The organism is Coprococcus sp. BIOML-A2, from assembly GCF_009875795.1.
Classification (GTDB): Bacteria; Bacillota; Clostridia; order Lachnospirales; family Lachnospiraceae; genus Coprococcus; species Coprococcus aceti.
The window spans coordinates 1-347,788 of the sequence record NZ_WWSI01000005.1; the positions used below are offsets into that span (position 1 = coordinate 1).

Sequence of the window (347,788 nt, forward strand, 5' to 3'; positions counted from 1 at the left end):
TCATCTCTGATCCGACGTTCTTGAAATTCTTGTTTGGAATTTCAGGGTTGTCATGTTGTTAATTTTTCAAGGTTCTTATATAGCTCTGATACTAAGTATGTCTAACGGAGAAGGAGGGATTTGAACCCTCGCGCCGCTATTAACGGCCTACTCCCTTTCCAGGGGAGCCCCTTCAACCGCTTGGGTACTTCTCCAGTATCAAGCGCTTGAACTTTCATTATGTATGAAAGTCAGCGGAGAGAGAGGGATTCGAACCCTCGCGCCCTTTCGGACAAACGGTTTTCAAGACCGCCTCGTTATGACCGCTTCGATATCTCTCCAAGTTGTTTTTGTTCGTCGCCATCAACCGGCGACTTGTACATATTATCACTTTACCATCTTTGTGTCAACATCTTTTTTCAAAAAATTTGAAGCAATTTTTAAATCCTCAGGAGTGGTGATTTTCAGGTTCTCATACGCCCCCATTATCACCTTCGTTCTGACGCTGCTATAACGCTCCACTATCATTGTGTCATCCGTTATAACCTGACATTTGTCATGCGCCAGTCCATCATAACAGGTAAGCAGAAGTTCCCTGTTAAAACTCTGCGGAGTCTGAACCTGCCACAGCCTGGATCTATCAGGAGTATCCACTCCCATCTGATCCTCATCTACTATCTTGATGGTATCCTTCACAGGTACACCCACTGTACACGCAGAATATATCTTTACTGCATCTATGGAATCTGTGATGATTTTCTGGGTTATGCATGGTCTCGCACCATCATGGATGAGTACATACTTCGCACCATCCGCCGCAATAAGTCCATTATGTACGGAGTCATAGCGCTCTGCCCCACCGGTCACGATCTTCCTGACTTTGGTGATGTTGTACCTGTCTACTATGTCATTTCTGCAATATTCTACATAATCCTCACCTGTGACAAGGATTATGTCATCAACCGGACTGTCCTGAAAGGCCTTGAGCGAATAATACAGTACGGGATAATCCCCCAGCGTCATAAACTGCTTAGGTATATCGCTGTGCATCCTGCTGCCCTTTCCGGCTGCAAGGACTATTGCCGTGACCTTTACTTCATCCACTGTATCAAAGATTTCTATATTTGATTCCTTGTAATCAGCATTATCCGCATCGCCCATGTTCATCTTCTCCCTAGTAGTAGTCTGACACCATCACACACTTGACCAGGCTGGTTATCTCTCACCCAGCTTGAGGTTTGGTATGGCATTCAGATCCCATCCATGTCTTGTTCCATTTATGTATTCGTAGTATCCCGCCGCACCTATCATGGCCGCATTGTCCGTGCACAGTATCGGCGATGGATGATACAATGTAAGCCCAGCCTTCTCACAGGCCGCCTTCATGCTGGCTCTGAGAGCAGAATTGGACGCAACTCCGCCAGCTATGGCTATCTTATCCATATGGTATTCCTTTGCCGCAGCAACCGCATGCTCTGTGAGTACTTCCGTTACTGCTTTCTGGAACGATGCTGCCACATCGGCCTCATTAATCTGCTCGTCTCTCATATGAGCCTGATTGATATAGTTGAGCACTGCGGACTTCAGGCCACTGAAGCTGAAGTCATAGGCTGATTCTGCCACCTTTGCCCTTGGAAATTCTATAGCGTCAGGGTTACCCTCCTTCGCCTTACGATCTATCTTCGGTCCTCCCGGGTAACCCAGTCCTATAGCCCTTGCTACCTTGTCAAATGCCTCTCCTGCCGCATCATCCCTGGTTATTCCCAGTATCTCAAACTTGCCGTAATCGACTACCTTTACAAGATGTGTGTGACCTCCTGACACAACAAGGCACATGAACGGAGGCTCAAGCTCCTTGTTCTCTATATAATTCGCTGCGATATGACCTTCTATATGATGCACACCAACAAGTGGTATATCTTTTGCAAATGCTATGGCCTTGGCTGCTCCCACACCAACGAGAAGAGCGCCAACAAGCCCCGGTCCATATGTGACTGCAACCGCATCTATGTCATCCAGTGTGCACTCTGCCTCTTTGAGCGCCTGTCTTATGACCTGTGTAATCTTCTCTATGTGCTTTCGCGAAGCTATCTCCGGCACAACGCCTCCATAAAGTGTATGGATATCTATCTGTGAATATATTATATTTGACAGTACGTTTCTTCCATTCACAACAACCGCTGCGGATGTCTCATCACATGAGGATTCTATAGCCAGTATCTTTACATCTTTCTCCATAATTCATCTCACCTTTGTCGATCTATTCTACTTCTCCGAAAACTTGAGCGTTGTTGTCGTCCTGTCCTTTGCTGCAATAGTTCTCGGGAATATCTCTCTTATCTCATCCATAAACACCGCCGGTTTTGCCATCGACGGACTGTAATGTGTAAGCCACATCTCCCCCACATCTGCCTTTGCCGCTATGGCCGCAGCCTCCTGCATCATCATATGCTTATGCTCTATGGCTTTTATCTCTTTCTCCTTTTCGCCGTACATGCCCTCACATATGAACAAATCTGATCCGGCTGCATACTTCTCTATAAGGGGGGTCGGTCTGGTATCTGTGCAGTATGTGAGCTTCAGACCCTTGCGGTCAGGACCAAGCACCATATCAGGAGTATATATGTGTCCATCCTCCTCGTATGTGTTGCCCTTCTGCAAGCCATTCCAGTATTTCATTGGAATCTCATTCTCTCTAGCTCTATCCACGCTGAATTTTCCTGTTCTTGGAAGCGAAAGGGAATATCCATAACATGTCACATTGTGATTCACCCTGAATGCATCCACCCTGAGATCCTCCCACATAAAGCTCTCCTCAGCCTCCGAGAGCTCCTGGAACCTGATCTCAAACGGAAGCTCAGGCGCTATAACCCTGAGGGAATTGACTACCTTCTCAAGTCTCTTTGGGCCAACCATAAGAAGTGGCTCCGTTCTCTCGGCATTGCCTATCGTGAGCAGCAGCCCCGGCAATCCGCTTATATGATCTGCATGAAAATGTGTGAAGCAGATCACATCTATCTGCTTAAAGCCTATCATGCCCTGCTGACGCATTGAGGTCTGGGTTCCCTCTCCGCAGTCTATCAGCATCTCGTGTCCGTTATATCTGACCACGAGAGATGTAAGTGCCCTGTATGGCAGCGGCATCATCCCTCCGGTCCCCAAAAGACATACGTCTATCATCTTCTATCTCCATTTCTAAGGCAGAGTCTATATGCATACTCTATGCATACTCTGTCACATCATCTATCCTTGGAGGTATGACACATTCATTTACAAGTCTGTCGTAACAGTCCTCACACATCCTGAGTGTGTATTTTCTGCCATCCTTGTGTGAGAAATACCCCCATTCCTTCTGAATAAGGACGTAATCCTCCTTGTTATGCATATCTCCAAATACAATTATCCTTCCACACCTATTACATCTGATCTCACTCATATTTATCTCCTGTCCGACTGCATGCAGCCCTGTTATGAGTCTGATTATAAGCCAGATCCTTCACAGAATATACCGACAATGTTTTCCAGCCGTGCAAATGTGTTCTCCACGCACTGTATATTCTGCATATATCTATTACTACAACTGTTTTTTCATAACCAGACCATCCTCCACCGGTGAGTCGTAGTATTTTTTTCTTGTAGAAATTTTTATAAATCCAAACTGCTCATACATAGCTATCGCAGCAGCGTTGGATTCCCTGACTTCCAGAAATATGCTCTGCACATTCCTGTCCTTGCAGTCATCGATCATGGCTTCCATCAGCTTACAGCCGATGCCACGACGTCTTGATCTGGCATCCACTGCTACCCTGAGCAGATCTGCACTGTCACACACCGCCGAATATATGATATAGCCGGCGATTTCTCCTTCAGAAGTCTCAAGGATCTTGACATGATCGTATGTCCCCTGTATAGATGAGGACACCATCTCCTCATTCCACGGATGCGAAAACACCGCCATCTCAAGTGCAGCTATCCCGGCCAGGTCTTTCATATCTGCCAGTCTCGGGCGTACATGGGAAAAACAGCTATTCATGTCCATCATTCTCCAGTTTTGCCTTTTCAGCTCTCTCCCGCTCTGCCTGTGACTGTCTGAGATATTCAGGGGCAAATGTATCCCCCTCCTCATACTGTCCGGCTGCATATCTCACCTGGGCTGCGGCTGCCACCGAGCCAGCTCTCTGCTTATTCATGTGTGCCGGAGCAAATGCGTAGTCTGCCGTCATCTTCTCTTTTAAAACATCAGCATACACATCTATTCCATCTCCCACAAATATAACCTTTTCCCCTCTCTCATTGAGTTGGTCTATAAGGTCAGCAATATCCATAGGAGTCTGATCCATTATCGTCTCAAGCCTGTCATCACTGTTAAAACTATAAAGTCCCGTATACACCTGTTTTCTTCTCGCGTCCATGATAGGGCAGATAAGTCTGTCAGTTCCCCACACATTGTATGCAAGCCCCTCAAGTGTCGGCACCGCAATAACCGGTATATTCCATGCAAGTGCAAGTCCCTTGACCGTCGCTGAGCCTATTCTGAGTCCTGTAAATGATCCCGGTCCGGCAGCAACAGCCAGCGCATCAAAACTCTCTTTGTCCGTCTCTGTCATCTTCACGATCTCTTCCAGCATAGGAAGCAGTGTCTGGGAATGTGTCTTCTTGTAGTTGGTTGTATATTCAGCTATCAAATTATTGTTCTCGACTATGGCAACGCTCGCCACAAGTCCTGAGCTGTCAAATGCTAAGATCTTCATATCTGATCATGCCTCTCTTCTATCGTAATACGCCTGTAATCAAGGCCCTTTGAAAGGTCCTTCTCTATGTCGATTCTGGTATATGTGTCAGGTAATATCTCCTCGATGAGGTTAGCCCACTCTATAAGACATACTCCATCTCCATACACCATCTCATTGTAGCCTATCTCATCCATCTCGTCTACATCGCCGATCCTGTACACGTCAAAATGATACAGAGGCAATCTGCCCTCGTCATACTCCTTCACAATAGTGAAAGTCGGGCTGTTCACCACTTCAGTGATTCCAAGTCCAGCTGCCACCCCCTGGGATATTATCGTCTTGCCAACTCCCAGATCTCCATATATACAGTACACCTGGCCAGGAGCTGCATTCTGTCCAAGCTGTACTCCTGCATTGTAGGTTTCTTCCTTGCTATTACTCTCTATGACCATATTCTCTCCTGTCTGTCATACATATGTGTTCTCTCCGGTATTCCGGAACTATTCTGTTACTTCTAAAGATTGAGCGTGATCTTCCTGCCTTTTGCTTCAAATGGCCTGTATGCAACACCAGCCATGTCAAACATTTTCTTGGAGGCTATGGTGCTCTCTGTCATCGCATACTTGTCTGACATATACACTACTTCCTTTATACCGCACTGAATAATAGCTTTGGCACATTCATTGCACGGGAACAGAGTAGAATATATGATCGCATCCTTGAGATTGCCACCTCTGTAATTAAGAATAGAGTTCAGCTCCGCGTGGCATACATAGAAATATTTGTTGTCAAGCGGGGCTCCGGACTTTCCCCACGGCATTGTGTCATCGTCGCATCCTGCCGGCATACCATTATATCCCATGGACAGAATTCTGTTGTTCTTGTCCACTATACACGCACCAACCTGCGTTGACGGGTCTTTGCTTCTCTCTGCCGACATCATCGCAATGCCCATAAAATACTGATCCCACGATATGTAATCTGTTCTCTTCATACCCTGACTCCTTTCAAATTCTTTTATGTTCCATTACCCGGGTGCAGACGCATGAAAGACGCTTCGCGCGGCGTCTGCTTCATCATAAGGAATCCCCCGCCTTAACGGCGGTTCCCCCTTATACGGGTGCAGCCGCATGAAAAGCGCTTCGCGCGGCGTCTGCTTCATCATAAGGAATCCCCACCTTAACGGCGGTTCCCCCTTATACGGGTGCAGCCGCATGAAAAGCGCTTCGCGCGGCGTCTGCTTCATCATAAGGAATCCCCACCTTAACGGCGGTTCCCCCTTATACGGGTGCAGCCGCATGAAAAGCGCTTCGCGCGGCGTCTGCTTCATCATAAGGAATCCCCCGCCTTAACGGCGGTTCCCCCTTATGATAATTTACGCCGGAGTTTCCCCCGGCGTATATTGTAAGGTCCTGCAGAACAGAACTTCATATGATTCTGTTAGAATTAACGATCGCCGAGTGCGAACTTGTCATGGATCGCGTTCATTGCGCGCTCTGTATACTGCTCGTCGATGAGAACTGTAACTCTGATCTCTGATGTTGAGATCATTCTGATGTTGATGTTCTCATCATAAAGAGCCTCGAACATCTTGGCTGCAACACCTGCATTTGACTGCATTCCTGCACCAACGATAGAAACCTTTGCAACATTCTTGTTGACATCTATGCTCTCAAACTTGCCTATGTTGTTCTTGATGATCTCCTCTGCTTTGTCTGCATTCTCATCACTACATGTGAATGTAATATCCTTTGTTCCATGTCTTCCTACTGACTGCAGTATCATATCTATATTGATGTCATTCTTTGCAAGCAGGTTGAAAAGCTTGAATGCAACACCCGGTGTGTCCTCTAATCCTACAACTGCCACTCTCGCTGAATCTGCATCCGCTGCAACTCCACTAACTAACATCTTCTCCATTCCAGTATCCTCCTTAACTATTGTACCCTCTGAAAAATTGAGACTTGAACGAACAACCAGCTGAACACCGAACTTCTTTGCAAGCTCAACTGAACGGTTGTGCAGAACGCCTGCTCCAAGTGTAGCAAGCTCAAGCATCTCATCGTATGTTATCGTATCCAGCTTACGTGCGGTCTTTACCTTACGTGGATCTGCTGTATATACTCCATCCACATCTGTGTATATCTCACACGCATCAGCGTTAAGTGCCGCTGCAAGTGCAACAGCTGTTGTATCTGAACCACCACGACCAAGAGTTGTGTAATCGTCATACTTGTTAATTCCCTGGAATCCTGTGACAATAACTATCTTTCTCTGCTCCAGCTCATGTCTTATTCTCTCAACATCGATTCTCTTCAGACGCGCATTGCCATACACTGAAGTTGTATGCATTGCCACCTGGAATGCGTTCAGAGAGATTGCAGGAACTTTAAGAGAATTCATAGCCATAGCCATAAGCGATACGGACATCTGTTCACCTATTGTAAAAAGCATATCCATCTCTCTCTTAGGTGGATTCTCATTTACCTGCTTAGCCATATCTATCAGCTCATCTGTGTATTTACCCATCGCAGACAGAACTACGACTACGTCGTTCCCCCTCTGCCAGTCCTCAATACATCTTTTGGCCACGTTAAAGATTCTTTCGGTATTTCCAACAGAAGTACCACCAAACTTCTTTACTATTAACATATTGTCCTCCTGATCGCTCATTTGAAAATTTGTATATTTAACTCTTCACCGGAGCGGTCCGGTAAAAAGAAATAAGCCTTTTGTAAAATACCGCAATTCGACTAGGATTGCAAGGTCATTGAATAATATTGTACTAATCCAGCACTCTAAGAGCACTCTTGACACCAATCTTATTGCAACATGCCTCAAATTCACCCTCTGTGATCACTGCTGTAACAAATGCCTTTTCATCGAGATCAGAATCGACATACTCAACATCACCAAATACCGCCTTGATGGCAGCCTCATTCTTCTCATCTGTTCTGACAAAGAATCTGCTCTCTGAGTCCGCAAATGTACCCATCTCAAGTTCTTCGTCCTCCCATATGATAGGAACATGTCTTCCCGCATTCTTCACTGCATCAATAACGTCTGATACAACCGCAGACGCTGTTGGAAGCTTTCCGGCGCCCTTGCCGTAGAACATTACGTCGTCAAGTGCATTACCATGTACAAGTATGCCATTGTATACATCATCTATCTTTGCCAGCGGATTGTCATGTGGAAGCATGACCGGGGCAACATATGAATATAGCTTGCCGTCTGTTTTTCTGGTTGTTCCGACAAGTTTTACAGAGTAACCCATCTTATCCGCATACTTGAAATCATCTGTTGTTATCCTGGTTATTCCCTCCATATGTATCCTGTTGTAATCCAGGTTCTTGCCATATACGAGAGATGTAAGTATAGCTATCTTTCTACACGCATCGCCACCCTCTACATCAGCCTCAGGATTGCGCTCCGCATATCCGAGCTCCTGTGCCTGCTTCAGCACTGTCGCATAGTCAGCCCCCTCTTTATCCATCTTGGTTAGGATGTAATTCGTTGTACCATTGAGTATTCCTGTGATCTCCGTAACATCATCCGCAGTTATGGATGTGTTAAGTGGTCTTATAACAGGAATTCCACCGCCTGCTGATGCTTCAAAGAAGAAATTGATATTGCTCTCTCTGGCAATCTTTATAAGCTCAGGTCCATGAACGGCCACAAGCTCCTTGTTGGAGGTTGCCACACTCTTTCCGGCAAGCAGGCACTTCTTGACAAATGTATATGCAGGCTCAACACCTCCCATAACCTCCACAACGACGCTTATATCATCATCGTTAAGTATATCTTCAAAATCATGGGTGAGAATATTCTCGACAGGATCCCCAGGAAACTCCCTGAGATCAAGCACTCTCTTAACGTTTATCTCCTGTCCAGCTCTCTTGTTAACAATATCATGGTTGGTGTTAATCACTTCCACAACTCCTGAACCCACTGTACCATAACCTAATACTGCTATATTCACCATGTTTTTATCTCCTTCTTATCTCCTTTTTCTGCATAATAATGCAAGTTTAGTACGTCATTACTTTATCAGTATAAAGCGTCATTGTCAAAGACTAATTTCTTATCATCAAATGACTCTCATGTGCTGCTACACCTCAACCTTATTCACCCATTTGAGATAGGCTGTCATAAATCCATCAAGATCTCCATCGAGAACCGCCGATACATTGGAATTCTCGTATGCTGTACGTTTATCCTTGACCATGGTATACGGTTGGAGCACATACGATCTTATCTGACTTCCAAAACCATTGTCAGTTAACTCTCCGCGGATGTCCGAAATTTTCTCCAGATTCTCCTGTTTCTTCAAAAGATAAAGTTTGGACTTCAGCATCTGCATAGCCTTATTCTTGTTCATGAGCTGTGATCTCTCATTCTGGCACTGAACAACTATACCGGTAGGATAATGTGTGATTCTGATGGCCGATGATGTCTTATTGATATGCTGGCCACCTGCACCGCTCGATCTGTAGGTATCTATCCTTATATCTTCATCCCTGATCTCTATCTCCAAATCCTGCTCTATATCCGGTATGACATCACAGGATGCAAACGAAGTCATTCTCTTGCCGGCCGAATTGAATGGTGATATTCTTACCAGTCTGTGCACTCCCTTCTCTGACTTGAGATATCCGTACGCATGCTGCCCATTTATCTGAATGGTCACAGACTTTATACCAGCCTCATCGCCCTCAAGGAAATCGAGCACCTCAACACTCATGCCGTGCTTTTCTGCCCATCTGGTATACATTCTGTACAACATACTCGCCCAGTCGCAGGACTCCGTTCCGCCCTCTCCTGAATGGAGTGTGAGTACCGCATTACAGTCATCAAACTCGTCAGTGAAGAGAAGATTTATCCTATACTCCTCAAATTCCTTCGTAAATATATCTATCTGCTCCCCTATCTCAGGCACAAGACTCGGATCATTCTCCTCCTCCGCCATCAGGATCAGTGTATCTATATCCACATAGTCATTCTCAAGCTTCTTATAGTTGTCAACCAGATCCTGAAGTCCCTTCAGTTCCTTCGATACCTCACGGGATCTGTCGATATCATCCCAGAAATCCGGCTGTTCCATCTCATAATTAAGCTTTGCTATTCTGTCTGTCTTGTTTTCAATGTCAAGGGATGACTTGACCTCCCCCAAGGGATCCCTATAGGAGGCCATCGTCGCCCTGAACTCATCCAATTCTATCACTTGGTTTCTCCTGTATCACGTATTTATGCGTTCTTACCGCAGCAGTTCTTATACTTCAGACCGCTTCCGCATGGACAGAGATCATTTCTGCCTATCTTCTTGGCTTTCTTTACAGGTCCCCTTGACACTGTGTCATCCTTATTGGTTCCTGTAACCTTATTCACCTCTTCACGCTCAATCTTCTGCTCAACCTTTATTCTGAGAAGAAGCTTTACAGTATCCTCACGGATCGCTGCTGTCATGTCATTGAACATGTCATATCCTGCGAATTTGTATTCTACAACAGGATCTCTCTGGCCAAGTGATCTAAGTCCGATTCCCTGTCTCAGATTATCCATGTCGTCGATATGATCTGTCCACTTTCTATCTATAGTCTTGAGGAGTATAACTCGCTCGATCTCTCTCATCTGATCAGGATCACCGATCTCTTCCTCCTTGGCAGCATAGAGCTCAAGAGCTTCATTGTACAGTCTGTCCTTCAGCTCGCTGATATCTGCCTTTTTGATCTCCTCTTCGGTAAGTGTAACCGGCTCAGCAAATGGAACTATGCCCCTTATCATGTCATCCAGCTCTACCTGATTCCAATCCTCAGGTGCTGTCTCTGATGAGCATACCTGATCTACTGCTGCATTTATATCATCCTTTATCATCTTGAGGATAACCTCGTGCATGTTCTCGCCGTCAAGAACTCGTCTACGCTCCTTGTAAATGATCTCTCTCTGCTCGTTGTTAACACGGTCATACTCAAGAAGATTCTTTCTTATGGCAAAGTTGTTACCCTCGATCTTCTTCTGTGCCTTCTCTACGAAGTTGGAAATAGTCTTATGCTCTATCTCCTCGCCCTCAGGTATCTTAAGGGTATCGTACACTGACATAACTCTCTCTGATCCGAAAAGTCTCATCAGATCATCTTCCAGTGACAGATAGAACTTTGACTCTCCCGGATCTCCCTGTCGTCCTGAACGTCCACGGAGCTGATTATCGATACGTCTGCTCTCGTGTCTCTCTGTACCGATGATCCTGAGTCCTCCGAGCTCTGCAACACCCTCGCCGAGCTTGATATCAGTACCACGTCCTGCCATGTTAGTCGCGATGGTTACCGCATTCTTCTGTCCAGCGTCTGCAACTATCTCAGCCTCAAGCTCGTGGAACTTGGCATTGAGCACCTTGTGAGGTATCTTTCTCTTGGACAGCATATGACTGAGTTCCTCTGATGCGTCGATATTGATCGTACCGACAAGCACCGGCTGTCCCTTTCTGTAACTTATATTAATCTGCTCAACGATCGCATTGAGCTTTTCTTTCTTAGTCTTAAATATAGAATCCGGCTGATCTATTCTCTGTATAGGTCTGTTCGTAGGAATGACAACAACGTCCATTCCATAGATCTCTCTGAACTCCTCTTCCTCTGTCTGGGCTGTACCTGTCATACCTGCCTTCTTGTCAAACATGTTGAAGAAGTTCTGGAATGTGATCGTTGCAAGAGTCTTGCTCTCTCTCTTGACCTTTACATTCTCCTTTGCCTCTATAGCCTGATGCAGACCATCTGAGAATCTACGTCCGGGCATGATACGTCCGGTAAACTCATCAACGATGAGTACCTCATCATCCTTCACCACATAATCTCTGTCTCTGAACATGAGGTTATGTGCACGGAGTGCCAGGATGATATTGTGCTGGATCTCCATGTTCTCAGGGTCTGAGAGGTTGTCAATATGGAAGAACTGCTCTACCATCTTCACACCATTTGCAGTGAGCATGACGTACTTGTCCTTCTCATTTACAAGGAAATCTCCATCCTCCTCTATCTCTGTCTTCATGAGCATATCCATCTTGGATATCTCTCCATCACCCTCACCTCGCTTCATCTGTCTCGCAAGGTAATCACACATCTTGTAGAGCTCTGTGGACTTGCCGCTCTGACCGGATATGATAAGAGGAGTACGTGCCTCATCGATAAGGACTGAATCCACCTCATCGATTACACAGTAGTGAAGATCTCTCAGAACAAGCTTCTCCTTGTAGATTACCATGTTATCTCTCAGGTAATCGAAACCGAGCTCGTTGTTGGTAACATATGTAATATCGCAGTTATACGCCTCACGTCTCTCGTCTGTTGTGGAACTGTTGAGTATGATTCCGACCTTAAGTCCGAGGAATTCATGCACCTGCCCCATCCATTCAGCATCTCGCTTTGCCAGGTAGTCGTTGACAGTTACAACATGGACACCCTTTCCTTCAAGGGCATTCAGATAAGCAGGAAGTGTTGATACAAGTGTCTTTCCTTCTCCCGTTCTCATCTCTGCGATTCTTCCCTGATGGAGAACTATTCCTCCTATGAGCTGTACCCTGTAATGCTTCATTCCAAGTACACGGTATGCAGCCTCTCTCACAACCGCAAATGCTTCTACCAATATATCGTCTAACGTCTCGCCGGCAGCAAGTCTGTCCTTAAACTCTTGTGTCTTGCCCCTCAGCTCTTCATCTGAAAGTGCCTGCATCTTCTCGTCGAGTGCCTCTATCGCATCAACTATAGGATTGATCTTTTTCAATTCCTTCTCGCTGTGCGTTCCAAATATTTTCTCAAACAAACCCATGTTGTTTTTGACCTCCTAGCTATCGTTATTCAGGGTACATTCTAACATCATATGACATTTATATCAAGCAAAAAGGAGACCTTCTATAACCGAAAGTCTCCTTTAAAATACTATATTCAATTATCATCGGCACTTATATTAACCGTGCTTTTGCCAATATCTGATCTTAATATTCAGGCTCGATGATTCCGTATGTGCCGCCCTTTCTCTTGTATACGACATTGACCTCATCTGATTCTGCATTCCTGAATACGTAGAAATTATGTCCAAGCAGATCCATCTGGATACATGCATCCTCTGGATACATAGGTTTTACTTCGAACTTCTTAGTTCTCACGATCTTGATATCGTCATCATCCTCAACGTCCTCGTCGACAAATGCATCGTTCAGGTATGCTACATTCTGCTCCTTGTCAATGAGCTTCTTACGATGCTTGGTAACCTGTCTCTCAATAACCTCTACAACGAGATCGATCGAAACATACATGTCATCACTAACCTGCTCGGCTCTGATGATATGTCCCTTCATAGGAATCGTTACCTCTATCTTCTGTCTATCTTTCTCAACGCTGAATGTGACCTGTGCGCCAGTATCAGCCGCAAAGTACTTCTCAAGCTTTGAGAGCTTGTCCTGTACTGCATTTCTAAGTCCTTCTGTAACTTCAATGTTCTTACCGCTGATTATGTAATTCATGATGCCCAACTCCTTCTTTTTTGGATATGATCCAAATTGATATGACCATTATACCACAACGAGTCTTTTTTTCAATATATTTGACGTATTTTTATGTGCATATTGACAACTTTATTTATTTTCACTGTCATGTTTTCGCCATTTTACACAAAAAAGCGCACATGTATACCATGTGCGCTTCAATGTATTCATTATACCCTATTATATACAGCGTGTCTACTGTCCTATGATTCTGACTGCACAGAGCGGATCTCTGTAGAATGCAGAGGATATCTTGATACCGGTCTCCTCTGTGCTGGCATGTACTATCATTCCGTCTCCGATATATATAGCGCAGTGCTCTATAGAGCTGTCTCCATAGAAAAGTATGTCTCCAGGCTCAAGACTTGAAGTGTCTACTCTTGTTCCATACTGTGACTGTGCTCCCGCTGAGTGTGGAAGTGAATATCCAAACTGAGCGTATACAGCCATGACAAAGCCTGAACAGTCAGCTCCATCCGTAAGGCTCGATCCGCCATATACATATGGATTACCCACAAACTGTGTTGCAAAGTTCGCAAGGTCTATTCCTGTCTGGCCGCTCGGTGCCACTACATTGTTCTGTGAATCGTCTGAATCGCTGCTGTCAGATGATGTGTCGTCTGATGTATCCGATGACTGATCTGCAGAATCTGTATCCGGCTGATCTGGCGTGTAGGAATCATCCTCTGTGCTCTGGCTGTCATCCGATGCGTCCTCAGCTTCTGCCTCGTCTGCGCTCTCCTGTTCCTGTCTTGCCTGCTCCTCTGCCGCCTTTTCTTCCGCAGCCTTCGCATCAAGCTCTGCCTGGATCTGCTCCATGGACTTGGCAGTTGCAAATGCATATGTATCATCTACAAATTCAGTGCTGACATAACCATTCGTCTCGTCGTCAAGTGCTATCTGCACCCATTTGTCATCCTGTGATATGACATCAAAGCTCTGGCCTGATCCAACCTGTGTTATACAGTCGGAGTTCACATCAGCCTCCGTTCTTACGTTGAGTGTCTCTGTATTGACAGTTACCTGCTTCGGACAGTTCGCCTCGGCATAGGCTCCCGCATCATCTCCAAAAAGAAGCAGGTCATTCCTTATGTATCCTGTACAGTCACCTGATGTGACCTTGGTCCACTCCTTGCCCTTCTTCTCTATGGTTGCTATTCCATTGTTCCCTATGATACCAACTACATCTGAATCAGTTCCGGCTCCCGATCTTATATTCACATAATCCTCGGTGGCAACAAGACACTTATCCTTGAAATCAGGATATTTCACCTTGTTCTCTTCGCTTGTCTTGTCCTTCTTAGCCTCCGCAGCATTCTTTCCTACGGATGCTGTAGTCTTCTGTGCATCTGTGGACGTTGCCGCCTTTGCAGCATCGCCTGCGTTTTTATCATTGCCCGCAAGGGTGTTAGCATATCTGTCAAATGCAGATGAAATACCTACAGTTGAATCGCTGTATATCTGTCCCGCGCTCACCGTTCCTATGGAAGTGGTGATCATCATTCCTGCCGCTGCAGCAACAACTATAGTCTTCTTAAATGACTTTGCTTTAGACATTATAAAAAACCTCCTGTGCTGATCTTAACGCAACAATTATTACATCTTTGTTACAAATCTATTGTAGTATAGCAATAATGATTACATTTGTCAACACAGGAGGCGTTGTTTTATACGTTTGTATTTATTTTTTGTTACATATTTGTTACATATACTAGTTTGAAATTACAACTCCATCCTCGCCATTTACAGTAACTATAGCGCCAGACTTAAGTATCTTGGTCGCGTTCTGTGCACCCAGGATAACAGGTATGTCACGGCTGAGTCCGACTATGGCAGCATGTGAATTGCCACCGTTCTTCTCACACACGATCGCAGATGCAGTCTTGAGCTGATCCATGATCCTGTTGCTGGTCTCATTTATGACGATTATGTCTCCATCCTTATAGTTCTTGATGAGCTCATCCTCTGACTCGCATACACAGAGCGGTGCGGTTGCAGATCTCTCATTTATAGAGAAGCCCTTTACAAGGATATGTCCTACAACGTGTACCTTTATCAGGTTTGTCGTGCCGGTCACGCCAAGTGGGACTCCGGCGGTGATTACAGTCACCTCACCGTCCTTAACATAGCCGTGCTTCTTTGCCGCATCAACAGCATGCTCGAAGAGATCGTCAGTGTTGTTCTCCTCACCTATAAGAAGAGGCTGAACTCCCCATGAAAGATTGATCTGTCTGGCAACCTTCTTAACAGGGGTACATCCGATGATCGGACATTTTGGTCTGTACTTTGAGAGCATTCTCGCTGTCTTTCCTGACTTGGTAACAGTGATGATGGCTGCCGCTGCAAGGTCTATGGCCGTTGTACATGTCGCATGTGATATAGCACTCGTTATATCAGGATTCTGCACCGCATCCCTGTTGAAGAATCTCTTGTTGTAATCTATGTCTCGCTCTGCTCTCTCTGCGATGGTCTTCATGGTGTGAAGAGCCTCAACCGGATACTTGCCCGCTGCGGTCTCTCCTGAGAGCATGATTGCACTTGTTCCGTCATATATGGCATTTGCAACATCTGTCGCCTCTGCTCTGGTAGGTCTTGGATGTATCATCATGGAGTCAAGCATCTGTGTAGCTGTTATGACCTGCTTGTCCGCATTGTATACCTTCTTGATGATCATCTTCTGGATGATAGGCACATCCTCAAGAGGTATCTCAACACCCATATCTCCTCTTGCGACCATGATTCCATCGGACACTCTGATTATGTCGTCTATATTGTCAACGCCCTGCATATTCTCAATCTTGGCGATGATATTGATATTGTCACACTCATACTCGTCAAGGATCTTCCTGATCTCAAGTATATCGTCGGCTGATCTTACAAATGATGCAGCGATGAAATCGAAATCATTCTCAATACCAAAGATTATATCCGCCCTGTCTACATCGCTTATGTATGGCATGGTGAGGTTAACTCTTGGAACATTTACACCCTTGTGGTTTGATACAGGTCCGCCATTCTCCACGCGGCACACGATATCTTTATCAGTAACCTTCTCTATCTTCATATTTATAAGGCCGTCATCGATGAGTATGGTATCTCCCGGCTTGACATCGTTCACAAGATTCTTGTATGTAATGGATACCTTTGCCTGGTCGCCCACCACATCCTCTGTCGTCAGTGTAAATGTCTGTCCTTCTACGAGTTCAACCTTGCCCTCCTTGAAGTCCCCAACTCTTATCTCCGGGCCCTTAGTATCAAGCAGTGTTGCAACCGGAAGTCCAAGCTCCTCACGAAGCTTCTCCACTCTGTCCTTGTTCTTCCTGTGCTGGGCATGATCACCATGAGAAAAATTGAATCTGGCAACATCCATCCCCTCGATCATGAGCTTTCTGAGCACCTCATCATCGTCCGTCGCCGGTCCCAATGTACAAATTATCTTTGTCTTTCTCAAATTCATATGAATACTCCTCCTACTGTTTTATATATTGTATTTGAATGTGTCTTCTATAATTATTTACCTTTGCTCATACTGGGCAAATTCCTGCGCCAGATCATTCTGTTCTACCTGTGCCGGACCTTCCTGTGGATCGTCATCCGGGTTATTCTTATGATACTGCGATACAGCGGCAAATATGTATATCACAGATATGAAAAGCGCCAGCATCCCCATCGTTCTCTTCGCCGGCCATATGTATGTTGCAATGACCATCATGAGGAAATACCATAATAACCTTATATATATGGCAGATTTGTAAATAGTGCCAAATGATACCTCGATCTTCTTCATGGATGCCGCTATCAGTCCCGCTACCGTTATGAGCAGTGACCAGAACAACGTGAGCACAAATCCAACAATTATCTGCAATACCCATGCAAGCACAAGCACTGGTGTGTCGAGCTTATTTATGAGATTGATCACATCCTGCTTTGTAACAGCCTTGAATCCATATGTCTCATTCAGGGATTCATATATATCCTTACATCTTATGATCTGTGTTCTTCCTGAGTTATATGTGAGTATCTCATCCGCTGATATGATGAATACGGTACGATACCCGCCGTCTGCAGCAAGGTCTCTTGCAACAGCTTCATCCACTTTCGTCTTCGATGTGTCGATCTTTATGTAGGACATGTTCTCATCATCCGACCAGTCGAATGCCCCATCGTAGTAAAAACCATCTCCGGTCAGTGAAAAATCCTCCATATTCCGGTCTATCCTGTCCGCAAGCCTTCCGCCGCCAAACAACTGGTTATATGGAATAAAGAATATCACCAGATAAGTCAGTGTGCTCATGATAAATGTTATCAGCATCGCCGATGACATCCGTCCAAATCGTCCATTTATGTAATAAGCTTCCGGTTTTGCGACACCTACGAACATGTTCTTCAACGCGCCTAAAAATCCAACTCTTTTTTTATCATCCAACAGTTATTGTCCTCCAAATTTCATATGCCTGCTAATTATAACATAGACTTTATGTATTTAATATGAAAAACATCAACCTTTACCGACTTTTTTCTTGTTTTTCATTCAGGCTTTATGTTTTAGCTGGATTTTAATAAGCATTTTGTAATATATTCGTAACAAATCAGTGCAGTTTTATTGACTTTTCATAGCGTACATTATATTATGTAAACTGTGCTCAAAACTTTTTACAAAACGGGAGGAATTCATGATTATCAGAAAATTTACCAGGATAATTCTGGGCGCTGCTCTGGGTATAAGTGTATTCGCATTTGCCGGCAACGTGCCCGAAACAGCCTATGCCGCAAACATGTCCGACATAAGCGTTACATCAACGAGGGAGGATGTACAGCAGGTGGTGGACGATGGAAACTTCGACTACACAGAGCTTGACGGTACAGAGATCGATCACATATACGAGTTGTATAATAACGATCCCGAAACCATCAAACAGCTCCAGCGTCAATCCGATTACAACGCCACCGGCGATATAGCTACGCTGAGTGCCAGATATACCCACTCTTCCATGTTCGATGGCTACAAAGTCATCAAGGGCATAGACGTATCCGAGTGGAACGGCGACAACATCAACTGGAAAAAGGTTAAAGCCGCAGGAATATCCTACGCATTCATACGTGTGGGCGGACGCTACTACGGTTCAGGAAAATATTTCATCGATTCTACATACAAGGATAATATCAAAAATGCACTGAATGCAGGTGTTGACGTGGGTGTGTACTTCTACTCACAGGCCATCAGCACATCGGAGGCCAAGACAGAAGCCAAATACACTACCGACCTGATCTCAGGCTACAACATAACTTATCCCGTTGTCATGGATTATGAATACGCATGGGAAGATGGAGGTCTGAGCGGTCGTCTGTACAACGCTCACCTTTCCAAGAGCGCAGCTACAAATATCATAAAAGCATTCTGTGCGGCAGTTGAATCAAAGGGCTACGTAGGCATGATCTACGCCAGCAAGACTGTCATCACAGACGACATGAACGCATCTTCGATCGCACAGTCATATCCTATATGGAATGCCCAGTACAACGACACGGACACTCTCACAGTGAAACATTCATACTGGCAGTACAGCGACGTCGGCAAGGTGTCAGGAATCAGCAATGCAACTGATATGAATTTCAGATATGTCAAATCTCCTGCCGCGCCTTCATCTCTGACACAGTCAGCGTGCACAGACTCCACTATCACACTGACATGGACGAAGATCCCTGAGGTCTATGCTTACCAGATCGTGCGTTACGACAGCTCCGAAGATAAATATGTCTCCGTGGGAACTGCCAAGGGTGCCGGAACGACTACATTTACAGATAAGAATCTTCAGGACGGTAAAAAGTATACATACAAGGTACGCGGATATTACAAATTGAGCTCAGGAGCCATCTACGGAACCTACTCAGCAGAGTGTACCGGCATTACAATAGCTGATACCATAGAGAACTTTGCGGCTGCAATTACAGCGCCTACATCTGTAAAACTTTCATGGTCACCTATCCCTGCAGCAACAGGATACAGAGTATACAGAAGCAACGGTTCATCAGGCAGCTACGAGACGATTGCCACGACCAATTCTCCTGACGACTGCGAGGTTACCGACAGCCAGCTCAATCCTGGCACAAAATATAACTACAAGGTACGCGCATACACAACAACTGATACCAACACCATCTGGCACGTTCTATCAGATGCCAAGACCATAACCACCGACCCAGGCGAGGTTACAGGGCTCAAGATCACTTCAGCCTACACAAGCTCACTTACACTGAAGTGGAATAAGCAGGAAAATGTTGACGGATACATCGTATATGTATGGGAGCCATCCAATGCTACTTGGACAAGGCTTGCAAAGATCTCTTCCAAGTCTACTGACACATACACACACAAGGGACTTCCTCATTCAACTGAGTACAGCTACACGGTATGTGCATATTACAAGAAAAATGGAACATACCACTACACAGAGACAGCCAGCGCAGTGAGCGGATTTACCGGACCTGCTGTTCCTTCCCAGATTGCAACCGCATCAAGGACAGCCAATTCCGTGACCATAAGATGGACACAGATATCTGATGCCACGGGCTACACGGTATACAAATATAATACGTCCAGCAAGTCATTTGAGCAGGTGGCACGTATCAGCGGAAGCAGCAACAGAACATACACATTTACAGGACTTAAAGCCGGAACAGAATACAAATTTGGAGTGAGAGCATACACAGAGCGGAATGGATTCACAGGCTTCAGTGACCGCAAGGATTTCAGCTCCTGCACTCTCCCGGCAACCTTTACATCATCCTTCAAATACACACCACTTGGATCGCAGAGATTCCTCCAGTGGTCAAAGCTGTCATACGCTGACGGCTACATCGTATACAAGTATGATCAGAAGGCAAACAAATACACAAGAGTTAAGAAGATAACATCCAACAAGACAAATTTCTGTTTTGTTCCTAACCTCAGAAGAGGCTACGGTTACCGTGTTCTTGCTTACATGAAGTACAACGGCAAGATATACTACGGTGCACTTTCAAAAGCACCGATCAAGAATACATCTCTTACCGGAACGATCACTGACAGCAGCGTAAACCTCCGTGCAAAAGCCGGAACAAACAGCAGAGTAGTCAGAACGCTTGCAAGGGGTTCAAAGGTCAAGATCTCCGGCTACGCAAAGTCTGGAAGATATATCTGGTATAAGGTCACATACACCAGAGGCTCCAGAAAATATACGGGCTATATAAGATCTGATTTCATACGTGTCAAGTAATTCTGATTCTTATACAATTAAAATAGGGAAAAGCATACATACTTTGTATCTCCTGCTTTCCCCTATTTTTTTTATATTTTTATCAATATTTTTCTCACGCAGGCCTTTTATTAATAATATTTTAATAATCTTTTTGTAATATAATTGTAATATTTGTATTAGGAGGCTTACATGAGAATAAAACGATTATCTAAACAACTTTTTATTATTTCCCTTGGAATATTTATACTGACTGCGGCAGATAATATCTTCCACTCTGCCACAGTATACGCGGCTGATACCTCCACCATCTCAACATCATCGACCAGATCTGAGGTCCAGGAGGTTGTGGATGAAGGTAACTTTGACTACACTCAGTTGAGCGATGCCGAGATCGACCACATATATAGTCTTTACGGCAACGATCCTGAGACGATAAGGCAGTTGCAAAAGCAGTCAGACAGCGCTAATCCTTATGGTGTTGCCACGCTCTCATCGACAACATATACACACGCATCCCAGTTCAAGAACTCCACTGTCATGAAGGGGATAGATGTATCGGAGTGGAACGGTTCCATCAACTGGAGCAAGGTAAAATCCAGCGGCGTTACATTTGCCTTTATCAGGGCTGGAGGAAGGTACTATGGTTCAGGTGCATATTTCGTCGACTCCAAATTTGCTGAGAATGTCAAGAATGCAACTGCGGCAGGGATTGATGTCGGAGCGTACTTCTACTCTCAGGCCATAAACGCCACCGAGGCCAGGCAGGAGGCGGCATACACCTTGAACATCGTATCCTCTTACAACCTGACACTTCCCATCGTCATGGACTACGAATACGCATGGGAGGGTGGACTGACCGGCAGGCTCTACAATGCGCACCTGTCCAAAAGTGCTGCCACCACGGTCATCAACACTTTTTGCAGTACAGTGGAAGCAAGCGGCTACGTGGGCATGCTGTATGCGAGCAAAAGTGTTATAACCGATGACATGAAGATCACCAGTATAAACAACAAATACCCGATATGGAATGCGCAGTACAACGATTCAGACACGCTGACCGCCACTCATTCATATTGGCAGTACGATGACAACGGAACCGTCGCCGGAATAAGCTATCCGACGGATCTCGATTTCAAATATGTAAATACACCGGCAGCACCTACAGAACTCACATTTAAGTCATCGACCAACTCATCCATAACCCTCACATGGAATAAGGTTCCGGAGGTATATGGTTATCAAATAGTTCGTTACGATGAGGCCGAAGGAAAATATGTGTCGATCGGAACAACAAAGGGGGCTAGAACTCTGACCTACACTGATAACGGTCTCACCAGCGGTAAAAAATATACCTACATGGTGCGCGGATACCATAAATTAAATGCCGGCACTGTATACGGAGCTTACTCGCAAGAATATAGCTGCACCGCCACCTATGCAGAGGCTGTAACTGCATCGACAGATCCTGAACCTCCAATCTTCGATACCGCCCCGGACATGCCTACCCAGGCCGCAATAGCAGACAGGACTTCAAGTTCCATTAATGTCCGCTGGAGCAAGATTTCCGGAGTCACAGGCTATTTCGTGTACAAATACAACACGTCCACTGGTAAATATGATAGAATTGCAAGATGCATAGGCGATAAATCCAGAAGTTATAACTTTACCGGACTTTCTCCCGCCACAACATACAAATTCGGCGTGAGGGCGTATTATGAATACAACGGTGTGATTATGTACAGCAACCGCCTGGAGTTCAGCAAATGTACAAAGCCACGAACCTTTACATCTTCATTTAAGTATACTCCTCTCGGTTCGTATCGCTGTCTGCACTGGCAGAAGCTTTCAAATGTATCCGGCTACATCATATACAAATATGATATTGCCCATAACAAATACACAAGAGTAAAGAAAATATCCTCTTACAAAACAACCAGTTGTATACTTCCTGCTTTGAAGAGTGGCTTCGGCTACAGGATTCTTGCATATAAGAATGTCAATGGTTCGATAGTATATGGCGACATTTCAAAAGCTCCCGCAAAAGCCAGCTCATTGAGCGGAACAGTCATTGACAGCCAGGTCCGTCTCAGGGCAGGGGCAGGAACCAACAAACGTATCATCCGGGAACTTGCCAGAGGATCAAAGGTCAAGATCAGCGGCTGCAAATATTCCGGCAAGAATGCGTGGTATAAGATCACTTACACCAAGGGCTCAAAGAAATACACCGGATATGTAAGATCCGATTTCATAAGAATAAACTAGTCTTAATTCAAATAACAAAATAGGCATCATACCTGATCAGGTATGACGCCTATTTTGTATCTATCATAATGATCGTCTGTTAGCGGAAACTATTTCACAACCTTGAATGAAGCCTTTACATAGCCATCTGCATAAAGCACAAGCTCTCTGCCATTGCTGCCCCACATGAGCTCTTCCTCTGCGTATGAAGGCTCTACAAACTTAACATCAAGTCTCTTCAGGTCCTCGTGTGCACATGCTGCTGTGCGGAGGAGCAACATTCCCTGAACTACAGGATGGTCTGTGAGGTGGATCTTATTCTCGTCTCCTGTCTCCTTGCTGAATGCATAAACCTCTTCCTTTGTAAATGTGTGGAATGGCTTCTCGTCCTCATAATCCGTCTTCTCCACTCTCTTGATCTCCTTCTCCTTGTCTGATGCCTTTACGAGTGTGATGGTCATCTTCTCAACAGGAGTCTCTTCTCCCTCTACCTTTCCAAGGATAGAGAGTATGTACATGAATGCGTTCTCCTTAACATCACCATACTCATATGTAATGCTGTCGGCAGCCTCTGCCTTCTCTCTGTCTACTGTGTAGGATATCTTGCCTATGAATGCGCCCTGATATGTGGATGCATCCATGTCTGTCATCTTTGTTCCAAGTCCCATGATCCTGTCATAAATCTTCATATACTTCTCCTTCTAAAACTTATTCTGCATGTTATATTCTCTTATTTGCGTGCAGTTAATCCTTCTCATCCAATTGCCTTGCGCACGGAGCACCTACTAATGTCTATGAATGTTTTCTGTCCGTGACAAATCCGTTTCTTCTTATCATGTCAAAGTCAAGGTCAAATGATGTGCCATCGGTGGTCAGGAAGTCACCGCTTATGACCGCATTTGCCCCGGCTGCAAGTGCAGCCTCGCCGTTGTCCTCATATCTTCCTCTTCCAGCCGCAAGCCTTATCATGACTTGGGGCATGACAAATCTGTATACTGCTATCGTTCTGACGTACTCCTCCTCAGTGAGAGGTGTCTTGTCATAGAATGGCGTCCCCTCCCTCGGATTGAGGAGGTTCATCGGAACCGAATCCACGCCAAGCTCTCTAAGTTCAAATGCAAGCGCCACCCTGTCCTCAAGTGTCTCGCCCATGCCGAACAGACTGCCACTGCACACCATGAGTCCCGCAGCCTTTGCAGCGCGTATTGTCGCCTTCTTCTGTTCCTGGGTGTGACTGGTGCACACCTCCGGAAAATATGCAGGTGATGTCTCAAGGTTATTGTGTATCATTGTAAGTCCCGCACCCTTAAGCTTCGTAAAGTCCTCCTGATCCAGCAGGCCAAATGACGCGCATATGTTGATATCCACATTGTCGTGTATATCCTTGACCGTTTTCTCAGCAAGCTCAACCTCCCGCTTTGAAAGTCTCCTGCCCTCAGCCACAAGGCAGTACCTGAAGCTTCCCTTGTCATAGTCAATCGATGCACCCTCAGTAACCGCTTCATTACCAAGCAGATTTATCTCTGGTATATCCTTCTTCGCTATCCTGGACTGTGCACAGTATCTACAGTTCTCTGTGCATCTGCCCTCCTTCACGCTTATGACCGAACACACATCGCACCGGTCTCCGCAGAAATACTCTCTTATCTCATTTGCTGAAGCCGCCAGTATATCCAGATCCTCATGTGCAAGCTTTAGAGCCTCATCATATGTGATCTCCGCTCCACCATTCAGCACGCGGTTCTTAAGCTCCTCTACATACTCTCTGCCCATATGATTCCTACCTCTTTTCTGTAAAGTTCCCAGTTTCATCTGGTCTTCAGCCCTTGTGTATGTAAATCACAGAATCTGCCGGATGTCTGCAGTGTCTACCGCCCATCTGACAGTTCATATGTATATATGGAAAGAGCCTGCCACCGGCAGGCTCCCCCATCTGTATATAACTCTCTATATCTTTCACAGATATTTAGTATCAGCTATTTATCTTGTGTTCTCTGTTATGTCTCCAAATGATCACATTAGGATTACAGCGCAGCCTTGATCTGCTTGTAGATACCCTCGGCATCAAGCTCATACTTGTGAAGCAGTTCCTTTGCAGGGCCTGACTCACCAAATGTATCTCTCACACCGATCCTTGTCAGCTTTGTAGGACACTTCTCAGCAAGCACCTCTGCAACAGCACTTCCGAGACCACCTATGATGGAGTGCTCCTCAACTGTGAACACTCTTCCTGTCTTCTGAGCTGTCTCAGCGATGATATCCTCATCGATAGGCTTGATAGTGTGGATGTTGATGAGTTCAGCATCTATACCGTCAGCAGCGAGCATATCCACAGCCTTCACAGCCTCAGATACACAAAGTCCTGTAGCTATGATAGATATGTCCTTGCCGTCCTTGAGCTTAACCCCTTTGCCGATCTCAAACTTGTATGTGCTCTCATCATTGAGTACTGGAACTGCCAGTCTTCCAAATCTGAGATATACAGGTCCAACATACTCGTATGCAGCCTTGACTGCTGCTCTTGCCTCTACATCATCACATGGGTTAATGACAACCATGCCTGGTATCTCTCTCATGAGTGCGATATCCTCACAGCACTGATGTGTTGCTCCATCCTCACCTACTGAGATTCCTGCGTGGGTTGCACCGATCTTCACATTCAGATGTGGGTAGCCGATGGTATTTCTCACCTGCTCAAATGCACGTCCTGCAGCGAACATTGCAAATGAACTCATAAATGGAACATATCCGCATGTTGACATTCCGGCAGCTATTCCTGCCATGTTCGCCTCCGCGATGCCACAGTCAACGTGTCGCTCAGGATAAGCTTTCTTAAAAATAACTGTCTTGGTTGCCTCTGCAAGGTCTGCATCTAAAACAACAAGATCATCATGCTCCTTTGCGATCTCTACTAAGGCATTGCCATAGCTCTCTCTGGTTGCGATTGCTTTATTCTCTATCATAATGCTGCAGCCTCCTTCTCAAGTTCTTCCATGGCGATCTTATACTCTTCTTCATTCGGAGCCTTTCCATGCCAGCCGGCCTTGTCCTCCATGAATGATACACCCTTGCCCTTGATCGTGTGGGCGATGATCGCTGTAGGCTCACCCTTGTGGGACTTTGCCTCAGCAAATGCCCTGTCGATCTCGTCAAAGTCATTGCCATTGATATTGATAACATGGAAGTTGAATGCCTTGAACTTCTCATCTATAGGATATGGTGAACATACATCCTCAACCGTTCCGTCAATCTGAAGATTGTTGTTATCTACTATAACGCACAGATTGTCAAGCTTTCTATGTCCTGCGAACATAGCTGCCTCCCATATCTGTCCCTCTTGGATCTCTCCATCACCGCAGAGACAGTATGTTCTGTAATCCTTGCCCTGCATCTTGGCTGCAAGTGCCATACCCACTGCAACTGAAAGTCCCTGTCCCAGTGATCCTGATGACATATCCACTCCTGGAGTGTGCTTCTTGTCAGGATGTCCCTGAAGGTAAGATCCAACATGTCTGAGTGTCTTTAAGTCTTCTATTGGGAAAAAGCCTTTTAACGCAAGTGCTGCGTAGTAGCCCGGAGCTGTGTGTCCCTTTGAGAGCACGAATCTGTCACGATTCTCGTCCTCAGGATTCTTAGGATCCACATTCATCTCCTCGAAATAAAGATAAGTAAACAGGTCTGCTGCTGATAATGAGCCGCCTGGATGTCCGCTCTTTGCATTGTATACACCTGTAACAATGCCCTTGCGAACTTCTACAGCTTTTTTCTGAAGTTCTAATTTGTTCATCTCATTCTCCTTTTAACTGGATACTGTATTTGTATCATACAGAGTCATTATAACATAATTTCTTCTATTTAGAAGTACGTTTTTACATGCATTTTTCAAGAAATATTACAAGGTTTTTTCAAGGTTATCTGTGCATTTCGACCAAATATACCTGCATGGGTGTCCGGCGGATCATTGTATTCACTTTGTCCGCCTCGCAGCGCACCTGTCCACGCATCAGCCACTGATCCACTCATACAGTATGCCTGCCATCTCCCTGACATAGTATGTCGGAAGCAGCCACCATGCAGTGCTTCCGGCTATGGAGCCCGTCTCTATGCCCTGTTTGTCCGCTATACGCTTTGCCCTGTACTCGTGGAATTCATTTGTCACTATATTCATCTTGTCCGGCAGTCCGTTCTGTCTGATGATCTCAGCCGAAAACTTTATGTTCTCCCTTGTGGACGTAGACTTGTCTTCCATATATATTCTCTCCGGAGCAATTCCGTGCTCTGTAAGGTATTCATACATGCACTGAGCTTCCGACATGCTCTCATCTGCGCCCTGTCCACCGGACACAACGCATACGGCCTCCGGGTTCTCCTCAAGATAATCCTGTGCTGCTATAAGTCTCTCCCTCAGCATAAGGCTTGGTCCACCGCCTCTAACTGCGCATCCGAGCACTACGACTGTGGCATCCTGTTTAGGCTTTACATGAGCCGCATAGACCATGTGATACGTGATGACCACAACAAGGGCAAGAGCAATGGTTACAAGCGCAAGCACGATACTTAAGCATATCTTTCCTGCTTTTTTATCCCAAAGCTTTCTGACAGATTTGTCTATCTTTGCCCTGAATACTCCATACAATGTGAGAAGTGCAAACACGCCTGTTCCCAGCAGGGTTCCTATATTCACATGACAGCCTCTAAGCACCGGATATATGAACATCAGCATTCCCAGCACGCCTATTATACAGAATATAACTCTCCATATATGATATCCCCGTGTACGCACCGCCACACCATCTTTGTTTATTTCTTTACTCATATCTTCATGGCTCTTCTGAGTCATTTTATCTGTCATCTATTCTATCCTCCCTGTTTTTTCTCTTTTCAGCTTCTTAATACCATTCACACAGAATAACAGTGACATGACTGTTGCTATAGTCCAACCTATCGGCCAGGCCAGCCATATTCCTGTGGCGGAGCCTATAACTCTTGACAGCACTATCGCCAGCACCACTCTGAGTATCAGATCCGTAAACGTAGATGTCATGAACCTGCCCATCATGCCTGTTCCCCTTAGTATTCCATCAGCTACAAGTTTTGCCGATACTACAAAGTAGAACGGCGCCAGTATCCTGAGATACGTGACTCCCGTGTCAAGGGCAAGTCCTGTCCTGTTCTCCATAAATGGATACATGCCATAACGGCCAAAGAAGAAGTACAAAACCGCAAATGGTATGCATAGTCCCCATATGAGTTTTATTCCAGCTTTAAGTCCCTGTCCTATCCTGTCGATCTTACCCGCGCCAAGATTCTGTGCGGTATAGTTGGATATTCCATTTCCAAGTGTTGTAAATGACGTTATGACGAGATTGTTGAGCTTTACAGCCGCCGCATAGCCCGCTATGACAGAGGCTCCAAATCCATTGATGACGCTCTGAATAATTATATTTCCAACTGAGATAAAGCTCTGCTGAAGTATGCTCGGTATGGCTATGACTGCTATCTTGCCCAGCATGCTTCCCGAAAATACACGGACCTTCCCCTCAGTGCGAACTGCTGTCAGGCGTCTGAACACAACTATTATCGCAAGTACAGCGCTCACGCCCTGACAGATGAATGTAGCCCACGCAACTCCATTTACCCCCATCTCAAATGTCTTTACAAACAGTATATCAACGGCTATATTGGACACCGATGAGATGGCAAGGAATATGAACGGTGTTCTCGAGTCGCCCAGCGCAGAGAATATTCCTGTCGCTATGTTGTAGAAGAACAAAAATGGCACGCCCAATATGTATATGTTCAGATAAGTAAGCGAATCTCTCATCAGCTCATCCGGGGTATCAATAAGTGCCAGCAGTCTCTCTCCAAGCAGGAATCCAACCAGCATGAGAACCGCCACAAGTACCGCGCTTGCTATGAGAGTAGTCCAGACCGCAGTCTTCATCTCGCTGTATTTCTTTGCCCCGAACAGCTGGGATACTATGACCGAACAGCCTATATTGCATCCAAATGCAAATGCTATGAAAATAAGTGTTATCTCATAGCTGTTGCCGACCGCCGCCAGAGCATTTTCTCCTATGAACTGCCCCGCCACAAAGCTGTCCGCTATGTTATAGAGCTGCTGAAATATCACACTTCCGAAAAGTGGCAGGCAGAATCTCCATAACACTGATTCTGGCCTTCCCACAGTAAGATCTTTGTTCACTTTTTTCCCTTCTTTTCTATAATTTACTCCTGTTTTCGGTTTTATTCTAAACTCGTTCACCCGGCATTACAATAGGCAAAATAGTAAACATCTTCGGCTGAACACCCGTTTTTTGTACTTATTCCCATATATTTTCTATCATGTTATGCATATAAAAACGACAGTACATGCCGAGATGGACATATACTGCCGAATCTTTTTATATTTTAAGTTTCTTGGTAATTACAGTATATCTATGTATTCCCCTGACAACGCCTTGTTCATTGATCTGACAGCACAGAACTTGCCGCACATACTGCACGTGTCGCTGTACTCGTCATCAGGCTTTCTGCTGTCCCTGATCTCCTTTGCGGTCTCAGGATCTATGGCACATGCAAACTGTGTATCCCAGTCGAGGACACGTCTCGCATCCGCCATCTTGTCATCTATATCCCTCGCTCCAGGTATCCCCTTTGCTATATCTGCCGCATGGGCTGCTATCTTGGAGGCTACGATTCCCTGCTTAACATCGTCTACATTTGGCAGGGCAAGGTGCTCTGCTGGTGTTACGTAACAGAGGAATGCTGCGCCGTTCATGGCTGCGACCGCTCCGCCTATGGCACTTGTGATGTGATCGTATCCCGGTGCTATATCTGTGACAAGAGGTCCAAGTACGTAGAATGGTGCGCCCATACAGAGTGTCTTCTGAACTTCCATGTTGGCTGCAATCTGATTGAGTGGCACATGACCAGGGCCCTCAACCATAACCTGTACATTATGATCCCACGCGCGCTTTGTCAGCTCTCCAAGTCTGACAAGCTCCTCTATCTGACATACATCCGTTGCGTCCGCAAGACATCCCGGACGACATGCATCTCCAAGTGATACCGTCACATCGTATTCCTCGCATATATCAAGGATCTGGTCAAAATACTCGTAGAACGGATTCTCATTGCCTGTCATGGTCATCCATGCAAATACAAGACTGCCGCCACGGCTGACTATATTCATCTTTCTCTTATGTTTCTTGATCTGTTCGATTGTCTTTCTTGTTATTCCGCAGTGGAGAGTCACAAAATCAACTCCATCCTCCGCATGAAGACGTACCACATCGATGAAATCCTGTGCTGTCAGTGTCGCAAGGTCTCTCTGATAGTGTATAACGCTGTCATATACCGGCACAGTTCCTATCATAGCCGGACACTCTGAAGTGAGCTTCTGTCTGAACGGCTGTGTATTGCCGTGGCTTGACAGATCCATGATCGCCTCTGCTCCCATCTCGACAGCACTCATAACCTTCTGCATCTCGATACCATAATCCTTGCAGTCTCTTGACACGCCAAGATTGACATTGATCTTGGTCCTCAGCATGCTTCCAACTCCCTCTGGGTTTAAGCATGTGTGCTTCTTGTTGGCAGGTATCGCTACCTTGCCCTCTCCTACCAGTTTCATCAGCGCCTCAGTGGACATATGCTCTTTCTCGGCAACTTTCTCGATCTCAGGAGTTACTATGCCTTTTCTTGCTGCGTCCATCTGTGTTGTGTAATTTCTCATCTGTTCCTCCAATCTGATCCGGCTTTATAAATCTGTTCCAGATCTAATATTTGTTTCTCTTACACTTTTATAGTGGCGGAAGGTGGTGCCCCCAATCAGCCACTTAAGGAATATCCCACTCATGTAGATTATTCCTTATAAAGGAGCAGACGCATGAAAGGCGCTTACGCGCGGCGTCTGCGTAATATGTCGTCAAGCACCGCTTGATGACCTGCGCGCACATCAGTGCGCTTCCACTCTTCACAAGGGATCCTCCCACTTACGTGGGCCCCTCCTTATAAAGGAGCAGACGCATGAAAGGCGCTTACGCGCGGCGTCTGCGTACTTCACAAGGAATCCTCCCACTTACGTGGGCCCCTCCTTATGAAAATAAAAAGAGACACAGGAATGCGTCTCTTCTTTCTTACATCATTATGTATGTATCAAACGTATCCCTACGGCGGCATTATCCGCATCAGGTTGTGGGTCGAAGCGTTCAGCCTCCTCTCAGCCGGCTAACTCGCCAGCTCCCCCTATACTACCCAATTCTCTGACAACAAGTATACCGCTGTCAGATCGTAACATCAACATATTTTTCTGTGATGTTACACCGTATGCTGCAACTCATTACTGATCTGCATCTTTTCTAAGGTCATAATAGTGCGGAATGATGTCCTCATAATGTCCGTCAGGCATTCTAAAGCCTCCCGGGATAACGCCCAGCGGAGTAAAACCAATCCTTTTATACAGATGGAGTGCATGTACATTTGATGCTACTACGGCATTGAACTGGAGCACTCCAAAGCCTTTCTTCTTTGCCATGGAGATACAGTCAAGCACAAGCTTTTCTCCTATGTGCTCACCGCGGATATCGCGTCTCACGGCATAGCTGGCGTTACATATATGTCCGCATCTTCCCACGTTGTTCGGATGAAGTATGTAGAGTCCTACCACCTCACCACTCTCTGCGTTCTCGGCGATACCGGTATATGTCTGCTCTTTGAAAAATGCATCTCCTGATTCCGGTGTCAGGACTTCCTCCTGTGGAAATGCCACACCATCATCCACAACCTGGTTCCAGATCTCTGATGCTGACTTTGCATCTGCTGCCATGTACTCTCTTATGTTTATATTCATCTATGCGTCCTCCTATTATGATAAGATTTCACTTATGTTCTATTTATTATTATATCGTTCTGTCTGGCAGCGCACTATGTATACATCAAAACAGTGTATATTGCCGATATTCAGCAATAATAATCAGATTATGGTGCTGACAGTTATGGGCATATAGCTGTCAGCACTTTAAACATTGTACTACTGTCTATTTATGTTGCAAATTGCACCTCCTTTATCTGCTACATATCCACAGCCTGCCTCACTTCTCTCTTTTTCCAGCTCACAAATCCATACATGTCGTTCACAAAGAATATGACGAAGTTTACAACTACAGGAATATATGACGGATTCTCAAAAGATGCGAGAACCCATAATACTATGAGTACTACATCATTTGCTGCATATCCCACCGCATAGTATGACGATCTCAGCATGGTGAGCGCAGCCGCCAGGAAACTTGTGACTATGGATATTGTGCTGAATACTATATTCGGCGTGTCAAGTATCATGAGTATATAGTAGAATACAACCGTTACAAGCACTGTGCTGACAGTGAGCCATATCACATGTCTTCTTGTCAGTTTCTGTATGGCTACCTCACTGCTGTTGCCCTCTGATGGATTCTTGAACCACGTTATGACTGACCACACCGCCATGGGCATAGTCATACCGAGGTAGGTTATCATCTCACCCCAGTAGCGGAACCTGAAAGATATGATACCGTATAATATGCTGAATACCACCATCAATATCTGCGCCCACACATTTCCTTTTGCAGCAAATATAAGCGATGTCACACCTATGAGTGCCGCCGCCAGTGTGAGGATATCCAGATCTGTAGCGAGAAGATTTGACGCCAGCACTATAATGAGGGAACACAGCCAGATAAGCCATTCCCGCTTAGTCAGTTCTTTTATTGGATTGTTCATGATGTCTTTACTCCTTCTGCTCCACTGGGGTATCTTTAAACCTTCTAATACTGCGTCTTTTTTCTATGCTATCTCTTACTTCCATAGCTATGTCTGCCTCCGTCTGTCTCCGTAAATATATGTATGTAAACTGTCTATTATCCAAAGCATCATAATTGCTGTATATCTATAACCATGCACTCCTCAGATGCCTTAAATCCCATTGATTCGTACAGCGGTCTTCCGCTTTCCGTGGCATCAAGACTTATCTCCGTGGCACCATGTACACGCGCATCCTCTATAAGCATATTCACAAGCTGCCTGGCGATTCCTCTCCTCCGATAGTCCTTTTCTGTATATACATTCATGAGATGTGCTCTCTTTCCAGAAGTATGAGAAAATGTTGGCATAATTTCAATATAAGACATACTGGCACACGCCACACATCTTCCGTCATCGACAGCTACAACTGTTGTCTGATCACCCTCAAGAAAATATCTCCTGCTGTTTGTCACCAATTTATCGTCAAATATATAATCAACTGGAAGATCATTGACTATCCTAAGCATGGACAATCTGACATTCATCAACATATCTATATCGCTCGCGTCCGCTATCCTATATTCCATAATATCCCCCTAATCAGTCCTTGACATTTGCTAACCTCCTGTTATAATAACACAAGTCGGACGGTATGTTGAATATTAATATACCTTGCAAGGTGTTCTGCAGATGCAGGATTCCCGGATGGAACATGAATTGCGATAAAAATATATCAGAATTTTCATGAGCCAGATAAGATACTTTATCTTATCTGGCTCTTTTTTTATGCGGCTGGCAGGTTAATTTGTCCCCGCGATCATGTGCCTTTCCGATTTTCAATGATTTTCAATTATAAACTATTTTTTTTAAGGAGATTTACAAATGAACCTGTTAAAAGACGATCTGAAAAAGCTTTACTTCAAATTCCTCATTCCTTCCCTTGGAAGTGCCATGGTCATGTCCATATACACCCTGACTGATGCCATCGTCATCGGAAAAGGTGTTGGAGCTGATGCCCTGGCCGCTCTGAGCATCACAACGCCCCTGCTGTGCATACTTATGTCAACCGGGATTCTCTTTGGCGTGGGTGGCTCAGTACAGATGAGCGTGCACAGAGGAAGTGGCAACACAATGAAATCTAACCGTTACTTCACCGTGTCATTCATGATGATCGCGGCAATCACCGCACTGCTGTGGATACTGTACGGAGCATGCATGCCATCACTGCTGAGGCTCATGGGTGCAAATGCCACTCTATACCCATATGCCATGTCATACATGCACTATATAAACATGTTCCTGCCGGTTGCAGTATTTTCCAACTTCATAGCTATATTTGTGAGGGCTGACAATGACCCGAACCGCGCCATGGCAGGCGTCCTGCTGGGTGGAGTGTTCAATATCGTGATGGACATTGTACTGGTATTCCCACTGAAGCAGGGAATCGGCGGAGCCGCACTTGCCTCTGTAATCGGTATGCTGATCCAGGTACTTGTCGCCTCATCACATTTCCTCAGCAAGAAGAATGAGCTGCGTTTCATAATGCCACACAGGATCCTGAACAGCATGAAGAATATCGTGACAGCCGGTATCCCGAGCTTTTTCAATGAATTTGCAAATGGATTTATAGTGCTGCTGTTTAACATACAGATATTGAAGTACTGCGGCGAGAATGCCCTGTCCATATACAGCGTCATCTCAAACTGCGTCATCCTGTTCAATTCTCTGTTCACAGGAGTTGGTCAGTCTGTGCAGCCTGTGATCTCGACCAACTATGGAGCAAATAACATAGGCAGAATAAACACCATGATCAGAATGGCTTACACAACCATCCTGATCATGGGTGCGCTGTTCTCACTTCTTGGAATACTTTTTCCAAGGGTGCTCTGCAGTGTGTTTATAGATATGAATGAAGGTCTTGGTGTCATTGCCGATCTTGGTGTCAGAGCGTACTTCTTTGCATTTGTGCCATTTGGGATCAACCTGATGACCTCCTACTATCTCCAGGCCATACTGAAATCCGGGCAGTCTCTGTGTATATCACTGCTCCGAAACATCATACTCAGCAGCGTGTGTATACTGACGTTTCCTGTTTTGACCGGTGGCAATAGCTTGTGGTTTGCTGCACCTGTGACCGAGGCTGTGACACTTACTGTCAGTCTGGTATTTCTGGCGTGGGAATCCCAAAGGTAGGGTAGCCATTACATGTGTATTCAAATTAGGCGATACGAGATATAATTGATGTGTTGACTTTAACAAATAGGGATTAGGGGGTATAAAATGAAAATGCACGAAATGGATTTGATTGAATTCCTTATTAAAGAAGGACACACTGATATTGCAGAAAGTATTAAAGACTACCGAAAAAATACTATTAAAATGTGTGTGAAGGATGTGGAAAATGTAATTGCAAAAGGCACAAGTAAAATCGGTGGCTTTCCCGATCTTCCACCCGAAATTCCATATCCCACAATGTCGGGCTATTCCTGCAAGCGCGGAGATGACACTGAGCGGTACGAAAAATCAGCAATGCAGCTTGTTGCTCAAATCAATCTTGCGGACATTGCCGACTTGGATATTGAAAACAAGCTTCCGCACACGGGTATTTTATATTTTTTCTGGAGCGGAGAAATCGACTCAATTCACCAGACCAACAAATGGGTTGAAAGCGTTGCTGACGACCCCGAAAATTCGGCTTATCACAAGGTGATCTGGTACAATGGCGACCTGGCAAATTTAAAGAGAACTGAGCCGCCTGTTCCATATTATTCAAAGTATTTTACAGAAGTTTTTGAGGAAAAGGCCGTCGAGTTTGAACTCACCACAGATTATCAGCCACTGGGAGATGTGCTTGACTGTGACCTATTTGACCGTCTTGAAGAAGTTGCTCCAGATTATGATATCGAATATCTTTCGTATGACGGAAACAAATTATTCGGTTATCCTACGGGTGGTAATATACCGGATGTAAACACAAAAACTCATCTGCTGTTTCAATATGGTTACAACGTTGGTTGTCTATGGAATATCTTTTGGATCATTTCAGATGAAGATTTAAAGAACCGCAATTTCGACAAAGCGGTCTTTAGTTTCGATTTGGACTAATAACTATAATTCTAAGTAGGAGCAGAACACTCCTGCTCCTACTTGGTATAAATTCAGTGCTTTATACAGAATTCACAGCCACCGCTCTGTCCAATACAGTCTCTGCAATCAGAATCCACCTCAAACACATCTTCACCCGCAATCAGATATGTTCCAACAAGACTCATCTTCGGCGACATACGTTCTCCGTTCCATGACACGCCTACCTGTGATGCATCCATAAGTCCAAGCAGCTCAGGTACAGCATCCATGCCCATTCCATAATATCCCGGGCCGAATGATGGACTGCAATATTTCTTCTCATATACACTGTTCTTTCTCTCAAGATATCCTTGCAGCCACCCTCTTATGACATCCATGCATGCCACCTGAAATGCCTCCATGTAATACTGGTCAAGCACAGAACCAGTGTTTTCCAGATCTACAACCGGTGCATGAAATGCATAAATGTAACCTTTATCAATAAGACTGATGTCAAGCTGTGTCAATATTCCGCACTCTATCTTTTTCCCACAAAAAGTAAAATAGCCGGGGCAAATGCACTCAGGAGCAAATTCCTGTAAAAGAACATCCACCGCACAAGATCCAGACATATCTTTCATAACCCCATCCAATATTCTGTCAATATTGATCTGATGCTCATACTTCATATCTGCATCTATTTCATTTATATGGGTAATCTGCATCAATCGTTCTTTCACCTGAGTCTTGAGCTTTCGAAGATCTATATGCAAAAGCTCATCTTCCCTCTGAAGGCGTCCAATAACCATATCATACATCTCTGGCTGATGTACTAAAAGACAATTACTGCAATCTTTTATCCGCTGCCCTTTCCGGCTGATCACATACTCAGGATTACCTAGGCACCGTTCCTCGCGATAAAGTGGGCAGTAGCAGAACATGCAATTAAAGTTCTCTACTTTCTCCACTTTATGACACGGGAAAAACTCACATTGTGTATTCTGAAAAAATTTATAACTATTTTCCATAATATATTATGCCGTTTTATTTTTCTGTTTTTTCATTTTTTTCTTAACTATCTCTACACCTGCATAAATCAGGAATCCAGCAAGTGACATGATCAGCCCCAGCCTCAAACCTGGCGTATGATAAACCATTTGTACTGTATGCTTACCCTTATCAAGTTTTATTCCCATAAAAGTATCTGCAAGCTCATCAATTTTAACCTCTTTACCATCCACAACAGCAGACCATGCATCTTCATAAGGTATTGAAAGCAGTATTTCTGTATCATCGTCAACATCTACTTCACCAGTAATTCTATTTTTAGAAATTTTTAAATCTGTTTTATATCCAGTGTTAAGAATATTGATCGCTTTTTCAAACACATCTGTATTCAGCTGCGATACATACAATGTATGCTTCTTGTCCCTATTGGTTTTTCTCTTTATAACTAAATCTATTTGATCTCCAGCCTTATATTCACCAATGTACATGCTGTTGATTTCAAACCTGTGACATGCATTCTGAATCAACTCGCCATTTACATATACCTCACAATTGTTATCATATAAGCTACTATGTGTTTTGCTTCCATCAACAAACACGTATACCGGTCCATCTTTTTTTACATCCAATTTCCATTCTTCATTACCATTCTTGTCAGTATGTATATATTCTGAATCAACATTCTCATATACATCTACTTCTTCACCAAGCATAGCGGATAACAGGTTCTGCTGATTTTCAAATGGGTCATTGCCAAATGAAACCTTCTTTATATCGTCATTCACCGGATAGCCGAGGGGCAAAGCGTATTTATTTTTATATACCTGTGCATACTGAGTCTTCAGATCCGTTTTCTCGTATCCTGATGCCGGACTCTTTAATTGGACATATTTTATTGACAGCAAAGAATCTGTCAGCAGCATAGGACTATTCCAATATGTCTCACGTAAAAAAAGCTTCTCCCCAGGGATATCAGAATATCCCATATAAGCTAGAAATCTGTCAACATTAAAATCATAAGCTGAACTATAATGCTCTATGCTATTATAACCATACAGCAGTGACTCCCCCGTCGCTATATCTCTTCCAATAGTCTTTAGATAATTATAATCATTTTCATATCTGAAAAAGCTTCCCTTCTCAGTATCATTAAGACTATCGACTATATTCTCGGCAGCAACTGTGTAATCAGAAAAACTCCTTGCATCATTATTGTATTCAGAAAAAGCAATGTACACATTATAACCGGCTTCTATCGCAGTCAGGCATGCCACTCCAAAGCATACTACCTTGGAAACATTTTTTCTATTGTTACCACATAACAGCACTATTATCCCTATACCAAAAATTGCCATATAAATAATGACTATATTACGCGGTGAATTTATTTTCTTTATATAATATAAAAATGCCAAACCTACTGCAACAACCCCCATTGCAGAAGCTACTTCTTTTTTTGATACCTGGTCTTTTTCCCATAATTGAACCTCTCTTGCAGCGATCATTATCATTACAAAAGAGAGTACAAAACTAAATCTGAAGAAGTATGAAGTGCTTCTAACAAAGGCTGTCCACACAAGCTCTAAATCTCTAAGACAATAACAGCTGCACAACAAAGCAAGCAGACATGCCATACAGATTTTTTCTTTTTTCTTCACAGCAGAATTAAAGAAAAATGCAACAACAGCAATAAGAACGATGGTTCCCGTAAAAATAGGGGGTGCATCCTGCGCATTCACTTTCGCACCAACATCAAATCCACTAAGGAACTGTGTTATATCCATATTAACTATACGGCTCAATCCAACGGTATTATTTGTTGCAATTCCTCCAACAAGCGCCATACACGCAGGAAGAAGTATACACAGACTCGCCAACACTCCACATAACATTGTTACTATATATCTAAATATACTTTTCCATTCTGTTTTCAACGCTTTTTTTATACTAAAGTCATTTGCATTAAGATATTCAACAATAAATAGTATTCCTGACATCAGACATACCATATAGCCAGTGTACCAATTACAGAAAATTGCAACGAATACAGAAGTAAATAGCAGCCCCGTTTTCTTCTTATCAACGCACTTCCATACTCCTAGTGCTATCAATGGCAAAATAATAACTCCATCAAGCCACATAACGTTTCTACAATTATACACATTATATTCCATAAGTGCATATAACGATGATAATACAAGGCCTGGTATCACCGATATTTTGAACCTTTTATCAACATATATGTATCCTGTTATTCCACACAAACCAATTCTGAGCAAAATCATAAATGCCATAAACTGTGGTATCTGCGCCTTTGAAAAAAACACAATAAACAAATTTAATGGACTAGACAAATAATAAGCTACTATCCCTATCATCCTGCCGCCAAGTGCTTTTCCTGTAGAATATTCTATACCTGCATTTCCATGAAACACATCCCATAAATATCCATAATAGTCCTTATACTGTAGCAATGAATCCCAGATCATCGTAGACTTATTACCAAATGGTACCACTCCGCACACAGCCATAACAATCAACGTTATAATAACCGGTAACAAAAATGCCAATGCAATGATGATCATTTTTTGTCTTAGAGTTTTTTGCTTACTCATCAATCTCCTCCTGTAATCCACATCTTTATTATCAACTATCTATAGCTTGACAATATCTAAAAAGCAATTAATTATCTGATTGCCCTGTTTTTCGCAGCACCCATAAACATGATAACCGGAACCACTATTCCAACGATCATCATAATCACTGCTATCAGTTTGCTGTCACCGGACACCAGTGTCACTATACCGCTTATTATCGCAAGTATCACCAGAAATGCTGCCCATACAACTATGGCAGACGCCTTTGCAACCTTGTTGCTTCCGGCTATTCCAAATATACCGCCTATGATGGCCGCCAGCGACGCTATTCCGGCCACAACGCCACATACGACAGCCTTTGTCGATGGCTCATCTGCAAGCACAAGCTTTGCAATGTCATAATATCCGGCATTTACAAGCCCCCATATGAGCATGATGAGCGACGATGCCGTCACCATTCCCTTTCCAGGTAATTTTTCCATAGATTATTTCTCCTTTTTCATTCTCATATCACTGTCTGCTCCACACATAACAGAAGGCCTGTGTTCTGGCTGCAAACTTCTCAGTCTTGAGCAGTTCTCTTACCTCTGCCTTTGTGTACCATCCTGGAGTGATCTCCTCCAGAGTTGAAGTGCTAGGCTTGAACTCGCCTCTCGCCTTGCCTACAACGCACATATTTGTCTCATTTGAAAATCCTACAGCACTGTAGCTTGTCCCTATTGTGTCACTGATCTCGTACAGCTCAAGTCCCGTTTCCTCCATAAGCTCACGTCTAGCACTGACCTCAGGAGTCTCCCCCGGATCTATGAGTCCGGCAGGGAAATTATATACCCATTCACCCGGAGCAAGTCTGAACTCCTTATCTATAAGGATCCTCTCATCTGCCTCGTCTGTGGCGATGATGACCACCGCATCTGCTGCCTTGCCATGAAGTCCCTCGAAATCGGTGATTTCTCCATTCCTGCTTATCATCTCATAGTTCTTAACTATTCCGTCTACAGTCTCGTACTGAACATCGTATCGTGTGATGAACTTTCCCTGTTCTTTCTTTTCAATTCCTACAAATTTCAAAACACTTTCTCCTCTACTTGCAAAGCTCTGCCACAACCTGATTGATGACCTTGCCGTCTGCCTTGCCCTTGAGTTCAGCCATGACAGCCTTCATGATCTGGCCTTTATTCTTTGTTGCTATCACATCTGCAAATTTTGTTGTGAGGATATCTCTCACCGCATCCTCTGACAGAAGCTTTGGCGCATACTCGTTGAACACATCATATCTTGCCTTGTACTGCTCCAGAAGATCTGTTCTGTCTGCAGGGCAGGTATCGATCTGCTCTTTTACAGACTTGATCTCCTTGAGGATAACACTATCAACTATATCCTCAGGAATGTTGTCTCTGCAGCCGTTATCGATTCCGACCTTCTTAACTGCTGATACGAGGGATGAGATGCTGTCCTTTCTCTCCTTATCCCTTGCCTTCATTGCTGCTATCATATCCTTCTGTAACTTCTCAAGTGTCATTTTTATTTCCTTCTTTCTTTATTTTTATCACTTTTTTATTTTATACCATATTGAACGCTGCTTTTGCAAAACAACATTCTCTGCCTGAAGCTGTTCCAATTTCTTCTGAATATCTGCTTTTTCTGTCTGAAGTTCTCCAAGTTTTGCCTGAAGATCAGATTTCTCCTTCTCAAGTTCTTTTATCCGGATACCCCTGTCAGCCTTTTCCTTATATGTCTGCTGTAGTTTTGCATTTATCTCCGACTTTTCCTTGTATGTTCTTTGAAGCTTGGCATTTATCTCTGACTTTTCCCTGTAGGCACGCTCATTTTCTTCAATGCGTTTTTTTAATTGTCTGGAATTTCTACCAATCTCATCCCTCAATTCTCTGCGTTCTTTTTCATGACATTCACATACCCTGATCAGTGCATCCTCTACCGGCTCTCCATCATATTCAAGAATCTTCTTCGCAAGTGCATTATCTCCATATTCAGGTTTAAGCCATTTCTCTATCTTCTGTAACTGAACGTCATTCTGGTCGGCGTCCACATTCTTATGGTAAAGGCCTATTTCCTGTGAGCCCGGTAAGTACCGAAGATCCTCACATGGCATAGCCGCCACAACCGGAACTCCTGACATGATCTCTATTAGCTTAAGCCAGATGTCATCCGCCCACAGGCACATCTCCACCATCTTGTCTTTGTCGAACCACTTATCATCATAAATTCCTGGTGGATATAAAGTTCCTGCGCCCCCGGTTGCAAATAACTGCATCTTTGGTCTGTACAGACAGGCAACCGTCTCCTTCATCCAATACCTGTACGGAATAAGCTGCCCTTTATCCGAAATGACCATCCAGTGTGTCCTCACAGCGGATACCGCCTCTGGATACTGTAAATATGACATATACAGATTCTCAAGCATGTATGGAGGATATTGCAGATCGTCATCTATCGTCACGACCACGTCGTCCGTGAACTCCTGCAACGCATAGAAATACTTCTTGTGCGGCTTCAGATCATCACACCATCTGACCTCCAGCTTATCCTCAAACTGCAGCTTTCTGAGATCATCCGGGAGATCGTCATCCTTATTAGGGAACTGCTCCTCCGCCAGCCACAGAACGATCTTATCTGCCTTTCTGGTCTGTGAATATATCGACTCAAGCATCTGTGCTATGCCCGCAATTCTGGCGGGATAGGATGTGAGCGACACTATTATCCTTCTCGTCTTGAGCTTTTTCAGCTCCGATGAATCATGTTTCTTTATGATGGAATATTTGCGGAATAACTTGTCATCATTGAGTCCCTTCTCTGTCAATCCGTCAAATATCTCACTGTTAAATACGCTGTGCGCTTTCTCGTAAAACTCTATTCTCTCTGCAGAATCCAGTTCTCTGCAATACTTCTCATAATTGTCCACATACTGACGTATGGCAAAGTACATAACAGCATTCCACAGATCAGTCCTGTCTGCCATGCCCTTCACATGCTCCGTCACACAGTCAACGGTCTTCGGAACATCCGGCAGCTTCTCATCCTCACTCTCAGGAACAACATTCCTTGAAAATGTCAGATTGCTTATATATGCTATCTTCTCCGCCGCTACAGCTCCAATTGCCGAATATATAGCTTCGCTGTCACAACCGGCAATGCCCAGTCCTGCATCTATTATGAACTGCTTTCTGTAGAGTTTATTGCCAACTAATGGTCGTACCACATTCATGATCCTGCCACGGCAGTCCTTCCAGTTAAACACCTGCTTTCCGCCGTGAACCCACTCAAAATGTACACCTCTTCCGAAGGTCTTCCCACCGTCACTGTCTATAAGCTCGCAGTTCGAAATCACCATGTCCGCCCCGCTCTGCTCTGCGGCGTCATGCAGCTTCTCCAGCATGTTCTCCGGATAAACCTCCGAGCCATCCACGAACAGTATATATTCTCCGTGCGCGCGCTCAAGCCCCGCGAATCTGTCCGCTTCTATTATCTCGTACTCCTTAAATGTCTGGCCAGCCAGCTTTGTCCGGCATGTCTCCACACCGCTTCCGGCTGTAAAAATCACTGATATAACCGGTTTCATAACCCGATACTCATTTCATTGAACACCATCCTGTTGCTGTCCCTCATGATGTCCCGCCTCTAGGTCTGTCAATAAATTTTATATCTTAAGTATTTCCGATAGATTCTTCTGTATTCCTGCCGCAACCTCAGGCTTATTCATGGAATACACATGTATATGCTTCACTCCATTTGCCATGAGATCTATGATCTGGTCTGTGGCATATGCAATTCCCGCCTGCCTCATCGCAGCCTCTGTATCGCCAAATGCATCGACTATGCTCTTGAATCTCTCCGGCACGTTACAGCCTGAGAGCTTGACAGCATTCTTGACCTGTACTCTTCTTGTTATAGGCATAATACCCGGTATGATCGGCACTGATATTCCCACCTCTCTGATTCTGTACATGAAATTAAAGAATATGTTGTTGTCGAAGAACATCTGGGTCGTGAGATAATCACATCCAGCATCGACCTTTTTCTTAAGCCCAATTATGTCTTCGTGCTTATTTGCCGAGTCTGGGTGTACCTCAGGGTAACATGCTCCGCCCACGCAGAAATCTCCTGTCTCCTTGATGAGCTCCACCAGCTCTGATGCATGTGAGAACTCTGCAAATACCTGTCCATCATAGTTCTTCGGTATATCACCGCGGAGAGCAAGTATATTCTCTATACCGGCATTCTTCATGTCAGCAAGCGCAGTCTTGATGCCCTCTTTGCTGGCACACACGCATGTCAGATGTGCTATGGTCGGCACGTCGTACTTCTCCTGGATCTCCCGTGCAAGCTGGATCGTATGTCCCTTGGTGCTTCCCCCGGCACCATATGTAACGCTCATGTAATCCGGCTTAAATGCCGCTATACCAAGCGCCGCTGCCTCAACATCCGCAAAGTCTGTATCCTTCTTTGGCGGGAACACCTCAAATGAGAGTGTCGCCTTGTCCTGTGTTATCAAATCTCTTATCTTCATGTACTACCTCTGTATATTTGTCTATTCCTGTTTATTTCAATCTGGACTCATTTATATCCGGACTCATTTGTATCCGGTCCCGATAAATAATTTTGCTTTTTTGCTTACAGCTCTTCAAGCAGCGCCGGAATATCCATAAGTGTTTTCACCTCATAGTCCGAATGTATATCCGCCGCCTGCTGCCCATCCGGATTGAACCATATCGTCCTTATCCCAGCATTTATTCCGCCCTGTATATCTGATGTCAGACTGTCTCCTATGATCACAGTCTCATCTGCCTTTATCTCTGGTCTCCTGCCAAAGCAATAGTCAAAGAATTCTCTGGATGGTTTCTCCGCTCCGGCATCCTCAGATATGAATATATCCTCAAAATACTTTCCTATACCGCTGTCCGCAAGTCGTCCGCTCTGTACATTTGAGCCGCCATTTGACACAATGTACATTCTGTATCTTCCGTGCAAGGTTTCAAGCAGCTTTATCGTATCAGGGAATACAAATCCCTTCTGGCTGAGCTGCTCCTCATAGTAGGCTGTCGCCTCCGCAGCAGAGTAGTCAACTCCCAGCTCTGCAAAAAGTATCTCGTATCTGCTCTCCTTAACCTGCTGCCTTGTGAGCAGTCCCTGTTCAAGCAGCTTCCATCTCGATTTGTTGATCTCGCTGTATCTGGATATGACCTTTTCTGTAGGCTCCACCCCAATATGCCTGAGCATATTGGAGAGCGCTCTGCTCTCGCTGCGCTTGAAGTCCAGCAGTGTCTCATCCAGATCAAACAATATGTTCTGTACCATATAACTTCCTTATATCTTTCTTTTCAAATTCATATGCTGACTTATCAATGTCTGCCGTTATGGTTCTGTATTTTATACATTACTCTTATGCGCAGCTGCCGGATTTTTCCAGTGCGCACATTCTTAAATATTATATTCCACTCACCTGATAATAGCAATAGAGCCGGTTACAAATCTTCTGCTGTGACCGCCCTCTCTTCGGCAATCCCGCACGATCCGCAACCGGCTCTGTTCCGTCTATTTTATTAAGTTTATTTGTATTTTCATTTACTTCATGCTCTTGCTGAGTCCGCTCATCGCGAACTCTGACAACTGTTTTCTGTAGAGAAGTGAACTGAGCAGATACTCTATAACACCACCCAAAAGGATGGCCGCATATCCAAGGACAGCAAGCTTTACAAGCCCAAGGCTTATAACCTCTGATATATGATGGTGACACAGCCAGGAACTGACTATTGACATGCAGGTTATTATCACCAGCATAAACACGATAAAGCTTGCCACAAAATATTTGTAACATACACCGCAGAATATCATAGCTCCGAACAATATAAATATGATCATAAACAATGTATCCTGATAGTTTTCTGTATTCTCCGGATACATTCTGATAAGTATATATTTCTCCGCAACAAGTATTGTGAAAAGTACAAGATACACAACTGTGCTGACGATCACTGGCATTCCCACCTCCAGTTTTCTCTTCATCACGCTTGACTGCACATAGTCCGATGCATTCATGTATATTATCATCTGGTAGGCAAACATTCCAGTCAGCATAAAATAGAAACCGCCCAGAATATTCGTTCCGTGTGATGACAGTTCGACCACAAACCCTATTGCAGTGAACAAAATAAGCATCATCACATTTGTCTTTAACTTATATCCATATCTGAGAAGTTTAAAACCAAGTATCAAATCTTTCATCCCTTAATCCTCCTTGTCTAATATATATCATTCCTCCCGCCGGCAGGCGGGGCGGATAGTCTAAGCCGTTTCCAGCCTTGAACAACAATCTGTTAATCCATATCCAGATAAGACGCCTCAACCTTGCGGTACATATGTCTGCGCGTCACATATATTCCAACCGGCAGCAATACCGCCAGTGCTGCAACTATGAGCCATGTAAACTTCTGCAATCCCGAAGATATCGTTATATATATAACCGCAGCTCCCGATGCTCCTGATGACAGCATGGACAGCAGACTCATGACCTGAACATTCTGGACATATCTCGTAATGTTCAGCGCCCACACCGACAGATTTGCTGTGAGCAGTATCGACAGGCAAAGCAGTCTTACCGGGTTACCCACCATAATTCCATATGGTACGGCCACTATCACCATGCATATCGCGATCCTCACCGGTCGGACAAGCAGATCCGCCGTAAGCGCATTCCGTAACATGGCTTTCCCCTTTGTTGACGTCTTCAGATAATCCATTCCAAGGCAGCCCTTCACACATATTGCACCGAATCCCCAATAATCAGCCATAACCTCGATCGCAGTCATGAGCGCTGCTCCCACACCGAGCATGACCGCTGTTACATAATATTTTCTCACTCCTATATCGATCAATGCCAGTATCACCCCCAGTATGATCGGTATCAACACATTACACACTAGCCGGTATTTTCCATTTGTAATGGCTCTGTAATCCTTTATCATCCTCATAATTACGCTCCTATAAATACGCGAAACACTCTAAGCAGTTTTTACTTTAATACCATTTTTGTATTATTCTTCATGACCGCCACACTTATCTGAAACAGCGATGGTATCTCCTTGCTCACATTCATGCCTGCAAGCTTGTCCAGATTCTCTGCAAGACAGATTCCCTCAAAGCCATAAGGATTCTTAGTCATGGTATAAAGGATCTTTGATGCCTCCTCCGCATCCTGGGCATCTCCCTTTATCAGTATGTATTTCTCCTTCAGGTCCTCCACAAATCCGCACTCGACCACATTTCCATGTTCCATGATGATCGCATAATCAGTGATACTCTCCATATCGGATATATTGTGTGTTGAGAACAATACACTCTTCTCCCCCGCTCCGTCGCTTATATAATCGCCGATCATCTGACACAGCTTGTCTCGCATAAGAGGATCAAGAGGCGATGCCGGCTCATCGAGCAGCAGCAGGTCTGTATCCCTCGCCATAACCCCGGCAAGCATCAGCTTAGTTCTGGTTCCATCAGAGAGTGCTGAACACTTTTTCTTCAGAGCAACACCGTCCGGGGAATCAGGAAATATCGCAAGTTCTCGGCAATATCTTTCGAACTCGTCCCTGTCAAAATTGTCGAAGAGCAGACTGCTTATCTCCTCCACATCAGATACAGTCCACTGTGGAAGGTAATATCTGCCTGTTCCCGTATAGCCTATCCTGTTCTTTACATCCGCCCTTCTCTCCTTTTCCTCCGATGAATACTTGTCAAAGAAAGTCAGCTCACCTTTGTAATCAAGCCTTATTCCTGAAAGCATATTGAGAAGTGTCGTCTTTCCCGCTCCATTTTCTCCGATGAGTGCTGTCGCAAATCCCTTTGGCACCCTCAAATCAGGTATATCCAGTGTAAATTTCTTAAACTTTTTGGAAATATTCTCCCCTTTTACAGCGCAGTCATAATTCATCATCCAATCCTCCATTAAACCTTAAACTCTCTTCACGTCTTTCTTTTTCCCTATTCTCTGTCCACTTTGTTCTCTGCCTGTCAAATCGTCAGTCCTGTACCATAAGCAAGGCATCAAGCATATTCTTTAGTTCATCGTCCGACAACCCCGCAATACGTGCCGCAGCTATGGCCTCCGTCAAAGATGCCTCTACCTTTCGAAGATGCTGCTCTATCAGCATCTCACTGTCCTGTGCATTCACATAAAAGCCCTTGCCCTGTTCAGCCGTGACCAGCCCTTCCTGCTCCAGCAGCTCATAAGCTTTCATGGTGGTGATAACACTTATCTTCAGATCCCGTGCCAGCCCCCTGATAGACGGCAGATATTCGCCCTGGGCATATTTGCCCGCCAGAATGTCCGACTTGAAGCTGTCTGCTATCTGCTGATATATAGGCACTCCTGAGTTCTGAGAAAGTCTCATATGTACACCTCCTTAAACTGTTCTCAACTGTTTATATGTTATATATACACTATGTACAGATGTGTGTCAACAACTTTTTACTCTAAACCCTAAAATAATAATATCTTCATCTCCTTGTCCACGCAAAAAATCCCCGCCGGCACTGATCTGTTCGGTACCGGCGGGGATTTATCTGTCATATTATTCTATTGTTCAAGCGGGCAGGTTATCTGGAACATCTCCTCACACACCTTGTGTACAAGTCTGGCTGTCTCCGTGTCTGCCAGCTTGTAATATACCTCCTTGCCCTCTCTGCGGCTCACGATCAGGCCGCTGCCCTTGAGCTGCTTCAGGTGGTGCGATACGGCCGGATCACTCATCTCCATGGCCGCCGCTATGTTGCTGACACATTCCTCGAGGTGGCACAGCATCCAGAGTATCCTTAGCCTTGTGCCATCGCTGAGCTGTTTGAATATATCTGCCATGCTGCTGCAATCTTCCACAGACGGCATGCATTTTATGATCTTGTTCTCATTGTCGCAGTGACAATGCGGCAAATGTATCTCTCCCATGCGGTCTCCTCCTATTCTTTGAAGCTCAGTGCTCTTGTCGCATTTAATACCGCAAGGATCATAACTCCTACATCTGCGAATATTGCCCACCACATGTTGACAAATCCAACTGCGCCCAGTGCAAGGCATGCAAACTTGATCACAAGTGCAAATACTATGTTCTGGTGTACGATCCTGAGTGTCTTCTTGGATATCTTCATGGCTGTCGCTATCTTTGCAGGATCATCATCCATGAGGACGATATCCGCAGCTTCGATAGCTGCATCGGAACCAAGGGCTCCCATGGCGATTCCTATATCTGCTCTCGAAAGTACAGGGGCGTCATTGATTCCATCTCCGACAAATGCAAGCTTCTCCTTCTCTCCCTTGGCTGCGATGAGCTTCTCGACCTCATCCACCTTGTCTCCAGGGAGAAGTTCACTTCTCACCTCATCCACGCCAAGCTCGCTTCCGACTGCATCTGCAACCTTCTTCGCATCACCTGTGAGCATGACTACCTTCTCCACGCCTGCTGCCTTGAGACCACTTATAGCCTCCTTTGCATTTGGCTTGACAACATCTGATATGAGAATATATCCTGCATACTTTCCATCCACGGCAACATGTATCTCTGTTCCAACCGATGTAGGAACCGCTGCCTGTATGTTCATCTGCTTCATGAGCTTGACATTTCCTGCGGCAACCTCATGACCATCAACAACCGCTGACACACCGTGTCCGCTGATCTCCTTTGCGTCTGTGACCCTGTTGTTGTCGATTTCCTTGCCATATGCCTCCTTCAGGCTCTTGCTGATAGGATGGTTGGAATAGCTCTCGACCAGCGCTGCCTTTTCAAGAAGATCAGCTTCGCTCATTCCTCCCTCAGGATGTATCTCTGTAACCTGGAACACACCCTTTGTGAGTGTTCCTGTCTTATCGCACACGACATACTTTGTGTATGAGAGAGCCTCAAGATAGTTGGAACCCTTGACCAGAATACCCTTTGCCGAAGCTCCGCCGATTCCTCCAAAGAAGCTCAGTGGAATGGATATTACCAGTGCACATGGACAGCTTATAACAAGTGTTGTCAGTGCTCTGATGATCCACTTGGACCATGCTGCAGGATTACCCATGATAATGTTTACCAATGGCGGAAGCACTGCAAGCGCAAGTGCTGCTATACATACAGCCGGTGTATAATACTTTGCAAATCTTGTGATGAAGTTCTCTGATCTGGACTTCTTCATGCTTGAGTTCTCAACGAGATCAAGGATCTTTGATACAGTTGACTCTCCAAATTCCTTGGATGTCTCGATCTTGATAAGTCCTGTGAGGTTGACACATCCACTGATGATCTCATCGCCGACATGAACCTCTCTAGGTACGCTCTCACCTGTGAGGGCACTTGTGTTGAGTGAGGATGAGCCCTCCACAACCTTACCATCGATAGGCACCTTCTCGCCCGGCTGTACAACTATGACTGTTCCGATCTGAACGTCATCCGGATCAACCTGTTCCAGCTTGCCATCCTTCTCTATGTTGGCATAATCCGGACGGATATCCATGAGTGCTGTGATATTCTTCCTGCTCTTGCCTACGGCGTAGCTCTGGAACAGCTCGCCTATCTGGTAGAACAGCATAACCGCTGATGCCTCCTTGTACTCACCGAGCACCATGGCGCCAACCGTAGCTATAGCCATAAGGAAATTCTCGTCAAATACCTCTCCGTGTATGATTCCGAGAAATGCCTTTTTAAGTATATCGTAACCTATGACGAGATATGGAATCAGGTAAGCCACGATCTCTATGCATCGCCACATAACTGACGGATTCTCAAGATCCACCATCCCGGTCTTGTCAAGCACCGTAAATGTGACAGCCATGGCAACCAGAAGAACCGCCGATATTATAATTCTTCTGAGCACTTTTTTCTGTTTCTTTGTCATAACATCCTCCTATCTGATAGAGCACAGATCTTTCACAGTTAGCCGTGACTAAACAACCTGCTATACCATAATCCGGCAGTCATCATGCACATGCATAACCGCCTTTGGTTACATAAAGATCTCGCAGTCAGGCTCAACCTTCTTACAAGCCTTAAGTACATTCTTCATAACCTCAGCCTCGTCAGCTCCGTCGTCGAACTCAACGCTCATCTTCTGTGCCATGAATGCCACTGTTGCATCCTTAACACCTGCTACCTTCTTTGTAGCCTCCTCCATCTTTGCTGCACAGTTTGCACAATCAACTTCAATCTTATACTTCTTCATAATAGTTATCTCCTTTTCATTGTTCTCATTGAATCTATGAACATTTAAACATGTATTTAATTATATGTCAACAGTAAAATGCTATTCTTTTAAAAATTTATTTATATGAACATCTGTGCATTTTAAAAAACCTGTGTATATAACATATACACAGGTTTTTATTCCAGATATATCTGATTCCACTTTCAGATCATGTTTCAGATCCTACTTCAGATCCTCCACAAGCTCATAGAGAGCGATTGCTGAGTTGAAGTTATCAGGTATGATCTCATCACTTGGGATGACAACTCCGTACTTATCTGCTATCTCTGAAATGATAGAGATGATATCGAGTGACTCCAGGATTCCGTCGTCAACGAGTGCCTCCTCATTTTCAAAATCAACATTTGGCTTGATCTTCTTGAGCATCTCAATAAATTCTTTCATTGTTCAATTCTCCTTTGTATGATCTTCTCTGCAAACCATCTATACGTTCTGCTCTGCAAGCTTTCTTACTTCCTTTCGCAGAACTGAACCCTTGAACGTCTTTGGTATACTTTCAACATAGATATACTTTCTTGGAAGCTTGTAGCTCTCAAGTCTGTCAGCAAGAAAGCTTTCAAAATCAGCTTCCTCATAGCCATCCTTCTGCACGACCAGTATGACCGGAAGCTCTCCAGTGATCGGGTCTTTGATTGAAGTGTAAGCCACATCATCTATATGCTCATATCCAAGTGCAAGGTCTTCTATCTCTGCAGGAGATATCTTGCTTCCACCATAGTTTATCACATCATCGGCCCTGCCTACAAGTATGCAGTCGCCATCCTCATCCAGATATGCCAGATCCTTTGTCCTAACATATCCATCCACAATGGTCTCAGCAGTGAGTTCGGGGTCATTGTAATAGCCTTCCATGACTATAGAACCGCCCCAGGACAGAAGTGCCGGTGACTCCGGGCTGCCATTTGTAACCACGTTACCCTCGTCGTCAGAGAATCTTACGACCGAGTTCACGGTAGGTCTTCCTATACATCCTGTCTTGTTGCCATTGCCACTGAACTCCAGTATGCATGCGCATCCGGCTTCAGATGAACCATAGAAATTATACAGTCTTGTATGTGGAAGCAATCTGAGCAGCTTCTCCTTGTCTGACTCGGCAAGAGGTGCTGAGCCTATCTGTATATAATCAAGCTGATCTGCATAATCCGCGATCCTGTCATCCGACAAATGGAATATCATTCCGAGTGATGCCGGTGATATCGCCATGGATGTCACTCCGTATTTCTCTATGAGCTTCCACAGCGTTCCGATAAATACCATTCCGTCCATCAGACATACTGTGCCGCCATTTACCATGTCTGACTGGTATCTTCTTATTCCAAATGAATGGTTGAGAGGCATTGGTATTATCTCCACATTGCCCTTCTTCATGGCTGTTCCCTCGATGACATTGCCAGCTATTCCCACATCACCTCTGTGGTGCATGACAACGCCCTTTGAAGATCCAGTAGTTCCCGTTGTGAAGAGCAGCATCGATCTGTCCTCCTCACCCGGAAGCTCAAGCTCTGCCTCGCTCTCATCCTTCATCCTGGTTATTATTTCCTTCTGGCTTATACACTTTATTCCATCCACAGGCTTGTCTGATATGAGACATGCCGCGTCAACTCTCTGGCCTATCTCAACTGCCCTCTCTGCGGATGTGGATTTCTCTATCGGCACGACAAGCACCTGCATGTACTGCAGTGCAGTGAACACTGTCAGATAATCTATGTTCTGTGTGCATCTGATCATTACATGATCGCCCTTGCGTATGCCCATATCCTGCAAAGCGTGTGCAGTCTTTCTTATATTGCTCCAATACTCTGCGTATGTGACTGTCTTTCTTAGCTCACACACCGCCAGAGTGTCCGGCTGCGTCTGGGCATACTCCTGAATATAATGTAATACCGTCTGCTTATACATTATTCGTTCTCCTTCTTGTACTTCTCCCATTCTGCCATGAGACTGCTTTCCTCATCTGCCCAGGCATCACAGGCATCAGTCCAGCTCTGCTTCTGCTCATCTGTAAGCTTACTCTGCAGGCCGTAATTGTCCTCTATATATTGTGCAAGATATGTGGTAACCTTCTTGGCACCCGCAATATTTACATGCTTGCTGTTGTAGAAATCTGTTGAATAATCCAGATTCAGTTCATCAAGAACATTGTTCATATTCAGATAATCATATCCCTTTGAGGCTATGTACTCGTCAAGCTGAAGCTGCTTGGACGCCTGGCCCTTTGATGGATAGTAAGGTGTTGCAACCAGCAGGACCTTCACTCCGAGCTCCTCTGCCTTTGCCTCTATGTCATCGATATATCCGAGTGTCTCATCCGACAGATGAAGCTGTCCGTCAGACTCGAACACAGGCTCCTTGATCTTCGTGATCTTCGACCTCTGCCTACCTGTCTTGAACTCGTCCGTTCCCTGATTGAGTCTGTCTATAAGCACCTGTCTGTCAAATGTCAGCAGATTATCGTGATACTTCAGAATAGGGAACATGAGCTCGAACTTTGACTTCTCATCCGCTCTGTAATACTTCTGTATCATCTCAAACTTCGTCGATGATGGTCTCATGCCCGATGTCATGACCTCCATACGATAATTGTAATGCTCATCCTTTATCTTTGTGACATCGCCTCGTATGATAATACTTCTGACCTCAACCACAAACAAATCCAGATCCTGGGTCTTTGCAGCCTCTTCCATGAGATACGGCGCAAGTCTTATATCCTGAGCCGCAGTACCTATGAGCATCGATGTGTACCCCTGCTCCTCATACGCCTGAGTCGGTATCCAGTATCTGTACATCGAGCTGGAGCCGATGAGCACCGTATTGATGGTGTTATCCTCCTCCGCATAGTAGTTTGTCCACACATCAGAGTCAAAATCCTGTGGTCTCGCCAGTTCTCCCGCCTTGTTCAAGCCAAGGAAAAGCACTGTACATATCGAAAATACTGATATTGTATATTTTATCCACGCTGGCATATCTTTCTCCCTTCTCATTAGAACTGTTCATATATAAATGATGCGCCCGCACCAGAGCCGTATACTCCGCATATGGCAATGAATGCCAGACCTGCTGCCATGACCAGCCATTTGAATACTATGTTCTGCTTTGCAAGCCATTCTCTGACATCGCCTGTGCTGCCTCTTCTCTCCATGATCTCCTGCGCGATAGACACAGCAAGAAGGAGAAGGCATCCAAATATCAAAACTCTCCACTCTCTTCCTGAAAGTGAAAATTCATCCACAATATTATACACCCTTGAGTGATCAAAAACCATGGAACGGATCATCCAGATCGAGCTTCGGATTCCCTGTCCCATAAATATAAGACGTCCGATGACACAGAGGATGAATGTTCTGAGCATTCTGAATATCTCCCAGCTTATGCAGTCAGTCTTTATCCTGAGCGCCTTTGTAAGCTTTGCCAGCGGTTCCTCAAAAAGTGTCGACATGCATATCAGCACTCCGTGATACAAGCCCCATGCTATATAATTCCACTTTGCGCCGTGCCAGAGACCGGTCAGCACCCACACACACAGGATAGGTATGCTCGCTGCAAATACCTTTCCTATCACATTTCCTAGGTGATCTCTTATCTTGACATTGAGCTTGAGGAACAGCTTTGATGTTGACACCGGGTAGAATACATATTCTCTGAAGAATGCACCCAGTGACAAATGCCATCTTCTCCAGAACTCAGGAAGTGTCTGTGAAAAGTATGGTCTTCTGAAGTTCTCTCCCAGAACGATGCCGAAGCACTCTGAAGTGCCCCTTACTATGTCCATACATCCTGAGAAATCGCAGTATATCTGGATGGAATATGCGATTCCCACTGCCAGGAATATTCCGCCATGATAATCAAATGTATGCCCAAATATCTCTTTTGTAAAAGCTCCTATCCTGTCAGCTATAACGATCTTCTTCACAAATCCCCAAAGCATGAGCCAGACACCTCTCATGATAGTGTCCATATTGAAGCTGTGCTCCTCCCAGAGCTGATATCCTACTTCCTCATATCTGGCTATAGGTCCCTGGGTAACATGTGGGAAATAAAGCACATATGACAGGTATCTGAAGAAATTCTTCTGCGCTGATATTCGTCCGTTATACAGATCCACGAGATATGAGATCATCATGAATGAGTAAAATGATATTCCCAAAGGTGCTATGAGATTCCAGTCAGGAATGCTCTGCAATCCGTCGTATGGTATGAATCTCTTTATATTGTCGAGCACAAAGCCAAATGCCTTGAACACCGCCAGAACACCGATAACTATGACAAGTGCCCACACAAGGAACTTCTTTCTCTTCGCCTTCTCAGCAGCCTTGATCTTTCGTGCGGTTCTTCTGTCCGCATCCTTTGCCAGCTCCTCCTGCTCGTCCAGACTCTTCTGCAGCCTCAGTGAGAACAGATACACGACAACAGCCGTGGCAATGACCAGAAACAAGTACTCTATCCCGGCATATCCGTAGAACACAAGACTCGCAAGGAGCAGTATCACCCACTGTATCTTCTTTGGAACTATGTAGTATAGCACTATTGTACACAATAAAAAAACTATAAATGTATAAGTTACTACTGACATGTCCTCTCCCTCTTCTACAAGTAAAAATTATTTATACACTGCTAAACGCCGGCCAGTATTTTAACAGCAGCGCACATGCTACTGACATGACCGCCAGAACCAGCAGAGTTATCTTCCAGCCCTCTTTGAACATATACTTTGGCGACAGGCCGTATCCAACCGGTATCGCCCTGATGGATGTCGGAAGCATGTATGACAGGTTGACTCCCACAGATGCCACATATATGTACGGTATCGGATTGAGTCCGCAGCCCTGTGTGATGGATATTACCAGCGGCATGGCTACCGCAGCCGTGGCTGTGTTGGATGTCACATCCGACATGAGAAGTGTAACGGCAAGTATCACGAACACTGTGATAAATCCGCCCTTCATATCAAGCTTTGATATACACTCACCAAGTGCCTCTGCAGCACCGGATTTGTTGATGAGTGTTCCGGCGGCAAGTCCACCGGCAAATATATACATAAGTCCCCAGATGATCTTACCCTGAACATTCTTCCACACCATAATACGCTCTCCGTTCTTGTTGGTGAGAAGGAATGATACTATGGCGCATATGATAAATACATACGCCGGCTTGAGTCCCGGAAGTATGCTCTGGTAGAGCTGTCTGGTAAATGCAAGCACCGTGGCAAGAACAAATAACACAAGTGCTATCTTCTCCTCGTAGCTCATAGGAGGAAGCTCCTTGTATTTTGCTACAAAGTATTCCCTTGAACCGCCAAGCATCTCTGTCTTCTTCACATCACGGATCATGAACAGGATATTTACAAGCACAAGTATGAGCATGATAGGCAGGAATCTCACGACCCACGAAGAGTACATGTACTCCTCGCCTGTTATCTGCTGTATATATTCGACCGTCACAAGATTCATCGCACCTCCGAGCGGCGATGCCAGACCACCGAGTCCGGTTGCATATGCTATCGTGAGAAGTATCTTTGATGCAGTCTTGTTTGTCTTGATGTCGTCCATTCCTATATACTTGAGCATGGCGATCGCTATAGGTGTGATCGTCGCACATACCACTGCATTTGGAAGCACCGCTGACAGAACTGCAGACAACACAAACCAGAACACAAGCTGTATCCTCAAACTGCTGCCGATAAGTCTCAGGAATGTAATGGCTATCCTCTTGTCAAGCCCGGTATTCTCCCACATCACGCTTATGATGGAAGCTCCCAGAAGAAGCAGTATCGTCTCGTCTGCGTAGTTGGAAATGACCGCCGACATGTCAGTCATCTGAAATATCGCATTTAAGGCTATCGGGAGGAATGCAGTTACCGCATAGTCCACCGGGCCTGTTACCCACCAGTACGCCATCCACATGATGGTTCCTATCGCTGCTCTTGACTCAAATGTCGTGAATACTCCGTGTGGCAAAAGTGCCGTAAACAGCCCGAATAACAATGGGCCGATCAGTAAATGTACTATTCTCTTTCGTTCTTTCATAAATATATCTCCTATTTTCAATAAAACACTGATTTTAAATTATACACATTTAAAATTAATCTTTCATTAAAAAAATTAATATATATTAAAATCCACAGACATTATTCTGCATTTACCGGGATTTTAAATGTAAACAGGCTTCCTTTTCCGGGCTCACTGTCAACATCCACGATTCCGCCGTAATATCTGGCGATCTGCATTACCTGTGACAACCCCAGGCCAAAACCCTCCGCACTTCTATCCGGCTCACCTCTGTAAAAACTCTCAAATATCTTTTCCTTTGTGCTCTTATCCATTCCCCGGCCCTCATCCCTGACCGAGATAAAATAGCTGTCATTTTTCACACCGCAGGACACATGGATATTACCTCCATCATTGCTGTACTTCACCGCATTTGACATCAGATTGTTCACGACGATAACTATATGGTTCATATTCGCTTTGACCATCGTCGGCTTCAGGTCGTAGGTAAACTTAAGATTCTTCTTACAGATGTACTCCACATCATCGCACACAGACTCCACCACATCCAGCAGATCTACATCCTCAACCGCTATGACTGCGTTTTCATTGTCCATGACCGACATCTGAAGAAGCTGTTCTATGAGCCCCTTCATACGTGAGGTCTGTCTCTCGAATACCTCTATGCTCTCAAGCATCTCCTCATCGCCATTCTTCTCCGCGATCTCCCTGGAAAGCTGACACTGGGCATGCATGACTGCTACAGGTGTTCTCAGCTCATGGGATACATTTGCATTGAACTCAGCCTGTCTCTCAAGCTCCTGATGGACTTTTCTGTACAGGTTGTTATTCGCATCGGTCAGCATATCAAGCTCTTTGAACGGACCGTCATACTCCAGATTCTCTGTAAAATCAAGATTGTCCACGCTCTTATCTATCGAACGGTTCAGGCTTCCCATTGGAACTGCTACCAGTTTCCTCAAAGCAAATGCATATATCACAAATGCTATCAGCACGATTCCAATAACACAGTATGATTTATATAACAGTTCACTGTAATTGCTCTCTATATCCCTGACGGATACCATGACACAGATCTTGTATTTAGAAGTCTTCTTCAGCGGCTCTTTGTCTGTTCTTCCCTGCCTGACGACCGCAAAATACTTGACCTTCCCTGCATCTATATGCATAAGATCTCTTATGCTTATATCCGGATTATCCGCATATTCCTCAGGCACCTCGCCGTCAAGGATCTCGCCGTCATTTCCCTGAAGGAACACATATATCTGCTCATTACTGTCCGGATCGTCTTCACGGTCGTAAAATCCATCATCTATATGTGGCTTCTTCTGTGAATCATACACTATGTATCGTCTGATCTGGGCTACCTCCTGTGTCAGCTTCTTATAAGCCATCAGGTTCATATCATCCTTCATAAGATTGTTCTGGATGACCAGCAGACAAGATATACCCACCACCAGAATAAGCGCTGTAATTATAATAGTGTATGTTACAAATGATATTTTTCTCTTTAACATTCCAGTTTATAGCCGACACCTCTTATAGTATGGATCAGCTTCTCCTCATAATTATCGTCTATCTTCCTTCTCAGATAACGGATATACACATCTATCACATTTGAATTGACTTCGTCATCTATGTTCCAGATGTTCACCCGTATCTGTTCCCTAGTTACTACCACATTTCTGTTTCTGGCTAGGTACTCAAGGATAGCATACTCCCTGACCGTGAGATCAATTACCTTTCCATCCCTGATCGCCTGTCTGTTGTTCATGTCGACCACCAGTGAACCACAGGTTATCACATTCTCATTTACCGGATTCTGGGTTCTCAGCATGACCCTGAGTCTTGCCATAAGCTCCAAGAACTCAAATGGCTTTGTCATATAATCGCTGGCTCCGGCATCCAGTCCCCTGACTATATCCTGTGTCTCCGTCTTGGCCGTGAGGAAAAGCACAGGAACCTGTATCCCCGCATTTCTCATCTCGCGCAGGACTGTTATTCCGTCCTTGTTCGGGATCATTATATCCATGATCGCCCCGTCGTAATTCTCCGCTTCCATATAATCAAGTGCCGCCTGTCCGTCATAACAGGCATCCACATTATAGCCCTCTTTGACCAGCTTACTGCATATTATGCTGTTCAGATCCTTCTCATCCTCAACTACAAGTACACGCATACATCCATCCTCCCTGTCATTTTCATCTGTTGGCCACTACAGTATATCGCTGCACGATCGCTGAACAGATATATATTGCCATGCTTTTATGAAAATAACATTAAAAGCCGTCACTTACATCTGCCAAATGTAAATAACGGCTCTCAAATGCTGTTTTTATCTATTCTGTCTTACCGCTCTTCTCATCGTAGGTATCAAGAAAGCTGTGTCTCACGCCTCCCTGCTTGTACTCTATAAGGGTATCGATATTGACATTCTCCACACTCTTGAATATGTTGCCCTCCACAAACGGATTTGTCTTCTTGAGTGTCGCTATAAGCTGCTTGATCTCCTGACGCTTGGACTTCGTCTCCTCATTGTTACATGTTGTGCATGTGTCAGTGAACTTACATGCGCACTGTATGAAATGAAGCTCGTTGTAATCTCTCCACGCCTTGATGTCGTCCTCTCTCACCATATAGAGAGGTCTGATTAGTTCCATTCCCTCAAAATTGGTGCTGTGGAGCTTCGGCATCATGGTCTGCATCTGCGCTCCATAGAGCATACCCATGAGTATGGTCTCTATGACATCATCGTAGTGGTGTCCAAGAGCTATCTTGTTACAGCCAAGCTCCTTCGCATAGCTGTACAGATGGCCTCGTCTCATTCTTGCACAGAGATAACACGGCGACTTCTCTACGTTATACACTGAATCAAATATATCAGACTCAAATATCTGGATAGGGATGTTCAGCATCCTGGCATTATCCTCTATGACCTTGCGGTTTGCCGGGCTGTAACCCGGATCCATAACTATGAACTTGAGCTCAAATGGGAACTTGTTGTGCCTTTTCAGCTCCTGAAAACACTTTGCCATGAGGAAGGAATCCTTGCCGCCCGATATACATACGGCTATCCTGTCGCCCTCCTTCACCAGCTCATATCTGTTGATGGCCTTTGTGAAGTTGCACCATATCTTCTTGTGGAACTTCTTGCGGAGGCTCTTCTCAACGTCGGCACATATATCAGTCTGTTCCTGCTTGCCCATGGTGTAGAGCAGCCATGATATATATCCGCCTTTGAGGCTCACCGCATCGTATCCCAGCTCCGTAAGTCTCTCCGCCAGCGGAATGCTGTTGGTTCCGTGGGTGCAGCAGATTATGAGTTTCTTTCCCTTTGAGTTGTCCCCGGGCATATATTTCTCAACCGGGAATATCTCACTGGCTGTCTCCGCCAGATTCTCCGGCATCAGCTTGTCCGTCTGGACTGCCATCGCACCCGGGATTGCTCCGTGGGATATCTCAACTTCATCCCTGATGTCAACTATCAGATATGAATCCTTATCCAGTTCCTGTATCTCTTCTATTGTGATTTCATTTGAAGTTTCTTTTGAGTTTTCTAATGCCATATCCCTGTCACCATTTTTCTTAGTATTACAAATAAGCTATTTTTATATATGCTACTGTCTGCTGCATATGGCATCGCCGTCATCCGCAGCTTACTCCTTGCCATCCCAGCAGTATGTACAGAGCTTGCACTTCTCAACTCCGCACGCCTCAAGCATATCGTCAAGTCTGTTGAATCTGAGTGATGTGAAATGCAGCTCCTTGCAGATCTCATCAACCATCTTCTCATACTTCTCTGAATCAGGATCTGTGTACTCCTGAAGTACCTCATCTGTCACATTTCCGTTCTCAAGTCTCTCGATAACTCTTCTTGTTATAAGATCCATCTCTGATGATGATCTTGAGAAGTTAAGGTATTTACATCCGTATACAAGTGGTGGACATGCAGGTCTGATGTGCACTTCCTTGGCACCGCTGTCAAACAGATACTCGGTTGTCTCTCTGAGCTGTGTTCCACGCACGATGGAATCGTCTATGAGCAGAAGGCTCTTATCCTTTATAAGATCCTCAACTGCCAGAAGCTTCATCTTGGCTATGAGATTACGCTGGCTCTGTATGGTCGGCATAAATGAACGTGGCCATGTCGGTGTGTACTTGATAAATGGTCTTGAGAAAGGTATTCCAGACTCATTTGCATAGCCGACTGCATGCGCTGTTCCTGAATCCGGAACTCCGGCTACGATATCAGGCTTAACGTTATCTCTCTTTGCCATGCTGGCTCCGCAGTTGTATCTCATCTGCTCTACGCTCATACCCTCGTATGAACTTGCAGGGTAACCATAGTATACCCACAGGAATGTACATATCTTCATGTCCTTGCCCGGCTGCACAAGCGTCACGCAGTTGGACGGTGTGAGTACGACAACCTCACCAGGGCCGAGTTCTTTATAGTCATGATAGCCAAGGTTCTTGTAGGCAAAGTTCTCAAATGACGCACAGAATGCACCATCCTTCTTGCCTATGACCACAGGAGTTCTTCCATGCATATCCCTGGCTGCATATATTCCATTCTGGTTCATGAGCAGGAGTGACAGAGAACCGTCTATCTTCTCCAGCGCATATCTTATTCCATCTATCAGATTATCCTTCTGGTTGATGAGGGCTGCCACAAGCTCTGTGCTGTTGATATCCCCTCCGCTCATCTCAAGGAAATGTGAATGTCCCTGATCAAATATCTCCTTGGATATCTCGTCAACATTGTTGATCTTGCTGACAGTTGTCAGAGCATATGTTCCGTGATGTGAACGCACTATGAGTGGCTGTGGCTCATAATCGGATATACATCCTATTCCAAAATAGCCCTTCATGTTCTGCATATCTTTGTCGAACTTTGTTCTAAATGGAGCATTCTCGATATTGTGTATGGATCTGTCAAATCCCTTATCTCCATACACTGTCATGCCTCCGCGTCTTGTTCCAAGATGTGAATGATAGTCTATTCCAAAGAACAGATCAAACACACAGTCATCTTTTGCCGCTACTCCAAAAAATCCACCCATTGTTTTCCTCCTGAAGTGATAAAAATTTGTCATTTTCGCAAACATATCTATATTAGCATAGGACCAGCATGGTTTACAATATATTTATTAGTAATCGGCAGCCAGTCCGAAAAAGCAAACCTCCATCTCCCTGTACACCTTGTTTGACTTCTTCTCATAGGCCGTTCTCTTTTCCCTAGAGTATAAAAGTTTATACTCGCTACCGATAGGATGTTTCTTTCTGTTTATCTCCTGATTTACCATATAAGAATCCGGCTCACCGCTGTATGGATCGATGTATTCCACTGTGGGTTGTGCATATCCCGGCAATTTTGTCCTGCCGGTCAGGGTATCGTATCCTATGATCTTTCCGGTTATTTCCTACATTTAACACATTCTCACTGTATATAAACATTCTATCATTTAACCAACTACTGAAAAAGATCTGTATTCATACCAAAGACATCAATAACTTTCAAAATATCGGAAAGTTCATCCCTAAATTTCTGACGATACTCCTCCATGTCACCATTATCCCTGCCATTGTTACTAAGTTCAAATAAATCTCTGTCATTCTTTATCGCTACTGCCACCATATTGCCAGCGATCTGTATCTCCATAAATCCTTCAAGTCCCATAAGTCCCTGCATAAGCTGTGGCGTCAATACCCTCAAAGCAAGCTGGCTGTCAGAGGCATATATATCGAACCTGTTATCAAATGACGCGTTGCCCGTCATAAAACTGTTACATGAATCCCCAGAACTCAATACACTTGATAATATGCCACTTTTCTTTTCATTTTTCATTCTTCGACTAATTCTCTCCTGGATATGTACAAAACCATTAACATTCTTATGGGAAGTAGCCGTTATGAGCTGACCTTTAAAATTGACAACATTATCGCCAGGAAACTCGCCGTCCGGTGAACCCTTTGTTTCCGTTCTGAGTGTGAGATCACTGAATGTAAATTCTACTCCCCTGTATATTCCATGTATAAAGTCAGAACCATCCATATTATTAAATGAAGGAAGAATCGGACAATTATGTAAAAATGCCTCATTTGTATATCCATTTGGCATGTATTCAATCACATGAAAGCGCTCTCCAAGGACACTCCGTACAACATACTGTCCCATGAGTTCCTTGAGGTCTTTAAGTTTATTTGTCTCCATATATGAGAACAGGAAAAATCCGCCTACAAACAAAGCCGGAATCAGCAGCCAAGCAGAGTCTAATTCATAGCCATTTCTAGATACCACCATAAACGCAACAAATGGCGCAAATATTCCTATAAAAGAAACAATCTTAAACACCTTAAGCACTTTACATAGTTTGTGTTTTTCTAATATTTCCGATTCTATATTCTGATCCATCTTCTCATCTCCAAACTGTGATAAATACGCTATACGAATCTCAGAGCCTTACCGAACTTTTATCTCATAAAAAAATCGCCCTATACTGATATATAATATACCAGTATAAGACGAATTCAAACTTAATTAAAAAGATTTTCCCTGAATCCTAGCCGATGCTCTTAACGCTTTCTCCCTCTATCAGGGAATATGGCACTATCTCATGTTCACCAGCTGCTGCATAATTTATATGCTTGAGCATGATGTCAACACTTCTCGATGCCATGATCTCTTTATTCTGTTTTATTGTTGTAAGTCTTGGTACACAGTATCCTGCCAGCTCTATTCCATCAAATCCAGTAACTGACAGCTCCTCCGGAATATGTTTGCCCAGATCAGCAGCCGCTCTCATGACGCCGATCGCTATCGTATCACTGAGAGCCATGATTGCTGTAACCTCCGGCTGTTCCTCCAAGAGACGCTTCGTGGCCTCATAACCTGCCTTCATAGAATACCTGCACGGAATATATGTAAACTCCGCCCGGTCATCATGCTGCCACTCATCTATAGCCCTCTTGCAGCCTTCATATCTATTGAAACTTATCTGTTTCTCGGACACCTGCCCTCCTATGACTCCGATGCGCCTGTGGCCTTTTTCAAGAAGATACCTTGTCATATCGTATGTCGCTGCCGTGTCATCTATCGTTATGGAGGATATGTTGTCATTTGCAAGAATCTCTCCGCCGGTCGTGATTATGACTCCCGGAATCTCAAACTCTTTCACACGCTCATCAAAAAGTGCAAGATTGGCACCCAAAAACATGATTCCCTTCGGATTCACGCTATGAGTGAGTTTGATGGCATACTCGATCTCGTCACCATCCTCGTCTATGTACTCCACTATGACATCCTCATCATATCCAGCAAGCAGGTTCTGTATCCGCTCTACTATATCCGCAAACAACATATTCTGGTTTCCTTTTATGATGACAACCACCGCCGATTTCGCTGACATTTTGAGGAGCTTTGCGTTGACGTTCGGCTCAAAGCCGTTTTCCTCTATAACCCTGAGTATCTTCTCTCTGGCTGCATCGCTGACTCCGGTCTGATTGTTGATCACCCTGGACACGGTTCCGATACCATAACCTGATATACGTGCAATATCCTTTATTGTCATAAGCTGTATCCCACTTTTCTCTTTTATTCCCAATAATTATATTATCCCAATATGTGGAGGTCAAGAAAATACTCTACTTATCATTTCCCGGTAAATATTTTTAGAGAGTACTTTTTCACATCTTGCTTCTCCCGGTCATCAGTGTAAGTCTGCCTATTTCCTCTGCAAGATCATCATCCGTATCGTCGGATATCATGCGCCACCTCCAGTTATCGCCAACTGTGGATGGCTTATTCATCCTCGATTTATTGTCTAGCCCCAAATAATCCTGCATCGGTATAATACAAAGATCTGCAATACTTCTCATAGCAAGCGTGATAAATGGGACATTGATCAGACGGTCCGGTGTATAATGAGCTGCCATATAATCCCTTGCCATGTCTCTGGATCTCTGATCTATACTGCTCCACCAGCCAATAAGGGTCTCATTGTCATGGGTTCCCGTATATACAACACAATTTCGTATGTAATTATGTGGAAGATAATCAGATGCCGCCCCGGTGTCTCTCACATCAAAGGCAAACTCCACAACCTTCATTCCCGGAAATCCGGAATCATGCACAAGCTTTCTGACCGAATCAGTCACAAAACCAAGATCCTCGGCAATGACATCTCTCTTACCCAGAGCCTTTTCTATATTCCTGAACAGATCCATCCCAGGGCCCTTTTTCCACTTGCCATTCACAGCTGTTTCCTCACCATATGGAATGGCATAATATTCATCAAAGCCTCTGAAATGATCAATCCGGACTACATCATAAAGTTTATAGCTATGTCTCATTCTGGCTATCCACCAGCTGTAACCGGTCTGCCTGTTCAGCTCCCAGTCATATATTGGGTTTCCCCACAGCTGTCCGGTCTCCGAAAACCCATCAGGCGGGCATCCGGCAACCTCGTATGGTCGCCTATCCTCATCAAGCCTGAAAAGCTCCGGGTGTGCCCATACATCTGCGCTGTCCATAGCTACATAGATTGGGATATCTCCTATGATCCTTATATGGTTCTTGTTGGCATAGCTCTTTAGCGCATTCCACTGAGTATAAAACAAATACTGCATGTACTGCTGAAAATGTATCTCATCCGCAAGCTTAATCTGCATCTGCTGCACCGCATCAGGCTGCCTGTTTCTTATATCCTGCGGCCACTCTGTCCACGGAATTCCACCAAGCGAATCCTTTACAGCCATAAATAGTGAATAATCATATATCCACTCTTTGTTCTCATCCATGAACATGGAAAACTCCATGCTGTCAGTCATTTTCCATCTCTCATATGATTTTCTCAGGATTGGATATCTTCCTTCATATATTGTTCTATAATCCACATATCTGCCATCGTCGCCCCAGTCTATCTCTCTGCACTCGCGGTCTGTGAGCAGTCCCTGATCCACAAGTGTATCAAGATCTATAAAATATGGATTTCCAGCAAATGTCGAAAATGACTGATACGGCGAATCCCCATACCCGGTGGGACCCATGGGAAGTATCTGCCAGTAACTCTGGTGTGCAGACCTAAGCCAGTCAACGAAACGATATGCCTCTTTTGAGAAGCTGCCAATTCCATACTTTGACGGGAGGCTTGATATAGCAAGCAGTATTCCTGCTGATCTTTCCATCTGAAATCTCTCCTTTTAACCAATTTCAGGCGGCTGCGAATCTCACAACCGCCTGTTTTTTATAATAATATTATATTACTATCCCTTTACAGCACCAGCTGCAACACCCTTGATGATGTACTTCTGTGCACAGAGGTAGAATACAACAACCGGAATGATAGCCATAACAAGGCACGCCATGATCGCTCCCATATCTACTCTTCCGTAGCTGCCCTTCATATACTGGACAACTATAGATATCGTCTTGTATTTCTTGATGTCGAGTACCAAATATGGCAGAAGGAAATCATTCCATATCCACATAGCCTCAAGTATTCCTACAGATATGTAAGTAGGTTTCATGATAGGGATAACAACCCTGAAAAATGTCTTGAGCGGCGTACATCCATCTATCATCGCAGCCTCCTCGACCTCCAAAGGAATGGACTTGATAAATCCGCAGAACATGAATACTGCAAGACCTGTTCCAAATCCAAGATACACGATCACGATTCCCCATGGAGTATTAAGGTGAAGTGCATCCGCAGTTCCAGCCAGAGTAAACATAACCATCTGGAAAGGTATTACCATAGAGAACACGCAGAGCAGATATATGATCTTTGTCGCTATATTCTTGACTCTGGTTATATACCAAGCTGTCATAGAGCAGAACAGCAGAATTGCCACTACTGAGAGAACCGTTATCACAACTGTCCAGCCCACTGCCTTAATGAAATCATACTGTGTTATAGCCGTTTTATAATTGTCCAAGCCTATGTAGCTGTGCTCATTTGGCAGTTCAAATGTCTCCAGACTGATAAACGTCTTGGCTTTCAGCGAGTTTATAATTACGATTATTATCGGTGAAACAAATATTATGGAAATAATGGTAAAGAATAAAGTAGCCAGAATTCCCGTCAACGTTGGTTTTTCTTTCACTCTGTATACAGGCTTTTTATCCGCTGTATTTGCTGTTTTCTGTATCTTCGCCATTACTGCTGCACCTCCTTTGATCTTGTAATCTTAAGCTGTATGAGTCCTATCGCTACTACCAGTATGAAGAATACGACTGCCTTGGCCTGACCTACTCCCTCATATCCTACTCTTCCATAAAACGTCTCATATATATTGAGCGCTAGCATCTCTGTCTTATGGAGTGGCTCGCCTCCTGTGAGTGCCAGGTTCTGGTCAAACAGTTTGAATGAGTTGGTTATTGTGAGGAATGTACATATAGTTATGGATGGCATCATGTTCGGGATCGTAACCCTGAAAAGTCTCTGTGTTCTATTTGCACCATCAATCATGGCTGCTTCCTGAATGTCTTCAGGAATTGCCTGAAGTCCTGCAATATAAACGATCATCATATATCCTATCTGCTGCCAGCACACCAGTATAACCAATCCCCAGAAACCGAGGACTTCATTGAGCTTCAGGGCTGTATCAAACTTTGAGAATATGGCATCGAATATAAGCTGCCATACATATCCAAGTACGATACCACCTATAAGATTCGGCATAAAGAATACCGTTCTGAATATATTAGTTCCTTTGATCTTCTGTGTAAGTGCCAGTGCCACAAGAAATGCAAGAACATTTATAAGCACAAGTGTGACAATCGCAAATAATGTTGTAAACTTAAATGCATCCGGGAATGTTGAGTCCTTGAATGCGTCTATATAATTCTGAAATCCTTCAAATTCAGCGTCCCTTATGGTCGTGAACTTACAGAAGGACAGATATATTCCCTCGGCAAATGGCACGATAAATCCTATTAGAAACGCAGCCATTGTCGGTATCAGAAACACCGGCCAATATCTTTTTATCGTTTTCTCCATAATTTTTTTGATAACCTCCACTCTGTTGCATATCAATTTTCTTTCCAATATCTTCTGAGTCTAAAAATGGATATGTAGACATATTTGCATATGAATACATATCCATCTCTAGTCTGACACCTCTGGGTATGAGCTGCCTTTGCAAAGCTGTTAGCCTTCCTGGTGTCCTGCAGCTTGCAGAACTTTATTCATATTTTAAGTTGGTTTTATTTTGTGATGTTTTTTTATTTTTGGGTTGTGTACTATTGTTTATTTGTTAATATGTTTTATTTTGACTTTGCTGCAGCAGCCTCTTTAGCCCATCCATCTACAAATGCGCTCTTTACAAGATCCCAGTTGGCATCTGTCTGATCTGCCGCATATGTTGTAAGTGCTGATCCAAGGTCGTTCTTCCACTGCTCTGATGGCATTGTTGTGAAGTTCCAGCTTACAGGTGTCTTGCCCTCTGCTACATACTCATTTGCGATGTTTACAAGAAGGTTTGTTGACTCAAGGTTCTTCTTGAATGGTGTTACAAATCCCATTCCATCTGCTCCTGATGGCATAGCGCCCTTTGAACCACAGATTGCCTTAAGTGCGGTGTCATTCGTAGCACACCACTCCATGAAGTCAAGAGTTGCCTGGATATCTTCCTCTGAAGCCTTAGCATTTACACACCAGTAATTCTCACTTCCTGTACAGAGTCCCTGATTCTCCTCACCATCTGCTCCTATATAGATAGGGAGCATTCCGAGGTTGTCATCGCCAAGTGATGATACATCTGCGTATGCCCATGTACCATTCTGATAAAATACTGCCTGTCCTGAAACAAACTCTGCAACCGCGTCATCACCAGTCTTTGTGCTGAGCTGCTTTGGATCGGTTGTTGAGTTGTTGATGTACAGATCCCATACATTTTTGTAATTATCAAGATATGTACCCTTGATCGCATCTGTAGTATCGATTCCATCAGCCTTGTATTCATAGTAGATTGGAAGATTTGCAAGATGTGTCTTGAATCTCCAGTCTGATGAGCCATCCATTCCAGCTGATGTGAATGCTGAGAATCCTAATTTGTCTGAATTGGCTGTTATATCCTCTGCCACCTTCTTGAGGTCTGCAAATGAATTGATATCATCCTCTGTGTATCCAGCTTTGCTTAAAAGCTCTTTGTTGTAAATGATTCCGTATGACTCTATAACATATCCGATTCCTGCGACCTTATCGCCATCCTTAAGTGCAAAGTCCTCAGAAGTGAGTTCTTTATACACCTGTGATGATCCAAGATCATAACAATAGTCCTTCCAGGAAGCAAGACCAACCGGTCCATTTACCTGGAACAGGGTAGGTGATTCTGACTTACCCATCTCACTCTTAAGAGTAGTCTCATACTGACCAGAAGCCGCTGTAACTACCGTCACATCAACGCCAGTCTCTTCTGTGTACACCTTAGCAAGCTCCTGCCACTGTGCATCCTGCTCCGGTTTGAAATTCAGATAATATACAGAGCCCTTTGCATCTGCCTTCTTTCCTGCTCCATCTGAATCTCCTGAGCCACATCCTGTCAACATGGTACCTGCCATCATAAGTGACAGTCCAAGTGCTGCAATACCTTTCTTGTTCATATTGGTTCCTCCCATAAAATAATAAAAATTTTTCCTTCAGGCATCTCCTATACGAGATACTTAATGGTTACTTTGTTTTTTCGGAAACGTTTCTGGAATCGTTTCCATCTGATGTATATTATATTAGTTGTTTATGTACAAAAAGTCAATACTAATTTCAATTTTTTTATCACTTTTTGCATTTTCTATATGTGGCTCTCCCTCCAGACTACATAAAAATGTATAATTTTTGTCATATTCTAACCTTTTTGAATACTATAAATAGAACAACTATTAAATCTGAAAGGGCTATCCTATGAAATGCTACAATAATTGTTCTCCGAACAGACCTGACTGTCATGACAACATATGCACTATAGATATCCGGGAGAAAGCTTTACAGAACCACAATTATCGCGAAACCGTATGGACCGGCTGTTTCATGCAGATGACCGTCATGTGTATACCTGCCTGCTCCGATGTAGGTTTGGAAATTCATGAAAATACCGATCAGATCATCAGGATCGAACAGGGACAGTGTTCAGTCAGGATGGGCTGCTGCCCGAACGAACTGTGCTTCCGTCAGAATCTTTGTGCAGGAGAATGCGTATGTATACCAGCCGGCACATGGCACAACATCATCAACATCGGCAATAATCCACTAAAGCTCTCATCCATCTATGCCCCACCACATCATCCCAGGGGGGAGACGCAGGCCACCAAAGCCACGGCTATGGGAATGGATTGCTGATATGTTTTCATGTGACATGAAGTAGAACGCATTGCCGGATTTATTGTCCCATTGTTTTTAGCATGCTTCTGTCCTCCATCAAAAAAGACACCAAATTCTGCCTGCCCGTCTGATATTGGGCAAGCGGCATTTAGTGTCTTTGCTGCTTCTGTATTAATTTTTCATACACATGCCATAATACATTGCCATGACCAAGTTATTTTTAATCTCGGTCAGTCGACATAGATATATTTATAGTAAATACCTCGCCGGCAACCTCCGCGCTCACCTCATGTCCCAGCTTGTCTGCAAGGCACCTTACTATGTAAAGTCCCAGCCCTGCACCCTCCTTCTGTCTGGACTTTCCACGGCAGAACGCGTCGAATATCGTATCCACATCTATCTCATCGTCCGAATCTATGTCAGAGTGCCGCCACGTCCACGTCTGCAGTCTCTATCGCATCGTCCAAGAACGGATTCCACCCTGACAAGCAGCTCATCCAGATCAAACGGCTTTGCGATATAGTCATCAACTCCATAAAAAAATCCCGAAATATCGACTCCTGTCGATACTCCGGGATCATATACATTCTTTATGAATACGATGAAAGGAACTGTTTTGTCCTCTCCATCTTCGGATTGTCAAATACCTGGTCAGGTCTTCCCTGCTCAAGTATGTATCCATCATCCATGAATATGACCTGACTTGCAACATCCTTTGCAAATGCCATCTCATGGGTAACAATTATCATGGTTGTCTTTTTGTCTGCAAGGTTTCTGAGAACCTTAAGCACCTCTCCTGTGAGCTCCGGATCAAGAGCCGATGTAGGCTCATCGAAACACAGGATGTCCGGCTGCAACGCAAGCGCCCTTGCTATGGCAACTCGCTGGCATTGTCCGCCTGAAAGCTGGTGAGGATAGTTGTTCATTCTGTCCTCAAGTCCCATCTGGCGTAGAAGTTCCTCTGCCTGGACTCTTATCTCGTCGAGTATATTCTTCTTATTTACTTTGAAATCCGGTCTCTCCTTTGCAAGAAGCTCTCTTGCAAGCATTACGTTCTGAAGCGCAGTGTACTGTGGAAAGAGATTAAATGACTGGAACACAAGTCCAAAATGCAGTCTCTTCTTGCGCACCTCCGACTCCTTGAGTGTCTCCGGCTTGTCAGTGTCAAGCAGGATCTCATCATTTACACGGATAACTCCATTGTCCGGCATCTCCAGAAAGTTCAGACAGCGAAGAAGTGTTGTCTTTCCACTTCCTGATGATCCTATGATAGAAAGGACCTCGCCCTGCTCCAGAGAAAAGCTTATATCCTTGAGCACATCTGTCTTGCCAAACTTCTTTTTTATATGTTCAACCTCTAATATAGCCATTTCCGGCTCCTCCTATCTAAAGAAATCAAGTTTCTTCTCTAATTTGCCAAGTAAAACTGTGAGTACGCCATTCCATATCAGATAGTAGAATGCGCAGAAGAATAGTGGCCATATCGCACCTGAAATTCCCTGTGAACCCTTCATGAATGCCTGTCCTGCCCAGATGATCTCCTGAAGTGCGATGATACGGGCAAGTGAAGTATCCTTGACCAGAGTTATGATCTCGTTGGACATCGCCGGAACTATCTTCTTTATCATCTGCAAAAGCTTGACCTTGAAGAATATCTGCTTTGGAGTCATGCCGAGCACGAGTCCGGCTTCCTCCTGTCCTACAGGAATACCCTGAATACCTCCACGGTAAATCTCTGAGAAATAGCAGGCATAGTTCACTATGAATGACACCGATGCCGCAACAAATCTTCCGCCTTCGCCGCCGCCCCATACCGGGTTGTGGAATACAAGTCCCGGGAAATAATATATGATGAGCAGCTGTATCATAAGTGGTGTACCTCTCACTATCCATACGATGAACTTCATAAGATAGCTGAGTGGTTTAAACTTTGACATGGAACCGAGTGCTATAAGAAGTCCAAGTGGAAATGCACCGAGCAATGTCACGAAGAACAATTTTAATGTCTGTATAAATCCTGTATTAAGAGCTCCAAGTACGACCGGGAGCTGTTCAAAAAACAAATCCATAATAATTTTTCTCTCTAAGTGATGGTAAAAATACTAATTATATCTTATCTATTACTTTGTAAGTGCAGCCTGTACCTTATATGTCTCAGCACACTTCTCCATTGAGCCGTCAGCCTTACTGTCTGCAAAGAACTTATTGAGCTCAGCTACAAGATCTGAGTCCTTTCTGAAGCCAACGCCATACTCCTCACTGTTAAGACCTACGGTATATGTGAGCTTGTCATAACCTGTTCCCTCGCCAACCATAGCTGCTGCCATGAGTGAATCAATGATCGCTGCATCCGATGTTCCAGCTGCAACCTCCATGAGTGCATCTGCCTGTGCCTTTACTGCTGTATAGTTGAGTCCAAGCGCCTTGGCCTGATCCTCACCTGCGCTTCCTGCCTCTACAGCAAATGTAAGATCCTTGATACTGTCAACTGTCTGATACTTGTCTGCCTTATCATTTGGCACTATAACTACCTGAGCATTGTTGCAGTATGCATCTGAACATGCCATTGAGCTTGTAACCTCATCTGTGAGTGTCATACCATTCCATACACAGTCTATGGTCTTGCCGTCAAGCTCCATGATCTTGTTGTCCCAGTCTATCTCCACGAACTCTGCCTTTACGCCAAGGCTCTCTGCAAATGCTGATGCCATATCTGCGTCAAATCCGATCCAGTTGCCTGACTCATCCTTGTAATCCATCGGTGCAAAGTCTGTAACGCCGACAACGAGAGTTCCCTTATCCTTTACATACTCCAGATCACTCTTTGACTCACTCTTAGATCCGTTATCAGATCCGCCACATCCAACCAGTGAAAGCCCCATTGCTGCCACTAAGAGCAGTGATAATAACTTTTTCATACTTTTTTCCTCCTGAAATATACTTAAATATACTTGGCAGATGCATGAAACACACTACACCGGGCATCTGCATGATATACAGCCCTATTAGGGCACAACACGGTAACATAGTAACAGTTTATCATGGTAAAGTCAAATCCAAGATTATGAAAATACCTGTAAATATATTATGTAATAATAATAACCACAGAAGATCTTACTCTTCTGTGGTTAGGATGCTCTCCATCTGGAATTATTTCACATACGCTCTGTCAATATGTATCACACAATAGTAATTTTTATTGTACTCACTAACTTTTTCCTTGATATAAGATATTATCTGTTCTTCTGACATTTGATATCCATGTGGCAAAACCACATCAAAAATCAGATTGGAATGTGTTGAACCCTTTACCATTCTAAAGTCGTGAAACTGAACATTTTCATTTTTTCTGCTATCCTTATTAAGTGATTCTATAATTTCAGTGATCCGCGCTTTCACAGCATTTGTCTCCTCATCGTCATCTACTATCGGATCCATGTGAATGACAGGCTCACAATTTAATTCTTTTCTGAGAGAGAATTCTATCTGATCGATCAGATCATGCAGTTCAAGAATATCTTCCTTATAAGGAACTTCTGCGTGCAGACTGACCATAAGTCTGCCAGGTCCATAATCATGGACCACAAGATCATGAATACCAAGGATCCTTTTATCACACCTCACGATCTTCTCGATCTCATCCACAAGCTCTGGTTCCGGTGCCTGACCAAGCAATGGGCTGACCGTATCCTTCATTGCAGTGATGCCAGCTATGAGTATCATCACGCCCACCAAGAACCCGCAATATCCATCTATAGGTATTTTCCAGAAATGAGCAGCAAGTGCAGATGCAAGAACAACCATTGTGGAAAATGTATCAGATAAACTGTCTTTCGCCGTCGCTATCATGGTCGCACTCTCTATCTTTCTGCCTATACTCCTGTTGTAGAAATACATATATATCTTTACTCCAATTGAAACAACGAGTATAACGGCAACTAGACTGCTGAATTTGGGAAGTTCCGGATGTAGGATCTTTCCGATTGAATCTTTAATAAGCTCGTAGGCCATCAATATGATCATGACTGCTACAAATAAGCCTGATATATACTCTATTCTTCCATGTCCAAACGGATGATCCGGGTCCGGTTTTCTGCCAGATAACTTAAAGCCTATCATAGATATAAACGAGCTTCCTGCATCTGATAAATTGTTGAACGCATCCGCCGTGATCGAGATAGCCCCCGAAAGTAATCCAGCAAAGAATTTTCCCAGAAACAATAATACATTCAAAAGTATACCAACAGCTCCGCAAAGAACACCATATTTCTCCCTCACCTTGCTATCCTTATAATTATCTGATCTGATCCATAGTTTCGACAATAATGTCACCATATCTTTTGTTCCTCCTAATCTGAATCTCAAAAGTTCTGAAAAAAAGAACCCACAAAAGCGTTGGACTTCTGTGGGTTCTTGATATATCTGAAATGATATAATTATCTCTTTGAGAACTGTGGAGCACGACGAGCGGCTTTGAGACCGTACTTCTTTCTCTCCTTCATTCTTGGATCTCTTGTAAGGTATCCAGCCTTCTTAAGGATTGGTCTGTACTCAGCATCAACCTCAAGGAGTGCTCTTGAAATACCATGTCTGATAGCTCCAGCCTGACCTGTGAAACCACCACCACATACGTTAACGAGTACATCGTACTTACCCTCTGTGCCTGTAGCAACGAGTGGCTGCTTTACGATAACCTTGAGTGTATCAAGACCAAAGTACTCATCCATATCCTTCTTGTTTATAACGATCTTACCAGTACCTGGAGTGATGTAAACTCTGGCGATACTGCTTTTTCTTCTTCCTGTTCCATAGAACTTTGTTGTCTTAGCCATCTGTTATCTCCTCCTTCTTAGTACTTAATCTCTAATACTTCTGGCTTCTGTGCCTGATGCTTGTGATCTGCACCAGCGTATACATGAAGCTTTGTGATCATCTCTCTGCCAAGTGGTCCCTTTGGAAGCATTCCCTTAACTGCAAGGTAGATAACATCCTCTGGCTTCTTAGCCATCTTCTCGCGAAGAGTTGTCTCTTTCATACCACCTACATAATCTGAGTGGTTGTAGTATACCTTCTGATCTAACTTCTTACCAGTTACCTGGATCTTGTCAGCGTTTACTACTATTACATAATCACCTGTGTCAATGTGTGGTGTATATGTTGGCTTGTTCTTTCCTCTTAAAATGCTTGCGATCTCTGATGCAAGGCGACCTAAAGTATGTCCTGTAGCGTCAACTACATACCACTTTCTCTCTATTGTTGATGGGCTTGCCATAAAGCTCTTCATCGTGGTACCTCCTAAATTATTCTTTTATAATCTTCTTTACTAATGTATATTCAGCACATTTCTTACCGGGGCATTGGTTCGAAACATACTTATAAACTTCGCATACTTTGCAAGTATATTATAATTACATTTTGTTGTCAACTATTTTTTCCAACAAAAATATCCGGCGATACGTGTGCACCGCCGGATACCATATTATCATTCATTCTTTTGTCTGTAAATACTATCTTTTATTTAGAAATCCACCTCTGTGTCATAGTAGCAGCACTTCAGCAATTTCTCCATCTCCTCCTGGCTTGGCTGTCTTGGGTTGGAGCCTGTACATGCATCAAGTATCGCATTTGCAGCGATCTCAGGAAGTCTCTCAAGGAATACGTCCTCCGGAACAAAACCCTGCTCACATGGATAGCTGTCAGGTCCGTAATTCTTGATACAATGAGGAATGTTCAGATCGTCATTCATCTTTCGCAGGTATGCTATGAGAAGCGCTACCTTCTCGTCGAGTGTATCTCCGCCAAGGCCCATGAAGTCTGCTATCTCGCCGTAACGAATCTTTGCTGTCTCATCCTTTGCATTGAAAGCGATAACCTTCGGGAGATACATCGCATTTGCTGCTCCGTGGATGATATGTGCACCATAATCGGCAAATGCTGCTCCTGTCTTGTGTGCCATTGAATGTACGATTCCAAGCAGTGCATTTGAAAATGCCATGCCTGCAAGGCACTGTGCATTGTGCATTGCGTCACGCTTCTCCATGTCTCCGTTATATGATCCAACCAGATCATTCTGTATCATCTTGATGGCATGAAGTGCAAGAGGATCAGTAAAATCACAGTTTGCTGTCGATACATAAGCCTCGATTGCATGTGTCATGGCATCCATACCGGTATGTGCAACCAGTTTCTGTGGCATGGTCTCTGCGAGCTCAGGATCAACGATTGCAACATCTGGTGTAATCTCGAAATCTGCAATAGGATACTTGATTCCCTTCTCGTAATCTGTGATGATCGAGAACGCTGTAACCTCTGTTGCAGTTCCCGATGTTGAAGAAATAGCACAGAAATGAGCCTTCTTTCTGAGCTCAGGTATGCCAAACACCTTACACATATCCTCAAATGTAGCATCTGGATATTCATACTTTATCCACATCGCCTTTGCTGCATCTATAGGTGAACCGCCGCCGATGGCAACTATCCAGTCCGGCTCAAATTCGAGCATTGCTGCTGCACCCTTCATAACCGTCTCCACTGAAGGATCCGGCTCGATTCCCTCAAATAATTTAACTTCCATTCCTGCTTCCTCAAGGTACTGAACCGCCCTGTCAAGGAATCCAAATCTCTTCATAGATCCGCCTCCGACACAGACCATTGCTCTCTTACCCTTGAATGTCTTGAGTGCCTCCAAAGCACCTTTTCCGTGATATAAATCTCTTGGTAATGTAAATCTTGCCATCGTTTGCCCTCCTAAAATCAAAATAAAAAAGCCAATCATGTTATCTTCATTGAAACACCTTGAAATATTCCGAACACTTCGAAACAATTCCTGACATATCCGTCATGTAGCAGCATTTCAATGTAATTATAACATGATTGGCTCTTATTTTCATTATTTTTTGTGCATTTCACACAATGTTTTTCATTTATTTTTCACTGTTTTGCTAGATGTTTTCCACTTTTCATTCTTATTTCTAGATTATATCAAGTCCACTTTTCCAAGTTATAATATACAGAATATAACCACGCTGTTTTGTGAACTGCCAACACATTATCAGCAATTTTATCTTATCCCGGCAGATATTATACGTCTGCAGCCGTTTACGTTTACAGATATTTTATCTCCACAAGAGTAAGCCCCTTTGCTTCGGCTTTCGGCCCTGCTTTCGTCCTATCCTTCGCCGCAAGTATTGACTCCATACAGTCCTCTGGCCAGATTCCAAGACCTATCTTCATCAAAGTTCCCACTATGATACGGACCATATTGTACAGAAAACCATTTCCACTTATCCTTATATGTATCATATCACCAACTTTATCTATGGTTATATCTGTTATTGTACGGACTGTGTTCTCTACCTGCGATCTTGTTGAACAGAAACTCTTGAAATCGTGCTCTCCGACCAGAACAGCCGCAGCTCGTTTCATCTTATCTATATCAAGCGGATAATAGACGAATGTCGAGTAAAGACGTTCTGTTGGCATGTCAAACCTTCTGTTGAGTATCTTGTACTCATATGTCTTGATGGTATCACAGTATCTCGGGTGAAAGTCGTCCGCAACCTGGCAGGACTCCTGTATCCTTATATCTTCCGGGAGCCGCTGATTAAGCGCAAATGAAAACTTTTCTCCGGGTATCCCTGACTCTGTGTCAAATACCGCCACATTTCCAAGAGCGTGCACTCCGGAATCCGTCCTACTAGCTCCAATCACCTTTATATCCTCGTGGCAGAGTTCGCTGAGAGTCTTGTTCAGGACCTCCTCCACAGTTATTCCATTTATCTGGACCTGCCATCCACAATAATTTGTTCCATCGTAGGCTACGATCAATTTTACTCTCTTCATATTCATACTAGGGATGTATCTGACACATCCGCATCCTTTTCTATATTATCGATGTATCTGAATTACGCTCCAATTCTTAATCAAGCCCGATCGTCATTGACTCTGTAATGTTTAAAACAAATCTATATACAAACGACTTTTGATCCCGAAGTGCGCATGTATCCCGAAATAAGATTGCAGGATTTCCTACATCACACATCTGTATACTATCATGCATCCCAGATACACCAACACTATAGCATAACTTACATAGTCTGTTCCACTGTATTTTAACGGATTCATGCGGCTCCTGCCTTCGCTGCCGTCAAAACATCTGGCATCCATGGCCTGGGCAAGATCTGTGGCCCTCCTTATCGCCGATACAAATAATGGTACAAATACAGGTACATAACTCTTTATCCTCTTGAATATATTGCCACTCTCGAAGTCCGCACCTCTGGAAAGCTGTGCCTTCATGATCTTATCCAGCTCCTCCATAAATATCGGGATAAATCGCAATGCGATCATAAGCATCATGGCCATATCAGACACCGGAACCTTTATTTTCTTCAAGAATCCCAGACTGCTCTCCAGTCCATTTGCCAGATTCATCGGTCTTGTAGTGTACGTCATGACAGATGAGCCTATTATGAGGTATACAAGGCGTATAACCACAAGCACCGTAGTCATCACACTGTTATCTGTTATGCGAAGTCTGTGCCAGCTCCAAAGTACCCGTCCGTCCCCGTTGAACACGCTGAATATTGCTGTAAACAGAATAAACATCCATATGACCTTCAGTCCCCTGCAAATGTATGTTATCGGCACCCTGCTCACCGCCACATATATACAGAGGAATGCCGTTGCGGCAAGTATCATGATCCAGTCCTTGCAAAGAAACAGCGATATGGCATATAGAAATGTTATTGCAAGCTTTGTTCTCGGATCCATTCTATGTATCACAGAATTGCCACTGTAATATTGTCCTATTGTAATATCTCGTATCATAGTAAATCTCCTATTCCGGGCACCCGGAAACATCTATACCGTACCGCTCAAGTAAGCTCCTGTCCTCAAAAAACTCACCTGTCCCTCCATCATACACTATCCTTCCATGCTCCATAAGAAGAATCCTCTCTGACATCTCATACACATCCTCCATGTCGTGGGATACCAGTATGATCGTCACATTTTTCTCTCTGTTGAGCTTTCTGACGAGATTCCATAACTGCTCCCGGCTCTCTCCGTCAAGCCCACATGCAGGCTCATCAAGGATCAATACGTCTGGCTCATATGCCAGTATTCCCGCTATTGCCACCCTCTTTTTCAAACCACCGGACAATTCGAATGGAGAATACTCCGCATATTTCTCCGGTACTCCCACCAACTCAAGCGCCTTTCTGGCAGCATCCTCAGCCTCTCTCTTTGACATTCCAAAGTTTATCGGGCCATACATTACATCCTTGAGCACCGTATTCTCAAACAACTGGGACTCAGGGAACTGAAATACATACCCTATCCTCCTGCGGATATCCTTGATATTCCTTACACTCTGCACATCCGTATCATACAGATATACCTTGCCACTCTGTGGAACTATCAGCTTATTTATCATTTGAAGCAGTGTACTCTTTCCCGAGCCGGTCTGCCCTATTACAGCGACAACCTGTCCTTCATATATCTTGATGTTTATATCAGAAAGCGCCTGAAATGACTCATTTCCATTCACATACGAATATGATACATTCTGAAGCTCAACTATACATTTTTCTGAATTATCTGCAGTCTTCTCATCCTCAGCATGATTACTCTGCGCATTGTTCATATCGCTGCTTATATCCATATGCCTGTTCTTATATTTATAGCAGATATCGATCGGTATTCCGGCCCTACGCTTCATATCAACCGGTATCTCCAGTCCATAGCTCTTAAGCCGGTCAACATCTGTGAATACATCTCCAGGTGTACCCTCTGCCACGATCCTGCTATTATCCAATATGTATACTTTATCCGCCATAAGTGCCTCAGCTATCCTGTGAGTCACCATTATTACGGTTATTTTCTTTTCTTTGTTCAATCTCTGCACAAGCTCCAGCATATCCTTTGCTCCCTGCGGGTCAAGCATGGATGTCGCCTCGTCTAGCACTATACAATCCGGAGTCATCGCCATGGACGATGCGATTGCAAGCCGCTGTTTCTGTCCACCGCTTATTCTTGACGTATTGGCATACTTATAGGCTGTGAGCCCTGTGAGCTCCAGCATCTCATCTATCTTCTTCCATATATCTTCGCTGGAGATGCCAAGATTCTCCAGCCCAAATCCTATATCCTCAGCGAGGGTGTTGCCGACTATCTGGTTATCGGGATTTTGAAACACCATTCCTACCTGTCGTCTGACGGATGTAAGCTCTCCCATCTCCGCCATGTCTTTTCCACCTATGACTATCGAACCCTCATGCGGTGCAAGCAGTCCATTCAAATGTCTTGCAAACGTAGACTTCCCTGAACCGTTTCTGCCAAGGATCGCGATTATCTCCCCCTTGTCGGCAAGAAAATCTACATCCTTTATTGCCCAGTTCTCCCCTATCTTATTGCCGTCTTTGTCCTTTATATTAAATTTATGAGATAGTCCTTTTACATTTATGAAGCTCATAATCTTTCCAATCTATATCAATGAAATCTCTCTATATTTCACTAAATTTTATTAAAAAACAGGGCCGCCGTACACGAACGTAAACTAATACGTCTATGTACTGCAGCCCTGTTTATTTATCTGTATAATATCAATCTATCAATCGATTATACTAACTCGAGAATAACCTCAAGAGCCTGATCACCCTTACGCTGACCGATCTTGATGATTCTTGTGTAACCACCCTTACGTCCTGCGTACTTTGTACCATACTCATCGAATAACTTCTGTGTTAAGTCGATCTTCTTAGTACCAGCCTTCTTACCAGCAGCATCTGTAGGAACTTCAACAACTGGATATAAAACCTTGAGCATCTCTCTTCTGGCATGAAGTCTTGAAGGCTGATCCTTCTTAACTGTCTTCTCAACTGTGTCGTATACTGTAACCTTCTTACCGTCTACAACTTCCTTGATTCTCTTGCCATCTTTATCCTTCTTAGCAACCTTAGCCTGAACTGTAACCTCATCGTAGTTGTCCTTCTCAGCAACTGCTAAAGTGATGAGCTTCTCTGCGATCTTAACAACTTCCTTAGCTCTTGCCTCTGTTGTCTTGATCTTTCCATGATACAGTAACTGAGTTACCTGGTTACGAAGTAATGCGTTTCTCTGTGCGCTTGCTTTTCCAAGCTTTCTATACTTTGCCATTTTAATTATCCTCCTATACCCTTTGCGGGTCTTCACTGTGCTTACTATTATTCAGCTTGAGTGGTATACGGGAACTGCTATTAGTCCTCGTTCTGATTAAGTGATAAGCCTAACTCCTTAAGCTTAGCTAATACTTCATCCAGTGACTTACGACCAAGGTTACGAACCTTCATCATATCCTCTGGTGTCTTGTTTATAAGTTCCTGAACTGTGTTGATGCCAGCTCTCTTCAAACAGTTGTATGAACGAACTGATAACTCGAGCTCATCGATATTCATCTCAAGAACCTTTTCCTTCTCGTCTGTTGTGCTCTCAACCATAACATCTACAAGACGTGCGTTCTCTGATAAATCTACGAACAGCTTCAAGTGCTCTACCAGAAGATTTGCAGCAAGACTTACTGCCTCATCTGGAGCAAGAGCTCCGTTTGTATATACATCAAGAGTTAACTTATCATAGTCAGTAACCTGACCAACACGTGTATTCTGAACTGTAAGGTTTACTCTTTCAACAGGGGTGAAGATTGAGTCAATAGCGATGACATCAATTGGTGCATCTGCTTCCTTGTTCTTGTCAAGGCTTACATATCCACGTCCGTTGACAATTGTAAGCTCCATCTCAAGCTTTGCGTCCGGACCACTAAGGTTTGCGATTACAAGATCAGGATTTACGATCTCTATATCTCCGTCAACCTTGATATCTCCTGCCTTAACAACGCGCTCACCAACAACATCGATGTATGCCTGCTTTGGCTCAAATGTATCTGAGTTATTCTTGATAACGACATTCTTGATGTTCATTATTATCTCAGTAACATCCTCTTTTACACCTGGTATTGAGCTGAACTCGTGTAAAACGCCCTTTATCTTAACGTGGCTTACAGCGGTACCTGGTAATGAAGAAAGCATTATTCTTCTAAGTGAGTTACCAAGTGTTATACCGTAACCTCTCTCTAAAGGCTCGATTACAAACTTGCCATATTTGTTGTCATCTGAAGTCTCAACGATCTCGATTTTTGGTTTTTCAAACTCAAACATCTAAGCCCCTCCTTTACGGGTTTTAAAATGCTACACTCCAAGTTACAAAATGTATAAATAAAGAACAAATCTTACTTAGAATATAACTCGACGATGAGAGTCTCATTTACAGGAACATCGATCTGCTCTCTGCTTGGCTTCTCTACAACTTCACCTGCGAGGTTATCTCTGTCTGCTGTTAACCAACCTGGTACGAGAACACCCTCTGTTGCAGCCATGATATCCTTGTATCTCTGAAGAGACTTGCTCTTCTCTCTGATCTCGATCTTATCGCCTGGCTTAACTGAGTATGAAGGGATGTTTACACACTTGCCATTTACAAGTACGTGCTTGTGATCTACGATCTGTCTAGCCTCTCTTCTTGTTCTTGCAAAGCCTAATCTGAAGATGATGTTGTCAAGTCTAAGCTCAAGTAATGTCATGAGGTTAGGACCTGTTAATCCCTTCTGCTGCTCAGCCTTTGCATAAAGGTTACGGAAAGGCTTCTCAAGTACACCATAAATGAACTTAGCCTTCTGCTTCTCGCGGAGCTGAAGTCCATACTCGCTCTGCTTTCTATTTGATCTGTTTGGTCTTCTGTTTGACTTCTTGTCTATTCCGAGATACATTGGCTCCATGCCTAAAGATCTGCATCTCTTAAGAACTGGGGTTCTATCTACTGCCATCTTGTTTGTACCTCCTCTAATTAAACTCTTCTTCTCTTTGGTGGACGACATCCGTTATGTGGAACCGGAGTAACATCCTTGATACTAACTACATCTATACCACATGCTGAGAGTGCACGAATTGCAGCCTCTCTTCCTGAACCTGGTCCCTTGACAAATACGTCGATTGTCTTGAGTCCGTAAGGTGCAGCAGCCTTTGCGGCTGTCTCTGCAGCCATCTGAGCAGCATATGGAGTTGACTTCTTAGAACCCTTAAATCCTAATCCACCAGCGCTTGCCCATGAAAGCGCATTGCCTTCAGCGTCTGTTAATGTAACAATTGTATTATTGAAAGATGACTGAATATGAGCCTGTCCGTGCTGTACGCTCTTTCTGACACGCTTCTTAGCCACTTTTTTAGTTGCCTGCTTAGCCATTAGCCTAAACCTCCTATGGTTTTTTACAAATATATTCTATAAATATTACTTCTTCTTATTAGCAACAGTCTTCTTAGGACCCTTACGAGTTCTAGCGTTAGTCTTAGTCTTCTGTCCACGAACAGGAAGTCCCTGTCTATGACGCTTACCACGATAGCAAGCAATCTCCTGTAAACGCTTAATATTGAAGCCTATCTCTCTACGTAAATCTCCCTCTACTACCTGAGTTGCCTTGATAACCTCGCTGAGTCTTCTAACCTCATCGTCAGTCAGATCTGCGCAACGTGTATCAGGATTAACGTTTGCTTCCTTAAGAATACGCTGTGATGAAGGAAGTCCGATACCATAGATATAAGTAAGACCAATTTCAACACGTTTCTCTCTTGGTAAATCAACACCTGAAATACGAGCCATTATAATAACCTCCGTAAAATCTTCTTTTAAGCTGAATCCACAAATGTATCCCATAGCACACGCTATGGGGTGAAATGCATACACCGCAAACTTCAACTAAGTTGTATATTTCTATAATTGTATTGGCATATCTACGTATGCCACAGCCGCTTTTAAATAATACAGTACATTAGATATATGTACTGACGCACGAAAATAAGTATACTTCCGGATGGGCTATCATCCATATACTTCTTTTCCTTTTTTGATTAACCCTGACGCTGCTTGTGCTTTGGATTCTCGCAGATAACTCTAACGATTCCCTTTCTCTTGATAACTTTGCACTTATCGCAGATAGGTTTTACTGATGCTCTAACCTTCATTAGAAACTCTCCTTTCAAAAAAAGTCCGCTACGAATTAGCATTCTATCATTTTCATTGATAAAATGCAATAGGGAAATTCATTTTTTTATTATTTATCTCTCCAAACGATTCTTCCCTTGGTAAGATCGTATGGTGATAACTCTATTGTAACTTTGTCGCCAGGAAGAATCTTTATATAATTCATTCTCAGCTTTCCACTTATATGAGCAAGAACCTTGTGTCCATTCTCAAGTTCTACCTGAAACATGGCATTTGGAAGTTTCTCAACTACTGTTCCTTCTACTTCAATTACATCTGCTTTTGACATTTTCAAAAATCCTCCTATATATATAAATCAACTTATGAGTTCTCCATGATATAATGAATATGTCATCGTGCTTACGAACGACGACATATGATATCACATCTACAGCTCAATTCCATCGGCCCTTGAAAGTATCTCAGGCTCTCCATCTGTTATAAGTATTGTATTCTCATAATGTGCCGCCAGTGATTTGTCTGCGGTGACGACCGTCCATCCATCCGGCATCCACTTCACTTCGTAATCGCCAAGTGTGATCATCGGTTCTATCGCTATCGTCATTCCTGCTTTCAGCTTCGGTCCTCTTCTTCTTGTTGCGAAGTTTGGGACCTCCGGCTCTTCATGAAGATTTTTTCCAACTCCATGTCCCACCAGATCGACAACAACTCCAAGTCCACACTCATCGGCATAGGACTCGACCGCTATTCCTATATCCCGCACATGATTTCCCGCACGGGCCGCTGACAGTCCTTCAAAGAAGCTTTGCTTCGTTGCCTCTATGAGATACTTTGCCATATCAGATATCTCGCCAACTCCATATGTTCTGGCTGAGTCTGAATGGTAACCCTTATAGATAACACCGGCATCAAGACTTACTATATCTCCATCCTGAAGCACTCTGTTCTTTGATGGAATTCCGTGTACCACCTCATCATTTACAGATACACACACCGACGCCGGATATCCCTGATAGTTCAGAAATGATGGTTCACAGTGATAACTTCTGATAACCTCTTCACCGAGCTTATCTATATCATATGTGGTCATTCCCGGCTTCAATGCTTTTCTCATCTCCTCATGAGTTATCGCCAGAATTCTTCCAGCCTCTCTCATAAGCTCAATCTCTTCCTGGGATTTTATGGAAATACCCTTCATATTTACTCACCTAATATATCAGTGATAGCAGCGAATACATCCTTCATATCTACGGTTCCGTCAACCTCTTTCAGGATGCCCTTTGCCTTGTAGTAATCAATGAGAGGCTGTGTCTGCTCATGATATACATTAAGTCTCTTCTCTACTGTCTCTGGCTTATCATCGTCTCTAAGGATGAGATCAGCTCCACATGCATCACACTTGCCCTCAACTTTTGTTGGGTTGTATACAATATGGTATGTTGCTCCACAACCTACACATGCACGTCTGCCTGACATTCTCTCGATGATATTCTCATCAGGTACCTCAACATTGATAGCGTAATCAACTGAATCGCCGATTGCTGAGAGTGCCTTGTCAAGTGCCTCTGCCTGTGGGATAGTTCTTGGGAATCCGTCAAGGATATATCCCTTTGCACAGTCATCAGCCTTGAATCTATCTATTACCAAGTCGACAACGAGCTCATCTGGTACAAGAAGTCCCTTATCCATGTACTCCTTTGCCTTTGCACCAAGCTCTGTGCCGTTCTTTATGTTCGCTCTGAATATATCTCCTGTTGAGATATGTGGTACGCCGTACTTTGCAGCGATCATCTTTGCCTGTGTTCCCTTGCCTGCGCCCGGTGCGCCTAACATGATTATCTTCATATATTCAACCTCCATTTTTTTGAACGTTTCCCATTCTTATCAAATACTATTCTCTCTATAATACACGAATAGGAAGTGTACTATACGGCACACTCCCATTCGTGTTTATTGCCACGTCATATTTTAGTCTAAAAGGAATCCCTGATAGTTCCTTACCAGCATACGTGACTCAATATTCTTAATTGTCTCTATAACAACACCTACAACGATGATAAGTGATGTTCCTCCAAATGAAACATTTGCTCCAAAGAAACCACTGAAGAACATTGGTATACATGCTACTATGATAAGTCCTACAGCACCTATAAATATGATGTAGTTTAAAATCTTATTAAGGTAATCCTGTGTTGACTGTCCAGGTCTTATACCAGGGACAAAACCGCCACTCTTCTTCATATTGTTGGCAATCTCCATTGGATTGAATGTGATCGCTGTGTAGAAATATGCGAAGAAGAACACAAGTAAAATATATACGATCAAACCGATCGATGCCCAAGGATAAGATCTGTTAAACCAGTAGCCCTGACTCATACCCTGGATTATCTTTGCTCCTACACCAGATGTCTTGATGTTGAACAGATTCACTACGATCTGTGGAACAGACAGTATGGATGATGCAAAGATGACCGGAATAACACCTGCAGTATTGACCTTAAGTGGGATATGAGAGGACTGTCCGCCCATCGTCTTTCTTCCTCTTACTGTCTTGGCATACTGTACAGGAATTTTTCTCTCTGCGCCCTGAAGTGCACATACAAATACTACTGTAAGAACTACAACTGCAAGGATAATGAGTCCTACAAGTGTAAATCTTACAAAGTCTCTGCCCTTCATGAACTGTGTGTATAAATTCTTGAAGTCATTTGGCATTGTTGAAACGATGTTTATCAGAAGGATTACTGATATACCATTTCCAACCCCCTTCTCTGTTGCTCTCTCACCAAGCCACATTACTATAGCACTTCCTGCTGTAAGAATGACTACGATGCAGAACACTGTCCAGAAGTTATAATTCTCAATGACTCCCTTGTTTCCAAATCCTACTACAAGACCAGCACTCTCAAGAATAGCAAGACCTACTGTCATATATCTTGTGATAGCGGTGATCTTCTTTCTACCATCTTCTCCGTCTTTCTGCAGTTCTTCCAAAGCCGGTATAGCAATGGTGAGAAGCTGTATGATGATGGAAGCTGTAATGTAAGGTGTTACCGACAATGCAAAGATCGACATCTGCTCGAACGATCCTCCGGTGAATGAACTGAAGATGTTCAGTGAATCACCGAGTGCATTCTGCATGTACTCTCTTATTGCATCCGCACTTATTCCCGGAACGGTAATCAGACTACCAAGTCTGACTACCACGAGAATGAAGAACGTATATAAAAGTCTTCTTCGTATATCCTGTACCTTAAATGCATTGATTAAGGTTTTGAACATATTACATCACCTCTGCTTTTCCGCCAAGAGCTTCAATTTTCTCAGCTGCTGACTTTGAAAAAGCATTAGCCTTAACATTGAGCTTTTTAGTTAACTCTCCATTTCCAAGAATCTTAACTCCATCACGAGGATTCTTAATGATACCTGCCTCTACTAATGTCTCAACAGTTACGTCTGAGCCATCCTCGAATCTCTCAAGAGCTGATACATTGATTGCAACGATCTCTTTGTGATTGATGCAATTAAAGCCTCTCTTAGGAAGACGTCTATATAATGGCATCTGTCCACCTTCGAAACCTGGTCTAGGTGATCCAGAACGTGCCTTCTGACCCTTATGTCCCTTACCTGCAGTCTTGCCATTTCCTGAACCATGTCCACGGCCTACACGGAAATTAGCACTGTGCTTTGAGCCTTCAGCCGGCTTTAATGTAGATAAATCCATGATCTGCGTATCCTCCTTCTCTTATACTTCCTCAACCTTTACCATATAACTTACCTGCTTAACCATTCCAAGTGTTGCAGCGTTATTTGGGAGCTCTACTGACTTATTAACCTTCTTAAGTCCAAGAGCCTCTACTGTCTTTCTATGCTTTGGTACAGCACCGATAGGGGACTTTACCAAAGTTACCTTTAACTTATCTGCCATCTTCTAATACCTCCTTAGTTAAGTATCTCATCAACAGATTTTCCACGAAGTCTTGCGATATCCTCTGGGTTCTTGATCTCTGTAAGGCCCTTGATTGTTGCAAGAACTACGTTCTGCTTGTTGTTTGATCCTAAGGACTTTGTACGGATGTTCTTATATCCTGCAAGCTCAAGTACGCTACGAGCAGGACCACCAGCGATGATACCAGTACCTTCTGGAGCTGTCTTCAGAAGAACTGAAGCACTGCCGAACTGTCCATTCCAGTCGTAAGGGATACTACCAACTTCATTTACAGGAACTGTAACTAAATGCTTTGCAGCATCCTCCTTACCCTTACGGATAGCTTCTGGAGTCTCAACTGCCTTGCCAACACCAACGCCAACGTGGCCATTTCTATCACCAACAACTACGAGAGCTGCAACTCTAGAATTACGTCCACCCTTAACAACCTTTGTTACACGCTTGATGGCAACAACTTTATCTTCTAACTCTAACTTACTTGCATCAATTATTTCACGCTTCATACGTTGTTCTTCCTCCTTACTAGAATTCCAGACCAGCTTCTCTCGCTGCATCTGCTAATGCCTGAACCTTACCGTGGTATACGAAACCGCCTCTATCATAGATAACAGTCTTGATACCCTTCTCAAGTGCTCTCTCAGCAATAACCTTACCAACGTAAGCTGCTGCATCAACATCATTTGTCTTCTCAAGCTCATCCTTAATAGCCTTCTCTGTTGTAGATGCTGCTACTAATGTCTTACCAACTGAATCATCAATAATCTGAGCGTACATATGATTATTACTTCTGAATACAGCTAAACGTGGTCTCTCTGTTGTTCCAGCTAAACGATTACGAACACGCATATGCTTCTTTACACGAATTGCGCTTCTTGATTCTTTATTAATCATCTTATCTCACTCCTTTATTATTTCTTACCAGTCTTACCAACTTTACGTCTGATAGTCTCATCCACATACTTGATACCCTTGCCCTTGTATGGCTCTGGTGCTCTCTTCTCTCTGATCTCAGCAGCGTACTGACCAACCTTTTCCTTGCTGATTCCGCTTACTATGATTTTGTTTCCATCAACTGATGTTTCGATACCATCTGGATCAACCATCTCAACTGGGTGTGAATAACCAAGAGCAAGAACAAGCTTATTACCCTGCTTCTGAGCTCTGTAACCTACACCGTTAACCTCAAGCTCCTTCTTGTAACCCTCTGTAACACCTACTACCATGTTGTGGATAAGTGTTCTTGTGAGTCCGTGAAGTGATTTCATCTTCTTTAAGTCGTTAGGTCTTGATACTGTGATTGTATCGCCGTCTAACTTTATATCCATTTCCGCAGGGAGAACTCTCTCAAGAGTTCCCTTTGGTCCTTTAACAGTCACTTTATTATTTTCTGCTATATCTACAGTTACGCCTGCAGGTACAGCGATAGGCATTCTTCCGATACGTGACATTTTGCCGTCCTCCTTTTACCAAATAAACGCAAGTACTTCTCCACCTACGTTCTGTTTTCTAGCTTCCTTATCTGTTAATACACCCTTGTTTGTGGAGATAATAGCAGTTCCAAGTCCACCAAGTACTCTTGGAAGCTCATCCTTGCTTGCGTATACTCGAAGACCAGGCTTTGAAATTCTCTTAAGACCTGTGATGATCTTCTCGTTCTTATCTGCACCATACTTCAATGTGATCTTGATTGTCTCGAACTTACCGTCCTCAACGATATCTACAGCCTTAACATATCCTTCTGATAAAAGTATGTCGGCAATAGCTTTCTTCATCTTTGAAGCAGGGATTTCTACTGTATCATGCTTTGCTGTATTAGCATTACGAATTCTTGTAAGCATATCTGCAATTGGATCGCTCATTGACATAATAAATTTCCTCCTTCTTACTCTTACCAGCTTGATTTCTTAACGCCAGGAATCTGTCCCTTATATGCTAACTCACGGAAGCAGATTCTACAAATTCCGTACTTCTTTAAAACTGAGTGTGGACGTCCACAAATGCTGCAACGTGTGTACTCTCTTGTTGAGAACTTCTGCTTGCGCTGCTGCTTAACTTTCATTGATGTCTTAGCCATTTCTCGAATCTCCTCCTTTATTATTTGCTATAAGGCATGCCGAACAGTGTAAGTAACTCACGAGCTTCCTCGTCAGTCTGTGCTGTTGTTACGCAAATTATATCCATACCTCTAACCTTATCTACCTTATCGTACTCGATCTCAGGGAAGATAAGCTGCTCCTTAATACCAAATGCGTAGTTACCTCTTCCATCAAATCCGTTTGGATTGATACCTCTGAAGTCACGTACACGTGGGAGTGCAAGATTTACAAGACGATCAAGGAACTCATACATCTTCTCGCCACGAAGAGTTACCTTACATCCGATAGGCATTCCCTCTCTCAGCTTGAAGTTAGCTACTGACTTCTTTGCTCTTGTTACAACTGCCTTCTGACCTGTGATTGTCTCAAGATCCTTGATAGCAGCGTCGAGAACCTTAGCGTTCTCTCTAGCTTCACCAACGCCCATATTGATAACGATCTTATCGAGCTTTGGTATCTGCATTACATTCTTATATCCAAATTTCTCAACCATGGCGCTCTTAATTTCAGCGTCATACTTTTCTTTAAGTCTACTCACCTAAGACGACCTCCTTCCAATTAATCTATCTTCTCTGTCTTGCCATCAACTTTGGCTACACGAACCTTATCCTTACCAGTTCCTTCAAAACCAACTCTAACTGGCTTGCCCTTGTAAAGATACATTACATTAGAGATGTCAAGTGGGGCTTCCATCTCGATGATTCCGCCCTGCTGGTTAGCCATGCTTGGCTTGCTATGCTTAAATACTTTGTTGATTCCTTCAACTACTACGGTACCATTCTTCTTATCTACTGAAACGACCTTTCCGCTCTTGCCCTTGTCCTTACCAGCGATAACCTGTACCATATCATCTTTCTTAATCTTCATTGTTGCCATAGTCACACCTCCTTATAATACTTCAGGTGCAAGTGATACGATCTTCATGAATTTCTTATCACGGAGCTCTCTTGCAACTGGTCCAAAGATACGTGTACCTCTTGGATTCATATCGTCTTTTATAATTACAGCAGCGTTCTCGTCAAACTTGATGTATGAACCATCCTTACGACGAGCGCCATGCTTTGTTCTAACTACAACGGCCTTAACTACATCGCCCTTCTTTACAACTCCGCCTGGTGTTGCATCCTTAACAGAGGCAACGATGATATCGCCGATATTCGCATATCTTCTAACTGATCCGCCTAACACTCTGATACAAAGTAACTCTTTTGCACCTGTGTTATCAGCAACTTTAAGTCTTGTTTCCTGCTGAACCATTTAATTTGCCTCCTTACTTTGCCTTCTCGATGATCTCAACAAGTCTCCATCTCTTATCCTTTGATAATGGTCTTGTCTCCATAACCTTTACTCTATCGCCAATCTTGCACTCGTTATTCTCGTCATGAGCCTTCAGCTTTACTGTTCTCTTTACAATCTTACCATAAAGAGGATGCTTAACATTATCTACGATAGAAACAACGATTGTCTTATCCATCTTGTCACTTGTAACTATACCAACACGTGTTTTTCTCAGATTTCTTTCCACAATAATTCCTCCTTCCAAGATAATTAAGCATTAGCCTTCTGGGCTATAACTGTCTGTATTCTTGCTATATTCTTTCTAACGTCCTTGATTCTGCTTGTGTTGTCAAGCTGATTTGTAGCATTCTGGAATCTCAGGTTGAATAATTCCTTCTTTGCAGCTACTAAATCTTTCTGGAGATCGTCAACGGACTTGCTATTTAATTCGTTCATAAAATCCTTAGTTTTCACTGCCTGCTACCTCCTCTAACTCTTCCTTTGATGCGATCTTACACTTAAGTGGAAGCTTGTGCATAGCGAGTCTGAGAGCCTCTTTAGCTACCTCCTCAGGTACGCCCTGAACCTCAAACATAACTCTGCCTGGCTTAACTACTGCTACCCAGTACTCAAGTGCTCCCTTTCCTGAACCCATTCGTGTCTCAGCCGGCTTTGCTGTAACTGGCTTGTCAGGGAAAATCTTGATAAATACCTTACCACTACGCTTCATATATCTTGTCATTGCAATTCTGGCTGCCTCGATCTGGTTTGACTTGATCCAAGCTGGCTCTAATGCTACGAGACCATACTCACCGTTTGTAATCTTATTGCCTCTAAGTGCCTTACCAGCCATTGTTCCTCTGAACTGCTTACGACGCTTTACTCTCTTTGGCATTAACATTATTTATTTCCCCCTTCCTTTACTGTCTTTGTTGGAAGTACTTCACCATGGTAGATCCATGTCTTTACGCCAACCTTACCATATGTTGTATCTGCTTCAGCAAATCCGTAATCGATATCAGCACGGAGTGTCTGAAGAGGAATTGTTCCCTCGCTGTAGAACTCTGTTCTAGCCATATCAGCACCGCCAAGACGACCTGAACATGCACACTTGATACCCTGTGCGCCTGACTTCATTGTTCTACCCATGCAAGACTTCATAGCCTTTCTGAATGCGATACGATTCTCAAGCTGTGCTGCGATGTTCTCTGCAACGAGCTGAGCGTCAGCATCCGGCTTCTTGATCTCCTTAACGTCGATAAAGAGCTTCTTATCTGTTAACTTCTGAGCGTCAGCCTTGATCTTCTCGATTCCGGCTCCACCCTTTCCGATTACTACTCCAGGCTTAGCTGTGTATAATACGATCTTTACATTCTTTGCTGATCTCTCGATCTCGATCTTTGAGATGTTTGACTTGTAAAGAGTTGTCTTTAAGTATTTTCTAAGGATCTGATCTTCTGCTAAGTTCTTAGCAAACTCGTCATTTCTCTTGTCAGCATACCAGTTTGAATCCCAATCTTTGATAATGCCGACTCTTAAACCATGAGGATTAACTTTCTGTCCCATATTTTACCTCCTATTTCTCGTCAAGCACGATTGTGATGTGGCTTGTTCTCTTCTCGATTCTATATGCTCTACCCTGTGCTCTTGGATGAACTCTCTTCATTGTAGGTCCCTTGTTAGCGTAACACTCTGCTACGTAAAGGTCCTCCTTCTTCATGCCATTGTTGTTCTCAGCGTTAGCAATAGCAGACTTCAAAAGCTTCTCTATAACGCTTGAGCCATATCTTGGGTTGTATTCTACGATAGCAAGTGCTGTCTGAACATCCTTACCTCTGATAGCGTCAAGCACAAAACATGCCTTGGTTACTGATACTCTTGCGTATGAAACCTTAGCTGATGGTCTTGTATCTTTGTTCTCATTTCTGAGTCTCTTGTCATGGGATCTATGTCCTTTAGCCATTTTGAAAAGTCCTCCTTTCAAATATTCCTAATATTATCTTCTACCCTTCTTTTCGTCCTTACCATGACCTCTGTATGTTCTGGTAACTACGAACTCACCGAGCTTATGTCCTACCATATCTTCTGTTACATATACTGGTACGTGCTTTCTTCCATCATGAACGGCAAATGTGTGGCCAACGAATGATGGGAAGATTGTTGAACGTCTTGACCAGGTCTTTATAACTTCTGTCTTATTAGCAGCGTTTAAAGCATCTACCTTCTTAAGCAGATGTGCATCTGCGAATGGTCCTTTTTTTAATGAACGAGCCATATTTCTTCCTCCTTAACTATTTAACATTCTTACCGTCTCTACGTCTTACGATCAACTTATTAGACTGCTTGTTCTTCTTTCTTGTCTTGAGACCCATTGCTGGCTTGCCCCATGGAGTAGAAGGACCTGGACGACCGATAGGTGCTCTACCTTCTCCACCACCATGTGGATGGTCATTAGGGTTCATGACAGAACCACGAACTGTTGGCCTAACGCCCATATGACGCTTACGACCGGCTTTACCAATGTTAACAAGGCCATGCTCGATATTTCCTACCTGTCCAACTGTTGCTCTACAGATAATCGGAACCATTCTCATCTCGCCTGATGGAAGTCTAAGTGTTGCATACTTTCCTTCCTTAGCCATGAGCTGTGCAGCGTTTCCTGCTGAACGAACTAACTGTCCGCCCTTACCTGGGTAAAGCTCGATGTTGTGTACCTGAGTACCAACTGGAATATTCTGAAGTGGAAGACAGTTACCAACCTTGATCTCTGCCTCTGCGCCATTCATCAGCACATCGCCAACTGCAAGCTTGAAAGGAGCAAGGATGTATCTCTTCTCTCCATCTGCATAGAACAGAAGTGCAATATTTGCTGATCTGTTTGGATCATACTCGATTGCAGCTACTGTTGCTGGAATACCATCTTTGTCATTTCTCTTGAAATCTATTATTCTATACTTTCTCTTAGCACCACCACCGTGATGTCTTACTGTTATCTTACCCTGATTGTTACGACCGGCTGTCTTGCTTGTTGAAACAACGAGTGACTTCTCTGGAGTTGTCTTTGTGATCTCTGAGAAATCAAGGCCAGTCATATTTCTTCTGGAAGGTGTATATGGGTTATATGTCTTAATTCCCATTGTTGTTCTCCTTTCGGTTCAATTTATTCTCACGCTTTGATTGCGTATACAACTAATGTGATGAGCAGCTATACTGTGCAGCCACCCACGGCTATATCTTAAAGTCCCTCGAAGATCTCGATGTCCTTGCTGTCAGCTGTAAGCTGAACGATAGCCTTCTTGTACTTTGCTGTGTTACCAAGTGTCATACCACGTCTCTTGACCTTACCGTCATTGTTCATTGTGTTGACCTTTGCAACCTTTGTTCCCTCGAACATCTTCTCTACAGCTTCCTTAACCTGTGACTTGTTTGCTTCTGGATGAACAAGGAATGTATATTTCTTCTCAGCCATAGCGTTCATGCTCTTCTCTGTGATCACTGGCTTAAGTATAACGTCATAATATTTGATATCTGCCATTATGCGTACACCTCCTCAATTGCTGCAACTGCTTCCTTAGTAAGAACAAGCTTCTCATACTTGAGAATATCGTATACGCTAAGTGAATTAGCTACTGTTGTCTTAACTGTTGGAATGTTGTTTGCTGAAAGAACAACGTTATTGTTCTTATCCTTTGTTACTACAAGAGCCTTAGGAGCTGAAAGCTTTGCAAGGATCTTTGCAAATACGCTTGTCTTAGCCTCCTGAAGATCAAGCTTGTCAACTACTACCAGCTTGTTCTCAGCAACCTTTGATGAAAGTGCTGACTTCATAGCAAGCTGCTTCTCTTTCTTATTCATCTTAACTGAATAATCTCTTGGCTTTGGTGCGAATACAACTCCGCCGCCTGTCCACTGTGGAGATCTTGTTGAACCCTGTCTAGCATGACCAGTTCCCTTCTGTCTCCAAGGCTTTCTTCCACCACCAGAAACTTCTGAACGTGTCTTAGCGCTCTGTGTTCCCTGACGGTTGTTGGCTAACTGACCAACTACAGCCTTATGCATTATATGCTCATTTATTTCTACACCGAAAACTGCATCATTGAGCTCTAATGTCTCAACTTCTTTGCCTTCAATGTCATAAACCTTAACTGATGCCATTGTTGTCTCTCCTTTCCAAAGTCCTACTTACCAGACTTTACTGTATCTTTAATCATAACCAATGACTTCTTTGGTCCTGGAACAGCGCCCTTAACCAAGATTACATTGTTCTCAACATCTATTTTAACTACCTCAAGGTTCTGGATTGTAACTCTTACGCTACCCATATGTCCAGGCATCTTCTTGCCCTTGAATACTCTACCTGGAGTAGTTGCAGAACCGTTTGAACCTGCATGTCTGTGATACTTTGAACCATGTCCTGAAGGACCTGACTTAAGGCCGTGTCTCTTAAGACCGCCTGCGTATCCCTTACCCTTTGACTTAGCAGTAACATCAATCTTGTCGCCAGCAGCAAATACGTCTGCCTTGATCTCTGCGCCAAGCTCGTACTCAGCAGTGTTCTCAAGTCTGAACTCTCTATAGAAAGCCTTTGGAGTTGTTCCTGCCTTCTTAGCATGACCAACCTCTGCCTTACCAGCACCATGTGGATTTCTGATAACTTTCTTTCCTGATACGTCCTTTGTTGTTACTCTTTCCTTCTTCTCGCCGAATCCTACCTGAATTGCATCGTAACCGTCATTCTCAACTGTTTTGATCTGGGTTACAACACATGGACCAGCCTGCAATACTGTAACTGGTGTTAATACACCGTTCTCGTCGAAAATCTGTGTCATTCCGACTTTTGTAGCTAATATAGCCTTCTTCATTTCTGTTTCCTCCTAATTTAATTCACAGCGGATTGCATCTGCAATCATACTAAATTACATCCGAAAATGCATTAGGTACTGTTATTTAATTGTTTCTGCGGTTTGTTTTAAATTAGTCCGCATCTAATTGGGTTTCTTTTGAATTGCTGTCTGACTTTGATTATTTCATCTTAACATCGATGAACACGCCAGCGGACAGATCGATCTTCTGTAATGCATCAATTGTCTTCTGAGTTGGTGCTACAACATCGATAAGTCTCTTATGAGTTCTCTGCTCAAACTGCTCTCTTGAGTCCTTGTACTTATGAACTGCTCTTAAGATTGTGATCTTCTCAATCTTAGTAGGCATTGGAACTGGTCCGCTTACCTTTGCGCCAGTCTTCTTAACTGTATCAACAATCTGTGCTGCTGCCTTGTCGATAAGTTTGTGGTCATAAGCCTTAAGTGTAATTCTCATAATCTGATTTGCCATAAAAAAAGCCGCCTCCTTTTCGCACTTAATCTTAGTACAACAAGCGGTGACTGTACACTCTCCCGTGTGTGTCCTAAGTTAAAACCCAGAACCATCACGTCGTTTCTGTCCTCTTGACAGACGGTTATATTGTACAGTGACTTGTCGCCAGTTTTGTAAATTGACATTCGCTCCACGAAAAACCTGCGTCATATATGTACGCAGCAACCTCCGCTTCTCAGCTATCATGCCACAGCACGTTTGATTATATACTAGGGATTTCTTTAAATCAAGAGGTTTTTTTTATTTTTTTATGTTTTTTTGAATTTTTTTAACGGGTATTTACAGGGTATCACTCGCCAGATTCACTCAGCTTGAATGTCCTCTTCATCTTAATCCCCTTGTTCTCCCATATCTCAAACTTCGAAAAGCTTAAGATGAACCCGTAATCTGTATGGTAACCATAATTCTCCATCGCAAACCCAGGGAATCTGCTTCGAATCGCATCGAGCAGCTCTGCCATATCATCTATCTTATATCCCCTGCCCGTCATATACTCATATGCAAATGTGTCTATCTCCTCCCTGTCATCGACCAATGTCAGCTTTGTCACGCCATTCTCATCGGTATAAACCTTCACTCCACTCACATTATTCTCCACAAATGTATCAAGATGAGTATAGCCATAATTTCTGACATCAAAATCCGGGTATCTTCTCACAACGCCTTCATACACCTGTTCCATGACAGCATCTCTTCCCTGTCCTTTATAATAGGAAGAAACCGAATATATCTCCTTTGCTATATCACCTATATCCGGTATATCAGCAGTGCATTTTCCTCCGGCAAGAACATCTATATACATATATCTCTGGGCGCTGTTCACAAGGATTTTGTCTGCGTCACATGGACCGGCAACCACAACCTCTATATCCGTGAGCCTCAGCTTGTTGAGAAGCGGTACTGTCAGACTGTCCCCCGTTGCTATATATATGCGCTCTGGCTTTGAAAGCGCAGCATCCGCCATAACCTCCACGGCCAGCGCAACCATCGCCGATGACACCTTATACTCTCCGTGCATGCAGTCCTGTATTCTGAACCTCCCTGCACTCTCCATAAAGCTGTCATCGTCTTTGTCGGAATTAAACATCTTGCAGATCACAAGCTTGTCCGTTCTGATTATATCCTCATATATAACAGGCACAGCCTTTGCCTCTATGCTATCACAATCTATATACAGCGCAGCCCTCATGATATCCTCCTTAATAATATTCCACAACCATCACACACACAACAAACCACAGGTTTAATCCAATTATATCCTGCCATCCGCCTTAATCATCTCCATCAGAGTCTGTCTGAATCCAAACTCCTCACAAAGTGCTTCCGCATCCTTAAGAGCCTTCTTTCTCCTGTCCGGAGATACATTTTTCTTCACAGCTCTTATGAGCAGATTTTTAGGCGAATGTGCAATGTCTATAAATTCCATTATATCAGTCTTATATCCACACGCCTCAAGCATATGTCCACGGATGGAATCTGTTGCCAGCGCAGCTATCCTCTCCTTTATGATACCGTATCTTGTCAGCGCAGCCAGTTTATCAGAATGCATCTGTTTATTCAGCTCATGCTGGCAGCAAGGCACGGACAATATATACTGTGCGTTCCAGCAAATGGCATTGTACAGCGCATAGTCCGTGGCAACATCACACGCATGCAGCGTCATGACCATATCCACATCCACATCCGTCTTATACCCATTTATATCCCCAAGTTCGAATTTTAGTCCGGTATATCCAAACTGTTCCGCCAGCGCATTGCAGTCTTTTATCACCTGCTCCTTGAGATCCAGGCCGGTTATATGGACATCAAGCCCCTTAACCTCATGCAGATAATAATAAACTATAAATGTCAGATACGATTTGCCGCATCCAAAATCTACTATATTAATAGAAGGTTTGTTGTAGCTCTTCATGACATTGTCCACGATCTCCGCAAATCTGTTGATCTGCTTAAACTTGTCATACATGGAGTGCACAACCTTGCCATCCTTTGTAAATATGCCCAGATGGGTAAATACAGGGATATCCATTCCCTCTTCAAGTATGTATTTCTTTCTTCGGTTGTTTCCCTGAACAGTTATGAGTTTATTCTCCGTGTGCCTCTTATTCACAGCTATTTTGCCCTTCTTTGAGATCTTCACATCCCACTCCTCCCGGGCCGAGAACATGTTTATCTGTCTGAATCCATCCTGCAGATCTCCGGCCAGTGCTTCTCCAAGCTCGTCCTCATCTATATTCTGGTGGAACACCTGCTTCTCCGTATACCTTTCTATCTGAAAGCACCTTTTACCGCCTATGATTTTTCTCTCAAATACCACTTTTCTATATTCACCGCGTCCGCCACTGAGGATAATCTTGTGGGGATCACTCTGTACCATCTCTTCTATTAATTCTTTTATACTTATATCTGCCATTATTCCAACTTCTCCATTACCAACAATCTGTATCGTCATTAATCTCTGTCATCAATCTATGCACACAGCAGCCTTGACGCAGTGCTTTGATACAAGTATAATCTATAGGATATATTTTTTGAAGTTATTTTTATAAGGAAGGATTACATATATGTGGATAGCAGATGGATGGAAGGATTATGAAGTTATTGACTGCTCTGACGGAGAAAAGCTTGAGCGTTGGGGCAAATACACTCTGCTCAGACCGGATCCCCAGGTTCTGTGGAGCACTCCAAAGAAAAATCCTGCATGGAATAAACTGAACGGACATTATCATAGAAGCAACAAAGGCGGCGGAGAATGGGAGTTTTTCAGCCTGCCTAGGCAGTGGACGATAAATTACAGGGATCTGACTTTCAATCTGAAGCCATTCAGCTTCAAGCACACTGGTCTGTTCCCTGAGCAGGCTGCCAACTGGGACTGGTTCAGCGAACTGATAAAGAACTCACCTAAAAAGGATATTAAGGTGTTGAACCTGTTCGCATACACAGGGGGCGCAACATGCGCAGCCGCCAAAGCCGGAGCTGCAGTCACCCATGTTGATGCATCCAAGGGAATGGTTACCTGGGCAAAGGAAAACGCAGCATCATCAGGGCTCGCCGACGCACCGATCAGATGGATAGTTGATGACTGTGTAAAATTTGTCGAAAGAGAGATCAGACGAGGCAACAAATATGACGCGATCATCATGGATCCTCCTTCATACGGCAGAGGACCAAAGGGTGAGATATGGAAGATCGAAGAGAAGATCCATCCTTTCATCAAGCTCTGCAGCCAGCTTCTCTGTGACAAGCCGCTTTTCTTCCTTGTAAATTCATATACAACAGGTCTCGCGCCTGCGGTGCTCACATATATGATATCCACAGAGGTAAAGAGCAGATTTGGCGGACATGTTGTGGCAGATGAGATCGGACTTCCTGTCACAGAGACAGGTCTTGTTCTTCCTTGCGGTGCCGCCGGAAGATGGCAGAGATAACAACGGATCGGTCGAGGCAGATACGTTTTGCAGATAAACTAAAAGCAGGAATATGAAACCCAGCAAACTTCGTTATAGGGGCTCATATTCCTGCTTTTTTAATTTTTCAGCTTCTTAATTTCAGCTTTTTTGTCACGTAATTTAGTCCTTTACACCGTCACATCCACATACTCCAGACGTATGACCTTCTCCAGATCCGCAGGGGCTATCTCTATCTGATACCCAACCTTACCCGCACTCACATACATCTTATCAAGATTTTCAGCACTTGCATCTATCGTGGTCCTGAAAAACTTCTTCATACCGATAGGTGAGCAGCCGCCATGTATATATCCGGTAAGAGGGAGGAGTTCCTTTGCCTTGAGCATATCTATCGACTTCTCTCCCACAGCCTTCGCAGCTTTCTTGAGATCAAGTTCCTCCTTGACAGGAATTACAAACACGTAATTTGCGCCGGACTTCGCAACGGTCACCAGGGTCTTATACACATACGCAGGATCCTGTCCAAGTATGGCAGCAACCTTCTCTCCATTCGTCTCGCCCGTCTCCACATAACAATAATGGTTGTACTTTATCTTCTTGCTGTCAAGTATGCGCATGACATTTGTCTTTTCCTCAGTCTTTGCGTTCTTATTCTTATCTTTCATGTTCCAGTTCATCTCCTTGTCATCAAATGCACTAAGCGCCCCAACCTTGTCTATTGAAGATTGAAGCGCTGTATGCATGTCTATTGTATTCTCCGGCTTTATCTTAATCTGCCGTACATAACTTTATCTGTCTTCCATCGGCAGATACTCTTTGTGTGTTCCCACATACTTATATGCAGGTCTGATGATCTTGCCGGCATTGACAAGCTCCTCTATTCTATGCGCCGACCATCCTGCAATACGTGCGATGGCAAATATAGGAGTAAACAGCTCGATAGGGATACCGAGCATCGTATATACAAATCCACTGTAGAAGTCTACATTTGCCGATATAGGCTTGCCGCTGCGTCTTCTGGCCGCAAGCAGTCTTCCTGATATCTCCTCAACCTTCTTGTACAGCTCAAATTCCTTTGTCCTGCCCTTCTCCTGGGCAAGTCTCTCTGCATATCCCTTGAGTATCCTAGCTCTAGGATCTGAGTTGGTGTATACCGCATGACCCATTCCATATATAAGGCCTGAATGGTCAAAGCCCTTCTTGTCAAGAAGTCCTGTGAGATATTTCTCCAGTGCAGCCTCATCATCCCAGTTCTTGACATTGCTCTTGAGGTCATCAAACATCTGCTGAACCTTGAGGTTCGCACCACCATGCTTAGGTCCCTTCAGCGATCCAAGTGAACTTGCAACTGCAGAATATGTGTCTGTTCCTGTCGACGATACTACATGAGTTGTAAATGTGGAGTTATTACCACCACCATGCTCAGCGTGTATAACCAGACATATGTCAAGCACCTGCGCCTCAAGCTCTGTATATTTCTTATCCGATCTGATAAGCCTCAGGAAATTCTCCGCAGTGGAAAGCCCCGGCTTCGGATTGTGTATTACAAGACTCATGTCGTGGAAATAGTGCTTGTAGCCCTGATAACCATATGCAGCAATCACAGGGAACTGTGCTATCAATTCCATACACTGTCTGAGAACATTCTCTATGCTTATATCATCCGGATTATCATCATATGAATAGAGTGTGAGAACACATCTCTGCAGAACGTTCATCATATTCTTGCTTGGTGCTTTGAGGATAACATCTCTTGTAAACTTTCTAGGAAGCTCCCTGTAGCACTCCATCATCTCAACAAATCTCTTAAACTGCTGCTCATTTGGAAGCTTTCCAAACAACAGAAGATACATAGTCTCCTCAAATCCGAATTTACTTCCGTGAAAACCTCTCTCGAGATCCTCAACATTGTACCCCTGATAATACAGACGACCATCAGTCGGCACTCTCTCTCCATCTATTACATCATATCCTATGACATCAGATATCTCTGTGAGTCCCGTGAGTACACCTTTTCCTGTGGAATCTCTGAGGCCTCTCTTGACATCATAATTGACATAGAGGTTCTGGTCTATCTTGCCAGATTCTGTACAATAACCTGTAAGCTCATCCAGTATTCTGTTATATTCCTCGCTGTTTCTTTCCAAACCTCATGTCTCCTTCCTTTATCCAATCCCTATTCATCATCCCGGAGCTTCTCCGGATCTTATCAATAAACTATATCAACTCACCACAGTTTATCAAAAAAACTCCATTTTCGCAAGAAAGACAGCAATAAATTTGATTTATTCCTGTCTTTTCGCCAAAATTATTTAATTTCAAAATATTTCTGCCTAAATTTCAATAATATATCTCTCATAGGCATTTATGATCGTCGTGTCCTCGTATTTTGATTCGCGGACAAAATCTCTTCCATAATTTATATGCACATGGCCATGGACAAAATACTTAGGTCTGTACTCCTCCATAAGTGTTCTGAAACACTTAAAACCTGTATGTGGGAGATCCTCGGAATCATTTATCCTGTATGCAGGCGAATGGGCAACAAGTATGTCAAAGCCCTTGTTCCTCATGATCTTAAACCTGAGTTTCCGTACTCTTCTGGCCATCGCACGCTCGGAATACTGATGATCCGCACCACCAAACTTGTATTCCATCGAACCGCCAAGTCCCAGAATTCTGACACCCTTATACACATAAAGCTTGTCGTCTATACACTCGCAGCCCCCCGGCGGTGTATCCTTGTAGCACACGTCGTGATTGCCATGGACATAGAGAACGGGCGCATGACTGAATGTCGCAAGGAACGACAAATACTGTGGCGATAAATCGCCACAGGATATTATCAGGTCTATTCCCTCAACCTTACTCTTATCAAAATAATCCCACAAATACTTGGATTCTTCATCCGCCAACAACAAAATCTTCACGTATCTATTCCCCTGTACTACAGTATACCTTCTCCGTAGGAGATTTATCTTATTTCACTTCCGGAACCGACTTGAGCTCCAGACTCTCCGGTGTGTCTATACCCTGAAGTGCAACTACCGTCTTTGCCTCATCGACAAGATCGTCCTCTGTAGGGAGCATGCCCACTACATTCTCAGCAAGCCAATCCATCTTGAGTATATCTTCATGGAGCATCGCTCCGTCATCTTCATTTCTCACTATTCCGTTCTGGGATGTAAGCTTTCCGCTGAACGGTGTGATAGCGCCCTCTCTTATGAGGTTTGTCATAACCGATATGAGCTTCTGTGTTCCGGCCGGAAGGTGCTTTGAGCATATGACGTCAACTATTCCCGCTGACATACCCCACCAGTAGCTTATCGCATTGCTGGTCTCGTTCTTCTCCTCCTGCTTCCAGTTGCCCTCCAGTATAGATCTAAGGATCCTCTCATAGAATGCACCCCAGTTGTAGAAAGGCATGGCAAGGTTGACGACCTCTCCATTCTGATCATAGTGATAAAGTCCGAAGTTTCGTGACGCATCATCCGGCATGATCATGTCTCTATCGGATATATATGTTATTCCATTTCTCTCGAAGAACTTCTGTGGATCAGCATTCTTAACCTTCGTCCACTGCAGATATATCTTTGCCCTAGGGTTGACCATCCTTGCTCCGATGGCAAATGCATTGATGTTCGCTGTTGTTCCGAATATCGGATAATCAGCTACATATCCTATCTGTCCGTCAGCACACAGGCTTCCCGCTATCATACCGGTGAGGAACTTCACCTCGTACATTCTTGCATAATAGGTACGCACATGGCTGTTCGCAAGGCTGAGGGAACAGTTAAGTATCTTTATCTCCGGGTGGAGCACTGCAGTCTTAAGAGCCTCAGGAAGCATCTCAGGCCCTGTCGTAAATATCACATCATACTTCTCATCCACAAGTCTTCCAAGGCACTCTGTCAGCTTGGCAGGTGTATCCACATTACAGAAGGTTCTGCTGTCGACAGAATCTCCGAGTTTATTCTCCATGTCCATTCTACCCAGTTCATGGCTGTATGTCCAGACCGAGTTGGCTGGCGACTTATCATACACAAATGCCACCTTCAGGTTCGAAGGGCCTGATGGCTTTATAACCCTGTCGAGTATGGACTTCTTAGGCTCCACAGGATCGAGCTTTGGAAGAACCGTCTTATCCTTCTTCTCATTTGTGAGGACTATCTCATTCCATACCTTGTCAACACTGTCCTTCACCTGGGATGTAGTCATGTTCTTAAGAGCTTCATAGCCATACACATTGAGGAATACAAGCATGGCATCGTCCACTGTTATAGTGAGCTCCTCATTGCCCTTCTTAGCAAGATAAGCCTTCTCAAATGCGAGATGTGCCGAGTTGAAATCCAGTCTCTCATCCTCTGTGAAAACCGCATCCTTAGTGATCCCTATGAACTCCCTGAGCTTATCATATCCACCGAGCTGTGAGAAATATACATAATTGATCCCCGTCTGCTTGTGGAAATCTATAAATTCAAAATATATCTTATTCTCAAGTGAGTCTGTCCTTCTAGGTATCTTTCTTGTAACCATGGCAGGAACTGAGTCCGCACCAAAGTATTTGAGCACACTCACTCTCTTATTTCCTTCTACTACATAGAATTTGTTCATATACTCATATACCTTTATCGGGTCATGTATACCTTCCTCTATGTGGGACTCACACAATGCGGCCCATTTCATTCCAAATTCAGTATGATAATCCAATATAGGCATAAAATTACTAGCAAACGCCGTCGTCCTTGCAGCGGTAGCGGTTCCAACCACGCGGTCAAGCGATATGGTCTGGAGACCAAGATTCACCTCACCCACAGTGTCGGATGGTGATATTATTTCATCCAAAACCGGAAGATATGGATATTCATTTTTTGCTACGGCTGCCTGATATCTCTTCTCACCAAGCTTCTGAGCCCTTAAATATTCGTTTGCTGACATACTATCACTCTCCTTATTCAAGACCATATAGTAATACTATAAAATTCAATAATCAAGAATTTGTTTCCTTCCGATCCGCCAAAATTATCTGCCTTTCAACTGCATGTTTTGTGAATTATGTATAAACCGCATTGTATGTTATGCATAATTACCACTTGATTTTTTCCGTAACATGCTGTATTATATTATTAAATTCAGAAGATTTCACATATTTTCGAACTTAATGTCGGTGTGTGTGAATACCAATATACTTAAGGAGTCTGGCTAATACACTTCCACCAGGCTCCTTTTTATTGTAGCATCTATTCTGTTCTTTTACAGCATTCCACATCAAAATTCATTGATTTCGACTGCATCATTGTTCATCTTCCCTATATGCGTCAAATGTAACCTTTATGTCAGTTCCCTTACCTGGTTCACTGTCCATATCAAGCTGTGCATTGTTGCGGGCAACTATATGCTTTACTATGGCCAGGCCAAGTCCTGTGCCACCTGTGGACTTCGATCTGCTCTTGTCCACTCTGTAGAATCTTTCAAATATCCTCTCCTGATGCTCCTTCGGGATTCCTATTCCCGTATCCTTCACCCTGAGTATAACCTTGCCATCCACTGTCTTTACAGATACATCCACACTTCCATTCTTATTGTTATATCTGATGGCGTTGTCTGTGAGGTTGTACACAAGCTCCTCCATCATCATCTTGTTCGCATATATATATCCGCGACTGCCATCATAGCTGAGCGTCACACTGTTCTTCTCTGCGTTTATCGCCAGCATATCCGTGGCCGTTCTGGCTATGACCGCCAGATCGATCTTCTCCATCAGTGGCGCATCCTCGGATACATCCAGCTCTGACAGTCTGATTATGTCATTGATGAGGGTGAGAAGTCTGTTGGAGTTCTTGTGGATCTCAGTTGCAAAATGATGCACATCCGCCTCGGTAGCCATACCGGTCTCGATGAGCTCCGAATACCCCGATATAGATGTGAGCGGCGTCTTGAGCTCATGTGATACATTTGCCGTGAACTCCTGTCTCATCTGTGAGCTCTTCACTATATCCGCATGCTGCTTCTGTATCATATCTATGAATGGGCGCATCTCCTTGTACGCAACTATGTGGGTATCGTCATCCAGACTGTTCGCCATCTGCTCTATTGGTTTCAATATGTTTCTGGTCAGATAGTGTGTCACTATGATGGTGACACAGACAAGGATCGCCATCACCACCAGCATGACCGGCACAGCCGCAAGGAACATACTGATTACATTGTTGGTCTCCCTCGCTATTCTCAGCACCCTTCCAGACTTGAGCAGTATCGCATAGTAATATGTGCTCTTATTGAGGGTTGCCGACTTTCTTATAACATGTCCATCACCATTTTCAAATGCCTCTGCTATCTCTGGTCTGTCAAGATGGTTCTGCATGGAAATCTCATCGGCCTGATTGTCATACAGAACACTGCCGTCGGGCGCTATAAGCGTCAATCTGAGGTCATTGGTATCCACGCTTGCATACACACCGGGGTCATCCGCATCGAAATCTCCGGTATTCTTAAGCACCTCAGCATACCCCTTCAGATCCCTTATGATCTCCGCCTTGTACACCTCATAGAATATAAACGTCGACAGGACCATGGTCACCGCTATGGCCACCAGTGAAAAGATAATAAACTCCAGATTGATAACCTTTTTCAGTCTTTTATCGTCTCTCTTACCCATATGCTACTCCATCTTATACCCTACATTTCTAACCGTCTTTATCATATTACCTGCTTCGCCAAGCTTCTGTCTCAAAGTCTTGATATGCATATCAAGGGTTCTGGATTCGCCCTCGTAATCCGTTCCCCACACATCCGACATAATCGTGTCTCTGTGAAGGACTATTCCTGCATTAACCATGAGAAGCTTTAAGAGTTCAAACTCCTTGAAGGTAAGCTCACACAACTCACCGCCCACATGCACCTCGCGTCTCTCTGAATCAAGGGTTATATCCCCGAGTACCATCTGCTTGTCATCCTGCAGCGCCCTGCTTCTTCTGAGCAGCGCCTTGACTCTGGATATGAGCTCCATCACGCCAAATGGCTTGGTGAGGTAATCATCCGCTCCTATATCCAAGCCCTTGACCTTGTCAAGCTCTGTAGTCTTGGCTGTCACAAGGATAATCGGAACTCTGACAGTATCAGGTCTGCTCCTGAGCTTCTTCACAATTTCAAGACCATCCATGTCTGGGAGCATGATATCCAGGAGTACCAGATCAGGGACCTTCTCCGCAGACCTTGAGAAGAAGGATTTCGCATTCTCAAACTCCTCCACCGCATATCCGCTGTTTTTCAGAGCAAACATCTCTATCTCTCTTATATTCTTATCGTCTTCTACAATATAAATATGTACTGCCATTTTGTCTCCTTTCCCTGTGTAATACCACTTTCATTTACATGCGTATTGCAATTTTATTTTTATCATTATTTTTTTATTTATACGTGCCAGATATCACTTCAGCTTGTACATCTCTCTGTAATATGTGTACATGCTCTGGAAATCTATGTTGGAATCCTTCTTCATGTTATCCAGATATTCATGTGTATCAAAGTTATCTGATTTTAACTGAAGCATTGCCACCGCCACGTTGGAACAGTGATCTGCAACTCTCTCATAGTTGTTGATAAGATTCTCCAGTGATATTCCGAGCTCAATGGTACATTTCCCCTTCTGAAGTCTCTTGATATGCTGCTTCTTAACCGCGCTGTTGAGCTCATTGATGGCTTCCTCAAGCGGCTCCACATGGGATGCCTCCTGAAGGTCTTCTTTGTCGTAAGCCTCCACAGTCATGCTGACTATGTTCTGAACTGCATCCTTGTATACACCCAGCTCTGACTTTGCCTTTTCTGAGAAGGACGCGCCCGCCTCATTCATCTTCCTGCATATATCCGCTATGGTTATGGCGTGATCCGACATTCTCTCAAGATCACCTATGACATGAAGTCCGATCGATACCTTCTGGCTATCCTCATGGGAGAGCTCCTTGCTGCTGAGCTTTACCATATAAGAACCGACCTCATCCTCATAGGTATCTATGATGCCCTCAAGATCCTCAACCTTATCCCTGACCGCTTCATCATAATTATCAACCAGTGACAGTGCCATATCAACACTGTTCTTTGAAAGCTGAGCCATGTATTTTACGACCTCTATACAGTGTCCAACAGCAAATGCTGGTTTCTCAAGGAATCTGGCATCCAGACGCTTGAGCATCTCCAGCTCTGCAGGAGTATTCTTCTCCACCTCATCCTTATCTCTGACAGTGAGCGTTGCAAGCTTCTCAAGTCCGCCTGAGAACGGAAGCAGAAGAAGTGTCGCTGCAACGTTGAACACACTGTGTACAACAGCTATGCCAGCTGCATTCGCTGAATCATTCAGGAACTGGAAGTGTACAAATGAATTGACCGTGTAGAACACCACCATGAACACGACTGTTCCTATGATGTTGAAGTACAGATGCACAAACGCAGCTCTCTTGGCATTCTTCTTGGTTCCTATACATGATATCAGTGCCGTTACACAGGTTCCTATGTTCTGACCCATGATGATTGGGATCGCCGTCCCAAATGACACAGCCCCGGTTGCACACAGCGCCTGGAGTATACCTACAGACGCCGAAGAACTCTGTATGATAGCTGTTATCAACATTCCCACAAGCATTCCAAGGAATGGATTGGAGAACATGGTGAGTATATTCGTAAATTCCGGTACATCCTTAAGCGGAGCAACCGCACCGCTCATCATCTCCATACCAAACATGAGCACTGTAAATCCAAGAAGGATTCCACCTATATCGTGCTTCTTCTCAGACTTGGTGAACATGAGGAATATTATTCCTATTACTGCGAGTATAGGTGAAAAGGATGAGGGTTTCAACATATTAATAAATATATTGTCACTCTGTATTCCTGTAAGGCTGAGTATCCATGATGTTACTGTTGTTCCTATATTTGCACCCATGATGATACCCACTGCCTGTCTCAGCTTCATGATGCCTGAGTTTACAAGTCCAACCACCATAACTGTGGTCGCCGATGATGACTGGATCACTCCTGTCACCGCGGCGCCCAGCAGAACACCCTTTATAGGTGTGGATGTGAGTTTTTCCAGTATCTTCTCCAGCTTACCGCCAGCCGTCTTGGCAAGGCCATCTCCCATCACGTTCATTCCATACAGGAACATTGCAAGTCCGCCCAGAAGGGATAACACATTGAAAATATCCATATTTTTTGTCTCCTTATTACATTTCCAATTACTTCTGTATAAGGACTTGTATACACAATATCCCTTTTACAGCGTCTGTTTTATCAGAGTCTATTGTAAAAGGGATATGTAAAATGTGAGATATGTGTATGTAAAATCTGTGTAAATTTAAAATCTGTGTAAAATCTCAACAAATTTTCGTTCAAGGTTTTATATAATTCCAGTCCATTTTCTTTAATTTATCTATTGCCCAGAGGCTCATTTATGAGCAGATACACCGCACTTCCAAGCATTCCTACCAGGAACATGCCATAGCCGCCACATATGAACATCAGCTTTGCTAATGATACATCTCCCAGCACAGGGATCATGTGGAGCAGCAATGCTGCAGCACATCCCGCAAGTCCGCACACCACCATGCTGACTGTTATGAAAAGTTTCATATTGCCTATACCTGTTATGTGTGACAGTTCATTTATCTTCGTACATACCCACTTCATAGAAATCACCTCTTTTCGTCCATGACTCAATCATCAGTCTACATGTTCTCCTGTTATTGAGAAGTGGACCCACTCTGATATATTCGTTGCGTGATCGCCAATCCTCTCAAGATACTTGGCAACCATAAGAAGGTCACAAGCCTGCTCTCCATCATCCGGATTCTCATGTATCATTGTGATGAGTTCATTCTTGACCTTGTCAAAAAGATCATCGACGACATCGTCATGCTCTATTACACTCTTTGCCTTTTTCTCATCTGCGTTGACATATGCCTCTATGCTTGATACCAGCATGACGATCGTCTCTTTTGCCATCTGCTGTATGTGCTCAAGCTTCTTTATATATGGTGTGCCAGCCATGCGCAGTGTGAGTTCTGATATATCTGAGGCGTGATCTCCGATCCTCTCCATATCCGTTATCATCTTGAGTGCTGCGGATATATTTCTCATATCCCCGGCAACCGGCTGCTGGGTAAGGAACAGCTTGAGGCACAGATTCTCAATCTCTCTCTCCTGATGGTCAATGGCATCATCCGCCTCGATCGCCTTCTTTGCGAGCTCTGTGTCCTGGGCCACGAGAGCCTTGATCGCTGTCTCGATTGCCTGCTCGATCATAGTTCCCATCTCTATCATCTCTGCGTGAAGCTTTCTAAGCTGCATCTCATATTTGTCTCTCATCATGTCCCTCCTAACCAAATCTACCGGTGATGTAATCCTCTGTACGCTTATCAGCCGGCTTGCTGAACATCTTTTCTGTCTCTGCGTACTCAACAACCTCTCCGAGAAGGAAGAACGCTGTGTTGTCCGCAACTCTGGTTGCCTGCTGCATGTTATGCGTAACCATGATAATGGTGTAATTGTCCTTCAGTTCAAGTACCAGGTCCTCTATCTTGGATGTCGATATAGGATCAAGGGCCGATGTAGGCTCATCCATGAGAAGTACCTCAGGCTCCACTGCCAGTGCTCTGGCTATACAGAGCCTCTGCTGCTGACCACCAGAAAGACCCAGGGCTGATTTCTTCAGTCTGTCCTTGAGCTCATCCCATATGGCTGCCTGTCTGAGAGATCTCTCAACTATCTCATCAAGCTTTGCACGGTTTCTTATTCCATGGGTTCTTGGGCCATATGCTATATTGTCATACACGCTCATCGGAAATGGATTTGGCTGCTGGAATACCATTCCAACTCTTTTTCTCAAAAGGTTAATATCCATTCCGCTGTATATGTCCTCTCCATCAAGCCTCACATCACCTGTTATCTTACAGCCCTCTACCAGATCATTCATTCTGTTGAGTGACTTGAGAAATGTTGACTTTCCACAACCTGATGGTCCAATAAATGCTGTAACCTCATTTGACGGAATATCCATATCAATACCCTTAAGGGCATGGAACTTTCCATAATAGAGGTTAAGATTTTTAACGCTGAACTTAACGTTATTATTCATCTATTTTTCTCCATTCTTAATTTGCTTTATCTGCTGCAACCCTGCCTGCAATCTTGTCGGACGCAAAGTTGATAAGCACTACAAGTACAAGAAGCACTACCGCTGTTGCATAACCCTGATCCGTGTGAAGTCCTTCTTTTGACAGAAGGTACATATGAACCGCCAGAGTTCTTGTTGAATCGGTAAGCTTTGTCGCCATCTTTGCAACCGATCCTGCTGTGTATATGAGTGCTGCCGTTTCGCCCACGATACGTCCTGTCGCAAGTATGATTCCTGACAGTATTCCAGGAACGGCACTTGGAAGCACTACTTTGAATACTGTTCTGAGCTTTCCGGCTCCCAGTCCAAAACTTCCTTCTCTATAAGACTTAGGCACTGCCATAAGTGCCTCCTCTGTGGTTCTCATTATGACCGGAAGAACCATTATCGCCAGGGTTAACGCACCTGATATGAGTGATAATCTAAGTCCACACGCATTTGTGAAAAACAGCATTCCAAATAGTCCGTATACGATCGAAGGTATTCCTGTAAGCGTCTCCGCTGTGATCCTCACTACCCCCACCAGCTTATTGCCAGTCTTTGCATATTCTACAAGATATATCGCTGCAAATATTCCTATCGGACCTGCTATCAGGAGGGACAGCAGCGTCATGTAAACCGTATTTATAAGTGCCGGTACCAGCGAACAGTTGTCCGATGTATATTCCCAGCTGAATATGTCCGCATTAAGATTTGGGATTCCCTTTACCAGTACATACACCAACAGAAATCCTATGGAGAGCACAGTTATGAGTGTCGCCAGATGTACAAAGATAAACATTATGAATGATCCCGGTCTCTTTCTGTACTCAGCCCATTTCTCAGACCATGTGCTCTTGTTTATTGCCTCTATGCTGTTCACATCAACTATGGATGAAGGATCGTCCTCAGGTGCCGTCTTTTTCGTGCTGATTATTGTATTTTTTGTTCTGTCATCGCCACATGCGACAACTGTCTTTATTCCTTCTACTCTCTCTGTCATCTATGCCACCGTCTTTCTCTTTATGATGGAGAACAGGAGGTTGATAATGAGTATGAATACGAACAGTACAACGCCCGTCGCTATCAGAGCCTGTCTGTGCAGGTCCGTCGCATATCCCATCTCCATTACTATATTTGTGGTGAGTGTTCTGACACCTCTCAGTATTCCGTCAGGCATATGGACCTGATTTCCAGCAACCATGATGACCGCCATAGTCTCTCCAACTGCACGGCCAACACCAAGGATAATCGCTGCCATAACTCCTGACTTTGCTGCAGGGACAACAGTCTTGAACACGCTTCGCTCATGTGTTGCTCCAAGTGCCAGGGCTCCCTGATAATATTTGTCAGGTACCGCTCTTATTGAGGTCTCTGATACACTGATGATAGTTGGAAGTATCATCATTCCAAGAAGTACTGATGCCGTGAGCATCGTATTTCCATTTACTCCAAATATGCTTCTCACCATCGGTACAAGCACACACATTCCAAAGAATCCATATACTACCGAAGGTATTCCGGCCATCAGATTGATAAATGGCTTTATAACTTTATATAATCTGTCGGGACAAAACTTTGCCAGATATATCGCTGTCAGAAGTCCTATCGGAACTCCAATTATCAGTGCTCCGGCTGTCACATATATACTTCCTAATATGAAAGGAAGAATGCCGTAGTACCCATTTGTAGGCTTCCAGACCTCACCAAGGGTGAAATCCCCGAAGCCTATCTCTTTAATGGCCGGTATTCCATTCACAAACAGGAACACACATATGAGTGCTACTGCTGCGATGGATACCAGTGCCGCTATCAGGAATACTACATGCATAATTGTTTCTTTAAGTTTATGCATAAGCTGATTACTTTACGTCCTCCCACTTTGCTGCTGAACCTGTGAATATGTCCTTGACCTGATCTACTGTGTAGTCCTCAGCAGGGTTGTTGTTATTTACTATAACTGCAATTCCGTCCATTGCTATTACTGTTGCCTTGAGACCAAGTGCTGTCTCTGTATCCTTGAGTTCACGTGATGCCATACCTATGTCGCATGTTCCATCTGATGTTGATGTGATACCTGTTGTTGAATCGCTCTCCTGAAGCTCGATGTCAGCGTTTGTGTTGATTGCCTTGTATGCCTCGATAAGTTTTTCCATAACAGGTGTTACTGAAGATGATCCTGCAACAACAATCTTGCCCTTTGGATTTGTTGAAGTAAATGCTCCGCTGTTTGCAACCTCGATGTACTTATTTGCTGAGATGATCTTCTGTCCATCCTCGCTCATGATGTAGTTGATGAAATCCTGTGCAACATCGCTGATGCCATCCTTTGTAACGATGTTGAAAGGTCTTGAAAGTGTGTATGAACCATTGTTGATGTTCTCCTCACTTGCCTCAACTCCACCGATCTTGAGTGCCTTTACTGTATCGTTGAGTGCTCCGAGAGATATGTAACCGATTGCATAATCATCTCCTGCTACTGTTGTGAGTACGACCTCTGTGCTGTTGCATGTGATGGCATTTGTTGTTGTGTTGTCGACCTTATTGCCATCTGCATCCTTCTCCTCAACTCCTGTGAGCTCTACGAATGCTCCTCTCGTTCCTGAGCCTTCCTCTCTTGATACTACTGATATATCCTGTGCTGCATCGAATCCGCCATCTGCGCTCTTTGATGAATTATTTCCACAGCCTGCAAGACTTCCTACCATAAGTGCTGCTCCAAGTGTAACTGCTAATACTTTCTTTAATTTAACCATTTTCTTTTTCTCCTTACTTTGTCCATATTCTTTCTTGGAACATCAGCCATGCAAAATCACTTTATGGTATGGCTGATGCTGCATAACAAGTTTTCTACGAAAACTTATTACATGTGCCGGTTATCTCTTGAACCGGTCTTTGCAAATATTGTATTATTGGGACATATCATTCTTTGCTTATGTCCCGGAAAAGAACTCGCGCGCCTTTCGTTCTTTTCTTTGAACTATAATAAATGGCATAAGTAAAATACATAACCAACGCAATGTAAATTGAATGTAAAGTCGGCGTTAATCAATGCATGCTGAATGTACAGCAAATAATCTGCCATGACTTATAAATTGCAACCAGAAAGTGGGATAAATATACATGACAAATACCAGTTTAGAAGTAATAGGATATGTGAGATGCGACTACAAAGAGAAGTTCGGGATTCCAAGGCAGAGCGGTCTGACAGGCCGCGCCGCCGCTTTTATAGAGATACTTCCACCGTACAATCAGGCAGAGGCGTTCAGAGGACTTGACGGATTCTCCCACATATGGCTGCTGTGGGACTTCTCCAGGGCTCACAAGAACGGTTTTACCGCAACAGTAAAACCCCCAAAGCTGGGCGGTAACCAGCGGATGGGGGTTTTTGCCACCAGATCGCCATTCAGACCGAACAACATCGGACTATCATCGGTGAAGCTTCTGGACATTATATATAATGAAGAAAACGGCTGTGTACACGGACTTGTGGTGTCAGGAGCCGATATACTGGACGGAACACCGGTGTACGATATCAAGCCTTATCTACCATACACCGACAGCCATCCGGATGCGACCGGGGGCTGGACAGACTCCCTTGATATTCCGGAGCTGTCTGTGTGTTTCTCTGACGATATCGCCGTCAAACTTGAAACAATATTTTCAAGTACACAGATCGAGGCCCTGAAAGAGATACTTGCGCAGGATCCAAGGCCTGGCTATCAGGATGAACCGAATAGACGCTATGGAATGCTGTACGGCGGATACGATATAAGGTTTACCATATCTGGTGACACTCTTACCATATGCGAAGTGGCTGAGCCCGGACCACAATGATACAAAAAGGCATTTTACCGGCATAAAGCTGAAAAATTATGATATTTTCTCATTATCATGGCTGTGACGTTCCTCTCCTCAAAGCTGATATTTCCCAGTAGTTTCACCGGCATGACCCCCATCAAGGAATTGGTCACAAAGCATTCCTGATACGATGACAGTTCATCAGGGAATATCACCGTCTGCGTGACCGCCTCTGATTCACAGATATACTCCCTTACTGTTCCAGGCAGAAGACCTGAGTCTATCGCAGGTGTGTATATCCTACCATCTCTCACCAAAAATATATTACTCACCGTACCCTCGCATATCTGTCCCTTTGTATTCAGGAAGATCCGTTCATCCATTCCAGCTTTGCCAGACCGCCTTTTTTCAAGAATGCAGTCTCCGTAATTCATGGTTTTATGATATACGAACGGCGATGTCTCATTTCTTCTAACATTACTTATGTCCATTGCAAACCCCCGTTCGTATATATCTGGGGTGTAAGGATTATCTCTCATTGAAAAAAACACATTTTCCTGAGTCAACATGATCTTTAACGCACATCGCCTCATATGACCTGATCGATCTCTGTAATCATGCTCACTCATCCACTTTCTCAGATATTCCAGCACAGTTATCCTGTCTATGCCCCGTTCTGCTGGCATGCCAAGATCCAGGAATCTTGCAGCATCTTCCAGACGTCTCAGATGCCTGTCAAGAAATATCGGCCTGCCGTCAACCACACTTATAGTTTCAAATGCTCCAAGACCAAATTGAAAGCAATCATCCATTTTTACATTCATTTTACATTTCTCCCATTTCCATCATTTTCAAATGCTACTGCAATGCACTGAGTATTGCTTTTGCCTTATCCCGTGTCTCTTCATACTCTGCACCAGGATCTGAATCGGCAGTAATACCGCCTCCAACGCCAAGATAATACCTGCCATTTCTGTACAATACAGTTCTTATCACTATATTAAAATCGCATTTTCCATCCAATGTAATATAACCAATAGAGCCGGTGTAAATATTTCTCTTCCCGCATTCAAGTTCATCTGTAATCTCCATAGCCCTGCGTTTCGGCGCCCCCGTAACAGAACCACCCGGAAATGCCGCAGTAAGAAGAGACATCACATCTTCCCCATCCTGCAGCATACCTTCAACATTTGCCACCTGATGGAAAACAGTCGCATACTCTTCTATCGAAAACAGTTCAGTCACTTTTACGCTTCCCGGTCTGCACACATGGTTCAGGTCATTCCTCTCAAGATCTACAATCATCAGGAGTTCACTCTTTTCCTTCTGTGATTTCTCAAGCTCCCTCCTGAGTGCCTCATCCTCCCTGTCAGTCTCTCCCCGTCTCCTCGTCCCCTTTATCGGCCGGGTGTACACACGACGATCCTTTATCTGCATAAACCGTTCAGGAGAGGCGCTCACTATCTGATAATCTCCCAGATCAAGATATCCACCAAATGGCGACGGATTGCTAACTCTCAGGTCATGGAACACGTCCAGAGGCTTTTTATCGCTGTCGACAATTATATGCCTTGTCATATTTGCAACATATACATCCCCCTCGGTTATATAATCCTTCAGTCTTCTTATAGAGTGCTCATACTCTTCCCTGCTGCATTCTTCGTACACATTCAAGTTATACTTCTTCCTCTTTTGTACATCTTCACTCGTCCTGTCAATTATATTGCCATTTTCCCGATCATCCCTGCCACAATACTTCTCTATATCATTCTCCATTACATCAATATTTGACTGTGCATCACCTGTCATCCCATTTGCCACAAGATATGTCTCTTTTTTTAGACAATCTTCAACAACGAAACAGTCATAGAAGATCATGACTGCCTCTGGAACAGACACAAGATCTTCATTGATGGAATCAAGCCCCATCCTATCCATTCCATAATCGTAGGATACATACCCTATCGCTCCTGATACGATCGGCAAATCCTCCGAACTCTTATCCATATGCTGTACAAGATACTGTCTCATATATTCTTCAAATGTTATATTCTTTTCAGAATCTCCATTAACCTCAAATGTATCCCCATTCTTAACAAGCCTGAGATATGGGCATCTCCCGATGATCGAATAGTGTCCCAGATTATTCACAAGGGATGAGTCAAGAAATGCTATTCCTGTCTCATCCTCATATATTTCAAAAACATCAGCTGCACACACATATCTGTCAAGTTTTTTTACCACTCGCCTCATACTGCTCATATATGACTCCTTATCTGCAATTAAACTTCTCCGCCGCTATACAAAAATTATACAATATATCATGACCATACTCCGTAAGTACCGCTTCCGGGTGAAACTGCACCCCGTACAACGGCAGCCTTCTGTGTGATATTCCCATAACTGCACCATCCTCGGATATAGCATCCACCTGGTAATCATCCGGCAGACTACTGCCATTTATTACCAATGAGTGGTACCTTGTGACATGAAAGCTTTCCGGCAGCCGCGCGAACAGACCTGTTCCACAGGTATGTATCTCTGTCACCTTTCCATGCATTGGCATCTTTCCTTTTTCAACAATGGCGCCCGCACAATACCCAAGTATCTGATGTCCAAGACAGACTCCAAGTATCGGAATCTTTCCCTTATACATGTTCACAACATCCACACACATTTTTGCCTCCCATGGCCGCCCAGGTCCCGGTGAAAGTATTATGCCCTCCGGCTCCAGATCTTCCACATCATGCAGAGATATCCGATCGCACCTTTTTACGGTCACACATCTTCCCATCTCTTCGAAATACGCCTTCAGGTTATACACAAATGAATCAAAATTGTCTATCATCAGATACATGCACTTCTCCTTATCCGCAATCACTATAAAACACAAAAAGGATAACAGCCGGCATGCCAAAGCATGCACAGTCGTTATCCTTTTCGGTCCGTAATCTGCACGTTATTTTTATCTTTGATTTTTACAGATTCTAACATATCTGTCCTCAGAAAGCAAATGCCTTTGCTACTTTTGCGCAGTCTCACTATGCAATGCGCCTACTGACGTGCCCTCTCATAGGCATCTGCATACTGCTGTTCCTGTGAGTTTATCTCCTCAACATCGCGGTTCTGTTTCAAGTAGGTGCCATCAGGCTGCTGTATGCGTGCCTGCATGTTATCCTTCATCATAAGTCCAAACATATCTCTGATACGCTGCTTGATCTTATCATCATATATAGGTGTAGCAACCTCCACACGGCGGAGAGTGTTACGTGTCATAAAATCTGCTGAAGCTATATATATCTTGTCTCTGTCAGGGGTTCCGAACATATATATTCTTGAATGCTCAAGGAAACGTCCAACAATACTTCTTATATGTATATTCTCCGTTTCTCCGGGGATTCCCGCCAGCAGACAGCATATTCCTCTTACTATAAGTTCAACCTTAACTCCCGCCTTCGATGCCTCAACCAGCTTGTCGATGATCTTCTTGTCAGTGAGAGAATTGATCTTAACACCGATATACGCAGGCTGACCATCCTTTGCTATGGTTATCTCATCATCTATCATCTTGATGACCGGAGCCTGCAGGCATTCAGGAGCCACAAGCAGGTGATCAGCATGGCTGACTGTATTGCCGATGAGGATTGACTGGAACACTTTCATGGCATCCTTACCAATATCCTCATTTGCAGTCATAAGTGACAGATCTGTGTAGAGTCTCGATGTCTTCTCATTGTAATTGCCCGTTCCTATCTGTGTTATGTATTGGATCCTGCCTCCATCCTTTCTGGTTATAAGACAAAGCTTTGAGTGTACCTTGAGACCATCCACACCATACACAACATGACAGCCCGCGTCCTCGAGGGTACGGCTCCACTCTATGTTATTTTCCTCATCAAATCTTGCCTTGAGTTCCACAAGTACCTCAACCTGCTTACCGTTCTCAGCAGCTTCAACAAGAGCCTCCACCACCTTGGAGTTCTTTGCCAGACGGTAAAGTGTCATCCTGATTGCATTTACCTTTGGATCTCTTGCTGCCTCCTGAAGGAGATTCAGGAACGGTCTGATGCTCTCATACGGATATGAGAGAAGCACATCCTTCTCAAGTATCTGAGGTATAAGTGGCTTCATCACATCAAGATCCGGTGACTGCTGTGACACTCTCTTCTCAAAGAACAGCTCCTGTCTGTCCCTGAGCTTATCCTGTATCTGGAATACAAATGACAGATCCAGCGGAGATTTTGAATAAAATACATGTTTTTCGTCAAGCTCACAGTAATCACACACCTCGCCCACCATCTTCTGTGATATATCTCTTGTAAATTCTATTCTGACCGGAGCAAGTTTCTTTCTAAGCTTAACAACCTGCTCCATCTGATCTCTATAGTTGAGGTCTTCATCATACACCTTGCTCACGTCGATATCGGCATTTCTGGTGATCCTCATGAGAGTCTTCTCCTGAACCTTGTAGCCCTTGAAAAGCCCTGGAGCATAGTGAAGGATAAGCTCCTCCAAAAGTATATAGGTTCCAGGCACGCCCGGAAGTGCCACAAGTCTTGGAAGCATGCCACTCTCACAAGGTATGATACCGAGTTTCTTCTTGCCCTTTCTCTCAAGTATGGCAAGGGCATATATCTCTCTGTTCTTGAGGAATGGGAATGGCTGTTTTCTTCCAACGATCATCACTGAGAGCAGCGGAAGTATCTCCTGCGCAAAATAACTGTCAAGATACTTTGCGTCAGCCTTCGACAGGTCTGCGTACCTTACCAGTCTAAACCCCTCCGTCTCAACATCTTTCATGAGATTCTCATATATGTTGTCTTTGATCGCATTGAGCTTTGTGACATTCTCAAGGATCGCATCAATCTGTTCCTGTGGGCTGAGCTTTGTCTTGTTCTCCCTCTGATCTCCGGTCAAAAGTTTCTGATCCTCCAGAGAACCAACTCTCACCATGAAGAATTCATCAAGATTTGACTGATATATTGCCAGAAATGACAATTTCTCGCAAAGCGGTGAATTCTCATTCTGTGCCTCCTCCAGCACACGCTCATTAAACTTGAGCCATGAAATCTCTCTGTTGACGTATACGCCCTTTATTGTACTTATATTTGTATCCTGTGCCATTTCTTCATATTCTCCTTTTCTGTTCTTTATTTTTCTTATCAGTCTGATCAGCCAGTTTACCAATTGCCTGTCCTCTTTCTATCTGTTTTATTCTATACATACACATTTATTCTATACATACACAACAAGACGGATAGCCATATGACTATCCCTCTCATCATAGGAGCAGACTCATTATATGCACCCATGTGAGTTGCTGTTCCTTATTGTGGTAATCATCTCAAATCGCTCCAGGCAGTATACTTCTTATCATATATCTTCTTCAGCATATCCACCGATATGTCAGATAGCGTATTCTCACTGTTTACGATCACAGCAATCGCATCACGTCCAAATACATATGATGTGAGCAGCTCGCTCTCGTACGGCTGAAGGCTTCTGGATGACATTCCAAGGTCACATCTGCCCTGAAGCGCATCATTGAGTCCCTGTGTCGAATCCGACTCTGTGACCAAGATCTTCGCTGCCGGATTGATCTTCATGTATTCCTCTGCCAGCTTAGATACGATCGGAGCTGCCGATGTAGAACCATGTATCTCCACCGTACCACCAGACTTGTCTGACAGGAATGTCTCGCTCTTTTTTACCGGAACACAGTAGTCCGCAACCACTGCCTGCCCCGCTGACTTCACATAAGCCATGAAATCCTTTGCCACAGCTGACAACTCTCCGTTATACACCAATATATAATCCCTGCACAGAGGATATTTGTCCTTCTCTATAGATGCCGCATCCGGAGCTACACCATCGACATCCAGCGCCTTTACACCACTGTTATTTTCCGCACTGTAAGCTATATAACCTATCGCATTTTTGTCAGAAGCAACTTCCGATATGACCTTATCTGTGGAATCTGCAACAGTGTTTGTTCCCGTAGCATCGGTACCTACAAGATTGTCAAATTCCGTCTTAGTACCGGAACCTTCCTCTCTGGAAACCACATTTATCGTACCCATGGATGACATATCCGGAACGTCCACTTTGGCGCCACATCCTGTGAGTAACAGAGAACCCAGTGCAGTCATTGCAAGAAATTTGCCAATCATTTTCCAGTATCTGTCCCTTTTGCAGCTCCTGTCTATATTACTGTCAATATACGTTCTTTCACATTTGTATTTTGTCATGCCTGAGCACCTGCCTTCACCATGACTTCACTGTCGCTATCCATATTCTCTATATCAAGTTTGTCAAATGTGAAATCGTCGATTGCCTCTTCCGCAATGGATATGCAGTTGTCCGCCATACGGTCCATGCTGTAAAGGAGTGCTGAATAATCCGCTGTCAGGCTTCTCACGCAGGTGTTTTTCTTGACTCTTGCGAGATGAGCCTTACCTGCCTGTCTCTGGAGCTTTCTTATCTTCTTCTTGTCTGCGGCAACCTTGTCAGGAGTTTCACTGTCTCCAGTAATTATTGCATTCATTGACTCACTGAAAAGCTTCTCTGTCATATCCATACACGCTGTCAGGTCAGTTATCGCAGCATCCGACAGCAGTTGTCCATTGTCCAGGATCTTTTTATACAGGCCATCCACCTCATCGCACCTGTCTGCTATACGCTCTATATTGTTGCTGACCACCATGAGGCCTGCCGCCTGCTCTGCCTGTTTCTCGGTAAGGTTACCACTAGATATCAGCTTTGTGATGAAATCAACTATTATATCCTGAAGCTCCTTGACCTTATCATGCTCATCCACATATTTGTCTCGGATATCTGTAATATTTCTCTTCTCTATAGCATTTTTCATAGCCTCTATCATCTTGCCCGCATGAACCGACAGTCTTGATATCTCTTTTGCGGCCATGTAGATAGCTGCCGCCGGCTGTGACATAGCTTTATCATCGAGGTATTTGGCTACAAAGCCCTCTGAATTTTTCTTGTCCTCACCCCTGATGATGAACTTAACTATCTTCACCATAACAGGTATCAGAGGCAGCCAGATAAGTGTACATGCCACATTGAACGTGGTATGCGCATTTGCTATCTGTCTTGATATGATGTCAAGTTCATCGCCCTTCGGTGATATCCACTGCACAAATGCAGCCAGCGGTCTTATAAGGAACATGAAAAGTATGGTTCCTGTGATATTGAATGTACTGTGCGCGATGGCTGTTCTCTTGGCATTCTTGGACTGTCCTATGGATGCCAGAAGCGCTGTGATGGTTGTTCCAATGTTATCTCCAAAAAGGATAGGTATCGCCCCTGCCAGACCTATGACACTGTGTATTCCGTCAGGTCCAGGCTGTGACGCAAAGTTCTGAAGTACCGCAATGGTCGCCGAACTACTCTGTACAACCAAGGTCATAACTGCGCCAAGTACAACTCCGAGAACCGGTATCTCTGACACCTTGCCCATCAGATCCACAAATATCGCACTGCTGGCAAGTGGTTTCATAACACCACCCATGACCTCGATACCTTCAAAGAGAAGTCCAAATGAGAATATGACCATACCAACATTTCTGATCTTTTCCTTCTTGAACACAAAGTTCATAATGAAACCTATAAATATGATCGGATATATGTAATTGCTGATCTTGAACGCCATAAGCTGTGCCGTCATGGTCGTTCCTATATTTGCTCCAAATATTACTGATATAGCCTGTGGCAGACTCATGAGTCCTGCACTTACAAATCCGATGACCATGACCGTAGTCGCCGAACTGCTCTGGAGAACTGCGGTTACAAGTGCTCCCGCCAAAGCTCCCATCAAAGGATTCTTGGTAAGGAATCCCAATATTCTCTTCATCCTTTCTCCTGCTGCCTTTTGAAGTGCATCGCTCATGCTATTCATTCCATATAGGAACATGGCAAGTCCTCCCAGCAATCCAAATACTATCTTAACTCTTTCGTCCACTGTGTTTCTTTCCTCCTTATGTAAATCTCATCTTAAACAAGCATATCCACATAAGGAAATGGCCGCTATCCACATGCAGTAAACGAAATGTAAAATCTATGTAAAAAGCAAGAAAAGCCAGCAGACACACATATGTGTATCTACTAGCTTTAAGCCTCATCATTATAAACTTGCTATTATATTAGCATTTTATATCGTGTTTTTCAATATGCAAGCGCGTAAAATTTATGTAAACTACATTAAAACAGTCTATCCAGTGATAGTATTATAAAGTTAGCACCTTTCTTATCTTTTTTTCACCATCAAAATAATTTAATTTTAGCATTCTATGAATTATTGCTTCTTTACACTGTTCTCCCTCTCTTACATGTTTACTATCCAAGGCCCCCACCTCTCTGTTTCTGCCAAGTATCAACTGATCTATCGAAACATTAAAAGTATCTGAAATCTTCACTAAAACTGTTACATTTATCAGAGGCTTTTCTAGATGTGACATGAATTAGCGCATATATATCAAGTTAATCACTTGATAACAAATAAAAAAGAGATCTCCATATTCTGATGCGCACCCGGAATTCCAGATGTATTCCAGTTACATTGATTGGGAGAACCTCTTTTTTATTTTCTTATATTATTCTCTTCTAGTTGTGCTCTGGCACTACAGCATAGAACACCAGATCCTCATCGCCGTTGTTCTTCAGACTATGGCTGTGTCCCGGTGGGCAATAATGGCAGTCGCCCGGATTGAGTATCTCCATGGTGTCGTCATACTCCATGGTTCCAACTCCTGAGATGATAAAAATGATCTCGCTGTTGGTGTCATGTGTGTGAAGTCCTATAGAACTTCCTGCTGGAAGTGTTGCCCTCATGATCTTGTTGTAATTGCCTACGTGCATGCGTGGCTTGAATACGCCTTCGCCGCCCTTAAAGTTCTGAATATTCTGCTCCTCAAGTGAATCAAATGATATCTTCATCCGTTGTCCTCCTTACGAAAAATTCCTGCAAACGCATGAAATGCGCTCCGCGCGGCGTCTGCATGCTATGTCGTCAAGCGCACCACACTCTCAAGAAGTCTGTCACAGGCCTCCTCTATTATGTCTTCTTCTATGCCCGAATAATTGATAACCAGTGTGTGGCTGTCCTCCTGCTCTTTTCCGTGGCAGTACTGGCTGAGGCTGGATATGTTGATTCCTGCCGCGGCAGCCCTGTCCACCATCTCTCTGTCCGTGTATGACGTGTCGATCTCCATAAGGAAATGAAGACCTGCATTCTCTTCCTTTATCGTTACCTGCGGATACAGCCTGTGGCTCCTGATACAACCAAGTATCCTGTCCCTGCTGTTCCTGTAAAACTTTCTCATCCTGTTGATGTGCTTTTCCAGATACCCCTCCTGGATAAACCTTGTGAGTGTATACTGATCAAAATTCGACACCGTACACGCATAAAAGCTTAGTACATGATTATACCTTACCATGAGCGGTATTGGCAATACCATGTAGCTTATTCGTATGGTTGATGACAAACTTTTTGAAAATGTATTCATGTAAATGACTTTATCAGATGCGTCTATACTCTGAAGCGCCGGGATTGGATTTCCAACCAGACGGAATTCACTGTCATATTCATCCTCTATGATATATCTGCCCTCCTGCTTTGCCGCCCAGCCCAGCAGTTCATATCTCCTGCTCGCCGGAGTGACAGTTCCCGTAGGGAAATGGTGTGACGGTGATATATGCACCACATCAGCCCCGGACCGCTCTAGCGAATCTATGTTGACACCGCTCTCATCCATGTCTATATAACAGCATTTCACTTGATATGCATCGTATATGTGCTGTATCTTCTGATATCCCGGATTCTCCACACCGTATACGCTGTCCCTGCCGAGAAGCTGTATGATAAGACCATACAGATATTCCGTTCCCGCACCGACTATGATCTGGTTCGGGCTTACAGACATCCCCCTGAACTGATAGAGATAATCCGCAATGGCCTTTCTGAGTTCGAATATACCACCCGATGGTGATCTCTTCATAAGCTTTTCCCGGTCATCCATCATCGTCTCCCTCATGAGCTTCGTCCATGTCGAAAATGGAAAGTTCTCACTGAGGGTGGAATTGTTTACAAAGTCGGCAAAGAATCCGTTCTGGCCAGGGGATTCTGCGTGTTCCCTGATCACATGAGAATGCTCTGTCACATGGTCTTCCGATCCACTGGTATAGCAGGCATTGCGCACTCCCACAACATCCGCGTCCTCGGCCTTCACATCACACACATAGAACCCACTCTTCGGCTTTGAGTAAATATACCCCTCCGCCAGAAGCTGACTGTAGGCGTTTTCCACTGTGACGACGCTCACATTCAGATGAGCTGCAAGCGCCCTCTTTGACGGCAGCTTCTCATGGGCTTTAAGATTTCCCATCAATATGTCATTTTTTATCTCTTTGTACAAATGCTCATAGAGGAAATCCATCCCTCTGTCGTCAAATGAATATGTAAGCATCCATTACTCTCCCAATACTATATCAACGATCTTCTGTGTCTCATGTATGACAAATGGTGCACCAAGGCTCATGATGAACTCCTCGTCTCTGAATCCCCAGCCAACCATGATGACATCCGTTCCAGAATTTCTTGCTGTGGCAAGATCCACATCAGAGTCACCTATATACACGACATCCTTCTTCTCAAGACCAAGCGTTCTGAGGCACTCCTCCACCATGTCAGGTGCAGGCTTCTTTGCAATTCCGCTTTTCTCTCCAAGTGCAAAGTCAAACATATCAGGGAAGTAGTCAACACACAGATCCTGAACTGCGAAATCCGCCTTGTTGGACACAACCGCAGTCTTCACACCTGCTGCCCTGAGCTTTGCGATGGCATCATGTATTCCGTCATATGGTCTGGTCTTGATGGCACTGTGCTCCTTATAATAAGAAGCAAATGTATCAAACACCTTATCTATCGTTGCCACATCAGTTCCCGCCGGCACAGCTCTCTCAATGAGCTTTCGTATGCCATTCCCAACAAATCTTCTAACCTCATCTATAGTTCTCTCAGGGAATCCATGATGAGCAAGTGCATAGTTTGTACTGTCTGTCAGGTCCTCCAGAGTATTGAGTATTGTTCCATCCATATCAAATATCGCTGCCTTGTATCTCATGTCATACATCTCCTTGTCTTGTTTGTAATTATGCTTATTCCCATTATAATCTGTGAGTTAAGGTTGTCAATCAACAATGATGCCACAAAAAATCCGGCACAGGAGGGAGGTTCCTGTGCCGGACTTTTATATACAAATGAAAGTAATCTGTCTATCGTATGTTATTCAATTGTTATATACTTTGACTTTGGCTCTTCCGGTTTCTTCTCAATCTTTGGAACTGTGAGCTTAAGCACTCCGTCTTCAAACTTGGCCTTGATATCTTCCTGAGTCAGATCCTTGCCAACATAGAAGGTTCTGCTGCCTGAGCCACTGTAACGCTCCTTGCGGATGTACTTTGTCTTCTTATCCTCCTCTGTAGTCTCACTCTTTGTAGAAGCGTTCACGATCAGATATCCATCCTTGAGCTCTATCTTCACATTCTCTTTCTTAACTCCTGGAAGATTCATCTCAACTGTGTAGGCATCCTCGCTCTCGGCTACATCAGCCTGCATAAATCCATTCATCTGCGTCTGCTTTGGTGCTGTATAAGTCCTCTCAGGATATCCAAAGAAATCATCTAAAAAGCTATCTCCAATAATACTAGGCATTAACATAAGTCATCTCTCCTTCCAATATCTATCCCCTCTGCCTTTATCGCATCAGGTATATACATGTTAATAATTTCGTTTTCTTTTCAAAGGATCGCTTCAAGGCTTATCGTTAATTTCTATTTAGAAGCTCTTTCCTTTGACTGATTATGTTATACCACTTCTGTTAGCACTCGTCAACACCGAGTGCTAATAAATTTTGTGAAAAATTTGTGAAGTCCACTAATTCAGGACTTCACAACCTCACACATAAAACGTCTTTTCATCCTCGAGCCTGAAACATGCAAGTCTTGCGTTCTTTTTCCCTGTATATCTCATCCAGCATCCACAGTCAATGTCATAGAACAAAAAGTCCCGCTCCTCGTCATACCTTCGAAATACCCATCCATCATTATATGCAAACTCCTCCTCTTTGATCGTTGGAGTATGCCCCGCCACTACCATGCCGTGCATGATGCCGCCATCTGTAAATCCATCACCCCTGGCGTTCATATAGAACTCTTCCCTTGAGCTGTACCTGGTCTTAAGTTCCGGCGTATCAAGTCTCCTGATGTATCCGGCATGAACTACTATGCATTTTCTGCCAGACACTTTCGTTTCATATAGATACGGCATGTTCTTTATCAGGTCCGCCACTGCACATAACCGCGAGAAAGTATATCCGGATTCTATCAGCTCATATACCGTCTCACAGCGGTCAAACTTTACGCTGGAATCTTTTTTCGCAAGCTTCTTCATCGACCGGTACAAAGTTTTCGTGTCCTGCAGGCTATCCCTGTCAAGATCCATTTTGTAGCTGATGATCCTCATCGCCTCTATATTCTGTGCAAAGTCCTCATCATGATTGCCTCGTAGCAGAATGACATTTGGCGGAACATTCATTATCCATTCCAGCACCTCAGCGTTCTTTGGTCCCTTATCCACATAATCCCCGGCACATATCAGAGTGTCACTGTCTTCTAAATTTATCTTCTCAAGCATCCGGATCAGCTCGTCATAACATCCGTGGATGTCCGATATTACATAACTGCCCATATCTATCCTCCAATATCATACTTCATATCGAACATATACTAGACTTATTTCTGTAAATGTCAACACCATCTGAAAGTAAATTCTGAGTAAATGTCTGGTCAGGACATATAATGCTTGTGCTTTCCAATATCGCCAAATAGTCCAGCGCTCATTCATCAAGCATTAGTTTTCCTTTCTTCGCCTTCAACTTTAATCGTTCCATTTGTTCTTTCTCGATCTGTTGAATACTTTTTTCTGGCGTTGGAAGATCTTCAGGCATCGTGCCACCAATCTTTTCTATGGCAGTGCGCACTTCTTTTCCAACATTATAATGAACTGATGTTGCCTTATCAGCGCCTTGTATTTTGTCTTTCCTCAACTTTTCTTCTGTCTGAGATATACGAAACAAGTTTGCGATCAACTCCGTACTTCCCATATAGTCAAGTATTTTTTGCCCAACTTCTAACTGTTTTCTTGAATGGATATCGTCTACATCAAGTCCTCCATACAGACCCATATAACCTGCATTTTGGAAAAAAGCAAATTCTTCATTTGTTATTACTCCAGCATTATGAGCAGTCTCTGCCAACATCTGATTCCACTGCTTGATATCGCCCCGAACCACCAGTCTCCTATTATCCTCATCCAACTCATTAAAATGATCAGCGACTTCCTGTCTGTATGTCTGTATTGCAAAATATGTCTGACCTAAAGCTATGACTTCCTTACGTGGATCTCCATTCTGTACTACCAAATAACATGCATATCGGGATAATTCGTAATCTCTTGTTGGTTTCGACGTAATTCCTGCTTCAACGATTTTGCTGACCTCAGCAAAATCGTCAGAAACCCTATGTCCACTATTCTCACATGCAATCATCGCTCTTTTTATTACCTTTTCAAAATTTCTCCACTGTACATAATCAAGTGCCGGGCCAAGTTCTCTCGCACTCCAATATTCACTTCCATCTTCACGAACATGTTTGATATCTTCACAATTACCATAATAATTTTATCATAGTTACACCTTAAGTACTACTTGATTCCCGTATTTTTTATTATTTACGCCATATTTAGCAGTCTCAATTACTTTCCTACGTTTTTCCTGTACCATATAATTCTGACAAATACATACAAAGGAGATCAACTATGGACAACATGCAAACATTGATAAAAAACTATTTGGAATACTGTGGTAAACAGAAATGCCTTGATGAAAAAACTCTGAAAGCGTATAAGATCGATCTAAAGCAATTCTCAGACTATCTTTGCTCATCTGACATCACCGACGTTTCCACCAGTATATTGGAGGATTACATCGGTGAACTTCATAATAAATACAAGCCCAAGACCGTAAAACGTAAAATTGCATCTGCAAAAGCATTTTTTCACTATCTTGAATACAAGGAAATCCTGGATAGAAATCCGTTCAATAAACTGCAGCTCAAATTTCGAGAGCCCGTAATATTACCCAAGACCATTCCACTTCACACCGTTGAAACAATTTTGTCCACCATTTATGAACAGCTTAATTGTGCCAAAACTATCTATCAAAGAAGGAATTCTCTGAGAGACGCAGCCGTTATTGAACTTTTATTTGCAACCGGCATGCGAATTTCTGAACTCTGTGCGCTGAAAGTCAACGATATCAACCTGTACGATGGAAGCATCCTTATATATGGCAAGGGTGATAAAGAGCGCCGACTTCAGATAGGAAATCCGTCTGTCATAAGTATACTGAACAAATATGAAGTTGATTTTCATTCCGAGATAATGAATTGCAATCACTTCTTTGCAAATCAATCCGGTCGGTCACTGACCGATCAGACTGTCCGCAGAATGATAAATAAATATACCGCTCTTGCCGCAATCGATCTACACATAACTCCACATATGTTCAGACATACTTTTGCAACCAGTCTGCTGGAAGCTGATGTGGACATCCGCTATATTCAGGAAATGCTGGGGCACAGCTCCATCAACATCACTGAGATTTATACTCACGTTGCGTTGGCTAAACAGCGAAGTATTTTGGCAACTAAACATCCGAGAAATAATTTTAATATTTAGTTATGTGAGCAAAGCATATTATCTTTCGAGGGATATGCTTTGTTTTCATTTTGCGCCTTTAATCAACCTCGGCAGAGGTGGTATTTATACGGATAATCAAGTATTATCAATATATTCTTGTATATTTCCCTTTATCTTCATTATGAAAATAAATTTTATTTAAAGGAGAAAATTTATATGAAAACGGATGTTAGTTTTATTATTTCAATAGATTCTTCTTTTGAAATGTTAAATAATTTTTTTGAACACTTATTACAAGATGAATTTGCTCTAAATTCAGAAATAATAGTTATTTTAGATGCTATTACAAACTGCAATATTATTACCTATATAAAAAATTTGAGTAAACAAACCCCTAATATAAAGGTATATATTTCTGACAAAAAATTGGGATATGGAAAAGCAAATAATTATGCAGTTAAACAAGCTCAAAACAATATCTTATACTTTATTAATACTGATGTTTTTGCTGAAAAGGAATGTTTTAGTAAAATGCTTGATGCATTAATGCTTGAAAATGTTGCTTGCGTACAACCTTTATTAATTTGGCCTCAAAATAACAGAATACAGTGTGCAGGAAGTACTTTTGGTCCTTTTTACAAGAAGCATCTTTTTGCAGGTCGCTTGTTAAATACTATAGATCTTTCTAAGTCTTCTATCTTAAGTTCCCATATATTCCCAAATTGGCAGAAAATAAATAATTTGTAGCACAATAAAAAATCTTTTTCCTCGTTTCCAGAAAAATTTAAAAGAATTGAAGAAAATGGCTGTGTTACATTGTTACGAATTTGGTTTAATAAATATGTTTTTCCACTACCTGCATTACCAACAATCAAAAAGAATAAATTATTCGATGTATTTGAATTAATAAATAAATTTATATCATTTAATATTGCCATTTGAGATGAGATGAATAGTTGTGGAGTATATAGGTCTAATGTTTTTATATCTTTTATTATATAGTTTTTTACTTCTGAACAGATCTTTATTTTTATTACATATTCAGGTTTAGATATGATGACTTTAACTGGTAAAAACAATGAATTATCACCTTTTTTTACATTCCAATCAGATAGTTCTTTATATATATTCATATAACATGACGTAGATTCAAAAGCATCATCAAGTACAATACCAACATTTTGGTCTTTAGAAGATTTAAACCTAACATATATAAGATATTCATTTCGCAATTTTATAGAAGATAGTTTTAAAAATCTGTTATCTCCACAATCATATTTATCTAAGAAACATACAGTTTCTATTTTGTCTTCAATGTAATATTTCTGGGCACAATTTGTATGAAAATATTTATCTTCGATTGTAGGGTTATCTGATAACCAACTTTCTATTTCTTCCCCATTTATATAATAGATTTTTAGGTTATCTCTATTACTAGCAAAGATGTCCGCACGTCTTTTATAATCATCGCTAATATATGCATTAGTGATAAACGCAATTACAACTACATGCCCATCCAACAAACTAGAAACTAACGTTGAATCTAAATGACTCTTTGGTATACTTTTATTAGTGTTTACGGAGTATTTTGCCTCATACCAATATTTTATAGTTGTATTAAAAGGTAAATAGGAAATTACACTTTCTCCGTCTTTATTACCGTCATTTGTCATTTTTGTTTTTTCCCATCTTAAATTTGGATAATTACTTACCATATATTCAAATGCCAAATTTTCAAATTCTTTATTATTTATATTTTCCCATGTTATCATATTTGCACCTCTAATTTAGTAAAGGAATTATAAAAAATGATCGATAATACTTGATTATCCATCATTTTTTGTCTTTATCTCAATATCCACGACTACTTAATAATATAATAACAAACTATATCATATTTGCCATTAAATGTCATCACTATATTATTTGTTTTCACTATATGCAAATGTTTTTATATTGTTTTTCTATAGATATATATTTTCCCCAACTTAACAAAAATTTTCAATACATTATTGTTTGTTATCCTGAACTTTATATGATAAAATTTATCCAGTTAGTATATTCTAACCCAATAGTTAAATTAAATTTGTCAGCCACACCACTGCGGATTCTAGGCTGGCATCAGGTTATGGGAGATAAATGAGATGAAATGGGCATATTCAGTATCGAGCTATGCAAAGCTCTATGAAAAATACTGCAAAGAAAATCTTCCGTCCAAGGCGGATGATATATTCAAAAAGGCTGATGAATATTACAGGGAATTTATGCGCAGGGACATGCCGGATCTCGGCAAAAATATGATGGCGGCCAATATGTATGACTGGTTCACCATCATATCATTTTATGAGGCAAGCGATCACAGGCTTGACGGCGAGGTTCTTCTCACGATCAAACGGGAATCTACTGAGAAGATGAAATTCCTTGGAAAAATTGTCAATGGCAACAAGAGCAACTGGCCATACAAAGTATTTGAAAAAACCTATGTGAAGTTCAACAAAATGCAACAGGAACACCAGGCTAAAGGAGAATGGATGGATAGCTGGAAAGTTGAGATCAACCCAGATGGCAGGACTGAAGGGTTCTGCTTCCATCTGATCGGCTGCCCTATAGCCAAGCATGCGAAGGAGCACGGCTATGCAGATCTGCTCCCTTATCTGTGCAGAACTGACCACTACCTTGCGGAGGTCATGCACGCCCGCCTGATCCGTACACAGACCGAGGCTCTTGGCGGTGATTGCTGCGACTACTGGTATGTCGGCGACGAAAGTCCTGCACTGGAGCAGTATAAGGATCTTGAGAAAATATAACTATTCCCACACATGACAAAAAGCAAGCACCTGTTTCTGATATAACGATGCTTGCTTTTTTATTTACAGACCAAACCAATCTAGAACCTCAACCTGTTCAAGATTCTCGTCCGAATGCTCTATCTCCCTGGAATATCTGTAAGAGAGCTCTATGAGATCATCCACCGACAGAGTCTCACCATTTCTGAGCCATCTCGCCATGAGTAGCATATAGAGTTCAACCGCATGTCCGACGCATGCGTTCACCTTGCCGGATATATTGTCGTCATACACTGCGCCGAGAAGGTAGATCGATATGAAGTAGACTATGATCTGTTCAAGGAATATGTCCAATGTCATATGAGGGGCACACCCACCGTGATTTCTCCACCATGCATCAAACCTCTTCCTGTTGCCGGCAAAAGCTTCCTCACCCTGTCCAAACAAAAGCTCCTGCGACTCAATGAGCACATCCTCCCAGTCATCATACAGGAGTTCAAGATCTTCAATGAGAAACATAGCCTGCTTCTGAAGTAACATATACTCTTCATGGTCTCCGTGGATCTGTGGCTTATCCTGCTCCTCACACTCATACCACATGACAAGGTCGCCCTCGTCATAGTGTCTCTGAGCCGACGCACCGATCTGAATCACCCGCTCTATTCTGCTCCGTATGTCCACACTTCTGTCCTGAATGACATTCAGTATCGCCTCCCGGATATCCTCCAGATTGGAATACAGGAAATAATCAAAGTCATCGAACACTTCGTCCTCATCGTCTTCCTCGGTCACAAATGTAACCTTATCCGTGATGTTCATCAGTATACGTGCCACCTCAGGACATGAAAGTGATAACGAAACCTCGCGCACATTCTCGAATTCCTCCGTATGTCTCGGATACTCCCTGCAGGTGGTACAAAGGCGTTCCTTACCCATGTGTATATACAGATCACACAGCATGTCATCCCGCAGAAATGCACACTTTCCACTTCTGCCGTGTCTGAAAACGCCTTCTTTCCAATTTACCTTGCGGCGCAGCTCATCCCTGTACTCACCATTATAATCCTCATATTTTTCCAACGAATCATCATCTATCACTATCTGCCATTTGCCGCAGCATGTGTCCGGGCATTTGTCCGCTATGCAGCTGAATTTCTTATAATAATCCGGGTATGTGTAAATCATATGTACTCCTTTATATATAATCATGCCATTATTCCATTCATCGGCTCTGCAGCACGATCACGAACTTGTTACCGTCCTTTTGGGAAATAACACTTAACATTCCGCCCTGTTTTTCTATGATCTCCCTTGACAGATAAAGACCTATTCCAACGCCATCCTTGTCACCGGAATTTCTGCCACGGTAAAATCTCTCAAATATATGTGTACGCTCATCCTCTCCTATTGGTTCATTCTCATCTGTCACACTGATTTCAACCGTGAGTCCTAGTTTTCTGACCGACAGGACTATCTCACTTCCAGTTTTTCCGTATTTTATCGCATTATCCAAAAGATTGAAACACGCTTCCGCAGTCCATCTTCTGTCATGCTGTATATCACATTTCACCTGTTCATCATATCTGATAGTTATATCGGCATTTTTCGCACTCACATATACATCTTTCACTGCCTGCAGCACAGTGTCATTTATACTCTGGCTTTTCACATCGAGATTGATAAGTCCGCTTTCCAGTCTGGATACCTTTATCATACTCTCCGAAAGAAATGACAAGCGATCCACCGCCAGTTCAAGGACTTGCAAGTACCTAGTACGCTCATCATCACTTATATCCGGATTTTTCAGAAAATCCGTGTACATCCTCAGGTTCGATATTGGTGTCTTCAGTTGATGGGAAAGATCCGATACCAGTCCCTTAATATTCTCATGCTCCAGCCTCTCTCTGGAATTCTGAAGTTTCAGTGCATCGATTATCTTGTCAACCTTGCTCTGCAGCCTTGATACCAGCGAATCATCATTTTCCGGAAATACCTGCTGCCGTTTCAGCTCAGAGAGATTGTCCAAAAGATCCGACATAGCTGCCACGACCTCCGAAATAAAGTCATCATCTGCCTTCTGCAGCAACTTTATGACAACATACATAACTACACCACACGCCAGTGCGCCTATGGCCGCAAGTATTTTTCCTGAACATACATACTCAAATACTGCTAAAAACACAAACAAAAGAAGTGAGCATACATACAGCATCCTCACTCTCTTCGTATATTTACCATAGTTTTCAATATATTTATCCATATTATCTCTGTTATCTACCCCTGCCTATGTCTCGCCAAATGTATATCCAATTCCAAACACCGTGATCACATACTCCGGATTGCCGGCATCCTTTTCTATCTTCTGACGCAGTCTCCTGATATGCACATTCAGCGTGTTCTCATCCACATAATTTTCATTGTCATCCCAAATCTTCTGTATGATCATATCCCTTGTGAGAACGCGCCCCTTATTTTTTATCAGCAGTTCCAGTATCCTGTATTCCATAACGGACAGCTTTATCGGTTCATCCGATATGTACACCTGCATCCGTTCAAAGTCAACACTCATATCCCCATAATGAAAACGTTCGCGCTTTACCCCATCCAGTGCATTTTCACTTCTTCGAAGGACTGCCTCTATCCGCTGATACAGAAGTTCCACGGAAAACGGCTTCGCTATATAGTCATCGCAGCCGGCCCGGAACCCCTCTATCATATCAGCCTCCGTATCTCTTGCCGTGAGGAAGATGATCGGGACATTTGTACTTTTTCTCAGTTCTCTGCAATAGTCAAGCCCCCTTCCATCGGGAAGGTTTCTGTCAAGCAATATCAGATCGAAGCCATGTTCCAGACAGCCATCCGCCTCCTTGCATGAGTACGCAGTTTCAACTTCGTATCCCATCTTTTCAAGGAATAACTTCACACCTCCACATATGATCACATCATCCTCCACGACCAAAATACGTTTCATACTTTCTCCTATCAATTACATGCTGATTCCATATCATTTTCACGACTCCCGGTCTGCCCAATATCTATGATGCTTCTCTCAGCCGGCTTGTCACCGTATCTTTTGTCACAAGTCTGAACACCATCGCCGGAACCACAATGCATATAGCAAACAGCACAACAACGACTCCGGCAACAAGTGCATACGGATAATGAAATACTGCATAATCGGCTATATTCACACTTAGCCGGCCAGCTCCATACATCATAAGGCTTCCAAGTGTCACAATAAGTACTGTTGTTATAATACCATAAAACATGCCCTCGTACATAAGCATATTACGTATCTGCCTCTTTGTCATTCCAACGCTCTCAAGCACTGCCAGTTCCAGTTTTCTCGTATATACACCGGTGATCATGACATTGATATAATTCACCACTCCGATAAGTATCAATATGATCGACATTCCACCGCCTATCACCTCAAGCGACAGCATAGACTTCTTGAATTCCGAGCCCTCCACCGACTTGATATCACTACCGGCTATGACTGGATTTTCCTTTACGATGCGCTGTACATATGGTGTCACTTCTGATTCTTTTCCTGTCTCCGCATCCGCAATGATGCATGAGATCTCCGCATCCGGGAACAGATCATCCATCACCGCATCACTCACAAATATCGCCTCCGGAGCTCCACCAAGTGTCCAATAATACCCAGCGGTGATTGCTGACTGCTCTGTTCTCATCATGGCTGCACCAACTGTGATCTGTCTCTTCCTGCCCGTCTGGTCATTTACAAGTGTCAGAGTCTTATCCGTCATCCGCTCCGACGCTGATATGGAATCTACATAACCTATCAGACATACCTCTCCTTTTTCGAATGCATCTATATCAATCTTCTGTCTGGCAGTTTTGTTGTAGAGCTTTATCATATCTGAATTGACCGATATCAGCGGTGCCCCATACTGTGCCTCACTGTTGGTCGTTGTCTCATAAAATGTCGCAAGAGATTCCGGGTCATCCTCGGTCTCAATAAACGGTGCATAAAGTTCAGCATCAAATGGCAGTCTTACATTTGCGCTTCTGTCCACCTCTACAGTACCCATACCCGGAATGCTTTGCATCTGATCCGCGATATCTGCCATGGTCGCCTGAGGCTTAGAGTTATCTGATTCGCCGTCGCCATATAGCACATAATCATTGTGAAGATAGTGCTCTATATAACTGTCCGCATCCATGCATGATATAAATGTATTCACACACAGAAATGTAACTGAACCCATGAATATTGATGCGAACACAAGTATACTTCTCTTTTTTTCACGAAACACATTCCTCCATGCCATCTTCCAGGGCCTTCCTCCACTGGTGGACTTATATCTTGTTCCCGATATATTTCCAGCATATTTCATAGCATCGATTGCAGATATCTTCCCGGCATATTTTGCCGGTTTCCTTGCGCTTATAAATACAGTTGCAAATGCAAATACCACGGAAAATACATATATTCCCGGATTGAAACTGACCGCCGATGAAAGTGCAGCTTCCCTGTCTACCGACAGCATGTTCATAGCAAGAGGAACAACGCCAAATGACACCGCCGTTCCAAGGAGTACCCCTATCGGAATTCCTACACAAGCCAGATATAGTGCCTGTTTTTTCACTATCTTCTGTATCTGGGACATCGTGGCTCCGATGGTCTTCAGCATTCCATAGAATCTTATATCCTTTGTAACAGATATATACATTACATTATATATAAGAAGATATCCACTAAGGAGTATCATAAGAGCTATAATGCCTATACTTATAGCTATAAAAACACGGTTTGAACCATTTTCAGACTGAACATCATATTTCACGTCAAACTTCTGGTCCTGTCTCAAAGTAACATTCTTCTCAAGTTCATCTTGGAGTTTATCACCCTTGCCCTCCTTTGCGGAGATACTGACACGTCCATCCTTCTGCATATCTATTCCCTGGGAATCCACATATTTCTTTGACACCAGGCATACGCTGCTCTTGGCAAATCCTGTGTACCAGCCTGAGAGCACAAAATTTTTCCTCTCACCATCCATCACCAAAGTAACGTTCTGACCTACCTTCGGCGACGTGATCCCCATATTGTCAAGTATCTGTTTTGTGAGCATTATCTCATTCTCATTCTTCGGATAACTGCCATTTATATCGGTTATGGCAGGTTTCAGATTCTCATTAAATTCCGTGTCATCATCATACTGAAGCAGATAACTGTACTTGCCTGATTCCGTGCTTACCGTCTGTGCATCAATCTGTATTCCCGCCGCAAGAAGTGACGGACAGGACTTTATATCATTTATCTGACCTTCAGATGGATGCTCCATATATATAGAAGATCTTGTTCCCTGAAGTCTGAGCTGCATCTGGTTAAGATTTTTAGCTATGGAAAATCCCAATGTAAATACAGCCGTGAACATAAAAGTTGTGAGAACGATCGCCAGAATAACAATTACATTTCGCACTTTATTCTGCTTTAACATTCGATGATATATCTTGTTCACCGCCGCCTGGTTATTGTTTCTAAGCATCCTTCTCACCCCCATCTGGTACTCCTGCTGAGAAGATCCTGCCATCTTCGATCCGTATCATCTGGTCTGCCATGGTTGCTATCTCTTCATTATGAGTGATCATCACTATCGTCTGTGCAAACTCTTTACCAGTCAGCTTTAACAGTGCAATGACATCCATGCTGGTCTTGCTGTCCAGATTGCCTGTCGGCTCATCAGCCAATATGATAGAAGGTTTTGCTGCCAGCGCTCTGGCTATCGCAACCCTCTGCTGCTGGCCTCCTGACAGCTGGTTCGGCATGGAAAATTTCTTTTCCGACAAGCCGAGCACATCCATAATTTTATCTACATACGCAGTGTCTATCTTTGTTCCATCCAGCTCGATCGGAAGCACTATATTCTCATACACATTTAATATTGGCACCAGGTTGTAATTCTGGAAGACAAATCCTATCTTTCGTCTTCTGAATATCGTAAGTGCCTCATCGTCCATTTCAAAAATAGCTTTGCCGTCCAGTATAACATCTCCTGATGTTGGCCTGTCGAGACCTCCTAAGAGATTTAGAAGTGTTGACTTTCCGCTTCCCGAACTGCCTATGATAGATACAAATTTTCCCTCTTCAATATCAAGTGACACATCTGTAAGCGCATGCACGACATTGTCTCCTGTTCCGTATGTCTTTGTAAGATTGTGGGTTGATAATATATTCATGATACCTCTTCCTTTTCATTCCTTTTTCATTTTCTGCCATTTCTTTGTCTGATCTACTTGATGGTTTTATTCTAACATCCACATCTTACAATCTTATTACATTTAATATTAAGATTTAGTGGTCACTGCTTACATTATCAATATATTAAAAGACCCAGCCCCTGTTAATAAGAGACTGAGTCTTTGATTCCTATCCATTATTTATGTCTGTTTCTATACTCCGCCTACAAGTTGGCTGCCAGCACCTGCTCCATAACCTGTAGCACTCCCCGTTCCTCATTGGATGGGGCGCGGAATCTTGCAAACTTCTCCATGCCAGGCTGCGCATTTGCCACGATATAGCTGTAATATACCGTCTTCAGCATCTCCGCATCGTTGAAGTTGTCGCCGAATGCCATCATCTCACTGGTATCAATACCTAAAAGTTCTCCGATCTTTCTCATGGCCATTCCCTTATTGATACCTTTATTCATGATGTCGATCCATTCTCTTCCGCCCACAGTGACTGAGAAGTTATCTCCAAAACGTGGCGTGTAGATCTCTTTGTACTTCACAGCGGCATCCTTATCCGGAGCAAATATCGTAAACTTATTGGACTCGACGTCAAGGCTTCTCATATCATCAACAAACACAAGATTACTTAGAAATGCTTTGAAAAACTTCGCATACTTCTCATATTTTTTCAGGACATATGCTCCGGATAGGGCACACAGTACAGCAACACCATCCGTCTCGTCTTCCACAAAGCGTATCATACTCTGGTACTCTTCCACATCCATCAGGCTCTTGTATATGATCTTGCCGCAATTGGAAATAGCCGCACCGTTATCCCCGATGACCACCATCTTATCCATCTTGTCTCCGAACATGTCCCTCAGGGTGTACATAGGTCTTCCGCTGGCTACAACAAAACGAATCCCTTTCTCATCCAGCCTATCAATGTAATCAAAGAAACCATCCGGGAGTTTTCCATTCTCCATAAGCAGTGTGTGATCCATGTCGGATGCTATTAATTTTACGTTCTTCATGTCTTCACTTTCCTTATTTAAATAAGAGCGCACTGTTCTTCTCCAGATCATACTCTCTTGTATAACCGTCATCATCGTACAGCATATAGCTGCTGTTCCTGTAGCCGATCAGCTGCATTGTAGTCTTGTCGATATCCGCTACGCACTCCGCCACATCCACGACAGGTATACATTTGCCACTTCTTACAAAAAGGATGACTTCATTCAAAGGTACCTCAACAAAGTGATGTCCTGCAGGCATCTCCGTCTGCTCAACTGCTCCGTCTGCCGTAAACCTTACAAGCATCATATCCTCCGGCAGATACACATATCTTCCGATGGCATTCTGCGTGTAAACCGGCGCGATCATGATCTCATTTCCCAGCATGAGCTGATCCTCCACATGGGCTGCGATCTTATCATCTGGATATTCAAATGCCAGCGGCTTGAACATCATGTCGTCCGTCAAGGCAGCCTTCATGTACTCGCTGTATATATATGGAAGCAATCGGTAACGGACACCGATCACATTCCTGAAATCCTCTATATGCTCAAACTGATAGCACTCCTGATCTCTTGTACCCTCACAAGAATGGTCGCGCATGAGCGGAGTGAACACGCCGAGTGCGAGCCATCTGAGAAGAAGGTCTCTGGATGTGTCACATCCAAATCCACCGAGATCCGCGCCCGTATACAGGAAACCGCACATATTCATGGACGGAAGCATCTTGATGTTGAGCAGGATGTGTGACCACCACGATTTGTTATCGCCCATCCAGACGCCGCCATAACGATGCATCCCTATATAAGACGATCTGGAGAACAAAAGTCGTCTCTCATCCGGTGAGATCTCGCGAAGCGCCTCGCCTGCCGCCCTTGTCATGTTATATCCAAAGAGGTTGTGAACCTTGTCGTGACGCACCATCTCCCCATCCACATTGTGATACATAGATGCGTAATCCTTCGGATTGTTGGCAACACCTGCCGCCATACCCGAGATGCCCCAGACATCGTCCACAGTCTCGTCCTTCTCAATGAACTTCTTCATAGCTTTCTTCAGCTCACTCACGCCCTCCGGGGTGAAGAAGATCGCCGGCTCATTCATGTCATTCCAGAAGCCCTCTATACCTGCATCCGTGAGGATCTTGTATTTTGCACCGAACCATCGTCTCGCCTCAGGGTTCAGCACATCAGGAAAATGTGTATATCCCGGCCATACCGCCGCAACGAAATCACTTCCATCTGCTCTCTTGCAGAAGTAGTTATTTGCCACGCCCTCCTCATACACATCGTAACCTTCCTCAATCTTTACTCCGGCATCGATGATCGGGATCAGGCGTATATTATCCTTTTTCAGATTCTCCACATACTCCGAAAAATCGCCAAAGTCGTCATTTATGGTGAAATCCTTATAGCTGTCCATGTAATCTATATCCATGTAGACCATATCGATCGGGATGTGGTTCTCTCTGTATTTTCTCGCCACCGTCTCAAAGTCCTCCGGTGTCTTGTATCCCCAGCGGCTCTGTCCAAATCCAAATGCAAACTTTGGCGGGATATAACTCCTTCCGATCATCTTCCTGAACTGCTTCGTGATATCATATGGGCTGTCACCTGTTATCACATAGATATCCAGATCTGCGCTGTCACAGAAAATGTGCAGCTCATCGCACTTCGTATATCCCACGTCAAATGTGATCGTGGATGGATAGTCAAAATACAGGCCAAATGTCTGCGCTCCTGAAACTATAATAAAGTTGTGTGATGCATACAGTGAGTATACATCCTCGTGATGATGCGGATTGTCTGCATTGTTGCTTATGTACTTGTAGCCTCTCTTGTTGATTCCTCTGTTCGCCTCGCCAAGGCCATACACTATATCACTGTCCTCAAGACCAAATGTGTACGAAAATCCGGCTGTTAAGTCTATATTGCCGTGATCTGGCTGTCCTTTTTCTGCTGCGATATCTACCACTACTGATTCTGTCTGAAATGGCTTTCCGTATGTATACTTCTTTATCATGCTGTCACCTCTATGCATCTCTCTTTTTTCTTCTGTATCTCTTTTTCTTTCTCCTGACCGTCTTGCCGCGCTTTGCCGCCTGTGCCTTTCTGAATTCCTGTATCTGCTCGATCATGGCGGCATAATCCCTCTCGAACAGGATCTCACTTATCTCATGATGCACGATCTCCGCCGGAAGTCTGTCAACTATAAGTGTCCTGACGAAATCCTTGCTCTTTCCCTTATACATCGGAAGGCTGTAGGTCTCCTGAATATGTGCAAGCTCCGGTCTCCACAATATACGTATGGTACGAAGCAGATCAGCCCGTGGATTAGGCTGCATCTCCCTGACCACATAGAAATCGATCTTGTGAGTCAGCTTGTCTGACACTCCTTCCTTCAGGCCTTCTGCATCTGGCTTGCCACCTGTATCTGACTTGATGCCTGTATCATATTCTTCAACAGATATGATCCCCCAGTAGTCTGGTACATGCTCTGCCACATGACCTGCATGTGTACTTCCCACCACCACGATATTCTGGTCAAAATATAGATCATAGTCTGCTACCTGACTCTCCAGCCGCGTGTATGTATCCGCATCACTTTTTATCTCGATTCCCACTATCTTGTCTGGAATGACCATTACCACATCCGCACGGGAGTTTCCGACGGTCTTCTCCTCAAGGATACGCACCTTGCCATATCGCTCCTCAAGGAAATCAAACAGGGGTTCTCGTATATCTTTATCTAATAACATTTTTCCTCCTGAAATCAATGGTTTGAAGTAATCCTTATATGTATTTTTGTCTGCAAAGTCAAGAAGCTCCCGCTTTAGCTGAGAAAACCAGGGCAGACCGCTCATAAAGTGAGCTTTCCGCCCTGGTTTCTATGTGAACATAATATTATCAGCCCTTGTTCACAAGCTCTGTGAACTTCTTAAGCGCATCCTTCGCCTCTGGTGAAATGTTCCTTGGAACTGCAATTCTCACGGTAACATAATGATCTCCATGGGTATTGCCGCCCCTCGCCTGGACACCCTTGCCACGAAGCCTTATCTTGCTTCCCGACTGAGTACCCGGTGCTATCTTGCACTTCACATCACCGAACATGGTGTGGACCAATATCTCTCCACCGAGAACTGCCGTGTCAAATGGCACAAGAGCCGTGGTGTATATATCCAGACCCTTTCTCTCATAACCTGCCTTGTCTCTTACATTGACCTTCAGCAGCATATCTCCAGGCTGACCCTTACCGGTTCCGGGATATCCCTTGCCAGCCAGTCTTATCACACCGCCGTTGTCTATACCCGCCGGAATGTGTACAGTGAACTGGGAACTTCCTCCCCGTCCATCATTGAACGACAGAGTCTTGTCGCAACCATATACTGCATCATCAAAATCTACCGTGACACTTGCCTCCATATCTCTGCCCCGCGCATTGAAGCTTCCCTGACCGAATCCGCCAAATCCACCTCTCTGTGAGCGGCCACCGCCGCCAAAGAACGAGCCAAATATATCGCCAAACATATCACCGAAGTCTCCACCCTCAAAGTGGAAGCCTCCGCCTCCGAATGGATCACCACCGGCAGCTCCACCGGAGCCATCGAATGCAGCCATTCCAAACTGATCATACATCTTCCTCTTCTCGGCATCAGACAGTACCGCGTAGGCCTCAGAGGCCTCCTTAAACTTCTCTGCAGCCGTCGCATCGCCAGGATTCGTGTCCGGGTGGTATTTCTTCGCCAGGGTTCTATATGCTCTTTTTATCTCAGCGTCTGTGGCTGTCTTTGATACGCCGAGAACTTCATAATAATCTCTTTTTGAAGCCATGATTCCTACCTCCCGATAAGCCTATGTATAGTTTAACACTATCTGTCAAGTGATTCCATATTTTTAATGTTAAAATACACACATATTATCTGGCAATTTTTAGTCATTTTTTTATTTAATTAAAGTATAAAAAAGCACCTCCACCGATGATTCCACCAGTGGAGATGCATTCGTATGGCTAATGCTATTATCCTACTGCTTTACGTTGAAAGCTTTGATTCCAGGATATACAGCTGAGTCGCCAAGCTGCTCTTCGATTCTGAGGAGCTGGTTGTACTTTGCAACTCTCTCTGATCTTGAAGGAGCACCTGTCTTGATCTGGCATGTGTTGAGTGCTACTGCGAGATCTGCGATAGTTGTATCCGCTGTCTCACCTGATCTGTGTGATGATATTGCTGTGTATCCAGCCTTATGAGCCATCTTGATAGCCTCAAGTGTCTCTGATACTGAGCCGATCTGGTTGAGCTTGATAAGGATACAGTTTGCGCATCCCATCTCGATACCCTTTGCAAGTCTCTCTGTATTTGTAACAAACAGATCATCACCGACAAGCTGGACCTTGTCGCCAAGTCTTGCTGTGAGCTTCTGCCATCCTTCCCAATCCTCCTCATCGAGACCATCCTCGATTGAGATGATAGGATACTTCTCAACAAGCTTTGCCCAGTGCTCGATGAGCTGCTCTGCTGTATACTCTGTCCCAGCCTTTGGAAGCTTGTACCAGCCCTTGCCCTTCTCGCTCTTCCACTCTGATGAAGCAGCATCCATAGCGATCTTGAAGTCCTTACCCGGCTCATACCCAGCCTTCTTTACAGCCTCGAGAATTGTCTCGATAGCTTCCTCGTCAGACTTAAGTGCCGGGGCAAATCCACCCTCATCACCTACTGATGTAGCAAGGCCTCTCTCCTTGAGGATTCCTGCAAGTGCGTGGAATACCTCTGCACACCATCTCAGACACTCCTTGAATGATGGAGCGCCAACTGGCATGATCATGAACTCCTGAACGTCAAGTCCTGATGACAGAGCATGACATCCACCGTTTACGATGTTCATCATTGGAACTGGAAGCTTGTTTCCTGAGATTCCACCGAGGAATCTATAAAGAGGAATGTCAAGTGAGATTGAAGCTGCTCTTGCTGCTGCGATTGAAACTGCAAGGACAGCATTTGCTCCAAGGTTTGACTTGTCCTTTGTTCCATCAGCCTTGATCATTGCTGCATCAACTGCATATATATCAGACGCATCCATTCCTGTAAGTACGTCATTTATAGTAGTATTTATATTCTCTACTGCTTTCTGAACACCCTTGCCGAGGTATCTTGACTTGTCTCCATCACGAAGCTCAAGTGCCTCAAACTCACCTGTGGAAGCTCCACTTGGCGCCGCACCACGACCTACTGTTCCATCTGCCAGATACACCTCCGCCTCAACTGTTGGATTTCCTCTTGAATCAAGGATCTCTCTTCCTATTACCTTTTCAATCTCAAGATAATTCATCATTTTTATATTTCTCCTTTCGTCGCGCGAGTATAACCCCTGCTGACCCTCCGATTCAGCAGTTTACAGAGGGTACAGGAGCTCACATGATCTACGATGTTAGTTTAAACTAACTTGCATTTAAAATCAACATGAGTAGTTGCTCATATTTTATCATTTAGCATTTTTCGTCATTATCCGAGTGCCACATCCAGCACCATCATAAGAGCGAAGCCCACCGCCGCACCGATGGTTCCTATATTGGTATGCTCGCCCGCCTGAGACTCAGGTATCAGCTCCTCTATGACCACATAGAGCATGGCTCCCGCCGCAAATGCAAGGAAATACGGAAGAAGTGGTGTGACCTGGACAGCCAGCAGTGCCGTGAGGAACCCTCCGACCGGCTCCACAGCTCCGGACAGCGTTCCATACAGAAATGCCTTCTTCTTGCTCATGCCCTCGCCAACAAGCGGCATGGACACAATTGCACCTTCCGGGAAGTTCTGTATAGCGATTCCTATGGAAAGTGCAAATGCACCTGTGATGGACACGCCCATATTGCCCATGGCTGCGCCGGCGTACACAACGCCCACAGCCATGCCCTCGGGGATATTGTGGAGCGTGACTGCAAATATCATCATGGTCGTCTTCTGAAGCTTTGACCTGACGCCCTCCGGTTTGTCACTTTCCAGATGAAGGTGAGGTATCACCGTGTCAAGGACAAGCAGGAATATGATTCCAAGAGCAAATCCGATAAGTGCCGGCAGCCACGCTATCTTTCCCTGTGCCTCCGCCATGTCTATGGACGGAATGAGCAGTGACCATATGGACGCCGCGATCATGACCCCCGCCGCAAACCCGAGCAGAGCCTTCTCCACAAGCGGGGATATCTTATCTTTCATAAGGAAAACCATGGCCGCTCCCAGTGTTGTTCCGGCAAATGGTATAAATAATGTTATGAACTCTGACATTTCATCACCTCTTTATAATATGTATTCTGTCTATACTATATTCGTATAACCTCTTCATTAGTTCATTTTTTTAAATTGCGACTACAATTTAATTGAACAGGCGTACTTTGTCAACACAAGTTTTTGCATATGATAGAAGTTATCAATACCGGGCCAAAATGCTTCGCATTTCGACAATTTAAGTGCTATAATATCTGAGGTTATGCTATAATAGGCATGGTTGTACCAGCTTGGATATATTTGTATGCAAATGGAGATAAATATGAAGAGAACAGAACGAATGATCTGAGTATTTTTTATTTGACATAATTATTTATAGAAAGCATAATAAGTGATACATTTAGTCGTACGGATCATAAGTCCGTACAAATACAATAAAAGACACATTCCAAGGGGAAAAGTATGAAAGAGAATTTACAATTTACAGCTTTATTGGATATTTTAAGCAGGCAGGATCTTATAACTGAATATTCGGAGGATTGCAAAGACATCACTCCTTCCCATATAACCATCAATTCCAAGGATGTGGTCCCAGGTACATTCTTCGTGTGCAAGGGTGCCTCATTTAAGGAGGATTACCTGAAATCAGCCATCTCACAGGGCGCCATCGTATATTTGTCACAGCAAAAGTACGACGACGTGGACATTCCTTATATTATTGTAAATGATATAAGAAAGGCCATGGCTCTTGCTGCCAGATGGTTCTTCGGCAATCCAGGCGATAACATGACCAAGGTCGGAATCACCGGAACAAAGGGAAAGACCACAGTTACATTTGTCATGAAGGATATACTGGACAAATACACCGACAACAGATGCTCAGCATTCTCAACCCATGAGATTGATGTTGGAACAAAGGTTTTTGAGACCACTCTCACCACACCTGAGCCTATTGAACTCCAGACATACTTCGACATGGCTGTAGATGAAGGCTGTACACACTGTATAATGGAAGTTTCTTCCCAGGCCATGAAGATGAACCGTATCTACGGAGAGCACTACAAGGTCGGAGTATTTACCAATATCGACTACGATCACATCAGCCCGACAGAGCACGCCTCCATGGAGGACTATCTCGGATGCAAGGTATCCTTCCTGAAGCAGTGCGACAACGTTGTGCTGTACAGTGACACAAGATATTTTGAGACTATATATAATGAAGTAAGAGACAAGCACGTTGTTGTATACGGAAGCAAGGAATCAATTGAAAAGCTCATGTCAAGGGATGACGATTTCTTTGAAAAGGATACTGAATTCGCCAGCATCCACAATGAAGATCTCACAGACCATAACAGCTACTTTGAGCTTATATACGGAGGAGAGAACAGAGCATACAACACCAACCTGATCGGTGATTACAATGTTGAAAATATTGTTGCCGCCATCATCTCCTCTCTTCTCATCGGCATTCCAAATGATCAGATCAGAAGCAGCATCAGAGATGTATATGTTCCGGGAAGACTACAGGTATATCACTGGAAGGATCGCACATTTATGATCGACTACGCACACAACTATATAAGCATGTACAGACTGTATGAGATGGTTAAAAAGACCATGAAGCCAAAGTCTATAACCGTTGTATTCGGCTGTGGCGGTGAGCGTTACAAGAAGCGCCGTGAGGATATGGGAAGACTTGCTGAACAGTATGCCGACAAGGTGGTTCTCACCATGGAGGATCCGGGATTTGAGTCCTGTGAGGAGATCTGCAAGGAGATCAAGCAGTACATCACAAAGCCTTGCTATATAATCGTTGACAGGGAGCAGGCTCTCACAAGAGCCCTCGACGAGGCTCAGCCTGGCGAGCTTGTCATCACGACTGGAAAGGGTATTGAGAGTACCCAGAGAATCAACGGAACTTTTGTGCAGTGTCACTCTGATGCGCAGGTCATCGAGCACTGGCTGACAGAGCATCCGGAGGAATGATAAACGAACGGTAATTGATCTGCTCCGTTTACAGGTATTGAAAAGGCTGGTCACTATATCTGTAATCCCATCACGTTCGACTGCTGTCGCTTCAGAATTTTCCATTTGCACTCGCTTACGACCGCGATAAGAACGTTGCGGTCTTCAGCTCGGCAGGAAAATCCTGAAGCTCGGCAGTCTTCACTACCGATGGGATTACAGATATAGTGACCAGCCTTTAATATAGTTTGTAGACGGAGCAGACCAATTACCTGTGTTTTGACTGAACATTAGATATGCAATGGTAAACCACAGGTTTATTGCCTTTCTTGCGGCTCAGCTTATAATGAATAGTAGAAACGGGGCGAAAGCGCTGTTATGCAGGTGACAGGAGTTGCCTATCAGACTGACGTAAACTTAATAGTCGTAGCAGGCTGTAGAGTGATGATGCGTGTGATGTTCCGGGAAACAGTGCATGGCTGAGCTTCATAAGGGTTGTTTGTTTACCAAAACCCGGATAGGCAGAGATGCCGAAAGAAAACATTCAGGGAGTTCTACTAAGTAGAACTCCTTTTTTATCTGTTATCTTCCACCACTTTCTCCCTCATCTTCGGATCGAATTTTCCATTTCGGATCATTGCTATCTCCCGTTTGAACGGCTCGTAGCTTTTCTTGCTGTTTTCCGGGTCTTTGATGTATGGGGATTCCAGGATCTTTGGGACTTCCATGAAGTCTGGGTGGTTCATGATGTACATGAGCGGTTCAAAACCTATCTTGCCAAACCCAAAGTTCTCGTGTCTGTCTTTAGCCGCTCCCGGTTCATTCTTGCTGTCGTTCATATGGAACACGGCTATCTGATCTTTGCCGATGAGTCTGTCGAACTTCTCCACAACTCCATCGAAATCATGTATGATGTCGTAGCCCGCATCGCTGGTGTGACAAGTGTCAAAGCACACACGAAGCTTGTCATTATGACTCACTCCATCATAGATTCGCGCAAGCTCCTCAAAGTTTCTTCCAATCTCACTGCCCTTTCCCGCCATGGTCTCCAGAGCTATGTGGCATGCGGTGTCCGCGGTCAGGACTTCATTCAGGCCCTTTACTATGCTTGCAATTCCCTTGTCCACGCCCTCTCCTACATGTGAGCCCGGATGAAGGACTATGGTCTGTGATCCCATCGCTGTCGCCCTGTCAATCTCCTTTGCGAGGAATTCCACTGCGATTTCATAAGTCGCAGGATTTACTGTATTTGCAAGATTGATTATATACGGCGCATGGACCACGAACTCCTCTATGCCGTTCTGAGCCATGAGTTCATGTGCCTCCTGTATCCTAAGCTCCGATATATCTTTGCGTCTCGTATTCTGTGGTGCGCCTGTGTAGAGCATAAATGTATTTGCGCCAAATGCCACAGCATCCTTCACTGAGCCTAGCATCATCTCCTTGCCCGACATACCCACATGACATCCTAATTTCAACATAATTTATCTCCATTCATTCTAAACTGGTTTCAGTTTACTCTATCCTCGCCGACTGCACAATACGCTGCCGCTACAATCAATAAATAGCTTTTTCTAATTTTACCATATATTATGTAGACTGTTCGCAAATCATTTGGTAAACTAAATACCAGAAACCAACTTATATTATACATTTGGGAGAAAACCGCTATGCAATTAAAAAATGTACTAATCGTCGTAAATGACATTGAACGATCAAAAAAATTTTACAAAGATATCTTCGGGCTTGAGGTTATCTTGGACAACGAGGGAAATGTGATCCTGACGGGAGGGCTGGTCCTTCAGGATGCAACTATTTGGGCTGAATTCATTGAAAATCTTGTAATTCCACATAACAATGCTTCGGAGTTATATTTTGAAGAAAATAATATCGAGGAGTTTGCACAAAAACTTGATGAGTCGCCATACGACATTGAATATGTCAATCGTCTCATGACTCATTCATGGGGACAAAAAGTCATCAGATTCTATGATCCTGACGGCAATCTTATCGAGGTTGGAACGCCATAATTTTTCCTATATCCATTCCCTCTATTTCATGTTACAATTAATGACATATTACCCAATTGGAGGACAAATTTTTATGAGTAACACAGGAAGAACCTGTAAGGTTCACTACACAGGAACATTCAACGACGGAACAAAGTTCGATTCTTCATATGACAGAGGCGAGCCTATCGAGTTCGTTTGCGGTGCAGGACAGATGATTCCGGGATTTGATCAGGCAGTTGAGGGCATGAACGTTGGCGATATCATCGATGTACATCTTCGTCCTGAGGATGCATACGGAATGCCTGACCCGGAGGCCATCATCAAGGCTCCTCTTGCAGATATGCCTGGCGCTGAGAATCTTGAGGTCGGTAATCAGGTATACCTTGCCAATTCCATGGGACAGCAGTTCCTTGTAAAGGTCATTGAAAAAGATGACGAATCCATCACATTTGATGCAAACCATGAGATGGCCGGCAAAGAGCTCAACTTCAAGATAGAGCTTGTATCAGTGGACTAATAGTAACGATACTTATGTTAGAAGGAACCTTTTCACACTTGACGTCAGTTCCGACGGTCTGTCCCACCCAATTGGACGGACAGTGTGATCCGATTATATAAGGAGGCGGGAATCGTGAACATTTACATAGACGAATCAGGTTCTATCAATAAATATGCCACAAACGATCAGTATTTCGTGGTGTCTATGATCCATGTCCTCGATCCCGTCGCCCTTGAGCGTGCTTACAAGAGATTTATTTCTTCCAACTATGAGATGCTTCTTGATCTGGACAGTGATAAGGTCGATGACATGACCGGCAAGATCACCAAGCACGGCGGGAGAATGTTCCGGGACGGCAAATTCCGTGAACTAAAAGGTGCACAGTTTGACAGAGACATGAAGCACATATTTGTGGATTACTTCTCCAGGAAGCATCACTTTGACGTGTACTATATCATGATGAAGAATGAAAATCTGCCGAACCGATTCTTCGACAACATCTCCAGGACATTCAACTTCTCCATCAAATCTGCCCTGCTCTACTTCATACAGAATGGATATCTTCCTGACGAGGACTGCTTTCTGCAGCTTGACGAGAGGAATGAGCGGGTAGAGAACAAATCATTCCTTGAAAATTATCTGAACACTGAGCTTTCACTGTCAGGTCAGGTCGCAGGTAATTTCTCAGTGAGCTACTTTGACTCGGCCTGCAACAAATTTGTGCAGATAGCGGATGTATTTTCTAATCTGTTCTATTCTCACTTGCAGACCGGACACTATACTGATGAGCTGGAGCTTATGAAAAAGCTGGGTATACTTAAGGGTGTTTACGAGCTGACATAATCAAAAAGGGATTGAACCTTGCGATCTGTATCGCGGTTTCAATCCCTTTTTTGAAATATTTAAAATACCAATTGCCTCCGAGCGATGCTCACACAGAACACTTACATAGATAAACGCACTATCGAAGGACTTACTGTTGGTACTTATATATTATCACATTTTGTCTCATAAAACAATGAGTCTGCGTTAAATTCATAAATTTTTTTGAGACATTTCCAAAACGCAATTACTCTTTTGTCTGCTCTCTTCTGCTCCGTCCATGTCCAAACGCCAGATAGCCTATGAAAAGAACAAACAATGCTGCAACTCCCATCCAGATACACAGCAGTTTTGGTCCCTTCGGGGCAAATGTATCATAGTATCCCTTGAAATAGATTACCACAATTATAAGCGGCAGCACGTATGACATGTATTTTCTGAGGTACTGCGGAAACGGCTTACCGATACCGTTGTCTGCCTCAGCGACAAAGTTTTCAAATCCCCATCCATTCTTTCTTGTACAGAACAGGACAAAAAGTAATGATCCGAGTGGGAGGATATTTCCCGATACGAGAAAATCTTCCAGATCCATGATATTTGTACCCGCTCCCATCGGAGTGATTCCTGAGAGCATATTGAATCCAAGCACAGCCGGCAGGGAGAGCACTGATATACCGATCAGATTTATAATAAGTGACTTCTTTCTCTTCCATCCAAACATATCTATACTTATCGATATGATATTCTCAAACACCGCGATAACCGTGGAAAGCGCCGCAAATGACATGAATATGAAGAACAGAATTCCCCACACTCTGCCTCCCGGCATGTGGTTGAACACATTCGGCAGGGTCATAAACAGAAGTGATGGTCCCTTGTCCGGGCTGATCCCGTACGCAAAGCATGCTGGCAATATGATGACTCCGGCCATGAGTGCCACAAATGTATCAAGGTACATAACACTCTTCGCCTCGCCAGACAATTTTCTCTCCTTGCCTATATAACTTCCAAATATCTCCATGGATCCCATACCTACACTGAGTGTAAAGAACGCCTGGGTCATGGCGTCAAATAGTACATTGCCCCAGCCTCTGGCATTTGCACGCTCGATACTTGGAACAAGATAGAACTTAAGTCCTTCTTCGTTGCCCGAGAGCATGAGTGAGTTCACCGCCATGACTATCATCAGAACGATGAGTGCAAGCATCATGATCTTTGTCACCCTCTCCACTCCGTTCTGAAGTCCCAGTGAACATATACCTATACAGCACACGATGACCGCAAGTGTGATCGCGACCATAAGTCCCGGTGATGCAAGCATCCCTGTAAATTTGTCTTCTATTGCTTCTACTGACCCACCATGAAGCTGTCCTGATCCCATGACGTACACATAGTATACCATCCAGCCCGCTACCATAGTATAGAACATCATCAGCAGATAGTTGCCGGCATAGGCATACCAGCTGAATTTATGCCAGTTGCCGCCCTTCGGCGCAAGCTCCTTAAGCGCTGAACCAACGCTCTTGCCACTCCCTCTGCCTATCGCAAACTCACAGGTAAGGATAGGATATCCCAGAAGCAGTAGACACAGCAGATATATCACGATAAATATCGCTCCGCCATTCTGCCCGCATATATACGGGAACTTCCATACATTTCCAAGACCTATGGCACACCCCGCCGACACGAGGATGAACCCTAGTCTGGAGGCGAATTTTTCTCTGTCGCCGTTGTTACTTTCTTTACTCATACAATCTTCTTTTGCAGATGTCTGTAAAAATGGCACCTGCCTCCTTCTATTATATATTATCAGGATTATCAGGCTGGCACTATGTGTCGATTTTCAAAACCTGATACGCCCTTTGTCTGTGTCAAACATCTACTTCAAGCCATTACATTATGTATTTTCCATCTCTGCTGACACATACCCTGTGATTGTAACATACATTACAGCATTTGTGTGTTTAAACTTTTACAGATTAAAGCAAATTTTATCCCATATTTGAACCAGATAAAATACAGGTATTTTTTTGTTTGCTGCGCGTTTTCAACAAGTATATTTTCCTTCAAAATAAATCTATTAATTTACATATAAAGGATTACATTTTTCCATATTATATTTTATTATAATGAGTAGAATGTTCTTAATACTATTAAGACCGTTCTCCGTATTTTGAGGCAGATTTCTGTGTGGGTTTGCAGTACCTTATACCTTAAACCACCAGCGCATAGCTGCAAGTGCGCTGCTCATATTATGGAGGAACGAATAGTAACGCATGCGCCGCGCGAAGTGCATTTATATGCGCATGCTGCATTTTTATAAGGAGGACATTTATTATGGCTACATGGCTTAAAGATGCAATTTTTTATGAGATATACCCACAGAGTTTTTATGATACCAACGGCGACGGTATCGGTGATTTCAACGGAATCACTGCAAAGCTTGACTATATCAAGTCTCTTGGATGCAACGCTATCTGGATGAATCCTTGCTTTGATTCACCATTTTCCGATGCAGGCTACGATGTAAGGGATTACAAGAAGGTTGCCGAAAGATACGGAACAATGGAGGACATAGAGAACCTCTTCGCTGAGGCTCACAAGAGGGACATGCACATTCTCCTCGACCTGGTTCCAGGCCACACATCTGAGGAGCATGCATGGTTTACCGAGAGCAAAAAAGCTGAGCAAAATGAATACTCAGATAGATATATGTGGACTGACGGATGGCTCTGTGGCGGTGCAGGTCTCAACTACATCGCAGGAGAATCACCAAGAAACGGTGCCTACATCGTCAACTTCTTCAAGTGCCAGCCGGCTCTCAACTATGGGGTGCTTAATCCAACTGAGAGATGGCACAAGAGCATGTACGATCCTGCATGTATCGCAACCAGAGAGGCTATGAAGGACGTATGCCGCTTCTGGCTCGACAAGGGCTGTGACGGCTTCCGTGTAGATATGGCAGATTCACTTGTAAAGCATGATGATGCGAACAAGAGCGGAACAGTTGCCGTATGGCAGGACATTCTCGGCGATATACACGCTGAGTACCCTGAGTCAGCATTTGTATCTGAGTGGGGAAAGGCTGAACAGTCAATCAAGGCCGGCTTCGACATGGACTTCTATCTCGACTGGATGGGCAACGGATATAACTCTCTGGTAAGAGATTACGAAGCTCACCTGAATGCATTTGCATCTCTTCCAGAGTCACTTGACGACAGCACGGAGAACAACAGCTTCTTCAAGGCTGACAGCAAAGGAACCTGCGACCACTTCATTGATGAATACATGGGAAGATACGAGCAGATAAAGGACAAGGGTGCTATAGCCCTCATCACAGGAAATCACGACACTACACGTATCAGCTACGGACTCTCGGAGGATGAGTTAAAGCTTGCCTACGCATTCTTACTGACAATGCCCGGCAATCCATTCATCTACTACGGCGATGAGATCGCCATGAGCTTCAGAAGCATGGCAAGCAAGGAGGGCGGATTCACCAGAACCGGCTCAAGAACTCCTATGCAGTGGACAAGCGGTGACAACATGGGCTTCTCATCAGCGCCTGCCGACAAGCTCTATCTGCCGGTTGATCCTGCAGAAAATGCCGCAAATGTTGAGGCTTCCGAGGCAGATCAGAACTCACTGCTCAATACAGTGAAGACCCTCACTTCTCTCAGACATTCACAGGCCGATCTGCTGGACAAGAGCAACCTTGAGATCATCAGCAGAAAGCCACTTGTATATAAGAGAGGGAATCTACTCCTTGCAGTGAACCCTAAGAATACAGACACCCAGTCAAGGAAGCTTGCTGAGCTGACTGGTGACGCAAAGGTTATCTATTCTATAGCAATAAACGGCACACAGCCAGGTATCGCTGACGGAGTTATCACTCTTCCGGCACAGAGCTTTGTTGTGATAAGCTGCTAATTTGGAGCAATATATAACAACTCAATAACCATATAAAAAGGTCATCACATAATATGGCAATCATACACAACGGAGATTTCATTTTCCATGTGGGTTGCTCATATTATGCGATGGCCTCTTTTTATCTTCTTCCCTGTGGTCATCTCCCCAAACTTGTGGTAATATTTAATGGATTATATGCTCATGTGCCACGACAGAATAAGTGCACATGACATACAGGATTATAAAGGAGAACAAGATTATGAACATGCAGGAAGCTACAAGCATCATGAAGGCTGACAGCTACAAAATGGCTGCACTTTCAGAAGATACAAGAAACAATATACTAGTACATGTAAAGGACGCACTCATCGCACATAAGGATGAGATATTTGCGGCAAATGCAAAGGACATGGCTGCTGCCGAGGAGAACGGGATCGCAGCATCAGTCAAGAAGAGACTGAAGTTCGACGAGCACAAGCTCGCTGACGTGACAAATGGAATCGATGAGCTCATAAAGCTCCCTGACCCGGTTGGACAGATCCAGCTCAAGAGAGAGCTTGACGAGGGGCTGGTCCTTCAGAGAGTCTCCTGCCCTATAGGTGTCATCGGAATCATATTCGAGGCAAGACCGGATGCGCTGGTCCAGATATCATCATTGTGCATCAAGAGCGGCAACTGCGCAGTACTCAAGGGTGGTAAGGAAACTGCCAACACCAACAAGGCTCTCTTCGATGTGATCTACAGCACAGCCGTTGCAAACGGAGCACCAGAGGGCTGCATGCTCCAGGCAAGCCAGCACAACGAGATCGATGAGCTCCTGTCATGCAACAAGTCCGTTGACCTGCTCATACCTAGAGGCTCAAATGCATTTGTGCAGTATATAATGAACAACACCAAGATCCCTGTCATGGGACACGCAGACGGAATCTGCCACACATACATAGACAAGGATGCGGATATTGAAAAGGCAATCCCTATCATCATAGACGCCAAGACACAGTACACCGCCGCCTGCAATGCAACGGAGACACTTCTCGTCCACAGAGATGTGGCAAAAGAAATGCTTCCGGTCATGGCAAAAGCACTTAAGAAACACGGTGTAAAGCTCCGCGGAACCGCCGAGGTAGCGGAGATCATCAATCAGGCTGAACGCAATATGAGCAGCCCGAACGGTATTGAGATCATAGGAGACGATGATTTCAATACCGAGTATCTTGACCTGGTGCTCTCAGTCAAGATCGTGAACGATGTGCAGGAGGCGATCTCACACATCAACCACTTTGGTTCACATCACACTGACTGTATCGTGACTGAGAATAACGAGACCGCCGCCCTCTTCATGCAGCTTGTCGATTCGGCCGGAGTATACCAGAACTGCTCCACAAGATTTGCCGATGGATTCAGATACGGATTTGGCGCAGAGGTCGGAATCAGCACAAGCAAGATCCATGCAAGAGGCCCTGTAGGACTTGAGGGACTTGTAACCTACAAATACAAGCTTTACGGACATGGACAGATAGTTGATGACTACGCAACCGGAAAGAAGCAGTTCCATTTCAAAGACCTGTAGAATAATAAACGATCATCAGCGGGGACTCTCTCATGTACATCAGTCCTCGCTGATGCATTTACTATATAAATAGGAATTACATAAAAATGAAAACAATACTGAAAATATTCAAAAACGACCTGATCGGTATCAAAAAAAGTATACTCACAATAGTTCTCGCCGTTGGACTGTGCATACTGCCTGCGCTGTATGCATGGTTCAACATATTTGCAAACTGGGATCCATATGCCAATACCGGCAATATCAATATCGCCGTCGTCAACCTGGACAAGGGCTACACAGATGCGGACGGCAACGAGATGAACATGGGCCAGTCAGTGGTCGATAAGCTGAAAAGCCAGACCAGTATCGGCTGGGTATTTCCGGAATCTGAAAAGTCCGCCATCGGCGGTGTGAAATCAGGCACCTACTATGCCGCCGTCGTCATTGATGAGGATTTCTCCTACAACATGTTCAATGCCCTGACGGACAACTTCGTAAATCCAAGCTTCACCTACTATGAAAATGAGAAGAAAAATGCCGTGGCACCTAAGATAACCGACACTGCAGTCTCAACGCTCAAGACAAGCATCAACGAGACCTACGTCAAGGCGATATCGCAGAAGCTTATCACTGCCATTGACGACTCCGACACAGATCTGTCGAAGGATCTCAAGGGAACGGATTTCATCACAGCGCTCAAGACCATCGATGACAATCTCGCCGGATACCAGAAAACCATAGATTCCATAATCAAGGCAAATAACAAACTCAAGACCAGCACAAAGCTCAAGGACGCAACTGACAAGAGCAGCAAGCTTCTGTCCGATGCGGGTTCCGCCATTGATTCAAGCATGTCCGATATAGACTCAGTGGGCTCAACCTACTACACTGTCAGGAATTCTCTTCAGGATCAGATTGACAGCATCGCGCAGGACATACAGAATCTGAAAAGCTCTGCAAAACTTATCCATATGAAGGATGATGCAGAGAACATATCTGCCGATCTTGAGAATATCAAGGCAGATGCAGACAAACTTCAGCAAAAGATCGATGCAGTCGACGAATATATCAAATCTCTTGACATAAGCAACACGAATGAGGTTTCAGATGCACTCAACAAGCTTGACAAGCTGAAAACAGAGGTTAAGAAGATTTCCTCTCTCACCGCCGACACCATCGATAGTCTGGATATATCTGCGATCACAAATGCAGAAAATGCCGTATCAGATAAGCTCGACCAGATCATCGACTCTGTCTCAGACATAGATGACACATTTACCAGCCAGGTCATTCCTGACATGGACAACATTATCCTGAACATCAAAAATGCACTGAAAAACGCTCAGGATCTGTTAAATACCCTGAATTCTACCATCAGCAGTGCAAGCTCTGTATTTGACAATTATAAGGTGACTATTGCATCAATGAACACCAGTCTCACAGACCTCTCCGATCTCATAAGTGGTATACGTGACAAGATCCAGACCGCCACAGACGAGATCAACAAGGCCGCCGACAGCGAGGTGACCGACATGATCATAGCCTTCCTCAACGGAGACTCAGAGGCGCTGGCGTCATTCCTGTCAAAGCCTGTTGCTGTCGAGGAACATTACTACTACAGCATTGCCAACTACGGCTCGTCCATGGCACCATTTTACTCAGTGCTTGCCATCTGGGTCGGAATGACAATTCTCGTCTCCCTCATGAAGGTGCATGTGAAGGATGCGGACTATCTGAAGGATGCCAGACCACACCAGTTGTTCTTTGGAAGATACCTTATTTTCTTCCTGCTGTCTCAGCTTCAGGTTCTGGTCATAGTGCTTGGAGATCTGTTCCTGCTGAAGATACAGTGTCTGCACCCATTTGCATTCTGGGCAACTGCGGCACTCGCAGGGCTGACATTTTCAATATTGATATATTCACTCACCATATCATTTGGCGACATAGGCAAGGCCCTCGCTGTTGTGATCATGGTGCTGCAGATAGCGGGGAGCGGTGGAACCTACCCTATAGAGGCTCTTCCGAACTTCTTCAGACAGGTGTACATATTCTTCCCATTCCCATATGCGATAAATGCAATGCGTGAATGTATTGGCGGAATGTATCACGCAGACCTGTTCAAATATCTGCTTGAATTGTCAATTTTCATTGTGGTTGCACTGGTCATAGGACTTATAATCAGAAAACCATTTATCCATATCATGCACTTCATCGAGAAACGTATGGAAGATACGGATATGATGTAATGCAAATAAGGAGGAACACCCATGAACGAAGATACAAATTCAAATACAACCAGCACCGAGCCATCTGACATAAAGTCCCAGGTGCTTGCATTCAGAGACAATGCCCATGCAGCAAATGTAAAAAAGCTGAAGGCGGGTATTAAGTGTATATTCACTGTTCCCGCATGCTTCCTTATTCTGCTCTTTCTGACCGGCAGCTCCAAGATCATATTTCTTGTTCTGTGGATTGCCAGCCTGTTCATAATCGCGGCGTATCTGATACATGTGGAATACTCGGATTACAAGGTACAGGAGATGGTTAACTCGCTTCAGGATACGGAAGATAATATTGACGGTCTCATCGACATCAACAGCATATATACAAAAGTCGCTGCACCGAAGAAGAAGCTGGACGACATAATAACAAATGTAAAAACAGACATTCAGACACAGATCACCGCCGTGCAGGACAAGGTGGCTGAGATGGCTGAGGCTGTGCAGAATGATCAGAGTGTGTCTGTGCAGTCTGATGAGCAAAACGAGACAGTTCAGACAGATGAACATGGCGACTCGGTTCAGACGGATGAACATGGCGACTCGGTTCAGACGGATGAACATGGCGACTCGGTTCAGACGGATGAACAGGATGAAGCCACAGAAAACACAGAAGCTGACAAGGAGGAATTATCATGAAAAACATTTGGCGTGTATACATATCTGATCTGCGCAGGATCACCACAAATGTTGTCGCACTGTCCATAGTCATGGGTCTGTGCATAATCCCTTCCCTGTATGCGTGGTTCAACATCCTGTCAAACTGGGATCCGTATGGAGAGTCCGCCACCTCACTCATGAAGATCTCCGTCTACTCCGAGGATGAGGGAATCGAGATGAGCGGAATAAAACTGACCATCGGAGACATGGTGATCGAAAGTCTTGAAAACAACAACACTATCGACTGGACATTTGCCGATAATAAAGATGAGGCACTTGAACTCATCGCCAGCGGGGAATGTTATGCCGGAATAATCATACCAAAGGACTTCACGGCGAACATGCTCAGCATACTAAATGGCAACATCGTCAATCCCAATATCGAATACTACGAGAACAGCAAGAAGAACGCCATTGCCACCAAGATAACCGGCAAGGTCAAGACGACCGTCCAAAACGAGATAAACACAAAGATCATAAGCACGCTGACCGAGGTATTTGCAAATGCCGGAGATTTCATTTCTGGAAATAACATAGACGGTTCAGACCTCGTTGCCGGTCTTGAGAGCAAACTGGAACAGATCTCATCCACGCTGGACAATTACGTCTATATGCTGAATACATTTTCACTGCTCACAGAGTCTGCATCAGATGCCATCGATACCACTCAGCTTCTGTTTCCAAGCATAGACAGCATGGCACAGAGCGGCTCAAGCAGTCTTGGAAATCTGAGTGACAGCGCAGGCATAAGCAGCGACGTTGCAGACACCTCGATATCACTGCTGAACACAGGTCTCGACATGATCTCTGACAGACTTACAGAGCTTGGTAAAACCGTGGACAGCCTCTCAAGAACCCACGATATCGGATCAGTGTCAATCGAAACTGACCTCAATGGTTCCCTTGGCACCAATGTTCTGGACACCATAAACCGATTGATCGAAGCCCAGTCACCTATTGTATCGGATGCCAAACTTCAGTTTGAAAATCTGAACGAAGACTTAGCAAAGCTTGTATCCGACACAAGCCTGTCGGACGAAGAATTTGCATCACTGAAAAAAGCGGTATCGTCCGACATAAAGAAGTGTACAAATGACATTGCTTCAGTGAAGGATCTCATAAATAACGAACTTTCGCCTGAACTGAAATCTTCGTTAGAGAATATCCAGTCATCTCTGGCGCAGGCACAGACCGTGCTGGCAAATGTTCCGGGAAACTTCAACGATATCAGCAAGTCCCTGACCGAGTATCAGGACATTCTGAAGGACGGAACCGCAGACATCGCGGGAACGATCAAATGTCTGAAGGATCTCAAAGAAAGCATAGACAAGATCAAGGCCGACATACAGACGATCACGTCTAACAGCAGCTACCAGGATTTCATAAATGCCATCAAGGACAATCCACAGGTGATAGTGAATTTCATCTCATCACCGGTACAGATGAACACAGTTGCTGTATATGAGATATCCAACTACGGATCAGCCATGGCACCATTCTACACGGTCCTGGCACTGTGGGTCGGTGCTCTCATACTTGTGGCACTCATACACGTTAAGGTCAAGGACAATGAAGAGCTTGAGGGCGTGAAGCCTTACCAGAAGTTCTTCGGAAGATATCTTAACTTCTTCGTCATCGGACAGGTCCAGACAATCATAACCGTTATGGGCGATCTGTTCTACGTGGGAATACAGTGCAAGCATCCGATAGCATTTGCACTTGCTGCCATGATGACGAGCTTTGTATTTACATTCCTGATCTACTCTCTCACCGTGGCATTTGGCAATATCGGTGAGGCCATCGCAGTTGTCATCATGGTCATACAGGTTGCCGGAGCAGGCGGTACTTTCCCGGTGGAAGTGCTCCCATCAGTGTACCAGTACCTTTACAAATTCATGCCGTTCTCATACTGCATGAACGCCCTCAGGGAATGTGTCGCCGGAATGTATCAACACACCTACGGCAAATGTCTTGCCACCCTGCTGATATATGTTGCGATCTCAGCGGTCATCGGACTACTGCTCGCAAAGCCTTGCGCAAAGCTTCTTGACAAGCTGGAGCACAGCAAGGAGAAATCCGGATTATTTATATAGTTAACGACTCAGGTAATTACTGTTTTTGACTGTTGCAATTTACGCCCATCTGCACTGTGTAATTTCACTGACAGGACTGTATCCGTATGAAGCGGTGGTTGTGAGGATATAATATGTGATTGACAGCGTTATTTAACTCCACATTCGGGTGATATGTCACCTCCCTAGGATTTTCTTATTTTGAGATAATTTGCTCGTCATTAGCACAAAAATATCTCTAAAATGATTATTTGCATGAAAAAAGGATAAAATTCCCTTGCTTTGTCCCAAATATCACTTTTCAGGACATTTGGCGAGAATTTTATCCTTTTTACACATGTAATCATGCTAAAAGTTATAATATTTCTTACTTGAAAAGATTGTCGTTCTCAAAATAGTCAATCTTCATAGCACGGCGCACATCTGCAAGCGTCTCTGCTGCCTTTGCTCTGGCAACCTCACTGCCACTCTTTAAGATGTCGTATACATCCTGTGGTCTCTTCTCCCACATCTGACGGCGCTCTCTGATAGGCGCAAGCTCAGCCTGAAGAACATTGTTCAGGAACTTCTTGACCTTTACATCACCGAGGCCACCTCTGGTGTAGTGCTCCTTGAGCTCATCCATACCACTGTAGTCTGGAAGGAACTCCTCAAAGTACTCTGGCTTGCTGAATGCATCAAGATATGTAAATACTGAATTGCCCTCGATCTGACCAGGATCCTCTACACGGATGTGGTTTGGATCTGTGTACATGGACATAACCTTCTTCTTGATATCTGCAGGATCCTCTGACAGGTAGATACAGTTTCCAAGTGACTTACTCATCTTGGCCTTACCATCTGTACCTGGAAGTCTGAGACATGCCTCATTGTCAGGAAGAACGATCTTTGGATCAACAAGTGTCTCACCGTATACCGAATTGAACTTGTGAACGATCTCCTTACACTGCTCGATCATAGGCATCTGATCCTCTCCAACAGGAACCTCTGTGGCCTTGAATGCTGTGATATCTGCAGCCTGGCTGATAGGATAACAGAAGAATCCAACAGGGATACTTGCCTCGAAGTTTCTCATCTTGATCTCTGCCTTAACGGTAGGATTTCTCTGGACTCTTGCCACTGTTACAAGGTTCATATAGTAGAATGTGAGCTCTGTGAGCTCTGGTACCATTGACTGGATGAATATAGTAGACTTCTCAGGATCTATGCCACAGGCAAGATAATCCAAAGCAACCTGCATAATGTTCTGTCTGACCTTCTCAGGATGCTCTGCGTTGTCTGTAAGCGCCTGCGCATCAGCCACCATGATGTAAATCTCATCATACTTTCCTGAATTCTGAAGATCGACTCTTCTCTTAAGTGATCCTACATAATGTCCCACATGAAGACGGCCCGTAGGACGGTCGCCTGTTAATATTACCTGTTTCATAACCTTCTCCTTTATATTGTATCTTTTATACCTGTCATTTATATATCTTTTTATAATCAGTCAGCTTATTTTTTACCCACTGCCAGCCTCACCGATTACTCGGCCAGCAGCTTACTCAGCTCATACTGGAAGGAATCGATCTGATTGTTCTGTATATCAATTGCCTCTTTTATATCATAGTCTATAAGTATATCGTTCTTGATAGCTATCATACGATTTGCCTTGTTCTTCTTGAGTACATCAACGGCATACGCACCCATGAGTGAGCCATACATCCTGTCCTTTGCCGTTGGCTGTCCGCCTCTCTGTATATAGCCAAGCACCGATACCCTCGACTCTATACCAGTCTTATCAAGAATCATCTGTGCAAGCTCTGGAGCATCTGTAACACCCTCGGCCACAACCACCAGATAGCTGTTCCTTCCGTCAGCATGCTTTGCCTTTATCGTGTCTATGATGCTGTCATAGTCACCATCCCATTTTTCAGGAATTATGATGGCATCAGCTGATGTCGCCATGCCTGCCCAGAGCGCTATATAGCCTCTCTTTCGTCCCATGACCTCCACGACGCTGCATCGTCCGTGGGAAACCGATGAATCTCTTATCCTGTCAATGGCCTCCATGGCTGTATTCGCCGCTGTGTCAAATCCCAGCGTATACTCAGAACATGCAACATCTCTGTCTATTGTTCCAGGGATGCAGATGGTATTGATACCCTCATTCTGAAATGCTATGGCTCCGCGAAGTGTTCCATCCCCGCCGATGGCAACAAGCGCATCTACATCGTGATCTCGCAGATTCTTTGCCGCCTGCTCGCGGTATTCTTTCTGAAGGAATCTCTCGCTTCTGCTGGTGAAAAGTATCGTTCCACCCTGATTGTTTATGTTCCTGACGTCCGCCAGGCCGAGCGGCTGTGTCTCCCAGTCAATAAGTCCCTCGTAACCACGCATCACACCGACTATCTCTATTCCACTGTTGATGGCTGATACAACCACAGCCCTCACAGCTGAATTCATGCCCGGAGCATCTCCTCCGCTAGTCAGAACCGCTATCTTTCGTATGTCACTCATTTGTATGTCCTCTAATTATTTTTATACTGAAGCTCCTGCTTCTTGGCAGTAACCCTTGTATCCTTCTCTACTGAGTTGGTGATAAATGTATTACCACCCACAACAACGTTGTCCTCGATGATAGTCTCTCCTCCAAGGATGGACGCGCCTGAATAGATGGTTACATTGTCACCGATGGTTGGATGCCTCTTGGCTCCCTTGAGTTTCTGACCTCCCTGTGTAGAGAGTCCTCCAAGTGTCACGCCCTGATATATCTTCACATGCTCGCCGATAACAGTCGTCTCGCCGATAACGATTCCAGTACCATGGTCAATAAAGAAATACTTTCCTATGGTGGCCCCCGGATGAATATCTATTCCGGTCACGCTGTGGGCGTGCTCAGTCATGATCCTTGGTATCATCGGCACATCCAGCAGACAAAGCTCATGTGCCATACGGTATACAGATATGGCATACAGTCCAGGGTATGAAAGTATGACCTCATCCTTGCTGCCCGCAGCAGGATCTCCGTCAAATGCCGCCTGGATATCAGTCTCAAGATAGTCTCTTATCTGAGGTATCTTATCCATGAATTCATATGTTATATCCATCGCCTTATCCTCAAGCTCAGCATCTGTGAGCTCAGGAAACTTTTTGCAATACCTGAGAACTATCATGATCTGTTTCTTCAGATGGAATATTACATCCTCTATGATAACAGACATGTTATTCTTCAAGCTGTATATCTTATACAGCTTGTCGCTGTAATAACCCGGATACAGAATCTTCATGAGTTTGTCGATCACATCGATAATGGCTGTCTTATCCGGCTCGTTGCACAGATCCGTCTTGTTGATGGCTCTGTCATCGCCGAAATCATCCAGTATCCTCTGCACGATCCCCTCAATTCTCTGTTTATCTGATCTATCCATTACTTATTCAGATCCTTTCTAATAATATCTCCCAATATCACCTGCCCAGACAAAATCTGCCGCGATGATATCTTCATATTATAATATGTGCTTAAGTCGATAAACACACAGCTATTCTAACAAATTATGCACATTCATTCAATAGTGGGATTATGCGTACAAATTATCCGCAATCCGATTGCAGAGATTACTGCTAAAAACAGTGGTTCAGAGGAATGGAATTTTTCCACTCCTCTTTTTCTCATACCAGACGCAACATCACCATATAACTCACAGTCCCCAGCAGGATACTCAGAAGCGTATTGTGCCTCCATTTGTATGTACCGCCTGTCACCAGAACGCCAACGAGACTTGGTATTCCAGTTGCCACCGGAGCCGCCACCGCCCCCTTCAGACAGTACACTATGAGCACCGCCATGATGGTCGCCGGAAGCACCTTCCCAAGCTTTACCAGCATCTCCGGCATCTGTCTTTTTCCATTAAATATGACAAATGGAAGTGCCCTCAGTGCAAATGTTACAACTGCCGACACCGCAATTCCTATTAATATGTATCTTGTATTCATAATAGTTTCCTGTTCTTTCTATATATCATATCCTGTTTTTTATAATTGCTCTTCTATTATTATTCGTATCGTTCCGACCGCTTATGTGACAGATCTGATAAAAAAAGCTTCTGTGAATACACCGTGAATAATGCTGTCTCATTTTCTCCTCGTATTCCACACCACAAGCACCGCTGACGCTATGAGCAGTGACGGCAAAAGGAAATACTGCTGTCCAACTACCAACAAGCATAAAACCGCTATCACAATTCCTGCAATCGCCGGAATATGGCTCTCCGCCTTCTCCCACTGATCGATAAATATGATGACAAACAGTGCCGTCATGCAGAAATCAATCCCCGTCATATCAAACGGAATAATCTGACCCAGGATCCCCCCGGCAACCGCACCAACCATCCAGTAACACCTCGACAAAAAAGCCACCCAGAACATGATACTCTGATTCTCTTTACCGGTATCCGGCAGGGTACAGTTCACGGCGTAGGTCTCATCCGTCATTGTATGTATCATATATAACTTCCGCTTTCCCATGTGGTTGAACTCATCCACAAATGTCAGCGCATAGAAACTCTGCCTGCTGTTCATCAGAAATGCAGTGAGCGCCATGGTGAGTATGGAGGCTCCGCTTGAAAGCAGCGTCACAAGCACAAACTGGTACGCTCCTGTGTACACCGTCAGGCTGACCAGCAGTGAATAATACCATTTGAATCCGGCATTCTCCATCATAATTCCGTATGCCATGCTGACGAACAAATAACTGCACATGATTGGGATTGATTTGATGAATGCCTTTCTGAATATATTTCCCACGATTTTTCCTCCAACAAAACAATCGTGGTTATCCTAGTGTTTTTATAGGATAACCACAACTATTCTAACATACTAAATGTTTGATGGGCAATAGCTCAATTTGTAGCTCAAATTCTCCGTTTTGTATACTTTTCTAAAGCTTTCATTAACTCTCTTTCAAGTCCCTTGAATTCCAAGCCGCTCTCATGTATTCTCAGTGACATACATCTTTTATAAAACTGTAATCCTAATAGGGAAATTGACATTTCTTTTGTATATGTTATAATCATAGTCAATCGGAGGCTCCTGCCGTTAAGTGGAATACGAAAAGCGTTAGTTCTACCGAGGTGGAACTACAATTATTGGCTATGTGCATTATGCGCATAGCCTTTTTTATTTATTAGTAAGCCCCTACATCCAAATTTTTCATTTAAAGAGGAATATATGACAAAAAATCGTTTACATCTATATCGAATAGATATGAAATACATACGAGAACTACATAAAGTTTGTGATCATGTACCATCTGTAAGCCCTCAATTAGGCAAAGATAACAGGCACTTTATTGGCATCATTGTTATGGTTAATAGTAGAATGTATGCCATTCCGATAACAAGACATGACGGCAAGCCTCAGAAAAGGAAAACACTACATAACAACGCTGGTTATACAAAAGTCATTACCGAAACCGGACGTTTTGTAAGCGGAATAAATTTTATTGATATGATTCCTGTTACAGAAAAACAACTTTTACCAATGGATGATTATTCTATAAGAAAAAATGACTCTCGTTTGGAGAAAAATAGAAAACGAGACTTAAAATTTATATCTGATTATGTAAACGAAGAGGATCACTCTAGAGAAATAGCGAATAAAGCAATAACATTATATAACCAGTATATTAGCAATGAACCTTTCAAAATAAGAAAGTATTGTTTACCTTTTAACGAATTAGAAATAGTGTGTGATAAATACAACAAAGTCACGACCTAATCTGCACTGATATCCCCGGATTCCCGGACAGATACCACTCAGCATCAACGTCGTGACTTTATTTGTATTACATCTTCAATTTATCTAAACCACTTCCCTCTGTCCTCTGACAGCCCCTCTATATATAAACGCCGCACACGCCGCCGTTATAAGCTCTGCTACCCAGAACGCATTCCACACACCAGCAGGTCCGAAACCACAAAGCCTTGAAAGTATCCATGCAGCTGGGATTATGACAACCACATATCTGAGCAGTGATATGAGCAGGGACGGAGTTCCCTTTCCCAATCCCTCAAGTGCTCCCGATGCAGTTACCGACACAGCCGACACTACAAATCCGGCGCATATGATGCGCAGTGCTGTTCCACCTGCATTTATTGTAGACATATTCTCTGTGAACATACCTATAAGCCTCTCTGGGATGAGCAGGCACACAACTGTTCCAGCCAGCATGATTCCAACATTTAATGCAAGCGTTATGGTGAATATCTTCTTCACTCTTGCATGCTCTCCGGCACCATAGTTATATCCTATGATAGGGCGCATTCCCTGAATGATTCCATTTGCCGGCATATACAGGAAGGTCTGAAGCTTGTAGTACACGCCCAGGATCATGACATAAGTTGCCGAATACATGCTGAGTATGGCGTTGAGTGCGCTTGTGAGCAGAGACGGCAGTGCCATATTGAGTATAGCAGGTATGCCTATGGCATACAGCTTCTTCACCATCAGACCGCCTTCATGCAAATGCTTTATGCCGAACTTCACATTTATCGGTCTTCCAAAGTACACAATAAAATAAATGATCAGTGTAAACACCTGTCCCAGGCCAGTTGCCAGTGCAGCGCCTTCTATTCCCATTTCAGGAAATGGTCCCGCACCAAATATCAGCAGCGGATCAAGCACTATATTCACAATGCAGCCGCCCATCAGTCCAACCATTGTAACTATCATGCGTCCAACCGACTGGAACACCTTCTCAAATGCAAGATCAACCGAAATAATTATAGAAAATCCAAATACTATGTCTGCATAACGGCAGCCAAGGTCAAGGACGTCTCCACTTGCCTTGAAGGCTCTGAGAAACGATGGAATGATGGCAATACACACGACTGTCATCACTATTCCCTGCATAACAGCAAGAAACATCCCCCAACTAGCTGCACGATCTGCCCGCTCATTGTCCTTGGATCCAAGATATATGGCTATCACCGCGTTTATTCCAACACCAAATCCGATCGCCACAGCATTTACAAAATTCTGCAGTGGAAATACATACGAAAGTGCTGTCATCGCATCCTCACTTATCTTAGCCACAAAGAAACTGTCAACTATATTGTACAAAGCATTCACCATCATCGATATAACCATAGGCAGTGCCATGGACATCAAAAGTGGGAACACCGGCTTTTCTTTCATAAAATTCTCGTTCATAAAACCTCCATCCCCGGATGGCATAAATAAAGCCCCACAACCTTGCGGTTGTGGGGCGAAAAGATGACCTGATCCGGAAAAATCCACCAACTTGTTTTCGTTTAGATTATTATGTGTAATTATATACTTCAACCAACATATATGTCAAGATCCTGCACAACCACAAAGTAACCTCTATCACCGTCTTCGTCCACCGGGATAGCATGTATAAGACTTGCACCCCCATGGTTGTTTGCACAGCTGACTGACAAAACCCCTCTGAGGAAATTTTCTGTCTGATATTCCGTATTGCCGCCTGTGTAACTCTCCATGCGCTCACGGCTGAGAAAATCTCTGACTATTTTTCTTGACCGATCCGAGTCAAACCGGTTACTTATCAATCCAATTACTTCATCGTAGTTATTCGCACAAGATACAGCATTGTTCAGCTCAGAATCGCCTTTTATAACACGGTATTTATCGTTCTCATAATTAACATATATAATATCAGTATACATATATGCGATCCTTGCCTCTACCCTGGATTGAGCCTTTTTTATATCAGACTCTATCTTGTCAAGTACGGTCACTCTGTCCGTACCATCCCTGCTGATGCTGTGGATCACGCTGACATTCTTGCCCTTCTTTTTTGCTTCATACAGCGCAGTGTCCGCGACATTCATACACTCTTCTGTGCTGAATCCTGAACCATTGATCTGACATATACCAGCACTGCAATGGACATTCTGCCCTTTCTCCATTGCCTTGCGCTGAAGTTTTCTGGCAAATCTTATCACCTTTGACTCCAGAACAGATATATCCGATAAGCCCTTATGAAGCACAACATACTCGTCTCCACCATACCTGCAGGCAACGTCCTCTTCATAGCAGTCACTCCGGAGAAACTTTGCCACCTTCTCAATCCAGTAATCACCAACTGCGTGACCATATGTATCATTTACACTCTTGAAATCATCTATATCCACAAATACAAGGGAAGCACTGTCCTCGTCAGTCATGTTATCTATATACTCTCTTATTCTCTGCATTCCAGCCGTCTTGTTGTACATGCCGGTCAGAAGATCATGCTCAGCCTCGTACTTTGTGCGCTCAACCTCCTGTCTGGATCTCGCAAGTGATCTGTCCATCTCGACCATATCAACTGCAAACATGATCTGTGTAGAAGCCACCACAGATATCGTCTGAAATGAAATCCCATAATAGAATATGACAACAACTGTGGATATACATGGCAGGATAAAATACAAAACACTTGACCAGAAAACTCTTTTTTCCAGTCTTTTTTTATACTGCAAAAGTATCGAAAAGCTTAGAACAAGTCCTGCTGCAGCAATAAGCTGAGACAACAGATAACAGCTGCTCCTGTGATAAAAGTTGTTATCATCTATATAATAGAACAGCTTGTCACTGAACTGGGATATAATGAGCAGGACTATCCCAGCAGCACTCAGAACTACCACGCCCCTTGCTTTCGCTGGCATCTTCGTCTCTCCTCTGTTGAGAATGACAAGAAGATAAAACGTAAACAGAGTCATATATAAATAGTTGATAAAGAACACGGCAAAATTGCTTATCTTCAGCATGTAATAGGCTGTCTGTCCTGTTTTTCCCTGATAATACCATGACAACATATCTGCAGCCAGCAGGATGATACATGCAGCCTCCATACATAGACTCACATTCTTTTTATCTCTATTATTATTCTTCTGAAGGAATATAACCACAAATGCAAACAGACAGATTAATATTCCCCACATTTCAAATGCTATATTAAATACAGCAGTCCTATCCACTAACTATGCGCCCCCTTAAACTTCCTGGCGATTTATTGTAGTAATTGTACAATTTGATTTGTGCAACATTTTCTCAATTTTACAAGTTCATATGAGAACCATTCTATATATCATACCTTAATTTGTCAATTACTAGATAACACATATTTATGGAATTTTGTCGCCACAGGGGACATATATGTCCGGCTGTCATGAACAACATAATAAAGCCTGTCAACCAGCTGATGTTTTATGCTAAGAACCTTCACATCAAGCCTTTTGAGTATATCCATGTAAGGGACTACCGCTATTCCAAACCCTGCTGCCACAAGTCCGGCTATGACCTCATCCTCCTCCGTTTCGCATGCTATCTCAGGAGCTTTGCCAAGTCCTTCAAACATCTCATCCACCAGGCTTCTCATTCCAGATCCCTTCGAAAAATATACGTGTTTATATCCAATTGTATCCTCAAGTGTCACCGAATCTCTGTCTGCCAAAGGATGTCCTGACGGTGCTATGACAACCAGATCCTGTCTGCCAACTGGAATGGCGGAAAATCCCATCGTCTCAGGCGGTCTCGAACAGAAAACCATGTCATATTTTCTAGCCGCAAGATCATCAAGCAATTGCCCTGTGGTCCCTGTATGAAATGTAAACGACACATTTCTGTTTTCAGCTTTCTTCAAATACTCCGCTGCCAGACGCGGTACAAATTCCATTCCAAGAGGTCTTATGAGACCAAGCCGTATCACGCCATCCCCGGCAGCCTCCTTTTGTATGGACTCTACCCCCGCATCAAGAGTGCCAAGCGAACGCTCTGCACATGCAAGGAATTCTCTGCCAAATGCAGTGAGCTCCGTATTGCGCCCATTCTTTTCAAAAAGCATTACCCCAAGTTCTTCCTCAAGCTGGGATATTGCGTGACTGAGGCTTGGCTGCGTTATATTCAGATTTCTGGCTGCATTTGTGTAATGCTGAACATGGGCCAGTTCAACAAAATATCTAATATATGACAGGTTCACTTATAACTCCCCCTTTTCATTATTTATACATGATCCTATTCATATTTTAATACAATCCGAATATTTTTTATAGACAAAATCTATCAAGCCATAAAAACTATTTATTTGTTATGTGGTGTTGTCGGTGCTACAATCAAAAACCGCAGGGATATACATATATGAAGTCTTAGACAATTAAAGCTCCCCTGATGCCGGGGAAATCAAAGGCTATGTTATAAAACACATTAATGAAAGAAATGAGGAAAAGCAGAAAATGAATACTCAATCAGGAAATGCACATCTGCATAACATGTGGGGCGAGATCGCCCTGATAACAGCAGTCACCATCAACAGTTTCGGAGTGGTTCTCATGCTCTATTCTGCAGCAGGAATATCGGCAATATCCAGCGTGCCATACGCATTCTCGCTGGTTCTTCCAAGACTGACTCTCGGAACCTGGACATACATATTTCAGGGCGTACTTATTCTCACCCTCATGATCATGAGAAAGAAATTCGTTCCCCAATATCTGTGCAGCTTCATAGTTGGTTTCGTATTTGGCAAGATGCTGGATATCCATGAGATGTGGATCGGGGCTTTGCCAACTGCCCTCCCATGGAGAACCCTTTACTTTGTGATAAGTTACATTTTGATATGTATCGGAATCGCACTGTCCAACAGATGTGGACTTCCAATCATCCCGACAGACCTTTTCCCAAGAGAGCTGTCTGAGATTATATCGGCAAAATATTCCAAGGTTAAGATTTCGTTTGATGTAATCTGCCTTGCAACGACAGCTGCCATGACAGGTTTTATCCTCGGTCATATCTACGGCCTGGGAATCGGAACAGTTCTTGCTGCATTCACCATGGGCAAGGGAATCGCCATAGTTGGAAATGCCATGGACAAACATGTTACAATAGCTCCATACATAACAGCACACATTAAGCGCCACGGCAGCCACAAGGCCCAGTACGCAGGACACTAAGAACAAATTCAACACAAAAAAGAACCGCCTGAGAGAATCACATTCAAATTACAGATTTTCTCAAGCGGCTCTTTTTATATCCCCACGACCAGGCACGTAGATAAAAAATAACCATATATATGCCAGTCGGTAGTGACGGCAACCGAGCTTCAACGCTTCTTGCCGCATCGGAGATCCGCAACGTCCTTATCGCGGTCGGAGATGCGTGCAGATAGAAGCAAGTTGAAGCGACAGTTGCCGAACGTGACTGCATACATATGGTTATTTTTTATCGTCCGTGCCGTCCGTCACCTACGCATTTGCCAGCTGGCGTCCAAGCTCCCTACACTCCTCAAGGCCTTCTGCGTCAGGTGTCTCATGGCACATAAGTCCGGCTCCACCTACGAGTTCTGCGCCTGCTGACTGCATTCTCGCCTCCCAGTCGCGCATCCACTCGCCATCTCCCCATCCATATGAACCGAAGAGTGCGATCTTCTTGCCTGCTGCAAATCCCTCAACCTCAGCAACGAATGGCTCCATCTCAGCCTCCTCAAGAACCTCAGCTCCCATAGCCGGGCATCCAAGTGCAAACACCGGCTCATCCTTGAGAGCATCAGGCGTGATGCTGCTTACGAATACTACCTCTGCTTCCTTTCCGGCCTCTCTCACGCCGTCTGCGACAGCCTCTGCCATCATCTGTGTATTTCCGCCCTGTGTCCAGAATACGATATTAATTTTGCTCATAATAATCCTCCTTATGAAATTATATGTAAAAGGGGGCTTTCCCTATACATCCTTGTAAACAATGTTTAACTGCATCTTTCCATATACTTCTACGCTGCGTTTCTGCTCGCCGTGTACATCCCCATGATATCTCTCATATGCAGTCCATTTGAAAGAAATTGGATAAGTCTCTCTTCCGCACATTCAAATATATGAAATGTTCTCCGCTTTGATTCAGCATCCTCATACACCTTCCAGTAACCGGAACAAAGTGCATTTCTGCCACTTTGCCGAATAAAACCCTCCACATCCTCCGGTGGGTATCCAAGCAGTAAGCCCATCTCGTGTGGAAACCACTCCTTGCCAAGAGCTCCATCGCCACAAGCCATATCTTCCTGTGCCGGTTGTTTCGAGGTGAATCTTCCTCTGCTCTTTAAGTACTTCTGATATTTTTCGCGGAACTCAGCGAGAATATCAGAAAGCTCCATGTCCGCATATCCCAGCTCAGACATAAGTCTTTGCACATCATCCCTCTGAACAAATGCCCTGAGCTTTGCCGCATTGTATATAAATACATTTACCCTGCCACAGGTTGCTCCCAGTGTGTACATACATATATCACTGTCCTTCAGTATCTCCACCATCTGACGATATCCGCTGAGTTCTATGTTCAGAAGATTTGACACCTTGACGCCCGTTATCACCGGTGCACACTGAAGTGCCATCTGAAGTTCCACATCACCAAACTCCATACCTTTCATGATCTCCCATGTATTTTCACTCATACAAAACCTCCTTGTGACAAATAGGTTTGGTTAGCCTTGTCTAACTCTAGTGAAAATACTACAGGATTCCTCCCCGAACGTCAATAACCCGGAGTGAGACATTTTCTCACTCCGGGTTATCTTATTGATTAAAAATATACATTTATAAATTCTGCTTTATCATCGTCCTGCGTGGCTCTTTATTTCCGCCTGTTACCATATTGAGCAGCCGCCACACACCATATGCACAGATCCCACACACAGCCACAGGTACAAGGAGCACTACTATGACTCCTGTGCAGGCTCCTGTAACCAGGTATCTAAAATATTTCATCACATCACCATTCCTCATATCTACTGCCATCTTAATACATTCCTCTCATTACATTATAAGCTGATCTTCTTAGTAAGCAGTGTCGCACTTCCTATATAACTGCCGATCATGCATACAACATAGAGAATAAGCTGTGGTATATTCTTATACATCGCGTCAAGCATAGTCTCCACCTGCACGTTCTTCCCAAGGTGCGGAAGCTTGTATGCTATGTAGCTCACCAGCACATAAAGAGCCACAAAAAGTATAAAGCTGACAACGCCCTTTATCTTCTTATTCTGGAGCACTGTGGAAGACAGTGACACTGCGAGGTACGCTATGGTGATCATTGTATAGAATTGAATAAGTGCTACTACTATGAACCCTGCAACATTTGCAATGACACTTCCTATTGATAATCCTCTTGTCCCCAGAATTTCATCCAGCACAATCTCAGCACCAGCTACACCTCCGTTATGTGACTTAAGCAGGTTATAATCAACAACTATAAGCAGTCCAAGAAAGGCCACGAGTGTCGCACCGGTGAGCAGGATTGAAAGCAGCTTTGCACCGATAATCTTGTAATTTGAAATCGGGGTCATAAACACCATATACCCCGTCTTGTTCTTCAGATCCTGACTGTAGATTATCACACCATATATCAGAACGAACATAAACGAAGCGAAACCTCCCAGCATAAGGAATGTGATACCAAGTCCTGCTAACAGATTTTTTTCTGCAAATATTCCAATCAGGAACAGCAATTCTGCTGCCGCAAGAGCCGTTATAACCACCAGAAGTGAAAATACTCCACGTCTGTATTCATATTTCATCATCTTTAACATAATATCTATCTCTCCTTCATCAACAAATTTAACTATCCAATATGTATCGCCCCTACTAGTACCGCCTCCTCACATTCGTTCGAAGGCAAGTCGTCAGCACCATTGCGAAATGCACCTTCGGTGCATGGTGCTTCCTCTCGCTCACACGAGCGGGGCAGGTCGTCGGAACCGATTCCTATTATGAACTTCGTTCATAGCGGTTCCTCCTAAGCATATATTTCCTTATACATATCAACTATCGACTTGCCCCTGTTCACTCGCAGCTCCTCTGCATCACCCTGAAGCACACAGGTGCCATTCTTGATAAAGAATGCGTGATCCACGATCCTCTCAAGTTCATCCACAAGGTGGCTTGACATGAGCACGGCTGTGTCATCCGATATATTCCGGACAATCGTGCTGATAATCTTCTCCCTAGCTATGATGTCTATTCCGTTCAGTGGCTCGTCCAGCATGACGATCCTGCTGTCTCTGGACAGAGTAACCGCTATCTTGAGCTTTGCCAGCATTCCTGAAGACATGCTCTTCGCCTTCTGATCCGGATTCAGCTCCATCTCAGCAAGCAGTCCCATGTATTTGTCATAGTCAAAGTCATCAAAGAAATCTTTGTAATACTTTCCTATGTCCTTACAGTTCATATATCCGAAGAAGAACGCCTCCGTCGGCATATAAGCTATGTCCTTCTTTGACCTGTATGTCATAGGCACTCCATCTATTGTGATAGTTCCTGAGTCCGGCTTGACCAGGCCGGCTATGATCTTCATAAGTGTTGACTTTCCACTTCCATTTGGACCGAGCAGCGCATATATGTGTCCCGGCTCTATCTCCAGCGACAGGTCGGATATCGCTGTGGTGGTGATATACTTCTTAACAAGATGTTCGCATTTTAACATTGTATCATTTCCCTTCTTTTTTATTACTTCTTACTTTCCAAAGTGTTCTTTTAGCAGTTCAAGGATCTCGTCCTGTGAAAATCCCATACCGGTGAGCTGTTCATCAAAGCTCTGTATGATTTCCTCTATTCTTTCCTTTTTCAGGTCGTCTATGACCCTGTCATCCTCCGTCACAAATGTTCCTATTCCACGTCTGGTATAGGACAACCCCATAGACTCCATCTCGCTGTAAATCCTCGCTGCAGTATTCGGATTTATCTGGTATTCTATGGCAAGTTCTCTTGATGACGGAAGCTTAGATCCCAAAGGCAGTGTGCCCGCTATGATCTTCTGCTTTATATCCTCTATGACCTGAAGATATATGGGGATATTCGTCTTAAATTCCATCACACACCTCCTCCTTGTATGTTGTCTAGCTCTTCTGTACTGCTGTACTAGTTGAATAGTACGCTAGTATCATGGTGTTGTCAACTGTATTTTTAAATAAAGCATATTTTTTTAGTTTTTTGTCATCTAGATAGTAACTCATGCATCAGGTCATCTCGCCATCTTTGCTTATTACCTACATTTTATCTCATATACAATGTTTTCACTTAAAAGATAAAAAATTATCCATAAAACACATTATTCTGTGTCCTACGGATAATTTTTTAAAATTTTTTCTTTTTTAGAGCTTTTTCATCTATTTGGAGATAATTTTATATCTTTTCCCTGGTTATCCCAACAGCCACTAGAGAATTCATACAAATTAAATTTCTAACAAGCCCTCAGCACCAGTGCTTGCAGCTCGCACACATTCATATAAAGCTTCTCAACTCTGTCTGCAAATGTCGATGTGGAGAATTTATCTGCCGACTGCACTGCATTTCGTCTAAGCTGCTGCCTTGAATCTGAACTCATATCAAGCCACTTCGCCAGCGCATTTTCAAATGCTTCCTCATCAGTAAATTCCCAGCCATTCTTTCCCGGATCAACCACATCTGCAAGGCACGGGTCCTCTCTGCACAGAAGTGGTATTCCAGCTGCCAGAGTCTCCACATAAGTAAGTCCCTGTGTCTCGCTCGTGGATGCACTTACGAAAAAGTCACCAACCTGATAATACTCAGCCACCTTATCAGGCTCGATCATGCCTGTAAATATCACACTCTCTGAGATTCCAAGCTCATTTACCTGTTCCTCTATCTCCGCCCTATATGGTCCGTCTCCAACTATCATGAGGATTGTACCATACCTGCGCACTCTCTTCTGGCATCTAAGTATCTCCTGGATATTCTTCTCCTTCGCCAATCTGCCAACATAGAGAAGAACTGTCTGGTCATCACTGAGTCCGTACTTCTCTCTGATTCTGTGTCTGCTGTCTGTTCCTATATATTTTCCGAATTTATCCATGTCGATTCCAGATGGGATCACCTCAACGGGACATAACACATCATACTTTTCAAGCACATCCTCTATCTTCCTGCTGGGTGCTATCATAGCATCGACCCTCGATGATAACATCCTGGTAAGTTTCTGCACAACTTTGCGTCCCCACGCTGCATTTGGCGAAAAGTAATGAGTGTAATCCTCGTATACCGTGTGATATGTGTGTACTATCGGCGCATTTGTCTCATCTGCTATCTTCTTCGCCATGAAGAATGTTGAGAACTCACACTGGGAATGTATGACATCTGGTTTCCATTCTATGAGTTTGTCTATTACTGCCTTAATGACAGGCATCTTAAGTCTTGCCTCCGGATATATCTTTCCGGCACCTATCGATGCAGCATATATCACATCCCCTTCTGCATATGTATGATGACTTCTGGACAGTGTGAGTATTTTCACCTCATGCCCTCTTTTCTTGAGTTCATTTGACAGATTGACAACTGATGTCACAACTCCATTTATAACAGGTTCATACCAGTCCGTAGTAATAAGTATCTTCATGATCTATCGTCTCCTTCTATTTCAGGCGGCTTTCATTCTGTCCATCACCACCTGCACCTTATCCTCATATCAACTACTTTCTGGTTATTACTCTGCCATACACTTATAAATTTTCGTTGTAACAAATCTAAATATTATATAAATTGTATCTATGGGCACCCCAAAAATGTATCTACGGTCCCCCCATAAACGGATAGTTATCTGTCATTGATTGATTATCAGTTTCACAAAAGTTTCTCGGATATTCCTGGGTGAATTTCTTGACAATTTATTTAGAAAACTCCTTGCATTTTTTCCAGAATCTTCTTATACTATTATGGCAGTGTTGATAAACACACTCGGTGCGTGGCTCAGCTTGGTAGAGCGCTTCGTTCGGGACGAAGAGGTCGTGGGTTCGAATCCCGTCGCACCGATTTTTTTATGCACAAAAGCATCTGGATTTCCTGCTAAAATATCACATCTGATCTCTTATCCGCATCAGTCTTGAAATACTCCACCATATTGTGACCCGTTATGGCCGCAACCACCGAAGAAGGAAACTGGCTGCACAGATTGTTATAATTTGTCACACCTGCATTGTACAGTCTTCTTGCCGCCTGGATGTGCTCCTCCGCATTTGTGCAGCTGTTCTGAAGGACCTCTATATTCTTGCCCGCCGCCAATTCCGGATACGCCTCCACAACTGCATTTATCTGATCCGAGGCATTTTTCATAAGTTTCTCTACCCCGGTCTTCTCATCAGGTGTCATGCCTTTTCTGAGCTTTATCGCTGTTATCAGATTCTCGCTCTCATACGACATATAAGTCTTTACCATCGCATACTGTTTTGTGAGCAGATCATATCTCTTTGCAAGAGCAATATCCACATCCGAGTCCAGCTCTCTCACCTTATTTTCCGCTGCTTTCAGAGCATTTGCAGTCTTTATCGCATACGCTAAAAGTATCAAAACTATTACCACCAACACACAAAATACGAACACACCTTTGCTAAATAATATTGTAAACATACATTTCCCTCCGTGTACTTTTGCTCATTTTCACAATTTCTCTTCTATAGTAACAGAGCCGCATCCATCGTCTCCTGCAGCATGCGCAGGTATTTGTCCAGATAAGCCTCCACATCACTCATACTTTTTATATTTTTCTCCTCGTCAAATACCATGTATTTATCACTCTTGCTTATACACATGTACAATCTGTCCCCATCGAATGTCACATGGAGAGACGCCTTCTCCTTTGGATAAAGTGCCGCCAGCCTCTCCATGACATCCGGTGTAAGCATATAAAATATATTCTCCTCGTCATTGCAGTTTATAGTGAACAGCAGATTAAAGTTCTCGTTTTCTGTCTTTTCTATTCTTCCCACTGCGCCACGCTCCAGACCGCACTTCAATATATTCTTCATCTCCAGTTCGGAGTTTCCCATGACTCCCAGCAAAGCCGATGAACTTTTTCTATATGGTATCTCAACAACCAGCCCGCCAAATAATTTGTCGATCTTTTTCTCTCTGTCACCATCGCTGTCCTCGTAATAATACTCGTACTCCATGTACTCATAACTGCACCTGAAATGGACACCTCTGTATGTTCCCTCCACCATGTCACGTCCGATAACCGGCAAAGGCTGTCCATCAAGTGTAAATGGTCTGCCACCGAAACAGTTCAGTCTCCTCATCTGTTCATCAGGAAGTCCGCCCTGATGTCTGTATACGCTGTCCTCCCCATAACGTCTCCTGATAATCTGTGGGATCAGCTCCGTGTAAATCACACCGGAATTTGGAATATCCACCTTTTTCTTTTTGCTCTTATTCACCCATCTGAATATAAGGAAGATAACTACCCCGTATACGATCACCAGCCCGCCGGGATTTTCTGAATCTGTTCCAACACCAGTTCCCGCACTGCCTGACGATATGCTGTCCATACCGCCAAATATCTGCTCTATCCTGTCAAATATCTGCTCAGTTATACTTATACCGTCTATCAGCCCGGCCTCGTTAAGTATCGTGAACGCCATGATCACCACTACTACGGTTATGAGCACTATTCGTATCCCGAGCCATTTTGCCCTTCTCTTCGCATCCGCCTGATCGCTTCTTCTCTGAAAATCACTGGGCAATCCTTCATTCTCGTATCTTGATATAACATCCTCTGACCGGTCATTCTGTCTGGTTTCCCCGTAGAGCCTCTCCTCTATCTCCCGGCGCCACATGGCATCAAGCGCTTCCCACCTCAGCTTTATCTGCTCATTTGTCATCCCTTGCTCCCGCATCTCTTTCTCTCTTTGACTGCGGTATATTCTGGAATACATGTTAGGCGCTCCGGCATCCGGTCCAAGATACACCCGGTCTCTCTCATCTATCGGCAGATCGGCATATGCATCTCCGGGCATAAGCGTCCCACCCGCATAGTTTCTGACATGATACTCAGCTGATTCATTTGCAAATTCAAGTGCGCGGGCCAGTCTGTCCCCGTGTTCCTTTTTCATCCGTGATTTCTCCTTTATCCCCGTCCAGATCAACTATTATTTGATTTACTATAAAACATTTTCACATCTGTCCACTATCAGCGCCGTGTAAAATTTCAGTCAAATGCGTGCAAGACGGCACTTATCTGCTCAATATAACATAACCGGCGACTCCGCATCCCACAAATGAAGGCGGGGACGGAGGGGACAGGTACCTCCGTCCCCACCTCTGTCTCCATTTTTTCTCAGGGCGCCTCTATCTGAGCAACGAAAGCTTTTTATCCCCCTAAATGTTATTTCACAGATATACTTTAGCAAATTTGAGTATAAAACTCCTGTTCACTGTCCATACTCTATTTAGAAGAAAATCCACAGACTGCCAGGCAGTCACCAGTTTTTTCAGATAGATTCATAATTTCAGGAGGTATACAGTACATGTCAAATATGTTTTGTTTTCAGTGTCAGCAAACAGCGGGGGGATCCGCATGTATCAATACTGGAGTGTGCGGCAAGCAGCCATCCACATCTAATCTACAGGACGAGCTTGTGTGTGAGCTTATAAAACTTGCAGAACTCTCAAAAAATGAGAATAAACACAGCGCGGTCGCCGACAGACTTATCATAGACGGTCTTTTCACAACCCTGACAAATGTAAACTTTGACGACAATGCAATAAAAGAATTTATGGGAAGGGTTAAAAACGAGCAGAACAAGGTCAGCAGATCTGAGGCTGAAAAGATACAGGTGATCGACCTATGGGATGGTGACACCGATATAGTGTCCTTGCGTTCCACCCTGCTGTTTGGACTCAAGGGTATGGCGGCATACGCCCATCACGCCATGAATCTCGGCTACACAGATAATGAGGTTCTGAAGTGGTTCTACAAGGGACTGTGCGAGGTTAACAGGGAGCACAACGTCACCGAATGGATAGAACTCATCATGGAATTTGGCCAGGTCAATTTCAAATGCATGGAGCTGCTGGACAAAGCCAACACTGAATCATTTGGCAATCCTGTGCCTACGAGAGTAAATGTTGACATCAAAAAAGGGCCATTTATCGTGGTCTCCGGTCACGACCTGAACGACCTGTCACAGCTCCTTGAGCAGACTGAAAAGACAGGAGTAAATGTATATACCCACTGCGAGATGCTGCCTGCGCACGGCTATCCGGAGCTTAACAAATACCATAATCTGGCGGGCAATTTCGGAACCGCATGGCAGAGCCAGCAGACAGAATTCGAAAATATACCCGCGCCGGTGCTCTTTACCACCAACTGTCTCATGCCGCCAAGGCCGAGCTACAAGGACAGGATCTACACCACATCAGTCGTGGGTTATGACGGCATGGTTCACATCTCAGGTACAAGAGCAGGGAAGAAAGATTTTACCCCTCTGATCAAGCACGCACAGAAGCTTGGCGGCTATGAACACGACAGGAGCATGAGCGGCATAAACGGCGGTCATATGTTGACGACCGGATTTGGACACAGCGCGGTTCTGTCACAGGCTGGTAAGATCATAGACGCCATCAATGCAGGACATGTCAAGCACATTTTCCTCGTTGGAGGCTGTGACGGCGCACATCCGGGACGCAACTATTACACCGAATTCGTAAAGCAGACTCCGATGGACACCCTTGTCCTCACCCTCGCCTGCGGCAAATACCGTTTCAACGATCTCGACCTCGGCGAAATCGACGGGATTCCAAGAATACTCGACATGGGACAGTGCAATGACTCCTACAGTGCCATCAAGGTTGCTTTGGCTCTGGCAGATGCATTTCATTGCAGCATAAACGACCTCCCACTCACCCTTGTCCTGTCATGGTATGAGCAGAAGGCTGTCTGCATACTTCTCACCCTGCTGTCGCTGGGCGTGCGCAACATGTATATCGGCCCGACACTGCCTGCGTTCATGTCTGAGACCGTGATTAAATATCTGGTGGAAAATTATAAGCTAAACCCGATCACTGCTCCTGAGCAGGATATGGATGCGATACTGAAACGTTGAGTATATCACTTATACTCTCCGCCATATCCGCATTTATCCCTATAGCTCTGTTCCCAAGACTTTCTGGAATCACAGCCTGATCGAGATTTAACCTGACAAGGGTTATGTTATCGTGTTCTCGTGTCAGCTTCTCAAAAGGAAATCGGATTATGGTTGGCGTGTTAAATCCAACCCCCAGCTCAAGGAGCACAAGCTTCCTGTCCAGGGATCTGGAGACAAAATCACCGAAGCGTCGCTCTGCCTCATACCAGGCACTGTCCTGAGCAAAATAACCGTCCTTGCGGAGGTTCATGTCCATCGAGCCTCCGCAGACAGGACAGCGTGGATACAGTTATCGATACAATTGTGGCATGGCACATAACATCCGGTCATACCGCTGTTTGCAGCGTTTACTATGCCTTTCTCATCATTTACCTGTGTCAGGTATTCATCCTGTATCAATAGAACGGCTCAAGCACATATCTGCTGTCATCCGGGTACACACTGTTCATAGATGGATTCTCCGCAAATATCCTGTCGATCCACAGCTTCTGATCATCCAGTCTGTGCGCCTTTCCTCTCAGTCTTATCATCTGATATTCTCTGTTCATGCCCGTCACCGCAACATTTCCATCACGCATGAGCTGCGCGTAAAAATCCTTGTCCCTTGCCGTGCAGAAATAAACTTTCTCACCTTCAAACAGCACTGAGAAAAAGACATATACTTCCGGCAATATATCTGCCAGATGCAAAGTTACAGTAAAATAAAAAATAAAGTGGACGGGGAATTCAATCCTCCGTCCACTTATATATTTTATATTTAGTTGTTAGATACCGTTCCGTCGGACTGCTGTGCCTCCAACGACACAGTCTCTCCGGACATATACTTCACATAATCCAGATAGTCATTATTCCAGTCCGCATACTTTTCTGAATGTCTCTTATCCTTAAAAGAATAATTCTCTGAAATATATTTTCCAAGATAGGCGCTTACCTTCTCTGCGCCCTTGCAGTTGAGATGTCTTCCGCCATCCCTCGTGTCGGTGCTCCAGTCAATCGCATAATCACCCTTGAGCGTATTCATATCGACAAATTCAATATTCTTGGCTTTAGCATACTTAACCATGGCATTGTGTCTTGCATAATTCCATGACTTCGCCGTCGGAGTCTCCATGAACATGATCTTGATTCCATTCTTCTCACACTTGTCTATCAGCTTATCGAGCAGTATCTTTGATACCTCCGGTATGTCCTCAACAGCCTTGGTTTCCACCATCTTGCTCTGGCCTGAAAACGGCTTGACCTCCATGCTGAGATACTGTCCTCTTGAGGCTGATCTGTATGTGTAGTCCCTGGCACCGAACATGTCCGAAACACTCATGCTCTTCCACCTGTTGTGGTACTGTGCAAGAGGCAGATACTTATATGCCAGATTCTTCAGGTTGTTCTCAACCTTTTTCAATGTCGTCTTGCCTGTCCAAAGCATATTCACATCAAACACCACCAGCTTTGGCTTCTGACATGTGAGCACTTCATCCAGAAGGTTGGATGCCCCGGTCACATTCTGGAATCCCTCAGCCGCCACATATGTTGGAATTCCATATTTGTTCCATATATACATCGGAGAACATGCACTGTAGGCATTGCTGTCTCCAAGCACCAGTACGTCTATCGAATTCTTCGGTTCTCCATAGAAGCCCCTTGCATTCGAGTTGGTTATTCCGCTTCCCGGATCGCTCCGCTTCGGAGTAAACGCAGCTCCCAGCACTCCCATGATCATCACGGCCACCAGGGCAAATGCTATGGATTTTATTATATTACGTCCACTTTTCTTCATAGATAAATCACCTCTAAAACTGTGCATATATAAATCCAGCCACCTCATAGCCCTTGCCATATGCTCCGAGTATGATCACTCCAAACAGCAGCACATAGTAAACTGCCCATCTGAGGACTATATTCTTCGTGGCAAGCTCTGCTCTTATCTGATGTCCCTTCTCCTTGTAAAGTCCAACCAGGAACAGAATGAGCGCGCCCACTGCCAGCACTGCAAAATCTGCCATGTCAAGCTTCATTCCAAGCAAAGTTCCATTTGTCAGATCCGCAAATGTAAATCCCCTGAACATGGACACAAACATGTGTCCAAATGCTGTCAGATCATCAGCCCTGAACATGAGCATTCCCACATTCACAAAAATGAAGGTCCTGACAACCTGAAGCAGTCTGTATACCTTTCCCTGGCGGTCAACATTCATTTTCTCATACAGCTTCTTGAAAAGAGGCTCCATGAGAAGTCCAATTACCATGATAGCCCAGTAATAAAGACCATACATGACGTACTTCCAGCTTGCGCCGTGCCAAATACCCGTTCCAAACCACACTATGAACATCGCTATAGACATAGGAACAAATGTCGCGAAGAAAGTATTCATATGTTCCCTGGTCTTCTTACTCAGCTTCACAAATGGCTTGGACAGTGAAACTGAATAGAACACATAGTCCTTGAACCATGCACCGAGAGTCATATGCCACCTTCTCCAGAACTCACTGACCGTCTTTGATATAAACGGCTGGTTGAAGTTCTCTGAGAGTCCTATTCCGAACATCTGGGCACTTCCCCTTACTATATCCATACAGCCTGAGAATTCCGCATAGAGCTGTAATGTGTAGAGCAGCATTCCCACTACTACCGGAAGTCCTGTGTAGCTTGCGTAATTGTCAAATATCTGGTTCACATACATATTTGCGCGATCTGCAATAACTATCTTCTTGAAGAAGCCCCACAGTATAAGCTGGAGTCCCATGGTCATGTTCTCATAACTGAACCTGTGCCCCTCATACATCTGCTCTCCAACAAGATCGAACCTGGCTATAGGTCCCTCAACAATGTGCGGGAAAAATGCAAGGAAAAGTGCAACCTTGCCAAACTTGTCCGATGCCCTGTATTTGCCTCTGTACACGTCCACTATGTAACTCACCGCAGACAGTGTGTAGAACGAGATTCCAAGCGGCATCATCCTCTGATACATCGGATTCTCTACATTTATGTGTATGAGTCCAAGCACATCTGTAAATACCTGTCCAAGGAATACCGAATATTTCAGGAATACCAGAATTCCTACATTCACAAGCACCACGCATACGCACACGCACTTTTTCTGCCATCCGATAAGTGCCTTGTACTCTTTTTTGCTTTCCTTTGGCAGAGCTTTCCTTGCCATGCTGCAGCCATCATCTATCTTGTTTATAAGCAGGCCGCCCACATATATGGTCAACGACCCGAACAGGATAAATATGATATATCTGCCTGAATTGATAAAATAAAACAGATAGCTGAATGCCAGCAGGACCTTCCATCTGTGCTTCAGCGGCACTATATTGTACACTATAAACGCTCCGAGCAATATAAATACCAGATACGATATCGACGTATATGACATATTTCTCACTCCTCCAGTATTTTTTGACGGCAGTCAGTCCCCGTCATCTTCCAATATCTATATCTGCTCTTACTCGTCTTCAAGTCTCTGGATCATATCGTATATGGTCTGGACTGTCTTGAAGTTCTCCGGTGTGATATCAACAGGAGAAATGTCTACGTCAAACTCATCGCTGAGCTGAAGCACCAGCGTAACCATCGTGATGGAATCCAGCACGCCATGTCCTATAAGATCTGTCTCGTTCTCATAATCAACTCCAGGTTTTACCTCATTCAAAATCTTTAATAATTCTTCCATAATCTCTTATCTCCTTATCAATAAAATTGTCACACATGCTGCGCGTATTCCGCCTTCAGCCTCTTCCTGTCTATCTTGCCATTTGCATTGTGGGGCATGCTTGTCACCCTGACAAAACGGTTCGGCTCCATGTAATGTGGAACCCTCTCCTGGAACGCCTTAAGCAGCTCCGTCTCGTCCTTCTTCCTGCCCTCGTAGATGAACACGATCTTGTCCGCCGCATCATCGTATATGCAGGCATAGCTTCTGATTCCGTCTATAGCTCCTGCTGCAGCCTCGATCTCGCCGAGCTCTATGCGGTAACCCATGTGTTTTATCTGATAGTCCTTACGGCACACATAGACCAGCTCGCCGTATCTGTTGTATTTCACCAGATCACCGGTCTTGTAGACCAGCTCTGGATAGTACGGATTCAGCGGATTCTGGACAAATGCCTCTCTCGTCTTCTCCGCATTTCCGAAGTAGCCCAGCGCCACAAATGAACCTCTGGCATAGAGCTCACCCTCACGGCTGAAGCCCGTCTCAGGATCGATCTCCGGTGACACCTCCCTGCCGTTCTCATCAAGAACAAACACATCACAGTTGTTGCACGCATGTCCCATCGGCAGCGGCTCGTCATCGGCAAATACTCTGTCCACCACGTAATATGTACATATGTCGGTCGTCTCTGTTGGGCCGAACAGATTTGCATACATGGCATCCGGAAGATTCTGTATCCAGTAATTCAGCGGCTTTGTCGGCATCACCTCTCCGGCAAACAGCACCTTCTTCAGCTCGGGAAGCTGGGCGTACTGGAACAGCTTGTAATTTGCAACGATCTGCAGTGCCGATGGCACCCAGTATATCGTGTTGATCCTGTATGTATTCATGAACTCCATCAGCTTCATAGGGAAGGTGAAATACGCCTTCGGTATGATGTACAGCGTGGCACCATTTTTAAGAGTGCTGTAGAGATCTGACACCGACATGCTGAAGTAGAACGGTGTCTGGCTTCCGAATATCGTACTCTCGTCTATACCAAATGCCTCCGTGTACCAATAGGTGTAGGATATCACATTCCTGTGTGATACCACAGCGCCCTTTGGAACTCCGGTCGAGCCCGATGTGAAAAGCGCATACACGGGATCCGTGTCTATCGCCCTGCTTCTGACCGCATCCAACACTGACTGATCTGCACTTGTGTCCAGCTCGTCAAGATTTAATATCCTGAATACCTCTTTGTTCTCGCCTTCCTGTCCCTGGCATCCATCTTCATCCACGCCATTTCTGTAAAGCTCCAGTGCCTTCTCCATATGCCCGATGTCAGTCACGACTGCAACCGGATTCAGCGTTCCGAGTATCGACTCGGCTCTGGACGCCGGCATCTCCGCATCCAGTACCACATAGAAATTGCCACTGTAGACAACTCCCATATAGGCAGCCACACTCCCAGGCTTTTTGTCCAGCAGCACGGCAACAGGCTTATTCCTCACGCCATCTGTCTTCTCATATATCCATGCACCGATCTGTCTGGAAAGCCTCTCCATCTGACCATATGTGAGTCCGCCTTCCTCATCTGCAACTGCCAGCTTGTCTGGATATTTTAAAGCCGAATTCTCTATAAATTCCAATATATTTTTCAATATTTACCACCTCGTTTAACCACCTTTTTCTTTCTTCCAAAATCGAATAGATTATATGCCAAGCCTTTCTGCCAGTTCAACTTAATATACATTCAACAGACTTAATTATATGTAAGAGTTATTACAATATGGTTACACTTCCTCAATCCATCAGCGTAATCCGCACTGCAGCTTCTCACTACACCTGCTGATTATAGCCGCCATCCCTTTAAGTTTCAATGAGGCGAATCTTTAAGATATCTTTAAGTAAAACAAAAAACAGCGGCAGACATGTCCATCCACGGACATATCTGTCGCTGACAAATGTATAAATATTTGTTTTCCCGGCACGGCTTACACGCCATACCTGATCCTTAGTCTCTTGACAAATCCCACAGATTTTCTCGCATTGTATAGCTTATCGGCAAATATATACAGGGTTCTGAGCTCTGCCCAGCCTTGCATCCATATAATTCCATCATAAAGAATATGGACTTTCAAACCTGCCTGCAACACGTGCATCAAACTCCAGATTCTCCTGTCTGTCCCAGCCCTCATATTTCTTTCTCAACTGTCTGTATACCTTCTGATCCATAAGCTGGCTTACCGCACTTATGTCCTCCCGCCGCACCAGCATATACGCCTCATCCGTTCCGGCACATACCGCACGATCATAAAGTCCTGCTCCATCTTCTCTATTCTTCTGCCTTCTTTCCTTTCTCCTTATATTAATATAAAGATTAAGTATTGCGACAAGAGCTATAAGTTCCAGTATAACTCCTGCCACAAGGCATATATTCATATATTTCATTTCAAACAATCCAAACATTAATTCTCTCCCACACGCAGTTGCCTGCAAACCAAACATCGACAAAATTCACACGACCATTCTTTTCGTTATAACAACATATTATCCTAAAGTATATGGCAAAAAGTAATTCCAGACGCACAAAAACCGCCAATATCGCTTATGATATGGCGGTTTTGTCGATATTCTTATTATTTTCACTCTTATTCCAGCTCCTCCAGAGCATCCAGATAACTCTCCATCCACTGCACCTGCTTTGCGCTTTTCGCATCTTCTTCATCCGGTTCGTCCGGATCATCCGGCCACTCATCGCCCTCGTCAAGCTCCTGCATGGTCAGCCAGTTGTCAGCCACCTCAAGCTGAAGCATCCTTCCATCGTCACACTCCAGACTCACCAGCACCATAAGCAGCTCCCCCGGAAGCCTCTCCTCACAGCCGAAGTCGGCCTCATCTATTCTCTTTATTGTCCACATATTATCACCTCATGTTCTGTAGATGTCATAAATCACTCTACCCGTATCTTCAAAAAGTCTATGAGTGCTTCCAGCGTCAATTCCTCCTTGCGCCATATCCACTCTGTCTCTATCGTATAGAACAGCCCGCCGCCTATGTCACATGCCGCCGCAAACTTCTGTCTCTTCTTTCTGGACTTCTTATACTTGAATATATAATAGTAATAAAGTCTTCCCTCTATCACTTCATGTTTCAGATATGCCCTTGTCCGCAGTTCCTCCGGGCAGGCTTCATCCTCCACCAGCTCATCCAGCACGTAATCCTCAGCCGTCTCATCATCGATAGCCTCCTGAAGTGAACAATAGACAAGTTCCGGCTTAAGCTCCTCATTAAACCCCGCAAATGCCGGATCACTGTCATCGCCATCTATCAGTCTATACCTCTGAGGCAGGTCAAAGCTTATCTTTCTGGCACCTGACTGCAATGAATATGTATTGGTTAATTGTGCATCTCCAGTCATCACATAGATGTCCGCATATGGCATACCGTTTTTTCCATATACATTCCTATCATTTTCCATACCTGAACCTTCATCTAACTTTATAGATGTGTCCATTGAATCATATGTATATCCGCCACCAGCATTTATCGTGCCAGAATAATCAGCATCAGCATCACCATATCCTACACCATCATACTCGTTCCCACCGTTAGCTGCTCTATCCGCCTCGCTGGCCTTCTTCGCCTGAAATCCGGATACTAGGAACGACACAAAAGCCAGCAATCCGATCAGAAACATCAATCCCTGTTCCGAAATATACGACCACAGCTCTGACAGATCCGATATATTTCCATGTGACTCATGATATATATTATATATTCCTGCTCCCCAGAACAGCACCAGCATGGCCCCGGCCACGACAAAGCAGGCGATCGCACTCTGTAAAACATACTTTAATCTTCTCATCTACCCTTCCCCCCTGTCATTTCGCTTTTAATACACACATGCTTGCATCAACATACCGCAAGCATCTAACCCAAAGATACCGCATATTATACCCTCCAGTTCGCAGAATATCAATTACATTTGATATTCTGCGAACTGAATTTGACTTTCTGCGAATGTGTTTTGCGAATTAACTGCGGCTTATATGCAGAAAGACGGCACTCCCAGCAAAAGCTGAGAAATGCCGTCTCTCAGTATAATAATACACGCTGTAGTAATCCGATACCGTGAAATCCGCCTTAAGATTCTCTATCGCATCCAGACTCTCCATTATCGTATTTGTCTCCTTGATATCGGGGGCATCCGTCTGCAGGTCAGTGTAATCCTCGCCCTTTATCTGCGCCATCGTGCCCTTGAGTGCATCGTTGGAGCTCTTGGAATCGCTCTTCACCATGACCTTCATTACGTCCATGGACTTAACAGAAAACTTGAGCTCAGCGCCATACTTACCGGACTTGTTCATGCCTGCGATCATGGATTTTGATCCGTCTCTCACACAAAAAGAGAACCCCAAATCTGAAGTGTGTACTTCTAATCTGGGGTCCTTTTTCATATATACCGCATGAATCGATTCCCATCATCTTTCTAGGTGGAAGGTTTGTTATTGCAATAAGTGTCTTGCCGACTAACTCCTCTGGCTCATAGAATGCATGGATTCCTGAGAGGATGGTTCTGTCTGTGCCTGTGCCGTCATCCAGTGTGAACTGAAGGAGCTTCTTATGGAAGCTGTTTCATTTGAGGATTATATCAATCGACTAAAAGCACAGAATATTATAATTGAAACCGGAAACTCAAAGAAATACGGAACGGTTACAAAATACCGATTTTCGGTTGAACAACGTTTTCATCGTGGCTACTCTCTCGGTTCATTCTATACCGATGACAACATAAAAAAGAGAATTTCGAGACGACAGGACTATCTGAAAACACAAAAGAAAAAAGCGGAAGAACGAAAAGAAAAGCGAAAAGCTGCTTATGATGCCATGTCGCCCGGTGAAAAAAACTGGATAAAAGTCGATTGAAAATCTCGTCCATGTGTGACTTCTCTGGTGATGTATCACGGGATACCGTTGGCTTGCAGAAATGGTAAAATGTGCAGAACGCCAGACGCATGCAGGAGATACAAAAGAACCTGCACGACAGGTACGGCATCCGGTATACCGAGAATTCCAACATCCAAATCCTACAAAAACTACTGGAACAGGCTAAACAGAACATGCATAACCTTGAAGAACAACAGCGGCAAAATGAGCGTGACCTGAAGGAGTTGCAACACTACCAGAAGGAAATTGACACCTATCTAGGGAAAAAGCATGAGGATATTTAGTCCTCATGCTTATCAGTAAAGATTTTATAGGAAGATCATCCATATTCTCATTTCGTAAACTCTACGGAGTAATAATACATATAATCATTCTCTGTATTTAGATAATCTCCGGAAATATCCTGTATCGGTAACATACTTAATCCATTTTTACCATAAACCAAAGCCGCTAGCCCCTGCTCTGTTCCAAAATCTATCGGACATATATGGTTTATGCTTGTCGCCGATCTTCCATAATATTCCCGATCTTCAACATCATTTAAAATTGGATTTTCTGTTGTGTATTTCGTATAGTTATCTGCCACAATTAGACTTGCAGAAAATTTTTCAAAATTAGGAACAACCACTATCATTCCAGTTTCGGTAGATTCTGTACCATTAAAAGATATTTCTGCAATTTTCTCATGCGATACTCTTTTTCCGGATTGATATTCAGACAAGTAAACAAAAAGGCATTTATAGTTATCCTTTGTCTTATACCGAAACATCATTACCCCATCTGCTCCAGACATCAGTTCCGCAGTTTTCATTTCCGCACTATCCGGCGATACTTCTTCTATGAAATTTCGGGGTTGTCTCATCTTTTTACACGCTATAACAGCGATTACAGTGATAAGTCCTGTCAGAATAATACAAAGTGCTACAATGATTCGTCGCAGAAATTTCTGTTTATTCTTTCCTTCCTTTGACACCTGCAATAGCGTTTCATCAGACTTTTCTCTTACACTATCTTCGCTGATATCTTCACCGGCTAAAAACTCATTGACGCTGATTTCCAATATTTCACACAGTTCCATATATACTGAAACGTCTGGAAGGCAAATTCCACGTTCCCATTTTGAAACAGACTTATCACTCCTCCCGAGCTTATCTGCAAGCTGTCTCTGTGTCAGCCTAGCTCTTTTTCTTTTTTCTGCGATATATCTTCCAATCTTAGCAATATCCATAGGTCATTCCTCCTTTCATCATGACAATCTTATATTATCACAGCAAAAAAGTACACCTCTCAAAGGTAGAATTGCCACATTTACTGCCTATATCCAATCACAGCCACAACTTTTCCATTCTCTGCCTCTATGTTTGATAGTCACGATATTATATCTGTACGGCTTGTATTTCTGTATTCGCTCGGTGTAACTTTGTATCGTTCCTTAAATACCCTATTGAATGTTCTCTGACTTTCAAATCCGCTATCATAGCATATATTTGTAATGGCATCATTGGTATTTTCCAAGCGATGGCAAGCATAATTTAGTCTTGCATCATTCAGATATTGATTGAAATTACGATGGAATGTTTTGGAGAATGTTCGTGATAAAACATACTTGCTCACTCCCAAATCTCTTGCCATATCATCTAACGAGAAATTCTTTCTAAAATTACCAGACACGTACGATACTGCCTGATAGACAAGATCTTTACTTCCCACATCTCCTTTCTCGACCAGTTTCAGCTTTCCAATGCATCTTGCAATCAAAATCTGCATGTATGCCTGTATAACTGCTATATCCATGTGGTCTGTATCTAAGATGGCATTAATTGCCCGGTATACTTCCGGCTCCACCATTTCTGCCTTTATGATTGGGTAATCCGGTGCCATCGTCTGTATAATATCAGCATATTTCCCAATCGCAAATGGTGGAGAAATAATGTAAACCGCCTTATTCACTCCCGAAGAGAAAACCTGATAATGATGGATAATATCAGGAAATACAAAACCAATATCTCCCTTTTCCATGTGGTATAACTCTTGTCCAACTCCCAGCTCCAGTGTTCCATTTGTCACACATACGATCTCCAATGCATTATGTAAATGCGGAGCAACATGCTTCGATTTTCTTTTTAAAGCTAATATTTCTTCTTTTGTATCAACAAATGATAAATGCATTGGTTACGCCCCCTTTGCAAGATTTGTCTACTTTTCCTTTCGATTTGGCAGGCAATCACATTGTATTTATTCTATAATCAGCTTGTAAATAAGGAAAGGAGGTACGCATTATGAACAAGTTTAAGAATTATATGAACAACCTTTTAGTATTCTACGCTGATTACTTTGAACATGTATATCATGCATAAAATACTAAAAGGACTACTTTGTGAAAACTGAATACCTAGCTTGCACAAAAAGCATTGCCTTTCTCGAATGTTCAATTAGACAATGCTTTTCATTACATATAAACCTTAATACTCTGTTGCGTCTGTTACTTCATCAGACTTAATTCCCTTTTCAGCTTTCAATTTTTCATTTACAGCTTCCACGTTCATTCTGGAAAGAACAATCATAATTAACACATCAAGGATCAATGGCAACCATAAATACATAAACTGCATCATATCAAGTGCTGACTGCGGCTGTGTTGCATTTGTTCCGACATAACCACTAAGCTCTAATAACCAGCCACATACTGCAGTTCCGATTCCTCCACCAATCTTCACACCCAGTGATGTACAAGAATACATAGTTCCGTCAATTCTCTTTCCCTGTGTCAGATAAGTATACTCTGAACAAGAAGCAATCACTGCGTTCATATCTCCCTGCCATGGGCCCTGTCCAAGTGCTGCAAGGGCTGTAAATGCCAGCATAAGAGGAATACTTCCCATATATCCTGCTACAACAACCAACGCTCTACCAATAACGGCAATGATATATCCTCTGAGATTCAGCTTGTACATACCATTCCACTTGCCAACGAGTGTCGGAGTAAAGATAAGAGCTATAATAAGCGGGATATTCACCGCCCAGGCGAACTGACCAAAAAGATTCTTGTCCTTCAATACCCATGTCATGTAGTAGATACCAGCACCGATCATGGCACTATAAAGCTGCTGTAAAATATATGTTCCACAGATCATCATATAATACTTGTTCTTTACAAGAAGCTTAAATGCCTGAACCAGTCCATACTTTTCTTCATCTCCTTTTACTTCTCCATCGTTAAGCTCCTCCTCCGGAAGCTCTTTTACGGAGAGCGCTGAGATTGTATTTACAATCAGACCGATAATTGCATAGATGATTGCTACCGTTCTCCATGCTGCTGCATCTCCACCGCAGTAATCAACAAATTTTACGGTTACAGACTGGATCAAAAGGCTTGTAGAAAATGCGAAGATGAAACGATAAGATCCCATCTGCACACGCTCTTTACTGTTCTTCGTAATCAAAGAAGTAAGTGCAGAATACGCAATATTATTTGCTGTATAGAACACACCATTTAACAATGTATATGCAATAAAGAACCATGCATATTTTGCTGTATTTCCCCAGCTTGTAGGAACCGCAAAACAACATACCAGTGTAATCGCACATCCAATGTAGCCGTAAAGCATCCACGGTTTCGCCTTACCCATCTTGCTGTGTGTCTTGTCAATCATCGAGCCAAAGAAAATGTCTGTAAATCCGTCAAACAGTTTGGAAACTGCGATCAACGTACCTACTATACCTGCTGCAAGTCCGACTGAATCCGTCAGATAAATCATCACAAAGGACGTTAAAAATGCATATACTACATTTCCTGCTATATCGCCGGATCCGTATCCAACTTTGTTATACCATTTTAAATACTTTTTTTCTTCCATAGAATCACTCCTCATCTTAATCATGTTTAGAATTTCATGTGTCAAACAGTCTGATGCCTATATTATTCTAAATGCTTTTACTTTTGTTCTCTTGTATCCCGAATATCCCCGTATGTCCGGACTTATACGTCGATATTCGAGAAACGAGTTATATCATTATCCTTTCACATACGGAACCAGTGTAAACCGGAACCGGAATAATCTATCATCAAATCTGTATGCTTCTAACACGTCTGGTCCGCAGCTGTTAGAGCCTATTCCATTCTGTGCATAATCAAGACAGAATACCGTACTGTCCGATTCTATCAATTCATAGTTATGTGCCTTTTCTTCCAGCTCCTCCTGTGTATAGAAGGACGCATTGAATGAAAATGTATCTTCCTCTGCAACGGCAGTGATACCGTACTGGCTGTTGCCAAGCTCCACATAATCGCAGTCGTAGTGACTTCCGTTTTCCTGTGGGCGGATATAGTCCTCATGCATATCGGAAACCTTCAGACGATACAATCCGTGGCTTGCTGCTCTATGCTTGTCCCGGTAGCTTTCCTGCGGTCCCATACCGAAGAACCCTGCATCTGTAAGCTTCTTATCTAAGAACATCCGCACACCAAATCTTGGTAGATCCGGGAACTCCTCATCCTTTTTCACTGCGATATCCGCTCCAATTCTTCCGGCTGCGTCAATCGTCCAAGTGATTGTCACATCCATAATTTTCTGCACGGTTGCTGCCACGACCGAAGCCTGACTTGTCACAGTTACTCCGTGCTTTCCCTGAATCACCTCTGACTTGTATGCTCTTGTATAGGCTTCGTTGTAGTGGGCTTTCTTCCACTCTGCCTTGATATACATATCGTTATCCGTCGGTGCTCTCCAGATGTTCAGTTCCATCGGATGATTCATATATTCTCTGCCTGCAAATGTCAGGCTGTCAAAAAGTGCTGTCCGCTTGTTGACCGTATAGGAGAAATCCCGTCCCTTTATGATGATCTCTGTATCATTTTCCTGTACCTGAATACCCGTATCAGGCACTTCCTTTGTAAGCCAGCCTACTGCCTGCTGATTCTTTGCACCCTTACTGCTTACATCTATCTCGTCAAAGCCTAAGACATACGCCTTGGAAAGAAGCGGAATGTCCTTCTTCAGCTTATAGAACAGCTTCAGATATACCTTTCCATTCTCCGGAATTGAAAGCTTTAAGGTCGTGCTTCCATCACAATGCGGTAATACGGATACTTCAGAAAGCTTCCCCTTTCCGATCACAAGTCCATCCTGTGACAGCTCGTAAGTAATCTCAACATAATCCTTCAAATCATCGAAATCCATATAGTTGTGAAGCACTAATTCTCCACTTGCTGCATCATACGATACTACTCTTGCCGGGCGGTATACGTTCTTGTACTCCAAAAGTCCGGTGTGTATCCTTCTGTCCGGATATACCAGACCATCCATACAGAAGTTGCTGTCATGGATTACTTCGCCATGATCGCCGCCATAGGCATAGATCGTCTTGCCATTTTCGGCTACACCATGGGCGATTGCATGATCGCACCACTCCCATACGAAACCACCGCACATCTTATCCTCTGCCTGTATCATCTGGAAATAATCTTCAAAATCTCCGGGACCATTTCCCATACTGTGGCAGTATTCCACCAGAAGAAATGGTTTGCTGCCATCCTTTTCCAAATATTCCTCTATCTCAGTAAGTGCCGGATACATACGGCTGTATAAGTCAAGATTCCCGTAATCATAGGTTACATCGTAATTGCGGTATCTGGCACTCTCATACTGCGTGATACGTTCCGGGTCAAATCCCTTTGTCCATGCCAGTGCCTTCTCAAAGTTGCAGCCATAAGCGCTTTCATTTCCCATAGACCACATCACGATACAAAACCGGTTCTTGTCACGCTCCACCATCAGCTTCACACGGTCAACAATCGCAGCTTCCCATACCGGATCATCTGCTATCTTCTCATTCCAACGCTTAAAGCGGTTGTAATCCGTATCCTCTTTTCGATACAGCATAAATGGTCCGTGTGCTTCGATATCTGCCTCGTCAATCACCATAAATCCATAGCGGTCGCACATTTCATAGAAAAATGGTGCATTTGGATAATGGCTGGAACGAATGGCATTGAAGTTGTGCTGCTTCATCAGGGTAAGGTCTGTCTTGATCTGCTCCATGCTAATTGTAAATCCGGTGACCGGATCGGAGTCATGGCGGTTCACACCACGGAATTTAATCTTCTGTCCATTTAAGTAGATTACCTGATTCTTGATCTCGATCTTGCGGAGTGCTATATGGTCTACGATTACCTCCTGCTCCGTCTCCAGAATAATCGTATACAGATACGGATTCTCTGTATTCCAGAGTGTATAATCTACAATCTCAAAAATCGATTCTCCACTCTCGGAAATAACACCCTCGGAAACAACTGCTCCATTCTTATCCTCGAGCTTTACCCGAACCTCTGTCGGCTCGTAAAATGCTGCTGTAAGATTTATCCTTGCAATGTCTGAATCTAATTGTGTTGTAATGCGATAATCACGTATTCCCTTTTCCGGACGTTTTAAGAGATACACATCACGGAAGATTCCGCTCATACGGAACTTGTCCTGATCTTCAAGGTACGAACCGTCGCACCACTTCATCACAAGCACGGAAATCCGGTTCTCTCCTTCCCGCAATACGTCTGTCACATCAAACTCACTGGTCATGTGGCTCACCTGACTGTAGCCTACATAGGTGCCGTTTAACCATACATAAAAGCAGCTATCCACACCTTCAAAGTTAAGATATGCCTTTGGTGCTGCAGCATCCTTTGCATAGTCAAAGGTATGCACATAAGCTCCACATGGAATATCCTGTGGCACATATGGCGGATCAAACGGAAATGGATAACGGATATTTGTGTATTGGTGTGTATCATAACCTGCCATCTGCCATACACTCGGAACTTTGATCTCGTCAAAGCCCTCAACCGAATAACCATCCTCATAAAAGGCATCCTTCATATCATAGATGCTGTCAAAATACTGAAACTTCCATGTACCATTCAAAAGCTGCATTCTGTCTGACAGCTCTCTGTGCTCTACCAGGTCATCCATCCGCTTGGAAGCCGGCATGTAATAAGCTCTCGCCGGCATCGTATTGTCATGTAATACACTTAAGTCCTCATAGTAACGTGGCACGATCATAAATAATCCTCCTTCATTCATACAGTTTATACACTTTTTTGTTGCTTGTACCCCTGCTAACAGTTTTCTCCTTACTGTCTGCTTTTTTTCCTTCTCGCTTTTGTTAGATTTATATTACCTTAATCCATTTCTTATGTCTATAAACTAGAATGGACAAAATATGCACAAAATGATACAATAATCCCATCAAGCAGAAAAGTGGACGAACTGCTTGCAGCATCGGACACTTTTCTATTTGATGGGTAAACAGTCATAAGCACGCAGGACGATAGTCCGGAGTGCGCATGGCTGGCACGATTTCGAGAGTTCGAAGAACGAAGAAATCGTGATTATTGTATCGAGTGAAAGGAGTGCTGCCCTATGTACATGAACACCGGTTATTTGAAACATTCACATATGGATTTTAAGGATAAAAGCCGACCACTGATTGTCGGTAGCTGCGGAATCTATCGTTTGTCTGAGCACCCAAAGATGCCAACCTATCGCCCAAGAGGACGTGTTGATTTTCAGATTATATATATTGCAGCCGGATGCGGACATTTTCATTTTGATACTGTTGATAACGAAACAATTGTTCCCGCTGGTAACATTGTCATATTCCGTCCAAAAGAGCTTCAGAAATATGAATACTATGGGGAAGATAAGACAGAAGTCTACTGGATTCATTTTACTGGAAGTGATGTAAAAAATATCCTAAGAAAATATGGTTTCCCAGATAACGAGAGAATATTCCCGGTTGGTACATCCATGGAATATGAGCGTATATTTAAGAGAATTATTATAGAATTACAACGTTGTCAGGATAACTACGAAGAAATGCTCACATTATTGCTCCGTCATCTTCTGATCATATTCCAACGTGAGCTTACCAGAGAGCAAGTTTTAAAAAATGAATATCTCGACCACGAGATGGATACCGCCATGACATATTTTAACGAAAATTATAACCGTGATATCAATATAGAAGAGTATGCGACATCCAAGGGGATGAGCGTCAGTTGGTTCATACGAAGCTTCAAGAAGTTCACGGGTTCTACTCCTATGCAGTTTATTGTTGCGCTCCGTGTCAACAACGCACAGGTCTTGCTTGAGACAACCAACTATTCCATCAATGAAATATCTAAGATTGTAGGCTACGATAACCAGCTCTATTTCAGCCGATTATTTCATAAGCTGAAGGGATTTTCTCCGAGGGAATATCGGAAAACCAGAAAGTCGGAAATATAAAACTAAAGCCCATCTATAATAGGAATAACTACTATTATGGAGCTGTTGGTTCTGTAGGCATGATAAGTTTCTTATTTTTCTCATTATGTATGGGACTTTCCTCCGGCATAGGCGTAATCGTTTCTAACTGTTTTGGTGCAAAAAAGAAGAAGAAGTGAAAACTGCGATTGCTAACTCCATATATGTGATGAGTGGAGGGTGCAGACATTTTCTTGGACTATATAAGTGACCAATCCAAGTCTATGTCTGTACTCTATAGGACTCAAATATCCTAATGATTTTTTACATTTTCTCCATCCGATAAAATGCGCCTTTTTTCTCTAGCAATTCTTCGTAAGAGCCACATTCCAGAACATTTCCTTTTTCAATCACAGCAATCCGGTCAGCATTGCGAATGGTAGACAGACGGTGGGCTACGATCAGTGTGGTACGTCCTTTCACAAGTTTCTGGATTGAATCCTGAATCTTCTTTTCAGAGATGCTGTCAAGCGCAGAAGTTGCCTCATCCAGAATCAGGATCTTCGGATTCCGTAAAAATGCACGGGCAATGGAGATGCGCTGCCGTTGTCCGCCGGAAAGATTTTCCCCATGTTCTGTGATCATCGTGTCCAGACCATCAGGCAGTTTCTGGACAACTTCTTCCAGGTTGGCTGCACGTATGACATTCCATAACTGTTCCTCGGAGATAGATTCAGATCCATAGGTGATATTCTCGCGGAGAGTTCCGGTGAAGAGAATGGACTGTTGTGGAACGACGGCAATCTGCTTTCGGTAGCTGTGCAGATCCAGTTCCATCAGGTCATTTCCATCAACCAATACCTGTCCGCTGTCAGCTTTCAGGAAACCGATGGCAAGATTGAGGATTGTTGTTTTTCCAGAGCCGGAACCACCGGCAAAGGCAACTGTTTCCCCCGGCTGAATCTTGAAGTTCAGATGACTTAATACCGGTTTTTCATTGCCTTTATAAGTAAAAGATACATCCTGAAATGTAATCTCACCTTTCAGATCAACTACTTTTTTCTTCCTACAGTTGTCCTCAATATCATTTGCACAAAGCACATCACCAATCGATTCAACGGATTCCAGGCCTTTCGCAATGATTGGCAGCAAAGTCACAATACTTGCAATCTGAGCGACGATGCTGGAAAAATAAGTCTGGTATAAGGTGATATCTCCGACACCGATGATTCCTTTCCATGCAATGTAGGCTGTAAATGCAAGACAGAATACCTGAAAGATCTGAAATGCAACCCAGCTGATTGAAGAAAAGTATGTCTGAATCATATCAAGCTGAAGCCCTTTTTCAGCAACTTTACGAAGCTGTTCACTCATTTTACGGGCTTCCTGATCTTCCAGAGCGTGAGCTTTAGTTACAGGAATCATTTCAACCATTTCCATTACTTTTGCAGAAGTTTCTTCCATTTCTTTACGGAAAGCACGGTTATGGTTTTTGATTTTTCCTTTAAAACCAACAATGATCAAAACAGAAACCGGTATCGTGCAGAGGAAGAAAAGAAATACGATCCGACTTTTGAAGATGACCACTCCGAAGGATACACCAATGTTCAGAATGATAGTCAAAAGAGAGATAAAGATCTGAGATGCAAGATTTTGTATCTGTTCTACATCTCGCATGATCTTCGACTGAAGCCTTCCGGACTGCATTTCCTTGTGATAGGTAATCGACAATTGCTGAAGCTTGCAGACTAGGGCTTCTCGCAGTTCTTTCTCTACTGTTCGTACCGTTTTAGCATAGAGCCAGGTATGGATGTAGTTGGTTGGTATGTTCTGTACCAGAAATGCAATCATAAGGATGGTATTCAGAATCAGAATTTTGGTAATATTCCCGTTGTGGTCTGTCACTGCATTGATAATATTAGCTGTGACGATTGGAAGAACCCAGGTTGGGGAATGCTTGATAATGAAAAAGAAAATGGAACCAACCAGCGCGCCATAGTGTCCCTTGAAAAGAGAAAGAAGCGTGCGCAGGTTATTTTTTCTGTTCCGGCTGAAGATGTGCATCATGGCAGCTTCTTCCTGCCAGAGATCCTGTTCTGAAGTTTGTTGTATGTTATTTTCTTGTGTCTCTCCCATAGTAGTCTTTAATAACCTCCTGTATCGGTTTGTTGCAGATTTCGTAGCTGGTATCTCTTGATGCAATACTTCTGGACGGAAGAACCGGAGCCCATTCCCACATGGCAAAACCATTGACCCATGAGCGCTTTGCACAGGCCTCAAACATAGCACGATACCAGTCTGGCTGTTCCTCCAGACGTAAATCTCCCTGAATTGCCCAGTTGTTAGGCACCAGTGAGGATCCTTTTCTGGACATGCATCCTGCTTCGGCGAAGAAGAATGGTTTCTTGAATTTCTGAACGACTTTTTCAATACGGTCAAGTTCCTGTTCCCACTGATCAATAGGATAATATCCGCTGGAAGAAATCATGTCGACACAGTCCCACCAGGTTACATTTTCTTCCTGATATTTATCGGTATTATAGGAAACAGGTCCGTGGTAATAGTTTCGGATCGCAGCGATTACGTTTCTCCATTCTTCACTGCGGTGTTCCGTCATTACCATCTCACATCCTGCAATAAAAAGATCACATTGTTCGGCTTCTGCAATTTTGGCATAGTGTGTCTGGAATTCTGTGTAAGAGGCAAACCAGTTTTCCCATTTCGGTTCACATGGAACATCTTTTTCAAAGAAACTGATGTAAGCACGCCAGACACCATTTTTACAATTAACGGTAGGTTTCAAGGCAACACGGATGCGCTTGCTTTTTGCATAGCGGATCATATTGATTAATTCTTCATCTGAGAATGTGGCACTGGAAGTGTAACAGATCTCTTCTGAGTGTGCGTGGTCCTGTAGCCCTACAGGAGCAAGGATTACGAAATCAGCAGCAGTGTGTTCTATCATATAATCAAAACTGTCACGGGCAGTCTGTGTAGAAAGAGAACCACGTTTGTGAAATGGGGCAAATGTAATTCCTTTAATATATCCAAGTTGATTTTGAATTTTCATTTTGGTAAAAACCTCCTGTCTTTCGAATTATATAGTTTCTATTTTCTGCTGGAAGTATATCATGTAGAAAAAAGATATGATATAATGAATCTATTATAAAATTGTAAAAATCTATGATGGAGATAATCTGTGAAACCTTATTTTGAATGTTTAGACAAATTAAACAAACCATATGAAGCCTTTTTATTTGATGCACAGACATCTGAGATGTTCCCAATTCTTCCACATTGGCATTATTTTGTGGAGATTCTTTACATGGTGGAGGGAAAGGCGTATGTAGAGGCAGGAGAAGAGAATTATGTATTGGAACCGGGAGATCTGATCGTATTTTATCCACAGATGGCTCATGCAATTTATTCAACAGGACAGCTTCCAATCCGTTACTATGTCCTGAAATTTGATCCGGCACATCTGAATATATCCGGTTCGGCACTTCCATCGATTTCGAGTCTGATCGCCATGGCCGCAGTGGAGCAGAAGCTATCGGTTTATTTTTCGAAAGAGAAATTTAATCAGGAAAAAATGAAGCAGCTGATTCAGGGATCAGTGAAGACGTTAGAAGAAAAGCAATTTGGTTATGACATTATTATGCATTCGAATTATTGTCTTCTTATGGCAGAAATTCTTCGTGTCTGGAAGCAGGAAGGCTTTCAGATAAAAAAAAGGAAAAAGGAAACTGTATTAAGCGAAAAATTTACAGAGGTATCTGAGTACATTTCACAGCACTACCAGGAAGATCTCTCGGTGGCGGAGCTGGCAGAAAAATTTCATATGAGTTATTCGTATTTTGCCGCAATATTCAAGGAGTACTATGGACAGACCTGCAAGGAGATGATTCTCACGGTAAGACTGCAAAAAGCGGAGGACTTATTGCAATTCACAGATTTTGACCTAACTTATATCAGCCAGGAGACAGGATTTTGTGACTGCAGCCATTTTATCAAGGCGTTTAAACAGAAGTATGGAGTGACACCGAGGAAGTATAGGATGAAGGAGAAAAGTTTTGATTTTGTATCACGGAAGTAAAGAAATTGCAGAGGGATTATTACCTTCGTTTGCACCAAGATATACCTTAATATTCATATTTTCCCTCTTTTCAAAAATGGGCAATCCCGATTGGAATTGCCCATTCATCGTACTAATCATACAATTTTTTCTTACTTACACCGATTTCTGCATCAAATGATGTAATTTTGATGTAAATCGCTGTTTTTCATTTTTATCAAATGAAGTATGTCCCGTCTATTTGGTAAAACGGTACATCTTTACATCACGTCGACTGACGTCTCCGTGTGTTTTTCGCCTTATGTCGGTGTTCGCAAGCGCACACCGCCGCAAGGCTCAGTTTTCTCATCTTAATAGAGCTTCGCACCTGCAGGAATATGGTTGTCAACCATCAGAAGGTGAAGCTTCTCCTCGCCCTCTTCCTCATGGATAGCTGAAAGAAGCATACCGCATGAATCGATTCCCATCATCTTTCTAGGTGGAAGGTTTGTTATTGCAATAAGTGTCTTGCCGACTAACTCCTCTGGCTCATAGAATGCATGGATTCCTGAGAGGATGGTTCTGTCTGTGCCTGTGCCGTCATCCAGTGTGAACTGAAGGAGCTTCTTGCTCTTTGGCACTGCTGAACATTCCTTAACCTTTACCGCTCTGAAGTCTGATCTTGAAAATGTCTCGAAATCAACCTCATCAGCAAAAAGTGGCTCTATATCTACCTTGGAGAAATCGATCTTCTCGTTTGGTGTGAAGAATCCGTTGTTGTCACCGGCTGTCTCAGATACTGAATCAGAATCTGAACCACCCTCACTCTTCATAGTCGGGAACAGAAGAACATCTCTGATCGCCTGTGAATCTGTAAGGAGCATAACCAGTCTGTCTATACCATAACCGATACCGCCTGTTGGAGGCATACCGATCTCAAGCGCATTGAGGAAATCCTCATCTGTGTGCTCAGCCTCGTCATCTCCGGCTGCGGCATTCGCATCCTGAGCGGCAAATCTCTCACGCTGATCGATAGGATCGTTCAGCTCTGAGTAAGCGTTACACATCTCCCATGTGTTGATGAAGAGCTCGAAACGCTCAACCTTTGTAGGGTCTGAAGGCTTCTTCTTCGTAAGTGGTGAGATCTCGATCGGATGATCCATGATGAATGTAGGCTGGATCAGCTTCTCCTCACAGAACTCCTCGAAGAACAGGTTCACGATGTCGCCCTTCTTGTGGCGCTCCTCGTACTCTACGTGATGCTCGTCAGCGATCTTCTTCGCCTCAGCGTCATCAGCAACCTGGTCAAAATCAACACCTGTATATTTCTTGATAGCGTCAACCATAGTCAGACGCTCAAATGGCTTGCCAAAGTCGATCTCGATTCCGTTGTATGAGATCTTGGTGCTTCCGCATACCTTCTCTGCTAGGTAACGGAACATGGACTCTGTGAGCTCCATCATACCATAGTAATCTGTGTATGCCTGGTACAGCTCCATCAGAGTGAACTCAGGGTTGTGACGTGTGTCAACACCCTCGTTACGGAATACTCGTCCGATCTCGTATACTCTCTCAAGACCGCCGACGATAAGTCTCTTCAGGTAGAGCTCAAGTGATATACGGAGCTTTACATCCTCATTGAGTGCATTGTAATGTGTCTCAAATGGTCTGGCTGCGGCACCACCGGCATTGCTGACCAGCATAGGTGTCTCAACCTCCATGAAGTCACGTCCTGCCAGGAAGTTACGGATCTCCTTTAATATCTGTGATCTCTTGATAAATACTTCCTTGCTGTCCTGGTTCATGATGAGATCCACATATCTCTGACGATATCTCATATCTGTATCTGTCAGTCCGTGGAACTTCTCAGGAAGGATCTGGAGTGACTTAGAGAGAAGTGTGATCTCCTCTGCATGTATGGATATCTCACCAGTCTTTGTTCTGAATGCATATCCCTTAACTCCATATATATCACCGATATCTGACTTCTTGAAGTCAGCGTATGACTCCTCACCGATCTGATCTCTTGCAACATACACCTGAATGTTGCCCTTAAGATCCTGAATGTTACAGAAAGAAGCCTTACCCATGACACGCTTGAACATCATACGTCCTGCGATGCTCACATTGATAGGTGAAGCATCCATGATGGCTCTTCTCTCATTGTAATCGTTGTTTAAAACTTCTCTCTTCTCTGCCTCTTCAAGGTCCTCAACTGAAGGTGTCTGTCTACCAGCCAGAAGCTCTACCTCATGTGCTGTGTACATCTCCTTCACATCTGCACTGTGCTGCTGCACATCATACTTTGTTATGACAAATGGATCCTTGCCTGCCGCCTGAAGGTCTGCCAGCTTCTCGCGGCGCACCATCTGCAGCTTATTAAGATCCTGATCTTTTCCCTTGTTATTCTGCTCTGCCATCTTCTCTTACAGCTCCTGTCTCTTAATATCAAGTACCCTGTACTTAAACTCTCCGTCCGGTGCCTCCACCAGAACCTCTTCGCCAACCTTTGCACCCTTGAGTGCCATTCCAACAGGTGACTCATCTGAGATCTTGTTGTTCATGATATCCGCCTGTGATGAACCAACGATATCGTACTCGATCTTCTCATCGAACTCGTAGTCATATACAACTACCTTACATCCGATACCTACAACTCCTGTATCGACCTCATCTTCGTCGACTACTTCTATATTCTTGAGCATGGCCTCGAGCTGCTCGATTCTTGCCTCGATGTCTCTCTGCTCGTCCTTGGCAGCATCGTACTCTGCATTCTCTGACAGATCTCCCTGTTCTCTGGCCTCTTTGATCTTAGCTGCGATCTCTCTACGTTTATTAACCTTCAGATTCTGAAGCTCTTCCTCTATCTTCTTGAGACCTGAATAAGTAACCACATTCTTCTTCTCTGCCATTGCCGCACATACCTCCTAAATATCATAAATTATTGACTCCACAGCTCAGCATTTCCGCATACTATGGTATAAAAAAATGCGGAAGATGGGACTTGAACCCACACGGTATTGCTACCACAGGCACCTGAAGCCTGCGCGTCTGCCAATTCCGCCACTTCCGCATGTTCACAACGAACGTTAATATAATATACTGTTTGCATTGGTATGTCAACCACTTTTTTTGCATTTCCGCAAGCATTTTCCCATAAAAAAGGGAAACCATATATACCACATTTCCATGCATGTATATATGTTTTCCCGCAAATATATCTACTGCTTGTTATTACCTAACATATGCCATTACTTTTTGCTCTTGGCACTGGCGGTCTTGGAGTATGCTGACTGAGCAGCACATCCACCGTCGTTAACTGCCACTGCAGCGACCTTGTAATAGTATGTCTTGCCCTTTGCAGCCTTCTTGTCTGTAAAGCTGCATGATGATGTTGTACCGATCTTAGTGTACTTACCATTCTTCTTGGTTGCGCGATATACTACGTAGTTCTTCGCTCCTGTAACGCTACTCCACTTTACTGTGATCTTCTTGGCTCCGGTGTTAGATGCACCTGACATCTTTGGTGTACCTACAGCATGTGTATACACTGCCTTATACTGCTTTGCAGCTTCATAGTCAATGCTGCAGTTAACCCCGCTGACATTTGTCGATGGCTGTATAAAATATGTATACTCAAGCTTGGTCGTGAGCTTGCGGTCACTGAAGTTTGTTGACGTTGTCTGTCCCAGCCACTGGGTTGTGCCGAGAACAGGGTTCATTCTGTATACTGTGTAAGAATCTGCACCAGGCACCGCTGACCATGTAACTCTGACCTCGGATGTGGACTTTCTCACAGCCTTTACATTCTTAGCAAGAGGGATATAGTTGACGCTGACGGATGTCATCTCGCCCTGCTTCTTACCCTTGTATGGCACTACGTATGCAGAGTAATACTTAATACCCTTACTGCTGCTTCCTGTATTCTTGAACTTGTATGTATTTCTGGCTGCAGATTTGATCACTGCAACCTGCTCAAGCTTATTTGTGTAGTTATTTCTCGCAAATATCTTGTAGCCTGAAGCTCCCCAGACTCTGTTCCACTTGAGATTGGTGTATATCGTCAGGTTTTTCTTGTCTTTGCTTGCAGATACCGTGGATGAGACAGCCTCGAGCTCTCTCACGCTCTCTGTGTATCCGGTCTGGAGCCATTTGTATGTCACGTTCTCACAAATGACCTTTCCACCTGAAACGCTCTGGCTCTTAAGCTTGAATGAATACTCAGCGCCAGATGCAAGTCCCTTGATGGTGCATGATGTTCCCTTTGTCGCAACAGCTCTCTTATATCTGTCTCCCGATATATCGGATCTCATATACCAGACTTCATACATATTTGCTCCGGCTGCCTTATCCCATGTGAGCTTTACTGAGCTCTTTGTGTTCTGAACCGCTGTGAGCTCTGTGGTACCCATGAGTATCTTTACGCCGCGGACCTCACTTGCAGTTCCCTTTGAAACCGCTCTGGTAGAGGCATCATAATACTTTGGAACTACCTTGTAGTAGTATGTCTTTCCAGCCTTAACTGTTGTATCTGTATACTCCGGTGTGTATATCGTCTTTATCTTCTTAAAGCCCTTTGTCTTTGAAGTTGAACGGTACAGATCGAACTGGTTAGCAGCGCCGTAATCGCTTACCGTTATATCAGCACCCTTTGCGCCTCTATCGACTGAAAGCTCCGCTGTTCCAAGCCTGCAGTCCACCTTTGCAACGGCTGATGTCTCTACAACCCTGGATGTCTTATTGTATGAGTCAGTTCCGGTTACTATCTTCGCCATATAGTAATAGGTATTTCCTACTTTTACATTATCATCATAATACCTCACTTCAGAAGCTCCATACATGTAACCGACGCCTGACAAAATCTTCGTAAAGCCTCCTGATGGCTTTGTGGATCTGTACACCTCATACCAGATATCATTCTGTACGTAGCTGTCAAATGGGAACGACACAGATACTCCACCTAATTCTCTATATCCGGTATCTCCCGTAGAATATGATACGTATTCTGAAGGCTTCCTGCTGCGGCTGAACTTAGGTGCTTCAAAATATATCTTTCCCGACTCCTGCGACACCGTCTGTCCATTGTCATCACTGACTACCAGCTTAAACTGATATGTCGCACCGGCAACTCCTCTGAATTCCGTATCCACATGCCAGCTTCCGTCATAGTCACTGTCTGTCCACGAGTCATACCATGCTCCATTTACATAGAGAACAGCCTCTGTTCCATATCCCAAAGCGCTTATATGTACAGAACCGCTGCTTACGGTATCCTGACCTCCTACACTAAAATATGTTATGGATGCTTCTTCAGCAAACGCCACCTCAGCCTGAGCGGACTGTACATCTGCACTGCCGTCTGCTGCCATTGCTGGCAATGCCTCACCAAACACCATGGTTGAAGCAAGCGCCACGCATAAAGCTTTCTTTATCAATCTATTCTTCATAGTTTACCCCTTTTCATCTATTTGCGGATCCTTATTCCCTTTGCATGTGATGCAACTGACTTGACTGTCTTTCCTCCATCATTAACTGTTGAAGCCACAACCTTGTAGTAATAGGTCGTTCCCTTCTTGAGCTTCTTGTTCATGTATGAAAGCTTTGTAGCTCCAGTCTTGCCGACCAGCTTGTATGTTCCATTCTTGCGGGTTGAACGATATACATAGTATCTGGTTGCATTTGTAACCTTCTTCCATGTTACAGTCGCTGTACCCTTGGAACCGTTTACAACCTTTGTTATGGCCGGTGATGTAAGCTTATGTGTATAGTCACTGCTATACAAATCATATCCGCTGCTGAATCCAAAGTCTGTGCCTACAACAACAGAGTATGTATACTTCATTCCGTCTGTCACGTTCACATCCGTGAAGTTAGTTGCCTTTGTCGATCCTATGTACTGGCGTACACCGAGCTCTGTAGTTCTGTATACATAGTATTCCTTTGCCCCGCTTACAGCAGACCATGTTATCTTGGTCGATGTTGTGCTCTTCTTTACAGCCTTAACACGCTTTGCACTTGGCATCTCTGAATTCCACAGAGTGTTATCCTCGCCTCTTGCCTTTCCCTTATATGGTCTCACATATATCTGAGAGTATTTGCGCTCCTTGCCCTTGGCACTTGTGTTTGTAAATGTATATGATGTCTTTTTTCCCGATGTTATCTTCTTGATGGTCTCTATCTTGCCTGTACTGCTGTTGAGGCCTGATATAACATATCCTGATGCGCCCCAGTCTCTGTACCATGTGAGAGAATATCTTACAGACAGGACATCCTTCTTGCCGTTCAGTGATGAAGATACAGCTCCCGCAGTCAGATCCTGGACTCTCTTGGTGTAACCCATGGTCCTCTCAGATGTATCTGTCGTCTCATATCTCACGGCAGCTCCTGATTTCTTGACTGTCCTTATCATCACCTTGTATGTTCCGTTCGGATCAAGCTTTGTAAGGGTGCATGAGTTTTTCTTGGTGACCACCATACGCTTGTATGCATCACCGGTTATATCGGTTCTCTTTGCCCATACCTCGTATGATACGTCTGCGGTATTGTCCGCAGCCCATGTACACTTCAGTGATCTGTTGCCTGTCTGTATAAGGCTAGGTGCACCTGCTGCATTCATGATAAACTTTACGCCGACAACACCAGATGTCTTTCCTGTTGTTATCTTTCGTGTCTGTGAGTCGTAATACTTTGGCACTACCTTGTAGTAGTATACCGTTCCACTCTTGACCGCTGTGTCCGTGAAATCAGCAGAATATATAGTCTTTATCTTTCTGTAGCCCTTGCTCTTGTTTGTTGAGCGGTACACATCGTACTGATTTGCAAAATTGCTTGTCATCCACAGGAATACTCCCGGCTTACTTATCTTTTCTGATACATTCATGCTTGAAGCATAGAGCTGATCCACCTCTGGAATGCCCACCTTTACTGAAGCTGTCTTACTTGTAGCTATGACCTTGCTCGTCTTCACATACTGATCTGAACCGCTCACGATCCTGAATCTGTAATAATATGTAGTTCCGGTCTTCGCAGTGCTGTCAAGATATGCAAGTCTTGACGTGTAAGATTCACTTCCCGTTGCGATCGTGGTAAATGGCCCACCTGACTTGGTCGCTCTCTGAACCTCATACTTGACCTCATCTGAATGCCTGCTATCAAGATATACGCTGACAGACACATAGCCTGGTTTTGCATAGCCAGTGCTTCCGACTGTATATCCTACACTAACACTAGGATCACCGTCAAAGCTCACCTTGTCAGTTTTGACCGGTGAAACCTTCTGTACAGTCACCTCTCCATTTGAATCGTAGGCTCTGACCTCTGCGTTGTAGGTGGAATCAAGCAGCGCCGGGATCTCACAGTTAATACTAAAGGACTGCTTGTCCTCTCCGTTGTACTGTTCCCCGCACTTTACTCCATTGACCCAGACCTCAACTCTGTAAGCCTGGCCGCTTGCATTGATCGTTATGGTCCTTGAGTTCTTATAAGCTCCCGCATACCATATGCTGACATTGGCTGCCGCCACATCAGCCTGTTCCTCCGCCGCCACTGTGGCAGCAGTTCTTCCGTCTGCCGCATTTTCCACACTGGCTGCCATAGCCGTGCCCGCCTCACCGAGCATCATGGCTGAAGCCAGAGCAATGCACAGACATTTTCTCGCAATGTTCTTTCTCATAATATCCCCTTTCCTTTTCTATCTTTAAAATAAAGACATGTTCTCTTTTATTTTAAATTCCCGGAGCCCCTTAGTCAATGTGGATAAACCACAGATTCATTTGTCTATAGACGACAATAGAGACCGGGCATAAAACCTCGGTCTCTATCAGCTTATCCATATTCAAATATATCGCGTGCAGCTTACTCCTCTGTGGCTGCCTCAGATGCATCTGTTGCAGTTGCCTCCACCTGAACTGATCTGTTCATGAGATAGTCAAGCACGTTCTCCTCTGTGGCATAGAACATCAGGTCTGACTCTGAGTAATACTTGTCCACGTCTGAGTCATTCTCCAGATTGTTCTTGTCCATAACCTTCTGTCTGTACGCCTTTATGTCTGCGTTATCAGCGATGAGGTCATTGTCCATTGCTATGCATGACACAACGATCTTCTCCTTCATGACGTTCTCAACTGTGGTGTGAAGGTACTCAAGGAATGATGCCTCGTCCTCATATCCATAGAAATACTTCATATATGCCTCGAAGTCGATTCCGTAGTTGTCTGCGGCACTTCTCACATTTGACACCATGGACTGAATGTAGGAAGCTACCTCATCCTCAGGATACTTGTCAAATGTAACCTTCTCCTCAACAGCCTTGAGAACAGAAGCTCTGTCTGTCTCGTCCGCGGAATCGTCCTTGTTCTTCTGAACATCTTCCTTCAGATGTGCTGTGTAGTCATCGGTTGTTGTGTACTCACCATCAGTAGCCTTCTTGACCAGTGCGTCTGTGTACTCAGGCACCGTGGTAACTGATATATAATTGATCGTAACCTTGTACTCTGCTGTAAGTCCGGCAACTGTTGTGTCGCTGTAATCATCAGGATATGTCACTGTGATCGTCTTGACATCCCCCGGCTTGCTTCCTATGAGCTGATCGTCACTGCCATCACCAAGAGTGTTATTTCCCATGGTCAGTGTGTAATCTGTCTTGCTGTCCTTCTCTGTTCCTGAGACAGTCTCAACATAGTCCACATTGATCTTGTCGCCATCTGCCACTGTGCTGGTCTTATCCTCTGTAGTCTCAGAATTGTCACTGCAAAAACTGCTTATCGCACTGTTTACATCGTCCTCGGACACCTCTCTCGATGCCGGAACATATTCGATATCAGTGTATGCCGCCTTGTCTATGGTCGCACACTTTGAAAACTTCTTAAACTGGCTCTTTGTGTCATTGCTGCCACAGCCTGTCATCAGGCCTGCGCACATGACTGCCACCATTCCTGCTGCAAATATCTTCTTTACTCTCATATCTTTCTCCGTACCCCTTTACTTACTCTTCAGCCTGCTCTGCGTCAGCCGCCTCTGTTGACTCTGTGGTCTCTGCAGCCTCAGTTGTTGCTCCAGTTGTCGCCTTTGCATTGTCCATAAGGAAGTTCATGACCTTCTCTGCCAGAGCGTTGTACTTTATCTCAACGTCTGTAAGATTCTGTCTGAGCGTAGACTCATCAACACTGTTCTTCGTTGCATAATCAGCTATATACTTATCAGCCTCGTCATCTGTGACACTGATATTCTCCTTCTTGGCAATGGCACATACGACCATTCTCTCCTTCTGTGATTCCTCACAAACCTGCTGTACATACTGTTCAAATGCAGCGCTGTCATCATATCCATAGTAATAGTAGATATATGTGTCATACTCTATTCCGTTTGTCTCTGCCTGAGTCTTTATGGATGTTATGATCTTGTCAGCATTCGCCTGAACATCATCTGCTGATATGTTCTCTATTGTACTGTTGTTTATAACGGCAACCATGACCTCATTCTGAGCACTTGCAAGAGCTGAATCCTCCTTGTCCTGCTTGAGCTGCTCACGTACAGATGCCTCATACTCAGCGGTTGTCTTATATGAAGTATTGTTTGCAACCAGCTCATCATTGTATGTAGCCGGTTTATCTATCTTTATATAGTTAAGTGTCGTCTCGAACTTGGCCGCCTTGCCATTTAACTCATCCTTGCCATAATTCTCAGGAAAGGTTACATTCACGGTAAATGTCTCTCCCGGCTTATGTCCAACTATCTGATCCTCAAAGTTATCTATGAATGAACCAGAACCAAGGACGAGATCATATCCGCTGCCATTGGTATTGCCTCCATCGAACTCCTCACCATCTACAGTTCCGACAAAGTCAATATTTACTGTATCTCCGTTCTTCGCCTCGCTGGTTGTGTCCTTATCAAATGTAGCAAGTCCGTTCACAAATGAATCAACCTTGGCCTGAACCTCATCATCCGTGACATCAGTGCCCTTCTCCTCATACTCCATGCCCTTGTATTCACCGAGTGTGACATCTGCCGCATACTGATCCACCATATCCTCTATAGAAGCAAATTCTTCTGATGAATTGTCAGCACTCTCTGTAGCATCAGAAGATGTTGCCTTACTCGCTGTATTATCCAGCTTTCCACTCGTACCATTACTGTCGCCACAGCCTGTCATAAATGACATGGACAGAGCGAGTGCAAGAACAACTGCACATCCCTTATTAAATTTTCGCATAATCATACCTCTTTTACTTTTTATTAGAAGTGTAACCATCTTCATGATAAACTTCAACGAGTAAACTTATACCATATTTTCCTGTAAAAATAAAGCAATTTGGAATAATTCATAGAATTCTCACAAATGATTTTACATTCCTATAACAGGCAGTTTTACATCTGTTTTTGTGATGTATTTTATCTGTCCCACATTAATCAAAGGCAAATCCACAATATGTTGTGTCCACATATTTTTTATTTTTCTATATTTTGTATTTTTTGCAAATCTCCTGTAGACAAACAAAATAGGGAATGATATAATCGACCATATTGAGACATCAGTGTGAGATTTGCGACGAGGCACTTTATTTGTCGCTAATTTTTTTGCGGCTTTTTCAGCCCGCGCACTATATATTGATGTCTCCTGCATGGTAGTATACAATATTTAGGGGGCGTACTTTTTTTAACGCCCATTCACATCACACACAGGGAGAATGGGAAATGCAAGTTATCAAGAGAGACGGTCGTGCTGTTACTTACGACCGAAGCAAAATCATATTGGCTATCCAGAAGGCTAACTCGGAGGTTGAGCCTTGTGAGAAGATCTCTGACGAGAAGATCGAGGAGATCGTCGGAAGCATCGAAGCCAAGAACAGAAAGAGAATGCTCGTTGAAGATATCCAGGATATCATCGAGCAGGGGCTTATGGCCGACGGCAAGTTTGTCCTTGCCAAGACCTACATTATATACAGATACAGCCGCGAGCTCATCAGAAAGGCAAATACGACTGATGATTCTATCCTCAGTCTTATCCAGAACAGGAATAAGGATGTCATGGAGGAGAATTCCAACAAGAATGCCACCGTCGCATCCACACAACGTGATCTTATCGCAGGAGAGGTATCAAAGGATCTTACCAAGAGAATGCTCCTCCCTGAGAAGATCTCCAAGGCTCATGAGGAGGGCGCCATCCACTTCCACGACGCAGATTATTTCCTCCAGCCTATATTCAACTGCTGCCTTATCAACATTGGGGATATGCTTGACAACGGCACAGTCATGAACGGCAAGCTCATAGAGAGCCCGAAGAGCTTCCAGGTGGCATGTACCATCGTGACTCAGATCATCGCATCTGTCGCATCCAGCCAGTACGGCGGCCAGTCAGTCGATGTCCGTCACCTTGGAAAGTACCTCAGAAAGAGCTACAACAAATATAAAAAGAGATACACCGAAGAGTTCGGCGACAAGATAGACCCTGACACACTTGAGAAGCTCATCACAGAGAGACTCAAGGACGAGCTGAAGTCAGGAGTCCAGACTATCCAGTATCAGATAAATACTCTGATGACCACCAACGGCCAGTCTCCATTTGTCACTCTCTTCCTCAACCTCAGAGAGGACGACGAGTACATCAAGGAGAACGCCATGATCATCGAGGAGATCCTCAGACAGAGACTTGAGGGAATCAAGAACGAGGCAGGCGTGTATGTTACACCTGCATTCCCTAAGCTCATATATGTCCTTGACGAGCACAACTGCCTCAAGGGCGGTGAGTACGACTATATCACAGAGCTCGCCATCAAGTGTTCTGCCAAGAGAATGTACCCTGATTACATATCAGCCAAGAAGATGCGTGAGAACTACGAGGGAAATGTATTCTCATGCATGGGATGCCGTTCATTCCTCTCCCCATGGAAGGATGAGAACGGAGAATATAAATGGGAAGGCCGTTTCAACCAGGGAGTTGTCAGTCTTAATCTTCCACAGATAGCTATACTTGCAAAGGGAGACGATGACAAGTTCTGGAGTCTTCTGGATGAGAGACTGCAGCTCTGCTACGACGCACTCATGTGCCGCCACAGAGCCCTCGAGGGTGTAACCTCTGACGTCAGCCCAGTCCACTGGCAGTACGGTGCCATCGCCAGACTTAAGAAGGGCGAGGTCATCGATCCACTGCTCCACAACGGTTACTCAACCATATCACTGGGATACATCGGTGTATATGAGACCACCAAGCTCATGCGTGGTGTGAGCCACACAGATCCTGTGGGAGAGGAATTTGCACTGAAGCTTATGCACAAGCTCCGCGCAGCCTGCGACAAATGGAAGGCAGATACGGGACTTGGCTTCGGACTCTACGGAACTCCGGCCGAGAGCCTTTGCTACAGATTTGCACGTATCGACAAAGAGCGTTTCGGAACCATAAAGGATGTCACAGACAAGGGCTACTACACCAACTCTTACCACGTTGATGTCCGTGAGAAGATCGATGCATTCAGCAAGTTCAGATTTGAAAGCCAGTTCCAGACCATATCATCAGGTGGTGCCATCTCATATGTTGAGATACCAAACATGCGCAACAACCTGGATGCTCTGGCAGAGGTCGTAAGATATATATACGACAACATACAGTATGCTGAGTTCAACACCAAGTCTGACTACTGTCATGTATGTGGATACGATGGTGAGATCCTCATCAACGATGACGGCGAATGGGAATGTCCGCAGTGTGGCAACAAGGATCACAACAAGATGAATGTTACCAGAAGAACCTGCGGTTATCTGGGCGAGAACTTCTGGAACGTGGGCAAGACCAAAGAGATAAAGGCAAGAGTGCTTCATCTATAGTCTTTTATAGAAAAACACTTGATATATTCAGGCAACTGATATAAAATAACAGTATGCATTAATAATTTCAATTGTATGGTCTGCATGTCGTAGAGGGCAACGCAGGCCATACTTTTGTTTTAAGATAAATTTAGAAGGGATCACATTATGAATTACGCAGATATCAAACTATTTGATGTTGCAAACGGAACCGGCGTCAGAGTGTCTGTATTTGTATCCGGCTGCACACACCACTGCAAGAACTGTTTCAACGCTGACACATGGGATTTCGGCTACGGCAAGCCGTTCACGGATGTGGAGATCAACCACATAATAGATAGTTGCAAGGAGGACTATATAGCAGGTCTCTCCCTGCTCGGCGGAGAACCTATGGAATATGTGAACCAGCAGGGGCTTCTTCCTCTGGCAAGAAAGTTCAAGGAGACCTACCCTGACAAGACCATCTGGTGCTACACCGGTTATACATTTGAAACCGATCTCTTAGACCGCATGTGTAATGAATGGGAGTATACAAAAGAACTTCTCTCCTACATTGACGTCCTTGTGGACGGAGAATTCATAGACGAACAGAAGGATCTGTCACTGAGATTCAAGGGCTCAAGGAACCAGCGTATCATAGATGTACCAAAGTCCTTGAAGACAGGCACCACAGTCCTGTGGGATGAAAGCGGAAAGTATTTTAAATAAAAGAAAAGCGGTCTGGCACACCATTAAAATGATGATGCCCGGCCGCTTTTTTGTTACTTTCCTGTTGAACCGAATCCGCCGGCTCCTCTGACTGTATCGCTGAGCTCGTCCACCTGATGGAATGCTCCAACGATATAAGGAGCGATCACAAGCTGTGCTATTCTCTCCTCAGGCTCAACCGTCTGTGCCTGGGTTCCGTGATTGTGGAGTGCAACCATGATTTCCCCTCTGTAATCCGCATCCACAACTCCAACCTTATTGGCCGGTGCAAGCCCCTTCTTGGATGCCAGACCGCTTCTCGCATACACAAGTCCTGCAAATCCCTCAGGTATCTCCACGGCTATACCCGTGTGAACCATCACCGTCTGTCCCGGCTCTATAGTAATCGCCTCATCAAGACACGCATACAGATCCGCCCCCGCTGCGTACTCTGAACCGTATGTCGGTATGACTGCCTTTTCATCCAGCTTCTTAATATTGATATCGTATACTGTTGCCATCTTTCTTCTCCTCTTATTCGTCAAATTTTATCTTGTTGTACACATCCATATCCACACTCTTACTGTATGAATATCCGCTGTCCAGCTCATCTATCCAGTCCTTCATAAGGTTGTCATAGTATTCCGCATCAGCGGCATCCGTGAGCTTCTTCTTGTTCTCGGCCGTGGCCTTCTCATCCGTAATGCTTATCATCTGGAATATATGATAACCATACTCAGTCTCCACCACCGTGGATACCTCGCCATCCGACATGCTGTACAGTATGTCCAGCGTATCCTGGCCATAGGTGCTCAATATATCATCCCTGCTCATCGTATGTGTTCCCGCATACTTAAGCTCCTTTGCGCTTCCAAGGAATGATATATCCATATCTGTGCCATCCGAGGCTTCCACTATGGATTCATATGCCGCATCCGCCTTTTTCTTCTGCTCATCTATCTTGTCCTGTGAGTACAGGGTGATATTTCCATAATCATCCTCCGAGTAGCACTCAAAGAACATGTCATAAAATGTACTCATCCTGGCCTGCTCATCGGATATCTCCGTGGAGCTCTGCTTCATCACATAATCATATATCTTGTCTGCCAGTGCGCTCTCACGCAAAACTCTCTTAACCGTATCGAGTTCAAGTCCAACCTCTGCGATCTGGGCATCAGTCAATTTGTCATAGAACTCTTGCGCCGCCGTATCCTGATCCTTCTGCTCGCTTGCAGTCAGGCTTATGCCGTACTCCCCGGATTTAGTTATAAGAGTCTTGGTCTTTATGAGCTTCGATATCGCCTGACGCCTTGCTGCATCCACGGCATCCATCTCCAGACCATCATCAGTCACTATGCTCTGTTTCCACACGTCACTGCCATACTTTGATTCGTACTCCTCCTTCACAGTCTGGGCATAAATATACACCTCGTCTATCTCTATGTTCTGCCCGTTGTATCTGAGAACTACCTCCTTGCCAGTCTCCTCAGCGGCATCACTGCCACATCCAGTCACGGCAAATGCACATATGAGCGCCAGCAGCACACACAACCATCTCTTCAACTGAACCGCACCTCCTTATCTTTGTATTCTCCTGTCTGTATATTTCTAACTCACTATCTATGCTTTGTTATCCACACTGTCTTCTTCACTGTGGGTCATTATCAACATCTGGGACATATCCGCCACGACAAATTCCGCCTTTCTGAGAAGATCATTTTTCTCCTCCCGTCCAAGCTTCAATATAAACTCAGGCTTTGCCCCCATGACAAATTTCATCCTGCCTGAATAACTCTTAACGAGCTCATCTATCCCATCTACATTTATGTCAGCCCTGTTGTACATGACAAATCTCAGGTCTCCGTCCTTGTACCATATACGGGTTATGAAGCAGATATTTGCATTTGCCCTTAACAGTGCCACATCAAGAAGATTCATTGTCTCGTCAGGGATGTCGCCAAATCTGTCAATGAGCTCATCCACTATGTCATTGTACTCATCCTCATTCTTGATGAGGGATATTCTCTTACAAAGCTCCAGCTTGACAAAGTCGTTTTTGACGTACGTCTCAGGGATGAACGAATCCACCGGAAGGTCTATCTCCGTCTCGTATTCATGGAAAACCTTCTCGCCGCGGAGCTCCCTGACCGCATCATTAAGCATCTTGCAGTAAAGGTCATAGCCCACGACCTCATAGTTGCCCGACTGACTCTCGCCCAGGACGCTTCCCGCACCTCTGATGTTGAGATCCGCCTTGGACACCTTGACTCCCGAGCCAAGGTCCGTATATTCTTTTATCGCTCTAAGTCTCTTCTCAGCGACCTCGGATATCATCTTGTTGCGCCTGTAGAACATAAATGCAAATGCACTTCTGTCCGAGCGACCAACTCTTCCGCGTAACTGGTAGAGCTGTGCCAGACCAAACAGGTTAGCGTCGTGTATGATTATGGTATTTGCATTCGGTATATCAAGTCCGGTCTCTATGATGGTCGTGCATACAAGCACGTCTATCTCCTTTTTGTTGAACCGGTACATGATGTCCTCCAGCGTGCGGCCATCCATCTGTCCATGGGCAAACTCTACATTTGCATATGGCACGAGGCTTCTCACATCATCCGCAAATCTCTCTATGCCTTCGACCCTGTTGTACACATAGTATACCTGACCATGCCTTGCAAGCTCTCTGGCAATCGCCTCCCTGGCAAGCTCCCTGTCATATTCCATGACATAGGTCTGTATCGGCCTCCTGTCCACTGGAGGCTCCTCAAGCAGGCTCATGTCTCTGATTCCAACAAGACTCATATGGAGTGTTCTCGGGATAGGCGTCGCCGTCAGTGTCAGAACATCCACATTGGTCTTCATCTCTTTTATCTTCTCTTTGTGATTTACACCGAATCTCTGTTCCTCATCTATTATGAGAAGTCCCAGATTCTTGAACTCCACATCCTTTGAGAGCAGCCTGTGGGTTCCTATGACTATGTCCACCTTGCCCTCTTTCAGCTCTCTGAGTGTAGATTTTATCTCCTTCTGGGTACAGAATCTACACAACAGTCTCACCGTCACTGGATAATCCTTCATTCGCTCTGTGAACGTCTCATAATGCTGCTCGGCAAGGATCGTGGTCGGCACAAGATACGCAACCTGTTTGCTGTCACCGACAGCCTTGAACGCAGCACGGATCGCCACCTCAGTCTTGCCAAATCCAACGTCTCCGCACACCAGTCTGTCCATGATCTTATGGCTCTCCATGTCCGCCTTGACATCCTCTATGGCCTTTAACTGATCGTCAGTCTCAGTATAAGGAAATGTCTCCTCGAACTCCTTCTGCCACTTGGAATCAGGAGAATAGGCAAAGCCTTCCCTCGCCTGTCTCTCTGAGTACAGCTTTACAAGATGCTGAGCCACCTCGCTGACATGGCCCTTAACCTTGTTTCTTACCTTCTGCCACTCACTGCCACCGAGTCTGTTGATCTTCGGGGCTCGGCTCTCCTTGCTCCTGTACTTCTGGATCCTGTCCGTCTCGGAAGCCAGGACATATAATTTGCCGCCCTCAGCATACTCGATAACCAGATAGTCCTTCAAGGCGCCGTCGACCTCTATCTTCTCAAGCCCACGATAGATACCTATTCCGTACTTCTCATGGACCACATAATCGCCCACGCTCACATCCGAGAATGACTTTACTATCTCCCCGGCACGCGGCAGCTTCTTCCTCGAAGCCTGCGAATGTGATGTCTTGCTGGAGAACACATCTCCCTCACTGACCACGATGAGCTTCATCTCCGGTATCATAAAACCGGCTCTGAGCCTTCCCGGCATGACCGCCATCTCTCTGGCAGCCAGAGCTTTGTCCGGGTCGTTCAGGTAATGACATATGACGTCATTGTCCATGAGGTTATCGACCATTCTCTTCGCACCGACCGATGATGGCGATACGAACAGGACGCTGTATTTGTCCTTCTTCCATTTCTTGATATCAGTAACCAGCGCATCAAAATTGTTCCTGTAGCTGTGAACCTCCCTGCTCTCGATCTCCACGCGATGAGCATACTTTACACGGTCATCCTCACCCACAAATGAGTCAAAGCCCACAACCTTGTAGCGTCTGCATTTTTCCAGAACATCATCATAAGTGAACAGAACCTTCATCTGCCCCGGGAGGATATATCCCCCCTCCAGCCTGTGCGTCAGGCTGCTAAGAAAACTCTTCTCACTGCCATCCGCCTTCTCCGTGACCTTCTTCGTCTCATCTATGAAAATGTACGCATCCTCCGGCAGGCAGTCCACCAGAGACACCGTGTCACTGTAGAAATAATCAACATAGCTGTCCACTCCGTATATCGCACTGAACTCCGTGAGCTGTTCCTTCAGCGTGGCTATCTCGCCCTTTATCCTGGCATACGCCTCCGTCTGAAATGAATCCTTAAGCTTCTTCGCATACGGCTTCAGCTCTGCCTCCAGCCTGTGTATACCTCTGTCGATCCTCTCCTTTGAAAGCACCATCTCTCCCGCGGGATAAATTACAAGTTCATCCACATCCTCTATGGATCTCTGGCTCTCCGCATCAAATGTCTTGATGGTATCGACTTCATCGTCCCACATGTCTATTCTGTATGGACATTCCTCAGTCAGCGGAAATATGTCCACGATACCGCCTCGTATGGCAAATTGTCCCGGCTCCTCCACACTGTCAGTTTTTTCATAACCAAGGTCCACCAGCTTGCCCTTAAGCTCATCCAGATCAAGAGACTGTGCCGCATGGATATTTATCACGTATTTTTTCATATAGGACAGTGCAGGTATCTTGTCATACATTGCATCTACCGTGGCTATGATCGTACATGGTTCTCCCGTTGCCAGACGCCGAAGGACCTCCATGCGCCGTCTGGTTATGGCATTGCCGTGGACATCTGCACTGAAGAACAGAATATCCTTTGCAGGATACATATATACATCCCTTCCGTAGAACTTCATATCGCTGTACAGCTCCTCCGCACGCCTGTCGTTATATGTCAGTATCAGGCGCACCGATGCGTCATCACCGAAGCCCTGCATCATGAATACTCTGTCCGTGCCCTCGCCCGTCGTACCTGTCACATTGACAAATCCATCTCCGGATGCAAGCCACTCCTTCAACTCTGTATATATATTCAGTTTTTCAAATGGCTCACCAAGTACACGTATCATTCTCCATCACTCTCAATTAAACTTATTCATAGCTGCAACTGTGCCATCCGCCAGTATGGTCTCCACCGCATCGCAGGCATTACCACAGCTCTCTCTTATATTCGCCAGATCTTCCTTTCCAAATCTCGACAACACATAATCAGCCAGATCCATGTGATCCGGCTTTTTGCCAACACCCACTCTGATCCTGACAAATTCCTGGCTGCCAACGTGCTGTATGATATTCTTCATACCGTTATGACCGCCGGCGCTTCCCTTCTGTCTGATCCTGAGCTTGCCGACGTCAAGATCTATGTCATCGTACACGACTATCAGATCTTCAACCGTACATTTGTAGAAGTCCATTATCGCCCTTACGCTCTCTCCGCTGAGATTCATAAATGTCTGAGGCATGGCGAGTATGACCTTCTCTCCGTCTATTATACCCTTTCCTATAAGTGCCTTATGCTTTGCAGTGTCTATCCTTATATTATGTCTCTCTGCCAGCTCATCCAGAACCGCAAATCCTACATTGTGTCTTGTTCCGGCATATTTCGCACCGGGATTGCCAAGTCCAACTATGATCTTCATTTGGTCTCTCCATTTTCCTCCACCCAGGTGGATCGTTCTATTGTTATCTGTTCTCCATGATCTTCTCAGCATCTGCAAGCTGCTCCAGGGTGTTGACTCCTCTTATCTGGTCAGCATCGTCCATCGGAACAGCGGAAGCCGGAAGCCCCATTTTCTTTATTATCTCTATCGCATCCGGAAGATAATACTCTCCCTGGGCGTTGTCATTTGATATCTGTGACAGTGCGTCCTGAAGTGCTGCGCAGTCAAATATATACATGCCCGAGTTAACTTCCTTCACAGCCTTCTCCGCTTCGTCAGCATCCTTCTGCTCCACGATCTTTGCCAGGCTGTCACCGTCCCTTATGATCCTTCCATATCCAAATGGATCATCAAGCATCGCCGATATTACAGTTACACCATTCCCGCTCTCCTTGTGGAAATCAAGTGCTTTTCTGAGTGTATCCCCTGTCACAAGCGGTGTATCTCCACAGAGTATGATCACATCCCCATCACGTCCAATAAAATCTGCAGCGCACTTTACCGCATGGCCTGTTCCGAGCTGCTCCTCCTGAAGCGCATAGTCAACCTTCACATCGTTGACACTGGCAGCTATGGCTGACTTCACCTCGTCTGCCTTGTATCCAACGATCACACACACCTCGTCTGCACCCGCCTGGCGCGCCGCTTCTATAGAATAATATACCATCGGTTTTCCCATCACCTGATGAACTACCTTTGGCTTATCTGACTTCATTCTTGTTCCCTTGCCTGCCGCAAGTATAACTGATTTTACCATTATTATATCCTCCATATTCTATCTGGATCTAAACAGATACATTCTACTTTATACTATATTTTTTTACAAGACCATATAAAAAGAGCCAATGCTATCAGCTTGGTGACTTACGCCTCTAGCACTGGCTCTGAATGTCTATTTGAGACTGGTATTACTCTTCCAAAGATTCCTGATACTTTGAAAGAATCATACTCTGCAGACGCTCTCTTGTAGCTGTATTGATCGGATGAGCGATATCTCTATATTCTCCATCCGCTGCCTTTCTACTCGGCATCGCGATGAACATGCCCTTCTCACCCTCGATGATCTTGATGTCATGCACAACAAACTCGTCATCGATCGTAATAGAAACAACCGCCTTCATCTTGCCTTCCTTCTCAACACTTCTGATCCTGATATCAGTTATCTGCATCTGAATTACCCCCTTAACCCTGACACACATTGCGATCCCACACGCAACTGTCATTTGTACTACTTATACCGTATGCATCCTACAACGCATATCTGAAATCCTTCTCCACTATTACCTTGATGTCCTCAGGTGTTCCCTGATGTACTGTGTTCGCGCGGAGTGTATCCCTGCTCTCCACGATACAATTCTCGATGATGGAATTATCACCGATGTTGACATCGTTAAGTATGATCGAGTTCCTGATCACACAGTTATTTCCAATGTATACCTTCTTGAATATAACTGAGTTCTCAACGGTTCCGTTGATGATACAACCGCTTGCTATCAAGCTGTTATTTACCACCGCATCTGCATTGTACTTTGCTGGTGGGAGATCATCCACTCTTGAGTAGATATCCGGATGCTGTTTGAAGAAGAAGTCTCTTACGTCCTTCTTGAGGAAATCCATATTAGCTCTGTAATATGACTCCTTTGTTCCTATGTTTCTCCAGTAGCTGTCCATCTTGTATCCGTAAATTCTCTTGACACCCTTATATCTCACGAGAATATCTCTTACGAAATCATTTCTTCCCTCGTTGGCACATGTCTCAAGAAGTTCGATGAGCTGTCTTCTTCTTATGACATATACACCTATGGAAACCGTGTTGGTTCCTGCCACAAGAGGCTTCTCCTCGAAGTCTATGATCCTGCCATCCTCGTTCATCTTGATAACACCAAATCTGTTGATGTCATCCTCGCCCGGTGCCATATCCTTGCATACAACCGTGATATCTGCACCATTGCTTATATGCTCCTCAAGAACCTTGTTGTAGTCGAGCTTGTAGATACCGTCTCCTGAAGCGATAACTACATATGGCTCATGGCTCTCCTTGAGGAACTTGATATTCTGATAAAGTGCATCTGCTGTTCCCTTGTACCAGTAGCTGTTAGCTGCTGTGATGGTAGGTGTGAAGATGAACAAACCTCCCTGCTTTCTTCCGAAATCCCACCACTTGCTTGAGTTCAGATGCTCATTCAGTGATCTTGTGTTGTACTGTGTGAATACCGCTACCTTCTGAATATGAGAATTGGTCATATTGGAAAGTGCGAAATCAATTGCTCTGTAGCTTCCTGTGATAGGCATGGCTGCAACGGCTCTCTTTGCTGAAAGATCTCCCAGCTTATTGCTGTTACCACCTGCCAGAATAATTCCTAATGCTCTCATGTCTACTCACCTGCCTTTATAATACTACCGCCACTCGGAAGTGTTCCGTCCGGATAATCCGAAGGATCTGTGTCACCGAATATTGCAGTGTTCTTACCTATTGTTACGCCCTCAGGTATAACTGAGTTCTCACCTATAGTAACAAGGCCAAATGCGTAGATATTAGGCTTCATCTCATTGACAGCTTCCTCACCAACTCCAAGCTTGGCATTTGCACCAACCTTGACATTCTCGGCAATGATTCCCTTTTCAACATAGGCACCAGCTTCGATCGTAACCCCATTCATTATAATCGAATCCTTAACGACCGCACCCTCTCCTATGGTTACACAAGAGCCTATAACTGAATTCTCAACGGTTCCGTATATCTCGGTTCCCTCTCCGATGATACACTTGGATACCTTTGCCGCTTCATCTATGTACTGAGGTGGTATGGCGTCTGTCTTCGTATATATCTTCCAGAATTCCTCATACAGATTGAACTCAGGAACTATGTCGACAAGCTCCATGTTGGCCTCCCAGTATGAACCGAGAGTTCCTACATCCTTCCAGTATCCCTTGAAATCGTATGCACATATCTTGTTGCCGTTCTCATGGCAGTATGGAATAATATGCTTACCGAAATCGCATCCCGGCTGATCCTTCATGGTAACAAGTGCCTCGCGGAGGATCTTCCAGTTGAATATGTATATACCCATGGAAGCCTTGTTGCTTCTTGGGTTCTCCGGCTTCTCCTCAAACTCTGAGATGATGCCGTCATCATTCGTTATAACTACTCCGAATCTGCTTGCCTCCTCCCATGGAACCTGGTATGTGGCAAGTGTCACATCCGCATTCATGGACTTGTGATAGTCAAGCATGTGTTCATAATCCATCTTGTAGATATGATCACCGGAAAGTATGAGAACATAGTCTGGATTGTAATAATCTATGAACTCTATGTTCTGGTAGATAGCGTTGGCAGTACCTGTGTACCACTCGCTGTTGTTGCTCTTCTCGTATGGTGGAAGCACTGTGACACCACCAATGTTTCTATCGAGATCCCAAGGAATGCCGATTCCGATATGCTGGTTAAGTCTGAGTGGTCTGTACTGTGTAAGTACACCTACTGTGTCAATCCCCGAGTTGATACAGTTGCTCAGTGGGAAATCGATTATCTTGTATTTGCCGCCAAATGCTACCGCTGGCTTGGCAAGCTTGGATGTAAGAACCCCAAGACGGCTGCCCTGTCCACCAGCAAGGAGCATGGCGATCATTTCTTTTTTAATCATGTAAGTCACCTCTCCATGCAAAATTATAAAGACATTATACCATCCTTTTTATAATAATCAAAGTTTTTTATGCATTTTCACAAAAAAAATGCGCATTTTTCGATTTTTTTAAACATTTTTTACTCAGGGTATATATGACAAATGATGTATTTTGTCAGTATCAGGCGATATTTTTTAGTTATTACTTACTTACACTCAATTACATTTCTCATATTTTTCTTATATATTATGTAATTTTCATTTTGCAAACGGATATCTTTTTCATATAATGACTATATCGGAAGAAAATCATACAAAATACAAATGAGGTGTTGAATATATGTCAGAGATATTAGTAAAAGAATACCGTGGAAATATTGTTGAGAATGCACACCGCGGCTCCATCGCAGTTGTGTCATCCACAGGAGATACAATCGCCTACCTTGGCGACATAGAGAAACAGACTTTCATGCGTTCCGCAAGCAAGCCTATACAGGTGCTGCCTACACTGCTGGCAGGACTTCACAGAAGGTTCAACCTCACCGACGAGGATGTTGCCATGTTCAACTCTTCCCACTGGGGAAGCAACCATCATATATTTGTGCTGGAGGAGATCTCGCGCAAGACAGGATTGAATCCCGATGACATGATCATGAAGCCATGCACTTCCACATCAGCTTCAGCGCTGGCGGCAAAGCTCACCGACAGGTCAAAGCTCCACCCAAGGCAGGGACAGAGCAAACTTCAGCACTGCTGCTCGGGAAAACATTTCAGCCTTATGTTGCTCCAGAGAGAGCTCACCGGTAAGCCGGACGGCTATCAGCTCAAGGATTCCCCTGTACAGCAGCAGATAATCAATTTCATATCCATGCTCAGCCAGACCCCTACATTCAAGATCGGGCTCGGCATAGACGGCTGTGGAGTTCCAGTATTTGCACTGCCACTTAGAAGCATCGCCATGTCCTACGCAAAGCTCATGGATCCATTCAGCCTGTCAAACGAACTCCGGGAGACTATAGACTACAACTTCTCATGCATCCACAAATATCCTGAGAAGATCAACGATTACGGAACACCTTCATATTATATCAACCAGAATCCTGACCTCATAATGAAGGACGGCTCCAGGGGTGTTATATGTATGGCGATAAAGAGCATGAAGCTCGGTATCGCAGTAAAGCTTGAGGACGGATGGACGGATGAATATCAGGGAATGATAATCGCAAACATACTCGAACAGCTCAAGTACGAAAACACTGAACTCATCGAGAAGCTGAAAAACTGCTACACGACTAAGCTGTTCAACGACTGCGGCATTGAAGTGGGTCACTCAGAGGTCGACTTCAAGCTCGATATAGATCCTACATTTTTTGAGAAGCCTGAGGAGTATGTCGACTCCGATTCTGAATTTGGCGACACTGAATCAGATGAAAAATATGACCCTGATCTTGACAGCGCATTTGCTGATGAATACGATCCTGATCTCGACAGTGCATTTGCAGACGACGATACGGATACTTCCATCCACGCAGAACCGATAATTACAGATGCGCTGGATGACGATACGGATGATGAGCAGGAGGAAAATGACAGCAGCTTTGAGATAGACCTTTTCGGAGACGGCAATCTGGTGGATGCCGCCCCTGAGCGCACACCAGAGGAGGAAAGAGAGTTTCGCAACAAGAAGTCCATCCTCGGAATGACAGTTGTAAAGCCTTCGGCCAACAAGACATTTATCAGCAATCCACGCGTGGATCCTATAAGTGTAAACTCACATACAGTTGAGGCGCAGCCGGACACACCTGAATCTGACCAGAAAGGCAATTCCGCGATTCCTGAATTTATAAAGAAGGAAATAAAATCTGCAAATATCATTTCACAGAAAAAGAGAGACTGACAGAGCAGATAAGATACAGGCTCTTGGCATTGCCTGCACATACAAAAAGGCCGGTACACATACACCGCATACAATATGCGTTCATGTATACCGGCCTTTTACCATCTCCATCACAGACTTTTCAGGCTGTCCTTACAGGATGGACATATCCCGATAAATTCCAGGTTGTGTGACAGTATGACGAAATCGCTGTCCGCCTCCACGCCCATCTGTGTGATGGAATCCTGATATGGAAGCTCACTGTCAAATATCCTGTCACATACCTTACATCGTATGTGATAGTGATTCTCCGTATTGCCATCAAAATGTTCCATCTTGTCTCCGGAATACACATTCATGACAATTCCCTCTTCAACCGCATCAGAGAGCACTCTGTACACAGTTGATTTGCCTATCTTATATCCTCTCTTTTCCAGTTCATCTATCAGACTCTGGACTGTAGGATGAGTCTTGAGCTCCTTTATAACAGAGTATATGACCTGTTTCTGCCATGTGTTACGCTTCTCACTCATTGTATAGTCCTCCTTCTGTTATTTATCATTTTCTATTAGGAACAGTTCTCTATAAGAGCAAGATAACACATTTCAGATATTATTTCCACTATTTTTACAATGTACTATGTTCCAGAGCCCCAATTCTATATATACATCTGCTTGTGATCATATATATCACTGTCTGGTGAATGTATATAACCTCAGCCCATGCTCCGTCCAGAGAGCTGTCTGGTCGTTGTAGCCAGTTCCTGCAAAGTTTGGAGCAAGATTCACCCCCATACGATTGAACACCGCACCGGCCGCTTGCACGTACTCCTTCTCGCCCTGAAGCCTGACTACCTTGTCTATCGCACTCTGGGCCAGCGAATCCGGCTTCACATGCACAGGTGTAACAGTGTTGATGAGATCTCCCATGAGTTTTACGCTGTACTGCAGGTTTCTGCCCTCCATGACATAGACTGAAGTCTCATCAAGCCCCTTAGTCCGCATATGCTTGTAAGTATAATTCGGTATCACCTGGCCCTCATAATAGCAGGACACTGCCTCTGAGCCATCCTGCGCCACCGTCATAAACTGGTACACATTTCTCTTTAGATCTGACACCGTGCCATTCTCGATCCTGTGATATCCACCGAACTGAAGTGTGCGCCTGTGTCTCTTGTAGAACTCCACCTGTTCCTTTATGGCCTCCAGATCTTTCTTCTTCATATCGCACAGGTTGCATTCATAGCCCAGCACGCCAAATGCCGCCACTCCGAATCTCGTCTCAAGCGGGGTGCCCCTGAGTGTCTGGTGATTCGGGCATCCGGACACGTGACTGCTGACTACCGACATAGGGTAGCCATAGCTGTAACCCGTCTGTATCTCAATCCTCTCCCTGGCATCCGTGTCATCACTCGCCCATATCTGCGACATGTAACACAGTATACCGAGATCGAATCTGTTTCCCCCGGCGGCACATCCCTCAAACAATATCTCAGGGAACTGCTTAGTGAGTCTGTCCATTATGTCATATAGTCCAAGCACATACCTGTGTCCGAATTCACTCTGTCTGTCAGGCGGAAGTGTTTGGCTGTAGCGGTCAGACATGATCCTGTTCATATCCCACTTCACGTACGAGATATTCGCAGATGAGAACACATTTGCCATGGCTTCCACTATATGATCTCTCACGTCCTTGTTGGTGAGATCCAGCAGCATCTGATGACGCCCCTCGGCATGACTCTGTCCCGGCACTCTGACTGCCCACTCCGGATGAGTCCTGTAGAGATCACTGTCCTCGTTCACCATCTCCGGCTCGACCCATATACCAAAGTCAAGTCCAAGTGCATTTATCTTGTCAGCAAGCTGCTTTACTCCACCCGGAAGCTTGCTCCGGTTCTCCTGCCAGTCTCCAAGTGAGGATGTGTCATTGTCTCTGTGTCCGAACCAGCCGTCATCCATGACGAACAGCTCTATGCCGCACTTCTTTGCCTCTTTTGCAAGCTTCAGCAGCTTCTTCTCATTTATATCAAAGTATGCGGCCTCCCAGCTATTCAGCAGAACAGGCCTCTCCCGGTCCGCCCAGTGGCCTCTGACTATATGTCTTCTGACAAATGCATGCATATGACTGCTGACACCGCCAAATCCTGAATCTGAATATGTCATGACCGCCTCCGGCGACTGGAATGACTGTCCCGGCTCAAGCGCAAATGAAAATCCTTCCGGATTGATGCCGCTGAGTATACGCATACGTCCATATGAATTCTGTTCACAGCTCTCCATATGGTCTCCTGAATATATGAGATTGAAACCGTAACACTCACCATGTTCCTCTGAACTGCCGTGCTCAACCACCATGAAGAACGGATTGGCCCTGCTGCCCGAGGTTCCGGTCGACGATGAGACAGACACTCTTCCCTGCCTTACAGGGTGCACCGATCTGTGCATTTCCCTCGCCCAGGCTCCTCCGAAATGTATCATGTCATATTCCTGATACATTCTCATATCAAACTGCATGGACATAAGTCTGTCCACCCGCTCCACGTCATCGCTTTCATTTGTCAGGCGGGCACTTCTGGTTATCACGTCGCAGTCATCCCATGTGACATATATTAGCTCAAGCCTTTGTCTGTAGAATTTGTCCCGGAGGGTTATGGTGAGCTGTGTTACCTCGCCCGCTGTATTCTGTCGCTCATATGCTTGTATGCTCTGCAATCCACCAGCCACACCGCTTCCCACTTCTGTGCCTTGCTGCTCATTTACTGTGTTGAATCTGCCATCTATTCCCCTATGATATTCCACCGCACACGGAAGTCCTTCAAGCTCATCCCTGCCGTTTTTTATCTCGTATGATTCGTACACAAAGTCGCAGGTCGTACTGCCATTTGCATGGGTCATACAGACAAATGGTTCGCTGACATCCCCCTTGCCGGTTGACGACAGTTCCTGTAGCAGACTTTCTAAGGTAAGTCCACCATCCAGCGCTATGGCATTGCCGGTCTCGAACAGGCTGCGGTCATGTGCCACATCCCAAAGTCCCACAATATTCTGATCTCCGCAGTCCAGACTCCTGCCACCGTAGTACAGGTGCTCAAGGTGTCCATCCGGGCGCACGCACATGGCATACTGCGTCGACTTTGTCTCCAGTATGAATACCTGATGTTCTTCTATATATCTGATCATAGCGGTTCCTCCTATCTAATATGTATCGCCCCTCTCGCATATGCGAGCGGGGCAGGTCGTCGGAACCGATTCCGAGTATGAACTTCGTTCATAGCGGTTCCTCCTAATAATATGTATTGCCCCTCTCGCACATGCGAGCGGGGCAGGTCGTCGGAACCGATTCCGAGTATGAACTTCGTTCATAGCGGTTCCTCCTATCTAATATGTATCGCCCCTCTCGCATAAGCGAGCGGGGCAGGTCGTCGGAACCGATTCCAAGTATGAACTTCGTTCATAGCGGTTCCTCCTATCTAAGTTTCGTCATGATCTCCTGCATCCTCTCCTCGGTCAGCTTGTATTTCCTGATGAAAAATACAAGTCCTATGATGAGAAGGACTATCGGAACGACTGTCATCATCATGGAAAGTCCCATGAGAGTTCCTGTGCTCTGCTCTATGACTTCCGATGTTCCATCTGCCGGCTGGATAAGTCCGACCCATTTGATCGCAAGTCCGGCAAAGAACACTGCAACTCCCGATGCAAGCTTTACTACAAATGTCTGCATGGAGCATATGACGCTCTCATCTCTCTGCCCATTCTTGTACTCTCCGTAGTCTATGCTGTCGGCAAGACACACGGTTATCAGCACATTTAGAAGTCCGCTTCCCGCAAATACCAGAAGTCCCGGGATGAACAGAACGTACCAACAAGGCACTCCGCTCACCGTCATACGGGTAACACCGGCAAGGCTGCAGGCAAGCAGCATCACATATCCGACGATCTCATATACTACCGAATGTACAAACAGCTTTCTCTTGGACATCTTCTTTCTAAAGAGCGGGAACAGCATCATAGCAAGTATCTGCGCACCGCCGCCAAATGCGGAAAACAGCGCATATCCGCTCTCACTTCCTATGTCATATGTGAAGAAATATATGAGCAGGTTGCTTGTTATATAGAGTGCAGAGTTTACAAGCACGATGGTTATGACCACCGCCAGAGCCTGGTCATTTGTCACCAGCGAATGGAACATCTCACCTATGCCATGGGACTCCACTACTGTGTCACCCTTCTCCTTTACATTTGCCACGCAAATGGCCTCCGAGATGACGAACACTACTGCAACCAGAAGAGCCCACCACTTGAAGCCGATGCGGTAATCCGTGATCTTCAGCTTGTCCGCCGCCAGGGCTGCGCCGCTGATGGCTGGAACTACTATCATAGTAAGTACAGTAGGGATGGCAGAACCCACGCCCGCGCAGGATCTTGCAAGTGCAGACAGATTCTCCCTCTCCTTGCCCGGCTCAGTGATGGCCGGGATCATGGACCAGTATGGAATATCCATCAACGTGTATGTGATTCCCCACAGGAAATATGTCACTGTCAGAAACACCTTCATCCCACCAGCTCCCATGCTTTCCGGCGCGGCGAACATCGCATAGAGGACAACCGCGTTCAGCACGGTTCCCGAGAATATCCACGGTCTGAACCTTCCCCATCTGCTTCTGGTCTTTGCCACCACGATACCCATGATAGGATCGTTAAATGCATCAAACACTCTCGCCGCCATCAGCACTGTTCCTATGAACACTGAGCTGACGCCAAGCACAGAATTATAGTAGTACAGTATATAGCTGGCTACCAGCATATACACCATGTCTTTTCCCACGGCCCCTACTCCGTAGGCTATCTTTGTCTTTTTCTGAAGGCCGCCCGCAGGTGCGCCATTCTGTGTATTATCCTGTGAATTTTCTCCCATATATAACCTCCTTAAAGGCCTAACCTTTTATATCAGCAAGCCTTGTCTCAAGCCACTTGTCAATATCGTCAAATACCTTATCCCTGCACAGCTCATTCAGTATCTCGTGTCTGCAGTCCTCATACAGATAGCATGCCACATTATGCGAAACTCTCCTGTGGTATAACTCGTAGAGCTTCAGAACATCCCTGCCGTAATGTCCAACAGGATCCCTGTCACCGGACACAAACAGAACCGGCACATTCTTCGGTATTTTCGCTATGTTCCTGTCCTCCTGTATATAGTGGAGTGTATTGAACAGCGTCTCGTAGCCCTTCAGGGTAAATGAGAACTGGCACAGCGGATCATCCACATATGCATCCACGCGCTTCGGGTCACGGCTCACCCAGTCTTTATTCGTCCTCTTTCTCACCTCACCGTCCACGATAGTGGTCTTCGGGATACCCCTGTTGTATGTTCCAAATGCCAACACTTCCATGAGGGTACTTCTGTATCTCTCGCCGTGCTGACTCTTCTCAAGCTCCAACACAAGTCTTCCGATCTGCAGCATATACTCAGGCATGCTTCCAGTTCCCATGCAGATAAAGCCGTCCACACTTGAGCCCTCCGTGTAAGGTGACGGATATTTTGGATCCCAGCCGTAGTCACTCATGTATCGTCTCGCCATAAATGAACCCATAGAGTGTCCCATCAGGAAGAACGGTACTCCTTTGTATGCCTTCTTCAGACTTCTAGTGACTCTATGAAGATCCGCGACTATTGCCTTGCTCGCATCGTAGGCATTCATATATCCAAGTTCATCCATATTTGCCGCCGTAAGCCCATGTCCCAGATGATCATTTCCTGCAACTACGAAGCCTTTCGCAGCAAGATATCTCGCAAATTCGTCGTACCTGTCTATCAGCTCTATCATTCCATGGGATATCTGAAGTATCGCCCGCACCTCGCCCTGTGGCTCCCACACGATAACGTGCAGCTTGTCCTTGCCATTTGATGATGGTATAAATGTCTCTTTCTTCTTTACCTTATACATAATGTAACCCTCCATTCTCAGTTCTTCATATCCATCGCCAGTTTTACGACCTCATACGCTCCGTCGTATATTCCATCCAGTTTGTTCCGCTTTATGTTCTCACACATATCTGTGAGTATGCTGTCATCCTGCATGAACAGCTTCATCATCTGTAGAGTGTGCGGTATATCACGGCACTCCAGTGTTCCATCTCCGATCTCCGCCGAGTGTATCGCCCCCCACTGCTCATGCCCGCCAACTCTCTTGATGAACAGCTTTGGAACTGGATAAAAGGCCAGCTCAGACGGCTTCGTTATGAGTACATCACAGCTTCTCATGAGAAGGTTGGTGCAGTACACAGCCTCATATATATTCTCATGGCAAAATGCGTGTATTCCGTACACCTCTTCCTTAAGAGCCTTATCCGCAAATGCTGTGGTGTCGCTCCAGTCATCGAAATGTGTAGTGACAAGGCTCTCCATGGCGGGTATCTCTCTCACCAGCTCTTCCCACACATTCATGTAGTCGCCCACATTTACATACAGGACCATGTTGCCCTTCTTCACGCTGGCAAGCGCCGTCCTGATGATAGCTGCAAATATATCCTTCTGTGCTCCGGCACCTCCTATGGTGAGAAGGAAACGCATCGGTGCCTTTTTCTTTCTTCTCTCTATTCTCCTGTCGCAGTCCTCCTCTATGGCTGCCACCAGCTCATGGTCTATATAGTGTCCAACGTATCTGATTGAATCGCCGGGCATAGGCTTAAGCACCTCGTCGCCCTGCATGCCGTTCAGTGTCCTGTATCCTAGATATGACGATCTGGTCTGCACCGTATGAAGGCTTCCCTCCGCAAGGTGGAGCGCCATAGGCCAGTTGTCCGGAATGGCGTTCACCACATGCTTCATTCCTGCGTGGACTGCTGCCTGAGCCGGCCACACATGTGTAGCCACAAGTGGGATATCCTTTGGAACATTCCTAAACACCGGTGTCATGAGCTCCGCATTCATCTGATCTGAGGCATTGTATGACAGCTTCCTGAAGCCCTCATAATTCATAGGCTCCCACACCGCCTTGTTGAAAGCCTTACTCTTTCCAGAGATCCTGGATCCCAGGGAATAGAGCTTGTTCTGCGCCTCTATGACCTTTCCTCCAGTGGTCTCACTGTAGGAATTGAGATCCATCCAGTACGGCTTGTATCCCAGATGATTGGCCGCTGATGCTATCGCCATGGATATCCTGTAGTGTCCGAATCCCATCCTGATATTGCCAACTATGATTCCTTTGTCCCTGTCAAACGCCTCACGTTCACCGGCATCCGCATCATCACTGACTCCGCCGTCGATCACAATATTTGAAACCCCAAGTGAATCCCCAATATACGGATTCTTCACAACTGCAAGAGGATAATCCACGTCACTGTCATCACCGAATCTTTTTACAAATCTCTCTTTGGAGTTCTCCGCCTTTTTGACGACCTGACCGCTCATCCTGTTGCCAAATATAACCTCAGATCTCTTGCCCATAGCACACCCTCCTGTCTTTTATATATACCACCCATCTCACCCCGGTGAATTGAACCGGTCGCGGGGCCCTATTCCAGATAATCCCTTCATTCATAGCCGTTTCTACTCCTTACAGGATATACCATTCATAAGCACATCCAGTGTATACTGCACCGCCTCGTCAAATGTAAGTCCTGCATCTATCAGGACTGTAGTCTCCATATATTTCTCAAGCGTGGCCTCGAACATCGTCTTGATGACCGGAATCGGAATATTCCTTATAACACCCTCGGCAATTCCGCGCTTCAGAAGCTCTATGGTATTATCCCACTGCTGCTCCATCATTACTCTCACCCGGGCAAATATCCGTGGATATGAATTCTCCAACTGGTATATCTGCCTCCAGTCCAGCTCGCTGTAGCTGTCCGGCATGGCTATGAGTATCGCCTTTATCTTCTCCACAGTGGTCAGGCGGTCGTCATCCATGACCGCCTGCTCACTTCTCTTGATCTGCTCGTATATATATGTCGCCGTGTCAAAGAACAATGATTCCTTGTCCCTGACGACCTGATATATGGTTTTCTTGCTCACTCCAAGTCGCCTTGCCATATCGTCCATGGTGAATTTGAACCCTTTCTCCCGGAACTCCTCTATGGTCGCCTCATATATCCTCAATTTAAGCTGCTGCTGTGCTTCTCCGTCCATAACTCCCTCCTGTCCATCCGTGTCTGTCAGCTTCCTGTACATACTTCCCGCTCAGGAAACTCAGAAACTATTTTTAGTTTCCCCGTTTCCTTAATAATAACATTTCTTTGTAGATATTGCAACAATAAAAATGCGTTATCTCTATTTATGTATAATTTTTGCACAATCAACACAAATCTCAATTATTGGCCGGCGAATAATTTACAGAGTTCTGACACTCACAATTACATTTCTGCTCAGGCGTACCATCTGCCATATAGCAACAATAAAAAATACGGCATCTCCCAAAGCGGAAATGCCGTATAGTACATCATATATGTTCAGTTGGAATCGCGATTTTCCCGAAAAATATTTCTAGATATAATATTTCTGTCTTTGTATCACTCCTATGGCTGCTCCACATCAAGCACATACAGCTCATGGAGTGCTCTCGTACAGGCTATATAGTGCGCATGTCTTGTGACCATGCTTCCGTCGTAGGTTCCGTCCGTCATGACGTACACTGCATCGAACTCCATTCCCTTTGCAAGGAACTTTGGAAGTACGACCACACCGCCCGCATAGACAACCGACTGATTGGTGATGAGCGTCACCTCGGTGTACTCCGAAAGCTGCTTGTACACTTCGTAGGCATCAGCCTCGTCATTTGTCAGGATAGCTATGTTGTCGTAGGCGTCCATGTCTCCGTAGCTCAGCTTGTCATTTATGAACTCCACAGCTTCATCCAGTGACTCACACTGTATCTCCTCAGGCACCCTGCCGTGTCTCTCCACAGTGTTGCCGCCTACGCCCTCTCCGCCAAGTATACCGTTGCAGAACTCGGTGATCTCCGCCGTGGATCTGTACGACGCGAACAGCTCCTTGAGCTCATAGCCGCCCTGTCCGTTCCTCTTTGCAAATATCTTCGTCAGAACATCCACAACAGTCTCCTCAGGATCATAGAAGAGCACCTGATACCTGTCGCCGAGGATAGTCTTCTTGCAGCCAAACACCCTGTCTATCACCGCATACTGGAATATATTGTAATCCTGCATCTCATCTATGACGAGGTGCTTGATATTGTTGTAGGAATGACATCCGTAGAAATACACCTGCAAGTAAAGTATAGGAAGGATATCCTCATAGCATATCTTTCCATATTCATTTCTGTACTCCGATATACCCGGATATTTCTTCTCCATCTCCGCCAGGAATCCAACATACAGCTCAACCAGATTCCTCTCTGCAAATAAATTTACCATCTGCTTCTGTATCTGCCTTGCCAGATTACGCTTCTTCTCGTCCGGGAACTCCTTAGGAGAATTATCCTCCACCCTGTCTACTATGAAGTATGCTATGTTCTCGAATCTCTCATACACAGGTTTTCTTGCAAATCTTCCATTGAACATGGCAGCTATATCCTCGCCTGTATACTCCACCTTCTGATAATGGAAATTTCTGAACTTTATACCTGACACATACCTGTCCAGATACTCATTGAAACTGTCGTAGAAAGAGATGGACGACTTGACCTTGATATTTCTCATCCTCTGGTTGTCCTGATCGCCGCTGTCTATAATGAACTCCGACTGATCCAGCTTGCTCTCATATTCCTCCTCTATGAAAAGAAGCTCCTCAAGCAGACTGTCAAATTCCTTCTCAGGCACACTGTTCTCCTCGAGCTCCGGGAGAACCTCTGATATATAATCGCCAAATATACTGTTTGGAGACAGTATCATGACATTGTCACTCTCAAGTGTCTTGTAGTTGTACAACAGCCACGCCAGTCTGTGCATGGCTATGACCGTCTTACCGCTTCCGGCGCGGCCGTCCACTATAAGGTTATACGCCGTGCGGTTTCTTATGATCGCATCCTGCTCCTTCTGTATGGTAGCCACCACATTTTTCATCTTCACACCACTGTTGCCGCCAAGGGCCTCCAGCAATATGGCGTCGTTGATGTTGGAGTCAGTATCCACCGCGTCTTTAAGTCTGCCATTTGACACCAGAAACTGTTTCTTCTCCACTATGTCTCCAGAAAACTCGTCATCTTCCATGTCATCCACATGGACATTGTAGGATGCCGGTCCCTTTTCATAAGCATAATACATAGAGGATACAGGTGCTCTCCAGTCGTACACAAGCTGCTGCCCATTCATATCTGACTGATAACCGCTCATACCCACATATACCGTGAGATACTCTTCGTCATCTTTATATTTGAATACAAATTTGCCAAAGTACGGCACCTTCTTCTGGTGCTCATACACCTCCAGGCGCTTCGCAGCTCTTCTGAGGAACGCCTCATCATTGTTCACCGACTGCATGTTCTGCAGGAACTCCTCGTCGTCCATGTCTCCATGGCTGTCACGCATGTACTTCTTCTGTTCCTTTATATTGTCCTTTCCAAGCTCCATGGAACCCTCAGTTATACTGATGCTGTAGTCGAGCTCCATCTCCACATTGTCAAAATAATCCTCTTCATCCTCCATCGTGGAGATCTTGTATCCTTCCAAATCCTTATTTTCTGCCATCTTATCTGCCTTTCACTATTTTACCTTTATGCGCTGTACACTGCTCCAGCCGCCATGAATGGTCTTGCCGCCAACTCTTCTGTAGGTTCTCATCCTCACATAATAATATTTTCCTGAGAACAGAGAGCTTATCCTGCGTCTGAGTTTTGTGGACTTATTTATCGTTGCCACCTTATATCTGTCAAATTTCGACGATGTACTGTACTGGATCTGATACCCGCTGACATACCTGACCTTGTTCCATGTTACATCCATCGTCTTTCTGGAATTTGATCTGACCGTTTTCGCCTTGCATCCCGGCATCCTGTACAACCTGACCCCCGCAGTATCATACGAGCTTGCAGAAGTACCCTTGAACGCCTTGACCGTGTATGTATAGTTTCTGTAATTAGTCACATTCTTATCGACAAATGTGAGCGTTCCCGCTGACAGCACCTTGTACTGCTTCCATCCGTTCTGCCCCGGTGCCTTGCGGTATATTTTGTATCCACTCGCGCCCTTTACTTTGTTCCAGGATACCTTCACGCCGGAATATGCATTCTTCACGTTGTACTTCGGCTGGGTAAGTCTGACCAGTGCCTTTGTAGCCGCCGGCTGTCCCTCGGCCGTGCCGTTCACGCCCCTCACCGCATATCTGTATCTGATTCCAGCCGCCGCAGTCTTGTCAGTGTATGTTCTGACTCCTGAACCTTTTATCTCAGCTATACATTTGTATGCGCTTGTCGCAGTTTTCCTGTATATCTTATACCCACTTGCATTATCTGCCGAAGTCCACGACAGTCTCAGTCCATCCTTCGCATTTCCAAGACTTTCCACCGCACAGGTTCCGACCTTTGTCTCCGGATGTTTTCCGCCAAATGTATTAGCAAAATAATCCGCCATGTATGGACAACCGTAACCGTAGTATTTATCCTTTCCCGCTGTTCCCAGATCCACGGAATATGAGATAAGTCTATTCTTCAACTGGTCACTGTCAAGCTCTGGCTCCGCCAGCTTCACGTAGGCCGCCGCCGCTGATATATGCGGAGCCGCCATGGATGTTCCTGAAGTGGAAAACCCATGATTTGTTCCGGTCTTCCACGCCGATGTTATTTTCGTTCCGGGAGCGGAAAAATCTACAGCATTTCCATAGTAAGAATAGCTATCGTCAAATTTCACCGCATCCGTCGATATCCTGTCTGCTGTCTCCTCCGTTCCAGCCTTCTGCATAAGCCCCGACACTGTTATCACATCACTGCTGTCCGCAGGATATGACACACCTTCCACGTCGCTGATCTCCCAGTTGTTCACAGTGCTGTTCGTATTGCCTGCTGCCACACACATGATGACGCCATCTTCTTTTGCACTTTTTAACAATTCGTCAAGCATCGACCTGGTGTTGTCACTTGCATTTTTACCATAGAAGCAGAAGCTCATATTGATCACGTCCGCACCGCTGTCAAGCGCAGCCATGATTCCCTGCTGTACCGTTGACACTGTGGTTGCTCCCCGGCTTGTGAAACATTTGATGATCGTGAGCTGGACATTGTCCGGTGTCGCATCCGCTATTATGCCCGCCACATGACTTCCATGTCCCATGTTGTCTCCGTAGTCGCTCCGGTCTTCGCCCTCGCAGCAGTTCATACTTCCTTCCTCATTTATCCTGCCTTCAAACAGAGTATCCGAGGAATTAACTCCGGTATCTATGACCGCCACATTTACCTTAGCATCCAGCTTGTACTCTGACACCTCCGCCTTGAGCCTGTCCATTCCCATGTACCTTGTGCCCCAGCTTACAGCCTTATATGTCTCCGATGCGGCAAGCATGGCATCAACGTTCCGCTGTGCAGCATACGAATTTGAATCCAAATCCGCCAACACATCTTCTGAATATATGACCTGATCAAGCATACATTTTTCAGGCTCGTACTCTTCCTGAAGCTTTTCGTATGCCTGTTTCGTCGCTTCCTCGGTATCGTAGCCAAGCACATAGTAATCGTATTTGTCATAACAGATGACTGTTGTCGCGCCATAGGTCTCCGGCACTTCATCTGTATACAATATGATCCTGCGAAGACTGTATATGTCGGCTGACTCACTGCTGTACATTGCCGCTGCGTCGACATCCGCTCCTCTATCCATCACATCGGCCGAGTTTACCACATCAGCTTCGTCCATGGAATCTCTAAGCTCTGACACACTGGTTACGTATTCTACATTTTCATAATCCTGCGCGTACACCTTGGTATATGTGCCAGGCGCTGCCAGCCCACCTGCCAGCACCACACAGGCAATCAGGTACGACCACCTTTTCCTTCTCACCTATATTCCTCCTGTATATAAAAACAGCTCTTTAAACCACATAGTTATCTTTTAGTATAACATAAATGGGTCACAGATGGTGAGTAATATCTGTAACCCAAAGCCTCCACAGCACATATTTTATATCAGAGGTATATAAACCTCTGACAACACAATACGGAGGTAAAGTAATGGCAACATTCACTAATCAGGCAACTCTGTCCTACAGCGGAGGATCCACCAATTCCAATATCATAACTGGAGAAATCATTGAAGTCCTCACAGTCTCCAAGACGGCTGTGGTGGACACCTACCGAACACCGGATAAGATCACGTATGTGATAAGTCTCATCAATTCCGGAACTACCACACTCACAGGTCTGTCTCTCACAGATAATCTGGGAGCATATGCAGTGGGAAATACAACAGTATATCCTCTCACTTATATTCCGGATTCCATCAGATACTACACCAATGGAACTCTGGTAGCCGCTCCGGCTGTCGGTGCTGCAGCTCCGCTGACACTCACTGGAATCTCCGTTCCAGCGGGCGGAAATGCTACTATTATATATGAGACAACAACAAATGAATTTACACCTAGAGGCAATGAGGATTCCGTGACCAACACTGTTACAGTAACCGGCGCAGGACTTACCAACGCAGTCACTGCAACTGAGTCGGTTTCCCCTGTTGCAGCTCCCGATCTCGCCATCACAAAGTCTGTGAGTCCTAGCATAGTTGCAGAGAATGGTCAGATCACTTACACCTTCCTTATAGAGAACTACGGCAACACCGAGGCATCCGCAAGTGACAACGTCATCATCACAGATACCTTCAATCCGATCCTCACCGGAATCACTGTGACATACAATGGAAATGCATGGACAGCGCCAGCCAGCTACACCTACAATGAAGCAACAGGCGAGTTCGCAACAGTTGCCGGACAGATCACTGTTCCAGCAGCAACATTCACACAGAATACAGCCACGGGAGTCATCACCACAACGCAGGGAACGGCAACCGTGACTGTCACAGGAACCATCTAGCTGGCATGAGCCTGTCCGGGTCGACAACCTGACAGCTTTGGGAACATTTCCCACAAAATAGCAAAAAAAGAAAATTTTGTGCTCAAACTCCCGGATTCCCACTGAAAAGATACACAACTTCTAATCCATGTATCCTTTTCAGGAATTCGGGGGATTTACAGCACAAAATTTTCTCTTTTTTCAATATAATACCTGAACGCAGCCTGACGCATCACTCCACATTCTTGAGCGCCTCGTCCATAGGAATCCTCTTTATTCTCTTCATCTGCAACAGTGAGATCACCAGATAGCAGGTAAAGCTGAGCACGAACATGAGTGGGAATATCCATGGTGCCATGTATATCGGCATCCAGCCGCTTAGCATATCTATCAGCATTGCCCTGTATATCACCTTGATCGACAGGTAACTGAGCAGTATATCGAGCAGCGTCACCACCGCAACCATGACAGTTGTGGATGACAGATACAGCTTACTGATCTCCTTTGTGTCATATCCCAGTATCTTAACCATGGATATGGACACCGTGTTCTTCTCCACTATTAGTTTTGTGAGCAGATATACGAGAAGCATGAACATAACAAGTGAAAATACAACCACTATGTAGAACATACCTCCCATGGACTTGGTGAGCTGTCTGGACACCTTTATCATATCATCCTTTGTGATCTCTGACACTACATGATCCTCTATATCGGTCAACTTGTCATTCGAGAAATAGCCGGTGAAGTAATCCTCGTCCTTGTCAAATATTTCTCTGAAATCACCCTCTGTCACGAACACCGCAAGGGCTGCCGGATACACCACAGAACCCGTCACCTTGAGCTCATATGTGTCATCAGTATAGCTCTCCTTGAGCTCAAGTTTGTCGCCATCAACTATCTCATATTTGTCTGCGTAGCTGTCAGATACCAGCACATCTCCGTCGTCCAGCTTAACCGGGAAATATTTACTGTCCGAGTGTATTCCATACACCATGATCTCATCATCTATATCTCCGGTCGTCCTCAGCGTCTTCATACAGTAGGTTTCCGCATTATTATTTGCCGTCTCCACCTGTGAATCCAGAACATACTGGTGGTCAGCTACCATATTATCCAATATGTCATTCTGATAGTGCTTCAGCATAGGATTCAACATAAGTCCGAACATCAGCAGAACCTGTGCGAAGTAAATTCCAAGAAGCATGACCACATATCCTGGAATGTTCTGAAGTATGACACGGGTCTTGAACCTTGTCATGAACTTCCAGTGAGGCAGCTTCACCGCCTTCTTTCTCTTTGATCTGCTGAGATCATGCCTCAGGAACCTCAGTGGTGAGAGCTTCAGTTTGCTGTTTACCACTAACAGGTTCACAACGATCATGATTATAAGAGGTATGACTGTGGTAAGCACAAATGCATCGGCATTCCAATACGTCACATACTTAGTGAGGGAATAGCTTCCATAGTAAAGCTGCGCACCCATATCCTTAAACACCGAATAGCCCAGCACGTTTCCCACCACTGATGCCACAAATGTAACTATGACAGGAAGTGATATGTAGTGAATAAGCAGCTCGCCCTTCGTATATCCTGAAGCCCTCAATGTTCCAATAACCGACGCTTCCTTTGTCAGAGTGTTGCTGATGGTTACCGCAAATATAAATGCAAGTATAACTATGACGATGTATTCAAACCATTTCATCATATTTGTATCACTGCCAATATCATCCCCTGCAAAGTTGATCGCCTGGTTCTGATACCTTGGAATGTAGTTCTCCACCATAATGCCGTTCATGACCGCCTGTGTATACACAATCTCAAGAAGGTCATCCGCCAGCTTTTTCTCATCGTTCTCCTCATCCGGCATTCCATCATCGTACATCCATGAATACGACCAGGTCTTATTTTTCTCCGGGAGATCATCAAATTCCTCATTTGACACAACCGCAATTCCGAATATCGTGGCATCAAACATAGTGTCATTGTTGTTCTGGAACATGGTACTGTAGTCGGAGAGTGCCACAAATCCGCACACGCTGTATACCTTGTCACCCGCTTTTATATCATCACCGATCTCTATATCGTTGTTCACCGCATACATTCTGTCAATGGCGATCTCATCAGTTTCTACAGGAAATTCACCATCCATCAGGCACATTTTATTTACATCGTGTCTTGGTGCGAATATCCTCAGTGTCCTTCCCCCATCATCTGCAGCATCATTTACAGAATTCACCGTATCATCTTTTGTCTCTGAATTGCCTTCCACATTACCACTATTGCCATCAGAGTCTGATCCGATCTTACTCATAGGCAGTTCATAATACGACATATCATAGAGCTTCACGCCCTCATCCTCTATATTGCCCTTCATATTGTCAGACGCCTCATCCGACAGATCAAAATGTCCATCCTCCACGTTGTATTTGTCAAATGTATTGTCGTAGGTTTTCTTCAGGCTCTCACCTGCAACCATGAAGCCCGACACCATTCCCGTCGTGATGACCATGAACAGGAATATGACTATATATTTTCCAAGCTCTTCCTTCAGTTCCTTTGGAATTCTTCTCCACAATGGATTTCTCATAACAGATCCCCTTTCCTATTGAACATCTACCCTGTCTGCCCAATTACCAATCAAGCTCTACAGCGGATATCTTGTTCTCATTTACAATGTTGCGTCTTATCATGCCGTCCCTGAGCTTCACAGTCCGGTCCGCCATATTCTTGATGGCATCATTGTGGGTAACCATGATTATTGTGTTGCCATACTTCTGGTTCACATCCTCTATGAGCTTAAGTATCTCCTTGGAAGTGTTGTAGTCAAGGGCACCTGTCGGCTCATCACAGAGAAGTATATCAGGATTCTTCACGATTGCCCTTCCAATTGAGGTCCTCTGCTGCTGTCCACCCGACAGCTGATTTGGGAGCTTATGTCTGTGCTCATAAAGCCCCAGAGTCTTTAACAGATCATCTACATCAAAAGGATTATCACTAAGGTATGCTCCAACCTCCACATTCTCCTTTACATTGAGATTAGGTATGAGATTATACATCTGGAATACATAACCGAGATGCTTTCTCCTATATCTGGTCAGTGTCTTCTCATCCATATCCCCTGTCTTCTCTCCATCTATGGAGATATAACCGGAATCCGGGCTGTCGATCCCACCTATGATATTGAGCAGAGTTGACTTGCCAGACCCCGATGGGCCAAGCAGCACACAGAACTCGCCCTTTGCGACCTCAAAATCAATTCCTCTAAGTACCTCAGTTCGGTTCTCCCCTGAACCGAAGCTTTTCTTTATCCCACTTATCTTCAAAAAACTGTTGTCTCCCATGATTCTCTCCTTTTCCACATTTTATATTCTCCATAAACGCATCGCATAGCTCTCATGCCGTACGTTAATATTTAAACGCATGATTATATGTTCATATATTTATTAACACATATGTAGGCTCTGTGTCAACTATATTAGTGATAAATAATATCAAGTATTCTTTTATACACATTTACAGGAGCATTTTGGGATATCCCAGAAAAAAAGAGAAAACCACATTCACATCATATTGATCTGCCTGCTGTTTTCTCTTTTTTACATCTTATACCACACATGTGGCGATCAGAATCTATATTCTCTTATCTCACAGTTCTTTATGCCAAATGCTGCGAATTCCTCATTTGTCATATCATTGAAATACGACTGTACTATTCTTGATATTCCATTGTGGGCAACCAGAAGATATGTCTTACCGGAATCTTCCGACTCAGCCTTAAGCTCATCTAACAAATTGTACACCCTCTGACACAGATGAACCATGGTCTCTCCACCCTCATAGTGATCCAGAAAATGCGTCTTCGCCTTGGCGAATATAGCGCCGTTTCTGGCTGTTCCCTCGTATTTGCCAAAACACTGCTCACGGAGTCTCTCCTCGGCTCTCATAGGAATTCCTGTTATCTCGGATATATGTCTTGCCGTCTCCGAAGCCCTGACCAGAGGCGAATACAGGATCTCATCTATGTGATAATCTCCATTCTTTATCATCTCACCAAGCTGCTCCGCCTGCTGATGTCCAAGCTCTGTGAGTTCAATATCCGTGGCTCCACATATCTTGTTTTCCACATTCCACACGGTCTGCCCATGGCGGGTGAAGAACAGTCTTGGGCCAAACTTCTCAACAAGCACCGCCTTTGCATCGTCATATCCCTGTGTTATCCTCTTCTCAACACCTTCAGGCGAAAAGTCAAGCATGCCATCTATGGCACCACCAAGAGGAATGGACGGATATATATGTATCATCTCTGCATCATCGTATCTGTCGGTCTTCCTCTCATCGAGATGCACCACGACAAATTTTCTGTAGCCCTCATCATAGAGAGGCTGTATTGGCACATTATCTCCCCCAAGGAAGAAGCCTCCATCATAATACTTTGTCTTGTCTATCGTCTCCATAGGGAATATGACCGGTATGGCTGAAGAAGCAAGAAGTATACGTTCTATCTCCTTCGGTTCCATGCCTGACAGCTGGAATCTCTCAGGAGTAGGCTTGCCCTCCACATTGAGACATGTCGCATAACAGCTCATGTCACTGTTCGACACACCATCAAGTACTGGTGAATTCTCCAGTATGTCCATAAGTCCTTCTCTGGAGAAGAAGCCATCCTTTATCCTCATGCCTTTTGCCACAGCATCCAGTCCTATGCACTCTATTGCACTCTGTATGACTGGATTGTCTATGGTCGTGAGCTTCTCCTTGATGGACTCGAACCATTTGTTCCTGTTGTCCTCGTCTATATCCTTGTTGGACAGTATCCTGTCGTTGGTTATGTCGTACCACATCTGTGTAGCCTTATCCAGATCGCCGCAAGCGTACAATGCCGCATTCAGTGCGCCTACCGAGCTTCCTGACACCGCCTTTATATCGATCACATCTCTGTACTCCTCAAGAGCCTTCCACACTCCGATCTCATAGGAGCCACGGCCACCACCGCCACCGAGCACCAGACCGTATCCTTCCTTAACCGGCACATCCGGCTGCCCGTCCTGACCGCCCAGTTCCGTGTAATGCATCTGCTTCTTCTGCGATATAGTCTCCTCTATCGCCTTATGAAGCTCCCCGGCCTTTTCCTTTATCTCCTCTGTTCTCTCCTGAAGCTCCTGTATAACCTTTTCTTTATCCATATATTAATCCCCCTTACTATTCCATAATAAAGCTGCTCTATCCAATATTGTCATCTGATATATCCACCAATTATGATCATATGTGTGTTTCATTTTAACATGTCAGCAACTATACCCACAACCTTATACTCACTATATTCAGAAGCTTTACCATTTATAGAACATTTATTTACGCTTTATATATTATTTCTTTTATGAACATATTTCTTTAACATCCGATACACAGAATGTACACAGTACCGTCTTATTATATATACAGATTGATGAGGACAGCAGATGTGCGACATGCCCAGGCAGCACCAGCGTATCTGCCGTCACTCAAACTAACAACAATCCAATTTATATAGATGGGAGGCCGGATACCTCACAAGTCCGGTCACAACACCTAAAACCTTCCTTTATAACTTTTATAAAAAAGACGGATATCAGACAATGAAACTTTTACCCATTTTCCATTTCTGACATCCGTCTTTTTGTATATATCAATTATTCTACAAGTATTTGTACAAGGCACTGCCACTCTCAGCCCTGCCGATCATGCTAAGTGCGGTCCTGTCTCATGGTGTACCACCATTTGAAAACTGCACTTCCTATGATTATCACATATCCTATAATGCTCAGCATGTCAGGGATCTGATCCAGGAATACAAATCCCAATATAGCCGCAAATATGACCTGACTGTAGTCAAATACCGATATCTCCCTAGCTGGAGCCTTCTGGTATGCTGCGGTTATACTGAACTGTCCACCAGCCGCCGCAAGTCCGGCACAGAGCAGGCACACAATCTGCTGCCATGTCATAGGTGCGTGGTCCAATATGATAAATGGAAGCGTCACCAGACATGAGAATACAGAGAAACACATGACTATGACCGGTCCGCGCTCCCCCTGTTTTCCAAGCTTTCTCACATAGGTGTAGGCTATTCCTGCCCCAAGGCCGCCTGCCACACCAACCATGGCATACAGAAAATCCATATGAAACGAAGGCTTCACAACGAACAATGCACCAGCGAAAGCCAGCACAACAGATGCCCACTCTACCCGGTTTGCCCGTTCCTTCAACACAAAGTATGATGCGATGATAGCAAAGAACGGAGAAAGCTTGTTGAGGATATTGGCATCAGCAATATTCAACTTGTCAATTGCGTAGAAATTACATATCAGCCCCGTCGTTCCACATATACTTCTCGCCGCGATTCCCGGCCAGCTGCTCTTCTTTATCTTGAATTTCTCCTCAGTCCTCATGAGCATGGCAATGGCCACAGCAGCGGCCACTGCATTTCTAAAGAATGCCTTCTGCATAGTTGGCAGATCTCCAGACAGTCTCACGAAGAAGGTCATCAGTGAGAAAAAGAACCCTGCCATGATTATGAACAGGATTCCCTTATATTTATCTTTTATTACCAGTATTTTTGCCATTTGATCAACTCCCGATAATGATAAAATGCCATCAGGTCCCGCAGCACTTTATCTATTTGAAAGCATCATCCTTGAGCCCATGCTCATACAGATACTGCTCCCACAGACTGTAATACTGCGCCTGCAAATGTATGTCATCCCAGGTATAGTCCTTTACAAGACCACCCTTGCCATCGTCCACAACCGTATTCATATCCAGATAGAAAAGCTTTATTCCATCAGCATATGCAGCTATGGCACCATTCTTGTCATCGATATTGTCATTGTTCACAATATCGTGGCTTGCCGAATAGTCGCTGGATACATGCATGCAGCCCATCATAAAGATCACTGCGTCCGGCTGAAGCGCCTGTATCTGGGCCACCGCATCGATATATGTGGATGCGTATGTCTCCGTATCGTAACCCGCCTCATTTATGCCGAGCATGATGTATATCTTTTTGAATTGTTTGCTCTTAAGCAGCTCTGTGAGTGTCTTTGTTCCATTTGAGGCGATCTTCTCACCCATCAGTCCAAATGAAGTAAGGCCCTCCATATATGCAAATTCTGCATTGTCCAGTCCGGAATACAACGCCAGTCCTTCCACTCTGGAATCACCTATGAATAGAGCATCGTCAAAATAAGACTTGTCAACCTTTATATATGGGTACTGGGTCTCAAGAGCGATCTGTGTGAGATCTCTGTAGCAGCTATTTCTTGCCTTTCTCTTCTTAACCTTCTTGTATTGAGTCTGTCTTGTCACCGGAGCAGCCGAACCGCCTGTATCTATGGTTGCTTTTTCCGTAGTTGCCTTTTCGGTGGTCGCTTTCTCTGTAGATTTCTCTGTTGTCTTCTCCGTGGATGCATTCTCAGAAGTCTGCTTCTCCGTGGATTTCACCTCCGTTGTCTGCTCCTCTGCAGCCGCACTGCCCGTGGACTCCGACGTCAGCTCGCTCTTTCCCGGAGCATCCGTGCTTGTTGCGTCAGTTCCGGTTGCCACCCTCTCATCAAGCAGCACAGTCTGGGCCATAGGATGATGAAAGCTGACATCCCATTTATACACGCCAAGCGCAGCTCCCACATAACCGCCTGCGGTAACTATCACGCCGGATATTATGAGTATCGAGAACAGTGGACAGCCTTTTATCATTTGCCATAATTTCTTCATCTGCCCACCTCCTAAAATCTAAAATAAAGGAATGGATTGGAGCCACCCTTTGCTATCTGATATACACAGAACCAGAACAGTGCGAGCATTATAAGCTTGCATACCCAGTTCTTGTAGAATTTCTCTATGAGCTTTCTAGGCCACGGTGTACAGAAGATCACGCAGATCAGCAGCAGCCACCAGTATGTGTGTCCCAGCATGATCAGCTTGTCCATGGCATGTGTGGTGACTGATCCCTCTATGTTCATGCCAAACATTCTCTTCAGGTACAGTCCCAGAAGCTTCAGATCAGATATGTTAAATATTGTCCATGATATCGGTATCAGGAAGAACATGTACACATGGCCAAGAACCTTCACCTTGTCAAATACCTTGCCAAGGAACAGCTTCTCCATGAGAAGGAACACGAACAGGAACAAGCCCCATATCAGGAAATTCCAGTCCGCACCATGCCACAATCCGGTAAACATCCACACAGTGAACATGGCAAGTATCATTCTGAGCTTTCCCTTTCGGTTGCCGCCCATCGGTATGTACACATACTCTCTGAACCAGCGTCCGAGTGTAACATGCCAGCGTCTCCAGAAATCTGTGAGGGAATGTGCCATATAAGGATCGACAAAGTTCTCCGGTATCCTGAAGCCAAGTATAAGGCCAATTCCTATTGCCATCACGGAATAACCCATGAAATCAAACAGGAGCTGGAATGAATATCCCCATGAACCAAGCCATGCGGTCACAGTGTTTATTCCATAAGGGCCAACCGTCTGCACATCGTTCCACAGACTGGCTATCTTATTTGCCAGAAGCACCTTGTACGCAAGTCCCAATACGAACAGTGTCGCACCGCGCTCTATATCGTCCGCCTTGACCTCTCTGTGATCCAGCTCAGGCTTCACCTCATCGTAGTTGACTATAGGGCCGGCTATGAGCTGAGGGAACATGCTCACATATGTTCCGAACTTGATTATACTCTTGTCCGCCTGATACTTGAGCCTGTACACGTCAAATATATACGATGTTATCTGGAACGTATAGAAGCTTATTCCAAGCGGCAGCGTGATCGCCACGCTATCAAATATCTTTGTTCCCGCTGCAGTGTTTATTATCTCTATAAAGAAGTTGATATATTTGAATATGAACAACATTCCAAAATCAAACACCATAGCCACCGCCAGCCAGCAGTTTCTCTCAAATGAACAGTCGATCTCCGAATATACTTCTATATCATAAAAACGCTTGATTCGTCTTGCCACCGAATAGTTAAATATAATAGAAAACATCATCAAGAACACGTATATGGGTTCGCCATACGCGTAGAACACAAGGCTGCCTAAAAGCAGTACAACATTCCTGTACTTCGGCTTTGTCACAAAATAGATAAGCAAAAATAAAGGCAGGAATCTAAATAAGAACTCCATGCTCGAAAAAACCATAATATACTCCTTAAATAAATACTCAGTCCAGTGTGAGTATAAATACTTTTACCACTTATGTCAACCGACACTAATCCTATTTTTTCTTAAAAAAACTATTGTTTTCGACATATTTTCTCACCACCACAACATATGGTACTTCGCCCATATCCACGCCCCTATTAACATAAAAAATGCGTGATCCATATTTCATGAATCACGCATTTTTTCTCTATTCTATATATGATCATATTAAGATCTTATGATATGACACATATCCCTATGCCATGTCTCAACCTCATCTTACAGATAATCAAGTGGGTTGACATATGAGCCATTCAGGAATACTGAGAAGTGGCAATGTGTACCTGTTGAATATCCTGTTGAACCTGCGTACGCAATGGTCTGTCCCTGTGAAACCACATCGCCAACGCTTACTGCAAGTGATGAGTTGTGAAGGTACATCGTCACAAATCCATTACCGTGATCTATCATAACGTAGTTACCACCACTCTCGCCCCACTCGGCTACCGTTACAACACCTGCATCAGCCGCTGCGATAGGCACTCCGTATGAACATCCTATATCTATACCCATATGATTGGAGCTTGCTCCTGCTGTCGGTGACTCTCTAGGTCCGAAGTAGTCTGTGATAGGTCCTGATACAGGCCATATGAACTGACCTGAACCGGTTGTTGAACCGCCATTGTTACTTCCACTGTTGTCGCTGTCACTGCCTGAGTTATCGCTTCCACCGTTGTTATCCTGCTGCTGTTGTTCAGCTTCTCTCTGCTTACGCTCCTCCTCCAGTCTCTGCTGTTCCTGACGCGCAAGCTCTGCCAGCTTGTCATCCAGCTCTGACTCCTGCTTTGCGTATTCAGCCGCAAGAGCTTTCTGCATCTCAACATCATCACTGTACTTGTTGATCTCCGCATTCTTCTGGCTTATAACATCATCGAGGTCTGCCTGCTTGGTCTCCAGGTCTGCCTTTACCTTCTCTACATCCGCCAGATCATCCTTGAGTGTCTGCTGATACTCTGCTATGTCATTCTTAGTCTTTACCAGCTTGTTGAGCTGCTTCTGGTCATATGTGCTGAGCTGATCAACATACTCAGACTTGTTAAGACTATCCTCAAATGAAGCCGATGACATAAGTGCATCTATGTAAGCAACATCGCCCTCCTCGTAGAGGTACTGTATCCTCTTCTTCATCGCCTCATACTGATTATCCTCACTGACCTGAGCCTCTGCAAGCTTTGTCTGAGTCTCATCTATCTCATTCTGAAGATCCTCAGCCTGCTGTTTCTTCTCCACGATCTGTGTGCTTATATCTGTGGCCTGCTTATCGAGCTCATTTACAGCCGCTGTAAGCTTGTCTACCTTCTTCTGATACTTCTCTGCGTTTGCATTCGCCTCTTCCTGAGCCTGCTGAGCCTCTTCCTTCTGCTGCTCAACATCCTCCTTGGTCTCCTCAGCATGCACGCTGAACACAGGAGCCGCAAATATGGATGTAAACGACATGAGCAGTGCTCCTGTAGTAACCACTGCCACCTGCATACCTTTCTTCTTTATCTTGTATAAATCTATTCTCATCATTCATGCCTCCTAATCGCATTTCATAATGTTATTATCTTTTTGCCCTACTTATCAGCATTATAACACATATTGTTCCTAAAAAAGTAATAACAATTTGTGAATTTTTTGTGCATTGCTCTGACCGCATTTAACACTACACTCTCAGGTGCTTTCTTGTGGTAAGAATACTTCCTACCAGACCAACACCGATACCGAGCACAAGTCCGACCGGTACCATAGTCCTGAACAGATCCTGCTGGCTCACAAATGCGAACAGCGTTGTGACAACCTTGAACCTTCCGGCAACGTATGTCAGTATCTTATCGTACATGTAGTACAGAAGGACCAGAGGTATAGCCGAACCGACCGCGCCTATGATCACACCCTCTATGATGAACGGTGCTCTTACAAATACATTTGTCGCACCGATCAGCTTCATGATCCCTATCTCTTCCTTTCGCACTGTGATACCTATGGTGATCGTGTTACTTATAAGGAATATAGATACCAGCATCAGTATCACAACTATTCCTATGGATGCATATCCCACAAGGGATGACAGTGTCGTGATGCTGTCCGCAGTCACGTCAGAACTCTTTACCTTTCTGACTCCTGAAAGGCCCTGGGCAAATGCCACGAACTCCGGCTGTCTTGATACATCCTTGAGCGTGATCTCATATGACGCAGCATTCTTTAACGGGTTATCTCCGCCAAATGCATTCTTTGCAACCTGTGGATCATCGTAGTTCTGATCTGCAAACTTGTCCCATGCCTCATCGGCTGAGATGAAATCCATCGTCTCAACATAATCGACCGTTCTTATCTGTTCACCTATGAGCTGTATGGTCTCATCTGACGCATCCTCGTCGAAGAATACAGATATGGTGACTGTCTTCTCAAGCTCCTGCATACCTGACTGGAAGTTTACAACCACCGCATATATGATTCCGAAAAGGAACAGACATGATATGATGGTTCCCAGTGATGCAAGTGAGAACAGTATGTTTCTTCTTATATTCGCAAAGCCCTGTCTGAGGACATAGAAAAATGTACTAATCTTCATCTATGTAGCCTCCTTCCTTCTCATCACTGATTATAACGCCCTTCTTCAAGGTGATAACTCTCTTCTTCATCTCATTGACGATATCCTTGTTGTGGGTTACCACAACAACTGTGGTTCCTCTCTTGTTAATATCCTCAAGGAGGTTCATGATATCCAGTGAGTTCTTAGGATCAAGGTTTCCTGTAGGCTCGTCCGCCAGTATGATGTCCGGATTGTTGACCAGTGCTCTCGCCATGGCAACTCTCTGCTGCTCACCACCTGAGAGCTCCTTCGGGTATGATTTGTATTTGTCTGCAAGTCCAACCAGCGTCAGCATGGCCGGAACTCGTCTTCTGATATATCTCGCCGGGGTCTGAATGACTCTCTGTGCAAATGCGACATTCTCGTATATAGTCCTGTCCTTGAGAAGTCTGAAGTTCTGGAACACAACCCCTATCCTTCTTCTGACCTTCGGTATATCCTTCCTCTTGATCTTGCCGTAGTCGTATCCGGCAACAGTGATATTGCCCTCCGTAGGATCGAGCTCCTTGAGCAGAAGCCTGAACAGAGTGGTCTTGCCCGAACCACTGCTTCCAACGATAAATACGAACTCGCCTTTCTCTATATTAATATTGACATTCTTGAGTGCCTGATTGCCCCCAGGATATGTCATACTCACGTTCTCTAATTCAATCATAATATCTGTAGTCTCCTTCGACCTGTATCTTTATTTTTCTCCCCTTTACTCAATCCAAGCAGAATTGTAACAATTCTGTAACATTTTGTCAAGCGTTACCATATATTACATTTCTTAATTCTTTTTCGACCTTTCGCGGCATTACATCATCTCCATTTTTTCGCTGTTTTCACAAAATTGTGACATGAAATTTACGGAAATTACACTATTCAAATTGACCTTAGTGTAAATAAACTTTATAATATTTAACTAAGAAAAAATATGGGAGGATTATTACTTATGGATAATCAAAAAGAAGCCATTCGTGATGCACGTAAGCTTGGAATTCCAAAGATGCTTTTACTTGGATTCCAGCATATGTTTGCCATGTTTGGTGCAACAATTCTTGTTCCGCTTCTCGTAAACGGATACTTCGAGGGTCAGGGACTCTCAATTCAGGTAACTCTTGTATGTGCCGGTCTTGGAACACTGTTCTTCCACTTATGCACAAAGCTTAAGGTACCTGCTTTCCTCGGTTCTTCATTTGCATTTCTTGGAGGTTTCTCCACAGTTGCAAACCTTAAAACAGGCATATTCAAGGACATGACAATGGGTGAAAAGCTTCCTTACGCATGTGGCGGTATTGTGGTTGCAGGACTTCTGTATCTGATACTCGCACTTATCGTAAAGCTTGTCGGTGTGAAGCGTGTCATGAGATTCCTTCCACCTGTTGTTACCGGGCCTATCATCATCTGCATCGGTCTGAGCCTTGCACCTTCAGCCATCTCAAATGCATCCAGCAACTGGCTGCTTGCATTTATCGCACTGGCTGTTGTCATCGTTTTCAACATCTGGGGCAAGGGAATGTTCAAGATCATTCCTATACTTATGGGTGTTCTCATCTCATATGCAGTGGCACTCATCCTTCATTTGTGCGGTGTGACAAATCCTGGTGGAACTGCTATTCTGGACTTCTCAACAGTTTCAGATGCAAGTGCACTCGGACTTCCACCTTTCCAGATCTGTAAATTCGACATCACTGCTATACTCGTTATGGCTCCTATCGCCATCGCTTCCATGATGGAGCACATCGGTGATATCTGTGCCATATCAGCAACTGTAGATCAGAATTTCCTTGAGGATCCGGGTCTTCACAGAACACTTATCGGTGACGGTCTTGCAACATCACTGTCAGCTCTCTTCGGCGGTCCTGCAAATACGACTTACGGAGAGAACACAGGAGTTCTCGAGCTCAGCCGTGTACACGATCCAAGAGTTATCAGACTTGCTGCTTTATTTGCAGTCATCCTCGGTTTCATACCTAAGGTTGCTGCAGTCATCAGCTCTATGCCACTTGCCATCATCGGCGGTATAAGCTTCATCCTCTACGGAATGATCTCAGCCATCGGTGTAAGAAATGTGGTTGAGAACCACGTAGACTTCACGAAGTCAAGAAACCTGATCATCGCAGCCGTTATCATGGTATGTGGACTTGGTTTCTCAAATGGCCTTACATTCACGATCGGAGGCACAACTATCACTCTTACAGGACTTGCCCTCGCAGCTATATTCGGCATCCTGCTGAACGCTATACTGCCTGGTAACGACTATACATTTGGTGAGAACACCAAGGGTGATGTAAGCCGCGGACTTGGAATGAATCCACAGAACTCTGACATTGAGGCATAATAATTATCTGTATATTATTTATTAGGAGGTTACACAATATGACAGATTACACAGTTATGACACATCCACTTATTCAGCATAAGATTTCAAAGCTCAGAGATAAGAACACCGGAACTGCCGAATTCCGTGCACTTGTTGAAGAGATCGCCATGCTCATGGGATATGAGGCTCTGAAAGATCTTCCTACCGAGGATGTATGTATAGAGACTCCTATCGAGGAATGCATGACTCCGGTCATCGCAGGAAGAAATCTTGCGATCGTACCTATTCTCCGTGCAGGACTTGGAATGGTCAGTGGACTTCAGGCTCTGGTTCCTACAGCCAAGATCGGACACATCGGTCTGTACAGAGACGAGGAGACTCATGAACCTCACGAGTACTACTGCAAGCTCCCTGATCCTATCGATGAGAGACTTATAGTTGTCACGGATCCTATGCTTGCAACCGGAGGATCAGCTGTTGCTGCCGTTGATTTCATCAAGCAGCACGGCGGTAAGCATATCAAGTTCATGTCGATCATCGCTGCACCGCAGGGAATTGAGAGACTTCTCAAGGCTCATCCTGACATCCAGCTCTACGTTGGTCATGTTGACCGCGAGCTGAACGAGAACGCTTACATCTGCCCAGGACTTGGCGATGCCGGCGACAGAATCTTCGGAACAAAGTAAAATCTTTCAGACATGCTATTTATACCAGCAAAGACATGCCGCAGCCCAGCACATATACTGGGCTGCGGCATGTCTTCTCTTCCCAACATTTTCATACTTCTAACATTTTTATTAAGAATTCTTTTTCGATATCCATTTGCAGGCCTTTCATGTTATCATATAGAGACTGGAGGTCTTTTTTATGGAATCACAGAAGAGATATACGAAAAAACAGAGAACACTGGACATTATCGAGAGGCTGAAGAAGGAATATCCTGACACAGTATGCACCCTCGATACTTCACACGCATGGCAGCTTCTTGTCAGTGTCCGCCTGGCGGCGCAGTGCACTGATGCAAGGGTGAATGTGGTAGTCCAGGATTTATTTGCCAAATATCCGGGAGTAAAAGAACTGGCTGCTGCCGATGTCAGTGACATCGAGGCCATTGTGAGACCTTGCGGACTGGGGAAGAGCAAGGCCAGAGATATTAGTGCATGTATGAATATGCTTGTTGATTCCTATGATTGCCAGGTTCCTGACAGTCTAGATGAGCTGCTTAAGCTCCCCGGCGTAGGCCGCAAGAGCGCAAACCTCATCATGGGTGATATCTACGGCAAACCTGCCATTGTAACAGATACCCACTGTATACGCCTTGTCAACCGAATGGGACTGGTTGACGGGATAAAAGATCCGAGGAAGGTTGAGATGGAGCTGTGGAAGCTTGTACCTCCAGATGAGAGCAATGACTTCTGTCACAGGCTGGTGGATCACGGCAGATCCGTGTGCACAGCCAGAACGAAGCCACATTGCGACGCATGTTGTCTAAGCGACATATGCAAAAAGATCATCTGATTTATCATACAAACGGAAAGGAGTTACTTATATGGAGTATATGGAGAATCTGACAGAATACGTGGAGAAGCAGGCTTCTCTCTGTCAGCAGCATGATGTGATAGACAAAGAGCTCTATGCCAGATACGGAGTAAAAAGAGGACTGCGTGATGAGAATGGACAGGGAGTTCTGACCGGTCTTACCAATATATCACAGATCATAGCATTTAAGGATGTGGATGGCCAGAAGGTTCCGTGTGACGGACAGTTATTGTACAGAGGATATGATGTACAGGATCTCGTAAAAGGCGGCAAAGGAAAACGCCATATATTTGAGGAAGCTGCTTATCTTCTTCTCTTCGGAGAACTGCCTACCGAGGCTCAGCTCTCAGAATTCAGCAGTGTCATCGCCGAGTCCATGAACCTGCCGACCAACTTTACCCGTGATGTCATCATGAAAGCACCTAGTGTGGATATAATGAACTCCATGACAAGAAGTGTGCTGACTCTGGCTTCATACGATAATCAGGCTACCAACCTGGATATAGACAATGTTCTCAGACAGTGTATCGGTCTCATCGGAACATTTCCTATGATGGCTGTGTATGGTTATCACGCATACAACCATTATGAGAACGACGGAAGTATGTACATTCACAGACCTGACAAGGATGCTTCCGTGGCTGAAAACATCCTCAGGATGCTCAGGCCTGACATGAAGTATACCGAGCTTGAGGCAAGAGTTCTTGACATAGCACTTCTGCTTCACATGGAGCACGGCGGTGGTAACAATTCCACATTCACCACAAGAGTTGTAACGTCATCCGGCTCTGACACATACTCTGCCATTGCCGCCGCCCTTTCATCCCTCAAGGGAAGGAAGCATGGTGGTGCCAACCTGCAGGTTATGAACATGATGGACGATATCAAGGAGCACATAAAGGATTACCATGACGAAGAGGCCATAGAGGCATATCTGGATAAGCTGCTGAACAAGCAAGCCTACGACCACAAAGGACTCATCTATGGTATGGGCCATGCCGTTTACTCACTGTCAGACCCAAGAGAAAAAGTATTCAAGTCATTTGTCGAACAGCTTGCCGCTGCCAAGGGCAGGGACGAGGATATGACTCTGTACAACAACATTGAGAAGATCGCGCCAAAGCTCATCGCCAAGGAACGCAAGATATACAAAGGTGTCAGCCCTAACGTAGACTTCTACAGCGGATTCGTGTATGAGATGCTCGGAATTCCTAGAGAGCTCTACACACCGCTCTTTGCAGTGGCACGTATAGTTGGATGGAGCGCTCACAGAATCGAGGAGCTTGTCACCACGGACAAGATCATCAGACCGGCATATAAGAGTCTGGTTAAGTATAGAGAATATGTAGACAGAGACGCCAGATAGTCAATGTGTTTTCAATAACCTTAAAGCCCTGTCAGACTTAACATTCATATGTATCCATAATATGAGACCCATATGAATGTTAAGTCTGACAGGGCTTTATGTTTTTCCTGTTTCTAGTTTGTATCCCCACTTCAATTCAGATTCCAATTAAAATATCCGGGATACATATCACAGACAATTATTTGATCTTCTCAATGAAATCGAGAAGATCATACTTGGATATAGCTCCGACACTCCTCGATGCCTCAACACCATTCTTGTACAGTATCAATGTCGGAACACTGAACACCTTATTGGCAGCCGCAAGTCCGGGATTCTCATCCACGTCCACACTGAAGAAATCCACTTCACCATTCAGTTCATCTGCAACCGTGTGAAATACCGGTGCCATCATCTTGCATGGTCCGCACCATGTTGCTGAGAAATCCGCAACCGCCACACCGCATGCCTTTATATCTTCAAAATTATCGCCTTTTACCGTTTTTACCATACTGATCATCCTCCATTCTATTGTGATGAACACACGCATCATGCTGTGTTCCACACACATCTGTATATTTTCATTTCATAAACATTCCAGATAATATCTGCTAATATTCTGCCCTTATGTTCAGCTATCTACTCATGATTTATACGTACATTTTGTCATATTCTGTCGGCCCGGTCAACAATTCTTACAGATTATTTTTATTATTTAAAATCATCTTTTAACTACAAAACTGCCCTCCTCACTAATGTTCCGGAATCCCGGGTACTCATCACAGTGAAGAGGGCAGCTTTATTTTATATTCTATATGATTCTACGCTTCGATCATCAATATAATTCTATGCTCCGATCATCAATCCAGCAGCTTCTTCATACTGTCAAGACTTATGAGAAGCGTCGATGAATTGTGAAGCAGTGCTGATGTGGTTGGCTGGATAACTCCCATCACGCCCAGGATGATAAGTCCTGTGTTGATGGTCACTATCTTGCGATAGTTCCTGTTGATCCTGCTCATCAGCTTATTACTGAGTTCCTTAAGTGTTACGAGCTCGTACAGATTGTCCGCACTGACAGTTATATCTGCGATCTCTCTGGCAATCTCCGCGCCATCACTTACGGCAATTCCAGCATCGGATGCCGACAGTGCAGGTGAGTCATTGATTCCATCTCCCACCATGATGACCTTTCGACCCGCAGTCTTCTCAGCCTCGACAAACTTTGCCTTGTCCTCAGGAAGGACCTCTGAGTAATACTCATCCACCCCTACCTGCTCTGCAATAGCCTTGGCCGTTCTGTCACTGTCTCCTGTCATCATGACAACCTTCTTGATTCCCAGCTTCTTGAGCCTTGAAACAACCTCGGCCGACTCAGGTCTGACCGGATCCTTGATGGATATGACTGCTGCCAGCCTGCCATCGATTCCCATGAACAGATGTGAATGAGTCTTGGACAACGACTCGTACAGCTCTATCTTATCCTCAGGTATCACACAGCCCTCATCCTCAAATACGAAATGATAGCTTCCTATGACAACCTTCTTGCCGTCTATGCTTGATGAGATACCGTGAGCCACAACATACTCAACCTTGGAGTGCATCTCCTCATGCTCCAGCCCCTTGGCTGCAGCTCCTGCCACAACCGCTCTTGCCATGGAATGAGGGAAATGCTCCTCCAGACATGCAGCTATCCTGAGCAGTTCATCAGGATCTCTTCCGTCAAATGATACGACGCGTACAAGCGTAGGTGATGCCTTTGTAAGTGTTCCTGTCTTGTCAAATACTATCGTGTCTGCATCAGCTACAGCCTCCAGGAATTTGCCGCCCTTGACTGTGAGGTGATGCTTGTTTGCCTCCTGTATAGCAGACAATACCGCTATAGGCATGGACATCTTCAGTGCACATGAATAGTCGACCATGAGCACCGCAAGTGTCTTGGTGATATTCCTTGTTAAAAGGTATGTGAGGATAGTTCCACCGAGAGTCCATGGCACAAGACCATCTGCAAGATGCTCTGCCTTGCTCTCAAGTCCTGACTTAAGCTTCTCAGACTCCTCTATCATCGCAACAACTTTATCATATCTGCTGGTCTTACCAGTCTTTACAACTCTGACTACCAGCTCACCTTCCTCAACAACTGTACCTGCATATGCACTGTCTCCGTGTCCCTTGTGGACCGGTACTGACTCTCCGGTGAGGGATGCCTGATTGACCATGCCCTCGCCCTGATCCACAACACCGTCAAATGGAATGACATTGCCCATATGAACCACTACCAGATCATCCTTTGCGATCTTCGCACTGTCCATAAGTACATCACAATCATCCACACGCACCCATACCTTATTGATATTGAGTGACATGCTTCTTGCCAGTCCATCCACCGACTTCTTATGTGTCCACTCCTCAAGGATCTCACCGATCTCCAGAAGGAACATGACTGATCCCGCCGTCGCGAAATCATTTGTCAGAATGGATGCTGTTATGGCTGTTGCATCGAGAACCGGCACCTCAAGCTTCCTGTTCGCAAGACACTTGAGCCCCTTGCCTATATACTTGAGAGCTTTGACGGATGTCAGACAATACCGAAGCGGCATTGGCATGATCCATTTCTTGGTCATGTACCAGGCGGTCTTCCAAAACAGCTTGTCCTCATACTGTCTGTTCATGACTCTGCCTGATGTCTCTGTGAGATCCGCCGGAACCTCCACCCTGTCATATCCAAACTGTCTCAGCGCATCTATCACCGCTGCACGGTCACCATCATATATGATGATCGCGTCACAGGTTCTGTCGTGCACCTTGACCTCTTCCACTGCCTCACAGTTCTCCAGATAATACTGAAGTATGTCGGCCTGTGCCATGGTCATGCGGCTCTGTGCCATGTGTATACGCAGACGATTCTTTGTTTCATTTAAAATAGAAAACTTCAAGATCTTCGCCTCTTTCTTATGTTTTGTCTTATACTGATTACTCTTCTACAGTCTCTGCTGCGTCAGCGCTCTCAGCCTCTGTGCACTCAGTATCCTCAAAGTCAGCCTCTGCTGCCTTCTGTGCTCTTGCCTCGTTGATATCCTTTGCTCCTGCGTAGATATCACCACAGTTCTCCTGGATAGTATTTGCTGTCTTCATGACACAGTCCTTTGCTCTAAGAACACCAGCTGTACAATGTGTATATACGTTCTTTGCATCCTTGCTTGAGAGAACCTTGATACCAGCTGTTCCAAATAATACTCCACCTGCAAATATTCCAAGCTTCTTCCAGTTTACCTTCTTTAATGCCTTCATCATGATTTTGTCCTCCTTGATTATATATTTATTCTGATTAATGATATGACCACTTATACGCATGGTAGATTATATGACAGGCTTCGCCGTGATTCGATTTTTCTAATCACGGTTTGTTCAATCAAACTCTCCTTAACGTAAAAAATGCATTCTCGATCTTCGTACTGTAGAAAGAGTCTGCATCTGTTTCGTGGCTTTTTATTTGCTGTAAGTATAGCACTGCCCCCTGGCGTTAGTCCAATATAACATTCGCAATTTAAATGACTTTTTTTCTCAATAAGTATCAACAAGCTATCTTACACTTGTGACATTTTGTAAGGTTGCTTTTTTTCCTTCTATATACTATCTTATTACTATTGGCAAAGTCATATATACAAAGGAGATTCCATGTATGGATAATTTCAATATCAAAAGTATTCTGGTAATATTATTTTTATTTTTCATAGGATGCATCATGGGCTGGTGCATTGAAGTCATATTCAGAAAGTTCTTCTCCAAGAGCAACCCAAGCCACAAATGGATCAACCCGGGATTCCTCATCGGGCCTTACCTGCCTCTCTACGGTTCAGGCCTTGTGGTGCTGTATCTCCTGTCCCTGATCCATATAGATGCTGTTGACGCCCATCCTGTTTTGCAAAAGGTTCTGGTGGTACTGATCATGGCCATCGCCATGACCGTTGTGGAATACATTGCCGGACGTATATTTATAATAGGAATGAACATCAAGCTGTGGGACTACTCAGATGAGTGGGGCAATATACAGGGCATCATATGTCCGCTGTTCTCATTCTTCTGGGGTGTGATCGCGGCACTGTACTATTTCTTCCTCCATCCACACATACTGAACGCTGTGTACTGGCTGGCGGATCACCTGACATTCTCCTTCTTCATCGGTTTTTTCTACGGGGTATTCGTAATCGACTGCGTTGTATCATTCAACCTGATGAACAAGGTGAAGAAATTTGCGAAAGAGAATGATCTTATTGTCCGTGTTGAGGAACTCAAGTCCCGACTGGCTCTGGATCGTGAGAAGTTCAAGGAGAAGCCAAGCTTCCTTCTCTCTCTTCACGATACAGCATCGATCAAACGAGCATTTGAGAATAACCCTGAAAGCTTCTCCATAACAAAGAAGATCAAACTGAAGGCTGAGCAGCTTACAGAGAACGTAAAGGAAAAAAGCGCTGTGATAAGTGAAAATCTCAAGGAAAAGAGCGAGGTGATCACCGAGGGTATCAAGGCTGCCGGAACTGAGGCAAAGGCCCGCATAGGCGAGACCCTGAATCGAAATGATTCATCAGATGTGGCCGACACAGATCTGTTCGACAATTCCCACAGGGACATAACAGAACACAAGAATGAAAAATAATATCATTCTAAGCATATAACAAAAGAAAAAATACCATGTACAGGCGAAATGCTGTACATGGTATTTTTTTACGCGCTCTATTTACTTTTTATCTGTACTTGACACTAGCCTTCTTGTAGGTTCCTGCCGTCTTTCCTTTGTATGGTTTTACAAAGTATGTGTACTTTGTTCCTGACTTCACACGGCGGTCAAGATATGTTGTGGTCTTTGCTTTCACAACCTTCACACATTTGAATCTGCCGCTGCCTGTCTTTTTGTATATCTTATAGCCGGCGGCTCCCTTTGTCTTCTTCCAGGAGACTCTTACTCCCTGTGAGGTATTCTTTGCTCTTGCGGTCGTGCAGCCTATATAATACTGGCTCTTTGCCTTGGAGCCGCCCTTTGTATAGCTGTTGTATGCCGATACTCTGTATGTGTAGGTCTTTCCTCCTACAACAGATCTGTCTACCATTGATCTCACAGAGCTTCCCTTCACTGTCTTTATAAGTCTGTATGCACCCTTGCCTGTGCGTCTGTATACCTTATAACCGGTGGCTCTTGAATCGGTATTCCAGGTGAGGCTTATTCCCTTACCTGTATTCTTCGTTTTGACCGTCACCGACGCAAGCTTCAATTTGTCGAGTGTGACATTCTTGGTATATCCGCAGTTGCTGCATTTGTACTTCTGCGATCCCTGGGATGTGAATGTCGGCTGTTTTGTAACCTCTCCCGCCTGCCATTTGTGGCTCATACATGCTCCGAGATAGTAAGCGTCCTTTCTTGTACAGGATGGAGTGTCGGAAACCCAGATCACAACATCATTTCCGTAATATCCCATTCCATATATGTTTACACCTGATACATACTTCTGTCTTATGTCATATATAGCCCACGCCTTGCGCTCATTTACCTCAAGATCTATCCATGCAACATACCTCGATGTGCAGAAATAGAGCTTTTCCTGTGCAAGGAACAGTGTTCCATACTGTTTGTTAAGTGCCGTACCATCTGTATCCAGCCATTCATCCTGCCCGGTAAATATCGTTGTATTTACACCGTTGGTGAAGCTGTACTTGTTTATCTGATAGTATGATGACTGGCTGCCCTGCTTTATGCTGTACCAGTAGCCCTTTCTATAAAAGATGACCTTCTCAACGCCATTCCAGAACTGGCCTTTTTCATATCGCTTATCCGTGGCATTGCTGTATGTTCCCTTCCATACATTTCCCACCTTTGTGTCATATCTGCCAAGATAATAATCGCTGCTGGCGGCCTTAGTCTTACTGTTCAAGGTGTCAAAGCTTACAAGGAAATAATCATGCATCGACCTTCCCGGTATATCACTTGCGGGATCATCCCAGGTTGCGTCAACGTGATACCACTTTCCACCTATATTTACAACATTCCACGCATGGTTTACATACTGGCTTGTGGCAACTCCACTCGGAACCCCGGCTTTCCTGAGGAAATACCACATGGTCTCCGCATATCCCTGACACACGCTGCTCCTCTTAACCAATACACCATACATATCATACATGTGGTCTCTTCCGGTTGTTGGATCAAATTCCTTAGCCCCGCTGGTGTCATATGCAACTGTGGATGTCAGGAACTCATGATATGCAAGCACGATCTCTGCCGGCTTCATGTTCTTTGTATTTATCTGCTTGTTCACTTCCGCTATGGCTGCATCCAACTGCTTCTTTTCGGTTCGGGCATTTGGCTTGTATGAGAACTTCAGATACACGACCTTTCCTGTGGTCTGGTCATACAGATAACTGTATCTTGCCACATACACGACCTCGGGATGCGCATTCATTGCGGTTGTGACTACATTTGCAACATTTCGTGTGGTCAATCCCCAGCTCTTTACATTGAGTCTCGGTGAAAATTTCTCCACAGCGCCGACAATGGCACTCTCATATTTCTTTGAATTTGCCGCTGCCAGTGACGCTTCCGATGAATCCGATGCTTCATCTTCTATTATCTGTCCGCCAAATTGCAGGATACCTGAAGTATCGCCCTCCTGCTCAAGCAACTGACCATAGCTGCTCTGTGATGAGTCATACTGTTCCTGAGTATCTTCCGCAAATGCTGGTATTTTTCCGCCGTACAGCACACACGCAGCGATGACGCCCACCACAAATATCATCCTGATACGCCGCACAGCTTCTGTGAGTCTTACATTTTCATATTTCATTCTTTTTCTCCCTTATAATTACGCAGTAAGCATCTACCTTTTTATTCTCTTCTGCGGTGACGCTGCACTATATGTCTTATTATTCACTGCCTTCACAATATAATAATAAGTCTGACCTTTCTTTGCCGTTTTGTCTGTCCAACTGAGAGTTTTCGCTGTTACAGTCTTGACTGCCCTGTATTTGCCTGTTGGTGTCTTTCTATACACAATGTATTTTTTTGCACCGGCAGACTTTTTCCAGGAAAGTTTCACTCCCTGTGCTGACTTCCTGACCGTGACAACCGGAGCCTTGATGTAGAGAATACTTGCCTCTGTATATCCACTGAGTACATTTCCATTATATGCCTTTACACAGTAGTAATACCTGTTTCCTGACTTGACTGTCTTGTCTACATAGCTTGTCGTTCCCGACTTGACTGTCTTGATACATACATATCTTCCCTTGGCGGTTCTCCTGTATATCTTGTAACCAGATGCCCCTGACGCTTTATTCCAGGTAAGCTTTATCGCGCCGGCCTGCTGTGCAGACTTTACGGTTACCTTCGCAAGCTTCAGCCTTGCAATTGTGACCTGCTTTGCTGCGCCACATGTCTTGCACGTATATTTCCTGACTCCTGTAGCTGTATATGTAGCTTTCTTAGTAACCGTTCCATTATCCCATGCATGGGTCATACATACAAGCTTGGCTATAGTCTCGGTCTTTGTCTCGCCACAGTTTGTACAGGTGTACTTTCTTGTTCCCTCTGTCTTGTATGTTGGCTGTTTTGTCACTACTCCGGCATCCCATGCATGATTTGTACATACAAGCGTGGCTATAGTCTCTGTCTTTGTCTCGCCACAGTTCTCACATGTATATTTCTTTGTACCTGTGTTTGTATACGTAGGTGCTGTTACAATTACTCCGGCATCCCATGCATGGTTTGTGCAACCAATTTTCCCGATTATGTCTGTCTTTGTCTCGCCACAGTTCTCACATGTATATTTCTTTGTACCTGTGCTTGTATACGTAGGTGCTGTTACTACTACTCCGGCATCCCATGCATGATCTGTACATACAAGCTTAGCTATAGTCTCGGTCTTTGTCTCACCGCAGTTCTCACATGTATATTTCTTTGTACCTGTGCTTGTATACGTAGGTGCTGTTACTACTACTCCGGCATCCCATACATGCTCGGTGCACACCAGCTTGGCTATAGTCTCGGTCTTTGTCTCGCCACAGTTTGTACAGGTGTACTTCTTGGTTCCCTCTGTCTTGTATGTCGGCGCTGTCACAACCTTGCCGCTATCCCACACGTGGCTCGTACATACAAGTTTGGCTATCGTTTCGATCTTGGTCTCACCGCAGTTTGTACANTCCCTTGGCGGTTCTCCTGTATATCTTGTAACCAGATGCCCCTGACGCTTTATTCCAGGTAAGCTTTATCGCGCCGGCCTGCTGTGCAGACTTTACGGTTACCTTCGCAAGCTTCAGCCTTGCAATTGTGACCTGCTTTGCTGCGCCACATGTCTTGCACGTATATTTCCTGACTCCTGTAGCTGTATATGTAGCTTTCTTAGTAACCGTTCCATTATCCCATGCATGGGTCATACATACAAGCTTGGCTATAGTCTCGGTCTTTGTCTCGCCACAGTTTGTACAGGTGTACTTCTTGGTTCCCTCTGTCTTGTATGTTGGCTGTTTTATCACTACTCCGGCATCCCATGCATGATCTGTACATACAAGCTTAGCTATAGTCTCGGTCTTTGTCTCGCCACAGTTTGTACAGGTGTACTTCTTGGTTCCCTCTGTCTTGTATGTTGGCTGTTTTATCACTACTCCGGCATCCCATGCATGATCTGTACATACAAGCTTAGCTATAGTCTCGGTCTTTGTCTCGCCACAGTTTGTACAGGTGTACTTCTTGGTTCCCTCTGTCTTGTATGTTGGCTGTTTTATCACTACTCCGGCATCCCATGCATGATCTGTACATACAAGCTTAGCTATAGTCTCGGTCTTTGTCTCGCCACAGTTTGTACAGGTGTACTTTCTTGTTCCCTCTGTCTTGTATGTTGACTGTATTGTCACTACTCCGGCATCCCATGCATGCTTTGTACATACCAGCTTGGCTATCGTTTCGGTCTTGGTTGTTCCGCAATTCTTACACGTATACTTCTTGGTTCCCTCTGTCTTGTATGTCGGCGCTGTCACAACCTTGCCGCTATCCCACACGTGGCTCGTACATACAAGTTTGGCTATCGTTTCGATCTTGGTCTCACCGCAGTTTGTACAGGTGTACTTCTTGGTTCCTGTACTTGTGTAGGTCGGCTCCTTTGTCACCACTCCAGCATCCCACTTGTGGCTTATGCACATCTCGAATGTATACTCGGCATACTCCTTGTTATACTTGCTTGAATTGCTTGAATCCTTAGTTTTCTTTATATTAGGAGAATCTGTAATAAAATACACCAGCTTACCATACTGTTCTCCAAACGCATATAAATTATTTCCTGTTGAACTATTATACTGTGTTCGTATATTTATAAGCTCTGTAGGAGTTACATTTGTTGATGTTATATCTATCTTGTTCAAGCTATCCGGAGTCGTAAAATATAAATTATCACCTCGGAGATATATTGAACTATAAACACCAGGATAATACCCACCACTCGGAGTTGCCCATTTTGCAGTGCCCGAATACAAAACCTTGTTTATGTTAGTCGAATACTGGTACTTATTTATGTTAAATGATGTTTTCGAACTGCCCTCACTTATGCTGTACCAATAACCGTCTTTATAAAAAATAGCTTTCTCAATACCATTCCAGAACTTACCACTCTCATAAGTGGTGTCCACCGCTGTCGTATATGTATCTCCCCACTGTGCGCTGACAACCATATCCGTTCTGTCCTTAGTATGGTTGATGAGTGTATTCTTATTCATTGTATCAAAGCTGACAAGGAAATAATCATGATATGATCTTCCAGGCATATCCCACACCGGATCATCCCATGTCGCATCTATGTGATACCAGTTGCCACGGATCTTAACTATGTTCCATGCGTGATTGATATTTTCACTTGATGCGATTGCACATGAAAGACCAGCCTCTCTTAGCAGATAAAACATAGTCTCGGCATATCCCTGACACACACAACTATGTTTAACCAAAGCTCCATACATATCGTACCCGTGATTTGCAGCAATCGTTCCATTGAAATAATCCTCATATGCATATGCAACTGTGGATGTGAGATACTCATGATATGCAAGTACTATCTCTTCATCGCTCATTCCACTGGTATCTATCTTACTCTTAACTTCCTGAAGTGCAGCATCAAGCTCCTGCTGCTCCTCCTTTGCATTTGTCAAATATGTAAATGCTATTTTGGTGATTGAAGAGCCAGAAGTCCAATATGTATAGCCTCCCGATAGACTGATAAACTCGGGATGAGAATTGATAATAGATCTTACTGCCCCGTTATTAATATCGTCTCTCGTAAGGCCAAGTTCCGATACATCTATACTCGTCTGACATGCCTTGATTCCTTCAACAATAAGCTTCTCAAGTGCTGTTGCATCATATGTAGATGCCAGTGAAGCCGCACCATCCTGCTGCTCAACGACAACGCCAAGTCCGCCTTTCTGCAAAGTGTCGTCCAGATCATCATACCCTACCGTAACCTGACTCTCATCTGAACTTACCCGTGTCTGATCAGATGCATATGCTCCCACTTTACCGCCTGGCAATAGCACAACCGCCGCTGAAAATGCCAAGGCACCGATACAGATTTTTCTGCTCAGCCCCCTTAACAACTCAGACCTTATACTGCCTGCCACCACTCTATATGATTTCCTCTTTTTTATCATAAAACTCCTCCTTAAACGATACGTTCCAACCTTATATTTCCGTTCATCCCTCAATACTTTTATTATATAGATTTTTGACACTGTTCGATAGCTTTTTACCTCACTTTTGTACATCTTGTAGGAATTGACAAATTGCGCAACTTTGAGCAATTCATGATATCTTATATCATAAGCAACTATATCTCTTATTTCAAGCCGTTTTTCTTAATTATATACAATATTGTCCTGATGAATGGCAGTGTATATATTTTGTATATTTTGCACAAATTGAAATGTATTGTCAAATTACAATTGAATTATTTGTCTATTTGTGCTACCTTTAAATAGCAAGCTGTGCAACCGTTTGCGCATATATTCTACACTAAAAACAGATCACATAGAGCACATTACCTTTATTTATAGGAGATGACAGATAAATGAACAAAAACAAGCTTTTTCCACAGATAAACGGAATACTACACGGCGGTGATTACAATGCTGAACAGTGGCTTGACCGCCCTGATATTCTGGCAAAGGATATCGAGATGATGAAGGAGGCAGGAATGACTTCCGCTACTCTTGGTGTATTTTCATGGTCAGCATATGAGCCTGTTGAGGGCGAATACCATTTTGACTGGCTGAAGGATGTTATGGACAACCTGTATAATGCAGGCATTTACACCGTTCTTGCCACGCCATCGGGCGGCAAACCGGCATGGATGGCACAGAAGTATCCTGAGATCAGGCGTGTGGATTCATATGACGTCAGGGAACATCAGGGCGTCCGTGAGAACCACTGCATGAGCTCACCTGTATACAGAGAAAAAGTTGCCAATATCATCCGTCAGCTCCACGCCCATGTGGGAAACCATCCGGGACTCATCATGTGGCATGTGTCAAATGAGCTTGGTGGCGAGTGCTACTGCCGTCTCTGTGTGAAAAGATTTCAGAATTACCTCGCAGAGAAGTTCGACCACGACATAAACAAGCTGAACAAAGCATGGTGGACCACCTTCTGGAGTCATTCCTACAATGATTTCTCCCAGATCGAGCCGCCATACAAAAATGGTGATTTCAGCATTATGGGACTGAATCTCGAATGGAAGAGATTCACAACATGGAACATGAACGATTACATGAAGTCAGAGATAAAGCTCCTCAGAGAACTCACCCCTGACATACCGATAACTACCAACTTCATGCAGCTCTATGACGGTCTCGACTACAGACCGATGGCAAAGGAGCTGGATGTGATCTCATGGGATTCATACCCTAGATTCCACAATGACTACGAGAGTCTTGCGGATGTCATGGGCCAGAATACATTTGACCACGCGGTTATGAGATCCATGAAGAAGGATAAGCCTTTCATGCTCATGGAGAGCGCACCTGGGCTTGTAAACTGGCATCCATACAACAAGCTGAAGAGACCTAGCATACACAGACTGTTCTCATACAACGCAATCGCCTGCGGTTCTGATACAGTCCAGTATTTCCAGTGGAGAAAGGGCAGGGGCTCATTTGAACAGTATCACGGTGCCGTCGTTGACCATCTCGGAACAAATGACACCAGAATATTCAAGGAGGTTGCCGCCCTCGGCGCAGAGCTTGATGGGCTCTCCGAGATAACCGGCACACTCATCAGATCAAAGGTTGCACTGCTGTTCGACTGGGACAATATGTGGGCCATAGATGATGTCAAGGCTCTGGGGCAGGAATCAAAAAAATATCCTGAGACCTGTATGTCTGTATACAAAGAGCTGACAAAGCGCGGCGTTGACGTGGACGTCATTGCATCCGATGAACCACTCGACGATTACGATGTGGTTGTTGCACCTATGCTCTACATGCTGAGAGATGGCGCAGCCGAGTCTCTTGCCGCATTTGTAAAGAGGGGCGGACAGCTTCTATCCACTTACTTTACGGGCTATGTAGACAAGGATCAGCTCTGTATACTCGGTGGATTCCCGGGAAATGGACTTGCAGATGTATTTGGAATCATCAGTGAAGAGATAGACACCCTGTATCCATCTGACAGAAACAGCGTGAGCTTCACAGATGGTAGTTCATGCGAACTCCGTGACTATGCTGAGATCCTGAGAGTCGGAACGGCGGATGTACTTGGAACCTACGATTCTGATTTCTACGCCGGAAATGCAGCAGTGACAGTGAACAGCTACGGCGAGGGCAAGGCCTACTACGTGGCTGCAAGAATAGATTACAGTAAACTCGGTGAGATCATGGAGCAGATGATGGTGAACGCCGGTATCGCCATAAAAGATCTCCCTGACGGAGTTCAGTATCACTGCAGATATGCAGATGACGGAACTGCATATGGATTTTACCTGAACAACACCAACGAACCTCAGACAATATCTGAAGTTCACGGAACCGACATTCAGACGAAGAATATATTTGATGGCAAAATGGAATTGGCTCCGTTTGGGGTATCCATCATCAAGGAAAATAATTAAATCTGATAATAACTTTTTCCTTCCTTAAACCTTTTTGAAAAAGGCGGTGATACTTCTGTTGTGTATCACCGCCTTATGTGTTCTATTTCCAACATGGACACTCAGTCCTATATGCATTTTTAGTTCTTTTCAACCTGCTCCAGCTTATCCTCTATCGCCTTGATAACGATCTTGAGGGCTTTTATTCTGGCATACTTCTTGTCATTTGACTCCAATATGTGCCATGGCGCAAAGCTGGTGTTGGTCTTTTCCAGCATCTCATCCACCGCAGTCTCATAGTCATCCCATTTGTCACGGTTGCGCCAGTCCTCATCTGTGATCTTCCAGCGTTTCTCAGGTGTGTTCTGTCTGAGTGTGAATCTCTCAAGCTGTGTATCCTTGTCGATCTGAACCCAGAATTTGATGACGATCGCACCCCAGTCGTGGAGTTCCTTCTCAAATTCATTTATCTCATTGTACGCTCTCTGCCAGTCATTTTCCGAACAGAAGCCCTCAAGTCTCTCAACCATGACTCTGCCATACCATGTTCTGTCAAATATCGCCACATGTCCTGACTTAGGAAGTCTTGTCCAGAATCGCCACAGAAAATGCCTTGCTTTCTCATGCGGCTCAGGACTTGCTATAGGATTTACCACATAACCTCTCGCATCAAGTGCCTCCGCTATCCTTTTGATATTTCCACCTTTGCCTGCCGCATCCCAACCTTCGTAGCCTATGATAACAGGTATCCTCTTCTGGTAAAGCTCATTGTGCAGTCTGCCGAGTTTCTTCTGCAGCTTGTCAAGTTCCTCCTTGTACTCCTCATCCGTCAGTTTCTTGTCGAGAGACACCTCGGAAAGTTTCGGGATCTTCTTGAGCGCAAATGTATTCTGCAGTATAGGTACAGCATGCCCCTGATTGAGCAGCGCAGTATCTATTCCCTGATTGATGATATCGAGTATCTGAAGTTCTGCCCATTTTCTCTCCTTTGCATCTATCATGTACCATGGTGCATTTGACAGATTGGTGTCATACATAAAGCTGTCAAATGCCTCAAGATACTCGTCATACTTTTTGTTCTGCTTCAGATCATGCTTAGACACTCTCCAGCTTGTAGTATCATCTTCAAGAAGTGTTTCAAGCCTCTTCTTCTGCTCGTGCTTGTCTATCTGGAAGAAAAATTTCATGACCAGATATCCGTTGTCCGCCAGAGTCCTCTCAAATCTCTTGGTGCTGTCAACTCTCTTCCGGTATTCCTTATCTGACAGCTCCCCGGACATCTTGCCACCTACTATGTCCCTCATCCAGCCACCATCCAGAAATGCAAACTCCCCCTGTTCCGGTATTCTCGTAAAATACTTGTACAGGAATGGTCTGCGTTTTTCCTCGTCTGTGGAATATTTCACTGACTCAACGTTGAAAAATCTCGGATCCATATTCTTGATGATCCTTCCGACAAGACTTCCCTTACCTGCAGCACCCCAGCCTTCAAATATGACAAATACAGGTATCTTGCCCTCCTTTACCTTGATCTGATTGCGTGTCAGATTCTCTCTGGCGATCTTTAACCGAGTGTCTATCTCATCATCCGATGGACGCTCCGGCTTGTTCCAGTCCTTTAACATGTAACCCACTGCTCCTTTCACATTGTCTCTTCATTTGTTTTTATGAATAATATACCCCGATTTACAGAAACTAATGCCGCTTCGCATTTACTAATACAAATGCCGCTTCGCGTCGCGCATTTTTCTTCTTGCGATATCATTATACTACTTTCTTTTGAGTTGATACATCTGAAAAAACATTAAGATATGTGAGGAAAATGAATGTTGCGAAGGTAAAATTCATATGATATAATGTCAGCAACAATGAAACAAGAAATTCTGACATATGCTTTCCCAAAAGCATAACGAAAACCCCAGTAGTTGGCGCTACTGGGGTTTTCTCCGTCTTTTAAAGGCGACGTACTCCTTGGGCTGATTACCACTTACTTATCTCCGTTCTGTCACTGTGCTCCCCCCTTTCCTAGCCTGTCTAGGGGTGGCAACATCTGTATTGTGACATATTATCTTTTTCTTTTCAATGGGTTTACATAACTATACAAAATGTATAGTTTTATACATTACTACATATAAAATCCCCGGCAGCATACTGACATGTGTCCTGGATTTCAGGTACATATCAAAGGCCACCGGGGCTTAATTATCACTATAATTCTCTATATTATGACAGCTCCAGATCAGGCTTGCCATACTCAGCAAGCTTCACATCATATGCCTTGCGCATAGCTGCCTCAAATGGTATCTCTTTCATAGGAGCATCCAGTTTTTCCAACAGATAATGTACAAAATCAGGATTCTGAATGAGCAGTGGTCCATGAATATATGTCGCAATTACTCTGTTCTTGCAGATTCCCTCATTCATGGTATCAGGATTGCTGCCCTGTCCGATCTCCACCTTGCAGAATGTCATATCATCAGGTATTCCGTAAGTGTGGGCAAATCGGCTTGTGTATCCGATGAGTGTCATATCGTTGAACTTCGCCTTGATGAGCGTGTTGAAACGATTCGGAGTCTGGCGGACTGAGTACATGCCCGGAACAACGCCAAGTCCTGTAACTCTGGTTCCATCCTCTCTCTTGATATAATCACCAAGGAGTTCCATGGAATTGCCAACCAGAAGGAAAAGCGCCTTTCCATCCTTCATGCATGCTGCGATCTCGTCCTTGTACTGCATCAGTCTGTCAAGCACGAGCTCCTGGCTCTTCTCGCTCATGGAACACATATACACCATGTCTATATTCTCTTTGAGGAAGAGTGGCTTCTCATTAAGTCCTGTTGTCACAAATTCCGCATCCGGCAGACATTTCTGCAGGTACATTGTATTTCCTTTGTCACCGTAGAGTGTACATATTTCCGGATATAAAATCTCAATCTTCATTATTTGTCACCCTCCAGTCTCTTGATTATCTTCTTCTTCATCTCACATGACATTCCGTAATTCTCACAGTCGTACAGGATATATATTCTGTCAACACCATCTATAGTCACATCGTCTGCCGCAGCGACCTCGCTGAGATTTGTGAGTATCTTCTCCTCAGGGATACCAGCCAGTAAGCATCTCACCTTGTGGTCGTAGCATCTAGGTCCTGTGCAGATGACCTGTACAACATCATCCCTGTTGAACTGCTCATACTCCAGATCGTATATCCAGCCTGAGAACTCTATACTCTTCTGTCTGTCCTCAAGATCGTCCATCGCAAGGAGGATAGCCTTCTTGCCCTCCTCATTTGCCACATACTCAAATGTTCTGGATGAAGAAACCGCACTCTGTCCCTTTGAGAGCGCCTGGATTACTGTAACACCATTCACTGTGGTCTCGTTGTGGCGGGAATCCGGTATATGGATCTGACCCATGAGTTCCTTGATTCTCTCAGCCGAGAGACCGATCTCGCGCAGTGCCGAGATAACTGTAACTTCATTATATATATTGAAGAGAGCTGTATGGATCAGCGGATAAACTGTCTTCTTGTCTCCCTCCTGTATAGTAATTGTCATCTTCTCTCTGTCTATGTCGGTTGCCAGATACTTCTTGTCTGGTGAGTGAAGTCCACACTTCGGGCATACCACATCGCCGATGTGATGATATCTGAGGTAATTGTACTTCAGCTTCTCGCCGCAGTTAGGGCAGATCTGGTAATCCGCGATAAGGTTGTATGGCTCGGTCTTGTCATCAGGCTGCTTGCCGATTCCATAGAACACTCTGTAGCTGTCTTTCTTCAACATGCTTGAGCAAAGCTCGTCCGCATTCAGGATAACCTTTGCAGAATCAGGGCAGTAGGTATCTATGACACTGAAAATATAGTCAGGGTGAGCATTTCTCTTGAGTGAATCTCTGAAAAGTCCTGTTACAACAAGATAATCCGGCTTCACATATGGAAGTATCAGCCTTGAAGCACGCTCGTCCACCTCAAATACAGTGGCATCCACTCTGACCTTTCCCGTAAATGTAAGGCTGTTGATGACATTTGTCGTACAGCCAGGGACGATATTGGAACCTGTTCTGTTGCTGACAACTCTTCTTCCATCCTTCTCCAAAACATCAGTTATCAGGTTACTACAGGTGGTCTTACCATTTGTTCCTGTGACACATATCGTAAGCGGTGCTTTGGGCGCCTGTGCCAGGAAATCCGGACATATCTTCAGGGCGATAACTCCAGGTGTATGCGTACCGTTCCTACCCAGGAGCTGGATGAGTCCCTTGCTCAGTTTTGCGGCTGCGAGAGCCACATGAAATCTAAAAGATGACATAGCTATTCATTCTCCTTATATATACAAATAAAACTCATGTAATTCTACAACCTTTGACAGATGTTGTCAATTATACCAGCACATAACAAGACTATGATTTCGCCTCTTTCCAGTGTTTCCTGTAATTTATCCTGCGATATGAATTCGGAGTCGATCCATATTTTGTCTTGAAGCATTTTGCAAAATAGCTTCCGCTGGCAAATGCCAGATATTGCGATATCTCCGTACAGGAAAAATCTGAATACAGAAGCATATTTCTGGCAGTCTGAAGCTTCTTCTCCATGATGTAATCTGAGATTGTCTGACCGACCTCCTTATGAAATAGTTTGCTCAGATAAGAGCGTTCCACTCCCACAAATTCTGAGATCTCTGTAATTTCTATTCTTTCATGCAGATGATCATACACATAGTCCATCGCCCTTACACAATGAGGTGATATAGCAGCTTTCTTTTTCACCTTTTTCATCCGCCTGGCATAGTCCATAATCAGTTGGTTATGTACATCTATGATCTGCCGTTCTGTCTGCGCCTTGTCCAGCTTATTAATATAGAAGTCACTGAGATTGTAACTCTCCATCTCCTCCATCCCCTCTTCTGTGCAAAATCTGGAAATCATTGCCACTAGCACTATCTCGTGATATCTCCTATTGCGAACCTTGTCATCTGACAATATTCCTCTTGCAGCAAGAACAGCCTCATCCTCATCGCCTGTCAGCAACATTCCAGACAAAGCTTTCACATCACCGCTGCTCACAAGCTGATAAAAATCAAGCTCATTGTCGTATGTGGAATGTGCCAGTCCATATTCCCTCTGGACAAACTGCTGTTTTACTATCTCATTCGATATCTTCATTGTCTTTCTGCCTTTCCTCTGTGATATTCATGTTCCTTCATCGCACATTTTTATCATATACTTTCATTTGCGATTTACATTTTTGTAATTTGTTGTCCTAACTACATTGCTACAACACATTTGTTATATAATTGACACATTTATTATATTCTCTTATCAACGCAAATGCTACTATAAACTCACAGAAAACGAAACAGACAATGAGTGCAATATATATTTTACTATTTCACAGGAGGTTAAAGATTATGAGAACTTTAGACGGATTCAAAAAAGGCGTAAATTTAGGTGGATGGCTTTCACAGGGACCACTTGACAAGGAACATCTCGACACATTTATCACGGAAAAAGATATTGCAAGAATAGCATCTTGGGGACTTGACCATGTTCGTCTTCCTATCGATTACGATAATTTTGAAAACGAGGACGGAAGTGATAAGGAATACGGCTACGCTTACATCGATTCATGCATTGAGTGGTGCCGGAAGTACAAACTCAACATGGTCCTTGACCTGCACAAGACATATGGATATATATTTGACGACGAGGCTCATCTTCTTGAATTCTTCCATGAGAAACCTCTTCAGGAAAGATTCTATGGAATATGGAGAAAGCTCATAGACAGATATGCAAAGGATGCAGACATAATGATGTTCGAGCCGCTGAACGAGGTCGTAAGTCCGACCGTTGTAAACGAGTGGAACGAAATATCAAGCAAATGCATCGAGATCATCCGTGCGAAAGCACCTACTGCCAAGATCCTGCTCGGTGGGGTTGGCTACAATGCTGTTACATCTATAAAGCTTCTCCCTCATCACAACGATGAGAACATAGTTTACAATTTCCACTGTTACGAGCCAATGGTATTTACCCACCAGTCTGCTTACTGGGTAACAGGTATGCCTTCAGATTTTCATATCGAATATCCGGGGGATTTCAATGACTACATGGAGAAATCCCGCCAGATCGAAGGGTGTATGCATGGGGCCATCACCGAGAGTAGCCTTGGACTTAATTCCATCGGACCTGATTTGTTCGAAAAAATGTTTCTCGACGGCATCAAGGCTGTTGAAGAAAGAGACGGATTTATGTACTGCGGCGAATATGGTGTTATAGATCAGGCACCACTTGACGGAACTCTGAACTGGTACAAAGATATCCATTCTGTATTTGAAAAGTACGGAATAGGCCGCGCCGCATGGAACTACAAAGAAAAAGACTATGGTCTTGAAGGCGAACACTACGCTCCTATCATCGATGAGCTTGTCAAATATATGTAACGTGATTTAATTTACGATAAAACCTTCCATTTTTATAAACGGAGCCGGTTCTCACTCATAGAGAACCGGCTTTTTGTTAATTTTATCCACGATGTACCGCACCCGCCCTTGTGAGGAGCACCACGGTCTCTACCCCGCGGGTGAGCGGGAACATGTCCACAGGGGTCATCTTGATTACCTGATAGCCGTGCTTTGTCATATATTTCAGATCCCGGGCAAGACTCTCCGGTCCGCAGGATATATACACAACCCTTTTGGGTCCAAGTGTGATGACCGATGACATGAACTCCTCTGTACTTCCAGATCTCGGAGGATCCATGAATACCACATCTATGCTGTCACCCTCCTCAGCGACATCGACCATAAATCTGCCGGCGTCGTTGCTGTAAATATCAACATTCTGTATCTTGTTCATCTTCACATTCACCCGGGCATCGTGCACAGCGGCTTCATTCAACTCCACGCCTATGACCTTCTTTGCACGGTCGCTTGCAGCTATGCCTATGGTTCCTATACCGCAGTAGGCATCGATCACGGTCTCCTTCTTCTTGAGATCCGCGTACTTGATGGCTTTGCCATAGAGGACCTCCGTCTGCTCCGGATTCACCTGATAGAAACTGCCCGGTGATATACGGAAACGCTTTCCGCACAGAATATCCTCTATATGCCCCTTGCCGTAAATGACCTGGTTCCGGTCTCCAATGACCATGCTCGTGTCCTTCATGTTGATATTCTGGACAACCGTTGTGATCTCCGGATGAGCTGTCACAAGTGCCTTTGCGAGATTCTTCTTGGACGGAAATACCGGCGACGCTGTGACTATGATCACCATGATCTGCCCAGTCTTTCTTCCAACTCTTATCTGCAAATGCCTGATAAGTCCGGTTCCTGTATCCTCGTTGTATATCTGCAGCTTGAACGACTTTATCAGTCCGGCAAATGTTCTGATGATGGCCGCAGCCTTCTCATCCTCCACATAACAGTTCTCGACTGGAAGTATGTTGTGTGTTCCCTCCTCGTACACCCCGGAAATTATTTCTCCGCTCTTCATTCTCCTGAATGCCGCAGTGACCTTATTCCTGTAGTGATACGGATTCTCCATGCCTATTATCTTGTCCACAGGACCAAATACGCTGAGCAGGTCATCTATATACTTCTGTTTCTCGGCAAGCTGCTGCTCATATGGCATATCCACATACTGACAGCCACCGCACAGATGGGATATAGGACATTTGCTGTTCGGGTTTGGCTTATACTGTGATGAATGTTCCTGTCGCGTTTTCCCCTGTACAGTTTTGCCTATGTTCCCTGTTTTAATTCGTTTCTCTCCACCTGTTACATCGTACTTTCTGCTATGTGACTGTCCTTTTCTCTTGTTTACGCTGCCACTCGTTTTATTATTTTCTTCTCTGCGAGGCTTGCCCCCGTTTCTTCGCTCTGCCATTATTTTTACCTCATTATGAAATATTCAATCAATCTGCGTCTATATGACACTCTATCACTCCTATTCTCCAGTGAGCGTCACCTTGATCATATCGTGGTGAACCGCCTCAAGAAACTTTCCAAATATATCCTCCGTCCTGACCTTCATACTTGATGTATTCACACACGGATGGCATCCAAGATACTCGCCCTTCATAACATCCTCGTCAACAAGTAGCTGCACATGATTCTCATGGTCATTCATGAGACCCATGACGCTGACCGCCCCCGGCCTGATATCCAGATACTTCTCCATATCCTCAGGCGATGCAAATGAAAGTCTCGCGCTGCCTATCTGCGATGTGATCTCCTTTGTCTTGAACGGCTTGTCGCCCGGCATCATGAGCAGATAAAACTGTGTCTTCTGCCTGTTGCACAGAAACAGATTCTTACAAATGGTTGCCCCAAGCACCGCATCTATCTCGTAGCAAACTTCCATTGTGTCTGCTGGTGCATGATCTGTGCGCCAATACTCTATGCCGTGATCATCAAGGAAATCATAAACTCTGATCTCCCTCTCAAGTCGTCCTTCATTTGTATCCGGTCTGCCTTTGTATAATTCCATTTGTGTGCCCTCCGTTGGTGGTTTATATATTTTCTCTCATGCATTTACGCGTAAATCATATCACGTTTTCCGTGGCGTTGCTATATAAAACAAGCAATATAAAATCAATATAAAACCATGCCTTCGAGAGTGTAAACACATACCGGCAATACCTTGTCAGAATAAAAAGGAACAATCTGACAATATCAAATGCACCTGCGTTCAGCTGGTGCACTCAATAATATCCCATTGTTCCCATTTTGATAATATTATCTACAACCTATTGCCTTGCCTAAGATAATCAAGAAAGCCCTCACATCCCTGACACACATCCCTGTATGTCTCATCAAATCGTCCCGTATACCACGGATCCGCTATAGATTGTCCATATCTTCCCGCATAATCGAGCAGCAAATGTATCTTGTCCTGGTAGTCCGGACCGGTTATGCGCATTGTGTTCCTCACATTTGCTGTATCTGCGCAGAGCAGGTAATCATAATATTCATAATCCCGCTGTGTGACCTGTCTTGCCCGCTTGCCACTAAAGTCTGTATAAACCGTCTTACCTATGCCATGCGCCCTCAGCACTTCCTGCGCCGGTGGGTATATCGGATTGCCTTTTCCGCCCCAGATCTCCTCAGTGCTGGTTGCCGCAGAGGCTATCTCAAATTTATCTGCTATGCCGAGCTTTTCTACCATGTCCTTGAGGATGAACTCGGAGATGGGGGAACGGCATATATTGCCATGACAGATGAAAAGTACTTTTATCATAAAATTCTCCTGTTCTGAAATGCCCTGTAATGCCGAGTTTTGCGTTGATTTATCGACTTTTCCGGGCATCGTATTTTTATTTTCTAAAACTACACTTTTTGCAAAATAATGCAAAACGGAGCAAACGGATGCCTTGTGTAGTAGTCAAATCGTAGTCAGTTAAGGGGGTCAGACTACGGATGGAGGTGTGCATTATTTATAATTTTAATGTTAATCCTCGTTGTCTAATTTCAACTGATTTTCGTAACCATATAATATCTCCCTTATATCTACTCTACTCCAACAAAAATGGCCTCCCTTACTACTATTATTTAAAGGATAATGAATTCCGTCACACTTCCCAAGCAAAGTTAAATCCTTTGGACGATTTCTCCTCGAGCTCTCATAAATATGCATTTGGTATCTATTACCTGTTTTTCCTATATGAAAGCATACTCTTTTCGATGTACGAAGAGCATCTATACTTTCGGGTTTATCTTTAGTTAAGAAAAAGTATACATCTGCTACTTCATCAGCCACTCCATTTACATTCCAATCCCTCAAATATATTTTGTTCACATAAAACAAAGCATACCAACCAAGATATTTTTCATAACTCTCTATTTTCTCTTTAATTTGAAAAAAATATACATCTCCCTCTTCCCATCCCAAGACATATGGTTTATGAACAGGAATTTTTTTATATTCCGGCATCGTCTCTTCTAACTGCACTTTCAACTTGTCCAATACCTTACTTCTCTCATACCTAATTCTTTCTGTTTGCCAACGTTGCGATACTCTATCTTCTTCTATCAACTGAAGTGCTATTGTTTTAATTTTCTCTGTCAATCTTCCCTTTTTCCACAACGTATCTGCCAGACCAAAATAAAAATCATATTTGCAGTCGATATCCTCCATGTCCTCCTGATATTCTGATAATATTTCCTTCAGAGCAACTTCATCACTTTTCCCCGACTTAAGTTTTGCAATATAACCTTCTTTCACATCTGCACTTATGTCATTTTGATAAATGCCTACTCCCCATGTTCCCATCAAATCTCTCCTTAACAAAATATTTTTTGTTTTCAATTTACATTATATCGACCAAGGCATATTTTTACCAGTCAAAAAGGCACCCAAGCTATATGCCTGAGTGCCACCAGTTTCCACCAATATTCTATTATCAAATCACCTTGAACATATTCTGTTTCAAAGGCTTATCATCCTTGTCCGAAATCCCCATCTCTTTTCTTGCATTTTCCAACCCCTGCATCTTCTGAAGTTCTTTCTCCGCATCCTCAAGTCCAACATGGGTGTAAACATTAAGTGTCACGGCAATATCCGAATGCCCCATGAGGTACTGCAATGTCTTAGGATTCATGCCATATTTCGCCATGTGACGGACGGCTCGCAATGCTATCAACTTTTTCATTCAAATAAGCACCTCCAAAGCTTTATGTTTCTTTTTCAAACTTGCTGACGGCGAACAGCATTTTATGCTGTTTGCGGACGGCAAGTCCACAGGGGTTAGCCGCTTTAGCGGCGCAAGGGGTTGTAGCCACCTTGACGGAACGAAGTGACGGAACTTAATTTGCTCATCTTTTTCGTATTTCTCAACACTCATTATCTAAGTTCAAGGGAACTGGAAATATAAAAATGGAAATCTTGCTTCTTGCAGTATTCTTTTATTTTTTGAATCAGTTTTTGATTAGTTGTATATTCCAACAGATACACTTCCACCCCATCCGCCTTGCACGTTTCCAAATATTTGCAGAAATAATCTCTCGTATCGCTCGTTTGTTCATGAAAAGTTCCGCTATCAAAATCAATACTGCTCCATACTGATTCCTGATTTACACCTGTCATAATCTGATCAATCGCCCCATAGCGTTCCCTATATTCCGCCACATAAGTATCTCCACCGTTGATGATGACCGCTTTTCCAAACGTCATTATGTTTTGTAGAATCGCTGTAATGCCTTCAAAAATACTCTCGTGCGGATCGTAATAATATACATCACAATTATCTATAAAGAATCCGTCAACACCTTTTTCATATAGTTCCTGAGAAAGCTGTCCCATAAACTTCTGCCAGTCTGGGTTTGCTACATCTACCCATTCTTCTTCCTCCCAGTGCTCATACTCACCGATTGCCAGTTCCGCATAGGTTGTATAGTACTCCCTGAAGTTTTCAATCGACCCAATATTTAGATATGTATATACGACTGTTCCATTTTGATGGAGCAATTCAATATCCCTTTTTGTAAAATACTGTGCATCAATTACAATCGTTTCATACGTTTTAAATCGTTCCAAAGATGAGGCGTCCGCATTTAAAAACACCCCATAATCGTTTTTCTCAAATTCCTTTGCTTGATTGGCTTTCACAAAAAAACATCCACCAATAAACATTAGAACAAATAATACAGCCAAGGCTACTGGTTGTTTGGTCCTCTTCCCGCACAACGCCTCCCACACCCTTTCGGTAATTCTCGTTTTTTCCTCATGACTATCACATTTTACACATTGATGATTATGTTTTTCCAGATTTGTTGCTCAATTTGCATTCAAATTATACCCTAAAACTTGTGAACAGTTCTACCGTCATTTCTCTCATTGCTGCTTTTTGTGGGCTGTCTTTTCTTATTGCCATAAAAATAACCTCCAAACTGAGTAATTTTATCTTACATCAGTTTGGAGGTTTTCCGCCATATTCTGCCCTGTGTTGCCCCATTCTGCAAAGGTATGCATTATCAATACGTGCCCACCCCTACGATGCTTAGCAATCTGTTATTACTTGTCTGTCATTACTTGTTAGTTATAAATGTATTATATATTGCCTTTATGGCTGTCTCAAAATCACTGTTCTTTACTCCGATTATGATATTCAGCTCTGATGAACCCTGGTCTATCATCTTTATGTTGATGCCTTCCTTTGCAAGTGCGCTGAACAACTTGCCTGCTGTACCACTTGCTGACTTCATTCCACGGCCTACTACAGCTATAAGTGCAAGTCCTGACTCAATCTCAACTGAATCCGGCTCTGCAAGTCTATGGATGGCAGATATAACTCTCTGCTCCTTGTGTACGAATTCATCAGCATGAACTACGATAGTCATCGTGTCAATACCTGATGGCATATGCTCAAATGAGATATCATTCTCCTCAAATGCCTGAAGCACCTTCCTTCCAAATCCTATCTCTGAATTCATCATAGCCTTTGTAATAAAGATTGTACAGAAATCCTTCTTACCTGCAATACCTGTTACAACATAATCCTGCTTCTGGCAGGTACTCTCAACTATCCAGGTTCCTGCGTCCTCAGGCGCATTTGTGTTGCGGATATTGATCGGGATACCACAGTGGCGTACAGGGAATATCGCATCCTCATGGAGAACTGATGCACCCATGTATGAAAGCTCACGAAGCTCTCTGTAAGTAATATATTTGATCGGCTTTGGATCCGGAACAATACGTGGATCAGCTACAAGGAAGCCTGAGACATCTGTCCAGTTCTCATATACATCGGCTCTGCTTGCCTGTGCGACTATCGAGCCCGTTACATCTGAACCGCCTCTGGAAAAAGTCTTTACCTTGCCATCCTTGCCAAGTCCATAGAATCCTGGAACAACCGCATGCTGTGTCTTGGCAAGTCTCTCACCAAGTACCTTCTCCGTCTTATAGCTATTGAGATTGCCCTCTGCATTGAAAAAGATAACCTCTGCAGCATCTATAAACTCAAAGCCAAGATATGCAGCCATAATCTTACCATTGAGGAACTCTCCTCTTGATGCCACATAGTCCAGTGTGCACATTGGGTCCGGATTGGTAAGATCCTCCAACTGCTTTGTAATCTCCTCAAAATCCTTATCAAGTGAAAAATCCTTAATCTCAAGTCCTGTGATGATCTCATCATATCTGGCCTTGATCGCCTTCACTTCCTCTGTGAAATCATTCCCTGCCTTCGCAGTTTCATATACATGAAGGAGCATATCTGTTACCTTTGTATCATCTGAAAATCTCTTTCCAGGTGCAGAAGGAACAACGTATACACGGCTCTCATCTGATTTGATGATTGCTCCAACCTTTTTAAACTGCTCTGCACTTGCCAATGAACTTCCGCCAAATTTTACTACCTTTTTCATAATTCCACTATTTCCTTTGCCATATTCTTATTTGAATGTCGTTCTTCTTAAGATTCGCTGGCAATCTTGCCACAAGCTGCCAGTCTGCTCTGCTGACATATATCATATCAGCGGCTAAGTAATCCTCACGGAGTGTATATCTCTGTCGAAAATAGAGTCCAGACTGAGATATAAAACATAAAAATACACATGCATTTTATACGTCTTTTTGCAATATAGCAAGAGAATTTTAGTTTTTGCTATTAAAAAGGCTATATACACCTTTCCTTTAGCCCTGAATGGAAGTCTATTGCCATTCGGAATAAGATATGCGTGCTCACGTCTGACCTTGAGATCATCCTCTATGTATCCGTCCGTGATGATGAGTATAGGTCCAGACAGTGGGAAATCTTTTGCCCGCTCCAGTGTATCCACACCCGGCTGAAGAACTGTGCCACCACGGCCGGTAACTTCTACGCGGCCAGCGATGTCCTCCGGAGCCATATAGCCGACGTCCGCAGCCTCCGCATCACAGAAAATTATCCGCACACTTTTCACAATTCGACAACAAAGGGGCTATTCATCGTTTTGCATCGATTTATACGAATTTATTTTCTCACCCACCTGGCATAGAGTTTCCTGCTGCCGGTGCTGCCGACTGCAATCTTCGTAACCTTTTTCTTGAATTTTGGATCGCTGTACCACCCCTTGAATGTATAACCCTTTCTGACCGGATTCTTCAAGACTATAGTCCTGGAAACAACGGTATAACCGGCTGGATTCGACCGGCTGTTTGTCCCCCTGCCAAGACTGTACTGGATCTTATACTTTACCAGCTTCCACCTTGCGTATAATGTCTGATTCCTGGTGGTCCTTACAACCGAACTGCTGCCGATCCTGCTGCCGCCACTCTTTGCTGTATACCAGCCTGCAAATGTATATCCCCTTCTGGCCGGTGTCGGCAGTGCTCCGTAAGTTTTTCCACAAATGACTATCTTACTTCCGGAGCTCACACGACCTCCATTTGGAGCAAATACTATTCTCACACGCTTTACTGTGTCCGTGTATTTTGCAGTAAAAGAAAGCTTGGTAGATGTTCCTGCCACTCGCAATGCAACTTTTTTACTTCCTGCCTTCCATGTCATCTGATTTAAGGCATATGCGATAATCCCATTTTGAATACCCGAAATGCTCGGCGGATATGACGCATTGTCAGTGCTGACTTCGAATTTGGTTTTACCTGCATTGAGATTTTTCTGAATCCTCTCAGCGTAGGCTCGCGCCCACTTTGCGGCATCTCCGTTCCTGACAAAATAGTTATCTGCCAGACTTGTGGAACGTGTACCATAACCGCTTGCCGTATAAATCTGATCATGACCGTTGTGTGCCAACGCCATGAGTTCATCCGTCAGTCCAAAATACAAATGCGTTTGATCAAAGTTATAATAATTGTCCTTTGTATCATCCCATGTACAGTCCACCTGATACCATTTGCCATCCAGCTTCATGGCATTCCAGGTATGTCCATCATAGGTATCCCTTGTCTCAGCATTTGTTATGCCGGCTGCAGTAAGCAGTTTTGAATAGGCACTCTCATAGGCTTGACATGTCCCCAGCTTTCGTGTCAGTGCGCTCTCTGCCGAAGACCATTTCAGGGAATGATCGTAATCAAGCTGCTGCAACAGCCAGTCATGCAGCCACAATGCCTTTTCATAGTCTGAACCATCTGTCTCCTTGCTACACTTTTTTACCGCAGCATTCACGATGTCACCCACGCTCGGATAAGCCTTGTCAGATACCTGTATATTGGTGCTCACACGCATATAATAGACACCTGACGTCTTGTCCATTACATAAAACCTGAAGTTATAGACTCCCGAAGCAGTCATTGTGAATTCAAAGTCGTGAGATTCACACTCATCTGTATATTGAATCCACGCTCCGCGGCTTGGATCCGCCACGGATTCAAAACTATACTCACCCGGATTGGAATAACTCGGTGCATCCATTCTAAACAAATACCGGCCACTGCCACCATCCGCCGAAACGTGGAATGTTGTATCCTCTCCTAATTTGGGTTCGTTCCATTCAACCTTTAATGCGACACCTTTTTGAGGATCACTTTCAGCACTGTACTTATATTCTGTAACTCCCTCTTGGGGATTTGTTGATGAACCAGAAGATTCTTCCTGCGCATAGCCTATCACACGAATCGTCGATACACCTGTCATCACCAGCATTAATGTCAACATAAATGTTGCAAATTTTCGTTTTATCATAAGCAATACCTCATCACTTTCACAAATCAGACGCCCTTAAATCTACTCCCCATGCCTCTTCACCTCAATCCTGCCTCTTCCACTCTCCTTAACATCATAGAGGGCGTTATCCGCCTCCTCATACATCTCGTTGAATGTCAGTTCAGTTCTTGCGATCACCGCACCCATGGAGATTCCTGTTCCTCCCTCTGTGGCCTTCACAGTCAGATTCACCTTGTCAAATATCTGCTGGGCACGTTCCCTTATCACGTCATCAGACACACTCTTGTTGAAGAACAGCATGGCTGCAAATTCATCACCGCCCATACGGCATGCATGGTCATCACCGCGGAGTGCCGCCTGCAGCGTCTGTGCCACAAGGACAAGATATTTGTCGCCATTGTGATGTCCGTAGGTGTCGTTGTACTGCTTGAATCTGTCTACATCCATCATGATCATCACCGCTGTGTGCGTACACTCAAGAAGTCTCTGCTCCATGTCACTTCTAAATGCCGCATGGTTCAAAAGTCCTGTGAGGGGATCTGTACGATAGGTATTCTCCCAGTTTCTGAGTCTCACATCCGCCTTATTCTGCTCCGCATCTGTCAGCATCTTCAAAGCATATGTACTTGATACATCCACTATTACTATTTCTCCTCTGTCTTTCTGAAGTGCCGAATCATAAAACATTCTTCCAGTACATAATACATATATATCCCTGCCATCCTTCCTATGTATCTTGTGTTCCTGAAATACAAATGTGCTCTTTGCCAGATTCGCATTTACCTGACAGAGATATTCTGTTTTATCCTCGTCCGGTATAAGGTCGATCTGGGTTATGATATTATTCTCTATGTCCTCCTTGCTGTAACCCGTAAGCTCCTCAAAATTATCGTCTACAGATATGATCCTCCAGTTTTCATCCACCAGATATCTGCTATATTTGACTGTATGTACACGAAACGCATCCTTGCCATATTCAGTAAAATCCACCATCTGTCTGCGCGCCATAATCCGGATCTCTGTCTGTTCGTCGTCTGTGCTGGCGCCATCACCATCAGCGTCCGCCAGACCATCTCCTGGGGCAGTTCGATCACCAACATTCTCTTCATTACCATCTGCACCGACACCACCATCAGCAGCTCTCTGCTTTGAGTCAGCTGCCAGCGAATCTGCATACTTCTCTGATACAAGCCTGATAAACTCCGAAACTATATATGGATCAAACTGGCTGCCCGCGCAGCTCTTTAATTCTTCTATCGCTTTTGATATCGGCATACCCTTTCTGTAAGGTCTGTCATTGATCATTGCGTCAAATGCATCGACCACCGCGATCACACGTGACAGAACCGGTATGCTTTCACGGCTCAGTCCATCCGGATATCCATTTCCATCCCATCTCTCATGATGATGCCTTATCTCCTCCGCGATCTGTCTGAGTTCTGTGTTGCTCATGGCGATCTCATAACCCTTCTCAACGTGGGAACGCATGATCTTCCATTCCTCATCCGTGAGTTTTCCCGGCTTATTGAGTATCTCCATAGGAACTCCTACCTTCCCTATGTCATGGAGCAGACAAAGCAGCGCCAGCTTGCTCTGCTGGATATCTGACAGCTCTATTCGTCTGCCAAGCTCAGCCCCCAGCTCCTGTGTACGACGCACATGCTGTTCCGTATCGCTGTCGCACTCCTCAAGAGCCCTTATGAGTGATGTCAGCATATCTGAGTGCGATGATTCACTGTCCACAAGCTTTTTTGTCTTCATGGCTGTTGCCGCATCAATGATTGCAGCGACTATGCTCTGTCCCTCATCCGCAGCCACCCCCACTGCATACTGTATACTTCCATCATACTGTTCTTTGACCTTTTCGACACATGCAGCCATCTCTTCCTCACTGCTGTGACTGCAAAGTGCTATCAGGTGCGCATCAATACCCCTGACATAATATGTTCTCTCCGGAAAGTTCTTTCTCATGATGCCCGCAAGTGCATTTATCCTCTGGTCACCCGCCTGATTACCACGAGTGCTGTTGATCACAGACAATCCGTTGATATCGCATATTGCCACTCCAACCGGAAACGTAAAATGGTCCACCTCTTCCATGGCAAGTCTCTGAAAGCTATCCCATTTCTGAAATCCTGTAAGCATATCCGTCTCCAGAGATATATCAGAAAATACAAACATCTGACCAAGTCTGCGGCCTTCCTTGTTGTCAAGCCTTCTGATATCGCACCTTAAAGGTCTGTCTCCATCATCACCTTTTATATAGCACTGCAGAGAAAAACTGTCGTCATCAGCTGCAAGATCAACGGACAGATCATACGTCTCAAGAAACTGCTGCAGATTCTCACATTTGCAGAGGAGTTCCTTTCCAAGGAAATCATCCGCCCTGTCATTGTGCAGGATCAAATGATTGTCATAATCAAACAAAACTATTCCCTGACCTATATTCTCGAATATGTTTGTCTTTAGTTTGTTGAGCATTCCATGGGTTGAATAATTAAAGCAGCTCCAGTACAGAATATATGATGTAAGACTATAGCCACAGATGGAATAATCCAGAAGTTTGTATACCTCAGCTCCCGGAACGTAGAGAAATATTGCATTTATCCCGACAAGCGCAAGAAGTCCCAGAATGACACTGCTGTACTGCAAACGATATTCATGTGGGATCTTGCAAAGTTTCTTTACAAGTAGTATGAGTACCACTCCCACCAGCGCATATGAAAAAACCAGATGCATATCATACAGCGGTTTCATATCATAGCTGTATTTTGCTATCACGGTGTCTCTTCTGACATACCCTATCGCTATATTTTTGAATGGGTTTATGGCAAATATTACAAGCTCATACAAACAGTAAAAAAAGCAGACGCCTATCGCTGCTCTTCCATACTTTGAAAAACGTCCTTTTGTAAAATAAACAATAAATATGAGCAGACATACCAGCATATAATCAATGCTTACGAAATATATACTCGACATGACGGACATGGCCATATACGAATCACTTATAATGCTGATAAGATAACTGATATCGACTATAGCTGCTCCTATGCAGGCAAGTCCCAGAAACCTTCCAGTCGTCTTATTCTTTTTTATGGATTTCATACCCAGTATAATATCTGTAGCGGCTATTATGATCGATAAAAAGACATATATCTTCAAAACGACTTCATTCATACTCATTCCTCCTGAAGCGCAGCAAAATATGGTTATATTTTACTACGTATCAAGATATGGGGCAATGTGGAAATTTTATCTATTCTCTCCCTTTTGAACATAAATTTCACTTGGTCTGACGGAATTCAAATATTGAACACACCTGTATTTGATGATAAAATCTACTATATTTATTGAATTTGGAGAACTAAGATGCAGAAAAAAATCGCTCTAATAAATGATGTTACAGGATTCGGAAGATGTTCCATCGCTGTCATGGCACCGATAGTGTCCGCCATGAAGATCCAGGCAGTCACTGTGCCGACGGCAATACTATCTACACATACGCAGTTTCCTATATTTTACTTTGATGACTACACACCAAAAATGCGGGATTACATCCAGACCTACAAAGATCTAGAGCTACAGTTTGATGCCATATCCACAGGATTTCTCGGCTCTGAGGAACAGGTTGATATAGTTATCGACTTTATCAAATACTTTAAAAACGAGAAGAATTTTGTTATCGTCGATCCAGTCATGGGTGACTACGGCAAGCTGTACCCAACCTATACCGCGTCTATGTGCAGCAAGATGAAGGAGCTTGTAAAATATGCCGACATTATCACTCCTAATCTGACGGAGCTTTGCACCCTCCTTGATCTTCCATATCCGGAGCACACTGTAACCGTGAACGAGCTAAAGCAAATGTGCATGACCCTGGCGGAGCAGGGACCGGAACATATCGTTGTGACCGGAATACATTTCAATAAGACTCAGATAGCCAACTTCATATACAACAAGGATGAGGATTTCCAGATGGTCATGGTTGACAGGATCGGCGGCGACAGGAGCGGCACCGGAGATGTGATCGCAGCCATCATTGCGGGTATGTATCTGAACGGACACAGCGTCTATGAGTCCGTGAAAAAGGCCGCTTCATACGTATCAAAGTGCATAAGCTACTGCGTTGAGAACAATGTTCCGGAGAACTGGGGACTATGCTTTGAGATGTACATGAAAGATCTGACTGAGGAATAACTTAAACGATTGGAGATTCAACTATGGTTTTATACACTGTAACCGGAAAAGTCGGTGAGGAAGGTTACCTCGACATTGCAAAGAGCGGGGATCTCACAGGCAAAAATATATATGTAAACATGACAAACAAATGTCCATGCAGCTGTGTGTTCTGCCTGAGGCAGACAAAAAAGCAGCAGGAGAACAATACTCTCTGGCTGAAGGATGGCGAGCCTTCTATAGAGGAGGTTCTGGAGCTTTTCTCAAAGTATGACCTGAATATCATAAATGAACTTGTATTTTGTGGATTTGGCGAGCCTCTTGAGAGACTTGAAGACGTGTGCGCGGTGATCGATTCACTGAAAAACACATATCCCAATCTCAAAGTCCGTCTCAACACCATCGGACTTGCCAATCTTATATATGGGAGAGATGTCACACCAGAGCTTGAGGGCCGATTCGACACTGTATCAATATCCCTGAACGCCCCTGATGAAAATGAATTTCTTGAACTGACCAGATCACGCTATGGGATCCAGTCCTACGCGGCCATCAAGGATTTTGCCGTTCTTGCCAAAAGGTACGTGCCACACGTTGTCATGACAGTTGTTGACAAGGTCATGCCCGAGGATAAGATCAAGCGATGCCGCCAGATATGCAAGGATTTAGGCGTGACTTTGAGGGTTCGCCCATTTGAAAATTAACCGCATTTTACAGTGACACTTACAAAGGAGGTACCGCTATGTTTCAATCTCTAGAGTTAAAACACCCAAGATTTTATCAGATATTCCGCCTGTTCATCGTCGTATTTGCATCTATACTATACGCATGGAATCTCCGATGCTTTGCCAAGACCGCAGGACTGTTTCCAAGCGGGTTCTCCGGAGCATCCCTGCTTCTCCAGAACATTGGAATAAAATTTCTGCACATAAGCGTGCCTTTTGCAGTGTTCAACATTGGACTGAATCTGTTTCCCACATACATATCATACAAATATATCGGCAAAAGATTTACCCTCTATTCGATCATAGTCATTCTTCTGTCGAGTATATTTGTGGATATTCTGCCATCATATGTATTCACTGACGACATAATGCTTGTAAGCCTGTTCGGCGGTCTCATCAACGGACTCGCCATCAGCCTGTGCCTGAACGTTGGAACCAGCACCGGGGGAACTGATTTCATCAGCATATTCCTGTCCCACCAGAAGGGTATAGATGCGTGGAACTACATACTACTCGGAAACATCGTGATGCTGATCGCCGCCGGTGCACTGTTCGGCTGGTCAAAGGCTCTGTACTCCATCATCTACCAGTTCTGCAGCACGCAGGTGATCCAGCTTCTGTATAAGAGATATAAGAAAGAAACGTTGTTCATCATCTCCGACAAGTCAAATGAGATCTACCACGCCATCAGCGACCTGACTCACCATGACGCTACTCTGTTCAAGGGTGTCGGATGTTACGAGGAGAAGGAGAAAACCCTCATCTACTCCGTCATCAACTCGGAAGCGAAGCGTGAGCTCATACCGATGATCCGCGGGATCGATGAGCACGCATTTATCAACGTGGTCAAGACCGAGGAGCTGGACGGAAGGTTCCATGATATTCCTCACGACTGATGATCAATGAACTGCCACTTGTATCCGAACGATCATAATACCTTTACGAAATGAACGCACAATAAACATTCCTATCACCAAATACATATCTCTTATAAGTTGGCCTTATACAGCGTACCGCGCCTCTTCATCCACACAAATGCTCCCACGCATATCACTATGGATATAAATGATCCAGCCGGTGCCGCAAATCCCATCGGGAACAATGTGTCTGGATACATGATAGATGCAATGTAAGATCCCGGAATCCTTGCACATACTATGGCTATCATATTGTGTATAAATCCTATGTAGGATTTGCCATAGGCACAGAAATATCCGGTGAAACTGAAATGTATTCCCGCAAATACGCAGTCCACGATATAGCTGCTTATATACTGGACACCCATGGTCACAACCACCTTGTTCTTGCTGAAAAGTCCCACGAGCTCAGGTGCAAACAGTTCAACAACAGCTATTGCAATGACTCCATAAGCCACTATGATCCCCAGTGCGTATCTCAGGACCTGCTCCGCCCTGTCGTGCTTTCCCGCTCCTATATTCTGGGCGGCAAGCGCGGATACAGTTGCCAGCATGGAGGATGGCACTATGAATATAAAGCTTATCATCTTCTCCACAACTCCAACTGCCGCGGCATCATTAACACCACGGTTGTTGGCTATGACTGTTATCACAATGAAAGCGATCTGTATGCATCCGTCCTGAACAGCCACCGGGAGACCGATCTTCACTATCTCGCCGAGCACGGTTTTTCTCGGAACAAAGTCATTTCTCGTGAGCTTCAGCCCTGTATTCATCCTCTTTATTGCGGCAAATGATATGATGACACTGAACGTCTGAGCTAGCGTTGTTCCAAGGGCCGCTCCGAGCGGGCCAAGACCACAGGCTCCTATAAATATATAATCTAGTGCAATATTGAGGGCACATGCGATGGCGATGAAGTACATCGGACTTTTAGAATCGCCGAGCCCCCTGAATATGGAACTTATTACATTGTATGCCGTGATAAATGGAATTCCTATGAAGCAGACTACAAGATAATCAGTGATTCCTTTGACCGCCTCCGCAGGGGTATCCATAACTGCAACTATAGGGTTTATGAATATCAGAAGTATCACTGTAAGTGACACTGATATTATCATGAATATGGTGACAGTGTTGCCGATGGCCGCCTGTGCATCCTGAAGCATCTTCGCCCCAACCGCTTTTCCTATGACGACTGTGGTTCCCATGGCCAGTCCCACAAGGATCACAGTGATCATGTGCATGATCTGGGAGCCATTTGCCACCGCAGTGGTCGCACCGGCATCATTGCCACAGAACTGTCCTATGATGAACAGATCCGCCATCCCATATAATGTTTGCAGAAAATAAGATAAAAGATAAGGCAGCGCAAAATACGCCATCGTCTTTGGCACACTGCCGGTCGTAAGGTTCTTCTCCATTATGTATGTCCTCGTCTTTCATGTTGATGGGGACGGAGGTACCTGTCCTCTCCGTCCCCACATGATATTAAACCTTACAACAGTTGTAATGTCAACACATCAACTCTACCAAGGATACTGTCCTTTCTTGGCATATGGCAGGAGTTTTCCGTCAAACTTGATGATGACTCTGTGGTTGCCCTCGGCATCCTCAGTCACATCCACGTCAAGGCCAAAATCGATGGCACTCATGATGGCATTTCCGCCCTGCTCGTGGATTATGTCCTTGATGGCAGGGCCATATGTATCAATGACCTCATGAAGTCTGTAGAGAATAGGATCCGTGTTGCCTTTATATGGGTGCTCTGCGAGAAATGCCGTGGCTGACTTATCTATTCCCAGTGCTTCTGCAAGCTTATCGCAATATTCTTCAGGCACATACTGCTGTCCCTCAAATGCTGATGCGAGCCATACTTTATTCACACCTATTTTCTCTGCCAGCGCCTCATATGTGAGTCCGCTTGCCTTTTTTGCTGCCTTCATAGCGTCAAGTTCATCTGCGTGCTGCAATCTGATAAGATAATCTGCATTGTTCATCGGTGTCATAATATCATCCTCCTCAAAAATCTGTACGGATATAAAATTCATCATAAAAAAATAGAGGCACTGCAAGATTCTGCAGTACCTCTTTGTACATCTGAGCTAATAATAGTCCTCTATCCCCAATATTGCAATACACAATATTGTTTATTTTAATTTAATTCTTCAAATATCTATGCCAATCTGAACATTGTCATTCTCTTAATCACATACTTATCATGCAACTATTATGGACATAAGATAGAATGGTGTTGTACCCACACACTCATCATCAAGAACCGTTATCTCAAGTGTGTGTTTCTTCTTCTCATCGTGATGAAGCACAGGCTCTATATACAGACAATCACCCCAGTCCTCATCAAAATTGCCATCCAATAAAACCGGATGCTCAACATCTCCATCAAGCACAGCCTGAGCCCTGACAGCAGGTCTTGATATTGTCTTTCTGTACTGTATTCCTATGCAGTTGCCCTCAAGTTCAAATGTTATGCTATCACCGGCATTTTCTCCGATCCATCCATTCTTGAAATGATCAAGGTGTCCCATCTTCTCATGAGTATCAGCCCTGAACCCTGAAAGCTTAGGACATATCTCGCGTATGGTAAGCCTCTTTGCATACTCATAAGCATTTGCGGTCACAGGTGCCGGAAGTACACATGAGCAGGCTGATTCGTCCTGGATATCATTCTCTGTGTCCGCGCCAGCATCTGCGGTATCCGTATTTGAGTCATCAGCCAAATTCTCATCTTGTATGAGATCATCCATAATTCTCTCAAGAAACTTTGTTATCTCACCGGCTACCAGACCATGTCCCTTGTCATTTGGATGAAGTCCATCCGGGGTTATGTCGATCCTGTTATATTCTCCCGCCTTCATCCGCCTGTATATGGTGTCGTGCACGCTCACATGTGGCACTCCATAGTGATCCGCAAGTCTGTTGTGAATATCCTGGGTGCTTACACCCGTGTCGTAGAAAACGTTATTGAGCACCACCACCGCCGGTCTTGATGACCAGCCAAGCAGTGTTCTCAGCACACCCTCAAAGGTCTCTTCACAATATATGTTATCCACATCATTTACACTGAAATCCACAACCACAAAGTCCGGCTGATACATGAGCACATCAGTCACAGCCCTGGACACACCATAGTATGAGTCTGTGCCACCTATTCCGCCATTCACATAATTGAACTTTGCCTGTGGGAATGTATCACACCACCACTTGTATACCCTGTATGCATAAGTATTTTCATGCTCCGTCGCCAGACTTCCCTGCGTTATCGAACCGCCAAGGAAACCTATTGTAAGTTCCTGTCCACTCTGGGCGCGCTGTATAACTGATTTTATTCTTTCAAGATCATAATTTTCCATGGTTCATCCTCCATATTTGAACATCAGCTCATTAATAATCCTATCTTACCTCTAAGTTAGGATATAATTTAATTCCACCCCTCAATTTCGAGACCTTCTATATATTCGGTCAGCTCCGTTGCCATCTCACACGCCTCCGGTATCCTCAAATGTCCTGGCGTGCCGCATCCGTTTCTTCCATATACATAATGAGTTATCATTTTATCATTCATAGTGTCAACCACTTCATCTATAGCCTTGTCCCATGAACAGTCGTGACAGAGAAGTGTGGTACAGCAGATTATGTGTGCATCCGGATATGTCTTCCTGAGTTTTCCCAGAAATTTCATGTAATGGTCACGCCACGTTTCCGCCTGCCTGCCGTTATAGTCATCTTTCATAAAATCATACGGATGGTTGTCATTCTGTCCTATAGCAACTATAACAACCTGAGGTGTGTACTGGGAGAAATCCCACTGTGTCACCGGACCAAATGTAGGGTTGTAGTGAACCTTATCCCACACACTTTCCATGCCAATCTGATTCGGCTCTTGGAACCATCCTATCCTGTCCATGAGAGCTATCCCTCCCTGGGCTATGTCATGAATCTGTGCTTTCAGCTTTCTTGCAGTAATCCACGCATACGAATACCAGCTGTTTGAATAACCACCATTGTGTACTGGGTCTTCCTTTCCAACGCAGTCGACAGCCTCCGATACCTCGCCCGCTGACACCGAGTCTCCATACACCTCTATTCGCCTGCCTGACAGCGGTTTCAAAGGAAGAAGTCTCTCCCCATCTCCGATCTCATACTCAAGTATTGTTACCTCATGGCATGCATCCTGTCTCTTGAAGAACAGTACACAATGTTCATTTGTATCGTTATCCGGAACAACTATATCAAGTTCCGTAATTCCCTCTTTATTTAAAAGATAACTTCTCTGCGACTGATCGATTATACATCCAAGATAATTGTCCCAATAGTTATTCCTGTTGGACACCTTTATCTTAAGAGTATTGCCCGTAAATTTCATCTCCGCAGATGTACAAGGATATACCCACACCGGCTTCTCCGCATCTGTCCAGTCAATACGTCCTGTATACCTGATCATAACATCATTTGGCTTGATCTTCATAATATTGTCTCCTGTCATTCCATTTGTTCTATATACATTATACATTTCTGTTTTCATATTAGTTAAGCTCTACCTAATAGTCAAACTTAATTTAGTTAAATATTAATTATTTTTTAATCACTTTAAACAAAATATGATTGAGAAGGTAGTTTCATATCTATAACACACCCCCATATACGTCTATTGATTATTTTTAACTGCAGTTCTATTATATGAAAGTAAACTATTCAATACATTTTGTAAGGAATGAAATCTATGAAAAGAGTAAACTTTGAAAATGGAAAGATAACTCAAAATATACTCGGTGTGGCCATGCCTATGCTAGTGGCTCAGCTCATAAGTCTTCTGTACAACGTGATCGACCGGATCTACATAGCAAGAATACCTGATGTGGGCACCGCTGCTCTCGGCGGAGTCGGTCTCTGTTTCCCGATCACCATCATAATCACTGCCTTCAGCAATCTGTTTGGCAGTGGCGGTTCCCCTCTGTTCTCAATCAGAAGAGGGATGGGGGATGATAAAACCGCAGATACCATAATGAATACAGCCTTCACTATGTTATGTGGTGCTGCCATTATTCTCATGGCTGTCGGTATGATATTTGCAAGACCGCTGTTGGTCCTGTTCGGAGCATCGGAAAGCGCACTCACATATGCGTACCCATATATGATGATATATCTGCTTGGCACTCTGCCATCCATGGTATCAACAGGCATGAACCCATTCATCAATGCACAGGGATATTCTGTAACAGGTATGCTGACAGTGGCCGTCGGTGCTGCCGCCAACTGTATTCTCGATCCCGTATTTATATTTGTCCTACATCTCGGCGTCAGAGGTGCGGCCATAGCCACCGTGATATCGCAGATCATGTCTGCCGCTTTTGTCCTCTACTTTCTGAAGAACAAAGCCGAATTGCAGGTAAAGCTGCTTTCATTGGGACAATTCAGGGAGTGTGTGACATATGCAAAGGATATTGTCAGTCTGGGAACCGCTGGATTTGTGATGCAGCTCACAAACAGCCTTGTATCAATATGCTGTAACAGTGTCCTGTCACGTACCGGAGGCGATGTCTATGTGTCAGTCATGACCATCGTGTCAAGCGTCAGACAGATCGTCGAAACTCCTATCTGGTCAATAGCCGAAGGTGCTTCCCCAGTCATCAGCTACAATTATGGAGCCAGAAAGCCCGATCATGTCAAAAAATCCATAGCCATCATGTCTCTGCTTGCAGTGATATATATGGTCATAGCATGGGGAATCATCCTGATTGCTCCGGGAGCACTTATATCTGTATTCAGCTCAGACAGTTCACTTATAAGTGACTCCATCCCGGCTCTCAAAATATATTTCGCTGCATTTGCATTTATGCTGCTTCAGTATATCGGCCAGACTACTTTCAAATCACTGAACAAGAAAAAGCAGGCGATTTTCTTCTCTCTGCTCAGAAAGGCGATCATCGTAGTCCCTCTTACATACCTGCTGCCGTATGCTTTCCATCTCGGAACAAATGGCGTATTCATGGCTGAACCTATATCAAATATACTCGGAGGAAGCGCATGCTTTTTCACAATGCTGTTAACCGTAATACCGGAGCTTAACCGGATGAAAAAATAAAAATGATCCCACAGATATCCATAATAATATCTGTGGGATCATTAATTCTCTCTCTATTTTATTGTCTGGTTAAACTGCTTATCATCTAAGCTGCCTTCTTATCCTGAGTCATGTCTTTTGCATCTGGAGCCGTGATATCCTCTGATTCACGGTGCATCTTCTCGCCCCAGTTTTCGTCCACAAAGCATTTGATTGCTGCTACGAGTGCTATAACCCCAAATGTATAAGCCAATATATCCATTGCCATAATTATCTCTCCTTCACTGGTAATCTCTATTACATTTAATTCCCAATGAAGGTGCGTTTCTTCCCGTCTGACCTGTGTATATATTCCAGGAGTATCCACCTGCGGCTGTTCGTCACCTCAGGACATCTGCCTGCAGATGCACATACACAGAATATCAGACTTAAGAGCAATGCCACAAGGACTGCCGACAGCATCCATGTGTCGTCTATGGATTCTTCCGAATTTCCCGTGCGGATATTCCTTGTCTGGATCGCGATTCCCGCAGAGCTGTCCACCATGAGAACATCGTTGTTACCGGCATCTATTCCCCGGCTCTCACCCAGTGATGATATTGAGTGGGCGGAGTAATTCCTGACATTCACGTTGTAAAGCCCACAAACTCCAAGATATGAGACGCACATAACCACAGCAATTATCCATGCATATATATTGTAATGCGCTCTGCATCCTGCCATATGTGCCACCTCCCATACTTGATAAATACATCTGTCTTACTTACCATGTATTATATTATATAAGGGAGTTTTTTTCTTCCGATACACCGCTTCTTTAGCTGTCTCTTTGCCGTTTATTTGTCAATTCTTATCCTGCTCAGGCTGGACAACCTCTATCCTGAACACATTGATCGTGTCCACATCAGGACAACAGAACACTGCAGTTCCCGGCTCATTTCCCGGGATGGTTCCACCATATCTAAGAATATCCACATATGGAAATGCCACATGCATGGCCATGGGACAGAGCTGCCCTCGCTCAGTATCAAAATCGTAGCTGTCACCTATCTTATGCCCCCTGTGGCAGCCGTGAGGGCCTTTGCGGTCTATGAGTGTTATCTTGATCTGCGGTCTGCTCATTCCGTTATCACCTCTATGTACTGTTCAAGAGGGATTCCCTTGTACTTGTCAACATTGTCCTTGTTCAAGGCTATAAGCTTCTCCACCACTTTCATGGCTGACTGCACACTGTCTTCTATGCTGTGTCCGCCTCTGTACTTTCCGATAAGCACAGCAGAGAATATATCACCGGTTCCCGGAAATCTCACAGGAATCTCTGTATATGGGAACACGTTCATTTTGTCTGTCTCGCCATCCAACAGGAGAGTGCTTGTCTGTCCATCTATATTCACGCTGGTAATAACTACGGTCTTTGCTCCATATCCGTGAAGCGTATGTGCCAGATCTTCGGCCTCCGCCATGGTCAGTATCCTATTGTCAGTATATTTGCTGGCAAGAAATGCTGCTTCTGTGCAGTTTGGCACTATGAGATCCGCCACTTTGCACATCTGTCTCATATAGTCAACCGTATTCTCCGTAACACCGTTGTACAGGATTCCGTCATCGCCCATGATCGGATCGACAAATATAAACGCCCCCTGGTCTTTCTTCTTCTCACAGAACTCAGCCACAAGCCTGGTCTGTTCCTCCGATACAAGAAATCCGGTTGCTATGGTGTCAAATGTAAATCCAAGCTCACCCCACACTCTCATGCTGTTCTTCATATATCCGGTCGTCTCCAGAATATCAAACTTTCCGTAATCAAGCGTGTTGGACACCAATGCCGTCGGCAGGTTGTACACCTGGAATTTCATATTGGACATAATAGGGATCATCGCAGAAAGTGCAACCTTTCCATAACCAGCCATATCGTTTATAAGCAGTATATTATTCATAGTCTCTTCCTCTTCCTGATCAATTAAAGTATATTATTTTTATAACATATATTTGTCACCGGATAAAGACTGCTTTATGAACTCGTACTCTTCATCGGTAACTGAGTACAGCTTCCTAACAATGTCATCTATCTCTTCATACAATCTGTATCGCTGCAAATGGTCTTTACCTGTCTTGTACGTCTGCATTTCTGAATTCACAGAACTTTCTGTGATAAGTTCTTCTGCCATAAGCTCTTCTGCCTTTGAGATTATGCGTCTCTGTGTCTCCTCGTCTGCTACTGGAACAGGAATATTCTCTATATGGGATCTCAGAACCTTCACTGCGTTGTACCGCTTCTCATATATGTACTGCGCCACCCTTGAATTGAGTATCGCCATGATATATCTCATATCAAGTCCCGGTATATGTGGAATGACCACATTGCAACTGTTCAACGTAAGCCTCTGCCTGTCGTCATATGCAAATACAAGCTGTCTGTTGATAAACCTGTAGATCAGTTTCTCCGGAGCCCGGTAAAGCTCCAGCGGCGCCGCCTGCTGATACAGGGTAAGTTCCGGATACATATATTTTTCCGTTTTTCCGCATCTGTATCTGTATACATCTGCTCCGGTTATCACTGCCTCCATTCCCTCTCCGCATTCTGTGGACACATATTTCGCATTATCCCCGGTCACTATTCCCAGTGCAAAATCTGCCTGTCCACGCAGAAATTCACAGTTATCTGTATTTTCTATTCTGCAAAGCAGCCTGTACTCATCATCAGTGAGCCTAAGCATAAAATTCTCACTGCCAAGCGGCCTGTCCGTTCCTACAACAAACTCTCTACCGTCTCTCTCGATCACCGCACCTTTGCTATGTCCAGGATCAGAACTCTTTTCAAGCTGCAGCACCAACGATGGACATTGCACACCATAGAATGCATCGCCAAGGAAACTCACCCGGCTCACATTTGCCGATTCGGCTATGATCTCCCTGATCGTCTTATGATTATGTACATCTAACAATGCCTCCGGCAGCACAAATGCAAGAACTCCTTCATCTGTCAACAGCTTCAGCGCACACTCCACGAACACATCAGACGACTCCACGCCCCTTCCGGCTGCAGTTCTGTATGCTTTCCTGAGTAATGTCCGTGTCTCCCTGTCAAATGTATATCCCCACGGCGGGTTACCGATGATGATGTCATATCCCGGATCAGCCAAGAGCTTCTTATCATCCCCACCACATTCTGAATCATTCCTGTATTCTGAAATGAAGTCTCTGCGCTCTATGTGCTCATATATTGTCCAGATCGCTTCGTCCACATTGACATGTCTTCTTCCGGACAATCTCCCAAGTGCCAGATTGAACCTCGCAAGCTGTACACTGAGTTCATCTATATCGCACGCATATATATTATTTAGTTCTATATCATCCGGAAGCTGTATAAGGAAATTACCGGTTCCGCAACATGGATCGAATAATCGCTTACCGCCCTCAGATATTCTGCTTCCCATATCACCGGTCACATCACTTATCAGCGTTCTTACTACCTTTGTCGGCGTATAATATGAACCAGCCGCCTTCCGGCTGCCTGCATCTCTTATAGACATATAGAGAAGTCCAAGTACGTCCTCCCCCTTTTGATAATAGTAATTGGTGTCCATAAGATTTTTGTTATTATTTGCCCATGATAATGCTGCTTTTTTGTCCTGAATTATATCATCGATCAGCGCACTCCATACACCAATTGTCAAGCTTCCATCTATATATGCAGGGAATATTTCTCTGTCAACAGTAATCTCACCACTGCTTACCAGCAGCTTGAGTGCACAATCCGCCAGCAGAGTTCTCATGACCATCTCAGTCACACATATATTCTGCCTCTCCAGCTTATCCACCAGACTTTTTACTGTGTCTGTACTCTCGCAAATGTCTGACACATATCTGTCATACAATCCTTTGCCGGACACATACCGCTTATTTCGCCGGCTTCTGAGCGACCTTCGTTCGCCAGTTTCCAGTGACTGTTTCAGATTACTTACGTACTCCTCTGTGAAATACATCTGACCGGCCGAATCTATGCCCTGTGATTCAATTTTCCCAAGTCTGAGCCAGTTCCGCCCCGTTGCCCTCGATATTGAAAGCTGCTGACACAATCCATCCAGCGTTATGTATTCCTCACTCATACACAGCCCCTCGTTTCTTCATATGTCTGCCTCATATGCTTTTCCTGATCATATTCAAATATATTCATACGCAAAATCTCCGCCTTATTCTTCTTCAAAAAATCAGCCAGAATATTATTCCTGCTCTTATGAAAAATGTGATATAAAAGCATGAGAAATTCGCAAATTATAGATACGTTGGAATGGTCCGTTTCTTACGTTCGGACTCATAGAAACCTTCGACTTGAAACCTATGCTTTGAACGGATTGTAACACCTCGCCCAGCCTTTGTCTATACTTTAGGCAAAACTCTCCAAAACGGAGAATTATGACTCTGGCTGAGGTTCTTTGGATGGCTCTACACAGCCAGAACCCGCAAGCTGTCTCTTAAATATAGTTCTAAATATCAATCTCACAAGTGGTCCGCAATAGCAGAGCTGCCAGAGCAGTGCAACAGGGAGATTCATTCCCCATGTCTGGATAAATGTACCAACACTTGGTGAATCCTTGAACAAAACAGTTGCTATAAGGCTCATGATTGGACACATCATTATGCAGATGTAGAATGATATCATGAAGGTTATCACCTGTGGTCTGTCAGTCGGTCTCACAATCTTGAACGCAAGCATCGGTGCAAGCTTTCCAACCACTAAAAGCTCAAGCATAATAGCTATCGGCCACATGATCGGCATCTCATGAAGTGCCATGACAAATGTCTGATTGGTGAAACCTCCTGTGCTTAATGCTACATTGTAGCAGATCATTCCATAGACCATGAACATGGCCATGATTGTTGTGAATACAAATTCCTGTAATTTGTTTTGTGGCATAATAATTTCCTCCTTACGAAAATAATATTGAGCATGCGCATTCAAAAGCGCTTCGCGCAGGCGCATGCGTGCTTCTCAAGGATTCCTCCCGCTTACGCGGGCCCCTCCTTATGAAAATAAAAAGCCCAACGAAACTTTCATCTCGTTGAGCTTAACTGCGACTACCATTAATTGCCCCTAAAATAGCACACAAACTTTTATATTGCAAGCATTTTTCAGTTTTTTATATACAATTCAAGTGCTTACGCCTGCCCAGCCACGGCCTTCTTGCCAGTGTACAGCTGATAATATCTGCCCTTCATGTCAATGAGCTGATCGTGGGTGCCTCTCTCTATGATACGTCCCTGCTCCATGACCATGATGCAGTCCGCGTCCTTGACCGTGGAAAGTCGGTGAGCTATGACAAATGACGTTCTTCCCTCCATGAGGGCATCCATTCCCTTTGAAACCATAGCCTCGGTTCTCGTATCAATGGATGATGTAGCCTCGTCCAGGATCAGTGCTGGTGGATCTGCAACCGCCGCCCTCGCGATCGCAAGAAGCTGTCTCTGTCCCTGACTGAGGTTTGAACCATCGCCAGTAAGGATTGTGTTATAACCGTCCGGAAGACGCTTTATGAAGTCGTGGGCATTTGCAAGCTTTGCAGCCTTGATACACTCCTCATCCGTGGCATCCAGCTTGCCGTATCTTATGTTATCCATGACTGTTCCTGTGAACAGATGTGTATCCTGAAGAACTATACCAAGACTTCGTCTGAGATCCGGCTTCCTGATCTTGCCTATGTTGATATTGTCGTACCTTATCTTGCCGTCCTGTATATCATAAAACCTGTTTATCAGATTGGTTATGGTCGTCTTGCCCGCGCCTGTACTTCCGACAAATGCTATCTTCTGACCAGGCTTTGCATACATATTTATGTCGTGCAGAACTATCTTATCCGGATTGTAACCGAAGTCCACATTCTCAAATTCAACCTCGCCTGTAAGCTCCCTGTATGTGACCTCGCCAGTCTCATGCCTATGTCTCCATGCCCAGAGTCCGGTTCTCTCCTCGGTCTCCGTGAGATTGCCATCTGCATCCTTCTTTGCATTTACCAGCTCAACATAGCCCTCGTCCTCCTCAGGCATCTCGTCTGTCATAGTAAATACCCTGTCAGCTCCGGCAGCCGCCATGACTATTGCATTGATCTGCTGACTTATCTGTGTAACCGGCATCGTAAAGCTCTTGTTAAGCGTCAGGAATGCCACAAGTGTTCCTATGGTAAGCCCTGACCAGCCATTTACTGCAAGTACACCTCCAAGTACAGCACAGAGAACGTAGCTTATGTTTCCAAGGTTTGCATTCACCGGCATGGTAATGTTGGCTATCATATTGGCCTTGTAGGCGCTGTCCTGAAGAGATCTGTTCAACTTGCAGAAATCGTCATATGCCTTTTCTTCGTGGCAGAACACCTTGACAACCTTCTGGCCGCTCATCATTTCCTCTATATAACCATTTACCTTACCAAGATCCTGCTGCTGCTTCATAAAGTATCTTCCCGACTTCGCGCCCAAGCTTGATGTCGCCTTTATCATGATTAGTACCATGACGACTGACAGCACCGTGAACGGTATATCAAGAACTATCATCGCAATGAGTGTTGAGATAAATGTGATGCTTGAGTTGATAAGCTGCGGCATACTCTGGCTTATGACCTGACGGAGTGTGTCAACATCATTGGTGTACACCGACATGATATCTCCATGTGCATGTGTGTCAAAGAAAGATATCGGAAGGGATTCCATTCTCTCAAAGAGCTGAACTCTGAGCCTCTTCATGGTTCCCTGAGTCACATTTACCATGATCCTGTTGTACGCGTATGCGCAGATGATTCCCAGCACAAGTATAAGTCCAAGCCCCAGCATCCTGTGGGCCAGGGGACCATAATCAGGTGAGCTCTGTTTCATCATCGGTTCAATATATACATCGATAAGTTTCTGCATGAACATCGATATACTCAGTATCGCAAGCGCCGATATAAGTATGCTGACCACAACCGTAATACATGCCAGCTTGTATTCCTTAAGAATATATCTGATCAGCCTTCCAAGTGCCTTCATGGGATTTTTGCCCTGATCCTTTCCAGGTCTCTTCAGCCCTGCATCCACTTTATCATCCATCTTATTTTCACTGTATTTCTCTGTATTTCCTGTCATTACACTGCCTCCTTTCCTTCATAATTAATTCATCTTCTCATCGAAATCACCGCCGCCAGACATCTGTACGTCGTAGATCTCCTTATATATCGTGTTGTTCTTTAACAGATTCTCATGTGTGTCGAAGCCGCTGACCATTCCGTTATCCAGAACTATGATCCTGTCAGCATCCTGCACACTTGATATTCTCTGGGATATGATGATCTTGGTGGTGTTCGGTATCTTGGTTGCAAATGCCTGCCTGATCTTCGCATCCGTAGCGGTGTCAACTGCGCTTGTGGAATCATCGAGAATGAGTACCTTCGGGCTCTTGAGCAGCGCTCTGGCAATACAGAGTCTCTGCTTCTGACCACCAGACACGTTGCTTCCGCCCTGCTCGATCCAGGTGTTATATCCATCCGGCATCCTGTCTATGAACTCATCCGCACAGGCAAGCTCGCACACCTCACGGCACTCATTCTCCGTGGCATCCGCCTTGCCCCATCTCAGATTATCAAGTATCGTACCCGAAAACAGCACATTCTTCTGGAGCACAACCGCCACTTCATTTCGGATGACCTCCATATCGTAATCACGCACGTCATGTCCTCCGACACAGACCGAACCACCGTCCGGTTTCACATCGTAAAGTCTGCTTATCAGATTGACAAATGTCGACTTACCGCAGCCGGTTCCACCTATCACACCAACTGTCTCTCCAGACTTTATGTGAATGTCAATATCCTTCAGCGTGTCCTCTGCACTTCCTGCCTTATATACAAAATCAACATGGTTAAAATCTATTCTTCCATCAGGGACCTCCATGATCGGCTCATCAGGATTGGTCATGGTAGGTGTCTCCTCAAGGACCTCAGATATTCGTCTCATACTTGCCATACTCATGGAGATCATGACAAATACCATGGACAGCATCATCAGCGACATCATCATGCTCATGACATAGCTGAAAAGTGATGTAAGATTTCCAGTTGTCATGCTACCACTGACTATGAAGTGTGCTCCGATCCACGACAGGAGCATCATACATGTAAAGATGACAAACATCATGATAGGATTGTTGAAAGCCAGCAGACTCTCAGCCTTTATGGACAGTTCCGCAAGAACCTCTGCTGCCTTCCCAAACTTCTTATCCTCATATTCTTCCCTGACAAATGCCTTTACAACTCTTATCGCTGATACATTTTCCTGAACACTGGCATTCAGGTTGTCATAGTTCCTGAATACCTCGTCAAATATAGGTGTTACCTTGAATATGATGAAGAACAATCCAAATGCAAGAACCACAAGTGCTGCCACAAATACAAGTGACAGCTCCACGTTGATTGTAAAGCACATTATCATACTGCAAATGAGCATGAGTGGCGCACGGACTGCGATTCGTATGAGCATCTGGTACGCGTTCTGTACATTTGTCACATCCGTCGTCATACGTGTTATAAGACTGGCGGTGCTGAATTTGTCAATGTTGGTAAATGAGAACTCCTGAACATTCCTGTACATGCCCTCCCTCAGGTTACACGCGAATCCTGTTGATGCGCTGGCAGCGAATTTGCCCGCCATCACTCCAAAGAAAAGGCTTAGGAAAGCCAGTACAAGCATGAGTCCGCCATACATATACACCTTGCTCATGTCCTGTCCGTTGATTCCCTCATCGATTATCTTGGCGGTCACAAATGGAATGAGGATCTCCATGAAGACCTCTGCCGCCGTAAATACAGGTGTGAGTATTGAGTCCTTCTTGTACTCGCCCACCTGACCAAGCAATGTTTTGATCATTCTATTTCCTCCTTGTTTCAGTTTGAAATGCTGACAGAATCCTCAGATGCACAAAATCAGGAATTTGATTTATGATATGCGATATCTGATCGTCAGCTATGTGTGATTTGACGCAAGTTGCATAAATATTAATACTTCTATTTTTTAATGTCAATAGTATACAGAGGCGTTTTGTTTGTGAAATTTCTGTGTATTTAAAGTATTTAAAGACATATTAAAATAAGGCATATGAACATCTTTTTAGTCCATATGCCTCATTTTATAGAGATCTAATATGTAATTTCCGCTCTAACAGCCATTTCATTCAAAGCCATCAATGGGTCTTGAACCTTTTCTTAACACAAATTCCTGCAACCCCCACTATTGAAACAAACATAAGAATCACATACAACTGCAAGTCTGTACTGTCACCAGTTTTTGGAGATGATTGTGTTGTTTTATCCGTTGTACTTGTCTCCTGTGTTTTATTGGTTGTACCTTCCGAAGGCTCCTGTGTTGTACTGGTTGTGTCTTCCGAAGGCTCCTGTGTTGTACCGGTTGTGTCTTCCGAAGGCTCCTGTGTCCCCGTTGTCTTCTCGTTTACTGTAAAATGAGCTGTCGCTGTTCCGCTCTCAGAGACAATGCCAAGTGTATGCTCACCCTCCGAAAAACCGGCAACATAATCCTCTTTCAATGTTACGATTATACTTCCAGATTCCACCGTATAATTACTCTCATCTATGGTCTTTCCGTCAACCTCAACACGAATAAAATCCCTGTATGCAGCATCAGATGTGAATGATAGTGCATTCTTCGCACCTGCTGTTACTGTCGCTCCGTCTCCCTTGATAATAACAGGGGCAAGTTTCGCAAGCACTGTGTCTTCCTTTTTAATTTCATTTTCTGCTTCTTCATCACTAAAATACTTATTACATTTATCACAGAACCAATATGTGCTGTTTCCTTCTTTTGCAGCAGTAGCAGCTTGCTTTTCTACTTTTTCCATATCGTGACCGGCGTTTTCTGCTGTCCGTACATTTTCCTTTGTTTGAGATTCAAAAGCAGAATTTTCAAATGTCACACTGTATGTAGTTAATTCTGGCAATACGCAGTTCTTTTCCTGTATTACTGTTGCTGTTGTATCTGCTGTCTCACTTTCTACGCCATCACATGCTGTACATTTTCTTTCTGCTGTACAGTGTTGATTGTCTGTGCTCCATGTGTATGTTACATCTCCATAACTATGACCTACTGCCGGAATCTCCGTATAGGTGGTGTAATCACAGTTACTGCAGGTATCGTAAGTTTCCCAACCGTTTGCGGTACAAGTCGCCGCCTGTGCATCGTGATGTACGAGGTCGTGACCCGTAGCTTGGATCGTCTCTGTTTTTATTCTGCCGCATCCAATGCAAGTATACTTTCTCTCCCCCTCTGTTGTGCAGGTTGGAGAAATAGTTATAGTGCCATTATCCCAAATATGTATTCCAACATCGCCCTTTTCTGCGCAGACATTACACTCATGCCAATGATTGTTTTCATCCGAAATCCAGTTTGAGTTCCAATCATGTCCGAGAGGGGTGGATGTTCCTCCGCAGATCGTGCAAGTCTGTCCGCTTGTGCAGGTTGCCGTTCCGCTCCACACATGCGCAGAACGTGGATTGGTGATATTAGTGCCACATTCTGTGCAATAAACGTGATGCCAATGATATCCAGCGTCTTTGTATTCATAAGTTTCGGTTGTTCTTACCCATTTACCACAGATGTCGCAATAGGCTTTGCCCGCATATGCCGGTATCCGCAGCAGCATCAGCACCATGCACATAGTGAGCAGGGTGGTCAAAATTCTTCTCTTCATATAGTTCCCTCCCTTAAAAATAAATCTGAGTTTGGTTAGTGATTTCTGTATATAAAGATTTTATCATTTTGACTTCTTCCATGTAATCTCCGTTTCGATACGAAAATGTATATTTTCCTATTTCAGCATATAATTTTTCAGCTCATCCCTCTTATTTATATTCATTTTTTCATAAATCCTGCTCAGATAAGTTTTAACCGTATTGGGTGAAAATCCCAGATAATCTGCAATTTCCTGATTATTCCAATCTCGGCTTGCCAGCATTGCAATCGAGAATTCCACTGTGGATAATGCATCCGTCACTGAATTTCCTGACATAGGATTGTGGATTGACATCCATCCCCTGCTAAAGGCAATGACTTTATCAGATAATTTGTTATATAGTTTTGAATCCTCCTTGCGGATACATGACTCCAGAAGTCCCTGCAGCAAACCATGATGTTCAACGAAAGGTTCCAGAAATTCGTCTTCTTTCGCCACGTTCCACGCCAGCATCAATGCATCTTTTGCTTTCTGCTGATTTTTCAGATTCATCTGACACATTGCAATCATACAATACAGATAGATCATACTAATAGGATATATATCATCCCTGAACATCAATGCTGCCTCGCAAATTCCAAGTGCCCTGCCATACTCGCCTTTTAAATATGCCATGTGAGCTATTACATAGGCAGAAAACAGCTTAATTCCAGGCGGCAATGTTACTGCATAAAGCTCCACATCCGGAAGTTCATCCACCGAAAGATGCAAAAGCACAGAGGACATATATCCCGCAAATACACTGACAGCCCTGTCCTCAGCGGATGAAGGATTTTTCGTCTCTTTTTCAAGACATTTCTGAATCTCCCTCAGTCCTTTCCTTGATGCAGCTTCTCTGCCAAGTGTCAGATTAGAGTATACATATAACAGGCAGGATGACATCTTCAATTTTATATTATGGCTCATCAGATAACGTTCTGCTATATGATTGCACTCCTCCGCCTGCCCGGTAAAATAATAGTATTCAGCACGTGCTATCTCCTGAAAATCCCTGTCTTCAAAACTGTCTACCATCTTTTTCGCTTCACCCGGCTGAAATGCTGCATTGATCAACGGCAGTATGGTATATTCACTCATAATCGTATCCCTCCAAACCAACGATCCGCCAAATCATTTATCAATCGCTCTAAGTATAAATCCTGCTGCCACTCCAGCTGCCACGCCTACCACTATTCCGCCAATGATATCTGTTGGGAAATGCACATACAGATACATTCTTGAGAACGCTATGAGGATCGCTATCACACAGGATATTGCGCCCAGCAGTTTCTTCCTGCTCATGAACAACGCCGTGACAGCCGCAAATGACGCCGCCGTGTGTCCCGATGGGAAGGAGTAATCCGTTGGTTTCTTCACTATCAGATCTGTAAAATCCGCCACATCATATGGTCTTGTTCTGGCGACAAGATTCTTTAACAGGCAGTTGGTTATAAGAAGATCAAGGATAAGTGCGATGGCCATGCACAGCCCTGCCTTCCTCGTCTTTGGAATAATCAGCAGCACAGCCGCCAGCACTATCCACAGTATTCCCGCATTTCCAAGGGATGTGATCGCCACCATGAGCTTGTCAAGCCATGGGGTATGTATATTCTGGAGAGCGTCAAGGACTTCTATCTCCCACATCAGAAATTACCGCCGTTCCAGCCCCAGTCATGTACGCCGTGGTAAGTCACGTACACCGCATTTCCCGGGATTCCAAGTACATCTGCAAATATATCGCAGATCTTTCCTGTCATGGCATCACATGCCTTCGGAGTCACATCACCGAATACGCTGACTTCCACATATGCACCCTTATCAAGTTTCTTTCCGCCCATGAACAGGTCGTATCCATCGTTGATGCCGACCATAAGGTAGCTCTCCGTCTTGTTCATCGTTGTTATCGCCTGACCGAGACTGCTCTTAAGAGTCTCCTTCTGGTCATCACTCATCTTCACTGTAACCTTTGAATCTATAAATGGCATTTCTTTGTCCTCCTAAATTATATTATTCATATAAAATATATACACGACTTTTGTAGACATTTGTCTTTGTATGCTATATTGTGGCAGAATCATAATAGCACTACCAAATCAGGGGAATACGATGCCACCGGTCCTTAGGTGGCGCAACAGGCGGCACCTTAGTACCGTTGCAGGCTGAGTTAAGCGAGAGCGACCCCTGATTGGTATGCTATTATGATTCTGCCACGTTAATAACTATCCCAGGCAAATGTCTACAAAAAGTCCTCAAATTCAATCTCAGACGGCAGTCTCAGATCTCCTCTCGGGCTGACCGACACGGTTCCGACCTTCACGCCGTCCGGCATACAGTTTCGCTTGAACTGCTGGCGGAAGAATCTCGTGTAGAATACCTTCTGCCATTTGTCGATCTCGCTGTCTGAGAAATTGTACTCGTCACTCTGTCTTACAGCCTCTTTGCACAGCTCATTTACCTCCTCAGGTGACATTCCATATCGCAATGTATAATATAAGAAGAAATCGTGCAGGATGTATGATCCCACGGTGTCCTCCGTCTTCTGCGCGATGGTTCCGTCCGGGTTCGGTGGAAGCAGCTCCGGGCTGACCGGTGTGTCTATGATATCGTCTATGATCGGCGCGATGCCCACAAATCCATCAACCTCCATGAAGTGTCCGACTTCGTTCACAAGTGAGCGCACCAGCGTCTTTGGTATACTTGTATTCACCGCATACATGCTCATATGGTCGCCGTTGTAGGTGCACCAACCAAGTGCCAGCTCCGAGAGATCTCCGGTTCCAACCACGAATCCGCCCTCCTTGTTGGCGACATCCATGAGTATCTGTGTTCTCTCCCTCGCCTGACAGTTCTCATAAGTGACGTCATGCACGCTCTCGTCCTGTCCAATATCGGCAAAATGCTGTCTCACCGATGCAGCTATGCTTATCTCTCTGCTGTCACAACCGAGCAGTCTCATGAGTTCCGTGGAGTTGTTCTTCGTCCTGTTTGTCGTTCCAAATCCCGGCATGGTGATTCCCACGACAGTTGTGGATGGAAGTCCCGCATTCTTCACCGCCTGTGCTGAAACCAGCAAAGCCAGTGTGGAATCAAGTCCACCTGACACTCCCACGACCACACATTTGCAATGGGTGGCCTCTATCCTTCTCTGAAGTCCGGCAACCTGCATCTTGAATATCGCCATGCACCTCTCAAGCTTATTTCCCGATGGGACAAATGGTGTCATCTTCACCTTCATGAGCACATTTCCTTTGTCCATGAGTGGGGTATCGCACACCACCGTCTCATACTTTCTGAATGCGAAATCACGCTTGCAGTCGGCAAATGACTTGTTGGCTATCCTGTCGTGTCTTATCTTGGTAAGACTTATATCCCTGATCAATACTCCGTCCTCAAATGGCTTTACCTCGCCGAGGAGTTTGCCGTTCTCGTACATCAGATTGTGTCCTGAAAATACCAGATCTGATGTGGACTCATACATTCCAGCGGACACATACACATATCCGCACAGGCAGTCCGATGACACACTTCCTATCAGCTTGTGCCTGTATGCAGCCTTTCCGATGACCTCATTTGATGCGGAAAGGTTGAGTATCACCTCTGCTCCCGCCATGGCAAAAAGTCTTCCCGGCGAGACCGGGGTCCAGGCATCCTCACATATCTCTATGCCAAGCTTGACTCTCTGGTCTCCGCTGCCCATCTCTATCATCACATTGTTGCCAAACAGCACTTCACTGCCAACAGCCCTGTCCCCGGCTTTCTTTGAACCGGCATTGTATTCAAGCTCATCTCCATCATCTTCCGGGTCCATAAGATTGACCATCACCGCATCATACTTTCTGGCTGAGAACCATCTCTTCTCGTAGAACTCACCGTAGTTTGGAAGGTAAGTCTTCGGCACGATGGCCACGACTCTTCCGCCCTGCAGGAACGCCGCACAGTTGAACAGCTCTCCGTCCACCTCAAATGGCAGACCGACCACCAGTGCCGACTGACCAGTACATGTAGCCATGGCAAGCTGAAGAAGTCCTCTTCTCGCACCATCTATGAGCTTTCTGTTCTCAAACAGATCCGCACAGGTATATCCCGTGATGGACAGCTCCGGCGTCACTATGACATCCGCAGCATCCTTATACTCTTCATATATATCCATTATCTCTCTGACATTTCCGCTGACACTTCCGATGTGAACCTTCGGCGTAACGGCTGCCACACGCAGCATATTCTTCATTGTATGAATTCCTCCTTACATTTGGCTTTCATCTTGTTCAGCCTTTCTTAAATATAATCAACTTACTTATGATGTAATTAAGTAATATAACGATAATCTGTGCAACAATCTTAACTATCATACTATTAAAACCAAGTATAGATATAAATACTAATAGAATTGCTTCTTCTACTACCAATGTAATTATTCGTCCACCAAAAAAGGCTGCCATCTGCTTCAGAAAGTCTTGCACACCACTTGTAGGAGAATCAAAAACCCATATACGATTTGTCAAAAAAGCAAATAATACAGTAATTATCCACGATAAAATATTCGCTATCAACTCATTGATACCCAAATACACATTAAATAGTGCATAAGTACAAATGCTTACTATAAAACTTAATCCTCCAAATACTAAATATAAAATCACTTCTTTATACTTACTATATAGTGGTTCAAATACTCTTAGCCCCGGAAGTTCAAATATTTTATCAAAAATATCCTTTTTTTTCATTGCTAATTAACCTTCTTTGAATTCGTGTCATTCGTTTCAGATATTATATAGTGTGGTCTCTTTTTTGTTTCCAAGTACATCTTAGCTATATACTGCCCCATTATTCCTAAACAGAAAAGCTGTATTCCACCTATAAATATGATTACACATATTATAGATGCCCATCCGGCAACAGGATCTCCGAATACCAATCTTCTGACTATCACCAAAATAAGGCTTAAAAAGCCCACAAAAGTCATTGCCATTCCAAACCAAGAGGCCACTGAAAGAGGAGCTTGTGAAAAATTAATAATACCATCTATTGCATATTTCAGCAGTTTCCAAAAACTCCAGCTAGTCTCACCGGCAACTCTTTCAATATTCTCATATGGCAGCCAATATGTATTGAAACCGATCCACCCAAATATGCCTTTTGAAAATCTATTATACTCGCCCATTTCCACTATGGCATCGACCATTTCGCGCTTCATAAGACGGAAGTCTCTTGCTCCGTCCACAATATCGGCATCTGATATTTTATTAATAATCTGATAAAACTTACGGGCAAACCAGCTTCTGATTTTTGGCTCGCCTTTACGATCAGCCCGCCTTGTAGCTACTGAGTCGTATTCTCCGGATTCCAGAATTTTTAACATCTGTGGTAACAATGATGGTGGATCCTGCATATCAGCATCCATAACAGCTACATAATTCCCCTTTGCATTACAAAAGCCCGCATACATTGCAGCCTCTTTGCCAAAATTTCTTGAGAAAGAATGGTACTTAACATGTTCATCTTTTGCAGAAAGCTCCCTCATTATTTCCAATGTTTTATCTTTTGAACCATCATTTACGAGCAATAGCTCATATTCTACCCCCATATTTCTTACTACCTTTGTTACTTCATCATAAAAAATCGGTAGTGATTCTTGCTCATTATAACAAGGAACTATTAAACTAATCATCACACATTCTCCTTATCTAATATTTTTTCTTCTCTTCGCAACGAGTAATTTTATACCAATAAATAATGCAACTATAAAACCTATAGCTGAAATTATTTCTGAAATTCTCCAGCTTATCGGCTCTCTAAATCCTATAATTAATGTTCGATTATATCTTGGTGGTACCTTGAATGTCACACAATTATTTACAGAACCAACCAAATCTAATTTCTTATTATTTTTATCAAATACCGTATAATACTTATAATTAAAAATAGGCACTTGAACAATCACATCATCTATTGTGCTATCGTTTTTTATTGTTAAATATGCATCTCCTTTGTTTTTATGATAATCTGAAATCAAATCTCCATGAAAACTGAATACTTCCAACCTGATACCCTAATCCATCTATTCCCAGAATTTGCTAGATACTTCCCCATGGGAAAAATTTACATATGAATAATGTCTTTACAATACCAAACGCACTGAAGATTTTTATACAAAAAATTGCTTTTTCATTACCTTCTTTGGAAGAGTATTTATATAGGCAATATAATGTAATCCCCAAAGATAAAATTACAGCTGCACCTAAAGTGATGCACTTCCAACCTTCATTTCCAGGAGCAAACAGCTGAAATATGTCTATTATTTCTTGTGAGCTATTATCTAAAAGTCTTAAATCCCCAGCCTGTACTATGGTTTCCTGGCTTACGAAGTAATCAATAAATGGAAGCAAATACCAAATTGTAAGTACTAAGCACATTATGGCAGCTTTTATAAATGCCATAATTCTTTCTTTTTTTAATGTTCTTTTTAATAAAACTATACATAAAATAATAAGATTTACGACTACTATCTCGCAGGTCAATACATGACTCAATATAATCCCAGACATTCCCAACGCCAAATATATCCACTCATTAATGCGCGGCTTTTTACTATTATAAATAATATATACCCCAACAACTATAAGTGGTAAAAACGTCATATAATATAGAAAAGCCACAGGATATAGAAAAAAATCACAATAATATATCGGAGTTGGATAACTGTATCCGTTATCCAGTGAGGTCCCCATTCTTTCTTGAGCTTAATATTTATGTTTGTGTAAAATAATACAGTGAATCTTTAATTTGCCTGATCCATTATACGCAATATTTAATCTCAAATCATTACATTTCGAGAACATGGGAACCCACAATTTACCACTTTCATAAGTGTGTGCATCACTTAATGTAATATTTTCACATTTTATATTAACTATACTTGTTAAGGAAACTCTGGCATTAGATATGTCCATACGATTTTCAGCAACATATGAATCGTATTGTATACTTACTTCATAGGCACCTGAATCTATACTCATTACATTTGTCGAAACATTTACTGCCTTATCTGATTTACTATCGCCTTTGACTTCATCAAAACAAAGATTGTCATTTGCAAATCTCACATTTCCATTTTGCGCAGAGAAATTTTTTAGATCTAAATCCAAAACTGTCCTTGGTTTTATAAGTGTCTCACAAATTTAGTTTATAAAATTGCCGTATATAACTTTTATTTTTTACTTTATCATTTAATGCCATTTTAATCAATATACTTCATTTCATGCGTACCGTTTTACCAGGATTCAGAACCTCTTGTACTTCTAGTGCAGCGCAGTTTCAAAATACCGTTTAAAGAGCACAGCCTGGGAAGCGTAAAAACACAAAAATAAGACTCCCGGGCACATCATTACGCCGGAAGTCTTATTCTTAATAATATAACAGTCTGATGCTATATAGTGTAGGATTTACTTTCCAAGTGGCTTGCCTGTGAGCTTCTCATAGCCCTCAAGGTAGATGTCGATGGTCTTCTGTGCGACATCATCAGGAAGCTTCCAGCCCTTGTCAGGATTAGCCTTCAGCCAGTCACGTGCGAACTGCTTGTCAAATGATGGCTGACCATGACCTGGCTCATATACATCTGCTGGCCAGAATCTTGAGCTGTCAGGTGTAAGCATCTCATCGCCGAGAACGATATTGCCATTCTCATCGAGACCAAACTCAAACTTTGTATCTGCAATGATGATTCCTCTTGTAAGTGCGTACTCTGCACACTTCTTGTAAAGTGTGATGGTGTACTCCTTGAGCTTTGAAGCGTACTCCTCGCCATTGCCAGGGAAGTACTTCTCAAGGTGAGCAATGCTCTGCTCATATGATATATTCTCATCGTGATCGCCAATCTCGGCCTTTGTTGATGGTGTGTAGATAGGCTCAGGAAGCTTATCAGACTCCTTTAATCCCTCTGGGAGCTTGATTCCACATACTGTGCCATTCTCCTTGTAGCTTGCCCAACCGCTTCCTGTGATGTATCCACGAACAATACACTCGATTGGAAGCATCTCAAGCTTTCTGCACATCATGCTGTTGCCATCGAACTTCTCCTGCTGGAAGAACTCAGGCATATCTTTTACATCAACTGAGATCATGTGGTTAGGAAGAATGTCCTGTGTCATGTCAAACCAGAACTTTGACATCTGTGTCAGAACTGTTCCCTTCTTGGAAATTACATTGTCGAGGATGACATCGAAGCAGCTTATACGGTCTGTAGCTACCATGATCAGGCTGTCTCCATTGTCATAAATCTCACGTACCTTACCTTCTTTGATTGGCTTTAATTCCTGCATTTTTTTATCTCCTTGATATTTGTATTAATACCTGTTAGAAATTGTATCCATATAAGTGTGTATCACTTTTTATGGTTGCTTGTCAAGGCTTTGGAAGCCCTCAAAAATTTTTTCTCAAAATTTGTCAAGGTTTATGCGCCTCACGGGATTTTTATTGTGTAAAAGCACATTTTTCATCTTTACAATGTTATTTGTGATGGCTATAATAACAGAGTACAATATCTAGTGGGTGTTTCACATTATCTCCACCAAATATATTGTGTTTACATATTTTTTCTTTATAAATAATTCCATGCGGCACAGGCAGCCGCATCTACTATATTACGTCGAACCAGACCTGATTGGCCTGATTTCAGTTAACTTGAATGATTGGAATATTACGATTAAATTTACCATTGAATTGGAAGAGGGAGGCTATTGCTGTGCCAGAGGAAGCTAAAACACACGTACACGTAATCAAAAGGAATGGAGAAGAGGTGACATTTGACCTGTCAAAGATCGAGAATGCCATCAAAGCTGCCAACAATGAGGTTGACAAACTCCACCAGCTCAACGAATATCAGGTTCACGCCATCGCGGACAACCTGGAGAAACAGATAGAATCAATGTCCCACGCAGTTCACGTGGAGGACATTCAGGATATGGTCGAGACCGGTATCATGGAGATGAGAGGATATGAGGTTGCACAGAAATATGTGCGTTACCGTTACAAGAGAGAGCTCGCACGTAAGTCCAACACCACGGACAACGGAATCCTTGCGCTCATAGACCATATGAACGAGGAAGTCAATCAGGAAAACTCCAACAAGAATCCGGTGATCAACTCGACACAGCGTGACTACATGGCCGGTGAGGTATCCAAAGATCTGACCAAGAGAATGCTTCTGCCTGAGGATATAGTTGAGGCACATGAGGCCGGAATCATACATTTCCATGATTCTGACTACTACGCTCAGAAGGAGCACAACTGTGACCTCATCAACCTTGAGGATATGCTGCAGAACGGAACAGTGATCAGTGAGACCATGATCGAGAAGCCGCACAGCTTCTTCACGGCATGCAACGTCACCACGCAGATCGTGGCACAGGTTGCCAGCAACCAGTACGGCGGGCAGACATTTACCCTGTCCCATCTGGCACCATTTGTGGATGTGAGCAGGAAGAAGCTCCGTGCACAGGTCATCGAGGAGCGCAAGGACTGTGGCGAATCCCTTGATGATGCCATTATCGACAAGATAACAGAGAAGAGACTTCTGAACGAGGTCAAAAGTGGAATACAGACTATACAGTACCAGCTCATCACCCTGATGACATGTAACGGACAGGCACCATTTGTCACCATGTTCATGTACCTGGATGAGGTTCCTGAGGGACAGACAAGGGATGACCTGGCACTCATCATAGAGGAGGTCCTGAATCAGAGGATCAAAGGAGTTAAGAACGAGAAGGGAATCTGGATCACTCCGGCATTTCCTAAGCTCATATATGTTCTGGACGAGGACAACATCACCACAGATTCCAAATACTGGTATCTGACCGAGCTTGCCGCCAAATGCACCGCAAAACGTATGGTTCCTGACTACATCTCCGCCAAAGTCATGAGAGAGATGAAGGACGGCGACGTATATCCATGCATGGGCTGCAGATCATTTCCTACAAAGGAGGACGGCATCAGGAATCCTGATGGATCCCGCAAATATTACGGACGTTTTAACCAGGGCGTCGTGACCATCAATCTTGTTGATGTGGCATGTTCATCACACGGCGACATGGACAAATTCTGGAAGATCCTGGACGAGCGTCTTGAGCTTTGTCACAAGGCACTCAGATGCAGACATGAAAGACTGCTCGGAACCATATCAGATGTCGCTCCTATACTGTGGCAGCACGGTGCGCTGGCAAGACTTAAGAAAGGCGAGAAGATTGACAAACTGCTCTTTGGCGGCTACTCAACTATTTCCCTTGGCTATGCCGGTCTCTGTGAAATGTGTGTCCGTATGATCGGCAAAACACATACATCCGAGGAAGGCAAGAAATTTGCGCTCGCTGTAATGCAGAAGCTCAACGACAAATGTGCTGAGTGGAAGGCTGCTGAAAATATCAGCTATTCCGTATACGGAACACCTATGGAGTCCACTACTTATAAATTTGCCAAGAATCTGCAGAAGCGTTTCGGCATCATCCCGGGCGTAACAGACAAGAATTACATAACCAACAGCTATCACGTACATGTAACCGAGCACATAGACGCCTTCAGCAAGCTGAAGTTTGAGTCAGAATTCCAGAAGCTGTCACCGGGCGGCGCCATCAGCTATGTTGAGGTTCCAAATCTCCAGAATAACATAGACGCAGTCCTTGAAGTCATGAAGTTCATATACGACAACATTCTCTATGCAGAGCTCAACACCAAGAGCGACTACTGTGAGAAATGTGGCTATGACGGCGAGATCAAGATCGTGACAGACGATTATGGCAAGTTGGTGTGGGAGTGCCCTAACTGCGGCAACCGCGACCAGAACACTCTCTTCGTTGCAAGACGTACCTGCGGTTATATCGGAACCCAGTTCTGGAATCAGGGACGTACACAGGAGATCAAGGACAGAGTCCTTCACCTGTAGAATTAGTCAGCTTAAAACTGATACTTTCAGATAAAAATACAGACAGCACAATTGTGAATGAAGTGACCTCAAAAAACAATTGACTGTCTGTATTTTTATTACTTTCTTATAACTACAATATCTAGCATACCCTCATGTAAGCGGCATCATCTGCAAAATCCGGCTGATCCGAAACAAACTTTATAACATCTGCGGATTTTACGCCTGGATTTCTTTTGATATAAGCAGTGAGCATTTCTAATCTTGCTGCATTCTTCTGAGCATAATGCTCCATAGCCGAGACAAACTCAAAATAAGAATCATCTATATTGTTGAGCAGTTTTCTTAATTCTTCCATAACTACGCCCCCTTACATTTCTATTCTCATATATATATTATAGTTATCATATCCATGATTCTCAAAATAATACCAATATGGTTTATTATCTATTCCATACGAAATATGTACTGCGTATGTTTTTCCTTCGTATTTACTATAATTCGTATTTATTTCTCTGCAGATTTTTGCATATTCTGCCCTATCCAAGATAAATGTATTATAAACAAATCTCACAACTTCTCCTATCATTCATAATATCATCTGCACATAAATTACACAAGCTGACACTAAAACATATTATATACCCTAATTTGTGATAATTAATGCAAATGTAATTTTTGATAGATTTAGATGTAATAATCCGTTTAATACGTCTCCCACAACTTCATCTTCTTGGCATTATCCACTATGTCAATGCAGCTTCCGTCAATTGCATTTATACATATAATCTGGGATATCTCCCCTACCGTGTCCTGTCCCCGAAGCTCCTCGCTCTGTGTAAATATCCATGCAGGAATGTAGCAGAGCTTTCCATCGTCATCTGCTGTCGCCATGTATCTGAGTGCCACGTTGTTGAACTGAACCTTGCCATATCTGGTCTGGTATTTCTCATAATATGTTGCAATGCCCTCATTTGCCTTTGCGATCATGTCGTTCCAGCTCATGAGTTCCACATCCTCCGCCTGCAGGGATGAAGGATCTGTGTAAAGCTGGGCAAACATATCTACAACTCCATCATCATCAATATTTAATGTTACACTGTCACCAGGCTCAAACATATAGCCATTCTGTGTCTGGAGATTGTCAACGTTATTTAATTCGCCCTCTCTCTCCTTTGCTCCGTATATAGACCTGCTGAGCGTTACCGAGTATCCACTCACCTTGGTCTGCTTTACCTCGCCATTGTCATCCGACCATATTCTGGCAAGCGGCTCTGTCTTTGTACTCTCCATACCGTCTATCCCCATCTTTGAGAGGAAATTCATCGCTTGGGATACGGCATCGTTCTCCGTGAGTTTGCTCTCATTTGTGACATTGGTCAGATCTATGTCTGTGGCATTACTGATGCCCGTCACATAGGTGTATGTTGCGCCGCTCACACCATCCAAAAGCTTGTTTTCCTCACTCTCGGATTTGTAAAATGATATATACACACCTGCGTCTGTATTGTCATCCTCACCGCCATACTGTGATATACTCACCGTATATTCCTTGTCTCCATATTTGCCTGTATACGATGAATACGGATCATCATAATTCTCCAGCAAAGGAAGTGAATCCGGTGCATCTGCCATCTGCTTCTTGTATGTCTCTATCTGGGTATCATACCAGGCATCCGACGAATCATCCCCCTGCCCCTGAGCCTCCTTCTTAAACTTCTCTGTACTCTCTATCATACTCTTCAGCTCATCCTTGGTCTGCACTCCATCCTTGCGGATATATATGCCCTGGGACTTGTCCAGGAGTCCCTCGACAATGCTCTGTATCTGTGCAGCATCAAGCTTCATAGTGCTGTAATATACCCTCTTCATGGAATCCGTATCAGGAATATCTATCGAACCGGAACAGCTTATCTCTGACAAGCCCGAATTGCCCACATCAAATGTCTCATCACACTTCTCCGGGATTCCCAGACTCTTTGCAAGGCTGCCACCCGCATCGTTACTGCCATCATCACTGTATCCACTTGCCGAACCCGACTCTCCATCCAATGTATAATCAACCTTTTTATTTCCACATCCTGTCATCTGCATCGCCATCACTCCTGCCAGCACACATGCCGCTATTCTTGTCGCTCTCTTTCCCATGATTATCTTCCTCCTTGTCATTTCGCAAATATTCATATATTAGACATTTCACCTGACCATATCAGCACATTTATTTTGATATGGTTTTTGTTCCTGCCCCAGTCTCCGGGTCTGTTCCGTACCATGTCTCAAGACATTTTGCAGTCTCAATTATATCTACACAGCTTCCATCCACTGCGTTTATGTACACAAGCTGCACTATATTATCGTATGCGCCATGATCCTCCTCAATGGAATCACCATATATGTATTCTGTCCTGTCCTCATCACCGCTCGACCTGTTCTCACAGCCACACATGCCACATACGGCAAGTACAGACATGACCAGCGCAGTTTTCCGCCACGAATTTCCTGACATTTTCTGCCTCCCTTCACATTAAACTTCAGAAATGTCTCTGCTCATAATGTATTGTAAAATGGGTGTACATTAAGAAACAATTGCCGGGAACTTTAAGATATTCTTAAGACGAAAAAATCCCTTCCGTATGATGTACCTAATCATACGGAAGGGATCTGTAATCCACATTATATTTAGAATTTGAAAAACATCAGCAGGAGTATGATTCCCACAAGCGTGAGTGCCGCTCCCACCAGAAAGGCTATCTTAAACCACTTCTCATCACCTGTCACCCTGTCAAATGTATCATCCTCAACCTCAACAAAGCTGAGTGCCGTCATGGTCATAAGCCCAAGTCCGGTAAAAATCGCAGATGAAGCAGGTATCCTTATGGCCGGTATAACCCACAATATAAAATATACTACATCACATCCAAGCAATATAAACAGCTTTTTTCCATACTTCTCAAGCATAACCCTCGATCTCCTTAATATAACACTTAACCTGTATCATAACACCTTATATGTGTTTACTCAAGCTTTCCGCCTTTTTGTTCTTAAGCCTCCTTATTATGTCATCACATCCACAGACTGCACTTATTCCCACCGCAATCCCAAGCACGAACAGCATTGTGGAATTGCCATATGCGCTTGCGGCCTTCCAGTCTGAATCAAATGCCGCGCTCAGTGTGTAATAGAGCGGAGCCCCCGGCAGAAGCGGGATAAGTCCGACTATGAGATACTGATTTGCTGGTGCTTTCATGATCCTTGCCGCTATCTCAGCATATATGGCAGCCCACAGGCTTGCCGCAAGAGATGGGATAAATACGTCATCTATGATATTTCTGACCAGAATGTATACTATCCATGTGCACATTCCATTGACCGCCGCCGGTATCACATTCCGCCTGCCAAGATTGAACATAAGCGCAAATCCCAGTGATCCCAGAAGCGCAGTGATTATCTGTACCGCCATTTGCCATTCCTCCTGTTGTTATCTGCAGATAAATACCGCCAATGCAAATCCGCAGGCTATGCCTGCCGCCCACAGCACTGACTCAACCAGTCTCAGGCTTCCAGTTATCGTATCACCGACAAACATGTCCTTCACTGCATTTGTCAGCGCAAGTCCCGGGATCAGCAGCATTATATCTCCTATCATGACCTTGTCCTCATGTATTGGAAGCACGTGCCCCGCCAGTCCTATCAATACACCCGTGGCAAATGAGCACAGGAAATTAAACAGTATGTTGTTGGTACATATCGGGGCGAAATACATCTGCATCAGCCATATCCCCACAGCAAATGCCGCCGCCATAGCTCCATCAAGTATGGTTCCGCCGAAGAATACCGCAAGCGCTCCCGCCGCCAGCACGCTTCCCACGCACACCCGGAATCTCGGCGCTGATGCCTGCTCTATCTCTTCAATTCGTTCTTTCAGGCCCTCAGTGGCTAGTGGCTGTCTGCAATACTCTCTGCTCAGGGCATTTATCCGCTCCAGCTTCCAGAAGTCCGTCTTTGTCCCATCCCTGGTTCCTCTGGTCATGGAGCACACCGATCCATCCGGCATGTTCATGGTACATACCAGAGTGGATGTAATAGCAAATACGTCCATACGCTCTGCTCCATAAGCAGCTCCCATTCGTCTGAGTGTATCCTCCACTCTCTTCACCTCCGAGCCATTCCGGATCATCATGGCTCCCACATCCATGAACAGGCCGAGCATTTTCACATCCTCCGGACTTCCCTGAGGCATATCCCGCAGCTTCTCCATTCCGCTGTGCCTGTCAATATCCGCCATACCCATATGCCACCATCCTTTTTGTACAGATATACCTCATGCCATTATCTATCTCATTGGAACCTGCTGGAAGTACTGGTGTCTTCTCTCATCCACCATTTTCTCCAGTTCCTTCTGATTGTGGTTATATATCTTATTTATCTCATCGTTGTATCCTATTATTATGTATGGAACCATGCTTTCTATGTATGCAAGGGTGTCATCACAGTCCTTCTCCTTCCTCATCGGAAGCGCCATTCCGCTGCCATCATTCAGCCTGACCTCGATCTGGTAAGACTTACCCGCCTTAATTCCGTACACTTTGTTCTGGGTTATGAGCTTATATACCCACATAAGCTCCCTGGTCTCGGCAAAATTCACCGTGTCACCCTTGATATACATGAAGAACTCGTTATTTAATCTGAGGCCATTCACTGCAGCACCTGATCTGTAAAACTGCTCTATCCTCTCCATCTCATATTCAGGATTTGGCTTCTTCTTGCAGTAATCCAGTACGTCTCTTATGTTGCTCTGCCTTATTGCCAGGGATACAAACCATGCCGCAAATGCTAGGAACATCGCGGATCCAAGCCCTATCCATATCGATCCTTCATCTACCCCCATTGCTGCAGCAACACCGGAGATTCCGATTGCTGCAAATATCACTGCTCCAATAATACATTTTATCCTGTACTTTGTTCCAAGCTTCTTTATCATCTGTTTTAACCCCATTTTCTTAATTGTACTCAGTCATATTCCACCTTCATCAGGCAAAGTCCATGTGGAGGCGCCGTAGGCCCCGCCAGCTGCCTGTCCATCCCGGCTATGATCTCAGGAATATGCTCCGCACTCATATTCCCATATCCAACCTCTACCAGTGTTCCGGTCAGTATCCTCACCATGTTCTGCAAAAATCCATTTCCATGGAATCTCATGCGGACGTAGTCTCCCTCCTTGACTATATCCACATCGTATATAGTTCTGACCGTGGATTTCTTCATTTTATTGTTGCCACAAAAAGATCTGAAATCATGCTTTCCGACAAGATACGATGCAGCCTTTTTCATCACATCCACATCAAGTATACTGCCCTGCGGCACACACCACACATAATTTCTGTCAAACACAGGTTTCTCAGCACCTACATACAGCGTGTATTCGTAGACTTTACCGGTTGCATTCAACCTTGCATGAAACCTGTCCCCGGCCACAGCAACATCAAGCGCGCAGATATCCGCAGGCAGATATCTGTTCAGATAATCTTTTATCTCTTCCGGAGTCTTATCTGTTTCTAGCCTTCCGTTCGCCACCATGGCTCTGGCATGTACTCCCGCATCAGTCCTGCCTGCACCATGGATGTCGACCTTTGCGTCGACCATCCTGGTGAGGACCGCCTCTATTCGCCCCTCCACTGTATCCGCATTTGTCTTGCTCTCCCAGCCGTGATAACGTGTGCCATCATAGCTGAAAGTAAATCTGTAATTTACCATATGTCCTCTCCAGGGACCTGCTCGCCTGTGTCTGCCTCAAATTCCTTTACCTGTTCAAGCCAATATTGCTTATCTTTTTCTGTTATCGGTCTTATGACTTTACATGGATTTCCAGCAGCTATCACACCATCCGGAATATCCTTTGTGACAACCGCCCCTGAGCCTATGACAACATTTGAACCTATGGTCACACCCGGATTGATGACCGTATTGCCGCCGATCCATACATTATCGCCTATTGTGACCGGCTTGCCAAGCTCCACACCGGCATTTCTGATCATCGCATCTATCGGATGACTTGCGCAATATATATTGACCCTTGGTCCCAGAAATGCATGATCTCCAATGACGACGTCACACTGATCCAGGACTATCAGCCCTGTATTTGCATAGAAATAGTCTCCCACATGTATATTTGTTCCATAGTCGCAGTAAAATGGCGGCTCTATGTAACACTCCTTTCCCATGTGTGCGAATAATTTTCCAAGATACTCGCCGGTTCTTGTCATTGTCTCAGACCTCGGAGCACCATTGAACTTATCAACCAGATCCTTCGCCTTCCCCTCTGGATCCCAGTCCACACATTTATATAACTTGCCAGCTTTCATTCTGCCAAACATTTTCTCTACTCTATCCATAGAATTTTCTCCTCGTATTATAATATTTACTCATCATGTTTATATCTGACTAAAAGATACCATTCTTTATGGCTGCAATCAACCGCAAATATAATTACTCGTAAATCGAATCCAATATAAGCAATAAACTTCTATCGGTAACAGAAAAACTGCTCTCCAGATATTATAATAAGCCGCGTGCCTGTATTCTGAATCGATAGCGTAATCGACTGAACTTCAGCGCTTATTGCCGGAGCGGCGCGCACAAACGCCCTTATCGTGCGCAGAGCGCAGTGCAAATATAAGCAAGCTGAAGTGACGGAAGATTAGTGTGATTCAGAATACAGGCACACGGCTTATTATGTCTGGAGAGCAGTTTTTCGTCCGTCCTCAATACACATAAAGGTACATCCCAAACCAATGCAGCGCAGCCCCCAGCATCACAAAGATATGCCAGATAAAGTGCGCCCCCTTGGTGTCCTTCACAAATGGAATCATGCCAAGCGTATAGACAATACCACCGCCCACGATCCATCCCAGAAGCGGCTTGTCATTTCTGAACCAGCCCGGAATGAACATGATAGCACTCCATCCGATAACGAAGTACAGCGTATAGTGTATCGGTCTGAACCTGCCCGGTCCGAACACACATATGATGGTGATCCCCGCTATTATGAGCGCCCACTGCACACAGAACAACACTATTCCAAGCACATTTCCCCAGTACACAAGGTACAGCGGAGCAAATGTTCCGCCTATCAGCAGATATATCGAGGAATAGTCAAATCTTCTCCAGAGCCGCTTGACTGCCAGACCGGATTTGTATGAGTGATACAGACAGCTCATGAGAAACATCAATATCAGTGATATTCCATAAAAACACGATGCCATCACTTTGAGTCCTGTGTCTGACTTCAGGAGAAGAAGGACAAAGCCGGCTATGGCAAGCCCTGCTCCTATTCCGTGGGTAACAGCATTTCCCACCTCCTCGAGAACGGTGAGCTTTGGCGGCTCATTCAGTTCCCTGTAGTGCTGCCTTTTTGCTCTTTTTGCCTCTTTCTTCTCTTCTTTGCTTTTCTCTTTGTCCAGTTCAGCTTTCTGCTGACTACTCATATCTAATTCCGAGTTCTTTATTTCTGCCATATTTAATCCTGAAACTTCTTTCTATCTATAATTTATACCGCTAAAGTGCCTCAAACACCTGCACCCCGCGTCTCTTCAGCCATATCCTAAACAAAACTGCAGCGGCTGCCGTCAATGCAGTGCTTATTGCTAGATACATTGTCGCTCCGGTAAAACCTCCGAATAACAAATATCCCACCACAAGTACAATAATATATACAAAATTCGATAAAATAGCAACAAGTACACCCATGCTCTGCTTCACGACCGATGCTTCCGACGTCCAGTCAAGCTTTGGCATCTTGAGATTGACTGCAAGCCCTATGTATGCAGTCAGGCACACATAAAGACATGGTATCAGTAACATCATCACGCCATCTACAAGTGATGGTGTCACAAAAACAAGCATCACTATATCAAGGATCAGCGCCGGAATCAGGGTAAGTATCACATGCATCCTCAGTTTTGCCCTAAGTATCTGCCACGATGTGACTGGAAGCGAACGCACGATCCAAAGATTCTTTCCCTCCAGAGATATCGATGGTGCAGTCAGATCATTCATCGACGCGGCGGCACATACGGCTATACACGCCCCAATTATAAGTACACCATCCGGTAGTCCGGGAGTTTTCGTAATCATATCTACTACATACTGTCCTTTAACAAGACAAACCACTGCCATAGCGATCATTATCAATGTCCCCAGGGAACAGTTGAGCATATATACGGCAGATGCTGCCAGTCTTTTGAACTCTTTCTGAAGAAGTGCTGCATCCTGGCTCTGCGCCTTTGCAGCTTTTATTATATTCTTCCTTTTTGTATGTCCGGCTTTTGTCGTCACGATTCCGATGAATGTTCTCTCAAGTACCAGCCACACTGCAAGAGAGATGATCAATGTGCCTGTTGCCACAAACGCCAGCTGCAATCCATCTCCTGTAGCCGCACGACCAATTGAATAGAGCGGATATGCAGCACCTTTTATCTTTGCACTGTATTCTCCGCTGTTTGCCAGGATCTTTGAGAGCAGCTTATTTGCATTCATGTATACAGCATAATATGCGGCTATAAATGCCAGTGACAATACAACTGTCACAAAGCTCTTATTTCTGGTCTTATTGCCTATCTTCCCCACTACCCAGCCAAGTATACATGAGAGCACCAGTATGACAAATGTCAGAAGAACCAGTACTATAATAGATGACACGACCGGCCACACACCGGGATGGGCTACTATTCCATATACTATGATACCGGGAACCATGGCGGTCACGGCGAACATCGCACCCATGATGTACACTCCTGACAGTCTTGCAAATAATATAGCCCTGACCGGGATGGGCAGTGACAGCATCAGGTCATTGTCTTTTGCCTGATACAAGCTCGCATATGTATTGAACACACTTCCTAATATACCGATGGTCAACGCCATCATAGACATCATCGCCATGTACATCCAATCAAGCCCCGCAGAACAAAGCGGCTCACACACCGAATATGCCTCCATTCCGAACATGGCTCCCATACAGCCCTGCAGCACTGCCACATAACTGATGATACCCAGAACTACAGCACCTTTGGATCTGGACTTTCCAGTCTTCCGGTCAACGAAAAATCCACTGAACAGCATCTTAAGCTGTTTCTTCATCAATATCCTTATCATGACTCACCCTCCAGATCAAGGAACACGGATTCAAGTGACTCGTCTCCCTTCACCTGCTCCATTATGCCCGCCTTCACCAGTCGTCCGCCTTTTATGATCGCCACTTTATCGCACAGCTTTTCTGCGACTTCCAATACATGTGTGGAGAAGAATATCGCCCCTCCGTCATCGCACATTTTTCTCATCATCTGCTTGAGTATATGGGAAGCCTTTGGATCGAGTCCGACAAACGGTTCATCCATGATGACAAGTTTCGGCTCATGTATCCATGCTGATATGATTGCCAGTTTCTGCTTCATACCATGGGAATACTCGGATATCAGCTGTCCTAGGTTGTCTTTTATCTCAAATGCGTCAGCATATTTGTCTATGAGCTCGTCCCTGACTTCCTCCGGCACGTCAAATATATCTGCTATAAAATTCAAATATCCGATTCCGGTCATAAAATCATACATATCTGGATTGTCAGGAATATATGCCATCTGTTTCTTGCATTCCAGCGGTTTTTCCTTTATGGACACACCATCTATAAGGATATCTCCCTCCTCAAAATTCAGGATCCCTGTACACGCTTTTATAGTGGTTGTCTTACCTGCCCCGTTGTGTCCGATGAAACCATATATCTCCCCCGGCATTATATGTAGGCTTAGATTGTCCACCGCCAACTTATCTCCATATCTCTTTGTGAGATTTTTTATTTGCAGCATATTATTTTCTCCTTTTTCAAAACAGGGGACGGAGGTACCTGACCTCTCCGTCCCCATAGATTATCGCGCTCTATGCTTATTTCGCTTCATCCTGCCCCTGAACTCATCAAGTGCCGCGCGACCAGGTCCCGTCATAGGTTTGATCCACCTTCCTTTTAACAAGTACGGTGTCAGTATGACAAATCTCAGAAGTTCATCCGTGTAAACAAATGAGAACACTGCGAGGAATGGCAGCTTGAGCACCATTCCTGCTACCCATGTAGCCGGGACCGAAAACAACATCAGTCCACTGATCTCCATAACTGTTCCAACGATGGCCTCACCGCCTGCACGGAAGCACTCGTTCTGTATATAGCAGCATGTTCTGACTGCTCCGAAGAACAGATATATTATAAGCATATACTTTGTGTACATCATCGCCTCAGCCCCGAGTCCAAACAATCCAAACAGCGGATTGTGCAGCAGCATCGTGATGAGCACAATTGTGAATGTGATGGCAGGACATACCAGTGCAGCTCTCTTGGCATAGGAAAGTCCCCTGTCCAGATTACCCGCGCCAACTTCATTTCCCACGGCAACGCTGGACGCATTTGCCAGACCACCAAAGAATGCATATACAAACCCTTCACATACACGGAATGCAGCCATGGCGGCTATGGCGGAATCACTCTGATGTCCCATGACAACGTTGATTATCATCTGGCCCACGCCATAGAGGATCTCGTTGCATACGATCGGGAATGCCTTGGACGCATAGGACTTCACAAATCCCATATCAATATCAAATGCCTTTCGCGCACTGAACTTTATCTCATGCCTGCTCTTTGCAAGATACAGAATGAGCAGCGCTATGTTCACGATACCAGACACCAGTGTACCTATAGCCGCACCAGCAACTCCCATCTTGGGAGCACCAAATTTACCATAGATCAACACAAAATTTATACAAAAGTTGAGTAAAAGTGAGATGACCGAGCATACCAGTGGCACCTTCACCCTCTCCGTTGACTTAAGGAGTGCTGTAATTATTGCGGCAAATACCTGAAGCGGATAAGACCATCCAACTATTCTCATATATGGCTTCGCAAGTGCTATGATCTCTACTTTATCTGTATATATTCCAAGTATCCACCCCGGTGCAACCACAGTCACCACCGCAAATGCTATTCCAAATATTCCCGCACATATGATCGCCAGACCAAATGCCTTGTTCATTCCCTCTGGATCCTTGGCACCCCAGTATTGAGACATGAACAGAAGGGAGCAGCTGACAAATCCCCAATATGTTGAAAACAAAAGTGATCCTATCTGTGCACACACGCCAACCGCCGCAACGGCGATCTCGCCCTCACTTCCTATCATGATGGTATCAACCATACTAGCGGTGGTCGCCAGCAGATTCTGCATCGCAATAGGCACAGCAAGCACAGCCAGCATTCTGGCAAATTCTTTCCATGTCACCTTTTTATTATTTTTTACAAAGCCCGTAGCAGCACTTCCCATTTTTGTTACCTTTTCCTGTTATTATCTCTTTCATCATTTAATTTGATGCGTCCGATTATTGTACTCCCGAATAATTGTATTTGCAATGGCTTTATACCTGTAGTATGAAGTATTTTCTTATTAATTTTAACAGGCGCACCACTTTTATTCCATCTGTGATGCGCCAAGCCTTGTTATTTTCAAGTATTATATTTTTGTGTGCCATTGTTACATACTGTTGTTGGTTGACAAATCTTCAAGCTCACGCTCTACTCTCTCAAGCTCGCCGTCACTCCAGTTCTCCCCCAGTGCAAATACTGCCCTGCACACACTGAAGTTCACCTCGCCATCTGCGTTGATCTCCCCGGAGATCACTCTGTGGGATATCTTCTGAAGTGTGGAAAGTATGTCTATCCGCACGTCCGATATGACAGAAGGCTCTGCCACATTGCCATCTCTATTGCCTTCCTCGTGCTCTGTCCGTTCTTCTCTGTACACGCTCTCCCAGTCATAATCTGCAGTCCTGCCACATGGTGCACCGCATACACTGCAGTCAGGGACAATTGTATGCTTATCAGCATGCACCCTTGCGATCATCGCCTTCATGTCTGCATCAGAGATGCCAAGAGCAATATCAGACATGAGCAAACCTTCTATTATTATGTTATTTGTATCATCAGTCACATGCATCATCCCATCAGTGGCTCTCACCAGCCCTATCAGAGCACCGACCAGACGACTGCCTGTCTCAGTTGTAATTCTTATTTTATCTTCCATTGTCTTTACCTTTCATGGTGCTGTGAAGAGAATGTCAGTCAAGAATTCTTCCATCTATTGATATTGTTGCAACCTGCCATGGGATAAACTTGCCGCTGTCCTGAAGTGCCTTCTTCGCAGCCATCTCCAGTCCTCCACAACAAGGAACCTCCATACGGACTATTGTAACACTTTGTATGTCATTTCGCCTGATAATCTCTGTAAGTTTCTCTGAATAATCGACACTGTCAAGTTTCGGACAGCCGATCAGAGTCACATGTCCCTTTATGAATTTCTCGTGGAACGATGCATAGGCATAGGCTGTACAGTCCGCCGCTATAAGCAACTTTGCACCATCAAAGTATGGCGCATTTACCGGGGCAAGTTTGATCTGCACCGGCCACTGTGTGAGCTGGCTCGGGCGCTCATAATTATATATGTCACCCGCCTGCTGATTGACTGTTTTATCAGTTGTATTCTGTACGCATTCTACTGCTGCCTGTTCATATGAGCTTGCCTGTACTGCTTCACCTGAAGCTGCTGCCGGTCTCCTGAATATGCTTCTCGCCATGGAACCAGGGCAACCGGAGTGTGCCGGACTTTTTTCATGCATCACTCCTGAGCCAACCATATTTCTGGATTTTTCTGCATCGAGTCTTGCCTGTTTGTTTGCCATGACTGCCGCCTCATCATACGCAGCCGCCTCTCTCTCCACAAATGTTATGGCTCCTGTAGGACACGACGGCAGGCAGTCGCCAAGTCCATCACAATAATCGTCTCTGAGCAGCTTTGCTTTGCCGTTTACCATGCCTATAGCACCCTCATGGCACGCATTTGCACAGGCTCCACATCCATTACACTTGTCCTCGTCTATCTGTATAACTCTTCTTATCATATATATTTCCTCCAATCTTTTTCCTGCTTTTAACGTCATTATATTCAGTCAGAGCATTTGTGTATGTTGAATTTTCAACATAAAAATGTTATACTTTCTAGGGACAATCCTTGTGACAAAAGTAGCGTCCCCACTAAGAGGTAATATGAACAAATACATGGACACATTATTGAAATCCAGTCTTTTTTCTGGTATTATCGCCGACGACGTTGACTCCATACTGGACTGTCTGGGTGCAATCATCAAAAAATACCAAAAAAATGAGTGTATTCTCATGGCTGGCAACACAACAGAATATATAGGATTGCTGCTTACAGGCAAAGCGATAGTCATCCAGGAGGATTACTGGGGGGGTCAAAGCGTCATGTCTGCCATCCTGCCCGGACACACGTTTGCGGAATCATATGCCTGTACCCCTGGCTCCGTACTCGACGTCAGCGTATATGCTGAAGCTGCAAGTTCTGTATTGTTTCTGAATGTTCAAAAAATGCTCACCACCTGCCCGGTAACATGTGGCAGACATAATCAGATGATAAGAAATCTCCTGCGTGATCTCGCCGGCAAGAACCTGAGGCTCGGCGAAAAATCAAAGCACATGAGTCAGAAAACAACCAGGGATAAGTTGCTCTCCTACCTGTCATCGGAGATGCACAGACATGGCAGCAACGAATTTGACATACCATTTTCCAGACAGCAGCTCGCTGACTTTCTGTCCGTGGATCGCAGTGGACTGTCTACTGAACTTGGCAGGATGAAGACTGATGGGCTGATCGACTTCCACAAATCTCATTTTGTTCTCAAGTCTCCTGCCCAGGGGTGGACTGATGTGTGATGTTGATGTATCATGTAATTAACTGTTCAGGGAAATTCATTACAGATGGGGGATTTTCCCTGATTCAGGATTTATCAATATAATATGATCAGGAGGGATTTCAATGAAACCAATGAAAACTATCAAAGACGGATGGAACAAATTCACTGTTGTCGTAAAGGATAAAGACTACTCAACAAGAGAGGCCGTGCTTTTCGCTATCTGCACATTCCTCACAGGGCTTGTGCTCGGAATGCTCTGCTCTCCTAGAAAGAGCCAGACATTTGGCTCATACAACGGCAACTGCAGCGATGGCGGCTGTAACTGCGACTGCGATTATGATGAGGACGATTTTGAGTAGGCTGCGAACTGATAACTAATATCCCAAAGCAAAAGACAGGTGTCGATTATCTGACACCTGTCTTCTGTGTTTCACAGGATACATTTCACTTATATCTTCCAGCTAACTGCCAGTTCTCTCGAATCCACAAATCTTCTGTAGATTCCGTCCTGCTTCATGAGTTCTTCGTGGGTTCCCTTCTGGGCTATTCTTCCCTGATCCACCACTACTATCTGATCCGCATGTCTTACGGTCTTGAGTCTGTGGGCGATCATGATGATCGTCTTCTCCTTTGTCAAAGCGTCCACTGCAAGAGTAAGCTCCTTCTCGTTCTCAGGATCGACATTTGCAGTCGCCTCGTCAAGGATGATGATAGGTGAATCCTTCATGATGGCGCGGGCTATGGATATTCTCTGTTTCTCACCGCCTGAGAGGGTTGCACCGCCCTCACCGATCACAGTGTTGTAACCGTCAGGAAGCTTGCTGATGAAGTCATGGCAGCACGCCTTCTTTGCAGCCTCCACAACCTCTTCATGGGTTGCCTCCGGCCTTCCGAACTTGATGTTGTTCTCTATGGTATCAGCAAAGAGATATACATTCTGGAATACAAATGAGAAGTTGTTCATGAGACTGTTCATGCTGTAATCCTTAACATTTGTTCCGCCCAGGGTTATCTCACCCGAATCCACATCCCAGAATCTGGCGATCAGATTGCACAGGGTTGTCTTTCCACCGCCAGATGGTCCGACGATCGCCGTCGTTGTCTTCTCCGGTATGGTGAGTGAGATTCCGTCTATTATCTTTCTCTTGTCGTAAGAGAACTCTATATTCTTAACCTCTATATCGTGATTTTCTGGATTGAGTTCCTTTCCATCTATATCCATTGTGTCAAGTCCGAGCACTACATTTGCCTTGTCTACGCACACACTGACCACATGTATCAGTGATGAAAATGTTCCCATGGTCTCAAGGCCCCCGTAGAGCATGAATGCCGCGATCGACATACCCACAGCATACAGAACGCTCATGCTGCCATTTATATAGAAATAAGCCGAAAGACCTATTATTGCAGCTCCGGTGAGTTTTGTCACAACGCTCTGAAGGAAATGATATGGAACATAGGCAAGCTCCATTTTTACATTTGCCCTGACGCAGGCTTCATTTGCCGCATTGAGTCTCTTCGTCTGCTTGCCGATGAGGTTGTAGGACTTGACCTCCGATATGCCCTGTATGTACTCCATGATCTGGTTTATGAGCTCAGTGTCACAGTCAATCTTCGCCGAAGATGCCTGCTTGCCGGCATTCTGCATCACCGTGTTTATCACAAGGAATATGGCAACTCCTGCAAATGATACCAGCGCGATCCTCCAGTCGCAGAGCAGGATCATGAGTATGATCATGGATGTCTCGAGAAGTCCCTGGGTCGTGAGCATGACTACTCTCGTAGCCACATCTCCCAGATTCTCCATGGTATTTGTCGTTACTGATGCGATCTCACCTATGCTGTTGGAATTGAAATATCCCATAGGCACATATCTGAGGTGCTCCGCCATCTCTATACGCTTGAATGCCGCTGTGGTGTAGCCGCCCTCTGTCTGCAGCACGGTCGACGACATCTTGCACAGTATTCCAACTACGATCGATACCGCCATGATGGCTATTGAACCAAGTATATATTTTCCAAGGTCTTTTCCTTCTATAACGCCCATGAGGACACACATTATAGCCGGGATCTTCAGCGCCGATGCCAGTGCATCTATCAGGCTTATCACTATTGAACGCTTGAACTTGCGGCCATTTTCCTTACCTGAGAACAGGAAGAACTTTTTTAATACTCCAAACATATTACTCGCCCTCCTTTTCATCGCCTGCCGTATCCTTGACTGAGATGTGCGCCTGCCACATATCCCTGTAAAGTGTGCATTTGCTAAGAAGCTCCTCATGTGTTCCGTGAGCCTCCACATTTCCTGCATTTACCACAAATATCTGATCCGCATCCTTGATGGTGGAAAGTCTGTGGGCTATGACTATCAGCGTCTTACCCGCCACAAGCTTGGCGATAGAGCTCTGAAGTATGGCCTCATTCTCCGGATCGGTGTAGGCTGTTGCCTCATCCAGTATAACTATCGGCGCGTCCTTCAGCATCGCCCTGGCGATGGATATCCTCTGTCTCTCACCGCCCGACAAATGTCCACCTGCACCGCCGACCACGGTGTCAAATCCGTTCTCAAGGTTCATGATGAAGTCGTAGCAACCACTCTTTCTGGCTACCTCCTCGACCTCGGCGTCCGTGGCATCCGGTCTTCCCTGTCTTATGTTGTCCCTGACTGTCTCGTTGAACAAGTAATTATCCTGTGACACATACGCAAGCCTGTCGTTGAAATCCGTCAGCGCGATATCCTTTATGTCCACGCCTCCGATCTCTATGCTTCCGCTGTTCACATCCCACAGTGAAGCTATCAGCTTGGCTATTGTAGACTTTCCGCTTCCCGACGGACCGACTATCGCATTTACCGTTCCCGCCTTTATATCCATGCTCACGCCGTGGAGTATCTCCTTGTCGTGATAGCCAAATGTAATATCTGTAACCTTTATTCCATTGTCCTTCGGCTGTGCCTTTGTGTGCTCAGGTCTTACGAGTTCAGGCTGCTCCAGGATTCCTGTAACCTCTCCGATGACTGTCGACAGCTTGCCCAGATCATCGGTGTATGAACCGATTGTGAGCAGCGGACCGACTATTCCAAGTGAGAGGATGATACACACAACGAAATCCGCTGTGGTGAGCGAACCATTTGACACATAGTGCGCACCTATCGGAAGGACCGTTGCAAGTGTGTACGGTGTGATGACGAACATGGCTGCTTGGAAGAATGAGCACTTCTTCATCCAGTTGATATACGAGTCTGCGTTCTCCTTTGCCGCCTTTGTGAACTTGGTATATGAGCTCTCTGTCTTGCCAAATGCCTTGATGACCTCAATTCCATCTATGTACTCCACTGCTGCGTCGTTCAGCGCCTTGGTCTTCTCAACTGTCCTGTTGTAGTTCTCCTGGAAATCGATCATCATGCCCATGTACGTTGCAAATCCAACGACTATCGGGATAAATGAGAACAACGCCAGTCTCCAGTCAACCATGAAAAAATACACGATGACAATGATAGGCGCCAGCAGGTTGGATGTAAACTCAGGCACAACATGTGCCAGAGTCGTCTCTATGCTGTCTATTCTCTCCACCATGATGTTCTTGAATGATCCCGATGGAGTGTCCTTCACATATCCAAGCGGCACCCTTGCAAGCTTGTCACAGCATGACTTTCTGATATTTGCAAGCACGGTAAATGTCGCCTTGTGGGAACATGCCGTTGATACGCTGTGGCAAAGCTCTGCAAGTATAAATGATCCCGCTATGATAAGAGCCTTCACCATATATTCCCTGAGATCCTTATCCCCGTCAAGGAACATCCTGACCACGTCCGCAATGATGAAATACGGAACTATCTTGAATACTACATTGATAACCGCCAAAATGACGCTCCACACATAGGATGACTTCTTCTGCCCCGCCCATGTGAGGACCCAGCTCACCGCTGATTTCTTTTTTTCTTCCACTTTTTCTCCTCCTTATATCTTGAGCAAAAACTTGTTCGTTTTCACTTATTTGCATTAGTTTCGCCTAACCTCATAGTTTAAAATTATGCGGTTCGGTATTTTACCTTGCCGCATACCTACTGACTACTCCGGAAACTGCACCTTCCATAGTCTCTCCCAGCCTCCGGTGTAGAACTTCTTGAGCTTGCCGACATTCTCTATCGCAGTCTCACGATCCATGTCGTGTTCTATGATCTGGAATATCGCCGAAAAAAAGCCACTATATATCATATGACAAAGGCTGTCGCTTATGTCCGGCACATTTATACCGGCTCTGTGCATCTCATCCACATACTGCTTTGAAGATCTCATCTCACGGCCTACCAGATTATGTATCATATCTCCATACTTCTCATTGTCACTGCACCGCAGTAAAAGTTTGAAATTATCATAATGATCATACACATAATTAACCATCTGATCCATTCCGTTTCCGGATGCGCTTGCCATATTCTCTGTCTGCTTCTCCGGAGGCAGACTTTGGAACTCCTCAAGCACGCTGTCATATATCCCATACAGCTCATCCACATACGGATCTATCAGTGCATCAAAAAGTGCCTCCTTTGTAGGATAATATTTATAGAATGCACCTGTTGTAAGTCCGGCATCTTTCACAATGCTTCTGAGCGATGCCCCTGCAAATCCATACTCAAGGAAATGATTCAGTGCTGTTTTCAAAATATTTTGTCTTGTGTTCTCTGCTTTTTCTGTCATAAAGACTCCTCTCCCGTTTAATATGCCTCGCTTCTGACCGAAACAGATTCCAAATGCAAGTGCCATACCAACCATCAGACACGCGCAAATATAACAGTGTTATATTGCACTGTTATATTTTATATATAATCCCCCTGTTGTCAAGTGCTGTTTTGATATTTTTTCAGCCATATCAAATTTTTGATAAAATATGCGCTTTACCCTTATAAAAACAACCACCTGATATACAATACGATATCAAGTGATTGTCTAATTAGTTTTTCTCTCTTCTTCTCTGCTCTCTTGTCTTATTCTTTTCTCTATCTCCACACTCTTCATATACTCAAGACCTACCTCTCCATCTTTCTTAACTGCGGTCACTATCCGATGAAGCTCTCTCGTAATTTGTTCTGAGTGTATCAGAATCCCAAGCAAAGTCCAACTACGGATTGCAGTTCTTACAAGGTTCATATCCCTCAGATATAAGCTCGTCCCTTGTGGTCGTTCTCTCAGATTTATTCGCTTCCTTCATCTGTTTCACACTCCTGCATGATGGCTTATGAAACTTACCGGTGTTGGTGTTGACTATGTATGTATCCTCATCCGCAGACTCCTTCTGGATCTCCGATGTATCACTGCCAATATCTGACTCCGTATCCTGAGTTTCTCCGATCATTCCAGCTTCTGCTGTCTGGTCATCATCTCCTTTTTCCTCTGATACTTTAGTGCTGGCATTCTCTCCCGGCACCACATAATCCGGATCCGCTTCGCTGTCCCCTGTAGCATAGTCGATTATCACGCCTGGCTGTACATTGTACACATACACATTGAAACTTACTCCTGCGCCTTTATCCTCCACGGACTCCGCCTCCATCTGCACTCCGGACGCAACCAGATTGTCTCCATCGTATACAGGTGTAACCCTGTAAAGCACATGATTTCCAGTACTTTCCACATAATCAGCTACCTCATTTTCAAATGGCAGCATGCCAGTGACATTCAGATATCTGGTTCCAGTTATCAGATTCTTTTCATTTGCATTCTCCCCGGCAAGCTGATATCCGATCAGATGGCAGCGATTATACAGATAATTGCCGTCTATACGATCATTGTATTTAACTGTATGCCACCCTGAAGGCTTTATCATACCTATCTCGCCGCGCTCCTCCGTTGGCATAATCTCCTTACAGATATTGGCATAGGCAACTCCACATCTTCCAAGAAAGTCCAGGTCGCTGTAATTCTCAAATGCCTCCGTCACCATCTCATCCTCACTGAAATAAGGCACATTGCCATTTATCTCATAATATGCCTCTCCCGAATATATGGGAATATCAGCAATCTCCATGCTCGAAGCCTGCTGATCTGCAATATTCTCAGATGCTGCCGCACTGCTTTCAGGTGACGTGTTGCCGGTGTTATCTTTTTTCTCCGCAGCTGTGGTATTCTCTGATTCTGAGGTATCTTCTACAGTCTCCTTCTCATATCCCTTTACCACGGACCTGCTGCCATCCGCAATTTCTGACATACTGCACCCGGACATCAGCAATGCAAATATTGCTACATACAGTACACTGTAAAATTTTCTTTTCACGTCACATTCTCCTCTCTGAAAATGTTATCCCTGCCTATATACATCCTATTAAAATTTAGCTATCTTTTTCCAAAATGTATAATAACATTCTACATTTTGTCATCCGTTTTGTGAATACATCCCCGCATAAAACCTCAATTCAAAACAAAGAGTTTTCACTAGCTGCTTTAACGAATCATTGCAACAAAAAAGAGGATATATACCACATGTGATACATATCCTCCTTACAATTTATGCTCCCTTGTGTAAGCTTTTCCCTACACCATTCCATTTGCGACCTTATACTTGTAGAGCATCTCCGCATGATTCTGCTCCTCGATCTGTATATCCGCCAGAAGCTTTCTCACCGCGCTCTCGCCAAATGCAAATATCTCTCCATTGTACTCGCCTGACACAAGCTTCTCTGTTCCAATACAGTCTGTTGCAAGGAACTCATCATTCTTCTTATCCTCGGAATCGTCCATCATCTTGTATGTCTGCTTTGGCTCATAATCTTTTCCATCGCTGTCATTGCAGTCACACTGTGGAACCTGTCCGTCAAGCACCTGGGTAAGTGAATCATAGTGCTTCTGCTCTTCCTTCTGTATAGTCTGGAACAGATTCTTAAGCTCAGGATCCTTCGCCTGCTCCGCATATCTTCCATATTTCTCCACACAGGACTTCTCCTGTGTCTGAAGATCCTGGATAACTGTTTTCTCTTTTTCCTTTAATATCATAGCAATACTCCTTTCGATTAAAATTCATCCCATCGCATAGATATTATTGTCCAAAATAGTACAGCTCTATTCCTACATCTCTATTTTTTTATATTTTTCTGCCTTCTGGTCATTTATATATATGTATGGCAATGAAAAATCTCAGGACCGTGTCATACAATAAAAGGCGAATGCCCTGCAATTGTCATACAGCCATCCGCCATTATATCACATATATTTATTTTATTTCTGTAGTCTCACAAACTCTCTGCAATAAGCCACATACATTACAATCAACACAAGTCCAACAGCCACTATTGGCATCACTCCTGTGTCAAATGCAAACATGCTCATAAACGTAAGTATCCACATGACAAATCCTGCCTTAATTCCAGTCATAAATCCCTTCTTGGAGGATTTGGCTATCATGATAAGCTCAGCCTCGTCCGATGTGTTCTCCCAGTCACGGCGAAAATGCATATCGAATATATTTCCGCTTTTCTCCGGGTTAAGCTTCTTCTCTTCATCGATGACAAGCTTTTCAACCACACAATACAGTGCCATAGATATCAGAAATACGAGCTCGGACAGCACTGTCAGGAATGTGCCACGCCCATCACTGTACGTCCTGTCCACAGCGTATATACACACCGGAAACAACACAAGTCCAACGAACACGATGACACACGGGAGATATGAGGCAGTCGTGATCCGACTCTCTATATCCACTATCACATCCTCGTTCTCTCCGTCCCAGCCACTGATCGTCCTCTTTATCTTCCCATACATGACAAATGACACCACGAACACCGCCAACATGAGCACTCCATATGCTATAGGCAGCGTATCAGCCACTATCCTCCATATATTATCCCAGTTGATTCCATCCAGTGTATCCTTGTTCACCGCTGCAAGCCTTCCAGCCAGAAACCCTCCAAGCAAACTTACCAGGATCATTATCGCAAATATTATATATATCTTCAGATTACTTTTCTTGTTCACTTTTTTATCAGTATCATTCATCTCATATCCTCTTTTCATTCTATGAATTAACACGACCTTATCCATATGTCAGAAGTCACTCCTCATCTTCCTCATATTGGAAGATATCCTCCACACTGGCACCACACACCTTTGCGATCTTGAGTGCCAGAGTCACCGATGGACTGTAATCTCCCCTCTCTATCTGACTTATCGTCTGCCTCGAGGTCTGCACCAACGCTCCCATCTCCTGCTGGTTTACTCCCAGCTTCGCCCGATATTCCTTCAGCCTGTTGTACAGCGGCATCTATATCACCTCCAGCTTGTTAATCTGTATTGTCATCATAATCAGGTCCATTATCTGTTTATGCCGTCCTCTCCATCAGAGCCCAATCCTTTTATTACATTGTCCGCATCTTCAGCTTCTGCTCTGTCTGCCAGCCCATGCTCTGCATACTTATGTGTGGATGTTCCCCATATCATGGAAAAGCTTATTCCAAAACAGAATCCAATGGAAATTCCAAGCGCCAAATTGTCAAACAGCATTCCATACACTATACCAAGTGCAACACCTATGATAATTCCAAGTGGTGCGCCAGTGGTTTTATCGCGCTTACACACATATATTTTATCCCTCAAAAAGAATCCATCACTCTTCCCATCTCCAAATACATCTATCACATTCTGATACACATTGCTGTGGGCAACCTCCATCATGTCATCTGCCAGATCCTCCACCTCAGGATGAATGTAATACTTTCTAAGCTTGTATATACTGAGTACATCCTTGCCACTTTCAGGTTCAGGCGTCAACTCACTCCTGGCAATATCTTCTTTATCAAAGATAAAGCAGCTCCACATCTGCTTGTTTCTGAAGAAACCATACACAGGGAGTCCATTTTCCAGACCTTGGCGGATTTCGCGATCAAGCTCAGTCATATCACAGATCTCAGCAATAACATCCCCCAGCTTGTTCTTCTTTAACATTCTCTCTGTGATCATTGTCACGGAATATCCCTTGACCTGTGTCTTTAATTTGTCCGCCGGTTGTGAGACGATCATGCCCTCAAACATAGCTTGTAGTGTTTCACAGGTAGATTTCTTATTACCTTTATCCATACCATTTTCACTTAGATTGTCCTTTTTATTTACACCTTGCTTTTTCCTCATATCCTCATAACTCCATTTTAATTCTTACCACTAAAATCCCATTCCAAATTCAAGCTATATATATATTATATATGCCAAATGACAACTATAGTTGTCATTCCTTTTACAATGGAGTATAACAAATGACAAGGAAAGTTGTCAATAACTTTTGACAACTTTCCTTGTCATCTCAATGTTGGAACGGAGGCACCTGAAACCTGGGTAACCGCCAGACTGATGCCTGGCAGTGCAACAACTAAACAATTGAGCAAGATCATCTTTTGTTAAATGATATCATACTTCTCCACATCCACGACTGCCTGTCCCTCACATAACAGCTCTATTCCATCCGCTTCAATAGGTGTATATATCGCCGTGCTCATTGTCATAGCTCCATCATTTACAAACAGTTCTATCGAATTCCTGTCCAGTATAAATCTGAGCTTTATACTATCTTGAGCCTCCTGCTGTTCATCAACCTTTCCCTTGACATCCCCGTAACATTCTGCTGATTTCACGCAGGCTCTTCTGATACACACCACATCTTTCTCAAATCCTGCAAATGTCCTATCCATCTCTATTATATTATTTTCTCTGTCATATATAAATCGAGTATAATATCCGCTTCCCTTTGCCAGATTCACGGTAAATCTGCTGTATTTGTTTCCAGTGATTACAAATGTCACATCCAGACTTCTTCCACTTATACCTTCCAGACTACGCCGTCCACTCACTACTTCATCTGAGTACCTGACCATATTAGCATGATACTTCTCTATCTCTCTCACTGGCTTCTGTATCAAGCGTCCATTTTTCAGAGATATCTCCCTCGGAATCGTCATCATTCCCTGCCACTTCTGTCCACCGGGTATCCACAGATTATGCCACGACTGCATCCACGCTATCATTATCCTTCTGCCATCCGGCAAAAGTGTAGTCTGAGGCGCGTAGAAATCTGTTCCATAATCAAGTGATAATGGCTCTCCACCGTCAAATTTCTTCTCACCTTTATCAAATTCTCCAACAAAATAGATAGAATTATTTCCATTGTGGAATTCATATCCCTCTGCTTTCATTCCCGTAGGCGATACGAGAAGTACATGATGATCGTCTAATTTGAAGAAATCAGGGCATTCCCATATGCCGCCCAGATCACCTTCATTCCGTGCAAGGATACTCTCAAATGTCCAGCTTTCCATATCAGCGCTCGAAAGTAGTACCACAAGCCCCTTATTATCCTGATCCACACAGCCTGCAGCCATATAGTATCTGCCATCCTCAAGCCATGCCTTCGGATCTCTAAAATCCGCTCTGCTCAATCCCTCCGGCAGCATATCTCCGGTCACCACCGGGTTATTCTGTATTTTTTTATATGTAACGCCATCACCAACCGCTATGCTCTGGTTCTGCAATACCCCATCACCGTCGGGATTTTTCATAACACTGGTATATATCAGGACATGCTCTCCATCTTTTTCAATGGCCGTACCTGAGAAACAGCCCTCGGCATCATATATCGTATCAGGTGCAATCGCCACAGGAAGCTGCTCCCATCTTATCAAATCGACACTGACCTGATGCCCCCAATGCATAGGTCCCCATTCCGTACTGTACGGATGATACTGGTAAAACAAATGCACCTTACCATTATACACAGAAAATCCATTCGGATCATTCATCCAACCGACAGGCGGAGTCACATGAAACAACGGTCGCTCATTCTTATCTATTTCATTCTGAGTTTCGTATTCCCTCGATGCAGCAAGTGCCTCGCTAGCCACATTTTTTCCCGTCATCTTCCCATTTATATCCATCTCTTTTGCTCCTTTATACTTACATGGTTTATATTTTGCGTTCTTTCAAATAACACATTTAAATCAATAAAATAGAGACATTTCCACTGTACCATACATAGCATCTCTTGAAAATGTCCCTAAATAAATTTATTTCCTATTTTATAATAAACCTACACTGAAATATCTTTCAGCTCTGTCCGCCATCACAGTGGCTATAATTTTATCTTTCCCATATTTTTCTGCCATCTTCATAGCCGCCCATACATTTGCACCGGATGACGTACCTACAAGGAGTCCCTGTTCTTTGGCAAGTCGTCTCGCCATCTCAATGGCCTCCTTATCCGCCACTTCCACCACATCTGTTACCAGTGATGTATCCAGAACATCCGGTATAAATCCATCGCCTATTCCCTGTATCTGATGGATTCCCGGGCCATCTCCATGTAGCGCTGACACTCCCTTAGGCTCAACGGCAACAATCTTCGTATCTGGATTTTTCTCCAACAGATATTTAGCTATACCTTGGAGAGTACCCCCACTTCCAACACCAGACACATATATGTCTATCTTCTGACCAAGCTGTTCACACATCTCTACTGCTGTTGTGCGATAATGCGCATCTGGATTTGCCTGATTGACAAACTGCTGCGGCATGAAATACTTCTCTGGATCAGATTCTGCTATCTCATTTGCCTTATCAACAGCACCACCGATGCTTAGAACCGGATCCGTAAGTACCAGCTCAGCACCAAATGCCCTGATAACCTTCTTTCGCTCCTCACTCATATTCTCCGGCATCACAATTACCACTTTATAACCTTTCTGAACACCACAGAGTGCAAGCCCTATTCCGGTATTACCGCTCGTAGGCTCTATAATAGTCATTCCCGGCTTGAGTTTTCCCTCACTCTCTGCAACCTCCAGCATATTTTTTGCGATCCTGTCTTTAATACTTCCACCAGGATTAAGGAATTCCGCCTTGGCAAATATATTGTATCCTGTCGACTTTTTCAGACACATAAGCGGAGTATTCCCTATCAGATCAAGCACATCATTGTAATACATATTAATCCCTTCTTCTCTTTACTTTATATTATAATATTTTACATATTTTTCCACCAAAGTCACTATAAAATATATTGAACTGCCTTTATATTAATGTGGTTCATTCTCCTTTTTCATAGTTTGCCATTCCCCTTCCCACTAATATAAATAAAGCCTTGAAACACTGAGTTTTCAAGGCTTTTTAGCAGGGGATGAGAGAATCGAACTCCCACCAAAGGTTTTGGAGACCCCTATCATACCATTTGACCAATCCCCTATATACAGAAAAAATTTAACACCTGTTGCAGCGTTAAATTTTCTCGGTACTTTTATTTTGTACCTTCAGAATTTCACACAGAAAGCTAGTAACCTAACCCCATCTAACAACCAACGACTGTTTCAAAGTAAACTTTATTCTTTACTGTGTATGCCTTAGATTCTGCACCTTGCAGATATCATGCACACTTGCGTATCTCCAAAGCTTATCTCTTAGAAACCTCTAAGGATAAGTCCTCGACCTATTAGTACTTCTCAGCTGAGTGCGTTACCACACTTACACCTGAAGCCTATCAACCTTGTAGTCTTCAAGGGGTCTTACTCCGAAGATGGGATATCTTATCTTGAGGG

Annotated in this window: 319 protein-coding genes, 5 tRNA genes, 1 rRNA gene, 2 pseudogenes and 1 riboswitch; of the genes and pseudogenes, 46 read left to right on the top strand and 281 right to left on the bottom strand. The window is 44.3% G+C overall.

All coding sequences use genetic code 11. The annotated features are described in order from the left end of the window. Positions 1-105: 105 nt before the first annotated feature. The 19 genes from GT575_RS10680 to GT575_RS10770 all read right to left on the bottom strand — a co-directional run bounded on the left by GT575_RS10680 (position 106) and on the right by GT575_RS10770 (position 17,674). Positions 106-194: transfer RNA gene (locus GT575_RS10680), tRNA-Ser, on the bottom strand. Positions 195-234: 40 nt separating this feature from the next. Next, positions 235-320: transfer RNA gene (locus GT575_RS10685), tRNA-Ser, on the bottom strand. A 46-nt stretch (positions 321-366) separates the two neighbouring features. Further along, positions 367-1,140 (bottom strand): 2-C-methyl-D-erythritol 4-phosphate cytidylyltransferase, encoded by a 774-nt coding sequence (ispD, locus tag GT575_RS10690; RefSeq protein WP_172674925.1) that lies wholly within the window; start codon positions 1,138-1,140, stop codon positions 367-369. Positions 1,141-1,194: 54 nt separating this feature from the next. Next, a complete protein-coding gene (gene tsaD / locus GT575_RS10695; protein ID WP_022215803.1) occupies positions 1,195-2,217 on the bottom strand; it encodes a tRNA (adenosine(37)-N6)-threonylcarbamoyltransferase complex transferase subunit TsaD in 1,023 nt (340 codons plus the stop codon). A gap of 27 nt (positions 2,218-2,244) precedes the next feature. Continuing rightward, entirely contained in the window at positions 2,245-3,159 is a 915-nt protein-coding gene (locus tag GT575_RS10700; protein WP_055146418.1) for a ribonuclease Z, read from the bottom strand. Between the two features lie 40 nt (positions 3,160-3,199). Further along, positions 3,200-3,415, bottom strand: coding sequence for a hypothetical protein (locus tag GT575_RS10705; protein WP_117874613.1), 216 nt, complete (start codon positions 3,413-3,415; stop codon positions 3,200-3,202). 138 nt (positions 3,416-3,553) lie between these two features. Beyond that, positions 3,554-4,012, bottom strand: coding sequence for a ribosomal protein S18-alanine N-acetyltransferase (rimI, locus tag GT575_RS10710; protein ID WP_161171983.1), 459 nt, complete (start codon positions 4,010-4,012; stop codon positions 3,554-3,556). Continuing rightward, a complete protein-coding gene (gene tsaB / locus GT575_RS10715; RefSeq protein ID WP_022215805.1) occupies positions 4,005-4,730 on the bottom strand; it encodes a tRNA (adenosine(37)-N6)-threonylcarbamoyltransferase complex dimerization subunit type 1 TsaB in 726 nt (241 codons plus the stop codon). Before tsaB ends, rimI begins: the two co-directional genes overlap by 8 nt. Then, the gene (tsaE, locus tag GT575_RS10720; RefSeq protein WP_055146424.1) at positions 4,727-5,164 is read right to left on the bottom strand and encodes a tRNA (adenosine(37)-N6)-threonylcarbamoyltransferase complex ATPase subunit type 1 TsaE; all 438 of its coding nucleotides are present in this window, start codon (positions 5,162-5,164) and stop codon (positions 4,727-4,729) included. The genes tsaB and tsaE overlap by 4 nt, the downstream gene beginning before the upstream one ends. Positions 5,165-5,226: 62 nt before the next feature. After that, positions 5,227-5,706: a deoxycytidylate deaminase gene (locus GT575_RS10725; protein WP_015533858.1), complete on the bottom strand. Its 480-nt coding sequence runs from the start codon at positions 5,704-5,706 to the stop codon at positions 5,227-5,229. A 33-nt stretch (positions 5,707-5,739) separates the two neighbouring features. Next, positions 5,740-6,045, bottom strand: a complete 306-nt coding sequence (locus tag GT575_RS10730; RefSeq protein ID WP_161171984.1) for a hypothetical protein — start codon at positions 6,043-6,045, stop codon at positions 5,740-5,742. 113 nt (positions 6,046-6,158) lie between these two features. Further along, the gene (locus GT575_RS10735) at positions 6,159-7,364 is read right to left on the bottom strand and encodes an aspartate kinase (protein ID WP_022215807.1); all 1,206 of its coding nucleotides are present in this window, start codon (positions 7,362-7,364) and stop codon (positions 6,159-6,161) included. A gap of 133 nt (positions 7,365-7,497) precedes the next feature. Continuing rightward, complete coding sequence (locus GT575_RS10740) at positions 7,498-8,697, bottom strand: homoserine dehydrogenase (protein ID WP_117874610.1); 1,200 nt, start codon at positions 8,695-8,697, stop codon at positions 7,498-7,500. Positions 8,698-8,823: 126 nt separating this feature from the next. Next, entirely contained in the window at positions 8,824-9,936 is a 1,113-nt protein-coding gene (prfB, locus tag GT575_RS10745; protein ID WP_161171985.1) for a peptide chain release factor 2, read from the bottom strand. Positions 9,937-9,959: 23 nt separating this feature from the next. Continuing rightward, on the bottom strand, positions 9,960-12,533 hold the full coding sequence (gene secA, locus GT575_RS10750; protein ID WP_015533855.1) for a preprotein translocase subunit SecA: 2,574 nt from the start codon (positions 12,531-12,533) through the stop codon (positions 9,960-9,962). Between the two features lie 166 nt (positions 12,534-12,699). After that, positions 12,700-13,227: a ribosome hibernation-promoting factor, HPF/YfiA family gene (gene hpf / locus GT575_RS10755; protein ID WP_022215810.1), complete on the bottom strand. Its 528-nt coding sequence runs from the start codon at positions 13,225-13,227 to the stop codon at positions 12,700-12,702. A 216-nt stretch (positions 13,228-13,443) separates the two neighbouring features. Continuing rightward, the gene (locus GT575_RS10760; protein ID WP_161171986.1) at positions 13,444-14,805 is read right to left on the bottom strand and encodes a C40 family peptidase; all 1,362 of its coding nucleotides are present in this window, start codon (positions 14,803-14,805) and stop codon (positions 13,444-13,446) included. Between the two features lie 154 nt (positions 14,806-14,959). Then, on the bottom strand, positions 14,960-16,705 hold the full coding sequence (gene pyk, locus GT575_RS10765) for a pyruvate kinase (protein ID WP_022215812.1): 1,746 nt from the start codon (positions 16,703-16,705) through the stop codon (positions 14,960-14,962). Between the two features lie 57 nt (positions 16,706-16,762). Continuing rightward, the gene (locus tag GT575_RS10770; RefSeq protein ID WP_161171987.1) at positions 16,763-17,674 is read right to left on the bottom strand and encodes a DUF1189 family protein; all 912 of its coding nucleotides are present in this window, start codon (positions 17,672-17,674) and stop codon (positions 16,763-16,765) included. Between the two features lie 247 nt (positions 17,675-17,921). Here GT575_RS10770 and GT575_RS10775 point away from each other — a divergent pair, with 247 nt between their 5' ends. Both GT575_RS10775 and GT575_RS10780 read left to right on the top strand, forming a co-directional pair. Continuing rightward, the gene (locus GT575_RS10775) at positions 17,922-20,504 is read left to right on the top strand and encodes a fibronectin type III domain-containing protein (protein WP_161171988.1); all 2,583 of its coding nucleotides are present in this window, start codon (positions 17,922-17,924) and stop codon (positions 20,502-20,504) included. A 171-nt stretch (positions 20,505-20,675) separates the two neighbouring features. Beyond that, positions 20,676-22,748 (top strand): GH25 family lysozyme, encoded by a 2,073-nt coding sequence (locus tag GT575_RS10780; protein WP_161171989.1) that lies wholly within the window; start codon positions 20,676-20,678, stop codon positions 22,746-22,748. An 89-nt stretch (positions 22,749-22,837) separates the two neighbouring features. Here GT575_RS10780 and GT575_RS10785 read toward each other — a convergent pair whose 3' ends face one another. The 10 genes from GT575_RS10785 to GT575_RS10830 form a co-directional block, all read right to left on the bottom strand. Then, positions 22,838-23,416 carry a hypothetical protein gene (locus GT575_RS10785; protein ID WP_022215816.1) on the bottom strand — a complete coding sequence of 193 codons (579 nt, stop codon included), beginning with the start codon at positions 23,414-23,416 and terminating at the stop codon, positions 22,838-22,840. Between the two features lie 103 nt (positions 23,417-23,519). After that, complete coding sequence (gene bioB / locus GT575_RS10790) at positions 23,520-24,500, bottom strand: biotin synthase BioB (protein WP_117874602.1); 981 nt, start codon at positions 24,498-24,500, stop codon at positions 23,520-23,522. A 251-nt stretch (positions 24,501-24,751) separates the two neighbouring features. Next, positions 24,752-25,690 carry a transketolase family protein gene (locus GT575_RS10795; protein WP_015533848.1) on the bottom strand — a complete coding sequence of 313 codons (939 nt, stop codon included), beginning with the start codon at positions 25,688-25,690 and terminating at the stop codon, positions 24,752-24,754. Beyond that, a complete protein-coding gene (locus tag GT575_RS10800) occupies positions 25,687-26,514 on the bottom strand; it encodes a transketolase (RefSeq protein WP_004850272.1) in 828 nt (275 codons plus the stop codon). Before GT575_RS10800 ends, GT575_RS10795 begins: the two co-directional genes overlap by 4 nt. Positions 26,515-26,730: 216 nt before the next feature. Beyond that, complete coding sequence (locus tag GT575_RS10805; RefSeq protein ID WP_161171990.1) at positions 26,731-27,579, bottom strand: YdcF family protein; 849 nt, start codon at positions 27,577-27,579, stop codon at positions 26,731-26,733. Continuing rightward, on the bottom strand, positions 27,580-28,932 hold the full coding sequence (locus GT575_RS10810; protein ID WP_022215819.1) for an MATE family efflux transporter: 1,353 nt from the start codon (positions 28,930-28,932) through the stop codon (positions 27,580-27,582). A 222-nt stretch (positions 28,933-29,154) separates the two neighbouring features. Further along, complete coding sequence (thiC, locus tag GT575_RS10815; protein WP_055273694.1) at positions 29,155-30,465, bottom strand: phosphomethylpyrimidine synthase ThiC; 1,311 nt, start codon at positions 30,463-30,465, stop codon at positions 29,155-29,157. Positions 30,466-30,879: 414 nt separating this feature from the next. Then, positions 30,880-30,988, bottom strand: a riboswitch (TPP riboswitch). Between the two features lie 83 nt (positions 30,989-31,071). Further along, entirely contained in the window at positions 31,072-31,581 is a 510-nt protein-coding gene (locus GT575_RS10820) for a GNAT family N-acetyltransferase (protein WP_161171991.1), read from the bottom strand. A gap of 221 nt (positions 31,582-31,802) precedes the next feature. Continuing rightward, entirely contained in the window at positions 31,803-32,492 is a 690-nt protein-coding gene (gene pnuC / locus GT575_RS10825; RefSeq protein ID WP_161171992.1) for a nicotinamide riboside transporter PnuC, read from the bottom strand. Between the two features lie 149 nt (positions 32,493-32,641). Continuing rightward, positions 32,642-33,100: a GNAT family N-acetyltransferase gene (locus GT575_RS10830; protein ID WP_161171993.1), complete on the bottom strand. Its 459-nt coding sequence runs from the start codon at positions 33,098-33,100 to the stop codon at positions 32,642-32,644. Between the two features lie 295 nt (positions 33,101-33,395). Here GT575_RS10830 and GT575_RS10835 point away from each other — a divergent pair, with 295 nt between their 5' ends. After that, positions 33,396-34,706, top strand: a complete 1,311-nt coding sequence (locus tag GT575_RS10835; RefSeq protein WP_161171994.1) for an MATE family efflux transporter — start codon at positions 33,396-33,398, stop codon at positions 34,704-34,706. Positions 34,707-34,793: 87 nt separating this feature from the next. Next, positions 34,794-35,618: a DUF1963 domain-containing protein gene (locus tag GT575_RS10840; protein ID WP_161171995.1), complete on the top strand. Its 825-nt coding sequence runs from the start codon at positions 34,794-34,796 to the stop codon at positions 35,616-35,618. A 53-nt stretch (positions 35,619-35,671) separates the two neighbouring features. Here the strand turns inward: GT575_RS10840 and GT575_RS10845 are convergent, their stop codons facing one another. The 31 genes from GT575_RS10845 to GT575_RS10995 form a co-directional block, all read right to left on the bottom strand. After that, positions 35,672-36,607 carry a cysteine-rich small domain-containing protein gene (locus GT575_RS10845; RefSeq protein ID WP_161171996.1) on the bottom strand — a complete coding sequence of 312 codons (936 nt, stop codon included), beginning with the start codon at positions 36,605-36,607 and terminating at the stop codon, positions 35,672-35,674. A gap of 6 nt (positions 36,608-36,613) precedes the next feature. Beyond that, positions 36,614-39,202 (bottom strand): YfhO family protein, encoded by a 2,589-nt coding sequence (locus tag GT575_RS10850; RefSeq protein WP_161171997.1) that lies wholly within the window; start codon positions 39,200-39,202, stop codon positions 36,614-36,616. Between the two features lie 71 nt (positions 39,203-39,273). Continuing rightward, positions 39,274-39,666 (bottom strand): hypothetical protein, encoded by a 393-nt coding sequence (locus GT575_RS10855; protein WP_117874591.1) that lies wholly within the window; start codon positions 39,664-39,666, stop codon positions 39,274-39,276. Positions 39,667-39,694: 28 nt separating this feature from the next. Then, positions 39,695-40,255, bottom strand: a complete 561-nt coding sequence (locus tag GT575_RS10860) for an NUDIX hydrolase (protein ID WP_055146459.1) — start codon at positions 40,253-40,255, stop codon at positions 39,695-39,697. Positions 40,256-40,268: 13 nt separating this feature from the next. Continuing rightward, positions 40,269-40,706 (bottom strand): GatB/YqeY domain-containing protein, encoded by a 438-nt coding sequence (locus GT575_RS10865; RefSeq protein ID WP_161171998.1) that lies wholly within the window; start codon positions 40,704-40,706, stop codon positions 40,269-40,271. A gap of 27 nt (positions 40,707-40,733) precedes the next feature. Then, entirely contained in the window at positions 40,734-42,764 is a 2,031-nt protein-coding gene (locus tag GT575_RS10870; RefSeq protein WP_161171999.1) for a glycosyltransferase, read from the bottom strand. A 78-nt stretch (positions 42,765-42,842) separates the two neighbouring features. Further along, positions 42,843-43,712 carry a methylenetetrahydrofolate reductase [NAD(P)H] gene (gene metF, locus GT575_RS10875; RefSeq protein ID WP_161172000.1) on the bottom strand — a complete coding sequence of 290 codons (870 nt, stop codon included), beginning with the start codon at positions 43,710-43,712 and terminating at the stop codon, positions 42,843-42,845. A gap of 104 nt (positions 43,713-43,816) precedes the next feature. Then, on the bottom strand, positions 43,817-44,500 hold the full coding sequence (locus GT575_RS10880) for a YjjG family noncanonical pyrimidine nucleotidase (RefSeq protein WP_161172001.1): 684 nt from the start codon (positions 44,498-44,500) through the stop codon (positions 43,817-43,819). Between the two features lie 267 nt (positions 44,501-44,767). After that, positions 44,768-45,427, bottom strand: a complete 660-nt coding sequence (locus GT575_RS10885) for a hypothetical protein (RefSeq protein WP_161172002.1) — start codon at positions 45,425-45,427, stop codon at positions 44,768-44,770. Between the two features lie 92 nt (positions 45,428-45,519). Then, entirely contained in the window at positions 45,520-46,173 is a 654-nt protein-coding gene (locus GT575_RS10890) for a hypothetical protein (protein ID WP_161172003.1), read from the bottom strand. 41 nt (positions 46,174-46,214) lie between these two features. Further along, the gene (locus tag GT575_RS10895) at positions 46,215-47,132 is read right to left on the bottom strand and encodes an ATP-binding cassette domain-containing protein (RefSeq protein ID WP_243147882.1); all 918 of its coding nucleotides are present in this window, start codon (positions 47,130-47,132) and stop codon (positions 46,215-46,217) included. 85 nt (positions 47,133-47,217) lie between these two features. Next, entirely contained in the window at positions 47,218-47,589 is a 372-nt protein-coding gene (locus GT575_RS10900) for a GntR family transcriptional regulator (protein WP_022058324.1), read from the bottom strand. Between the two features lie 185 nt (positions 47,590-47,774). Continuing rightward, a complete protein-coding gene (locus GT575_RS10905; protein ID WP_022216672.1) occupies positions 47,775-48,140 on the bottom strand; it encodes an ArsR/SmtB family transcription factor in 366 nt (121 codons plus the stop codon). A gap of 11 nt (positions 48,141-48,151) precedes the next feature. After that, complete coding sequence (locus tag GT575_RS10910) at positions 48,152-50,065, bottom strand: heavy metal translocating P-type ATPase (RefSeq protein WP_161172005.1); 1,914 nt, start codon at positions 50,063-50,065, stop codon at positions 48,152-48,154. Positions 50,066-50,173: 108 nt separating this feature from the next. Beyond that, on the bottom strand, positions 50,174-50,392 hold the full coding sequence (locus GT575_RS10915; protein WP_055146474.1) for a cation transporter: 219 nt from the start codon (positions 50,390-50,392) through the stop codon (positions 50,174-50,176). Positions 50,393-50,593: 201 nt separating this feature from the next. After that, complete coding sequence (locus GT575_RS10920) at positions 50,594-50,815, bottom strand: phosphopantetheine attachment site (RefSeq protein WP_015533823.1); 222 nt, start codon at positions 50,813-50,815, stop codon at positions 50,594-50,596. Between the two features lie 39 nt (positions 50,816-50,854). Beyond that, complete coding sequence (locus GT575_RS10925) at positions 50,855-52,330, bottom strand: class I adenylate-forming enzyme family protein (protein WP_161172006.1); 1,476 nt, start codon at positions 52,328-52,330, stop codon at positions 50,855-50,857. Continuing rightward, complete coding sequence (locus GT575_RS10930) at positions 52,330-53,394, bottom strand: hypothetical protein (RefSeq protein WP_022216669.1); 1,065 nt, start codon at positions 53,392-53,394, stop codon at positions 52,330-52,332. The genes GT575_RS10925 and GT575_RS10930 overlap by 1 nt, the downstream gene beginning before the upstream one ends. A 17-nt stretch (positions 53,395-53,411) precedes the next feature. Continuing rightward, positions 53,412-55,001 carry an MBOAT family O-acyltransferase gene (locus tag GT575_RS10935; RefSeq protein WP_161172007.1) on the bottom strand — a complete coding sequence of 530 codons (1,590 nt, stop codon included), beginning with the start codon at positions 54,999-55,001 and terminating at the stop codon, positions 53,412-53,414. A 31-nt stretch (positions 55,002-55,032) separates the two neighbouring features. Next, complete coding sequence (locus GT575_RS10940) at positions 55,033-56,454, bottom strand: SLC13 family permease (RefSeq protein ID WP_015533820.1); 1,422 nt, start codon at positions 56,452-56,454, stop codon at positions 55,033-55,035. 101 nt (positions 56,455-56,555) lie between these two features. Beyond that, positions 56,556-57,953, bottom strand: a complete 1,398-nt coding sequence (locus GT575_RS10945; protein WP_161172008.1) for a sensor histidine kinase — start codon at positions 57,951-57,953, stop codon at positions 56,556-56,558. Continuing rightward, positions 57,947-58,615: a response regulator transcription factor gene (locus tag GT575_RS10950; RefSeq protein WP_161172009.1), complete on the bottom strand. Its 669-nt coding sequence runs from the start codon at positions 58,613-58,615 to the stop codon at positions 57,947-57,949. Before GT575_RS10950 ends, GT575_RS10945 begins: the two co-directional genes overlap by 7 nt. 160 nt (positions 58,616-58,775) lie before the next feature. Then, a complete protein-coding gene (locus tag GT575_RS10955) occupies positions 58,776-60,002 on the bottom strand; it encodes an ATP-binding protein (RefSeq protein WP_118649698.1) in 1,227 nt (408 codons plus the stop codon). Positions 60,003-60,092: 90 nt separating this feature from the next. Further along, entirely contained in the window at positions 60,093-61,499 is a 1,407-nt protein-coding gene (locus GT575_RS10960; RefSeq protein WP_015533815.1) for an amidophosphoribosyltransferase, read from the bottom strand. An 87-nt stretch (positions 61,500-61,586) separates the two neighbouring features. Beyond that, positions 61,587-61,784, bottom strand: a complete 198-nt coding sequence (locus tag GT575_RS10965; RefSeq protein ID WP_161172010.1) for a hypothetical protein — start codon at positions 61,782-61,784, stop codon at positions 61,587-61,589. Between the two features lie 125 nt (positions 61,785-61,909). Continuing rightward, positions 61,910-62,851: a DUF3137 domain-containing protein gene (locus GT575_RS10970; RefSeq protein ID WP_161172011.1), complete on the bottom strand. Its 942-nt coding sequence runs from the start codon at positions 62,849-62,851 to the stop codon at positions 61,910-61,912. Positions 62,852-62,999: 148 nt separating this feature from the next. Next, positions 63,000-64,007, bottom strand: coding sequence for a LacI family DNA-binding transcriptional regulator (locus tag GT575_RS10975; RefSeq protein WP_243147883.1), 1,008 nt, complete (start codon positions 64,005-64,007; stop codon positions 63,000-63,002). Between the two features lie 115 nt (positions 64,008-64,122). Continuing rightward, positions 64,123-65,622 carry a 4-alpha-glucanotransferase gene (gene malQ / locus GT575_RS10980; RefSeq protein WP_117874578.1) on the bottom strand — a complete coding sequence of 500 codons (1,500 nt, stop codon included), beginning with the start codon at positions 65,620-65,622 and terminating at the stop codon, positions 64,123-64,125. A gap of 78 nt (positions 65,623-65,700) precedes the next feature. Next, on the bottom strand, positions 65,701-66,594 hold the full coding sequence (locus GT575_RS10985; RefSeq protein ID WP_117550678.1) for a carbohydrate ABC transporter permease: 894 nt from the start codon (positions 66,592-66,594) through the stop codon (positions 65,701-65,703). After that, positions 66,594-67,436 carry a carbohydrate ABC transporter permease gene (locus GT575_RS10990; protein ID WP_161172013.1) on the bottom strand — a complete coding sequence of 281 codons (843 nt, stop codon included), beginning with the start codon at positions 67,434-67,436 and terminating at the stop codon, positions 66,594-66,596. The genes GT575_RS10985 and GT575_RS10990 overlap by 1 nt, the downstream gene beginning before the upstream one ends. Positions 67,437-67,702: 266 nt before the next feature. Further along, positions 67,703-69,040, bottom strand: coding sequence for an ABC transporter substrate-binding protein (locus GT575_RS10995; RefSeq protein ID WP_161172014.1), 1,338 nt, complete (start codon positions 69,038-69,040; stop codon positions 67,703-67,705). A gap of 295 nt (positions 69,041-69,335) precedes the next feature. On the opposite strand from GT575_RS10995, the gene GT575_RS11000 reads away from it, so the two are divergent. Further along, on the top strand, positions 69,336-69,770 hold the full coding sequence (locus GT575_RS11000; RefSeq protein WP_242859160.1) for a cupin domain-containing protein: 435 nt from the start codon (positions 69,336-69,338) through the stop codon (positions 69,768-69,770). Between the two features lie 202 nt (positions 69,771-69,972). Here GT575_RS11000 and GT575_RS11005 read toward each other — a convergent pair whose 3' ends face one another. The 44 genes from GT575_RS11005 to GT575_RS11220 form a co-directional block, all read right to left on the bottom strand. After that, entirely contained in the window at positions 69,973-70,146 is a 174-nt protein-coding gene (locus tag GT575_RS11005; RefSeq protein WP_161172015.1) for an ATP-binding protein, read from the bottom strand. 196 nt (positions 70,147-70,342) lie between these two features. After that, positions 70,343-71,122, bottom strand: a complete 780-nt coding sequence (locus tag GT575_RS11010; protein ID WP_004850188.1) for an amino acid ABC transporter ATP-binding protein — start codon at positions 71,120-71,122, stop codon at positions 70,343-70,345. A 12-nt stretch (positions 71,123-71,134) separates the two neighbouring features. Further along, positions 71,135-71,821, bottom strand: a complete 687-nt coding sequence (locus GT575_RS11015; RefSeq protein WP_004850185.1) for an amino acid ABC transporter permease — start codon at positions 71,819-71,821, stop codon at positions 71,135-71,137. A 51-nt stretch (positions 71,822-71,872) separates the two neighbouring features. Continuing rightward, the gene (locus tag GT575_RS11020) at positions 71,873-72,670 is read right to left on the bottom strand and encodes a transporter substrate-binding domain-containing protein (RefSeq protein WP_161172016.1); all 798 of its coding nucleotides are present in this window, start codon (positions 72,668-72,670) and stop codon (positions 71,873-71,875) included. A 232-nt stretch (positions 72,671-72,902) separates the two neighbouring features. Then, on the bottom strand, positions 72,903-74,087 hold the full coding sequence (locus GT575_RS11025) for a cation diffusion facilitator family transporter (protein WP_161172017.1): 1,185 nt from the start codon (positions 74,085-74,087) through the stop codon (positions 72,903-72,905). 101 nt (positions 74,088-74,188) lie between these two features. Further along, positions 74,189-74,584 (bottom strand): 30S ribosomal protein S9, encoded by a 396-nt coding sequence (gene rpsI / locus GT575_RS11030; protein ID WP_004850181.1) that lies wholly within the window; start codon positions 74,582-74,584, stop codon positions 74,189-74,191. A gap of 17 nt (positions 74,585-74,601) precedes the next feature. Further along, positions 74,602-75,036: a 50S ribosomal protein L13 gene (gene rplM / locus GT575_RS11035; RefSeq protein ID WP_004850178.1), complete on the bottom strand. Its 435-nt coding sequence runs from the start codon at positions 75,034-75,036 to the stop codon at positions 74,602-74,604. Positions 75,037-75,270: 234 nt separating this feature from the next. Continuing rightward, entirely contained in the window at positions 75,271-76,488 is a 1,218-nt protein-coding gene (locus GT575_RS11040) for an iron-containing alcohol dehydrogenase (protein ID WP_161172018.1), read from the bottom strand. Between the two features lie 368 nt (positions 76,489-76,856). Continuing rightward, positions 76,857-77,594, bottom strand: a complete 738-nt coding sequence (truA, locus tag GT575_RS11045; RefSeq protein ID WP_161172121.1) for a tRNA pseudouridine(38-40) synthase TruA — start codon at positions 77,592-77,594, stop codon at positions 76,857-76,859. A 186-nt stretch (positions 77,595-77,780) separates the two neighbouring features. After that, the gene (locus GT575_RS11050; RefSeq protein ID WP_015533803.1) at positions 77,781-78,581 is read right to left on the bottom strand and encodes an energy-coupling factor transporter transmembrane component T family protein; all 801 of its coding nucleotides are present in this window, start codon (positions 78,579-78,581) and stop codon (positions 77,781-77,783) included. 10 nt (positions 78,582-78,591) lie between these two features. Then, a complete protein-coding gene (locus GT575_RS11055; RefSeq protein WP_161172019.1) occupies positions 78,592-80,226 on the bottom strand; it encodes an ABC transporter ATP-binding protein in 1,635 nt (544 codons plus the stop codon). 146 nt (positions 80,227-80,372) lie between these two features. Then, positions 80,373-80,909, bottom strand: coding sequence for a bL17 family ribosomal protein (locus GT575_RS11060; protein WP_015533801.1), 537 nt, complete (start codon positions 80,907-80,909; stop codon positions 80,373-80,375). A gap of 80 nt (positions 80,910-80,989) precedes the next feature. Next, positions 80,990-81,946 carry a DNA-directed RNA polymerase subunit alpha gene (locus tag GT575_RS11065; protein ID WP_015533800.1) on the bottom strand — a complete coding sequence of 319 codons (957 nt, stop codon included), beginning with the start codon at positions 81,944-81,946 and terminating at the stop codon, positions 80,990-80,992. 71 nt (positions 81,947-82,017) lie between these two features. Next, complete coding sequence (gene rpsD / locus GT575_RS11070) at positions 82,018-82,611, bottom strand: 30S ribosomal protein S4 (RefSeq protein WP_015533799.1); 594 nt, start codon at positions 82,609-82,611, stop codon at positions 82,018-82,020. 20 nt (positions 82,612-82,631) lie between these two features. Further along, positions 82,632-83,027, bottom strand: coding sequence for a 30S ribosomal protein S11 (rpsK, locus tag GT575_RS11075; protein ID WP_004850165.1), 396 nt, complete (start codon positions 83,025-83,027; stop codon positions 82,632-82,634). 45 nt (positions 83,028-83,072) lie between these two features. Then, positions 83,073-83,441: a 30S ribosomal protein S13 gene (gene rpsM / locus GT575_RS11080; RefSeq protein ID WP_015533798.1), complete on the bottom strand. Its 369-nt coding sequence runs from the start codon at positions 83,439-83,441 to the stop codon at positions 83,073-83,075. Between the two features lie 248 nt (positions 83,442-83,689). After that, a complete protein-coding gene (gene rpmJ, locus GT575_RS11085) occupies positions 83,690-83,803 on the bottom strand; it encodes a 50S ribosomal protein L36 (RefSeq protein WP_015533797.1) in 114 nt (37 codons plus the stop codon). 89 nt (positions 83,804-83,892) lie between these two features. Next, positions 83,893-84,111, bottom strand: a complete 219-nt coding sequence (infA, locus tag GT575_RS11090) for a translation initiation factor IF-1 (RefSeq protein WP_004850160.1) — start codon at positions 84,109-84,111, stop codon at positions 83,893-83,895. A 99-nt stretch (positions 84,112-84,210) separates the two neighbouring features. After that, a complete protein-coding gene (gene map, locus GT575_RS11095) occupies positions 84,211-84,981 on the bottom strand; it encodes a type I methionyl aminopeptidase (RefSeq protein WP_015533796.1) in 771 nt (256 codons plus the stop codon). Positions 84,982-84,983: 2 nt separating this feature from the next. After that, entirely contained in the window at positions 84,984-85,628 is a 645-nt protein-coding gene (locus GT575_RS11100; RefSeq protein ID WP_022216653.1) for an adenylate kinase, read from the bottom strand. Positions 85,629-85,751: 123 nt separating this feature from the next. Continuing rightward, positions 85,752-87,065, bottom strand: a complete 1,314-nt coding sequence (gene secY, locus GT575_RS11105; RefSeq protein WP_015533794.1) for a preprotein translocase subunit SecY — start codon at positions 87,063-87,065, stop codon at positions 85,752-85,754. Position 87,066: 1 nt separating this feature from the next. Beyond that, entirely contained in the window at positions 87,067-87,507 is a 441-nt protein-coding gene (gene rplO, locus GT575_RS11110) for a 50S ribosomal protein L15 (RefSeq protein ID WP_004850150.1), read from the bottom strand. Between the two features lie 21 nt (positions 87,508-87,528). Beyond that, entirely contained in the window at positions 87,529-87,711 is a 183-nt protein-coding gene (gene rpmD, locus GT575_RS11115; protein WP_004850147.1) for a 50S ribosomal protein L30, read from the bottom strand. 14 nt (positions 87,712-87,725) lie between these two features. Beyond that, positions 87,726-88,235 carry a 30S ribosomal protein S5 gene (rpsE, locus tag GT575_RS11120; protein WP_015533792.1) on the bottom strand — a complete coding sequence of 170 codons (510 nt, stop codon included), beginning with the start codon at positions 88,233-88,235 and terminating at the stop codon, positions 87,726-87,728. A 19-nt stretch (positions 88,236-88,254) separates the two neighbouring features. Further along, positions 88,255-88,623, bottom strand: a complete 369-nt coding sequence (gene rplR, locus GT575_RS11125) for a 50S ribosomal protein L18 (RefSeq protein WP_022216651.1) — start codon at positions 88,621-88,623, stop codon at positions 88,255-88,257. Between the two features lie 17 nt (positions 88,624-88,640). After that, the gene (rplF, locus tag GT575_RS11130; protein WP_022216650.1) at positions 88,641-89,180 is read right to left on the bottom strand and encodes a 50S ribosomal protein L6; all 540 of its coding nucleotides are present in this window, start codon (positions 89,178-89,180) and stop codon (positions 88,641-88,643) included. A 15-nt stretch (positions 89,181-89,195) separates the two neighbouring features. Beyond that, entirely contained in the window at positions 89,196-89,597 is a 402-nt protein-coding gene (gene rpsH, locus GT575_RS11135) for a 30S ribosomal protein S8 (RefSeq protein WP_022216649.1), read from the bottom strand. A 23-nt stretch (positions 89,598-89,620) separates the two neighbouring features. After that, positions 89,621-89,806, bottom strand: a complete 186-nt coding sequence (locus tag GT575_RS11140; RefSeq protein WP_004850137.1) for a type Z 30S ribosomal protein S14 — start codon at positions 89,804-89,806, stop codon at positions 89,621-89,623. A 20-nt stretch (positions 89,807-89,826) separates the two neighbouring features. Then, positions 89,827-90,366 (bottom strand): 50S ribosomal protein L5, encoded by a 540-nt coding sequence (gene rplE, locus GT575_RS11145; protein WP_004850134.1) that lies wholly within the window; start codon positions 90,364-90,366, stop codon positions 89,827-89,829. 20 nt (positions 90,367-90,386) lie between these two features. Next, a complete protein-coding gene (gene rplX / locus GT575_RS11150; protein WP_004850132.1) occupies positions 90,387-90,704 on the bottom strand; it encodes a 50S ribosomal protein L24 in 318 nt (105 codons plus the stop codon). Between the two features lie 12 nt (positions 90,705-90,716). Continuing rightward, positions 90,717-91,085, bottom strand: a complete 369-nt coding sequence (gene rplN, locus GT575_RS11155; RefSeq protein ID WP_022216648.1) for a 50S ribosomal protein L14 — start codon at positions 91,083-91,085, stop codon at positions 90,717-90,719. Between the two features lie 13 nt (positions 91,086-91,098). Beyond that, entirely contained in the window at positions 91,099-91,353 is a 255-nt protein-coding gene (gene rpsQ / locus GT575_RS11160) for a 30S ribosomal protein S17 (protein WP_022058713.1), read from the bottom strand. A gap of 23 nt (positions 91,354-91,376) precedes the next feature. Continuing rightward, complete coding sequence (gene rpmC / locus GT575_RS11165; RefSeq protein ID WP_004850126.1) at positions 91,377-91,580, bottom strand: 50S ribosomal protein L29; 204 nt, start codon at positions 91,578-91,580, stop codon at positions 91,377-91,379. Beyond that, positions 91,570-92,007, bottom strand: coding sequence for a 50S ribosomal protein L16 (rplP, locus tag GT575_RS11170; RefSeq protein WP_022216647.1), 438 nt, complete (start codon positions 92,005-92,007; stop codon positions 91,570-91,572). The genes rpmC and rplP overlap by 11 nt, the downstream gene beginning before the upstream one ends. Next, positions 92,007-92,672, bottom strand: a complete 666-nt coding sequence (gene rpsC / locus GT575_RS11175; RefSeq protein WP_022216646.1) for a 30S ribosomal protein S3 — start codon at positions 92,670-92,672, stop codon at positions 92,007-92,009. Before rpsC ends, rplP begins: the two co-directional genes overlap by 1 nt. A 10-nt stretch (positions 92,673-92,682) precedes the next feature. Then, positions 92,683-93,069, bottom strand: coding sequence for a 50S ribosomal protein L22 (gene rplV, locus GT575_RS11180; RefSeq protein ID WP_004850120.1), 387 nt, complete (start codon positions 93,067-93,069; stop codon positions 92,683-92,685). Positions 93,070-93,102: 33 nt separating this feature from the next. Continuing rightward, complete coding sequence (gene rpsS / locus GT575_RS11185) at positions 93,103-93,381, bottom strand: 30S ribosomal protein S19 (RefSeq protein ID WP_022216645.1); 279 nt, start codon at positions 93,379-93,381, stop codon at positions 93,103-93,105. Between the two features lie 16 nt (positions 93,382-93,397). Next, complete coding sequence (gene rplB / locus GT575_RS11190) at positions 93,398-94,243, bottom strand: 50S ribosomal protein L2 (protein WP_022216644.1); 846 nt, start codon at positions 94,241-94,243, stop codon at positions 93,398-93,400. Positions 94,244-94,341: 98 nt separating this feature from the next. Next, positions 94,342-94,641, bottom strand: a complete 300-nt coding sequence (gene rplW, locus GT575_RS11195) for a 50S ribosomal protein L23 (RefSeq protein WP_004850114.1) — start codon at positions 94,639-94,641, stop codon at positions 94,342-94,344. After that, positions 94,641-95,261: a 50S ribosomal protein L4 gene (rplD, locus tag GT575_RS11200; RefSeq protein WP_015533790.1), complete on the bottom strand. Its 621-nt coding sequence runs from the start codon at positions 95,259-95,261 to the stop codon at positions 94,641-94,643. The genes rplW and rplD overlap by 1 nt, the downstream gene beginning before the upstream one ends. 23 nt (positions 95,262-95,284) lie before the next feature. Then, positions 95,285-95,968, bottom strand: a complete 684-nt coding sequence (rplC, locus tag GT575_RS11205) for a 50S ribosomal protein L3 (RefSeq protein ID WP_015533789.1) — start codon at positions 95,966-95,968, stop codon at positions 95,285-95,287. 160 nt (positions 95,969-96,128) lie between these two features. Beyond that, positions 96,129-96,440, bottom strand: coding sequence for a 30S ribosomal protein S10 (gene rpsJ / locus GT575_RS11210; protein WP_004850108.1), 312 nt, complete (start codon positions 96,438-96,440; stop codon positions 96,129-96,131). Between the two features lie 331 nt (positions 96,441-96,771). Further along, on the bottom strand, positions 96,772-97,671 hold the full coding sequence (locus tag GT575_RS11215; RefSeq protein WP_161172020.1) for an OST-HTH/LOTUS domain-containing protein: 900 nt from the start codon (positions 97,669-97,671) through the stop codon (positions 96,772-96,774). A 63-nt stretch (positions 97,672-97,734) separates the two neighbouring features. Next, the gene (locus GT575_RS11220) at positions 97,735-98,895 is read right to left on the bottom strand and encodes a class I SAM-dependent methyltransferase (RefSeq protein WP_161172021.1); all 1,161 of its coding nucleotides are present in this window, start codon (positions 98,893-98,895) and stop codon (positions 97,735-97,737) included. 151 nt (positions 98,896-99,046) lie between these two features. On the opposite strand from GT575_RS11220, the gene GT575_RS11225 reads away from it, so the two are divergent. Further along, positions 99,047-99,910, top strand: coding sequence for a class I SAM-dependent methyltransferase (locus tag GT575_RS11225; protein WP_161172022.1), 864 nt, complete (start codon positions 99,047-99,049; stop codon positions 99,908-99,910). Positions 99,911-100,059: 149 nt separating this feature from the next. On the opposite strand, the gene ybaK is transcribed toward GT575_RS11225, so the two are convergent. The 13 genes from ybaK to GT575_RS11290 all read right to left on the bottom strand — a co-directional run bounded on the left by ybaK (position 100,060) and on the right by GT575_RS11290 (position 113,794). Further along, entirely contained in the window at positions 100,060-100,557 is a 498-nt protein-coding gene (gene ybaK, locus GT575_RS11230) for a Cys-tRNA(Pro) deacylase (protein WP_118017398.1), read from the bottom strand. A gap of 123 nt (positions 100,558-100,680) precedes the next feature. Beyond that, a complete protein-coding gene (locus GT575_RS11235; RefSeq protein WP_161172023.1) occupies positions 100,681-102,039 on the bottom strand; it encodes a citrate/2-methylcitrate synthase in 1,359 nt (452 codons plus the stop codon). 186 nt (positions 102,040-102,225) lie between these two features. After that, positions 102,226-102,822, bottom strand: coding sequence for a metallophosphoesterase family protein (locus GT575_RS11240; RefSeq protein WP_055223143.1), 597 nt, complete (start codon positions 102,820-102,822; stop codon positions 102,226-102,228). Between the two features lie 49 nt (positions 102,823-102,871). Then, on the bottom strand, positions 102,872-104,830 hold the full coding sequence (locus tag GT575_RS11245; protein ID WP_015533783.1) for a BMP family ABC transporter substrate-binding protein: 1,959 nt from the start codon (positions 104,828-104,830) through the stop codon (positions 102,872-102,874). Between the two features lie 355 nt (positions 104,831-105,185). Beyond that, positions 105,186-106,550 carry a sensor histidine kinase gene (locus GT575_RS11250; RefSeq protein ID WP_161172024.1) on the bottom strand — a complete coding sequence of 455 codons (1,365 nt, stop codon included), beginning with the start codon at positions 106,548-106,550 and terminating at the stop codon, positions 105,186-105,188. Positions 106,551-106,553: 3 nt separating this feature from the next. Beyond that, a complete protein-coding gene (locus GT575_RS11255) occupies positions 106,554-107,228 on the bottom strand; it encodes a response regulator transcription factor (RefSeq protein WP_022216635.1) in 675 nt (224 codons plus the stop codon). Positions 107,229-107,321: 93 nt separating this feature from the next. Further along, positions 107,322-109,094, bottom strand: coding sequence for a Na/Pi cotransporter family protein (locus GT575_RS11260; protein ID WP_055146525.1), 1,773 nt, complete (start codon positions 109,092-109,094; stop codon positions 107,322-107,324). 218 nt (positions 109,095-109,312) lie between these two features. Beyond that, positions 109,313-109,573: a hypothetical protein gene (locus GT575_RS11265; protein WP_161172025.1), complete on the bottom strand. Its 261-nt coding sequence runs from the start codon at positions 109,571-109,573 to the stop codon at positions 109,313-109,315. 33 nt (positions 109,574-109,606) lie between these two features. Next, a complete protein-coding gene (gene phoU / locus GT575_RS11270; protein WP_055273752.1) occupies positions 109,607-110,251 on the bottom strand; it encodes a phosphate signaling complex protein PhoU in 645 nt (214 codons plus the stop codon). Positions 110,252-110,261: 10 nt separating this feature from the next. Then, complete coding sequence (gene pstB, locus GT575_RS11275) at positions 110,262-111,020, bottom strand: phosphate ABC transporter ATP-binding protein PstB (protein WP_015533778.1); 759 nt, start codon at positions 111,018-111,020, stop codon at positions 110,262-110,264. Between the two features lie 16 nt (positions 111,021-111,036). Beyond that, complete coding sequence (gene pstA, locus GT575_RS11280; RefSeq protein ID WP_192934977.1) at positions 111,037-112,041, bottom strand: phosphate ABC transporter permease PstA; 1,005 nt, start codon at positions 112,039-112,041, stop codon at positions 111,037-111,039. Continuing rightward, entirely contained in the window at positions 112,042-112,893 is an 852-nt protein-coding gene (gene pstC / locus GT575_RS11285; protein ID WP_015533776.1) for a phosphate ABC transporter permease subunit PstC, read from the bottom strand. A gap of 7 nt (positions 112,894-112,900) precedes the next feature. After that, on the bottom strand, positions 112,901-113,794 hold the full coding sequence (locus GT575_RS11290) for a substrate-binding domain-containing protein (protein ID WP_015533775.1): 894 nt from the start codon (positions 113,792-113,794) through the stop codon (positions 112,901-112,903). A 367-nt stretch (positions 113,795-114,161) separates the two neighbouring features. On the opposite strand from GT575_RS11290, the gene tsaA reads away from it, so the two are divergent. Further along, complete coding sequence (tsaA, locus tag GT575_RS11295) at positions 114,162-114,875, top strand: tRNA (N6-threonylcarbamoyladenosine(37)-N6)-methyltransferase TrmO (protein ID WP_055146531.1); 714 nt, start codon at positions 114,162-114,164, stop codon at positions 114,873-114,875. Positions 114,876-114,889: 14 nt separating this feature from the next. On the opposite strand, the gene GT575_RS11300 is transcribed toward tsaA, so the two are convergent. The 12 genes from GT575_RS11300 to dinD all read right to left on the bottom strand — a co-directional run bounded on the left by GT575_RS11300 (position 114,890) and on the right by dinD (position 128,569). Continuing rightward, on the bottom strand, positions 114,890-115,663 hold the full coding sequence (locus GT575_RS11300) for an aminotransferase class IV (protein WP_161172026.1): 774 nt from the start codon (positions 115,661-115,663) through the stop codon (positions 114,890-114,892). 34 nt (positions 115,664-115,697) lie between these two features. Continuing rightward, positions 115,698-117,101 carry an aminodeoxychorismate synthase component I gene (pabB, locus tag GT575_RS11305; RefSeq protein ID WP_161172027.1) on the bottom strand — a complete coding sequence of 468 codons (1,404 nt, stop codon included), beginning with the start codon at positions 117,099-117,101 and terminating at the stop codon, positions 115,698-115,700. A gap of 10 nt (positions 117,102-117,111) precedes the next feature. Continuing rightward, a complete protein-coding gene (locus tag GT575_RS11310; protein ID WP_015533771.1) occupies positions 117,112-117,696 on the bottom strand; it encodes an anthranilate synthase component II in 585 nt (194 codons plus the stop codon). Between the two features lie 197 nt (positions 117,697-117,893). Continuing rightward, the gene (ppk1, locus tag GT575_RS11315; protein WP_161172028.1) at positions 117,894-119,963 is read right to left on the bottom strand and encodes a polyphosphate kinase 1; all 2,070 of its coding nucleotides are present in this window, start codon (positions 119,961-119,963) and stop codon (positions 117,894-117,896) included. 215 nt (positions 119,964-120,178) lie between these two features. Next, positions 120,179-121,087, bottom strand: a complete 909-nt coding sequence (locus GT575_RS11320) for a substrate-binding domain-containing protein (RefSeq protein WP_055146540.1) — start codon at positions 121,085-121,087, stop codon at positions 120,179-120,181. Continuing rightward, positions 121,084-122,817: a Na/Pi cotransporter family protein gene (locus tag GT575_RS11325; protein ID WP_161172029.1), complete on the bottom strand. Its 1,734-nt coding sequence runs from the start codon at positions 122,815-122,817 to the stop codon at positions 121,084-121,086. Before GT575_RS11325 ends, GT575_RS11320 begins: the two co-directional genes overlap by 4 nt. A 641-nt stretch (positions 122,818-123,458) precedes the next feature. Continuing rightward, on the bottom strand, positions 123,459-123,791 hold the full coding sequence (locus GT575_RS11330) for a cupin domain-containing protein (protein ID WP_004850052.1): 333 nt from the start codon (positions 123,789-123,791) through the stop codon (positions 123,459-123,461). A gap of 65 nt (positions 123,792-123,856) precedes the next feature. Beyond that, on the bottom strand, positions 123,857-125,320 hold the full coding sequence (gene pdxR / locus GT575_RS11335; protein WP_161172030.1) for a MocR-like pyridoxine biosynthesis transcription factor PdxR: 1,464 nt from the start codon (positions 125,318-125,320) through the stop codon (positions 123,857-123,859). Between the two features lie 3 nt (positions 125,321-125,323). Beyond that, positions 125,324-125,977: an HAD family hydrolase gene (locus GT575_RS11340; protein WP_243147884.1), complete on the bottom strand. Its 654-nt coding sequence runs from the start codon at positions 125,975-125,977 to the stop codon at positions 125,324-125,326. 161 nt (positions 125,978-126,138) lie between these two features. Continuing rightward, positions 126,139-126,573: an Hsp20/alpha crystallin family protein gene (locus GT575_RS11345; RefSeq protein ID WP_022215836.1), complete on the bottom strand. Its 435-nt coding sequence runs from the start codon at positions 126,571-126,573 to the stop codon at positions 126,139-126,141. A 237-nt stretch (positions 126,574-126,810) separates the two neighbouring features. Further along, positions 126,811-127,602: a metallophosphoesterase gene (locus GT575_RS11350; protein ID WP_055273771.1), complete on the bottom strand. Its 792-nt coding sequence runs from the start codon at positions 127,600-127,602 to the stop codon at positions 126,811-126,813. 148 nt (positions 127,603-127,750) lie between these two features. Beyond that, positions 127,751-128,569, bottom strand: coding sequence for a DNA damage-inducible protein D (gene dinD, locus GT575_RS11355; protein ID WP_055273773.1), 819 nt, complete (start codon positions 128,567-128,569; stop codon positions 127,751-127,753). A 161-nt stretch (positions 128,570-128,730) separates the two neighbouring features. On the opposite strand from dinD, the gene GT575_RS11360 reads away from it, so the two are divergent. Then, positions 128,731-129,651 (top strand): tyrosine-type recombinase/integrase, encoded by a 921-nt coding sequence (locus tag GT575_RS11360; RefSeq protein ID WP_022216262.1) that lies wholly within the window; start codon positions 128,731-128,733, stop codon positions 129,649-129,651. A gap of 177 nt (positions 129,652-129,828) precedes the next feature. Next, positions 129,829-130,359 (top strand): glycosyltransferase family 2 protein, encoded by a 531-nt coding sequence (locus tag GT575_RS11365; RefSeq protein WP_161172032.1) that lies wholly within the window; start codon positions 129,829-129,831, stop codon positions 130,357-130,359. Here GT575_RS11365 and GT575_RS11370 read toward each other — a convergent pair. After that, complete coding sequence (locus tag GT575_RS11370; protein ID WP_161172033.1) at positions 130,248-131,384, bottom strand: ATP-binding cassette domain-containing protein; 1,137 nt, start codon at positions 131,382-131,384, stop codon at positions 130,248-130,250. The genes GT575_RS11365 and GT575_RS11370 overlap by 112 nt on opposite strands. A 372-nt stretch (positions 131,385-131,756) precedes the next feature. On the opposite strand from GT575_RS11370, the gene GT575_RS11375 reads away from it, so the two are divergent. After that, the gene (locus GT575_RS11375; protein ID WP_161172034.1) at positions 131,757-132,419 is read left to right on the top strand and encodes an L-2-amino-thiazoline-4-carboxylic acid hydrolase; all 663 of its coding nucleotides are present in this window, start codon (positions 131,757-131,759) and stop codon (positions 132,417-132,419) included. 63 nt (positions 132,420-132,482) lie between these two features. Here the strand turns inward: GT575_RS11375 and fliB are convergent, their stop codons facing one another. The 11 genes from fliB to GT575_RS11430 all read right to left on the bottom strand — a co-directional run bounded on the left by fliB (position 132,483) and on the right by GT575_RS11430 (position 145,890). Next, a complete protein-coding gene (fliB, locus tag GT575_RS11380; protein WP_161172035.1) occupies positions 132,483-133,583 on the bottom strand; it encodes a flagellin lysine-N-methylase in 1,101 nt (366 codons plus the stop codon). 37 nt (positions 133,584-133,620) lie between these two features. Continuing rightward, positions 133,621-134,658: a sensor histidine kinase gene (locus tag GT575_RS11385; RefSeq protein WP_161172036.1), complete on the bottom strand. Its 1,038-nt coding sequence runs from the start codon at positions 134,656-134,658 to the stop codon at positions 133,621-133,623. Between the two features lie 24 nt (positions 134,659-134,682). After that, positions 134,683-135,369 carry a response regulator transcription factor gene (locus GT575_RS11390; protein WP_161172037.1) on the bottom strand — a complete coding sequence of 229 codons (687 nt, stop codon included), beginning with the start codon at positions 135,367-135,369 and terminating at the stop codon, positions 134,683-134,685. Positions 135,370-135,433: 64 nt separating this feature from the next. Continuing rightward, entirely contained in the window at positions 135,434-137,917 is a 2,484-nt protein-coding gene (locus tag GT575_RS11395; RefSeq protein ID WP_022217323.1) for an ABC transporter permease, read from the bottom strand. Beyond that, positions 137,910-138,608 carry an ABC transporter ATP-binding protein gene (locus tag GT575_RS11400; RefSeq protein WP_022058355.1) on the bottom strand — a complete coding sequence of 233 codons (699 nt, stop codon included), beginning with the start codon at positions 138,606-138,608 and terminating at the stop codon, positions 137,910-137,912. The genes GT575_RS11395 and GT575_RS11400 overlap by 8 nt, the downstream gene beginning before the upstream one ends. A gap of 224 nt (positions 138,609-138,832) precedes the next feature. Then, positions 138,833-139,636 carry an HAD family hydrolase gene (locus GT575_RS11405; RefSeq protein WP_004850024.1) on the bottom strand — a complete coding sequence of 268 codons (804 nt, stop codon included), beginning with the start codon at positions 139,634-139,636 and terminating at the stop codon, positions 138,833-138,835. 13 nt (positions 139,637-139,649) lie between these two features. Continuing rightward, a complete protein-coding gene (locus GT575_RS11410; RefSeq protein WP_161172038.1) occupies positions 139,650-141,638 on the bottom strand; it encodes a glycoside hydrolase family 31 protein in 1,989 nt (662 codons plus the stop codon). Between the two features lie 10 nt (positions 141,639-141,648). After that, on the bottom strand, positions 141,649-142,374 hold the full coding sequence (locus tag GT575_RS11415) for a sce7726 family protein (RefSeq protein ID WP_161172039.1): 726 nt from the start codon (positions 142,372-142,374) through the stop codon (positions 141,649-141,651). 148 nt (positions 142,375-142,522) lie between these two features. Then, on the bottom strand, positions 142,523-143,446 hold the full coding sequence (locus GT575_RS11420; RefSeq protein ID WP_015533746.1) for a DnaJ C-terminal domain-containing protein: 924 nt from the start codon (positions 143,444-143,446) through the stop codon (positions 142,523-142,525). Between the two features lie 192 nt (positions 143,447-143,638). After that, the gene (gene eno, locus GT575_RS11425) at positions 143,639-144,940 is read right to left on the bottom strand and encodes a phosphopyruvate hydratase (protein ID WP_055146761.1); all 1,302 of its coding nucleotides are present in this window, start codon (positions 144,938-144,940) and stop codon (positions 143,639-143,641) included. Positions 144,941-145,113: 173 nt separating this feature from the next. Next, positions 145,114-145,890, bottom strand: a complete 777-nt coding sequence (locus tag GT575_RS11430; RefSeq protein WP_055273076.1) for a ZIP family metal transporter — start codon at positions 145,888-145,890, stop codon at positions 145,114-145,116. Between the two features lie 402 nt (positions 145,891-146,292). Here GT575_RS11430 and GT575_RS11435 point away from each other — a divergent pair, with 402 nt between their 5' ends. Further along, positions 146,293-147,816, top strand: a complete 1,524-nt coding sequence (locus GT575_RS11435) for a Mur ligase family protein (protein WP_161172040.1) — start codon at positions 146,293-146,295, stop codon at positions 147,814-147,816. 554 nt (positions 147,817-148,370) lie between these two features. Here the strand turns inward: GT575_RS11435 and GT575_RS11440 are convergent. Continuing rightward, positions 148,371-149,273 (bottom strand): deoxyribonuclease IV, encoded by a 903-nt coding sequence (locus GT575_RS11440; RefSeq protein ID WP_055223234.1) that lies wholly within the window; start codon positions 149,271-149,273, stop codon positions 148,371-148,373. A 192-nt stretch (positions 149,274-149,465) separates the two neighbouring features. Here GT575_RS11440 and GT575_RS11445 point away from each other — a divergent pair, with 192 nt between their 5' ends. The 3 genes from GT575_RS11445 to GT575_RS11455 all read left to right on the top strand — a co-directional run bounded on the left by GT575_RS11445 (position 149,466) and on the right by GT575_RS11455 (position 151,149). Beyond that, positions 149,466-149,825, top strand: coding sequence for a VOC family protein (locus tag GT575_RS11445; protein WP_015533742.1), 360 nt, complete (start codon positions 149,466-149,468; stop codon positions 149,823-149,825). A gap of 73 nt (positions 149,826-149,898) precedes the next feature. Next, complete coding sequence (locus GT575_RS11450) at positions 149,899-150,324, top strand: FKBP-type peptidyl-prolyl cis-trans isomerase (protein ID WP_004850005.1); 426 nt, start codon at positions 149,899-149,901, stop codon at positions 150,322-150,324. 114 nt (positions 150,325-150,438) lie between these two features. After that, the gene (locus tag GT575_RS11455; protein ID WP_161172041.1) at positions 150,439-151,149 is read left to right on the top strand and encodes a DUF3800 domain-containing protein; all 711 of its coding nucleotides are present in this window, start codon (positions 150,439-150,441) and stop codon (positions 151,147-151,149) included. Between the two features lie 226 nt (positions 151,150-151,375). Here GT575_RS11455 and GT575_RS11460 read toward each other — a convergent pair whose 3' ends face one another. Then, positions 151,376-152,878: a sodium-dependent transporter gene (locus GT575_RS11460; protein ID WP_055273258.1), complete on the bottom strand. Its 1,503-nt coding sequence runs from the start codon at positions 152,876-152,878 to the stop codon at positions 151,376-151,378. Between the two features lie 587 nt (positions 152,879-153,465). Here GT575_RS11460 and GT575_RS11465 point away from each other — a divergent pair. From GT575_RS11465 to GT575_RS11485, 5 genes are all read left to right on the top strand, one after another. Further along, on the top strand, positions 153,466-155,058 hold the full coding sequence (locus GT575_RS11465; RefSeq protein ID WP_161172042.1) for an alpha-amylase family glycosyl hydrolase: 1,593 nt from the start codon (positions 153,466-153,468) through the stop codon (positions 155,056-155,058). Between the two features lie 241 nt (positions 155,059-155,299). After that, complete coding sequence (locus tag GT575_RS11470) at positions 155,300-156,610, top strand: glutamate-5-semialdehyde dehydrogenase (RefSeq protein WP_161172043.1); 1,311 nt, start codon at positions 155,300-155,302, stop codon at positions 156,608-156,610. A gap of 86 nt (positions 156,611-156,696) precedes the next feature. Further along, entirely contained in the window at positions 156,697-158,838 is a 2,142-nt protein-coding gene (locus GT575_RS11475; protein WP_161172044.1) for a YhgE/Pip domain-containing protein, read from the top strand. Positions 158,839-158,859: 21 nt separating this feature from the next. Continuing rightward, positions 158,860-159,510: a hypothetical protein gene (locus GT575_RS11480; RefSeq protein ID WP_161172045.1), complete on the top strand. Its 651-nt coding sequence runs from the start codon at positions 158,860-158,862 to the stop codon at positions 159,508-159,510. Next, positions 159,507-161,624 carry a YhgE/Pip domain-containing protein gene (locus GT575_RS11485; RefSeq protein WP_161172046.1) on the top strand — a complete coding sequence of 706 codons (2,118 nt, stop codon included), beginning with the start codon at positions 159,507-159,509 and terminating at the stop codon, positions 161,622-161,624. The genes GT575_RS11480 and GT575_RS11485 overlap by 4 nt, the downstream gene beginning before the upstream one ends. 346 nt (positions 161,625-161,970) lie before the next feature. Here GT575_RS11485 and trpS read toward each other — a convergent pair whose 3' ends face one another. From trpS to GT575_RS11510, 5 genes are all read right to left on the bottom strand, one after another. Beyond that, entirely contained in the window at positions 161,971-163,032 is a 1,062-nt protein-coding gene (trpS, locus tag GT575_RS11490; protein ID WP_015533736.1) for a tryptophan--tRNA ligase, read from the bottom strand. Positions 163,033-163,127: 95 nt separating this feature from the next. Next, positions 163,128-164,102 carry an ATP-dependent 6-phosphofructokinase gene (locus GT575_RS11495; protein ID WP_161172047.1) on the bottom strand — a complete coding sequence of 325 codons (975 nt, stop codon included), beginning with the start codon at positions 164,100-164,102 and terminating at the stop codon, positions 163,128-163,130. Between the two features lie 11 nt (positions 164,103-164,113). Next, positions 164,114-165,013 (bottom strand): serine O-acetyltransferase, encoded by a 900-nt coding sequence (locus GT575_RS11500; protein WP_022217305.1) that lies wholly within the window; start codon positions 165,011-165,013, stop codon positions 164,114-164,116. Between the two features lie 241 nt (positions 165,014-165,254). Then, positions 165,255-165,578: a branched-chain amino acid transporter permease gene (locus GT575_RS11505; RefSeq protein WP_055273087.1), complete on the bottom strand. Its 324-nt coding sequence runs from the start codon at positions 165,576-165,578 to the stop codon at positions 165,255-165,257. Between the two features lie 138 nt (positions 165,579-165,716). Further along, the gene (locus tag GT575_RS11510) at positions 165,717-166,388 is read right to left on the bottom strand and encodes an AzlC family ABC transporter permease (RefSeq protein ID WP_330577062.1); all 672 of its coding nucleotides are present in this window, start codon (positions 166,386-166,388) and stop codon (positions 165,717-165,719) included. A gap of 423 nt (positions 166,389-166,811) precedes the next feature. Between GT575_RS11510 and GT575_RS11515 the strand changes: the two genes are divergently transcribed. Then, positions 166,812-167,360: a type III toxin-antitoxin system ToxN/AbiQ family toxin gene (locus GT575_RS11515; protein WP_015533732.1), complete on the top strand. Its 549-nt coding sequence runs from the start codon at positions 166,812-166,814 to the stop codon at positions 167,358-167,360. An 84-nt stretch (positions 167,361-167,444) separates the two neighbouring features. On the opposite strand, the gene GT575_RS11520 is transcribed toward GT575_RS11515, so the two are convergent. The 3 genes from GT575_RS11520 to GT575_RS11530 form a co-directional block, all read right to left on the bottom strand. After that, entirely contained in the window at positions 167,445-168,794 is a 1,350-nt protein-coding gene (locus tag GT575_RS11520) for an MATE family efflux transporter (protein WP_161172048.1), read from the bottom strand. 128 nt (positions 168,795-168,922) lie between these two features. Continuing rightward, on the bottom strand, positions 168,923-170,587 hold the full coding sequence (locus GT575_RS15445) for a GGDEF domain-containing protein (protein WP_161172049.1): 1,665 nt from the start codon (positions 170,585-170,587) through the stop codon (positions 168,923-168,925). Between the two features lie 125 nt (positions 170,588-170,712). Continuing rightward, positions 170,713-171,588: a LysR family transcriptional regulator gene (locus GT575_RS11530; RefSeq protein WP_161172050.1), complete on the bottom strand. Its 876-nt coding sequence runs from the start codon at positions 171,586-171,588 to the stop codon at positions 170,713-170,715. A gap of 253 nt (positions 171,589-171,841) precedes the next feature. Here GT575_RS11530 and GT575_RS11535 point away from each other — a divergent pair, with 253 nt between their 5' ends. Next, complete coding sequence (locus tag GT575_RS11535; protein WP_161172051.1) at positions 171,842-172,555, top strand: DUF6198 family protein; 714 nt, start codon at positions 171,842-171,844, stop codon at positions 172,553-172,555. A 291-nt stretch (positions 172,556-172,846) separates the two neighbouring features. Here the strand turns inward: GT575_RS11535 and GT575_RS11540 are convergent, their stop codons facing one another. The 7 genes from GT575_RS11540 to GT575_RS11570 all read right to left on the bottom strand — a co-directional run bounded on the left by GT575_RS11540 (position 172,847) and on the right by GT575_RS11570 (position 178,001). Further along, complete coding sequence (locus GT575_RS11540; RefSeq protein ID WP_161172052.1) at positions 172,847-173,278, bottom strand: flavodoxin; 432 nt, start codon at positions 173,276-173,278, stop codon at positions 172,847-172,849. Positions 173,279-173,367: 89 nt separating this feature from the next. Further along, positions 173,368-174,042 carry a DUF3793 family protein gene (locus GT575_RS11545; RefSeq protein WP_161172053.1) on the bottom strand — a complete coding sequence of 225 codons (675 nt, stop codon included), beginning with the start codon at positions 174,040-174,042 and terminating at the stop codon, positions 173,368-173,370. Between the two features lie 142 nt (positions 174,043-174,184). Then, entirely contained in the window at positions 174,185-174,385 is a 201-nt protein-coding gene (locus GT575_RS11550; RefSeq protein WP_161172054.1) for a hypothetical protein, read from the bottom strand. Positions 174,386-174,408: 23 nt separating this feature from the next. Next, the gene (locus GT575_RS11555; RefSeq protein ID WP_161172055.1) at positions 174,409-175,179 is read right to left on the bottom strand and encodes an ABC transporter permease; all 771 of its coding nucleotides are present in this window, start codon (positions 175,177-175,179) and stop codon (positions 174,409-174,411) included. Positions 175,180-175,385: 206 nt separating this feature from the next. Beyond that, the gene (locus GT575_RS11560; RefSeq protein ID WP_117874539.1) at positions 175,386-176,072 is read right to left on the bottom strand and encodes an ABC transporter ATP-binding protein; all 687 of its coding nucleotides are present in this window, start codon (positions 176,070-176,072) and stop codon (positions 175,386-175,388) included. Positions 176,073-176,102: 30 nt separating this feature from the next. Next, a complete protein-coding gene (locus GT575_RS11565) occupies positions 176,103-176,459 on the bottom strand; it encodes a GntR family transcriptional regulator (RefSeq protein ID WP_055273124.1) in 357 nt (118 codons plus the stop codon). A 369-nt stretch (positions 176,460-176,828) separates the two neighbouring features. Further along, positions 176,829-178,001: a glycosyltransferase family 4 protein gene (locus GT575_RS11570; protein ID WP_161172056.1), complete on the bottom strand. Its 1,173-nt coding sequence runs from the start codon at positions 177,999-178,001 to the stop codon at positions 176,829-176,831. A gap of 339 nt (positions 178,002-178,340) precedes the next feature. Between GT575_RS11570 and GT575_RS11575 the strand changes: the two genes are divergently transcribed. Then, positions 178,341-178,414, top strand: a tRNA-Pro gene (locus GT575_RS11575). A 33-nt stretch (positions 178,415-178,447) separates the two neighbouring features. Here GT575_RS11575 and GT575_RS11580 read toward each other — a convergent pair. Both GT575_RS11580 and GT575_RS11585 read right to left on the bottom strand, forming a co-directional pair. Beyond that, positions 178,448-179,008, bottom strand: a complete 561-nt coding sequence (locus tag GT575_RS11580; protein ID WP_055146645.1) for a LemA family protein — start codon at positions 179,006-179,008, stop codon at positions 178,448-178,450. Between the two features lie 44 nt (positions 179,009-179,052). Further along, positions 179,053-180,489, bottom strand: coding sequence for a DUF3137 domain-containing protein (locus GT575_RS11585; protein WP_161172057.1), 1,437 nt, complete (start codon positions 180,487-180,489; stop codon positions 179,053-179,055). A 423-nt stretch (positions 180,490-180,912) separates the two neighbouring features. Between GT575_RS11585 and hcp the strand changes: the two genes are divergently transcribed. Further along, complete coding sequence (hcp, locus tag GT575_RS11590) at positions 180,913-182,481, top strand: hydroxylamine reductase (protein ID WP_334296679.1); 1,569 nt, start codon at positions 180,913-180,915, stop codon at positions 182,479-182,481. Here hcp and GT575_RS11595 read toward each other — a convergent pair. From GT575_RS11595 to GT575_RS15620, 11 genes and pseudogenes are all read right to left on the bottom strand, one after another. Continuing rightward, positions 182,438-182,773, bottom strand: coding sequence for a hypothetical protein (locus tag GT575_RS11595; protein WP_161172059.1), 336 nt, complete (start codon positions 182,771-182,773; stop codon positions 182,438-182,440). The genes hcp and GT575_RS11595 overlap by 44 nt on opposite strands. Positions 182,774-182,918: 145 nt before the next feature. Beyond that, positions 182,919-183,194, bottom strand: a complete 276-nt coding sequence (locus GT575_RS11605; protein WP_161172060.1) for a pyridoxamine 5'-phosphate oxidase family protein — start codon at positions 183,192-183,194, stop codon at positions 182,919-182,921. Between the two features lie 86 nt (positions 183,195-183,280). Further along, positions 183,281-184,297: an SGNH/GDSL hydrolase family protein gene (locus GT575_RS11610; protein ID WP_161172061.1), complete on the bottom strand. Its 1,017-nt coding sequence runs from the start codon at positions 184,295-184,297 to the stop codon at positions 183,281-183,283. A gap of 13 nt (positions 184,298-184,310) precedes the next feature. Then, a complete protein-coding gene (locus GT575_RS11615) occupies positions 184,311-185,900 on the bottom strand; it encodes an MBOAT family O-acyltransferase (protein WP_022217287.1) in 1,590 nt (529 codons plus the stop codon). Between the two features lie 69 nt (positions 185,901-185,969). Beyond that, on the bottom strand, positions 185,970-186,197 hold the full coding sequence (locus tag GT575_RS11620; RefSeq protein ID WP_015533721.1) for an acyl carrier protein: 228 nt from the start codon (positions 186,195-186,197) through the stop codon (positions 185,970-185,972). A 29-nt stretch (positions 186,198-186,226) separates the two neighbouring features. Then, the gene (locus GT575_RS11625) at positions 186,227-187,819 is read right to left on the bottom strand and encodes an AMP-binding protein (RefSeq protein ID WP_161172062.1); all 1,593 of its coding nucleotides are present in this window, start codon (positions 187,817-187,819) and stop codon (positions 186,227-186,229) included. 457 nt (positions 187,820-188,276) lie between these two features. Then, positions 188,277-188,627 carry a hypothetical protein gene (locus tag GT575_RS11630; RefSeq protein ID WP_161172063.1) on the bottom strand — a complete coding sequence of 117 codons (351 nt, stop codon included), beginning with the start codon at positions 188,625-188,627 and terminating at the stop codon, positions 188,277-188,279. A 182-nt stretch (positions 188,628-188,809) separates the two neighbouring features. Next, positions 188,810-189,079 carry a hypothetical protein gene (locus GT575_RS11635; protein ID WP_161172064.1) on the bottom strand — a complete coding sequence of 90 codons (270 nt, stop codon included), beginning with the start codon at positions 189,077-189,079 and terminating at the stop codon, positions 188,810-188,812. A gap of 32 nt (positions 189,080-189,111) precedes the next feature. Then, the gene (locus GT575_RS11640; RefSeq protein WP_161172065.1) at positions 189,112-190,026 is read right to left on the bottom strand and encodes a hypothetical protein; all 915 of its coding nucleotides are present in this window, start codon (positions 190,024-190,026) and stop codon (positions 189,112-189,114) included. Between the two features lie 169 nt (positions 190,027-190,195). Continuing rightward, positions 190,196-190,561 carry a hypothetical protein gene (locus tag GT575_RS11645; protein ID WP_156329444.1) on the bottom strand — a complete coding sequence of 122 codons (366 nt, stop codon included), beginning with the start codon at positions 190,559-190,561 and terminating at the stop codon, positions 190,196-190,198. 58 nt (positions 190,562-190,619) lie between these two features. After that, positions 190,620-190,784 (bottom strand): annotated as a pseudogene (locus GT575_RS15620) (hypothetical protein); the annotation flags it as partial. On the opposite strand from GT575_RS15620, the gene GT575_RS11655 reads away from it, so the two are divergent. Continuing rightward, positions 190,785-191,087: a hypothetical protein gene (locus GT575_RS11655; protein ID WP_055223081.1), complete on the top strand. Its 303-nt coding sequence runs from the start codon at positions 190,785-190,787 to the stop codon at positions 191,085-191,087. It abuts the pseudogene before it with no gap. An 89-nt stretch (positions 191,088-191,176) separates the two neighbouring features. Beyond that, positions 191,177-191,392, top strand: coding sequence for a hypothetical protein (locus GT575_RS11660; RefSeq protein WP_055273142.1), 216 nt, complete (start codon positions 191,177-191,179; stop codon positions 191,390-191,392). A 47-nt stretch (positions 191,393-191,439) separates the two neighbouring features. Here GT575_RS11660 and GT575_RS11665 read toward each other — a convergent pair whose 3' ends face one another. The 4 genes from GT575_RS11665 to GT575_RS11680 all read right to left on the bottom strand — a co-directional run bounded on the left by GT575_RS11665 (position 191,440) and on the right by GT575_RS11680 (position 198,163). Then, positions 191,440-192,336, bottom strand: coding sequence for a helix-turn-helix domain-containing protein (locus GT575_RS11665; protein ID WP_161172066.1), 897 nt, complete (start codon positions 192,334-192,336; stop codon positions 191,440-191,442). A gap of 140 nt (positions 192,337-192,476) precedes the next feature. Beyond that, positions 192,477-193,277 carry an AraC family transcriptional regulator gene (locus GT575_RS11670; protein WP_161172067.1) on the bottom strand — a complete coding sequence of 267 codons (801 nt, stop codon included), beginning with the start codon at positions 193,275-193,277 and terminating at the stop codon, positions 192,477-192,479. 293 nt (positions 193,278-193,570) lie between these two features. After that, positions 193,571-194,965, bottom strand: coding sequence for an MFS transporter (locus GT575_RS11675; RefSeq protein ID WP_015533711.1), 1,395 nt, complete (start codon positions 194,963-194,965; stop codon positions 193,571-193,573). 156 nt (positions 194,966-195,121) lie between these two features. Then, positions 195,122-198,163, bottom strand: coding sequence for a glycoside hydrolase family 2 TIM barrel-domain containing protein (locus tag GT575_RS11680; RefSeq protein ID WP_161172068.1), 3,042 nt, complete (start codon positions 198,161-198,163; stop codon positions 195,122-195,124). 360 nt (positions 198,164-198,523) lie between these two features. Here GT575_RS11680 and GT575_RS11685 point away from each other — a divergent pair, with 360 nt between their 5' ends. Further along, positions 198,524-199,390, top strand: coding sequence for a helix-turn-helix domain-containing protein (locus GT575_RS11685; RefSeq protein WP_055223073.1), 867 nt, complete (start codon positions 198,524-198,526; stop codon positions 199,388-199,390). 89 nt (positions 199,391-199,479) lie between these two features. Then, positions 199,480-199,548 carry a hypothetical protein gene (locus tag GT575_RS15625; protein WP_243147890.1) on the top strand — a complete coding sequence of 23 codons (69 nt, stop codon included), beginning with the start codon at positions 199,480-199,482 and terminating at the stop codon, positions 199,546-199,548. Between the two features lie 124 nt (positions 199,549-199,672). Here GT575_RS15625 and GT575_RS11695 read toward each other — a convergent pair whose 3' ends face one another. Together GT575_RS11695 and GT575_RS11700 are read right to left on the bottom strand one after the other, a co-directional pair. Further along, positions 199,673-201,484 (bottom strand): ABC transporter ATP-binding protein, encoded by a 1,812-nt coding sequence (locus tag GT575_RS11695; RefSeq protein ID WP_055273148.1) that lies wholly within the window; start codon positions 201,482-201,484, stop codon positions 199,673-199,675. Then, the gene (locus tag GT575_RS11700) at positions 201,462-202,418 is read right to left on the bottom strand and encodes a glycoside hydrolase family 113 (RefSeq protein WP_161172069.1); all 957 of its coding nucleotides are present in this window, start codon (positions 202,416-202,418) and stop codon (positions 201,462-201,464) included. Before GT575_RS11700 ends, GT575_RS11695 begins: the two co-directional genes overlap by 23 nt. 129 nt (positions 202,419-202,547) lie before the next feature. Between GT575_RS11700 and GT575_RS11705 the strand changes: the two genes are divergently transcribed. Then, on the top strand, positions 202,548-203,444 hold the full coding sequence (locus tag GT575_RS11705) for an AraC family transcriptional regulator (protein ID WP_055223067.1): 897 nt from the start codon (positions 202,548-202,550) through the stop codon (positions 203,442-203,444). A gap of 329 nt (positions 203,445-203,773) precedes the next feature. Here GT575_RS11705 and lysS read toward each other — a convergent pair whose 3' ends face one another. From lysS to tig, 7 genes are all read right to left on the bottom strand, one after another. Then, positions 203,774-205,822, bottom strand: coding sequence for a lysine--tRNA ligase (gene lysS / locus GT575_RS11710; RefSeq protein WP_161172070.1), 2,049 nt, complete (start codon positions 205,820-205,822; stop codon positions 203,774-203,776). Between the two features lie 6 nt (positions 205,823-205,828). Then, on the bottom strand, positions 205,829-206,314 hold the full coding sequence (gene greA, locus GT575_RS11715; protein ID WP_015533707.1) for a transcription elongation factor GreA: 486 nt from the start codon (positions 206,312-206,314) through the stop codon (positions 205,829-205,831). A 77-nt stretch (positions 206,315-206,391) separates the two neighbouring features. After that, a tRNA-Leu gene (locus GT575_RS11720) sits at positions 206,392-206,475 on the bottom strand. Between the two features lie 178 nt (positions 206,476-206,653). Continuing rightward, positions 206,654-208,849, bottom strand: a complete 2,196-nt coding sequence (locus GT575_RS11725; protein ID WP_161172071.1) for a hypothetical protein — start codon at positions 208,847-208,849, stop codon at positions 206,654-206,656. A 17-nt stretch (positions 208,850-208,866) separates the two neighbouring features. Then, positions 208,867-211,074 (bottom strand): fibronectin type III domain-containing protein, encoded by a 2,208-nt coding sequence (locus GT575_RS11730; RefSeq protein ID WP_161172072.1) that lies wholly within the window; start codon positions 211,072-211,074, stop codon positions 208,867-208,869. A gap of 182 nt (positions 211,075-211,256) precedes the next feature. Beyond that, the gene (locus GT575_RS11735) at positions 211,257-212,363 is read right to left on the bottom strand and encodes an FKBP-type peptidyl-prolyl cis-trans isomerase (protein ID WP_055273155.1); all 1,107 of its coding nucleotides are present in this window, start codon (positions 212,361-212,363) and stop codon (positions 211,257-211,259) included. Positions 212,364-212,385: 22 nt separating this feature from the next. Continuing rightward, on the bottom strand, positions 212,386-213,615 hold the full coding sequence (gene tig / locus GT575_RS11740) for a trigger factor (RefSeq protein WP_015533703.1): 1,230 nt from the start codon (positions 213,613-213,615) through the stop codon (positions 212,386-212,388). 482 nt (positions 213,616-214,097) lie between these two features. On the opposite strand from tig, the gene nrdD (GT575_RS11745) reads away from it, so the two are divergent. Next, entirely contained in the window at positions 214,098-216,224 is a 2,127-nt protein-coding gene (gene nrdD / locus GT575_RS11745) for an anaerobic ribonucleoside-triphosphate reductase (RefSeq protein ID WP_015533701.1), read from the top strand. Positions 216,225-216,371: 147 nt separating this feature from the next. Further along, entirely contained in the window at positions 216,372-216,911 is a 540-nt protein-coding gene (gene nrdG / locus GT575_RS11750; RefSeq protein WP_022217277.1) for an anaerobic ribonucleoside-triphosphate reductase activating protein, read from the top strand. A 53-nt stretch (positions 216,912-216,964) separates the two neighbouring features. Here nrdG and dut read toward each other — a convergent pair whose 3' ends face one another. The 8 genes from dut to GT575_RS11790 all read right to left on the bottom strand — a co-directional run bounded on the left by dut (position 216,965) and on the right by GT575_RS11790 (position 226,312). Continuing rightward, the gene (gene dut / locus GT575_RS11755; RefSeq protein ID WP_161172073.1) at positions 216,965-217,411 is read right to left on the bottom strand and encodes a dUTP diphosphatase; all 447 of its coding nucleotides are present in this window, start codon (positions 217,409-217,411) and stop codon (positions 216,965-216,967) included. Between the two features lie 13 nt (positions 217,412-217,424). Beyond that, complete coding sequence (locus GT575_RS11760; protein WP_243147885.1) at positions 217,425-218,453, bottom strand: SurA N-terminal domain-containing protein; 1,029 nt, start codon at positions 218,451-218,453, stop codon at positions 217,425-217,427. A 57-nt stretch (positions 218,454-218,510) separates the two neighbouring features. Next, the gene (gene mfd, locus GT575_RS11765; RefSeq protein ID WP_161172074.1) at positions 218,511-222,077 is read right to left on the bottom strand and encodes a transcription-repair coupling factor; all 3,567 of its coding nucleotides are present in this window, start codon (positions 222,075-222,077) and stop codon (positions 218,511-218,513) included. A 12-nt stretch (positions 222,078-222,089) separates the two neighbouring features. After that, the gene (gene pth, locus GT575_RS11770; protein WP_015533697.1) at positions 222,090-222,647 is read right to left on the bottom strand and encodes an aminoacyl-tRNA hydrolase; all 558 of its coding nucleotides are present in this window, start codon (positions 222,645-222,647) and stop codon (positions 222,090-222,092) included. Positions 222,648-222,690: 43 nt separating this feature from the next. Next, positions 222,691-223,425 carry a sugar phosphate nucleotidyltransferase gene (locus GT575_RS11775; protein ID WP_161172075.1) on the bottom strand — a complete coding sequence of 245 codons (735 nt, stop codon included), beginning with the start codon at positions 223,423-223,425 and terminating at the stop codon, positions 222,691-222,693. 151 nt (positions 223,426-223,576) lie between these two features. Continuing rightward, positions 223,577-223,837 carry a septation regulator SpoVG gene (spoVG, locus tag GT575_RS11780; RefSeq protein WP_015533695.1) on the bottom strand — a complete coding sequence of 87 codons (261 nt, stop codon included), beginning with the start codon at positions 223,835-223,837 and terminating at the stop codon, positions 223,577-223,579. Positions 223,838-223,916: 79 nt separating this feature from the next. Further along, entirely contained in the window at positions 223,917-225,041 is a 1,125-nt protein-coding gene (gene glgD, locus GT575_RS11785; RefSeq protein ID WP_022217271.1) for a glucose-1-phosphate adenylyltransferase subunit GlgD, read from the bottom strand. A gap of 2 nt (positions 225,042-225,043) precedes the next feature. Next, entirely contained in the window at positions 225,044-226,312 is a 1,269-nt protein-coding gene (locus tag GT575_RS11790) for a glucose-1-phosphate adenylyltransferase (protein ID WP_022217270.1), read from the bottom strand. A 319-nt stretch (positions 226,313-226,631) separates the two neighbouring features. Here GT575_RS11790 and GT575_RS11795 point away from each other — a divergent pair, with 319 nt between their 5' ends. Continuing rightward, entirely contained in the window at positions 226,632-228,188 is a 1,557-nt protein-coding gene (locus tag GT575_RS11795) for an asparaginase (RefSeq protein ID WP_161172076.1), read from the top strand. Between the two features lie 110 nt (positions 228,189-228,298). On the opposite strand, the gene GT575_RS11800 is transcribed toward GT575_RS11795, so the two are convergent. The 8 genes from GT575_RS11800 to GT575_RS11835 all read right to left on the bottom strand — a co-directional run bounded on the left by GT575_RS11800 (position 228,299) and on the right by GT575_RS11835 (position 241,117). Beyond that, on the bottom strand, positions 228,299-228,700 hold the full coding sequence (locus tag GT575_RS11800; RefSeq protein ID WP_055146706.1) for a Fur family transcriptional regulator: 402 nt from the start codon (positions 228,698-228,700) through the stop codon (positions 228,299-228,301). 156 nt (positions 228,701-228,856) lie between these two features. Beyond that, on the bottom strand, positions 228,857-231,346 hold the full coding sequence (locus GT575_RS11805) for an alpha-galactosidase (protein ID WP_161172077.1): 2,490 nt from the start codon (positions 231,344-231,346) through the stop codon (positions 228,857-228,859). A 286-nt stretch (positions 231,347-231,632) separates the two neighbouring features. After that, on the bottom strand, positions 231,633-233,084 hold the full coding sequence (locus tag GT575_RS11810) for a glycoside-pentoside-hexuronide (GPH):cation symporter (RefSeq protein ID WP_161172078.1): 1,452 nt from the start codon (positions 233,082-233,084) through the stop codon (positions 231,633-231,635). 19 nt (positions 233,085-233,103) lie between these two features. Next, a complete protein-coding gene (locus GT575_RS11815) occupies positions 233,104-234,117 on the bottom strand; it encodes an alpha/beta fold hydrolase (RefSeq protein ID WP_161172079.1) in 1,014 nt (337 codons plus the stop codon). A 17-nt stretch (positions 234,118-234,134) separates the two neighbouring features. Then, positions 234,135-235,619 (bottom strand): DUF6937 domain-containing protein, encoded by a 1,485-nt coding sequence (locus tag GT575_RS11820; protein ID WP_161172080.1) that lies wholly within the window; start codon positions 235,617-235,619, stop codon positions 234,135-234,137. Positions 235,620-235,721: 102 nt separating this feature from the next. Further along, the gene (locus GT575_RS11825; protein ID WP_070097486.1) at positions 235,722-236,303 is read right to left on the bottom strand and encodes a TetR/AcrR family transcriptional regulator; all 582 of its coding nucleotides are present in this window, start codon (positions 236,301-236,303) and stop codon (positions 235,722-235,724) included. Between the two features lie 386 nt (positions 236,304-236,689). Continuing rightward, positions 236,690-238,816, bottom strand: coding sequence for a HelD family protein (locus tag GT575_RS11830; RefSeq protein WP_161172081.1), 2,127 nt, complete (start codon positions 238,814-238,816; stop codon positions 236,690-236,692). Positions 238,817-238,831: 15 nt separating this feature from the next. Continuing rightward, on the bottom strand, positions 238,832-241,117 hold the full coding sequence (locus GT575_RS11835) for a S8 family serine peptidase (RefSeq protein WP_161172082.1): 2,286 nt from the start codon (positions 241,115-241,117) through the stop codon (positions 238,832-238,834). Positions 241,118-241,287: 170 nt separating this feature from the next. Between GT575_RS11835 and GT575_RS11840 the strand changes: the two genes are divergently transcribed. After that, entirely contained in the window at positions 241,288-242,142 is an 855-nt protein-coding gene (locus GT575_RS11840; protein WP_161172083.1) for a hypothetical protein, read from the top strand. 211 nt (positions 242,143-242,353) lie between these two features. Here GT575_RS11840 and GT575_RS11845 read toward each other — a convergent pair whose 3' ends face one another. The 10 genes and pseudogenes from GT575_RS11845 to ftsE form a co-directional block, all read right to left on the bottom strand. Further along, a complete protein-coding gene (locus GT575_RS11845) occupies positions 242,354-244,711 on the bottom strand; it encodes an ABC transporter permease (protein ID WP_161172084.1) in 2,358 nt (785 codons plus the stop codon). A gap of 43 nt (positions 244,712-244,754) precedes the next feature. Beyond that, positions 244,755-245,465, bottom strand: coding sequence for an ABC transporter ATP-binding protein (locus GT575_RS11850; protein ID WP_022217259.1), 711 nt, complete (start codon positions 245,463-245,465; stop codon positions 244,755-244,757). A 282-nt stretch (positions 245,466-245,747) separates the two neighbouring features. Further along, positions 245,748-246,311 (bottom strand): histidine phosphatase family protein, encoded by a 564-nt coding sequence (locus GT575_RS15570; RefSeq protein WP_334290611.1) that lies wholly within the window; start codon positions 246,309-246,311, stop codon positions 245,748-245,750. A 201-nt stretch (positions 246,312-246,512) separates the two neighbouring features. After that, positions 246,513-247,307, bottom strand: a pseudogene (locus GT575_RS15575) (patatin-like phospholipase family protein); the annotation flags it as partial. A gap of 540 nt (positions 247,308-247,847) precedes the next feature. Beyond that, positions 247,848-248,726, bottom strand: a complete 879-nt coding sequence (locus GT575_RS11860; RefSeq protein ID WP_161172086.1) for a DMT family transporter — start codon at positions 248,724-248,726, stop codon at positions 247,848-247,850. Between the two features lie 52 nt (positions 248,727-248,778). Beyond that, positions 248,779-249,873, bottom strand: coding sequence for a GDSL-type esterase/lipase family protein (locus GT575_RS11865; protein WP_161172087.1), 1,095 nt, complete (start codon positions 249,871-249,873; stop codon positions 248,779-248,781). Between the two features lie 11 nt (positions 249,874-249,884). After that, positions 249,885-251,309 (bottom strand): MBOAT family O-acyltransferase, encoded by a 1,425-nt coding sequence (locus tag GT575_RS11870; RefSeq protein ID WP_117550911.1) that lies wholly within the window; start codon positions 251,307-251,309, stop codon positions 249,885-249,887. 282 nt (positions 251,310-251,591) lie between these two features. Next, complete coding sequence (locus tag GT575_RS11875) at positions 251,592-252,884, bottom strand: murein hydrolase activator EnvC family protein (RefSeq protein WP_022217255.1); 1,293 nt, start codon at positions 252,882-252,884, stop codon at positions 251,592-251,594. A gap of 133 nt (positions 252,885-253,017) precedes the next feature. Further along, positions 253,018-253,926: a permease-like cell division protein FtsX gene (gene ftsX / locus GT575_RS11880; RefSeq protein WP_015533677.1), complete on the bottom strand. Its 909-nt coding sequence runs from the start codon at positions 253,924-253,926 to the stop codon at positions 253,018-253,020. Further along, entirely contained in the window at positions 253,916-254,602 is a 687-nt protein-coding gene (ftsE, locus tag GT575_RS11885; RefSeq protein WP_022216898.1) for a cell division ATP-binding protein FtsE, read from the bottom strand. Before ftsE ends, ftsX begins: the two co-directional genes overlap by 11 nt. Before the next feature lie 279 nt (positions 254,603-254,881). Between ftsE and GT575_RS11890 the strand changes: the two genes are divergently transcribed. The 4 genes from GT575_RS11890 to GT575_RS11905 all read left to right on the top strand — a co-directional run bounded on the left by GT575_RS11890 (position 254,882) and on the right by GT575_RS11905 (position 259,157). Next, complete coding sequence (locus GT575_RS11890; RefSeq protein WP_055273181.1) at positions 254,882-256,270, top strand: uracil-xanthine permease family protein; 1,389 nt, start codon at positions 254,882-254,884, stop codon at positions 256,268-256,270. Positions 256,271-256,308: 38 nt separating this feature from the next. Beyond that, positions 256,309-256,938, top strand: coding sequence for a uracil phosphoribosyltransferase (gene upp, locus GT575_RS11895; RefSeq protein ID WP_015533675.1), 630 nt, complete (start codon positions 256,309-256,311; stop codon positions 256,936-256,938). 181 nt (positions 256,939-257,119) lie between these two features. Further along, entirely contained in the window at positions 257,120-257,770 is a 651-nt protein-coding gene (locus GT575_RS11900; RefSeq protein WP_161172088.1) for an endonuclease III domain-containing protein, read from the top strand. A gap of 40 nt (positions 257,771-257,810) precedes the next feature. Beyond that, complete coding sequence (locus GT575_RS11905; RefSeq protein WP_055146778.1) at positions 257,811-259,157, top strand: citrate/2-methylcitrate synthase; 1,347 nt, start codon at positions 257,811-257,813, stop codon at positions 259,155-259,157. Positions 259,158-259,335: 178 nt separating this feature from the next. Here the strand turns inward: GT575_RS11905 and trxA are convergent, their stop codons facing one another. The 3 genes from trxA to GT575_RS11920 all read right to left on the bottom strand — a co-directional run bounded on the left by trxA (position 259,336) and on the right by GT575_RS11920 (position 262,430). After that, a complete protein-coding gene (trxA, locus tag GT575_RS11910; RefSeq protein WP_022217252.1) occupies positions 259,336-259,647 on the bottom strand; it encodes a thioredoxin in 312 nt (103 codons plus the stop codon). Positions 259,648-259,996: 349 nt separating this feature from the next. Further along, complete coding sequence (locus tag GT575_RS11915; protein WP_055280450.1) at positions 259,997-262,072, bottom strand: heavy metal translocating P-type ATPase; 2,076 nt, start codon at positions 262,070-262,072, stop codon at positions 259,997-259,999. A gap of 37 nt (positions 262,073-262,109) precedes the next feature. Then, positions 262,110-262,430, bottom strand: coding sequence for a DUF6110 family protein (locus GT575_RS11920; RefSeq protein WP_022217250.1), 321 nt, complete (start codon positions 262,428-262,430; stop codon positions 262,110-262,112). A gap of 388 nt (positions 262,431-262,818) precedes the next feature. On the opposite strand from GT575_RS11920, the gene GT575_RS11925 reads away from it, so the two are divergent. Beyond that, entirely contained in the window at positions 262,819-263,793 is a 975-nt protein-coding gene (locus GT575_RS11925; protein ID WP_022217249.1) for a putative ABC transporter permease, read from the top strand. Positions 263,794-263,881: 88 nt separating this feature from the next. Here the strand turns inward: GT575_RS11925 and GT575_RS11930 are convergent, their stop codons facing one another. The 3 genes from GT575_RS11930 to GT575_RS15465 form a co-directional block, all read right to left on the bottom strand. After that, positions 263,882-265,972, bottom strand: a complete 2,091-nt coding sequence (locus GT575_RS11930; RefSeq protein ID WP_161172089.1) for a fibronectin type III domain-containing protein — start codon at positions 265,970-265,972, stop codon at positions 263,882-263,884. Positions 265,973-266,005: 33 nt separating this feature from the next. Further along, positions 266,006-267,244, bottom strand: a complete 1,239-nt coding sequence (locus GT575_RS11935; protein WP_161172090.1) for a hypothetical protein — start codon at positions 267,242-267,244, stop codon at positions 266,006-266,008. A 64-nt stretch (positions 267,245-267,308) separates the two neighbouring features. Next, entirely contained in the window at positions 267,309-269,933 is a 2,625-nt protein-coding gene (locus tag GT575_RS15465) for a transglutaminase domain-containing protein (RefSeq protein ID WP_442872225.1), read from the bottom strand. 302 nt (positions 269,934-270,235) lie between these two features. Between GT575_RS15465 and GT575_RS11945 the strand changes: the two genes are divergently transcribed. Beyond that, positions 270,236-272,272, top strand: a complete 2,037-nt coding sequence (locus GT575_RS11945; RefSeq protein ID WP_161172092.1) for a beta-galactosidase — start codon at positions 270,236-270,238, stop codon at positions 272,270-272,272. 119 nt (positions 272,273-272,391) lie between these two features. Here the strand turns inward: GT575_RS11945 and pap are convergent, their stop codons facing one another. The 4 genes from pap to GT575_RS11965 form a co-directional block, all read right to left on the bottom strand. Next, positions 272,392-273,876, bottom strand: a complete 1,485-nt coding sequence (gene pap, locus GT575_RS11950) for a polyphosphate:AMP phosphotransferase (RefSeq protein ID WP_161172124.1) — start codon at positions 273,874-273,876, stop codon at positions 272,392-272,394. Between the two features lie 598 nt (positions 273,877-274,474). Beyond that, positions 274,475-275,191, bottom strand: a complete 717-nt coding sequence (locus GT575_RS11955) for a glutamine amidotransferase (protein ID WP_022215872.1) — start codon at positions 275,189-275,191, stop codon at positions 274,475-274,477. Beyond that, a complete protein-coding gene (locus tag GT575_RS11960; protein ID WP_022215873.1) occupies positions 275,191-276,561 on the bottom strand; it encodes a Mur ligase family protein in 1,371 nt (456 codons plus the stop codon). Before GT575_RS11960 ends, GT575_RS11955 begins: the two co-directional genes overlap by 1 nt. Before the next feature lie 91 nt (positions 276,562-276,652). Beyond that, entirely contained in the window at positions 276,653-277,414 is a 762-nt protein-coding gene (locus GT575_RS11965) for a helix-turn-helix transcriptional regulator (protein ID WP_161172093.1), read from the bottom strand. Positions 277,415-277,659: 245 nt separating this feature from the next. On the opposite strand from GT575_RS11965, the gene GT575_RS11970 reads away from it, so the two are divergent. Further along, on the top strand, positions 277,660-278,691 hold the full coding sequence (locus GT575_RS11970) for a glycoside hydrolase family 5 protein (protein ID WP_055147475.1): 1,032 nt from the start codon (positions 277,660-277,662) through the stop codon (positions 278,689-278,691). A gap of 82 nt (positions 278,692-278,773) precedes the next feature. Here the strand turns inward: GT575_RS11970 and rlmD are convergent, their stop codons facing one another. The 10 genes from rlmD to GT575_RS12020 all read right to left on the bottom strand — a co-directional run bounded on the left by rlmD (position 278,774) and on the right by GT575_RS12020 (position 291,032). Beyond that, complete coding sequence (gene rlmD, locus GT575_RS11975; protein ID WP_192934996.1) at positions 278,774-280,135, bottom strand: 23S rRNA (uracil(1939)-C(5))-methyltransferase RlmD; 1,362 nt, start codon at positions 280,133-280,135, stop codon at positions 278,774-278,776. A 60-nt stretch (positions 280,136-280,195) separates the two neighbouring features. Next, positions 280,196-280,738: a prolyl-tRNA synthetase associated domain-containing protein gene (locus tag GT575_RS11980; protein ID WP_119203025.1), complete on the bottom strand. Its 543-nt coding sequence runs from the start codon at positions 280,736-280,738 to the stop codon at positions 280,196-280,198. A gap of 252 nt (positions 280,739-280,990) precedes the next feature. Then, positions 280,991-281,488: a low molecular weight protein-tyrosine-phosphatase gene (locus GT575_RS11985; protein WP_161172094.1), complete on the bottom strand. Its 498-nt coding sequence runs from the start codon at positions 281,486-281,488 to the stop codon at positions 280,991-280,993. Between the two features lie 210 nt (positions 281,489-281,698). Then, positions 281,699-282,520, bottom strand: a complete 822-nt coding sequence (locus tag GT575_RS11990; protein WP_161172095.1) for a hypothetical protein — start codon at positions 282,518-282,520, stop codon at positions 281,699-281,701. Between the two features lie 130 nt (positions 282,521-282,650). Further along, on the bottom strand, positions 282,651-282,899 hold the full coding sequence (locus tag GT575_RS11995; protein WP_161172096.1) for a tyrosine-type recombinase/integrase: 249 nt from the start codon (positions 282,897-282,899) through the stop codon (positions 282,651-282,653). Between the two features lie 191 nt (positions 282,900-283,090). Next, positions 283,091-283,855 (bottom strand): endo alpha-1,4 polygalactosaminidase, encoded by a 765-nt coding sequence (locus GT575_RS12000; RefSeq protein WP_330577078.1) that lies wholly within the window; start codon positions 283,853-283,855, stop codon positions 283,091-283,093. A 419-nt stretch (positions 283,856-284,274) separates the two neighbouring features. After that, positions 284,275-285,612 carry an aspartate kinase gene (locus GT575_RS12005; protein ID WP_161172098.1) on the bottom strand — a complete coding sequence of 446 codons (1,338 nt, stop codon included), beginning with the start codon at positions 285,610-285,612 and terminating at the stop codon, positions 284,275-284,277. A gap of 114 nt (positions 285,613-285,726) precedes the next feature. Then, on the bottom strand, positions 285,727-286,095 hold the full coding sequence (locus tag GT575_RS14950; protein ID WP_192934994.1) for a hypothetical protein: 369 nt from the start codon (positions 286,093-286,095) through the stop codon (positions 285,727-285,729). Between the two features lie 104 nt (positions 286,096-286,199). Further along, on the bottom strand, positions 286,200-287,870 hold the full coding sequence (locus tag GT575_RS12015) for an InlB B-repeat-containing protein (protein ID WP_243147886.1): 1,671 nt from the start codon (positions 287,868-287,870) through the stop codon (positions 286,200-286,202). Between the two features lie 42 nt (positions 287,871-287,912). Beyond that, the gene (locus GT575_RS12020; protein ID WP_161172099.1) at positions 287,913-291,032 is read right to left on the bottom strand and encodes a diguanylate cyclase domain-containing protein; all 3,120 of its coding nucleotides are present in this window, start codon (positions 291,030-291,032) and stop codon (positions 287,913-287,915) included. Between the two features lie 192 nt (positions 291,033-291,224). Here GT575_RS12020 and GT575_RS12025 point away from each other — a divergent pair, with 192 nt between their 5' ends. From GT575_RS12025 to GT575_RS12035, 3 genes are read left to right on the top strand one after another with little or no spacing between them, the layout of a single operon-like run. Beyond that, positions 291,225-292,052: a pyridoxamine kinase gene (locus GT575_RS12025; RefSeq protein ID WP_161172100.1), complete on the top strand. Its 828-nt coding sequence runs from the start codon at positions 291,225-291,227 to the stop codon at positions 292,050-292,052. A 23-nt stretch (positions 292,053-292,075) separates the two neighbouring features. Then, positions 292,076-292,735 (top strand): TatD family nuclease-associated radical SAM protein, encoded by a 660-nt coding sequence (locus tag GT575_RS12030; protein WP_055147560.1) that lies wholly within the window; start codon positions 292,076-292,078, stop codon positions 292,733-292,735. Positions 292,736-292,773: 38 nt separating this feature from the next. Then, positions 292,774-293,652 carry a YitT family protein gene (locus tag GT575_RS12035; protein ID WP_055147563.1) on the top strand — a complete coding sequence of 293 codons (879 nt, stop codon included), beginning with the start codon at positions 292,774-292,776 and terminating at the stop codon, positions 293,650-293,652. Between the two features lie 92 nt (positions 293,653-293,744). On the opposite strand, the gene GT575_RS12040 is transcribed toward GT575_RS12035, so the two are convergent. From GT575_RS12040 to GT575_RS12055, 4 genes are all read right to left on the bottom strand, one after another. Then, a complete protein-coding gene (locus GT575_RS12040) occupies positions 293,745-295,097 on the bottom strand; it encodes an MATE family efflux transporter (RefSeq protein WP_055273220.1) in 1,353 nt (450 codons plus the stop codon). 105 nt (positions 295,098-295,202) lie between these two features. Beyond that, the gene (locus tag GT575_RS12045; RefSeq protein ID WP_015533612.1) at positions 295,203-295,682 is read right to left on the bottom strand and encodes a cyanase; all 480 of its coding nucleotides are present in this window, start codon (positions 295,680-295,682) and stop codon (positions 295,203-295,205) included. A 210-nt stretch (positions 295,683-295,892) separates the two neighbouring features. Further along, positions 295,893-297,047, bottom strand: a complete 1,155-nt coding sequence (locus tag GT575_RS12050; protein WP_161172101.1) for an SGNH/GDSL hydrolase family protein — start codon at positions 297,045-297,047, stop codon at positions 295,893-295,895. A gap of 68 nt (positions 297,048-297,115) precedes the next feature. Further along, the gene (locus GT575_RS12055) at positions 297,116-298,162 is read right to left on the bottom strand and encodes a GDSL-type esterase/lipase family protein (RefSeq protein ID WP_022216275.1); all 1,047 of its coding nucleotides are present in this window, start codon (positions 298,160-298,162) and stop codon (positions 297,116-297,118) included. A gap of 255 nt (positions 298,163-298,417) precedes the next feature. On the opposite strand from GT575_RS12055, the gene GT575_RS12060 reads away from it, so the two are divergent. Beyond that, on the top strand, positions 298,418-299,779 hold the full coding sequence (locus GT575_RS12060; RefSeq protein WP_022216274.1) for an MATE family efflux transporter: 1,362 nt from the start codon (positions 298,418-298,420) through the stop codon (positions 299,777-299,779). Positions 299,780-299,864: 85 nt separating this feature from the next. On the opposite strand, the gene GT575_RS14955 is transcribed toward GT575_RS12060, so the two are convergent. The 19 genes from GT575_RS14955 to GT575_RS12150 form a co-directional block, all read right to left on the bottom strand. Beyond that, entirely contained in the window at positions 299,865-300,026 is a 162-nt protein-coding gene (locus GT575_RS14955) for a hypothetical protein (RefSeq protein ID WP_022216273.1), read from the bottom strand. A gap of 35 nt (positions 300,027-300,061) precedes the next feature. Next, entirely contained in the window at positions 300,062-300,481 is a 420-nt protein-coding gene (locus tag GT575_RS12065; RefSeq protein WP_117874479.1) for a hypothetical protein, read from the bottom strand. A 120-nt stretch (positions 300,482-300,601) separates the two neighbouring features. Next, the gene (locus GT575_RS12070) at positions 300,602-300,880 is read right to left on the bottom strand and encodes a TIGR04076 family protein (RefSeq protein WP_022216852.1); all 279 of its coding nucleotides are present in this window, start codon (positions 300,878-300,880) and stop codon (positions 300,602-300,604) included. After that, positions 300,877-301,695 carry a pyridoxamine kinase gene (locus GT575_RS12075; RefSeq protein ID WP_022216853.1) on the bottom strand — a complete coding sequence of 273 codons (819 nt, stop codon included), beginning with the start codon at positions 301,693-301,695 and terminating at the stop codon, positions 300,877-300,879. The genes GT575_RS12070 and GT575_RS12075 overlap by 4 nt, the downstream gene beginning before the upstream one ends. A gap of 39 nt (positions 301,696-301,734) precedes the next feature. Then, positions 301,735-303,867: a TaqI-like C-terminal specificity domain-containing protein gene (locus GT575_RS12080; RefSeq protein WP_161172102.1), complete on the bottom strand. Its 2,133-nt coding sequence runs from the start codon at positions 303,865-303,867 to the stop codon at positions 301,735-301,737. Between the two features lie 305 nt (positions 303,868-304,172). Then, complete coding sequence (locus tag GT575_RS12085) at positions 304,173-304,676, bottom strand: hypothetical protein (protein WP_022216855.1); 504 nt, start codon at positions 304,674-304,676, stop codon at positions 304,173-304,175. A 242-nt stretch (positions 304,677-304,918) separates the two neighbouring features. Beyond that, on the bottom strand, positions 304,919-306,835 hold the full coding sequence (locus GT575_RS12090) for an ABC transporter ATP-binding protein (RefSeq protein ID WP_204987952.1): 1,917 nt from the start codon (positions 306,833-306,835) through the stop codon (positions 304,919-304,921). 60 nt (positions 306,836-306,895) lie between these two features. Continuing rightward, positions 306,896-308,647, bottom strand: coding sequence for an ABC transporter ATP-binding protein (locus GT575_RS12095; RefSeq protein WP_015533601.1), 1,752 nt, complete (start codon positions 308,645-308,647; stop codon positions 306,896-306,898). A gap of 313 nt (positions 308,648-308,960) precedes the next feature. Continuing rightward, positions 308,961-310,481: a hemoblobin-interacting domain-containing protein gene (locus GT575_RS12100; RefSeq protein WP_015533600.1), complete on the bottom strand. Its 1,521-nt coding sequence runs from the start codon at positions 310,479-310,481 to the stop codon at positions 308,961-308,963. A 117-nt stretch (positions 310,482-310,598) separates the two neighbouring features. Then, positions 310,599-311,600, bottom strand: a complete 1,002-nt coding sequence (locus tag GT575_RS12105) for a helix-turn-helix transcriptional regulator (RefSeq protein WP_015533599.1) — start codon at positions 311,598-311,600, stop codon at positions 310,599-310,601. Positions 311,601-311,633: 33 nt separating this feature from the next. After that, complete coding sequence (locus GT575_RS12110; RefSeq protein WP_015533598.1) at positions 311,634-312,146, bottom strand: phosphatase PAP2 family protein; 513 nt, start codon at positions 312,144-312,146, stop codon at positions 311,634-311,636. Further along, positions 312,146-312,487, bottom strand: coding sequence for a phenylpyruvate tautomerase MIF-related protein (locus GT575_RS12115; RefSeq protein WP_015533597.1), 342 nt, complete (start codon positions 312,485-312,487; stop codon positions 312,146-312,148). The genes GT575_RS12110 and GT575_RS12115 overlap by 1 nt, the downstream gene beginning before the upstream one ends. Before the next feature lie 251 nt (positions 312,488-312,738). After that, complete coding sequence (locus GT575_RS12120; protein WP_161172103.1) at positions 312,739-314,730, bottom strand: NAD(+) synthase; 1,992 nt, start codon at positions 314,728-314,730, stop codon at positions 312,739-312,741. Positions 314,731-314,767: 37 nt separating this feature from the next. After that, on the bottom strand, positions 314,768-315,226 hold the full coding sequence (locus tag GT575_RS12125; RefSeq protein WP_161172104.1) for a GtrA family protein: 459 nt from the start codon (positions 315,224-315,226) through the stop codon (positions 314,768-314,770). A gap of 2 nt (positions 315,227-315,228) precedes the next feature. After that, positions 315,229-316,170 carry a glycosyltransferase family 2 protein gene (locus tag GT575_RS12130; protein ID WP_161172105.1) on the bottom strand — a complete coding sequence of 314 codons (942 nt, stop codon included), beginning with the start codon at positions 316,168-316,170 and terminating at the stop codon, positions 315,229-315,231. Between the two features lie 12 nt (positions 316,171-316,182). Then, positions 316,183-316,542 carry a hypothetical protein gene (locus GT575_RS12135; RefSeq protein WP_161172106.1) on the bottom strand — a complete coding sequence of 120 codons (360 nt, stop codon included), beginning with the start codon at positions 316,540-316,542 and terminating at the stop codon, positions 316,183-316,185. A 34-nt stretch (positions 316,543-316,576) separates the two neighbouring features. Continuing rightward, a complete protein-coding gene (locus GT575_RS12140) occupies positions 316,577-316,939 on the bottom strand; it encodes a hypothetical protein (protein WP_161172107.1) in 363 nt (120 codons plus the stop codon). A 303-nt stretch (positions 316,940-317,242) separates the two neighbouring features. After that, positions 317,243-317,647 carry a hypothetical protein gene (locus GT575_RS12145; protein ID WP_161172108.1) on the bottom strand — a complete coding sequence of 135 codons (405 nt, stop codon included), beginning with the start codon at positions 317,645-317,647 and terminating at the stop codon, positions 317,243-317,245. A 297-nt stretch (positions 317,648-317,944) separates the two neighbouring features. Continuing rightward, positions 317,945-318,820 carry a phosphoribosylaminoimidazolesuccinocarboxamide synthase gene (locus GT575_RS12150; RefSeq protein WP_161172109.1) on the bottom strand — a complete coding sequence of 292 codons (876 nt, stop codon included), beginning with the start codon at positions 318,818-318,820 and terminating at the stop codon, positions 317,945-317,947. Positions 318,821-319,242: 422 nt separating this feature from the next. Here GT575_RS12150 and nrdD (GT575_RS12155) point away from each other — a divergent pair, with 422 nt between their 5' ends. Next, complete coding sequence (gene nrdD, locus GT575_RS12155; RefSeq protein ID WP_161172110.1) at positions 319,243-321,438, top strand: anaerobic ribonucleoside-triphosphate reductase; 2,196 nt, start codon at positions 319,243-319,245, stop codon at positions 321,436-321,438. 121 nt (positions 321,439-321,559) lie between these two features. On the opposite strand, the gene GT575_RS12160 is transcribed toward nrdD (GT575_RS12155), so the two are convergent. The 16 genes from GT575_RS12160 to GT575_RS12235 form a co-directional block, all read right to left on the bottom strand. Beyond that, on the bottom strand, positions 321,560-321,775 hold the full coding sequence (locus GT575_RS12160; protein ID WP_015533594.1) for a hypothetical protein: 216 nt from the start codon (positions 321,773-321,775) through the stop codon (positions 321,560-321,562). A gap of 12 nt (positions 321,776-321,787) precedes the next feature. Next, the gene (locus GT575_RS12165) at positions 321,788-322,006 is read right to left on the bottom strand and encodes a hypothetical protein (RefSeq protein ID WP_118649791.1); all 219 of its coding nucleotides are present in this window, start codon (positions 322,004-322,006) and stop codon (positions 321,788-321,790) included. Between the two features lie 116 nt (positions 322,007-322,122). After that, a complete protein-coding gene (locus GT575_RS12170; protein ID WP_161172111.1) occupies positions 322,123-323,565 on the bottom strand; it encodes a DUF6034 family protein in 1,443 nt (480 codons plus the stop codon). Between the two features lie 70 nt (positions 323,566-323,635). Then, entirely contained in the window at positions 323,636-323,923 is a 288-nt protein-coding gene (locus GT575_RS12175; RefSeq protein ID WP_015533591.1) for a hypothetical protein, read from the bottom strand. 173 nt (positions 323,924-324,096) lie between these two features. Further along, complete coding sequence (locus GT575_RS12180; RefSeq protein ID WP_015533590.1) at positions 324,097-324,375, bottom strand: hypothetical protein; 279 nt, start codon at positions 324,373-324,375, stop codon at positions 324,097-324,099. Between the two features lie 46 nt (positions 324,376-324,421). Beyond that, on the bottom strand, positions 324,422-324,877 hold the full coding sequence (locus GT575_RS12185; RefSeq protein WP_161172112.1) for a threonine/serine exporter family protein: 456 nt from the start codon (positions 324,875-324,877) through the stop codon (positions 324,422-324,424). Positions 324,878-324,895: 18 nt separating this feature from the next. Then, on the bottom strand, positions 324,896-325,708 hold the full coding sequence (locus GT575_RS12190) for a threonine/serine exporter family protein (RefSeq protein WP_161172113.1): 813 nt from the start codon (positions 325,706-325,708) through the stop codon (positions 324,896-324,898). Between the two features lie 42 nt (positions 325,709-325,750). Next, the gene (locus tag GT575_RS12195; RefSeq protein ID WP_055280425.1) at positions 325,751-326,398 is read right to left on the bottom strand and encodes a DUF6709 family protein; all 648 of its coding nucleotides are present in this window, start codon (positions 326,396-326,398) and stop codon (positions 325,751-325,753) included. A 29-nt stretch (positions 326,399-326,427) separates the two neighbouring features. Continuing rightward, positions 326,428-327,171: a tRNA pseudouridine(38-40) synthase TruA gene (gene truA, locus GT575_RS12200; RefSeq protein ID WP_118017129.1), complete on the bottom strand. Its 744-nt coding sequence runs from the start codon at positions 327,169-327,171 to the stop codon at positions 326,428-326,430. Continuing rightward, entirely contained in the window at positions 327,165-327,809 is a 645-nt protein-coding gene (locus GT575_RS12205; RefSeq protein WP_015533586.1) for a sugar O-acetyltransferase, read from the bottom strand. Before GT575_RS12205 ends, truA (GT575_RS12200) begins: the two co-directional genes overlap by 7 nt. Before the next feature lie 369 nt (positions 327,810-328,178). After that, entirely contained in the window at positions 328,179-328,931 is a 753-nt protein-coding gene (gene trhA, locus GT575_RS12210) for a PAQR family membrane homeostasis protein TrhA (RefSeq protein WP_161172114.1), read from the bottom strand. 40 nt (positions 328,932-328,971) lie between these two features. Beyond that, complete coding sequence (locus GT575_RS12215; protein ID WP_055222916.1) at positions 328,972-330,570, bottom strand: putative ABC transporter permease subunit; 1,599 nt, start codon at positions 330,568-330,570, stop codon at positions 328,972-328,974. Then, complete coding sequence (locus tag GT575_RS12220; protein WP_015533583.1) at positions 330,567-331,277, bottom strand: ABC transporter ATP-binding protein; 711 nt, start codon at positions 331,275-331,277, stop codon at positions 330,567-330,569. Before GT575_RS12220 ends, GT575_RS12215 begins: the two co-directional genes overlap by 4 nt. A 60-nt stretch (positions 331,278-331,337) precedes the next feature. After that, positions 331,338-332,780 carry an MATE family efflux transporter gene (locus GT575_RS12225; protein WP_015533582.1) on the bottom strand — a complete coding sequence of 481 codons (1,443 nt, stop codon included), beginning with the start codon at positions 332,778-332,780 and terminating at the stop codon, positions 331,338-331,340. Positions 332,781-332,987: 207 nt separating this feature from the next. Beyond that, positions 332,988-333,536: a hypothetical protein gene (locus GT575_RS12230; RefSeq protein ID WP_161172115.1), complete on the bottom strand. Its 549-nt coding sequence runs from the start codon at positions 333,534-333,536 to the stop codon at positions 332,988-332,990. A 34-nt stretch (positions 333,537-333,570) separates the two neighbouring features. After that, a complete protein-coding gene (locus GT575_RS12235; protein ID WP_015533580.1) occupies positions 333,571-334,410 on the bottom strand; it encodes an ATP-binding protein in 840 nt (279 codons plus the stop codon). Positions 334,411-334,555: 145 nt separating this feature from the next. Between GT575_RS12235 and GT575_RS12240 the strand changes: the two genes are divergently transcribed. Both GT575_RS12240 and GT575_RS12245 read left to right on the top strand, forming a co-directional pair. Then, positions 334,556-335,242, top strand: coding sequence for a Crp/Fnr family transcriptional regulator (locus GT575_RS12240; protein WP_161172116.1), 687 nt, complete (start codon positions 334,556-334,558; stop codon positions 335,240-335,242). Between the two features lie 103 nt (positions 335,243-335,345). Next, a complete protein-coding gene (locus GT575_RS12245; RefSeq protein ID WP_015533578.1) occupies positions 335,346-335,582 on the top strand; it encodes a hypothetical protein in 237 nt (78 codons plus the stop codon). Between the two features lie 89 nt (positions 335,583-335,671). On the opposite strand, the gene GT575_RS12250 is transcribed toward GT575_RS12245, so the two are convergent. From GT575_RS12250 to GT575_RS12305, 12 genes are all read right to left on the bottom strand, one after another. Next, positions 335,672-337,405: an ABC transporter ATP-binding protein gene (locus tag GT575_RS12250; RefSeq protein WP_161172117.1), complete on the bottom strand. Its 1,734-nt coding sequence runs from the start codon at positions 337,403-337,405 to the stop codon at positions 335,672-335,674. A gap of 1 nt (position 337,406) precedes the next feature. Beyond that, positions 337,407-339,170: an ABC transporter ATP-binding protein gene (locus GT575_RS12255; protein WP_161172118.1), complete on the bottom strand. Its 1,764-nt coding sequence runs from the start codon at positions 339,168-339,170 to the stop codon at positions 337,407-337,409. Positions 339,171-339,293: 123 nt separating this feature from the next. Further along, on the bottom strand, positions 339,294-339,923 hold the full coding sequence (locus GT575_RS12260; RefSeq protein WP_022216873.1) for a TetR/AcrR family transcriptional regulator: 630 nt from the start codon (positions 339,921-339,923) through the stop codon (positions 339,294-339,296). A gap of 421 nt (positions 339,924-340,344) precedes the next feature. After that, entirely contained in the window at positions 340,345-341,496 is a 1,152-nt protein-coding gene (locus tag GT575_RS12265) for a DNA/RNA non-specific endonuclease (RefSeq protein WP_055222903.1), read from the bottom strand. Between the two features lie 257 nt (positions 341,497-341,753). After that, positions 341,754-342,212, bottom strand: coding sequence for a ferritin-like domain-containing protein (locus tag GT575_RS12270; RefSeq protein WP_055147620.1), 459 nt, complete (start codon positions 342,210-342,212; stop codon positions 341,754-341,756). Between the two features lie 222 nt (positions 342,213-342,434). Next, positions 342,435-343,214: a DUF3169 family protein gene (locus tag GT575_RS12275; protein ID WP_055222901.1), complete on the bottom strand. Its 780-nt coding sequence runs from the start codon at positions 343,212-343,214 to the stop codon at positions 342,435-342,437. 55 nt (positions 343,215-343,269) lie between these two features. After that, complete coding sequence (locus GT575_RS12280; RefSeq protein ID WP_055222898.1) at positions 343,270-343,479, bottom strand: helix-turn-helix transcriptional regulator; 210 nt, start codon at positions 343,477-343,479, stop codon at positions 343,270-343,272. Positions 343,480-343,529: 50 nt separating this feature from the next. Beyond that, the gene (locus tag GT575_RS12285; protein WP_238051774.1) at positions 343,530-344,342 is read right to left on the bottom strand and encodes a hypothetical protein; all 813 of its coding nucleotides are present in this window, start codon (positions 344,340-344,342) and stop codon (positions 343,530-343,532) included. A gap of 263 nt (positions 344,343-344,605) precedes the next feature. Continuing rightward, entirely contained in the window at positions 344,606-346,135 is a 1,530-nt protein-coding gene (locus GT575_RS12290) for a glycoside hydrolase family 32 protein (RefSeq protein WP_161172119.1), read from the bottom strand. A gap of 141 nt (positions 346,136-346,276) precedes the next feature. Then, on the bottom strand, positions 346,277-347,182 hold the full coding sequence (gene cysK, locus GT575_RS12295; protein ID WP_161172120.1) for a cysteine synthase A: 906 nt from the start codon (positions 347,180-347,182) through the stop codon (positions 346,277-346,279). A 185-nt stretch (positions 347,183-347,367) separates the two neighbouring features. Beyond that, a tRNA-Trp gene (locus tag GT575_RS12300) sits at positions 347,368-347,438 on the bottom strand. Between the two features lie 224 nt (positions 347,439-347,662). After that, a 23S ribosomal RNA gene (locus tag GT575_RS12305) occupies positions 347,663-347,788 on the bottom strand; the annotation flags it as partial.

What these genes read in the sequence shown, in the direction of transcription:
- GT575_RS12195 (WP_055280425.1), bottom strand. Translation starts at nt 326,398, where the DNA reads ATGATAAAGAAGCTTGGAACAAAGTACAGGATAAAATGTATTATTGGA.
- GT575_RS10740 (WP_117874610.1), bottom strand. Translation starts at nt 8,697, where the DNA reads ATGGTGAATATAGCAGTATTAGGTTATGGTACAGTGGGTTCAGGAGTT.
- GT575_RS10910 (WP_161172005.1), bottom strand. Translation starts at nt 50,065, where the DNA reads ATGACAAAGAAACAGAAAAAAGTGCTCAGAAGAATTATAATATCGGCG.
- GT575_RS11965 (WP_161172093.1), bottom strand. Translation starts at nt 277,414, where the DNA reads ATGAAGATATCGAATGAGATAGTAAAACAGCAGTTTGTCCAGAGGGAA.
- GT575_RS10945 (WP_161172008.1), bottom strand. Translation starts at nt 57,953, where the DNA reads ATGTTAAAGAGAAAAATATCATTTGTAACATACACTATTATAATTACA.
- GT575_RS11620 (WP_015533721.1), bottom strand. Translation starts at nt 186,197, where the DNA reads ATGGAAGAATTATTAAAGATTTTGAATGAGGTAAAACCTGGAGTTGAT.
- tsaE (WP_055146424.1), bottom strand. Translation starts at nt 5,164, where the DNA reads ATGGTCATAGAGAGTAATAGCAAGGAAGAAACCTACAATGCAGGAGTA.
- GT575_RS12060 (WP_022216274.1), top strand. Translation starts at nt 298,418, where the DNA reads ATGAAAAGAGTAAACTTTGAAAATGGAAAGATAACTCAAAATATACTC.
- tsaB (WP_022215805.1), bottom strand. Translation starts at nt 4,730, where the DNA reads ATGAAGATCTTAGCATTTGACAGCTCAGGACTTGTGGCGAGCGTTGCC.
- GT575_RS11790 (WP_022217270.1), bottom strand. Translation starts at nt 226,312, where the DNA reads ATGATTAAAAAAGAAATGATCGCCATGCTCCTTGCTGGTGGACAGGGC.
- GT575_RS12140 (WP_161172107.1), bottom strand. Translation starts at nt 316,939, where the DNA reads ATGGCATTTATAAAAGCTGCCATAATGTGCTTAGTACTTACAATTTGG.
- GT575_RS11890 (WP_055273181.1), top strand. Translation starts at nt 254,882, where the DNA reads ATGGATAATCAAAAAGAAGCCATTCGTGATGCACGTAAGCTTGGAATT.
- GT575_RS11660 (WP_055273142.1), top strand. Translation starts at nt 191,177, where the DNA reads ATGCAGGAGATACAAAAGAACCTGCACGACAGGTACGGCATCCGGTAT.
- GT575_RS12030 (WP_055147560.1), top strand. Translation starts at nt 292,076, where the DNA reads ATGGTTTTATACACTGTAACCGGAAAAGTCGGTGAGGAAGGTTACCTC.
- spoVG (WP_015533695.1), bottom strand. Translation starts at nt 223,837, where the DNA reads ATGCAGATAACTGATATCAGGATCAGAAGTGTTGAGAAGGAAGGCAAG.
- GT575_RS10775 (WP_161171988.1), top strand. Translation starts at nt 17,922, where the DNA reads ATGATTATCAGAAAATTTACCAGGATAATTCTGGGCGCTGCTCTGGGT.
- truA (WP_118017129.1), bottom strand. Translation starts at nt 327,171, where the DNA reads ATGGTAAATTACAGATTTACTTTCAGCTATGATGGCACACGTTATCAC.
- GT575_RS12065 (WP_117874479.1), bottom strand. Translation starts at nt 300,481, where the DNA reads ATGGCAGGATGCAGAGCGCATTACAATATATATGCATGGATAATTGCT.
- GT575_RS11680 (WP_161172068.1), bottom strand. Translation starts at nt 198,163, where the DNA reads ATGATCGTGCCACGTTACTATGAGGACTTAAGTGTATTACATGACAAT.
- eno (WP_055146761.1), bottom strand. Translation starts at nt 144,940, where the DNA reads ATGAATTATCTTGAGATTGAAAAGGTAATAGGAAGAGAGATCCTTGAT.
- GT575_RS11595 (WP_161172059.1), bottom strand. Translation starts at nt 182,773, where the DNA reads ATGAACCTCCGCAAGGACGGTTATTTTGCTCAGGACAGTGCCTGGTAT.
- rpsS (WP_022216645.1), bottom strand. Translation starts at nt 93,381, where the DNA reads ATGGCTCGTTCATTAAAAAAAGGACCATTCGCAGATGCACATCTGCTT.
- GT575_RS11265 (WP_161172025.1), bottom strand. Translation starts at nt 109,573, where the DNA reads ATGAAGTGGGTATGTACGAAGATAAATGAACTGTCACACATAACAGGT.
- GT575_RS12130 (WP_161172105.1), bottom strand. Translation starts at nt 316,170, where the DNA reads ATGATTAGTTTAATAGTTCCTTGTTATAATGAGCAAGAATCACTACCG.
- GT575_RS11475 (WP_161172044.1), top strand. Translation starts at nt 156,697, where the DNA reads ATGAAAACAATACTGAAAATATTCAAAAACGACCTGATCGGTATCAAA.
- hcp (WP_334296679.1), top strand. Translation starts at nt 180,913, where the DNA reads ATGTTTTGTTTTCAGTGTCAGCAAACAGCGGGGGGATCCGCATGTATC.
- GT575_RS12025 (WP_161172100.1), top strand. Translation starts at nt 291,225, where the DNA reads ATGCAGAAAAAAATCGCTCTAATAAATGATGTTACAGGATTCGGAAGA.
- GT575_RS12005 (WP_161172098.1), bottom strand. Translation starts at nt 285,612, where the DNA reads ATGAAAAAGGTAGTAAAATTTGGCGGAAGTTCATTGGCAAGTGCAGAG.
- trxA (WP_022217252.1), bottom strand. Translation starts at nt 259,647, where the DNA reads ATGGTAAAAACGGTAAAAGGCGATAATTTTGAAGATATAAAGGCATGC.
- GT575_RS12125 (WP_161172104.1), bottom strand. Translation starts at nt 315,226, where the DNA reads ATGAAAAAAAAGGATATTTTTGATAAAATATTTGAACTTCCGGGGCTA.
- GT575_RS11320 (WP_055146540.1), bottom strand. Translation starts at nt 121,087, where the DNA reads ATGACAAAATACAAATGTGAAAGAACGTATATTGACAGTAATATAGAC.
- rpsK (WP_004850165.1), bottom strand. Translation starts at nt 83,027, where the DNA reads ATGGCTAAGCAGGCAACTAAAAAAGTGGCTAAGAAGCGTGTCAGAAAG.
- GT575_RS10800 (WP_004850272.1), bottom strand. Translation starts at nt 26,514, where the DNA reads ATGAACAAATTAGAACTTCAGAAAAAAGCTGTAGAAGTTCGCAAGGGC.
- GT575_RS10865 (WP_161171998.1), bottom strand. Translation starts at nt 40,706, where the DNA reads ATGACACTTGAGAAGTTACAGAAGGATATGATAGCAGCAATGAAGGCA.
- tsaD (WP_022215803.1), bottom strand. Translation starts at nt 2,217, where the DNA reads ATGGAGAAAGATGTAAAGATACTGGCTATAGAATCCTCATGTGATGAG.
- GT575_RS12090 (WP_204987952.1), bottom strand. Translation starts at nt 306,835, where the DNA reads ATGGATGATAAAGTGGATGCAGGGCTGAAGAGACCTGGAAAGGATCAG.
- GT575_RS12050 (WP_161172101.1), bottom strand. Translation starts at nt 297,047, where the DNA reads ATGGAAAATTATGATCTTGAAAGAATAAAATCAGTTATACAGCGCGCC.
- GT575_RS14950 (WP_192934994.1), bottom strand. Translation starts at nt 286,095, where the DNA reads ATGGCTCCGGAGGACATCGCTGGCCGCGTAGAAGTTACCGGCCGTGGT.
- GT575_RS10905 (WP_022216672.1), bottom strand. Translation starts at nt 48,140, where the DNA reads ATGGGAGAGATACATTTGCCGCATTGTCACTGCGACAATGAGAACAAG.
- GT575_RS11480 (WP_161172045.1), top strand. Translation starts at nt 158,860, where the DNA reads ATGAACGAAGATACAAATTCAAATACAACCAGCACCGAGCCATCTGAC.
- rplB (WP_022216644.1), bottom strand. Translation starts at nt 94,243, where the DNA reads ATGGGAATTAAGACATATAACCCATATACACCTTCCAGAAGAAATATG.
- fliB (WP_161172035.1), bottom strand. Translation starts at nt 133,583, where the DNA reads ATGATTTACACATACCCGGATTATTATAAGAAATTCAGCTGCATAGCG.
- GT575_RS10805 (WP_161171990.1), bottom strand. Translation starts at nt 27,579, where the DNA reads ATGACAGATAAAATGACTCAGAAGAGCCATGAAGATATGAGTAAAGAA.
- GT575_RS11020 (WP_161172016.1), bottom strand. Translation starts at nt 72,670, where the DNA reads ATGAAAAAGTTATTATCACTGCTCTTAGTGGCAGCAATGGGGCTTTCA.
- GT575_RS11260 (WP_055146525.1), bottom strand. Translation starts at nt 109,094, where the DNA reads ATGGATATTTTCAATGTGTTATCCCTTCTGGGCGGACTTGCAATGTTC.
- GT575_RS11225 (WP_161172022.1), top strand. Translation starts at nt 99,047, where the DNA reads ATGTGGATAGCAGATGGATGGAAGGATTATGAAGTTATTGACTGCTCT.
- GT575_RS11515 (WP_015533732.1), top strand. Translation starts at nt 166,812, where the DNA reads ATGACAAAAAATCGTTTACATCTATATCGAATAGATATGAAATACATA.
- GT575_RS11570 (WP_161172056.1), bottom strand. Translation starts at nt 178,001, where the DNA reads ATGAAGATACTTATTACTACGGACTGGTATGAACCTGTTATAAATGGA.
- GT575_RS11900 (WP_161172088.1), top strand. Translation starts at nt 257,120, where the DNA reads ATGGAATCACAGAAGAGATATACGAAAAAACAGAGAACACTGGACATT.
- GT575_RS11435 (WP_161172040.1), top strand. Translation starts at nt 146,293, where the DNA reads ATGAAAGAGAATTTACAATTTACAGCTTTATTGGATATTTTAAGCAGG.
- GT575_RS10955 (WP_118649698.1), bottom strand. Translation starts at nt 60,002, where the DNA reads ATGGCATTAGAAAACTCAAAAGAAACTTCAAATGAAATCACAATAGAA.
- GT575_RS12290 (WP_161172119.1), bottom strand. Translation starts at nt 346,135, where the DNA reads ATGGATATAAATGGGAAGATGACGGGAAAAAATGTGGCTAGCGAGGCA.
- rpsJ (WP_004850108.1), bottom strand. Translation starts at nt 96,440, where the DNA reads ATGGCAAATCAGATTATGAGAATTACACTTAAGGCTTATGACCACAAA.
- GT575_RS10780 (WP_161171989.1), top strand. Translation starts at nt 20,676, where the DNA reads ATGAGAATAAAACGATTATCTAAACAACTTTTTATTATTTCCCTTGGA.
- rplR (WP_022216651.1), bottom strand. Translation starts at nt 88,623, where the DNA reads ATGATTAATAAAGAATCAAGAAGCGCAATTCGTGTAAAGAAGCATATG.
- GT575_RS11675 (WP_015533711.1), bottom strand. Translation starts at nt 194,965, where the DNA reads ATGGAAGAAAAAAAGTATTTAAAATGGTATAACAAAGTTGGATACGGA.
- GT575_RS11370 (WP_161172033.1), bottom strand. Translation starts at nt 131,384, where the DNA reads ATGATAACATGGGAAAATATAAATAATAAAGAATTTGAAAATTTGGCA.
- GT575_RS11245 (WP_015533783.1), bottom strand. Translation starts at nt 104,830, where the DNA reads ATGTCAGCAAACGAATATTTAAGGGCTCAGAAGCTTGGTGAGAAGAGA.
- GT575_RS14955 (WP_022216273.1), bottom strand. Translation starts at nt 300,026, where the DNA reads ATGGCAATGGATATATTGGCTTATACATTTGGGGTTATAGCACTCGTA.
- GT575_RS12175 (WP_015533591.1), bottom strand. Translation starts at nt 323,923, where the DNA reads ATGTCAGGAAATTCGTGGCGGAAAACTGCGCTGGTCATGTCTGTACTT.
- GT575_RS11390 (WP_161172037.1), bottom strand. Translation starts at nt 135,369, where the DNA reads ATGAAACGTATTTTGGTCGTGGAGGATGATGTGATCATATGTGGAGGT.
- GT575_RS12240 (WP_161172116.1), top strand. Translation starts at nt 334,556, where the DNA reads ATGAACAAATACATGGACACATTATTGAAATCCAGTCTTTTTTCTGGT.
- GT575_RS11960 (WP_022215873.1), bottom strand. Translation starts at nt 276,561, where the DNA reads ATGTCATCTTTTAGATTTCATGTGGCTCTCGCAGCCGCAAAACTGAGC.
- GT575_RS10895 (WP_243147882.1), bottom strand. Translation starts at nt 47,132, where the DNA reads ATGATGAATTATGACTGCGCTGTAAAAGGGGAGAATATTTCCAAAAAG.
- GT575_RS11375 (WP_161172034.1), top strand. Translation starts at nt 131,757, where the DNA reads ATGAAATGGGCATATTCAGTATCGAGCTATGCAAAGCTCTATGAAAAA.
- GT575_RS12270 (WP_055147620.1), bottom strand. Translation starts at nt 342,212, where the DNA reads ATGATATTAAAGGAAAAAGAGAAAACAGTTATCCAGGATCTTCAGACA.
- GT575_RS10725 (WP_015533858.1), bottom strand. Translation starts at nt 5,706, where the DNA reads ATGAAGAGAACAGATTACATATCGTGGGATCAGTATTTTATGGGCATT.
- GT575_RS10990 (WP_161172013.1), bottom strand. Translation starts at nt 67,436, where the DNA reads ATGGAGAAAACGATAAAAAGATATTGGCCGGTGTTTCTGATACCGACA.
- malQ (WP_117874578.1), bottom strand. Translation starts at nt 65,622, where the DNA reads ATGGAAAGATCAGCAGGAATACTGCTTGCTATATCAAGCCTCCCGTCA.
- GT575_RS11420 (WP_015533746.1), bottom strand. Translation starts at nt 143,446, where the DNA reads ATGGCTTCAAAAAGAGATTATTATGAAGTTCTCGGCGTATCAAAGACA.
- GT575_RS11495 (WP_161172047.1), bottom strand. Translation starts at nt 164,102, where the DNA reads ATGAGTGACATACGAAAGATAGCGGTTCTGACTAGCGGAGGAGATGCT.
- GT575_RS12095 (WP_015533601.1), bottom strand. Translation starts at nt 308,647, where the DNA reads ATGATCAAAACATTGCTTGGTCAGGTGGGCGAGTACAAGAAGGACTCA.
- GT575_RS10795 (WP_015533848.1), bottom strand. Translation starts at nt 25,690, where the DNA reads ATGATAGAGAATAAAGCAATCGCAACCAGAGAGAGCTATGGCAATGCC.
- GT575_RS12225 (WP_015533582.1), bottom strand. Translation starts at nt 332,780, where the DNA reads ATGGGAAGTGCTGCTACGGGCTTTGTAAAAAATAATAAAAAGGTGACA.
- pap (WP_161172124.1), bottom strand. Translation starts at nt 273,876, where the DNA reads ATGTTAAAGGACTGGAACAAGCCGGAGCGTCCATCGGATGATGAGATA.
- rplN (WP_022216648.1), bottom strand. Translation starts at nt 91,085, where the DNA reads ATGGTTCAGCAGGAAACAAGACTTAAAGTTGCTGATAACACAGGTGCA.
- GT575_RS11065 (WP_015533800.1), bottom strand. Translation starts at nt 81,946, where the DNA reads ATGTTTGAGTTTGAAAAACCAAAAATCGAGATCGTTGAGACTTCAGAT.
- tsaA (WP_055146531.1), top strand. Translation starts at nt 114,162, where the DNA reads ATGACAAATACCAGTTTAGAAGTAATAGGATATGTGAGATGCGACTAC.
- GT575_RS11545 (WP_161172053.1), bottom strand. Translation starts at nt 174,042, where the DNA reads ATGAGTGAAAATACATGGGAGATCATGAAAGGTATGGAGTTTGGTGAT.
- GT575_RS11010 (WP_004850188.1), bottom strand. Translation starts at nt 71,122, where the DNA reads ATGGCTATATTAGAGGTTGAACATATAAAAAAGAAGTTTGGCAAGACA.
- rimI (WP_161171983.1), bottom strand. Translation starts at nt 4,012, where the DNA reads ATGAATAGCTGTTTTTCCCATGTACGCCCGAGACTGGCAGATATGAAA.
- GT575_RS10925 (WP_161172006.1), bottom strand. Translation starts at nt 52,330, where the DNA reads ATGTATAAGCAGACGGTATTACATTATATTCAGGAGTATGCCCAGACG.
- GT575_RS10820 (WP_161171991.1), bottom strand. Translation starts at nt 31,581, where the DNA reads ATGAATATAAACATAAGAGAGTACATGGCAGCAGATGCAAAGTCAGCA.
- GT575_RS11925 (WP_022217249.1), top strand. Translation starts at nt 262,819, where the DNA reads ATGGATAATTTCAATATCAAAAGTATTCTGGTAATATTATTTTTATTT.
- GT575_RS11555 (WP_161172055.1), bottom strand. Translation starts at nt 175,179, where the DNA reads ATGTTAAAGATGATGAAATATGAATACAGACGTGGAGTATTTTCACTT.
- rpsE (WP_015533792.1), bottom strand. Translation starts at nt 88,235, where the DNA reads ATGAAGCGTGAAATAATTGATGCAAGTAAGTTAGAGTTAGAAGATAAA.
- GT575_RS12230 (WP_161172115.1), bottom strand. Translation starts at nt 333,536, where the DNA reads ATGGAAGATAAAATAAGAATTACAACTGAGACAGGCAGTCGTCTGGTC.
- GT575_RS12055 (WP_022216275.1), bottom strand. Translation starts at nt 298,162, where the DNA reads ATGAAGATCAAGCCAAATGATGTTATGATCAGGTATACAGGACGTATT.
- GT575_RS11520 (WP_161172048.1), bottom strand. Translation starts at nt 168,794, where the DNA reads ATGAACGAGAATTTTATGAAAGAAAAGCCGGTGTTCCCACTTTTGATG.
- GT575_RS10890 (WP_161172003.1), bottom strand. Translation starts at nt 46,173, where the DNA reads ATGAGGATGATAAAGGATTACAGAGCCATTACAAATGGAAAATACCGG.
- GT575_RS11535 (WP_161172051.1), top strand. Translation starts at nt 171,842, where the DNA reads ATGAATACTCAATCAGGAAATGCACATCTGCATAACATGTGGGGCGAG.
- GT575_RS12280 (WP_055222898.1), bottom strand. Translation starts at nt 343,479, where the DNA reads ATGCCGCTGTACAACAGGCTGAAGGAATATCGGGCGAAGCTGGGAGTA.
- GT575_RS11560 (WP_117874539.1), bottom strand. Translation starts at nt 176,072, where the DNA reads ATGTTAAAATGCGAACATCTTGTTAAGAAGTATATCACCACCACAGCG.
- GT575_RS10785 (WP_022215816.1), bottom strand. Translation starts at nt 23,416, where the DNA reads ATGAAGATTTATGACAGGATCATGGGACTTGGAACAAAGATGACAGAC.
- GT575_RS11330 (WP_004850052.1), bottom strand. Translation starts at nt 123,791, where the DNA reads ATGAAGATATCATTTGATTCACTTGAGGAGCAGAATATTCAGAACTTT.
- bioB (WP_117874602.1), bottom strand. Translation starts at nt 24,500, where the DNA reads ATGGGCAGAGAGTATGTAGAGGAGCTTAAGAACCGCGTGCTGAATGGT.
- GT575_RS10950 (WP_161172009.1), bottom strand. Translation starts at nt 58,615, where the DNA reads ATGCGTGTACTTGTAGTTGAGGATGAGAAGGATCTGAACAGCATAATA.
- GT575_RS11100 (WP_022216653.1), bottom strand. Translation starts at nt 85,628, where the DNA reads ATGAAGATAATCATGTTAGGCGCACCGGGCGCAGGCAAGGGAACACAG.
- GT575_RS11830 (WP_161172081.1), bottom strand. Translation starts at nt 238,816, where the DNA reads ATGGCAGAAAATAAGGATTTGGAAGGATACAAGATCTCCACGATGGAG.
- greA (WP_015533707.1), bottom strand. Translation starts at nt 206,314, where the DNA reads ATGGCAGAGAAGAAGAATGTGGTTACTTATTCAGGTCTCAAGAAGATA.
- GT575_RS11405 (WP_004850024.1), bottom strand. Translation starts at nt 139,636, where the DNA reads ATGAAGAACGTAAAATTAATAGCATCCGACATGGATCACACACTGCTT.
- GT575_RS11730 (WP_161172072.1), bottom strand. Translation starts at nt 211,074, where the DNA reads ATGAGAAAGAACATTGCGAGAAAATGTCTGTGCATTGCTCTGGCTTCA.
- GT575_RS11445 (WP_015533742.1), top strand. Translation starts at nt 149,466, where the DNA reads ATGCAATTAAAAAATGTACTAATCGTCGTAAATGACATTGAACGATCA.
- GT575_RS11585 (WP_161172057.1), bottom strand. Translation starts at nt 180,489, where the DNA reads ATGAAAAAGGAACACGGGGACAGACTGGCCCGCGCACTTGAATTTGCA.
- secY (WP_015533794.1), bottom strand. Translation starts at nt 87,065, where the DNA reads ATGTTCAAAACCTTAATCAATGCATTTAAGGTACAGGATATACGAAGA.
- rpmJ (WP_015533797.1), bottom strand. Translation starts at nt 83,803, where the DNA reads ATGAAGGTTAGAGCATCAGTAAAACCTATCTGCGATAAGTGCAAAGTT.
- pnuC (WP_161171992.1), bottom strand. Translation starts at nt 32,492, where the DNA reads ATGAACAATCCAATAAAAGAACTGACTAAGCGGGAATGGCTTATCTGG.
- GT575_RS11255 (WP_022216635.1), bottom strand. Translation starts at nt 107,228, where the DNA reads ATGGCAGTACATATTTATATTGTAGAAGACGATAAGAATATAAGAGAG.
- GT575_RS10880 (WP_161172001.1), bottom strand. Translation starts at nt 44,500, where the DNA reads ATGGTACAGAACATATTGTTTGATCTGGATGAGACACTGCTGGACTTC.
- GT575_RS11610 (WP_161172061.1), bottom strand. Translation starts at nt 184,297, where the DNA reads ATGAAGAAAAGTGGACGTAATATAATAAAATCCATAGCATTTGCCCTG.
- GT575_RS11000 (WP_242859160.1), top strand. Translation starts at nt 69,336, where the DNA reads ATGAAATGCTACAATAATTGTTCTCCGAACAGACCTGACTGTCATGAC.
- nrdG (WP_022217277.1), top strand. Translation starts at nt 216,372, where the DNA reads ATGAATTACGCAGATATCAAACTATTTGATGTTGCAAACGGAACCGGC.
- GT575_RS11685 (WP_055223073.1), top strand. Translation starts at nt 198,524, where the DNA reads ATGTACATGAACACCGGTTATTTGAAACATTCACATATGGATTTTAAG.
- ispD (WP_172674925.1), bottom strand. Translation starts at nt 1,140, where the DNA reads ATGGGCGATGCGGATAATGCTGATTACAAGGAATCAAATATAGAAATC.
- trhA (WP_161172114.1), bottom strand. Translation starts at nt 328,931, where the DNA reads ATGGCAGAAATAAAGAACTCGGAATTAGATATGAGTAGTCAGCAGAAA.
- GT575_RS12185 (WP_161172112.1), bottom strand. Translation starts at nt 324,877, where the DNA reads ATGGCGGTACAGATAATCACTGCGCTTCTGGGATCACTGGGATTTGCG.
- GT575_RS12015 (WP_243147886.1), bottom strand. Translation starts at nt 287,870, where the DNA reads ATGATAAAACGAAAATTTGCAACATTTATGTTGACATTAATGCTGGTG.
- GT575_RS10975 (WP_243147883.1), bottom strand. Translation starts at nt 64,007, where the DNA reads ATGACAATAAAGGATATTGCACGTATATCAGGTTATGGTATCGGAACC.
- GT575_RS10835 (WP_161171994.1), top strand. Translation starts at nt 33,396, where the DNA reads ATGAACCTGTTAAAAGACGATCTGAAAAAGCTTTACTTCAAATTCCTC.
- dut (WP_161172073.1), bottom strand. Translation starts at nt 217,411, where the DNA reads ATGGCAACAGTATACGATATCAATATTAAGAAGCTGGATGAAAAGGCA.
- GT575_RS11930 (WP_161172089.1), bottom strand. Translation starts at nt 265,972, where the DNA reads ATGAAATATGAAAATGTAAGACTCACAGAAGCTGTGCGGCGTATCAGG.
- GT575_RS11870 (WP_117550911.1), bottom strand. Translation starts at nt 251,309, where the DNA reads ATGGTTTTTTCGAGCATGGAGTTCTTATTTAGATTCCTGCCTTTATTT.
- GT575_RS12035 (WP_055147563.1), top strand. Translation starts at nt 292,774, where the DNA reads ATGTTTCAATCTCTAGAGTTAAAACACCCAAGATTTTATCAGATATTC.
- GT575_RS12215 (WP_055222916.1), bottom strand. Translation starts at nt 330,570, where the DNA reads ATGATAAGGATATTGATGAAGAAACAGCTTAAGATGCTGTTCAGTGGA.
- pstB (WP_015533778.1), bottom strand. Translation starts at nt 111,020, where the DNA reads ATGAATAATAACGTTAAGTTCAGCGTTAAAAATCTTAACCTCTATTAT.
- GT575_RS11970 (WP_055147475.1), top strand. Translation starts at nt 277,660, where the DNA reads ATGAGAACTTTAGACGGATTCAAAAAAGGCGTAAATTTAGGTGGATGG.
- GT575_RS10735 (WP_022215807.1), bottom strand. Translation starts at nt 7,364, where the DNA reads ATGTTAATAGTAAAGAAGTTTGGTGGTACTTCTGTTGGAAATACCGAA.
- GT575_RS11875 (WP_022217255.1), bottom strand. Translation starts at nt 252,884, where the DNA reads ATGATGAGAATAGATTTATACAAGATAAAGAAGAAAGGTATGCAGGTG.
- GT575_RS12120 (WP_161172103.1), bottom strand. Translation starts at nt 314,730, where the DNA reads ATGAAGAATATGCTGCGTGTGGCAGCCGTTACGCCGAAGGTTCACATC.
- GT575_RS10850 (WP_161171997.1), bottom strand. Translation starts at nt 39,202, where the DNA reads ATGAGTAAGCAAAAAACTCTAAGACAAAAAATGATCATCATTGCATTG.
- secA (WP_015533855.1), bottom strand. Translation starts at nt 12,533, where the DNA reads ATGGGTTTGTTTGAGAAAATATTTGGAACGCACAGCGAGAAGGAATTG.
- GT575_RS11980 (WP_119203025.1), bottom strand. Translation starts at nt 280,738, where the DNA reads ATGGAATTATACAAAGGCAGACCGGATACAAATGAAGGACGACTTGAG.
- GT575_RS10700 (WP_055146418.1), bottom strand. Translation starts at nt 3,159, where the DNA reads ATGATAGACGTATGTCTTTTGGGGACCGGAGGGATGATGCCGCTGCCA.
- GT575_RS11995 (WP_161172096.1), bottom strand. Translation starts at nt 282,899, where the DNA reads ATGAAAAAGTTGATAGCATTGCGAGCCGTCCGTCACATGGCGAAATAT.
- ftsX (WP_015533677.1), bottom strand. Translation starts at nt 253,926, where the DNA reads ATGAAGATTAGTACATTTTTCTATGTCCTCAGACAGGGCTTTGCGAAT.
- pyk (WP_022215812.1), bottom strand. Translation starts at nt 16,705, where the DNA reads ATGAATTTGAGAAAGACAAAGATAATTTGTACATTGGGACCGGCGACG.
- GT575_RS10995 (WP_161172014.1), bottom strand. Translation starts at nt 69,040, where the DNA reads ATGAACAAGAAAGGTATTGCAGCACTTGGACTGTCACTTATGATGGCA.
- rplX (WP_004850132.1), bottom strand. Translation starts at nt 90,704, where the DNA reads ATGGCAACAATGAAGATTAAGAAAGATGATATGGTACAGGTTATCGCT.
- GT575_RS11400 (WP_022058355.1), bottom strand. Translation starts at nt 138,608, where the DNA reads ATGAATATATTATCAACCCACAATCTTACAAAGACATACGGAACAGGA.
- pdxR (WP_161172030.1), bottom strand. Translation starts at nt 125,320, where the DNA reads ATGCTTACATATTCATTTGACGACAGAGGGATGGATTTCCTCTATGAG.
- GT575_RS12260 (WP_022216873.1), bottom strand. Translation starts at nt 339,923, where the DNA reads ATGACAGAAAAAGCAGAGAACACAAGACAAAATATTTTGAAAACAGCA.
- GT575_RS11565 (WP_055273124.1), bottom strand. Translation starts at nt 176,459, where the DNA reads ATGGAATTTAAGACGAATATCCCCATATATCTTCAGGTCATAGAGGAT.
- glgD (WP_022217271.1), bottom strand. Translation starts at nt 225,041, where the DNA reads ATGAGAGCATTAGGAATTATTCTGGCAGGTGGTAACAGCAATAAGCTG.
- GT575_RS11300 (WP_161172026.1), bottom strand. Translation starts at nt 115,663, where the DNA reads ATGAATGTAAAAATGGATGATTGCTTTCAATTTGGTCTTGGAGCATTT.
- GT575_RS12075 (WP_022216853.1), bottom strand. Translation starts at nt 301,695, where the DNA reads ATGAATAATATACTGCTTATAAACGATATGGCTGGTTATGGAAAGGTT.
- GT575_RS11395 (WP_022217323.1), bottom strand. Translation starts at nt 137,917, where the DNA reads ATGCTTAGAAACAATAACCAGGCGGCGGTGAACAAGATATATCATCGA.
- GT575_RS10985 (WP_117550678.1), bottom strand. Translation starts at nt 66,594, where the DNA reads ATGGCGAAGATACAGAAAACAGCAAATACAGCGGATAAAAAGCCTGTA.
- map (WP_015533796.1), bottom strand. Translation starts at nt 84,981, where the DNA reads ATGAAGGGTATTTCCATAAAATCCCAGGAAGAGATTGAGCTTATGAGA.
- GT575_RS11805 (WP_161172077.1), bottom strand. Translation starts at nt 231,346, where the DNA reads ATGATCAGATATATAGAAGAACATCAGGTATTCATACTGGAGACAAAG.
- GT575_RS10840 (WP_161171995.1), top strand. Translation starts at nt 34,794, where the DNA reads ATGAAAATGCACGAAATGGATTTGATTGAATTCCTTATTAAAGAAGGA.
- rplD (WP_015533790.1), bottom strand. Translation starts at nt 95,261, where the DNA reads ATGGCATCAGTTAAGGTTTATGACATTGAAGGCAAAGAAGTTGAGACA.
- GT575_RS11920 (WP_022217250.1), bottom strand. Translation starts at nt 262,430, where the DNA reads ATGATGAAGGCATTAAAGAAGGTAAACTGGAAGAAGCTTGGAATATTT.
- GT575_RS10830 (WP_161171993.1), bottom strand. Translation starts at nt 33,100, where the DNA reads ATGGAATATAGGATAGCGGACGCGAGCGATATAGATATGTTGATGAAT.
- GT575_RS11800 (WP_055146706.1), bottom strand. Translation starts at nt 228,700, where the DNA reads ATGAGTGAGAAGCGTAACACATGGCAGAAACAGGTCATATACTCTGTT.
- rplP (WP_022216647.1), bottom strand. Translation starts at nt 92,007, where the DNA reads ATGTTAATGCCAAAGAGAGTAAAGCGTCGTAAGCAGTTCAGAGGAACA.
- GT575_RS12150 (WP_161172109.1), bottom strand. Translation starts at nt 318,820, where the DNA reads ATGCAGGAATTAAAGCCAATCAAAGAAGGTAAGGTACGTGAGATTTAT.
- pstA (WP_192934977.1), bottom strand. Translation starts at nt 112,041, where the DNA reads ATGACAGAGAGAGTAGAAGGAATAAAGACAGTTGTCGCATGTGGCGAT.
- GT575_RS11450 (WP_004850005.1), top strand. Translation starts at nt 149,899, where the DNA reads ATGAGTAACACAGGAAGAACCTGTAAGGTTCACTACACAGGAACATTC.
- GT575_RS11350 (WP_055273771.1), bottom strand. Translation starts at nt 127,602, where the DNA reads ATGGGCAGTTATGTAATATCGGACATCCACGGATGTTATGACGAGCTG.
- ppk1 (WP_161172028.1), bottom strand. Translation starts at nt 119,963, where the DNA reads ATGGCACAGGATACAAATATAAGTACAATAAAGGGCGTATACGTCAAC.
- GT575_RS11700 (WP_161172069.1), bottom strand. Translation starts at nt 202,418, where the DNA reads ATGAAAATTCAAAATCAACTTGGATATATTAAAGGAATTACATTTGCC.
- trpS (WP_015533736.1), bottom strand. Translation starts at nt 163,032, where the DNA reads ATGAAACAGGTAATATTAACAGGCGACCGTCCTACGGGCCGTCTTCAT.
- rlmD (WP_192934996.1), bottom strand. Translation starts at nt 280,135, where the DNA reads ATGGCAGAGCGAAGAAACGGGGGCAAGCCTCGCAGAGAAGAAAATAAT.
- GT575_RS12040 (WP_055273220.1), bottom strand. Translation starts at nt 295,097, where the DNA reads ATGGAGAAGAACCTTACGACCGGCAGTGTGCCAAAGACGATGGCGTAT.
- GT575_RS10935 (WP_161172007.1), bottom strand. Translation starts at nt 55,001, where the DNA reads ATGTCAGTAGTAACTTATACATTTATAGTTTTTTTATTGTGTACAATA.
- lysS (WP_161172070.1), bottom strand. Translation starts at nt 205,822, where the DNA reads ATGGCAGAGCAGAATAACAAGGGAAAAGATCAGGATCTTAATAAGCTG.
- rpsC (WP_022216646.1), bottom strand. Translation starts at nt 92,672, where the DNA reads ATGGGACAGAAAGTTAATCCTCATGGTTTAAGAGTCGGCATTATCAAA.
- mfd (WP_161172074.1), bottom strand. Translation starts at nt 222,077, where the DNA reads ATGATACGTGTACTTGGTGAGCCATTTGAAAAACTGAATATATATACA.
- pabB (WP_161172027.1), bottom strand. Translation starts at nt 117,101, where the DNA reads ATGAGCAGTATGAGGCGAGTGGTAAAAAAACTTGACAGATATGTGTGT.
- GT575_RS11820 (WP_161172080.1), bottom strand. Translation starts at nt 235,619, where the DNA reads ATGGGCAAGAGATCTGAGGTTATATTTGGCAACAGGATGAGCGGTCAG.
- GT575_RS11220 (WP_161172021.1), bottom strand. Translation starts at nt 98,895, where the DNA reads ATGGCAGATATAAGTATAAAAGAATTAATAGAAGAGATGGTACAGAGT.
- pth (WP_015533697.1), bottom strand. Translation starts at nt 222,647, where the DNA reads ATGAAGATCATAGTTGGACTTGGCAATCCCGGTGCGAAATATGCCGGA.
- GT575_RS11415 (WP_161172039.1), bottom strand. Translation starts at nt 142,374, where the DNA reads ATGTTATTAGATAAAGATATACGAGAACCCCTGTTTGATTTCCTTGAG.
- GT575_RS10920 (WP_015533823.1), bottom strand. Translation starts at nt 50,815, where the DNA reads ATGAAAGAATTTATTGAGATGCTCAAGAAGATCAAGCCAAATGTTGAT.
- rplO (WP_004850150.1), bottom strand. Translation starts at nt 87,507, where the DNA reads ATGGATTTATCTACATTAAAGCCGGCTGAAGGCTCAAAGCACAGTGCT.
- rplW (WP_004850114.1), bottom strand. Translation starts at nt 94,641, where the DNA reads ATGGCAGATATCAAATATTATGACGTTATACTTAAGCCAGTGATCACA.
- GT575_RS11775 (WP_161172075.1), bottom strand. Translation starts at nt 223,425, where the DNA reads ATGGTAAAATCAGTTATACTTGCGGCAGGCAAGGGAACAAGAATGAAG.
- GT575_RS11945 (WP_161172092.1), top strand. Translation starts at nt 270,236, where the DNA reads ATGAACAAAAACAAGCTTTTTCCACAGATAAACGGAATACTACACGGC.
- GT575_RS11050 (WP_015533803.1), bottom strand. Translation starts at nt 78,581, where the DNA reads ATGATACGAGATATTACAATAGGACAATATTACAGTGGCAATTCTGTG.
- GT575_RS11815 (WP_161172079.1), bottom strand. Translation starts at nt 234,117, where the DNA reads ATGTATAAGGTAAAGAAGAAAGAGACATTTATACCATCATCAAATGGC.
- GT575_RS11485 (WP_161172046.1), top strand. Translation starts at nt 159,507, where the DNA reads ATGAAAAACATTTGGCGTGTATACATATCTGATCTGCGCAGGATCACC.
- GT575_RS11365 (WP_161172032.1), top strand. Translation starts at nt 129,829, where the DNA reads ATGAAAACGGATGTTAGTTTTATTATTTCAATAGATTCTTCTTTTGAA.
- GT575_RS12020 (WP_161172099.1), bottom strand. Translation starts at nt 291,032, where the DNA reads ATGAATGAAGTCGTTTTGAAGATATATGTCTTTTTATCGATCATAATA.
- GT575_RS11640 (WP_161172065.1), bottom strand. Translation starts at nt 190,026, where the DNA reads ATGAGAAGATTAAAGTATGTTTTACAGAGTGCGATCGCCTGCTTTGTC.
- ybaK (WP_118017398.1), bottom strand. Translation starts at nt 100,557, where the DNA reads ATGAAAGATAAGAATAAGAACGCAAAGACTGAGGAAAAGACAAATGTC.
- GT575_RS11340 (WP_243147884.1), bottom strand. Translation starts at nt 125,977, where the DNA reads ATGAGATACAAGGCAGCGATATTTGATATGGATGGAACAATACTCAAT.
- GT575_RS12045 (WP_015533612.1), bottom strand. Translation starts at nt 295,682, where the DNA reads ATGACACCGATGAACAATGCAGATTATCTTATCAGATTGCAGCACGCA.
- GT575_RS11290 (WP_015533775.1), bottom strand. Translation starts at nt 113,794, where the DNA reads ATGGTTAAATTAAAGAAAGTATTAGCAGTTACACTTGGAGCAGCACTT.
- GT575_RS12105 (WP_015533599.1), bottom strand. Translation starts at nt 311,600, where the DNA reads ATGAGTGAATATACCATACTGCCGTTGATCAATGCAGCATTTCAGCCG.
- GT575_RS11630 (WP_161172063.1), bottom strand. Translation starts at nt 188,627, where the DNA reads ATGTTTGGATTGTTTGAAATGAAATATATGAATATATGCCTTGTGGCA.
- GT575_RS11360 (WP_022216262.1), top strand. Translation starts at nt 128,731, where the DNA reads ATGGACAACATGCAAACATTGATAAAAAACTATTTGGAATACTGTGGT.
- GT575_RS11635 (WP_161172064.1), bottom strand. Translation starts at nt 189,079, where the DNA reads ATGTGGACAATAAAGAGAATAGATGAGGCCGACTTCGGCTGTGAGGAG.
- GT575_RS11460 (WP_055273258.1), bottom strand. Translation starts at nt 152,878, where the DNA reads ATGAGTAAAGAAAGTAACAACGGCGACAGAGAAAAATTCGCCTCCAGA.
- GT575_RS12220 (WP_015533583.1), bottom strand. Translation starts at nt 331,277, where the DNA reads ATGCTGCAAATAAAAAATCTCACAAAGAGATATGGAGATAAGTTGGCG.
- GT575_RS11385 (WP_161172036.1), bottom strand. Translation starts at nt 134,658, where the DNA reads ATGGATAAATATATTGAAAACTATGGTAAATATACGAAGAGAGTGAGG.
- GT575_RS12285 (WP_238051774.1), bottom strand. Translation starts at nt 344,342, where the DNA reads ATGAGGAAAAAGCAAGGTGTAAATAAAAAGGACAATCTAAGTGAAAAT.
- GT575_RS11025 (WP_161172017.1), bottom strand. Translation starts at nt 74,087, where the DNA reads ATGGTGACATTATTGTCGAAACTATGGATCAGATCAGATAATTATAAG.
- GT575_RS10900 (WP_022058324.1), bottom strand. Translation starts at nt 47,589, where the DNA reads ATGAGACTTTCTCAGAACTCAGGAGTGCCTATATATCAGCAGATAGCA.
- GT575_RS10855 (WP_117874591.1), bottom strand. Translation starts at nt 39,666, where the DNA reads ATGGAAAAATTACCTGGAAAGGGAATGGTGACGGCATCGTCGCTCATC.
- GT575_RS11465 (WP_161172042.1), top strand. Translation starts at nt 153,466, where the DNA reads ATGGCTACATGGCTTAAAGATGCAATTTTTTATGAGATATACCCACAG.
- GT575_RS11655 (WP_055223081.1), top strand. Translation starts at nt 190,785, where the DNA reads ATGGAAGCTGTTTCATTTGAGGATTATATCAATCGACTAAAAGCACAG.
- rpsI (WP_004850181.1), bottom strand. Translation starts at nt 74,584, where the DNA reads ATGGCTAAGACAACAAAGTTCTATGGAACAGGAAGAAGAAAAAGCAGT.
- hpf (WP_022215810.1), bottom strand. Translation starts at nt 13,227, where the DNA reads ATGAATTACATAATCAGCGGTAAGAACATTGAAGTTACAGAAGGACTT.
- GT575_RS11795 (WP_161172076.1), top strand. Translation starts at nt 226,632, where the DNA reads ATGTCAGAGATATTAGTAAAAGAATACCGTGGAAATATTGTTGAGAAT.
- GT575_RS11670 (WP_161172067.1), bottom strand. Translation starts at nt 193,277, where the DNA reads ATGCATTTATCATTTGTTGATACAAAAGAAGAAATATTAGCTTTAAAA.
- metF (WP_161172000.1), bottom strand. Translation starts at nt 43,712, where the DNA reads ATGAAGATAAGAGATTTGATAACACAGGACAAGGCGACACTCTCATTT.
- GT575_RS11540 (WP_161172052.1), bottom strand. Translation starts at nt 173,278, where the DNA reads ATGAGCAAAATTAATATCGTATTCTGGACACAGGGCGGAAATACACAG.
- GT575_RS12245 (WP_015533578.1), top strand. Translation starts at nt 335,346, where the DNA reads ATGAAACCAATGAAAACTATCAAAGACGGATGGAACAAATTCACTGTT.
- GT575_RS11845 (WP_161172084.1), bottom strand. Translation starts at nt 244,711, where the DNA reads ATGAGAAATCCATTGTGGAGAAGAATTCCAAAGGAACTGAAGGAAGAG.
- GT575_RS11695 (WP_055273148.1), bottom strand. Translation starts at nt 201,484, where the DNA reads ATGGGAGAGACACAAGAAAATAACATACAACAAACTTCAGAACAGGAT.
- GT575_RS10960 (WP_015533815.1), bottom strand. Translation starts at nt 61,499, where the DNA reads ATGGGTGGATTTTTTGGAGTAGCGGCAAAAGATGACTGTGTGTTTGAT.
- GT575_RS11665 (WP_161172066.1), bottom strand. Translation starts at nt 192,336, where the DNA reads ATGGATATTGCTAAGATTGGAAGATATATCGCAGAAAAAAGAAAAAGA.
- GT575_RS11615 (WP_022217287.1), bottom strand. Translation starts at nt 185,900, where the DNA reads ATGTCATATACGTCGATATCGTATCTGGTATTTATATTGCTCGGAGCG.
- GT575_RS12250 (WP_161172117.1), bottom strand. Translation starts at nt 337,405, where the DNA reads ATGTTTGGAGTATTAAAAAAGTTCTTCCTGTTCTCAGGTAAGGAAAAT.
- GT575_RS10730 (WP_161171984.1), bottom strand. Translation starts at nt 6,045, where the DNA reads ATGATGAAGCAGACGCCGCGCGAAGCGCTTTTCATGCGGCTGCACCCG.
- GT575_RS10970 (WP_161172011.1), bottom strand. Translation starts at nt 62,851, where the DNA reads ATGGATCAGAATATAGAATCGGAAATATTAGAAAAACACAAACTATGT.
- GT575_RS12205 (WP_015533586.1), bottom strand. Translation starts at nt 327,809, where the DNA reads ATGGATAGAGTAGAGAAAATGTTTGGCAGAATGAAAGCTGGCAAGTTA.
- GT575_RS11985 (WP_161172094.1), bottom strand. Translation starts at nt 281,488, where the DNA reads ATGATAAAAGTACTTTTCATCTGTCATGGCAATATATGCCGTTCCCCC.
- phoU (WP_055273752.1), bottom strand. Translation starts at nt 110,251, where the DNA reads ATGAGAGACAAATATGAGATGCAGCTTAGAAAGCTTCACGCAGAGATG.
- thiC (WP_055273694.1), bottom strand. Translation starts at nt 30,465, where the DNA reads ATGAGAAATTACACAACACAGATGGACGCAGCAAGAAAAGGCATAGTA.
- GT575_RS11850 (WP_022217259.1), bottom strand. Translation starts at nt 245,465, where the DNA reads ATGGGAGACAACAGTTTTTTGAAGATAAGTGGGATAAAGAAAAGCTTC.
- GT575_RS10930 (WP_022216669.1), bottom strand. Translation starts at nt 53,394, where the DNA reads ATGCCAGCGTGGATAAAATATACAATATCAGTATTTTCGATATGTACA.
- rpmD (WP_004850147.1), bottom strand. Translation starts at nt 87,711, where the DNA reads ATGGCAGATAAGTTAAAGGTAACTTTGGTAAAGTCCCCTATCGGTGCT.
- cysK (WP_161172120.1), bottom strand. Translation starts at nt 347,182, where the DNA reads ATGTATTACAATGATGTGCTTGATCTGATAGGGAATACTCCGCTTATG.
- infA (WP_004850160.1), bottom strand. Translation starts at nt 84,111, where the DNA reads ATGTCAAAAGCAGATGTAATTGAAGTAGAAGGAACAGTAGTTGAGAAA.
- GT575_RS10705 (WP_117874613.1), bottom strand. Translation starts at nt 3,415, where the DNA reads ATGAGTGAGATCAGATGTAATAGGTGTGGAAGGATAATTGTATTTGGA.
- GT575_RS11055 (WP_161172019.1), bottom strand. Translation starts at nt 80,226, where the DNA reads ATGAGCTTCATAAATGTAAAAGGACTATCTCATAAATTTAATATAAAG.
- GT575_RS10885 (WP_161172002.1), bottom strand. Translation starts at nt 45,427, where the DNA reads ATGAAAGATTTGATACTTGGTTTTAAACTTCTCAGATATGGATATAAG.
- GT575_RS12180 (WP_015533590.1), bottom strand. Translation starts at nt 324,375, where the DNA reads ATGCTTGAGAAGTATGGAAAAAAGCTGTTTATATTGCTTGGATGTGAT.
- GT575_RS10845 (WP_161171996.1), bottom strand. Translation starts at nt 36,607, where the DNA reads ATGGAAAATAGTTATAAATTTTTTCAGAATACACAATGTGAGTTTTTC.
- GT575_RS12190 (WP_161172113.1), bottom strand. Translation starts at nt 325,708, where the DNA reads ATGGGTATGGCGGATATTGACAGGCACAGCGGAATGGAGAAGCTGCGG.
- GT575_RS11905 (WP_055146778.1), top strand. Translation starts at nt 257,811, where the DNA reads ATGGAGAATCTGACAGAATACGTGGAGAAGCAGGCTTCTCTCTGTCAG.
- GT575_RS11015 (WP_004850185.1), bottom strand. Translation starts at nt 71,821, where the DNA reads ATGGATTTGTTTTTTGAACAGCTCCCGGTCGTACTTGGAGCTCTTAAT.
- upp (WP_015533675.1), top strand. Translation starts at nt 256,309, where the DNA reads ATGACAGATTACACAGTTATGACACATCCACTTATTCAGCATAAGATT.
- GT575_RS10940 (WP_015533820.1), bottom strand. Translation starts at nt 56,454, where the DNA reads ATGAAAGAACGAAAGAGAATAGTACATTTACTGATCGGCCCATTGTTA.
- GT575_RS12165 (WP_118649791.1), bottom strand. Translation starts at nt 322,006, where the DNA reads ATGATAGGAGAAGTTGTGAGATTTGTTTATAATACATTTATCTTGGAT.
- GT575_RS11825 (WP_070097486.1), bottom strand. Translation starts at nt 236,303, where the DNA reads ATGGACGGAGAAGCACAGCAGCAGCTTAAATTGAGGATATATGAGGCG.
- GT575_RS11040 (WP_161172018.1), bottom strand. Translation starts at nt 76,488, where the DNA reads ATGGCAAGATTTACATTACCAAGAGATTTATATCACGGAAAAGGTGCT.
- GT575_RS11860 (WP_161172086.1), bottom strand. Translation starts at nt 248,726, where the DNA reads ATGGCAAAAATACTGGTAATAAAAGATAAATATAAGGGAATCCTGTTC.
- GT575_RS11310 (WP_015533771.1), bottom strand. Translation starts at nt 117,696, where the DNA reads ATGTATCTGATGATAGACAATTTTGATTCATTTGTGTATAACCTGAAG.
- GT575_RS11215 (WP_161172020.1), bottom strand. Translation starts at nt 97,671, where the DNA reads ATGAGGGCTGCGCTGTATATAGATTGTGATAGCATAGAGGCAAAGGCT.
- GT575_RS11550 (WP_161172054.1), bottom strand. Translation starts at nt 174,385, where the DNA reads ATGGCAGTAGATATGAGGAATGGTGATGTGATGAAATATTTTAGATAC.
- GT575_RS11410 (WP_161172038.1), bottom strand. Translation starts at nt 141,638, where the DNA reads ATGATAAAGAAGTATACATACGGAAAGCCATTTCAGACAGAATCAGTA.
- GT575_RS12085 (WP_022216855.1), bottom strand. Translation starts at nt 304,676, where the DNA reads ATGCCACAAAACAAATTACAGGAATTTGTATTCACAACAATCATGGCC.
- GT575_RS11250 (WP_161172024.1), bottom strand. Translation starts at nt 106,550, where the DNA reads ATGGGTAAGAGAGACGATAAAAGACTGAAAAAGGTTATCAATCTGGAG.
- GT575_RS11580 (WP_055146645.1), bottom strand. Translation starts at nt 179,008, where the DNA reads ATGTTTACAATATTATTTAGCAAAGGTGTGTTCGTATTTTGTGTGTTG.
- rplF (WP_022216650.1), bottom strand. Translation starts at nt 89,180, where the DNA reads ATGTCACGTATCGGAAGAATGCCTATCGCTGTACCTGCAGGCGTAACT.
- pstC (WP_015533776.1), bottom strand. Translation starts at nt 112,893, where the DNA reads ATGCATAAACTTAAAGAAACAATTATGCATGTAGTATTCCTGATAGCG.
- GT575_RS11470 (WP_161172043.1), top strand. Translation starts at nt 155,300, where the DNA reads ATGAACATGCAGGAAGCTACAAGCATCATGAAGGCTGACAGCTACAAA.
- GT575_RS12110 (WP_015533598.1), bottom strand. Translation starts at nt 312,146, where the DNA reads ATGTGGGAGATAGAAGTCCTTGACGCTCTCCAGAATATACATACCCCA.
- GT575_RS12275 (WP_055222901.1), bottom strand. Translation starts at nt 343,214, where the DNA reads ATGAATGATACTGATAAAAAAGTGAACAAGAAAAGTAATCTGAAGATA.
- GT575_RS12235 (WP_015533580.1), bottom strand. Translation starts at nt 334,410, where the DNA reads ATGATAAGAAGAGTTATACAGATAGACGAGGACAAGTGTAATGGATGT.
- rplC (WP_015533789.1), bottom strand. Translation starts at nt 95,968, where the DNA reads ATGAAGAAGGCTATATTAGCTACAAAAGTCGGAATGACACAGATTTTC.
- truA (WP_161172121.1), bottom strand. Translation starts at nt 77,594, where the DNA reads ATGAAGAGAGTAAAATTGATCGTAGCCTACGATGGAACAAATTATTGT.
- rplM (WP_004850178.1), bottom strand. Translation starts at nt 75,036, where the DNA reads ATGAAGAGCTTTATGGCAAGCCCATCAACAATAGAGAGAAAGTGGTAT.
- GT575_RS11505 (WP_055273087.1), bottom strand. Translation starts at nt 165,578, where the DNA reads ATGAATACAAGATACATATTAATAGGAATTGCGGTGTCGGCAGTTGTA.
- tig (WP_015533703.1), bottom strand. Translation starts at nt 213,615, where the DNA reads ATGCGAAAATTTAATAAGGGATGTGCAGTTGTTCTTGCACTCGCTCTG.
- GT575_RS11840 (WP_161172083.1), top strand. Translation starts at nt 241,288, where the DNA reads ATGGCAACATTCACTAATCAGGCAACTCTGTCCTACAGCGGAGGATCC.
- GT575_RS11140 (WP_004850137.1), bottom strand. Translation starts at nt 89,806, where the DNA reads ATGGCTAAGACATCAATGAAAGTTAAGCAGCAGCGCAAGCAGAAGTTC.
- GT575_RS11430 (WP_055273076.1), bottom strand. Translation starts at nt 145,890, where the DNA reads ATGTCAGAGTTCATAACATTATTTATACCATTTGCCGGAACAACACTG.
- rpsH (WP_022216649.1), bottom strand. Translation starts at nt 89,597, where the DNA reads ATGTCAATGAGCGATCCAATTGCAGATATGCTTACAAGAATTCGTAAT.
- rpsD (WP_015533799.1), bottom strand. Translation starts at nt 82,611, where the DNA reads ATGGCAGTAGATAGAACCCCAGTTCTTAAGAGATGCAGATCTTTAGGC.
- GT575_RS12070 (WP_022216852.1), bottom strand. Translation starts at nt 300,880, where the DNA reads ATGAGCAGACCGCAGATCAAGATAACACTCATAGACCGCAAAGGCCCT.
- GT575_RS10760 (WP_161171986.1), bottom strand. Translation starts at nt 14,805, where the DNA reads ATGTCTAAAGCAAAGTCATTTAAGAAGACTATAGTTGTTGCTGCAGCG.
- GT575_RS11725 (WP_161172071.1), bottom strand. Translation starts at nt 208,849, where the DNA reads ATGAAGAATAGATTGATAAAGAAAGCTTTATGCGTGGCGCTTGCTTCA.
- GT575_RS12100 (WP_015533600.1), bottom strand. Translation starts at nt 310,481, where the DNA reads ATGAAGAGAAGAATTTTGACCACCCTGCTCACTATGTGCATGGTGCTG.
- GT575_RS11500 (WP_022217305.1), bottom strand. Translation starts at nt 165,013, where the DNA reads ATGGATAGATCAGATAAACAGAGAATTGAGGGGATCGTGCAGAGGATA.
- GT575_RS10870 (WP_161171999.1), bottom strand. Translation starts at nt 42,764, where the DNA reads ATGAAACCGGTTATATCAGTGATTTTTACAGCCGGAAGCGGTGTGGAG.
- GT575_RS12115 (WP_015533597.1), bottom strand. Translation starts at nt 312,487, where the DNA reads ATGCCATTTATAGATTCAAAGGTTACAGTGAAGATGAGTGATGACCAG.
- GT575_RS12080 (WP_161172102.1), bottom strand. Translation starts at nt 303,867, where the DNA reads ATGAGTGAGGAATACATAACGCTGGATGGATTGTGTCAGCAGCTTTCA.
- GT575_RS11060 (WP_015533801.1), bottom strand. Translation starts at nt 80,909, where the DNA reads ATGGCAAAGTATAGAAAGCTTGGAAAAGCAAGCGCACAGAGAAACGCA.
- GT575_RS11955 (WP_022215872.1), bottom strand. Translation starts at nt 275,191, where the DNA reads ATGAAGATTGAGATTTTATATCCGGAAATATGTACACTCTACGGTGAC.
- GT575_RS12160 (WP_015533594.1), bottom strand. Translation starts at nt 321,775, where the DNA reads ATGGAAGAATTAAGAAAACTGCTCAACAATATAGATGATTCTTATTTT.
- GT575_RS11735 (WP_055273155.1), bottom strand. Translation starts at nt 212,363, where the DNA reads ATGAGAGTAAAGAAGATATTTGCAGCAGGAATGGTGGCAGTCATGTGC.
- GT575_RS11990 (WP_161172095.1), bottom strand. Translation starts at nt 282,520, where the DNA reads ATGGGAACATGGGGAGTAGGCATTTATCAAAATGACATAAGTGCAGAT.
- rplV (WP_004850120.1), bottom strand. Translation starts at nt 93,069, where the DNA reads ATGGCTAAAGGACATAGATCCCATGACAAGAGACTCAGAAATGAGAAC.
- ftsE (WP_022216898.1), bottom strand. Translation starts at nt 254,602, where the DNA reads ATGATTGAATTAGAGAACGTGAGTATGACATATCCTGGGGGCAATCAG.
- GT575_RS11810 (WP_161172078.1), bottom strand. Translation starts at nt 233,084, where the DNA reads ATGGGAGAAAATTCACAGGATAATACACAGAATGGCGCACCTGCGGGC.
- GT575_RS11865 (WP_161172087.1), bottom strand. Translation starts at nt 249,873, where the DNA reads ATGAAGAAATTATGGCAAATGATAAAAGGCTGTCCACTGTTCTCGATA.
- nrdD (WP_015533701.1), top strand. Translation starts at nt 214,098, where the DNA reads ATGCAAGTTATCAAGAGAGACGGTCGTGCTGTTACTTACGACCGAAGC.
- rpsM (WP_015533798.1), bottom strand. Translation starts at nt 83,441, where the DNA reads ATGGCTCGTATTTCAGGTGTTGATTTACCAAGAGAGAAACGTGTTGAA.
- GT575_RS11345 (WP_022215836.1), bottom strand. Translation starts at nt 126,573, where the DNA reads ATGTTAATGCCTAGTATTATTGGAGATAGCTTTTTAGATGATTTCTTT.
- GT575_RS12170 (WP_161172111.1), bottom strand. Translation starts at nt 323,565, where the DNA reads ATGGGAAAGAGAGCGACAAGAATAGCGGCATGTGTGCTGGCAGGAGTG.